Here is a 461,373-nt window from a genome sequence, read left to right on the forward strand (position 1 = left end):
CAATTAGCAGAAATCCTCGTTACTGAAAGAGACTTCCTCTTCACATATATAGCTTTAAAAACGCTTTTAGATCGTTATGTAGCGAAGGATTTTGATAAGACTATTGTAGAATTGCCACAAGAACGCTGGATGATTATTGCAATGACGCTAATGAAGGACGAAAAAGAAAACCGCATAGAAAAAATTAAAGAAGCCTATTGGGCGATGAGCAATTTATATATGACGGTTGCTACTCCGACTCTTTCTAATGCAGGAAAGCCACACGGGCAGCTTTCTAGCTGTTTTATCGACACGGTTGATGACAGTCTACAAGGAATTTATGATAGCAACACAGACATAGCCACACTTTCTAAATTTGGAGGAGGAATAGGCGTTTATATGGGCAAGGTCCGTAGCCGTGGCTCTTCTATAAGAGGTTTTGTGGGAGCGTCTAGTGGGGTTCTTCCATGGATAAAGCAACTAAACAATACAGCTGTCAGCGTAGATCAGCTAGGCCAACGTCAAGGTGCAGTAGCTGTTTACTTGGATGTGTGGCATAAAGATATATTTACATTTTTAGATTTAAGACTAAATAATGGCGATGAACGACTTCGAGCACATGATATTTTTACTGGTGTATGCTTGCCAGATTTGTTCATGGAAAAGGTTGATGCAAGAGGAGAATGGCATTTGTTTGACCCTCACGAGGTTCGTCAGCTCAAAGGTTACTCATTAGAAGACTTTTATGATGAAAAACGTGGAGATGGTTCTTTCAGAGAAAAGTATGAAGAATGTGTAATGGATCATCGCCTTTCACGAGAAACAGTTCCAGCAATAGATTTGATGAAGCGAATTATGCGATCCCAGTTAGAAACGGGTGTCCCATTTATGTTTTATAGAGATGAAGTGAATCGCCGTAATCCAAACAAGCATGTTGGAATGATTTATAGTAGTAATCTTTGTACGGAAATTTTTCAAAACCAAAGTGCCACTGAATTTGAATCCATCCAGCTAGAGGACGATGTGATTGTAACTCGTAGAAAACCTGGTGATTTCGTAGTTTGTAACCTTTCTTCTATTAATTTAGGTAAAGCAGTACCAGAGGATGTACTAGAACGATTGATAAACATCCAGGTAAGAATGTTAGACAATGTTATAGATATGAACATGATTCCAGTGCCACAGGCAGAGCGCACAAACGCAAGGTATCGTGGAATTGGACTTGGAACGTTTGGTTGGCATCATTTACTTGCCCTTAAGCAAATTCGTTGGGAATCAGAGGAAGCAGTAGGGCTTGCTGATAATTTATATGAAAGAATTGCCTATTTGACGATTCAAGCTTCCTTAAATCTTGCGAAGGAAAAAGGGGCCTACCCTTTATTCGAAGGTTCTGATTGGCAAACAGGGGCTTATTTTGAAAACCGTCAATATGACGGAGAGGAATGGGTAAGTCTGCGTGAGCAAGTAGCTGAAAATGGTATCCGAAATGGATATTTGATGGCGGTTGCACCAAACTCATCTACCTCCATTTTAGCGGGAAGTACGGCAAGTATTGATCCGATTTTCCAAAAGACCTATTCAGAGGAAAAGAAAGATTATAAAATTCCAGTGACAGTCCCAGATTTAAATTCAGAGACGACATGGTATTACAAATCAGCTTACTTTATCGACCAGCATTGGACGTTAAAACAAAATGCTGCCCGTCAAAGACATATCGACCAAGGTGTTTCGCTAAATCTATATGTTCAAAATACTATTAAGGCTAAGGAATTGTTAGCGCTACACTTAGATGCCTGGAATAGTGGTCTAAAAACAACTTATTATGTACGTTCCACTTCAATAGAACTGGTAGAATGTGAGTCTTGTTCGAGCTAATGAAAACCATCATTTGTTATTTGAGCTATAGCGGGAATACTGAAGAGATAGCTGAACTATTAAAAGTGAATTTAGAGGAACAAGGTTATATGGTGGACATGTATGAAATAGGTGATGGGATAGTGCCACAGCTATCTGCATATGACTTCCTATTTCTAGGAACCTTCACTTGGGACGAGGGTGGTATTCCGGATGAAGTGAAGGAATTTGTTCGAGCAGTGGGCTATAAACCGAAAAATGTCTATATTTTTGGTTCAGGAGACACACAATTCGGTGGCGACGACTTATTTTGCAATGCTGTAAACAAACTAACCGAGTTTTATGCTTGTGAATATGAAGGTTTAAAAATAGAACAATCACCAAGAGGAAGTCAAGAAAAAATAGTTATAAATTGGCTAGAGGGAGTTTTGGAAAATGTTAAAGGCAAAAACATTAGAACCTAGAAACCCAAACAAATCCACAGGGATATTTAATGGGAAATCGAGTGGAATTTTAAACTGGAATGATATAGCTTATCCGTATTGGCATAAAATCTATAAACGCTTACTAGGGAACTATTGGCAAGCAGATGAGATTAATATGTCGAATGATATTAAGCAATTTGATAGCTTAACAAAATCGGAGCAGGAGGCCTATTTGAAAATAATTGGTCTACTTGCTACATTAGATGCGCCCCAGACTCGTACAGCTCTGTTGCTGTCACTTTACGCTACAGATTCATCCGTACAATCTATTATGGCAGTAATCGCGCAGCAGGAAGCTGTACATAATGAAAGTTATTCTTATGTGCTGTCCTCCGTTGTTTCGCTTAATGAACAAAACAAATCCTTCGAATTTGGAAGAACGGATGAGATTTTATTAAAGCGCAACCAAAATATTATGAAATACTATAATGAGTTTGTGGAGAAGCCAACGACAGAAAATATATTAAAAACATTAACTTATACAACGTTACTAGAGGGTTTATTTTTCTACTCAGGATTTGCCTATTTTTATAACCTTGCGCGCTACAACAAAATGGTAGGTACCTCTACAATGATTAGCTATATTAATAGAGACGAACTAGAGCATGGACGATTTATCTCAGAGTTATTCCGTGCTGTACTGGCGGAAAATCCTGAGCTAAATAATGAGGACATGATGAACTGGGTGTACGATCAATACAAAGAATCAGTGGAGCTCGAAATAGAATGGTCAAACTATGTGCTCAAGGACATTGAGGGAATTGATTTAGAAGATATGCATGGATATATTAAGTACCGCGCTAATAAAATGCTGCGTCTTATCGGTCTTCATGAAATCTACCCGGAGTATGTAGAGAATCCTATGAAATGGATCCGTGCCTATGCGGATAATATAGATGGCACGAAAACAGACTTCTTCGAGCAAAAGTCACGCCAGTATGTAAAAGTTAATGCCATCGATAATGGCTTTGACGACTTGTAAGAAAAGCGCAAATGTCTATATTTAGAGAGGATGTTCGTGACCTACGTCATGAACATCCTCCTTTTTAGTTACCATCACAACCGCGCGCGTGGAGGGCGGTGATGGCTTATCTCTAATCCCACGGAAAGCGTCCGCCTTAAGTGGAAATCAATTACATTTTACTCTTCGAAAGCATTTAGATATCATTATTCTCTTCTCGATGTTCGTGAAATATCCCTCTATAAATTATAGAGGGATACAAATTTTCCGCAATCATTAACGATTAATCAATCTTTTTCTTTAACAGACCCTTATTAAAAGAAGTTGGTATCGACTGTGATTGGAGCGGCAGGCGGCGACTCCAGCGGGAGGAGGGAGATAGATAAGCCATCACAACCGACGCGTTAGTGACGGTTGTGATCGCTTACTCCCCCGTGGAACGGGTCCGCCTAAAGCGAAAATCAACCATCTATTGTTAAACGCAACATATAATACTTTCTCCTTAAAAAAACGTACAACCCAAAGGGATGCACGTTTTCTTGTTAAATGGAGTACTTCTCTCTTATTAAATAGGCAACCCACTTACATTGCGGGTTGTTTTTAATATTTTCCAATAAACCCTTAATAATGGCGAGGCTATTGTTTTCACTTTGTAAGCAATTTTTTAAGAGCTCCAATGATTCTTTTTCAATCGGCTCCTCAATTTCTATTATGAGCTGCTCGATTAATTCAATAATCTGTTTTGAATTATTATCAGTACCTTCAATATGATCCTGTAAGATCTGTGCACTTTCCTTGGTGATAAAAGGAATAGTAGAATACTTAGCTAAGATGTTTGTCTTCTCTACTAGCGATTTAGTGAGGATATCTAGATCTAGTAGAGGTAATTCGTAGATTAAGAAAAGATCCACGTAGACCTTCATAAATCCTTTTATACAAATTAGCAAATCAAACTTAGTCTTTTCATTTTCTAATACCAAATGATCAATTATGTATAAAATAATGTCATTTACCTTACTATCATAATAAGACAATCTATTCAAAAGGTTTTCATTTACTGTATGGGTTTGCTCCTTAAAGAAAATCTTTGCAAAAGTAGAGTTATCTTGAAACGCTTTATTGGTAGTGTAAAAAAATGTAGATAGCATATCATCAGAATGTGAACAATCTTTGACTGATGAGTCAATATCAGCAATTATTTGTTTCATAAAGCAATCTACAAAAGAGATGATTAGTTCATCCTTAGATTTATAAGAAAGGTAGAAGGCACCTTTAGAAATTCCGCAATGGTCAGTAATCTGTTGGACTGATGTAGCTTCAAAACCTTGTTTAGCAAACAGTTCTAACGCTTTATCCATAATTAGTTGTTTCTTTACCATATATAATCGCTCCTAATGCATATTGTTGACAAATGACCAATTAGTCATTATTATAAATAAATGAGTTCGATAAGTCAATTGAGGGTAGGTGTAAGGGTGAAAGGGTTAGTAAATTTTGTCCTGAAAAATAAACTAGCAGTTTGGTTATTAACGATTATTATAACTGTTTCTGGTATTTATTCAGGTACAAGAATGAAAATGGAGACCATTCCAGATATCTCGATTCCGTTCTTAATGGTGATGGATGTTTATCCTGGTGCGACTCCTGAAAAAGTAATGGAAGACGTTTCGATGCCTTTTGAAAAAGCATTAGAAGGATTAGAAGATGTTAAGTCTGTATATTCTAATTCATATTCGAGTATGTCTAGCATTCAAGTGGAATACGAATACGGCACTGACATGGATGAAGCAAAACGCGCCATGGAATCTGCCTTGGATAAAATATCTTTACCGGAAGGTGCACAGGAGCCAACTATAACAGCAATCAGTATGAATATGATGCCAGTAGTTGCACTTAGTGTAAGTAGTACAGAAGAGGATATTGTAGAACTAACATCGACAGTAGAAGATATTTTACTTCCAAAAATTGATAAAATCGATGGCGTTGCATCGGCGACTATAACAGGTCAACATATTGAAGAAGTGGAGCTTACATATGACGAAGCGAAGATGGCTGAATTGGATGTAACAGAAGACACTGTCAAGCAAATGATTCAAGCAAGTGATATGGCTGTATCATTAGGATTGTTTGAATTTGAAGAAGGTGAGCAGGCAGTAGCAGTCGATGGTAAGTTTATGACTGCTGATGAATTAAAAGAAATGCTAATTCCTGTGACTCCATCTGCTACCAACCCATCTCCATTTGTTAAATTAGGGGATATTGCACAGGTTGAGGTTGTTGGTAAAGTAGAGTCTGTTTCACGTACTAATGGCAAGGATGCCATCGCAATTCAAATAGTAAAAAATCAAGATGCTAACACAGTAACGGTAGTAAATGCAGTGAAGGATTTAATCGCAGAAGAAGAAAAGAACATTGATGGTATTGTTATTGATGTATCTCTAGACCAAGGTGCTCCTATCGAAGAATCTGTATTCACGATGGTAGAAAAAGCAGTCTTTGGTGGTTTGATCGCAGTATTAATCATTTTGCTATTCTTGCGCGATTTCAAATCTACTATTATTTCAATTGTATCTATACCAGTATCTATATTCATGGCTTTACTGCTATTAAATTGGTTAGATATAACGTTGAACATTATGACACTTGGAGCAATTACGGTTGCGATTGGACGGGTAATTGATGACTCCATTGTAGTAGTAGAAAATATTTATCGTCGTTTACATTTAAAAGGTGAGCCATTATCAGGTCGTGCTTTAGTTCGTGAAGCGACTATTGAAATGTTCAAGCCAATCCTTTCATCTACATTAGTAACAGTGGCAGTATTTGCACCGTTAATCTTCGTCGGTGGAATGGTTGGAGAATTATTCATGCCATTCGCATTAACAATGACTTTTGCTCTTGGTGCATCTTTATTGGTAGCAATTACGATTGTACCAGCAATGTCTCATTTCTTATTTAAGAAAAAACTTTATGCTGAAAAAACAGAAAGTAATCACAAAGAGCAAGGCAAATTAGCTGAAGGTTATAAGAAAATTCTAAAATGGACATTGAACCATAAAATTATTACTTCTATTGTTTCTATTGCATTATTAGTAGGTAGTCTAATGCTTACTCCTTTAATTGGCTTTAGTTTCTTAGGAAGTGAAGAAGAAAAAGTAATGTATTTAACATACACACCAAAAGCTGGTGAACTAAAAGAAGATACCTTAGCTAACGTTACAAAAGTTGAAGAAGAGATGCTAAAACGCAAAGATATCGATATCGCTCAAGTATCTATTAACGGTGACGGTGCAAATGACATGACTGCTATGATGGGCGGGGGTACAGGCGGAGCGTTAATGTACTTGATCTTTGATGAAGACATGGAAGATTTCCCTGGTGCTCGTGAAGAAATTGAGGAGTATGTCTTTAACATTGGTCAAACCGGCGAATGGAAGAGCCAAAACTTCTCGAGTATGTCTATGTCAACAAATGAAATCAGCTACACATTCTATAGCGAAAATTTAGATAAACTAAATGAAGCTGTATCTATGGTTGAAGGGGTAATGGGAGAAACAGAAGGATTAAAAGATGTTTCTTCAAGTGCCGAAGATAGCTATGTAGAGTATACGTTCCAAGTAGCACAGGATGAATTATTACAATATGGGTTAACAACAGGTCAAATCGTTATGATGTTAAGTCCTACTACTACTCAGGAAGTATTAACTACAGTTGAAAAAGACGGTAATACTTTAGAGGTTATCGTACAACAAGAACAAACAGAAACACCTAAATCAATTGATGATATTTTAGCAAAAGAAGTTCCGACAGCAATGGGAACAACAATCCCATTGTCTGAAATTGTAACAGTAGAAGAAGGGTACGCTTTAAATACGCTTGCGCGTAGTAAAGGAGAGTACTATGCTACTGTATCAGCTACAATCCTAGATGATGATATTTCAAAAGCTTCAGCAGATGTAGATGAAGCGATTGAAGAATTAGACTTACCTAAGGGTGTAACAGTTGGAGTTGCAGGGGTAACTGCAGATATGAATGAAACATTTACTCAGCTTGGAGTGGCGATGCTTGCAGCGATTGCGATTGTTTACTTCATCTTGGTAGTAACATTTGGTGAAGGTGTAGCGCCATTTGCTATCCTATTCTCGTTACCATTTGCAGTAATCGGTTCATTTGCAGGTCTATGGCTTGCAGATGAAACAATTTCCGTATCTGTTATGATGGGTCTCCTCATGCTGATAGGTATAGTTGTGACGAACGCTATCGTGCTTGTGGACCGTATTATTCATATGGAACGTGATGGTATGACAATGCGTGAAGCAATCTTAGAAGCTGGGGCAACACGTTTACGTCCAATTCTTATGACTGCCATTGCAACAATTGGAGCACTTGTTCCACTTGCGGTTGGTTCAGGTGGTGGCGGTGGTTTAATCTCTAAAGGATTAGGTATTACCGTAATCGGTGGTCTAGCAAGTTCAACATTGTTAACGCTGATTATAGTTCCAATCGTTTATGAGGTTCTTTCTAAGCTATTTAAGAAAAAACGTAACGAAGTACAAGATAATTAATTAAAATAAAAACGCCTGTGGGAGTCATTTTCCCATAGGCGTTTTTTCAAATATAAGTGTTCCTGCAAGATGCGTGAGCGGCGGTGATGGCTTATTGGCTACCCCTGAAAGCGTAAACCAAAGCAGAGTGGAAATCGAAGAACATTTTTGTCACGACTGCGCTTTTTTTAAGTCACATCCACTCTAAAATCTCGATTCGATTACCAAATGGATCATGAATGTAGATGCGATTAGCTCCTGGTAGCTCTGCATCGACTACAAAGCTTACTCCTTGTTCGGATAAATGCTCTTTTAGAGCTTCTAAGTTTTCCACCTCGAATGCTGGATGTGCCTTCTTGGCAGGAGAAAACTTTTCTTCAACTCCAATGTGAATTTGATAGCTACCTAATGTAAACCATACACCGCCCTTCTGTTTTAGAAGAGGTGGTTTTTCTATTTCTGGCAATCTTAAAATTCCAGTGAAGAATCGGCGAGCTTCTTCTTCACAGCCCTTTGGAGCAGCTAATTGAATATGATCGATTTTTTTAAAAGTAAACGACATGCTTCATACCCCCTTATGAATAACTTTACTTTACCGTAAGTTTTCTGATAATAAAAATTTATTTAATTCATAAAAAGGTATAAGAAATTCTTATGTCAAACATACTACATTCTTTCTAATATTTTTATCACTGTATTTTTGTTTCTAGCTGTGCAAACCGTTTGGAGCTTCTTTTCAAAGAAGGCATTCGTATACTTTGTCTGGTGATAGTTCTTGGAATGATTAATGATCAAATTACGTCTATGAAGAACTACAAACTCGTCCTCTACTATTTCCTTAAGTATAGTAATCTGTTCGTTGGTAATTTTCCTTTGTAGAAACATGACAAAGGTTTGGTCATTTAAGAAAAGTGGATGGTTATGTACTTCTTCCAATTCAGATTTCGTTCTTAAAGTAACTGGAATAGAGAACCCATAGGTGATTCTTAGTGCTTCCTCTAATTTTCCCTCGCTACAATCACCGTTATCAAATATAACGTTTCCTGTTTGAATATATGTACGTACATTATGAAAGCCCAATTCTTCAAAGAGTTGCTTTAGAGATTTCATATCTACTTTATTAATCTTTCCTAAATTAATTCCTCTTAGCAGAGCCACTGATGACATTTAATAGCCTCCTATATAATTTTCTGATAATACCTATTTTTAACAGTATTGGAATATTCACAATAATTATATAACAAAAATAAATAATCATAAAGAACCAATTTTCAATAATTCGCCAAACATATATTACAAAAATATTATAAACTAAAATGTTTAATCAAAATTATACAATTACATTATGGTTTTTATGTTATATGTCTGGTTGATATGGTATAGTTTAACAGATAAGTTGTTCGTCGAAAGGAATGACAAAGTTGTTTTTTAGTGCTATATCACCCATATATTCTATAGAGTTACAACCGGAGTATTCAATGGTCGGTGTGATAATTTCAATTATAGTTGCCTGTATTGCTTCATTTACTGCGCTATCGCTAAATGAAAGAGTCCAAAAAAATAGTTTTTTTCACTATTTATTTTGGTTAATATTAGCATCTATTTCACTTGGTTTGGGAATTTGGGCTATGCATTTTGTAGGTATGACCGCTATTACGTTGCCAATCAGTATGCATTACAATTGGATATTGACTTTTGTGTCATTAATTCCAGGTGTTTTAGCATCTTTTATTTTTTTCTATTGGGTAAATAAACCAATTCAATCTTGGTGGAAATATATAATTGCAAGTATTTTAATGGGGTTAGGGATAGCAGGAGTTCACTATATTGGAATCCGTTCCATGGAGATGGATGTGCAATACGTTTACGATAGACCTACTATATTTATCGCTTTGTGTATCTCTATCATGTTTACGCAGACTGCTTTATTTTCCATTAAATATTCATCTAAAAAGACAAAAAACTTTATTACTAAAACTTTTTCATCCATTTTAATGGGCTGTGCAATTGCTACAACTCATTATGTAGGAATATTAGCAATAAGTGTTTACGCCCCGAGAGATTATTTAGTCGCAACTGCAGAAAATCACTCGATGCATAATACTTTTCTAGGTGTAACTGTAACCTTTTTCCTTGGAATGCTAATAGGGGTATTACTTTTATCTAGTATGATGGATAGGTACGTAAAATATAGAGCCAATTATTTTGATAATCTCACAATGCTACCTAATCGTAGAAGCTTTGAATCATACATTGAAAAGTCTGTTATTGGTCAAACACTAGCAGTCTGGCATTTACATGACTTTGGAAAAATAAATCAAGAGTTTAGCTTCATGTTTGGTGACGAGGTCATTCAACATTTAACTAAAATCTTCACGGATTACAAGCCGCCATCAGCTCGTTTATTTAAATTTGAAAGCAATCGTTTCGCTTATATTATGAGAACTACTGATGACACAAATATCCATGATATGCTAATAGCAATGGAAAAAATAGCGGAGATTTTAAAGAGACCCATTACAATTAAAAACAAAAAAATAGTACTTCCAGGGGTTTGTGCTATTTCCGCGGTAAAGGATTATCGAGACCTTCATTCAATCTATTCGAATGCCCTAGCTGTGTTTAATGACTCTTCCATTGAACATAAACATGAAGTAATTATGTTTGATCCGGTCATACATACGCATACGTTTGAAAAAGAATTAGTCGATGGAATTGAAAAAGCAATGATTAACAAAGAGTTATATCTCGTGTATCAACCAAAAATAAATCTACGAAATGTGGAAGTAGCAGGAGTAGAGGTTCTTCTAAGATGGAATAATTCAAAATATGGTTTTTTGTCTCCGGCTGTCTTTGTCCCTATACTAGAGGAAAATTCGAAGATGGAAATGGTAACGGACTGGATTGTAGAACAGGCTTGTAAACAAATGTACCAATGGAAGAAAGAAAATATTTCACTAGGAAAAGTAGCGATTAATATACCTGGACATTATGTTACCTCTTCAGCTCTACTAAAACGTTTGATAAGTATTACAAGTAGTTATGAAATCTGTCCAAATGAAATAGAGTTAGAAATTACGGAAACTAGCTTTGTAAGTAATATTGAAGAAGCAATGCGGGCGGTAGGAGTATTTAGGGAGAAAGGTTTCTCTGTTGCCCTGGATGACTTTGGAACAGGGGTATCCTCACTTTCTTATTTAAAGCAAATACCAATCTCTACCTTAAAGATTGACAAAACATTTATTGAGGAAGTTCCAAATTCTCATAAAGATTCTTTAATAGTACAGGCTATTATTGCACTAGGAACGTCACTCGGACTAGAAATAGTCTTTGAAGGAGTGGAAACAAAAGAACAGGTAGGATTTTTAAGGGCATCCTGCGAAAATCCTATTTTACAAGGTTATTATTTTGCTAAACCTATGCGAGCAGAAGAACTATTTCATTGGCAAGAGAATATAAAACAAAAGTTTGCTGATAAAATATGATTGTATTTAAAGGAAGAGAGTGTCACCCAAGTCTGGTGTCACTCTCTTTGTTTTTACGCTAACCAAAAATTACTGAAACAACTGATTAATAATAAACTAATAAACAAGAATGCTAACATGAAATCATTCTTTTCAATAGTAACCTTATGATAAAAAACCCTTCTTGGTTCTCCTGTGAAACCCCTTGCTTCCATAGCAAATGCAACTTTCTCCGCTTTACGAACAGCTCCAGCGAGCATGGGGATTAGTACGCGCCGTAAACCTATTATTCTCTTGAAAATATTTGATTGGTCATCCAATCCCCTAAGTTTCTGTACCTGTTGAACTAGTATAAATTCATCCTTTAAGAGGGGTAGAAATTGATAACCAACCATAATTCCGTAAGCAATTTTTGGAGATAGTTTTAACTGCTGCATTAGGCTACGTATAAATATAATTGGATCGGTAGTTAAAGCAAATAACAAGCTTAGGCTAGAAAAAGCTAAAACGCGAAAGCTTAGGGACAAGGCGTGATTCAGTTGACTCATAGTTATTTCAACAGAACCGATAGACCAAAGAACAGGACCAGTCCTACTGTCTACAAATAAAAGAGTAGTCCAAAGATAGCCAAATGCTGCTATAAAAAATGGTAGCATCAGTAAGCCCCATTTTCTCCAGGATATATGGCTTAAAAAGATTTGCACCACAATAATACTTAACCAAAAAATAAGTGGAGTCCATGGATTGAAAAAAAACGCAAGTGTCAGCATGCAAATCATTACTATCACAAACTTAACAGACGGATTCATCCTATGTAGGCTAGTGTGCATAGAGAGCACCTCGTCTAGGTGAGAGTAATTGATGTTCTAGCAGTAAATCTTCTTTACCCCAAAAGCTGTCAGAGTGATATTTTCCTGTAATTGCTCCGTCTTTCATTAGTAAAATGGTGTCTGCAACCTTATAAGCAAACTCCATATCATGTGTAACAATTAGGAAGGTAGTACCTGCCTTAGAACGATTATCAATTACTTTAAACAGTTCGGCTAAAGTAGCGGAGTCCTGGCCAGAAGTAGGCTCATCCATCAGTATCACTTCACGATTCTGACAAAGCATAATGGCTATAGCTAGGCGCCTTTTTTGCCCATGACTGATTGAAAAAGGATGTGCATCTGAAACAGTAGATAAATTCAGTCGCTCCAACATTTCCTCCGTATTTTGAACACCACCGAAAGAAACCTCTTCCTTCACTTGCCCTGTAATAAACAAAAATTCTGGTGATTGAGGTACATAGCCTAACATGCTAGGCTTTACTTTGCCATTAGAGGGTAAAATACCTGAAAGAGCCTTCAATAATGTAGATTTCCCACTGCCATTTGGTCCAGCTAGCACTGCGATTTCTCCTTTATTTAAAGAGAATGAAGTTGGCTGTAAAAAATGCTTTGTACTAATATTTTCCACATGCAGAGACTTTTCTGCTTGAACCATGCTCTTCCTTTTGGTATAGCTTTCATACGGAATTCTATCTTCCTTTAACTTAATTGTTCGATGAAAGAAGTTGTCCCATAGGTCGAGTCTATGCTCAATCGCTAAGATGGTTATACTCGATTTTTGCTGAAGTAAGTCCAACCATTCAATATATTGTTTTGCGGTATACGGGTCCAGATGGGTGATAGGCTCATCTAACAATAATATTTCTGGCTCCATAATCATTGCACAAGCAGTGGCAACCCTTTGCTTCATACCTCCAGAAAGCGATTGAATGATGGAATGTCGATAATCCGTTAACCTAGTTAACTCCAATACTTCAGAAATCTTCGTCTCCATTTCTTCCCGTGCGACGAGTAAATTCTCTAAAGTAAAAGCAAGCTCTTCCTCTACAGTTGGCATACAAAATTGTGCATCGGGATCTTGAAATACTGTTGCGATACGATGATTGACCTCGCCAGGTCGATAGGAATCATTTTCTTTACCAAAAAGTTCTATTCTACCGGACACTATGCCATCGCAATTTTCTGGATAGAGACGATTGCACAAATAAAGTAAAGTGCTCTTTCCACAGCCGCTTGGTCCGGTTATGACGACACGCTCTCCTTTTTCGATAGACATAGAAAAGTTTGATAGAACAGCAGTATCCTTGTCTGGATAAGAAAAGGTGACATCTTCAAAATGGATAACTTTAGGCACGAATATCACCTTTTTTTGAACGCGAAATAGCATATCCTCTTAACGAACCAGTGGCAAGCAAGCCGTCAGCTACAGCTTTTCCACCTAAACCAGCAATGAGAGTTCCACTAAAAATACGAACAACTAGCATGAAAACTACATATCCAGTGGTATAAACGGCAAATCCTCCTAAGAAATAGCCATACACAAAGCTAAAAACTGCGGATCCTGCTCCCGCAAGCATTAAAACCCAAAGGTCAAACCGTTTGTAACGTGTAGCGGCGAATACAGCCTCGGCACCTAGACCTTGTATGACACCAGAAAGGATAAGACGTGGCCCGACGGCATTACCTAAAAGTACCTCTATTGCTGCTGCGATAGTTTCCGAGATAACCGCCGCCCCAGGTTTCCGAATGATGTACATACAGATAATTGAAACGATAAACCAAACACCAAAAATCCACTCATATGCGATTGGTCCGACGAAGCCAGACCAAATGTTTCCTACATGAAGGAAGAGTAAATAAACAATCCCAAACACTACTGCAAAGACCGACATTAAAACAATTTCTTTTAGCTTCCATGATTTAAGCATGGAGGTCATCTCCGTGAGAAGGGCTATTAATGCTCATCGATAAAGTCATCACTAAATGCTTGTGCTCTTCTGATCTAGCTCTGCTGAAGGCTGCCTCATAATAAGCAAACACGTCATGGATATCCCCATGAATCCCGCTAGCATAATGCATAGATTCATTGAATACACCCTTCACTTTAGCGTGCTCAATCTCTCTGTAGATCACATCCATATAGTTAGGATTGTTCATAGGGTATAAAGCAAATTGAGAAGAAACATATTGGTTTGTTTCATCCTTATTTGTCACTTTATCTCCCTTGTCTAAATAAACGTCAGCAGTGGTGTCGCCGGGACAACCCGCTGAAAATGTTCCAGAAAGAGCTACATGTACCCCTGTTTTGGCAGCATTCAGAGTAATAGATTTTGCCACATTAAATACATGAACTTGTTTTCCTCTGATAACGGTTGAGACATCATCCGTATGCATCCACACATTGGATACATCTGTATTCTGTAGTGCACCTTTAATAATACTTACAAATTCATTGCTCATCGGATGTAGGGAAAAACGAAACCCTACAATTGGACTTAAACCACATTCCATCCTAAAAACCTCCCTCAATTTTTTCATAAAAAAAAGCTACATCCGTGAAGATGCAGCCACTAACCCTTATGAAAAAAGGAAAGTCACCGCACTTCCTCACGCAGGTATTATCCTGATCGAGTAATAAGGGATCGGAGCTAAAAAGCTCTCATCACAGCCAAAGTGGGCACCCCTAGTGCAGAAACGGTATGTAGTTTTACAGTTGTGTATAAATTTACACAATTTGTTTTCTTTATGTGCCCACAGTATAGCGTATAAAAATATAATTGTAAATATGGTTGAATTCTTTTCTCTAATCGTCCATGCTTAAATTATCAGAAAACATAAGGAGGAAACTAAATGGACAAAATTTTTATTACTCGAAAATTACCGGAGGAAATTGTACAGCCATTAAGAGAAAAATTTGAGGTGAATATGTGGCACAGCGAGGAAACTCCAATGGATTATGAAGATATAAAAAAGGAAGCAAAGGACGTCCATGCCCTGTGGACTGTTCTCTCTGATAAAGTGGACCGGGAACTTATAGAAAGTCTACCGAATTTAAAAATTATCAGTAATCTAGCGGTTGGCTTCAATAATATTGATGTGGAAGCAGCGAAAGAAAAAGGGGTGATGGTAACAAATACTCCTGGTGTATTAACTGAGACAACTGCAGACCTAACCTTTGCGTTGTTATTGGCTACTGCTCGTCGTATTACCGAAGCAGAACAGGATATTCGTGCAGGTAAATGGAAATCATGGACACCGATGCAGCTGACGGGAATGGACGTTTTTGGAGCTACGTTAGGAATCATAGGCATGGGAAGAATCGGTGAAGCGGTAGCAAGACGTGCGAAGGGTTTTAATATGAAAGTCTTATATCATAATAGAACAAGAAAATTAGAGGCAGAGCAACAAAATAACTTTACATATGTGGAGCTAGAAACATTATTGCAAGAATCTGATTTTGTTGTAATATTGACGCCTCTAACTCCAGAAACTAAAAGGATGATTGGAAAAAAAGAGTTAGGATTGATGAAGGAAACCTCTGCTCTTATTAATGTTGCACGTGGCGGAATCGTAGATGAGCAATCCCTTTATGATGCCCTCCTAAATAAAAGAATATGGGCCGCTGGACTAGATGTTTTTGAGACGGAGCCTGTTCCTTTAGATCATCCACTCTTAACCTTGCCTAATGTTACAGTCCTCCCCCATATAGGCAGTGCAAGTATTCATACGAGACTTGCTATGATGCAAATAAATGCTAAAGCAATTGAAAATGTTTTAGAGGGACAAGAACCTGACAATCGAGTTGTTTAAAGGAAAAAAATTATAATCTAGGCTGCCATGAATCCAGTATTCATGGCATTTTTTATGAGGTAAGAAAGGTGTAAGTATGCGACGGGGATGGCTTATCGCTCACCCAACAGAAAGTGTCCACCTGAAATCAAGCTTACTATCCTATGTCCTAATCTAGTAGAAAGCAAGTGAGCATGCACTTTTCAATTAAAACTATACAAAAGCACTATCTATCAAATACTTGATAAAAATTACTGTTTTTAAACGAGAATATTGTACAATATTTACCTATTTATCTAATCGTATTGGTCTACTAAATTAATGCTAAATATTCAGATTAAAATAAAAAATTAACAACTATCTCTTTAAGTAATTTGCAATATACAAATTTGTTTAGTAGTATTAGTAGTTATAAATTAGGCGTCCTTTAAATTCAGTATTAGGAAGTTTAATTGTTTTGAAATTTTAGCAGTTATTTTATAGGTATTGAAGGAGGAACGATCGAACGTCTAATTTAAAAATTGAATGAAAAGAGGTAGTCAGACTAATGAAAAAAATTATGTTATTTTTTTCACTTTGCATGCTTTTAGTACTTACAGCTTGTGGTAACGAGACAAGCAAAGACAGTATTGAGGTGATTAAGTTTGCTGATGCAGGATGGGATAGTATACGCCTACACAACAGCATTGCTCAAACTATCATCGAAGAAGGTTATGGTTATGAAACCGAGGTAACAAGTGGAACAACAGCAGCTACGATGCAATCACTTGAAAAGGGCGACATAAATGTCTATATGGAAGTATGGACCGATAACATTAAAGATGTCTACGAAAAAGCAATTGAAAGTGGAAATATCATGAAGGTAGCTACTAATTTCGCTGATAACGCGCAAGGATTATATGTTCCAACTTACGTGATAGAGGGAGATGCAGAACGAGGAATTGAACCAATCGCTCCAGATTTAAAGACAGTTCAAGACTTAGAGAAGTATCCAGAAATTTTCCAAGATCCCGAAGATAGCAGTAAAGGCCGAGTGGTCGGAGCTCCATCTAGTTGGGTAGTAAGTGAGTATTTGGGGACGAAACTTGAAACATATGGCCTTGACGAACAATATAACTATCTAGCACCCGGCTCTGATTCTGCAATTGTTGCAGATTTAGCAGGAGCATATAAAAAAGGGGAGCCTTGGGTAGGATATTATTGGTCACCAACGTGGGTAACAGCTAGCTACGATTTAACTCTATTAGAAGACGCACCTTACGACGAAGCAAAATGGAATGAATCAAAAGGAACTGAGTTTCCACCAAATGATGTAGTTATTGCAGTTCATAAGGATTTACCAACACAAGCTAAGGACGTAGTAGACTTTTTAAGTAAATATGAAACTAGTAACGATTTAACGGAAAGTGCATTAGACTATATGCAGGAAAATGATGTTGAAGCAGATGAAGCCGCTATTTGGTGGATGAAAGAGTATGAAGATATTTGGACAGCTTGGGTGTCCGAAGAAGTGGCTGAAAAGGTAAAAGCTTCTTTGAAATAATTCATTACTTAATCTAACTAAAGAAAGGTGGTTGTGGCTGTACTTTTACAGTCCCATTCTATGACAGAATTTCCAAACGTACGATTTCCAATAGGGGATGTAGTAGAGAAATTCGTGGATTTTCTTGCCATGAATTTTGATGCATTCTTTGATTTTATCTTTATCATCTCGTCTTCCATGATTAAAGGTCTTGAGGCGGGTCTACTAGCAATTCCTTGGTGGTTATTTATTGTTATCATCTTTTTAATTGGATGGTTTTTTAATAATCTATATGGAGGACTGCTATATGCAGCATTTATCTTCTTAATTGGATCCTTTGATTTGTGGCCAGAAACAATGACCACCATTTCCATTGTTTTAATCTCCGTAATTTTGTCTCTTGTTATAGGCATACCACTAGGAGTTGGAATGGCTTTTAGTAAATCAATGTCCAGAATCATGCGTCCGATATTAGACGCGATGCAGACAATGCCAAGCTTCGTCTACTTAATACCAGTAATTTTCTTCTTTCCGCTCGGAAATGTACCAGCAGTTATTGCAACAATCATTTATGCATTACCACCAGTAATCCGTTTAACAGAATTAGGTATCCGAAGTGTAGATAAAGAGATTGTAGAATCTGCACAATCATTCGGCTCCTCTTCCTCTCAAATGCTCATGAAAGTACAACTACCACAAGCCTTACCTACAATTATGGCAGGTATAAATCAAACAACAATGATGGCGCTAGCAATGGCGGTTGTTGGTTCTATGGTTGGTGCGCAGGGACTTGGAGAACGAGTACTCTTTGCAATTAACCGAATAGACATCTCACTAGGTTTTGAAGCTGGGATCAGTATTGTTTTCCTAGCGATTATCATCGACCGCGTTACCGGAGGAATTGCGAATCGCCTTCAGAAACATAGGAGGGATGCCGCATGACAGTAAAATTAAAATTAGAAAACGTATCGAAGATTTTTGGGTCTCGACCTAAAAAAATTATTCCGATGGTAGAGAAGGGTGTACCAAAGGAAGAGATATTAGCTAAAACAGGGCATACGGTCGGAGTGTACAATGCATCAATGGAAATCATGGAGGGAGAGACCTTCGTGATTATGGGGTTATCAGGAAGTGGTAAGTCTACCCTAATTCGTTGTTTAAATTTATTGAATAGACCTACTTCTGGCGCTATATACGTCGATGGAGAAAATGTCGTGGATTACAATAAGACACAGTTAAAATACTATCGTCAAAAGAAAATAGCTATGGTATTCCAGCATTTTGGGCTGTTTAGCCATCGTACGGTATTAGAAAATATTGAGTATGGTTTAGAGATAAGAGGAATGTCTAAGAACGAGCGCCAGGAAATTGCTCAGAAACATTTAGAAACAGTTGGTCTTAAAGGTTATGAAAACCAATATCCAGATGAACTTTCTGGAGGTATGCGCCAGCGAGTAGGCATCGCTAGAGCACTTGCTAACGATCCAGATATACTACTAATGGATGAGCCCTTCAGTGCACTTGACCCATTAATCCGTAGAGAAATGCAGCTAGAGCTTCTTGATATCCAAAATCGCCTTCAAAAGACAATAATCTTCATCACACATGATGTCAACGAGGCTTTTAAAATTGGGGACCGTGTTGCGGTTATGAAAAACGGAAAAGTTGAGCAAATTGGCACTCCAGAAGAGATTCTGGAAAATCCGGCAAGTAGCTATATATCAGAGTTTATACGAGATATTGATCGCACTAAAATTCTTCAAGCAGAGCATATTATGTCTAAGCCCAACGGATTAGTATCATTAAAGGATGGACTAAATGTTGCAATCCAGGTGATGAGAGAGAATGGGAACTCGAGTGCTTTTGTGGTAGACAGAAAGCGTCAGTTGCAAGGTATCATTACCATTGACCAGGCTATCGAGGGCATGAAGCAGAAGAAATCCTTACAAGAAACAATGTCAAAGGATGTGAATACAGTCCATCCTGAAGAATATGTACAAGACTTGATTCAGCAAGTCCTCGATTCTAAGTATCCTCTTGTTGTAACAGACGAGGAAGGAACGATGAAAGGAATGATTTTACGCGTTCACGTTTTGGCAAGCTTAATAAGTGATCCTGTAGAGGAGCCTGAACAAAAAGCGTAAGTTGGAGAGCCCAAAAACGATTAATTCGTCTTTGGGCTTTTCTATGAATTGAATTAAAAACGTTTAATTTTTTCAAAAATGTTCACAGGTTATCTATTGTAAAATTGGATTTTTTTAACTAAACTAAAGCTAGTAAGAGATGATTTGTGAACTACTAAAAAAATAATGTAAGCGCATTCAATCAAACCGAGGAGGTAGTTGGAATGAGACTTCAAGACAAAGTAGCGGTAGTAACAGGTGCGGGTTCAGGTATGGGAAAGGCGATTGCAGTTCTCTATGCTAAAGAGGGGGCTAAGGTCGCTGTTTCGGATTTAAACGAAGAGACGGCGAAGGCTACGGTCGACGAGATTAAAGCAAATGGTGGAGAGGCAATAGCCATAACTGCGAATGTTGCAAAGGAAGATGATATTCAAAATCTGATTGATACGACGGTAAATACGTATGGCACTGTTGATATTTTAGTGAACAACGCAGGTATAATGGACAACTTTGAGCCTGCTGGGGATATCGAAGATAGCAACTGGGAAAGAATATTTTCAGTTAATACTACGAGTGTCATGCGTTCCACACGTAAGGTATTACCAATATTCTTAGATAAGCAAAAGGGAGTTATTATCAATGTAGCCTCTGTTGGTGGACTGCAAGGATCTAGAGCTGGCGGTGCTTATACTGCTTCTAAGCATGCAGTGGTGGGGTTCACTAAAAATACTGGATATATGTATGCGGACCAAGGTATTCGCTGTAATGCAATCGCACCGGGTGGGGTAGAAACTAACATAAATAATTCTATGACGAGTGTGAGTGAAAAAGGAATGGGGCGTATTCGATTAGGAATGGGCAACAATCCAAGAATGGGTAAATCAGAAGAGATAGCAACTGTAGCATTATTTCTTGCTTCTGACGATTCAAGCTTTGTTAATGGAACTGTCATAACAGCAGATGCAGGCTGGCTTTCCTATTAATTAACTTCAGAAAACCCTTCTCCATTATGGAGGAACTGCCTCAGTCGTAGCATATGAGGGACATAAGCATTTGATGGACTATACCGCTACTAAAGCTGCTAATGTAGGGTTTACTCGGGCACTTGCAAATAACCTAGTAAGCCAAGGGATTAGAGTCAATGCAATTGCTCCGGGAAAAATTTGGACACCACTGATCCCAGCTAGCTTTTCTGCAGATGAGGTCACACAAGTTGGCAATCCTATGGAGCGGCAGGGTCAACCATTTGAGCTAGCACCTACTTTTGTTTATTTAGCTTCAGATGATTCTCGGTTTGTAACTGGCCAAACACTTCACGTAAACGGCGGGCAAGTAACTTCTTCCTAAAAGCAATAATTTAACTCTTCTAAGGCCAACTCACTCGTGATTTGGTCTTATTTATGAGTGGTTCTTCAAAGAAGGTTCTTAAAATGAATGAATATCTAAAATTCATGTTTCCAATCAATTAAATACTAAATTTTCCTGTATTGAGTTTATCAGCCATGTTTTTAGGCTATATAGATAAAATGAATGTCGAATTTTGTTATTAAACACAAAGTGTTACGCACATTCATCTTTTAAAGGAGGTCTAGTATGTTAAAAAAAGTATTATTTTTAGCTGCACTTAGTTTACTACTTGCAGCCTGCTCAGATGAAGAGACAACAGTGAAGAAAGATAACGATGTTGAGGGAAGTGAGAAAGACGTTGTTGAAGATGAGGAGTTCTCACTTGAGGTAACAGATGAAGAATGGCTAGCATTATCTAACCAAAGCAAATGGTGGGAGGAAAATGAACTAACTGAGCCAGAATTTGGACAAGCAGTAATTGTTCAATTTGACGAGGATACTATTCCAGAAGTCGTTATTCCTTATACGCAAGCTAAAGAGGAACCCCAAGGCCTACTAATAGGGAAGTATAATGAGACTGAGGAAAAGTGGGCAATCTCACAAAACATACCTATCGAAACCAATATGAAAATAGAAATATTAAACGATAAAATAACATTTAATAATGGATCTGAGCTACTCATCACACAAGAAAGTGACGATAAAAATAAAACACTAGCAACTTATAAATACTCTAAAACAGATGAACAAGTAATTGCTGAGCACAGAATTGCCGTAGATGTGGACCAAGCTATCGAAATCGATACAGAGGGTAACACAATTAGCTATTTTGTTAAAGGAGAAGAGAAACAAGAGACATTAGAGGAGTAACCTTACAGGCGTAGACAAAGATTATGTTTGAGTTGCTTCCATTTATAAGCAAAGAAAATGCTCTGAGGTCTTAAAGGACTTTAGAGCAATTTTTGACACAACACTAACCATTGGTTATAATATAACCAATGGTTAGTTGAGGTGATTAGATGACAAATAGACAAAGTGCACGTTCAGACGAAACGAAGAAAGAAATTATCAATGCAGCAGAGCAATTATTTTCTCAAAAGGGTTTTGATGCTGTTACCATACGAGAAATTGCAAAGTTGGCCGGATGTTCTCATACCACTATTTACCTTTACTATAAGGATAAAGAGGCTCTTCTTTACAAGTTGTCCATGCCACATCTGAATGATTTATACATTCAAATGGAACAAACGCTTCAACAAACGAATGTATCAGCAGAAGAAAAATTAAAAACAATTAGCAAAAAATATATTTACTTCTGTCTACAAAACAAGAGCATGTATAGCATATTTTTTAACGAAATGTCTTCTAGGGTAGATGAAGAGCCGGTGACGGAAATAAATAAATTACGTCTTTCTATATTTAATTTGTTAAAAACAGCTGTTACAAATTGTCTGCAAATTAAATCAGAACAGCAAATTCTAGCCTATTCTCGTATATTTTATTTTAATTTAAATGGCATACTTAGCACCTATTCCTACCAGCACGAGCCGCTTGAAGTGCTAATGGAAAGATTGATTCCGACATTCGATTTGGCAGTAGAGATTATGTTAGAGGGTATGAAGGGGAAATGTATAGGGGGAGAAAAAATTGAAGATTAAACAGGTTTCAGAAAATATTTGGAGCATAAGATCTTGGATGATATGGCTAGTTATACCTGTTCAAGTATGGGTAGTAGTGGAGGAGGACGGTGTTACGTTAGTGGACGCTGGCTTACCAAAAATGGCTAAGGGAATATTGGGGTTTATTGAACAGCTAAACGCTGGACCCTTGAAAAGAATAGTATTGACGCATGGGCATGCAGATCATGTGGGTGCAGTTGAGCACATTGTAAAGGGGAAGGAAGTTCCGGTATTTGCACACGCAAAAGAAATTCCGTATGCGGAGGGCAAAATACTCTACCCAAGACGACAGAAGCTCGAGCAGAATCTTCCTAACGGACTGACACAGTCTTTGTATGAAGTAGCAGGAGAGCTTCAAAATTTAGGAGCACTTAAGCCGGTATATACTCCGGGTCATTCCCCAGGGCATGTGGTTTACTACCATGAGCTAGATGATGTTCTTTTGGCCGGAGATTTATTTACGACGCGCAATGGAAAACTGCATCAACCTATGCCAATGTTTACTGGAGATATGAAGCAGGCTACAGAAAGCGGAATTTCTGCCATAAATGATATAAGGCCGAAACAGCTAGAGGTTTGTCATGGAAAAACAATAGATAATCCGTTTGATGGCATTACTACTTACATTAATCAAATGGGAAAAACTTTAAAAGCAAAGCTCTGATTAAGAAATAATATCATAAAATCCACTTTGCCGATAAAACACGGATAATTGAAGAATGACTACTTTAATGAAATATTATAGCTTGAATACAAAAAAACAGTCCCCGAGGGAATTCGGGGACTGTTTTTTTATAATATTTCATTGTAAAGAATGCCTTCATCATTAAGCTGAATGACTTTTAAATAATTCTCGTCTTTAACAAAAACACTTTTATATGTTTTATTGCCATCAGAATCTTCAAAGAAAATTATTCGTGACCCTTTGTTATCCGTCTCAATATCTGCCACATATACTTGTAAATCAATAATGTCATCTAGAATTGGGAATTCAGGAAAGTCCTTTAGTACTTGGTTTTGCTTTGGTAGTTCTGCTTTAGAGCTGTTTTCGGTGAGTGTTCCATCTGTAGCTTTTTCTTGTCCATCGGAGCAACCAGCAAGTAGTGACAAACCTACCATAGCAACTAATAACTTTTTCATTTTGCATGACTCCTTTATTATTTATTTAATTGTATTTAGAGAATATATCACTATTTATAATTATGAAAAAATTATTCCTTGAATAGTTATCCTAGAATACTGAATTTAGTAAGTCAAATGATACCCCTTATTCTTTGTCACCAATTTAGAAAAAAAATAATAATATAAGCAGATAAATTAAATAATTTGAAGTTACATTTAGGAGTGTGTTTATGCCTGCAATTAATGGAAAACAGTATATAGAACGCATAAATAGGTTGAATTCTGAAGTATGGATTGATGGAAAGCAAGTAACAGGCAACATATCAGAGCATCCGGCATTCAAAGGCATTATGAAGACCCAGGCGGCGTTGTTTGATATGCAGCATGACCCTCAATACAAAGAAATATTAACCTATGCTTCGCCAACCACGGGAAATTTAGTCGGCTTGTCCTTTTTAGAGCCTAAGTCAAAAGAAGATTTGGCAAAAAAACGAATGATGGTGCAGGAATGGGCTCGAGTAACTCATGGATTGATGGGTAGAAGTCCTGATTATATGAATACGACCTTAATGGCATTTGCCTCTTCTGTTAAATTATTAGAAGGCAAAAAAAACTGTTTCCCTCAGTATTTCCGATCTTACTATGAATATGTACGAGAAAATGATTTAACTTTGACTCATAGCTTTATCGAGCCCCAAGTGAATCGAGCGTATTACTATTTAGAAACTGCAGAGGAGCCGATTGCGGCAAAGGTTATTGGTGAAAATGATCAAGGAATCATTATAAAAGGTGCGCGCCTTCTTGCTACACAGGGTGGAATTACCGATGAAATATTAGTACTATCTACAGGTTCTTCATTAGAGGAAGGAAAGGGCTATTGCTTTTCTATCCCAAGTAATACGAAGGGAGTAAAATTTATATGTCGTGAGTCACTAGTTGGTGGCGAGTCAACCTTCAATTATCCACTTAGCTCCAAGTATGAAGAGATGGATACCATTGTAGTCTTTGATAATGTGTTAATCCCTTGGGAGCGTGTATTTTTTTATGATGATACGACCGTTGCAAATGACTTTATGATTAGTAGCTCCTTCCACTCGTTCTCCCTTCATCAGGTGATAGCTAGACAGATTATTAAAACTGAATTTGTCCTAGGAATTGTACAATCAATTATTAAAACTATTAATATAGCAGAGTACCAGCACGTGCAGGAAAAGGCGACAGAGGTAATCGTAGCATTGGAATCATTAAAAGCTCTGTTAATGAAATCGGAGATGGAAGCGAAGGTCAATAGTTTCGGACTCATGGAGCCAGATCGATTAACATTGCACGCAGCTATTACTATTTTTCCGCGTATCTACCCAAGGCTGACAGAAATCATTCAGCTATTAGGAGCAAGCGGGCTTATGTCTATTCCAACAGAAAATGATTTTAACTCACCCATTAGAAAGGATCTCGATCATTATATGCAGGCTAAGGCTGCCTCTGCTGTAGAGCGGGTAAAATTGTTTCGACTAGCCTGGGATCTCACGATGAGTCCATTCGGTACGAGGCAAACTATATATGAGCGATTTTTCTTTGGAGACCCAATACGCGTAGCAAGCCTGCTATACTCTGCCTATGATAAAGAGCCTTATGTTCAACGTATTAACGATATTTTATAGAGCTGCTTTAAATTTGGAGGAAATCTGGCTGAATAGGACGTTTACTATTGATTAAAGCTGATAATCCGCCAACTTCTCACAGAATTCTAACTTATAACCATATAATTTAGAAAGGCAAGAATGCATGATTTCAGCATTCTTGCCTTTAGCTATTCTGACTAAACTTATTTCTTTCTTCTAATAAGAGAGGAGTTGACCTCTTTCATCGAGGCAAACCCAGATAAAGCTAAAGTTACATCAATATCATTAATCATATTACGTAAAACATGCTCTACTCCTTGTTCTCCTGCAACAGCTAGGCCATAAATAAAAGGTCTGCCAAGTAGAACTACATCTGCTCCAAGTGCCTTTGCTTTTACGACGTCAGAGCCCCGTCTGATCCCGCTGTCCAATAATACCGGAATCTTCCCCTGGACGACTTCCGCAATGGATGGTAGGGCCTCTAGTGATGAAATACACCCATCTAGCTGTCTGCCTCCATGATTTGAGACTATAATTCCATCGACTCCGTGGTGTAAAGCTTTTCTTGCATCTTCCTCATGAAGAATACCCTTAAGCAAAATAGGGAGCTTTGTATGCTCCTTAATAGTTTTGAGATTCTCCCATGTTAATGAAGGATTAAAGATAATATCTACAATATTCTTGATGACCTCTGGATCGTCTGCAGAAGGAGGACTAGCAAACCTACCTTGAAAGACAGGGTCGTGTAAGTAGTTTGCAGCTCCTTTTCCCAATTTTAAAGGAGAATAACGATTATTCAAGTCACGCTCTCTATTTCCAAGAAGAGAGGTATCAATCGTTATTACAATAGCCGTGTAACCTGCTTCTTCTGCTCGGCGTACCATACTTATTGCCATTTCTTCATCGTTTGACCAATACAACTGATACCAACGAGGGGTGTTTCCTAGGTTGGCGGCAATATCTTCTAAAGAATAAGAGGATAATGTACTAGCTATAAATGGTACTCCACAAGCTGCAGCAGCCCGTGCTGAAGCCAGCTCACCCTCTGGATGAAAAATACTTTGAACGCCGATTGGTGCAAGTGCAAAGGAGGACGGAAAGGTAGTACCAAGTAAAGTAGCTGAAGTATCCCTAAAGCTCACATCATTCAAATATTGGGGCACGATATACCAATCCTCAAAGGCCGCCTCATTGGCACGAAGCGTACTTTCATTGCCGGCTCCGCTATGGACATAGGTAAACGGCCCTTTTTCAATATACTTAGAAGCCATTTGCTCTAACAGAGAAATAGAATGTGGTAATTCCACATGAGAAATAGAACTGGTCATACATATCATCCTTTCAAAATTTAACTAGTTTTTTTCCCTAAATATGCCTCGACAACTCTTGGGTCCTCAAGTAGGTTACTCGCTTCACCGTTAATGATTATCTTTCCTGTCTCCATGACATAACCATAGTCTGCTACTTTAAGAGCCTGCTTCGCATTTTGCTCAACCAACAAAACGGTTGTACCGCTATCTTTAATTTCACGAATCATTTTAAAAATATCCGCTACGATTAAAGGTGCAAGACCCATAGAAGGCTCATCCAATAGCAAAAGTTTCGGCTTAGATAGTAGAGCTCTAGCTATAGCAAGCATTTGCTGCTGACCACCAGAAAGGGTGCCTCCTAATTGGTCCTCACGTTCTTTTAAAATAGGAAATTGTTGCATAACATTTTCGATATCCTTTTTTATGTCCTTATCATTTCTGTGGAAAGCTCCCATTTCTAGGTTCTCGAGAACGGTCATCGTAGAAAGGATAGCTCGCCCTTCTGGAACAAGGGCGATACCTTTTCGAACAAGCTGATCTGGTCTCATACCTGTAATGTTTTCTCCTAAAAATTCAACTGTTCCCTTTTGCGGTTTTAACAGACCGGCAATTGTTTTCATCGTAGTCGTTTTCCCAGCGCCATTTGCACCAAGTAGGGTTACAATCTGCCCCTGCTCTACTACTAGGTTCACATTTTTAAGAGCCTGTATTTTCCCATAAAATGTTTCAATACCAGATACCTTAAGCAATTTCTTCATCCTCCTCTGAGCCGAGGTAAGCTTCAATTACATCTTGATTGTTTTGTATTTCCGTTGGAGTACCTTCAGCAAGCTTCTTCCCAAAATTTAAAACGGTAATTCTGTCGCAAAGCTTCATAACAAAAGGCATGTCATGCTCTATCAATAAAACAGTAACTCCACGCTGTTGAACCTTTTTGATCAAATCAAATAAATTCTCTGTTTCTGTTTCATTCATGCCAGCTGCTGGCTCGTCTAATAATAAAAGCTTTGGATTACTTGCCAAGGCTCTGGCAATTTCCAATCTTCGTTGTTGACCGTAAGCTAAATTTTCTGCAATGGTATCTTCATATCTAGATAGACCTACTAACTCTAGTAATTCTAAAGCGACTTCATGGTTACTCTTTTCTTCATGCTTTTGAGATTTGGTTCTAAGTACGCTTGTTAAAACACCAGATTTATTTCGACAGTGGGCACCTACTAAAACATTTTCCAAAACAGACATTTGAGAAAATAACCTTATATTTTGAAACGTACGACAGATGCCTTTATCAGTGATTTTATGTGGCTTAATACCAGAAATATTTTCTCCGAGAAATAGAATTTCCCCAGAGGTAGGGGCGAACATATTCGTAATTACATTAAACATAGTTGTTTTACCAGCACCGTTAGGGCCGATTAAGCCGAATATCTCTCCTTCGTTGATTTGGAAAGAAACATCAGTTAAAGCAGAGATACCACCAAAGTTTTTAGTTATATTTTTTAGCTCTAATACCATTGGAGTCCCTCCTTTTAAATGTAAATGTTCTCTTTAGCCAATTTAATACGGGGACATCTATAATTCCTTGAGGGCGGAAAGCCATCAACAAAATAAGAATTATTCCGTAAATCATGTATCTATATTCACTGATGAATCGTAATGCTTCTGGAAGAAGTGTCATAAAGGTTGCGCCGAATATTGCTCCCCAAATAACCTCACTTCCGCCAAAAATGGAGAATATTAAAATATCTATTGCACGGTGATAAGCGAAATCTGCTGGACTAATATAAGCTAATACATGGGCATATAAAGCGCCTGCGAAGCCTGCTAAAATAGCTCCCTGGGTGAAGGACAGTACTTTGTAGTAAGTGATATTAATACCCATCGCTTCCGCGGCTTTTTCATCCATTTTAATAGCAGCGTATGCTCTGCCTACACGTGACTTGTTCTGTCTGATAAAGAACCAAATGATGGAAATAGTAATTATTAGTAAAACAAGTACAACTATTAAATAGATAGCTTGATTGTTTTTAAGACCAAGCATATCTGGGTCAAAGCCTAAGTCTCTTAAAAATTGAAAAAGTTCTCTACCAAGATGGGGTATACCTGACAATCCAACCGAGCCCTTCGTGACAGAGTCCCAGTTTACAAAGATTACTCTAATTACTTCCCCAAAGCCTAATGTTGCTATAGCTAGGTAAACCCCGCTTAACCTTAGAGCAGGTATACCGATTAGAACCCCAAAAGCACCTGCAACTAAAGCGCCTAAAATAATACTTATATACAGAGGAACCTCAAAGTTGATAGTCAGTAGTGCAGACGTATAGGCTCCGATACCCATGAAGCCTGCATTTCCTAAAGATAATTGTCCAGAGGAAAGCGTTATGTAAATGCTTATCCCTAATATAATATTGATAAGAATGAAAGAGATAATTTGTAGATGGTATGGGTTTAAGATTTCTCCTAGCATGTCATCATCACCTTCCTGCCTCAGCGGTTTTATTGCCGAAAATACCCTGTGGCCTTATGAGAAGGATAAAAATAATGGCGATAAATGCAACAGCATCTCTGTATCCGGAGTCTCCATAGGCAACAATCATTGTTTCTGAAAGACCAAGGAGTAATCCTCCAACCATCGCACCCTTTACATTTCCCATTCCTCCTAGAATGATGATGGCTAAACCCTTTAAACCCATGGATAAGCCCATCTGAGGGTTAACAGAGTTAAAGGCCATGCCTACTAGAATTCCAGCAATTCCACCTAGAGCGGATGCCAGTATGACGGTAGTTGTAATGGTTCGCTTCGTATTCACACCTAGTAAACTGGCAGTCTCTAAGTTTTCAGCAGTCGCACGTAATGCCTTTCCAGCTTTCGTTTTAGCGAGCCAGTAGGAAAGTACAACCATCAAGGTAATAGAAATAGCAAAAATTAAAATTTGTACTAAATAAATTGTAATTGAACCAACTTGAATTTGAATTTGTGCAAAAGAATGGCGGAACGGATGATTACCTGCGCCAAATAAATGATGGGAGAGATTCTCCAATAATATGGAAACCCCAATCGTACTGATCAAAGGGGCTAGATGCGAAACTCCCTGTTTACCGCGTAGGGGGCGAAGTGCAATTCTTTCTAACAAGTACCCTAAGATAGCAGTCACAATTACTGCTGAAAGAAAGGCTACCCACAGTGGTAAGCCTAATACGCTTGTTACTAACACTCCTATAAAAGCACCAATCATGAAAATCTCACCATGGGCCATGTTAAGGATACCTAGTACTCCAAAGACAAGCGTAAATCCAAGGGCAACGATCGCATAAATGCTTCCGAGTGTTATTCCGTTAATGATTTGTTCTAAAAGCAAGAAAGCTCACCCTTTCAAAATAAGGTAAGGGCTATGCACCCTTACCTGTATTAGTTAAATTTTGAACTACTCAAACAACTGGAATTCTCCATCCTGGATGATAAGAACTGTAGGATCCATTATTACGTCTCCGTCCTTGTCAAAAGAAATCTTCCCTAGGATGCCTTCTAAATCCTTAATTTCAGCCAGAGCATCACGAAGCGCATCTCTGTCTGCTTCTCCAGCATTTTTTAATGCCTCTGCAATAATATAAAGAGCATCATAGGCCTGTGCAGCGAACTGGTCAGGCTTGTGACCATACGCTTCTTCATATTTTTCTACAAAAGCTTGAACTTTTTCATCTGGTTTATCCGCAAACCAAGGAGTTGCAACAATTAATCCGTTAGATGCTTCTCCGGCAATTTCAATTACTTGAGGGGAATTGAATCCATTACCTCCAACAAAAGGAACATCAATCCCCATTTTTCTTGCTTGGTCCATGATTACTGCACCCTCATTATATAGAGCGGAAGCCAAGATTAGATCTGGCTGAAGATTTTTAATCTTAGTAAGTTGCGCATTATAATCGGACTGTCCTTTTTGAAAGGTCTCGATTGTTAAAATTTCAAGCCCCATATTTTCAGCTTCTGCCTTCATCGTATCGAATCCGGACTGAGTGAATAGATCATCATTTCCATATAGAATAGCAACTTTTTTAGCTCCATATTTGTCTACCGCTTTTTCCAATGCAGCAGGGATTGCTAGGGATTCTGGTATAGAATTACGGAATACATAATCTCCAATCTGAGGAATACCTGCCGCGGTAGTGGAAGTCCCCATAATTGGGATACCATTGAGATCAGCTTCAGGTCCAACAACGTTCATCTCTGTACTTAATGTTGGTCCTATGATTGCAACAATATCGTCCTGACTCATCAATTTTTGACCCACAGATAATGCCTGCTCTTGTTTTCCGACTGAATCTTCAATTGCAAGCTCAATTTTTACATCGCCTTTTTCATTAATTTCTTCTAAAGCTAATTTCAATCCATTTGTGATTGCTTCTCCATAAGCAGCACCAGGACCTGTCATGTATGAGATAACCCCAATTTTTGCTGAAATCGTTCCATTCTCGCCTTTGCTATTTTCTCCACTTGAAGTTGAAGATTCTCCCGTTCCACAAGCTGCCAATAAAACTAACATCATAATGGAAAGCAAAATAGATAGTTTTTTAAAAGTCTTTCCCATTCCCAAACCCCCTAAAGATAATTGTGAAACATATATCTATATTAAAGCCTTTATAAGGATGATGTAAAGTTAATATTTAGAATTGTTATAATAGTAAGAATTTGATTGGTTGGGTTAGAATTCTATAAAACATAGAGAAATTCAAAATTAATAGAGTATGTTAGGGCATAATGAGGATTTAAAAGGTTACTAATAAATAATAATATTTTTAAGTTTTTATCTTGTTTTAGGAATTTTATTAGGGTAAGTAAAAAAATATATACTTTTATTACTATTTAATTTATTATATTTTAATATAACATTCGATTAATATTGAAATATCTGAAATTATGAATAGGGGCGTAATTGATGAGAGAAAAAAAGAAAAGGTCCTGGTTTAAGGTACCGCACACATATACATTAATATTTACTATTATTATAATTGCCGGACTAGCTTCTTATGTAGTACCCGCAGGAGAGTTTGAACGAGTAGAAGATGAAGAATCAGGGAGAACGCTTGTAGTAGATGGAAGTTACAAAGAAATAGAGAGCGATCCAGTGAGCTTTTTTGAGCTGTTTACAGCTATTCCGATGGGTTTAGAAAAAGGCGCACAAATTATTTTCTATATCTTTTTAGTAAGTGGTGTATTTGGAATCATCCATAAAACTGGTGCTATTGAAGCTGGAGTGTATAAAGGAGTACGTGCTTTAGAAGGTAAAGAAAAGCTTCTGATTCCAATGAGTATGATTCTCTTTTCTATAGGAGGATTTACTATGGGGATGGCAGAGGAAGCCATCATTTTTGTCCCAATTGGAATAGCAATAGCTCGAGGAATGGGTTTTGATGCAGTGACAGGTACAGCAATGATTACACTTGGAGCTGCTAGTGGATTTTTTGGAGGTATGTTAAATCCATTTACGGTAGGTGTAGCACAGTCGTTAGCCGATGTACCTTTATTTTCGGGTATTGGCTTTCGTTTCGCTGTATACATATTAGTTTTGGGCTTTGCGATTTGGTATGTGATGCGCTATGCCTTCAAGGTGAAGCGAAACCCTGAACTTAGCGTTATATATGATATTGAACAAAAAGAAGTTAATGCAGATATGAAAAACTTTGCTAAACTGACAGGTAAACACAAGCTAGTTTTTTTGACAATGGCTATTGGAATAGGATTTAATATTTATGGAGTTTTTAACTGGGAATGGTTTATCACTGAGCTGGCAGCCTCGTTTTTAATAATGGGAATTATAGCAGGATTACTAGGTGGTCTAAACACTACACGTATTTTTGACTCTTTTATTGACGGAGCAAAAGCGGTAACATTTGGTGCATTAATTGTTGGATTTGCACGTGCAATTACCGTCGTATTAGAGGAAGGGAAGATTATAGACACTATCGTGTATTATGCTGCAGAAGGTATTGGTAATCTTCCTCAATCAATTAGTGTGATCGGCATGTTATTTATTCAAGCAGTGCTTAACTTATTTATATCCTCTGGTAGTGGTCAGGCAGCAGCTACAATGCCAATAATGATTCCTATAACAGATCTGCTAGGCCTTGAAAGACAAGTGGCGGTATTAGCATTCCAATATGGAGACTCTATTACCAATTCAATTATTCCTACTTCTTCAGCTTTGATGGGTTATTTGGCTGTTGCTGGTATTCCTTATGAACGATGGGTAAAATTTATATGGAAAATGATTCTTGGCTGGGCTATTATTGCATGCTTTGCATTACTAGTGGCTGTTGCCATTGGTATTTCCTAAATGTTCGCTTTGTAAGGTGAATAATCTATTTTAAACTAAGTATATATGAGAGGATTGTCCCTAGGTAGGGGCAATCTTTTTTGCATTTTAAATGTAAGGCATGAAAGGTATTTATAATCAAGCCTAAATTTCAAAAGTGATAAAATAGAGATAAGCGTGTAGCACAAATGAAAAGGACACCTGGGAAGGGATTTAGATGATGAATCAATGGATCTCTAAAATAGAATCCATATTTATGTCTGGTCTAACAGATGTAAATTTCGAAGCGAATAGATAATATAGATGAGTTAGTAGGAACAGAAATCGATTCTGAGATACGGAGTATTATGGAAAATGGTAGGGTTAAATCGGTTGAGGGTGAGCCAGATGAAACTACATTGTTTGTCAGGTATCATATTTATGACAACGGACTTATTGTAAAAGAATTTCAAACTAACGAATCAGCCCCAATTCAATATGAAATAGTATCCAAGGTAGAGGAAGCACAGGCGAATAAACCTAAAGACAAAAACTTTTTTGAAGCTACCGCTGACTTTCTATTTATGGATGATTTCCGAACATTAACCGATCCAAATGCGTCTTTTTTGGATAAAGGAATAGCTGCTGCCTCCCTTATCCCTCTTCCTGTAGGAAAAGCAGTAAAAGGTGGCGCAACAGCTGTAAAAGCTATAGACAATGCCGTTGATGCCTCAAAAGCTGCAGATAAGGTGGGAGATGCTTCTAAAATTGTAGATAAGTTACCTCCTATTGAAAATGGACCATATATTAAAAATGGAAAACCACGAGGTAGACCACAATTATCAGGGGACAAAAAAATAGAATTTGAACGGAATGTATATGAAAACAATGTTGGACCTGATGGCATTTTACGTGATCCTAATACGATGGAGGTCCTTGATTGGAAGCCAGGTCTACCAAGAAAAGGTGCAGTAGACTTTGGACATCGACAGGGATATGAGTATCATCCTATGTTTGAAAAATATAGGAATCGTGAAATAACCTTAGAAGAATTGAAAGAGTTCCAGTTTAATCCTGAAAACTTTAGGATAGAGAGTCCTGGAGCAAATAGAAGTCGTAAATTCGAAGGGAAATGATAAGGATATGAAAATTACAAATGTGTTTGATGCAGTACTTAAGGGAACCTTTGAGGATTTTAAAAATTTTTATAACGGAGAGGCAAATCAGATTAATCCGCATAGTAAGTTTAACTTGTTGTCTACCGCAATGCTTAATGATAAGAATCCCGAGGATAAGCTTGCCATTACTAAATATCTATTAAAAGACGGCATAGACGTCTCCTTTACAGACTCTTTGTATAATAGAAATGCTCTCCATATTTTTTTCTTTAACATTATGAAAGGTCCAAAAGATTATATGGAAACGGTTGTTAGACTACTAGTAGAAAATGGTGTGGACGTAAATGCCGTGGACAAATTTAACTCTATACCATTAAAATATGCGATAACAGTCAATAAAAACACTACAGAGGATATGAAGGATATTTATTATTATTTAGTGGAAAAGGGATCCGATGTAAATATAAAGGATACTTTTAATAAATCGATTCTAGACTACGCGAAAGAGTTTCCTTGGAGAAATGACTTCTTGGAAATAGTAAAGGAGTATGAGCATGGATAATAGAAATGATGCATATGGCGGTTTCATGATATCCAAAAACGTATTGAATGGTGTACCCATCCGATATAGCTTTAGAGAACCGAGTACAATTCCTCAATTAAACGGATGGAATATTTTTTCGGAGTTAGACGATGATGAATATGTGAACAATCCTGATAATTTTGTCATTGTGAATGCCGAAACTATCTATTCACTGGCACCTCAGATGCTAGAAATTTTTGAAGCACCATATGGGACAGATTTATTTTGGGTATATGAAGAAAACGTACACATCGGTTTTTATGATTTAGTGGCTGATAAGACAACATCAATTGAGCAAATTCTAGCATAGAGGTAATAAGCTGGCAGTAGAAAACTTACAAGAAATTTTAGAAGCTAAATAAGAGGAGGAAAAGGGTGTCCAACAATGGGCGTCCTTTTCTTTTCGTTTAGAAATGGTAAAGGTATGTACAGGACGCACAAACATTCCTATCATGCTAAAATAGAGCTAACAGAAACATAGAAAGGGTTTTAGATGATGAAAAGTACAATAAACGAAAAGAAAATTAAAGAATTATGTGGCATTACTGCTTATAAAAAGGGTAAGGCTTATTTTCTTGCGGATAAGGTACATCTTCATCCTAGCCCGAACAATCAAAAAGTGATGGAAGCTACTGTGAAGGCTGGAGAAGATTTCATTGTTACTATAAAAGCTGACTCTGCTGGAGAGGTTGTAGCTACTTGTACATGTCCCCCAGTAGGATTCATTTCCACCTATTGTCAGCATATTGCCGCTACCCTCATATCAATCGATGAAAAGCAGCGAATGGATGGATATTTGGCAGAAAGAATGCTGAATCTATTCGAAAAAAAGACATCACCTCCTACAGGTAAGCAATTACATTTTGATGAAAGAAAGATTTTGGAGATGGAGTTTACTTGCTGTTCAGTACCCTTGGATGATGAAGCATATGGATTCGGTATTCAGTTAGCTATTGGTCTCGGATCCTTTCATGAAATCAAGCAAGTAGCGAAGTTTTTAAACGAGATGGAAAGAAGAAGGCCTTTCGAATATTCTACAGGCAGCTTCTACTCACCGGAAATTTATAGCTTTTCAAAGGAAACGGATGATGTACTTCAATTACTGATGAAAAGTCAGCGCTTAAATAGTAAGGCTAATATACAAGAGGATATCTTACTTATCTCGGTATCGGATTGGGAACGACTCCTACCTTTACTTGTAAAAGCACCAAGGGTCAAGTTTCTGCATAATGATCTATATTATGAAGGAATTCAGCTTGGACAAGAGCTGCCTATTCGTTTTGAATTTGATGAAGCGAAGAAGCCTGATTATCAGTTAAACGTAAAAGGTCTAGATTTAGTGACTGTTTTCCGATCTTACGGCTATGCCTTCTCCAAGGGGGTGCTGTATAAACTCCAGCCAGAGGAAGCAAGCAGACTCGCTGAACTCAAAAGTATGCTAGATCAGTCCGGGAAGCACGAGCTAGTCATTCTTGAGAAGAATATAGACCATTTCATGAAAACAGTCCTGCCGGGCTTGATGAAGCTTGGTCAGGTATATATAGCGGAGCCTATTTCCAAAAGGATGGGTGAGACACCACTCAAGGCCAAGTTATTTTTAGATAGGGTAAAAAATCGACTGCTAGCAGGCTTAGAATTCCATTACGGCCATCTGCTAGTCAATCCCTGTGAAGAAACAGAGGAATCCTTTACTCATTTTCCTGGAGTGCGGCGTCAAAGAGAAAAGGAGCTTGAAATCATGAAGCTCCTATTGGACTGTGGGTTTACCCAAACACCAGGGGGATTTTACTTGATGGATGAGGAAGACGAATATAACTTCCTATACTATGTACTGCCTAACGTGGAAAACTGGGTGCAGGTATATGCTTCTACTGCTGTAAAGATACGAGTTATAAAGGAATATACGGGTCCGAAGATAAGAATTGAGATGAAGGAAAGAACAGAATGGCTAGAGTTTCGGTTCGAGCTGGATGGTATAAAAGAAAAAGAAATTCAGCACCTTATGACAGCCATTGAAGAGAAAAGAAAATTTTATCGAATACCAAATGGCAATTTAGTATCGCTTGAAACACCCGAATTTTTGGATCTCGCAAGATTCATGGAGGATATGGAGGTAAGCAGTGAACATTTCCGAGAAGGAATGAAAGTTCCACTCCTAAAAGGAATGCAAATTGCACAGTCTTTGAGTCATGGAGATTTACTAGAGCCTGGTTTACAATTTGCGAAGCTTCTAAAAAACTTAAACGACCCTGCAAATCTGGAAGAGGATGTGCCAAGAGGGTTAGAAAATGTGCTACGAGATTATCAAAAAGCAGGATACAGATGGTTTAAGCTTATGGCATCCTATGGATTTGGAGGAATACTCGCAGACGATATGGGCCTGGGGAAAACGCTGCAAAGCATTGCTTTTATAGAATCAGTGCTACCTGAGGTTCGGGCACGGAAACAACCAATATTAGTAGTTTCCCCAGCCTCACTTCTTTATAACTGGACAAACGAGTTAGAGAAGTTCGCACCCCATATAGATGCACGAATTATTGACGGTAGTAAGGCGGACAGAAATACAGCATGGCTCACTGCAACAGATGCGGATGTCATTGTTACCTCCTATCCTACATTGAGAATGGATACTGACCGTTATCGGGATATGTTCTTTCATACGGTGTTTTTTGATGAGGCACAAGCATTTAAAAATCCTATGACGAAGACGGCTAGGGCGGTAAAAATGCTGCAGGCCAAGCATCGATTTGCACTTACTGGAACACCGATAGAAAATTCCTTAGACGAGCTATGGTCTATTTTCTACGTAGTATTTCCTGGTCTATTGCCAAACAGAAGAGAATTCAGTGAAATGAGAAGAGAGCATATAGCGAAGCAGGTTCGCCCATTTATATTGCGTCGTATGAAAAAAGATGTTTTAGAAGAGCTGCCTAAGAAAACCGAGATGGTTATCTACTCCGAGCTTCAGGTGGAGCAGAAAAAGCTTTATGCAGCTCATTTGGCAGAGCTAAAGCATGATGCTCTGAAGCATTTGAAGAAAAAAACCTTTCGAAAAAATCGTATCAAGTTTCTAGCGGGACTCACAAGACTTAGACAGTTATGCTGCCACCCAGCCCTATTTGTTGAAGGCTATGAGGGTAGCTCGGCAAAGTATGAACAACTGATGGAGATTCTAGAGGATTGTCGTATGACCGGTAGACGAGTGCTTGTCTTCTCACAGTTTACTCAAATGCTAGCAATCATTCGGAGACAGCTTGTCAAACAGGGTGCACCTTACTTTTATATAGACGGACAAACCCCTCCAGTTGAACGTGTCAGTCTATGCGAACGTTTCAATAACGGTGAGGGTGACTTATTTCTCGTGTCATTAAAGGCAGGGGGTACTGGTCTCAACCTTACTGGAGCAGATACGGTTATCCTGTACGATTTATGGTGGAACCCAGCTGTTGAACAGCAGGCTGCTGACCGCGCCCACCGTATGGGACAAACAAATGAGGTTCAAGTCATTCGACTAGTTGCGAAGGGTACCATTGAAGAGAAAATAACCCAGCTTCAACACAGAAAACAAAGTCTAATCGAGGAAGTTATTCATTCCGAAAAGGATATGCTCATTAGTATGAGCGAAGAAGACATTTTAGAAGTTTTGATAGGAGAGTAACTTTAATAAAACAAGATAAAACACATCATAAATATACAATGTGAGAAGTCTTTAGTAATGATTATTTCATCTGACTTTCCGACATAAGAATTATTTTATATATATATCTATCTCTCATTTCCATTTATCCTAATAAATGGAATACAATATTATCAATAAAATGGATATGGGAGGGAGCTTATGAAGGTATTAGATGTCGATCAATTACAAATAGGGTTAAAAGATAATATTTCTATGCTTGATAGACTTCAAACGGAAACAGAGACTATTCATCAAAATATTAAAGGGTTAGTTGGTATGAACGAAGTACTAAAAGGGCACGGAGGGAATTCCATCCGGGCTTTTTATGAGGAGTGTCACTTACCCTTCCTTGAATTTTTTCAACTTTTTACTACGGAATATAAACGAGTGCTGCAGTCCACCGAGAACGCATTACTTTCACTTGAACCAAGTACCGCAGGACATATGGTTGAAAGATATATGGATGGTGAAATAGAAGAAGGACTCAAGATGATCTCAGATCTTACAAAAAATTTAGTAGAAGCGACAAATAGCATTATAGATCAGGTCTCTGATATTGTTTCGCTACCTCATCTGGATGATAGTGATGTGCAGGATGGAGTTGTAAGATCTAGAACTAAAAAAGATGACACATTAGATAAACTATATGAGTTTGATAATACACAGTATACTGCCTTGTTATCTATTGAAAATGGTATAAGCTTAATGGAAAACTGGGTTACTGATATAGAGGCATTAATGCAAAGTGGACTAACAGATAAAGACTTTCAAAATAATAAATGGAATTTACTATCGGTCAATAGCGAGCTAACAGTTGCATTAGAAACTCAAACGTATCCTATTTTAAGTTGTTCAATTAAAAATGAACATGAAAAGCTGATTGGCACTGAGCTATCGGCAGATACCTTTAATTTAATGAAGGGTAAGCTAGAAAGAACGGTAGAGCGAGAATTATTTGGTGATTTCACTTTAATAAATTATCACGAATATGAAAATGGACTTGTAATTAAAGAATATAGTTTAAAAGGAGACGGCACCATTTATTACGAGATTGTCTCGGAAGTAAAAGAGGAAATATTGTCTCCAAAAGAAGCTTATAAATTAGGGGAAGATGAATATATTGAATATATTTCATCCTTGTCTGACGGGGAAAAGGAATTATTCCTAAGAAAGTTAATGGATGCACAGGTAGAGGAAGAAATGAAATTGACAAAAGGGATATTAGACTTTCTCATTTTAGATGACGTTAAAGCTCTTTTTGGTCAAGATTCTTCTTTATGGGAAAGAGGGCTAGCGGCTGCTGGATTTATACCAGTAGGTAAGTTAACAAAGTTGGGGAAATTAGCTAAACTAGGTGACAATGTTGATGATATCCCTACAAATAAAATAGATGATGTACTTGAGGCTAGAGGAATAAAGATTGTCGATGGTAGAGTAGGTAATAAAATACCAGTAGAGGAATTTCAACATATAAGAGGTGCCTCTATTCATAATCCAGATGCAAGCTCTATGACGCTTGGAAAATATACGCCCTCTGTCAAGAATGGAAAAGAAGACTGGACTAAGCCGGGACCAGATTCTTATATTGCTAGAGCTGGAAATAATTCCACTTACTTTGATTTGGGAGGCGACTGGGGTACAATTCAAAGAAAATATAACTTGTCCGACCAAGAGATGTTTGATTACCTAAATGTACCAGCATTAGATGATGCTGTTGCTAGTGGCAAAGCAATAAGGTTTTCTCACAATCCCAATGACTACAAAGGAAGCTATCTTAACCAGGAGTGGGAATATTTAAAAAAGGAGCATGGCTTTACTGAACTAATTGAAGAAGGAGGAATGTGGTATGCAGAAAGATAATACTGTCACTGCAAAGGACACTGCAAAGATATTTACTAAAGCAATGAGAGAGTATTTCGGAGACCGAGTAGATAATTACTCAATCTATAACTTAACAGATACACCTCATCAAACGTTTTCCATAGATTTTCAAGCATATAAATACTTCATCATTACGTTAACCTATGATAGAGGCAGCTTTGGTTGTGCTATAAACTATGGTAAGTCTAGCATAGGATTAGATAATAGTCAGCAATGGTTCGATAAAGCAGATATGAATGTCTTTTTAAGAGAACTGGAACAACAGCTTGAATTAAGAATACCAGATAAATTCTTAGAATTTAACGGTTGGAAATAATAGAAATAAGGTGTACAAATGAAAAGGATTTAAATACAGTTTTTAAGTATCGGATTGGAAAGAATATTGTTATATTTGGAAAATTAGAAAATAAAGTAGATGCTGTTTCTTCAGCCGCTCTCAGACTGTAGACAAACACCATGAATTTTGGTGTTTTGCCTACAATCTTTTTTCTTTTAAGAGATAAAGCTAGAAATGTTGATCTCCGCTGCGAGCGGACGCTTTCCGCGGGCACGGCTTCAGCCGCTTCCCTCGCTACGCTCAGTCCAGGGTCTTCAGCTCGCGCTATTCCCGCTGGAGTCGCCGCTCTCCGCTCCAATCAACAGTGCTTCCTATTAAAGGAATGAGGGGATGGATAGGATGGCCAAGAATCAAACTCAATGAACGCGAACAGTTGGAGATACTGACCATAGAGCAGTTGTTTCCTAAAGACCATCTGGTGCGCAAACTGGATGCGGCAATTGATTTCTCCTTTATCTATCGATTAGTTGAAGATCTTTGCTCAACCATTGGGAGACCCAGCATAGATCCTGTAGTACTGATCCAGGTGACATTCATCTATTACACCTTTGGTATCCGTTCCATACGCCAGACAAACAAGGAAATTGAAACGAATGTGGCATACCGTTGGTTTCTAGGATTCGGCTTTCATACAGAGGTTCCTCACTTCTCCATGTTAGGTAAAACTATGTCCGACGTTTCGCAGATACTGATCTGTTCGAGCAGATCTTACATACCGATCAACCACAAAGGAAGGATAGTGCACGCATAGTAAGAATCACCAAAAAATGATTCAACGCCACATTTGGCATGACTACCTGGATGTAGCTGAAGACTTGCGACACAACCATTAAAGAAGTATATGGAAAGAGTAAAGAAAAGCATGGTATACGATGGACAACCAACCCTAAAGGAATTAAAAAAATTGTCCATGCAGGCGATGCTGATTTTTGCTGCCTTAAATTCTAAGAAACTAGCCGGTTTGACATGGAAAACCCAACCTGGCGTAAAGAACCAAAATGATAAGCTGCAACGGACTTTTTCACCGATTTAACCTAGATTAATTGGAAAAGGGTTGGAAATCGAAATGGTTTCCAACCCTTTTGTCTACCCTCTGGCAGATACTCTTTCTTCATTATCTGTTTTTTATTTCTTGGCTTGTTTATGGAATAATTTTCATCTAAAGTATAACTATCGTCTACTGGGAAAGGGGTGAAACAAGATGATAGTCATATTAATAGCAATATGTTTTGTGACTCTTTTAGTTAGTTTAAATAATCCATCTGTAAAGGGATCTATTGGAGAGTGGCAAGTAAAACGTCGTTTAAAGGGGTTAAATGAAGAGGAATATATTGTACTTCATGACCTGTTGCTTCCTTACGAGGAAGGAACCACCCAAATTGATCATGTTGTGTTATCAACGGTAGGTATATTCGTTATTGAGACAAAAAATTATAAGGGATGGATTTATGGTAAAGAGAAGCAAAAATATTGGAAGCAAGCAATTTATAAGAACAAATATAATTTTCTCAATCCAATTATGCAGAACTTTGCTCATCTAACTGCAATACAAACGTTACTAAAAGAAATATACGATGGACCTTATTATTCAATAATAGCATTTAGTAGTGAAGCTACCTTTAAAAATCTAGAAATAAGTTCTGACCATGTACGAGTCTTATACATATCAGGTCTTTTTAAAACGATAAAATCCTATGAACAGAAAGTAATCCTTCCTTATCGAGTGAAACAGATTGCAAAAATATTAATAAACGCGAATATACAAGGAAAAGAATCAAGAAAAGTCCATGTTCGAGAAATAAAAACCAAACTAAATATGGATATTTGTCCCCGTTGTAAAAGCCAACTTATCACTAGAACGGGTAAATATGGTGATTTTAAAGGTTGTTCTAATTTTCCAAAATGTCGGTATGTGCTAAAGTGATTGGAAATCTAGAGCAAATTATAAATATTAGAGTAAAAAGGGGTAACATATAATAAACTTGATTTAGATTAAGTTTTCTATGGAGGTGTTTCTTTGAAAGAAGGCATTTACGACCTACCTATAAATAAAAACATTTATTCAGAGTTAAAGAAGCTTTCTCCTGAAATGTACGCAATTGACTTAGATAAAATGGATTTCGAAGAGGCAAAAACCTACTTTGCTTCATATATTTCAGAGGTTACTAAAAAAGCTCTCTCATATATCCGGGAAGATGCAAAAGAAGATGAAGAAGCGCTTTTGTTGCAAATTCAAACTTGTAATCAAATTATTCAATTGTTAAATTCAAAATTACACGATGAGGATTTTGTAAATCTACAACTAGATGAAAGAGGAGAAATACTTACTTCCGTATATAAAAAGCTAAACAGTGTACGTACAGTTCGTAAAGAGAAGCCAACTCGACCAATCACTTCAATTTCTCAAAGCTCTCTTTTCACGGGATCTCAATATGAACCTAACATGTTAGAAGAATTAAAAAAAGAGATTGCTTCCTCTGATGAAATTGAATGGATAGTTTCTTTTATTAAATGGTCTGGACTCAGGATCATATTAAATGAACTTAGGGATTTTACTATAGAACGTGGTGGAAGGCTAAGAATTATTACGACTTCGTACATGGAAGCAACAGACTATAAAGCACTTGTGGAGCTTAGTAAATTACCTAATACAGAAGTAAGGGTATCCTTAGATAAGCAACGAACTAGACTTCATGCAAAGGCATATTTATTTAAACGCGATTCTGGCTTTAGTACGGCTTACATCGGTTCTTCCAACTTATCTAATCCAGCATTAACTTCGGGGTTAGAATGGAATTTAAAGATAACCGAAAGGGATTCTTTTGATGTCCTTCGAAAGTTTGGGGCAACCTTTGAAAGTTATTGGAACGATGAGGAATTTAAATCTCTCTTACCTGATGAACACGAAAATTGGGAAATGGTGCAGTACTCATTGTCAAAAGAGACTGTAGCCGAAGAAACCGAACAGTATTATTTTGATATCCAGCCTTATCATTATCAAAAAGAAATATTAGATGAGTTGGAAGTAGAAAGAGTTATTCACGGTCAGATGAAAAATCTCGTAGTGGCTGCGACGGGAGTTGGAAAAACAGTAATATCTGCTTTTGATTTTAAACGATTTCTAAAACAAAAACCTAACGCAAAGTTATTATTTATAGCACATAGAGAAGAAATACTACGACAAAGTTTGGTGACTTTCCGAACGATTTTGAAGGATGCTAACTTTGGTGAAATGTTTGTTGGGAAGCACGAGCCTAAGTCTTTTGATCAATTATTTATGAGTATTCAAAGCTGGAATAGCAAAAAGATGAGTGAAAATACAACTTTTGATTTTTATGATTATATTATTGTTGATGAATTTCATCATGCCACAGCACCCTCGTACAGAGCATTATTAGATTTTTATCAACCAACTATTTTACTTGGTTTAACAGCTACACCTGAACGAATGGATAATGATAGTATTTTAAGCTATTTTAATGATCGAATTGCTGCTGAAATGAGGTTAACAGAAGCAATAAATAGAAAATTATTAAGTCCATTCCATTACTTTTGTGTAACTGATAACGTTGATTTAACTAGTATTAAATGGTCAAGAAAAGGATATGACATAGGAGAGCTAACAAATATTTATACTGCAAATCATCGCAGGAGTGATCTAGTTATACAAAGTATAAAAAGGTATGTTACCTCTCTAAATGAAGTAAAAGCGTTAGGGTTTTGCGTGTCAGTAGATCACGCAAAATATATGTCAACATATTTTAATCAAAAAAATATACCTTCCATTTCATTGCATGGTAAATCATCACCTGAGGAACGAGTTGTAGCTCAAAGAAAATTAGTAAGCGGTGAGATAAATTTTATCTTTGTTGTGGATTTATATAATGAAGGAATAGATATTCCAGAAATAAACACGGTATTATTTTTACGTCCAACAGAAAGTCTAACTGTCTTTTTACAGCAACTTGGTAGAGGATTAAGACTAGCGGATGATAAAGAATGTTTAACTGTACTTGATTTTGTTGGACAAGCCCATAAGAATTATCCTTTTGAAGAGAAATTCCGATCGTTAGTAGGGAAAACAAAACATTCTATTCATCATTATATTGAAAATGGTTTTTTCCATTTACCTAAGGGCTCTGTTATCCAAATGGAGAAACAGGCAAAAGAATATATATTAAGAAATATTAAGGCAGCACGAATTAATAAACAAAATCTTATTGCAAAAATTAAACACTTCGAAGCTGATTCTGGAAGACGCCTAACTTTAAAAAACTTTTTACAATATTATCATCTATCATTAGCAGATGTTTATGGGTCACAAAAAAACCGTAGCTTTGAAAGGATGAAGGTAGAGGCGGGGGTTACAAAAGAATATAAAGCGGAATATGAGGATCTTTTGATGAAAAAAATCCATAAAATATTTCATTTGGATTCCTTAGATTTGATAAGTTTTTACAAAAAATATATAGAAAAGACTGATGTTAATACAGAGGAAGAGCAAAGAATGGAAGCAATGTTGTACTATTCATTTTTCTCTAAGCCTCCTAGGGATTTAGGTTTTTCTTCCATAAAGGAAGGACTTCGAGAAATATTAACGAGTCAAGCATTAAAGGACGAAATTCTGCAAGTAATCGAGGTTTGTTTTGAAAATTTAAGATTACTTGAGAAAAAATCTCCGTTCGATTTTGTGTCTCCTCTAAGAGTACATGCACATTATACTATAGACCAAATATTAGCCGCGTTTGGTTACTATAATGAAAAACAAAAGCCTGCTTTTAGAGAAGGAGTTAAGTATTTTGAAGAGGAAAAAACGGATGTTTTTTTCGTTACTTTAAATAAATCCGATAAAGATTTCTCTCCTTCGACTTTATATGAAGACTATGCAATTAATGAACAATTATTTCATTGGCAATCTCAAAGTAGAACCTCAGATACCAGCCCAACAGCAATTAGGCTCTTTAATCATCGGAAAACGAATAATCAGATTTCTATCTTTATAAGGGAATATAGGAATGAAGGACCGTATACCTCTCCCTTTATTTTTCTTGGAACAGCTGATTATGTTAAGCATGAGGGTAGTAAACCTGTGAGTATTATTTGGAAATTGCACGAACCAATGCCAGCATACCTTGTATCAAGTGCTAATAAAAATGTTTTATAATGTAATTTTCTTTTTGAACTCATTCAGACTGTCAACAAACCTTTATGTAGGGCCTAATTAGCTCCAAAGTGAAGTGAATTAAGCAGAAAAGTGCCAACCTAAGAGGATATCTAATCCGTAGGTTGGCACTTTTTTCTTTTTAAATTATCTTGAACACTATCTATATCCACGAGTTACTAGTTGTTGACGAACTAAATGAAATTAGCTGATCTTCCCTACTAGAATTTTTCTATGTTCATAAAGATAGCTATTTATGTAATAGATCTGGAAATCACTATAATCACTGTCATTATAGTGAAAAATGGCAAGAAAGCGTGACAAACAGATTCATAATATTACTTCTTGTTTTGTTTCGTTTAAAAAATGGATAAATGCTTTTACTTGGGCTAGCTCTAAAGTAACATCTCTATAAAATAACCAAGTATTGCGGGTCAGAAAACGATTGTCTTCTATTTTAATAGGTGACACACACAACAGGTCATTTTCTTGGATACAAATTTCTGGTAAAATGGCATACCCGAGCCCGTTTAGGACTAGCTCCTTGCAAGTATCAATTCTATCAACCTCCATGGAAATCATTGGTGGTTTCGTATAAGTTTCCTGCCACCAATTATCAATGGTATTTTTTAAGGATGGATCTGTTTTGTAATTTACTCTTGGAAGAGAAGGAAGATCTTTAAAATCTATATTCCTACTAGATGCTATGCAAATTTTTTCTTCTCGTAATAATATTTTATGTTCCTTCCAGCTATAATCTCCTCTTACAATTCCAAGATGTGCCTCTTCTTTTTGCAGCATCTGCTGTATCTCGGTACTCCAGCCTGTTTTCAAATTGACATCAACTTGCGGGTACTCCTTTAAAAAATCTTTTAATAATGAAGGAAGCTCAAATCGGGCAAACAATCCAGAAACGCCCAATCTAAGCGTACCTTTCACTGCTTCATCCATATTGGTAATATGTTCTTTTGTATGGCGAAGCTGATAAATCATTTGACTTGCATATTGAACAAGGTATTCCCCCTTTACGGTAAACTCCACCCCTTTTTTTCTTCGAGAAACAATCTTTGTGCAGAATTCTTTTTCTAATTGTTGGATTCGATACGTTAATGCAGGCTGAGAAATATAGAGACGCTGGGCAGTTCTTGTTATATTTCTTTCATCGTGAAGTGTAGTTAATATATGCCAATCTTTTTCGTCCAAATATAACTAACTCCTCTCTCTTTTAAAAAGAATTTTCAATTTATTCTAACATTAAATGCTATGTAAATCACATATATGGCGCTCTTATAAGATTTTTCTATGAAGAAAAATAGAAAAGTAATATTATTATTTTCTGAATTTTATATTTATTATATTTTTTAAGATTCATTATAACTTATTAGGAGGAATTAGCATGTCTCATACACATAATTATGATGTTGTAGTAGTAGGAGCTGGAAATGCAGCTTTATGTGCAGCAATTGCAGCGAAGGAGGGTGGCGCCAGTGTCCTGGTTTTAGAAAAAGGACCAATAGAAAAACGCGGAGGTAACTCTTATTTTACTGATGGAGCGATTCGAGTTGCCTACAATAATTTAGACGCTATCAGAAAAATAATACCCAAATTGACAGACGATGAGGCAGCAAATATTGTGATGCCAGAGTACACGGAACAAGATTATTATGATGACTTAATGCGAGTAACGAGTGGGAAAAGCGATCCTCAACTAGGTCAACAGCTTGTTTCCAAGTCCTATGACACAATTGCATGGATGCAAAATCAAGGTATTAACTTTGAATTGAACTATGATAATCAATCTTTTCTACAAGACGGCAAACGACATTTTTGGGGAGGTTTGCCGATTAAAACAGAAAACAAAGGCGTTGGATTAATAAAGAAGCTTTTTGAAAGAGCTCAAGAGCTTAGTATTGAGATTTGGTATGATTCCCGTGCTATAAAATTAAATAAAGAAGATGAGCAAATTACAGGTGTTGTTGTGCAAAAAGAAAATGAATCGATTACTGTAAATACATTTGGTGTGATTTTAGCGTGTGGTAGCTTTGAGGCCAATAAGAATTGGAGAAGTGAGCATATTGGGGAAGAATGGGAAGCTGCCATTGTCCGTGGAACTGAATTCAATACAGGTGATGGTATTACGATGGCTTTAGAAGTAGGAGCACAAAAATATGGGGAGTGGGAAGGCTGCCATTCAATTGGTACAGATTATAATGCTCCCAAAGTAGGTGACTTTGCAAAACCCGGCGATATTTTTAAAAAGCACTCTTATCCATATAGCATCATGCTAAATAAAGATGGAAAGCGTTTTGTTGATGAGGGAGCAGATTTACGAAATTATACGTATGCCAAATATGGTCGTGAAATACTGAAGCAACCTGGCCATGTCGCATATCAACTCTATGATGCGCAGGTTAGACCTATGTTAAGGAAAGAATACGATCTGGAAGAAGCTACTTTTTTTCAAGCGGATACTTTAGAAGAACTAGTAAATTTGTTACCAGTGGATAAAAAGCAATTTTTAGATACGGTGAGCGAATACAATCGAGCAGTAGAGGAAGGCGAATACAAGCCAGCGGAGAAGGACGGGAAGGGAACGAAGGGAATTACCCCTCTTAAATCCAATTGGGCACTTCGAATAGAACAAGGTCCGTTCTATGCTTTTCCAGTTACGTGTGGCATCACTTTTTCGTTTGGCGGACTACACGTAGATACGACAGGTCATGTATTAGATGCAAGAGAAGAGCCGATAAATGGACTTTTTGCAGCAGGTGAAATGATTGGTGGAATCTTTTACGAAAACTATCCTGGCGGGTCAGGTTTAATGTCGGGTGCTGTATTTGGGAAGTTGGCAGGAGCATCAGCAGCTAATTATATTAATAGGGAAAGAACAGAATTAGCCAAATAGCATATATTCTCCTCGTGTCTGGAAGCCGAGGAGAATTCATTTAAATAAAAATGTAGGCGCTTTCATACTATTCGAAGAGGTGAAGAAGTTATGAAGAAAACTGCAAAATGGAAAGGTGTTTTGGTAGGGATTGCATTAGTTTTGACTTTAGCGGGTTGTAGTGGGAATGGAAATAATACTGCGAGTGGAGCTGGAAAAAGTAATGGAACTTATCCAGAGAAACCAATTGTTGTTGTAGCACCGTCAGGTCCAGGTGGAGGCTGGGATCGGACAGCAAGGACCTTTTCAAAGGTGATGGCGGAATCTAAATTATTGGATAAGACGATGACAGTTGAAAACAAACCCGGTGGCGGAGGAACAGTATTTATTGCTAGTTATGCCACACAAGATGTTAAAAACGATTATAAACTATTTACTGGCTCCCCTCCTGTATTAATAAATAATTTAAAAAAGGAAGGTAATAGTCCTTTTGGACATAAAGATACAACACCTCTAGCTCAATTGACGAAAGACTATGGATCCATTGTTGTTAGGTCAGATTCTAAGTATAACGACCTCCCAGCTTTATTGGAGGATTTAGAAGAGGATCCAACTTCCGTAACATTCGCTGGAGGATCGGGACCAGGATCCATGTATCATTTAGTCTCTATTTTACCAGCGTATAAGTCTGGAATTGATCATAAATCTATAAAATATGTTTCGTATGATGGCACCGGTGAAGCAATGACGGCTTTACTAGGTGGTAATGCTGGAGCTATTGCAACAGATGCATCATCTGTCACAGAGTATGTAAAGGCAGGAAAAGTAAAAGTACTAGCAGTTGCGGCACCAGAGCGAATAGAAGGAGAGCTTAGTGATGTGCCGACTATGAAAGAGTTAGGTATAGATGCAGAATTTATGATTTGGCGAGGGATATTCGGACCAAAAGAGATGAGTGAGGAAGCGCTTAGCTTTTGGGACGATAAAATTCAGCAAATGGTAGAAACAGAAGAGTGGAAGAAATCAATGGAAAGCGCTGGGTGGGAAAGTGATTATAAAAACTCAAACGATTTCAAATTATTTTTAGATGAGCAAAGTAATCAAATAGCTGAACTGCTTCATGCGCTTGATATGGCTAAATAATCATGCAGAGGGAACGAGAGTATCTCTTTCCCCTAATTTTTTTCGGAGGTGATGGCAAAGTGAATCTAAGTTTTGATCGTATGATAAGTATTTTATTTTTACTTATAGGGGTTGCATTTATAGCTGGAAGCTTAAAAATTCCAGAAACAGCTTATGGGAGTAATGTAGGACCAGACGTATTCCCAACAGCCTTAGGGGTAATATTAATTCTCCTTAGCTTTCGCCTCTTTTTTGAAACTTGTAATCATTCTTCTGAGAAAATTCAAAAAGTAAAAATAGAATATAAAAGGTTTTTAATTATTTTTGTCTCTGCTATTTTATATGTCTTGTTGCTTGAAAAGTTAGGATATGTAATTACTACATTTTTATTTTTAGTCATTGGATTTCAGGTAATGGAAAAGGGTGGTTGGCTTAAAACTATCCTAATAGCTGGAGGGTTTTCTCTTGGAATATATTTTGTGTTTGTGAAAATACTAGAAGGTTCTTTACCAGAGTTTCCAACAATTTTTTATTGAGAGGTGATAATAGTGGAAGCACTACATTTTCTTGCTGATGGATTTTCGGTTGCGTTTCAATGGCATAATCTACTATTTGCCTTTTTTGGAGTATTGATAGGGACAGCAGTTGGAGTACTGCCTGGAATTGGACCTATGAGCGGGGTCGCCTTATTAATCCCGGTCACGGCCACTATTACAAGCGGGCTAGACCCACAATCTGCCGCTACTAGTTCTATAATTATGTTAGCAGGAGTTTATTATGGAGCCATGTATGGTGGTTCTACGACATCTATTCTTTTGAATACACCAGGTGAGTCGTCTTCTGTTGTAACGGTATTGGATGGATACCAGATGGCGAAGAACGGCCGGGCCGGGGCTGCTTTATCCATTGCAGCTATCGGATCTTTTATTGCTGGGATTGTTTCATTAATCGGTCTTGTGCTCCTTGCAGAACCATTATCCGACATTGCATTAAAGTTTGGACCAGCTGAATATTTTTCTTTAATGTTATTAGGCTTGTGTGCGGTTAGTGGACTTGCTGGCAATTCAATGACAAAATCTCTTACGATGACAGTATTGGGATTATTGTTAGCTACGATAGGGATAGATGCAGTGTCTGGAGTTGGCCGTTTTACATTTAATAATCCTAATTTATATTCGGGTCTTGAATTTTTAACAATTGCGGTAGGAATGTTCGCACTTGGAGAAGTATTTAAAACAATATTAGAAAAAGATAACGAGGGTACTGAATTGATAAAAATAGGTAGAATCCTACCCACGCGAAAGGATTTAAAAGATAGCTCAGGTGCAATTGCTCGTGGATCGTTATTAGGCTTCTTTATAGGAGTTCTGCCTGGTGCAGGAGCAACATTGGCATCTTTTTTCTCTTATATCATGGAGAAAAAAGTAAGCAAAAATCCACAGAAGTTCGGAAAAGGTGCAATTGAGGGAGTGGCAGCACCAGAATCTGCTAATAACGCTGCATCTGGTGGAGCTTTAATACCTTTATTAACTCTTGGAATACCGGGATCCGGTACTACTGCTATTTTGATGGGAGCATTAATCATGTATGATGTTCAGCCAGGTCCACTTCTATTCGACGATCATCCACAAGTAGCATGGGGGCTAATCGCTAGCATGTTTTTAGGAAATATTATGCTTCTAGTACTTAACATGCCTTTAGTAAAGGTATTTTCAAAAATTATTGAAACACCTAAGAAATATCTTCTGCCAAGTATTATTGCAATTTCAATCTTTGGTGTCTATGCGGTCCAATACACGGTGTTTGATTTAATGTTACTTCTCTTTTTCGGAGTGGTAGGTTACTTTTTTGCAAAGAACGATTATCCACTTGCTCCTCTAGTATTAGGTTTAGTACTCGGACCAATGATTGAAAACAATATGAGACGTGCGTTAACAGGCTCAAATGGTGACTTCATAGTCTTCTTACAGAGTCCTATTTCTCTAGTATTTCTAATTTTTGCTGTTCTTTGGGTAGTAATACCAATGATTCTGAAAATGAGAGGGAGAAACTTAGTTACCAATGAAGAAGGATGAGAAGTAGTCAGTCGAAATTAAATTTCGGCTGTTTTTTTTATTAAGCTTTGTTAAAGTTATTGGTTGATTTTGACTTGTAAACATTACAAAGGGAAAATTCAAATGACTATTATGAACATAAATAGATTAAGAAAATGGGATGGAGTTAGTTTTCCTGCTTTTTTTATGTGAGTTAATTTCATAAATAGAGCTTTATGTATGAAATAAATGCGTTCTCCATTTATTGAATGGAGTGATTACGGCGACTCCAACGGGATGAGGGAGACAGATAAGACATCACAACCACGCGCGTAAGCGATGGATGATGGCTTATCGTTCACCCCGCGGAAAGCGTCCGGCTGTCGCGGAAATCAATTCTACTCTCTGATTTAGAGATTTATTTGCATCATAAATCAACCCTAGCATTTAACATAGCCTTTAATTAAGCTTTACATTAGTAGTTAAATTTCTATTCCAAATGTTATTATCTGTTATCTTTATGAAAAAAAGGGTATTAGTTAATATAATAAAACTTTGTAATTAAAAAGAGATAGTATTTTAGTGGTAATTAATGGATGTTAAAGATGGTGAATCATATATCTGTAATAGTTGGTTATACTTCTGTACACAGAGATTTTACAAAGCTGTAAGTTTATAGCTAATCGAGAGGTGATTAAAATGCGAAAATCATGGATGGTTCTAGTGATATGCTGTATTTTACCGATTATTACAGGCTGTACGGAATATGACCAAATGACTGTACAAAGCGAAGTGATACAAGTCCATGCAGATAGCCCAGCGATGTTGATTGCAAATGGCAATAGATTTACTGAGGTTAGAGAATCTGCTGGGAGTGAATTTACCATTGGAGAAAAGGTTGGAGAAGTACAAGAAAAAGTTGCTTCAGACGTTGTACCAAGCAGCGACTATTCTTCAAATGCCTTAGAGGTTGGTACTGAGATTTATTCTATTCTTGAGGATCCTGATATCTTTCTTGCAAAGGTTTCTGGAAGTAGCTATATGATTTATATTAGTGAATAAGGTTGAAAATAGTTTTTTGAGTTAGTGGAAATAATGTTTTAAACTGAATTGTTCAAAGACAAGGTAAAAGGATAATAATTTAGAGAAGAATACTCTCTAATGGTTAACTTTTACCTTTTACTATTCGTTAAAATAGAACGTATGTGTGGTATAATAAAGAGATAATAGTGCGGTAGCTCAAGGGTGGTTGGCTCACTCCCGATAGGAAGGGGGTGGTGCCTTGTCGGTATTCGAAGCATTAATGTTCGCAGTAGCATTCGCAACATTGGTCGTTGTAATACTGTCATTTAACCATAAAAAATAACCCATCCTTGAGTTGAGAGCTCTGATGGGTTAATCCTTTTACCAGCCAATCCCTTTGGGAACCAACTATTATATTTGGCTGATTGATGCACTAATATCAATCAGTCTTTTTTAATGTACTCAGTAGTTACTTTAAGTATACGTTTGGACAGAATTCTTTTCAAGTAGTTAGGTTCCATTAAAGTAATGTCCTCTTTTCTTAAAAATCACGATAAACTATGATTTCAATAGACTTAACCAAACAAATGAATCCTCAGTTTTTCTTGTACAGATCTATAAATAATTATCAACAATAATCATTTAGTTATTATTTCATGGTTTTTTTCTATTATTTATTCATGTATTATATAAATAATTGAAATTTATATATATTTATATAATTCAATTTATTATACGAATTTATCATTCTCTTTTTTAGTATGATTATTGTAGATTAATAGGATGGAGGAGAAGAAATAATGAATGCGGTTACTATAGTAATTGGATCTATCTGTATTTTATTAATTGCTTATCGTTTGTATGGCACATTTATGGCTGCAAAAGTATTAAAATTAGATGATTCCAAACCAACCCCGGCACATGAACTGGAGGATGGGAAAGATTACGTACCCACGAACAAATGGGTCACGTTTGGTCACCATTTTGCTGCGATTGCTGCGGCGGGACCATTAGTTGGACCGATATTAGCGGCACAGTTTGGTTATTTGCCTGGCTTGCTTTGGCTTCTAATAGGTGCGGTGATAGGGGGAGCAGTTCATGACATGGTTGTGCTATTTGCATCCATGCGTCAGGATGGGAAATCATTATCTGAAATTGCGAAAAAAGAGCTCGGTCCAGTGGCAGGCTTTTGTGCAGGATTAGCAATGCTATTTATTATTACGATAACGATGGCGGGTCTTTCTTTAGTCGTGTTGAGCGCATTAGAGAGAAATCCGTGGGGAACCTTTGCAGTAGGAATTACAATTCCCATTGCAATGGCAGTTGGGTTGTATCATAAGAAAACAGGAAACTTGAAAGTAGCTACGATCGTAGGCTTTGGACTTATTATGGCGGCTATTATTTGGGGACCTAATATTCAAGGAACTGCATTTGGTGATTTCTTAACATTAGAAAAGAGTACAATCGCTTTAGCTTTACCAATCTATGCATTTTTTGCAGCAGCTCTACCAGTTTGGTTATTGCTAGCACCTCGCGATTATTTAAGTACTTTTATGAAAATTGGTGTTTTTGCAGCATTAATCATTGGTGTGTTCTATGTAAACCCAGCAGTTCAATTTCCTGCATTAACAGAGTTTATCAATGGTGGTGGTCCAATTATTGCGGGTCCGGTTTGGCCATTCGTTTCCATTACCATTGCTTGTGGAGCGATATCAGGGTTCCACGCATTCGTTGGTTCAGGGACAACTCCAAAAATGATTAATCGCTGGAGCGACATTAAAGGGGTAGCCTTTGGCGCAATGCTTGTAGAGTGTTTAGTTGCAATTATGGCTTTGATTGCTGCTGTATCATTAATGCCAGGAGATTATTTTGCTATAAACTCCACACCAGAGAAATACGCTACATTAGGAATGGAAACAGTTCATCTAGATAAGCTTAGTGAGGAAATTGGAATGGACTTGGAAGGAAGAACAGGCGGGGCTGTTACGCTTGCTGTAGGTATGACGTATATCTTTACAGAAATTCCTATCTTTGAAAAAATGGCCTCTTATTTTTATCAATTTGTTATCCTCTTTGAGGCAGTCTTCATCCTAACGGCGATCGACTCGGGAACACGAGTTGCTCGTTATCTGATCCAAGACTTCGGGGGGACATTCTTTAAACCTTTAAAAAGGACGGATTCGTTATGGGCAAATATTTTTGCCAGCGCCTTAGCTTGCTTTTTATGGGGCTATTTACTTTATTCCGGTGATATTAGTTCGGTTTGGGCACTATTCGGAGTATCTAACCAGCTGATGGCTTCTATTGGTTTAATAATAGGAGCAACTATTGTACTAAAGATTGCAGATAAACGATGGTATATACTTACATGCCTGATACCTCTTTCTTATCTGTATGTCACTGTAAATGTGGCGGGGTATTGGATGGTAAAAAATGTGTACTGGAATTCAGACAATCCTGGATTTAGCTTTTTAAATGGGACACTGTCTGTAATTATGCTAGTCCTTGGTTTTATTATACTCGTAACCTCTATCCGGAAATGGGTTGAACTTTGGAAAATACCACAGAAAAAGTTAGTTGAACTTGCCGAGAAGGGTGCCGTCTAATTAATATAGAGAGGCCTTAAATGAATAAGTAACATTTTAAATTACTAACCCATCCGAGTGTTTATCGGATGGGTTAGTGCGTGTTGGTCATTTAATGTTGCTGCATTTGATAGTTACACTGTAAATTTAGAAATTTTTATCTGTAAATCTTCTGCAAGATTTGCTAAGGAAACAGCTGCTGCAGTTACTTCCTCCATAGAAGCTAATTGCTCCTCGGATGCAGAGGCTACAGATGCAGAATTGTCTGATGTCACTTTTGTTGCTTCGGACATTTCTTGTGCTCTTGTAGTAACTTGAGTAACCTGAGTTTGAATTTTGTTGGAGATCAGTGAGATATTACTTACTTGGTCTTTAACTTGCTCAACAGCTGTTAGGATATCATGAAATGTCACCTTCGTTGAATGAGCAATCCTTATACCAGATTTAACTCTTTCCTTTGCATCATTAATGGATTGAATGGTTTTTTTGGTGTCACCCTCAATCTCAACAGCAATACCTGTAATATCTGATACAGATTTTCTTGTTTGTTCGGAAAGCTTTCTCACTTCACCAGCCACTACGGCAAATCCTTTTCCTGCTTCACCAGCTCTGGCTGCTTCTATCGCTGCGTTTAATGCAAGTAGGTTCGTTTGCTCTGCGATATCTGTTATTAATTTTAATACATGTACAATTTCGGCTGTTCGATTATTAAGGATGACAAGTGCGCTATCCGTATCTTCTACAGCCTCGCTTATACGATTCATTTACTTCTATATTTAAGACAGATAAAAACCCATCGGAGACAAGTTCTCGATGGGCTGCTACTTATTTCTTATATAGATGAACAAAATTAAACCCCAAACCTCTGTCTATATCCACATTTTCTGCACATTTCTTCAACGGCTTCTCTTCTTGTGAATCCATCATAAAGTGCATTTGCTCGTTCACTTTCAATGATTTCGGAGAAGGGGGTTTTATTGACATTGCCTAGGTTAATGACACCTTCACCGTCTAAACAACACGGGACAACTGTTCCGTCTACTAAGATGGCGGCTTGGCTACGAAGGGCGTGGCAGAATCCTTTGCCGTCGTCCTCAGGGGCTTGAAGGCTTGGCCATTGAAATTCATGGTCTTGGTTCAGGAAAACGTTTGGTGCAATTTTAATCCCTTTGCCTGGCTGTACCTTTTCTTCGATCTTGAAGTCTAGGTTATATTCGTTTTCTAGAATTTCTAAGGTTTCACGATTTCTTCGTTGTACCAGATCAGACACCTGATCTTGTTGGAGATTCCATAAACGATAGGAAATGATAGTATTATGCTCTCTCGAATCACGAACAAATTCAAGAATATCTCCTAGGTACTTTTCTCGATTCTCAGATCCCTCATGGCCATCAAAGCTGTGAAGAGAGAAGTTTATTTGGCGTAGCGCAGGTTTTCCTAATAATTTCTCTCGGTTCTTCTTAATAAGTGTCCCGTTTGTAGTAATATTCACTTTAAACCCTTTGGCATGAGCTGCGTCTAGAAGCTGGTCAATTCTAGCATGGAGCAATGGCTCTCCTTTAACATGCAGGTAAATATATCTCGTATGGTCCTTTATCTGATCAAGGATGTTATTAAAGGCATCCAATTTAATGATGTTGGCCGTGCGAGCAGTTGGTGGACAAAAGCTACAAGCAAGATTACAAACACTTGTAATTTCAATATACATCTTCTTAAAAGTTTTCAAGTTTTCTTCACCGTTCCAGTTCTATTTGATAAACAACTATACTCATTTTAACAGAAAATGAATTTAGGAGAGGGCTTTCTAAAAGTATATTTTTGTGTAGGAGGAAAATACTCAGACTTTGCCGAACAAAGCATTAAGAAATACTCTATGAAAATACAAGGAGGCGAGTACAGTGGCGAACAAAATTCGTTGGGGAGTTTTAAGTACAGCAAGAATTGCGCAAGAGCAGCTTATTCCGGCTATCAAAAGGGCGAGCAATGCTGAATTGGTTGCTATTGCGGGTAGAGGAAGTAATGTTCACGATGTGGCGAGAGCTTTAAATATTCCTATTGCTTATGAAAGCTATGAGGAGCTTCTCGCTAATCCAATAATTGATGCGGTCTATATTCCGCTACCTAATCATTTGCATAAGGAGTGGGTATTTAAATCAGCTAAGGCAGGAAAGCATATACTTTGTGAAAAGCCCATTTCTCTTACAGCAAAAGAGGCGTCAGAGATGGTAGAAATCTGTATGGAACAAAATGTGAAATTCATGGAGGCTTTCATGTATCAGCTCCATCCACAGCATAATCGTGTGAAAGAGCTGGTTTCATCTGGTGCGATAGGAGAAATTAAACTAATCACATCAAGTCACTCATTTTATATGGGTAATCGTAAAAGTCAATTTAGAATGAATAAAGAAATGGGGGGAGGCAGTCTATTTGATGTAGGCTGTTATTGTATTCATGCAATCCGATACATGTCGGGTGCAGAACCAGTGAAGGTCCATTGCTTGGCAGATCTAGATAGTGAAACCGAAGTCGACATAAGTGCTTTTGGAATTTTACAATTAGATAATGGTATTCATGCTACCTTCAATTGTAGCTTTGACATGGCAGGAAGAAATGAATATGAAATAGTTGGGTCTTTAGGGACGATTAAAGTACCATTCGCATTTCGGCCAGACCAGAATGGTGGTTTAGGAAGAATTTTAATCCAACAACATGACATGACACGAGAAGAAAATATACATGGTGACCTCTACCGTATAGAAGTGGAACATTTCTCGGATGCCATCTTAAACAACACAAACCCCGAAGTGACTGGGGGATTTAGTGTGGAGAACATGCGAGTGATAGAAGCTTGTCTGGAATCTATTAAAACGGGTGAAGTGATAGAAATAATAAGTTAAATTATATTTTATTTATGGAGTGCTATATGAGGGGTATTAAAGGACTGCTAGTACAATTCATCACCTAAAAAAGCACCGCAATTGCGGTGCTAAAATTTTTATATTTTAGTGACTACTAAATACACTTGGAAATAGACAATTTATTCGTTATCAAAGCCTTCTTTCATTTAGAAGGCTTTTTCAATGTTATTCTGTTTCTTTATAGATAAAATAATCAAAATCGGCAGGCAGACTTTGCCCCGAAGTATCCTGACACTGCATACCGACAAATGCACCGGTAAAGAAGCCGCCACCTTGAATATAGTCATCGGATAATTTATGTGAAGCAAATGGAATAGGGATTAGTGTCCAGCTTTCGCCATCATATGAATACGAATATTCGTAAATAGACGTCTTAACATCTACTCGTAGATATATATATTCCAACTCTTCAGGAATAATAATTTCTCTTCCTTGGAGCGGTTGGTCAAACACAAAGTTATCGCATGTACTTAACTCAAGAATTCTTCCCTTTTCCTCATGCCACGAAATCTGAAGTGCTGTCCAGTTTTCCGTATTATAGTAATTAACAAGACCAGCCGATTGCTGGAAGCTATTCGGGTTAAAGGCTACTTTTGTTTCTGCAGTGAAGTTAAAGTGTTGCCAACGTCTTGCTATAAACGCTTGTGTAAATTTTGATGTTAATGATTCCTTCCCGTAAAGCCTTAAATGGCCGGGGTTATCTTTTAATGAAACAATATGTTCTCCAAGTGGTATACGCAGTGATTGGAAATGATTATTTAAGCGTTCGCCATTAAAATTGTCCTTCTCCTCAAAATCTTTTTCCCATGCTACTTCTTCAATAGCTGGCCCTTCAATTTCAAGTGATGGTCCGTTACCATTAACGACATAAGGCCAATCATTCTTCCACTCTAATCTTTGAATGGCCGTCTCTCTTCCCAGTGGACAATATCCTCGTGGATCGAGTAATGGCTGGTTATCTTTTGGTAGTGGTCTGCCAGTTAAGTGAACTAAAAACCATTCATCCGTATGGGTGTGAACGATAGAAGCATGACCAGACTTTTGTAAAGGATTTCGTGGATAGGGAAATGAAGTTATTAACGGATTATCCGGATGTACCTCGTAAGGCCCCTCTAATTTTTTCGAACGTGCAATAGTTGCAGCATGGTCGTATTTTGTGCCACCCTCTGCAGTCAATAAATAATAATAGTCATTGATCTTGTAAAGGTGAGGGGCCTCTACCAACTTAATATCTGTTCCTTTAAAAATAATAGTAGATTCCCCAACTAGTTTTTGCTGCTTTACATCATATTCCTGAAGTTCAATACCATAAAAATTGTGATGGTGAAGACGGTGATCCCATTTCATATTTACTAAGTACTTTTTTCCAGATTCATCATGGTATAAGGATGGATCAAAACCAGAACTGTTCAGATAGATAGGCTCTGACCATTCTCCGTCAATTTTGTCGCATGTAACAAGATAGTTATGGCAATCCTTCCATTGTCCCTCTGTGACTTTTACATCCGTGAAAATTAGCCAAAACTGGCCATCACTGTAGGATAATGCAGGAGCCCAAACACCACCGGAGTTAGGATTCCCCATCATATTCAATTGACTAATACGATTAAGAGGACGGGAAGCTAAACGCCAATTTTTTAAATCCTTTGAATGATAAATACCAACACCGGGGAACCATTCAAATGTAGAAACGGCAATATAATAGTCTTCCCCAACTCTGCAAATACTTGGATCTGGATTAAACCCGGGTAAAATGGGATTTCGTATAGTTGTCAATTGTCATCATCCTTTGCATCCGATTATTTTTTGTCTACTTCAAGCTTATGTAGTTTCTATACAATACATTTGAAGATAGACTTCGCAGTATTGATGTCTCTTCTAATAATCTCGAAATAAATTTTCCAATATACCAATACATTTAACACTAGAAAAAATAAAACGGCAAGTCATAATTTTTAGATAATTCTAAGGCTAGTAAAGTTTTTATTCTAATGCATTATCTTGTAGGATACTGACACTCAAAAAATTTTCAATGGAAAAAGCAGCAACCCCTAGAGCAGTAGATCGTGTCGAGAGCTCTGAAAAATCGATTTGCAAATCATTTTGTTGGAACCATAAAGCTTGATTCGAGACTCTCTTGTTTAACGAGTACTTTAACCATTTTTCAGAGTAAGCTAAACGGTTACCGATGATTACTTGTTGTGGGTTAAAGATATTAATAATGTTATTAATACCGATACCTAAATAGTCTCCCGTCTGTTCAAACAGTTTAATGACCTCGTCATTTCCACTCTCTGCTAGGTTTACTAAACCTTCTAAGTCTTGCGTATCAGAAGGAATATCCAATTTCTCAGCATGTCTAATGAGAGCTTGTTCTGAAGCATATAACTCCCAGCAACCCTCGTTTCCACAGCGACATTTAGCATCCCCTGCTTGGATGGTCATGTGACCTAATTCACCAGAGAATCCATTAAATCCTTTATAAAGGGAGCCATTGAGTATTAACCCAACACCGATACCTATACCAGCACTCACGTATATGACGTTTTCAAAATCTTTACCTGCACCGAAATGTTTTTCCCCGTATGCTCCGGCATTGGCTTCGTTTTCTATGATGATTGGAAGATTATATTTTTCTTCTAGTACCTCTTTCAGGTTTACATTTCTCCAGTTTAAATTCGGTGCTAGTAGAATGTTACCATCCTTATCCACAATCCCAGGTACGCCAACACCGATTCCTATAACGCCATGAGGACATTCAGGAGTGGCAGTGAGGAGGAACTCTATTGTTTCAAATAACTTTATCTCAATCTGTTCATAGGATAAATTCTTAAATGTTATTTGCTTCTCTTTGTGAATATTTCCGTTAAGGTCTGTTAGCACGCCAAGTAAATAGTTAACACCTATGTCTATTCCGATGGAGTAACCTGCTTTTTCATTGAAAAGCAACATAACTGGTCTTCTTCCACCACTGGATTCTCCAGGCCCAGATTCATAGATGAGATGTTCGTCTAGTAAATCATTTACTAAAGATGACACAGTTCCTTTGTTTAATCCGACCTGACTTGCAACAGAGGCCCTGGAGATAGGGGAATTGTATTTTATTTTATCTAGAACTAGCGATTTGTTCCCTTTTTTCACCACATGATGATTCCATGTTTGGTTAGCACTCAGTTTCATCCTATTCAGCTCTTTCTATATCATTTTCATCATTCTAACATATAAATGACAAAGAAAAAAACTTTGTTTATCCACTAGACTAACATAGTGTTATTTGCTACAATGAAAACGCATACAATAGTCAGAATATTGTTGTAAAAATAATTTGGGGTGGGGGAAATAAGAATGAAAATCAACAAAATGATTAAAATTCTATTATTTGCTTCTGTATTTTATTTATTGGCAGGATGTTCAGATTCAAACGAAACATCTTCAAACGCAAATGGGGACAAAGAGATTAAGTTTATGCATTTATGGCCCGAAGGAAGTTCCAAGCAGCATTACGATGTAGTAAATGAAATTATTGCGGATTATGAAAAAGAACATGAAGGAGTCAAGGTGGATCTGGAAGTTTTAAGTAATGAACAGTATAAAGACAAGTTAAGAGTTTTATCGACATCTAAAGAGCTTCCTGATGTAGGGATGACCTGGGCAGCAGGGTTCTTAGAGCCATATGTTGGTGGTAACATGTTCGCTCCTTTAGATGATGTCATTAAAGATCAATTAAGCGATAGCTTCGTTCCAGGAACTGCGGAAGCCTATGCCCTAGACGGTAAAACATACGGTTTACCATTAGAGTTAAACATTGTAACTCTTTATTATAATAAAGCCATGTTTGAGGAACATAATTTAGAAGCACCAAAGACTTTTGAAGAATTAGAAAATGTTATAAAAGTCTTTAAAGAAGATGGTATTGATCCAATTGCTTTAGGAAACAAAGATGCTTGGACAGGATCACTTTGGTATATGTATTTAGCGGATCGTCTTGGAGGAGCAGAAGTTCTAAACAAGGCAATTGATCGTTCAGGTTCTTTTGAAGATCCAGCATTAGTAGAGGCAGCGAAAAAGGTACAAGATCTTGTGAATATGAGTGCATTCGTCAATGGGTTTAATGGTTTAGCAGATGAAGAAGCAAAAAGTATGTTCATGAGTGAGCAGGTTCCAATGTATTTGATAGCTACTTGGGATCTACCGAACTATACAACAAATGAATCTGTTCCGCAGGAATTTAGAGATTCTGTTGAATATCTGAAATTCCCGACGGTTGACGGTAATGGAGATATGGATAGCTTTGTTGGAGGACCAGGGGTAGGGCTATTCGTAGCTGAGAACTCAGATGTAAAAGAAGAAGCAAAGGATTTTGCAGCATACTTTGTTAAGCAATGGGGAGAAAAAGCTGTTACACAGGCTGGCGTAATCCCTGCTACTAAAGTAGATGCAGATTCATTGGATCTTCCAGAGATGTATATCAATATTTTGAATGAACTAAATGAGGCAAGTAATATTACTCTATTTGCAGATGTTCAAATGAGTCCAAATGTGGCACAAGTTCATTTAGATTCTATTCAAGCTCTTTTTGGAAAGGAAATGACTCCAGAAGAATTTTCAAAAGCACATGAGGATGCCCTTTCAAAATAGAAGATAGCTTTAAGAAGATTTGTCAGTGTATGTGAGGGTTATCCTATTAGTTGGATAGCCCTTGTCTACCTGATAAGGAGGGAGTTACTTGTTATGAACAAGGTAATGTCTAACAAACTGCTAATAGCGTTATATATTTCTCCGGCGCTATTACTAGTTTTGGTGTTGGTATTCATTCCGCTAATTTTATCGGGATACTATGGCTTAATGGAATGGGATGGGATAGGTGAAAAAACGTTCGTCGGATTAGAGAATTATATAAAAGGTCTCCAGGATATGAAATTTTGGAATAGTGCCTATCATTCATTCTTGTTAGCGATATTCTCCACGCTGAGCTTGGCCATTTATTTAACAATATCTTTTGTTTTGGCATCCAAGATAAAAGGATCTGATCTTTTAAGAAAAATATATTTAATACCGATGTTACTGTCCTCTGTGGCGATAGCACAGCTCTGGATTAAAGTGTATAACCCATCTAACGGTATTTTAAATGTTTTTCTAAAGCAAATAGGAGTGGAAAATCCTCCTGCTTGGTTAGCGGATCCGTCTCTCGTTTTGTTTGCTATATTTATCCCGATTTTGTGGCAATATGCAGGATTTTATATTTTGATTTACTATGCTGCATTGAAGAATATCCCAGAGTCATTAATTGAAGCAGCAAGAATGGATGGTGCTACAGCATTCCAAATTGCCACAAGGATTAAGTTGCCATTAATCAAAGAAGTCGTAAGTGTGACAGTCGTATTAGCGATAATTGGGTCGTTAAAATACTTTGATTTAATTTATGTGATGACTTCTGGTGGTCCGAATGGTGCAAGTGAAGTAATGGCTTCCTATATGTATAAACTAGCATTTTCAAGCTATAACTTTGGATATGGAAGTGCGATTGGATTCCTTCTATTAATTATTACTTTAATTGTAACTTTTGTTATTCGTAAATTAACTACACCAAAAGAGAGAATAGAATATTAAAGGAGGTTTGTATATGAAACGCGTTGGCTACTTCTTTCTATATTTCAGTCTAATAGTAGTAGCATTGTTTCAAATCATCCCGCTAATATGGTTATTTATTTTCTCATTAAAAGATAATCGGGAAATATTTGCGGGATCACCATTTGCCTTACCTTCTGAGTTTAGGTGGGAAAATTATCTAAAAGTTTGGGATGGAGGTATAGGAGTTTACTTTTTTAATAGTGTTTGGATTACAGCTCTTGCGATAGTGTTAACTGTTCTTTTTGCAAGTATGGCTACTTTTGCTATTACTCGAATGAGGTGGAAGCTAAGCGGAGCTGTACTAAGTCTGTTTATCATCGGGTTAATGATTCCTATCCATTCAGCGCTTATCCCACTCTACAGTATGTTTTTGAGTGTAAATTTAATAGATAACCCGTTCGGTGTTGTTATTACATATACAGCCTATAATCTGCCAATTACCATGATGATCTTACTCGGGTTCTATTACACGCTACCAAAGGAAATTGAGGAAGCTGCTGTTATAGACGGTTGCTCAGTTAATCGGATGTTTTTTAAGGTTATTCTTCCAATGACCACACCAGTAATGGCTACAACAGTAGTCATTAATATGATCTATAACTGGAATGAGTTTGTGTTCGTCAATACATTTATAAGCTCTGAGAAATACAAAACGTTAACGGTTGGTATCCAAAATTTCATTGGACAGTATATGACGGATTGGGGAGCGATAGGAGCTACGCTGATCATAAGCGTATTGCCAATCATTATCGCCTTTATTTTCTTTAGCAATAAAGTAGTGGAAGGTATCTCGGCAAGTGCTGTGAAAGGGTAAAGCTAATAGCTTCACGTATATAGAAGCTATTACCCATTGCTTGATTTTAATGCCTCTTGTTTTTCACTTACTTTTTGAAATGCAAGGAGGCCAAATCTCATAGATATAAGAGCATAGACGCTTCCGCCAAATATAAATCCGATAGCTGGAAGAATGCTTATTAAATAGAAGAAGGGCAATAAGCAGAGAAAGATGAATAGCGTAGTAATTGGATTGATTAGCATAATAAAAAAGGAATTTTTTATCACCTGTCCTAGCTTTAAATTGAAATGTACAAAGGATGGAAAAAGGTAAAACAAAAACATAATGAATAGTAGCATAAAAGCAAATAGAGGAAGGTATGTCCAACTTAAAAGCTTGCTATTGGTAGATTGAATATAAAAAATATCTAACACAATAACTACTCCGATGATGGTAACAAAGATTCCTAACAAATTGCTTTTAACAAATTCATTTCTATAATGCTTCCAGAAAGTACTGAACAAGGGTAAATCGGTTTCACCTTTTAGCCACTCTCTTACAACTGCGAACATCGAAATAGTGGAGGGGAAAAAACCGAAAATTACGCCACCTAGCAGAGTAAAAAGTATCCATAGCACATTTAAATAAGCAAATTTAGTAATCCATTCGGTTGCGTTATAAATAAAGCTACTAGTTGCATTCATAGAAATCCGCCTTTGTTTTCTATTTTTTTTAATAAGTTAAATAATTATTAATAGCATACACTCTACTTTTGAAGAATGTCACCACTTTTATTTGAAAGTTATAACTTTGTTCAGATAATTTACAAACTAAATTAAAATACGCTCAGTGATATAACATCCTAAATCTGGTTGCTGAGAATATAATCCGGAGGTATAAATGATGGTCTATTTTCAAAATGTAAAAAAAGTTAGATTCGAAGGTGCTACTTCGAAAAATCCTTATGCATTTAAGTTTTATAATCCGCAGGAGAAAATTGGCGATAAAACAATGGAAGAGGCCTTAAGGTATGCCGTGTCCTATTGGCATACGTTTACAATGGACGGTTCAGATCCATTTGGAGCGGGAAGTATGAATCGCCCTTGGGACAATTTTAGGGGGTTGGATTTAGCAAAAGCAAGGGTAGAGGCATCCTTTGAGTTCTACGAAAAGATGGATGTCCCGTTTTTCTGCTTCCATGATGTTGATATTGCTCCAGAGGGAATTAATTTAAAGGAAAGCAATCATAATTTAGACGTGATTGTAAGCATGATAAAGGATTATATGAAAACTAGTAAAGCAAAATTGCTTTGGAATACGGCAAATAACTTTACCCATCCTCGCTTTGTTCATGGAGCTGCAACTTCGAGTAATGCCGATGTATTTGCGTACTCCGCTGCTAAAGTGAAAAAAGGGTTAGAAATTGGTAAGGAGCTTGGTGCACAAAATTATGTGTTCTGGGGTGGGCGAGAAGGTTACGACACTTTATTGAATACAAATATGAAACTAGAATTGGATAACCTGGCTCGTTTTTATCATATGGCTGTAGATTACGCTAAAGAAATTGGCTTTGATGCTCAATTCTTAATAGAACCAAAACCAAAAGAGCCATCTACTCACCAATATGATTATGATGTAGCCACTGCACATGCATTTTTACAAAGCTATGGTCTGGAAAAATCATTCAAGTTTAATATTGAAGCAAATCATGCAACGCTTGCTGGTCATACATTTGAGCATGAGCTTCATTATGCGCGCATTAATAATATGTTAGGCTCAGTTGATGCTAACCAAGGTAACCCACTTCTTGGATGGGATACTGACGAATTCCCAACAGATTTATGGACTACAACTCTTGCGATGTATGAAATCTTGCAAAATGGTGGACTAGGCAGAGGTGGTTTAAACTTTGATGCAAAAGTTAGAAGAGCATCATTTGAACCAGAGGACTTGTTCCATGCACATATCGCTGGAATGGACGCTTTTGCAGTAGGTTTACGAGTGGCTCAAAATCTAATAGATGATAAAGTGCTTGAAAATGTTGTAGAAGATCGTTACAAAACGTACAAAGAAGGCATTGGATTAGAGATAGTTGAAGGTAAAACAGATTTCCATAAACTAGAAGCATATGCTTTAGAGCTACAAGATATTAAACAGACTTCCGGTCGTCTAGAGCAGATTAAGGCGACAATCAATCAGTATTTATTACAGGCGTTTAAGAAATAATACGCTTTCATATGGTAGGGGGGCTGAAGTATGAAATATGTCATTGGAGTAGATTTAGGAACGAGTGCTGTAAAAATATTACTCATAAATAAAAACGGAAAAGTCGTTCAAAGTGTTTCGAGATCATACCCCTTAATACAGGAAAAAACAGGTTACAGCGAACAAAATCCTCAGCACTGGGTTGACCAAACACTTTTGGGGTTAGAGGAGCTTTTGAAGGATTACTCGGACGATGTTGTGAATATAGAAGGGTTAAGTTTTTCTGGTCAGATGCACGGTCTGGTTCTGTTAGATGAGCAAAATGAAGTATTACGGCCTGCGATTCTTTGGAATGACACTCGTACTTCCGCTCAGTGTCAGCAAATCTATGATGTGATTGGCGAGGAAAGACTGCTACAAATAACAAAAAATCCTGCTTTAGAGGGTTTTACTCTACCGAAAATATTATGGGTGAAGGAACATGAGCCAAATATATTTGAGAAGGCAAAGACATTTATACTCCCTAAGGATTATCTAAGATTTAAACTTACAGGACAACTACATATGGAGTATTCGGATGCTGCTGGAACTCTTCTACTAGATGTTAGTAGAAAAGAATGGAGCACGGCTATATGTACATTATTAGATATCAATCCTAGTCTATGCCCTCCATTGGTAGAATCCCACGACGAAGTTGGTTCACTTTCTTTGGAGGCTGCCCAAGCCACTGGTCTTTCAGCTACTACTCGTGTATTTGCTGGTGGTGCGGATAATGCATGTGGAGCGATAGGTTCTGGAATTTTAGAAGATGGAAAAACTCTATGCAGCATAGGTACATCCGGAGTTGTATTATCCTATGAAGCAACATCGAATAAAAATTTTGATGGAAAGGTTCATTATTTTAATCACGGAGCGCCGGATGCTTTTTATACAATGGGTGTAACGCTTTCAGCAGGATACAGCTTAACTTGGTTTAAAGAGGTATTTGCAAAGGAAGAATCGTTCCAACAACTATTGTCTGAGGTAGGTTCTGTTCCAGTAGGTTCAAATGGGTTAGTATTTACCCCTTATCTAGTTGGAGAAAGAACTCCTTATGCAGACGCGGCAGTTCGTGCAAGTTTTATTGGGATGGACAGTTCTCACCAACGTAAGAATTTTACTCGTGCAATTTTAGAAGGAATTACATTCTCTCTGCTAGAATCTATTGAAATCTTTCGACAAAACGGTAAGTTAATAGATACTATTGTGTCCATTGGCGGTGGCGCTCAAAATGAAGATTGGCTTCAAATGCAGGCAGATATTTTTAATGCCAAAATTGTTCGCTTAACGAGTGAACAGGGCCCAGGAATGGGTGCTGCGATGTTAGCAGCCTATGGTTGTGGATGGTTCGATTCGTTAAAGGATTGTGCAGACGAGTTTTTGAAGGTGGAGAAGCAGTTTACTCCTATTAAAGCCAATGTAATAAAATATAAGAAATTATTTCCTATTTATCAAAAGGTTTATTTTCACACGAAAGACCTGAATAAAAATCTTTTAGAATTCCGTGAGTAAGGATGAATAAATTGAGTCTCAACTTATATAGTTGGGACTCTTATTTATAAGGCGATTGGAAGTGAAATTACATAGGAGAGGAATGAAGCAAAGTGTTAGTGCAGAAGAAGCTAATTGGATTAATAGACGACGACCAGCCTGTTACATTGTTTACAGTAAAAAATAAAAATGGTTTTGAAATATCTTGCATGAATTATGGATGTGTAATTACTAAAATTTTAGCATCTGACCGTAGAGGGCAATATGAAAATGTAGTATTGGGGTTCGATACAATTGAGGAGTACGGTCAAAACGCCAAGTATTTAGGAGCTGTCGTAGGTCGAGTCGCTGGTCGTATTAAACGAGGAACTTTCCGCTTAGGAGAGAATGTCTACAATATTCCAAAGAACGAGAAAAACAACCATATACATGGAGGGGCCAAAGGATTCAGTCACGTATTATGGGATGCTACCGTGTTAGAAGGAAAAGAGGAAACAACGATTGAATTTACATACTTAAGTGAAGATGGGGAAGAGGGATACCCTGGAAATTTAGAGATGAAAGTAACTTATACGATTCTAAATGAAAGAGACACTCTATCTATTACGTACAAAGGTATTTGTGATAGGGATACTGTGGTAAACGTAACAAATCACTCTTATTTCAATCTTAGTGGAAACCTACAGAGGGATGTATTGGACCATGAACTAATGATAGAAAGTTCTACATACTTGGAGTTGGATGAGGAATTTCTCCCAACTGGAAATTTAGTTCCAGTAGATGACACTGTATTTGACTTTCGGAAGTTTCGTAAAATTGCTGATGGAGTAGACTCGGTTCATCCTCAAACTATGCTAGTAGGTCACGGTTATGATCATCCATTTCTATTGGAAGATAATTCTGGCACAATCGTATTAACAGAAAAGGAAAGTGGTCGCAAACTAATAGTAGAAACGACAGAATCTGCAGTAGTCCTCTATTCTGGAAATAACTTGGCTGGCTCTGAAACAATGAGAGGAGAACAGGTAAGAAACTATTTAGGTGTATGCTTAGAAACACAAGGTCCACCTGACTCCATTCATCATCCTCATTTTCCTTCCTCAATTCTACTAGCAGGGAATGAGTACAAATCAACGACAATCTATTCCTTTGAAGTGATAATTGATTGACAATGTATGTAAAAGAGGATCTTCTTGGCATAGGTGCAAATATATTTGAGGATAAAGTAAGACAGTGGTTGATTATTTAACACATAATAAAACATCTTCAATTGGCACTTGTCCAATTGAAGATGTAAAATAATTAAAGATCAATAATTTCATCATATCCGATTAATTTATCCATATGGCTTGCGATCATAGCTATAATTGTACTTGCCTCATCTTTTTTAAAAGTAAAGGTACTTTCATCGACGAACTCCTCATCATCTACCCAGCTACGATTTCTTCTACGGAGAACACCATCGCCATTGGCACTGTCTATACCGAACTGATATGTTACCTCAATATTATCATCTATTAAAAATGCAGTAACCTCAGGTGTTTCCCAATCCACATCAATTTCTTCTAACATGATTTCATCGTCATCATCATCGTCATCGTTGTCACCATCATCATCCAAATAAATTAATTCACTTTCACTGTCATCTTCAAGAAATTCGTGAAAGCTTTCATGAACAGCTTCTATAATATCAGTAATGTCATCTAACATTATTCTGGTAGGTTGGAGAAGTTCAACATCGAAACTTTCAACATAGAACTCTTCATTATAAGGATCAAATAGAATAGTGCAAAAATAGTCTCGCTCATCCTCTAACGTACTAACAAAAAATTCAATTCGCGGATGTTTAGAGGCGCGATTAATGTTCATGTGGCCGACTTGATCGTACTGCTCGCAAATCGAATTCAAATGATCCTGTAGCTCCTCTGTTACTCTGTCAAACCATTCTGTAGTCATAGTCATTACCGCCTCTCATCATTTTCTCCTACTATCTTGTCCTAACAAGGAGTTATTATTCCAACGAATGAAAGAAATTGAAAAAGAAACGACAAAAAAAAAGGCCCATTGATCTTTGCATCAATAGGTCTTCTTTTTATTGGAAGCGGGTGAAGAGAATCGAACTCTCATCATCAGCTTGGAAGGCTGAGGTTTTACCACTAAACTACACCCGCATATTAAAACATAAATGGTGGCTCAGGACGGAATCGAACCGCCGACACAAGGATTTTCAGTCCTTTGCTCTACCGACTGAGCTACTGAGCCTAAATTTGTATCAAGTAAACGAAGCTTAGTATCTCATAGTCAGTTAAGTATAATACAAAATATGTATGTTATATCACTTAGTTGCATAGGAACTGCTTGCTTACAAAAAAATGGCGGTCCCGACCGGGATCGAACCGGCGATCTCCTGCGTGACAGGCAGGCATGTTAACCGCTACACCACGGGACCATTTGGTTGCGGGGACAGGATTTGAACCTGTGACCTTCGGGTTATGAGCCCGACGAGCTACCGAACTGCTCCACCCCGCGACAATAAGAAAGAGTTGAAATTTAAATCAACTACGCATTATAAACTAGTATACTATATTTTACACTTACAAACAACGTAAATAAAAATGGAGGAGGAAGAGGGATTCGAACCCCCGCGCGGTATGACCCGCCTGTCGGTTTTCAAGACCGATCCCTTCAGCCGAACTTGGGTATTCCTCCATATGATGTTACTGTACTAGCAACAAGACAAGAACTAGTATACCATTTTTAAAAAATAAAAGCAACCTCCTTTTTCTTCTAAAACAAATTTTAAGGTTATATCCGTAATAATAAAAGTTGTTTCTTCTCTTAAATGAAACATTTTTCCATTATGTTACGTATGGAATTATAAGTAAGTTTAAAAGCAAGGAGGAATTTCATGAATCGACTATTTACTTTATTAACTATGTTGCTCATATTGTTCCTATCAGCTTGCTCGAATGAATCTCAAGCAGGTGAAGAAAATAAAAAAATAAGTGACAATCAAAAAATAGTAACAGAAGAGGAGAACACTGAAAAAGAAAAACTCCTCGCAATTGAAAAAATTATTATTCCGACAGATTTAGAGGAATGGAAGAATTCTGAGCCAGGTTTGTTCGCACTAGACTATTCTTTTGAACACGAAACATCCAGTTGGCCAAAGGATGCAAGAGAGCTAACACTAGATGAACAAGAAGAGCTTAAAAATACTACGGACATGATAAAAGATGAGGAAACATTATTTAAAATGCTTCTCTATTATTTCGGTAGCACTGTGTATAGTGATCTGTTAGATAAACAGATGAATTATGTAGCCGTTTTAAATGAACCATATTTACCTGAGCCTACTAAAGAAACAATCTCAGGTGGAAGTAATGAGGAAGTTACACCAAAGTCGATACTATTACTCGATGCAAGTTCAAGTATGCTATTGTCCGTAGATGGCAAACAAAAGATGGGGATAGCAAAAACTGCTATGAAGCGTTTTGCAAAGACGATTGGAGCTTCTAGTGAAGTTTCTCTTTATGTCTATGGCCATGAAGGTTCACAGGAGGATAAAGATAAGGAACTTTCTTGTACAAAGATAGATGAGATTTATCCAATGCAGTCTTATAGTACGGATAAATTTGATCCTGTAGTGGATGATGTCGCGGCAAAAGGATGGACTCCATTAGCTGCCGCAATAAAAACAGCAAATGAAGCAAGTAAGAATTCTGAAGGTGCATTAACTGTTTATATTGTTAGTGACGGAGCAGAGACATGCGACGGGGATCCTATTAAAGAGGCCGAAGAGTTTGCTAAAGGAAATGAAAACCGTCAAGTAAATATTGTTGGCTTTAATGTAGACCAAAAAGGTCAAGATCAATTAAAGGCTGTAGCTGAAGCGGGAAAAGGAGAATATATTTCTGCTGAAAATAGCGACGAATTGAATAAAAGTATCGAAGAAAAGTGGGTTATTCCAAGTGTCTTAGATGTGGCTTATATTCAATTAAATGCACCCAATGGTTTTGCTATTTCTAATGCGCAGTATGATATTAGTAAAATTTCGCTTTCCCTTTCTTTTGCCATTTCCAATGAACGGAATCGATTGAGTCAAATGGTGACATGGATGGAAACGGAAGAAATAATATCAGCACATCAAGCAGAAGCACTACAAACTAAGGTGCAGGAACGAAAAGACACATTATCCAAGTGGAATGATGATTTAAGTGAATCAAAAAAACAGACGGTGGAAAACGAATATAATCGCATCCATCAAAAAATTAAAGCTTGGACAGATGAAGTGAATAAGCTGAGGTCTGAACAGTCTTAATAGGAGGGCTATTAATGAGTACATTTTTCATTATCGCAATCGTGGTAATTGCCTTCATTTTTTATTATTTACTTACTAGAGAAAGAAAGAAATTAAAGAAGTTTAGAGAAGAATGGGCTTCTGGTATATTTTCCTCACCAGAAGCAGATTTGAACTCCATATCCTCCTATTGGTTTAATGAGAAAAAACAATTGAAAGTTTATGATGGTGTGGATGAGCTGACGTGGGCTGATTTAGGAATGAATGAGGTTTTCAAAAAGCTAAATTACACTCAATTATCTGTAGGGGAGGAATACTTATTTAATGAGCTTCGAGCAATCGACCCAAACAAGAAAGAAAGCAATGAAGCATTGTATTCGCTACTTACAGAAAACGTAAACTTGAGAGAAAAAATACTTCTAATACTTTCTGATCTTGGCAAAGAAAACTATACAAATTCATCTTCCTATTTCTTTGACTTCAAAGAGTTTGAAATAAAAAATACTTATATGTACGTAATCCTTGCACTTCTGCCCATAGCTTCTCTACTTTTCCTATTTATAAGTATTAAATATGGAATATTAAGTTTTATAGGCTCACTGATCTTAAATGGAATCATTTATTATCGAAACAAGACAAAGATAGAAAATAACCTTCATTCGGTGGGGTATGCTGCTGCTATTATAATTGCTGGTAAGCGAATAGCTTCTATTAAAGATTTGATGCTAATGCCATATATAGATGGACTAAAAAAAAGTGTTCAGCCTTTAAAAAAGGTAGTTACCTTTAACAGAATTGCAACCTTAGGAAGTGGAGGAAGTGGTGAGTTTGATTTATTGTTAGAATACGTGCGTATCCTCTTTTTGTTAGATTTTATTTCCTATAATAAGATTTTCAAAACAATTTCTGCTCACCAAAAGGAATATGAAGAAGTTTGGACTTTAGTAGGAAAGCTTGATGCGGCAATAGCAGTCAGTTATTACCGTAATACATTAGATACATACTGTACACCTACTTTTACAGACCAAGAGGTACTTACATTTGAAAAAATGGCGCATCCTCTTCTAGTAAAGCCAGTTTTAAATTCTTCTCATTTAAAGAAATCTACGCTTATCACAGGCTCTAATGCTTCTGGGAAGTCTACATATATTAAAGCTGTGGCTATTAATGCCATCCTAGCACAAACAATCAATACAGCAATTGCAAAAAGCTGGACTATGAAGCCTAGTTATATCGTAACTTCTATGGCGGTTCAGGATAATGTGTTGAATGGTGACAGCTATTTTATTGCTGAGATAAAATCGTTACAGCGAATTATTCGCCTCATAACGGGAGGAAAGCCTTGTATTTCGTTTATAGATGAAATTCTAAAAGGGACAAATACCATTGAACGAATAGCAGCGTCGGCCTCCATTATGGAGTGGCTATCTCTAAATAAAGGTATAAATTTGTTGGCAACCCATGACATCGAGCTGACCGAAATAGCGGAAAGTATATATGATAATTATCACTTTAGGGAAAAGGTTGAAGGTGGAGAAGTACAATTTGATTATAAAATTCATGATGGGCCTTCTATTTCAAGAAATGCTATAAAATTGCTAGAAATACTTGGATATCCAGATGAGATAACCAAAAGATCTAACGTTTTAGCTCAAAACTTTACAGTACATAGAACATGGGAAGCTTTAAAGGGAAGAGAAAACACGATAGATAGTTTATTTTAAGAATGAATTTTCCATTTTGAGAGTCTTTATATTTTATATTCTCGAAAATAAATCATACACACCTCACATTTGGGCAATCTAAGAAAAATGATTTGCTGTGAGGTGTTTTTTATGTTGATTGAAAGATCGTCTTCCTGGAAGGAAGGCTTAACAAAACGATTGGAAAATGAAGAGTCATGGGATAATTGGAATCTCTATAATATGAGCTATGACATAGTAAAAAATAATTTAATAACTGAGTTTACGGGACTTCAGTCTCCAAAGTATTTGCCAAATCTTCAGGCTTTAAACCATCAATTAGAGGTGGCGCAGACAGTTATTGAACGTATGAATGGGAAAGCAATTTTAGCGGACGAGGTAGGTCTGGGTAAAACGATTGAGGCAGGCTTAATATTGAAAGAATATATGGTACGGGGACTTGTTAAAAAGGCTCTAATACTAGCACCAGCATCTTTGATTAATCAATGGGTGGAAGAGATGAATTTCAAATTTCATATACCTGCCATCCCATACAAAAAGAGTTATTCCCTTGACCACAATGACATTGTCATTATGAGCATGGATACAGCCAAAAAAAGTCCGCATAAAGAACTCATATATGCTCAAAATTATGACATGATCATCATTGACGAGGCGCACAAGCTGAAAAATCATAAAACGAAAATATATGAATTCGTTCAAGGGTTAAAAAAGAAATTCTGCTTGCTGTTAACAGCGACGCCTGTTCAAAACGATGTATTTGAATTATTTTATCTTATTTCTCTATTGAAGCCAGGTCATTTGGGAAATTATGAGACATTCCAGGAGTCTTTTTCTGCAAGCAAACACAGCCTAGAGCATGATGAGTATTTAAGGGAACTGGTGAATCAGGTAATGGTAAGAAACAGAAGGCAGGATACTGGAATTGAATGGACAACTCGTAAGGTGAATATAATTCCAATTGAATTTACAAAAGAGGAAAAGGAAGCATATGAGATGATTTCCGATTTAAAGAATATTTCCTCTGTGTTTTCTGGTGCTTTTTCTATGATTACACTTCAAAAGGAAATGTGTAGCAGCAAGGAAGCAACCTGTTTAACGCTTAATAACATGGTGGAGAAATGTACCAACCGCGAAGAGGTTGCTTATGTGCAAAGTGTGATGCAGAAGCTCATGTCTCTTGAAGTTAACTCTAAAGCAGAAAAAGCTTATGAGATTATTGCAGAAGCAAATGACAAGGTGATTATTTTTACGGAATACCGTGCAAGTCAAATTTATCTGCAATGGTATTTAAGCACGAAGGGAATTACAAGTGTTTTATTTAACGGGAAGTTCAACAAAAACAAGCGTGATTGGATGAAGCATTTGTTCAAGGAGCAGGCACAGGTGCTAATAGCAACCGAATCGGGTGGAGAAGGTATCAATCTCCAGTTTTGTCATCATGTTATCAACTATGATCTTCCTTGGAACCCGATGAAGCTAGAGCAACGAATTGGGCGAGTGCATAGATTAGGGCAAGAGCATGATGTCCACATCTATAATTTGGCTATTCAGGATACGATTGAGCAGCATATTCTAGATTTGCTTTACACCAAAATCGATGTATTTGAAAAGGTAGTCGGCGAACTAGATGATATTCTAACGACTTATAAAAAAACAATATAGTGCAGGTAGGGTATGGAAGGAGGGTATGCATGTACCCAAAACAAGTTCACGATTTTTTACTTCAATTTTTTAAAGAAAATAATTGCCCGATATTAAGTGAGAGCGACCATTACGTGGTCGTTCAATTGACGGAAGAGATGGATAAAAAGCTTATGAATCGACCGTATTATTGGCAATATGTAGAAGCAACTGGTGCCGAGTCGAGTCCTATGCAGCTGACATTCATTACAGACAAAACGAAGCTGCAAGAGGATATAAAAGGAGAGGTAATCCATTTTGGTTCGAACAGGCTTAACCAAATGTTCCAAGCGGCACAGGAGCTCGGGTCATTTGTCCATATGTATGAAAAGGTAGTAAGTGATACCCAAGTCATATTTACACCTTGGTTAGGGGTCAATTATAAGGTTACCTACTATAGTGATCAGACAAAGGAAACTCTCTTCTCCTTGGGGTTAAATTTAATGACTGGAATTGTTAGGGAGGATTTCCACGATTCGATGAAAGAAATTAGTTTTGATGTGGCTATGCCAGACAATGTATTTAATCTGCCATATATCATTAAGCCATTACGTGGTTTAGAGCGGTTAGATGCAGTAATTGACGGTATTATTGCTAACGACGATCATACATGGGCGGAAGAAGCAAAAGAAAGATGGCGAAGGAGCCTAGAGGTACTTGAATACTTTTATGAAGGTGTAGAAGAGAAGCCAGAGTGCTACGAAATGGAGAAAAAGGCTCTCGAGGAGCAGTATGCGGCTCGAGTTGGTATTGAGATTATTAGCGGTGGTTTGTTTTATATGCGATGATAAATGACGGCTCCGGAAAATTAATCTCCGGAGCCGTTTTTAAATGTTAGTCTGCAACCTTAAACCAACCTTTAACCTGCATAATTTTATCCCATAATGGATCTGGAATGTCCAGTTCCTCTTTTTTGCTTACATACACAGCTGGGAAGATGGTGTCGTCTTCTCCTTTTTCCAGTTTTGAAAACCATTCAGGGTCAGTTACTAGTGCACGTCCAATCGCAACAAGGGGAGTCACCTCTAATGCTTTTTCAACGTCCTCTCTAGTTTCCAAAGTACCAACGCCCATTACAGGAACTTTGTCTCCAATTGCTTCCTGGATAAGTTTAATGCGTGGAGTAGTATCGTTTTCATCACGATTAGAGGAACCAAAGAAATGCCCAAGGGAAACGTGAATATAATCTAGATTTTTCTCAGATAAAACATGTACAAGCTCCAAAGAATCTTCCATTGTAAATCCAGGATCCTGATACTCCTCTGGTGAAAAACGATATCCTATTATGAATGGCTCTGTTGAGTACTGCTTAGCTGCCGTCTGAACAGCCTCAACAATTGCTAACGGGAATGTCATGCGCTTTTCTAAGCTTCCGCCCCATTTGTCTGTTCTACGATTGGAGTGTGGAGAGAAGAACTGGTGGATTAAGTAAGTGTTCGCCCCATGGATTTCTACTCCATCAAATCCTGCCTCAATAGCTCTTCGCGTTGCTTCTTTAAAAGAAGCAATTGTTTTTTCAATTTCTTCTGCTGTCATTTCGCGTGGCACTTCTGCATTGTCGCGTGGAGCAGCAACAGCACTGGCAGATACAGGCTGTTCGCCATTTAACACCTTCGAATTAGATTGTCGCCCGGCATGGAAGATTTGTAGTATAGCCTTTGCTCCATTGTCTTTAATGGCATTTGCTAGCTTTTTCAGACTAGGAATTCTATCGTCAGATTCAGCACCTATTGAGTATTCGAATCCAGCACCAAGTGGCTCTGCATAAGCACACGCTGTAATAACTGCCCCGATTCCACTTTTAGCACGTCGAGCATAATAGATTAGTTCGTCATCTGATATATCGCCATTTTTCTCGGATGAATAAGTTGTCATTGGAGCCATTAAAATTCGATTTTTTAATGTAACGCCAGATGGTAATTTGTATGAATCAAACATAGAAGTATTTCCCATTAAGTAACATCTCCTTTTCATTAAATCAACTATATATACACCCTAAAGGAATGCATTGTAAATTCAAAATAATTGGCCTCAAATCTCCCAGTAGGAAGGTTTTTGCTTATAATCTGTAGAAGGTTACCTGTAACTCACAAAATTTAGGGGTGACCTTTTTGATTCAAGCGGTGTTTTTTGATTTGTTTGAGACACTTATTACGGAATGGAAAGAGGGAGGTAAGAAAGCAAGCTACTCTGTAGAATCTCTTGGATTGGAGGAATCGCTCTATAAAAGAGAATGGCATGCGAGAGTTAATGAAAGAATGGACGGAACTTATCTCGATCATCCTAGTGTTTTAAGAGAAATATTAAAAGAAAACGGCCTACCAATTGATGAACAGGCCATCAAAATAATACATGAGCAAAGGGTATTTGTTAAGTCGGTCGCCTTTGAGAATATAGATGAATCTATTATAAAAATGATAGAAAATTTTAAAGCCTTGGATATTAAAATTGGACTTATTAGTAATTGTACTTCAGAAGAGGTAGAAGCCTGGAATAAGTGTTTGTTGCCGTCTTATTTTGATGACGTAGTATTCTCTTACCTAGTGAGAGAGCGTAAACCAAATCCAGCAATCTACCTAATTGCCTGCAACAATCTAAATGTGCATCCTGAGCATTGTTTATTTATAGGAGATGGGGGTTCCGATGAGCTAAGGGGAGCAATTGAGGTGGGGATGAGACCTTACCAGGCTATATGGTTTTTACCGTCTAGCGTAAGCAATCAACTCTACGGATTTCCTAAGTTAAAACAGCCAATGGAGATAATAGACATTGTAAAAGAAAAGGAGTAAAGCTATGGAGGACAAAAAAGATAAATGGGATGCTATTCACCGGTCCTGGCCACTCCCTAAACTACCTTGGACGATGACCCAGACATGGAATGACCTGTTGTTTGTACATTATCCTATTGATCTTAATGTTTTACGAAAAATCGTACCTGACGTACTGCCTTTAGATTCGTTTAATGGCAAAGGTTGGATTGGTGTCGTTCCTTTCCATATGACAAACATTAGGCTGCGTGGAACACCAAGAGTTCCTGGGACCGATTGTTTTGCTGAGTTGAATGTTCGAACTTATGTCACGATAAATGGAAAGCCAGGCGTGTTTTTCTTTAGTTTGGATGCGGAAAATTTACTTGCCGTGAAGGTGGCCCGAACGGTATACCATTTACCTTATATGCATGCAGATATGAAGGTAGTTAGAAGCCAATCGACCATCGAATATTCAAGCAAGCGGCGACATGGTGTAAATGCAAAGCTAGAATGCAGTTACCGTCCTATCTCCCAACCATTCTATGCAGAAGAAGGCAGTTTTGAGGAGTGGCTGACAGAGCGCTATTGCTTATATACGTTAAGTAAAAAAGGGGAGCCACTCCGTTGTGACATACTTCATAGGAAGTGGCCATTACAGCAGGCGGAGGCGGAAATTCGAGTAAATACCATGCTTTCCGAGCAGGGAATCCAGGTGGAAGGCGATGAGCCAGTCCTACATTATTCCAAAAGTATGGAGGTTAGAATGTGGCCATTAGTTTCCGCGATGGACAATTAAGAGTGAAAAAGGAGGAAGTAAGATGAAAAACAGATATCCATTAAAGCTGAATGACAGAATATATTTAATCGATGGTTATGATATGGGATTAACAGAAAGAACAGGTACATATGTCATTCAGGAAGAGAAATTAACAATAGTGGAAACAGGACCAAGTCCCTCGGTCAAGCATTTGAAGGAAGGTTTACAGGAACTGGGATTCTCCTTAGATGAGGTTAAATATATTATTGTGACACATATTCATCTAGATCATGCTGGGGGAGCAGGCCTGTTATTGCAGGAATGTCCTAATGCGAAAGTAGTTGTGCATCCAAAGGGTGCCAGACATTTGGCTGAGCCTGAGCGACTTATTGCAGGCGCAAGAGCAGTATATGGTTCAAAATTTGATGACTTGTTTGATCCTATTGTTGCGATTCCAGAGGAAAGACTGTTAACCAGGGCAGAAGGAGAAACGTTACAGATTGGAGAAAGTTGTACACTGACCTTCTTTGATACTCCGGGTCATGCCAATCATCATTTTGGCATTTATGATCCGGTCAGTAATGGCATGTTTTCAGGAGACACGGTTGGAGTTCGTTACGAGCAGCTAGCTAAAGATGGTGTTGATCTAGTGCTACCTTCCACTTCACCAAATCAATTCAATCCAGAGGCGATGCAAAAAGCTATCGAGCGATTCCAAAATATGAAATTAAGCTATATTTACTATGGTCACTTTGGAATGACTGCTGATGCAGAAGCAGGACTAGCGCAGGTTTCTGAATGGCTTCCGTTATTCTTGGAAACGGCAAAGGACGTTAAAAGAGAACAAAAAGACCATGAGGAGCTGGCAAAAAGACTTCAGGCATTAGTAAAGGATCATTTAAGAGGGCAAGAGATTCCTGATGACCATGAAGTATATCAAATCATCCAAATTGACACCGAGGTTGGTGCTATGGGGTTATTGGATTATTTGGAGAAGCAACATTAAAAAATTACACAGGGTGTAGAAAAAGTAAAAGTAAGAGATTAACAGAGATATAGTTTTAGTAGGAACAAAATGTTTAAAATATTTTCTACAAAATGCTCCATTTGTCATAGAAAAGCAGGCCCTTACCGTTTGTTTTAAAGTCCAGAGGGAAAGAAGCTGAAACTTTGTTATGGCTGCTCAGAATATGCAACGAGACGAGCTTATAAAAAATTGTCATAAAAGAAAAATATAAGATGTGTAACTAGAGTGGAGGTTCTTGTTGAAGAAAAAAATTTACATCCTTTTAGGAGCTCTCATATCGTTTGTGCTCTTTGTATTGGGAGCTCTCTATTTAAATGAACGGTTATTTCAGGGGGAATATTATCATTACGAAGATGGCGTGACAATTGAGGTGACTAATTCAAGTGATGAAGAACTAACCAATTTAAGTTTTATTATTAACCCACTCTTCCAGGATTTATGTAGTATCGGAAGTTTGGAGCCTAAGGAGAGTATAAGTCTTTATACTCCCGCTATAAATAAGGTTGGTAATGATCGGAGCTTATATTTAAAGTATCTCAACAACCAAATGAGAGAAGAACAGGTAAGTCTCGCTTATCTAGCCTCGTACAATCCTAGAAAAATTGTGGTTATTTTAGATATAACTGGCAAGGATCATATGGGAAGATTCTTATATCGTGTTAAAGGATTTGATAATGTTAGCCATTTTGAGTATGAAATAACTACTCACGAAGATAATTGAAAAGGATGGTCGTGATTTAAGTCACAATCATCCTTTTTAAATAGAATGTATTTGTAATCTTCCATTTTCTAAAAAGCCTGCAGCGATATAACTTCCTTCTGGAAATATAAATGTCCAAGGCATACTAGCTTTAGGAGGGATTATAAGCATCGTTAGTGTGAATAGGTGTCTTGCCTTTATCTCGTTGCCAATGGCATAGACTAACCGAGTCTGGTCAAAGATGAGCTTCTGATCGGTAAAATTATGTACCAGGACAGTTACAAGAAACTCTTTTTTATAATTGATTGCTTCCCGAATAGGAGTGAAAAGAATATCCTCGATCATCAGGTCTTTCGTTTTCAGAAAAATGAGTTCAATTTGTTCTCGATCCTGGGTAGCTACTGCTTTGTCCCAGGACTTTTCCCATTGTAGCTTCTGCATATTAAATCCCTCCTCATGAAACTAGTTTAGCATTTCTTACGGAAACGGGATAACCATCCAGCCTAAAAAGAAAATAACTGTTTGAAATAGCATGAGAAATACTCCCAAACCAATACCCCATACACCTAGTGATCGGCTAGTTCTTGAAAATAGAGCCAAAACGCTTAAAATAATCGTAAGTCCAACTGCAATTGAGTAAAGGCTATTTATATCAATAGCAAAGTTTGTTAAAATCCCGATGTTTAGAAAAAATAGAGCAGCCAATCCACTTAAAATTCCAATCCAGCCTGCAATGTTTAATATACGATCGAAACGTTTTAATGTGACCAATTCCATAATTTCACCTCACCAATTTTTAATGTCCGTATAACGCTTAGATCCTTTAATCCAAGCAGGTCTTGTTTTGGACCTGTCACTACTACTGCGTATGTCTTCACACCATTTTTTTCTATATATTCAATGCGTTCAGATAGAGCTAAATTCTTAGCGCTAGACACTTCTGTCGCTAATTCTTCATGCTTAACGATAAACTGGAGAATATCGATAAAAGCCTCTTCATTGGAAGCCACATCTCTAAAAGGTGACCAATAAGTTTGATCAAGCTGTATAGGATAACCAATTGGAGAAACGACATCTCCATCCTTACTTAAATTTTTGTCTTCTACACCAGTATCAATAGCTGCCCACACGATATCTACATTAGGCATTAGTTTTTCTATTTCTTCTACATCTACTACATCGTTTAACGAAATGTAGGCCTCTGCTACTGTTTCATCAGGTAAGCCTTCGAGAACCTTCCATTCACGAGAATTATCAATTTCATTGCGATTATCTGGGTGGGTCAACCAAGGATTTGTTTCTGTAGGATGTTTAGCACCCACTCGCTCAAGAGATGTATCCACTTCTTTTTTAGAAAGACTCCCTAGCGTAAATTGTAAGGTGTAAGTGTTCGCTATATAATCCTCTTCTCCGATACGTTTATACTGGTCGAATCCTAGCTTCATAGAAAAGGGGGTAAATTCCATGTCAAATTCCATTTCCTCTAGTGAAGTGTTGGGTTCCGTCACGTATAATGTGTTGCTCGCAACATCCATTAGTGTTGTAGAGCTTGTACCAAATGCATAGTAGATAAAGGTTAAAAGATAACTGATTGGCACAATGAGTAATCCAGTCGTAAGGGTTGCAAGAATCAATTTCCACCTAGATGAAGAAATACTTCTTCTCATAGATTTTTGTAATTTATTTGTATCAGTTGCATTCTCCCAATCTCTTTTGGAGTTCGCAAGTAATTTCTCATATTCATCCATTTTTCGTTTCCTCCTTTGTCAGTAACAACCTCATTTTCTTTCTCCCACGAAGTAAATGGCTCTTCACTGTATTTAATTTCAAGTCTAATATATTAGCTGCCTGCTCATAAGTGCATTCATGTACGTCACAAAGCATTATTGCCTGCTTTTCATATGGAGATAACTGATCCAATAACTTTAAGAGCGCTCGGTATGATTCTTCCTCCAATACAACTGTCTCGGGGGTATCTATAGTTTGGGTTTCAATATTGTTAGAAGGCTGCGTGTGGTTTTCCTTCCGTATGTAATCTATAAATGTATAGTAGGCCACTTTAAATAACCACGGCTTGATATCTCTAATTTCATTGGAAAGTAAAGCGACGTGGGCTTTATAAAACGTGTCCTGCATTAAGTCCTCTGCGATAGCTTTATTTTTGCACAGAGAATAGATGTAACGATAAATATCGTTCACATACTGTAAATAAAGCATTTCAATGTCCATTTCTTCCCACCTTTCACATTATCCTCGTATGGAGTATTTAAAAAGTTGCAATAAAATAAAAAAATATGTCATACTTTTCAACTTGTTCTGTTTTGTCTATCATTTAACTTAATAGAAAATGACCGTGAGGGAAAGGGGATAGAGAGGATGCCATTAGAAATCGTTCGAAACGATATTACGAAAATGCATGTAGATGCTATTGTTAATGCGGCAAATCGAGACCTCCAAATGGGAGGCGGTGTATGCGGAGCAATCTTTCAGGCGGCTGGATCGACGAGGCTACAAGAGGCTTGTAATAATCTAGGGAGTTGTCCTACAGGCGAAGCTGTAATGACCGAAGCCTTTCAATTAAAAGCTAAATATATTATTCATACAGTAGGGCCAGTATGGGAAGGTGGTTCAAATAAAGAAGAGGAGCTACTAAAGGCATGCTACAAAAATTCATTGGATTTAGCTTCATCATATGGATGTGAATCTATTGCTTTCCCTTTAATTTCTTCCGGTATATACGGTTATCCAAAGGAGCAGGCACTACAAGTTGCAATTTCTACGATAAGTTCCTTCTTAATGAAACATGAAATGCTTGTTTATATCGTTGTGTTTGATAAAAAAGCGTTTAAATTAAGTGAGAAACTGTTTAGGTCTATCGAAGAATTTATCGATGAGCATTATGTAGACGAGATGGATTTAAGCTTCGGGAGGAATAGAAGGGAAAGGTATCTACAAGAAGATTTAATGGAGGTGCAATCCAATCAGACTCTAGAGGAAATGGTAGAGCATATGGATAAGTCCTTCTCCGAGACGCTTCTTTGCTACATAGACGCGAAGGGTATGAGTGATGTGGCAGTATACAAAAGAGCGAATATTGATCGTCGTCTGTTTTCTAAAATCAGAAATAACAAAGATTATACCCCATTAAAGAAAACTGTAGTTGCCTTTGCTATTGCTCTACAATTAGATCTAAAAGAAACAAATGAACTACTAGGAAAAGCAGGCTATACGCTATCTAGAAGTCATAAATTTGATGTTATTATTGAGTATTTTATCCAACAAGAAAACTATAATATATACGAGATTAATGAGGCCCTGTTTAGTTTTGACCAAGTAATATTAGGAGCATAAAAGAAAAAGAGGGATCCTGACTAGTGTCTGGATCCCCTAATATATTATTTCTTTTTAACTGTAATTGTCCAAGCTGCATCACTTAGCTGTTCGTAGTTAGTGATGTTGTGTCCTTCTTCTGCTGCCCAACGAGGGATGCTTTCAGTAGCCTGTGTACAATCGAACTCAATTACAAGCTCGTCACCTGAGTTTAATTCAGCGATAGCTTCTTTTGCTTCTACTAAAGGGAAAGGACAAACCATTCCCATAACTTCTAATACTTGTTTCATATAAAATCTCTCCTTTTTTATGATAAGTAATTTTTAAAATTGGTGGTTGAGGAGCAGTCTCTCGCACTTATTAAGCTGTTTTTACACTTGCTTTCATTGCTTTGTTTTTTTGGCGTCCACGGACAAATACGAAGTATACCGCAGTCCATGTTCCGAGAATCATAAATACTAAAGCAATCCAACCTTGCCAAGTCATCATGGCAGTCATAACTAAACCATTACCTATAGAGCATCCACCAGCTAAGCTAGCGCCGAAGCCCATTAAATTACCACCCACAAAACTATTAATACCCGTTTTAACATCGGGCATTCTGAAGCGGAACTCGCGGCTGGCTTTTGCTGCGATAAATGAGCCGATGAAAATACCAAGCACTAAAAATACGCCCCAATTGATAAACGCAGTGTCACCGGTAGTTAAATACTGGAGGATGTTAGCGGAAGGAGTAGTAATCCCTAGCCCTCCTATACGTCCTGTTGCCACACTTAATGGCCATGCTAAAACTGCAATAGCGCCAACTAAAACTGCTGTTACAAATGGATGCCAGCGTTTTTCAAATAAAATATGTGCTAACCCAGTTCTTTTAGCTTTCAATGATGGAATGAAGACTTTTGGTTTCGTCACTTCTTTATAAACAATCCATCCTACAATAGCAACTAATATTCCTATTAAAATCCATACATTGATTCCAAGTGTTTCGGGAATTGAGTTAGTTGATAGCTGAGGAGAGCTTATTTTATCGTTTAAAGGTACCAATACCCCAGTTTTCATGATTGTAGCCATTAGCATATATCCTGCTAAAGCAATCCAGCTTCCGATTAAGCCTTCTCCAGCACGATACCAAGTACCTGTCGCACATCCTCCTGCTAACACAATACCGATACCAAAAATAAATGAACCTACTATAATTGCTAATAATGGTAGAGTCCCAGCATTAAATTCAAAAATGCCTAACTCTATTAATGTATAGACACCTACACTTTGAACGGCAATTGCTATTAATAACGCATAAAACATGCGATTGTCTTTTGTTAAGTACATGTCACGGAAACCGCCAGTCAAGCAAAATCTACCACGTTGCATGACGAATCCCAATAGGGCTCCACAAAATAAGCCTGTAATGAGCATTTGTATCACGTTTATCCCGCCTTCTTTTTAATTCATACTAAACTGATAGGATTATATTACATTGGAACAGTAATTATGACAATGTTTTTGCTCGAAAAAAATGATTGCCAATTTGTGGGGAGAAATATGAATGTCCCTTCGAAAGCGACCTTTTATATAGTAGTAATTGATATTCTACATTTGTAAACAAAAAACAAATGGAGGAAATATAATGAAAAATAATTTAACAGAACTAGTTTTTATATTAGACAAAAGTGGTTCAATGGCAGGGCTGGAGACAGATACTATTGGAGGGTTCAATGCCATGCTTGCGAACCAAAAGAAGGAAGAAGGAGATGCAATCGTTACAACCGTATTGTTTAACGATAACTATGACCTATTGCATGATCGGATAAATGTTAAGGGCGTTTCGTCAATCACGGAGCAAGATTATCAGGTAGGGGGGATGACAGCTTTACTCGATGCAATAGGATCATCCATACAGAAAATCGGGAATATACAAAAAAGAACTAGCCACGAGGAACGTGCAGATAGGGTATTATTTGTTATTACGACTGATGGGATGGAAAACTCTAGCTGTGAGTACACATATGAAAAAATTAGAGCAATGATTTCACATCAGAAAGAAAAGTATGGGTGGGAATTCATATTTCTCGGCGCCAATATTGATGCAATTGCTACTGCGGCTAATTTTGGGATTGCAGAGGAGTTTGCAGTAAAATACCATGCAGACAAAGAAGGAACTCGCTTGAACTACGAATCTGTTAGTAACGTAGTATCCTCCTATCGAAAAGATACCAACATAGATCGTTCATGGAAGCAGGGAATAGAGAGAGATTTTAATAGCCGCAAGCAACAAAGAAAATAAACATATATATATTAAGGTCAGTCAAACGACTGGCCTTTTGAAATAAAGTAGATGCTTTTGTCTAGATTTCATCATATTGGAGTTCAAATGATAAAAGCTATGATGCTCTTTTATTTTTCTTATAATGTCTACTAGACTAGAAGGGAGTAAAAAGAACAATGATTGGAATTATTTTTTATGCGTATGGAGCTCCAAAATCAAAAGATGATTTACCTGATTTTTTTGCCCACCTTATTCAAGGGAAAGAGGTAACCATAAAGATGATAGGGGACTTTGTTAAAAGATATCGAGAGTTCGGATCCAATGATCCATTGGGTGCACATTCCGAACGCATTGCTCAAGGGTTGGAGAAATTATTGTCTAACTATCCTAAAGACATAAAAGTATATAATGCCTACAAGCATACGTTTCCTTATTTAAATGAGACGCTTAAGAGAATGATAGAAGATGGGGTAGATACCGTTGTTACTTTCTCAGTAAACCCTATATTTTCTCTAAGTGGAGCTGGTGTGTATCAAAAAGAAGTAGAGGATTTCCTAAATCGATCAGGAGAAAATAAAAAGCTTATTCATATCGAAAAATGGAATACTCACCCAGCTATTATTTCTGTTTACGCCGATCGAGTGAGGTGCGCCTACAAGTGGCTTCCGGCACATGTACAGGATGATGCATTTGTATTATTTACCGTCCATAGCCAACCTCTCTACCCAGAAGGAAACGATGATTATATTGAACAATTTCAAGCAATGGCTCAGGCTGTTGCAAGAGAAGCTGGGGTATCTAACTGGATGATGTCTTATCGCAGTGCTAGCAGTAAGGTAGGATGGCTTGGTCCAGATGTCAAGGATACTATCAGGTCGTTAGCAGCAGCGGGCTCTCGAGGATTTGTAACATGCGAGCTTTTATCCATAGTAACTGACATGGAATCCTATTTTGAAATAGGAAGAGATACACAACTTGTTAGCGAAGAGTTAAAGGTAGAGTTTGTCCGTTCTGAATTTCCCGGAGATTCATTTGATACGGTTATTGCATTGGCGGAAATAGTGAAGGAACAAATAACGAAGTGTTAAACAAAAAAAGAACCTCATTTGTCTGAAGTTCTTTTTATAGCTATTACTATTCATACAACGTACTATCTAAGTCCCCATCTTCCTGATAAATAGCGAGAATTCCATTATGATCATTGACGTAAGGCTTTGCCTTTTCAAGCAAGGCTTCCTTGGTATCCTCTGAGAAAATAGCGCGTTCTCCACCATCCTTTAGTAGTACCCAGTCATCCTCTCGGGCTTTTACTTCATATCTTGGTCGGCCGCTATCATCTCCGTTCACTGCCTTCCTAGCCTGAGCAGTTGCAATAGCAATTGCTCTTCCTTCATCCGTGTCATCTCTTAATAATGCATTGGCTATTTCAATAGCCTTCTCTCGAATGTCTGGCTCAAGATTTTTCATTGAATCTGGATAATCATTTTTACTCCACGGCATCCCTATCGCCTCCTTGCTTAAAATTTCCCGAAAACTATTTAATATAAACATACGAGTTGGAAATATTGAAGGAAAAAATAGGAGCACACTTTAAATTAACTAAATATTTTTAATTTATATATATTTAACTTTTCTATTTATGTATAATTTTATATATACCATATTTTGTAAGGGTTATTCGGATGTATCCATCTTTAACTAAACATGAGCAATTGATTGGAGAGGGGCTACTAAATGATTTTACATACACATATTCAGGGAAGTGGAGAGCCGCTTATCTTTTTACATACTGGACTACAGACAGGGGATACTGATTTTGAATATCAAAGGGAGTTTTTCTGCAAAAGCTATCGGGTGTTCTCTCCAGATTTAAGAGGGCACGGTCAGTCGGCTTCAGATGAAATAGAAGACTTCTTTATAGATTCTGCACATGATTTATTAGAAACCATCGAGCATTATGGATTAGCTAAGGTTCATTTGGTTGGATGTTCACTTGGAGCTATTGTGGCTGTACAATTTGCAAGGCTATTTCCAGCTAGCGTTCATACACTTACTGTTTCGGGCATTATGCCTGTTAAACCAAATAACTGGCTTGATTTACATATGCAGGACGTAAGGACTCAGGAAAAGGTTTTGCTAAACGATGAGTTCGTCCATTATTTCAATCAACTACATTTATCTGATTGGAGGCGGTTCATCTACTTAGGGAAAAAAGAGGATTGGTATCCTTTTGAGGATATGTTATCAATGTATCGATTCCATTCCCTGTACTTTACATAGTAGGGGAAAACAATGCTCATGAAACCGTGGGAGCAACAATTTATCCGAAAGAAAACAAGCACATACATGTGGCCATAATTCCTTTTGCAGGACATTTAGTGCATGAGGATCAACCGGTTATTTATACAAAAGTAGTGGAGGCATTTCTAAAGAAACAATGATACTGCAAGAAAGAAATGTAACAAGAGTCCAATATTCTCCGCTTGTGAAATTATTATTTTAAACAAGTTTTTTGGATGAGGAGCATATGCTATTTGTATATGCAATATGGAAGGGGATCTTATGTATACAAATGCTTTACAGCCTTGTCCTCTAATTAGAACTATTTCCGTTAATGGGGAGGGAACGGTAAAGGTTCCGCCGAATCATGCTTTCCTGCAGGTAGAAGTTAGTACGGAAGGCAACGAAGTAGAGGAAGCTCAACAAAGAAATGCAGCAATTATGAATCAGGTTATTCAATCTATACTGGAGTTAGAAATTCCGAGAGAGAATATTCAAACCGCTGTATATAATATTTTCCCTCGTTACGATTTTGTAGATGGGAAACAGGTTTTCAGAGGATATGAGGTGACTAATGCCATCTCAGTGAAAATACCTGACGTAGGCCTAGTTGGAAAAGTAATTGATACAGCAGTCAGTAATGGAGCTAATCGAATTTCTTCTATAGAATTTCGATTAGATAACGAAGAAACATACTATCAAATGGCACTTAGCAAGGCATTACTTAATGCACAGTCAAAGGCTAAGACGATAGCAGATACGATGAGGCTTTCTGTTGCTCCTCAAGTAATAGAAATAGTGGAAAACAACGAAGGAAGCCCTATAGTGCCGTATAGAATGATGTCACTGGATTCTGCTGTCGGAGCAACTCCTATTGAACAGGGCGTTATCACGATTAAAGCAAATGTTACAGTTAAGTTTCAGTTTTAATAATTATAATTTTTTTTGTATAAAAATACGGAAAGTCCATTTGCATAATACCTTTTTACGACTTATCATGTATTTATGGAGATAAGGGGGGTTCAGGATGGATGCAATCGATGTTCTAACTAACTTAGATAATGTAAAGGTTTATTTTCAACCTATCTTTAGCGCAGACGAGCATGTCGTTGTTGCATACGAGGTTTCTGGCAAACTAAAATACGATGACAAGCTCCTCGACCTAAATAGTTTCGCTTACGATGAGGAGGTTCCCGAAGAATATAGAAATGATGTGGAGCATAAAATCCTCCATATTGCTTTGGGAGAGCTTGTTAATCAGCCAAAGAACTTTGATATTTATCTGCCATGTAATGCTAATTTGCTTGTGCTAGATTACGGAGAAAGCTTCTTTGAAATTATCAAGCACTATATTCCTGAGGAAGAACTTTCTCGAGTGGTTTTAGTGATATCTGAACATGATTTTAAAGGTGATTTTCATCAATTAAATAATGTAGTGCGCTATTTCAAAACTTATGGAATAAAAATAGCCATTAACCAGCTAGGCTCTGAGAGTCATTTAGACTATATTCAAATGCTTGCACCTAATATACTTAAAGTAAATATTGAACAGCTAAGCTATGAATCATGGGGAGTACAAAATGACCTCTTTACATCACTTAGTTCATTGGCGCGTAAAATTGGAGCAAATATGTTGTTCGAAGGTATCGATACTGTCCATCAACTTCAATTTGCTTGGAAGAATAGTGGCAGATACTATCAGGGGAAATATTTGGCTGAAGCAAGTACAGTACTAATTCCTCGTAATCAACTAAAGAAAAGCTTTAAGGATAGATGTCGTCAATTTATTGCTACTGAAAAACGGATATTGGAAGAGAATTTTAATGCATTGAAGGAATTACAAAACAAACTAGAGAAAAAGGTCCAAGCGATTAAATCATCTAGTGAGGATGTAAATCAATTATTGCAGTTGGCGGAAGAATTGGGTGAATACTCATTCCGTCTTTATATTTGTGATGAGGAGGGCTTCCAGACATCACCGAATATTGTTCGAATTGATTCCAAATGGCGAATTCAAGAAGAAGCAATTAACAAAAATTGGAGCTGGCGACCATACTTTTTGAAAACCATCATTAAAATGAGAAATGATCAGAGTGGCGTGTTCTCGGATGTTTATAGTGATATTGAAACAGGAGAAATGACGAGAACTTTCTCAGTTCCAATCAATAACAGCGAGTATATTTTTATTGATATTTCCTATGACTATTTATTTAAAAAAAATATATTCAGATAAAAAAAGCCTGCTTTCTTAAAAGAAAGCAGGCTTTTTTGAAAAGTTTTACATCGTCAGTATTTCTAAACTTTAAGACAATTGAATAATAACTCCGTCGAAATCCTATTTCTAAGATTTCGATTTTTTTATGTGTGTCAATATAAATTATTATAAAATGATTAACCGGTTTTTTCGAAGAAAATAGGGAATAGCTAGAATATGTCTAAATTGAGTAAAGCTATTAACACACTAAAAAAGAAGGTGTTTTGCATATGAATATACTTTGGGGAATGGCTGGTATTCTTGTTGTTTTAGCGATAGCATTTCTTCTCTCCAATGCCAAAAGGTCAATAAATTTAAGGACTATATTAATTGGCTTAGCCATACAGCTTGTATTTGCATTTATCGTATTAAAGTGGGATTTAGGGCGGAAAGCATTGCTTATGCTTTCAGAAGGGGTACAAAATTTAACTGGGTATGCTAGCGAGGGTATCTCTTTCTTATTTGGTTCACTATCTGATGTTGATCAGTTTGGTAGCATCTTTGTTATACAGGTTTTGACCATTATTATTTTCTTCTCAGCTTTGATTTCTGTTTTATATTATTTGGGCATCATGCAATTTTTCATAAAAATTATTGGAGGAGGACTTTCAAAGCTTTTAGGAACTAGTAGAGCTGAATCAGTATCGGCTGCTGCTAATATCTTTGTTGGACAAACAGAGGCTCCTTTAGTTGTTCGTCCCTTTATTGCAAATATGACAAAATCAGAGCTTTTTGCCGTTATGACTGGAGGACTTGCATCAGTATCGGGATCTGTTTTAGTAGGATATTCATTATTAGGCGTACCTCTCGAATACTTACTTGCTGCGAGCTTCATGGCTGCACCAGCGGGACTGATAATGGCAAAATTAATCTTTCCTGAAACTGAAACAATTGATGATACAAATTTTAAGCTGGAAAAGGATGATTCAAAAGTAAATGTTATTGATGCTGCTGCAAGTGGAGCAGCAGATGGGATGAAACTGGCAGTGAATGTGGGGGCAATGTTATTAGCATTTATTGCTTTGATTGCTCTTTTAAACGGCCTTATTGGCGGAATTACTGGGCTATTCGGCTATAAGGGAGTTACTATAGAAGGTATTTTAGGCTTTATCTTTTCTCCACTAGCTTTTGCAATAGGCGTCCCGTGGTCGGAGGCAGTGGAAGCCGGGTCCTTTATAGGTCAAAAGCTAGTTTTGAATGAGTTTGTTGCCTATAAGTCATTTACTGATGAGATGGCGGGACTTTCCCAAAAAACAAATCTTGTTGTAAGCTTTGCTCTTTGCGGCTTTGCAAATTTGAGCTCTATGGCAATATTGTTAGGTGGATTAGGTTCATTGGCTCCAAACCGACGAGAGGATATTGCACGCCTAGGATTTAAGGCGGTTATCGCTGGAGCGTTAGCGTCATTATTGAGTGCAGCAATAGCGGGAATGTTTTTATAAAATAGAAAAATTATTTGTCGAATAATGATTTTACAAAACCTCCTATGGGACTAGACATAGGGGGTTTTTATTTTGATGAATAAAAGATATTTACCACCACTCATTTTAATTCAACAGTTTCAAACATATAACGACAAAATATTAGGAAATAAGTCGCATTAATTTCATTGACAAAGCTATTGAATGTACAGTAATATTCAAAAAAAGCTTAACTGTAAACCCTTACATAAAAGGAGGAGTCCTAGTGGATCCTATATTAGAGATAAAAAATGTTTCTTTACAATTTGGTGGAGTGAAGGCGCTAGAGGATGTCAGCTACCATATAAACAGAGGGGAGATTTTTTCATTAATAGGGCCAAATGGAGCTGGGAAAACTAGTATGTTGAATTGTATCAGTGGTCTCTATCATCCGACTAGTGGCTCCATTTTATATAATGGACAGGAAATTATAAATATGAAGCCTTATAATCGTACTGCACTAGGGATTGCTAGAGCATTTCAAAATATAGCGTTATTTGCCCATATGTCCGTTCTTGATAATCTAAAGCTTGGAAGACATTCATTGATGAACTCAGGTCCTCTAAGTGGCGGGTTATACGTTGGGAAAGCAGCAAGGGAAGAGATAGAGCATAGAAAGAAGGTAGAAGAGGTAATTGAATTTTTAGAGTTACAGGATATTCGTCATATTCCAGTCGGCACGCTGCCTTATGGATTACAAAAAAGAGTGGAGGTAGGAAGAGCGCTGGCATTAAGTCCAGACTTGATATTATTGGATGAACCAATGGCCGGGATGAATAATGCTGAAAAAGATATTATGTCTCACTTTATCTTGGAAATGCATGAGGTTATGGATATAACGGTAGTATTAATTGAGCATGATTTGGGTGTTGTAATGAATTTATCTGACCATATAGCTGTGTTAGATTTTGGTAGGCGTATTGGTTTTGGAACTCCAGCAGAAATTCAAGAAAATCCAAACGTTATAAAGGCCTATATTGGAGAAGAAACCGTTATTTAGAAAGGGGAAACTAGGAATGGATAGAAAAACATTACCCACTCTTTTAGCGGAAAGGTCTGCTAACCATCAGCAAGAGATTGCTCTAAGACAAAAGCATCTAGGAATATGGAATGAGGTAACTTGGGGAGAATATGTTAAAAAGGTAAATCAACTGTCTATTGTTTTATATGAATATTTTGATTTTTATAAAGGAGAAAGTCTTGCGATTATTGGGGATAATAGGCCTGAGTGGGTTTATACTCAGCTTGCAGTTCAAAGTTTAGGTGGCGTAGCAGTAGGGATTTATCCAGAATCTTTACCCGAACAGCTTGTATTCTACTTAAATGACTGTCAAGCGCGTATTGTAGTTGTTGAAAATCATGAGCAAGTAGATAAATTATTAGAAATTGAAGAGCAAATACCTTTAATTGAGCAAATAATCTTTTATAACAAACAGGGGATGAGGAATTATAAGCATCCGAAGTTGGTAGATTTTGAGGATTTATTAACGGATGGGATAGCATTGTTGAGAGAAAGAGCAAAATTCTCTTTAGAACCACTTCCAGAGGTTTTCGCAGATGATCCAGCAATCATTGCGTATAGTGCAGCTACATCCGGAACGCCTAAGGGAGTTATTTTAACTCATGCAAATCTTATACAGGCAGCAGTGGGTCTGTTAGCAATAGATAAAGTGAAAACGAAGGATGATTATTTTTCCTTCCTACCTTTTGCATGGGTTCATGAACAGATATTAGGAATAGTAACTCCATTAATAGAAGGAACAGTAGTTAACTTCCCTGAAAGACCCCAAACAGTTTTAGGAGACTTAAGAGAGATAGGGCCACACACATTATTAGCGACGCCAAGAGTCTATCAATCTATTATGTCTAGCTTTACTAACAGAATGGAAGCATCTAGCAAATTTAAAAAGACTATTTTTAGATACTTTAAGAAATTCGGTGACAAGGTAGCTTATGCAGAATTAAACCAAGAATCTCTTCGATTCATTGATAAAGCCATGTATATATTAGGAGATATGGTCATTTTTAGTGCTATCCGAGACCATTTAGGATTGGCAAGAGTTAAAAGAGCCTATGTTGCAGGAGCGGCATTACATTCAGAAGCGTTTTACTTTTATCACAGCATCGGAGTAAACCTTAAGCAAACCTATGGGGGAACTGAGGTTGCTGGAATAGCCTTTGTCCAAAGAGATAAAGAAGTAAGAGCCGGGAGTTCAGGGAAGGCTCTACCAAATACGATGGCTAAAATTGGCGAGGATGGAGCAGTTTATATTAAAAATACTGCTGTTACAAACGGCAGCGTAAATGGGGAAAATGAACAGGGATTAGACGGATGGATATCCTTAGGGGATTGCGGTCACCTTGAGGATGATGGCCATCTATATATATTAGATCGAATAGAGGATATTATTGTTAACCAAAATGGTGAGGTTATATATCCAAGATTGATAGAAAGTAAGTTGAAGTCAAATTCCTACATTCTAGAGGCAGTTTGCTTTGGTCAAAATAAGCCATATGTTACTGCCATTATAAATATGGATTGGATAAGCGTGGGGAGATGGGCAGATAAGAAAAAAATAACTTATACAGAATATGCGGAGTTGGCCAGACACAGTCAAGTAATAGAGTTTCTTGAACGACAGGTGTCATTACTAATGAATGAATTGCCTGCCTTTGCAAGGGTAAAAAAATTTACTCTTCTACACAAGCCGTTTTCTGTGGATGATGGAGAGCTCACCCGAACCTATAAAATTAGAAGGAAGTTTATAGAAAATCGTTATGAGATGCTAATAGATGGTATGTATACAGAAAAAGAAAACATCTCTATGGGGATGAGTGAGAATGAGGTTTTGCGAGTGGTTCAACTAAATAGAGAGCAGGAGGTGACTTTATGACATTTTTTCTTCAAATGCTTGTCACTGGTGTGGTCGTAGGAAGTATTTATGGACTTGTAGCATTAGGATTCGTGTTGATTTATAGGGCAAGTGGTGCACTAAATTTGGCAAATGGAGAGTTTGTTATTATAGGTCCCTATATTTGCTTAGTTTTGATAACTGCTTACCGTATTCCATTTTTCATTGCATTGCTGATAACACTTATATTCAGCGCACTCCTAGGGCTAATCGTGGAGCGATTAGTTATTAGACCAATACAAAATGCGCCTGTCGTGTCCGTTATTATGGCGACTATTGGACTGTCTAGTTTGTTGGGAGGAGCAGTTCATATGATTTGGGGTCATCAAACAAGAATGTTCCCTAAAATATTCCCGACGACGCCTATAAATGTTTCTGGGATTATTATTAGTCCCGTTTATCTTTGGTCCTTCGCAATTGTGATAATTCTACTCACGATATTCCTATTGCTGTTCAAATTCTCTAAAATGGGAATCGCCATGCGAGCGGTAGCGGATGACCGACAGGCTGCTATGTCTATGGGCATAAGTGTGAAATATGTGTATGCAGCGACCTGGACTATAGCTGCTGTAGTTGCGGCGGTAGGTGGAATATTACTAGGAAATATCAATGGACTAAGCCCCACTATGTCAGCTATTGGTTTGACCGTCCTTCCAGTTGTAATACTAGGTGGATTGGACAGTGTTCTTGGAGCAATTGTAGGTGGTTTTGTAATTGGTATTCTTCAAAATCTGGCGGGAGGATACATAGATCCACTCGTTGGAGGAGGTTTAAAGGAGGTTGCTCCATTTATAGTGGTTTTACTCATCTTAATGTTAAAACCATACGGATTATTTGGTAGTAGAACAATTGAGAGGGTGTGAACCTGTGAGAAACCTGTTTGTTAGAGAAAGTGGAAATTATAAAACCTCCTATTTAGATGACGCCAAAATGTTTGGGACGACCTCTGGCAAGGTCAAGGGTCTATTAATAGTAGCGATAGTCCTCCTGCTCCCATTAGTTACCACCAATTATTGGATAGGCTTGCTTACTTTATGTGCTATCTCGGCAGTTGGGGCAATCGGACTTAATATATTGACCGGTTTTACAGGCCAAATCTCTATAGGAGTAGGAGCATTTTTAGGAGTGGGGGGATACACCTCAGCTATTCTTACTTCCACATATGGATTGAGTTTTTGGATTTCTCTACCACTAGCTGGCATTATTACAGCTTTAATAGGGGGACTGTTTGGAATACCGTCCCTGCGCTTGAAAGGATTGTACTTGGCGATTGCTACTTTGGCTGCACAAGTTATTATTTTATTCGTCATTAGTAGATGGGATAGTTTGACGGGCGGCACTGCTGGGATGGTCTTGAATCGGCCGAAGGTGGGAAATGTGTCTTTGACAAGTAATACACAGTATTACTATCTTTGTGTCATCATTTTATTACTCACAATCATGTATGCCACTAATTTATTGAGAACGAGGACTGGCCGAGCTTTTCTAGCTGTCAGAGACAGAGATATTGCCGCACAAATAATGGGGATTAATTTATTTAAATATAAAGTGATGGCTTTTGCCATAAGTTCATTTTTTGTAGGAATCTCTGGTGCATTGCTTGCACACTATACGATGATTGTAAGTCCCGAGCTCTATAATTTCCATGTATCTATTGAGTACCTTGCCATGATTTTAATAGGTGGTTTGGGAAGTGTGTTCGGTTCTATTTTAGGGGCGGCATTTATCACGCTGCTGCCTGTAATGCTAGGCTCATTCATAGATATTTTGGCAGCATTTATGCCTGATTTCTATCAGCTGTTTTCAGCCTTTAAAGACTTTGTATTTGGAGCGGTGATAATTTTGTTCTTAATCTTTGAGCCAGGGGGACTCGCACATATATGGATCAATATAAAGAAGTACTTTAGGCTTTGGCCATTTTCATATTAGCTAGTTAGTTTTTCATTAGAAGCAAGGGGGATTGAGGATGAAGTTGAGAAGTAATAAATTTATATTCACAATAATGGGTATTCTGTTCGTGTTGCTATTAGGCGCTTGTTCAGAGGAGGGTGCATCCGAAGGCAGTGATGGTGCTAGAAAGGTAGTTGTTGGTGGCCTGTACGATATTACTGGCGGAACTGGGGACGTGGGAACACCATACGCTGAAGGAGAGAAAGCATATTTTAAATATGCAAAGGATAAAGGAGAAATAGAGGGTGTTGATTTGGTGTTAAACGGGAAGGATTATGCTTATTCTATTCCAGAAGCCCAAAAGATTTATCAAGAGCTACGTGATAAGGAGAAAGTCTCTGCAGTTCTTGGATGGGGAACTGGAGATACAGAAGCATTACGTCAGCAAGTGGCAAGTGATAAGCTTCCATTCTTCTCTGCATCTTATTCAGAGAGCTTGAAAAATCTAGAGGAAAGTCCTTATAACTTCTTAGTTGCAGCATCATATTCAGACCAAGGAAGATCTGTGCTTAAGTGGATTAAGGATAATCATAAAGGATCAGATCCAACGGTAGCACTATTATATAATGATACAGCATTTGGACGTTCACCAATTGAAGATATTAAAGCTTATGCAGCGGAAATTGGTATTAAGATAGTAGATGAACAAATAGTGGATGTTCAAGCTACAGAGGCGCAATCTCAATTACTGAATATGGAGAAGAAAAATCCAGACTATGCAATTATCCAAGAAACATGGGGTGCAACGGCAACAATTCTACGGGATGCTAAAACCCTAAATATAGACACTCAATTCATCGGCTTGAATTGGGCCTCTGGTGAAGGAGTTATTACAATGGTAGGAGAAGAAGTGGCAGAGGGCTATATTGGTATTCTTTCTCACGCCCTACCATACGAGGATCATCCAGGAATGACAGAGGTGGAGGAATATTTAAAATCTGAGGGAAAAACAATAGAGGATATCAATCAAAAGTTTATCCAAGGCTGGTCGGCCGCCAAAATCATGGTTGCTGGTATAGAAGAAGCTGCTAAAAAGCATCCAGATGGTGATATAACAGGAGAAGAGATCCGATCTGGTATTGAATCTTTAAAAGAATTTGATCTTGGTGGACTTGGAGCACCTGTAAGCTTTAGCGCTGACAATCATACAGGTACGGAGCAAACTCGTCTAGGAATTGTGAAGGGTGGTAAATGGGAACCTTTGACGGATTACTTTAGCTATAAGGACTAAAATAGAAAAGAGGAACTGGCATGCTAAAAGTTAATAATGTAGAAGCAGTATACTCAAAAATTATTTTAGCTTTAAAGGGAACAACCCTTCAGGTTCCAACCGGAGATATCGTGGCTCTTTTAGGTAGTAACGGTGCAGGGAAATCGACAACACTTAAAGCTATTTCGGGGCTGCTTTATGCCGAGGATGGGCAATTAACAGACGGAACTATCGAATTTGAAGGTAGGTCATTAAAGGGACATACTCCTGATGTAATTGTAAGACAGGGTATATTCTTGTGCATGGAGGGTAGACGCGTTTTTAAAGATTTAACGGTAGAGGAAAATCTTATGGCGGGTGCATTCACTCGAAAAGACCGTTCAAATATAAAAAAGGATATAGAAAAAATATATGGATATTTCCCAAAGCTTCAACCTCTATCTTCCCGAAAGGCAGGCTTCCTTTCAGGTGGTGAGCAGCAAATGCTTGCTATAGGCAGAGGGATTATGGCTAAGCCTAAGCTGCTGCTATTGGATGAACCGTCCTTAGGGATAGCACCTTTATTGGTGAAGGAAATATTCCAAAATATAAAGCAAATAAATAAGGAGGAAGGTACCTCTATCCTAGTTGTAGAGCAGAATGCCAATGTGGCATTATCTATCGCGGATTATGGATATATAATGGAAAATGGCAGAGTAGTTTTGCAAGGTGACGCTCCAAGTCTTCTGTCGAATACCGAGGTAAAGGAACATTATTTAGGAATTGGCAAAGACGGAGAGAGGAATTACAGAGACAATAATGAGGTAAGGCGTAAACAGCGAATGGTTTGGTGATAAACCTAAAAGAGTGTGGCGAACCTTGCGGAGACGCCGCTGAACTTTGCAGAGATGAGTTCAAATCTTGCGCAAAAGGATCCCAATGTTGCAGAGAAGTCACAGAACCTTGCACAAAGAGCATCTTCAAGGAAATATTAAGAGGAGTAAATTCTCATTGCGTCTATTTCAATATAGTCAATGGGTATCTACTCGCTACAATGAAAAACCTATTATACTATTTTAAGGATGAACTCTAAGTTCATCCTTTTTTTAGTTTATAATACACCTATACACCTATATAATTACTCGCTAATAAATCACTTATAAATATAGAACAGGAGATTTAGGTACTAAGCTCTATATTTTTGGTTTTAATATTTTGTTAATAGGGAAAAGTATTAATATTTACAATATATTTTTTGATGAGAAAGTTTTAGTTCTTCCTAATTCTCGATAAATAATAATATTACTAGATTTATTGACAAAAAAAGGTGTTATTATAGATATTAATTTAACTAAAATGAAAGACTTATAGATTATTCAAAAATGGAGGTCCCTTATGAAAAAGCAAACGAGATATTCTCGTCTAGCACATATAACTAAGTTGATTAATACTACATTAGACCTAAGAGAAGTATTGGAGCAAGTCGTCAAGGCTATATCCGAGGAGATTGTTCGATGCGATTCTGTAGGAATTTATTTGCCGCAGCAGGATGGACAATTTAGAGGCTTCGTTGGAAAACCGGATTATATCAATGGTTTTACGTTAGATATGCATATGATCGAAACGGAATATGACTTACTTGCAAAAGAAGTGATAGAAACGCAAAAAACTATCTACATACCCGACACTTCGAAGGATTCAAGGCCAGATCCAAGAGCCGTAAAATCCTTTCAGATAAAGTCTTTATTAGCTTTACCTATCTCATTTGAAAGTGAGCTTTTTGGACTTGTTTTCTTATTCGATTACGGTTCGCCTATGAATTTGACGGAAGATGAAATCCAAACAGTAGAGGCTTATGTCAATATGGCTGGAGTAGCTATTCAAAATGCTACAAATCTTACGCGCAAGGAAAACCTTATAGCAGAAAAACAATTACTTTTGGACCATACCAGAGAGTTATCCATGTGTTCAACCATGCAGGAAGTCATAGACCGCTGTTTCTTTTATGTCGGTAAGGTGTTAGGCAACTATAACATCGGGGTTCATTTATTGGATCCTATGGCTGAAAAAAATATTAAGCCAGCCAGCCTGAGTCAGAATAGTGACTGGACAGAAGAAGACTGGATGAAAACGCATAAAACTTTGAAGGTAGACGAAAATGACCCTGTATTTCAGGAGGTTATTTTAACTAAAAAAGCCATAATGATTCCAGACGTATTTGCTGACGAACGTCCTAATCATGAGGCCTGTAAAACATTTGGTATAAAAGGGATGTTCCTATTTCCATTAGTAACAATGGGAGAGGTGCTGGGGTTAATCGCAGTTGTGAATCTAGATGAAGAAGAATTGGAGTATTCGGAGTCCGACATTCTTCTGACCCAATCTATCGTAGATGCGACTGCGGCAAGCCTATCTAATCTGCTTTTCATGGACAAGCAGGAAACCATCATAGAAGAGAGAACATCGGAAATTCGCGTTAAAAACACAGAATTGGAAAGAGTAGTTCATGAGCTGCAACATTTAAGTAAAGAAAATGAGTTAATATTAAACTCTGCCGGTGAGGGAATTTTTGGAATAGATTTGGATGGAAGAATAACATTTTGTAATCCCGCTAGTGAAAAAATGCTTGGATACGAAAAGGGAGAACTAATTGGAACACCATCGTCTACAGTTATTTGTCATGAGCCAGACCATTCGCCATACGGAGAGACAGTACAAATGTTTTGTAAGAAAGATAAAACAATTTTAGCTGTAGAATATGTACTTTCTTCTATAGAAGAGGATGAAAACGTGATAGGGCAAGTTGTAACATTTAAGGACATCACTGAAAGAAAGAAAATGGAAGAAGAGATTAGATATCTTGCATATTATGATAGTTTAACTGATCTCCCAAACAGAGTTTTGTTAAACGATAAGTTAAAAAAAATACTAGAAAACAAAGAACAACAGGTGGCAGTTTTGTACTTGGATCTAGACCGTTTTAAGTTAGTTAATGATAGTTTAGGACACAGCTATGGCGACTTGTTGCTTCGCGAGGTGGCAAACCGTCTGAAAATTATAATTCCAAAAGAAGCAATTGCTTCCCGACAGGGGGGCGATGAGTTCACTGTTGTTCTGCCTGACATTAATGGTATAGAAGATGTGTTACTTGTAGTAGACCATATCTCAGACATATTCTCTCAGCCTTTTTCCTTAATGGGAAATGAAGTATACATTAAAACGAGCATAGGAATCAGTATGTTTCCTAAAGACGGTGAAGATGGAGAAGTTTTAATAAAAAATGCAGACGCTGCCATGTATAAATCTAAGGAAAAATCCGGAACTGGATATCACTTCTTTGAGAGTGAGATGAATAACCGATCATTAGAGAGCATTAAGCTGGAAAATGCCCTATATAAAGCGCTAGACCGAAATGAATTAGATATATATTATCAGCCACAAATTGATAGTAGGACAAACTCTATTATAGGAGTTGAAGCCCTTTTGAGATGGATTCACCCAACAGAAGGGATGATTTCTCCAGCTGATTTTATTCCCATTGCAGAGGATACTGGTTTAATAGTGCCAATCGGAGAATGGGTATTAGAAAATGCTTGTAAGCAATTGAAGAAATGGCACGAAGAGGGGAATCATTCATTGAGCGTTTCCGTTAACTTATCAAGTAGACAATTTGAAGAAAATGATTTAGTAGAAGTAGTTCAGAGGATTTTAATCGATGTAAATTTGGCGCCCGAATTTTTACATTTAGAGCTGACGGAAAATCAAATCATCAAAAACAAAGACTTGACGGTTGAAATGATGGAGCAGCTAAAAGAGATTGGCGTGAAGATAGCGATAGATGACTTTGGCACAGGCTATTCGTCATTAGGATATCTTAAGAACTTTCCGATTGATGCGTTAAAAATCGACAAATCATTCATTCAGGATATTAGAGAAGGTGATGATAGTAATTCAGCCATTACCAATACGATCATCACACTAGCACAGAATTTGAAGCTTAACGTAATTGCGGAAGGTGTCGAAACAAAGAAACAGTTAGATTTTCTGTTGTCAAAGGATTGCTATTTAATGCAAGGATATTATTTTAGTGTTCCTTTAAAAGCAGAGGCATTAAAAGAAAAATATTTGATTTAATAGGGGGATATGAAATGAAGGCTGTTCGTTCTGTGTTGGAATATTTAAAGGGGATTGGTGTACAACACGTATTTGGAATACCAGCAGGCTCTGTGAATGCTTTTTTCAATGAATTATATGATATGCCGGAGATAACGCCAATTGTTACTAAGCATGAGGGGGCAGCCTCTTATATGGCGGCAGCCTATGCAAAGTACTCCAATCAGCTAAGTGTGTGTATTGGAAGCAGTGGACCTGGCGGCACTAACTTAGTGACAGGTGCAGCAAATGCGATGAGAGAGCACTTGCCGATTTTGTTTTTAACGGGAGCTGTACCTGTGAGCACGGAAGGCTTAAATGCTTCTCAAGAGCTTGATGCGGATCCTATTTATAAATCTGTAACGAAGTATAGTGTGACAGTAAGAGACTCAAAGGATTTGTTAAAGGAGATTGTAAAGGCTACAAAAATTGCTGTTTCTGGAGTACCTGGACCAGTTCATATTGCTATGCCAATTGATGTTCAACAAGGGCCTAGTGGCATTGAAGAGATTCCTGCCATACTAGTACGAGAAGAAGTAATACCAAACCTTGAAACGATTAAGCTGGTAGCTAAAGAGCTAGTGGAAAGAAAAAGTGGTTATATATTTGTAGGGCAAGGAGTTAGAAATTCTGTAGACCTATTATTTGAGTTAGCCGAAATGCTGGAATGGCCAATAATGACAACGCCTGTCGCAAAAGGCTATGTTCGCCAAGATCACCCATTATCTGCTGGAGTATTTGGATTTGCAGCTACAGAACAAGCCACTAATCTTATAAATGATGGAGACGGTAAGTCACTTTTAATTATTGGTTCAAGCCTTGGAGAAACAGCGACTAATAACTATAATAGCAGTCTTACTGATGGGCGCTTTACGGTTCAAATGGACTTCGATGAAACCGTCTTTAATCGCAAGTATTCAATTGATATCCCTGTCCTAGGTGATATTCAACTAAGCCTTTCTGCGTTAATAGAGGAGCTTAAGTCTATAGGGCTTAAGAGAAAAGAAATGGCGTTTAATAGAAAAGAAAATAATGACCAAATTCTAGATGAGTATAGCACTAAGAATGTATTGCTACAGTTGCAGTCTTATCTTCCTTCTTCTACTCGATACACAATAGATATTGGGGAATTTATGGCTTATGTTATTCATCATATGGATGTTCTTGAATATAGCACATTCGATATAAATGTTCATTTCGGTGCTATGGGAAGTGGTATAGGGTCTGCCATAGGTGCAAAACTTGCGGAGCCAGATCGTCCTACAGTTTCAATTACAGGAGACGGATGTTTCTTCATGCATGGGATGGAAATTTTGACTGCTAAAGAATACAATATTCCTGTTCTATTTGTTGTTATGAACAATGCCCGATTAGGCATGGTATACCATGGACATAATCTGCAATACAAACGTGTTCATCCAACATTTGCACAAGAGCCAATTAACATTGCTGCAATGGCTGCAGCAATGAACATACCTAGTATTCGTATAGAAGAAATGGAAGACCTGAATGAGGAAGTAGTTAATAGCCTCCTTCAGATGAATGGCCCGGCTATATTAGAAATATCTTTGGTGGATAACAACATTCCTCCGATGGGAGATCGGGTTAAATTCCTGTCATCATTTGGAAAATAAAATATAAAAGCTCTTATCTGTTTTTCTCAGGTAAGAGCTTTCCTTATATATTTACATGGCATGGCTGTACTTAGTATTTATCACTTCTATTAAACTATCAAGGACCTGTTTTTTAAATGCGTCAGGTACTGGCTGGTTATCAGAAGTACAATAGTAATAACACATTTTTTCATGGTCATAGGTAAAACCAAGACTATTTAAGTTTTCATGTAAACTTTCTGGTAAGCCGTCTAATCCAGTTTTAAGTTTAAAAAAATCAGTTGCTATTATGTATACATCTATGTCATTTGCTCCAGTAGATACAATAAACAAATCACTGTCCTGTCGAAGAATCCACTGTTTTTTAGAATATAAGGAGATTCCTTTATTTTCTAAGAATGCAAGACCATTTGTGTTAATGCCAAAAAGCTTTTTTAATAGAGCACGAATTTGCTCGCCGGTCCATTCTTGTTGATGATTGGATAAATACCAAGTAATAGCTGCCTTTGGAGAAGGATCTTCTAGCTTTGCTGAAGTTTCCTTGTCTAACAGATAAGCTTTGTCTAAATCAATATAAAAAGCATGGTGGACAAAATGGGCAATTGATTCGGTATTTACTTGTATCTCTTCGGAATCAAAATATCGATCCATTGCTTCAATTTTAGACATATTCTTAAGCCTTGAATCTAATGATATTTCATCTAACCCTTCTTTTTTTAAGGTATGAATAATTATTTGATCAATAGATGGGTGGTATTTTAAAGAAAATGAGTATGCCATAATATTCCTCCTTATTTTTCTATATCATACATTAAAACTTTGATGAAACAATTATTTTTAATGAATATTTTATAATTTTGAGTAATATGAGCTAATTTCATATATAGCACTTTACTATTAAAATCCCAACATTTTTACACTGTTTCTTTTAGCTGCAAACGGCGACTCCAGTGAGCTTATCGTCCCCAACGGAGAGGGTCTTCTAAATAGGAAATCAATCATACCTTGTATTACCTTCCAGTGGCTCGTCTTTTTAATCATGAAATGGATTCATACAAATATGGATTAGAAGATCTTATTTAAATAAAGCTCTGAAGATATATTAATCTTTCGTTATATATTGTATGATTATTTAGAAATATATAATTTTTTAGTGGTCAAAATATTCAATGGAAAGGTGTTTCTAATGAGTAACTATCTTATTCAAAACGTTCAGATTTGCGCAGAAGATGGCCGATTGATTGATGGAGATATTTTAATAATGAACGAAAAGATCGCTTGTATATCTGAGGGTAAAATAGAAGGATATGAGGGAGCAATACTGGACGGGAAGGGTTACGTGGCAATGCCTGGCTTTATTGATATTCATATCCATGGAGCAGTGGGGGCGGACTTTATGGACGGAGAGATAGATGCAACAGAACGAATATCCGCGTACTTACCCCAAGAAGGCACGACATCTTTTTTAGCAACAACTATTACTCATTCTCAGGAACGTATACAGCAATCGGTAGATGTGAACACAAGCTTCTTAAAAAAGTCTAATAAGGAACAGGGTGCAGAAATGCTTGGCTTCCATTTGGAAGGGCCATTTATTCACCCGGAGCAGGCAGGAGCTCAGCCTATTCAGCATATACAAAAACCATCTGTTTCATTGTTGAAAACCTGGTTTGGAGAACAGGTTGCTCAATTAAAAGTTGTCACACTAGCCCCGGAACTTGACGAAGAATTTAAGATGCTTCAATTTTTACAAGAACAGGGGGTGATTTCTTCCGCAGGACATTCAAAGGCTTCTTATTTGGAGGTTAATGACGCGGTGCAAAATGGTTTATCCCATTTAACCCATTTTACTAATGCGATGACAGGTCTTCATCACCGAGAAATAGGCATGGTGGGAGCAGGCTTCATGAATGACTCGCTTTTCTGTGAGATAATCGCTGATGGCATCCACCTCTCCGATGATATGCTCCAATTAGTAATGAAGGTAATTGGCACTGATAGAATCATCCTCATAACAGATTCCATGAGAGCGAAGGGACTTCCCGATGGAATCTATACACTTGGTGATCAAAAAGTTAAGGTAGTTGATCGTACTGCCACCTTGGAAAATGGAACTCTAGCTGGAAGTGTGCTTAAAATGAATGAAGGTATGAGAAGGATTCAAAGTTTAACTAATCTACCTTTACATGAGCTAGTGAAAATAACGTCGACAAACGCAGCAAAGAGATTAGGGATAGATAATCGAAAAGGAAGTCTTGCAGTTGGAAAAGATGCGGACATTGTATTGCTAAACGATTCCTTTGAGGTTCAATACACTTTTTGTAGAGGAAGGCTGAGTTATTCTAATGGTTAAAGCAAATAATATAAAATGGATAAAAGTAAATACATATGATGAAATGAGCAAAATGGCAGCCGCTATTTTTGAGAAGCAGTTAATTGAAAAGCCGCAAAGTGTGTTAGGGATGGCTACAGGAGGAACCCCAGAAGGATTTTACAAAGAACTAGTCCAATGCTACATGAAGGGCGATATTTCCTTTGCGGAGGTAAATACCTTTAACTTGGATGAATATGTGGGAATTGCAGAGGAGGAGGCTACTAGCTACCATAATTATATGTATGAGCACCTATTTAAGCATATTAATATTCCGCGACAAAATGTTCATCTTCCGAATGGCTTAGCAGAGGATTTGGAGAAGGAATGTGCCTATTATGATAAGTTAATTGAGCAGAATGGTGGTATTGATCTTCAGTTGTTAGGGATTGGGGTAAATGGTCATATCGGGTTTAACGAGCCTGGTACTTCTTTTCAAACAAGAACCCATATTGTGGAGCTTGCTGAGAAAACAAGGCAGGATAATGCCAAATATTTTCCTGAAGAAAAAGAAGTTCCCAAGCTTGCAATTACCATGGGGATTGAAACTATTATGGAAGCTAAGCGAATTATTCTCTTGGCTTTTGGCGAAAATAAAACTGAAACTCTTAAGCGTATCCAGCAAGAAGGTATTTCAGAGGAATTTCCAGCTAGCTGTCTAAAGGATCATCGTGATGTGACGATTATTTACGGTAGTTAAAAAAGCATATACTAAATCCTCCCTCTTACAAGTTGGAGGATTTTTTAGTTTCCAATTATTTAGGGAGTCAGGTATCTACTAAGTACTTAATAGCTTTTTTTCATTTTACTTACGATAATAAAAGTCTTATTCTAAAGTTTAGTATAAAGAAAACTAATGCTTTTTATTTAAAAGCTTAGTAGCGAGGGATAGATATGAAAAAAATTGCTCGAATTTTACCAGGGTTGTTCTTATGTATGATCATTGCGGTTATAGCAAGGTTTATCGGGGAGTTATTTCCTGCTTTGGGAAGTGGACTGTTTGCTATTTTAATCGGTATTTTAATTGGGAATTTGAAAATTAGTTCGTCTCCAAGATGGTCTGCTGGAGTGAAATTTTCTGAAAGTAATCTCTTGTATTACTCCATCGTTTTATTGGGTGCGACTTTAACTTTCCAAACAATCATGGAAATGGGAGTGTCAGGGCTTTCTTTTATCGTTATTCAAATGTCTTTAACCATCATTTTTGTTGTCTGGCTTGGTAAAAAGCTAAGATTTGGAGAAGACTTCTCCTTACTAATGGCTAGTGGTAATGCTGTATGTGGGTCCTCGGCCATTGCTGCGACAGGGCCAGCAATCCAGGCCAAATCCTCTGATATTGCTTTATCTGTGACATTGGTTAACCTTCTTGGGTCTGTTCTAATGATTTTTTTGCCGGTAATCACAAATCTTGTATTTTCTAATGCTGTGATACCATCTGCTGCTCTCATAGGAGGTACGCTACAATCGGTAGGACAAGTAGTTGCGAGTGGGAGTATTGTTGGAGAAGAGGTAAAGGACCAAGCAGCGGTATTTAAGATAAGTCGAATTATTTTTTTAGTCGCAGTAGTTTTTGTGTTAAAGCAGATTAAATTCAGAAAACAGGAAAGTAAGGTAGCGACGAAAGATAAGTTTAGCTTTGGTAAAATTATTCCTTGGTATGTGGCAGGATTCCTTCTACTATGCTGTATTAATAGTTTATTGCAGCCATCTGCTACCATTACTAATCCTATAAAAGAGCTAGGAGGATATTTAGAAATTATCGCACTAGCAGGGATAGGGATGGCGGTAAAAATAAAGGAACTTATAAAGTCGGGATGGAATTTAACTATATATGCTGGAGGAGTAGGGGTATTCCAAATTTCTGTGGCTTTAATTTTTAATATTGCTTTTATTGTAGATGTTATATAAAAATGCTCTAAGTTGATTATTAGCAAATCAGCTTAGAGCATTTTTCATAGAAATTTTCTTATAGTTCTTTTATAAAAGTAACGATATCACGCTGATTTTCAGGAATAACACCATGACCATCTTCGTATGTTTTAAACGTCACATTAGCTCCTTGTTCCTCAAAGTACTCTTTGCTCTCTGCTCCCCATTGAGATGGAATGACATAATCATAATCCCCATGAGATATGAAAACGTTCAAATGTTCAATAGGATGCTTTCTGTATTCCTCTTTAACGAAATCGGGTAAATAACCACTTAAAGCAACTACTCCATTAATAACATTACCCATAGTAAAAGCTAAAGTTTGAGCCAATACAGCTCCTTGGCTGAAACCTAATAAATTTATTTTGTTTTGATCCAGATTATATTCTTCTATGGCCTCTGCGATGAATTGGTGCAGATAAGTCACGACCTTATCAAAAACCTCTCTATGTGGTTTTCCCGCTTCTTCAATAGTAAAAAATGCATATCCAGGACTAAACACGATGGGTCCACGCAAACTAAATATATGATGGCTTCCTTCGAATTCTTTTACAAGCTGGAGCAGATCCTCTTCGTTACTACCCATACCATGCAGTAAAAATAGAGATGGTTGGTTGGGAGTGATAGTTTTAGGTGGTAAGTATTTGTATGTAAAAGGTGATTTCATAATGGTTTCTTCCCTTCTGGAGACTGTACATTTATTTTAGCATACCAACCTTATATCTTTTAAAACATTAGTGTTAGCCCCTTGCTAGTTTTAACCAGATTAAAAAGGGAAAAGTAAACCAACAATAGTTGCTAATAAGGAGATGGTTGAAATGACGAATTCAAGTCAAATGCCAAAAGAAGAGGGCTTGGATCATAGCCTCACATTATTACGGGAAGGATATATGTACTTGGCTAATAGGCGGAAGAGTTTCGCCTCTAATATTTTTGAAACTCGTCTCCTAGGACAAAAGGCAATATGTTTGGGTGGAGAGGAAGCATCAAAACTTTTTTATGACAATGACAAATTTATGAGGAATGGAGCTGCACCAAAGAGACTTCAAAAAACGTTATTTGGTGAGGAGGGAGTTCAAACTTTAGACGAGGAAGAGCATAGAAACCGAAAAGGTATGTTCATGTCTATAATGACATCTTCACATTTGGAGCACTTAAAAAGTCTGACTCATAAGAATTGGGATTTAAAGGGTAGCGAATGGGAGCAAAAAGAACAGATTAATTTATACGATGAATCCAGAGAGTTATTATGCCAACTAGCATGTGAATGGGCAGGCGTTCCTTTAAATGAGGGTGAACTTAAAAAGCGGACGGAGCAACTGACTAAATTATTTGAATCTGCGTCTGCGTTAGGTCCCGAACATTGGATGGGAAGGCATGCAAGGAAGGAATTAGAGGATTGGGTTGGAGAAATGGTGGAGCAAGTTAGAAATAAGGAGTTATCACCACGGGAAGGCTCTGCCTTGTATAACTTTTCAATTCATAGGGATATAGATGGTAAACTTTTGGACAAAGAAATCGTTGCTGTGGAAGTACTGAATATTATCAGGCCAATTGTAGCAATTTCCGTCTATATTACCTTCACTGGATTAGCTGTTCATCAATATCCAGAAAATAAATCAAGACTTTTAAAGAATGAAGAACAATTTCAACAAATGTTTGTCCAAGAGGTACGTCGCTTTTATCCATTCTTTCCAATGGCTGTTGCAAGAGTGAAGAAGGATTTTATATGGAACAATTTTCAATTTGAAAAGGGTACGTTAACGCTATTGGACTTATATGGTACCAACCATGACCCAAACCTATGGGATAATCCTGAAGTTTTTAATCCTGAACGTTTCGAGGGGTGGGATGAGAGTCCATTTAGCTTTATTCCACAAGGCGGAGGTGACTTCAATATGGGACATCGCTGTGCTGGAGAATGGGTAACCATTGAAGTAATGAAGGTGAGTCTTCAATATCTTTCAAATAAACTTGATTATGAAATTCCAAATCAAGATTTAAGTTATAGTATGGTGAGTATACCTAGTCTCCCACATAGCAAATTTATCATGGCTAATGTAAGAAGCAAGCCGCAATAGGAGAACAAATATGAAAGAATTTAAAGTAACCTACTTTTTTGATGAAAACCACTACATTAGGAGGTTTATACACTTAGATTCTCAAGAAGAAGCTGAGGACCTTATCCAAAGTGAGAGAGACCAATATATTTCCTTTCGAGATAGTAGAGGAATTTACCATGAGTTAAATACAGAGGATGTCCGAGTAATCCAAATATCTGAATACCATCGTGTAGATAAAACTAAAAAAAAGGTACCTAAGTGAATTTTCAGTCACTAGGTACCTTTTTAAAAGACAAGAAGCAAAGATTTGTCTAGTGCCTTGCCCCTCGAGAAAAAGTAGCGGTAGCTGAAGAACTACCTACTCACTTGCCAATCATGTATGAGACTTGACCAACTTTTTTTGTTGTAGGGATAGCCGTTGTTTTTTTCCATAAAGGTTGACGAACAACAAGCTGCTAATAGCAATTACTCCTCCAACAATAGAAAGAGGAGATGGAAGCTCGTGAAGCCAAATCCAAGTGATGACTATAGCTACAACCGGCTCAGCGTATAATGTATTTGAAACAGAGCTTGCATTACTTTGAGATAAAGCTATTGCCCATGTGAGGTAGGCAAGTGCGGTAGGAAATATTCCGATATAAATAGCCGATAAATTAGCTTCAGTTGTTGCACTTTGGAGTGTATCAAACAGTCCTGGAGCAAAAAATAGAAAAGGCAAAGTACCTGTCCATGTAAAATAAGCAGTAAGTTCAATAGCGCTATACTTTTTAAATAAAGGCTTTTGGTAAACGAAAAAAATAGAAGTTGCAATAGCTGCTATTAAAACTAGGAATACTCCTGGAGAGATATCAAAGGAAGAATCCCCAGTTCCAAAAGCAATAAGAATAATTCCGATAAAGCCGAAAGCTAAACCAACCCATCCTACCTTACCTAAACGTTCCTTTAAAATAATTACAGCCATCACAGTGGTAACGATTGGTGCAGAACCAATTAACATGCCTGCAGTCCCTGCAGAAATAGTCATCTGTCCAAAAGTGACGCATATATGATACAAACTAATACCAATCCAGCCTAAGATTATTATTTTCCACCCATCCTGCTTTTCGGGTAGTTTAAATTTACTTCCTGGCCAGAGTGCAATGAGTAAAAATATAAGCGAGGCAATCAAAAAACGGAATAATGCCAAATGACCGGGAGAATAACCTCCGTTTAAGCTGGCGCTAATTGCTGCAAAAGAAGATCCCCAAATTGCTACAGTCAAAATCGCCAGTAAAAAAGCTTTCGTATTCATCTATAGTTCACCTTACCTTTAGATTAAGTGTGTTAAAGTAAGTAAAAATATTTTAATATAACTAGTGAATCTTACAACATATATGTAAATTAAACAATCCATCTTTTTTTGATTAAAAATAAATAATTAATTTATCAACTAGTGTTTAGTACACATACCTTTTTGCAGATATATAAGGGAAATTATCACTAAGGGACAAAATTACTTTTTTATTGGTGTTGACAAAATACCTAGAGGGGTATAATATAACGGTTATAACATTCATCAAATTTTCAGAAGGAGGTGTGCTTGTTGGCATACGATGCAAAAACTATTAATCGTATTAAACGAATGGAAGGCCAGCTTCGTGGAATTTTACGGATGATGGAGGAGGGCAAGGACTGCAAGGAAGTCGTTACCCAGCTTTCAGCAGTTCGCTCTGCAGCAGATCGTACAATTGGTGTAATTGTTAGTAACAATCTTTTAGAATGTGTGCAAGAAGCAGAAGGAAATAAAGATAAAATGAATTCTGTTATTCAAGAGGCAATGAATTTGGTTGTAAAGAGCCGATAGTCCGGCTTTTTTATTTAAATAAAATAATACCCCGTCAGGTATGAAGGAGATTGAGATGGAAAAGAAAAGAACTACGATAGTTTTATTCAGTGGTGATTATGATAAGGCGATGGCAGCATACATTATTGCAAACGGTGCAGCAGCTTACGATCATGAGGTTACAATATTTCACACATTTTGGGGAATAAATGCGCTACGTAAACAACAGCATATTGAGGTTAAAAAAGGATTTTTAGAAAAAATGTTTGGCAAAATGATGCCGAGGGGAGCAGAGCAGCTTGGACTATCTAAAATGCAGATGGCTGGTATGGGACCTAAAATGATTAAGCATGTCATGAAAAAGCATAATGCACTTTCTTTAACTCAGTTAATAGAGATGGCACAGGAGCAAGATATAAAATTAGTTTCTTGTACTATGACGATGGATTTGCTGGGATTACAACAAGAAGAATTACTCGATGGTGTTCAGTATGCGGGAGTAGCAGCGTACTTGGCTGACGCTGAAGATGGCACTGTAAATCTATTTATATAGGAGAGAGACAAATGGAATGGATATTTGTTGCATTGGTAGTAGTATTTTTTGCATGGAAGATGTTGCCTGCAAAAGGTATTAAAAATATTACTACTACAGAGCTGAAAAATATATTAAATGACAAAGATAAATTCTTCATAGATGTAAGGACTCCGGCTGAATATAAAGGGAGAAACATTCGACAGTTTAAAAATATCCCATTGGGATCTAAATTGGATGAGCTACCGAAGGATAAAGAGATTGTAGTGATTTGTCAAAGTGGTATGCGTAGTAGTAATGCGTGTAAACAATTAAAAAAAATAGGCTATGATCGTGTCACAAATGTCCGTGGTGGCATGAGTGCATGGAGATAAGAGGAGGAAGTTTAAATGAAAGAGATAACAGCAAAAGAATTAGAACAAAAACTAGTAAAGGGTGAGAAAGTAAATTTAATTGACGTGCGAGAAGTAGATGAAGTGGAGCAAGGAGCAATACCAGGGATTATTCACATCCCACTAGGTCTGTTAGAATTTCGTATGAATGAGCTCTCGAAAAAAGATTCCTACGTTATTGTATGCCGATCTGGAGGTAGAAGTGGACGTGCCACACAGTTTTTAGATAGCCAAGGCTATGATGTTACAAATATGACTGGTGGAATGTTAGCTTGGGAAGGTGAAATAAACTAAAAAAATTTTTTCTAAAATATAATACCCTATTAGGTATGGAGGAGAGTATAAATGAGTTTAAAAGCAGATGTTCAATTAGATGCAAAAGGTTTGGCTTGTCCAATGCCTATAGTAAAGACAAAAAAGGTCATGGCTGGTTTAGAAGATGGTCAAATTTTAGAAGTTTCAGCTACGGACAAGGGCTCTAAGGCAGATCTTGCCGCGTGGTCTAAAACAGTGGGGCATCAATACATTGGAACAATTGAAGATGGGGATGTACTAAAGCATTACATTCGTAAATGTTCAAATGAGGCTATGGAAGAAAATCAGCATCAAGAAATCATTGCCTTGGATGAACTAATAGCAAAAGTGGCAGATGGAGGAACAATTTTAGATGTTCGCGAGACTGCTGAGTTTGCTTTTGGACACATAGATGGAGCTAAGTCTATTCCAATGGGCGAGTTAGAAGAAAGAATGGATGAACTTGATAAAGACTTGCCGGTTTATGTGATATGTAGAACAGGCAAGCGAAGCGATCTTGCAGCACAAACACTAGTGCAAAATGGATTTGCAAAAGTTTGGAATGTCATACCAGGTATGACAGAGTGGAGCGGAAGCGTTAAAAAAACAATTTAGGAGGAAAAATGATGACAAACAAAGTAGCAATCATAGCAAGTAATGGTGGACTTTTTGATGCATATAAAGTGTTCAATATAGCAACAGCTGCAGCAGCAACAGAAAAAGAGGTAGCAATATTTTTTACGTTCGAAGGGTTGAATTTAATCCATAAACAAGGAATGCAGGGATTACCAATGCCTGAAGGCAGAGAGAGCCTAGCGGAAGGGTTTAAAAACGCGAATATACCTAATATTCCTCAACTGGTGGAAATGTCGCAGGAATTAGGGGTTAAATTTATTGCTTGTCAAATGACTATGGATGTAATGGGATTAACAAAGGAGGATTTTGTTAATGGTATCGAAGTGGGAGGAGCAGTGACGTTTCTAGAATTTGCAAAAGACGCGTCTCCGACATTGACTTTCTAACCGTACAAAATGCTTAAAAATTTTTAACGAAAATAATACCTATGGGGGTAATTTGGACATGACAGTAACTAAATGGACAGCAGATATAATTGCAAAAAAAGTAATTAATAATGAAAATCTATTCATTTTAGATGTACGTAACACGGATGCATTTGCTGATTGGAAAATAGAAGGACATAAATTTAAATACTTAAATATACCTTATTTTGAATTACTGGATGGTGTAGAAGAAATTCTACCTCAGATACCTGATGACAAAGAGATTTTAGTCGTTTGTGCGAAGGAAGGGTCGTCCATTATGGTAGCAGAAATGCTTTCAGATGCAGGACGTGACGCTGCTTATCTACAAGGTGGGATGAAGGCATGGAGTGAATACCTCGAGCCAATTAAAGTGAGTGACCTACAGGATGGAGGCGAACTTTACCAATTTGTTCGTTTAGGAAAAGGCTGCTTATCTTATATGGTTATCTCTAATGGGGAAGCGGCAATTATAGATGCTACTCGCATGGCTGATGTATTTATCAATTTCGCAGCAAGTAAAAAAGCAAAGATTACACATATTTTTGATACGCATTTACATGCAGACCATATTTCTGGTGGCCGTCAAATTGCTGCGCAGACAGGTGCTACTTATTACTTGCCACCAAAGGACGCAGTAGAAGTCGTATTTGACTACACACCGTTAGTAGATGGTGAAAAAGTGGAAATTGGTCATACAACTATTGCTATCCAAGCAATTTATTCACCAGGGCATACAATAGGATCTACTTCTTTTATTGTAGATAACAAGTTTTTATTAACAGGTGATATCTTATTTATTGATTCCATAGGACGCCCAGATTTAGCTGGTCTGGCAGAAGACTGGGTTGGAGATTTAAGAGAAACATTGTATACACGCTATCGCGAGCTTTCTGATGATTTAATCGTTCTACCTGCTCACTTCATGATAATTGATGAATTAAATGTAGATGGAACTGTTGCGAAAAGATTAGGAGATTTGTTTTTAGAAAACCATGGTTTAAATATTGAGGATGAAAATAAATTCCGTAGCATTGTTACTGATAATCTTCCTCCACAACCTAATGCCTATCAAGAAATCCGTCAAGTCAATATGGGGAAAATAACGCCGACCTCAGAAGAACAAACAGAAATGGAAATAGGTCCAAACCGTTGTGCTGTACGCTAATTAGTCTAAAAAAAAACTATTTACTAAAAGGAGAAATGAAAAATGAATTCAACAAAAGTATTAGATGCAAAAGGTTTAGCTTGTCCAATGCCGATCGTTCGTACTAAAAAGGCAATGGATACAATTGAGTCCGGTGAAATATTAGAAGTACATGTAACCGATAAAGGAGCTTTGGCAGATATTCCTGCCTGGGCTTCATCTGGAGGTCACACTATTTTAGAGCAATTAGAGGAAGCTGGAGTTCTAAAGTTTTGGATTCAAAAAGCATAAGTGGATAGGGGGACCCTAGAGTGGTCCCCTTTTTTCATAAATAAGGAAACAAAAGCTGTTTTCAAAGTTTGTCTGTCTTTTCTTAAAAGGAGGAATAAATATGGATATACCTTGGATCATTACAATTTTTCTTATAGGATTTGTCGGTTCATATGTGTCTGGTATGCTAGGCATTGGGGGATCAATCATTAAATACCCGATGCTATTATATATACCAGTCATGTTCGGATTTACAGCATTTACATCACATGAGGTATCAGGGATTAGCGCAGTACAGGTGCTCTTTGCCTCTATAGCGGGTGTATGGGCTTACCGTAAAGGTGGATATTTAAATAAGTCACTTATTATTTATATGGGTGGATCTATTTTAATAGGTAGTTTTGTAGGTAGCTTCGGTTCAAAGGGATTAACCGAGGAGACAGTTAACATTGTGTATGGCATTTTAGCGTTAATAGCGGCAGTCATGATGTTTGTACCAAAAAAACAGGTGGATGATAAGCCTTTAAATGAAGTCACCTTTAACAAGTTTTTAGCAGCTATTTTAGCTTTTATAGTAGGAATTGGATCGGGAATTGTAGGGGCAGCAGGTGGATTTCTGTTAGTGCCAATTATGCTAGTAGTATTAAAAATACCAACACGAATGACAATTGCTACAAGCTTAGCAATTACTTTTATATCTTCTATTGGTGCGACAATAGGTAAAGTATCAACGGGACAGGTTGAATATTATCCTGCAGTTATTATGATTGTAGCTAGTTTAATAGCAGCACCACTTGGAGCCAAAGCAGGCAAGAGTATGAATACGAAAGTTTTACAGTTCATACTTGCATTACTCATTTTAGGAACTGCCATTAAAATTTGGTTGGATATTTTATAGGATTATAAAGAAGTATCATTATTAATGATGTTGCAAACTATAGACAAATTCAAAGAAATTTGAAACTGTCTATAGTCTTTTTTCGTTTCAGGCGCTACGCTTTCTACGTGGATGGTTACACTTCTCCCTCCATGCAGAGACAGATGATAAACGATTTGTTTAAGAGCGATTGTTAGACTCGGAAAAGGCCATTGATACCCTCGATGTGAAACTCTTGGGTTATTTTTCCACGCTCTTAATTCATTCACAATAATGTCGTTTTATTTAATATGGGGAATTACAGACCATTTCTAGACATTGTTTCTTTCTAGTCAATCATATACTATTAGGTCACTATTTGATTTAGAATCTGTAATTTTTGTTAATATATACCTTGGTGTAATTTGTATTATTGCTTACTATCCTTGAGAACAGTCGGATGAAAATGAAAGGAGGAATTTGAGAAGGTTGGTTTTTATGAAAATAAAGAAATGTAATCTGAATACAAATAGTTAGGAGGGAAAGTGAAATGAAAAAGTTATTTTCTTTGTTTCTATTCTGTAGTTTATTACTAGTTGCTTGTAATGATGAGTCTGAAACGTCTGGTTCTAATGACAAAGGGGAAATAACCGTTTGGGCTCATCCATACACTGACAATCAAGAAAAAGAAGGAGAAATGTGGAAAGAGTTAATTGCTTCATATGAGGAGACTTCCGGTGTGAAAGTTAATTTTGAACAAATCCCTTGGGCTAATCGCGATCAAAAAATTTTGACTGCTCTTGCTGCCAATAATGGACCCGATGTGTTTTACGCCATTCCCGATCAGATGCCTCAATATGCTGAAGCAGGGATGCTCGTAGATCTAAGCCCTTATTTGGAAGACAATGATATGGACGATTTTGTAGAAAGCTCTTTAATCCCTACTAAATGGAAGGGGAAAATGTACGGTGTACCAATTCTTCAATCTGTCGAGACCTTTATGTACAATGTGGATGTAGTGAAAGCGATTGGAGAAGACCCTTCAAAGCTTCCTACTACTTGGGAAGAGTTTGAAAAATGGGCTGCTAAAGCTAAAGAAAAAGGTTATTATGCCTCTAGCTTTCAAGGCGGAGGTTCAATGAATGGGACACTTTACCCTTATCTATGGCAAGCAGGCGGTGAAATTCTAACAGAAGATAACAAAGTGTTGATTAATAACGAAAACGGAGTAGAGGCATTTGAATTTATCAATAAAATATATAACAACGGCTACATTCCAAAGGACTCTATTACTGCTTTAGATCATGATGCATTATGGGATAGCGGTAAGCTGCTGTCTATTCAAGGGGCAGGGAAATCAGTTAGTAGAATGCTAGAAAAAGAGACGTTTGACTTTGTGATAGCACCGCCATTAAAAAATAAAAAACAGGCTACTTATGGTACTACTGGGATGTTTGTTGTGCCAGTTAATTCAGATAATAAAGATGCTGCTGCAGAGTTTATAAAGGTAATCACCAATGCAGAAAATCAAAGGAAGTTTAATAGAGAAACCCAATTCATTCCTACTAGAGAATCGGCAAAGGATATTTACGATGATCAAAAATATTTAGCACAATTGGCCACTTACACTCAATTTACACAGTCAGGGGTCATTCATCCGGAAGGGCGAAACATTATGCCTTTAATACAAGCGGAACTACAAACAATGTTAGAAGGCAAGAAAACTCCTAAAGAAGCTGCAGATGCAGCAGCCAAGGCAATTGAAGAAAAATTAAAATAAAGAAAAAGAGAGCTTAATCTTATTAATAGATTGAGCTCTCTTTAGTTAGAGAAGGGACTTCCTCAAACTTAGTACTATCATTCAAAGAGATAGAATCTGCGTTTCTGTTCTTTTCTTGTCTTTTCTCGATTCTTCTGAAGGCTCTAAAGCTCAACAAGGTTATGACGTAGGCAAGTAGGCTTCCAGAGAAAAGCGGGATTGCCCCAGGCAAAAATGTAAGAAAAAAATACATAGCAACTGTGCTTGCTAAAATGCCTAAAAGCTCTAATGGAGAGGTAATAGCTATGAGTAAGGATTGCTTTATGTACTCAAAGTACTTTAAGTCAAAATGAACATAAACAGGAAAGAAAAACGATAAAATAAGAATACTAGAGAGAAGAATAAAAAATAGAATTGGTATTAAAAAAGTAAATTGGCCATCATTTAACAGAATAAATTGAAAGTCAAAAACTAGAAAATAACCCACGAGAACAAAAATTAAGGCGTAGCCATTTGCCTTCCAAAAATCCTTTTTAAAAAATCTCCAATACGTAGGGAAAATTTTAATCGATTCATAGTTCTCTTTGTTTAGCAGTTTTCTAATAGTACTAAACAAAGCGATAGTAGAAGGAAATAAACCAAAAGCCCCTAACCCTACAATGCTAAAAAAAATCCATAAAAAATTTAAATAGATCAGTGAAAGCATCCTATAGGCGATGTTATTAAAGCTATCCCAATTCAGAATATATCACGCCTTTCAATTCTCAAATTTAAAAGTTTAATATTAAATTGAGTTAATTTCGTAAATAGTTCTTTACCAATTAAACACGAAGATTCCTAATATATTGATTGTAGCGACAGGTGCGGCGACTCCTGCGGGAATGAGTGAAACAGATAAGCCATCGCAAAAGGCTTATATCATAGTTCGATTGTTCGTGTTTTTTAAAAAAATAGGAATTATGAAATTGATTTAATTTTACTAAATAAAACATTTTATCAATTAAAGACTATTTATAGACATTGTCTCTTTATTACTAATCATATAAGATTAATTAAAAGTTAATTGATAATTTAGTAATTTCAGTATATTCAAAGGTAAGTAAAAAGTAAATATTTAAAAAAATTAATAATTTTGCTATGACAGCGCTTACTATTTTACGGAATAAGAAGTAGAACTTTTTATTGAGTATTTTTCTAGTTAAGTGATTAGCTCCATTTGCTAGAGACATAGGCACTGGCTACTTTTCTTATTAAAAGGATTAGCTTATTTGAAGGGAGGTAGTCTTTTAAAAATAGCTAGTTGTCCGCTCTAAGAGAAAATCGTTATAAATGGGAAGGGGTAAATGAAATGAAAAAGCTGTGGTTCTTTTTATTGTTATTAATATTTAGTGCTCTAATGGTAGCTTGTAGTGAGGAAGATGCTTCGGATGCGGGTGAAAAGATAGAAACTTCCGGAGAAGCAGGAAATAAAGAAGATGGTTTCTCAGGGGAAATAACAGTTTGGGCACACCCTTTTACAGGTGACCAGGAAGTAGAAGGTAAGATGTGGAAGGAAATAATTAGTTCTTATGAAGAAACTACTGGAGTGAAAGTGAACTTTGAACAAATACCTTGGGCGAATCGTGACCAAAAAGTGCTGACTGCTTTAGCAGCTAATAATGGGCCAGATGTATTCTATGCTATTCCTGACCAAATGCCGCAATATGCCGAAGCGGGGATGTTATTGGATCTTAATCCATATTTAAAAGATAATGACATGGAAGATTTTGTGGAGAGTGCATTAGTTTCAACTACTTGGAAGGATAAGGTATATGGATTACCAATTCTTCAGGAAGCATATACATTCCTATATAACGTGGACATCATTAAAGAAATTGGAGAAGACCCATCAAAGCTTCCAGCAACTTGGGCAGAATTTGAAAAATGGGCTGAAAAAGCAAAAGAAAAAGGATATTATGCATCTAGCTTCCAAGGCGGTGGTTCGATGAATGGAACGTTGTATCCATATCTATGGCAAGCAGGTGGAGAAGTGCTTACAGCTGACAATGAAGTAAAGATTAACAGCGATGCTGGAGTAGAAGCCTTCGAATTTATCAACAAAATGTATAAAAATGAGTGGATTCCAAAGGATTCTATTACTGCATTAGAGCACGACGCTTTATGGGATAGCAGTAAAATGCTTTCTGTTCAAGGATCTGGGGCATCAATTAGCCGTATGTTAAGTAAAGATACATTTGAATTTGTTATTGCACCTCCATTAAAGAACAAAAAACAAGTTACTTATGGAACTACTGGTATGTTCGTAGTACCTATTAACTCAGAAAATCCAGATGCAGCAGCTGAATTTGTAAAAGTTATGACGAGTGCAGAAAACCAACGTAAATTTAATCAGGTTACTCAGTACATTCCAACACGTGAATCTGCAAAGGATATCTTTGGAGAGCAGAAGTATCTAGCTCAGCTAGCAACTTATACTGAGTTTGCAATGCCGGGGGTTATACATCCAGAAGGACGTAACATCATGCCGTTAATCCAAGCGGAGCTTCAAACAATGATGGAAGGCAAGAAAACTCCAAAAGAGGCAGCGGATGCAGCAGCTGAAGCGATTAAAGGAAAAGTAAAATAAATCTAATAGAGAGTTTGATCTAAAACAGATCAAGCTCTCTATTGATTAATTTACATAAGAAAGGGTGTTTACACTGGTAAATACATTAGGTAAGCCTTTAGTGTCCAAGAAAAGCGGGATGACTCTTCGGGCAAGATTAAAAAGACAGTGGGATCGTAATGCGATCGTCTATATTTTTCTTATCCCCATATTAATACATTTTGCTATTTTCCAAGTGTATCCATTCCTTTTGAGCTTCTATTTGACTTTTATGGATTGGAAGGTAATTGGAGATCCAGAATTTGTAGGTCTTAAACATTGGGAATATTTTTTAAGCGATAAGCTCGCATGGAAAGCCATATGGAACACAGTAAAATTCTCCGTATATTATATAGTACCAACAATGGCTGTAGGACTGATACTTGCTTTAATTATTAATTCAGGAGTAAAGATGGCTGGATTCTTTAAAGGGATATTTTTCTTGCCGGTTGTTACCTCTTTTGTAATTATTGCCGGTATATGGGGTTGGTTATTTAGAGGAACAGAAGAAGGGATGATTAACTATCTAATAGGCTTAATAGGCATTGAGCCTCAATTATTTTTATCTGATTCTAGCCAGGCTTTACCAGTGTTAGCGGCACTAAGCATTTTTAAAGTAGCAGGCAGCACAATGATTTATTATTTTGCAGGACTTCAATCAATAGATAAGGGTTTATATGAAGCTGCCAAAATGGATGGGGCATCCACTACTAAAATCTTTTGGAAGGTAACTTTTCCTTTATTGAAGCCTATACACTTTTATGTTGCCATTACCACAACCATTGGCTCTTTCCAAATCTTTGACTCTGCCTACCTATTAACAGGTGGCGGTCCAAATTATGCAACGACGACGATTGTTTATTACTTATACAATCAAGGATTTACTAGCTTAAATTTAAGCTATGCAGCAGTACTTTCCTATGTGTTATTCTTCATCATCCTAATGATCTCTCTTTTACAAAGAAGGTTCTTAGGGAAAGAATCTAATCTCTATTAGAAGGGGGATGAAAAACTATGAAAAAGGTTATTTCCTACATTGCTTTGTTATTGTTAGGGTTTTGTTTTCTCATGCCCTTTATCATTATGATTTTAGGCTCCTTTAAAAATGTAGAGTATGCCCAGCTAGATCCACTTTTTTGGATACCGGATGAACCAACTCTAAAAAACTATTTATATATTATGAGGGACGGTCTATTTGTCAGATGGATTTTCAACTCCATAGTTATCACAGTTATCCCGGTAGCTAGTCAGATGATTTTCTGTGCAATTTTAGGATATATTTTTGCGAAGAAAAAATTCTTCGGGAGAGAATTTATATTTTGGGTATTTATGGGGGTTATTATGATTCCTCAGCAATTGCTAATCATTCCAAAATATATTATGTTCTCCGATTTTGGATGGATCAACACCTATTGGGCACTCATTGTTCCTGAGCTTTGGGGAATCATGGGAGTATTCCTAGTAAGACAGTTTTTACAGGGAATACCAAATGATTTAGAAGAGGCTGCCTATATAGACGGAGCAAATGATTTACAAATATTCTTTAAAGTTATTTTGCCACTTTCTATTCCAGTAGTGGCTACTGTAGGAACATTTGCCTTTATATCAAACTGGAACGATTTATTTCAACCACTAATTTATTTAACGCAGGAAAAAATGTTCCCAGTAACACTAGGATTGGCGTCCATGCTAGGGAAGGAAGGTAACTTTGGAATAGAAATGGCTGGTTCAGCAGTTTCCTTTATACCAACCTTTCTTATTTTCCTGTTTTTTCAACGATATTTCACAGAAGGAATACAAATGTCAGGTTTGAAATAATGAAGCCTAACTGAATAGGTTTTGAAGTAAGGAGTGAGTGAAGTGAAGTCAGTTATTGCTAAAGATCAAAAGGTTTTTATAGAGGACAGACCCAAAATGGATATTATGCCTTCCTTTCTTTTGATTAAAACGTTGTACAGTGCGATTTCTCCAGGAACGGAGCTAAGCTTAATAACAGCAAGCAATGAAAGAGAGATTTCCTTAGGCTATAGCGCAGTTGGTATTGTGGAGGAATGCGGTGATGGTATAACCGGCTTTCAAAAAGGAGATATAGTCGCTTGCTATGGAGCACCTTACGTAGGACATTCCGAGTATCTATGTGTGCCAATGACCTTATGTGCGAAAGTGCCACAGGGGATGGATCCAAAAGAAGCATCTCTAGCTGGAATTGGAGCAATCGCTATTCATGCACTTCGAGTAGCTAAATTAGCCTTTGGAGAAATAGTAGTGATTGTTGGTCTTGGATTGTTAGGGCAAATGATTGCAAAGATTGCTCATGCTGCAGCTTACGATGTTATTGCTTTCGATACACAAGCAGAGCGAGGAGCTATGTTAACAGAAGAGTCAGGAATTACTTCCTTTTCTAAGCTAGACGAGATGGAAGAAGAGATTAAAAAGCACACTGCCAACAGAGGAGCAGATGCTGTACTGCTTTGTACAGGCGGCAAGAGAACTACACTTACAGGACAAAGCTTAGAGTGGATACGTGGTCAAGGAAAAATAGTTATTGTAGGTGATGTCGAGCCGAATTTCCCTAGGGAATTAATGTTTGGAAAAGAGGCTCAAATTCTTATTTCCAGGGCAGGGGGGCCAGGGAGATATGATCCTGTCTATGAGAAGCAGGCGGTGGACTATCCTTATGGATATGTAAGGTGGACAGAGGGAAGAAATGTAGCGGAATATTTAAGACTAGTAAAAGAAAAGCGTATTAAGATTGATTCATTTATAACAGAAGAAGTGAACATAGATCAGGCGCCAGCTGCATATAAAGATTTGATTAATAAGAAATCGAAAACGTTGACGAAGCTTATTAGTTTTCGATAAGTAGATTTTTATAAACTGAGAGGAGAGTTTTAATGTTAAAGGTTGGTGTAATTGGTGGAGGGTCAATTTCGCAATTTCATATTACCCCTTATATCCTACATAAACAGGTAGAACTAATAGCATTATGTGATCAAAATGAACAAAGGCTTACGGAGTGTGGACACCAATATGGGGTCACTCATTTGTATTCTAACTATAAAGAGTTATTAGCCAACAAAGATGTGGATGCTGTAAGTATTTGTACATGGAATAATACTCATGCTGAAATAGCTATTGCAGCAATGGAAGCTGGAAAACATGTGTTAGTTGAGAAACCATTATGTATGACGGTAGAAGAGGCTTTAGCAGTGGAAGCAGCAGCAGAAAAATCTGGAAAGGTTTTACTAGTCGGGTTTGTTAGAAGACATGGTGATAACACGAATCTCTTAAAAGAATTTATAGATCAAGATTATTTAGGAGAAATTTATTATGCAAAGGCTTCTTGTTTAAGAAGGTTAGGCAATCCAGGTGGCTGGTTTAGTGATAAGTCTAAATCTGGGGGAGGAGCTCTCATGGATTTGGGTGTTCATATGATTGATATATGCTGGTATATGATGGGGAAACCACGTCCGATTTCAGTTAGCGGCAATACCTACTCGAAATTAGGTAACCGCAGTAATATTAAGAATCTTTCCTTTTACAAGGCTGCTGATTATGATTCCTCTTTAAATAATGTAGAAGATTTAGCAAATGCATTGATTCGTTTTGAAAACGGTGCTTCCTTAGCTGTAGATGTGAGTTTTACGCTTCAGGCAAAGGAGGATCAACTGAGCGTGAAATTGTATGGAAACAAAGGTGGAGCTGAAATAGAACCAGAGCTGGTTATTGTAACAGAGCAGAACGATACGATTTTGAATATACTTCCTCAGGTTGACAATAAAAGCTTTGACTTCGCTGGATCCTTTACAAATGAAATTAATCATTTTGTAGAATGTTGCTTGGAAGGCAAATCTCCTGTTGCTCCTGTTGAAGACGGGGTAGAAGTAATGAAAATGTTAAATGCTATCTATGAGTCGGCTCAAACTGGTAAAGAAGTTTATTTGTGAGCATTTGGTTCAATTAGAGAAAGGGCTTGATAAATATGGGTAGACAAATCGCAGATTTCCCATTAAACCAACTTAAAGTATATCAACCAAAGCTTATTCACAAGCCGTCAGATTTTGGTGAATTTTGGGTCGAACAACAGCAACAAATAAATAGCTTACAGCCGAAGGTCTCAATCGATTGGAAGGAGTATGTGATTCCTACAATGGAGGTCGCGGATTTGTTGTTTGTAAGCTGGGATGGTACACCGTTAAAAGGGTGGGCCATAAAACCAAAGGGAGTAGATCAGTGTCCTGTAATGCTGAGTATTCATGGTTACACAGGTAGCCGTGGATTACCTTTGGATTACGTAAAGTGGGTTTCTATGGGCATTGCAGTTTATGCATTTGATGTCCGCGCACAAGGTAGTTCCCCGGACTATGCTAAATATAACAATGGGGGTAGGACACTGGGCTGGATGTTGAATGGTATTCATGAGCCTGAAAATTATTATTATACGAACGTGTATAAGGATCTTTTATTTCAGCTCAATTGGATAAGGTCGTCTGAAACTCCAATTGAGCCAACGAGGATTGGACTTCTTGGAAGTTCCCAAGGAGGAGGATTAGCTCTAGGTCTTGCAGGATTGGATCAAGGGGTAGAGCTAGTTGTTGCAGATTATCCATTCCTAGCAAACTTTGAGCGAGCAATAGAGATTTCTCAAGCAGGTCCTTATCTGGAGTTTGTGAATTATTTTAAGTATACAGATCCGCAATATGAAACCTATGAATCAGTAATGCAAACACTAGGCTATATAGATTGTGTCCACTTTTGTGATTCTATTATTTGCCCGACCTTAATATCTATTGGACTGGAGGATCCTGTTACCCCTCCCTCTACTGTCTTTGCAGCCTATAATCATTTACGAACATCAAATAAGGAAATTGAAATCTATCCTCAATACGCACATGAGGTAAATCCCTTTCATGAAGAAAAGAAACTAGAGTTTGTAAGAAAGAATTGGTTGGAGTGATAGATAGGGGGTCAGATGATGAAAATCAGTATAAGTATGTATAGTTTAGCTTCTACTCTTCGGCGAGAGAGTTGGAGAGTAACAGAATTTATTGAGTATGCAAAAACGATTTCCTTGGACGGGGTAGAGCTGTTAGATATTTACTGGCAAAACCCAGCAAATAAAGATGAAGAAATTAAAGGAATTGTCGAGAATTTACAACGAAACAATCTAGAAGTTTCAGCTTATGATATTACAAATAATTTCGTTCATCAAAAAAAGATTGAGCGAAAAGCTGAGGTCGAGAAGGTAATTGAGGGCATTCGTGTGGCTAAAGAATTGAATGCTAATACTGTTCGTGTTTTCTGTGGGGATATTAGAGAGGGTCTTATCTATGAAGAATGTTTTGATTGGATAATTGAAGGTTTAAAAGAAAGTGCAAAGATAGCAGAACAAGAAAAGATAGTCTTAGCTGTTGAGAACCATGGATTACTAGCAGGAAAAAGTCTACAGATTCATGAAATTCTTAGAGCAGTCAACAGTCCGTATGTGAAGTCAACCTTTGATACAGGTAACTTCTTATTAGTCCATGAAGAGCCTACGAAAGCATTTGATCGACTTAAGCAAGAAATTGCTCATGTTCATTTTAAGGATTTTAGAGAGAAGCACACTCATGAAAGCGTAAAAGGATTCCGTTCTACAGAAGGAAAAGAGTTAATTGGAGTTATCCCAGGAGATGGGAAAGTCGATCTTGCCTATATAGTAGAGGGGTTAAAAAAATATGGTTACCAGGATTGGCTCTCCATCGAGTATGAAGGTTTTGAGGATGCAAAAATGGCTAACGAGGAAGCTGTACGCCGTCTGAGAAAGCTGTTGAAATGAAGGAGTGAAACATTATGAGTGTTATTTTGAGTAGCTTTAACAATATAGAATTAGCGCAAGCAGATAAACTTCATTCTGTTGAACAACTAGTGATGATTAATAGTACAAAAAGTTCTTTTGTGATGGATGCGACAGAGTCAAATTTAACAGCCCTAGAAAAAAGAGGACATGAGTTTTATATTCCGTCAGACTTACTTAAGCATGTGAATGAGGATAGTAATGCTAAAGTATATTTTGACTTAGAGTGTCATCCATTTTATCAAAAGATAAAAGAAGTTATAGAAAAAGGTATTACATCAAACGGTGTGTTTCGTTTTCGAAGAATATCCAAAGGGAATAATCCCCAGCTTATAGCAGATGACCTTTACGTCCTGTCCTTATTATTTGGTGAACCTAAAGAGAAATACATAAAAAAGAGTAAGCTTGAGACTGTAATAAGTCATATTATTCTGATGATACGTTTTGAAAGTGGAGTCATGGCCCATGTGGAATTTACGTTTGCTAATGTTAATCGTATTGAATTGGAATGGAGTGGCATCAAACAGATAGTTGAATTCGATAGTGATGAGTTAAGGGGGCAATTACTCCCGCTACAATACTCTGCTAACGATTTAGTCTCCTCTGCTAAAAAGATAGATGCTGTGCTTATTGACAAAGTACGATATTATAAGAATTTCGTAGCTGGGGGTGCACTTATATGAAGGTAGGTATGATGAGTTTTGCTCATATGCATGCAAATAGTTATGCTGATGCACTAACAAAAATTAAAGATGTGCAGATTGTTGCTGTTTTTGATGATTTGGTGGAGAGAGGGCAAAAGGCAGCTGCTTTGTTTAATACAGAATATTATATGGATCAGGAATTATTTCTTTCCATAGAGATGGATGCAGTTATCATTTGTAGTGAAAATTTTCGCCATAAAGAGATGGTGATAAGTGCCGCAAAAGCAAAAAAGCATATTTTATGTGAAAAGCCTATCGCCATTAACATAGAAGATGCAAAGGAAATGATACAAGTTTGCCAAGAACAAGCCGTCATTCTGCAAATAGCGTACCCAGTTAGATTTAGTTCTCCGATTCAGCATTTAAAAGGGATGATTGAAAAGGGAGAGTTGGGAGATATTATTTCTTTTCGTACGACTAACAGAGGACAAAACCCTGGTGGCTGGTTTATAGAGGAAGAAAAGGCTGGAGGGGGAGCAGTGCTTGATCATACTGTACATATGGTGGATATTATGCGTTGGTATTTGAAAGAGGAAATTACGGAAGTGTCTTCTATAGTTGACTCTTATTTTCATCATATTGAAATAGATGATGCTGGTTTACTGACGTTAGAGTTTGCAAACGGAGTAATAGCCTCTCATGATCCAAGTTGGTCAAGATTCTCGGAGTATCCTGCTTGGGGTGATGCAACAATAGAAGTTATTGGTACCAAACAAATTGTTAAGGTAGATGCCTTTAAAGAGCATTTCCGTATGTTTATTAGTGGAGAAAAGTCTCTTGAGCATGTTTTTTATGGAAATGACATGGACTTTGGATTAATACAGGACTTCGTTCAATGTGTTAAAGAAAAAAGAGAACCGTCAATTACTGGGTTTGATGGTTTAAAATCACTAGAGGTTGCCTTGGCCGCATATGAATCCAGCAAATTAAAACAACCAATAAAATTATAGAGTTTCAAAGGCGCATGTTTTCATCAACTAAGAGAAAATCATGTGCCTTTTACTGTAACTAAGAAGAAATATATTAACTATAAAGGGTGGTGAAGAGATGTGTTTGATTACTTATTTTGACGAACAAGAAACAATTCTATTTGCAGTAGGAGAGATAAGGAGATTGTTAAGGAAGGCAGGTATAGAAAGTACCCTTCAATATAATGAAAAATTGAAAGAGAGCGCCCAAGATGAAAAACGAATTCTGTTAGTCACTAGAAAACAATATGAAGCTTTACTAAATGTGGACAAAGTAGCTATAAATTTAAAACTAGATGGCTTTGCCATAGTAAAACAAGGCTCAAATACATGGATTATTGGGGAGGAACCACGCTCTGTCTTGTATGGAATTTACAAGTACTGTGAAATATACATGGGATACAGATGGATTCATTTGAATCAAGAAGAATTAGTCCATGCATCGTTGAAAGAGGAAGTGGTACTTTCTATATTTGAACCGTCCTTTCAAAGAAGGGGAAATATTATTGAAACGATTGATGATCCAATGTTTATTAACTCATTAATTGATTGGGGAGTAAAAAATGGTCATAATGAATATTTTTTTACTTTCTTTTTATGGGAAAAAGTAAAAGCTTATGTCGCACCTACGTTACAAAAAAGAGGTGTGAAGGTGACGTTAGGTGGTCATTCCCTGCAATTTTTATTAAACGAGATAGAAATTAAGAGTGATAAACAAGAAAATCTTCAATTTATTACAAAAGACAAGGCAATACAGGAGCAGGTCATTCAAAAAATAGCAGACATTTGTAAAGAGAATGAAGTCATCTCAAGAATATCCTTGTGGCCAGAGGATGTTGGTATTGGTGAGAAAAACGGTAGAGACTTCATGTCCAGTTATATTTTGTTTACTGAAAATTTAAATAAATTATTAAAGAGTAGTGGCCAGTCAGTAGAGGTAGAGCATATAGTCTATAATGCTGGACTTTCGTGGAATATGCTAGAACGTGGAAATGACACTAATGTCTCGTCTGATGTTGATATTCTATTTGCGTACTGGGGTAGAAACTACGCCGATAGTATAAAATCCCAAGAGATTAATCAGCAAAGAGCTACCCATGCATTAAAGGATTGGAACGCACAAGTCATACAGAACGGTAGAAATCTAACCGTTTTAGAATATTATAGTGACCATTTCATGCTAAGCGAGTTATTCCCACCCCTAGCAAGAAGAATTGATGAAGACCTAAAGGATTATCAGCAGCAAAACATAACAGGAATGTTAAATCTGATTGTACCACCACATTTGAAAGAACATTCCTCGGAAATGGACAAAAGATATCCATGGAAGTGGGTCCAACATTTCAATAATTATATATATACGAAGCTTGCTTGGGGCGAGGAATTAGAACGAGCGTTAGACTTATATTTCCAAAGCTATCAGGATCCGAAGAAGTTCAAGCGGACGTTTCTATTGTTAGAAGAAATCATTGCACCTTACACTCAATGGAACATTCCGTTATTCCCGGCTAGAGTAGTAGACCCCGAGAAGGTTACAAATATCGTAGAGGTTCAGGAGATTTTAAACTATTTACAAAAGATAGGTCAGTTTTTTGACGAGTGGGATTTTACTGAGGTAGAGACGCTACTACCTATTTATTCAAAGGATAATAACCAATCATATAATTCTGAGGAAATGTCCAAATTCTATTTCTATTATGTAAAAACTATTGCAGAGAAAACTCTACAGGAATGGCTCGATAAATAAAAGATGGAGGTAAGATAATGGATTTTAAATCACTATACTATTACAAGCCAACATTGCCGAAATTAGACTTTAAAATAATAGAAAAGGATTTAATTGTATACGGTGGAACTCCAGCAGGTTTAACTGCCGCTGTCCAGGCACGACGAAATGGATTGACTGTTGCAGTGGTAGAATTCAGTCGAAATATCGGTGGGATGACTGCTAGTGGGTTAGGTGCTACAGATCTTGGCGCAGAGAGTGCAATAGGTGGGATCGCTAAAGAGTTTTATGATGAGATAGCTAGATACTATAACAAAGAAAAGCAATGGAGATTCGAACCTAAGGCTGCTCAATCTATATTTGCCTCATGGATGGATAAGTACGATATTCCCGTGTTTCTTAATGAGCATTTACAAAAAGTCATTAAAGAGGATGAAAAAATAATTGACATAGTAATGGAGAGTAATAATCGTTTTAAAGGAAAAATCTTTATGGATTGTAGCTATGAAGGCGATTTACTAGCTCAATCTGGTGTGTCCTTTTTTGTAGGGAGAGAATCTAATGCCACCTATAAAGAAATCTACAATGGCGTACAGTTTGGAGCACCACACCATAAATTTGAGAAGTGGATTGATCCATATGTGATAGAGGGTCAGAAGGAAAGTGGAATATTACCAGGTATAAGCGAAGACAGTAAAGAGTCTCTAGGATACCAGGGACAGGGGGATCATCGGATTCAAGCTTACAACTTTCGAATTTGTTTAACGAATAACCCTAAAAATCGCATTCCTTTTCCAAAACCCCCTAAATATGAGCCTCAACGTTATGAGCTATTATTACGTTATATTAAGTCTGGCGTATGGGACGCTATGAAACTTCATACTCCACTTCCAAATGATAAGTCAGATTTGAATAACCATGGGGCAATCTCGACTGACAATATAGGAAACAATTATGAATGGCCGGAGGGTAGCTACGAAAAACGGGAGGAAATTTTTCAGGATCACGTAAATTATGATCTTGGAATGCTCTATTTTCTATCTAATGATGAAAGAGTCCCACATTCAATTCGTGAGGAGGTAGCATCTTGGGGGCTGCCAAAGGATGAATTTACGGAAACGGGACATTGGCCACATCAGCTATATATAAGAGAAGCAAGGAGAATGATCTCAGATTATGTTATGACAGACCATAACTGTCTTGGACAATCCCTTGTTAAAGACCCTGTTGGATTAGCATCCTTCCATATGGATTCACATAACTGTAGACGTGTAGTGATTGATGGTAGGTGTGTCAATGAGGGGGATGTGCAGGTCCCAATTTCTCCTTTTGAGATTTCCTATCGATCAATACGCCCTAAGTCAGAAGAGTGTGTTAATCTGCTCGTTCCAGTTTGTCTATCAAGCTCACATATCGCATATGGATCAATCCGCATGGAGCCCGTTTTCATGATCCTTGGACAATCCGCAAGTGTTGCAGCAAATTTAGCTATCAAACATAATACATCCGTCCAAGATATAGATTATCAGGAACTAAAACAAGAGTTGAAGAAAGTAAACCAGGTTGTTGAGTGGAGTAGCAACATGGAAGATGACCCTATTAAACGTATGCAAGAGACATTCGGACAGTAGGAGAAAGGGTGACGTGAAATGAAAGTAATACCTTGGAAAGCTAGTAGGCTAGAGGAAATGGTAGAGCTCTGGAACAAAGAGTTGGGAGAAGAATATCCAATGCGTCAGAAGCTTTTTAACCAAAATAGTTTGGAAGACAAGAATGTTCTAGAAGATGGTTGCGCCATGGGGGTAGATGAACAAAACAACTTAATAGGATTTATTATAGCCAAAAAGTGGCAAGAGCAAGTAGATATAAAAATGGATTCAAAAAGGGGATGGATTCAGGTCCTCTTGGTTGATAAAAATTATCGAAATAAAGGAGTAGGAACAAAGCTACTTGGTAAGGCGGAAGAAACACTAAGAGATAATGGCATAGAAGAAATTCAACTGGGCGGAGATCCTTTTCATTATTTCTCTGGAGTCCCTCTTCAATATGAAGAGACGCAACAATGGGCGGAAAAGAAGGGCTATTTGAAAAGAATCGACACATATGACCTGATTAATCACCTTAGTAAGAATTATTCCATGCCAGAAGACAATACAGTTTCCTATTCAATTCTACAAGCGGAGGAAAAGGAAGAGTTTCTAACATTTTTAAACAAGTCTTTTCCTGGTAGATGGGAATATGAGGCGATAAAATATTTTGAATCTAAGGGAAGTGGCAGAGAATTTGTAGTTCTCAAAAAGAATGGACGTATCATTGGTTTTTGTCGAATCAATGACGATGCATCTCCAACTATTGCTCAGAATGTTTACTGGAGCCCTTCCTTTACAACTAAGGTTGGAGGAATTGGACCACTTGGAGTAGATTCGAGTGAACAAAAGCAAGGATATGGATTAGGAATTGTACAGGCAGCGATGGCGATATTACAGGAAAGAAAAATTGAAACTATTATTATTGATTGGACGATACTAGTAGATTTCTACAAAAAACTAGACTTTGATATTTGGAAGACCTACGGAATTTATTTGAAGGATTTAACTAGCGAGAAATGAAATATGCTCGAAGTTTCATTTGCTATCCATTCCATGTTCCAGAATCTAACTACTGATCATAAGCAGGATTAATTTATTTTTACTTACACATTGCGTGATAGTATGCGCAAGAATCCTAGAATACTAGTGTTAAAAACTATAAATATGGGAGGAAGAAGAAATGAAAAAGCTCTTGAAAATTATGATAACTACAGTGATTTGCACCAGTGTAGCACTAGGGAACTTTGCACCTCTATCCATATCTCATGCGGAGGAAGTGCCAATTGAGGTACGAAACCCCGGATTTGAAGAGGCAAATAATGACCCGTCTACTATACCGGGCTGGTCAATGGAAAATAACAGTAGTACTCCAGCAACTATTATCAACACCATTTCTCACACAGGGCTTCACAGCCTACATTTTAAAGACGAATCAGACAAAGCAGGTAGTAGGATATTTAGTGACAGAGTATCAGTCATTCCAGGTAAATCCTATACTGCAAAGGTCATGACAAATGTGGTAAAGCAAACTCATAATATTGTGTATGAGGTGCACTATTACGACAAAGATAATAGAAAGCTCACAAACAATGTCAAAACAGAGTTATTCGGAAACTTACCTAAAAACAAGTGGGCAGAACTAAAAGTCTTCACGGAGGTTCCTATGAATGCAGCATATGCAAGATTAGCTTTCTACTCAGGAGGAATTAGCTTAACAGAAGCTTACTTTGACGACGTATCTTGGGAGCAAGCAGCGGAAGATATTCCTTTAGAAAGAGAATATGCTTCTCCAGTCGATTTAGGTGAAATGGTTAACGTGCAGCTAGGACAAGCAGCAGTCATTCAAAAAAACAGTCTCGGAGAAAATGAGGTATATTATCATTCTAACGGCCTTCCGGGCACCTTTTCTGTTTTAAATGCGGAGACAGGAGAGCTTAAATTTTCTAAAGTAATAGAAGGAACAGAAGCCTTATGGGCAATCACTGTCGGTTCCGATCAAAATGTGTATTTTGCAGGGACCGGGGATGGTAAGCTTTATCGATATTTACCCGAAGAGAAGAAAGTAGAAGAATTAGGGGTCAATCCATCTGATGACTGGGTATGGGATTTAGAAGGGACAACGGACGGGAAGATTTATGGATCTACTTATCCCCATGCAGGTGTATTTGAATACGACATAGAAAGCGGTGTTTTCCGTAACTTTGGTAGTGCGAAGGAAGGACAGCAATATGCCAGAGGTATTGGAGTAGATGACGAATCCATTTATGTTGGAGTAGGTACTAAAAAGCATTTGATAAAAATTGATAGATCAACAGGGGAAAAAGAAGAAATTATAATTGATGGTCACTCAGGTCTGGATGGAATGATAGAAAACATTTTTATCGTAAATGATAAGCTTTTTGTTTCTGCTGGATCGGTAACTATGCTAGTTCTAGATATAGAGAAGCACGAAGTGATTAATCAGTTTAGTTACAGCAATATGATTTCAGAACCTTCTCCACACGATAATAATTTAATTTACTTTAAGTTTGAAAAGAAATTGTATCAGTACGATTCTAGTAAAAATGAAACAAAAGAAATTGAAGGTATTCCTTTATTGCCTGACACAGTCCGAGTAAAAGATATGGCATGGATAACTTTAAGCAATGGAGAGACGGTTCTTGCAATGATTACGCAGTATGGCGAATATATATTATATGAGCCGGTCAATAATGAGATAACGTTTATTGACATGAATATTGCCTCTCAATCCGTAGAGATTCAGGCGCTAGAAGCTGGACAAGACGGCAAATTATATATGGGTGGCTACCAACGTGGACTAAGTATATACAACCCATTTACCAATGAAAGAGAAGTGAATATACCTTCCTTTGCCCAACCAGAAGGTATCGGCTTTCTAAACAACAAAGTATATTATGGAACTTATGTTGGGGCTATGATGTATAGCTATGATCCAAGCAAGGATATAGATTTAAATAGTAATCCTAAACTTGAATATGATATAACGGACCATCAAGATAGACCATTTACGATGACATCCGGAGATAATAAGCTATTTGTCGGTACGGTACCAGATTACGGTGTATTAGGTGGAGTTTTAGCCATATTTGATGAAAATACTGGTAAATGGTCACAATATAGAAATGTAGTAGAAGATCAAAGTATTATTGGATTAGCCTATAAGGACGGGAAACTATATGGTAGCACGTCCATTTGGGGTGGGCTAGGCTTGGACCCAAAAGCAAAAGAGGCTAAGATATTTGTTTGGGATGTAGCTACTTCACAAAAAATAGCAGAATTTACACCTACTATTCCTGGAATAGACGAAACTCCGAGAATGATTGGAGAAATCTCTATTGGGCCAGATGGTAACCTATGGGGCATAGTAGATGGGACGATATTTGCGATAGATCCAGAAACGCTGGAAGTTGTTAAGAGCAAAACCATTCATCCAAGCTTATATAATAGCAGTAAATGGCTACCTTACCGACTAGAATGGGCACCAGATGGAATGCTCTATACTACACTTTCCCGAAAGTTAGTTGCTATTGATCCAGAAACTCTGTCACATAAAGTTATCGTAGATCGCTTTATAAATAATATGGCGGTAGGGATGAACGGAAGCATTTATTACGCACTAGGCAACAAGCTGCAAATGATTGCAGTACCCGAAACAGATGCAACGCTAAAATCTATTCTAATTGGTGGAAGAGCTATTTCTGATTTCTCACCAGGAAAGAGCCGATATAGCTTACCGGAACTAGAAAGATCAAGCTTACAAGCTATAGCAAATCAAACAGAAGCTAAGGTAAATATTATTGATGAGGGAAAAGTTTCTACTATTACAGTCATTGCTACAGATGGTAAGTCAAAGAAAGTATATAGTATCCATTGGGAGCAGCAAGCAGAGAATCCGGAATATGCAATGGACGTGAGTGTAAAATTCCAGGATGAGAAAGGAAAGGAAATACACAAGCTAACAAAGGAAAAAAAGATTACTGCTGCCGTAGAGGTTGTTAACACTAGAAATAAAAATCAAGATATATTAGTGCTAATGGAATTAATAGATGAAAACGGAAAAGTAGTTGATCAAGACCAAAGCTCAAGAACAATCCCAAAAGGTAAAATGATGAAAATGTCCACAAAGCTTAAGTTGCCTAAAAACATTAAAGGCTATCAAGTAAAAGTAACTGCGTGGGAAGGGAAGAAGATAAAGGAGAATATGGTGCCGTTATCGGAAGAGTTTATCATTAAGGAATAAAGCCTCAAGGACATACACTAGGGGTAGAAAATAAAAAGTATAAGAAAATGCTGGGGCATGTGTTTGAAAGAGGAGGCGGCGACTCTTGGGGGAGCAGCGCGAGCATAAAAGCCTAAGCAGGAGCAAAGCGACGAGGAGATAGATGCCGTGCTCCCGGAAAGCGTCCGATGTAACAGAAAACAACTATAGGTAATTTGAATAGAAGCCCCGAAAACTTTTCCAGGTCGTAAAGTTTTCGAGGCTCTTTATTTTGAGTAGAGTTTTTTATAGATAATTGTTGTATAAGGTTAAGGGTCTACCTATTATAAAAGCCCACACCCCTTTAATGGGCTGTGGGCAAAGATTTTATCGAATACGACTTTCCGTTTCCTTGTCAAAGAAGTGTGCCTTTGACATATCAAATGTAAGTTGGATGTGTTGCCCAGTTTCTAAAAGTGAATCTGCATTGATACGAGCAACGTACTGCTGTTCTCCTAGAGTAGAATAAACCATGAACTCTGCTCCAGTTAACTCGCATACATCTACATGTGCATTTACAACAGATTCTGGTGTGCGAGTAAGATCCTCTGGATCAGCAGAAATATGTTCAGGGCGGATACCGAATATAACGTCCTTCCCATTGTAGCCTTGCCCATTTAACAGGGAAGCCTTTTCTGGAGATAACTTAATCTTATGCTCACCAGCAATAAAATAACCATCTTTTACGTGCCCTTGGAAGAAGTTCATAGCAGGTGACCCGATGAAGCCTCCAACAAATACATTTTCAGGATTTTCATAAACGTCTTTTGGCGTTCCCACCTGTTGAATGAGACCGTCCTTCATAACTACTAAACGAGAAGCCATCGTCATTGCTTCCGTTTGGTCATGCGTAACGTAGACAGTAGTTGTTTTAAGACGGTGATGAAGCTTAATAATTTCAGCACGCATTTGGACACGTAATTTAGCATCTAGATTAGATAAAGGCTCATCCATTAGGAAGAGCTTTGCGTCACGAACAATTGCACGACCAAGTGCAACACGCTGGCGCTGTCCGCCTGATAATGCTTTTGGTTTTCTGTTTAAAAGAGGCTCAAGTCCCAAAATATCTGCTGCATTTTTCACTCGCTTGTCGATATCTGCTTTTGGAAATTTTCTTAGCTTTAATCCGAAGGCCATATTATCATAAACAGACATATGTGGATAAAGAGCGTAGTTTTGGAAAACCATTGCGATGTCACGGTCTTTAGGTGCAACATTATTCATTAGCTTACCCTCAATACGAAGCTCACCTTTAGAGATTTCTTCAAGTCCAGCAATCATACGAAGAGTTGTAGATTTACCACAGCCTGATGGACCAACAAGAACGATAAATTCCTTGTCCTGAACATGTAAATTAAAGTCTGAAACTGCAGTTGAAGTGTCATCGTAAATTTTAAAGATATTTTCAAGAACCATTTTTTCCATTAGTAATCCCCCTAAAATTGTTTTTACCTTTCTTTAAGATTACCAATAGGAAATAATGGTTGATATGGATGATATGCACAAGATTTAATAAAATGTATTGTGCATGTTGTTATTCATAGTTTACGAGCAAGCTTGCGCAATATACAATAAGTGCCCCGTCAAAGTCACGGACTGATATACCTGTGATTTCTTGAAATTTAGATAGTCTATAATGAAGGGTGTTTCGGTGAATATGTAATTTTTTTGAAGTAATAGAGGCGTTAAAGCCATTTTCAAAAAAAGCCTGTACGGTTTGCAGTAACTCCGTATCGAATTCAATAGGGATGAGCACCTCTTGGTGAATGATTTGTCTTAAGCTCTCGGACATTTCTTTTATTAAGATAGTCGGGAATATATTTTCAAGCGTATAAATTCTTCCGGGATAGTAATTTACGATACCGTTAGAGAACCATTCTCTTTCCAAAGTGTAACGTGAAGGGGTTTGTTCGTTTACAGTATTAAACTTTCCTACAAAGAGGTCTGCTTTTATGAAGAAATCACTTTCTAGAGCAAAGATAAAGGATGCAAGATCCTCTGTAGATTGAACATAAGTAGACTTTTGCTCAATAAGCAAGGCATTATCGTTGGAGATGAAAACCAGCTGCACAGCATCTTCAAAAAACAATTGGACTGCCTTAGTTAAATCTTCATTTAGAAAGTCTCTATTCTTTATGACAAGTTGGATAATACGAAGTTCAGTACCAGCTTCAATAGGGAGTTCACCAGAACCATGAAGGAAACGAATCCATTTTTCGGAAAGTGAATAATTAGTAGGAAACGTTAAATCGACTACTGTGTAGAAAGAAGAGAGTAGTGCATAATCCCGAGAAGATACTTCATCCTTATTGATTTGTATCCACTGATTATTAGGGGCATCATGAAAAGTAAGGAAATTGTTATCTTTATTATTAGGGTATTCCGAAAATAATTGATAGGAAGGGAAAATTACTGATAAATCTTTACGCATGTTTTAAACTCCTTTCTTTTGAATACCTCTATTGTCCACAACATAGAAGAGGAATAAAGTATTAACTGGTTTAAACTAAAGTCTTCAATTTTAGAATTTTCATCTTAATCTCATTTTATCAAACTAAGGAATAATAAGAAAATTACAAATACCTATATATATCCCTACAAATAAGAAAAGAAAATCACATAATATTATTCGATCCATATTAGGTAATCCAAAAATAAAAAGGGCTTTAAACAAAAATCTCCCAAGTTTCAAATGAACTCGAGAGATTTCTTATATTATTCAGATGACTGGAGCGCTTATTTTGTGTTGATTCTAGACCAATCTTTCATGGTGCGATGCTATTTATTACATAGGTTAGTTGAGACCAAACTCTGTAATTAAAGAGGCTAATCCGCCGTGAAAACCGCTCCCAATTGCATTAAACTTCCATTCATTACCGTGTCTGTATATCTCCCCAACCACGAGAGCAGTTTCAATTGAAAAGTCTTCTCCCAAATCATATCGAACTATTTCTTCGTGTGTCTCGTCGTTTACAATTCGAATAAAGGCATTTGAAACCTGGCCAAAGTTCTGACTTCTCGTGTCTGCGTCATGGATGGTAACAGTGAAGACTACCCTATGCACAGCGCTTGGCACTTGTCGTAGGTTAACTAACAATTGTTCGTCGTCGCCATCACCATCACCTGTTCGATTATCCCCAGTATGAACAACGGAGCCGTCCTCGCTTTGAAGATTATTATAGAAGATGAAACTTTTGTCGCTAAGTGCTTTCCCATTTTGATCAACTAAGAAAGCAGAGGCATCTAAGTCAAAATCATGACCACCACTATAGCGATTAGTATCCCAACCCAATCCAACCATGATTTTTGTTAATCCAGGATTCGTTTTTGTAAGATCAATCTTTTGTCCTTTAGATAGGTTAATAACTGACATTCAAATTCCTCCTTAAAATTAGATAGTATTAGACAATTAGTTATTTCCTCTGACCATCTTCATATTTCTTTTGTAGTTCCTCTAGTCGAAGACGACCTTGTTCCCTCATTTTGCGATTTTCTTCCTCAATTGCTTTTGTTTCGTTCATCCCTCGCATAATCGTATCCCACGTTTGCTCAATAGTTTCAATTTTAATGCTAGATTGACCAGACAGCTTAGCAATTTCTACACTCTGCTTAGAAATATCATTCGCATTTCTTAGCAGCATTTCGTTTGTGCGACGATCTAATTCACTCATGGATTGGGCGACCAGATTTTGTCTCTTTGCGGAAATAGCATTTATCAACCCGGTTTTAAATATAGGAATCGTTGTGACAAAGGCAGAGTTAATCTTTCCTATCAGCTTAGTGTTGCCACGTTGTAGCATTCTAATTTGAGGGGCAGACTGATATGCAACCTGTTTGGCCATTTCTAAGTCATAAATTCTTTGATCCAGCAATTCAATAGCATTTTGCAGGGAGTTCAATTCCATTAAAACAAGCTGATCTCCTTTTTCCGCCTTTTCCTGCAGGGTAGGGAGTTGCTGACGTAATTGGTTAACCTTTAATTCCCCTGCAACAATATATTTCTCTAGCTCCATAAAATAGTTGAAGTTTTTATCATAGAGGTCTTCTAACGTTTGGGTAGACGTTTTCATCTCTTTTTCATATTTCGTAATTTCAATGTAGACTTTGTCTATTTCTTTTCCCATTGTTTGATATTTGTTGAAGAGCTTTTCGATTAGCTTTTCACCCTTTTTGAATACTTTGGTTAAGAGTGATGGCTTTTCTACAAAGTCTTTTTTATCGAACTTATCCATAATTTTACCTAGCTGTTTTAAAAGCTCGCTGGATTCTTCCATACTACTAGATTTTATTGTGTTTAAAATCCGGCCCGTAAAAGCAGATATTTCATTGGCAGGTTCGCGACCAAACTCTAATAACTCCACCTGATTTTTAGGGTCAATTTTCGCCACCAATTGTAAAACCTGAGGGTCTCTCTTCAATTGTGTTTTAAGTTCATTGCTTTCCTCTAAAAGTTGTTCTTTCTGTTCCAATTCTAATTTTTGTAGTTCCAAATTACTTCAGCCCCTATATCATCTAAATTTTTTGAAAATTTTACTTACAACATTTTGTTCCTTATAAGGTTCATTGAAGGATCTATCATCCATCCAGTGCAAATCAAACATTCCTTCCTGGACCCACTTTTCGATATCCAAATGTCCTTGAGGATTTACTAAGATAATATCTAAACCAAGATAATGCATCATACATAAAGCGTTTGCATCTGCTCTACTCAACTCCGGTCCTTTTTCTTCGTTATATAAGAAGATAGTAGGGACAAATTGAGGATAATCGAATGTCTGAAACAAACGAATTACAAAATTAGGTAAATACATGGATTGAGAAAATGCATATAGCTGCAGTTCCTCAAATGATTCATTACCTTGGGGGATAAGAATTGGATCACGAACATGCTTAGCTATGGCTTCACCGATGGCTGTTTGTGTACCAGTTGGCAATTTACCATAAGACCACCAGTTAGAAGTTTTCATAATCTCTGGATTTAATGTTCCATCTGAACTTAAAGCATTGCGGTAATGGAACAAGGGATTTGTTTTCTGTTCCTTAGTGAATGGAAATTGACGAATTACATGGGTATCTTCTCGAGAGGTTAAGGAATGAACGTTGTTCCAAAAACGCTTTCGATTGCGGTCAATTCCCATGTATTTTGCAAAGACGACAGGAATAGTTACTAGCTGATTACTTACCTGAAAGTGAGGTCTAATCATGGCGCGCTCTTTGGCTATTAAAAATGCCTCATCCTCGGTAGTTTTTAACCTCACGGAATTTATTGAATGTGATTTAAACTGAAAGGGCTTATATAGGCCGGAGTCATCGTGATGTAAGAGTTCATTTATCTCTTGAGTAGCCTTAAAGGCAACTGTACCAGCAATTTTAGGCATTTCACTTGGAAATTCACTTGGCTTACTTGCGATTTTTGGGAATTTAAAGGAATGCTCCTCATCTATTCCAAACATTTGCTTAGGCCAGGATTCATCACAGGGATTGAATATTACTATATGAAATCCATAAGCTGCTAAATATTTCAGAAACCATCTCTCGCTAGGGGTGGCATCACCGTACCAAAGGAAACCGGGTAGACCGGTTTTAAAATCTAGTTTTTCTAGAACAGGTTCGACATGATTGAATATCCATTTAATCATGTCAATCGTTATCCGTCGGTATTCATGATGCTGAGTCCCTTCGACGTAGTTGGATTGGAGCTGTTTTAATAAATCTATTAAGACAATTCTTATACGTCTGTTTAAATCATTATCATTGAGCCTTGGTAGCAAGAAATGACCTTCCAAAAATGCAACCATTCGATTAGGGGAAAGTCCTTTTTCTTGTCGATGGATTTCAAAAAGCTGATTAATAGCACGTAGTTTATCAGATGAAATTTCTTTATTAAGAGAATTAGTAAGATTAATCAGCTTACCATCAGAATCATTGATCTGTGTATGCAGAATAGTAAAATATTCATCTTCATCTAAAGAGACACCAATAAATTGGCATAATAACTGGGGATACATCAGGCTATCTTGATCGATTGTAACTATACTTGGATCCTCTAAAGAGTTCTTTAGCCATTTCCCAATGTTAGATGAATCCCACGACTGCATCCTTATTGGATTTAACTTCACCATGGGTTTTACCTCCTATTCATACATATTATAACAAATTTCAGACACTTTTTTAATTATTTCTTCACCTGCCAACACACCAGTGTGATCGGTTATTTGAACGTGAGAGGGAAGGGTCCTATTATTTAAAATAACCTCCCCATGCTGTGGGATAAAGCCATAATCAGCACCCAAAACCATATCTAAATCTAACAAGGAATCGCCTGCTGCAATTACAATTTCTGCCTCTAAACGATCTGTCACAAACTCCAGTGCAAGCGATTTATTAATACAATTAGGCATTACGTATAATTTTCTCCCTTGTTTAGACAAGGTGAATCCTTGTTTGAAAAATAGTTGGGAAAGGTCTTCAAAATCCTCAACAGTAAACCTGTCTTCATCGATAATCATATATACAAACCAGTTCTCTGCCTGTAAGGAGTTCAAGATGGAACCTCTTTGGATATAAGGTTCTATTTGTGAAAGAACGTGAGGAATTGATGTACAGTCTGCCTCAAGCTCCTCCTTTACTTTATCCGACCACTCAGGGATCGGCCTTCCGTTCTCTAATATTACGGCTCCATTGGAGACAATAGAATATGTCGGTTTTTCCTGTGGATTATATAATCCAAATAAACGTTCATATTGTTTATTGGTTCGAGTAGTAACCGGTAAAAATTCAATCGAGGAGGAAAGTTCCTTGAAAATTTCCAGCCCCTCCTTGGTCATAAATGCAGCGGGATTATTCTCGCGCCATTCGACTATAGCTAAATCATGTTCACTTACTTCGTGTCCTCTAGATTTTTTACTATATATAAGTGTACGGTCTAAATCGCTTGCAAATAGAATAGTCATATTAGTTCCTCCGATTCTATAAGACCGATAGCACGATAATAAAGGTCAGGAATTATTTCGATAGGTATATTTTTTTCTTGGCATAAGCTTAAAATATGCTTAACAGCTTCATCACTTTCATCTCTTAATAGAATTTTGTATGGCTTTCTCCTTAATAACGTTCTGGTAGTTTCTCCAACGCTAGGCTTCACTTTGGTTAGGTCAGAGTTTTTGTAATATTTATGTGCTATTTCCTGAGCTACCTGCATGCCTAACCATGTTCTTTCATTCTTAATAGGGAATTCTTTTGACCGCGCTAAGATAGCTTTCTCTTGAGCCAAAAAGTGTGCAGAGATTTGATTTACGAAAGCATTTGATACATCTTCCTCCTCAAGATCAGCATAATACTTGGCCCCATGGTAATCTTCTGGCGACTGAAAAGAGTTATTTAAAATAGTTCTACTGATTAAACCAGATACTGTGGAATTTAAAAAAGCATTCGGTATAAGAATATCCTCTCTTGTACTATATAGAGTTGCACATCCCCCTGGATCGGAAAGGACTGCAAGGTCATCATTTAGATGTAGACCCTGCTGATTCAATTTTTGAATAGACTTGGTCAATTCTTTTTGAATAGCACCTTTTCCAGTCCAACCATCTACAAATTGTAAGTGATAATTAGGATATAACTCACGAATTGTTTTAATAGCATTTTCGTCAATCCCTTTTCCTCTTAAAATGGACACACTAAAATGTGGCCAGTCTAAGTCTAAAAATGACCGGGCATATCTTCTCATTAAAATCCCTACTGGGCTTCCGGCACGCGCCAAAGAAACAATGACGACGTGATCCGTTTTGGCATATTTATGGACGCGTCTGGTGACAATGCCTACTAATTGAGCTACATAGCTGGAAAGTTGAAGCATAGCCTGATTGTATAAACGAAGATACTCTTCGGATGGGCGATATTCTATAGGTAAAGACTCAGAATAATGATGTCCTAAAGAAAATGCCTTTTCTCGAGTGTCTACATTGGATTCAATCTGAATTTTGGACATATCCTTTAAGAGGAAGGTTATATCTTCAGGCGAGTAGCTTGTTTTTACTAAATCGGCAGTTTTAAGCATCATTTATTCCACCTCTTTTAGTTGGAGCTGTAAGGGATAACCATGTAACGGGACCCTTGCTTTGTAAGTAGTTCAGTAACGGAGACCAGGTATCCTTGTTTTTAACAGACTCGGCCACCACTAAGATTTGTTCAAATTCATGCTCTGTAAGGTTATATAAGTATTGTTCAATATTGTTAGAGTCAGGCAATATAAATTTACACTTGTTTTTAATAGGATAGTTTTCTTTATCTTTGGCAAAAATCGGGCTACGAGTCGTTGTTTGTATCTTAGTGTGTTTACCTAATGCGAGAGCAATACGACATGGAATATAAATATTTTCTCCTAAACCTATAACAAGCGTTGGCTTATTCCTATCAAGTTTCAGCGTATCAAGCAATTTATGTATCCAATCATTTATCGCTGCATGGTTTTCACTCGTAAGACCAAATCTACCAGTAAAATTGCTATAAATAGCATGCTCGCTAAAATAAGGAGCGGTATACTGAGAGGAAAAGTCATCTTCTAAAGGTAGATTGAAGTCTTCTCTACCTTTTAGGTAAGGTATGATATCCTCATGGATTATCTCTGTATTATGCAATGTGAATTGACCGGAGAGAATTGAAATTATTTCCGCATGAATCCCGTGCTTATTCATTAGGCTGTGAAAATTGTTTTTATTCTCAAGACTTCTCCAATCCAGAATAGATAAAATTTTAAATTGTTTTTTTGGGAACTTTTTATTTAAGGATATTATTAAGTTGGAAAGTGTGAGGCCAGAGGTTATCTCGTCATCAATCAGCACAATCGTCTCTGCTCCTTTTAACGAATTCTCAGAAGCGTATACTCGGTGAGAGGTAGCATGTGAGTGCTCTTCTTCAAAAACAAAAGAAGGGGTGAGATTGACGATATCTTCTCGCGTAGTATGAATATACTGCGCCTCCTCAAAATGATTAAAAACAGCATGACCTAATCCGGTGGCAGTTTCTGCGAAGCCTATAAAGACCGTATTTGTCGGTAATCTTACTTTATATTTTAAAGAGCTTAGGCTAAGTTCACGGTCAGGCTTCCCTGAATCAATCATATGAATAATATCCATTAACTGAGGATGAGAAGATAAACCTTCGTTCTCCATTAACATAGAAGCAAGAACTGTTCCCGTACCTAGTGAAAGGGAAGGGTCTACTGCCAAGTGCTTCCCGAGAAGGCGACTAATAAATAGAAATTGCCTCTTTTTATTTATTCTTACTCCCATTTCAAAAAGTTGCTCTGGTGAAAGGTTATACGGATTATTTTGAATCTCAATGGTTAGCTTTAAATTTCCATGTAAATTATAAGTTCTTGATGTAGCCGATAAAGTCGTGTGTGGTAACATTTTCATTTAGCACCCCATATATCTCTGCTTGCGCTAGTATTTTTATAGCCCAACTATAATGAGGCTTTACCTCATTCATTTTATTTTTAGTAGGGCTTCTTAAAACTCCATTAGTTACATATCGATTTCCTGCAATCATGCTAGCATCGTCAAAAGTTTCTTTAGAAACAGGATACACAGCGTTAACGATGTCTATTTGGTTTGGATGAATGCATGTTTTACCATAGAAACCATTCAAAAGGTCCAATTGCACCTCTTCAAATAAAATCTTCTCGCTTTTAGTATCAAAGTATTCAAATACTGGACCAGAAATTATAAAGTTATTATCATATCTGTTGAAAGTATTTAGAATTTCTGTCAAACAATCTACGATCAACTGTAGTTGGTAAACAGTTCGATTGTAAGGGCGTCTAAGGCTAAAGAGGCTAGAAAAATCTGTTGCTCCAACTCTAATCGTTAAGATTAGACGTTCATAATGCAGGAATATTGCATATAGCTTTTGGAGCTCCTCTTGTCGAGATTCTTTATAAATAATTTCTTTTGTTTCGATAATAGGTAGACCGTATAGCGAAAAGGATTTTTCTTTATTTAAAGATTCCAGGCATGAAAAGAAATCTGAAGCATTATTAGAATTACATTTAGGAAAGACAATACCAGTAATGAGTCCAAGACTGTTTCCCAACTCTCGAGAAAGCCTAAGTAACTGTTCTGTATTCCGAATTCTTAAAAATAGTAGGGGTAGGTTATTCTGTAAGCTTGAATGTTCCTCGATTGCTTCTGCCAACGTGCGTAACTGTTCCACTACATTATTTTCTGCTTCTATTAAATCGTTGTCTGAAATAGAATCCTCTAAACAAATAATTCCGCTAGTGAGATTTTCAAAAGAGTTCTCAACGAACTTTAAGGAGAAATTACTCATAAGGCCAGGGATATATAAAGTAGCTCCTAGTGCAATCCCCAATTTTAGCTTATCCGTCGTTTTCGAAAATTCGTTAGGGGGTATATGAAAAAAATTATTAATCTCATTTTCACTCAAACCCTTAAAATGTCTCATGGTAATCACTCCTTAAATGAAGAAGGGGCTATAGGTCACCCAAATTCTATGAAATTTACTTTTTGTAAAAAAAAAGCAAGGAAAAAGACCCTTGCTTTAGAAAAGATTTAACTAGTTTAAGCCAAAGTCAGAAACTAAAGCTCCTAACCCTCCTTGATAGCCGCTTCCAATTGCATTAAATTTCCATTCGTTATTGTGGCGATATAATTCACCTACAACGACAGCTGTTTCAATAGAGAAATCTTCTCCCAGGTCGTAACGGATAAGTTCTTCCTGAGTGTCCGCATTGACAATTCGTACATATGAATTATTTACTTGACCAAAATTTTGTCCTCTAGAGTCTGCATCATGAATAGTAATGCTAAATGCAATTTTTTCAATTGAGCTTGAGACCTTTGTCAGTTCAATGTTAACTTGCTCGTCATCGCCGTCGCCTTCACCAGTTCGATTATCTCCAGTATGAACTACTGCCCCATTACTACCTGAAGTATTATTATAAAAAATAAAATCAGCTTCAGAGTTGCATTTTCCACTACCGTTTAATAGGAAGACGGATGAGTCTAAGTCGAAATCGTTGCGACCGTCATATTTGTTAGTATCCCATCCTAGTCCAACAATAATATTTGTTAAGCCTGGATTAGTTTTGGTTAAGTCTACCTTTTGTCCTTTTGATAAATTAATAGCCATATTTATTTAACACTCCTTAAAAATATTTGTTTGCAATAGATGTAATATCAGAGTCGGTTGTTCCTTCTCCAATTGCAGAGAATTTCCACTCTTCTCCAGCGCGATACAGTTCACCTAGGAAAAGTGAAGTTTTTCCAGAATAATTGTCTGATAGATTATAGTGCACCAGTTCTTGTTTTGTATCATTGTCTACTAAACGAATAAATGCATTTTTAATCAAGCCAAAGTCTTGTTTACGTTGTTTTGCTTGATAAATATTAACGACAAACAATAGCTTATGAACGGAACTTGGAACCGTTTTAAGGTTTACGTTGATAATTTCATCGTCTCCATCCCCAGCTCCGGTACGGTTGTCACCGGTATGTACGACGCTTCCATTATTAGAACTTTTGTTTCCGAAATATATTAATTGTTGTTTAGACGAGAGCTTATTATTTTCATTTAAAAGCAGAACAGAAGCATCGCAGTCTATTGCAGCACCACTAGAACCTCCACCAAAAAGACCTCCTAAAAACCCACCACTCTTTTGACTGACAGGATCCCAGCCGAGTCCTACCATTACACTCTTTAAGGAAGATCTTCCTTTAGTAAGGTCGATCTTTTGTCCCTTTACTAGATTAATAGCCATTAATAAACAAACCTCCCTAATTTCTGAATTTAATTAATTTTACGTAATTAACGTTGGAAAAGTTTCATTAAATGGTAATTTTTTTAACATTACCCATTCTTTTATATTTTAACGTGTTGTATCGAAAATTGGAAATTTTAAAACTATTGAGCTGATCTGCTAAAAATTTATTTAAAAAAACTTTGCTTTAGGCAAAGTTTTTTACTTACATTTATTGTTCCTGGTAGCTAATAGCTGCTAGCCCCAAAGTTTTAGCTGCTGTTAGCATCGCCTTCTCGTTAAAGTCAAACTTTGGACTATGATGAGGATATACATCTCCATTGGGCATCGCTCCAGTAAAGAAAAATGTTCCTGGGATCTGTTCAAGGTAGTATCCATAATCTTCGCCAATCATTAAAAGATCAGATTCTACTACTTCTTTAACATCAGGAATCTGTCTAGCTATTAAGGAAAGATATTCTGTTTCTTCTTTATGGTTAATAACTGGAGGGTAACCTCTTTCGTATGTGAGCGTATAAGTGCAGTCAGCTGTCATACAAGTGCCTTCCAACACACGTCGTAACTCATTTTCCATTAAGTCTCTTACAATAGGTGTAAATGTTCTTATGGTCCCACTCAATTTTACGGAATCGGCTATAATGTTAAATGCATTGTCGGCCACAAATGAGCCGACAGAAAGGACAGCAGACTCCGTGGGATTAACTCTTCTAGAGACTATTTGCTGTAAATTTACTACTAGCTGAGAAGCAACTAGGATGGCGTCTTTCGTATCATGCGGATTAGCACCGTGACCACCGCGACCTTGAATTTTAATGATAAAACGATCAGCTGCAGCCATGATAGGACCAGAACGGTAGGCGACCGTACCAAGAGGTGTTTGAGACCACAAATGTGTACCAAAAATCACATCTACATTTTTTAAACAACCAGCCTCAATCATTGGCTTCGCTCCACCTGGAGCATATTCCTCCGCATGTTGATGTATAAATACATATTCTCCGCTAAGTTCTTCCTTTATCTCATTGAGTGTACGGGCAAGTATAAGTAAAGCAGCAGTGTGTCCATCATGACCACAGGCATGCATTACACCTGGAACGGTAGATTTGTATGGAACATCCTTTTCATCTTGAATAGGTAGAGCGTCAAAGTCGGCCCGTAGAGCAATAGTCTTTCCAGTCTTTGAGCCTTTAACTCTTGCCACGACACCATTTCCACCGATATTGGCATCGAAAGGTATACCAAGCTGTAAATAAAATTCTTGAATATATTTAGCAGTTTGTACTTCTTGAAAGGATACCTCAGGATGCATATGTAAATACCTTCTAATCGTTACCATGTCGTCGTAGCTAGCTTCTAAGCTTTCCAATAGAACAGTATTCATAACAACACCTCTTTTATATTTTTTTTTGCATAGTAAATAGATAAGTAATAACGCTGCTAAAAGAAAATTTTTAACTATATTATCAGTTTAGAAAAGGTTAGAATTCTTCATCTCTAAAAATTATAACAGATTATAACTTGTATATTTTAAATTATTTAAATAATCTATTTTTTTGTTTGGGTGTATATTGTGTAGATTAATTCACATCATACAACTGTAATAATTTATTGAAAAGGAGAAAATAAAATGATTAAAAAAATGAAAATATTAATTGCTATTCTTATAATCGGTTTTCTAACAGCCTGTGGAAATGATGATAAGAAGGATGACACAACAACCGATACAACGACAACAGATACAAACAAAGATGAGAATATGGATCCAAATGCAACTGTTGACACTGGTAATGACGGAGATATTGGAGATGAAAAAGGAAAAGATGTTTCCACTAATGGTGACCAAAAAGTTGATGTAGCAGATGATGTGGCAGCAAAAGTTGCGGAACTGGATGAAGTGGATGCGGCTCACGTATTAGTGACGGACACAAATGCGTATGTTGCAGTAAGGCTAAAGGACGGAGTGAAAGAGAGCGAGGATATAAAAACTCGTATTTCTGATAAAGCCAAAGAAGGTAAAGGTAATTTAACCTTTGAAAACGTATACGTTTCTTTAGATCCTGATTTTGTTGGTAAAATGGAAGAGTACGGAACAAAGATCAGAGAAGGTGAACCAGTAGAAGGGTTCTTTGATGAATTCCGTGATACAGTTGATCGTATATTTCCTGACGCACGTTAAGACAATAAAGAAAGGCGAAGAGTTTTATCTCTTCGCCTTTTCATTATTTTAAACCAATATTTGCTTTGACATCCACCTCAGCATATTTTTTCTGATCTGCCCTGGCACCAATCAAGGCACCTACAAATCCACCTAAAAAGCCGGCTGGTACTGAAATAATTGCGGGGTTAGTCAATGAGAAAAGAGCAGTGCCATTGAAAAGATGTGTGCCGTCTGTTCCCCATAGGTTTGGACTCAATGAAACTAATACTAAAGCAGTTACCAGACCTGTAATAATCGCAGTCATAGCACCAGTAGTGTTAAATTTTTTCCAATAGATGGTGTAGATGATAACAGGTAAATTAGCACTCGCCGCAATACAGAAAGCAAGAGAAACTAGAAATGCTACGTTCATCGTCTGCGCACCTAAAGCTAGTATGATAGAAAGTACAGAAACTCCAACAGATGCAAGACGAGCGGCTTTCATTTGCTCTTTTTCTGTTGCTTTACCTTTTTTGATAATTTGTCCATAAATATCATGAGCAAATGCAGATGCCCCTGATAAAACAAGGCCTGCTACAACAGCAAGAATGGTTGCGAAGGCTACTGCAGACACGAAGGACATGAGAAAGTCTCCGCCAAGTGCTTTTGCTAGTAATGGCGCTGCCATGTTTCCTGCCGAGTTTGCTGCCATAATGTCACTAGCACCTACAAAATACGCAGCCCCGAAGCCTAAGAAAATAGTAAGCACATAGAAGATACCTACAATCCAAGTGGCATATACAACAGAAGAGCGAGCTGTCTTTGCATCTTTTACAGTGAAGAAGCGCATAAGGATATGCGGCAAGCCAGCAGTACCTAAAACTAAAGCAATCATCATAGAAATGGTATCCAAGCCATTCGTATATTTGACACCAGGATTTAAGTAATTTTCACCTTGTGCTGTAACCGTTTTCATTTCGGTGAACATTCCAAATATATTAAAGTTGAACTCCAATAATACTAAAAATGAAATGACAACCGTCCCAATCATTAACAGAACTGCTTTGATAATTTGTACCCAACTCGTAGCTGCCATTCCACCCCAAAGAACATAGATTGTCATCATAGTACCTACGATTAATACAGCAACCCAATAGTCAATGCCTAGTAATAATTGTATAAGTGCCCCTGCACCAACAAGCTGTGCAATCATATAAAACAAAACAATCGTAATTGTACTTATCGCTGCGGCCCCTCGAACTTTCTTTTGGTTGAAGCGTGCTGTAATCATATCTGCAAGCGTGTAGCGTCCAAGGTTTCGAAGTGGCTCGGCAACAATATAAAGAACTACTAAGTATGCTACTAAGTAACCTATACTGTAGAAGAAACCGTCAAATCCAAAGAGAGCAATAGCACCAGCAATCCCAAGAAACGATGCAGCGGAGAGGTAATCTCCAGCAATGGCTATACCGTTTTGCCAGCCAGTTAATCCTCCACCTGCTGTGTAAAATTCACTTGCAGAGTTTGTTCTTTTGGAGGCAATATATGTTACAAATAAGGTTAAAGCTACAATTCCTACAAAAAATATTAGACCAACTCCACTCATATTCATACATAGTCACCAGCCTTTTCTTTCTCAATTATTGCTTCAGCATCTTTATCAAATCCATTAGCTTTGCTCACGTAAATCATACATAAAGCCCAAGTCATTATGAACTGAGCGAAGGCAAACACCCAAACCCATGTAATATCTCCAATGGCAGGCTTATTCAATATCGTTGTATAAGAAGTCAGAATCGGTAAAGAAATATAAAATAGCAGAAAGAAAGCGGCGATTGGAATAATAAAGTTTCTTTTTTTCTTCTTTAAAGCTTTAAAATCCGGGCTTTGTGCGATAGCTTCATAGTTGTAAAGTGGTGGCTCAGTTCCACTTTTCTTCATTTTTTTAGAGTTTTTTTGAGGACTAGCAGGGTCTAATACACTTCCAGCTTTTTTTGGCATTTTCCTTCCTCCTATAACTTTATTAGTTTTCTGAATATTAAGTTAGAAAACTGTATATTTAATGATAGGGAAAATTAATCCAAATATCAATAAAAAATTCACAAAATTTACATTTTTCTAAAAATATATTTATATAATATTTAAAGCTTTAAATTTAATTGTTGCACTAAAATTAGTTTATTAATTCCACCTTTCCTAGGAAAGGATTGAACCTCAGGTTATTGGGCATAGCGGTATTTTTGAGAAGGCTTTATTTAAAATAATTTTTTACTAAAATGTTTATTTCTAAATATCACCAAATCAAATTGTTAAATGATAATTTAAGATTTCCTTAAAAAATGCTAACATATATAAGTTGGACTAAAAAAATTAACCAAGGAGGTCTGTTCATGAGTAATGCTTCAACCCTAGAAAAAACAATGCGCTGCAACCTGATGATAACGAATAATGCTCGCAAAGGAATCCAGGAATGGTCAACTGATGAACATGACTTTTTTAATATACAAAGAGAGTTTCGTGTTTATATTGAGAAACGTCCAGTTAACAATCAAGGAAATATATCTATTGCATTATATTTTGACAACATAGAGAATGTCGCACTGACAGAAAAACTTGGTGGCAAAGTAGCTGTAATGGACTGTGTGCTACAGAATAATGGGTTTTTGGCAACTGGATTCCATTTAAGAGGTGCTCGAGTTCCTATCCAAACGAATAGAAGACTACCGGTAAGCCTTACATTTGTCACCGAAAAAAATAATGGTGCAGGACTTCCTATACAACTACATACAAGAATAAGGGAGCTGCCTGTAGCAGAAGAACGCTCCGAATATGTTAAAAAGCGGATCTCGAGCTGGGAAGGCTATTTAAAAATACAGGAACTAAACGCCGATATTGCCGATATTACTGCTAGTTTTTCTAGAATTCAGTTTAATGAAGACTTTAGTAGAGTTTCTTTAATGGGCAGTGAAGTGAATGGGGACGAATGGAACAAAATAAAAGGTCTAAGTATTAGCTTTAAAGGTTATCAAAATGATATAGGTGATGTTCTAAAGGCAGACCGTGGCAAGAATATAATTGAGATAGAGCTAAGGCCGAAATATAGAGAAATGGCAAGAAAAAATAGTTTACACCCTAAGTTCAAGGAAGTGGTCTTTAGTAACTTTGCGACTTTAAGTCAAATACGTAGACTGCGAAAGGGTTTTGAAGACCTGCAAAATGGTTTGGCAGCAAATGCTAATCTTGAAAAAATTCTGTTTGAGGACCGCCCTACTATTAGGATTACAAATAAACAAAAGGAACTTGAATTTCATAATCGCCTAAATGAGTTTCAACAGGAAGCAGTTGTTGGGGCAATGTCAGCAGAGGATCTTTACGTGATACAAGGTCCTCCAGGGACGGGTAAAACAACAGTTATCTCCGAAATATGTCAGCAAAATGCTAAAGCAGGGCTTCGCACACTTGTAGCATCACAGTCCAACTTAGCAGTAGACAATGCTCTGAGTAGACTGCTTTCCAATAAAGAGATACGTATCTTGCGTTTTGGCCGAACGGAAAGTATAGAAGAGGAAGGGAAAAGATTTATAGAAGAAAATGTTGGCCAGTATTGGAAAGAGCAAACGCTAGCCACACTGAAGGCTGAACTAGAGAAACAAGCTTCTAAAGAGGGAACTCTAAAGCAACAGCTAGCCGACATTTATTCAGAAGAGAAAAGTATTAAAGAAGAGCAGCTACGCTTAGAGGAGGCTATCGAAAGAAAAGTCATAGCACAGGCTGAGCACGATGAACGTAATAATGAAATAAGAAAGCTAAAAAAAGCATTGGTATTGTTAAAAAAGGAACGAGAGGAAATAGAGGCTTCCTTGCTACCTCTTCGTACTCGCTCGGAACAGCTGGCTGAAGAAATAGAAAAAATGGATAAATTCGTAGAAGAAAATCCAACTGCCCAAGAGGTAACTGAGCAAATAGGTCAGCTGACAAAAGAAATAGAAAATACACATGAAAAAATACTGTTTAAAGAGACAATGGATTCCTTACAAAGAACAAAAAAAGAAATAGAAGAAACGAGAGAACAATATCACCTGCTCCATAAGAAATTGGGTGCTTTAGAAACTTTTAGGAAAGAAATTGAGACAATTCGTAAGGTTGATGAATTGAAAGAGAGGATGGAGCGTTGTGAAATTACACCTTCATCTCTTGTAAAACGACAGATGGAAGAACTAGATGTGTTGATTGAGAATATTAAATCTTCTGCGGATTGGCAAGATTTATATGCTCGTTTGCAATCAGCAATCGAGTTTATCGAAAAACTGTTAAGAAAGTATAAGTTCCCTGTTGAAAATGTAAAAAATAATATGGGAAGAAGTGGAATCGTATTTGATTCAACCTATACAGTGAAAGAGATTCATCAATTTATGAACCGACTGAAGCATATTATGACATCAGATGAGGATGAGCTTACTACTGAAAAATTAGCTATTTTACTTGAGGGCTTGTACGTTCGAGAAAAATACGTATTGAAGCAGCAAGCAAATGTACAATTTTCGAAAAACAATTCTATTTCTAAGTATCAAGCTATTAAAACACAAGTAGGTAGCGAATTGGACAATGCATTAATCACTCTACAAAAACAGACAAATACATTAATCGATATGGGATCAACTCAAAAGAATCGTCTTGCAATGTTAGAACAAAAAATTCAACAAACTTATGAAGATATAGAGATGTATGAAAATATTCCAATGTTAGCCATATTGAGTTCTAGCTTATCAGACATGGAGAAGAAGCGAGAAACACTTACCAGTACATTCGAAAAGATTTCATCCTATATGGAACAACTTGTTCATAAAAAGAGTGACTGGGAGAACATAAACACTCAAGTTATAGAGAAGGAAACAATTCTCCAAGAAAAAGAATTAGAAAGCAAGAAAGTGAATGCACAGGGCTTGGAGCAAGAAAGACATTTAAAGGCTTTGGATGAAATTATTCTACAAAATCCAGAAACGGCTTTAAAAAAATCTAAAGAAAAGATAGTAGAACTAGTCCAAGAGGCAGGAAAGCTTAAACAGCAATTGGATAGTCTGCCGGTTACACAAGCTCTTCAAGATGAATGGTACTCCTTGCTACAGGATGCGAATGACCATGATTTAGAGGAAATCCGTAAATTATATGTCCGTCATGCAAATGTAATTGGTACAACTTGTGTAGCTTCGGCTCGTAAGGAATTCATGGAAAACTACCCAACCTTCGATGTAGTGATTATTGACGAGGTTTCGAAAGCGACCCCACCGGAATTGCTACTGCCTATGCTCAAGGGCAAGAAGATTATTCTAGTTGGCGACCATCATCAGTTACCTCCACTTGTTGGGGAGGATACATTGGATGAGACCCTTCAGGCTATTTTGGAAGAGAGCGACAGCTTGGAAGAAAAAGAGGAATTGAAAAAGCTGTTGAAGGAGTCTCTATTCGAACGATTGTTCAAAAACCTGCCTAAAAGCAATAAAACCATGCTTGCCATTCAATATCGAATGCATGAGAGTATTATGGAAACCATTACTCCATTCTATGAAGAAGAAAATTACCGATTACAATGCGGTCTATCTGATTCAGATGCAATGCGCGATCATTTGCTGGATTCAAATATAGTTAAAAGAAAAGACCATCTTCTTTGGGTGGACATGCCTAATGAGAAGCGATACTTTGAAGAACGTATGAAAAACGGTAAGAGTCGCTTCAATCAGGCGGAGCTCGATTCCATTAGAAAAATTCTTATTGATTTGAATAAAGCAACAGAAACCGCTAAGGCAGAGGGAAAAATGGAGCAACATGAAAAGAAAAGCATAGGAGTCATTAGTTTTTATGGGGAACAGGTAAAAAGAATTGATCGTCTCATCCAACAGGAATTGAACTTAAAGCATTTAAATTTTAGAACAGGAACAGTCGATAAATTTCAAGGAATGGAAATGGACGTCATCATATTGAGTATGGTACGAAACAACCAAGATAAGAGTGGAGATATCGGGTTTGCCAACGATTACCGACGACTAAATGTAGCTTTATCAAGGGCTAGAGAGCTGTTAATCCTAGTCGGTAGTGTAGAAATGTTCACGAAACGGGCTAAACAAAAAAGCTCTAGAGAAATGTACGGCCGTCTGAAAAGAATTGTAAAAGAGAAGGAAGGCTTCCGTAATCCTGAAATGATCGATCAAGGGAGCCAAATAGGAGTTAAATGATGCAATCATTACAAAATCGTTTGAAGCAGGAAATTCAACAGAATTCAAAACTAAAAATAATGGAATCTTTTCTATGGTGTGTTCCAATTCATACAATTGAGGTTGAGTACAAACGTATTAAGCGTACGAAGATGGATGTCCTGATGAAAATAATGCTGATTTCCTTTCAAAAGACAGACATCACATCTTCTATGCAGCTTAGTGAGCTATTACTTGTAGAGAATTTATTCATCGATGATTTAATAGATGTCATGAAGAAATCAGGTTTGATAGAGAAGGAAGAGGATTCTATTTCTTTAACGAGCAAGGGAATCCAGCAGCTGGAAGAGGGGATCTTTGAAGAAGAGCAGGAACCTGGCACACAAAATATCCTGTATAGTCCTAGCCACGAAGCCTTTTTAAAAGGAGAGATTAAGCCTGCTTCTGAGGGCGAGGAGTTGCTTGAAGTATATAGATATGCGAAAGAAGAAAAAAAGAAACTACTATTAGAAGATAGGTTGTTATTAGAAGCGGTTGAAGAATCTAAAGTTGAAGTGACAGAAGGAGACGCTCCGCTGATTATCATTTCCGAGATTATTACATCTTCTGAATTGTATATTGATGACATCCCATGCTTAGAATACATCGTTTATAACGAAAGTGATGACCTATTCTTTGCAAGAGTATGGAACACGCTTACGGATCGGTGGGATGAAGTTCTAGAAGAACAGTTAAATGAAAAAGAACGATTGAACTGGAGAAAAAAATATTTGAACTAAAGAGTGAAGCTCACCTTATGTGGTGGGCTTCTCTTTTTGAATCAATTTCATAATTTCTATTTATGTAAAAACGAACAATAGAAAAATAATTAATGGTATCTATATATTTACAATGAATAAAGTATAATCGATTTCCACTTTAGGTGGACACCTTCCTCCGCGTGGGGAGCGATAAGCCATCATCGTCACATTCGCGTCGTTTGCCTATGGTTAGGGATGGGATTTGCGAGATTAACTCACATAAAAATATTTTTTTACTTTATTTAGTTACCTTGTAATACTCATCTATAGGTATAAAAAGTCCGACTTTTCCATGCTCCTCGTGATTTAATGTAGCAAAAACTACACCAATTACTAGGCCATTTTCATTGAATACAGGACTTCCGCTATTACCTCTATAAACTGGTGCCTTCATCATCATGACCGGCACTTCCCAGTCAACTAATTGATAAGGTTCAATAAGCATTCCTTCATTTGCAATACTTGTAAATCGAAGAGGGTTTCCAATGAATGTAATATGATCGTCTTTCTTAGCCGACATACTATCTGCCAAGTCTAAATATGGAAGACCAACTTCGTCAGGGATTTGTAAAACTGCTAAATCGATTTCAGGGAAAGTTTGGATAACTTCTGCTTTAAAACGGCCTGCCTCAGGGAAGCCAACTGTCACATTTTTATTTCCTTCTACTACATGATTATTTGTAATAATTTTTCCCTCACTTGAAACAGAAAAACCAGTACCTTTACTGTCATCTGTTAAAACAACTACAACAGCCTTTTTATCTGCCGAAACTTCATCTTGAGCTGAAAGGCGCGCAGATGTTTTTAAAAATTCAATTGCAGGAATGGAGTATATTTGAAAAATAAGACCAAAAGTATTCACGAATAATACAGCAGCCATTACGTAAAAGATCCATTTTGGAAAAGGACGCTTTCGAGTTGGATTATTTTTTTCTCTCGCAGCCTTTTGAAGAGCTTCGGCTTGAGCCTCTAAAACCAAGCGCTGCAATTCTTCATCATCTATGTCCTCTTCCCATTCTTCTCTTTTGCGATCATAAGGCATCTTTATTCACTTCCTCGCAACCAAGTATGTATTACCATTATACATAAATGTTAACTAAGCACATTTACTTAATTGGCAAGACTAGAAATTATTTCACTTGAAATTAAGGGAAAATGGGTTTATTATATGACTATAAGCTGCATTGTTCGTATGAATATTAAGTTTTAACCTTTATGCTGTAACAGGGAGTTTTATATAGAGCCGGAATGACAAGCTTCGTTCTCTTTTTAGACAATGAAGACATGCATAGAAGGTTTCTGCGAACACCCACTTTGAGGAGTGGTGGTTTAAAACTTTCATATAAGATACGGCAAAGGCGGCTTTTACCATTAAAGTATAGTTTCAATAAAACTTTCTAGCCAAGCATCTTCCCTTTTAAGGGAAGGTGCTTTTTTGTATAGAAAAGTTTTTTAGGATTTTCTCATAAATCATATGGCATAACCCCATTTGCTTGTCGGGGCAGAGATAGGCGCTTGCGCTTTTCTTATTGTCTAGCTTCAGCGCCTTGCCCCTCGAGGTCAAATGGGAAAAAGCTGCGGTGGCTGAGGAACTGCCTCCTCGCTGTTCCCCATTTGCTTGTCGGGGCAGACATAGGCGCTTGCGCTTTTCTTATTGTCTAGCTTCAGCGCCTTGCCCCTCGAGGTCAAATGGGAAAAAGCTGCGGTGGCTGAGGAACTGCCTCCTCGCTGTTCCCCATTTGCTTGTCGGGGCAGACATCAGGCGCTTGCGCATTTCTTCATAAAATCATTTTTAGAAATTTTTAGAAAGATTTCATGTAAGAAACCATTTGTAATACTCCTTTGGGTTCTGTCATGTATTTATTATCTCTTTAACACTATTCTGAAATAGCTTTGACATCTTTAAGTGTTATGCTAGGAGTCGTTAGTGAAAAGGAGGAAATTCATTTTATGAAAAAACACATTGTAGCACTAACAGCTATAGCAGCACTATCAGTAGGGACAGCAGGACAAGCTTTTGCATCAAGTGTCCATACGGTAGAAAAAGGCGATACACTTTGGTCCATTTCACAAGATAATAATGTTAGTGTGGAAAATTTACAAGCATGGAACGATCTCGATACAACACTTATATACCCAGCTCAACAATTAAAATTAGGGGAATCCACTGATACTTATACAGTTGTTTCAGGGGACACTATTTCTGGAATTGCCAGCAAGCATGGTATGAGTGTGACTGAACTAATGACTAGTAACCAGCTAATAGACGATTTAATATATCCTGGAGACAAATTAGTTGTTAGTGCAGGCAAAGTACAATCACAGGTAAGTGCAGCTCAAAGTCCTGCAAGCAGCAACTCAAACACTACTAATTCAAGTAAACCAGCGGCTTCAACGTCTACTAGTTCAAGTAAACCAGTGGCGTCAACCTCTGAAAAAGAGATTACTGTAACTTCTACTGCATATACTGCTTCCTGTAAAGGGTGTTCCGGAATTACTTCCACTGGAATCGATTTAAATGCCAATCCAAATCAAAAGGTTATTTCAGTTGATCCTTCTGTTATTCCTTTAGGTTCAAAAGTTTGGGTCGAAGGTTATGGAGAGGCTATTGCTGGGGACACTGGTGGAGCTATTAAAGGAAATACAATTGATATATATATGTCTTCCTATGAAGATGCTATTAATTGGGGACGCAAGACAGTTACAGTAAAAATATTAAAATAAAACTTTTCTGATTAATAAAAAGGCCTATAGTCGTTATGGATAAAAAAATGGATGTTATAGGCAGTCACTAATAAAAAAATCGTTATATCATTCATAATTTTTACATTGAAAATCTCAATATTTTTTTATCTTTAATATTTTGGTTTCTATGTAAATAACTAGCGGTTTAAAAATTCACCTAGAGGTGTATAATACCGATATGAGAAACAGTTAATCACTGAAGAAGATCTCCCTTCGTTTTTCTCATCTGGTTTCCATAAGTGAAATCGGGCCCCACTGTTGAAGAAGTGGGGCTATTTTTTTGCGTAAATTTATTTTAAAAAAATAGCATTTTATTCTTAATAATACATAGAAAAATGGAAATTTGTATAACCATTTATATAATGGGTATATATTAATTAAAAAGAAAAGAGGATAGAAGACATGGGAAATTTCTTGAGCGATAAATCAGCTCAATGGGATGAAAGTCATCGTCTTTGGCCTATGCCCGATATACCTTGGATAATAACACAAACTTGGAATAATCTTTTGTTTGCTCATTATCCAGTAGATTTAAAAGTCCTCCAAAGCTTAATACCTGATGAATTAACATTAGATACTTATAATGGAACAGGTTGGGTGGGTATTGTAGCTTTTCGTATTACCGGGAGTAGAGTGAGAGGTGTCCCACCTTTACCAGGAATGGCGAACTTTCCTGAAATTAATGTGAGAACTTATGTAACTATTGATGAAAAACCTGGTGTTTACTTCTTAAGTATGGATGCTAGCAATATTCTTGTGGTAGGAGGGGCAAGGACGTTATACCATCTACCTTATGTAACTTCAGAGATGAAAGTGGATTACAATCATCCTTTTATTAAGTATAAAAGTAACAGATTAGACAAAAGTGGAGCGGCATTAAATTGTAGCTACAGACCAATTTCAGATCCTTATAATGCTCCAGCGAGTTCATTTGAAAAATGGATGGCTGAACGCTATTGCTTATATACAGTCAATAAGAGGGGAGAATTACGTCGCTGTGATATTCTGCATCAGCCCTGGTTACTTCAGAAAGCAGAAGCAAATATTAGCTTAAACACAATGCTTTCATCTCAAGGTATTCCAGTCGAGTCCGATAAACCTATTTTACATTTCTCTAAAAAGAAGAAGGTACGTATGTGGCCGTTAGTAAATCCGTTTGAAAGGTAGAATAATATTAGAAGTGCGTTAGATTCAAGGGAGATTCCTTGTATTTAACGCTTTTTGATTTTTCTAAGAGAAATATTATTTGTCAGATTTTCTGAAAGATAGAACCTCTTCTTAAAATTATGGAATGGAGAATCCTGTTGAAATGGTAGCTATAATAAAACATTTTAAGAATTACAGGTATTTAGAACTTCTTAATAAATAGTGCTTAATAATCGTTGTACTTTTTTATGAAACTGTAAAGCTATATTCTAAAAGGGTTTCCTTTGAACAGTTAAGTAGTTCTTTTTTCCTTTAAGTGAAATTACCGCTTAAAATATTTTAAATATTTAGAATAATATAGTATTATTTAATTATTTTTTAGTTAATAGAGATTTTATGTAAATTTTCAATAAAAGGGTAATTCTTACATATCAAAGGATTAGTACAGCCTGCATTGAAAATTCAAAGAAATAAAAAAGTTCTTTATACCTAATTAAATTAAGTTGAAAGTAGTCTTAATCAATCAAATTAGAAAAAATGTACTAATTCGTGTCAAATTTCGACAATATATTTATATTTACTGCTTTATAGTTTTAATTACATCAAGAGCTTTCGTAGACACCATGGAATTCTGCCTAAATTAATTAGGAAGGGGGGAAAGGGTGTTTTTGTGTTTTTAGAAAAGTATAGACACTTATTCGGGCAGGGAAAGACATGAAGTAAAAATCAGAGGAGGAATGGAAGTTGAGTAGTAGAAAAAATAGTCGAACTAAACGTACTAAAGCCGTTAGTATCGCAGCATCTATACTTATGACATTTTCACTGATCGCTCCAAACGTGGCTAGTGCAGAGGCTAATAGCAAACTGCACCAATCTATGAGAGAGTCGAGTCCTAGTAATATATCTGTTCAGGACAAACTGAGTAGTAGATTGCTAGAAAGCTTTAAACAGGATGAAAAAGTAACCTTTTTGATTAAATTTAAAGAAAAGGCTGATACGGCAGGAGTGGCAGCGGAGGCTAGGGAAAATGCCGAAGGTAAAAACCTTTCCGCTCATAATACGAAGCTTGTTCAGCGCTCAGCGGTTGTTTCAGAGTTAAAGTCTACTTCTATGGAATCTCAAGAAACTGTGATGGATTTTCTTGAGAAGGAAGTTGAAAAAGGAAACGCTAGTGACTTAGAATCCTATTACATCGTTAATGGTATGTCGGTAACAACAACGAAAGAAATTGCCGAAAAAATAGCTACTTTTCCTGAGGTAGAGAAAATACTTCCTAATGAAACCCGACAGTTATTTACCACTAAAACAGAAAATGCGGTAATGCCTAAGGCAGAAATTGCAAATGTAGAGTGGAGTATTGAACGGGTCAAGGCTCCAGAGGTTTGGGAAATGGGTATTGATGGAGCAGGTACTGTTGTTGCGAGTATTGATACTGGAGTTCAATGGGATCATCCAGCTCTAAAAGAAAAGTACCGTGGCTATAACAAAGCTACTGGACAAGTGTCCCATGACTTTAACTGGTTTGATGCAACCTCAGCAGCTCGTGCTACACCGTATGATGACTTGGAACATGGTACGCATGTAACTGGAACAATGGTAGGTAGCGAACCAAATGGCTCAAACCAAATTGGGGTTGCCCCAGGTGCTAAGTACATTGCTGTTAAAGCGTTTACCTCATCTGGTGGGTCTGACGCGGACCTTTTAGAAGCAGCACAATGGATTTTAGCCCCAACTGATGCTAATGGAAATACACGTGTAGATTTAGCTCCGGATGTGGTAAATAACTCTTGGGGTGGCGGACCAGGACTTGACGAGTGGTACCGAGACGTTGTAAATAACTGGCGTGCTGCAGAAATTTTCCCTGAGTTTTCTGCGGGTAATACTACTCTTACAAATCCAGGAGGAGCAGGCTCTGTAGCAGCACCTGCTAACTATCCTGAGTCTTTTGCTACTGGAGCAATCGACATTAATAATAAAGTTGCAAATTTCTCTCTTCGTGGTCCATCTCCATACGCAGAGATTAAACCTGATATCTCTGCACCTGGTGTGAACATTCGTTCATCCATTCCAGGTGGTGGCTATGAAGGTGGTTGGAATGGAACATCTATGTCAGGACCAGCGGTATCTGGTGTAGCTGCATTGCTTAAACAAGTTAATGCAAACCTGACTGTAGATGAAATGGAAGAAATTTTATTAAATACAGCTATTCCATTAACTGATACCCAATATACGGCAGTTCCAAACCATGGCTATGGCTATGGATTAGTTGATGCTGAAGCAGCTGTTTCCTCGATCCTTACAGGTCTTGGAACTTTAAAAGGACAAGTAACTCAAGAAGGCGATGACAACGAAGCGCCAGTACTTGAACATTCTGCTCCTACTGAAACTTATGAAGGAATGAGTTTAACATTAACTGCTAATGTTACAGATAATATTAGTGTTTCTTCTGTAGTTTTAAATTACCAAGATGCTAATGGTGCATGGCAAGAAATTGAAGCTGGTCGCACATCTGGAGACTATAAGTCTGGAGTATACTCAGTAGTGATTCCTGGAGATTTAATCACAGGTACTGCCTTCAAATATACTTGGACTGTAACTGATTTTGGAAATAACGAAGTAACTAGTGATGAATATACTGTACAAGTAAAACCAGGGATTACTGTTGGTTACTCAGAAAATTTTGAATCACAACCAACTGGATGGTATTCTTTTGGAAACCAAGATAGCTGGGAATGGGGAGTACCAACATCTGGCCCTGGAAATGCTGCATCTGGTGAAAAAGTATATGCTACTAATCTAGATGGTCTTTATGCAAACAGTATGAATGCCACGCTTGTAGCACCGCCAATCGATTTACCTGAAGGAAACTCTTATCTTCAGTTCAAGCATTGGCATAACTTTGAACAAGCATCTTCTGGAAGAGCTTGGGATTATGGCCATGTATTTGTTTCTACTGATCAAGTAAACTGGGAACAATTATTAATGGTTACGGGAATTTCCACTGCTTGGGAAGATGCGGAAGTTGATTTATCTGCATATGCTGGTCAACGTATCTATATCGGATTTAATGCATTTTCAGATGGAAGTGTACAAAGAGACGGTTGGTACATTGATGATGTCGCTTTAACTGATGTATCTCAAACAGGTAAAGTATCAAAAGGCAATGCTGGAAACAAAGGTAATGCAGGAAATGCTGGAAATGCAGGAAATAAAGGAGAAAACCAAAAAGATATTGATGCTAAAAAAGAAACGGTAGATCCTACAAAGATCAAACCAGTACTACCTGAAGTAAAAGCTGCTCCACCAGTAGGCGAAGATGCAGCTGTGCCGACATTGCTACCTCTTGGTGCTCAAGTAAGTGTTCTTGAATCGGGTCGCTCTGTTTATACGGATCCAGCAAATGGTTCTTACTCAATGACTCATGGAGCTGGAACATTTACAGCGAAAGCTGAAGCTTACGGTTTCACATCTGAGCAAAAATCAGTTGTGATTGAAGCAGATGGAACTGCAACAGCTAACTTCACTTTAGACGAAGTAGAGCAAAATACTGTTAGTGGTACTATTACAGATTCTGCTACAGGCGAAGGAATCGCTGGAGCAACTATATTGCTTGTAGAGGATGCTAATATTACTCCTGTAGTAACGGATGAGAATGGTAACTACTCTATCACTGCTTATGTAGGAGACTACACTCTTAAAGTTATTGCTCGTGGATATCATGGTCAAGAACTTCCAGTAAGTATTGACGGTGAACCAATTACAAAAGATATCGCATTAGAGCCTTTCTACACTTACCCAGGTGGGGAAATTGGTTATGATGACGGAACAGCAGAAAATGCTAGAGCATTTAATGCAGCTGGAAATGCATGGGCTGTAAAAATGTCACTTCCTGAAGGAAAAGAAAGTGGAATTGTAACAGATGGTGTGTTTAAATTCTGGACTACTGAATGGCCTGTACCGGGTGGAACTGCATTTGCAGTGGAAGTTTGGGATGCAAGTGGAGCTGATGGTACACCAGGTAAAATGCTAGCTGGTCCTGTAGACGCGACAGCACTTCGAAATGGTGAATGGACTGTTGTTGACCTAACAGAACACAACATCGTAGTAACTGGAGATTTCTATATGGTTTATCGTCAAACGACTGCAAACCCAAATTCTCCAGGCTTAGGAACGGATGAAAATGGTACAAATGCTGGCAGAAGCTATCAAGGAGTTTCAGGTGCATGGTCGCCTTCACCTACCGCAGAGGGTAACTACATGATCCGAGCTCGTGTAAGCTACGAGGTAGTTGGCCCAGTTATCACTTCTCCTCAAGAAGGTTTAGTGACTAATGAAGAAGAGATTACAATAGAGGGATCTGCATCACCAACTACAACAATCGAGTTGAAGCAAAATGGTGAAGTAGTAGAATCTACAGAAGTTGGAACTGATGGTAAGTTTGCTATTGATGCAGTATTAACAGAAGGTGAAAATGAATTTACAGTTGTCTCTAATTTGGATGATCGTGAAACTGGGGAGTCTGCTCCTGTAACTGTTATTTTAGATACTCAAAAGCCTGAACTAACTATTACTAAACCAGTTGATGGCGAGAAAACAAATCGTGAGAGTGTTACTGTTGAAGGTACAATTGCAGATGCTAACTTAGAGTATGTTCATGTAAATGGACAGGCTGCAACAGTAACTAATGGTAAGTTCTCTAAACGTGTCCTTTTAGAGGAAGGATTAAATGAAATCACTGTAGAAGCGAAGGACAGAGCAGGAAACATAGAAACAAAAACAATTAAAGTTACTGCTGACTCCATAGCTCCAGAAATTTCTAATCTGAAACCAGCGACTGATTTAAACCTTAAAACTGGACGTAGTGTTAAAATTGAATTTGACAGTGAACCAGGATTAAAATCTACATTTGTTATTCATATGCCACTTACAAATGTGGGTAATGTACAAAATGCTACAGAACTTCCAATGATGGAAACTGGAAATGGACATTATGTAGGTTATTGGACAGTACCAGCTGATACTGTAGCTAATGGAGCGGTAATTGAGGTTATTACAGTTGATGGCTTTGCGAATGAAACACGTCAAAAAGCAGCAGGTAAACTGTATGTTAACGTAGATGCACCGACTTCACAGCCGTCAGTGGAAAAACCTGCTGATGTAGAGGAGCCAGCAAAAGGAAACGAAGATAAGAAAGAAGAAATTGATAACTTATTAACAAACTAATTCGGCAAAATTTAAAAGAGTGTCAGTAAGGAATTTCCTTGCTGACACTTTTTCTATTATTGGTGATACACCAAAAAATGAATGAAATTTATAAAAAGGCGTCGACTTCCTTAGGGTATGGAAGTGATAAATTCTGTTCAATTTTTATTTGAAAGAAAAAGTGATTCATTTTGCCGGTCCTACTAATTACTCGAAGTCATTTTCCTATCTAGACCATTCTTAATAATGCATCTTTTCCTACCATTCCAGTAGTGATTCCCATTTCTATTGCTTCTAATGTAACTGATTCTAATGGAGCGTTTAAAAGCTGGTCAATTGTTTTAACTCCAACTGCGCGACCTGCAATAATTTGACGATCCTTCAATTTTTCATTGAGCAATCCTATGTCTAGTGCCCCACACATAATATAACCTTTATCATTGGACACGGTAAGTAAGTTAGTTTTAGGAAGTTCAACTGAAACAGCTATAAAAGTATTGCCCTCTATTTCTATTGGTTGTACTTTAATCATGTTAATACCCACTCCTTTTAACGTTTCCCTACAAGTTATGAAATAGGGTGACAAAGCGTGCATTATTACTAAATAAGTTTGCTAAATATGCTTTTACACCTCATATACTTCTTATAGTAGGGGAAAGTTAAAAACGTAATGCTTTGTTATTTTAGCTACAAAAACCTTTAAAAACTATTGTTTTCTTTAACTTCTACCTGATAGTGGGGATTTATGGGCGGAGCAGGAAATTCATGATGTAAGAATATAAAGTGTACTAAGAGTGAATTAAAAATAGTTTAGAAACAGATAAGTAGCTTGCGAATTAGTGCGTTTAAATAAAAATCATTCTTAAATCAGATTGAATAATTTAATTACTTTAATAGCACTTTACCAGTTAAATACGTACATTTCATACTTGTTGATAGTAGCGCCAGGCGGCGACTCCGGAGGGATGAGTGAGGCAGAAAAACCATCACAACAGGAGTGTATGCGACGGTGATGGCTTATCGATCACCCCACGGAAAGCCTCCGTCTAGAGTGGAAATCAATTATTATATTCTTAAAAAAGCATCTGTATATCATTGTTCCTATCTTGATAGTTCGTACTTTTTCATAAAAACAGGAATTATTAAATTGATTGACTTCTATAAAAAGCTTAACCAAAGATAAATAAATAATGCTTGATTAAAGCTGTTCTTTAAAAAAGAAAAAATTTCTGTTTCGGTGGTTTATAAAATAACAATAATTTCCTCTTATTTTCGTTGGTATAAATAAAGTCAAATGGCACAATCTAATCTCACAAGGAGGTGAGAAAAATGTCAAACAACAACAATAAACTACTTGTACCAGGTGTTAAACAAGCTCTTGATCAAATGAAATATGAAATCGCTCAAGAATTCGGTGTGCAACTTGGAGGAGAATCTACAGCGCGTGCTAACGGTTCCGTTGGCGGAGAAATTACTAAGCGTTTAGTAGCTCAAGCTCAAGGACAAATGAACGGATCACAAAAATAATTAAACTTTACGGCCGATGGCTATTTTAGCCATCGGTTTTTAATGTGCAATGAAAAACATAAGTGCTAGGAAAAATAAGCCAAGAAAAAAACCGAAGAAAGATTCTTCGGTTTTTTCTTAGCTTACTATAGCGATAATTCCCTCTTCTTCATCAAAAACAAGCTCGATTCCTGTAGTAATAGGATCTAGATTTAAAAATTCTCTCATTGTTTGGCGAAGAGATTCGATAATGTCTAATGTGCTTAAGTTATGTTGCTGATTATTTATATAAGCTTCTGCGGAAAAACCAACCTCATCATCAAAGATTAGTTCTACTTCAACCTCTTCAGGAGTAGTATTAAATTTACGACCAAAATGGACGCAAATAGCATTAATAATATTTTGTTCTGGTATAACTAGTTTCTCCATGTGTGTGGATCCTCTTTTTTCTTCTTGTCTTTAAACATGTTGAAGATTTTAAGTGCAAGCACAATAATAACAATGATTGCCACTGCATTTATTAAGAAGCCTAATACAGATCCTAGGATACCCATATTAGCAAATAGACTACCAAAAAGTAATCCAGCTAAACCACCAACAAAAAGACCCTTCATTAGTCCCCCTGCAGAAAATCCTCCTTTAGGAGTAGTGTTGTTAGTAGTTTTGTTTGTTGCTGTTGTATCATCTTTTTTATCCTTTTGAATATTTGAATTAGTGTTATTAGAGTTGTTATTTGAGTTAAATCCTTTTTTTCCGGATTTATACTTTTTTGCTTCAGCAGTAATATCATCTTGGAAGACGAAGCTACCGACAGATGAAAAGACAAGTGTGATGGTAAGTAAAGCGACGAGCAATTTTTTCAATGTATTAACCTCCGTTGAATAGTAATAGCTGATATAGTATGGGTCTACTGTATTACCTTATACTATATACGAAGGAATGGAAAGAAAGTTTCACTTTTAGATAAAAACTATAAATCAACCTTGAGTGAGCGACGTTGAATTTCGCTTTCTAATAGAGCTAAAAAGTCGGGGCAAAGTTCTAGTTCCTTAGCAGTAAAATATGATTCTAATAATAAATCATCTGACATTTTACTCATGTTTTTTCCTCCTGTTAGTTAAATAGTAATATATGAGAAAAGTTCTTCTTATTAAATAATTATTATAATAGATACTTTACCAAATAATCTCAGATAGAACAATCGTTCTTTTTATCCACAGTAATGTATGGATAAGTTGTGTATAAACTGTTTATAAGAATTTCAAATGCTTACTCTTCTAGTGTGAGTTCTGTGTGTAATTTTATCCACAGTAAGAAAAAAAGGCGGATTTTGTCGAAACATTTTAATGTAAAAACATTTTTTTTACTTCTAATTGAAAAAAATGAAACATATTATATGTTTTAAATATTTTTCAAGTATATTCAATAACTTTTTGTTCTTTTTATTCATTTAATCCTGTGGATAAACAAAATATTTCCTTTTATTAAATACCCATAAAGAATAAACTTAAACCAATTAATTGAATTTTTTAAAAAATATTCTTTATCCATATCCATTATCTCTTCGTCTGTTATCTCTACCTTTTATTTATCCACTTCTTGTTCCATATTTTGTTCCTCTACGTTGATATCTTCAGGACCTTCATCGTTTTTATTGGTTGAATCATTGTCACATGCACCAAGCAGGCCTAATGAAATCAATGAAAAAGCGCCGATTTTTGCGCGTTTATTTTTAGCAAACATATATATTACCTCCGAAATTTTTTCTTAATTAACAAACGTCATCCCTAAAATGAGTTTTCTTATTTACTTACCTCTCTTTTCAAGAGGTAAACTTAAAAAGGAGTAATAGGTACAAAATACATACAGTGATGTGATCTATGGTTTATCAAAAAAATTTAGGAAGCATTACAACTGAAAAAGTTAATTTAACAAAGATATGTAGACAATCATAGAGGAACAAATAAGAAGGAACAGTAGGAACAAGAAGTCATATGCTAATATGAATCGCTAAAACGAATTGGAATAGGGTAAAAGGGTTGAAAGTCAAAAGTAGGGAAGAAACTTACAAAATATATTTAGAAATTGGACGAAGTGGAAAGTGTAGGATCATTTGTACAGGGGAACTTAATTAGCATAGTGAATTGGAAGATATAATTTTATTAATATACGGCTTACACTTCGTCTGTAATTAGTAACATATAGCGAGTTACTTGGAAATTTTCATTTATGAATGTATACATTTGTTTGAATAGGGACCATAGAAGAAAGTTCTATAACATCATCGTTGTACATCCTTATACAACCTAACGAAACCTCTTTACCAATGGAGCTAGGGTCGTTAGTTCCATGAATGCCATAATGGGGCTTTGAGAGACCCATCCACAACGCTCCATAAGGACCTCCAGGGTCAATTTCTTTATTAATAATTATATAGTTGCCTGTAGGGGTAGGAGTTAAAATTTTTCCAACTGCAATGGGGTATGTTTTAAGTAATTTGCTTGCATCATAAAGCTTTAGCTGACGCTTGCTAACAGACACATCAATCCAAAGTGTCAAAGAACCACTCTCCTAAAATGTTATTCATCTTATTATATGTGAATGGCTAGGAAACGTTTAAAGAAGAGAAGGATGAATGCATGGTCCCTGTCTAAGGGGGGCGAGTTATTCCATAAATCGAATATGGTTCAAGAGGATTGAATAAAGTGAAAAGGCTTTTCTACTAGCGACTAGAAGGAACACTGTAGAGGATGCCTTTTCACAATTCTATACAAGAGATTATTTTAACTATGATTAAGCACTTTGCTTTTTATAGTTTCTTCTTTTAAATATGCTTGCATAAGTTTTATGTCATTACTAAAGACGCGATCTTCTTTTATAGATGGGATGAATGAACGGAGTTCTTGCCACTTCTTCAGTAGTCTTGGAGACATAAGATCCTTCCCGCGATATTCAGTACCTTGAATAGCACAAATAGCCTCGATAGCAATAACATGACGAGTATTTTGGATAATTTGAAAAGCGTGTCTTGCACCTATTGTTCCCATGCTTACATGATCCTCTTGGTTTGCTGAAGATGGAATGGAATCGACAGAAGCAGGGTGGGCAAGTGTTTTGTTTTCTGAAACAAGACTTGCGGCTGCATATTGTATAATCATGACTCCAGATTGTAGGCCAGGCTCAGGACTTAAAAAGGGAGGAAGCCCATTGTTTAACTGTGGATTTACTAATCGTTCAATACGACGCTCCGAAACATTTGCGAGCTCTGCCATACCCACTTTTAAAAAGTCCATAGCAAACGCGATGGGTTGCCCATGAAAATTTCCTCCCGAAATAACAGAACGTCCGTCTTCAACAATTAACGGATTATCTGTAGCCGCATTCATTTCAATCTCTAACTTTTCCTTCACATAGGAAAGAACCTGCCATGTAGCTCCGTGGATTTGGGGGATACATCTTAACGAATAAGCATCCTGCACTCGTTCCTCCCCTTGCTTAGTGACGAGTTTGCTTCCCTCCAACCATTGGAGCATTCGCTTAGCCACTTCTACTTGTTCTATATAACCTCTTGCTTCATGGATTGCGGGATGAAAGGCATCTGTTATTCCATGCAAAGCCTCCATAGTAATAGCAGCAATCCACTCACTTTGGTAAGCGAGAGTTTCAGACTCTAGCCAGTTAATCACGCCTTGCGCAGTCATCGCTTGGGTTCCATTTATGAGAGCTAGACCTTCCTTTGCCTCTAGAACTATTGGATCTAAGCCATGTCTTTTCCATATCTCTGCTGAAGGGATATGTTTGTTATTCTCCCAAACTAGTCCTTCACCGACTAGAACAAGAGCTAGATGAGATAATGGAGCTAGATCTCCTGATGCTCCAAGTGAGCCTTGAGATGGAATTACTGGATGAATGCTATGATTAGCCATATATGCTAGTCTTTCCAAAACCTCTAAACGAATGCCTGAAAACCCCTTCAATAACGCATTCAAGCGAAGTACAACCATTGCTCTAGAAACCAACTCATCAAAAGGAGCACCGATTCCACAGGCATGTGATCGGATAAGGTGTAGCTGGAGTGCATGAACATCTTCTTCATTTATACTCACATCACTAAATTTTCCAAATCCTGTATTAATTCCATAGACAGTTTGCTTACTACTAACAATATCTTCTACAACTTTTCTACTATTAAGTACGCGGTTAACAGCTTCCGTGTTTAAAGCTATTTTTTCATTTTTATATAAAATAGCTCTCATTTGTTCTAATGTTAGGCCATATCCTTTTAAATGAATCATTTTTCACAGTCCTCACGTCATTGTGTAATTTATATTAAATAATTCTTTTGCTAAGAGTAGGGTAATTTCAGCGCTGATGTTTTCAACTGCTTTATCTCAACAAAAAAATTCTCTTCTTTATTCTATCGAAATATTTAAATAAATTAAGTGTTTTTACTATAAAAGTAAAAATTTCTCATCTGCTAATAAAATATCCTGTTAGTGTACTAAAACAAATGACTGTAACTAAACGAAACTATATCCGTCTATTTATACAAAGAAAGGGGATATTTGGAAATGGTAAAGTGGATTAAACTTGTTAGCTTCCTATTCGTCTTTTTATTGGTAGGTTGTAGTGCAAACGAAGAATCTGCTAAAAGTGATATGCTTGAAACAGATTCAGCCGATTATTCCAATGAAGTAGCGAATATAAGTGAAGAAGCAAAAGAAGAGAGCTTAACAGATCAAAGCAAAGAGACAGAGAGTTCCAAGGAAACAAAAACACAAAGAATGATTATTCATAATGCAGACATAAGTGCAAATGTTAAAGAGCTTTCGGTTGCCCAAGAAAAAATCACGCAAAAAGTAAAAAAGTATAATGGATACATTGTAGAATCAACCGTATATCAAGAGAGTGAGTCTAACAGTTATGGTAAAATGGTTGTCCGAGTTCCAGAGGAGCATTTTGAAACTTTTTTAGTAGAAGCAGAATCCGAAGTAACCAAGGTACTAGAGCATAATGTTACTGGAGAGGATGTAACTGAGCAATATGTTGATTTAGAATCAAGACTAAAATCAAAAAGAGCAGTGGAAGCTCGTTTACTCGTGTTTATGGAAAAGGCAGAAAAAACCGAGGATTTACTTAAAATTTCAGATGATTTAGCGAAGGTACAGGAAGAAATAGAAATAATAGTAGGGAAAATGAAGTTTCTAGAAAACCAAACTTCGTTATCAACGATTGAAATGACCTTGTATGAAAATAAAATAGTTGTTCCAAGCATTGAAAATGATGACTTAAATACATGGGAGAAGATAAAGAAGCAATTTGTTACAAGTATTAATTTTCTTTTATCCATAGGTTCCAGTATTCTTGTTTTACTACTTGGTAATTTGCCGGTGTTAATTATTTTAGGTGTGCTTGCATTTATCTCGTACTCGTTATTTAAAAGAAGAAAGAAATGACTTAGCAATATCATTCTAAAAATCTATTCTTTATAGTTTTTGTTTTTATGTAAATTGAAACTAAAATTTAGTGGATATTAATAACTAAAAGCCAACTTTTATTTGATCTTGTCTCTTGAGTTGATCAGATAAAGTTGGATTTTAGTTATAATCTAATTTTGTAGTAGGTATTTTGATTTGCTTATGATAAGAAATTGCCTTCTATAAGCATTTGTTTTATTTCTTCCTTAGTCATGATTATGTTATTAGTATCTAGTAGCACGTCAGGTATAGCTTGTTCATTATTAGAACCTGTATTAGATATAAGGATTAAGTTATTGTTAAAGATGCTCGCTAATGGTCTCTCATTTTCAGCTATTAGAGCTTCGTGAATTTTCTCTCCTCTTCTAGCACCTATTTCTATTAGACTTACATCTTTCTTTTGGTAATACTCAATAAGCACCTCTGCTAGGTCGAGGATTTTACATGCATCCATTTTCATGACAAATATCTCTCCTCCATTACCTAACTCAGCTGCTTGCAGTAGAGTTTTAATGGCATATTGAGGTGTAACGAAGTACCTTGTCATAGCTTTGTCTGTGATAAGAATCTGGTTATCTTCTTGTAATTGCTTTATAAATAAAGGAACTACGCTCCCGCTGCTTCCTAATACATTTCCACCTCTAAGGCACATGAATCTAGTAGTTGATGAAGTGTTATTAGCATGAATAATTAATTTTTCACCAAGTGCTTTAGTCATTCCGTAAGTATTAGCTGGATCAGCTGCTTTATCGGTCGATACATAAATCACTTTTTTCACCTTGTTGGCAATAGACGCCTCGATAACATTGTAAGTACCTAATACATTTGTTTTAAAAGCTTCTAAAGGGTTTTCCTCACATACTGTAACATGCTTTAAGGCAGCTAAGTGAAAAACATAGTCAACTTGCTGGCAAGCGTGATTTAATGCCTCTCTGTCCCTTATATCACCAAGGAAAAAATGTATTCTTGAATCATCAAGGCTTCTACGTAAGGTAACTTGCTTATCCTCATTTCTTGAGAGAATAATAATCTTCTTCGGGTTAAAAGGTAGTAGCTGATCAGTTAACTCAATACCCCATGAGCCTGTCCCCCCGGTTATCAGTATCGTTGAATTTGTAAACACTGCATTTCCTCCTGAATTAATTTTATTTTGTTTTGATATGTCATTTACTTTTTGTTAAATAAATATCACTTAATACCTCTTTCCACAGTTCTCCATTCCCTTCCCAAATATCTTCATTTGGAAATTCCATCATGCAGACTTTTTCTAAAGGACAGTGTTTTTCGACCATCCATTTGACTGGAGTATGATTAATTAGTAATACATTAAAATCGTGTTTGACCATTTCAGATAAAGTATTTTGAAGTGATGCTGCATCCTCTAAAGTTCCTTCTGTTCTAACGAAAAGTATACGTTTAGCTGTCTGCATTTGATGAAGAAACCTTTGGATTCTTCTTTCGTATTTCTCCATCACTTCTAGATATGATCCTAAAAATTCTAGGGTATTTTTTTCTCTACTAAAATCATGGTTAGAAACTAGGTTGTAGGCATCATCTGACACACAAATATTAGAGTCAGCATAGCCTATAACACGTAAGTTATCGTAATCCATGAATCCAATGAATCGATTTTCTAAAAGTTCATTTACTGTTGATAAAGTAGGACTCGCCATCCAATCAAGGACACCAGAGAAGGGTCTCAGATTATGTTTTTTTAACTGAATAGATGCTAAGCATAAATCTCCTAAACTGAAAACTGCATCGTAGCCCCCTTTTAGCTTCGATAGTTCCATAATTTCACCTCCTTATATTTTTAAAGGTTTAAGAATGAGAAGAAAGCATAATAACCATACTTTTCATTCCTATTTGTATTAGATGCAGCAAATGAAAAGAGAACAGGGGCTGATTCCTACCTTTTTTAAATATTTAATAGAGAAAAGAGTGTCCAAAAAGTTTTACTTATTTCTTTACTGGAGCGAGTCCATGTTTAATAGCGCTTCATTTAAATAGACAAAATAAAAGAAGGCTCGTGAATAATTCACGAGCCTTCTTTTATTTATATCATTCTGGTGTATTAATTTCAGGAGCGAAGTTAATGATTTCCATAATAATTGGCGTTCCTTTAGGAATTTCAGCATCCTCTGGTAGAGAAATTAATAAAGAGCCTACTCCATCTTCTCCAGCAGTATAGGCAAAATTGTCATCCATCTGAAGTACACCATTTATATATACATTAAAGTAGCTATTATTTAAATTGAGTAAAGGTAAATTTTGAGCAACCTCTCCACGATCATCTAAAAACATAGATGTATCAATCTTATGGGTACTGACATCCGTTATGATCTCAGGAACTTCATGAAAAAGCCGCGTTACCATCGGTGAAGCTGAAACACTTTGTTTTGGGCCAATAGCAAGTTTAATTATTTTTAATGACAAGTATTTTCCTCCTTTGAACTTCTTTAACAACATATGTGTCCAAAGGAATTCATGTTAAACAGGGACATGTACTTTTTTGAAAATAGGAATAAAGACCTTATGTGTACACATAATGATTTACTTATGGATACAATATGGCATATAAATTTATCTGTATGATGGGGGATATAATGAATAACCAGCCATATATACCACGAAAATCCATTGAGAGACACTCGCGTCCGTTATTATTTCCTGTGTCTGTCAACAAAGCAGAAAGAGAGGTTTTTAGCCCTAAGGAAGTTAATACTTATGAATTTTTTGTCTTGTCAGATGGAAGTAAAAGGATTTACTCAGAGAATGATGCAATGTTGGAATATGGAGTTCAAAAAATACCTGATCCTTCTACAGTTTCCTACATGAATTTATTTATAAATGGAATTTTACAGCCTAAAGCAAATTATGAAATTACACAGGGAAAAATAACGTTATTGACTGAAGATGTTCCATTAACAGGTTGTCCTATCATATTGCAGATGATAAAAATATAAATGCTAAAAAAAGTTAAATGCGCCCAATCTCTTACATGGTGGAAAAATAAATTAGAATAAGTGGTTAAAATAGGGGGATGTATACATTGAAAATACTGTTAGCGACGTACTGGCCTGTTCCACATTTAGGCGGAGTGTGGAATTACATGGTGCAGTTGAAAAATAAGCTAGAGTCAAATGGCCATGAGGTGGACATAATCGGCTACGACGAAAATAATATAAATATTTGTCTTTATAATCAAAATAAGATTGTTTCGAGAGACAAGTTGCTACCTTTGCTACAGGCTAAGATTAATCAGCAAAATTTTCCGGAATTATACGAAAACAAGCTTATTGAATATACAGAGTTCCAAAGGTATGTGTTTGAATTGGGAGTGGCGTATTTTGGGTTAGAGAAATATGACATAATTCACACGCAGGATGTTATTTCTAGTGCTTGTATAAATCGGATTCGTCCAGATCATGTTCCGCTGGTTGCGACTCTACACGGCTCAGTAGCACATGAAATTCACCATCAGTTGACTACCATTCATAAGACTCCAAATGCCTACATGGCTAGAACTTATTATGATGCTTTAGAAGAAGAGGGAGCAACTTCTCCGGAAGTAACAATTGTTGCAAATAACTGGTTAAAGCATATTTTGGTAAACGAATTTAATGTACCAGATGAACAAGTAAAAGTACTTCATTATGGTTTTGATACTGAAAATTTCATTAAGCAAATGAAGGTGAAGTCTAGTGTTCCTGCTGCTAAAAATAAAAAAGTTATTATTTATACAGGTAGATTAACAGATTTAAAAGGAGTACAGCATCTCATCACGGCATTAGGGAAACTTAAAAAGAAACGTCAGGATTGGGTATGTTGGATAGCGGGGGTTGGAGATGATGAATCTAAGTTAAGAGTTAAAAGCAAGGTATTTGGATTAGAGGACTATGTTGTTTTTTTAGGAAAACGAGATGATATCCCGTATCTTTTAGGGAAATCAGATATATTTGTTTTGCCAACCTTATTAGAAAACCAACCTTTATCTCTTATAGAAGCCCAAATTGCTGGGAGAGCATCCATTGTAAGTGATGTTGGTGGAATAAATGAAATGATAGAACATAAAGTTACTGGTTTATTAATTCCTCCAGCAAATCCTGATCTATTGGCTGAGAATCTTGACTTGCTTTTATCGGATGAGCAGCTCAGAAAAAACTTAGGATCTAATGCAAAAAAATGGGGAATGACACATTGGTCCATTGAACAGGGGATCAAAGATCTATTAAATGTTTATAATGAAGCAATATCCATGAGGAAGAACGGTGTTGAGGATGTCACAGATGTTTCAACAAATTAAACTTTGGATATTGTCGTGGTTAGTAAAAGGTAGGGATTTTTGTCAAAGAGTTTGGAAATCAATTTTTCCTTCAAAGATCGAACATCTTAAAGAAGACAAGGTAGAAATAGAAGAAAATGTTTTTGCCACTAGTCGAAAATACGATCGTCTTTTCCCATTACAGCAGTCGAAAGAGCATATTTTGGTATCTGAAACGGTTTGGAATAAAATTCAAGATTCAATGCCGAGTGGTTATATAATTCCCAATGAACAATCTCTTCACTTGCTATCAACTATGAGTTCCGACTACTACAATAATTTCTTCCATGATCCTCCTTCTACGCCTTACCTATTTGTAGAAGGGGAAGTTTGGAAAAAGATTATGGAGAATATAAGAGAAGATTATATTATTCCTACCTCTTTGTTTGAGAAAGTTATGACACCCATGAGTAGTGATTATTACGATAAACTTTTCCCTCAATCATATAAAACCTCTAAAGTTTTTGTAGATAATCAGATTTGGGAACAAATAATTAAAAATATACCAGAATCGTATAGTATACCTAGTAAAAATACAGATAGTCTAATTTCTAAACTCTCTCATAGTAACCATAACTCTATTCTAATGAAGCCCCAATTTTAACTAATTTATCTAATTCAAAATCCTCTTTTGTCGATGAATGGAATACCCAAGCTACCCTTTTCCTTCATTCATCGATTTCTTTGGGAATATGTCCATGAACGATACTATTTTGCGGCATATGATAAGGAAAATCTTAAGGAGGACAAATTTTGAAAGTAATTGTAACAGGTGGTGCAGGCTTTATTGGATCCCATCTTGTTGATGAGCTTATTTCTCGAGGGATAGAAGTTCATGTTTTAGACAATTTAGTATCAGGTCAGCTACATCAAGTTAACCCAGAAGCCCATATGTATGTAGTAGATATTCGAAGTGAAGAAGCAAGGCGAATTATTCTACAAGTGAAACCAGAGGCAATATTTCATTTAGCAGCGCAGGCGGATATTGGAAGATCTGTACAGCATCCCAATTATGATGCTGATGTCAATATTATTGGTACCATTAATTTATTGGAAGCAGCAAGAAATGCCAAGGTAAGAAAGTTTATATTTGCTAGTACTTCGGCTGTTTATGGTAATTCACACAATGCGCTTATTTCTGAAGCCGATGTAACGATTCCTTCTTCTTATTATGGTTTGTCCAAGCTCACTGCGGAGTCTTACATAAGACTTTATTATGAGCTTTATAGACAATCATACACTATTTTAAGATACGCGAATGTATATGGTCCTAGGCAAATACCGAAGGGAGAAGGAGGGGTTGTATCTGTATTTCTTGACCGTATAAAAAAAGGAGAAAGTTTAAATGTTCACGGGGATGGTCAACAGACGAGAGACTTTATCTATGTAAAGGATGTTGTAGCAGCTAATCTTGCGGCAATGAATAGCGGTGACCAACAAACTCTCCAAGTTAGTACCTCACAGAAGACTTCTATTAATGAAATACTAAAGCTTTTATCCAACAAATTTGATGTAAGTGTCAAAAAAGTATTCACTCCCCCAAGAGAAGGAGATATTAAGCACAGCTGTCTATGTAACAAAAAGGCTGCTGATATATTAAATTGGCAACCTCATTACACGATAGAGGATGGATTAGAAGAAATCCGTGCTTTTGTCTCTCAAACAGAAGACACTTTAAAGGAGATGGAAAAGTATGAGTAATCCATTTTTTGAAGTTGAGCGGAATGTTAAGTGACTATGAAACAGAAAATAATGATAACAGGTGCCACTGGTTTTACGGGAAGTCATGCTTGCCAACATTTTAAAAGAAATGGTTATGATGTGATAGCTGTTTCAAGAAGCATAAAGACTTACGTAAACGAAGAAAACATTTTGGTTGAGCAATGTGATTTAACAAACAAATATGAAGTTAATAAATTGATTCAAAGAGTGCAACCAAACTATTTACTGCATCTAGCTGGGCAAAATCATGTGCAAGAATCTTGGTTAGACCCAATTGCTTCTCTTGAAGCAAATGCTCTATCTACTGCTTTTTTTATGGAAGCACTCCGACAATATAGTCCCCCTTGCAAAGCAATTGTAGTAGGATCAGCTCTTCAATTTGATTTAAGTAATATATCCTCTCTTTCTCACCCTTATAGCCTAAGCAAATCGCTTCAAGTACTAATAGCCCAATCATGGGAAGCACTTTTTGATATGAACATTATTATTGCCAAGCCCTCCAATTTAATAGGACCAGGAGTATCTAATGGAGTGTGCTCCATACTGGCAAAGCAGGTGGCTGAACTGGAGATACTTAAAGGAGCGGGAAGCATTACAGTAAATAATTTATACGCTCAGAGAGACTTCATTGATGTAAGAGATGCAGTTCTTGCGTATGAGAAAATATTACAATATGGCCAGTCAGGAGAGGTTTATGATATTTCCTCTGGAAGGCCAAGGTTTGTAAAGGATATTACTGATTGCTTAATGGCCCTTTCTAACGTGCCATTGGACGTCAATGCTGTAGAGAATATTCCAGAAAAAATACAAGCGGTTGAACCTAAGGCGCTTTTAGACATAGGATGGAATCCTAGTATTCCATTTGAAAATTCGATGGAGGACATCCTTAACTATCATCGAGAATTATTAAAGTAGCTTGGTTGGGTTGGCTATTAATTTTCCAAGCAAAAGGAACCCTTATAAACGTGTATCATTTATATAATCTTTTCATACAATGTATAAACTAAGCCCTGAATGGAGGGAAACATGGACATTTTAAACAAAGTGAGAAATTACCGGGAAGCAGAAAATGATCTGAAATGGGAAGGTACATTCAGTGAATTTTTAGACATTGTAAAAGAACGACCAGAGGTAGCTCAAACAGCACATGCACGAGTATATAGTATGATTAAAAGTGCTGGGAGTTCGAATAAGAACGGAAAGAAAAGATATCACTTTTTTGAAAATGAAATGTTTGGTCTTGATGAAGCATTAGAGCGTCTCATAGAAGAGTATTTCCATCCAGCAGCGAAGCGATTAGATGTTAGAAAGAGAATTTTGCTGTTGATGGGTCCAGTAAGTGGTGGCAAGTCGACGATTGTAACTTTGTTGAAGAGAGGTTTTGAGCAGTATTCTAGAACGGATGCAGGAGCAGTTTATGCTATTAAAGGCTGTCCAATGCATGAGGATCCGCTTCATTTAATTCCTTCACATCTACGGGAGGACTTTTTCGAAGAGTTTGGTATTCGTATAGAAGGAAGCTTATCGCCCCTTAACTCTATGCGCTTGGAGCAGGAGTATGGCGGAAGAGTAGAAGATGTTTTAGTAGAAAGAATTTTCTTTTCAGAAGATAAGAGAGTAGGTATTGGCACTTTCACTCCTTCTGATCCTAAGTCACAGGACATTGCAGATTTAACAGGCAGTATAGATTTTTCAACGATAGCAGAATTTGGTTCAGAGTCAGATCCACGTGCTTATCGATTTGATGGAGAACTAAACAAAGCCAATCGAGGAATGATGGAATTTCAAGAAATGCTAAAGTTGGATGAGAAGTTCTTGTGGCATTTACTTTCTTTAACGCAAGAAGGTAATTTTAAGGCTGGTCGATTCGCGTTGATTAGCGCTGACGAACTTATCGTTGCCCATACGAATGAAACGGAGTATCGATCTTTTATATCCAATAAAAAAAATGAAGCCCTGCATTCTCGTATTATAGTAATGCCTATTCCGTACAATCTGAAGGTTAGCCAAGAAGAACGTATATACGAAAAAATGATTCATGAAAGCGATATGGCTCATGTGCATATTGCACCTCATGCATTAAGAGCGGCTGCAATTTTCTCTATTCTAACTAGACTAGAGGATCCTAAAAAACAGGGTGTAGATATCGTAAAGAAAATGAAATTATATGATGGAGAAAATATAGAAGGCTTCAATGAAATAGATGTGGAAGAAATGAAGAAGGAATCCTCGAGTGAAGGTATGCATGGAATTGACCCAAGATACGTGATTAATAGAATATCCTCTGCCATTATTCGTAAAGAGGTACCGTCTATTAATGCATTAGATGTATTACGAGCACTTAAAGAGGGCCTTGATCAGCACGCCTCTATTTCAGATGAGGACAGAGAAAAGTATTTAAATTATATTGCAATTGCTCGGAAGGAATATGACGAAATCGCTAAAAATGAGGTCCAAAAAGCATTTGTTTATTCATATGAAGAGTCTGCTATTACGATGATGAATAACTATTTAGACAACGTAGAAGCATTTTGCAATAAAAATAAGATGAGAGATCCTCTAACTGGAGAAGAAATGAATCCAGATGAAAAATTAATGCGTTCTATTGAGGAACAAATTGGTATTTCTGAAAACGCTAAAAAAGGCTTCCGAGAAGAAATCTTAATCAGGCTTTCCGCATATGCGAGGAAAGGCAAACGTTTTGAGTATAACTCTCATGAACGGTTGAGAGAAGCTATTCAAAAGAAGCTGTTTGCAGATTTAAAAGACGTAGTGAAAATTACTACCTCTACTAAAACACCTGATGAAGCTCATTTGAAAAAGATAAATGAAGTAGTTGCTAGGTTAATTGATGAGCATGGCTATAACTCCATATCAGCAAATGAATTATTACGCTATGTAGGAAGTCTTCTTAATCGATAACATCATAAACACAAGACTAATATGTTTCATTGGTCTTGTTTTTTTTATACTTTGGCAATAACTCTGTCGCACCGGCATATGATAAAAAAATATAGGTAGGTGTTAAGGATGGATGAAAAAGAAAAAAATCAATTTGTTATTTCACAGGAAAACTGGTCGCTACATCGTAAAGGACATCAAGATCAGCAACGTCATGCAGAAAAAGTGAAGGAAGCAATAAAAAATAATCTCCCAGATTTAATAAGTGACGAGAGTATTATCATGTCAAATGGACGAGACGTTATTAAAATTCCGATTAGATCGTTGGATGAATATAAGATTAGATATAACTATGATACTTCTAAGCATGTGGGTCAAGGTAAGGGTGACAGTAAAGTCGGTGATGTTGTAGCGAAAGGTCCAGGAGAAGGTAATGCTTCCGGCAATGGTAAGAAGGCGGGGGACAAAGCAGGTCAGGATTACTATGAGACAGTTAGTATGGAAGAAATAGAAAATGCCCTTTTTAGTGATATGGAGCTGCCTAGCCTGGAAGATAAAGAAAAAGCTGAAATTCTCACAGACCATATCGAGTTTAATGATATACGCAAAAAAGGATTAATGGGTAATATTGATAAAAAAAGAACACTTATAACAGCCATCAAAAGGAATGCATTAAAAGGAGAAGCTTCCATTGCTCCTATACATCAAGATGATCTACGATTTAAAACATGGGATGAAGTAGTTAAGCATGAATCTAAAGCAGTGGTTCTTGCTATGATGGATACAAGTGGTTCTATGGGAGCATTCGAAAAGTATTGTGCACGTAGCTTCTTCTTTTGGATGACGAGATTTTTACGTTCTAAATACGAAGCAGTAGAAATTGAATTTATCGCTCATCATACGGAGGCAAAGGTCGTTTCTGAGGAAGCATTTTTTACAAAAGGAGAAAGTGGGGGCACTATTTGTTCCTCTGCTTACAAAAAAGCACTTGAGCTTATCAAGGAAAAGTACCCTCCTTCACGATTTAATATATATCCTGTTCATTTCTCGGATGGTGAGAATATGACAAGTGATAATGAAAAATGTCTAAAGCTAGTTAACGAATTGATGAGTGTTTCACAAATTTTTGGCTATGGGGAAGTAAATGAGCATAGCAGATACTCATCATTGATGAATACCTATAAAACAATAGATAATTCCAAGTTCCGTCACTACGTGATTAAAGACAATAAAGATGTCTACGAAGCATTGAAAAGTATTTTTAAAAAGGGAGTTAAGTGATGGACACAAAACTTCAATATGCAATTGCTGAAATTACTGAAATTGCAACTGGTTTTGGTTTGGATACATTTCCGATGAGATACGAAATATGTCCCGCAGATATCATTTATACATTCGGAGCATACGGGATGCCAACTCGATTTGCTCATTGGAGCTTTGGTAAACAATTTCATAAAATGAAAATGCAATATGATTTTGGGTTAAGCCAAATCTATGAATTAGTAATTAATTCTAATCCCTGCTATGCATTTTTGTTGGATACAAATAGTTTAATACAGAATAAGCTAATCATTGCTCATGTGCTTGCCCATTGTGACTTTTTCAAACATAACGTCCGCTTTTCCAATACAAGACGGGACATGGTCGAAAGCATGACTGCTACTGCTGAGAGAATTGCCCACTATGAAATGATTCATGGAAAAGAGGAGGTAGAAAGCTTTTTAGATGCTGTCCTTGCGATTCAGGAACATATTGATCCATCTATTGTGCGTCCTAAGCTACCAAGCTACGATTTAGAACAAGAAGAAACAGAGGAAGTTAAAAAGAGTGAATATGATGATTTGTGGAATATAGATAAGAAGGATAATCCTAAGCTTATTCTTCCTTATCGAAAAAAGTTTCCTCCGCGCCCTGAAAAGGATTTACTACTTTTTATAGAGCAATATAGTAGAGAATTAGAAGATTGGCAAAGGGATATTTTAACCATGATGAGAGAAGAAATGCTTTATTTTTGGCCACAGCTAGAAACTAAAATTATGAATGAGGGATGGGCAACTTTTTGGCATCAGCGGATTATAAGAGAAATGGATTTAACCTCAGATGAAACAATTGAATTCGCTAAGTTAAATGCAAATGTGGTTCAACCTTCTAAAACATCTATTAATCCTTATTATTTAGGACTTAAAATCTTTGAAGATATAGAGAGAAGATATGATTCCCCAACAGAAGAAATGAGAAAGCATGGTATCCTTGCGGGACAGGGAAGAGAAAAAATATTTGAGGTAAGGGAAATTGAATCTGATATTTCTTTTATACGAAATTACCTTACGAAGGAATTGGTTAAGCAGGAGGATCTTTATCTTTTTGAAAAGAAAAATGGGAACTATGAAATCACAGATAAGGATTATGAGAATGTTAGAGATGAAATTATAGCTATTCGGGAAAATGGAAGTTATCCATATATAGTAGTGGAAAATGGTGACTACTCAAGAAATGGAGAACTACATCTAAAACATAATTATGAAGGAACGGAACTTGATGCACATTATTTGGAGCATGTGCTTCCGTACATTTATCAGCTTTGGGGGCGATCTATTCATATGGAAACGTACATGGATAAAAAGCCTGTCTTTTATACTTATGATGGTAAAAAGGTTTCAAGGAGTCTAATGTAATAAAATTAAAAAGGTTTCATAAAAGGAAGTAAAGCTTTTTAAACAAGGGGGGACGCCCCTAAAAGGTAGAAAAGCGACCCTAAATAGCTGGAAACCGCCCCAAAAAAGGTGAAAATGGCTTATAAAAGGGACTGTGAATACTCACAGTCCCTTCCTCTTTACTAATTGGAGTTTTATGAACCTACAAAATCTCCACCATCTACGTGAATTGTCTGCCCTGTAATATAGCTTGAATCATTGGAAGCTAAGAATACATAAGCAGGTGCATTTTCTGCTGGTTGTCCTCGTCTGCCAGTAGGGTTGCTATCACCATGCTTCTCTACTGTTTCAGCATCAAAAGTTGCCGGAATTAGTGGAGTCCAAATTGGACCAGGTGCAACTGCATTTACGCGAATTCCTTTTTCTACTAAGTTTAGTGCTAAAGAACGTGTAAATGAAGTAATAGCTCCCTTGGTTGCTGAATAATCGATTAGCTCAGGCGCACCTCTGTAAGCTGTGACGGAAGATGTATTTACAATTGTGTCTCCCTTAGACATATGAGGAAGAGCGGCCTGTGTTAAATAGAACATAGAGTATATGTTGGTAGAGAATGTCTCCTGTAGCTGATCAGGAGTAATCTCTAAGAAATTTTTTGTAGGGAACTGTTTCCCTGCATTATTTACTAAAATATTTAATTGGCCAAATTCTCCAATAACCTGTTCTACTAATTTCTCGCAGTTTTCATCATCGCTGATATCTGTAGCAATACTTAGCGCCTTCACGCCATAGTTTTCAATTAGCTTCACAGTCTCTTTTGCATCCTCATGCTCATCTAAATATGCAATAGCTACGTTTGCTCCTTCTTTTGCAAATGCAATAGCAACCGCTTTACCAATACCGCTATCTCCACCAGTAATTAAAGCAGTTTTTCCTTTTAGCTTTTCAGATCCCTTATAATTTTCATCATCAAAGATAGGTTTAGGATTCATCTCATTTTCAAAACCTGGTTGACGATCCTGAGTTTGTCCAGAAATTTCATTTTCAATTTTTTCGTATTTATTACTCATTGTAAGTCCTCCTTTAACGCTGTCTAGTAAATATATTCCCCAAAGAATTTAAAAACAAACGTGAAAATAAAAAGGGATGAGTAGTTTGTATACTCTAAGATTAGGGTATTAATATAAGGCGTCAAATTATAAAGAGCGGAGAGTTTAATATGAAACCAATAATAGGGATTACAGCTGAAGTTAAAGATGATAAAAGTTATTACTTATCTTCAGTTTATTCAGATACAGTTTTACAAGCAGGAGGAGTTCCTTTACTAATACCATTAATACCTGACAAGGATATGAATCAGCTATGTCAACAAATAGATGGGCTAATTATTACAGGCGGAGAAGATATTGACCCGGCATATTATGGTGAATTACCACATCCCACATTACAACGAATAACTCCACAATTAGATGAGATGGAATTTGCACTTGTACAAAAAATTCTAGAATTGGACAAGCCATATATAGGAACATGTAGGGGTCTGCATATGCTAAACGTTGTGATGGGTGGTTCTTTACATCAATCAATACATGATCAAAGGGAGGAATATTCATTCCTGCACAGACAAAATGCTATAAGAACTCATAGATCCCATCCTGTAAAGTTAGATAAGAAAAGTAAAGTATTTCAAATGTTTCAGGAGGAAGAATTTAAGGTTAACTCTTTTCACCATCAAGGGGTAAACAGAGTAGGGGACGGCTTAAAGGTCGTTGCTACTGCACCCGACGGCATAGTGGAGGCAGTAGAGAGTGAGAACCACACATTTATCTATGGTTTTCAATGGCATCCAGAAGAGTTTGCTCTTATTGGAGATGAACCATCCAAAAAATTATTTGCTAAGTTTATCGAAGCGGCTATTGAAAGAAAAAATAAAGAACGAGCATAGTCACTAATTAGGAGGTGTGCCTTATATGGGAAAAGATAAGAAAGAAAATGATATTCAATATAATTCAAATTTAAATCCAGATGACTTTAAAGAAACCGATAAAGACAATGCGGATAAGAAAGATATTACTAAGCCAGGGGAAAAGAAAGACACTGAAAAGAAATAGTAAAGGAAGAGTCAGTTTGAACGGTAAAATACATACTGTTTCAAGCTGACTTTTTTATATTTGTGCAAAAGTGGAGGATCCAAAATTTACTGAAATAAATAAGAAATAGTGGCAGGAGCTTCCTTATTGCTTGTCAAAGCAGAAAGAGATGTTTGTGCTTTTTTAGCATAAATAATACAAAATAGTACAAGTTATTCTTCAGGAGGTGAAGTCTCATGACGGATAAAAAGAAAAAGAAGGAAAACACTTTAGATCGTGAAGAATACGGTTATGGTTATGATATTAGTCCGAAAGATTTAGGTGTGGTCGGCCAAAATGAAGCTGCGAAAAGAAAAAATAATGGCAAACAACAAGAATACGCTAGTCCAAAATTAAAATAATAATTTTTAGAGCCAGTAGAGGATATCTGCTGGCTCTTTGAAGAATAAAAAAGTATACAAAAATGAACATTTATTTTTGTTGATTGTTGCAGCAGGCTGGCGGGAACAGTGAGACAGATAAGACATCCCAATGCACACGTAGAGGTCATTGTAAGGTCATCACAGTTTTGTTCAAAGCCATACCAAGAAAAGTGTTATTTTAAACTTAAGCACAAGTGAAAAATCCATACATAGACAATATATTTGTCGATTATTGTTCTAATCATCCTTCCTCTCTCTTAGAGTGATATAACAACATTTTAGAAAAGAAAGGGTTGTGTATGTATATAGATGGAGTATTCTCAGGCGGGGGTATGAAAGGAATTGGATTAGTAGGTGCTTACCAGGTGTTGGAGGAGAAGGGGTATCGATTTAAAAGAGTCGCTGGAACAAGTGCTGGTGCTATTTTAGCCTGCTTGGTAGCCGCCGGATATAATGGCAGAGAGATGGAAAAGCTTATGATGGAACAAAATTTTCAAAAGCTCTTAGACCAACGTAGGAGAGTGATACCTCTTCCTTTTATGAAATGGCTCAATTTGTATTGGGGTTTGGGTCTATACCAGGGAAAGGCATTGGAGGATTGGTTTCTAGAAAAATTGGCTGTTAAAGGTATTTATACGTTTGGAGATTTACCTAAAGGTTCCTTAAAATTAGTTGCCTCCGATTTAACAAATGGAAAGATGATTATTCTTCCTGATGATTTAAAAAATTATGGCATAGAGCCTGATACCTTTTTAGTAAGTAGAGCCTTGCGTATGAGCTGTGGAATTCCCTTTTTCTTTGAGCCAATAAAATTACAAACAGGCCTTGGTGACGTCGTAGTTGTGGATGGGGGCGTGTTAAGTAATTTTCCAATGTGGATATTTGATAATGGGTTAAGAGAGAGACCGGTATTAGGCATCCGACTTAGTGCAAACATTGAGGAACCACAACCAAAGCAAATAAAAAATGGGCTAGACCTATTTGAAGGCTTATTTACAACGATGAAAGATGCGCATGATACAAGGTATATATCGAGGAAAATTGAAAAGAATATTATTTTTATACCAGCCGATGAATATAGTGCTACCCAATTCGACTTAGATTATGATTCCAAATTAAGCTTATTACAAAAGGGTAGAGCGTCCTCAACACAATTTTTAAAAACATGGTAATGTGATAAATGTTTAATATTATCATGTGAAGGAATAATACTAATAAACATAAAAGTGAGGGGATTTAAAAATGACAAATGCTAAAGAACAAGCACTGAGAATTCTAAACGATAATATGATAGGAACAATGGCCACTGTGCAACAAAATAAACCACATTCTCGTTATATGACCTTTTTTAATGATGATTTCATCCTCTACACAGCCACTAGTAAAAAAACTCATAAAGTAGAAGATATTGAACAAAACCCATATACACATATCCTTTTAGGATATGATGGAAATGGACTTGGTGATTCATTTTTAGAAATTGAAGGTAAAGTAGAAGTATCGGATGACGAGTCTATGAAAGAAAAAGTTTGGAATGATGCATTAAAAGGCTGGTTTGAAGGCCCAGAGGATCCAGACTTAGTCATCATAAAGATTGTACCAACGCAAGTACGCGTCATGAATTCAAAAGGCAAAGAGCCAGAGGTAGTTAAATTTTAAACACTAGAAACGCTCAAGACCAAAAAGGTCTTGAGTGTTTTTTTGCATTTTGGAAGAAATTCTACAACAATTACCAACTAAATGAAGTCGCTTGCACTTTTCTTATCGACAAGGTTTGTTTGAATACATAATAAATAAATGGACAAACTAATCAAATCTATAGGAAAGGCAAGTGATTCTTATGAAAAAAATGATATTAGTCCAGAAGAGTCTGCTTGCTTATTTTACGAATCGCGGAGCATCAAAGGGAGATCTAGTAGAAAAAAATATTCAATATTATAAAAAAGTTACACGAGAAAATAATGATATTATTTATAAAAAAGTACCGACAAGTGAAGGAGTTGTAACACTAATCTATCCAAACTCCTTAACAGAAAAAATGACCTTAGAAATGATGGTCATGATTCCTATAGCAAATTACATCCATCAAATACACCAAGTTGCAGAAAGCGTAAATCCTTTTAATATAGCTGACATTACAAATAGGCTTTCAATCGGAGAAACTCTATTGTACTTCCATGAAACAAATCGATTATTGAATATGGACACTTACAGTGTGAACACTCGAGATGTTTCTATTTCTGAGATGGAAAGTACATTCATTGGTCCACAGGATGTTTTTACAGAATCATTGGAAACAAATCTTTCACTTGTAAAAAGAAGAATACAAATTCCATGCTCAAAGATGAAGAACTAATAATAGGCAACGTCACCAATACTAAAATTGCTCTCTTATATATTGATGATTTGGTGGAAAAAAAGAAACTAAAAAATTTAAAAAATCGTTTGGACAAGATTTGATTGAAGACAATCCATATTCCCCATTTCCCCAATATTATATGACGATAAAACCAGACACTATTTCGCATTATTTAGCGGATGGAAGAATAGTTATTTTAATGGATAACAGTCAATCTGCTCTAGTATGTCCGACCACTTTTTTAGAACTATTTATCACTATGGAGGATTACTATAATCGCTGGCCATCTGCGAGTTTAATGAGACTACTACGGTTTTTTTTTTTCTTAACGATAATGATTACTCCATCATATGTTTCCTCCTTAACTTTCCATCAGGAGGTGATTCTGATTGATTTTATTAAATTTTCAAAATAGTTAATTAAAAACTTGAATACCTCTTGGTTTAAAGATAATATAAATTTATAATCCTACCGGTGAGATGAGGTTTAATAGTGGAATTAAAAGAGGGAGGACCTGTACAGAATTTATGTTCTGTCGTCCTCCTCTACCTATTGAAAATTATTTTTTCTTTTTAGAGGAACGGCTTAGTTCTGCAAATTCACGGGCAACTTACCCTATATCAAGTAAAATAGTTTCGTCTTCGCTAGTTAGTATATTAAATTCTCGATAATTCTTTGAAGGAACAATACTTAAAATAATACATTAGTTCTATTAGAAGGAATTATTAGAGTTATATAGAAATAGTAACTATCAAGATTTGGTGGAGGGGAAAAGTTGAAGGTTATAGTAGAGTTGGAGAAGTTTGATTTTGCAATGGTGGAAATTAATGATGAACAAAAAAAGTTTGTATCTGCTTTAAAATTAATTACAGATGGAAAAGAAAGTTTAGGTGCAGAAAGGTTAAAGAATCTATATTGTGAGTGTCAGGATCCTTCATTACGAAGTAGCTGTGCCAAGATTTTATTTGAGCTGTATTTTACTAAATCAGAATGGAAACAACTAGAGACGCTTGGACTTCTGGATGATCACAGCATTGATCAAAGCAATCGTTTAATTGCAAAAGCGTGTAGCCAGTATGAAACTACTTCTTTCTCCTTCTTAAAAGAACAAATATGTGTTCCAATGAAGCTAAGCAGCTCCGGCTCTCCGACCATTGATATTATGATTAATGGGAATAAGAAATGCTTTTGGCTAGATACTGGAGCAGGGATGACGGTCATCTCAAGTTCTTTAGTGAAAGACTGCGATATTAACATTCAGAAAATTGAAGAATTAGAGGTTGGAAATTCAACAAACCAAAATTTCAGTACCGATTTGGCAATAATCGATTCAATTGTCATACAGAGCCTGACGATTCTTAATCAGCCTACATTGGTTTTAGCGAATGAATTGTTAATGATTCAAAATCCTAAAACGAAAGAAATAATGAAGATTGACGGTATCATTGGATGGGATATTATACAACATATTTTTCTGGAAATAGACTATGCACGAAAACAGGTTATTATTCAGAAACCGGTACGAAAAGAAGGGGTGGAGAATAACCTTTTCTTCTGTGGGTATCCCATTATAAAAGTCAAAGGAAAGAATCAAGTACCCTTGTATTTCGGTTTAGACACTGGTGCAAATAAAACCCATTTTGGACAACCTCTTCTATCGAAAGTCGATGATCTTAAAATAGAGAAAAGAATGATACTTTCTGGTGGCGTCGGTAGTGTAAAAGAAAGAGAATTAGACAGCATAGCAAGTTTAATAGTTTATCTGAATAGGAATCAATCCATCAGCTTACAAAACGTGAGAGAGATGTTGACAGATCTTGCTACTTTTTTTAAGTTAGATGGTGTTTTTGGTAGTGATATTGCTAAGGATGGGCGTTTGGTGATTGATTATACAAATAGAAAATTTGAGCTTGTATTTAACAATTAATACTTCTATATTTAAGCAATGATTGCAACATCTTTATTGATTTAATTTTTTTTAAAATTTTATAATTAGAAGGATGAATGCTAATTTGGCAAGGGGGGAGTAATTATAGTGGTTATTAAAAACCTTAAAACCAATGAATATTTCGAATTAGAAGGAGAAGCCTACTTAGAATTATTTGATCAAAATATTACTGTATATATAGAACAAGAGTCAGATATTGAATACGCGGAACTATGTATAACTTACTTGAACACTTTAAGTGATGGACTAATAGATGAGATTTGTAACGCATCTATTAGATACTGTAATGAATTTCTTGATGATATTGGTGAAGATGTTATAGAATTCACTAAACCGACAGATGTTTTACCTTATATTACACCAAACACTATATGTATTCCGAAGCCTAAGAATACAACAGAACCTGTCATTGATTTAGAATTAAATTGCGAATGGGAAGAAGAACATGGTATGGAATGGATCATACGCAATGAGGTAGTTATGTATGTTGGACCGTATAATGGAATAAATCCATATGGGGATTGCGATATCGGAAAAGAATGGAATTATGCTTAATGCAATACATTAATACACGTTTGTATTGTGTTTAAAGAGCTATTTTTATTTATAGGTGAATCGAGTGTTAAGAAAAACAAAGAAAGTGAAGTACAATGAGCTTGGAGAGACATTCCCAAGCTCATTTTTATATTCCTGTCACTAGAATTCAACCTTACATATCGAGCTATATCTTTAACGTAACCTAAATTAATACAAAAAAAACCAGATCTATTTTCTAGATCTGGTTTTTATTAAACATTTTCTTTACCAAAAAAAGAAATTAGCTGTTTATTGGTAGGGGCTTGAATTTTAAAAGTCAGCTCTCTATCACCGCTATTTTCTATACGTGGAATGATTGATTCAATCACATGAAACTTCCAAAAGGATGGTTTACTTTTCGTACTCTTTTCGGTTTCTGTAGTCATCATTTTTCTTTGGAAGGGATGTAATTTGCACATTAAAAATTTTTCTTTAAGACGAATGAGCAAATAACCTTCATCCGTTTCAGGATTGAATTTTTTCATAAGTGATTCACCTAGTTCAAACGTATTTGATTTATTTTGAACGGAAGGAGAAATGACAAAATAATTCCCTTTACGAAATAGGGAAGTATTGGAAACCTGTTGAAGACCTAATTCATTAATTAAAAAATCGAGATTTACTTGTGATGCTTCACTAGCGACTGACATAAAGTGCCTCCTTTACAAATCCACAAACTCATTACTATTAAGTATACCCCATTTTGTCAGTAATATCTTGGATATACCTAATAAAATTAGTAATATACTGATTTTTCTTGAAAAAAACTAATAAAAATGTAAAAGTAAATCAATTCATAATTCCTATTTAATAAAAATAGCGTTAACAATAGTAAAGTAGAACAAATAATTACATACTTTAACCCCAAATTATAGGTGAAATTAATTCAAGTACTTACCTTTAAGTATATCTTTAGGAGAAACACTTAATTCCACTATTATTAAAAAACTTTTTATATCGCCCATTACTTTGTACTTACGCCAATCTTCTTAAAATAATGAAGTAAATATAATTGTTTAAAATTGTCAAAACTTTTCTTGCTTTAAATAGTCTAATTAATAGGGAAATTTGAAATGAGGTGATGTTTTGAGCGAGCATCAATTAGAAAGGAAAGCGATAAAGGGAAACGAGGATGCTTTTTTAGATCTGATGCATACTCATCAGGAGGCATTATATAGAACTGCCATGTCCTACTTAAAAAATGAAGAGGATGCTTTAGAGGCTGTTCAGGAAGTAACCTATAGGGCCTTTAAACATATCAAAACACTTAAAGAGCCAGCATATTTTAAAACCTGGGTAACAAGGATCATGATGAACTATTGTCAGGATACGATTAAAAAAAGTAAGAGAGAGATTTGTGAGGAAAGCTTACTACTAGTATTCGGGAAAAAAGAAGATTATACGTTTTTGGAAATAGAGGAGGCACTTGCCCATCTATCTGACTACGAAAGAGAGTTACTCCATCTCAAGTACTTTGAGGACGTCAAAATTAAAGACATAGCAGCCATGTGGAAGACACCGGAGGGAACGATTAAAACTAGATTACATAAGGCACTTCGTTCATTTCGACATCATTTTGAGGAGAAAGGGGAGATGAAACGTGTTTGAAGAGGAAAAACAAAAATTGGAGAAACGAAAAAACGTGATCAATCAGGTAGATGTTCCTTTGGACAAGGTAGAGATGTCCGTAAGAAACGGCTTTGAAAAAGCAAAACAAGAGAAAAAAAGGAAGAGAATAATTACTCATCGGAGTCTGTGGTCTGTCGCAATGGTAGCTCTATTATTTATAGCATTTGTAACCTCTATAAACGTTTCTCCAGCCTTTGCAAACAAGGTATCAGCAATTCCTGGCATGGAGCGGGTAGTAGCTCTTGTTCAAAATGACAAGGGTCTAGTTGCAGCTGTAGAAAATAACATTTATCAACAAATAAATGCTTCTCAAACCGAGCATGGAATTACGGTCACGTTGGATGGGGTAATTGCTGATGAAAAGGGAATGGTTGTTTTTTATACGGTGGAATCTAAGGAAAAGGATTTGAGTGAGCTAGGTTATAAATATTTGCGAATAAAATCAAACAATAGATCACCATATCAGTATAGTATGGAAATCCATAATCGCTTTTATCCTTTAGCTAAAGAGAAGGGATTGAAGGTATTTAGCTCTAGCCATCGTATAGAAACTAGCTATAGGTCTCTTCTACCCACAGAAGAACATAATTTTGAATTGGGACTTATAAATGGAGATACAATTGAAAACTTTAAAATACCTTTTTCCTTTAAAAGAATAGATAATTTGGATAGCAAAACTATTACTGTAAACAAGGAAATGAAGATTGAGGGGCAAATAATAAAAGTGAAATTTATCTCCGTAGATCCCACTGGTATGAAAGTGTATTTAGAGACAAATTCAAGTAATACTAAAAAGTTTTTATATGGTGCATTTAATAAAATACAATTAGTAGATGAAGATGGCAGAGAATGGTCGGCTTACTCAGATAGCTATTATTGGGAGGAAAATAAATTTACCGTCTCAATGCCGGAGAGCTTTTATTTCTATAACCCTAAAAAGCTGACATTAAAGTTTGGGAAAATAGCAGCAATGGATAAAGATGAGGCTTACTTACTCATTGATACAAATTCTTCTGAATTTATAAAGCAACCAAAGGATTCTATCTTCTCTGATTTAAAAATAGAAAATAATAAAGGAAGCTTTATTATCGATGCAGATAGAAATAAAGAGTTTGTCTATTTTCCAAAATTAATAGATGCAAATGGAGAGGAATATATAATAAAGTATAATGACCAGCCCTATTATCCAAGCTCTCAATATGTGAACAGCTCTTTTACAGATCTCCCAGAGGGAAAAACAAAATTTGAATTTCAGATTCCTTCAAATAGCAATCAGATTAGATTAGACTTAGATTTTTATCCTTCTTGGATTGAGGATGAGGACGTAAAAATTGAAATAGAAATCCCGTAAACAGCTTTTAATTTTAGAATTTCTTATCTTAAGAGAGACAGTAAATCACTTACGATTTACTGTCTCTTCGCTAATTTCTCTTAATACATACTAATAAGCCCGGCCTGATGAATTTTAAAGTCCATATATCCATTGGGCTCCACGATAAAATACATTCTATTTTCACCAGAGACTAAGGGGCCATTATAGTCTTTTTCGAGTTCAACGAAAATTGTGGCAACAAACTCTACGTGGTAAGATCCCCTATCTACCTCTTTAAGCTTTGATAACTCTATTTTTTTTATACCCGTCTTAAATTCATTTACATCAAAATAAGAAGTTGGCAATAGCTGTTTCTGAGAAATTTGTGGGTTGTTTAAAAGGTTGGTGAAAAGAATATTAATGGGATTTGCTTTATCTGGGATGTCAAGATCAACAGCTGGCTGCTTGCTAATACGCCAGCCAACCTTTTCAACAAATTGATACTCTACAACGTAGGTTGTTTTATCAGCGTCTTCCCCAAAGGGAACAGTTAGTCGATATTTAGCTTTATCGGAATCTTTCTTAATAATTTCTGCTGTAGCTTTTTCCCATTTCTCTTGGGACCCCATGTCGGCTTCTTTTTGAGCAAGTTTTCCTTTATACTCCAGGATTTCTAAATCCTTTATAAACTGTTCCGCTGCTTTTGAGGTCATAGTTTGAGTTAAGTACTTCAAGAGCTTAGTCTTTGTATCAATCTTACTGGATAGGTACCGATAAGCGAAGTCATTGTAAAGAAAAGTATTATATTCTCTATCTTTATACCCCCCGCCACTACTAACGAATAGATATGCCTCATGATATTTAGCTGCTAAATCAATTGCTATTTTCTCTGTTAGTATTTTGGTGTTTTGCGTAACTGTTTGGGTAACCTTAGTATTTTCTTTGGTTGTAGCCTCGGTAACACCAGTAAATGTAGTGCTTAAAAGACTAACTGCTGTAAATGCAATTAATAGTTTTGCTGTTTTCATAATAGATCCTCCTATTTGTGATTTGTTGTTGGTATAAGCAAAAATGTTAGAAAGGGTATTTGTAAAGTTTCTAGAATAGGTAATTAATAAATATTATGTAGAGGGAGCAAAGATTATGTCTGATGACTTAAAAGTAGCTTATGGAAATTACTTAATTCCGAAAGAAATCTTGCAGCTGATTCAGTTAGAGAGGAATCTCACTAAGGAAAATTTATCTTTAGATATGATTGGGTTCAGACCAGTTACCGAGCCTTCTCCTTACTCAATCACACCACCTGATTTAATACCGTTTGCTGAAAGTGGAGGGGGAGGGATTCATTTTGGTTTTCTGACCGACTTTCATAAAACTACCGATTTAATGAAAGCTTCTATTGTATGCATTTCACCTACTAACGACCCACCAATACGTTATTTAGCAGACAATTTCCAGAGATTTATTAGTCTAGTATTTTCAGTACCCCATGCTGAAATGCTTGAGCAATTAAGTACTATTTCAAATAAAGAACAAGAAAAGGCAATACTAGATGAATATATAGCCGATCTTCCATTTTCATGGAAAATAAAACAAGAAAAAGTTTTCTCTGCATTAAAAAACATCTATCCTTTAGGAGAAAAGGTAGATGTTATTACTACTATTACTTCAGCGAAGCGGAAACGGGAGGATAAAGTAGTTATCACTACCTTTGATGGATTGGGTGTTATAGGGAAAAATAGTGGAGAAAGATATGAATTTTTGGAGAGTCGAAATAGTGATGCAAAAGAGTTATTAAGGATGCGTCAATTTCTTCAAGAGGCAACACTAGAAGAAAAACAAGCTTTTATAAGAGATATACAGTATTGGTATATAGTAGATCCTGATTATAACTATGAGATTTGGTCATTAGTTCAAGAGGTAATCCATACGTTTAATGAGTAGATTTAATATAAAAACTACCACTATACATTTTATCTCATAGTGGTAGATCAACTTTAGTTAGGTATAGGGTATTTTAACGCATTCTTCTGGATTTTCTTTTTTGCAGCTTCCTTTAAATCTATATCTAATAAGTTCGCCAGCTGTAAAAGGTATATTAAAACATCTGCTGCCTCTTCTTCAATACCTTGTTTATTATTTGCTATAGCTTCTTCAGAGGAAAGCCATTGAAAGTGCTCTAAGAGCTCACTTGCCTCTAATGAAACAGATATAGCCAGACTACGAGCACGACCATCTGTATTGCTACCCCAGCCTCTTTCTTCATTGAATTTCATAATTTCCTTTGTCAATTCATCCATATTATTATTCCTTTCTTTCAGTAATTTTAAGTGATAGATATGTATTGTGTTACCATATTTATTTTATCAAACGGTAAGCAGTGAATCCATAGTTGAACCCAATACCTAGGAGTACATTCAAGCAGAGTTCTAAATGATTTTTTGTTTCAGAGTATTGTATTGGTATAATATTGAATAATTACTTTCTATGGATGGAGGGGGATAAATGAATCTTAAAGGAGTCTTATTGTTAATATTCTTGTTTCATACTGTAGTAAACGCAACTAGACCGGTCATTACTCTTTCCGCAGATGAGTATGGAGCATCTATTTGGATCATTGGTATTTTAACTTCCACATTTGCTTTTTTGCCATTATTATTTTCGATCCATGCCGGAAAAATTATAGACAAGATAGGGGATAGGCTTCCCATTATTATAGGCTTTGTCAGCTTGATTGCCGGTATGATTGTTCCTGCCGTTTATTCTACTATTTGGTCTTTGTTTGCAAGTCAGCTGCTTTTAGGAATAGGAAATATTAGTATTCCTATTGCTTTGCAAAATCAATTGGGACATCAAACAACCAAAAAAAATAGGGATTATTATTTCAGCATGTTTAGTCTCTGTGTTGCATTTGGAGCGGTAGTAGGACCTCTAATGGGGGGGTACTTGTCGGAACATATTTCCTTTCGAATTGTATACATTTCGTGTGTAGGGATTGGACTAGCAGGGATTGTCTTTTCCCTAAGAATCCCCAAGGTAGAGCGTCAAATACATAGTACCCCTACTAAAATGATGGATTCGATAAAGCTTCTAGAAAGCCCGCTTATACGAAAGGCTTTGTTTTCAAGTGCCTTGGTTTTATATTCAAAGGACATATTTGTTGCATATTTTCCGTTACTAGGGAAACAAATGAATTTGTCTACCTCAACTATAGGATGGATAATTGCTCTACAAGGGTTGGCAACTATGTTTGTTCGTTTTGTGTTGCCTAAGCTATTAGAAATATACAAGAGAGAATTTATATTATTTGTATCTATATTTGTTGCAGGGGTTGCCTTTTTATTGTTGCCTTTAACTAGTTCCTCCATCATTATTGCTTTTCTCGCTATTATGATGGGATTAGGTCTTGGATGTGGACAGCCTATATCTATGACAACAACTTATAATGCATCCCCGCCCGAACGTACGGGAGAAGTTTTAGGCCTACGAATAACTATTAATCGTCTATTTCAATTAATCGCACCAGCTTTTTTTGGCGTAATTGGTGGCTCTGTCGGGATGATTGGAGTATTTCTCTTTAGTGGGGTCCTTTTGGTAGGAGGCTCTTTGTTTTTTAAGGGAGGTAAGGAAGTAGAAGATTGAGTTCGTTAGTAAACACTAAACTTTAAAAGAAGATTAGTGTTTATTATTTCCAAAAATATAATCTCATTGTATAGTTTGAAATAAGTAATATTTTTAAGAAGGTAGTGAGTAAGGTGAAACAAGGAATTACTGCAAAGGACGTGGCAAAGCTTGCTGGCGTTTCTCAATCTTCTGTCTCACGTGTGTATTTTGAAGGAGCGACTGTATCTCAAAAGACTCGTGAGAAGGTGTTAGCTGCTGCAAAAGAATTGGGTTATAGACCGAATGAATTTGCTCGTAGCCTAATAACAAATAGAACGAAGATAATTGGTCTAGTTATGAAGGGAGTTCAAAACCCTTTTTATCCCCAGGTTTTAAAACAATTTACAACCGCATTTAAAAAGTTAGGCTACAGTATTTTGTTTGTGTATACGAATAACGATGAGATTCAAAAAGATGATATCGATACATTACTTAATTATAATGTTGCGGGTGTTATTATTACTGACGCAACGTTGTCCTTACAGGCTAACGAAGATCTATTTAACAACAGAATTCCTTTAGTGTTATTTAATAGAAAAATTGTTGGTAATAAATTTTTTTCTGTTTGCTGTAACAATTTAGAGGCAAGTAAACAGATTGCACAGTACTTATTGAAGACGGGTTGCTCTAATATGATTTATATTTCGGGTAATGAAAATACATCAACTAGTAAAGAGCGTGAGAAAGGTTTTGTAACGGTATTAGAAGAAAATAAAGTGAAATATAAAAAATATATTTCCGATTATACATATGAAGGCGGGTACGAAACAATTGAGGAAATAGTTTCTCAAGGTAAAATACCGGAGGCAATATTTGTAGCGAATGATATTATGGCTCTGGGTGTGATTGATGCTTTAAAAAAACATCAAATATCTGTTCCAGATGAAGTGAAGGTTGTTGGCTTCGATAATATTGAGATGTCTGCTTGGCCATCGTATAGCTTAACAACATGGGAGCAGCCAATAAATGAAATGGTCAAAAGAACAGTTGATTATTTAACCGCAGAAATCAACGAATACTCTGGTTTCACCAAAAATATAGAGATTGATGGAAGGTTAATTGTACGAAATTCGACATATAATAGTTGACTAATTGATTTTTTTAGAATAATCTTATTTGTATATATTTTTGCATACGTATGCAAAAATAAAATGGATTATTTTGAATGCGTTTTCAAACAAAGGGGAGGAAGAACAAATGGTTAAAGTAATAAAGGCCGGAAAGTCACAAGAAGAGGTAAGTGCGAATGATTTAAAGGTATCACAAATAGTTTCAGAAGCCTTACAGGATGTAGAAACAAGAGGAGATCAAGCAGTTCGTGAATTATCAGATAAGTTTGATAAGTGGTCACCAAAATCATTTCGTTTATCCACAAAACAAATTGAAGAAATCGTAGCTAAAGTACCTTCAGAGGTATTAGAGGATATAAAATTTGCCCAAAAAAATATACGTGAATTTGCTGAGGCACAACTAGCATCCATGCATGATGTGGAAGTAGAAAATATACCAGGAGTTACTTTAGGACATAAAAATATACCAGTCAATAGTGTGGGTTGCTATATTCCTGGAGGACGTTACCCAATGGTGGCTTCGGCTCATATGAGTGTTTTAACTGCAAAAGTTGCAGGTGTAAAACGAGTAATCGCATGTACCCCGCCGATTAACGGGGAAATTCCACATGCCACTATTGCTGCTATGTCTTTAGCTGGTGCAGATGAAATTTACTTGCTAGGTGGTATTCAAGCTATGGCAGCCATGGCCATTGGAACAGAATCTATCAAAGCAGTAGATATGATCGTAGGGCCGGGTAATGCATTTGTTGCAGAGGCAAAACGTCAGCTTTATGGACGTGTGGGAATTGACTTATTTGCTGGTCCGACTGAAACGTTAGTGGTGGCAGACCATACAGCGGACGCTGAGATGGTTGCTACAGATATTCTTGGTCAAGGAGAACATGGTCCGACCTCTCCGGGTGCTTTAATAACAACATCGGAGAAACTTGCAGAAGAAACTTTGAAAGAAATTGAACGCCAGCTACAAGTTTTGCCTACAGCAGATGTTGCTAGAGTATCGTGGGAGGATTACGGACAAATCTTACTTGTAGATTCTATTGAGGAAGCACGAGTGGAGGCAGACCGTCTGGCATTTGAACATGTAGAAATCTTAACAGAGGACCCAAACTACTTCTTAGAAAATATGACGAACTATGGCTGTCTTTTCTTAGGACCAGAAACAAATGTGGCCTATGGGGATAAAGTAATTGGTACGAATCATACGTTACCGACTAAGGGTGCGGCAAGATATACGGGCGGTTTATGGGTAGGTAAGTTTATTAAAACAGTAACCTATCAAAAAGTAACACCAGAGGCAAGTGCATATATAGGGGAGTATGCTGCACGCTTATGTCAGTTAGAGAACTTTGCTGGACATGCTGAGCAGGCGTTACTAAGAGTAAGAAGATACGGAAATAAATAATTCTTAGGGGTTTAGGGGGAGAAAGTATGTTAGGTCTCATAGGGTTATTCGGTGGGCTAGCTTTATTGATTTATTTAACTATGAAGGGGATGAACCTTCTCATTGCCGCACCACTAACAGCTCTGCTAGTTGGGGTATTTAATGGGCTTCCGTTGTTTCCACAGCTTGTAGAGGAAGGTGCTGCCAATTTCTTAACTAATTACATGGGAGGGTTTACTAGCTTCATAGCATCTTGGTGGCTAATGTTCTTAGCTGGTGCCATTTTTGGTAAAGTCATGGAGGATAGCGGGGCAGCAGATAGTGTGTCCCAATGGATCGTCAGTAAAATAGGTATTAAACGTGCAGCGTTAGCTGTAGTGATTGCCTGTGCTGTTTTAACTTATGGGGGAGTTAGTTTGTTTGTCGTGGCATTCTCCGTTTATCCAATGGCTTTAAGTTTATTTAAACAAGCGGATTTGCCAAGAAGGTTTATACCGGCAGCACTTGGTTTTGGTTCTACAACCTTTACTATGACTTCAGCGGGATCACCAGAAATTCAAAACTGGATTCCTATTCAATTTTTAAAGACATCGCCTTATGCAGGATGGGAAGTAAGTTTTATTGTAGCTGTTTTCATGATGGCATTTGGTTATTGGTGGCTGAAAAAAATGATTAAAAAAGCAATGTCTAATGGAGAAAAGTTTGTTAGCAGGGAATCAGATGTAACGACGGTTGCTCGTAAAGAGTTGCCAAATCCTTTACTAAGTATGGTTCCTTTAGGCGTAGTGTTAATCATCTCGTTTTTCTTACATAAAGAGCTTGAAACGTCAGCATTAATCATTGCATTGTCTGGTGGTATTCTTGCTACCTACCTGTTAAATAAAAAGTATTTTCATAATTTCGGTGGAGCTGTTGCAGAAGGGGCAATGGGAGCTGTAATCGCCATTGCAAATACTGCTGCTGTTGTAGGTTTTGGGGGTGTAGTAAAGGCAACCCCAGCATTTGAATCGGCGGTTGATGTAATGACATCTATTCCAGGTAGTCCACTGATTGGTGGAGCAGTTGCTGTGGCGGTTATTGCAGGTTTAACGGGATCATCTTCGGGTGGACAAGCTATAGCCTTACCTCTTTTGGCCCCACATTATTTAGACCTAGGCGTAAATGCAGAAGCCCTTCACAGATCCGTTGCCATTTCTTCTGGGTCTCTAGATTCGTTGCCACAAGGAGGCTATGTTGTTACTACTATTCGATCTATCTGTGGAGAAACGCATAAGGATGCTTACCCGGCCTTTGGTGCTTTAACAGTTGTTGTACCGATTCTCGGTGTAATATTAGCCGTAATTCTATTCTCCTTTGGAGTAGGGATTTAATAATACATTATAATACCCGACAAACATAGGTATGATGTTTGTTGGGTATTGATTGTTATAGAAACAATTAAGGGGTGTGAACAAATGGAAATCGTATCAATTTTAGGTTGTGGAACGATGGGGCACTCTATCGCTCTATCCGCAGCTTGGGCAGGCATGCAGGTAAAGGTATATGGAGTTAGTGAACAGGACTTAGAGATTGCTAAAAAAGGTCTCCACAATAAATTAAAAGTGATGAAGGATAATGAATTGTTTGATGAAAAAGAAGCGTCACGCATTATGGACCTCATTGTGTTATCTCCTTCTCTAGAAGAGGTTGTAAAAGAAGCAACCTTTATTATTGAAGTCATACCTGAAGTACTAGATCTTAAAAAGGGCATGTACAAAAAATTAGAGGAACTAGTTGATAAAGACGTAATTATTGCAAGCAATACCTCTGGCTTCATGCCAAGTTTGCTAGCAGAGGGAATGGATTACCCTAATCGTTTTGTTGTAACTCACTTTTGGAATCCCGGTCATCTAATCCCGCTAGTTGAAGTCGTAAAAGGTGAAAAGACGGATAATGGTACAGTTCAGCGAGCTATGCAGGTACTACAACATATGAATAAGAAACCAGTATTATTGAATAGAGAGATACCAGGGTTTATAGGAAATCGTTTACAGTATGCGTTATTTCGAGAAGCCCAATCACTACTTGATACAGGTGTAGCGTCTAAAGAGGACATAGATGCTGCAGTAACTTATAGCATAGGGCGTCGTCTTCCGGTAACTGGTCCATTAATGACAGCAGATATGGGAGGGCTTGATGTTTTTTCAGCTATTTCAAATTATCTATTTGAGGACTTGAGTACCGATCAAAAATCTGGTCGCGTGCTCACACAGTTAGTGGAAGAGAATAAGTTTGGAGATAAGAGTGGTGAAGGGTTCTATTCATGGGACGAGCAATTCTCTATGTTAAAAAATGTGGAACGTGAACAAATGCTTATTCATTTTCTTAAGGGTGACTTGAAGTTAGGAGGTAGCAATGAATAACTTCTTTTCAGAATTAGAGCATAAAACAGTAATCGTAACTGGCGGTAGTAAAGGGATAGGGAAAGATATAGCCCTGACATTTGCTAAGTTAAAAGCAAATGTTGTAATTTCTGGTCGAGATAATCAGGTGTTAGAGGAAACGCTGAAAGAACTAAAAAAATATAATAATCGATGTATGGCAGTGCAAGGAGATTTAAGTATAATCGAGAACATTAAAAATCTAATTGAAACGACTGCAAAAGAATTTGGAACAATAGATATACTTATAAATAATGCAGGAGTAAATATTGCAAAGCCTGCCTTAGAAGTAACAGAGGCTGACTGGGATACTGTCTTAGACTTAAACTTAAAATCTGTGTTCTTTACAAGTCAGGCAGCGGCTAAATACATGAGTAAACAAAAAAATGGTAAAATTATAAATATAGCATCTCAGATGGCATTTGTAGGCTATTACAATAGAGCAGCATATTGTTCTAGTAAGGGTGGTCTAGTCCAATTAACGAAAGCACTTGCAGTTGAGTGGGCAAAGCTTGGCATAAACGTTAATGCAGTAGCACCAACATTTATAGAAACAGAATTGACTGCCAAGATGTTTGAAGATGAAGCCTTTAAAAAGGATGTGGAAAATCGCATTCTCTTAAAAGGACTTTCTCAGCCGAAGGATATCTCTGGTGCAGTACTGTACTTAGCATCTGATATGGCGAACTTCGTTACAGGAGAAACCTTAAAAGTTGATGGCGGCTGGACTGCAATTTAAGGATTGGGGGATTTCAAGTGAAGGATAAAGTTGTATTTATAACTGGGGCTGCCAGAGGAATTGGTTTTGATGTGGCTAAGGCATTTTTAGAGGCCGGAGCGAGCGTGATTATTTCTGATGTGGATCGCGAGTCATTAGACGAAGCTGTCTTCACTCTAAATGGGCCAGTAAAGGGAATCGTCTGTGATGTAACGAAAGAAGAGGACATTAAAAATGCAATAGAATATACAGTAAAATCATTTGGGAGAATAGATATATTGATAAACAATGCGGGGATGCAACATGTATCGTTTATAGAAGATTTCCCAACAGAGAAGTTTGAATTGCTAATAAAAATAATGCTAACAGCTCCTTTTGTAGCGATGAAGCATGCATTACCATATATGAAAAAACAACAGTTTGGTCGAATTCTTAACATGGCTTCTATAAATGGATTAATAGGATTTGCTGGAAAGGCCGCATATAATTCGGCTAAGCATGGAGTTATCGGCTTAACGAAGGTAGCAGCATTAGAGACTGCAGCCGATGGAATAACAGTGAATGCAATATGTCCAGGTTATGTAGATACCAATCTTGTACGCAATCAGTTTAAAGATTTAGCAAAGACAAGGAATATTGAAGTAGAGCAGGTGCTTGAAGAAGTGCTATATCCGCTTGTTCCTCAAAGAAGGTTGTTGGATGTTCAAGAAATTACAGACTTGGCTTTGTACTTGGCAAGTGATTCAGCCAAAGGAATGACGGGTCAAGCAATTGTTTTAGATGGTGGTTATACAGCGCAATAATAAAAAGGTCCTTCAAGTAAGACTTACTTAAGGACCTTTTGTATATACAAAACCACTGATTGTTTAAACAGAGATAGCTTCTTTTTGCCTTATGCTTTATTTGTTTTTTCAGTAAAGAAGGTGATAACTAAAAACATAAAAAATGCAAAAAGTAAGATTGTTCCTCCAACGATAAAGAAGACCATGACCAATGTTTCGTTAAGGTTGAATGGATTTATATTATACATCCACATCCCCAATGTTAAACCTAATGCACCAATCATGGCACTTATACTTTGTAAAGTAACCATCCATTTATGCTTTACTGTAAACACTTGATAGAAGATGCCCCATGCAAATACAGATAACCACCCTACTAAAAGTACGTGAGCGTGAATCGGTCTTAATGAGTAATCCATCTGACCAGCCATATGCGAGCCAAGATAAGTTCCAATAAGGCCGAATAGTGCTGCAAATCGAATTAGTCGTATACTCCATGTTTTTTCCATTTCAATCTCTCCTCTCAAGCAATCAGTCTAATGACTTCATAAGTATTAAACAAGTAATTATTAAACTTTGACTTGAATAATTCATATTTGAATAGAAACAATAAAAAGTAGAAGAAAAGTTCATAGAGAGTTCATATAACAGATGTACACTAACCCTTTGAAGGAAATTTGAAGGAGAAAATACTCTACGAAAAATTTTGCACTTATTACTGATTGCGTTTCTACTAAGGGTGTAATCTCTTCAGCGAGTATTATTCTTGCAGCATTGACGACTATGCCGATAGCAGATTTATTCGTCTTTGGCTTTATCATCCCAATAGGAATAATTATCAATACATTCCTAGTACGAGGAATGCTACTTCCATCCTTAATACTTATGTACGAAAAAGATAAAAAATAACAAGAAAAGCGTAAGCGCCTGTCTCTGCCCCGACAGGCAAATGGGGAAAAGCGAGGAGGCCGCCCCCCAGCCACCGGAGCTTTTTACGATTTGACCCCGAAGGGTGAGGCACATAAGCTAGCTAGACCAAGGAAGCGAAAAAGAGGGTGTTTGTAAGGTGAACTTACAAAACAACCCTCTTTTTAAAATAGAAAGTATAATTTAATTAGTAATATGGATAGTACAGAGGGAAGGAGGAATTTCAATGAATATTTTAATAGTGGATGATGATTTAAATATACAAACACTAGTGATGATTCACTTAAAGAGGGCTGGCTATGAAGTGATTGCAGCAAAAAATGGAGAGGAAGCTCTTTCATTATTAAAAGATAGTTGGGCTGATTTAGCGGTGGTTGATGTGATGATGCCGGGGATGGATGGCTTTACTTTAACGAGAATTTTAAGTAATCAATATGATATTCCGGTTATATTGCTTACTGCTAAGGGAGCTTTAGAGGATAAGGAACAAGGGTTTTTAGCAGGATCAGATGACTATTTGTTAAAGCCTTTTGAACCAAAGGAATTGCTCTATAGAATTGCTGTTATCTTACGTAGACTCGACAAGTCTTTTAAACCAATTATGGTAAGTGGAAACGTTACGATAAATCGCTCTACCCATGAGGTTACAGTAGGTAAACAAACCCTCTTACTACCGTTAAAGGAGTTTGAGCTTTTAAGTGTATTATCTTCCAAGCCAGAACAGGTTTTCACCCGAACTAATTTAATGGAAAAAGTATGGGGCTATGATTATGAAGGAGATGACCAAACGTTAAATACCCATATTAAGCGTTTAAGGCAAAGATTAGAGCGAGCGGGGGCTTTGATAGAGATTCAAACGATTCGTGGGCTCGGATATAAGTTGGATGTGAGTGGACAATGAAATCTCTATATAGACAATATACATTAGCGACTTTATTTATTATTACGATTAGTATTTTAGCTGGATTACTAATTGTGAGTCTGGTTTATAACATTCAAATTAAAGAAAAAAATGATGAGAAGAACGTTGAAGTAGCAATAGAAATCACTACTGTATTAGAGAAAATGCACGGAAGAGGTTTTGATAAATATTTAGAATCTATTACTAAGCTGGGCTATCAAGCTTATGTCATTAATGAAAAGGGGGAAGAATATTCATTTGGAGAACCATTTTCGGACAAGGAGCTAAGCGATGAAACCCGTTTCCAAGTATTAAATGGAAATATTTATCACGGTATGCGTGATTATCAAGGCAAACTTTTTATCTTTAATCATTATGCGAATAGTGTTAGTAATACAGTTGGTATTCCCTACGAGCATGAAGGGATGGTTTACGGTTTATTTATTCGACCAAATAATCAGTTATTGTTCTCTGACATGCACCTGTTACTACTCGGCTTCTTACTTGCACTTGCAGTAATAATTCTTGTTTCGATGCTAGTACTGGCACAGCAACTCGTTAAACCGATTAAGCAATTGAATGATGCAACCAAACACGTAATGGAAGAGAACTATCGAGTAGATTTAGACATTACACGTAAAGATGAGCTTGGGCAACTAGCTAGAAATTTCTCTAATATGGTTAAGCAGCTAGAGCTTAACGATGAGTCCAGAAAGGCTTTTATAAGTAATGTGTCACATGATTTTCAATCACCTCTTTTAAATATTCAAGGATATGCGGATTTGTTAAAATCAACTGATCTTAATATGGAAGAAAGAGAAAGCTATCTACAAGTTATTGAACAGGAAACGAAAAGATTATCTAATCTGACTAAGCAATTGTTATTATTAACATCACTTGACCAATCTGCGAGACCTGTCAGAAAATCGAACTTCAGATTAGATGAACAGCTCAAGGAAGTCATTTATAAATATAGATGGCGACTAGAGGAACAGAATATTGATCTTTCTTATGAAATGGAACCAGTTATGTTTTATGGCGACGCAGATCTGTTGGAAAATGTTTGGGATAATGTACTAACAAATGCTATTAAATATAATATAGCTAATGGAGAAATTTCTATAAGAGTTACAGAAGATAATGAATATGTAAATATATCCTTTCAGGATAGTGGAATTGGTATGGAAGTAGAGGAAATAAACCAGATTTTTGAGCGATTCTATCGTATAGATAGTTCTCGAACAAAAGATGGTTCTGGTTTGGGTTTAGCGATTGTAAAGGAAATTGTTGATTTGCATAGTGGCAAAGTAGAAGTAACGAGCAATGGAAAAGAGGGTACTTTATTCGTTATTTCTTTACCAAGGAATTGAACGGAGTGCGGAATTGATTTTTATAGACTTACGTTTTTTAGTCATTCCCATTTAACTATTTCAAAGGAGATTTTAATTTAAGGGGTATTTCGTGTTAAAATAAGCACTTAGTAAACAAGAAGGAAGTGTTTTAAATGGTAGGACGAAATGATCCTTGTCCATGTGGTAGTGGAAAAAAATATAAAAAGTGCTGTGAGTCTAAAGAGACTATTTCTATAGAAGAAGTAAAAACCGAAGAATTAGAACGTGTGCTACAAACCTTCTATGATGAATATCCAGAAAGAAAGGATTATGCTGCTTTCGGTGATTTTGCAACTGATTGGACCAAATCCTTGAAGAGTTTTATGGAGCAAGAAATGATTGAAGCTATAGCAATGGATGAGTTCTTCTTTCACCAGCGTATAGATATTTGGACAGGATATCTAGAAAAACAAAGAAAGAAAATAGCTAGACCTTCCACGTTAAAGGTACTGGATAGCTGGAATGAACCACGTGCATTTGTAGGAGAAGTAACTGTTGTAGAAGAGCAGTACTTGACCGTTAAACATGTATTGTCTAATGAAACAATTTTATTAAGAAGAGAAAATGATAAGCCTGTTCCAGTTGGAATGCATATATATTGTTTTATACTGCCAGATGGACAAGGAGACGGTCATTACTTGGCTGTCTCTAGTCTTGTATTTTTCCCTACTGACCACAAGGTAGTATTTGAAGACTTTACGAAAAAATTTAAAGCACTCGATGATAAGACTGAGCAAGTTTTCCTAAAAGAGAATGGTATGAAGCTTTGGATCGCTCTTGGAGAAAACGGCTATGAGGGCGGGGAGTACACATTCTTTGAAGCAGGGGTACTCCAACAGGCTATGGATTTTCTTGAAAAAAACAGTCGAGAATATAAGAAGTTAATAGAAGTGGTCGAAGATTATTTGTTTGAGCAACAGCCAAATGCAAGAAAAGAAGTGGCTATAGCTGCTGGAGCAATCCGATTTGGGCAAGAAAATGGTTTCTTTGAGCCATTAAACTTTACAGTTAAAGAAATTGCAGAAGCTTTTGACGTTTCAACTTCCTCATTGAACAAATATTATCAGGAATTAAATGCATATTACGCAGAGATGAAAATTTAATTAGAAGGCTATGTAGACAATTTCTACATAGCCTTTTTCTAAGAATTTTTCAAATTATTTGTCTAAATCCAGTGACTTGGCTCAAAGAATAAACAGAGAATGATTGCTCTAATGAAAAAGCCAATCATGACTAATCATGATTGGCTTAAAAAAATAGAATGTTATAATTTTAAAACTTAATTGCTTTTTCCTTTGCCATTACCGTTACCATTGCCATTGTCATTTCCATTACCGTTGCCGCTACCATTGCTGTTCCCATTTCCGTTACTATTCCCACTACCATTCACTTTCTTTTCAACTGTAATGGTTTGTGTAGATTCATGACCTACTAAATCTACTACTTTTAATACAAATTCATTGCTTCCTTCCTCTAAAGGAAGCTCCACATCTACAGTTTTACTATAGCCATTCATAGCGTATGGTGAAGAAACTGGGTTATAGAAGACTTCGCTATCATTTAGATACAGACGCACTTCGTCGAAGTTATCTCCAACCTTCACTTGAATAACAGGATTTTCTGCATCAGCATTAAGTTTCCCTTTTGGAAGAGATTTCTTCACAGCTTCTACAGTTGGTTTTTGAGTGTCTACAATGATTTTGCGAGTAATCGCCATTTTATTGTCGAATTCATCAATAGCTTCTACGTTTACACTTTGTACTCCATCTTTTAAGGACAAGGTATGAGAGAATGCTTTTCCATCAAATGAACTAGCAGGTACTCCATTGATTTTTAATGACTTAATCTTAGAGTCATCTTCTACTGTTCCTTCTACTAAAACATCACCAGTCTGATAGTAGCCGAAAAATTCAGGTGTTTGTATAAAGATAACTGGCTCCTTTGTTTCTTCCTCCGGAGCTGGTTCAGTCTCAGGTGCATCTTCTACAATAATTTCTTCTACTGTAGAGTTTCCAGCGATATCCCATACTTTAACTGTTATCTTATCTCCAGTTTTAGCTTGCTCTACTACATAGCTCTCAAGTGTTGCAGCTTCTGTAATTTCTTCATCATTTAAGTAAACTTCGATACGATCGATTCCGACACCTTGGTCGCTTGCATTAGCAAGGGTCAGTGTTTTTGTTTTTGCATCAAATGTAATTTCAGCAGTAGGAGCCTTTGTATCTAAGATAATAGGGTACTCAATAGTTTGCCATTCGGCACCTGCATGATCAATGACACCTCTAAGCTGAATCTTATATTGACCGTCTGCAGCAGGTTTTCCATTGATCATTCCATCCCAGGCATTAACGCTAGAGAACGTGTATGCATTAGTAGAGATGTAGTGTTTTCTTAAATATTTTTCAGTACGAATGGTACGGAGTTTCTTACCATTTGCATCTAATATATTGATTTGGAAGTCCTTCACATTACGCATTAGAGAATAAACAGGAATTACTTTGTCTAATGTGCCATCTCCGTTAGGGGAGAATGCAAATTTAGTAGGATCGAATTCTTCGCTTAAAGAAGATCCATTGATAAAGTCACCTTTGTCATCAGCTAATGCTTGGAATCCCCAATAAGTTAAATCCTCCCAAAGGAACTCATCAAAGATTGGTGCATCATCCCAAGAACCATTGAAGCCAAAGAATGGGACAGTTAATGGTACATTTCCAGAAGTCTCTTCCGATGGGTCAGTCAAACGTACGAAACCATCAATGAAGTAGCCATTAGGGAAATATTGGTATAACCAATCAGAGTTAGAAGCATCAACGGAAACCTGAATGGTAGTTTCCCCATTTGCAGGAACCGTGACAGTAGCAGGAACTGAAATGCTAGCATCTGATTCCTCTAAAACATAGGAGCCATAAGCTTCATTATTAGGAATAGTTACGTAGTTTGCTCCTGCATTTACTGGACGATCTACTTGTAATTGAACATCGACGTTATAAGTTTTAGCCTCATCGCTATAATTTTTAGCTTTTAAAGAGAAGTTGAATTGACTTCCGCTAATTTCTTTTAGTGCAACTTTTGCTTCGCCAGTGGATGAATTAGTTACTAATACATCTGTTTCTAAAGCATTTGCAAGTTGCATAATCCCAGCCCCTTGACGACGTGGAGACACATATTCTCCAGCTTTTAACTCAATCGGCTTAGCTGTGTTCATCATAAGGTTTTTAGCAAACTGAACACGTTCTGCACCAGTTAATCCAAATTCTTCATTTACACGTTCCAATACTAATGCAGTACCACCAGCAACATGAGGAGCAGCCATAGATGTACCACTCATTAATCCATAGTTATTATCATTTAAAGTTGAAAAAATGTTACCACCAGGAGCTGTAATTTCAGGCTTGAAATCTAAGTTAGGTGTTGGTCCCCAAGAAGTAAATGAACTCATTTTACCTTTAGAAGGGTTTGGAGTATCAATATACTCTCCATCAAATGATACTGTGACAGTTTTTCCAGCATCAATGCCAGCTTTGATAGCTAATCCATCAGCTTGTAAAGCAGACATAAATGGAATGCGAATAGCAGGGTCGGAAGCCATATTAATAGTTCCCTCTGCATTGTTATAGATAATAACTCCTACAGCACCTGCTTCTTGAGCATTTAAACCTTTCTCTACAAATGAAATACTACCTCGGGATACTAAAGCAAACTTTCCGGATACATCTTTACCAGCGAAGTCCTCAGGTGTACCGAGTCCAGCTTCCACTACTTCGTAAGAATCGGCAGGAAGAGCAGCAGGGTCCTTGTCATTTGCTAATAAGAACATTGCTTTTCCACTTTCGGCTCCATCAAAAGCATATTGGAAGCTAGAAGCAGTGATAGAATCATTTTCGTAAGAAGCAACACCAAATGAATCTTCCGAAACAGAAGGAGAACCTGTTAATCCGTAGTCTTGGTTAGAGGCATATGGATACCAAGTACCTGAACCAAACATGTCAGAGTTACCTGCAGATATTGCTACAAGTAAACCATTATCCTGTGCACGAGTAACTGCTTGCTGCTCAGGGCTGTTACTATCAACAAATCCCGCAGTAGATCCAAGAGACATATTTAAAGCATCCGCGCCTAGCTTAATAGCATCGTCCATTGCTTTAACATATACATCTCCGTATGTGGAAGGGAACAATGGGTCGTTACCAAATACTTTAAGTGCAAGAAGCTGTACCTCTGGAGCAACCCCCTTGATACCGCCGTTTTCTTCATCCCCATTAGCACCTACAGTACCGGATACATGCATCCCATGCATTGAAGCGTCGGGACCAATGTCACGAATTTCTGTATTTTCATCCATATAGTTATAACCGAATGGAACCTTAGGAGTGAAATACAAGCCAGGTTCAATAGAGCCATCACTTAATAATGTGCTTACTTCTGCAGAAGTTATTTCCCCCGTATTTTCATCAGAAAGAATCATATCGCGGTGGTTAGGGTCAATTCCCGTGTCAATTACACCTACAACCATGCCTTCTCCTTTAAAGGAGTATTTCTCCCATGCTAGCTGCGCTTGTACAAGTTCCTTCGAATGAACCATCTGTGGTGTTATTTTCGGACGGTCATATTCAGTAGATTCATACACTCGCTTAACGCCATCAATCAATCCAATACCAGCAACATCTCTAGCATCTACCTCTGCCGAGAAGCCATTAAATATAGCATTAAATTCTTCTTTGTATTGTATATTCTTTGAAACTCTCTTTACTTTATCCTTTACATTTCGTTGGTCTGTTTCAATAGCAGATTCGACAGACTTTCTTTCTGACTTAGATAAATTTTTGTAGAGAACTCCTTTTTTTGTCGCAGTCTCAATTGCCGGAGCCTTCTCGAGTTCGACAATGATTCGAACTTTTTCGCTAGGATTCTCAGGAACTAGTAACCTCTCTGGTATTTGTGGTAATCTTTGAACCTGAGTATTGGTGAGTTGTTTTTCAATCTGTTTAGCAGATGCTGGACTTGCCAAACCAACGGATGTCGTACTGAACATAAGTGAAGTGACCACAGCTAGAATAGTAGTATTTTTCTTAATTCCCAATTCCCTTTCCTCCTCATATTTTCATAATGTCTATTTGAACTTATCATATATTCAGAACATTTAAAATAGAGTGTGTAAGCAAGCATTTTACTTAAATAAATCAATTTGGAAAGAAAAGTAATCATTAAGATACCTATCCATTTATTTACTGTAATCTTATGTACTCAATTTCAGAGTAAATAAATATAGTATTATACTATTATTTTTTTAGAAATTAGTCCTAATTTATAAAAATAAGTATAAATTACAGCAAAAAATTCCTGAGATAAAGGAAAAAATAAAAAAAAGAGAGTAATTTACAAAAATAGTTCAATATATATAGTGATAGAACTATAGTCTTATAGAATATCGATATTTTCTAAAAATGTTTATTAAATTTAAGAAAGGTTATATAAATAGAAACCACGAAGGAGTGAGTAAAGATGGATAAAAATCATTCAATTAACAAGGATAAAGATTCTGAAAGACAAGATATTCCTGGACGTATTTTGGATAATCCAGATTTACTGGATACAGAGAAAGAAAGTATTTTTGATAGAGACGAAGAAATGAAAAATGTCGATCCGATACCTATGGAAGAACTAAACCAAAAAGTGAAGGATGAAAAAAACCATAGTAAGACAAAAAATACTTCCGCTACCGATAAACGTTATCCTGGCTGAATTAATATGTTTAAGAATACGTTTTCCGGAGAATGCTAATAATATAATTAGAAATTAGCTGAGGAGTGATTATCATGGTTATGTTAAAAAGAAAAATATTAGGAAGCGCTTTTCTTTCAACAGCTCTAATCTTAGGAGCATGTGGGGATAAAGAAGAGGTAAGCGATCCCCCAACTGCTGATGCGGTTGAAAGTGAATTTGGGTTTACCTCTTTTGACCTAGATATCGATACTGCAGAACAACGTGATGCTGTTGAAGCTTCTTTTGAAGTAGATGCCACTGGAGTAGAAGCAGAATATGTAAACTCTTTAGACTCTAAGAAACTACATGGAGATGAAGCATATGAGTTTCTGAAGCCTATTTTTACTGATCTTGCCTTAACGAAGGACATGGAGAAGGAAGAAGTAATGGAAAAAGTTTTAACAGCTTTTGGAATAAGTGAATATACAGAGTTTGATCTAGAGGTACAATATGAAGATGGTCAAGAAATAGAGTATAAGGATCTAAAGAAATAAAAGACGGTTTGTGAAATAAAACAAAAAAATTACAGCCAAAAGGTATCGTTAGGAAAGTCCTAGCGATACCTTTTCTTATTTTTGAAAACCTAGTTGATTTAAATATTATTAAGAAGAGTTTATGTCAATTATTACAAATCGATTAAAAGGATGATAAATAGGTTAGTGATGTGAAAGAGGGGGTATTCATCTAATAACACAAACCACCACATAAATTAAAAGGGAGGCTTTACAAATGAATTTAAATTCTAATAGAAGAATTGAAATTGCTCGAACAGAAGAAGAGATGTATGAAAAACTAGAGGCGCTACAAAAACAAGGTTTTGAAGAAAGTGATATTCACGTTATATCTTCAGAAAGCAGTGATTTGAATGCATTAAGTCGCCATTCAGAAGTGTCGACACATGAAGCAGGAACTTTCATGGATAAGTTTAAATCTTGGTTTACAGGAGAATCTGCTATCGTAGAAGGCTTAAAAAAGTTAGATTTAAACGATGAAGAAGCAGAACAATATGCAAGAGAGGTGTCTTCAGGAAGTATAGTATTATATACTGACTCTGACACTCTTGACGAAGGTTATTTAAATAACGCTGCTGACTCTGAAGTTGCAGCAACAACAGAGTATACTGATACTGTTGGAACTGATGTTGTGCAAAACCGTTTCACGGAGGGAGAGGCACCTATATCCGACTATGCAAAGGAAAGTGGATTTACTCCTTCTACTAATGAAGTAGTTAACAAAACTGATGGACGGTTGGATGAACAACAGGATAAGTTTGCGAGGGGAGAAACTTTTGCGACTGATCCTCTACTAGCAAGAGATGAAAATCATTTTGGGCATACTATGCAAGAAGACGAATTGGTCCAAAATAAGCGTCCTACCATTGATGAAAGTGTAACAATGGAAGAAAAAACATATGGGGCACATTCTCCAGGTGCCGATCCGAACTTGGGGCCAGCGGCATTTAGTGATGATGAGGTTGAAATTGATGAGGAAGAAAGAAGAATCAATAAACAACAACGCGAAGAAGAGCTGGAACGTCAGCAAAAATTAGATGAAACTTCTCCTATAAATCGATTATATTAATAAGTATTTTCGAAGTACCCCTCTATTATTAGAGGGGTTTTTGAGTTTAGTAAGGATTACTTACATAATTTCAGAAATATAATTTAATCATAATGTATGAATTATAGATGGCAGATTGCCGCTTTCGGCGGTCGCTTTCCGTGGGGTGAGCGATAAGCCATCACCGTCGCTAGCGCGTCGTATGTAATGTCTTATCTTTCTCACTGATCCCACAGGAGTCGCCGCCTGTCGCTTCAATCAAATATGGTGTAGTAATGAGAAAGTAGCGCGGAGAAATTATCACAAGAATAAATTGTATCGTTATTAGAGCTATCCTATTAATAAATTTATAGGAAAAGCTTGAACAATAAATAACTGATTTCCGCTTTCGGCGGTCGCTTTCTGTGGGGTGAGCGATAAGCCATCACCGTCGCTAGCGCGTCGTTTGTGTTGTCTTACCTTTCTCACTGATCCCACCGGAGTCGCCGCCTGTCGCTTCAATCTCATGTATTGTGATGTATGGAGAAATAAAATGATTTAAATTTACTCGAAAATCTTGTCAGGGTAACCTAAGTGTTTGCGCTTCTCTTAATTATTATTAGTATGAGATAATAGAAGTATTCAAGATATTTGAGGTGGTATAAATGGATTTTGTTACGATAGATTTTGAAACTGCAAATAGTCTACGATCTAGTGTTTGCTCAGTAGGGGTTGTGGTTGTAAAGAATGGCAAAATACATGAAGAAGTACAAACGCTTATCAATCCACTTAGTGAGTTTCACTATTTTAATACAAGAGTACATGGAATAACAGAAAATATGGTGCAAGATGCTCCAACATTTGAAGAGTTTTGGCCGCAGCTTAAGCCTTATATAGACAAACAAATGATCATAGCCCATAATGCAAGCTTTGATATAGGAGTATTAAAGGACTCCGTGAGCAGATGCTATGAAACTCAACCAGAATACCAATATTCTTGTTCCTATAGAATTGCAAAGAAAGTATGGCCTGATTTGTATAATCATAAATTATCCACAGTGGCAAACTACTTAAGTATAAGTTTAAAGCATCATGATGCTTTAGAGGATGCCAGAGCTGCAGCTTTGATTGTATTAGAAGCTATGAAAAAAACAAGAACCAGTTCTATTAATGAGCTGTCTCATTTGCATAAGATTAAAATTGGAGATTCCGTGACACTTAAAAAACCAAATTCTCGTGCAAAGAAAAGTATAGAGGACAAGCCCTTAACCTATATTGAGACTCAAATAAATGAACCGAATCCCCGACATCCATTTTACGGAGCGCATATTGTCTTCACAGGAAAAATGGACTCTATGACAAGGTCTAGCGCAGCCCAATATGCAGTTGACCGTGGTGCTATTTGCAAAGGTGCTGTTGATGTAGATACTAACTTTTTAATAGTAGGTGATCAAGCACTGACTAAATACGTAGAAGGAGTGAAGAGTTCAAAAATGCTAAAAGCAGAGGCGCTAATCCAAAAAGGAATTCCTTTAGAAATCGTAGGAGAGCAAGATTTTTTAAAATTGGTTAGACATTAAAATAAAAAAGAGCGATGGATAATTAGTTGATTATCTATCGCTCTTTTTGGCATTCGTCTGCAGATTCCTTATGCCAAAAAATAAATTCTAATAGGTATTTTATAACAAAAGAAGAAGAGAATGTTTAGAATGCACTAAATCAGTGTAAACGATAATAAAGTATAAATTTTAGGAGGGAAGAGAAACTAAAAAATATGGAGAGGAGCTTGAACATAATGGACAATTCGATATCTTATGGGGACGATTATAAATACATTCCAACTACATCGGTTGGCAGTGGGGTAGGACTAGAAATTTTGTCAGATGTCTATTGCTACACAGTTCAAATAGTAAATATTTGTTTGGTAGGCAAGCCAGGTTCGGATGATTTTGTATTAGTAGATGCTGGAATGCCTCATTCGGCTGAGAAGATAATCGGGGTAGTGGAGGAGAGATTTGGGGAGCGTAAAAAACCTAAGGCTATCATTTTAACCCATGGTCACTTCGATCATGTAGGAGCGATAAAAGAATTGATAGAAAAATGGAATATACCTGTCTACGCACATCAATTGGAATTACCATTTTTAACGGGGAAAGAGGATTATCCAGAACCGGATCCAACGGTTGAAGGCGGGATGGTGGCAAAAATGTCATCTATGTTTCCTAACGAAGCAATAGATTTGGGGAGTCATGTAATAGCATTGCCAGAGGATGGCTCTGTTCCTTTTTTGCCTAGTTTTAAATGGTATCATACACCAGGACATTCACCAGGACATATTTCTCTATTTCGTAAGGAAGATGGGCTTCTTATAGCGGGGGATGCTTTTGTTACAGTTAAACAGGAGTATTTATACAAAGTGTTGACTCAAGAGCAAGAAATAAGTGGTCCTCCTCGTTATTTTACAACGAATTGGGAGGATGCGGAGTACTCAGTGAAGGTATTAAAATCATTAAATCCCAATACTGCTATTACAGGACATGGACTTCCAATGAGTGGAGAATTGCTTAAAAGTAATCTTCATTTACTAGTTAGCGAATTTCAACGAATTGCGAAACCTAGTTATGGAAAGTTTGTAGATAATGAATAATCGCAGAAATCCTATCAGCCCTTTGGAGAGGATAGGATTTCTTTTCATTTTCTTATAGAAAGATTAGAATATATACAATTATGTAGGAATGGGGGATGTGTATGACGTTTTCGATAATTGGTTTTGACCCAGAAACGAAAGAGTTAGGTATAGCGGTGGCTTCCAAATTTTTAAGTGTCGGTGCAGTAGTTCCTTTTGCTAAAGCAGGGGTGGGAGCAATTGCGACTCAGTCTTGGGCTAACCTGGAATATGGTAAAAGAGGATTAAGCCTTTTAAAACAAGGGCTCGAGCCAGAAGAAGTGTTAAAAGAACTTATTAAGGACGATGATAAGTCTTCTGTGCGACAAGTTGGTATTGTGAATGCGAATGGTCGAAGTATCACATTCACAGGAGAAGAATGCTTTGAATGGGCCGGTGGTGTAGCGGGTACTAACTATGCGATTCAGGGAAATATTCTAGTAGATTCAGAGACTGTAAATGAAATGGAAAAAACTTTTATAGAAACAGATGGTAGTCTAGCCGACCGGTTATTGGCGGCCCTGTGTGCAGGGGAATTAGCGGGTGGCGACAGTAGGGGCAAACAATCTGCAGCTCTCTATATTGTAAAAGAAAAAGGAAGCTACGGAGGATATACAGATAGATTCATAGACTTACGAGTAGATGACCATAGTGATCCGGTAAAGGAACTAATAAGATTGTTGAAGCTTCATCGCCTATACTTTGAGCATTCGGCAATAGAGGATATTGTAGCAATAGAAGGAGAATTAGAAGAAGAAATACAAAATTTACTGTTTGAAAATGGACACTTGGACCGAGATCTAATAGAACGTGATGACTTGTTAGACGCTGTGCAATCATATCATCTTATTGAAAATTTTGATGAGCGATTACAAGAGAGAGGATACATCGACTTAAAGGTAGTAGAATATATGAAAATTAAAAAGTAAAGAGGCAGATGGTAGTTCTATTTTGATTCTGATCATTAGTAAGAAACCTGACCAACATATATTGGTCAGGTTTCATGGTCAAGAGTAACTATTTAGTTTTGCCATTTTTAGCTTTTACTGTAACCTTAATAGAAACCGATTTATTGCTATAAGTAGCTTTAATTGTAGTGCTTCCAGCTGCTTTAGCAGTGATAACCCCTTTTTGGTCAACAGAGATTATATTTTTATCATAGCCTGTATAGGTTGCATCTGCGGTTACATCAATAGTCGAGTTTTTCTTCCCTTTATTTTTCACCATAGCAGATAGTTTAATAGTTGCTGTTTTACCAGAGTCTAATTTAATATGCTTTTTATCAACTTTTAGGTTTAAGATTTTAGGAACCCCTGGTTCTTGCTCTTGCTTCTCCAAGTCTATTTGGATTAGAACTGGATCATGGTCAGAAGCACGTCCATGGATATCCATATAGTTTGCATTGATGTGGATCATATCTACCGCTGTTTTTTCTGCTAAATTATTCGTTACTAAAATATGATCTAATACTTGATTGTTACCTTGATAATAATAAGAGAAACGTTCGCTTACTGGAACTTTCTCTACCATATTTGTTAAAATTCCACCTTTTAAAGCGGCAAGAGCAGGAGTGAATTCAAAGTCATTCATATCTCCCGCAACAATTACATTTAAGTCTGGATCTTTAGCTTGTCCTGCCTTGATGAAGTTGTTTATCATTGTTGCAAGCTCAATTCGCTCAGCCTCTGAACCCAATACAGGAGGTTGGTTTTTGCCGAATAAAGGCTGGTCTCCTCCCTTAGAATTTAAGTGAGCACCAATTACAACTACTTTTTCCCCTTGGAAATCAAATTGGGCAGCTAGTGGTTTACGAGTGTCTTCCTGAGGTAAGTCAAGGATACGTCCAGGGTTTAAGGTTAAATTTCCTTCTTCACTCCAAGCAACTGGGTCAGTTGAACCACCCTTTGTGCCTTCAGAAAGTGTCACTCTATCCGGATTGTATAGGTAGCCAACTCGTATGTTACCTCCAGGTTGTCCACCATCGCGGTTGTATTCAGGTGCTATATCAGTCCATTCATACGCTGGTCCGCCTTCTGCTATGATAGCTGCGATCAATCGTTCATAGCTCGCAGATGCATCTGAGTTATCAGAGGCTGTAGGACCATCATTGTCTTGAACCTCAACTAAAGTAATGATATCCGGTGCTTTCATATTTTCAACAAATGATCGAGCTATTTTTACTACTTTTTCATCAGGAGTGTTTTCTGCATTAGCAGAGAAATTCTCTACGTTATATGAAGCAACCGTTAGTTTTTCTTCGGTAGGAACAATATCCGTCACCGTCACTGGTTTTTCAATGCGTGTAATTGGAGGGAGTGATTCCTCTTCTGCCCATAACTTAAAGTTTCCAAAACCAAACCCCAAGACTCCAATGATGTCTTCCGTAAAATAATCACCTGATTTAGCATCGTAGTTATCATTATCAATAAGAACTGTAATTCGTTCTGGATTATAATCATTAGCAGAAATATTAATTCCGCCTAAAACATTAAATGTAGTATTAGCCGAGTTACCTGCCACTACCACAATTTCGCCATAATCCTGCGGCCCTACAACTTTAGCATTTGGTACGGCTAATCGCATTAATTCAACAGATTCCCAAAAATCAATTCCATCCTCTAATGCATCGAAGGAAGTCAGGCCATCATTATCAATGATTTCAGTAGGTGGGTTAATATCATCACCAATTACTAGTGGTGCTGGCAATTCTGCAGTTCCTATTTTACTCGTTTCTGAAGCTCTAATTCTTGTGATGGGTAGGTCGTTTGTTTTCATATCGGAATAGCCATCGTAATACCATTCCTCTACTGTACCCGCAACTGTTACTAAATCTCCAACCTTTAATCCATTATTTGCTTTATTTACGATAATAGCTTCAGATGTATGATTATTATCATCTGGATTTATGTCTTGAATAACAAAGTTTGCTGAATTGTATAGATGAGTGACTACGCCTGTAATATTTTGTACTATCGTACCTTCATAATCAGAGAAGTGTCCTTGTCCTTGAATATCACGGATAGAAAGGTTCTCTGTTTTTAAGATATTGTACGTAAATATAAAGACTTCTGATGTAATATCGCCTATTGCAACAGCTTTAATTGTTGTGTCTTTTGTTAATGTGATAGGCTCAACATATTTTTTACTTGAAGCAGTTGGGGGAGAGCCATCTAATGTGTAATAGATACTAGCTGCTTCCCAGGGGGTTGTTAATGTAATTTTTGTTCCTTCTGAAACAGTTCCAGGGAAAATGTTTGGATATACAGCAGGCTTGTTCACTTGTTCAAAGTTTTCTAAGCCAAGTGTTTTAACTTGGAAAGTGGTATTAAAAATAGATCCAATACCGGACACATTTATTAAATCACCATTGTTGTATTGTTTAGTAAATGTCTCATAGTCTAGACCATTACGATTATCATTTCGAATAATGACTGATTCGCCATTTTCGTGTGTTGCTGTGAACTCAAACGTTCCATAATCATTAGTAGCTACTAGATTAGAAATAGTTACATTGTTTAGTAAAACTCTTTCACCCTGAGTATTTTCATTCACTCCGGCTGGCGTGATTTCTTGAACAGAGGGTAGTGGATTATCTGAAGAAAGCTTACTAATAGTTGTTGGTTGAATTTGAAGCTCTCCACTATAAGGACTTACCTTTCCTTCCAACTCAACAAGATCTCCAGGTTGTACATCTGCTGAGGAAGTGTATACATAAAGCCCACCTGTTTCGTCTTGAATATAGAAAGCTTTTCCGCCCCATAATCCTTGACCAGTTGTAACTGTCCCAGTCACACGGACAACTTTATTTTGATCTGTGATAGCTCGTGCTGCAGAAATATTTTCTAATACCTCAACCTCAGTAGGAGGGGTTTCTCCTTCAGAAATGATTGTATAAGCACTGGCACTTCTCATTCCAGGAACAGAGAAATAGGCAGACAATGTTCCTGTCACAGTAACCTTTCCTTGAAATAAGCTTGAGTTGTCTACTAAATTTAAACCTGCACGGACTGCTCCGGTAGGTAATTGCACTGGTAGAATGTTAGCAGGATTGGTTTCCTCAGGAGAGTCAGCTAAGCCTATATTTGTTGCAACTGTAAAGGGAGCTTCCTGATCATAGGAAGTCCCGGAGGAGGCAGTTCCTACTATATAGCCTTGTACTGTTGCAATCCCAGAATTGTTGCTAATCGCCTCTGCCACAGTAATGGGTTCAGCAGCCTGGGTTTCGGTCACGAAGATAAACGGGAAAACCAAAGAAGTAACTAGCAGTAAAGATAGTGTTATTTTACTAAAAGTACCTGTCCAAAAATCTTTTCTTACCATTCATTTCACTCCTTGTAATGTATTATGTTCAAAAGGAGTATAGCAGAGGAATATTAATAAATTATTTAATTTCTACAAATTTTTAGTTTTCTGGGTAAAAACAGGATAGAAGTAGGGGGGCTGTAAATATATTGAGGAAAATAGAATTACTTTAAAATGGTAAAAAAGATTCTGCAAAGAAATACTTAACTGAATAAAAAGTATTGCAATATAGTTTAAATATTTTGTATTTTAAGTGTTGTAATTGTCAGAATTTGTTGTATACTTTAAATTAAGTTAAATAACTAGGCAGAGACTATGAGATGAAAGCCTAAATGTAAGCCTTTTTGTAAAGGCTTACATTTGGTGTTCATCTTTATTTTTTTGCCGTTAACTAAAACAAAGGGGGATATACAGTGAAGAAAATGACAGGTCTAGTAGCAAGCGTATTGCTTGCGGGAAGTATTTTAGCTGGCTGTGCAGGCGATGACACTAGTGAAGGGGGAAGTGGAGGAGAACGAATAACGCTTTATTCTCCTGAAACACCTGATTTTACTAAAGAGTTGGCAGCTAAATATGAAGAAGTGCACGGTGGAAAAGTAGATGTACAATACGCTGGAACAAATGTACTTGTTAATCAAATGTTAGCAGAAAAAGATAATCCAAAAGCTGATGTATGGTATGGCGGAGGAGGAATACTACCTTTTGAAGCAGCAGTCGAGCGTGGAATTTTAGCAGAGTATATTCCAGATTTTGCAGCAGATTGGGACGTAGTCGAAGACGGCATCAAGATGAAACATGAAGACGGTAAGTATGTTGGAATTGAAATTTTCGTATTGGGATTCTCTTATAATACGGAGCTAGTGACTGAGGAAGAGGCTCCAAAAACGTGGGAAGATCTCTTAGACCCTAAATGGGAAGGGAAAATCCAGTTTCCAAATCCTGCAGCCTCTGGAACAGCAACTTTAATGGTTATGGATCAAATGATGAGAAAAGGTGAAGATGAGGCTTGGAAGTACTTTGAACAATTAGTCAAGCAGTCTAACTCCATGCCAGACTCTGGTTCAGCTCCAACAAAAGGAGTAGCAATGGGAGAAGCCCACATTGGAATTGGCTTTGACTTTATGGCGTATGAACAAAAAAGTAAGGGAGAAAGCGTAGACTTTATCGTACCTGATCAGACACCAGTTCTTGTAAATCCTGCATCACTAATTGAGGGTGGCCCAAATGCTAAAGGTGGTAAAGAATTTATAGATTTCCTTCTATCTGAGGATGCTCAACAAATCATGGCGGATTGGTATCATATACCGATTAATCCTAACGTAGAATCTAAAACACCTTTGACTTTGGAGAAGGTAAAAGAGGTAGCAGTTGATCTCGATATAGATTGGGTTAACGAAAACTATGACCGAGTAAGAAACGAGTGGAAAGATAAATTTCAATAAATAAGGGTGAATATAAATGGGATCAGTAAAAATAAGTAACATCACAAAAAAGTTTGGGGACGTTACTGCGCTTCATGATATTAACCTTGATATCAAGGAGGGCGAGTTTTTCGCTCTTCTTGGTCCTTCGGGATGTGGGAAAACGACAACAATGAGATGTATTGCCGGTTTTGAAAGTCCTACTTCAGGAAAAATTTACATAGGAGATAACGAAGTAGAGAACATTCCCGCAAACAAGCGTAATTGTGGCATGGTTTTTCAAAGCTATGCATTATTTCCTCATATGAACGTATTTGACAATGTCGCCTACAGTTTAAACATTAAAGAGTTAAACTCTAGTAATCCAGTTAAACAACTAGGTATTTATGCGCGTTTACTAAATAAAAGATTAGGAAAAACGCCAAAAGCAATTCAAGAGAAAGTTATGAAGATTCTTCAATATGTTGAGCTAGACAAATATGCAAATCGTTTAACTAGCGAGCTTTCGGGAGGTCAGCAGCAGAGGGTTGCTCTAGCTAGGGCATTAGTGATGGAACCTGCCGTTCTATTAATGGATGAGCCACTTTCTAATCTCGATCAAAAGCTTCGCCACTCTATGAGGAATACTATCAGATCTATTCAACAGGATTTAGGTATTACAACTATTTTTGTTACACATGACCAAGAAGAAGCGATGAGTATGGCTGACCGTATTGCGGTTATGGACAAAGGGGAAATCGTGCAAATTGGTACTCCGACAGATCTATATAGTAATCCATCAACACCTTTTATAGCAGACTTCGTTGGTACTTCCAATATATTGAAGGGTGAAGTTGTAGGGGATGAAAATGGCTTGCTAATTGTTAGTGGGGATGGTTTTAAATTGAAATCCTCTAATAGCACTGCTAAGAAAGACGTGGATATCATTATACGTCCAGAGCACGTGATGGTTGAGCCTGTCGATAGTATAGTAGATTCTTCTACAACGAATGTTATAGAAGGGACAGTCCTTATGTCTACATATCTAGGTTCGATTGTTCGCTATGATATTCAAGTTGGGGAATATCAATTGATCGTTGATACAACTTACTCCACCGGAGCTAATATATTTGAAGAAGGAAAAAAAGTGAAGCTAACAGTAGAGTTTGAAAGGGTGCTATTGATATGAAGAAATCATTAAAAAACTTCAGTGGATTATCAGTAGTAAAAATATTTATATACGTATTTTTTGGCCTTTTCATGATACTACCACTATTTTCGGTATTTCTTGTGAGCTTCACAGGACAGCCAATAAATATTTTGGGTTCAATAACGGATCCCACAATTTTTAGTTCAACCATTGAAAAGTTGAAAGGCTCGTCATTAGACAATTATAAAAATATATTTACAAACTCAGGCTATTTAGATGCCTTAAAAAACAGTCTATATTTGGGTTTTTTAGTAACTGTTATTGTCATTACCCTTTGCATTCCTATGGCCTATGGGATAGCACGAACTAAAATGCCCTTTAAAAAAACAATTTCCGCCTTGTGTACAATTCCACTTATCGTTCCAACTTTTATATCAGCCTACGCTTTTATCATAATGTTCGGGAGAGCAGGCTGGGTAACGGAAATTTACAACCTATTAGGCGGAGAGGGGATGCTTCTCAACCCCTACTCCATGGCAGGTGTAGTAATGGTGCAAGTGTTTTTCTTCTTCCCTTACGCGTTATGGCCATTAGTTGCGGCATTTAAAATAAGTGATATTAGTTTAGAAGAGGCTTCACAAAATTTAGGTGCAAAGAGTTGGTTCACATTTACTTTTGTGACTTTTCCATTGGCACTTCCAGGCATTATCTCGAGTGCATTATTAATTTTTACGGTGAGTTTTTCCGATTTTGGTACCCCTATTGTGCTAGCTCCGAAAGAGTTAAACCTTTTAGTAGTAGAGGCTTATCGTGAAATAGCTGGTTTCTTTAACTGGGGTGGTGCTGCGATTCTAACGGTAGTTATGGTAATTGTTGCTGCATTCTTTTTCTGGCTTCAACACTTATTTACTAAAAGTAGAAACTACGGTTCTGTTTCTGGTAAACCAAAAAAACAGAAATTAATAGAAAACAAATTATTAACAAGAGTTTTATCAGGTTACTCTTTTTTAGTAGTATTAATCCCACTTTTAGCAATGTTATCAGTAGCACTACAATCTGTGGCTACAACTTGGGGGAAAGATCTGCTGCCTAACGGTTATACACTAAATCACTATAAAACAATTTTTTCCACCTCTATGGGGAATATTCAAAACAGTATTATGCTAGCGACAGGAGCACTTGTATTAAGTGTTATCATAGCAACTTTTGTTTCTTATTTTGTAGTAAGACAAAATTCATCTAAGTTAGATTTCATGGCTTCTATACCTTTAGTTGTCCCTGGAATTGCATTCGGTATAGCTTTGATTCAAACATTTAACACAGCTCCTTTGCAATTAACTGGTACAGCTGTTTTATTAATTATTGCATATACAATTCGAAGACTACCATATATGGTCAGGTCTACTATGGGAGCGATGAGAGCGATTAAGCAAGACATTGAAGAGGCGGCTATTAATCTTGGAGCGACTCCTTTAACTGCTGCTATAACCATTGTTGGGCCGCTTATGCTACCTGGGATAGCGGCTGGATCAGTATTGGTATTTATAACCGTCATTAAAGAGGCGAGCGTATCCATATTACTTGCACCACCTGAATGGGCGCCAATGAGCTTAGCTATATTCCAAAATATACTACGTGCAGAGTATTACTCTGCTGCTGCGATGTCCATCGTTCTTATAGTACTCGTGCTCCTTTTACAAGGGGTAGCTAATTTCTTGTCAAGAAAACAACAGTTATAGTTTATTGGAGTGAAGACGTTGAATGGATATATATTTGATTTAGACGGTACAATCTACATTGATAATGAGATAATCGCAGGAGTTCCTGAAGCTATTAAAAGCTTGAAGGCAAGAGGAGATAAGGTAATCTTTCTCACAAACAAATCTATAGCGAGTAGAAAAGATTATGTAGAAAAGTTAAAGAAGTTAGATATAGAAGTAAAATTAGAGGAAGTTATTAATTCAAACTATATTACTGCTCATTATTTAAAAAAGGTTATGAAGCCAGAGGACTCCGTATATGTGATTGGAGAAGCCCCCTTATTCGAGGAGCTTAGAGGAGAAAATATAAAACTAGCGGAGTGTTCAGCTAGAGCTTCCCATGTTGTATTAGGCTGGGATAGAGATTTTACTTATGATAAGCTAAACCAAGCCTATCAAGCTTGGAAAAATGGTGCAGAAATTATAGCTACCAATCCCGATCGAACCTGTCCTGTTAGAGAGGGGGACATACCAGACTGTGGGGCAATGATAGGTGCTCTAGAAGGAACTACGGGTGAACCTATCAAGCTCATTACTGGAAAGCCCTCCTCTCTGATGGCTAATTATGTATTGAATGATGTATTACAAATGGAAGCTTCTAATTGCTATATGATAGGAGACAGATTAGAAACAGATATAAAAATGGGTAATGATGCAGGAATGCATTCAGTTTTAGTGATGACAGGGATTACAACTCTAAATATGTTAGAAAATCCTGTCCATAAACCTAAATACATTTTAGAAAGTGTACGGGATATCCTTACTTTATAGATTAAAATTCCACATTTCAGGGATTCCAGCAGAGACAGCTAAGGCACCATTTTCTAGGGCCTGATGAACCTCAGAAATGTTATCAATAAGACCTCCAGCTATTATAGGAAAAACAAGGCTCGTAGAGAGCTGGTCAATTACTTTAGGCATAATACCAGGCATTACCTCTACAGCATCTGGTCTGCAGGAGTTTACCATTTCAATTCCTTTAGTTATCGCACTTCTATCGAGCAAAAATATTCGTTGGATTGTCATTAGTCCGGCTTCTTTAGCCAACTTAACCACATGGCTCTTTGTGGTAATGATACCTGTAGGTTTCCATTGGTCTGCTACAAAGGTTAAAGCTGTTTTTGAACTAGAAATGCCATCTATGAAGTCAAGGTGGACAAAGACATATTTATTCGCTTGTTTTAGTTGACTAATGTAACCGCCTGCTGTCAGCAGGTTTCCTGTTAGCAGAAAGACAATATTTGCCTTGCTATTAATTGCTTGTTTTAAATCTTGTTCATTAGTAACGGAAGCTATTATCTGTGACTCTACCATGTCTACTAAAATCATCGTTGCTCACCTTTTCTATCTATTAGTTTTTAAACCATTGTAACATATTTACAATATTCAGAAGAAAATAATTTTGGTTAGAGAATGTAGAGAAGACCATTACAAGGCTTGCCTAGGTGCAAGTTTATTGTAATGGTCTTTTTTAATGCAAAGGAGAAAATAATGAAAAATTTTTCATATATCGAAAGAAAGAAACGACTGTCGACACTAGAGGAGAACCACTATGATGTGATAGTCATTGGTGGAGGTATTACTGGTACGGGAATTGCTTTAGACTGTGCTACGAGAGGTTTAAAAGTGTTAGTAGTAGAAATGCAGGATTTTGCTGCTGGAACTTCTAGCAGGTCAACTAAACTTGTCCATGGTGGTCTTCGCTACTTAAAACAGCTAGAGGTTAAAATGGTCGCAGATGTCGGAAAAGAAAGGGAGATTGTTTATCTTAATGCGCCCCATGTAACTCATCCAGAGTGGATGCTCTTACCTATTTATAAAAAGGGGACCTTTGGAAAATACTCAACTTCTGTTGGTCTCATGGTATATGACTTTTTAGCAGGAGTGAAAAGACATGAAAGAAGAAAAATGCTTACTCGAAATGAGACCATTGAAAAAGAGCCTTTGTTAAAGCAGGAGGATTTGGTTGGCGGAGGGTACTATGTCGAATATAGAACAGATGATGCAAGACTCACAATAGAGGTTGCCAAAAAAGCTTACGAAAAGGGAGCTGATCTCCTTAATTATGTGAAAGCCGAAAAGCTAATTTATTCGGAAAATGGGAAGATTTGTGGGATTACAGTGAATGATCTTATATCTGAATGTCAATTCGATGTTTTTGCGAAGAAAATAGTTAATGCTTCGGGGCCATGGGTAGAAAGTATAATTGGTTTAGACAAAAAAATAGCAGGAAAAAGTTTGCTGCATACAAAGGGTATTCATATAGTAATAGATCAGAAAAGATTTCCTTTAAGGCAGGCTGTCTACTTCGATACACCAGATGGAAGAATGGTATTTGCCATTCCTAGAGAAGGCAAAGCTTATGTGGGAACTACAGATACTGTCTTTGAAGAAGATTTAGTCAATCCAAGCATAGATAAGGACGATCAAAACTATTTAATTCAATGTATAGATTTTATGTTTCCTCAAACGAAACTTACAATCAATGATATTGAATCTAGCTGGGCTGGGGTTAGACCATTGATTCGAGAGGAAGGGAAGGGGCCTTCTGAAATATCGAGAAAAGACGAGATTTGGACATCTGAAACAGGTCTTATAACAATTGCAGGAGGAAAATTAACTGGTTACCGAAAGATGGCTGAAACGATTACTGATTTATTGTGTAAGGATTTACAAAAAAGCGGCATTTCGGTTGGAAATTCAATTACTAAAACCTTGAAATTATCTGGAGGTGAATTTAAAAGCCCGACAGACTATGCGAGCTACATATCAAGGAAAACAAAAGACTTAATGACTTTAGGTTTAACCAACGAAGAAGCAACCTCGCTGGCTGCAATGTATGGTACTAATACGGATAAAATTCTTAAGCTAGCGGATAATGTATTAGAGGAAACAAACTTACCGATGATTATGAAATTAACTCTCCATTATGCAATTGACCATGAGATGGCAATAACTGCAGTAGACTATTTATTAAGAAGGACAGGGAGTATATTGTTTAATATTACTATTGCTCAAAAATGGAAAATAGAGGTAATAGACTACATGGCTATAGCAATGAAATGGGATGAAAAAACAAAAGAGTTTATGTGGGCTGATTTGGAGTTAAAGCTTCATCAAGCTACAAATAACAAATAAAAGTAGGGCCTGGAAAAATACAGGTCCTAACTGTTTTTTGTAATTAATTATTGGAATACTACAATAGGATAGATTTTTACTATAGACGAGGCAGGGTCTAATGCTTCACGCTCATATTCCTCTACAACCCAGTTGATAGAAAGAAGTTGTCTTAAGGTACTTAGCTGCTGGGGAGTGAGTTCTAATAATTCTATAGTATGATTATTAATCTTATAATCTTGGTCTTCTATTTTTTCAAATTTCATCTTTAGTAAGTTTTTCAATCCATTAATGGTAATAAATTTTACGGAGTACCCATTTTCTAATAACTCTTTAAATTGAGGTTTGTTTTGTACATACACGTTTAATAATGTTTGATATTCATTAGAGTAGAGATCCTCCCATGAATGGCTTTCTAAATTATCTATTAGTTCCTTGTTTGATACACCATTGCTTCGTAAAACTTCCAATAGGACGGCTTCCTTCATGGTTAACTTAAAATTTTCCATTCTCTCACTCCTATGTTTGTCTTTTTATTCTATTAAGTATATCAAATCAACAAGACATAAAAACACCAGATTATTTTAGACATCTGGTGTTTTGGTTTTATTTATTTAGTTTCCACACAGAGTAATTTAAGCCTAAAGCAAACGTCACCCAACCGATGTATGGAATCATCAGAGCACCTGCAGTAGTATCTTTCTTCTGAAATTCGTATGCTGTCATAGCGATTGCACCTAACAGAATGGTCATTTCTATAAGAGCTGTTCCTCTGAGACCCCAACGGAAAAATAAGAAAGACCATAGGAAATTTAAACATAACTGTAAGTCATAGAAGGGAATGGCGGAAGAATCGGAATCCTCCTGCTCAACTTTTTGGTCGGCACGATATTTAGCTAATCCCATAATTGCGTATAAAGAAGTCCACACAATAGGGAAGACAGGAGCGGGGGGAGCAAAGGAAGGCTGCTTTAATTTTTTATACTTCTTTTGTGCATTTCTATTTGCTAACCAGCCAGTAACCGAACCTCCGATGATGGGTACTAGAATACTAATTGCTAGTTTTTTCTTGTCTAACTCTCCGTTTACTTTAAATATTTCCATTTGGTTACCTCCTTAATAATATTAGTAATATTATTCCCTGTTTTTAGGGGAATACGCTTATATTTTTTAAAATTATTAAGTTAATAGAATTGTTAGAATATGGTATGATTAGAAAATAATTAGGGGGCTGGAGTTCATGACAAGATTAAAAATATTACATACGAATGATTTACATAGTCACTTCGACAATTATAAAAAAATAGTTTCTTTAATTCGAGAGCATCGAGACGCTGATACCATTGTGTTAGACGGGGGAGATTTTGCGGACTTTAAAAGTATTGAATTGCAGGGAACAAAAGGGATTGCTGCAATTGAATTGCTAGAAGCTGCAGGCTACGATGCGATTACAATTGGTAACAACGAAATGTTCAATGGGGTAGATACATTAGAGCATATGGCTAGCAAAAGTACGATTCCTTTTATTAGTAATAATTTAATGAAAAAAGACAAAACAGCTATTCAAGGTGTTTGTAAGAGTACTCTTCTAGAGAAAAATGGATTACGTCTTCTAATTACAGGTTCTTCTCCAGATATGGGCGTGTTTAATGAGGGGCTAGGCCTTCACATGACCGATTATACGGTTGCCATTAAGGAAGAAATTCATAGAAACAAAGGTAAATATGATGTATGTATCTTGCTTAGTCATGTTGGCACTTTTGCTGACGAACCATTAGCAAATGAAATAGAGGAAATTGATATTATCATTTCGGCTCATGACCATAAACTATTCAACGAGGCAAAGCTTATTAATGAAACAATTATGAACAGTGCCGGAAATTATGGGGAATATTTAGGAATAGTCGAAATAGAAGTGTCGGATGGAAAGGTTCAGCTTATTAACTCTCAGACAATACCAACTAAGGAAATACAAGAGGATCCACAAATTGTTTCGATCTTAAAGGTAAATAAAGATAAAGCAATTAACACATTAAGTCAGCCACTATATTCTTTAGCCCTTCCTCTATGGCATGATGTAGTGGAGGAAAATCCTATTAGTAATTTAATAGCTGATGGCCTGAAGGATATGCTTAAGGCGGATATTGGCCTTATCAACAGCGGTATTTGTAACGCTGGTATTTTCCGTGAGATGTCTAGAAAAAAACTAATTGAAGTATGCCCGTCTCCGTTGAACCCTACTCTTTTTGAGATTCAAGGGAAGAATTTAAAGGAAGCCCTTGAATCATCCTTAGATGCTCAGATTTGTTTGGCTGAAGGACGTGGACCGGGATTTAGAGGGAGATTTGTAGGGGGATTACATGTCTCTGGACTAGAAATCGAGCACGATGGAAAACATATTAAAACTATCTATTTAAATGAGATTCCACTTGAAGATGAAAAATGGTATTTAGTCGCAAGCTCGGATTATTTACAAAGAGGCTCTGGTTACCCTAGTCTTGCCAATAATCGGAACGAACAATATTGGGCAGAAGAAATTAAGGATATTATTGAAATATATGGAGAGAAATCTGATTTTGTTGAATCTGCACATCAAAATAGATGGAAGGAACCAGATAATATAAGGGGATAGATGGTATGAAGCCGATGAAAATACGACAACGTGGTGTCACAATAGGAAATCTTCCTGTGGGGCAGAAGAATTGCATTACAGATGTGGCTGGAGTCAAAGTGGGCCATATAACGCTCGAGCACGAACTTGGAGAGGAAAAGTATGCATGTACCGGTGTTACAGCTATACTACCTCATGACGATAATTTGTTTCATCATAAGGTAGTCGCTGCTAGCTACATATTAAATGGATTTGGCAAAACTACCGGCTTGGTACAAGTAGATGAGTTAGGTGTAATCGAAGCACCTATAATGCTAACTAATACTTTTGGTGTACCAGCGGTTACTCAAGGTGCATTAACGTATATGTTAAAAGCAAATCCTGATATTGGAGTATCTACCGGAACTATTAATATTGTCGTTGGAGAATGTAACGACGGAAGATTAAACTCTATTCGTGAGCTTCCAGTGGAACCAAAGCATGCAGTAGAGGCAATCCAAAATGCTAAGATGGAAGCTGCTGAAGAAGGCGCTGTCGGGGCTGGTAAGGGAATGATTTGTTTTGGATATAAGGGCGGAATAGGATCATCATCTAGGGTAGTTTATGATACATCCAGTGATACTGCCTATACGATTGGATGCATGGTCTTAAGTAATTTCGGGCAGAAAGAAGAATTTCAAGCGGAGCGTTACAAGGCAACAGAAGAGAATTCTGTACCAGCCTATCCAACACCTGCAGATGGTTCAATAATAATCGTGTTAGCAACTGATGCACCGCTTGGCAGCAATCAGCTTAAGCGAGTTGCAAAGCGGTGTGGTATTGGTTTAGGAAGAACAGGCAGTCATTTTAGCAACGGAAGTGGTGACATTGTCATTGCTTTTTCTACCGCCCATAAAATTCCTCATGTCTCTGAAATCAGTGTTGAAACAAGGTATGTGCTGAGAGATGACCATGCTGTTATGAATGATCTCTTTCAAGCAGCAGCAGAAGCGACGGAGGAAGCCATTATAAACTCTTTATCTCAGGCTGTTACAACTAGAGGCCGTCAGGGTGAAACAGTCTATGCATATCCTTTCGATTAAAAGATTATTAAATTAAAAGGCTGCCAATTTAATTACAAATTGGCAACCTCTGTTTTTTTACACGAGAAAGTATCGGCAATAACTGCTAGAATTGGGTATTACTGATGGTAGTATATTGGGGATTTTTTTAAGTATATCCTACCATTTCACTTTAAAAGAAAATCACTTAAATTCTAACTTTACTTTGCCTTCTTCTAGAGCAAGCTTTGCATCAAATTTTTGTCCATTTTCTGCCTCAAAACCTTTAATAATATTTGTCATACCCTTTGTGCAAAGAAGCTTTATCTGACTTGGGGTTATCTTTTTCTTTAAGAAGAAGCCATTGAATGTCTGTGTGCATCCATTTTTATAATTAGTGCAACCATAAAAATTCTTACGGGCTACAATAGAACCTTGTCCACATTTAGGACATGGAGCGATAGGTTCCAGTTTAAACCTCGCATACTTTGAGCTTGGCTCCCTAGGAGGAAGCTTTATAGTAATATTTTTATTTTTTAACTGACTTGGTGTTTCATTAATTAGGCTATAAATAAACTTTGCAATGCTTCCAAGAAAACGGTCCTGAGAACCTTCTCCATTCCCTATTTTACGAAGATAGTTTTCCCATTTTGCAGTCATAGAAGGACTAGAGAGTAGATTGCCTTCGATCGCTTGACATAGGACGCGACCTTTATCTGTTATTGAAACAATATTTTTAGTTACCTGTATATAGCTATGTTTTTTTAGGGTTTCTATAATTCCGCTACGAGTAGCCTCGGTACCTAATCCTTCTACTTCCTTTAGAATTTCGGTTTCACCCTTGTCCTCTACAAGTTTTCCACAGGTTTTCATCATCGCTATTAACTGACCTTCCGTGTATGGTTTGGGAGGTGTGGTCTTTCCTTCTTTAATTTCAATTTTGCTTGAAACCTGCTCCTTCTCAGTTAAAGGAGGAAGAGTGGGTTCTTCTTTTTCTTTTTCATTAGAAGAACGAACAAAAAGAGCTTTCCAGCCTTTGTCGACCTCAGTTTTTCCAGTTGTAAAGAAAAGTAGTCCATTTACGTCGGTTGTTACCTTAGTTTCCGTATAAAGATAGTCAGTATGAAACATACCTAGAGTTGTTCGAACAATCTCTTCATAAAGATTTCGCTCCATCGGTGAAAGCTTGGCAAGAACCGATGGAGAAGGAATCTTTTTGGTTGGAATAATCGCATAATGCTCCTGTACCTTAGAGCTATCTACATAGCGTTTTTTCGGAGAACGGGAGGCTATAGGAAACGGTTGATTGATGAGTCTTTGATAATCTTCTACTTGCCCAACTATATAAGCAAACTCATTGGGCGTGATATGGCGAGAATCAGTTCTAGGATACGTCACTAGTTTTTTTTCATAGAGTCCTTGCATTGCCTTTAATACATTAGCAGGGCTAATTTTCCATAATCTATTAGCTGTAGCCTGCAAAGTCGATAACGAATGAAGCTGTGGAGGCGGAATTCGCTTATCTTGCGTCACTACAGAAGTAACTATGCCTGGCGAATTAGGTTGAATGCCGTGCTTTGCTAAAAGAGCTTGAATAATTTCTCTTTTTGGCTCCTTTGCTTTTGTCTTTCCCTTATAGCTTCCATGCTCAGCTGTAAAAACGGCTTCTATCTCATAAAAAGGCTCTGATACAAAGTTTTCAATTTCCATATGACGCTGATAGATCAAATATAGTGTAGGAGATTGAACTCGGCCGATTGGAAATACATCTTGAATCCCTTGTTCTTTCAATAAGAGAGAATATAGGCGAGATGCATTCATACCGACAAGCCAATCACTGATTTGTCGAGCTCTTGCTTCCTCATACATTAGTAAATCCTTTTGGTTGTTCTGTAGATTGGCGAATCCTTTTCGCACTTCATCTATTTCTAAAGAGTTAATCCATAAACGTTTAATATTTTTTCCTCTTGCACCTGTTTGGTTATAAATACTATAGAAGATATTAGATCCTTCGCGATCAACGTCACAGGCGTTAATAACCGTGTCGGTAGATTTAATCAATTTTTTTACGATTGTAAATTGCTTGGATTTTCCTTTAGCCACTTGAAATTCATAGCGCTCAGGCAATATAGGCAGGCTTGCAAGTGACCATCTATTCCATTTGGGATCGTATGCCTTAGGTTCCTTCAATTCTACTAAATGTCCGATTCCCCAAGTGATAAAAGCTCCTTCAGGAAAAATAGGTGAGGGTAAGATTTCAATATAGCCTTCATGACGCTTAACTGAAAAAGCATCTGCATAGGCTTTAGCTTGACTTGGTTTTTCAGCAAGTATTACTGGTTTCATGATTTCACCTCTTCAAGATTCATATGTTTATTGTGCAACAAACGGACTTAAAACACAAAGGACTCAAGGGAAAATATATAAGTTACCGTACTACACTCGTTATTTAAACTACTAGAGCTATTTCTAAAAACCCAATACTTTCCCTATTTTATTTACCAAAACTTATATTCTTTAGGAAAAATATTATTATTTTTGCTATAATTATGACAATTAAATACGGAGCTAGGTATGATCACACCACCTATAGGAGCAAATCTCTTGTAGTGAGTGGCAAGTGGCTTCCTGAAAGAATGGGATAATATTGAGTGACTCAAGAAATTTTAAAGGATATTCTATTAGAGATTTTCAATTTTGGAGAATAGTAATGAGCCTGGGGTTTGCATCCATGTTTATCTTTGGTGCTATGTATTCGGTCCAGCCAATACTTCCAATGTTTACGGAGGAGTTTAATGTTAAGGTCTCATACTCAAGTATGGCGATGTCTTTAACTACATGTGGTCTAATTATAGGGTTAGTTGTTTTAGGTTTTTTCTCAGATCGAATAGGAAGAACTATCTTTGTGAAAATATCCCTTGTTGGATCACTCCTACCTTTTATTCTCATGCCTCTAACAGAGAGCTTTGGTTGGATTATCTTTTTACGATTTGTTCAAGGTTTTTTATTGGCAGGTGTACCTTCTACGGCTCTTGCCTATATAAGTGAGGAAATAAATAAGAAATTTATAAGCGTAGCCACTGCCTTATATATTTCCTGCAATGCTTTAGGAGGAATGATAGGTAGAGTAGTTACAGGCTATGCAACTGAGCATTTCTCTTGGGAAAAAGCTTTCTATATTTTAGCGGCCAGTGGTGTGTTTGTGTTTATTTTAGTCTTGTTTGCTTTACCTAAATCTAGGAACTTTCAGCCTCAAGAAGCTAGCTTGAGAGAAGACTTAGAAGGTTTTACTTATCATTTAAAAAATCCATCTTTACTTTTGATGTTCGGTTTAGGAATTGTGCTTCAATTATCTTTTAATGGGATTTGGACATATATCCCATTCCATCTTACTGAAGAACCTTTTTTACTTTCCATTGATGCTGTTTCTAATTTGTTCTTCGCTTATGGCCTTGGAGTAATTGGTTCTCCCCTCGCAAGCTGGCTTGCGAGCAAAATTGGTCAAAGAAAGGTACTAATAACAGGAGTTTTAGTATTAAGTGTAGGTGTACTATTTACAATGAGTAGCTCCGTTTGAATAATTGTGGTTGGTTTATGTGTGGCGTGTTTAGGCTTTTTTACAGCCCATTCTTTAGCGGCCTCTTCAGTTAGCAGGGAGGCAAATCATCATAAAGGAAGCGCCTCTAGTCTATACCTCGTGTCCTACTATATAGGAGTAGGAGCCGGGAGTACTTTACTTGGACCGATATGGGAACAATTAGGATGGAGAGGACTTGTAATACTAACTACTTTAGCCCCCACACTGTACATATTACTTGTAACCTTGGTGCGGCTTCGTAAGACAAAAAAACAGCCCATTGTTTAACAATGGGCTGTTTTTGTTTATTCTTATTTAGGGTCGTGAGCGACAATAACTAGCTTACCTTCATCTAGTTCTCTCTCAGCAGCCTCTGCCTCTTGAGTAGTTAAGCCTGCTCCGCTCATTTTTGCTCTTAATTCATCTCCACGTGAAGTGAACATATTTTTCATGGATTGTAGGAATCCCATTTCCTTCATACCAACATCAGATGTATCTAATGCATCATTTACATCATCTGCACGTTCTTTTGAATGAGCGAAAATGTGGATATGGTCTTTATGGTATCCTTGAGTTTCTAATCGTTCGATTTCTTGCTTAGCCTGTACGGCATTTTCTACGGTTAATTTGACTGTCATATAAAATCCCTCCAGTTGTTTGTTCTACATAGATACTTTACCCGTAGGAACAAAATTTAAACAAAAGATAAAACTTATTATGTGAAAGAATATAGGTCATTTGATATGATGAAAGAAAAAAGAATGGAAGTTGCCAGATGGAAAATGAATCTAAACAAATAGAAAATTTCAAAGCAGCTATGGGGAACTATCCAACAGGAGTCACGGTGGTCACTGCTTTAAATGAGCAAGGCAAGCCAATGGGGATGACGGTTAACTCATTTGCATCTGTTTCTCTGGATCCATTACTTATATTATGGTCCATTGATAAAAGAGTTTTTTCATATGAAGAATTTTTAAAGGTAGATAAATTTGCGGTAAATATATTAGCTGATGATCAAAGTGAATTATGTAATTTATTCGCTAGTCGAATAGAGGACCGTTTCTCAGGATGTGATTGGAGTGAATCTGAGTTAAATCTGCCCATTTTAACAAATAGTCAATCGGTTTTACAATGTACCTTATTTAAGCAGGTGGATGCAGGAGATCATACTATATTAATAGGTAAAGTTGTGGATATAAAAAATGAGGAAAAGAATCCATTACTTTATCATCGTCGTACAATAGGAGCAATACCTAAAGATTTTTATCAATAAGTTATAAATAGATAAAGCAGTCAGCAGACTATTCTTCAATAAGATAAAATATCCGGAGAGTTTCACCACTCTGGGTATTTTTTATTTTTAAAATTTTTTTATTAAACGACACTTCGAGGACATTTTGGATTGCTTGCATGAACAAGTTTAATTCCTCGTAGGGTTGTTCAATATTAGTCGATTGGATTGAAGGCTGAGGCCGTGGTGCTCGCGGAAAGCGTTGTACCTGAAACGGAAATCGACGATTTTTTACTAAGTGTAGGAACTATGTAAGGGATACATATAAAAGAAAATTTTAAATTGTCTATTCTTCAATAAAATGGGTATATAAATGGTAAAATTATATTATTTGTAAATAAAAATTAATTAATGGATAATATTTCTAAAAGAGGTGAAGGAATGAGCTTAACTAAAAATAGGAGTGAAGCTGGGTCTCAACAAAATTTTACTCAAATTAAAGAATTCTTTAATGTATTAAAAGCTAATGTCGTCCGCTCTCGCACAACTATTACTGCAGTTTTTTTATCGGCTTCTTTAAAGGAAGAAATATTTCAGCAAAATGATTTAACTTCATATTTAGGCAGCAAGATTAGAAAAACGGATTTTCTTTTTGAGTTAATTGAGCCAAACAACTGGTGTATTATACTATCTCAAAGTGGTGAAGGAGAAGCGCAAGCATTTCTTAACAGATTATTTAAAGATTCAAAAATAGTGTCGACCTCAACTCTCTATGCAAGTGTTGTAGAGATAGGAAACAATCGTGTAGATTTTGAAAAACTGTTAGAGGTTGGAGTAGGGGCTCTAAAGGAAGTAATTAATCGCGGTGGCTCCTTTGAAGTTAATTACATACAGGATTTTAAAGAAAAAGATATGGAAAAAATTAAGATAAGTATATTAGAGGAAAATGAGATATTCCGTAGAGTACTTAGCTCATCGTTGGAAAAGATGAATGTGGACTATTTCGAATTAGAGATTAAAGCATTTTCCGATGGCTATGAGTTTTTAAAATCTGATTGGTATTTTACTAGTCATACGCACATTATTATTATGAATGATATTTTACCGAGAAAAAATGGCTTGGAAGTTTTACATACGGTTAAACAGCTCCCTAATAGTCAGCGTTTTATAACCTTCATGATGACTAAGAAAAAAACCGAGGAGGACATGCTCTATGCCTATGAAATAGGGGTAGATGAGTATTTAATAAAACCTTTTAATCTTAGGTTATTTGAAGCACAAATTAAAAGAACCTTTGAAAGGCTATGGCTATGATTCAGATATCGATTAAGTTTGTCCTTCTGCTTATCTTTCTATTAACCCTGATATTAATATCAATTGGATTATATTTAATTTTTAAGAGAATAAGAGAAGTAAAAGTTAATGGGAAAATTGAGTCTTATGTTCACGACTATGAAGGGGATTGGCATCGCTTTTTAATAGACGGGATACCTTTTAACAAGTATCTCATTCCTCGCAGTAGAGAAGAGATAATGGGCATAGAAGAAATTTTTGCTACATATTTAAAAAATCTCTCTAACGAATCTATACAAGATAAAATCAGTGAATTTTCCAATAGATACCTAAAGGATTACTATAGCGTTCTTTTGCATAGTAAGAGTTGGAGCAAGCGAATGAACGCTATGTTTCGTATAGAGGATTTTAGGATTAGTTCTCTTCAAAAGGATTGTGAAAAGCTAGGTAGAAAAAGAATTTCAAGAGAAGAATACTTTCAGCTTTTAAAGATATATTCGCTTTTTAATAAGAAATTATTTTTACAACATATGTTAGTCAGTACTGTTCCTCTATCAGAATATGAGTATAAAAAGCTTCTTTTAAATCTCACACCAGAGCTAATAGACAACTTAACGGATAAAATAGGTGATTTACCTAAGACTTGTCGCTACTCCTTAATTGAAACGATGGGACTTAAAAGAGATATTGAGTATTTACCTCATTTAGAAGTGCAATTGAAGCAAGAGGATGTAGAAATTCGTATAAGGTCCCTAAGGGCAATTTATGAAATTGGAGTTATTATAAATCCGGAAACTTATTTGCCGTTTGTGAAATCTCCTATTTGGGAGGAGAGATTAATGATTGCTAAGCTTTTTCAGCTATTACCACTATCCTACACGTTACCCCATTTACAAATATTGTTAGAGGACGAGTCCTGGTGGGTTCGATCACAGGCTGCCAGAACTATGATGAATGATAAAAATGGGAGAGAGAGTTTGGAGGAGTATATAGAAAATTCTAGTGATCGATACGCAATTGATATGGCCTATGAGGCACTAGGGAAAGGACAAAAACCATAATGGGCTTAGCTAATATTCTTGAATATATTCTATTATTTTTTGCGGGAATAATATTATTTTATATGCTTATCGTTATTTTAACTTACAGTATTATGCTATTAATGGCCTTCCACCAGCTAAGAAAGCAATCTAAGCTGGACAAGGATGAACTAGACGATGATTATATTGATGTCATCTATTCAAAGCCTGTGTCTATTATTGTGCCCGCATACAATGAAGAAGCGGGTGTAATTGATAGTATACATTCTCTCTTGAGCCTACGTTATCCACAAACAGAGCTAATAGTAGTCAATGATGGCTCTACAGACACTACACAACAGAAAGTAATCGAACAATTTAAAATGAAAAAGATAAAAAAAATTATAAGAGATCAGCTTACTACGGAACCTATACTAGATATTTACCAATCCGATATTCACCCTAATTTACTGTTAGTAAACAAGAAGAATGGGGGAAAGGCAGATGCGTTAAATGCTGGCATCAATGTAGCGAGGTATCCTTATTTTTGCTCCATAGATGGTGATTCTATACTAGAAGAAACCTCTCTGTTGAGGGTGATGAAGCCAATTATTTTGTCTAACGGCGAAGTAATAGCGACTGGAGGGAATATCCGTATAGCTAATGGGTCAGATATTCAACTAGGATCTATTTTTAAAACCGGCCTATCCGATAATTTCTTGGTTGTCATGCAAGTAGTTGAATATTTGAGAGCTTTTCTTATGGGAAGAATTGCTCTTAGTAAATTTAATTTGGTACTAATTATATCCGGAGCCTTCAGTGTTTTCTCCAAGCAATGGGTCATAGAGGCTGGAGGATATTCCAAGCATAACATTGGAGAAGATATGGAATTGGTTGTTAAGCTACATCGCCTATTAAAGGAAAGAAATTCTAAGAAACGTATAGAATTTGTTCCAGATCCGGTTTGTTGGACAGAGGCTCCACAAGATTTAGCTACTTTAAGAAAGCAAAGAAGAAGATGGCATCAAGGTTTAATTACAAGCCTATGGAAGCATAGAAAGATGACCTTCAATCCAAAGTACGGTGGGATTGGTATGATTTCTTTTCCTTATTTCTGGATTGTTGAATGCTTGGGGCCAATTATTGAGCTAGGTGGATATGTATATATTATCTTTGCCTTCTTTTTAGGAGACATTTATTATGAAATTGCTATTTTACTCTCCCTATTATTTGTGGTTTATGGGGCAATTTTTTCAGCATTATCGATATTATTGGAGGCATGGAGCACAAATACATTCCCAAAAGTGAGAGATGTCTTTCGGTTAATTGTTATCTCCCTCACAGAAATTTTTTGGTACAAGCCACTAACTCTATTTTGGAGATGTGAAGGAATTGTCCATTTCATGCTAGGGAAAAATGTGTGGGGAACTATGCAGCGTAAAGGTCTTTCTCAGAAAGGATAGTGGAGATGAAACGATTTTATTTAGTTTGTGTTATTATTCTCTTCATCTTACTTCTACCAATTATTCTTTGGTTTATAGAGCCAGCTAATAAGATGAGTATAGCTATCATAGATAAAACGGTACCAGATGAGTCTTATCGAGAGCATTTAGGGCTTACTTGGCTATTGAATCATTTGAAATATTCAAATGGCAACGATGAATATGATGCTACATCAGACTACTATGGGTATATACCGAACAAAAAAGAGGGGCAAACACGACAATTACCCAAAGATTACTCAAATTATGACGTGATTTATTTGGCAGATACTTACGGTGTCTATGAGGGTAGCAATAAGGTGTATGGAGGACTTGAGCAAGAGGAATGGAATCATATTCTTGAAAGACTAAATGATCAAGAAAAAAGCTTGTTAATTGCCGAGTTCAATACTTTTGCATATCCTACCGAGCCTAAAGTTAGAGAGAGTATAGAAAATTATCTAGGACTCAATTGGACTGGGTGGACAGGGCGATACTTCGCAGATTTGGACCCAAAAAGCAATGAAGAGATTCCTAAGTGGATGATTGACGCCGTAGAAAGTTGGAACTATAAAGGCGGAGGTTTTGTTTTAGTAAATGACAAAAATGAAGTTTTAGTTTTAGAAAGTGATAAACATTTTGGGGAGAAAGGAATTCAAGTAGCCTTTACGGAGACTGGGGAATCAAAGTTTGACCTAGAGCAAAGTACAGATTACCAATATTGGTTTGACATTGTCCTTCCCAAAGAGGGTGCAAAGGTTTTAGCTAACTATCAATGGGATCTAACAGAGGCTGGTAAGAGTTTACTAGAGGAGTACTCTATACCTACAGAGTTTGCAGCAGTTTTGGAGAAAACACATTCGCATTCTTCCAGTTATTATTTTGCAGGAGATTTTAATGATGTTGCAAAGGTACCGTCTTTTTATCAGCTGAAGGGTCTTTCTCATATCTATAACTTAGCAGAGAGATTTGCGGAAAATGCTTTTTATTGGTCCACATATTTTCCTATGATGAAGGTTATATTAGAAGACTTCGATACAAGTGAGGAAACCGTAATGGAAACTGACTTACGCTATACCGCAAGAATTCAGGGTGAGACATTTGAAGTGTTTGAGAATGACAAGTGGACTCCTTTAACAGTCAAGGGAGTAAACATTGGTATGGGAAAACCAGGCTACTTTCCAGGTGAAGCTGCCATCACTGAAGAAGAATACTATCGCTGGTTTGAACAAATAGGTGAAATGAACGCGAACATGGTACGTGTTTATACACTGCATCCACCAGGCTTTTACAATGCCCTAAAACGCTATAATGAAGAACATGACAATAAAATCTATGTGCTACACGGGGTCTGGATCAATGAAGAAAAGCTCGAGGAATCATTAGATGCCTTCGATGAAGAAAATTTAAAAGATTTTCAAACAGAGATGAAGACCATTGTGGATGTTATTCATGGAAACAAAACAGTGAAGGAAAGGGCTGGTCATGCTTCAGGTGTATATACTGCAGACGTTTCTGAGTATATCGCCGGATGGGTGCTTGGAATTGAGTGGTATCCCTATATGGTGTTAAATACGAACGAGAAGTATAGCTCCTTAGGAGAATATAGCGGTACATATTTTGAAACTCAGGGAGCAAAGCCATTTGAATATTGGCTAGCGGAGCAAATGGATACTATCGTTAAGTACGAAAAGGAACGTTATAACTGGATTAGACCTATGAGCTTTACAAATTGGGTGACAACAGATATTTTAGATCATCCTGCAGAACCTGCTGAGCAGGAAGACTTAGTAGGAGTGGACCCAAACGTAATTTATACTAAAAATGAAATGAAGCTAACTAACCAATTTGCTTCATATCACGTATATCCTTATTATCCGGACTTCTTTAATTATGAAGAATCTTATCAAACTTTTGTTGACCATCGTGGAGAATTTAATAGCTATGCTGCATATTTAAAAGAATTGCATGAGGCACATCGTCTCCCTGTTTTAATAGCCGAATTTGGGGTGCCTGGTTCGAGGGGGCTAACACATAAAAACCCATTTGGGTGGAATCAAGGATTCCTTTCTGAAGACGAGCAGGGAAAAATAATTAGCCGTCTATTTGAAGATATCATGGCAGAGAAGCTACTAGGTGGTTTGGTTTTCACCTGGCAGGATGAATGGTTTAAGCGAACTTGGAATACAGTTGACTATGATAATCCAGATAGACGCCCTTATTGGTCTAATGCTCAAACAAATGAGCAACAATTTGGTTTGTTAAGTTTTGATCGACATAAAGTAAAAGTGGATGGAGAAACGGATGAGTGGGAAGTAGAGCCTCTATATAAAAAAGAAGATGGAAGTATCAACTCTTTATATGTGGACCATGACGAAAGGTACCTTTATCTAAGGCTTGACTATGAGACCAAAAATGATGGATATCCTATCTTCCTTTTGGATATTGTTCCTGATCAAGGGAATACAAAGATTAACGGTATATCCGATCTTTCTTTTAATAACGGCATAGATTTCATACTAAATCTTAAGGAAAGTGAATCTAGACTGTTGGTCGATAAATATTATGATTTTTTCTCGTATCAATATGGTCATGTTTTAAATTTACTTAAGCCAAAGCCAAGTACCACTTCACTAGATAGCGGTGAATTTGTAGTAGAGCAGTATGCCTTAAACAAGGAATTATACTTGCCTCAACAAAATACTACACTTCCCTTTGAAGCCTATGAAGCTGGTAAGCTGAAAAAAGGTAATGGAGACCCAGAAGCCGATGATTATGATTCTTTGGCCGACTATTATATAGCGGACGGTAAGATTGAGCTTAGAATCCCCTGGCTATTAATACGTGCAAAGGATCCAAGTCAAAAAGAGTTTACTGGTGATTTATATAGGGACGGAATAGAGGCAAGCAAGTTTGTGGATGAAATATATATAGGAGCCTTATTCATGGACAAGCAGGACAGTATTCAAGATACGTTGCCATCCATGGAAGCTGGCAAGTTGCAGACTTTGAAAAGCTATAAATGGGATAACTGGGATTTACCAGAATACGAGGAACGTTTAAAAAAATCCTATTATACAGTCCAAGACTTGTTTGATAGTTATAAATAAATAAAGAGAGATAGCATAATCGCTATCTCTCTTTTTATTTTTTAGTCATAAACGTTAGTAGATGTCTGATTCAAATAGGATAGCTCTTTATGATTGAAAAATAGTATGATGCTGATAGGAGTTTAATTCTAATTAAGTCACACAAAAAATCCTCGTATGTACACTTATTCAAAATCTAGCTTGTAATCCTGTGATTTAATCATTTTCAGCTTACGAGAAAACAAATATATCAACCCAATATTTAATGCAATGGGAAGAATCAGAAAAGTACTCAGCATAATTGCAGTATTCTCTAGGTTCCATCCGCCCTCAGCTAGATTTATGTAATTTAAAGGACCAATAAGACCAGATAATCCAAAGCCGGCACTCATCGGTGTACCTTGTATATTTAAAGCTCCTGCTAATCCACCTAGGATGGCAGCTGTTATAATCATTGGAAAAACAATTTTAGGCTTCATAAAAAAGTTGCGCATTTGTATTTTAGGAGAACCAAGCACGTGTGCTAGTGCAGTACCTAGGTTATTTGCTTTGTAGCTAGCAATTGCTAGGCCGACACCTGTGGCTACAATCCCTAAATTAGCTGCCCCAGAGCCAATTCCAGATAGCATAATGACAGTTGCAACACCAACAGTTGATATAGGAGATAAAATGATAAGACAAAATGCAACTGCAATTACTGCTCCCATAACAACTGGTTGTAAGGTTGTAAGATAAGCGATGCCATCACCTAATAAGCCTGTTGATTTTTTCATGAACGGCAATAGATTGTAACCAATCAAACCTGGAAACAAAATAGTTAAGGTAGGGATTAAAAGAATCGCATAAGCTTTCAGCTTATCTCCGATAAATTTCACAAATAATACCGCTAATGCAGCTGTTATACCTGTGTTCAATACCACTCCTATACCACTTAAGGCAAACAAACCATCTGCTGTTTTTGTAATGGCCCCGCTTCCAACCATAGCAGCTAAGCCAACGCTAGCTGTTTGAATAGGAGTCAGCTTAAAGGTCATTCCAACCATCACCCCAATTAAAATAGAAAGCATACTCATTAGATATACAGTTATATCGAATATTGGCTGTAAAACAGGAAAGTGTGGAATTAACAATTTTAGCATTTCGCCAAGCAATGCATTTGGTATTAGGGCTACCACAATTCCAATACTCATACCAGTAAGTAATTTACTTATAAAATCTTTCATTATCGCTGTCTCCCATCCTTACAGATTGTTGTTAATTATAAGAACTATTCAGAATAGGGTCAATACACTTTACTGATTTAAAGTGAAAAAGCATTAATGAGTATCATTAAAATACTATTAATTAACATTTAATTGATATAATCAAAGATGAATTAAAATAAAATGAGGCTCGGACAAAATCCACCTTAGAAATTCAAGAGTCCCGGAAAATTTACTATAAGTAAATTTCCGGGACTCTTTTCTACTACTAAGTCGTTGTTATCCGTTACAGCGGACGCTTTCCTGGGGGTACGAGTCGAGCCTGTAGTCTCTCCCACGCGCGTGTCCCCTAAGAGTCGCCGCCTTTGCTCCGAACAACTAAAATTCTTTGATATCAAGTGAAAACTGTATATAATCTCAGATATAAAAGAGAACATCTTTAGTTAAATTAATATTTACCAAAACGGAATTCATTCAGAACAAGGTATCCTTATAGTTATGGATTATTACAAGAATTAACTCACTGCCTCTTTACTTAGCTTCAAGGGATTAGTGTTTAAAATATAATTTGTAACATGAGCGCTTATTCTCCTACATAAAATAATTTAAAAAGTATTTCTCTTTGGGGAACATCTAGCAACTTAAATTTTTCCAGAAATTCTCTTTTGTCATAATTTACATGGTGAATAGTAACAGTTGTTTTGCCAGTTGAAACGTCAATAATTGCATAAGGAGCAGTGCTTCCTTTTGATACTCCGAGAGCTCCTGGATTTAAATAGATCTGCTTGTCATTTGAGAAAAAATGTTCAGGATGATGATGTCCAAAACAGATTATGTCTGCTGGATATGATTTAAACATTTTCTCCATGTTTTCTAATGTGGCATCTAAAATGGTGTAAAAGGGCTCATCCTTTATATTGGCGAATCTCTTTTTTTCTTCTATATGATAATGAATGCCGAGAATATGCACTCCATTTATATTTTTTTCAAGAATACGTGGAAGATTCTTAAGTCTGTCTGCATTTCTATCGCTTAATTGGTCAGCTATCCAATGATGATGTTCGCGAGTATGCTTATAGCTATCTGGATGACCTTCTCCTATTTTGAGAGATAGTACAGCCTCATCATGATTACCTGTAATCATTCGGATATCAGGTCGAGAAAATAAAAGATCTAGCACTTCGTTTGTATCTGGTCCCATTGCAATCATATCGCCCAAGCACCAGATTTCTTCTATATCTGATCTTGCATCAATATCCTTTAAGGTGGCTTTCAGTGCAAGTCCATTTCCATGGATATCTGTGAATATGGCAATTTTCATAGCTACTATCTCCTATATTTACATAAATTTTTCCTTCTTTTTTATTATATCAAATAGAGATTAGGGGGCATTTAGCATTCATAAAAGAATTAAATAAATTGACCGAAAGGGATATAGAAAATATGTTAAAATAAGTATAAACGAATTTACAGAATTTTTAAATATAGATCGCTGATTAGCAACTAAGGTGGGGGGATAAGATGATATGAAATCTAAATTGATAATTTTAGGAGTAAGCCATGCATATCAGCTAGTTTCAAGAGAATGTCAACCTGCCGTTTATCGTGCATTCTTTGATCGAGTAAAGCCAGATTTAATAGGAATAGAAAGAAGTCCTGAAAAATTTGCCCGATTAGACTTTCAGGATTTTACTTATGAGCAGCAGGAAATTATTTTACCGTATGCGCGACAAAGGGGAATACCTGTTTTTCCCTTTGATTGGAATGCCTCCCCAAATGATCAACAATTAGCACTCGGTATAAATGATATTGATCAACCAGCATTTGTCAGAGGAGAAAACTCTTTTAAGAAATTTGTATCTTTTCCTAACTTAAAAGAAGACTTCTTTTATTCCGAAAGAAAAGAAGTCATTAAACAGATGAATGAGTGGATTCAAACGAAATCATCAGGGGAAAAGGATTTTTCAAGAAGACTCTTTCAGTATAGAACTTATATGCAGGCAATGAGTATTAAAGCCATAGCCAAAGAAAATGCAGGTAAAACATTATTAATCATTGTTAACCACCTACACAAGAACGATATAGAAAATATATTATTTAACAATCCATCCGTTGAGATTATCCAACCTTCCAAATTTGGCTACCCATCAGTAGAGGAAATCAAAGAGCATATAGAGGTAAAGGATGCGTTTGCTATTTGTTCCTTTAATATTTTAGGCTTGCAGTCAGACTATGGAGTAGATGTAAAGTGGGTAGAAGAAAACTTAAACATATTAAGAGAACATGATTATACAAGTGAAGTAAAGCTAATAGAGACTAAATTAGAGCTATTAAAGGAAACAATTACGGAATCCGAGGCGATAAAAAGATACATTGAGCTTGAGAAGGAGTTAAACTACTACCAACGCTTTACCTACACAGGGGTGAAGGATAAATCGAGAATAGATTCTTATTTCGATCCCTTTGGTAATTTATCTGTAAAGAACCGATTAAGAGTAGAACTTGGTAAAAACTTTTATAATATAAAGCAAAAAGATAAAGTTCAGGTTTTAAAAGAAGAAATATTAAATATGAGTAGCTTAACCATTTTTCAAGAAAGACAGCTAGAGGCCTATTGGAGTATGTATATTTCAACCATTTAAAAAGATAACCCTTTCGTTTATATAACGAAAGGATGATAGGATGTTGTTACTTTGAATAATTTAATGTTTAATTCCTTTCAACAAAAAGAAGACATTGAAAGGAACTTGAAGCAAATCAATTTAGAGTATGAAAAAATTAAAGACTATGTAGACTTTGAGGTATTCTTTTTTGAACAATTAGGTAAGTATCAAGTGGGCTATAGTTTCGATTTAGAAGGAAATTCTCTTATAACCGGTGAAGAGGGTTCCTGGGATGATAACTGGATTGTTATTGCTTATGAAACGCTGTGTGGTGATCCAATTATTATAGATTTAAATGAAGAAGGTTACCCAGTGTCATTATTGTTGCACGGATTAGGGAGTTGGGGAACTGGTAGTTTCATAGCGAATTCAATGGATTCATTCATAAATATTCTAAAAGAAATAAAATGTTTTCTTGAAGAAAGAGAATTAATATTAGGAAAGCAATCTTTAAAGGTAAATGATGTAAAATCACTATTAGCAAAAATAATAGCAAAAAATAATTTCTCTGATTATGAGATATGGGAGTCATTATTAAACCCTTTGTTCATTATTGCCGAAGAATATGAAGAAGCAATGATGTACAAAGTGAGAGAAATGAAAACAGCTGGAATGAAAATCACTGAAATCTCTTCTTTACTTAATATCCCGACTAAAAATGTATATGAGTACATGAAGAAAAATTAAACACTACATTCAAATAGTCAAAAAGGGACTGCAAAAAAACTTAATTGATTAGTTAAGGATAGATAAAACCAATAAATGAAAAAGGCTATGTTAAAGTTAGTTTTAAAAATGTGCATAAAAAATGAGCTGGGATATGTATCTCCAAGCTCATTTTATTTTACTAAGGCAACCGTTAGTATAAGTGCGTTCTTTCACAATCCAGTTTAACTATTTGGAAATTTAGCTATGAATAGTATTAAGACTATAATTCTTCATCATAAATCAACTTTCACCATTCCATTTTAATAAATCCACTAAAAAAATTCGAACAATATCCAGTTCGCCGTTTCCCATAAGAAATTATTCTTTAATGATATTTTCAATTGTAAAGGTTAACCAACCTTCTCTATAATTAGCATCAATTGTTCCACCATGAAGCTCTATAATCCTTTTAGATATGGCAAGTCCAATACCAGACCCTCCATCTTCCTTCCTTGCCATATCTCCTCGATAAAAGCGTTCAAATAATTTATTAACGTCTTGTACTGGTAAGTTCTCTACTTGATTGGATATAGTAAAAATAGCTTTTATGCCAACTATATGAAGATCTACTTTTAATATAGAGGGTTTCTTGCTGTATTTTATAACATTCATTAGAAGATTATCATAGACACGCACTATTTTTTCAATATCCATCGATACGTGTATATCTTCTTCAGTTATCGATTTTTGAATGTCCAGACCTTCCTTTTCTAAAATTGGCATGTATTCTCCTAATATTTGTTCTAATAATCCGCCTAACTCAACTTCAGTAAAGTTTAATTTTAGATCAGGACTTGTAAGTTTGGTGTATTCAAATAGTTCATTAATAAGTTTGCTGAAATTTTGTGATTTAGAATAAATGGTTTCCAAATAATCATATAATTGTTCGTCATCTCTATATTCTTTTTTTCTCAACAAATCTACATATCCAATGATAGAAGTTAAAGGTGTACGCAAATCGTGAGAAATATTTGTAATAAGTTCATTTTTTGCACTCACTATTTGCCTCTCATGTTCGAACTTACTTTTCAACTCTTTTGACATATAGTTGATATTTTTAGCAAGTTGACTTAACTCATCATTTCCCTTAATTTCAATAGTAGTACCCAGTTTTCCATTTGCAATGGTTTGAACACTATCTGTAATATGTTGAAGGTATTTTATTTTTCTACGAATCATTACTAAAAGACTTATAATAAAAGTTAAGATAACAGTAGTTATCCAAATAAAATAATATATATGAACCATTACAGTGTTATCAGATTTAAAGTAATTCTCTTTCCAAACAGCTTCATATATTTTCTCGACGCTTAGGACAATGCCCTTATTACGTGCGAGAAGTTCAAGGATATCAAATTCTTTTGGTGTAAGCCTTACTTCGCTACTCTTAATCCACACTTGGCGAGTATCTGTATTTATCGTTAAATCAACAATTTTAATAACACTCTTATTACTTTCTGTTTCAATATTATATTTTTTATACCTTCTGAGTTGAGATTTGACCCTGGCTATTAATTCTAATGGGTTAAACGGTTTGCTTAGATAATCATCTGCACCAGAAACCAGCCCTTTAATTTTATCGATATCCTCGGATTTAGCTGATAGCATGATGATAGGCATATTACGTGCTTCCCTAATTTTCAAACATGCCTCGATTCCATCCATTTTAGGCATCATAATATCCAAAATAATCAAATCATAATTATGGGCTTCCAATAATTCCAATGCTTCTAGGGCGTCGCTCGCCTTGGTTATTTCTAGCCCTTCATTTTCTAAATAGATGGAAATTAGATTTCTAATTTCTAGATCATCATCAACAATTAAGACCTTTCCATTCAAATCAATTCACACCTTCTATAAGATTCTCCATATATTAATTACTACAACCGAATACATATGCTGGGGGAATATTTCTATACTCACGTGTTATATTAATATGCTTAAAATAGTGACCAATAAGTCCTTTCTTAAATAATGTATATTGGAAAGTAATAAAAATCCCATTTTTCCTTAACAGATTTTTCGTATTAATTAATATATCTCTTGAGACACTTTTTGGCAAACTTGCAAAAGGAAGACCAGAAACTACATAATCTAGATATGGGATATTAAAGTCCTTTGTATACTTGTTGATATCCTCAGCAGAACCATGAATAATAATCAGATTCCTTTCGTACTTATACCTTTCTTCTAATAACATACAAAACTCTTTATTGCTCTCAATCAACATAACAACCGTATGTTCAATTCTGCTTTTAATAATCTTATTTGTAAAAACTCCTGTACCCGGACCCAATTCTACGATGTATTTTGCATTATAAAAATCAATACTATCTACCATTTTTTCCGCAAGATAATTTGAACTTGGCAAGACTGCACCAATCTCCCTAGGGTTTAATAAATATTGAAAAATAAAACTGAAAGCTCTCATGTACACTATCACTCCATAGGTTTGAATTTTCTACCGCTTTAGAATACATTTCAAACCTAAAGAAACAGTAGGAAAAATACTTAAGAATCCTTAAGATTTTTAAAGTACATAGTGATTAGTTTTATTAGATGTAGAGAATTTGTCATATTACCATTTTACGAAAAACAACTTCTACCTTTACCTTTAGCAGAGCCATTAAAAAAAGAGGGTGGCCGGAAATTAGTCACAGCCATCCTCTTTTTAAGTTTTTTGAAGATGCGTAATAAGGAGACCCAATGTTGCAAGAGAAATTGCGCTTTTCATATGCGCGTATGATTACTCACTATTTTCAGACTCAGCAAGTGGCTTTCGTTTATGCTTTATGTGCTTAAATACGTAATATAAGGCAATAGATACAAATATAATGCCTAAAATCAAATATTCATCTAAATCTGCAGACAAAATTCCAGCGGGGATTAGAGCAAGCACAAAGAAGTATATGAAATTACCAACTGTTGTTGCGATGGTAAAAGGAAAAATTCGTAAAGTACTTAGCCCACCTAATATATTCACCAGGCTTGTTGGAACGAAAGGAAACAGTCTAGCTTGAAAAACGTAAGCAAATCCATTTACGTCTATTTTTTCAATTACTTTTGTATTAAACTTATGAATAATCATACTTTGGAAAATGTATCGAACTCCATAAAAAACAATGATGGAAGCAATAACACTAGTAAACCAGCTCCATAAAAATCCGTTTATAAAACCAAATAAAGTAATATTAATCGTTATAACTAAGATTAGAGGAAATACAGTAAATGAATTTTGAATAAGCATGACCAGTCCCATGAAAAATAAGGCATAGCCAATGTTTTTGTCTAAAAATTCTTTTGCTTTATCTACATCTCCTTTTAAGAGAATATTGATCAGGTCTTGGTTAAATAGGAAAAAGAATAACAGGAATAGAAATCCGCCTAATAGTATCCATTGTTTTTGTGAGAGATTTACTTTTTTCTTTTTCATAACTCACCTGTTCTTTCTAAATTGAAATAAACCTTATTTTATTCCCTCATCGTACCATTTTCTGCTCGTTATCTAAACTTTGATGTACCGCTATTTTACTATAATTATTGGGAGGTTATTGTATGTCACATAAAGGGTCAGATGTTTATAATCAGCCAGATTTTTTTACGAATTATTTAAATAGAAGAGGTCGACCGGATAGTCCAAATAATGCAATTGAAGGACCAGTTATGTTTGAGCTAGTAGGTAATTTTAAGAATAAGTCCATATTAGATTTAGGCTGTGGTGATGGTTTATTTGGTAAGGAATTATTACGAGATGGGGCAGCTAAGTATACAGGTGTTGAGGGATCCAGAAAAATGGCAGATGTTGCGACAACAAATTTAAAAGACACAAACGGAGAAGTGATTTTGAATACAATGGAATCCTATTCTTACCCGGAGAACTCGTTTGACTTAGTTACTTCGAGATTTGCTATACATTATGTGTCTAATATAAATGAGTTATTCCGCTCTATACATAAGAGTCTAAAGAATAATGGAAAATTAGTGTTTAGTGTCCAACATCCTCTCACGACATCTTCCTTTTTAAGCAAGCAAACAGGAGAGAGACGTGAGAATTGGATTGTGGACAATTATTTTATAGATGGTGAAAGAGAAGAACCTTGGATTGATCATGTTGTGGTGAAATTTCACCGCACAATTGAACAATACTTTACAGCGTTACGTGAAGAAGGCTTTACTATCTTGGAATTACGCGAAGGTACACCTAAGCGTGAGCACTTCTCGAGTGAGGAAGAATTTAAGAGAAGGCAAAGGATACCTGTTGTATTAGCCTTTTCCTGCGTAAAAAATGGTTAAATGTTATCTATTATCTTTTGGTTAGAGAACTTCCATACAACAGTTAATAGATAGCATGACACGATGAGCATGAGCAAGGAGCCGCCAATAACAACAGCTTTGACAGATATCCAGCCTGCGAATATACCAAAAAGCAATACTGCAATCATTTGAACGAAGCTGGAAGCCATTTCATATAAGCTTGAGATTCTTCCCATCATATTAGAGTCGATATGAGATTGTATAAACGTCATATAACCGGTATTGGCTATTGAAAGAAAAAATGACAAGATTAGAAATCCGAGACTTGCAACAAAATAGGTAGTAGAAATACTATAAATTAAATATCCAGTTGCTACTAAAAGTGTCCCAACGCTCATTAAAGCTTTAGGTGAAAGAAATCTTACTAATAGATTCGTACATATGGCGCCTAATAGAAAGCCTACTCCTCCTATGCTTACAAGTGAGCCATAAGCAGCGTCCGTGAGGGAGAGAACCTCTTTAGCAAATGCAACTTCAGTAGAGTCTAATGCAGCAGTCAACAGCATTGTTCCTTGGAAAGTCATATAAATTAAGAAAAAGGGTAATGATTTTTTACTGAACTTCCAAACTAATAACCAATCTTCTCGCACCTCTTTTAAATCGAGGTGTTTTTTTGCTTCTATTGTAGCATTGAGTTTATTGGGCAAGAACGAAGTCCATATGCCGCAACAAATAAAAATAATAATATTTACTAATAGAGAAAACTCAAGTGGGGCAAGCATAAATAGAATCCCAGCTAGGAAGGGACCCGTCACAAAGGCACCTGAATGAACAAAGCTTAGCAAGGCATTAAATTTGTTTCGCTCCTCTTCTGGTAGCAATAAAGTCATATAAGTAAATGAGCTTGTTTCAAACATAGCACCAGCCATTTGAATAAATAAAACCATCACATAGATTGCCCATAGCGAATCGACCAAGAGCAATGACCCTACAAGAAGGGCTCGTAGTAAATCTAAAAATATCATTAAATGCTTTGTAGATACTCGGTCGATTACACTTCCAGCCCAAGGCCCTATTAACATACTAGCAAATGGTTTAATTATATATAATCCAGTAACGGCTAATACAGACCCGGTTTTCTCCAAAATAATTAAATTGAGGGCAAGTAAATAAATCCAGCCTCCAATGTTTGCAAGCCCCACTACACCTAAATAGAGTGTTCTTGTTTTTCGATTACTCATTTATATTCCTCCCGACATGATAATTATTTACAAATAAAAAAATCCCACCCCCAAGACGTTTGTCTTGGGGACGAGATTATCATGTCGTGGTGCCACCCCAGTTTGTTCCATTGTCACCAATGGAACCTTTTCAAGTACGGCATAGAATATGCTTATACTTTAGCTCTATAACAGGAGCACCCGTCACATCATACCCCGTATAGAACAGGTCCTATGTGAAGCTCAGAGGCTTGTTTCAGTAATTTCTTCTTCATCCCTTTTCAGCTACGGGGACTCTCTTTGGAAGACTTTAAATTACTTACTCTTCTCTTCGTCGCATTTAATTTACAATATCATACCATAAATTCGTTTAATTTCTACTTAGAATTTAAAATGGAATAAAATAATTTTAGATTACTCAAACTTTATGGGAGAGGAGTGCTTTTATTGAAGAATTTAAAGGAGTCTATTCAAAGGTATGCTTTACCACTATCTATGAATGAGGACTTTAACCCTCTTTTAGAGGCAATTGGGGAAGCTAAAATTGTTTTACTTGGAGAGGCGAGTCACGGAACCTCGGAATTTTATAAAGTAAGAGCAGAGATTTCCAAAAGGTTAATAAAAGAAAAAGGTTTTACGTTGATAGCAGTTGAGGGGGACTGGCCCTCCACCCAGCAGGTTAACCGATTTGTAAAAGGTTACAGTAAATATTCCAATGTTAAAGAAATGCTCCAGTCTGCATTTGAACGATGGCCAGCTTGGATGTGGGCAAATGAAGAAATTACAGAATTTACGTCATGGTTAAGGACTTATAATGACAAAAAGGTTAAGGAAGACAAAGTGGGATTCTATGGAATAGATGTCTATAGTCTATGGGAATCCTTAGATGAAGTCATTCGTTATTTGAAGGAAACCGATCCAAATGGAGTGGAGCTACAATTTGCTCAAAGAGCCTTTTCTTGTTTTGAACCGTTTAACCGTCATCCGGAAACGTACGCGCTATCGACGTTAGATATTTCGGAAGCGTGCATAGAAGAAGTGTCAAAGCTTATCAAGTCCATTAGGGCACATGAAGACAATTTTAAAGACGAGGAAGAAAATGACTTAAATTTAAAGATGAACGCTATGGTTACACAAAATGCAGAGGAGTATTACCGAGCGATGGTTCGAAGTGATAACCTGTCTTGGAATGTGCGGGATGAACATATGGTAGAAGCGATCAATGAAATAATGGATTATGATGGAAAGAATGCAAAAATAATTATTTGGGAGCATAATACGCATATTGGTGATGCTTCAGCTACAGATATGAAAGATGCAGGTATGCTAAACGTTGGTCAAATTCTTCGACTTCAAAATAGAAAAGATAACGTATTTGCTGTGGGATTTGGTACTTACTCTGGAACAGTTGTTGCAGCAGATGAATGGGGTATTCCGTACAAAAAGGAAAAGGTTCCCCCAGCACGAAAGGATTCTTGGGAGGATGTACTCCATGAAGCAGGAGCAGAAGATAAGATGCTGATCTTTAATGAAGAGAATCGTTATCTGTTCAACCAATGGATCGGTCACCGAGCAATTGGAGTAGTGTATAACCCTGCATTTGAAGCATATGGAAATTATGTGCCCTCCAAAATAAGTGAACGGTATAATGCGTTTATTTATTTGGAACATACTCAAGCTTTAAGGCCTTTAGATTAGGGTGAGAAGAGTAGGAGACTTTACACCGCTTCTTTTAATATCTAGAACTTGAAAAGTTAGACTATAGGAAATTAGACTGTATTTTTGTAATATATTATATTTTAACTTATTATCTTACAATTACGTGTTAAACTAACAGAAAATAGAAAAGATGGAGGTAGAAAAGTGCTGGTTTGGAAAAAACTATTTTTCACAATAGTATCTATCATGTTACTAGTAAGCGCTGTGTTAGTGCCAACTACAGCTTCTTCATCAGTAGAGGCTGCTACATCCTATGCTAGTTTAACGAATAAATTAAATACGATAATGGCAGATACCCGCATGAAGAATGCAACAACTAGTATTACGATTAGAAAAGCATCGACTGGAGAGGTTATCTATGAGCGAAATGGGGATAAAGGCATTACTCCTGCCTCATCCTTAAAATTATTAACTGGCGCAGCCGCTTTGGATACTTTAGGTGAAAATTTTCAATTCTCTACTGCTGTATTAATGGATGGAAAGATAAATAAGGGTACCTTGCAAGGTAATCTTTACTTGAAGGGTCAAGGAGATCCAACGTTATTGAAGAGCCATTTTGACAATTTTGCCGCTGGTTTATCTAAAAAAGGTATTAAACACATTTCAGGAAATCTAGTAGGTGATGACACTTGGTATGAGAGTGTTCGGTTGTCTGCTGGTATTTTAGCAGAGGACGTGCCTTATTATTATGCAGCTCCTATTTCTGCGCTGACCTTATCTCCAAATGGAGACTTTGATGCGGGCTCTGTGATTGTAGAAGCGAAACCGACTAGCAATGGAAAAGCTACAAGAGTAACCTTAACTCCAAATACAGGCGTATTACAGGTCGTCAACAGATCCAAGACAGTACCAAAAGGAAATAAAAATACGTTAAAAATTACTCGTGAAGTGGGAACAAACAAAGTTATTGTAACAGGGAATTCTCCTATTGGGACATCCGGATCTAAGGAATGGATTGCTGTAAAAGACCCAACGATGTATGCTTTAGATATTTTCAAGCGATCTTTAGCTGAAAAGGGGATAAGCCTAAGCAAGAGTACTAAATTAGTGAAGGGGAAAGCTCCAGCGAGCGCAAAAACTTTACTATCTAAAAAATCTCAGCCTTTAAAAGATTTAATCGTTCCATTTATGAAGTTAAGCAATAATGTGCATGCAGAGATTTTAGCTAAGGAAATGGGTAGAAAGGTTTATGGTGAAGGAAGCTGGGACGCGGGCTTACAGGTAATGCGTGACTATGCATTTTCAGTGGGGATAGACGTTTCTAAATGGAAATTCGAGGATGCCTCTGGGCTATCATATTCTAACAAAATTACATCTAGCGAGCTTTCTCATTTGTTATACGTGATTAGAAAAGAGCCTTGGTATAACACGTATTACAAGAGCCTACCTATTGCTGGATCTAAGGATCGATATGTTGGGGGAACATTACGCTACAGACTAAATACAGCCCCTGCTGCAGGAAATATCATGGCGAAAACAGGAAGTCTTAAAAACATTAAAGCACTTGCTGGCTATGCCAAAACAAAAGACGGAGAACTACTCATATTTACCGTACTTACAGAAAACAACAAAACAAGCACAATCCCTTCCATTGACCAAATTGCAACAGCCATAGCAAACCATAAATAACTAGATTACAGCAATGTTGCAGGTGCCTGGCACCTGCAACATTGCTGTAATCTTTTTGTGTATATGTTTATGCTAATAGAATTTTGTAATATACTGAAGAGAATAGTGAGGTGTTGGATGTGGCTCGTGAGCGAAAATTTACAGATGAGCATCTTTTTCAGGAAACAAAGGAACTAATTATCCATGATGGTTATGAGGCTTTTACTTTTAGTAAGCTGGCTTCTAGGTTGAAGGTTTCAAGAGGAAGTATTTATAAGTATTATGAAAATAAGGATGAACTTATCTCAGAGTTTTTAATGTATGAAATGGCTAGATTTTTAAGTGACTTTGATAAATTAAATAAAACGGCAGATTTTCCAACTCAATTTAATGAGTTAATTGATTTTATTTTTACGCAAAGTAATATTTACGGTGTGTTGGAAATCATCGGTCAAATCCCGGCACCTACAACAAAGCGAGCATTGAATAATAAATCTAAAATAAGCGAATACTATATTAGTATGTATCAGCAGTTTGAAGGGTTTATTGAGCTGGGAAGAAAAGAAGGAGTTATTAAAGAGCATTTGCCTACGGCTATTTTGTTGGGGATGATCTTTCAAATTATTGCGATTCCTAATCATTTTAATATTCCAGAGAAAGAATGGATTGGTTCTATCAAGGAAATTTTAAGTGGTGGGATGTTCAAGCACGATTAATTGACAGGAAAAGGATAGAAAAGGATAATGTAAATGAAAATGTTTTTTTATTCAAAGTGACACTAGTGTCACTTAAATAAGCTAGTAGGGAGTGGAATTGTTGAAAAAGTTACTAGGAAGTGTAACAGATTTTGTGACCACTAAAAAAGGGATGTGGACCACAATTGGCGTATGGCTAGCCATCACAGTCTTACTGACTGTATTTGCACCTAGCGCAGGAGAATATAAAGTATCAAGCGTAGCGTCTTTACCGGAGGATGCTCAATCAGTAATTGCGCAGAATCATATTGATGAGCATTTTAAGGATGCGGAAAGTCTTCCGGCTATTCTGGTGTTACAATCTAAGGACTCAGAAATCGATGTTGCTGCACTTGGGGAAGCGTTGGATAAAGTAAGTGCTGCAAATATTAATGGTGTTAAGGAAGTTGTTCCTTTTAGTAGCCTGCCACCTCAAGCTTTAGCTGGATTCTTTTCAGAGGATAAAAGGACAGCAGTTGTGCCATTAAACTTTGTAACGTCTTTAGAAACGGCTGAATTAGAAAAATCCTTAGAAGATATTAGAGACATTGTTTCTGAAGAATCTGGGACAGAGGTATATATTACTGGACCAGCAGGTATTGCTGTAGACACAACTAATTTGTTTGAAAGAGCAGATTTAGTTTTAATTTTAGCAACTGTTGGTATCATATTAATTCTTTTAATCGTTATTTATCGTTCTCCATTGTTAGCAATTATTCCATTATTGGCTGCTGGTATTGTGTATCAGGTAGTTAACCAATTGCTTGGTATTTTGGGAGCTGGTGGTTTAGACTTAGCAGTCCAATCCGTATCGATCATGTCTATTCTGCTATTTGCAGCAACCATAGACTATTCTTTATTTGTTTTCTCTCGTTACCGAGAAGAACTAAAGAATTACGATAGTAAGTTTGATTCGATGAAGTGGGCTATGAGAGAAACAGGTATTCCTGTATTCTTCGCGGGTGGAACTGTGCTTGCTGCAATGCTAGTATTGTTCTTTGCGAACTTCGGAGATTATAAAAACTTTGCTCCGATCTTTGGTACAACAATGTTTGTTATTATGTTTGCTTCTGTAACATTAATCCCTGCATTGTTCACATTATTTGGTCGTAAATCATTCTGGCCACGCATTCCTAAATACGGGGAAGGGGAAGAGAAGGTCAATAGACTATGGAGTAAAATTGGTTCATTCGTTGCGAGAAAACCAATTGTAGCTGCTCTTATTATATTAGTTATTTTAGTTGTTTCGGCTTTAAATATGTTCAATCTGAAATACGAATTTGACACGATGAAGTCATTCCCAGAAGATATGCCATCACGTATGGGTTATGAAATCATGGAAGAAGAGTTTGCTAAAGGTGATTTAGCACCAACTACTGTACTTTTTGAATCAAAGGAAGAAGTTACAGAGGAAGTTCAAGCCAGCATTCTGGAGCAACTTCAAAAACAAGATCTAGTTAGCTCTGTACGTCCAACAGGTGTATCAGAGGATGGCTTAGCAGTTCAATATCAACTAACCTTTGAGGAAAGTCCTTATTCTACTGAATCAATGGATGCTCTGGAAAAGATGGTAGAAGAAAAAGAGGATATTGTTTCATCTATAGATGCTAACGGCGAGTTATACTTTGCAGGAGAGACAGCTTCTCAAGTGGATGACCGCGCTGTAAATGATCGTGATTTAATAGTTATTGTAGTACTAGAAACTATCCTAATCTTCATCCTATTAATCGTATTAACTAAGTCTATTAAGATGCCTATTTATATGATGGGAACGATACTTTTATCATTCTTGGCTGCATTAGGTTTAGGGATGTTCTTATCTAATTTATTCTTTGACATTGATACGATTAGTAACCGTGTTCCGTTGTATTCCTTTGTATTCTTGGTCGCGCTTGGTATAGATTATAATATTATTTTAATCTCTCGTTTCTTAGAGGAAAGACAGAAGCATTCTGTGAAGGAAGCTGTTCAAATAGCTGTGTCGCACACAGGTGGAGTAATTTCCTCGGCTGGTATTTTATTGGCAGCTACATTTGCTGTGTTAATGACTCAGCCAATACAATTATTATTCGTCTTTGGATTCATAGTAGCGGTAGGTATTATACTCGATACTTTCTTGATTCGTGGTATTTTACTACCAGCATTAATTGTTTTGTTTGAAAAGGATAAAAATAAATAAACTAAGAAAAAAGCTTGAATCATTAGTTATTTAATGATTCAAGCCTTTTATTTCTGGAGTAGAAAAGATAATTGTACTCATACTAGGTATTATTAGGGGCTAGCAGGCATAGTGTAAATTTCAATAAGTTCAGAAACTGTGACAAATTTATAACCCTGTTGTTGAAGCTCTGGTAGTATTTCCTCCAACGCTTGGATGGTTTGTGAGCGGTCTCCTCCTGAATCATGAAACAAAACGATATTCCCTGGCTGAACTCCAGACAATACTTTTTTCACTATCTTTTTGACACCTGGGGTTTTCCAATCCTCCGTATCTTGATGCCAGGACCACATGATCACCTTATAACCTTCATTTATCGCTGTATTAATAATTTTATCGTTATACTGTCCACCTACCGGTCGATAAAAGATTGGGTAAGTACCAGTAATGTCGTGAATAATATCATTCGTTTTTTTTAATTCTTCCTTTAACTTTGCAGGGGAAATGCTTAATGGGTGGGTATACGTATGGTTGGCAATCTCATGGTTTTCTTCCCCAATTCTAGATACAACTTCCGGATATTTTTCAGCTCTTTCTCCAATTACAAAAAAGGTAGCTTTGGCATCGTATTTTTTCAGTAAATCTAAAACCTGCGGAGTGTATGTAGGATGTGGCCCATCATCAAAGGTCAAAGCAATGACTTTTTCATCTGTTTTAATCTCCCAAAGGACATAACCCTTTTCTTCGTAATATGGTCGTCCCTTATCCTTGGCAGAAGTAGCGAAACCAATACCAATACCAAAGAACACAAGGAATACTACTCCAACTTTAATGACTAATGATTTCATCTCGCTATATTCCTCCTTGCCATTTTAATTGGGCGGAAGTAATACATTATCCTTCAAGTTATTGTTGCCTAAGCCAAACTGAATATACAAACCAAGCTCTCCCAAAAAAATACAGAAGTACGATCAGATGCAGGAATGTTACAGGTGCCAGGCACCTGTAACATTCCTAAAACTATAATTAGCAAAAATAAAAGGCTTAGAAACTAGAAAACTAGTCGCCAAGCACTTTAAATTAAAATATCTTTTTCCGGTCTCGCTCTTCTTTAAGTATCTCCACAGATTCTCTAAATCGTAAGGAATGAATGTTTTCTCTTTCTCTTAAGAATCGAAGAGCATCATTAATACCAGGGTCATCTGAGATATCAATCAGCCATTGATAAGTTGCACGGGCTTTTTCCTCCGCTGCTATATCCTCATATAAGTCAGCAATTGGGTCTCCCTTAGATTGAATATACGTAGCAGTAAAGGGAACACCACCAGCATTTTCATAGAATAAAGAATGTCCATGATTCACAAAATGAGCTCCTAAGCCTGCTTTTTCTAATTGTTCAGGAGTAGCATCCTTTGTCAGCTTGTAAATCATCGTTGCAAGCATTTCTAGATGAGAAAACTCTTCCGTAGAAATATCTGTTAGAACACCTATTACCTTATCAGGAACAGTATATCGTTGATTCATATATCTTAATGCAGCAGCCAGCTCTCCATCAGCACCGCCATATTGCTCCATAAGATACCTAGCAAGCATCGGATTGCATGTGGTTACCTCAACAGGATAAAGCAGCTTTTTCTCATAAACCCACATTATTTATCCCCTTTCTTAAATTTGCCATGGCCATGGAGTAGAGTTCCATCGCCAGCCAACCTCTAATGCCTGCTTGGAGGGAATAGTATTTAATGAAATTGGTCCATATTGTGCTTCATATTTCTTTCTGACAGCAGCTGCATTTTTTATAGCTTCTCTCCATTGTTCTAGAGCATCCATATCATCCGGATGTGTATCTGTGTAAAGTGTTAGTTCCACAACAACAAAGTCCATTTGTTGAACCTGTTTCAATAAATTCCATTGGTGATCGCTGGACGTCAAGAAATTCCCTCCTCCCTATAAAATCCATCAACAAATTGTGGCCATAAAGAACCTTGCTTTAAAGCTTCTGCTGGTGTATTTTGCGGCAGTCCTGGTGGTTGAAAATTAGTAAATAGCTGTGGAGGAAGTACAAATTTCTTAACTAAAATAGGAGGGCAAGGGTCCCGTGGAGAAACGTATGGCTTATAACTACCTCGAAATTGCCAATTTTCCATCTGTTATCACTCCTTCAAATTAACCTATGAAAAACAAATCCTATTCATACTTGAAGGACTAGCAATAATTTATAGAGTTCTATTATTACAGGTGCCTGGTATTACAGGTGCCTGGCACCTGTAATAATAGAAGGAATCATATTCCTAGGAAAAATAGTGTTAATGGGATAGTGATAATGCTTAGAATGGTAGTGATAAAGGTCATAAACGAAACGAGATCCGGTTCGGTGCCAAACTGTAGGGCGAGGAGAGTTGTGTTGGCAGCAGTTGGCATAGCTGATTGGATAATAAATACGGTTTTATATAAATCATCTAAAGGCATAAATGAAACAATTACTGCTGCAACTAAAGGTGATACTGCCATACGTATAATGGTCGCTGTTGATACAAAATGATACGCTACCTTCTTTTTAGAAATAACGGCAAGCTGCATACCTAATACAAGCATAACTGTAGGGATAGAAGCGTCCGCGGCAAGGCCAACTCCCTCCATTACTGCTTGAGGAACTGTTATATCTACTAACTGGAGTAAGATACCGAGTGCTGAAGCATAAGCCAAAGGCATTCTTAACACTTTATAAATAGCCTGTTTCCATGTAGCTTTTTCCTCTCCACCTAACGATGCAAAGAATATTCCGATCGTATTAATGATTAACCCGTGGAAAACCATAATTACGACAGCATAATCAAACCCAACTGCTCCTAAAGCGAATAGAACTACAGGAGCCCCATAATTACCGCTATTCGGAAAAACGCTTCCTAAAATCAATGCGGACAACTCTGAACGCGTAGTTTGCATAAAAAGAGAAGACAACCAAGCGATTAATAACAGAGAAAATGTTAGTCCAAGACAAGCGATAAGAATATATACATAATCTATGGATAGCTCGTGTGTATAAAATGTTCGGAAGGCTAAAAAAGGAGACATCAAATAAAGAGCGGCAGAGGAAATAGATTTAATATCAAATCCTATCAACCGTTGTCCTATAAAACCAATAAAAAATATAATAAAGACCGGCAAAATTATTAAAAGCAAATCCATTCTATTATCACCCCAAATATTATTACTATTGTTACAGGTGCCTGGCACCTGTAACAATAGTAATAAAAAAATATAAATAAGTTCGATATCCGTAATATATAAAACTATATCATTTGTTGAATCTTTTTTCTGAAATAATTAAATGATGGGGAGCCAGGTTTTCTTTAGCTAAGCTTTTAGAAATCGAATAGTTTATGATTTTATAAGTGTTTCTAAGCTCAGTCTCTTGCAATCGAGTTGAAATAGAAAAGCTATAGTCATGAGAGCTGCTTCCTGAAATTTCCCGTTCGCTTGTCAGGTAAGATATAGGAACTTGTTCCTTTGTTATTCTTATGTTATATTTATATCGTATTATACGATATAAAAGGGGGTAAAAAAATGAGCATACAAGTCAATCAATTGAATCAGTATTGGACAGACATTTATTTTTATTTACATTATCCACATGTGGATAAAATAACTCATCAAGCAGTACGTATACTTCAGCTTATAGATAAACAACCGAATACCGGGATAAATGAAGTGGCAATGGTTTTACAAATATCGCATAATACTGCCTCGGAACATGTGAAAAGACTAATAGACAAAAAATACATAATAAAAGAGAAGAGTGGAGAGGACCATAGAAGGGTCATATTACGCTTAACCGAGCTAGGGTCAAATGTTTTATATCGAAATACAAGCCTGGATGATGAAAAATTAATGAAAATAGTAGAACAGCTTTCTAAGGAAGAACAAATAATAATTGAGAAAGCATTCAAGACCTTAAGTGAGGTAGCTAAAAAATGTACGTTATAATGAAAGTCGTTATTTCTGCCATTATAATAGCTATTGTAACGGAGATTTCGAGGAGATTTCCTACATATGGAGGAATTATTGCAGCTTTGCCTTTAGTAAGCTTACTAAGTATTATCTGGTTGTATGTTCAAGGAGAACAATCCCCCGCCTTGAGTAAGTTTGCTTTGGGTGTATTATGGGGTTTCCCAGCTACCGCAGTAATGTTACTTATTGTATATTTGGCCTTACAAAATTCTCTTCATCTATTTATATCCATTTTGTTAGGGATAGCAGGGTGGTTGTTCTTTTTATACATACAAGACATTGTGGTTACTTACATAAAACATATAGTCTAAAGGGGGGGACGTTAGACTATCCCCTCATTCATATTTAACACCATTAGAAAGCTCTTCTAAAAATCCCCAATCCAACACAATTTATATTTTCTTCTCTTTTTTAATTATTTTCTTCTTTAAAAATGAAAGGATAATTCGATTTAAGTGTCGATGAGTTGTTCCGATGAGAGAAGCAATTTCCTCTGTTTGGTTTGTCGTTATTTCTTTGCCAAAGTAGTTGTGGATATCTCGAGTAGTTAATAAGTAGCTTGCAAATCTGGCTTCCACTGTGGCCAACAAGTTTACGCGAGATGCTGTAGTGCAGGTTTGCAATTTATAGGATAAATGCTTAGATAGCTCCCCTAAAAATAAAGAATCCTTCATTAAATATAATTCTACTGATAACTTGTCTAAAAATAATAAAGAGGTTTCTTCTACTGCCTCTACCTGTGACTGTATTTCTATCTTTTGCAAGAGCTCTATGTCACCAAAAATTGCATGAGGATGACAAAAGCGTAATAACAGCGATTTTCCTGTTTCTATACTAGAGGTTACCTTTGTCCTCCCGGTTACCTGAAAATATAATCCATCCAATTCATTTCCTTCTTTAAGTATAGCTTCACCTGGATTATAGTGACGTAGCTGAAAAGAGAGATTTTGGGGAGAGGTAATTTTCTCCTGAATATTAAATTGAGATAGATACTGGTTAATGATTGTTGGGGTTTGAATAATCTTCATCTTTTCTCCTTTTTGGACATATGTCCTTTTTTTATTATATAGCAAATTGTTATGATTATTTTATAAGAGGAGGGATATAGGATGAAGTTTGTTTTTGATTTGGATGGAACAATTTGTTTTCAAGGGAAGCCCTTAACTCATGCGATGGTGAAAGCCTTGGAAGATTTAGGGGCAATGGGGCATGAAGTAATTCTAGCCTCTGCAAGACCGATTCGTGATCTATTGCCTATTCTCCCTAAACATTTTCATCAGCTACCGATGATTGGAGGTAACGGTGCATTTGTAGCGAATGAGGGACGAATTATATCAAGCACTCATTTTGATAAGCAAACCTCTGAAAAAATTATACAGCTTCTAGGAAAATATAAAGCAGAGTTCCTAGTAGATAGCGAATGGGACTACGCTTACACAGGTGACGAAAACCATCCTATAAAAAGGAATTTGGATCCAAAACAACAAGCTAAAAAATTGGAATTACATAAGTTAAACGAAATAGTAAAAGTAGTCATAATACATAGCAATGATCAAGAAAGCCTACTAAAGGAACTCCAAGAACTCCCAGTTGTGATTTATAACCATGGACTCGAAAAGATTTTAGATATAAGTCCATTGGGTGTTGATAAATGGAATGGTTTACAAAAGCTTGGAGTACAGAGCAAGCAGTTTATAGCATTTGGAAACGACGCAAACGATGTATCTATGTTTCTTCAAGCACAAAGCTCAGTCTGTATAGGAGACTATGCAGAGCTTATTTCAATTGCTAGTTCTCATGTGGCAAACGAGGAAGAGCTAGTTATAAATAAGCTTAAAGATATTGCAGAGATTTATAAGTGTCTTTAAGAATAAAGGAGGTGCATGCTTTTAGTGCGACCTCCTTTTAAAATTAAATATTATAAATTATCATAGTCATTATGACAATTATAGTTGTCAAAATGACTATGATTATGTATATTAAAAAGGAGGAGGCGATTATTGTGAAAAGTCGCTTAAAAGAATTGCGAGCGAGAGAGGGGCTCAATCAAACCGAGCTAGCCAAATTAGCTAAAATTTCTAGACAAACGATTAGCTTGATTGAACGTGAAGAATATATGCCATCCATTTTGATTGCTGTTAGAATAGCAAGAATTTTTAATGAGTCTGTAGAAAACGTCTTTTTGATAGGGGAGGATGAATGATGAAAAAGGTATTTACAACTATTATTAGCTTACTGCTTGGAGGATTAGCTGGCTTTACTATCACACTTGCTATAATGATGGATAAAAATAAAATAGATGAAGCATGGGCACAGCCAGTAAATATATTATTATATATTGTTTTAGCCATTCTCTTGATTTTGTTAGTGACTAGTCTGCTATTAATCAAAAAGTTGAAAAAGGTTAATGCTCAAAAGTTTGTTGGAGAGCAAGAGGATTTGATGGAAGAATTTAAGTACAAAAAATTTGCTGATTTGAATATAACAGCTAATACATCTTTGATTCTATCAATCTTAGCTGTAGCGATATCTATTCTTATGTCGAATAATTCAATCCTTCAAATTGGGTTTATTCTCTTGTTTATTGCTAGCAGTGTCATTTCCATTTTTGGTATAAATCTCGTAAGAAATATTTACCCAGAAAGAAACCTTCCGAGTGTTACTTCAAAGGATTATGAAAAAAAGTTTATGGAATCTATGGATGATGGAGAGAAATATGTCACATTACAAGGTCTCTACAGGGCTCATCAGCTATTTAACCTTTTCATGCTCATAAGTATTATTTTGGCTGTAGCATTTTCTTTCTTTAGTGAGCAATCTCAAATGTTTTCTATTGCATTGATGTGCTTAGTAATGTTGGTTGTTAATACAAGCTATCTAGTTGTTGTACGAAACAAATAAATGGAGAGTAAGGTGAATTAAATGACTACAGGGCAATTGCTACTTTGGATATTGGGTGTTTCTATCCTGCTATATTTTGTTATCAAGTGGGGTGTAAAAAATGGCATCAATGAGTCTTTGTTAATTTCTGAAGAAGCTAGAAGGAAGAACCAGCAGGAGAGGGAAGTGCAAGCCCAAAGCTACTGGAATGATTTGAAATAATAAAAAGCTGATACATGTCTGTTAAAAAGACTAGTATCAGCTCATTGGTTATCCAGCGTGTGACCAAGTTGTAGGAACACCGGATTTAGGGCAGTTTGGGAAAATTGCTCCAGCCTCCAGAAATGCTTCATCTCCATCTTCGTCTACATATCGACCAGATTCTAAAACTTCCTGACCAGAAGCGTGAGAATGACTATTAGAGCGCTTCCAATAAGTAACTACTTCTGTATCAGGACATGATGGAAACTTCGAACCTTCTTCTAATGTTCTAGTTACACCAGATTCACAAATATAATCTCCAGTTTCCTCTACAATATCATCTGTTGTATATTCATAAGCTTGTTTACTCATCATACATTCCTCCTTAAAGAAGTTAACGTCTTACTCTATAATTACCCCAACAAATAAAGTAAAAACCTTCTTTAAGGAAGGTTCATTTTAGTTAAAAGAGGTTAGCCGGACTTTAGTCCAACCAACCTCGCTTAATTTTTTGGTTATCCACATGTGGATACTTATTTCCAAACATCCTGTGCTATTTTCACCACATGGCGAATTTTCGCCCATTGTTCATCTTCTGTTAATAAGTTGCCTTCCTCGGTAGAGGAGAACCCACATTGAGGGCTCAAGCAAAGCTGTTCAATTGGTACGTATTTGGATGCCTCTTCTATTCTAGCTTTAATTAAATCCTCTTCCTCGAGTTCGCCGTGCTTAGAGGTGATCAGCCCTAACACGATGTAAAGGTCTTTTCTGTTAACATGACGCAATGGCTCAAAGCCACCTGAACGATCATCATCAAATTCTAAAAATAATCCATCCACATCTAATCCACCGAATATAGTTTCTGATACTAATTCATAGCTGCCGCTCGTAATATACGTGGAGCGGAAATTTCCTCGACAAATATGCATTGTCACTAGCATATCGGCAGGTCTTTTTGAAATAGACTCATTAATAGCTCGTGCAGAAAAGGACAAGGCTTGCTCTAATGACAATCCTTTGTCTTTCAAAGAAGCAATTCCTTCCTCGGAAAAGGAGGTTGCCCAGGAAGTATCATCGATTTGTAGATAACGACAGCCTTCATCGTATAATGCTTGGATAAAACCTTGATAAGCTGTGATCAAGTCGGCGAATATTTCCTCATCGTTGTTATACACACCTTCCTCAAATGCTGCTCTATAATAAAGCATATTCGGGCTTGGGATAGTGAATTTTACTACAGCATCACCTGCAACTTCTTTTAAGAACTTGAAATGCTCTATCATATAGTGAGTGCTAAAGCCAATTTTTCCTGTTACTTTAATGCCATGAGCTTTTGTTTGGACTCCCTTAAAAGACAAGCCTTTATCGGGTTCATAAAACTCTACACCATCTAGTCCTCCTAAGAAATCGAAATGCCACCATTTACGACGGAATTCGCCGTCTGTAATGGAAAGTAACCCAGCTTCTTTCTGTTTTTCAACCAGTTTAATAATTTCTTCATTTTCAATCTGAGTTAGCAGCTCTAAAGTTATCTCTTTCTCTTCAAATTGAGCTCGCGCTTTTTTTAAGCGTTCTGGTCTTAAGAAACTTCCTACATGATCTGCTTTGAAGGGTGCTTTTACTAGTAATTGATTGGTCATATTAAACTCCTACTTTCTTTATAATGTGTAGTAACTATTTCCAATGATTGTTCAAAGTCTGCTAACAGGTCATCCACATGTTCAAGCCCAACCGAAAAGCGAAGCAGTCCATCAGTAATTCCACGCTTTTCTCGTTCCTCCTTAGGCATTGCTGCATGGGACATAGTAGCGGGGTGGGAGAGAATAGATTCTACTCCACCCAAACTTACTGCAAAAACAGGTATTCTTAGATTTTCAACAAATATTTTTGTAGCTGTCTTGCCTGGCAAACGAAAGGAAAATATAGCACCAGAGCTGGCCGCCTGTTTTTTATGAATTTCATGTCCTGGATGAGATGATAATCCAGGATAGAAAACTTCCTCCACTAATGGGTGATTTGCTAGATAATTGACCAAACTAATAGCCGTCTCCGTAGATTTTTCGAAGCGCACACTTGTTGTTTTAATACCCTGTATGAGTGTATAGGAATCTTGAACACCCAGTATGGCTCCAAAGGAATTTTGAAGAAAACCTGACTTGCTACCAAGCAACTCATCCTTTGTAACTGCAAGGCCGGCAATGATATCACTATGTCCAGACAAGAACTTAGTTGCACTATGCAAAACAACGTCTACACCTAATTCGAGCGGCCTTTGGTAGAGTGGTGTCATGAAGGTATTGTCTAAAAAGGTTAGAGAATTATTGGCTTTAGCTATGTCTACAATACCGGCAATATCAGTTATACCTACTCTCGGATTTGAGGGAGTTTCTATATATATTAGTTTGGTATTGGACTGAATTGCCTGCTCAACAGCATCTAAATTAGAAAGGTTAACAAAAGAATGCTCTATACCAAAGCGAGGTAAAACCTCTGTCACAAAGCGAAAGGTGCCACCATAAACGTCCTCCGTCATGATTATATGGTCTCCGGCAGATAACAGCATTAAAGAGGTTGATATCGCTGCCAGACCAGAAGCGAAAGCAAATCCTCGCGTACCACCCTCTAGCTCTGCTATGGTTTTTTCTAATGCTTCTCTGGTTGGATTACCAGACCGACTATAATCAAAGGGGCCGAAGCTATCAAAACTTTCCTGATGGAAGGTAGAAGATAAATAGATTGGAACATTCACAGCACCGGTTCTTCTTTCATAATTACCTCGAGTTGAAGCAGTAATTAAACTAGTTTCAAGTTGTTGATGAATAGACTCCATTAAACAATAACCTCCTTCTCTAAAGCTACAAATACTTGCTTTAGGTCATTGATTAAATCTTCCGCTTCCTCAATACCAACAGAAAACCTTAATAAACTATTATCTACTCCCCGAGCAATCCGTTCAGATTCTGGTATATCTGCGTGTGTTTGAGTGGCAGGGTAAGTAATGAAGCTTTCCACACCACCAAGACTTTCAGCAAATATGATTAACTTTAGCTTTTCTAAAAAAGGACCTACCAGTTCGCTTCTTTGAAGACGGAAGGAGAGCATGCCACCCTTGCCTGCATAGAGAACATCTTTTATTAAATGCTGTTGCTCTAAAAATTTTACTAACTTCTTTGCGTTTGCTTCATGCTGTTTCATTCTTAGATGGAGAGTTTTTAACCCACGTATCAACAGCCATGAATCAAATGGTGAAAGGACTGCACCTGCTGCGTTATGGTTAGCCTGTAATTTCTCGCCCAATTTAATGCCTTTTGATACAACCAACCCAGCCAGTACATCATTGTGACCTCCGATATATTTAGTAGCACTATGTATGACAATGTCTGCGCCAAGTTCTATTGGCCTTTGTAAAAAAGGAGTTAGGAAGGTATTATCCACAATTAAAAGTAACTCATGCTTCTTAGCTAACTCCGCGTATAGCTGAATATCAATCTCTTGCATTAACGGATTAGTAGGTGTTTCAAGAAAGATTGCCTTCGTATTTTTGGTAATAAGAGATTCCACCTCTACGTAAGAGGTAAATTTACTATAAATAGTCCTAATATTATAGGAGTCAGAATATTGATTGAAAAGGCGATAAGTACCTCCATATAAGTCCTCTGGGGCAATCAATTCATTACCTGAACGGAAAAGGGAAAGGACCAATTGAATGGCTGCCATTCCCGAACTACAGGAAAATCCTGTATCGCCTTGCTCTAGCTTGGCTATTCCCTCCTCTAAAATAGCTCGTGTAGGGTTTTTAGTTCGAGTATAGTCATAGCCGGTAGATTGGCCAAGACCATGATGTTTATAGGCTGTGGATAAATAGATAGGAGGATTAACTGCTCCAGTTTTTGGATCACAATGATTACCTAATTGAACTAATTGTGTATTAATGTGAGTTTTGGACATTGTTATTCACCTCTTATTATTAATAGGTTCAACATTTCGAAAATAAATCACAAAGTAGACTCTAAGATAAAAAAATTCAGGATAAATATAGAATAGAAGCATTTTGCCAAATAAAAAGAGGGCTCTCTTCATAAGAAGAGAACCCCCAATATAGATTGAAGTCATTCTTCTTATCTTCAAGACAAAAATGTCTATTGGATTTAGCACCACACCTATAATGGCTGGTTGCTGAGACATCATAGGGCCAATCCCTCCGTCTCTCTTGATAAGAAATAAAAATATATAATTTTCAAAATTTAGCGATAAGTAAGTTTATCATGGGATGAATATAAATTCAAGAGTTATTTCACATTTGGAATTGCTACCCAGTGACCGGAGGAAACTTCCACAAGCTTAGATTGCTTCAATTGATATCTATCCTCTACATTTGATTCCTCCAAAAGCTTCCTTTTTTTCTTAGCTTCTACCTTAGGATCAGGAATAGGGATTGCTGCTAATAGGGATTTTGTATAAGGATGTTGTGGGTTAGAATAAAGCTCTTCACTTTCCGCAAGCTCCACAATTTTACCAGCATACATCACCGCTACCCGATCACTAATATGCTTAACCATAGATAGATCATGTGCGATGAAAAGGTAAGTTAGACCTAGTCTATGCTGTAAATCCTCTAGTAGTTCTACAATTTGTGCCTGTATAGAAACGTCTAAAGCTGATAGTGGTTCATCACAGACGATAAAGTCAGGCTCTACTGCCAGTGCTCGGGCAATGCCGATTCGTTGTCGTTGCCCACCTGAAAACTCATGTGGATAACGCATGGCATGGGAGGAATCCAACCCTACCATTTTTAGTAACTCTTCTACACGTTGTTTTCTTTCCTCTGCATTTTTGCTCAAACGATGAATATCTAATGCCTGGCCGATAATATCTAACACCTTTAAACGAGGATTTAAGGAAGAATACGGATCCTGAAAGATAATCTGCATATGTCGTCGCATCGTTTTTAATTCACTTTTACTCAAACGGTTGATGGCGATTCCCTGATAAAGCACATCTCCATCCGTAGGCTCATGTAACCGAAGAATGGACCGACCGGTAGTTGATTTTCCTGAGCCAGATTCTCCTACAAGTCCAAGGGTTTCTCCAGGTTTGATGAAGAAGCTGATATCATCCACGGCCTTCAGCACATTCCCTTTGCCTAATTGGAAATGCTGCTTTAAAGATTTGACCTCTAATAACGGCTTGCCATTTTCTAAACCAATGGAACGAAGCGGTGGTCTCTTGGGTTTCTTCCTTTCATCTAAACGAGGAAGTGCATTTAATAATTTTTTTGTATAGTCATGCTGAGGATTTTCAAATATCTTTTCAGTTGTCCCGGTTTCTACAATTTCGCCATTTTTCATAACTGCCACTCGATCGCACATACCTGCAACTACACCCAAATCATGAGTGATTAAAATAATGGAGGTGCCAAATCTTTGCTGCATATCCTTCATTAAATTCAAAATCTGAGCCTGAATGGTAACGTCTAGTGCAGTTGTCGGTTCATCTGCTATTAATAGCGTTGGCTTGCAGGCAAGTGCAATAGCGATCATAACTCTTTGGCGCATACCACCTGAAAATTCGTGAGGATACTGGTTGTAGCGCTCTTCGCTATTCTTAATGCCTACTAGCTTCAAGATTTCAACTGCTTGGTTCTTTGCCTTTTTTTTAGAAAGCTGCTGGTGCTTGATAAGACTTTCTGCAATCTGTGGGCCAATTCGAATGGTAGGGTTTAAAGATGTCATGGGATCCTGGAAAATCATACTGATGTCTCTTCCTCTAATACTCTCCATTTCCTTTTCAGTTTTTGTCTCAAGAGATTCTCCTAAAAATTCAATGGAGCCATTTTTCATGAAGGAGGGGGGAGAAGGCAGCAGGCGCATGATGGAGCGGGCAGTGACACTTTTTCCACTACCTGATTCTCCTACAATGCCAAGTGTTTCTCCTTTTCTTACTTCAAAGCTTACGCCTCGAACAGCCTCAAATTCATTGTCGTTTGTTAAAAAAGAAATCTGTAAATCTTTTACTTTTAAAATAGTTTCCATGAAAACCACCTATCTGATTAAAATCTTCAATTTATTATTTATGATTCATGCTCTTTCAGTAGAGAGCGTATATTTTAAGTAATATGAGCGGTTTCTACAAAAAAGAAGACTAAACACGCACAATTATGGCGCATTTAACCCTACGCTTAATAGAACCAAATTATTTGCGTTGACTTAATAGTAGTTCGAATCTATACTATACTATACCACTCGGATTTATACAATATAGGGAGGGGGTATTTGGTATGGGAAGAAAATCTTCTTCCAACGCACTAAGTTTGACCTATGGAAGACTACAACATCATTCTTTCTTTAGAATCTTATTATTTTTACTTGGCTTGCCAGTTCATATAATAACCTTTCTACTTTTTTACCTAAAAAAGCAGAAGGATCCTAGTTCTTCCTTAAATAGCGATCTAAAGTCTTCACTTGTGGCAAGGGGGATAAAAGAGGAACTATACGAGGAGTTTAAGGAGCAGTATGAACGAAAGCATGCCTTTTTTAATGAAAAAATTAATGAAGAAAAAATGACAGTAGAAATAAATAAACTCGTGGAAGATAGAGTAGAAAAGCTTGTATCCAATGAAATGAATGAAATACATGAGTTAAATGGTACAAAGCCACTCACTTATACAACATATTTTTTAGGTTTATTAGAGAATACTGCATTTCTAATTGTTTCGTTTATTCCTGGCTTACTGATGTATATTTTATTGGGTCTTTATAGTAATGCGTTTAGTAAATTTATTTTTGAAAGATTGATCATGAGTATCTTTGTTATAACAGGCGTTTCGGTTTTGGTGTTCACCATTTTATATTTATCGCCTTTTGATCCAGCTGCTAACCTTTTAGGAGAAAGTGCCACTAAGGAACAGATGGCTGCGTTCAATCAAATGCATGGGTTAGACCTGCCTTATCTCAATCAGCTATGGAATACAATAAAAGGAATTGCAACCTTTGATCTAGGAGCATCCTTTACAGGTAATGAGGATGTTGCAACAAGTATTGCCAATAAGTTCCCAGTTACATTAATGATTGCAATCTTCTCTTTATTAATGGCAGTAGTAATAGCAATTCCTGTAGGAATTATATCTGCAACTAGACAAAACTCCTTCTTAGATTATGCCTTTATGTTCATTGCTTTAATTGGATTGTCCATACCAAACTTTTGGCAAGGACTTATATTCATCTTGAACTTCTCTATTAAGCTACAATGGCTTCCTGCAACTTATAGTCCGCAAAACTGGTTATCAATTATTATGCCAGTGATTGTGCTTGGTACAGGACTTACTGCTTCAGTAGCTAGGATGACTCGTTCCTCCGTATTAGAAATTATAAATGAGGATTATATTATCACTGCAAAAGCAAAAGGCTTAAACCAACGCCAAGTGCTTTGGAAACACGCCATTGGAAATGCAATGATTCCGATTGTCACTGTTATCGGCTTACTGTTTGGTGGAATGCTTGGAGGAGCGGCTGTAACAGAGAAGGTATTCAATATTAGCGGGATTGGTAGCTATATTGTCGATAAACAATTTATCCCCGATATACCGGCTATTATGGGTGGAGTAATCTATATTGCAATAACCATTTCCTTGGTTAATGTGCTCATCGATATTTTATATGCGTTTTTTGATCCGCGTATAAAATCTAAGATGAAGCAATTGTAAGAAGTAGGTGTAAAAGTGGTAACTAAAAAACAACATGCATTAAAGCTGTCACGAGAATATACACAGGCGAACTTTGCAGGAGTACTTTCTCTTCTAGTAACTATATTTTTATTATTTAATAGTTTTGATTTTGAGATGGGCACGATTAAGCCGATTGCTTGTAGTATTTTTGCTGTGTATGCCTTTTTTACAGCACTTCAATTTTTTATTATCTGGAGAATGAAGCGAGAGCTTTTGAATCTAGGACATTTAAAATCATCTACAAGAAGGCTTGGCTATGTCCAAATAATTGCGATATTAACTGCTAATATCTTTGTATCCTCGTTTGGTTTTAACTTGATAAAAGAAAAGAAAACACCGGAATATACATTTAGCATTTGGATGATTTTCACCCAGCTGTTTATCCTAGTTATTTCTGCATTTAATCTTTTTAAACCATATGTGTCAGACACTTTTTTAACCTCAATAGGTATTTTAATCGTTATTTTAGTTCTTCAAGTATTTACTTTGATAGCTGTTGCCAAGTATGTCAGAGATGAAGGGGCACCAGGGTGGATGCAAGGCCTAGCCATTGTATTAATCATTACGTCTCTAACGGGTAATGTTTTTAACTTTGTGCTTGGTATTAGTTTAATCATTAAAACCCGAAGTAACAGTCTTTCACGCATAGTGAAGTGGAACACGATGTGGGATAAAATCACTCGTAATTCTACTGCTATATTAGGAATGTTTTTTATCATTCTTATGTTCGCTTTGTCTGTAACTAGCAGGTTTACGTTTGACTATGATTTTGCAGTAGAGAACAACTATGAGGCATTGCTCCAGCCGCCAAGCTTTGAGTATCCATTTGGTACAGATAATTACGGAAGAGATTTATTTTCTCGAATTATTTTCGGGGCAAGAATATCCCTAATAGTGGGCTTTGCTTCGACCCTAATTCCATTCGTGGTTGGAGGAGCATTAGGAGCGTTGGCAGGCTATTATAGCAAGCGTACAGATAACATCATTATGCGTTTGCTAGATATCTTGTACGCAATACCAGGAATATTACTAGCCATCGCTATTATTGCAGCATTTGGAGCAAATACTACGAATCTTATACTAGCTTTAAGTGTTGGTTCGATTCCGACTTATGCCCGAACAATGCGAGCTAATGTAATGATGGTATCGAACTACGAATATGTAGACTCGGCTCGAGCTTTAGGAGCTTCCAATCTATCAATCATCTTTAAGCAAATTGTTCCCAATTCACTTGCACCTATGATCGTCAAAGCTACACTGACGATAGGCACAGCAGTAATTGCAACAAGCAGCTTGAGCTTTTTAGGTCTTGGAGTAGAACCCCATATACCAGAATGGGGCAATATTTTAAAGATAGGCAGTACTTATTTAGAGTCCAATTCCTATTTGGCGATTATACCGGGTTTAGCAATTATAGGACTCGTATTATCTTTCAACTTTTTAGGTGACGGACTTAGAGATGCATTCGATCCGAGAATGGATTAAAGCAAGCTCAACAAGGAGGAAAAAATATGAAGAACACAAAAGGATTATTAGCTTTATTGTTTACTCTAGTTTTAGTATTGGCGGGCTGTGTTAATACTAAATCAGATGTTGATAAAGCAACTGACAAATCCGATTCCAAAACAGAGCAAGGTGACGTTGTAATTGAATTATTAGGCATGAGTTCTAGTGAAGCGGATATGAACATTGTACGCGACCAATTAATTAAAAACGGCTTTGAAGTAAAACTAAACATACAACCTGATTACGGTAGTTTTACAGCTCAAAAAGATGCTGGAAACTATGATTTGGCATTATCAAGCTGGACGACAGTTACGGGTAACCCAGATTATGCAGTACGTGCATTATTTAAATCAGATGGCGATAACAGTATTATGTCTGATAAGAAAATTGATGAATTAATTGAAAGAGCAAGTACAGAAACACCGGAAGAATACACAAAAACGTATAAAGAATTTGAAGAACTTCTAGTTTTAGAAAAAGCTTATATTGCACCTTTATATAACTCTTTCAAAGCGCAAGGAGTAAACAAAGAAGTGTTGAATGAAGATACAGTAAGACTAGCTAAATCTCGTGCAATAGCATGGGAGACAATTGACTTTACAGACACTTCTAAAAGAAACTCTGAACCATTGGTTATGCAACAAGGTATTGCATCCTTAACTTCTTTAGATCCTATCAAAGGCAATGACGGTTCTATCAATACATTGAATACAAATATGTATGTCCGTTTAGTTAACTTAACAGATGATGATAAAGTAGTTTCTGATGGATCTCTATCATTGAATCATGCGATAGCAGATGGCAACAAAGATTATTATTTCTTACTAAGAGATGATATTAACTTCGCTGCAGTAACAGATAAAAAAGCAGTAGACACTGGTGAACGCGTGGGTGCAGAGGATGTTGTATTCTCATTAAACCGTGCAAAAGACAGCAAATCAGTTCCAGATCACCGCACATACAGCTTACATGAAAGCATGGAAAATATAGAAATCGTTACAGATCTTTCAGAACTTGATGTGAAGCAATCCGGAAGCGAGACTTCTGTAAAAGAAGCTTTAGAAAAAGGTGTGGATTCTGGCATTAACGAATTAGTGTCAAATAAAACAGAAGCTGATGCAGCTGCTGGAAAATACCAAGTAGTAAAAATTACTACTACGAATCCATTCCCGCAAGTTTTAAACTACCTGGCTCACCAATCAGCAGGTATTGTTTCTCAGAAACAAGTAGAAAGCATTAACACGTATGAAGTAGATTCATTTGATGTAAAAACAGATATTCCTTATGGGGATCAGAATACTGTAACGGAAGGCTCTTCTTATAACAATACTTTATATGCAAGTGGTCCTTATATTCTGACTTACAAAAATGATTACGAAGCAGTATTCATGAAAAACCCAGTCTATATGCCAGGTACAGAAAATGAGGCGAAAATTACAAATGTGACCGTACGCTTTATCGCGGATGCTGACAGTGCATTATCAGCTCTTCGCAATGGCGAAATTCATATATTTAATGGAGTACCAGAAACTAAATACGATTTAGTTGAGAACGACAGCAAGCTATCCCTTCAAAAAAATGATAGTAATGCAGTAAGTTACTTGTTATTTAATACGAAGGATCGTGAAGTTGCGAAAAGTGAATCCTTACGTAAAGCAGTTTTATATTCCATTAACCAAGATGAAATATTGAATTACTACCAAGGCAACAAGAAAAAAGCCGTGTCCACTGTAAGTCCTCTAGTGGAAACAGGAAACGAATTAAAAGCTGATACAGATAAAGTCAAAGAGTACTTAAATGAATTTAAACAAGGTAAGTAAAAGTTAAAAATACGTTAAAAGCTCAGCAAAGAGAGGAACCCCTCCTTGCTGAGCTTTTTTATGTCGAATTTTATGAGAGACATTAAATATAAAAGTGGGCGTATGTCTATTACAAGACATTCAGCTTATACATATGAATATTAAGATAAATAAAAAGGAGGCTAGAAGAATTGGATATTAAAATGTTACACTCCCTTGTTGATAACATCATAAAAATAGACAGAGGTGGTCCAGAATCCAGGGAAGGAAGGCTAATTGCGGTAGGAGTAGACTACATCGCGTTGTTAACTGAAAACGAAGGTGTTGTATATTATAGAACTCATCACATAAAAAGTTTAACTTCAAATACAAAAAACGATTCGCAATTTGATTTTCAAGTTCCTGAAGATTTTAGATTTATTCAAGCAGAGGATTTTAAGGGAGTTTTAGAAAGCTTAAAATACCATTGGGTACAAATTAATCGTGGAGGACCAGAAAAGCTAGAAGGCATTGTCGATCAAGTAAACGATAATTTTGTAACCATTATAGCGAAAGAAGAAGTTATCAGAATTTCTATGTTCCATATTAGAAACGTTAGTTACGAAGTAAAAGATCGTAAAAACAAGGGCTCTAATGAAAAAAAAACTGAGGATAATACAAAGTCCTAAGTAAATATATAAAAATTTATTCGTCGTTTCTGATTTCTAGAATCGGCGAATTTTAAAAATTAAACTAATTAGCTTGGCCTATCAAGGATAGTTAGGCTTATGTCTGTTACTTAATAATCCTAAGATACATATAGATACTAGGATAATAAAAAGGGGGGAATTTTATGGAGAAAGAAATGCTGCTTTCTTTAGTAAATAGGATTATTAAGGTGGATAGAGGTGGGCCAGAATCGCGCGTAGGTAGGCTGCTTGCAGTAGGAAAGGATTATCTTACATTGCACACTAAAGAGGATGGAATCATTTACTATAATAGACATCACGTGAAGAGTTTGACACATAACGCTAAAAAATCTGTGGATTTAGAAGTGGAAACAGAGGAATTAGATTTTATACAAGCGAGAGATTTTCAAGATATTTTAGAGTGTCTGAGATATAAATGGGTCAAAGTTAATCGCGGTGGACCAGAATCATTAGAAGGTGTATTGGAAGGCGTTAATAATGAATTTGTAACTATAATTTCAAACGAAGAAGTAATTCGGGTTTCCTTGTTCCATATGCGTAACATTAGCCAAATTTCTACATGTGGAAAATCCAAAGAAGATAAAAAAGAAAAGTCCAAAGAAAAAGATAAAGATGAACATTGTAAAGATAAAAAAAATAGTAGCGACAAAGGAAATAAAGAAAGTAAAGAAAAGAAAGAAAATAATGAAGACAAAGCCAATACCGTAAATGAACAGAGTCACAATGATAAAGCAAAAAAAGAAGATAAATCAAATAAAGAAGACAAAGAAAAACACGAAGATAAAGCAAACAAAGAAGACAAAGAAAAACACGAAGGTAAAGCAAACAAAGAAGACAAAGAAAAACGCGAAGGTAAAGCAAATAAAGAAGACAAAGAAAAACACGAAGGTAAAGCAAGCAAAGAAGACAAAGAAAAACACGAAGGTAAAGCAAACAAAGAAGACAAAGAAAAAAACGAAGGTAAAGCAAACAAAGAAGACAAAGAAAAACACGAAGGTAAAGCAAACAAAGAAGACAAAGAAAAACGCGAAGAAAAAGCAAACAAGGAAGAGAAAGCAAAACACGAAGATAAGCACCAAAAAGGTGAAAAGCCTAAGCACGAAGTGGAAATAAATGAAGCAAATATCAATCATGAAGTAAAAAATGAAAATGAATAGATGACCATGCGTTCGTCGTTTCTGTAATTCAGAGTCGACGAATGTTTTAAAAGGAGGCGCTACCAATGCAGTCTAAAAAAATTGAAGAAGCTTTAAGCGCCCTAAAACGTAACAAAGTTGGTTTGTTTCTTAAGGGCGATCAATTTATTGAGGGAATCTTGTTGAATGTCAAAAACGATTACCTGATCTGTGAAATAACTAATAACGTCTACTATATCTCCCTACATCATATTCTTGCTTTTTCAAAAAATGCTAAGGATAATTTTATTTCCTCTGAAGCGGTACCCTATCTTAACAGTAACTATTTCACGAATACATTAATAGGAATGAAATACAACTGGGTTAAGATTAATAGTTTCAGTAATCAGCAACTAATAGGAGTCTTAAGCAAAATCTATAAAGATTATATCGTATTAGTAAATGATGAAAATCTAATTTATGTGCCACACTCGAGCATATCAAGTGTCTTTAGCAAGATTACTGAAAAACAGATTAGTTTATTTAATAGTAAGGAACATCTTTATGTTGAGCAATCATATATACCTCTTGTTAATAATAGTAGGGCACAGGAAGTGATTAAGATTGATAAACATAATAATAAGCGGGATACAGAAAAACAAAATCTGCAAGAGGGAACATCTGTGAGGCCTATTTTAGGGATAGGCAATTTGGAAGAGAACTTAGAAGAAGCTGTGAACAATACGTTGATGGAACAACTAACAAAAATTGAAATTCTAAATAGTACCGACCAAGAGGAAGGTCCGACTGATTTTGTTCTGGAAGAGAACTTAGAAGAAGTTGTGGACAATACGTTGACGGAACAACTAACAGAAATTGAGATTCTAAATAGTACCGACCAAGAGGAAGGTCCGACTGATTTTGTTCTGGAAGAGAACTTAGAAGAAGCTGTGAACAATACGTTGATGGAACAGCTAACAGAAATTGAGATTCTAAATAGTATCCACCAAGAGGAAGGTCCGACTGATTTTGTTTCGGGAGAGAACTTAGAAGAAACTGTGACGCTAACGGAACAACTAACAAAAATTGAAATTTTGGAGAGAGCCGACCAAGAGGAAGATCCAAATGACTTTAATATAGAAGAAAAACAAGAAGAAGCAACTGATATTGCAAATATAGATCATAAAATTGTAAATGAAAATACAGTTAGAGCTAATGAAGAGGAAGATTCATTTGTTTATAAAAGAGTTAGGATGCCAAAGTTCAATGACTCGTTACAGCCTAATAGACAAGATGTACAGCCTATAAGAGAACGATTTTTACGCACAGCAAATCCCGATAATATTATAAACGAAAGTAAAACTCTTAATAGCGTAGAGCCTATAATGGAAACTAATTTAGAAGAAAATATAACCTCCAAAAAATCCCTGCCTTTTAGATTTATAAAAGCTGAGTCCCAAATTATACATTCCCCAGAAACTGCTGAAGAAAATGATGTATTAATACCAGGAGTAAAAGAAAACGATAGAGAACAGGACCTGAACGACTTTAATAACTTATTTTATTTAAGGCGTAAAAGGAAAAAAAAAATAAAATTAAAAATGAAAAAAACTAATTTCTCCAATGAAAATCTTGAGCACGAAATAATAACTGTACCTGAAACCTCAATTATAAAGTTAAACCCAAAAGAAGAAAGAGCAATATTAGAAAAACAGTATTATTCTTTAATGAATCATGCAACCAATATGTATGAGCGTCTTCAAAATATAGAATCTGATGCTTTTGAAAAGTATGGGCAAGAAGAAAGCAACCAAAAAGTAATCTACGGAAAACAAACGGAAGACTTCATGTTGGAAAGACAGTATTATGCTTTAATGGAATTTTCGAAAAAGAGATACCAGCAAATAATCGAAGAAAGACTAGGAAATAGAGCCTGACAGGCAACGACAGGAATAAGTAGCGTTTAATAAACGAGGCTCTCCAAATGACTAATGGTGATGAAATATATGATTTTATGTAACTTACCCTTAAATTTCTCTAAGCTTAAACGTATGATTTTGCTATTTAGATAATAACTAGAAAGGAGGGTTAACCTTGAATAATATTATTCAAAATCTTATAACAGAAGTTGTCGAAATAGAGGTTTCAGGGAAAAAAATGATGAATGGTACGCTCGTAGATTCAGGAAGTGATCTGGTTGTCCTTTTTAATGGGATAGATTTTGTATACATTTCTTTAGAACATATACAGCGTTTTGAAGTAAATATTAATGAAGATGATATTATGGCTCCTACACACGCTCCAACTATCTCTACAGTTGAAGAGGAAAAAGATCTTTCTTTTAGAGAGATTCTTACTCAAGCTAAAGGAAATTACGTTGAGCTGTATGTAACAGATGGACCGCCTATTCATGGATATATTTTAAGTTTGATGGACGATTATATTGAATTCTATTCCCCTGTTTATAAAATAGTATATGTTTCCCTCCGTCACTTAAAGGTGCTTATACCCTACGCTGAAAACGAAAGTCCCTACGGTAAAAACTTTCATAATAGCCTAGTGCAATCGAGTAGGCAGATATTAGCAAGCACATTTAAACAACAAATTGAAAAGTTCAAAGATAAAATTGTCGTGCTTAATGCTGGGGGGAATAAAAGTCATATAGGAAAATTAAACGAAATAGAGGAAAATTTAGTTGAAATTCATGGAGCAAAATTGCATTCGTATTATTTAAATCTAGATCATATTAAAACTTTACACCAAGTTTAAACATAATTAATGTACTTCTACTTAGAATTAAAATTTCACTTGCGAGCCTGCATAACTTCACAAATAGTTATAAATTGTAAGAATAAAACCGTCCTTTATGGCTGACGAGAAAGTATCGACAGCCTATTTTCTATTCTTGTGTATGGGGTAAAAGATAACAGACACTTTTGTGCTTTCTTTTAAATGCTGTATATGTCTTAAACAGCCCACGAGTTGCAACCTGCTCCTGCATGAACAAATTGACAAAAGTTAGTTTTTGAATAGTAAGTTGTCATTTATAAAAATGCTCAAATGTCTATTTTTTTAATAGGCGTTTTTTGTTAAAAAATATATAATTCCAAGCTATAGACAGACATCTTGCTCTTTCTAGAGAAAAGCGAATATACATATATGGAAACGGACAAACATTTATTTTTATTTCGAGAGGAAATGGTATATGCATGAGCTTTCAGATTGGAATCGCCAGTTTGGTGTTCCTAGCAACTATGATTGTCATATTTTGGAGACCAAAAGAGTTAAATGAGGCATGGCCAGCTTCAGTAGGTGCAGCAATTATTATACTTACAGGAATAGTGTCTCAGGCTGACGTTATAGATATTATTACTAAAATTGGAAGTGCCTCTTTAACCATTATCGCAACAATTGTCATGGCTATAATATTAGAAAGCTTTGGATTTTTTAATTGGGTAGCGGCTAGGCTGACAAGCTTGGCAAGGGGGTCTGGACTTCGGTTATATTGGTATATTCAATTATTATGTTTTTTGATGACATTATTATTTAATAATGATGGAAGTATATTAATTACAACTCCAATATTAATCCTGCTCTTAAAAAATCTTCGTTTAAAACCTCGTCAGCAGCTTCCTTATTTGTTAAGTGGAGCTTTAATAGCAACTGCTTCCAGTGCGCCGATTGGAGTAAGTAATATTGTAAACTTAATTGCATTAAAGATAGTTGATATGTCACTTTGGGCACATACGGCAATGATGTTCGTTCCTTCAACATTGGGTTTGTTATTCATGTCTTTCTTAATGTATATTGTCTTAAGAAAAAAACTACCGAAAACTTTACCAAATTCCTCAATGGACATAGAAGAATTCTTTTTCACTAAAAATTTTCATCCGTTCAAAGCAAAGACTTCATTTGAAACAAAACAAAAACGTTCCAAATTTATGTTGAAAATATTAGTATTTGTATTTATTATTCGATGTCTACTTTTTATTGCATCATATTTAACCATACCTATTGAGATTGTCGCAGTACTTGGATCTGCTGTACTATTGTTGTGGAGATGGTATCATTTAAGGACTAGTCCAGTTGATATACTTAAGAAGACCCCTTGGCATATACTTGTTTTTGCATTTTCAATGTATGTCATAATATACGGGTTGAATAATGTAGGATTGACATCACTATTAGTTCAATTATGTGAACCAATTGTAAATCAGGGATTGTTTCAAGCAAGTATTATCATGGGAGGATTAGTATCCGTTCTTTCTAATATATTCAATAATCATCCGGCGCTAATGATTGGAACCATTACTTTAACAGAGATGGGATTAGATCCAATTACTTTAAAGACTATTTATCTTGCGAATATTATTGGTAGCGATATGGGGGCATTATTATTACCTATCGGTACACTTGCCTCACTAATTTGGATGCATATTCTAAAAAGTAACAAGATAAAGGTCTCTTGGAAAGATTATTTAAGCGTAACATTGATAGTCGTTCCAATAACTACAATTGTAACTTTGATATTGTTATTTTTTTGGGTGCAAATAGTTTTTTCTTCTTGAGGTTGAGAAGAGTGTACGCTAAATAATAATGGGTAAGATGAGAATATACTTCTCTAACTTTACTTGAAGGGGTATGTGTCAAAGTGAAAGAATATAGCTTTTTATTCACTTTTAGTTTTCAAAATTATTATATCAATCATGCATTAAGTAAATTTATACTAAGGTAGCGGGAAAATACACAGCTAGTTTCCTGCTATACTATACATAAAAATGGAAGAGAACAATCCGAGTAAGCTGGGTTGATTACATAAATGAATAGAATCCATATTTAAAAATGTCTTGTAATCCCATCCAGTAGAATATGGAAATTAGGATAGCTAAAGATGTCATTAATATGGATTCCTTTATATGTTTGATAAGTCGGATGTTTTTTTTAAAATTCAACTTATATTGTCAACATTTCTGCATTCATTTCTATAAGAATAAATAAATAGGATTTCGCTTAATGTCCAATTGATAGGGGAAGTTATTGTATGTATATGTTACTTTTGGGGTAAATGATACTGCATAACTACTATTAAATATGAACTCTAATGGAAGCAGAATATCAATTTTACTTAAAATAAAAGGCATATATGGGATTCCACACATGCCTATAAACTATTTTCTCCTAAACTGGTATTAACCAGTAACCTCTATTTAGTACTTCGGTCATTGATTCTCAAATCATATAAATTGAAGTAATAATATAATAACTCCTAATATAATTGACAGCCAGCCCAAGATTATTTGCTTATAATGATATAGTGCTACGAAACCTAATACAACGGCAGCAATTCCAAGCCAAATCGGATAGAAAAAGTAGCCGACTACCGCTAAGATAATACCTAAAAGACCAAGCCAAAATCCAAAATTATATTCCATTTATAATTCCTCCCTTCATTTCTATAAGAAATATGGTGCTTCTATTCTTATTAATTAGTATATGAAGGGAGTAGTTCAAGATTATAAGCAATATGCTGGGTTAAAATAATTATATGTTTAAAAAAGACGTTCAGAATTCAAAAAGACAAGCATGCTGTAAAAACAACATTCTTGCCTTTGGGTACATATTCAAGCTTTCTTGTAATTTATGGACATCTTATTTTCGTTATTTACCGCCTAAAAGATCAAACAAGCCTCCAGTAATACTACCTTCTCCCTTAGAACCACCACCAGGAGTTTGTGGAGCAGCAGCAAATACTCGGCTAGCTAGACGGCTAAACGGAAGGGATTGAATCCAAACTGTTCCAGGGCCACGTAAAGTTGCGAAGAATAATCCTTCTCCTCCAAATAGAGCAGTTTTAACGCCTTTTACCATTTCTATGTTGTAATCGACTTCTGAAGTCATAGCAACTAGACATCCAGTGTCTACTCGTAATACCTCACCCGGTTGTAAAACTTTCTGGTGAATTGTACCACCTGCATGGACAAATGCTAGACCATCTCCTTCAAGCTTTTGCATGATGAATCCCTCTCCACCAAAGAAACCGGTACCTAATTTACGTTGAAACTCTACTCCTACAGATACTCCCTTAGCAGCAGCCAAAAAAGCATCCTTTTGACAAATGATTTTTCCACGATGCTCGCTTAAATCCATTGGAATAATCTTCCCTGGATATGGAGAGGCGAAGGAAACATGTTTTTTCCCATTACCTACATTTGTAAAGGTAGTCATGAATAAACTTTCGCCGGTTAACATACGTTTACCTGCACCCATTAATTTCCCCATCAGGCCACTTCCGCTGTTGCCAGAGCCGTCGCCAAAGATGGTTTCCATAGAGATTCCGTCCTCCATCATCATTAAGCTTCCTGCTTCTGCAACGACTGTTTCCTGTGGATCTAGTTCAATTTCAACAAACTGCATATCGTCACCATGCAATTTGTAATCTATTTCATGATTATTCATTATATATTTCCCTCCTCATAGTAATTAAATATGTATACGAACAATAAAATAAAAGGTTTCAGCTTTTCAATTTTTCAAATTTTTTAGTTTTTTTAAAGGGTTTTAATAGAAGTTAGAGAATGTAATATTTATGAAACCGTTTTCAATTTATAAGGAAAGAGGTAGGAAAATGAAATTATCAAACTTTATTAATGGGGAATGGCAAGAGGGAGAAGCAACATATACAGCTGTATTGAACCCTGCAAATGGTGAGCAGCTAGCGGAGGTAAGGATGTCTACAAAAGAAGATGTGGACACAGCAGTCAAGGCAGCCGTCAATGCGCAAAAAAAGTGGGCACTAGTTCCGGCTCCAAAGCGAGCAGACTATCTATATGAAATTGGCAGACTAATGAAAGAAAGAAAGGAACATCTTGCCCAAGTGTTGACAAAAGAAATGGGGAAAGTCATTGAGGAAGGTCGGGGAGAAGTTCAGGAAGGCATAGACATGGCCTTTTATATGGCGGGTGAGGGAAGAAGGTTATTCGGTGAAACAACACCTTCTGAGCTAGCAGATAAATTTGCAATGAGTGTTCGAGCACCGATTGGAGTAGTGGGGCTAATAACTCCATGGAATTTTCCGGTTGCGATTGCTACGTGGAAGTCATTTCCGGCAATAGTGGCAGGAAATGCATTTATTTGGAAACCAGCTACTGAAACCCCAATGATGGCCTATGAAATGGCTAAGATATTCCAAGAAGTTGGTTTGCCGCCTGGAGTGGCAAACGTCGTTTTTGGGTCTGGATCAGAAGTAGGGACAGCAATGATTGAACATGAGGATGTCAAGGTTATTTCCTTTACTGGATCTACAGACACTGGAAGTAAGGTGGCAGAACTCGGAGGGAAACACTTGAAAAAAGTGTCCTTAGAAATGGGCGGCAAAAACGCAGTAATTGTTATGGAGGACGCAGATTTAAATCTTGCAGTAGAAGGCATTTTGTGGAGCGCGTTCGGGACAGCAGGACAACGTTGTACAGCATGCAGTAGGGTGATTGTACACAAAGATGTGAAGAAGGAATTGGAGACAATGCTTCTTGAAAGAATGGAGAAGTTGACCATAGGAGACGGCATGGATGAATCCGTTAAAGTAGGCCCAGTTATTAACAAAAATGCCCTAGAGAAAATACACTCTTATGTCCAGATAGGAAAAGAGGAGGGTGCTAATTTAGTAGTAGGTGGAGAAATTTTAGACAATGGTGATTTAGCAAAAGGGAACTATTATGCACCAACTCTATTCTCTAATGTTAAGCCCGATATGAGAATTGCTCAGGAAGAAATTTTTGGTCCGGTTGTTTCTTTAATCGAGGTTGATTCCTTAGAGGAAGCAATCGAAGTAAACAATGGTGTGAAATTTGGTTTATCTAGTTCTATTTTTTCTCGAGATGTTAATAAAATATTTAGAGCGCAGCGTGACCTTGATACGGGTATTGTCTATGTCAATGCAGGAACAACAGGGGCAGAAATTCATCTGCCGTTTGGAGGGACAAAAGGAACTGGAAATGGACACCGAGATTCCGGAGTAGCAGCGTTAGATGTTTATACAGAGTGGAAAAGTATCTATATAGATTACAGCGGAAAGTTACAGAGAGCGCAAATAGACACAGAATAAGGAGGATAATGATATGAAGGTTGCTGTATTAGGTGCAGGTTTAATGGGTAAAGAGGCTGCAAGGGATTTAATTTTGAGTCCAAATGTAGATAAAATTTATTTATGTGATTTAGATGTGGGACAGGCAAATATGTTTAAAGAGAAGATGCAAAATTCTAAGATAGAAGTATTAAGGCTAGATGCAAACGACGATGTCAATTTGATGGAGGTCATGAAAAAGGCAGATGTCGTGATTAACGCATTATTTTATTCGTTCAATGAAAAAGTGGCACGAATCGCAGTAGAGGTTGGCGTTCACTCCATCGACCTCGGTGGTCATATTGGTGGAGCGACAGATGCGGTGCTTTCGTTGGATGAAAAGGCTCGTGAAAAAGGAATAACTTTAATACCGGATCTTGGAGTTGCTCCTGGAATGATTAATATACTTACTGGCTACGGTGCAAGTAAATTAGATGAGGTGACGGATATTCACCTATACGTGGGTGGAATTCCAGTTGAGCCTGAAGGGATATTTAAATACAATATTGTTTTCTCCCTAGAAGGAGTATTCGATCATTACACAGACCCATCGCATGTAATTAGAAATGGCCAACTAGAGGAAATTGCCTCTTTAACAGAAGTTGAGCCAATTCAGTTTGAAGGTTATGAGGAGCTAGAAGCATTCCATACAGCAGGGGGTACATCCACTCTGACTAAATCATTTCCAAATGTCCAAACACTGGAGTATAAGACAATCCGATACAAGGGACACGCTGAAAAGTTTAAGTTATTAGTAGATTTAGGTCTTACTGATAAGAACAAGACGGTAAACGCTGGTGGCAATATTATCAACGTTCGAGAAGTGCTAAAAGAAGTACTTACACCTTCTCTTCTCCTTGGAGACAAAGAGGATGCAGTACTACTAAGAGTTGTTGTAAAAGGGGAAAAAGACGGTGATGAGACAATCTATACGTATGAGATGGCAACCAAAAAGGACCCTCTATCCGGTGAAACTGCTATGGCTCGCGCAACAGCAAACACTATTTCGGTCGTAGCACAAATGATTGGGAATGGTGTTATTAAAAAACCAGGAGTCTCTACACCAGAGCTGATTGTACCAGGGGAGTTATATATTAGAGAAATGGCGGCAAGAGGAGTAGAAATAAAAGAATATGTGGCAAGAGGTGAGAAGATTGAACTTTGAATTCTCAGATGAGCAGGAGCTTCTTCGTAAGACCGTTCGACAATTTGTAGATAACGAAATCATCCCTCATATCGCAAAGTGGGAGGAGCAGGGTGCGTTTGATCCTAAAATATGGAGCCGTCTTTCTGAATTGGGATTGATGGGAGTTTGTATCCCTGAGAAATACGGCGGAAGTGGTATGGACTATAATTCTCTTGCTATTGTGTGTGAAGAATTAGAAAGAGGAGACACTGCTTTTAGAACAGCTGTATCCGTTCATACGGGCTTAAACTCGATGACCTTACTGCAATGGGGAACAGAGGAACAAAAGCAGAAGTATTTGGAGCCACAAGCTAAGGGAGAAAAAATAGGTGCTTTCGGTCTTACAGAGCCTGGAGCTGGCTCCGATGTAGCTGCAATGTCTACCGTAGCTGTTCGAGATGGTGATAATTATATTTTAAATGGGCAAAAAACTTGGATCTCCTTATGTGATGCGGCAGACCATTTTATCGTGTTTGCTTATACCGATAAATCTAAAAAGCATCATGGGATTAGTGCGTTCATCGTGGAACGTACAATGGAGGGCTTTTCTTCCAAGGCCATCAAAGGAAAATATGGCATTAAGTCAGGGAATACCGGGGAAATCTTCTTCGAAAACATGAAAGTGCCTAAAGAGAATCTTCTAGGAGAAGAAGGAGAAGGTTTTAAAATTGCAATGGCTTCTTTAGACAATGGTAGATTTACAGTTGCCGCTGGGGCTGCAGGTCTATCGCTCGCGTGTCTAGAAGCCTGTGTTAAATATGCTAAGGAACGAGAAACCTTTGGGAAAGAGATTGGCAAGCATCAGCTTGTGCAACAAATGATTGCCAAAATGGAAGCCGGTCTTCAAATGAGCCGTCTGCTTGTTTATCGGGTTGGAGAACTTAAGAACAAAGGGGTACGCAATACTAGAGAGACCTCCTTGGCAAAATGGCAGGCATGTGACTTTGCTAATAAGGCTGCTGACGATGCAGTTCAAATTCATGGAGCTTATGGATATTCCGATGAGTATCCGGTCGCTCGATACCTAAGAAACTCGAAGGCGCCTGTCATTTATGAAGGAACAAGAGAAATCCATACAATCATGCAGGCAGAATATGTGCTTGGCTATCGTGAAGATAAAAAGTTAAACAGAATGCTACCGAAATGGCCGTTTGAAGAATAAGAAAAGAGGATCCCATGAAAAGGGATCCTCTTTAGCAAATAAGGGGAATGTATAAATAATATTTTTAGAAAAAGAACAGACCTATGCTAATAATGACACCGCTTAATAATAATACAAATACACAATAACCCATGATATCTTTTGCCTTTAACCCGGCAATTGCCAAAGCTGGTAGAGCCCAGAATGGCTGAATCATGTTCGTCCAGGCATCTCCCCAGGCAATAGCCATGGCAGTTTTTGCGTAGTCTAGGTCAAGTGCTGATGCAGCCTCCAACATAATTGGTGCTTGAACAGTCCATTGTCCTCCACCAGAAGGAATGAAGAAGTTAACTATTCCAGCAGCATAAAAAGTGAAGAGGTAAAATGTATGCTCGTTAGAAATGCTTATAAATGCTTCCGAAACAACTCCAGCTAGACCAGAAGCAACCATCATGCCCATGATGCCAGCGTAAAAAGGAAATTGAATAACGATATCTCCAACTGTACTTGCAGCATTTTTAACGGCTAATAAAAAGTTTTTTGGTGTGCCGTGACAGATGATGCCAAGCACAACGAAAATAAGATTAACAATATTTAAGTTTAAGTCAAAGCCTTTAGTAATAAAATGGTTTATCAAATAGACTAGTCCCAGTAGACCGATTAATCCGGTCAACAAATAGCTTCGTTCTAGTCTTGCGGCAGGAGTAGGTTTTTCAGTAGATTTTTCTATTACTACCTCTTCCTCTAGCAAAGAAGGGTCAATAGACAATGTATCTTCCTTGCTTGGCATCATCCATCTGTTTAAAAGAGGTACAGAAATAAATAATGCAATTACAATGATTAAATTATACCGTGTAAATAATGTCTCTGTAGTTGGTATTACGCCCATGATATCGGCAAATGGATGACCCTCGGTTGCAATAGAAAGTGGTATAGAACCAGCTAGACCACCATGCCAAATGATAAATCCTGAATATGCACTTGCAATTAATAGGCGGTAGTCTACATTTTTAACCTGCTTGGCAATTTCCTTGGCAAAAAGTGCCCCAATTACTAAACCAAACCCCCAGTTAATCCAACAGCCAATTAAAGAAACTACTGAAACTAACAAAATTGCTGAGCCTGGTGACTTAGCAATTCTAGCTAAAGAGCTCAATATTTTCTTGAAAAGCGGACTACTTGCCAGTACATGACCAGCTAACAAAACAACAACCATTTGCATAGTGAAAGATAGTAATCCCCAAAAACCATCTCCCCAATATGTTGCCATTTCCAGTGGCGTAGAATCGGTTAAGATTATCCCTAACAAAAATACTAATAGAGTTAGCATTGCAACAAATATGTATGGATCAGGTAGATATCTGACCATTAAAGTGTTTGAAAATCGAGTAAGTGCCTTCAAAATTTTTCCCCCTTTGTTTTTTTACATCCCCCTCTTAATCTATGTTATATGAAAGTAAGAAAATTCTCTATAATTCTAATAACAATATTCGACAAAAAAACAATAAATTTGTATTGTAACTATTTATAAAAAATTCAGTCTAATAGTTAAAATAAATGTAAAAGAAAGGAAGCGCGAAATGAAAAAGTGGCTAATATCCTTCATAGCAATAGGGCTTTGTTTAACGGTTAGTACTGTCTGGATTTACTTTTCCAATCAAAAGGTATCAGCACAAAGTTATGTAATATCCAACCAAATTTTTAAGGCGGACTTTTCGAAGGCTGTCAGTAAAGACGCCTTGGAAAAAGAGGCGGTGTATTTAACGGATAAGTCAGGAAATAAGGTTAAAGCAGCTTATAAGCTGACGAATAAAGGGAAGTCCATTGAAATAACTGGACTCCAAAAAGGTAAGTACACTCTTTATGTGGATGAAAAGTATAGGCTAGGAAAAAGTGAATATACATTTGAGGTCCACGAAGCATTTCCTACAGTAAAGTCTCGAGAAGAGTTAGAGGCATATTTTAAGCTAGTGATGGGATCAAGAGAAAACGTAAAACAAGAAACAGCCGAAGACATGGCGATGGAAGCAGAAACGAAATCTACTGGAAGCGGGGGTTACTCCACGACGAACAATCAAGTTGAAGGAGTAGAAGAAGCAGATATAGTCCAGACGAATGGTTCTCATGTATTTGCTATAAGTGAAAATAATGTTGTTGTTAATAGTATTCATGATGGAAAGAATATGAAAATGGAAAATAAGATACGATTTACAGATTCATTCTATCCTAGTCAACTTTTATTAAAGGGGAAAACACTTCTAGTGATTGGGCAAAAGAATGTGTATCATACTTTGGACGCTAGAGATTCTCAATCACGAATAGATCCTGCTTGGGAAAGTATGACTAGTGTTTTTCTATACGATATCTCCAACCCTAAATCTCCAAAGCTAATGAGAGAAATAGCTTCGGAAGGTTATATGAATGGGGTACGTTTAAATGGAGATATTCTTTACCTTGTTTCAACAGTAATGCCAAGATATTGGATGATGAAGGAAAACAAAGACACGGAGTTAAGGCCATTCACGTATGACTCAAAGAATAGTCAAGAAGCTGAACCTTTAGATTATCAACAAATCTCAATCTTACCTGATTCTTTGGATGGGAATTATACCGTTATTACAGCATTAGATATTTCGAATCCTTTAGTGAATGAGGCTAAGACGAAGAGTTTTCTAGGAGGAAGTCAGCAATTATATATGTCCAAAGAAAATCTTTATTTAACCTCAGTCATTTATAAGAATAGAGAGGCCGGAACAAGTAAAAAAATGATATGGAATCCTGGTGAAATGGATACCGAGGTATATAAATTCTCTCTACAGGACACCTCAGTTGAATTTGTTGATTCAGCTAAGCTCACAGGAACAATCCTTAACCAATTTTCCATGGATGAGCATAACGGATATTTTAGAACAGTCACCACAACAGGTAATCCTTGGGACCAAAATAATACTTCAGAAAATAATTTATTTATATTAGATAAATCCATGGAAATTGCAGGTTCTATTACAGGCTTAGCAAAAGAGGAAAGAATTTATTCGGCAAGATTTATGGGAGACAAAGCATATATGGTAACATTCAGAGAAACAGATCCGTTGTTTGTGATTGATGTCGCTGATCCTAAGAAGCCCAAAGTGCTAGGCGAATTAAAAATTCCTGGTTTCAGTAATTACCTACATCCATTAGGGGAAAACCATCTAATCGGCTTTGGCTACGAAACAACTTCTTTTGTACCAAATGGTAGCAAGGAGCCTATAATACAGACGGAAGGAATGAAGATATCCCTTTTTGATGTTAGCGACTTTGCAAATCCAAAGGAAGTGGACACGGAGATAATTGGTGGCCAAGGGACATATTCACCTATTCAATATGATCATCATGCATTGTTCCAGCATGTTGAGAAAAATCTCTATGGTTTCCCCGTGGCTATTTATGACAAACTAGAGGGGCAGGAATATAGTAGCTATAAGCAAGATGGTGCAATGATTTACGAAATAACACCGGAAGCAGGAATCATTTTAAAGGCAGAGCTGCTTACCAAAGTAAATCCAGCACAGTTATATGAAGATTGGGAATCCATGATTCAAAGAATTATTTATGCAAATGATTTCTTATATACGATTGCTTTGAAGGAAATGAAAAGCTATAACCTGGACACCTTTAAAGAAATTGGTTTACTTTCCTATTAAGCAGCAATCATAGTTAAAAGGCTGTGATACAACATCCACCATAGAAATTCAAAAGTCCCAAAAATGTAATAAATTTTTGGGGCTTTATTTTTTTCTATTACATTGAACGTCATAAACCAAGTATGTAAGGAACTACTTCCTCACTTCTTTCTATTATCTTGTAGGAACAAATATAGGCGCTAAGCTTTATAGATAAAAGCTCTTTTTCGAAATCTTCTCATTCACCTTTTTTTTGTTAGTAAATGTTATATTAGATTAAACGTTTCTAAAAAGGGAAATTGTAATGTTAGTAGAAGGAGGGTGAGGAGTGTTGAAAACCGATTATGAACTAGCGGTAGAGTGCTGTTTACTTGCTGGAAAATTGATGATGGAAAGTGGGGCAGAGACGTATCGAGCAGAGGATACAATGGATCGAATGGCATTGTCCCAACAATTGACTCAGTCCCAAAGCTTTGTGACCCCGACCGGAATTCTCTTCAGTGGCAAAAATAATCTTCCAACACGATTAGTAAGAGTAAATAATAGAACAACGGACTTAGAAAAAATTGCTCTTGTGAATGCAGTATCCCGCAAGCTAGCCTCCAATGAAATGAGTTTGGAAGAAGCATATATTGAATTAAAAAGAATTGACGAAGACCATAAGATGTATGCTTTTTGGATTCGGATCGCAGCAGCTGCAGTTGCTTCAGGTGCCTTTCTGTGGTTATTTGGCGCTCCTTTAATAGATGTACCTCATGCTATGTTTGCTGGTGGAATTGGCTATGCAGTAGCTAACTTACTGGAAGAAAAAACGAGAGTGAAATTCTTCGCCGAATTTTTTGCAGCACTTATTATCAGTATGATTGCTATGCTTTCTATTCGTTATGGGTATGGTGTAGAAATAGACAAAATTATTATTGGCTCGGTAATGCCTCTTGTTCCAGGTTTGCTAATTACTAATGCTGTTCGTGACTTAATGGCAGGGCACTTTATGTCTGGTCTTTCAAAGGGAGCGGAAGCTTTTCTAACTGCCTTTGCAATTGGAGCGGGCGTAGCATTTATATTATCTTTATAAGGAGGAATGGATATGTCTTTTGCAGCACAGGGTATCATAAGCTTTATAGCTGCTGCGGCATTTGGAGTTATCTTTAATGCTCCAAGGAAGTCCCTCGTCTACTGTGGATTAGTAGGAATGGTTGGTTGGCTAGTATTTTCTCTTGTGAGGTATCTCAATGATGATCCAATTATTGCTTCTTTTGCTGGAGCGTTCTCTATCGCATTCGTAGCTCACATAATGGCTAAGAAGTTTAAAATGCCTATGATTATATTTAGTGTAGCTGGTATTATCCCGCTTGTTCCAGGAGGGTCTGCTTATAATGCTATGAGAAATGTAGTGGAGGAAGATTACGGAGTAGCAGTAGAATATGCTGCACTTGCACTAATGATTTCCGGAGCGGTAGCAATGGGGTTAGTGTTCGCAGAAATTATAACGCAGATATGGTTAAAAAGCCTAAAAAGCATGAAAGTGAAAATCTAGTAAGCCGTGAGTATGGTATTCCTTACTCACGGTTTTTTCGATAGCAATATTAAATAATCTTTAAAAATTATATTTCGATAACTAGTGACCTTTTATTTGAGTTATAAAAAAGCCATTTTTCCAATGTTTATTCTCTAAAGAACATTTAACTTGTAACTGATTGGAGCGGCAGGCGACTCCAGTGGGATGATTGAGACAGATAAGCAATAACAAACGACGCGTTAGCGACGGTGTGTTTTTCGTTCACCCCACGGAAAGCGGAAATTTGAATTTTTATTTGCTATTCGTGGCAGTTATAGGCGCATGCGCTTTTCTATTGGATTAGAAGGTGTTTTAGGAATGTGAATTGAATAGAGAAGGTAAGGTTATTAATTGAAGGAGGAAGTTTATGAAGTGTAGAGTTATAGGAATGTGGGGCGGTTTTCCTAAAGAGAACGGACCTTGTTCGGGTTATTTAATTGAACAGGATGAATTTAAAGTACTATTAGACTGTGGAAGTGGGGTATTAACTAATGTTCAAAAATATGTGGATTTAAACAATATAAATCACGTGCTTTTATCCCATTATCATTACGATCATTTTAGTGATATTGGTGCTTATTTGTTTTCGAGACTAGTTAATACAAAAATTGGTAATACAGATGAGGCATTACATGTATATGGACCAGATGATGAGGAAATGAAACGTAGGGTAGAGGAGATAGAGTACTGCGAGTTCTCCACTATCGATAAAAATAGCGAGTTGCATATTGGTCCCTTTAGGTTCACTTTTATGAGAAATAACCACCCAATTAAAACGTACAGTATTAAAATTGAAAGTGGACATAAAAAGATTGTATATACTTCGGACACTAGCTACACTAGCAAACTAATAGAATTTGCAGCTGATGCTGACCTCTTAATCGCAGAAAGTAGCTTATACGATGGCATGGACGGGAGTGCTTCAGGACATATGACTTCGAGCGAAGCGGGTATGTTGGCTTATCAGTCGAAGGCTAAAAAGGTGATTTTAACCCATCTTCCACATTATGGAGAGTTAGAGGAGCTATTAGCTAGCGCTTTGAATGAAGGAAACCATGCGATTGAATTAGCACGCCCAGGAGTGCTTATTGAGCTATAGTGAAAAAAGGTACTTATGGTTAGGGAACTAAAAATATTTTAGGAAAAGAAAGAGGCCGTGATCAAGTCACGACCTCTTCTGTAAATTTAATAGCAGTATTAAACCTCGTTTAACATAATTAGCCTTTCAACTTCCTCTGCAGTAATAGGCTCGCTAATAAAATAGCCTTGCACCGCATCACAGCCCATTTCACTAAGCAGGTTAAACTGATCCTTGGTTTCAACACCTTCAGCGACAACTATAACATCTAGAGATTGTCCGAAGTGTATTAATCCTTGAATAAGCTGTTGTAGCTTTTTTTGTTGCATAATTGAGCTCACGAAGGATTTATCAATTTTTAGTTTACCAATTGGCAGTAACTGCAAGTATCTTAAAGATGCGTAACCAGTTCCAAAATCATCTAATGCAAAAGTAATTCCTTCTTGATGGAGTGTTTGCATCTGTTGGATAATTTTTTTCTCTGCCTCTGCTTCCAATGCAAACTTCTCAGTAAACTCTATTTGAATCAAGTCGGATGGACAATTATATTTTTTCAATACAGAGCGAACGGTTTTCACCATATTTTTATCTCTGAATTCTCTTATAGAGGAGTTGTAGCTAACTTTTATCCCTAAACCCTTTTGTTTCCATATTGCGGCCTGTTGGCATGCTTTTTCGAGCATAAAAGTGCCAATGTCATTAATAAGGCCCGTTTCTTCAGCGATTGGAATTAGCTCATCTGGATGAATAACTCCTAGAACCTCGTCCTTCCAACGAACTAAAGCTTCTACAGAAGTGACTTTTCCGGTAGCAACATTACGTTGAGGTAGGTACATAACATGAAAATCATTATGATTCAGTGCTTCTATTAATCTCTTTTCAATTTGGAGCGTTCTTGTAAGCTTATGATGGTCTGATTGAGAAAGAGAAGATATAATGCCTCCGCCTTCTAGTTTTACCTTTTGAAGAGTTGTATTAGTAGCCTTCAAGAGATGTAAATAGGTTTGTTGATCTTCAGGATATTTAGTGATAGCTCCACTTACTGTAATTGGGATCGCCTTGTTTTCTAAATAAATAGGATTTTGTTTTAAGAAATGTATAAATCCTTCAATATACCAATCGCTTAGAGGAGTGATAATAGCAAAATCATCTCTTCCCGCTCTGGCAATAATTGAATCTTCAAAGTAAATTTTAAGCCTTTTCGTTAGTTCAACCATTAACAATGACTCTGTTTCTACATCCAAAATCTCTTTTAGTGTATAGAAATGGTTGATGCTAATAAAAACAAAGGAAAAGTTTTTCCGTTCCTCAATATGCTCGTTTACAACTTCTTCTAAACGATGTCTGCTCATTAGCCCTGTTTCAGCATCTACGTAAGCAATTTCCTCAAGTCGTGATTGTAATAATTTTTTTTCCGTAACTTCTTCTTCCAAAAGTAGATAGTACAGCGTATTATTTTCAATATCAGTTATAGGAATTGCTAGTAATTCAACCCAATAGTTAGTTCCGTCTTTTGTCATTTTTTCTACGGTGCCTTGGTAGGTATTTCCTCTTTGAATGCAATTCATTACTTCATCTGCCACTGCTATATGCTCGGGTGTATTAGGGAAAAGCTGCCAAAAGGATTTTCCTATGATTCTTTTTGGGGTCCAATTACTTTTCTTCAGGAACAGGTCATTGGCATGCATGATCAGTCCTTCTTTATCCAAATATAGGACCATAAAACTTTGAGAAAGTGCTTTTTTCAGTAAGTCTAATTCAAATGATGCTGTTTGATCAGTATCGTTTATTCGATTGGAATCCAATTGGAATAAAGCATACGTAGCATTGTTAATAGAAAGGGATTTTACTATAAGCGTTGTTTTTAATAACTGCTGGTCTTTTGTGTACAGGGTTACTGGATTAATACGAATTGCTTCTTCCTTCGTCATAATCTTTTCCCACTTAGCTGATAGATGACCGAGAGTATAATCGTTAAAAAAAGGTAATCTTGCACCCTTTACTTCTTCGGAAGTATAACCAAAGTGCTTTTCAGCTTCATAGCCCCACCAAACGATTAGACCATCCTGGTCTGTTAAAAAGGTCGGATATGGTATATGATTCAACACAGCTTCACTTAAATCTAGTTCTTTTGCTTGCAGATACATCGTCAGGCCCCCATAAAAATTATCTATAAGTAATTATACAGAATTTAGAGAATATAGTCATTAGCCTAGAACAATATATTCATAAAAAAAAATAATATAGGTTATATTACCTGTGAAAATATTAAAACATTAATGGAGGGTGATTAAAATGGAACGAGGAAAAGGAATTTTTCTAATTATTTTAGGTTCTATTCTCTGGGGTGCAACAGGACCAATGATGGAATGGGTTCTACATAATAGTGAAGTAACCGTGTCATTCTTCCTAACAGTCCGACTGATTGTGGCTGGAATGAGTATACTAATCTTTTTAATGCTACAAAGAAAAAAAGTGTTTGCAATATGGAAGGAGCCCGTTTGGTTAAAGCAATTATTTATTTTTGCGATACTAGGGATGCTAGGAATTCAATACACTTTTATTGCAGCAATTGAGGCTAGTAATGCATCTATAGCCACGCTTCTACAATTCCTTGGTCCTATTTATATTATTATGTACGTTTCCTGTAAGGGGAAGGTCTTTCCTCCTAAGTATCAGGTGATAGGAATAATAGGAACGCTGGTTGGATTGTTTTTATTGCTAACTAATGCACAAATAGGTGGACTATTAATCAGCAACAAGGCGCTGTTTTGGGGGTTATTGCTTGGTATTGCTTTTTCAATATATACCGTCTATCCAGCTAGGCTGATGAAAGAATGGGGTGTACTCGTTGTTGTTGGTTGGGGAATGCTAATTGGTGGGATTGTCCTATCAACTGTCTCTCAAATTTGGAGCACTAGTCAATGGAATGAATTGTTGGAATATCCAATTATTATATTCGTGGTACTGATTATTTTTATGGGGACTATTGCATTTGTTATGTTCCTCTCAAGCATGAAATACATAACAGCGGTGGAGACAAGTATTTTATCTAGTATAGAGCCTTTAACAGCGATGATTATATCAGTATTTTGGTTTAATCAAATCCTAGGCGGTTGGCAATACACAGGTGTAGTAGTCATGCTTTTATTTGTGACGTGGCTTTCGGTAGCGGGTGATGTCAATTTGGATTTATTAAAAAAACTTAAAAAAAGAAGAGGATAGAATGCTTTTATATCTCCTTATCGACAAATAAACAGATTATTATTTTTTTTCTATTTATTAGCTATGGGATATGGCATAATAGATTTTACAGTAAATTAATTCGAGTGACGAAGAATTTAGGAGTGTTTTAGATGAAGACCATTTTTTCTTATTTAAAGCCATATAAGTGGCTTGTCATTGCTGCGCTATTTTTTATGCTAGTTGAGCTTTCGGTAGAGCTCATTCAGCCGCTATTAATTGCAGTTATTATAGATGATGGTATCGTCGCGGGGGACCAATCATCTATCATATTTTGGGGAAGTATTATGTTGGTCCTCTCTATCGTGGCATTTTTTGCTGGTATTATTAATACTTTCATAGCTTCTCATGCAGTGCAGAGCTATGGCTACGATATACGTCAGGCCTTGTTTCGACAAGTCCAGTCCTTTACGATGACAACTTTTCTAAAATTTCCAACGTCTAGTTTAATCACTAGACTCACAAGTGACGTTACGATTACTCAAAATCTTATATTTATGGGTCTCCGAATTATGCTTAGAGCTCCATTACTAGTAGTAGGAAGTATTATAATGTCCTTTTTCGTCCATCCAAAGCTAGCACTATATTTAGTTATTGGTGCACCATTTCTATTGGTCTTTCTCTATTTAATGAGTCGAAAAGGATTAACATTGTTTTCCAAAGTACAAAAAAGCGTGGACAGTGTTACACGTAAGATTCAAGAAAACCTGCAGGCAGTTCGTTTGATAAAGGCTTATTTAAGAGGTGATTTCGAATCTAGTAGATTTGGAAAAGTCGCAGACATTCTAAAAGTAGACAATGTAAAAGCATTTCGAATTATGGAGTTAATACTTCCAGTTCTTTTGTTTGTTATGAATGTAAGCTTAATGGCAGTACTATGGTTTGGAGCAAAGGAAATTCAAACTGGTGGCGCGCAAATTGGTGAGCTGGTTGCAATCGTCAATTATGCAATGCGAATGACGGGTGCTTTTTCTATGTTTTCTTTCATTATCATATTCTTTTCACGTGCAAAAGCTTCATCTGAACGAATGGAAGAAGTGCTGTTAGTTGAAGATGGCATTGAAAATATTGATAGCCAAATAGTAGAAAAGCCTTCTAGTATTGGTAAATTAGAATTTCAAAATGTTTCCTTTACATACCCAGAAACGTTGAACCCTGTGTTACAAGATGTTTCCTTTATAGTAAAGCCTGGTTCTAAGCTTGCCATCATGGGTGCAACAGGTTCAGGTAAATCTACCTTGCTCAATTTAATCCCACGATTTTTTGATGCGACAGAAGGCAGGATATTGGTTAACGAAAAAGAAGTGCAGCAATGGTCTTTAAAAGAGCTTAGACAAGTGATTGGACTAGTACCTCAGCAATCGATCCTCTTTACAGGTAGTATTGAAGAAAATCTAGGCTGGGGAGACTCGATGGCTACAGAGGAGTTATTGAAAGAAGCGGCGAAGCAGGCGCAAATACATAATTCCATTGAGCAGTTTCCTGATCAATACGATACTAGGGTAGGCCAAAAAGGAGTTAATTTGTCTGGAGGACAAAAGCAAAGGCTTTCTATTGCTAGAGCATTAGTGCGTAAGCCAGAGATTTTACTATTTGATGATAGTACAAGTGCGTTAGATGTAGCTACAGAGAATGCCTTATGGGAAGCCTTAGAAGGAGAAAATGCTACAATGCTGGTAATAACACAAAAAATTAGAACTGCTAAGGGTGCAGATCAAATACTTCTTCTAGAGGAAGGGCAAGTATCGGCATATGGCACGCACGATGAGCTAATGAAAAATTCTCCTCTGTATAGAGAGATTGCAGAATCGCAACAGGAGGTGGACGAACAAGATGAACTTCATTCGTAAACCTTTTGGCTATGAGCCGGTTATAACAAAGGAAGATTTGAAAAAGAAGAACAAAAAGAAAATTGATAAGGCATCGGATTGGAAGGGTGTGCTTAGTCGCATTTGGAAGCTAGTGGATGAACAGCGCTTTTTACTCATTGTTGTATTGATGTTAGTAGTAGTTAGTTCAGCCCTATCCTTATTAGGACCATATTTAATAGGGGTAATTATTGATGAATATATTTCGGTAAATGTGTTTGAAGGTCTAGCAAGCTTAATTGGCATTTTAATAATTGTCTATGTATTTCTTTCTATCTCAATGTATTTACAAAGCTATTGGATGATTGGAATTTCCCAGCAAACAATCTATAGACTTCGTACAGTTTTGTTTAATAAGCTTCAAAAACTCCCGGTGTCTTTTTTCGATAAGCGTCAGCATGGGGAGCTTATGAGTAGAATGACTAACGATATTGAAAACGTTAGTCAGACGTTAAACTCCTCCTTTATACAAGTCTTCTCTAGCGTTTTAACTTTAGTTGGAACTACGGTCGTTATGCTAATGTTAAGTCCGCTACTAACGCTAGTGGCATTAGTCATTGTTCCAGTAATGTTCTTTGCGATGAAATGGATTACCAAAAGAACATCGAAACTTTTCAAGGAACAGCAGCAGGCAGTGGGGGAATTGAATGGGATGATTGAGGAAACCATTTCCGGACAGCGAATTGTCAAAGCATTCTCTCAGGAGCAGCGTATGCTAGAGGAATTTGCGGTTAAAAGTGAACGTCTAAAACGAACTGGATTTTGGGCGCTTACATATTCTGGATTTATACCTAAGGTTATGAACCTTTTGAACAATACAAGCTTTACATTGGTTGCAGCTGCGGGAGGAGTACTAGCTTACCATGGTTATGTGTCTATCGGAGAAATTGTTATTTTTACGGAATATGCACGTCAATTTACTAGACCTTTAAACGATTTAGCTAACCAGTTTAATACTGTGCTCTCAGCTATTGCAGGAGCTGAACGTGTTTTTGCTATCATTGATGAGCCAGAAGAAAAGGATACAGCGGTAGATAATAATGACTATAAGCTCAAAGGTAATGTGGTTTTTGAAAACGTAACCTTTAAATACAATAAAGATGATGAAAAACCAACTATTGATAATGTGTCCTTCAAGGTAGAGGCAGGTCAGACTGCTGCTTTAGTAGGTGCTACGGGTGCTGGTAAAACAACTATTATGCAGTTATTAGCTCGGTTTTATGAAGCAAATGATGGTAAGGTTTTAATTGATAATATTGCTATTGATGAAATGCCTAGAAATACTTTAAGAAGCCAAACTGCTTTTGTTTTGCAGGATCCTTTCCTTTTTGAAATGAGTGTAAAAGAAAATATACAATATGGAAAGCTAAATGCGACAGATGAAGAAATTGTTCAGGCAGCTAAGGAAGCGAATGCACATGAATTTATCACGAAGCTACCTAATGGATATGATACTATTTTATCGGCAGATGGCAGTGAGATAAGTCAGGGGCAAAAGCAACTGCTTTCTATTGCAAGAGCTTTAGTTGCAGATCCAGCAATCTTGTTGTTAGATGAAGCTACCTCGAGCATTGATACTGTAACAGAGCTTAAAATACAAGAAGCACTGGAAAGATTGATGGAAGGTAGAACGAGTTTTGTAATAGCCCATCGCTTAAATACGGTAAGAAAAGCAGATTTAATATTTGTCATGGAAAATGGAAAGCTGATAGAATCAGGATCACAAGAGGAACTTATAAATACGCAAGGTCGTTTTTATAGTATGCTGATGAATTCAAAGATTTAGAAGGGAAGTATGTACATGGACATATCAGTTATGACTGTGTCAATTCCAGTTGACGGTGAAACGTTAGAGGAAATAAAAATATTAGTGGATGAAGCTACTCATGTAGATTTAATCAATTATAGTCGTTTGTTAAACGTTACAGAGTTAACGGACTATTTTTTGAAAGGTTTTTGCATATTAGTTTATAATGATGATTCAGACCAATTAGTCGGTATTTTAACTGCCATAGATCGTTTAGGAACAATAGATTATGAATGGAGTGCCTTGGTACTCCCGAGTGCAAGAAAAGCAGGCATAGCAAGCAAAATGTTCCAGGAGCTCAATAGAAACTTAGAGCTAAGGGGAGCTACAGCCGATATCGCTCTAGTTCCTAGTACTGCGACGATTGGTCAACATATGCTGACAAGTAATGGATACTCTCATGAGATTTCAGAAATTACCATGGTCGCGAATACTGCTCCTGAACAAACGAAAAGTGAATTTGAAATAGCTCCTTTTGTAAATGAAGGAGATGAGCTTATAAATGTTCTGAAGAGTGCATTTGGTGACACTCAAGAAGAAGCAAAAGAAATGATATCCTTTAATTTGCAAACCCCAAATAGAAAGCTGATGCTTGCAAAGCAAGCTAATAAAGTATTAGGTACTGCTACGACGGTAGATAACCAAGAACAGCTATGGATTACAGGTTTAGCCGTGCATAATGATGCAAGAGGTAAGGGAGTAGCAAAGGCTCTGTTAAATTGGTGTAAGCATGAGGCATACATTTTAGGGAAACAACAAGTTTATTTGGATGTAGAAACCGATAATGATATAGCGCTATCAGTTTATCAAAAACAAGGCTTTCAAACAGCAGCGCATACTCTTTTTTATAGAAGAAAAAATTAAAGGAAAGGGTGGTCCAAGAAACTGGATCACCCTTTTTTGTACAGTGAATTAATAACACTAATTGAGCTGAACACGGAAGATTAAGATAACATTTACAAAGTCTAAACATAACCACTATATTCTTTTCATACTATCACTATAAGATGAATGTATAAACATTCAATCGTAAAGGAGAGATCTTATTGGGGTTAAACGAACATCATGTAACAATGAAAAATTCAGACAAAAGGTTACATTCAATGCGGATTACCCACGTAAAACAAAAAATTCAAATCACTCTACAATGGATGATATTAAAAAAAACTCGTCCACCTAAGCGTAAATACATAAAGATTCCACCGAGAATATAGAACCTGCCTCTTTATATAAGAGGTTTTTTTGAAGAGAAATTACATTTATCTCGCTTTAGCAAGTCGCATTTTCAGACAAAGGTTAGGTTAGTCAGGACATGATAATAAAATCCATTTACATATTGTTCCATCAAAAGATATACTAACTATAACAAATATGAGGGAGGTATATTATGAAAATTTATGCACATAGAGGCTCATCTGGAACGCATCCTGAAAACACTATTTCGGCCTTTAAAGCAGCAGCAGCTTTACCTGTACATGGAGTAGAATTTGATGTTCATATGACAAAAGATGGAGAACTTGTAGTTATCCACGATGAGAAAATTAATCGAACTTCCAATGGACAAGGTTATGTGAAGGATATGACGCTAGCGCAATTAGAATCCTACGATTTTGGTGCATGGTTCTCATCAAAATTTAAAGGTGAAAAGATCCCCACTCTAAGAGAAGTTTTATATGTGTTTAAGGATACTCATCATCATATTAATATTGAATTGAAGTCTGACGTTTTTCCATACGAAGGAATGGAAGAGAAAGCAATCAATATGTTAAGAGATTATAGATTAGTAAATCGTGTCGTTATTTCCTCCTTTAATCATGAAATGATACAAAGTTTTAAAGAGAAGGCTCCAGAGGTGGAGACAGCTATCTTATTCATGGAAGTGATGGTGGCCCCACATTTATATGCGGAGGCTGTAGGAGCGGATGCCTTGCACACTTTCTTTCCGACGGTATTTAGAAGAATGGGACAAGAAGCAGTAGCAAGTGGAAAAAAAGTACGCGTCTTCACTGTAAATGAAGAGGCTTATGTGGATATGTTAATGTCAGTAGGAATAGATGCCATTTTTACTGACTATCCAAAGAAAATGCTAGACTACTTAAATAATCGAAAATAATAAAAAAGATAGTGTGAAATCACACTATCTTTTTTATATAGACATTCTAAATAGATCAAGACCTAATGCTCATGACGTTTTTATTGAGCGGAGAAATTTATAAATAATATATTACCATTACGGACAAATCTGGTGTTGAAAGTAACAAAACAACCTTTGAGGTTACATTTACAATTTGATAGCCATAACCAAAGCGCAATTACTATTCTTAAAGCTCGAAGATATTCTAGTTTAGTGAACTAGAACAAAAATGAAATAATTATGTAGTAGCTTGTTTTGTTGCAAGCAATTTATTTTTTGTTGATTGGAGCGACAGGCGGCGACTCCAGCGGGATGAGTGAGACAGATAAGACATCCCAAACGACGCGTAAGCGACGGGGATGGCTTATCGCTCACCCCGCGGAAAGCGTCCGACTAAAGCGGAAATCACTCACTTTGATTTAATATACATATGCTTTTTCTAAAAAAAATCATTTATTTCCTTAATAACAAATACATAAAGTAAGGTGCGCCTATTAACGCGACTACAATTCCGGTAGGGATGCCACTCGGCTCGATAACATTTCTTCCGATAGTATCTGCTAACAGAAGCAACCAGCCACCTAAAAGAATACAAATAGGCAAAAACAGCTGATGACGTGGGCCTACAAGAGACTTTGCTATATGTGGAGCCATGAGTCCTATAAAAGCAATTCCTCCAGTTACACTAACTGCTGACGCAGCTAGAGCTACTGCTACTAAAAGAAAAATAATACGTTCTTTTTCAATAGAGACGCCTACTCCAATTGCAGCGGGCTCACTTAAACCTAAGAGATTTAGGCGATTAGCACGATACATAGTAAAAGGAACTAAAACAATGAGCCATGGAAGAAGAGCTAAAATGAATGGCCAATCAGCTCCCCATATATTACCTGCTAGCCATTTAGCTATAAAGTCGACCTTTTGCGTCTCCGCAGAGGAAATAATAACAATCATTAATCCCGAAAGAGCCATTGAAAAACCAACACCAATGAGAACTAAACGAACAGGCTGCAATCCAATTTCTCGATTATAGGAAAAAATATAAATGACAAATGCTGTTATTAAAGCTCCTAAAAATGCTACAAGAGGAAGCATATATATGAAGGAGCCAGGCTGTATAGGAAAGTAGAGAAAGAAAACAGCAATTGCAACACCAGCCCCAGAATTTATCCCAATTATTCCGGGATCAGCCAAATCGTTCCTAGTAACTCCCTGCAAAATTGCACCGGATAGAGCTAAAGCCATTCCGGCTAATAAGGTAATAATAATTCTAGGTAAGCGAACAGAAAAAAATACAAATTCCTCTTTAAAAGACCCATTCCCTAGAATAGTTGGCAACAACCGGTTAAAGGATAGGGAAGAGTAGCCGATTCCAGCGCTTAGAAAAGCCGTTAATAAGATTAAAGCAAGAAGACTAAAAAATAGTATTCGTTGTTTTTTTATTGTTTTTGGATGAATCATTGAAATACTTTACCCCCTTTTCGTACGATGATTAGAAAGAAGGGTAAGCCCATTATAGCAATGATTGCAGCAACAGGAGTCTCATAAGGCATATTTATGGTGCGCCCAATCGTATCGGCAAGAACCATAAGAATGGCTCCTACTATTGCTGACATAGGGATGATGAATCGATAATCCGCTCCAACAATAGCTCGAACTATATGTGGAACCATCAGCCCAACAAAAGCCATGTTCCCTACAAGTGCCACCGAAGATCCAGCAAGTAAAATAACCACTATGAAGAGTACCATTTTCACTAAAAGTATTCTTTGCCCAAGACCAACTGCTACCTCTTCATTTAAACTTAAAATTGTTAGCTGTCTGGAAAGAAGCAGTGAAACCAATATCCCTAAAATAATAAAAGGGGAGATTATTTGTAGCTGACTCCAAGATGTACCTATTAAGCCTCCTGAAGTCCACATAGACACATCCTTAGAGATTTTAAAATAGATACCTACTCCATCTGCAATTGCATACAGGAAAGCAGAAACTGCAGCCCCCGCAAGAACAATACGTAAAGGAGAAAAACCTCCTTTTCTTGCTGCCCCTATACTAAAAACCATGATGGCCCCCACAGCAGAGCCTATAAAGCAGGCGATTGTAATACCCAAGTAATTGGTTGCAGGAAGAAGGGCAATAGTTACCGCTAACGCAGCATTTGCTCCTGAGGTCAGACCTAACAAACCAGGATCTGCTAAAGGATTTCGTGTTATACCTTGCATAATAGCTCCTGAAATTGCCAGAGCAGCCCCTACTAAAACTGCTCCAACTTCTCTAGGAAGACGTATTTCTCGCAGTATATTAATAGAATCACTTTTGATAGTAGAGAAAACAGCATTCCATACATCCTGCACAGTTGTTTGAGCAGCTCCGAGCACCAAAGCTAAACAAAACACAACAATAAGCAACAGGCCCCCGATTAAAAATTTTAAACTGAAATGCGCAGAAGATTTCATATTATTATTCCTTTCCTAACATGAAGAAGGAGGAATTCCTAATATGAATCCCTCCAACATATTTATTTACTGTTCAAAAATTGTTCTTTAAAAAATTCTAGCTGATTATCTAATGAAATTGGATCGTTGAAATAAAATTCTTCTGCATTTGCCTCAAAGACACGTCCGTTTTTTACTGCAGGAATATTTTTATATACATCTGTTTCTTGGAAAGAGTTATCTTGAGTGGAAACCTTGCTGAAAATGATATAGTCTCCTGCATATTCAGGAAGAACTTCTAATGATAAGGCATAATATCCATCCTTTAAAGCCATTTCCTGTACTTTCTTAGGCATTGCTAGATTCATTTCCTGATAGAGAATTTCTGTCCCTCGTCCCCAGTTATCGCCGAAAACATAAATTTGTTTGTCAAAATTTTCAATGACAGAAACAGTTGCATCTTCCCCAATTTTTGCTTTTATTTCTTCGCCAGCTTTTTGTGCACGCTCTTTAAAATCATCAATCCATTCCTGAGCCTCTTTTTCCTTGTTTAATAACTTTCCTATTTCTAATTGCTGTTCCAAGTAGTCTACTTTTCCATATGTGAAAGTTACTGTAGGAGCAATCTCTTTTAATTTATCAAGATTTTGAGCAGTGGAAAGTCCAATGATTAAATCAGGATCTAATTCAATGATTTTTTCCAGATTTTCTTCTGAAATCTCTTCTACATCCGCAAAGTATTCATTAAATTGAGGATTTGATTTAGCCCAAGCGTCCACACCAACAATGTTTACTCCAAGTGAAGCTACATTTCCCGCATAGGTAGAGACTACTACCACACGTTTCGGATTTGCAGGAACTTCGATAGGGCCTTCCTCGGATTCATATGTAATAGTATCAGTTTCATTTTTATCATTATTGCTATTTGCGTCTGTATTACTAGACTCATCACTATTACAAGCAGCTAATGTTAATATAAGTAAAATTAAAAACGGCATTAATAGCTTTTTCATATTTTATATTCTCCCTTAAGTAAGTTATAAGTGATGCACATAGGTTTATTTGTTCGGGGATCTTTACCTATTTCTGCATCAATTTGGAACACATTTCTTAACACATCTTTTGAAATAACTTCATTGCAATCTCCGGCTTTAACAATTTGTCCACCTTTTAGTGCAATTATATAATCAGCAAAACGAGCCGCCTGGTTTAAATCATGTAAAACCATTACAATTGTTCTCTTTTCTTGTTGATTTAATTTTTGTAAAAGCTCTAATACCTCTAATTGGTGTGCCATATCCAGATAAGTGGTTGGCTCATCTAAAAAGATGATTTCGGTTTCCTGTGCAAGAGCCATAGCAATCCATACTCTTTGGCGTTGTCCGCCTGAAAGTGAATCTACTGGTAGATATTTAAAATTGATCGTCCCAGTTACTTCCAAAGCCCAATCAATTACTTCATAATCTTTTTGGCTTAGGCGTCCAAACCCATTTTGATAGGGGAATCGACCATATGACACAAGCTCTCCAACTGTGAGTCCACTTGCACTCTCAGGAGTTTGCGGAAGGATCGCCATCTTTTTAGCTAGTACTTTAGTGTTTTCCCTTGAGACTGTTTTGCCATCTAGAACAATGGAGCCAGAGTGATGGGGAATAATCCGAGTGATAGCTTTTAGTAGGGTGGATTTTCCACAGCCATTAGGTCCGATAATCGTCGTAATTTTTTGATCGGGAATCTGTACAGAAAGATCCTTCACTATGAGTTTTTCGCCGTAACCTATAGACAAATCCTCTGTAAAAAGGCGAACCATTTCAAAACCTCCAAACTAACAGTTGATAAAATTAGTGATAACGATTATCATTATCATAAAGAAACTATATGGAATTTTTGGACAGAAGTCAACAATAACTTTTAGAGGAGACTAAAGCATATGCAGGATGTATTTGATGTAACAATCATTGGTGGTGGTCCAGCAGGATTATATTCAGCTTTTTATAGTGGATTACGAGAAATGAGGACAAAAATTATTGAATTTCAGCCTCAGTTGGGCGGAAAAATACATGTATACCCTGAAAAAATGATATGGGATGTAGGGGGACAGCCTCCTATATCAGGTGAACGTTTGATAGGTCAGCTGGTGGAGCAGGGGCTAACGTTTAATCCAGAGGTTGTATTAAATGAAAAGGTAGAATCCATCACCAAAAGCAATGAAAAGATTTTTTGCTTAACAACTGCATCCGGTCAAGTCCATTACTCTAAGACGATTATCCTCGCTATCGGAGGTGGGATTCTTAATCCACTTAAGTTAGATATAGAAGGGGCAGAACGTTTTGAAGTAAGTAATTTAAATTACACTATTAAATCTAAACGTCGCTTCAAGGATAAAACGGTTATTATCTCTGGCGGTGGAAACTCTGCGATTGATTGGGCAAACGAGCTGGAGCCAATTGCAAAAAAGGTTTATGTTACTTACAGAAAAGATGCATTAAACGGACATGAGGCGCAAATTACTCAATTGATGAACAGTACGGTCACCTGCTTATTTAATACGTCTATCTCTAAATTAATTGCGTCGAATAACCATGAAATTATCGAGCAAGTGGCGTTGACGAATAATGAAACAGGAGAAGTGAACTTCTTAGACATTGATGAGGTAATTATCAATCATGGCTATGAAAGAGACGCGGAACTTATTGAAAATAGTACAGTCAACATTGCGGTAAAGGATGAATATTACGTAGACGGTACAAGTACAAGCGAGACATCCGTAGCAGGCATTTATGCCGCTGGGGACATATTAGCTCATCCCGGGAAGCTCCATTTAATAGCGGGTACATTTCAGGACGCAGCTAACGCTGTAAACCGTGCAAAACGTTTTATTCAGCCAGATGCCCATAGTGCAGCAATGGTTTCCTCTCATAATGAGATTTTTAAAGAAAAAAATAAACAAATGCTTGAGCTACTTATTTAAAAAGTGAAGTTCAATTATTACTAGAGTGAACAGCAAAGATAGCTTATCAACTAACAAAAGGATCGTAGCCTGCATTTCTTTAGAATCCTTTAATAATATTGTTCATTTCATGTAAAATTGTTGGCATGCTGAAATTGATTTAAATATATATGTTTTAGACAAGAGGGTGCAAAAGAATTAATTCTTTTGCACCCTCTTGTTTATATCTTACCATTTGGCCTTATGCTCTTCTATACATCCAAGCATCTGTAGAATCTGTAAAGTTGGGCCATCCTCCAATTGGATTTTTCCATTGTAGTAACCCATCATCTGGTTTACTTCTGATGAAACCAGTTTTGCATCTGTCTTAGCTACTCTATGGAAGAAGGGGGTAAAGGTTAAATCTACATCATTAGAAAACTTCGTTTTAATCGTCCATGGTACCATGAAGTCATTTGTTTGATAGTGAAAAATCAAATCCTCATGAATCTTCGTTAAGATTCCATCTACAATCACAGCATTTTCAGTCATACCAGTTCCGTCAGTCCATTTACCTCCAAGGTTTAAGCCAATTCGTTTTAAGCCTACACGTTGTGAAGCAAACCCCCAGTTCCATGTTGCTTGACGCGGCCAGACCCCTCTTCCATAGTCCAAGACTGCAAAGTTGTCATGCTCCTGAAGGTGATAGCGGGAATCTCCCATTTTTACAAAACCCTTGGTAGGTAAGAGGTGGTGCTTTGCGGTAAATTGAAATTGAGTCCTATTCCAAGGAATCACCACATTCAGGGAATCATCGTCTGGTGGATGGGTGATATGTATGTCAGCGTGTAACATTTCTCCATCAAAATTAGGAACAGTAACTGTCATATGGGTCTCATTTTGAATATACAAAAGTTGGATGGACATTTCCTCCGAATGAAGGTGAACGCTTTCTAATACCTGATCAGGCATCTTAACTTTATTGCCTAAGGGAATGGTTACGGTCTTTTCAACAAAGCGTTGTGTTTCGTAATTCAGGAAATAGACAAAGCAGACGGCTGCGTAGTCTAAGTGGCTAATAGTTGCTGAGAATAGAATTTCATCTCCAAACACACACCAGTAATTCCACTTTTTCTTCCGCATATAATGACCCTTTAAGTTACTTTCAATTATTGGCTTTCTAGCAAAACCTATTGCCTTGGGATTTAGATTCCCTTTATCATCGCATAGCAAAGTCGGCGAGGTGATTTCCTTTTCTGCATGTTGTCGCATAAGCCAACTTCCTTTCCTAAAATATAAATTGAATTCACAAAAAATTTCCAGTTACCTTCATACTAGCATATATTTTCGATGAATACATATAAACAGAATAGAAGGAGGTGGAAATTTTGGTAAAATATAATCGGCAAGCAGCAGTTCAGTACGCGGAAACATGGTGGAATAGCTATAACCCTAATTTTCCTATTTTTGATGTGGACTGTACGAATTATATTTCTCAATGCTTGCTCGCTGGAGGCGCTCCTATGAGAGGGCAGCCTAATAGGCAGAAAGGTTGGTGGTTAGGAAACAATACATGGAGTCTAAGTTGGTCAACACCCCATTCTTTACGCTGGTACCTAGCTGGCTCTACTATTGGGCTACAAGCCAAACAAGTGAATTCAGCGCAAGAACTGATTCTTGGAGATCTAATATTTTATGATTTTGAGGGAGACGGCCGATGGGATCATTCAACAATCGTAACACGTATTCAAGATGGAGTACCCTACGTAAATGCGCACACTAATAATAGTAGAAACAGGTACTGGGACTATCATGACTCATATGCTTATACATCAAATACGAAATATATATTCTTCCATGTTAAGGACGATTTCTAAGGGGTTTTATAAGGAGGAGAAAAGGGAGGGCGAATAAAACGCCCTTTCTTTTTATTTGTTTATATGACTGATTAGCAACTAGTCGTGATTATTATGATTATTGAAATTGACGATTTCTTTCAACAAGTTCTACTTATGTGTAAAAAGTGTTCAAAACAGCGACTAAAGCAAAAGTACCTCAATGCTAAAGAATCAGTATTAGAGACAAGTAATCTTACAAATGTATTTTCAGACTTCAAAATTTTGAACAAATACCTTATTCCAACAATATAAAAGTTGATTTTGTAATTGATACTGATACAGATAGGATTTACTCACCCTCTTATTAAACTAACTGGACCTTTACTTCTAGAACTCCTTTTTCAAAAGCCGGTTGAATATTATGTTAATATTAGTTTAAACAGATATAGAGGAGGGAATTTACATTTATGATAAAAATCGTCGGGCAAAAAGTTGAATTGAAAGAGGCTAACCAACAAGATATTGATGACTTATATTATTGGAAGTATGAAGATAAGAAACAAGAAGCGAAGAAATGGAATGGCCCTTACATACCTGAGACTAAAATAACAAAAGAAGAGTTTAAAATAAATTGGGATAAAGACTATCAAATTGCACCCAACACTCCTAATTCATTAATCATTTTTGTAGGAAATAAATTAATTGGAACGGTAGGCTCTTATTGGGTAGATAAAAACACTAATTGGTTAGAAACTGGAATAGTCATTTATGATAACAATTACTGGAATGGTGGCTATGGAACCGAGGCTTATAAACTCTGGATAGATTTCTTATTCAGTTCTACTGATTTACATAGGTTAGGAATGTCAACGTGGTCAGGTAATGTAAGGATGATGAAGGTAGCAGAAAGAATTGGGATGAAAGAAGAAGCACGAATAAGAAACGCTAGAATGGTTGACGGGGAATATTTTGATGCAATTAAGATGGGAATGTTACGAGAAGAATGGGAAGAAAAACAGGGAATTGATAAATCTAAAGCATCCTTTTTAATGCACTAACGGGTGCTTAAGTAAAAAATGGACATCAAAATGGAATGAGCTTGGAGATGTATTCTCCAGCTCATTTTTTATGGCTTTTTAAAATCAAACTTTAGCTTTTATATGGCATGAAGATTTAAGGGGCGTACCATAATACTGCAATTGTATCCTCCCCTGCGTGTACTGCTAGTGAGGTACTTATTTCTCCTATAACTATGTCTAATTGTGGACAGTGAAGCAAAAGGGCTTCTTTTAAATCATTTGCTTGTTGTAGGGCATTGGCATGCATAATATAAATCGTCTTACTTCCTTCATTATTTGCTGAATCAACCACTTTATTGATTAAATACTGAATTGCCTTTTTATGTGATCTAACTTTATCGAGCTCTTGTAATTCGCCTTTATTGTTTATCTGTATTACAGGTTTTATTTTTAACAGAGTGCCTAAGTAAAACTGAGCGCTACTTAACCTTCCACCTTTATAAAGCTGCGTAAGATTTCCTATTAAAATATAATTATTAAATTTAGTAGCCTCTGTCTTTAAATTGGCTACTATTTCTTTGTAAGGAATTCCATCTTCATCAAGCTTCATTCCCTTTTCTACCAGACCGGTAATCCCTGCTGATAGAGAAAGAGAATCGATACAATCAACTTCTACTTGGGCAATTTGCGCTCCAGCTACAGACGAGGAAAGGGTACCACTTAAGCTTTGTGAAACATGAATGGCGATAATAGAGCTATATTCGGTACTTAGTTTTGTATACAATTGAGCAAATTCTCCAGCTGAAGGCTGTGAGGTTTTTATGGAATCAGCCCCGTTTCTGATTCGCTCATACAACTGCTCGGACGTCAAATCGACACCATCGACAAATTGTTCCGTTCCAAAGTGAATGTTGATAGGTACAACATATACGTCTGGATGATTTCTTAATAAATTACTTATATAAGCACTGCTATCTACTACCCATGCGATTTTTTGTGAGGTCATTACTTACATCCTATCTATTTTAATTTTAATCATAATTAGGAAATCATACTCCTGTTAAATTCTTTAATATCAATTAATTTAAATTGGATTTGTTCCACCAACGTTCATGCCAGGAATCTACTACATCATGTCGGTGTTTTATTATAATGATTATAATTATTAAGGAAAGAGGTGCCAAATCTTGATATTCCGGTATAACTAAACATAGAATACCGTATGCACTAAAGGCTAAAATCATGCTTAATGTTGCACTGCGGATAACGGAAAGTAAGAGTAGAAAAACGACTGCCAGCATTCCGAACAAAAAAGGGTTAAGAGCAAGTGACACCCCTATAAAGGTAGCAATTCCTTTTCCTCCTTTTCCTTTTAACCAAAGGGGGTAAAGGTGACCAATTATAACGAAGAAAGCCCCGGTAGCAATAGTAAGGATAGAGAAATCTAAAACATAGCCTACATAAAGAACTAGAATGCCTTTTAATGCATCACCAACGAAGGTTAAACCAAAGGCTGCCTTCCCTAAAACTGCGCCAGCATTCCTAGCGCCGAGGTTGCCACTGCGTTCCGTCCTTAAATCTGTATTTTTCCACTTACCGACCCACCAGGCTGTAAGGAAATTACCAACAAAATAGCTGAAAATCCAGTAGAGTAGGAGCAATGTATCACCTCAAAAATGTTAGTAATGTATTAATACACAAAAGAAAAAATTCCCATTTGTTTTATTTTACACTAAGATTTAAAGTAACGTTACATAAAACTAGGTAACAACTGAAAGACTTTTAAACTCTGATATAAATTGGTATGATTGAATGGATGAAAAAGACTGACAATTAAGAGGGTGTAATAATGAATGAACAATCATTGACGGTAAAAGATGCAATTATTCAAAGAAGATCTATAAAATTATTTAATGGACAGCCTGTAGACAGAGAAGAGCTACTATCTATTATGGAGGACGCTCTATGGGCACCTAATCATCAGCTAAGACAGCCATGGCGCTTTATCGTCGCATGTGGGTCAGAATTAAATGAATTACATGAGCTGTTAAAAGAATATGGGATACCGAAATGGCATGAGCTTTCAGAGGATGCCTTAGAAAAACAAATGCAAAAGTATAAAAATCCAGGTGGTTATGTATTTGTTATTGTTCCGGAAGATGCACGCCAAAAGGAACGTTTAGAGGATTATGCTGCAGCTAGCATGCTTGTTCAAAATATCCAACTGTTAGCATGGGATCGAGGCATCGGATCATGCTGGAAAACGCCAGGATTCCTAGATAATCCAAAATTTCGTGAATCTTTAGGAGTAAAGCCAGGAGAACGTATCATTAGCATGTTACAGGTCGGTTATTATGACGAGGCTCCTAAACCAAAACCACGAAAGAGTATAGAAGAAGTTATCACATTCTTTGGAAACGAGAACTAACTAATATTGAGGCGAGTAAGAGTGGGGGGGCCCATTCTTACTCGCCTTATTTTTTATAGTAAGGGGGGGATTTACCGCCTTCGCTATGAAGAGATACTGAATTCCTATTGACTATATATGAAACAGAATAGGTCCCATTTACATACCCTTTTTCCCAGGTTTCTGTAAATGTAACGAGATACTGATCATCACCTATTTTTCTAGCAGATGTTTTTCTAGATACGTTAAAACCTTCAATGTTACCGCTCCATTTATCCTTCTCTTTTGGAAAGTTACTAGAAATAGTGTCTTCTCCAGATGTTGCAAGCGCAATTGCCTCTTCACTAGTAAAAGGTGGCCGAGATTCTGAAATTAGGGAGAAAAATAACCAGAGAACCACAGCAAGAGCAATCGGAGAAAGAAATCCAAAGGTAATATGGCGGCCGTCCAAATTTTTAGTATATAACCATCTATCAACTATGCTGTATATGAGGGCAGGAACAATACCTAAAAACATAAGGTCTAATTTCTGGTAAAAGAATAGACCACCAAAAAGAGCATGAAACAAAATATATAACCAATTATACTTGGGCATTTTTTTTCTTAAGATAAATTCTAGGAGGAGGGAGACAGGTGTGCCATATATAAGTATGATGAATCCGCTATAGAAAAATAAAATCAAAGCCCAAGCTATGAACTCTTCACCACGACTATACGGCGGAATAGAATCATTGCCAATCAAGTTATAAGAAGAAAAAATTAAACCAAAAATCATTGCAGTAATAACAGGTGTAATAACCTTCCTAGCAATTAGCTTTATGCCTTGTACTTGCATTTGAGTACTCTCCTTCTATATGGGATGTTAATCCATTTAATGAATAATTATACATTAGGAGGATAATAAAAACACATGAATTCAAAAAGAAGCCATGTGCTAAATTATATTATTATTATTATTTTTTTAATTCTTCTTTTGATAGGCTAGACAGTTCATTATAGTAATCACCAATAACACGTAATCCCTTATCAAAATTATCTAAATGGAAATGCTCATTAGGAGCATGGAAGTTTTCGGTAGATAATCCGAAGCCCATCAATACTACTGGTAGTTCAAGAATTTCATCGAAAGCTGCTACGATTGGAATTGATCCACCACCGCGAGTATAAGCAGTTGGTACAGCATATATTTTTTCGTAGCTGCGACCTGCTGCTTGAATAGCAGGATGGTCAAAAGGTGTGATGAAAGGTTTTCCTTTATCAAATTCAGTTACTTTCACTGTTACACCGGCTGGTTTATGCTTTTCAATATGTGCTTTCAGTTTTGTAACAATTTCTTCAGGGTCCTGATCTGGTACTAAGCGACAAGTAATTTTTGCTCCTGCCTCGCTCGGTAATACAGTTTTAATACCTTCCCCAGAGAAACCACCAAATATCCCATTAATTTCGAGAGTTGGACGTGCCCAAACACGTTCTAGATGAGTATATCCTTTTTCACCAAATAACTCAGTGACGCCAACTTCTTGTTTCAACTCATCCTCGTTGAAACCAAGAGCAGCGTATGCTTCACGTTCTTCTTCCATTAAAGGACGAACATTATCATAGAAGCCCTCTACTTCGATGGTACCTTCTTCGTCACGGAAAGACTCTAAAATGGAGACTAACGCATGGATGGAGTTTTGTACACCGCCACCGTAAAGTCCAGAATGTAGGTCGCCTTTTGCACCTTTTACATCAATTTGAACACCACATAAACCACGTAAACCATAACAAACTGCTGGTTGTCCAGGTCCTTGCATACCTGTATCGGAAATAACGATTACATCTGCTGCAAGCTTATCCTTATTGCTTTCGATGTACTCTTCTAAATTAGGGCTGCCAACCTCTTCTTCGCCTTCTATTAGGAACTTCACATTGACAGGTAAGGATCCCTCAAGTTCAAGAAGTGCTTCGACAGCTTTAACATGCATAAATACTTGACCTTTATCGTCACTAGCACCACGTGCATATAGCTTGTTATCGCGTACCTCTGGATTAAATGGTTCAGATTCCCAAAGGTTCAAAGGGTCTACAGGCTGAACATCGTAATGTCCATAAATAAGCACAGTTGGCTTGTCCTCCGCATGTAACCAATCAGCATACACTACTGGATGCCCCTTTGTTTCATCAATCACAATATTTTCTAGACCAGCTTGCTTAAATGAATCTGATAGCCATTCTGCACCCTTTTGCATATCGGCTTTGTGCTCTGATAAGGATGAAATGCTTGGTATACTAAGAAATTTTTTCAATTCTTCTAAGTGTTTTTCTCTTTTTTCTGCAAAGTAATTGTCTAAGATTGTTAGTTGGCTCATGGATCCATCCTTCTTTCTAAAGATATAGTAAAAACAGTATAGCATAAGTTTTGTGACAACTAAATAACTCGGAGAATCTAGTGGCGCTAAGGTTTTAGAAGAGATATATGATTATCATTAGAAGTACCAAATAGAGAAATATAAACATTTAGAAAAGAAAGACTATATTTAAAAGGTATTTTGTTTCCGTTTAAAGAATAGTAATAAAATTACAATATCAGGGAGGAATACAATTGTTTGAAAATCAAACTATTTTTAATGGCAATGTAGTTGTTTGGTGTTTTGTGAAGGATTTATCGGCTTCAGTGGATTGGTATACAAACATATTAGGTATCAAACCTACTAACAACATTGATGTTGCATACTTTTTCCCTATAAATGAAAATACAAAACTAGCAATTAGTAATCGTTTCAAAGCCAGTGATTTAAATGTGTTGCCCAAAAGTGTTGCTTTGGATTTGCAAAGTGATCACGTTTTCGAGACGCACAGCCTATTGAAGGAAAAGGGAGTTCAAGTCCAAGCGATAGAAAATCCTGTATTAAATTATCACGAGTTTTATTTTAAAGATTTAGATGACAATTTAATTAGGGTACACGGTTTTGCTTAAAGAGGGAGTATTCTTCTAGGTGCTATCTACAAGAAGATAATATTCACTCTATAGAATTTACAAATAAATATATAGGGAGCATGCCAGAATGAAGAAACATGTTGAAATTGGTTACCCGATTTATGAAGGAATGCCCGTTTATCCAGGTTTACCGGAAGTGAAATTAGAGCCGAGAGAGCGTTTGGAAAAAGGAGATGACTGGAATGGTAGCGTATTGAGCATGTATCTTCACGCTGGGACGCATGTGGATGCCCCCTGGCATCATTTAAATAATGGCAAGGGAATAGACGCTATTCCAATTGAAGACTTCATTTAATAAAATCCGTTGTTAATCGATTGTCCAGTAGGTCCAAACGGCTTTATCACTATTGAAAAGCTAGAGGAATATGAAGAATTGAAGGAAGCTGATATTCTAATTTTTAATACTAGCCACTGGAAATATCGTGAAAATGATTTCGAAAAATATGCTAATAACTTCCCATCTGTTTCACCGGATGCAGCCGAATATATACGGACGAAATTGCCGAACTGTAAAGCTGTAGCCATTGATACTTTAAGTATTGAAAACTTAACAGAAGCGAAAGAAAATTGCTATTTTGTCCACCATGCTTTTTTAGATCATGAAAGATACGAGGAACCGACAATGCTTATCTATGAAGACATCAATCCTGAGCCCTTAATAGGCAAAAAGATCATTTCTGCTTTTACAGCACCTTTACGTATCAAAAATCATGATGCATCTGTTGTTAATGTAGTGGTCCAAATTGAAGAATAAAAAAATGATGTGTACTACTTTATAAAAGTATAGAAGGGTATATGCAATTTCAACTCTTATAGTACAAAAACTCTTCAATATACTAGATTCGAATATCATAAAAAAGAACAGTGAAAGTAACCATCTAAAATTGAACGCCACAAACCTAATCTATATCTAACAAGGGACAAGATGATTTAAAGTTTTACACACGAAAATTTATCGTGTTAATTTTAGCGACAGAAGTATTACATGGGGGTGGCTTATCCTTCACACGTTTTGTTATGTTTTTTCAGAAAGAATTTATGTGGAAGTCATTCTATGTATTACATGTTCACACTTTTCCTAATTAACTGGATTCGTTTATAAAGTTTCAAAAATGGAAATTCAAGGGTACTACACGTAAAACTATCTTTAAATACGAACAAATGCTATAATGAAAAAACTAACTATAGAGGTTACCCATTGTCGTTTAGGCAATGGGTAGCCTCTTTCGTGTTTTTAGGGAAGTTGCGGAGGGGAAACATTTTGGAGCTATACACAAACTTGCGCGCAGGTGAAAAAGGCGCATACTTATCTATAGTCACATATATTGTGTTAAGTGTATTTAAATTAACAGTTGGATATTTCGGAAATTCAGAGGCATTACGTGCGGATGGTCTTAATAATACTACAGATATTATTGCATCCGTGGCAGTACTGATCGGGCTACGTATTTCACAGCGGCCACCAGATGATGACCACCGTTATGGCCATTTTCGTGCAGAAACAGTATCCTCTTTAATAGCTTCGTTCATTATGATATATGTAGGGATCGAGGTACTGATCTCAGCTGTAGAAAATATGCTACATCCGACAAATGAAGATCCGGAAATAATAACAATCTTTGTGTCACTAATAAGTGCCGCAATTATGTTTGCTGTATATAAATACAACTACAAGCTAGCTGAAAAAGTAAAAAGTACTGCTGTAAAGGCTGCTGCTTACGACAATCGTTCGGATGCTTTTGTAAGTATTGGAACAGCAATTGGTATTGTAGCGGCAATTATTGGATTCCCTATAATTGATACAATTACAGCTTTTATCATTGGAGTTATTATAATCAAAACAGCAATAGATATTTTTAAAGAAGCTGTATATCTATTAACTGATGGATTTGATAGTAAATTCTTAGCCCAAGTCCGTGCAGAAGTGGAAAATATGGCGCAAGTTCGTGAAATTAATGAAATTCGCGGTCGTCAGCATGGAGGTATGATGTTAATTGATATTACTATTAGTGTCAATCCACATTTAAACGTTAGGCGCTCACATGATATCTCCGATAGAATTGAAAAACGGATAGAATCATTAAATAGTCAGGCGGTAACCTTTGTACATATTGAACCGTATGATCCAAAGGAAATCGTCATTTCTGAAGATGACTATCATTTTTAAATCAGGCTTTCTAAAAGGTGTATTTTTTCAGAAGAGTATTTACTTCGTTTACGCTGCTAGCCTATAGTCCGCTAAAGGAGTAGAAAATTTGTTTATTAATGAACTAAAACATCTTGAAGTCTAGTGGGGAAGAGTTTACAAATAGGAAATTTTTCATCCCTTTTTCTCATTTATTTTGTGGAAACATAGGCTTGGACTTTTTTATTCCATAGCTTTTGAATCGCGTTTGTTTTGTGACAACTAAAATGACAGTATGCTATAGTTATAAGAAGAGATTTGAACGTGAATAAATAGGAGGATATAAAATTGTACATAGAATTTGTACTTTTAGCTGTGTCTATCGTGGTTTCCTTTTTTCTTTCAGGAAGCGAAACAGCATTAATGACAGTAAATAGGACCAAGGTCCAGCTGAAAGCTGAGCAGGGGGAGGTAGCTGCAGTAAAATTACTTGCCCAGCTGATGAAGCCGGACCGGATGATTATTACTATCCTCATTGGTAATACAATAGCAAATACATCCATGACGTTACTAGCCATATTGATAGCGGATTATTATGATTTGCATATTGGTTGGTCTGTAGTAGTTGTAGCAGCATTTATTATATTATTTTGTGAGGTATTGCCTAAGACAATCGCTGCAACTTTTTCAGAAACGGTTGTCTACATGGTAGCTCCTTTTATAAGATTCTTAGTGGCAATACTTCGACCAGTGACCTTCTTGATTGCTGAGTTTACGAATATGCTAATCAGAATAGGGTCAAATGGTGCAGTAAAAGAGACAATGATTACAAAGGAAGAGCTGCTATCAATGGTGGATTTAGCATCAAATGATGGCACCTTTGAGGTAGAGGAGTCAGAGAGAATAAGAGGGATTCTAGATTTCCCAAATAAGGATGTCTCAGATGTTCTCTGTACTCATAGAACAGACGTAGTAGGTATCCCAATAGAGGCAACCTATGAGGAAGTAAGGGATACAATTTTAGAGCATTCGTACACACGCTATCCTATATATGAAGATAGCTTAGATACAATTGTTGGGATGTTTTATTCTAAAAAACTAATAGAGTGGTCGATTGAGCCATCTCTTATTCTAGAAGATATTATTGATAAAGAGCCATTGTTTGTAGTACAAACGCTAAGTGTGGAAAAAGTGTTTAAGCTTATGCTCAACCATAAAAAGCATATGGCTATTGTATTAGATGAATATGGCGGTACTCTTGGTATTGTGACTCATGAAGATTTAATAGAAGAAATGATTGGTCAAGAGATTGAGGATGAAACGGATGATGATGAAGAGATTCTTTTATTTGAATCATCCGAAAGCCAAATTGTATGCTCTGGACGCTTTGAAATTGAAGAGCTAAATGAAATGCTTAAGCTTGCTATTGAAACAGAGAATGATACAATAGGCGGGCTCGTTTTAGAGCAGCTTGGTCATGTGCCAGAAGAAAATGAAAAATTCCGTTTTGAAAACCTTTATATAGAAATAAATGAAATGGAGCGCAATAGAATCGTCCGGGTAACAATTACTAAGGACACAGAAGATGCTTCAAATGAAACACAAGAGGATTAATTTCTCTTGTGTTTTTTTGTACCCTAAGATTTTGCACGCCGCGGAACGCACCCGCCTAAAGCGAAAATCAATCATCTATAGTTCGTACTTATCTTGAAACTTTCTGGTACGTTTTTATGGTTTCTTACACGTTTGTAATTTTTCTGAAAGAGAATCCGATGGAGGGTAAGGTTATGGTTTGGCATTATATAGTTATAAAGAAAAGCCAACCGGAGGATATTAAAATGCAAATTACAATTGAAAATATATACGAAGAATATAACCGTTACATATATTATTTATGTTTGAAACTAACAAAAAATCCTGTAGAAGCAGAAGACTTAATGCAAGAGGTATGGATGAAAGTTGTAAGGTACGAGTCTTATATGAAGGAAGTAGATCATATTAAAGCATGGCTGACTACTATTTGTATGAATACATTCCGCGATCGCTATCGTAAGCAAGTGAGACGTAGTAAATACGTAGCCAACCAACCAGAGCAATTAGATATTTCCTTGCTTGACCTCATCGCATCAGACGTTTTATCTGTAGAGGAGCAGCTGGAAAAAGAAGATGTTTGCGAAATTGTTCGTACAAAAATTTCTGAGCTAGATGCCATTTACCAAAAAACTGTAATGTACTTCTACGTTCATCAATTTTCACTGAATGAAATTGCTGAGGTCATGAAGGTTTCTATTGGAACAGTAAAATCACGATTATTCAGAGCAAAACAGCGCTTAAAGGAAATGATTATGAATGATGAAATGGCAAAAGAATCGTTAGCTTTTGCTTAATCTAAGGAAGCACCTACAAATAAGAGACGTGAAATCGTGTCATAGGTTTCACGTTTTATATTTTTTTAGTTAGGCTTTTTGAATTTCATCGATTATTATCTTAAGCAAACGAGCTTGGGGAAACAATTCCAAGCTCGTTTTTCCTGTTAATTTCTTTTTCATATCGCAGTTAGAAAATCTTAACAGAGGAAATGGCAAATACATAAGATGAATTTAAAGAAAAAGTACCAAAGAACTCAAAAAAGCTGATCGTGATACCTGAACTGCCCCGTAAATGTTAGACACCAAACTAACATTTACGGGGTGTTTTTATGTCCAAATTTACTGCTGAAGAGAGAGTACAAACAGTTTTACGTTATCTTAAGGGAAATGAAAGTTATAATGATATACAAAAAGACTTAAATATTGCGATATCTATTATTTCTGCTTGGGTTCAGTTATATGAAGAACAAGGAGTGGAAGCTTTCTTTAAACCCTATACAAATTATCCTGTTCATTTTAAACTAGAGGTACTTAATTACATGAACGATATGGGTACTTCCTCTGTTGAAACAGCAGCGATTTTTAATATTTCCTCACCAGGAATGATTAGGAATTGGCGAAAAGCGTTTGAAAACGGTGGTATTGATGCCCTACAACCAAAGAAAAAGGGGCGTCCATCCATGAAAAAAGAAACCAGATCGAATGCAAAAAAAACATCCCCAAGTGAAGGGTCTATGGAAGCTCTACGAGCTGAGAATGAGCGTTTACGTATGGAGAATGCCTACCTAAAAAAGTTGAATGCTTTAGTTCACGAGCAGGAAAAATTACTAACAAGATCAAAGCGCAAGTAATTTTTGAACTAAAGTCTGAGTTTGATGTAGTGGAACTGGTTAAAGTCGCTGACATTCCACGAAGCACGTACTATTACTGGGAGAAACGATTACAACGTGAAGATAAATACGCGACGACAAAAACAGCAATTGAAGCAATTTATCATGAACATAAAGGGCGCTATGGCTATCGTCGCATCGCTAAAGAGTTAGTAAAAAAGAACATTTGCCATGATCCGAAGACGATCAATAGATTGATGAATGAGATGGGCTTAAAATGTATGGTCCGGATGAAAAAGTATCGTTCCTATCGAGGAAAAGTAGGTAGAATCGCATCTAATTTACTGAATCGTGATTTCCAGGCAGACAAAATGAATGAAAAATGGGTGACGGATGTAACGGAATTTCATCTTTTCGGGGAGAAACGTTACCTATCACCAGTTTTAGACTTGTGCAATGGTGAAATCATTGCTTATAAGGTAATGAGCCGTCCAGTTTATCAACTTGTGGGTGATATGTTAGAGGATGCCATTCGACGATTAAATCCAAGAGATGAAGTGGTTCTGCATTCAGATCAAGGATGGCACTATCAAATGAAGAAGTATCATAAGACGTTAGAACGCCACCATATAAAACAAAGTATGTCTCGCAAGGGTAATTGTTTAGATAACGCAGTCATAGAGAACTTCTTTGGCTTGTTAAAGTCGGAGCTTCTTTATCTACAGGAGTTCGAGAGTATGGACCATTTTGAACGAGAACTACATGAATATATCGAGTATTATAATCACAAAAGAATGAAGACAAAATTAAAAGACCTAAGTCCGGTAGAATACCGAACTCAGATCTTAGAAGCTGCCTAACCTTTTTGTCTAACTTTATTGGGTCAGATCATACCTCTCACGATCAGCTTTTTATATCTATCAGGTCAAAATCTTACTCTTCAATAATTTCTTTTCCTGTAGAGAACCACTCTTCTACATTCCAAACTTTTGTAACTAAGCCTTCATAAAATTCAGGCTCATGGCTGACAAGGACAATCGTGCCCTTAAATTCTTTCATCGCACGTTTTAATTCTTCTTTTGCATGGATATCTAAATGGTTGGTCGGTTCGTCAAAAATTAGCCAGTTACTTTCTTCCATCGTCAGCTTACATAAACGGACCTTCGCTTGCTCACCACCACTTAAACTGGAAAGGGGACGAGTAATGTGCTCACTTTTCAGGCCAGTGCGTGCTAAGGCTGCTCGAACTTGGCTTTGCTCCATGCTTGGATACGTTTCCCACACAGACTCAATTGGTGTAATGTTACCAGCTTTTACTTCCTGTTCAAAGTAAGAAGGGAATAAGAAATCGCCGCGGATTACTTTACCACCAATAGGAGGGATTTTCCCAAGTATCGTTTTTAGCAAGGTAGATTTACCAATTCCGTTCATCCCGACAAGGGCAATTTTTTCTCCACGCTCAATCGTAAACGTTAAAGGTGGAAGAAGTGGCTTGTCGTAACCAATCTCTAAATGCTCCGCTTCAATTACATAACGCCCAGAGCTACGAGACTCCTTAAAGCCAAACTCTGGCTTTGCTGCTGTCTCCGGACGGTCAATGCGCTCAATACGATCCAATTGTTTTTGGCGAGATTTAGCTCGTCCTGTTGTTGAGTATCGTGCTTTGTTTTTTGCTATGAATTCCTCTTGTTTTTTTATGAAATCCTGTTGTTTTTCATAAGCATCAAGATGCTGTCTTTTATTTAGCTCCGCAAGCTCTAAAAATTTCTCATAGGAAGCAGTGTAGCGTGTAAGCTTCGAAAATTCTAAATGGAAAATGACATCTACAATTCCATTCATGAATTCTGTATCATGGGAGATCAATAGAAATGCATGTGGATAGTTTTTTAGATAGTTGGATAACCAGTTGACATGCTCTTCATCTAAATAGTTGGTAGGCTCATCTAGTAAAAGAACCTTTGGCTTTTCCAATAAAAGCTTTGCAAGTAAAACCTTTGTACGCTGACCCCCGGATAGTGCCTCAACTGGGCGATCTAATCCAATTGCATCTAAACCAAGTCCTCTAGCTACCTCTTCTATCTTCATATCTAATGAATAGAAGTCACCAGCATCTAATGCGTCTTGAATTTCTGCCATTTGTTCAAGCAATACTTCTAATTCCTCAGGCGTGGCATCGCCCATTTTTCCAATAATCTCATTCAGCTCTTCCTCTTTTTTATAAAGAGGTAAGAACGCATCACGAAGTGTATCGAACATAGAACGACCTGGCTGTAAACGTGTATGCTGATCCAAGTATCCATAATGAGTACCAGGCAGCCATTCTACTCTACCTTCGTCATATATAATTTCTCCAGTTAAAATGCTCATCAACGTTGATTTTCCAACACCGTTTGCCCCTACAAGTCCTACATGCTCACCTTCAACTAAGCGAAAAGAAACCTCTTTAAATAATGTGCGATCTCCGAATGTATGTCCTAAATTTACTACGTTTAACATATGATTTTTTCCTCCAAAAAGAAAGCTCGCAAACGAATAAAACAATAATCTTTTCTGTATCTCTGCTCAAAAATGCATCGCAAAGATATTTTTTTCTGTATATGCTCTACAGAAGTTACAGACAGGAATAGTTATGAAATCAACCCATCGAGGGACGGATTTTACATATTCTATTTCTCCCGTCTGCAAACAGAAAAAATACGTTTTACAGTTCAGCGAGCTGTTTGTTTAGTTCTGCAAGGTCTTCTTCCATTTTGGCTAGTCTACGTTCAGCATTTTCTACTTGAGCAGGATGTCCGTTAGATTCAAGCTTTTCCATGTCGCCTTGTAATCGAATATAGTCCATTTTCAACTCAGCAATTTGTGCTTGTAGCTGTTGTTTTGTCATGAATGTTCACCTTCAGCTTTTTGCTTCATTGTAGCATAAATATTAACTTAATGCGCAATTTCTTCTTCCTCTTTTTTTGAGACTATAACTTGCTCTATAAGTCCAACAACTTCTTCTAAATGGTTGCTAAAATCAAGCTGCTTTTGTTTGTACTTATAAGCATTTTTACGATTTTCATGAAGAATGATCTCCATCACAGCATTTTGCAGATAGGATTGTTTAATTTTTCTTCCTAGACCGAGGTTAGCGAAGCCATGTTTTTCTGTGGGGAACCCATAGTTAACCTCTTCTTCATGTGCGCATAGGATTATACAAGGAACATTAAATTGTGAAACCAAATAAGGGACATAGGATCCAGAGCTTATAACGATGTCGCTTAGGGGAATATAAATTTCTGGTTCATTGGTTTTTATAATGCCAATGGATTTTCGCGTAAGCGCGAAACGCTTTAGCTCAGTCACATCGTGCTTGTATTGGTCATTCACAAGAACGCTAATGCGTAATGGAATATGAAGCTGAACAAGATGTCTTAGTGTACGGTACGTTAAATTTTCAGGGTCTTCATATGGAAAAGCTACCACTATATGCGGGGGAAGGTCCGGCATGTTATTATTTTTATAAACAATCTTGTGTACTGGTATATAGCCGATAGGACCATAAACGTAGTTTTCCTTTGAAATCTCTTTAGGAGTTTCATAGAGTGCTTGAAAGACGATGTCTGCAAGCATACCACCATCTCCATGATCATCAAAATGGATAAGGGAACGGTTATCCCTTTTTAATCTTTTAATAAGATCCTTCTCGGAATTGCCGCTATCATGAATAATGCAATCCGGTTGGAAGGAATCCATTTCTGCCACTAATTGAGCATTCGTTTTATACAAACAGGGCTTAATCTGCTGTTTTTCTAAGTAGTTAATCAGGCTTGTATTAGAAGCAGGCACAAAAACTTTATTTTCCTTCGCCTTCATTGCAGAAATCAGACTGTTTGCACGATCGGCAGGATATAATCCTCGATGAGGCAATGTGTTTAATAGGTAAGCTAGTTTCAAGTTTCATCATCTTCCTTTCCGACATATTCTTTCTATTGTATGGAAAAGGACAGGGGTATATGACAATACATTCAGGAAAGGTGCAGTCTTGCATTAAGAAGGGGGTATAAAAATGGCAAAGCGAACGGCTATAGTTGTGGGAGCGACCGGGTTTACGGGTCAGTTTTTAGTAAAGCAATTATGTGAGAGTGAAGAATATGCAGCAGTGTCTATTATTACAAGGAGAAAGCCGGAATACGATCATCTAAAGCTAGACGTAAAAATAAAGGATTTTAATCGACTAGAGGAAGAGGATTTAGAAATCGCGGATGATTTATTTTGCTGCTTAGGAACAACGATAAAAAAAGCAAAAACAAAAGAAAATTTTCAAAAAGTAGATTTAGAGTATCCTCTTCAAATTGCTTCCTTAGCGAAAAAAAGAGGGATACCTAATTTTTATGTCATCTCTGCAGTTGGTTCAAACAAAAAATCTCCTTTTTTCTACAGTCAGGTGAAGGGACGATTAGAGGAAGAGCTAATAGAGCTCAATATGCCGAGTCTCTCTATTTTTAAACCATCCTTGATAATTGGCGGGAGAGAGGAATTTAGACTGGGAGAACGTGTTTCCGAAGGGTTATTTAAAGCACTAAATCCAGTGTTTGTTGGTCCCTTAAAAAAAATGAGAGCGATTCATGGGAGACAGCTAGCTTATGCGATGTATCACTATGCGCTTTATGGAAAGAAAAGCAAAGTAAATATATATCAAAATATAGATATTATAAATGCTAGACCAATAGAGACTACAGAAGATCAGCCTATATCTAGGGAAGAGCTATTTAACTGGGAGAAAAGAGAGGGTCTCTTTGTAGAAAAGGAAAAACAGGAGTAGGGGATATAGAGGTAAATATGTAATTGTCGTTCATGCTAAAAGTGCATATACTGCATTAATCTATGTTTATCCCGCTTTTAGACGGGTTAAAACTGGGAATTGCCCAGAAGAAAAAAGGAAACAAGCTTTCTCAGTCAAAAGGATGAACTTCATCAAACAGGAACTTTTCTACTAAAATGGGGCTATTTTTTTGATATAATAAAGAGCGAAAAAAGGAGGTTCTGTTAAGGTGAAAATTCTATTGGTAGACGGAACAATTATCGGGACGAAAACAGGTGTGTTATTAGAACAAGTGAAAGACTATATAGAAGAATTAAATAAAGACTACACTTTGGAAATCATTAAGCTTTCTAACTATGAGCATCAATTTGTAGACGGTCGACCATTTCAGCAATATAACGATGATATGAAGCTATTGGTCAGCAAATTCGATCAGGCAGACGGGTTTATTTTTGCTACGCCTATCTTTCAAGGGTCTATTCCAGGCGTATTAAAAAATACTTTCGACTTCTTGCATCCAAAATCGATGCGTTACAAGCCGGTTTCCATTGTTGCTAATGGTGGGACCTTTCAACATCATCTAGTAGTAGAAAACCAACTAAAGCCAATACTTGACTACTTTAAATGCTTAGTTACTCCAAACTACGTTTACACTCAAACAAGCCACTTTGATGAAAATAATAAAATTATTGATAAAGATGTCCATGTTCGTTTGAAAGAGCTTGCTCGCGTGTTTGTTTTATATGCTGACATGAGTCAAAACCTGACAAAAGAGGCAACGATTCGTATTAATTAATATGGCTCTCCGTATCATCCATGTGAGCTTTATGACTGGATAGCTCAAATTGATGACCTTGGGTTAAACAAATGAATAAAAAATTATTGTAGCTTAATCAAAGCCCCCAGCTGGGCTAACTATTGAAAAAAATTCATTTTATGACCGGATAGCAGTGATTTATAACCGGATAAAAATATTTATGACCGGATAGCTCGAATTTACGACCGGATAGAAAAATTTATGACCGCTGGGTGAAATAAGCTCATAATTTCTTCTTAGGCGAAAGCGCGAACTCAGACTATAAACAAACTCAAAGAAATTTGAAGTTTGTTTATAGTCTTTTTGTGTACTTGCAGTATCGAGTTTCTATTTGTAAAAATTTTATTTTCAATGAACTTTTTCTTTGTTCGGGTGTCTAATGTATATCAGTAAGCCAAAAGGGGTGTCCATGTGGAAGAGTTAGAAATTGCAAAGAAAGCAATACAAAGAGATGAGCAGGCTTTTTTGCAATTAATGCAGGTACATAAAGCTGCTCTCTATCGAACGGCTTATGCTTTTCTGAAAAATGAGCACGAGGCGATAGAAGCAATGCAGGAAGTAACATTTAGAGCCTATCAAAAAATTCATACAGTAAATGAACCAAAATATATAAAAACATGGCTAGTCAGAATCATGATCAATTACTGTCAAACTCAGTTAAAGAAAAATAGGCGCTTTATATCAGGGGAGGTACTTCAAGAGCTGAGATATGACGAAAACAGCTCTTATTTAGAAATAGATGAAGCAATTTCATCCCTGTCAGAGAAGGAACAGCAACTCATTCATATGAAATACTATCAAGACTCTAAAATTAAGGAAATAGCAAAAATAGAGAATATTCCTGAAGGAACGGTAAAGTCTCGGCTCAATAAAGCTCTAAAGTCATTGAGAAATTTTTTGTCGGAGAAAGGAGGGGCTGATCATGTTTGAGAGAGAGGAAGAAATGATAAACGAATCAAAGAAACGTTTAGAAGAAGTCTCGATTCCTGATGAATTGGTAAACAGTGCGATTCAAGAAGGCCTACAAAAAGCAAAGGCAAAAAGGCGTAAACGCAGAAAAACAATTTGGACTCTTGGAGTGGCAGCTGTGCTCATGCTGGCTTTTACGACTTCCATACGTGTTTCTCCTGCTTTTGCAAGTGCAGTTGCATCCATACCGGGTTTGGAACGATTTGTGCATATACTTCAGCCGGAGTTCGATAAAGGCATGGAAGCAATTATCGAAAATGAATACTATGAGCCAATTGCAATCAGTCAAACAAGGAATAATATTACCTTTACATTAGATGGAGTAATTATAGATGAGACTGGAGCAGAAATTTTCTATACACTCGAAGCACCAAGGTCTATAAAAAATATAGACTATGAAGATATAAAATTTTTGAATGGAGATAGAGAATTGGTGGGCTCCATAGCGTATAATTCTCCCAATCAGGAAGATGATAATCGAAAAACAGACAAGTTTAGTTTTACCTTTGTTGATATAGAAAAATTTAAAACGAAGGATTTTATTATTAAGTTTGAAGTCAAAGAGGGTAGAGAAGATTTAACGTCCTTCGAAATTCCATTTACGATTAAAAATGACCTAATGAACGGTAAAGTATTCGAGGTAAACGAAGAAGTAGTAATAGATGGTCAAAAAGTTTTCGTAGAAGAAGTGAAAATTTATCCACTTCGTGTAGCACTTACCATGCGCTTTGATGAGGGAAATGATATGGTGCTACTCCAATTTGAAGATATCCGACTAGAGGATGAAAACGGAGAGATTTGGAGCTCTATTCGAAATGGTTCTTCTGGCTTTGGAGATATAGGAGATTTAGAGAAAACTTTCTTTCTACAAAGTAACTATTTTAAAGAGCCAAAGGAGCTATACTTAAAGTTTGATAAAGTGCAGGCACTACCGAAGAAGGAAAGCTACCTTTTAGTCGATTTTAGTAAAAAGGAAATTTTAGAACAACCCTCCTTTGAAAAAATAAAAGTTACGAAAATTCTTTCAGGAGGTTTGGAGCTGGAATATAAACCTATTAAGGAAAACCATACTTATTCCTTATTTTCTCGAGGAGAGAATGCTATTGGAGAGAGCATAAACATATCATATGAGTCAAACGGGCAATACGAAAAATACCAATATGCCAATATCCAACTTGAAGGAAACATTATAAACCCAGTGAAGCTACCTTTTTATGCTTATCCAAACTATTTAAAGGGGTCAGCATCCATTCAGATAAAGTAGACAAAAGGCGAGAGTGCTGTTAAATCAGTATTCTCGTTTTTAGCATGGATACATACTTTAACAAAACTCCACAGCTTCTATTTACTAAATTCAAACAACCCTTTATAGTAGTATTATTTGAGTATTGGTAGTAGTGGAGGGCTTTTTGTGGTTTCAACTGTATTGGCAATTATTATTTTTATCATCACGCTCGCGCTTGTTATTTTACAGCCTAGAAATTTGTCGATTGGCTGGTCTGCCTGTGGAGGAGCATTAGCAGCCCTTTTAGTAGGAGTGGTCGATTTTCAGGACGTACTTGATGTAACAAGCATTGTCTGGAATGCAACTCTGGCCTTCATAGGGATTATTATTATTTCCTTAATCTTAGATGAGGTTGGTTTTTTTGAATGGTCTGCACTCCATGTAGCAAGAGCTGCAAAGGGAAATGGAGTACGCATGTTTATCTTTGTAACTGTATTAGGTGCTGTGGTCTCTGCATTATTTGCAAATGACGGAGCAGCCCTGATTTTAACACCAATCGTGTTGGCTATGGTACGTAACTTAAACTTCAATGAAAAAATGGTATTCCCATTTATCATGGCAAGTGGATTTATCGCAGATACTACCTCGCTTCCATTTATCATAAGCAATCTAGTAAACATTGTTTCTGCTGATTTTTTCGGTATTGGGTTTGTAGAATATGCTTCCCGAATGATCGTGCCCAACCTGTTTTCATTGGTAGCTAGTGTAGTCGTGCTTTATTTATTCTTCCGAAAAAGTATTCCAAGGAATTATGATACCTCTGACTTAAAGGAGCCAATGGATGCAGTTAGAGATTTGAGAATGTTCAAGCTCTCTTGGTATGTCTTAGCTATTTTGTTGATAGGTTATCTCTCTAGTGAGTTTATTGGGGTACCAGTTTCCTTTGTAGTAGGAATTATAGCGATATTCTTTTTGCTGATGGCTAGAAGAAGTCCTTCTATTGAAACAGGTAGAATTGTGAGGGGAGCACCATGGAACATCGTATTCTTTTCGATTGGAATGTATGTAGTTGTCTATGGACTACAGAATGTTGGCATGACTTCTATCTTGGCAGATGTAATCCAATCCGCTTCAGACAATGGTTTGTTTGTCGGAACTATTTCCATGGGCTTTATCGCAGCTATTCTTTCCTCGGTGATGAATAATCTTCCAACGGTCATGATTGATGCATTAGCCATTGCGGAAACGTCCACAACTGGGATTATGCGTGAGGCACTCATTTATGCGAACGTTATAGGATCGGATTTAGGACCGAAAATCACTCCAATCGGTTCACTTGCAACATTGATTTGGCTGCATGTCCTGTCTCGTAAAGGAGTAAAGGTTTCCTGGAGTACATACTTTAAAGTAGGAATAGTCCTTACTGTACCAACACTTTTTATAACATTAGTGGGCCTATATATTTGGCTACTGGTCATTTTATAAAAAAACGTCTGAGTTCGTTGCTCAGACGTTTTTATGTATGTACTTATGTTTAAAATGTTAAGAAATATTCCAAGATTAGTCGTTGCAGCATAATTAGCACCCGAAATTGACTAAAAAAGTTTACTCTATTGAACAAACTTCACTTTATGACCGGATAGCGGAGGTTTATGACCGTATAAAAAAATTTATGACCGGATAGAGCAGATTTATGACCGGATAGAAAATTTTATGACCGGATAGAACAGATTTCTGACCGCTAAGCAAAAAAGTACATTTAGTTGGAGATAATTTAATTAAAATAATTATAGTGCTCACAGGAATCAAATAAGAATCTTTTTATATTGAATAGAAGAAAAAAAGCCGGATAAAATATAGAAATATTTATTATTCCACATCGCCTTGTTGATCAGGAAACCATTTGAGTAAGTTGGAGAAGTTATAGAGATACTCATTTAGCTCATCTGGAGATGTAGAAAATTGATTGCTATGCCACTCCACTAAAATACCCATAATTGCGTTAGTTTGATAGCTAACAAAATACTCCATTTGTTCTTCAGGAAGATAGTCGATGGAATTCATGGTAAGATCCTTCATCATCTTGCGTATAGCGTGAAAAAGTTTGTAATAGTATCTTATAGGATTGGTCTCATCAAAAATGATGTGATAAAACCCTTCGTATCTTTTCACGTGATGAAAAATAATAATCATGTCTGATTTCAAATTTTGGATATTAAAATTGGTTTGATGATAGGGTTCTTCATAAGATTTCCTCAAATCATCGATAATTTCCTCGAAGTAGCTTTCAAAAACTCCATGAACATTTTGATAGTGAAGGTAGAAGGTGCCTCTGTTTATTTTGGCGAGACGACAAAGCTCCGTAATATTAATGGACTCTAACGGTTTGTTTTTCAAAAGTTCTAGTAATGCGTTTCGCAGGCTTTCCTGTGTTTTTAAAATACGTAAATCAGTTTTCATTATTTTCCTCCAAATGTTAATAAACAATTTCTTTAAATTTGTTCTATAATATACAGTTTTGGATTTTGTGTTGTTTGTATGAAGCTATTATATAAAGTATAATTTTAAATGAACAGGTGTTCAATAGAGTATCCTAAAAAGGAGGCAATTATAATGAAATTACAAGACAAAGTAGCTATAGTTACTGGAGCAGCATCAGGTATGGGTAAAGCAATCGCTGAAGGCTATGCAGCAGAGGGCGCAAAAGTTGTCGTATCAGATATGAATTTAGATGGCGCGAAAGCGGTTGCAGAAGCAATCACTGCAAATGGTGGAACTGCATTTGCAATTGACACAAATGTAACAAAAGATGACGATCTTACTCGCTTATTTGATGAAACAGTTAAAACTTACGGTAAGTTAGATATTTTAGTAAATAACGCTGGAATCATGGACGGTATGGAGCCGGTAAATGAAATTTCAGACGCACGCTGGGATATGGTATTTGCAGTAAATACTACTGCAACTATGAAAACAATGCGTTTAGCAACTGACCTTTTCTTAAAACAAGGCAGCGGTGTAATCGTAAACAATATTTCTGCTGGTGGTCTGTATGGAGGGCGTGCAGGAGCTGCATATACAGCTTCTAAGCATGCAGTTGTAGGTTTAACAAAAAACACAGCGTTCATGTTTGCTGATAAAGGAATTCGTTGTAACGGAATCGCACCAGGTGCAGTAGTTACGAACATTTCATCTACTATGACGAACATAAGTCAATATGGAGTTGGAAAACAACAACTAGGTATGGGGTTAAATCCTCGTGCTGGACAGCCAGAGGAAATTGCAAAACTTGCTATTTTCTTAGGATCAGAAGACGCAAGCTTTATCAATGGTGTAGTCGTAGCAGCTGATGGCGGTTGGACTACTTATTAATAGCTACTAAAAATGTAAACCACTGAAGTTACTTTAACTTTGGTGGTTTTTTGGTGCCTTACAACTTGCGGTTACTTTTTTCTAGAAAAGGGAATGGAAAAAATAGAGTGAAACTTTTGATGGCATCTTCTCGTATAAAAGATGTAACTCAAAGTAGCGTTAAAAACTCTTTATGTATGCTAAGTGACTATTCATTTTGATATTTACAGCCTGCATACAATAAACGGAATTTCCTTGCATAGGCAAGAGTTATATCCAACAGTTAAAATATAAAACTAGAATAAGGGAGAGTGTGTAATGGAAATTTTAAGAAGATTCCGCGATATTATGTCAAGCAATATTAATGCGTTATTAGATAAGGCAGAGGATCCAGAAAAAATGATCGACCAATACTTGCGCGACCTAAATAGAGATCTTGGGAAGGTAAAGTCCGAAACGGCTACAATTATGGCTGCTGAAAAACGGGCGACACGTGAGCTAGAGGAGTGCCAAACGGACATTGTAAGCATGCAAAAGTATGCAGTTAAAGCATTAGAGGCTGGTAATGAAGAGGATGCAAGAAAATTTCTGAACAAAAAGGCTGAATATACAGCGAAGGAAACAGACTTAAAAACGGCAAAAGAGTTAGCTTCCGCTAATACAGTACAAATGAGACAAATGCACGACAAGCTTGTCGCTGATATCGGAGAACTGGAATCTAGAAGATCTATCCTTAAGGGAAAAGCGTCTGTTGCTAAGACACAGAAGAAGGTCAATGAATTTACCTCTTCTATGGGAGGAGCGAGTCGCTCAATGTCTGCCTTCGATAAGATGGAGGCTAAAATTAACCAGGAGCTGGATGAAGCAAATGCAATGGCCGAGCTAAATAAAGGTATAGGAGAAGATATAGAAAATCTTGCCTCTAAGTATGATACAGACAAGGATGTAGAAAATGAACTTTCTGCATTGAAAGCTCAATTAAACGTTGACGACGAGCTGGCAGCTTTAAAGGAACAGCTACAAACAAAAAAAGAATAGAAAAAATATACAAGGCTGTAGCAATTGCTACAGCCTGATTTAAAAATACAAAAAAGTAGAGGAAGGGAATAATGGTTATCCAATATAAATGTCCTAACTGTGGATCAGATATGGAGTTTGATAGTACCTCGGGTATGCTATCCTGTAACAGCTGTGGGAGAAAGGACAATATAGAGAGTTTCTCAGATGAGTTCATCACAACCACTTTTGAAGAGGATGAGGCTAAGCAATACAATTGTAATAACTGTGGTGCAGTCATAATTACTGATGCGGATACGACAGCGACTAACTGCAGCTTTTGTGGTGCAGCTGTGGTTTTGGGGGATAGATTGTCCGGTGACTTAGCTCCTGCTAAAGTTATTCCTTTCACCATAAACAAAGAGCAAGCGATGGAAGCCTTTCGGAAGTGGTGCAAAAACGGCCGTTTGACTCCCTCGGGGTTTATGACTGCCGATAGGGTAAAAGGAATTACTGGTATTTACGTACCCTTCTGGCTGTATGACTTGGATAGCAAGGCAAAGGTTGACGCTGTTGGCACACAGGTTAGAACCTATACAAGAGGGGATTATATCTATACGGAAACAAAGTTCTATGATGTCTACCGAGATATTGATTTAAGCTATGTAAAGGTGCCAGTTGATGCCTCAGAAAAGCTAGATGATGAGTTAATGGATAAACTTGAGCCATATGATTATAACAGCCTGAAGGATTTCAAAACACCTTATCTAGCTGGTTATATTGCCGAGAAATACAATTTTACAGATCAGGAATTGCTCACACGAGTAAAAACGAAGGTGCAGCCATACATAGACAGTTATATTAGCTCGACAATTGCTGGTTACTCCTCCGTTCAATACAAAAATAAACAAATTGATACAAACAAGAAGAAGGCGCATTACGTACTTTTACCAGTTTGGATGGTTTATTATGACTTTGGCAATAAGGAGCACATCTTTGCAATGAATGGACAGACAGGGAAAGTTGTAGGAAAGCCACCACTTAGCATGGGTAAGGTTGCTGGATGGTTTAGTGGTATTGCTGCAGCATCCTTTATCATTTTGAAGGGTATTTCCTTCGCAATTGGTGGTGTCCTATGGTGAAAAAACATTCGATTTTACTCCTTACGCTATTCCTATTATTATTTCCCTTAGGACTAACACAAGCAGCCGATACAAAGCAACGGGTTTTTGATGATGCAGGTATTTTATCTGCAAGTGAAGTAGAAGCATTAGAGATACTGTCTTCAGAATATAGCGAGAAAAACGAAACAGACTTTGTTATCCTTACAACAAATGGGGCAGAGGATAAAGGTTTAGAAACTTATATGGGTGATTTTGCAGATAGTACAGGAATTGGTTATGGAAAGCATAATGGAAGTGCAGCCTTAGTCGGTATAGATATGATTAATAGAGACGTTACGTTAAGGGGCTTCGATAAGGCAGAGGAATATCTTGATAACGAAAGAATGGACCTACTTAGAGATAAAATAACTCCTGCTTTATCTGCTGGAAACTACTATGAAGCATTTCGTGAATTTATTATTACCTCGGATAAATATATGGAATATAGACCTGGTGTAAATCCTGAAAGTATCCTTTTCAAATGGTGGTTCCAGGTTGGTGCATCTCTAGCACTTGGAGGTATAATTGTTGGTATTATGGCATTTAACTCTGGTGGTAGGGTAACAGTGAATAGTCAGACCTATTTCGAAGCGAACAATTCAAGAGTAACTAGTAAACGTGATGTCTTCGTCAATCAAACGGTTTCCAAAATAAAGAAGCCAACTAACAACAATAGTGGTGGAGGAAGCAGTGGTGGCGGAGTAACAAGCGGTGGTAGATCATTTAGCGGAAGTAGCGGAAAATTCTAAGGCTTTCAATTTACTTAATCATGAAGGGAATGAGATAATGTCTTTTTTTAGAAATCAATTTTCAGATGTAGTGGAATGGCGAGAATTTAGAGAAGATATGATTTTCTGGAAATGGAACAATGAAGAAATTAAGAAAGGAAGCAAGCTAATCATCCGACCTGGCCAGGATGCTGTGTTTTTTAATGGTGGACGCATCGAAGGGATTTTTGAGGATGATGGCGAGTATGATATTGAGTCTCAAATCGTACCTTTTCTTTCAACGCTAAAAGGATTTAGATTCGGTTTTAACAGCGGGATGCGTGTTGAGGTGCTTTTCGTTAATACGAAGGAATTTACCGTAAAGTGGGGAACTCAGAACCCTATTAATATCCCAACACCTCAGCTACCTGGAGGAATGCCAATTCGTGCGAATGGTACATTTAATTTTAAAGTTAATGACTATGTGGGACTAATCGATAAGGTTGCAGGCGTGCGCACAAGCTATCTTGTAGATGACGTAAAGATTCGTATTACTTCTGTTTTGGATCAGCTATTGATGAAATGGATAAGCCACGAAGGTAAGGATATGTTCAACCTACAGGCAAATGCCTCAGATATAGCTGGGGGTATTAAGGATGATCTAGATATGCAAATCATGGATATGGGTATGAAAATCACTGGGTTCAATATTATGAGCTTCAATTATCCAAAGGAAATCCAAGATATGATCACAAAGAATGCATCCCATGGGATGATCGGAGATCTCTCCAAATACCAACAGGTTTCTGTTACGGATGCGATGGCTTCAGGAAAGCTTTCTGGATCAGGAGCAGCCTCGGATATGGCGGGAATGATGATGGGCATGAATATGGCAAATGAAATGATGAAAAACATGAACCAGAGTAATCCAAATCAAAGTCAAAGCCAGGCTTCTTCCCAAACTAACCAACCAAGCAGTAGTAATGCCGGCGGTGGTCAAATGCCGAACTTCTGTCCGAACTGTGGACAAAAAACAACTGGTGCAAACTTCTGCCCAAATTGTGGACAGAAGCTAGTATAAGTAAAAATTTAAACAAAGGATAATCAACCTGTATAGGCTGATTATCCTTTCATTTTGATGGAGTAAGGAAAGGGGAGAAAAGTGTGGAAAATGTAAAGGTTGTTTATATACTTCTTTTTGATGAAAGTGGTAAGCAGGTTTTAATGGTTAAAAACAAAGGGGATCATGGCTCTTACTATACACTTCCAGGAGGAAGAGTAGAAAAAGGAGAAACTCTACAGGAAGCAGCGATTCGAGAAACTAAAGAAGAGACAGGCATAGATATCGAGATAGAGGGAATTATCTTTGTAAATGAAGCCTTTATTGAAAATGTAAAACAGCATTCTATTTTTATCACCTTTAAAGGGAAACGTATAGGTGGAGATTTGGTTCTTTCGCGTCCAGATGAAATAGAGGAGATTGTGTGGATGGATGTAGCTTCAGCTGAAAAGTTTATACATATCCCTGCGAAACTAGAAGGATTATTTAGCCAACAGATTTTGGTTCCATATTTTAATAGAGGCGAAGTAGCTCATAAATACTAGTGTATCTGCAAAAGAAAGGAATAGTAGGGAATAATTTAGGTTTCTTAATATAGAGTTAACTTCAAAATAAGACTATAAGATAGGAAGATATATTACTTGGCTAATTGGATAGAGGTGGCGTCTCCAGCGTGATGAGTGAGAGAGATAAGACATCACAAATGACGCTCAAGCGACGGGGTTGATTAATCGTTCTCACCGCACGGAAAGTGACCGCGGAGAGTGGAAACAATTATACATTTTTTTAATAATTATTTGTCTAGCTTCAGCATGAGCTTCTCTTATTAAGAACAGTTAGGCAACATCTTGGCGTGCTAACTGAATCTAACGGAAACCTATGATATATTAATCATAGGGATTTACGAAAGGATGTTATGAATGGCAAAACGCTTAGTATTAGCAGAAAAACCATCTGTTGCAAGAGATATTGCACGGGTACTTAAATGTGATAAAAAAGGAAATGGATATATAGAGGGCAAAGATTATGTAGTTACTTGGGCACTAGGACACCTAGTAACATTAGCAGATCCAGAAAGCTATGATGTTAAATATAAAACGTGGAATTTAGAAGATTTACCGATGTTACCAGAAAACCTTAAACTGACTGTGATAAAACAATCAGGTAAACAATATAATGCTGTTAAATCGCAGCTAACACGTGGCGATATCAATGAAATTATTATAGCTACTGACGCAGGTCGAGAAGGCGAATTAGTTGCTCGCTGGATTATTGCAAAAGCGAAAGTAAATAAGCCGATTAAACGCCTATGGATTTCTTCTGTAACTGATAAAGCGATTAAAGATGGCTTTGCAAACTTAAAGCCTGGCAAAGCGTATGAAAACCTCTATTCATCTGCTGTAGCTCGTTCTGAGGCAGATTGGTATATTGGTCTTAATGCCAGCCGTGCGCTATCTACAAAATTCAATGCACAGCTAAATTGTGGACGAGTTCAGACTCCAGTAGTGGCTATTATTGCAAAGCGTGAAGATGAAATAAAACATTTCAAGGCTCAGTCTTACTATGGAATTGAAGCGCAAACAGTAGACAATTTAAAGCTTACTTGGCAAGATTCTAGAGGAAATGGTCGTAGCTTTGAAAAAGAAAAAATTGATGATATCGTGAAAAAGATTGGTAAAGGAAACGCTATAGTAACGGAAGTTGAGAAAAAGCATAAGAAATCGTTTGCTCCTGGTCTATATGATTTAACCGAGTTACAACGTGATGCAAATAAAATTTTTGGTTACTCTGCAAAAGAAACATTGAATATCATGCAAAAGCTGTATGAGCAACACAAAGTATTAACTTATCCTCGTACAGATTCACGCTTCATCTCATCTGATATTGTTAGCACCCTTCCGGAACGTTTAAAAGCTTGCGCCGTAGGAGAATATAGACCGTTAGCCAACAAAATCTTGAACAAGTCGATAAAAGCTTCTAAATCATTTGTAGATGACAGCAAGGTTTCAGATCACCATGCTATTATACCAACGGAAGGTTATGTAAATTTCTCTGCCTTTAATGATAAAGAACGCAAAATTTATGATTTAGTTGTTAAACGTTTCCTATCTGTTCTATTCCCAGCATTTGAGTACGAACAATTAACGTTGCGTGCGAAAATCGGTGATGAGAACTTTGTTGCTAGAGGAAAAACAATTCTAACAAGTGGTTGGAAAGAGGTCTATCAAAATCACTTTGAAGATGAGTCAACGGATGATTTAAAAGAACAGATTTTACCAAGAATCGAAAAGGGTGATTCGTTAAACGTCAAGTTGATCGCTCAAACCTCTGGCCAAACAAAGCCACCTGCACGCTTTAATGAAGCAACTTTATTAACAGCAATGGAAAACCCTACGAAGTATATGGAAATGCAGAATAAACAGCTCGCAGACACGTTAAAGTCCACAGGCGGATTAGGTACGGTTGCAACACGTGCCGACATCATCGATAAGCTATTTAATTCATTTTTAATTGAGAAGCGTGGTAAAGATATTCACATTACTTCCAAAGGTCGACAATTACTTGATTTAGTGCCTGAAGAATTAAAATCCCCTACACTAACAGGGGAATGGGAACAAAAGCTAGAGGCTATAGCTAACGGCAAACTAAAAAAAGAAATATTCATTGCTGAAATGAAGAAATATACGAAAGAAATCGTTTCTGATATAAAAAGCAGTAATAAGAAATATAAACACGATAACATATCCACTAAATCTTGCCCAGACTGTGGAAAACCGATGCTTGAAGTTAACGGCAAAAAAGGTAAAATGCTTGTCTGCCAAGATCGTGAATGTGGTCACCGTAAGAATGTGGCACGTGTGACGAACGCTCGCTGCCCGCAATGTAAGAAAAAGTTAGAGCTTCGTGGTGAAGGGGAAGGACAAATTTTCGTATGTAAATGTGGCTATCGTGAGAAATTATCTGCATTTGAGGCCCGCCGTAAAAAAGAAGGTGGCGGTAAAGTTGATAAAAAATCGGTACAGCAGTATTTGAAAAAGCAAAATAAAGAAGAAGAACCGATTAATAATGCTTTTGCGGATTTATTAAAAGGTATAAAATTTGATAAATAATTATAGAAGATGGGTTGTGTCATATTTTGACCAACCCATCTTTTATAATTATTAAATAAAGTTCTACAATTTCTATGGAATATATAGTATGAAATTACTTTAAATTCAAAATTTAATACAAATAAAATGCCATATAGTGTACATTGTATTTAACAAGGAGGAAGGGGGGGACTATTTGAAACATATATTAGAATCTATTTTGCGCTTTTTTTGCGTTGTCTTCGGTTTGATTCTTCTAAGTGCATTTGTAGGATTGTTTACAAAGGGTATTCAGTTAAACATTGGTATGTATTTGGATAACATCATTCAAATCATTCAAGGATTGACTAGTCCCCAAAATATAGTGTTTATTGGACCAACCGGTTTTGAGTACTCCATTTTTATTGATTTTTGGGATAACTATTTCTATTCTATGATTTTATTTCTTACGGCATTATTAATATCTATAGTCATTGGGATTTTTATAACTTATTTGACTATACTATTACCCCAAAAAAGTAATCAATTTATCGTTAAAATAGTTTCACTATTAGAATCATTGCCGGACTTACTCATTATTATAATTATTCAGTTAGCAGTGCTGTTTTATTATAAACGGACAGGTACTTTACTTTTTTCAACTGCTGGAACTTCTCAAAATAAAACGTACTTTTTACCAATGATTTCTTTGTCATTAATCCCTGCTGTTATGGTTTTTAAAGTCATTCTTTATTTAGCAAATGAAGAGTTGGAGAAAACTTATATACTTTTAGCTAAAAGTAAAGGATTTAACAGTTCCGAATTATTCTTTTCGCATGTTCTAAGAAATATTGCTCCTAACATTATTATTCATAGCAAATCCATTATTTTAATACTGTTATCTTCTATGGTAGTTTTTGAAAAATTATTTAATATAAATGGGATATTTTCATTTATTATTGCATATCCCAACCCTGACATAATTGCCTTTACGCTAATTATGATTTATATACCAATTTTCATTTTATATACACTTGTCACGAAAATTATCTATAAGCAAACTGGTCAAAGATTGGAATGGTGATATAAGTGAATATAATGAAAAGAGTTTTTAAAAATAAGCAGTTCCTTTTGGGTTTTAGTATAATTAGTGGATTATTATCAATAAGTATATTGTATTTTCTTATTTATCAAGATCGAATACCTACGGTAGGATTGTTGCTTGATAGTAGCGGGAAACCTATACGAGCACCTTATAGTGGTAAAGCATATCCACCTTTAGGGACTGATAATTTCGGAAGAAACATTGTAGTTGTAATGATCGTTGGGGCCAAATACACTATATTCGCAGGAATAGTTATTTCAATTATTAGAGTCGTTCCCTCCATATTCTTTGGGTTTATCATTCATTTTTATCTTCAAAAGATTAAGACTCCAATTAAATATCTTGCAGATACTATTAATTATTTTCCAATTACTTTGTTCGCATTTTTGATTTTAAATTGGGTTAGTTTTCAAGGGATATTGATGATGGAGGCAACCAACTCTTATTGGGATCTAGTAATGCTCTATATTTTAGTTGTATCCATTGTTTTTATTCCAACCAATTCCATACTAATAGCTAATGAAGTGCAATTAATAAACAAAATGGAATTTATTGAATGCTCTCGAACGTTAGGAGCAAGATCTTGGCGCATTATTACAAATCACATTAAACCGTTTTTAATGCCACACTTATATATAATCTTTATCAGGGAGTTTATACAATCGCTCATTCTCATGGCTCACTTAGGTGTTTTAAGTATATTTATTGGAGGAATAGCCTTCAAAGATGATTTGTTTGGATATTCTAAGCCAATTTCTCCAACTAGTGAATGGGCAGGTACGTTAGGGATGTGGTGGAGTTTTCTTTGGACATCTTACCCGTGGATTTCTTTAGTACCTATTGTTTTGTTAACAATATTAATCTTAGCGGCTAAATCTATATTAAATGGTTTGCAGACTGTTCTTTCATCAGAAGAACAGATTGTTAGTGTGGCTGATTACAAATCGGTTAAACAATTTGATAGCCTAGAACCATTTCAGTTGGTCAAGGAAAAGTCTACTTGATTGTTTTCAAGTGGGTAAAAAAGCTTTGAAACGTTGTACTTCAACGTTTCAAAGCTTTTTAATAACCAAATTCTAAAAGTGTGTTCCCTCTTCACTCATTCCTGTATTTCGCTAAACTGATGGCCTTTAGTTAAAATTCTCTATTTATATAAAAAAACTTGAAGGGTATCCTTCTGGTCGATTGTGGCTAATAAGACATTGCTTATGTCCACGTTATATGCTGTCTCGACTTTATTTATTAGCCACTCCTTACTATGATTTGTTTTGTTTAATTCATCGTAATTAATTTTCCCTTCTTTAATAAGGACAGAAGGAAGAGGGACGGCTTCAGGAACTATATTCATATCTGCTCGAGTAGGAGTTTGGTGTTGAGGGTATAAAAAACTAGAAATAGAACCGTCTGGCTCCCATAAAGCACAAGAGACTTTTTGTACATCTTCTATCTTTTCTTTTCTTAATTCTGATAGAAGAAACTCAAGAGAGATTCTTGCCTTACGTAAATTTGCGTCAACAATCTTTCCGTTTTTTATTAGTGGAATGGGAGGGTGGTCTATAAAATGTCGAAACAGAGTCCACTTTAGGCTTAATGAGACACCGAGTGTATATAAAATAACTAAAGCAGACATGGTAATCATGGACCCCTTCATTCCTAAACCTTCATCAGACAAGGGGTGAGCGATAATATTACCGATAGATATTGCCATAGCAAAGTCGAGCAATCTTAACTGTGAAATAGAACGTTGGCCCATAACTTTTGTCGCAAAGAGTAAAAAGAAGAAAGCAACAACCGCTCTTAGAATCCATTGAATTGCTGTAAGTGATTCTTGGGAATGAAAGAAGTCCACATTTGATACATCCTTTATCGCTTTATGTTTGTTCTTATTGTCTCCTTTATAATTATGATTATGTGTTTGTTCTAAACAAGAAGAAAAAGTAGCCAAGTGGTAAAATATTCGATAGAGGAAAAGGAATAGCTTACTTCATATAATGCTTTATTAAATATGGAAAGATAGTAAAGTTTCGATTGAGAGTATGTCCTATTTATTTGATAGTTAGAAGCTTAGTTGTACAATCGCTATATCATATTGGATAAAAATTATAATATTGGAAATAAAAAAAATCTATGTTACTATCAAAATATTGGTACAAAAAATTGTTTTACAAGATTGAATCATTAACGGAAGTAGGAAAATTAAATGGTCAGTAATGAAAAATTTTATAATTTTCTTAAAAGTAAAACATGGGATCTAACAGAAAAATGGTACGAGAATCTTAACAAAGATCTAAATGGAATTTATAGTACTAATAATCAAGAGGAAATACAATTGCTTAAAGAGCAGAACCATCTATTCCATGAGAAATTTGTAGATTTGTTTAACAATTCTAGTGAAGAAGGTCTAAAAAGTTTTGATGACTTTATCGAAGTAATAGTCAATGACAATGGTCATCAACGTACCCCCCTTACGGAAATAATAGGGGAATTTTTTCATCAACAATATCTTTATTTAGAATTATTAGAGGAATTTGTATCAAAATATGAGAACGAACTAAGTGACAAACAGATAATTGAATTTAGTACCGCTATTTTGTCTACAATCAATGATATTATTCTTAAGTTTACTAAAGAGTTTATAGAGCAATCTCAAATAAGATTGAAATCCCAACAAGAGATGATTATTGAATTAAGTGCACCAGTTATTAAATTAACGGCTGACTCCGCATTGCTACCACTAATTGGGGAAGTAGATACAAATAGGGCTAAAGTAATTTTAGAACAATCACTTCAACAATGTGCGGATATGAAAATCAAACACTTATATATTGATTTGTTAGGCGTTCCGGTTGTGGATACTATGGTTGCACAACAATTATTTCAAATGATCAGTGCACTAAAGTTAATTGGAGTGAGTACCTCACTTTCAGGGGTTCGCCCTAGTATTGCACAAACAACCATACAATTAGGAATTGATTTTAAAGGTGTAGAGACACATTCTAGCATTGAACAGGCTATGAGGAAACATAGATAATTTAAGTCAAAGAACGTTCCTATTAGGAGCGTTTTTTATTTTATATAAAATGGAAGAGGAAATAATATTAGAAGGAGGAACTAATTTATAGAGTCAATTGTAACTGATAAAAAGGGAGTTTAAATAGAAGACATGAGCATTCCTAAAGTTCGAAGCGAATGTAAAAGTGGAGTGGATTAAGGAATTATCAACAACTTTACCACAGTTGTGGATAATTAAGTGAAAATTAAAATAAATGATATGATTTTAGTGCACTAGAAATATATAGCTCATAGAAAATTTAAAAGTATCTTATATGAATGATTGTTGTTTGGTATATATGGTATGGGTGTATAAAATGTTCAATATTTCAGTTTGATATATTACTTTTTCCTATATGCCCTTAACGATACTTTTAAAGCTGAATAATTCCCTATAGCTGCATAACCATAAAACCAACCCATAAAAAGGCCCGCAACAATATGATGACGATGGCTGATAAAGACAGAAATAATAAGGCCTTAGATCAAGGCTATGAAAGGGACATTTTTGGCTTGTACGCGAAAAAGAATTTTGATTATTTGAGTGATAATTATGATTACAGGTATAGCTATTACAGCATCCCCAAAATTTGTATGTATTAAAGGAAAATTCATATCACACCTCAATTTATTTCAGTTAGGTATAGATTTACCTAAAAAAAAGTGATTCATACTCTTTATAGTATAAAAAAGGTAAAAATATAAATGCCATACAATTGGATAAAGGCTAAACGGAGGCTTATGTATAAAACAGAAAGTAAAAAGTAAGAGACAATTTTTTATCTCTTACTACGCTCAATTTTATCTAACTTTCTTGTTAATTCATTAATTTGTTTTTGCATTTGTTCTATTTGAGCCGATTGATTTGACTGCTCACAGGATTTTTGATTATTTGTATTTTCTAATCCTTTAAGTGCAATACCTGCTGCTAAAGCTGCTATTCCATCTCCTATTGTAGTAAGTGTAGCTCCGAAAAGTGCTAATTTAGCTACTAGAAGATCCGTTGATTCTGAACTTGAATCATTTTGTAAATCATTCTTATTATTCATTAACATGCTTCCTTGTCTATATTATTAGCAATTATGCTTTATCACATGTTATTCAAGCCATTCAAACAAGCAAGGGCGTTTTTATTTAGACCCTAAGAAAAAAGGTCCTAAATAGCATATTAAATATGTTCCCGCTAGTGGTCTACAACAGCATTTAAATTGCCTCTCTATATTCAATGTAGAGAAGGTGTGCCTCTGTAAAGAAAGTAATATCGTTGTTGTTCTCCACAAAATAACCAACACTCTTATGTTGGCATATTCTAGACAAAAGACAGCCAAAGGATGTTAGACAAGATATGCATTCCAAAAACAACGAAAAATTCATTGAGCAGCCTAACTTAGGCCCAACATTGGAGTTCTTAGGTTCTGCTTTCGAAACACTAGGTCTACTTATTGGGACGATTGGAGAAGGAATATCCCTACAAGAAATGTTAGAGGAAGAACACTCCGAAAAGAAAATTATGAGTGATCAAAAAAGTCAACTATCCCAAATAGAAAAAAAACTAGACTGCATCATTAAGGAGCTTAAATCATTATAGTTGTGGCTTTTAAGAAAAATAAAAAGGACCATTCAATCTTAGGTCCTCATGACGGAGATGAGAGCGAGGAAATTTCTCATTTGTTAGTATTTGGAATTTTTAAGAACAAATTATTGTAAAAATACATTTACTCTTAACACTAGAGGCTAAGACATAATCAAATAAACAATTCGTATAAACCTTATCTGTTTGTCCACCCAAAATGCCCCCGATTTCCTTTGGGGGTTATTGTGATTATGAGGAAGTTCATAAAATTGTTATTATTACAATGTCCCTGAGTATAAAAAACTTCACTTTAACTAATAGATACACTACAATGAGTAATGTGAGGTGAGCTTACGTGAAAATTGGAAAGTTTAAAATGAACGAAAGTGGATTGAATCGCTTTTTCGGACCACTTGAATCTAAAATAATGGATATTCTTTGGACTGGTACGGAGATGACCATTAAGGATGTACAAAAGGTATTGGACTGTGAAAAAGCAACAAATTTTAACACGGTTATGACCGTCATGAACAGATTAGTGGATAAAGGAATACTACAAAAAAGAGCAGAGGGTAGATCTTCTATGTATATGCCAGTTCTTTCGAGAGAAGAGTTTATCAATACTCAATCTAAGGAAATGACGAACGAGCTTATGGACGAGTTTGGCAATGTGGTTGTCAGTCATATGCTAGATGCTATAGAAGATGTTGATGATGATCTAGTTGCTAAGCTTGAGCAAAAAATAAAAGAGTGGAAAAAGGAAATGTAGCTTATGAACAAACGTCAATCGACCCATATGTTTATAGCGTCTTTACTTATTTCTGGAATCATTTTTTTTCAGATGGCCATTTATGTTATTTCCATGCTTGCGGGATGGGATGTGAAGTTTAACCTTGTAGAAGTATGTCATAGCACATTAAAAATGATTGGTTTATCCTCACTGGAATATGCACTTGACGGTTTAGTCATTTTTACATTGGTTTATCTATTCTGGAAGATATGTATACAATTTGTTCAAGCGAAAAGGATGAAATTAAAGTTTCAACAATATAAAGAGAAGAAGCTAACAAAGAATTTAAATGAATCGTATAGCAACAAGAAGGAAGAATTTATCGTAATCTCTTATCCAACTCCTCTAGCCATTACAATGGGATTCTTTACACCTAAGATTGTTATATCAACTGGGCTTGTAAATCTACTTAACGAGGAAGAGCTAAATGCAGTATTAGCACATGAGATGTACCATCAGAATAACCGTGATCCTTTAAAAATGTTCATGTTATCATTATTTTCTACTACTATAAGATATATTCCGATATTAAAGTGGTTCCAACAAAAATATAGAATTGTCCAAGAAGTGTTGGCAGATGAATATGCTATAGAGAGACAAGCAACATCTGCAAGCTTAAGCAGTGCACTTTTAAAGATGTTAAAGGTAGGAAAGTTAGACCAAATGCCTTTTACATATGCATCATTTGCAGATACCTCTGTCAATTACCGAATAGAATATTTATTAAACCCTTTAACAGAAGTAAAGTTGCAAATTCCATGGAGAGACACTGTTTTATCCATTGCTATATTTGCGTTAATATGTAGCTTTTTTATTTACGCATTAGCGTAAATTTTTTACCCAATTACACTACGTTATGTAGTTTTAGGAGATGTTGAATTTGTCTAAGAAGATTTTTTGGTTTATAGGTGTTATTGCAATATGTATTGTTGGAATCATTGTATTAACAGATACGAAGGCAGAATCTGTTGTTATTGAATACGATGGACAGCCTTACATAGGTGAAGCATCTGCTCCGGTGGAAATTGTAGAATTTGGTGATTATAAATGCTCACATTGTAAAGACTTTAATGACAGTCTCTTCCCACTAATTAATGAGGAATTCGTAGAAACGGGGAAGGCGAAGTTTTACTACATGAACTATTCTTTCATTGCTGCTGATTCTAATACAGCCGCGCAGTTTGGAGAGACGGTATATAAGGAACTCGGAAATGAAAAATTTTGGTCCTTCCATCATTTGTTATTTGCAAATCAAACAAATGCAAGCGGTCAAGAAAACCTAATGTCAGATGAATTTTTAGTGGCGGTACTAGCTGAGATAGCGAGCGAAGAAGAAGTGGAAAAGGTTAAACAGGCATTTAGTGAAGAGGGAGGAAAGGAAGCGTGGAATCTAGATATGAGTACAGCAAAAAATCTTGGTATAGTTGCCACTCCATCCATTTATATTGGCGGTAAGGAGTTTACAGGGAAAACGATGACGGACTTTGCTAAAATGGTGGAAGAGGCTGCAAATGCTAAATAAATCTATTTTAGCTGCGTGGCTTGTAGCGCTTACCTCAACGATAGGTAGTTTATTTTTTAGTGAACGGATGGGATTTATTCCATGTACACTTTGCTGGTATCAGAGGATTTTAATGTATCCGCTGGTGTTTCTATTGGGTGTAGCTTTCTATAGAAACGACAAAAAGATTTATGTATATGCGCTACCACTATCTATAATTGGCATATGTGTTTCCAGCTACCATTATGCCCTGCAGAAAATTCCTTCCTTGCAGGAATTTAGCGCATGTACAAGCGGAGTTCCCTGTTCAGGACAATATATCAATTGGTTTGGTTTTGTAACTATTCCATTTCTAGCATTGTTAGCATTCGTTATGATTACCGTTTTCATGCTTGGTCTTTGGAAGAAAAAATAACAATTTATTATAAGAAGAGAGGAGGAAGTTTAGATGAACAAGAAAAAGAGATTTTATATTCGAGCTCTCATTTTGTCTTTAATGGTTGTTGCCATTGTATTTACGATTTACTCGAATGTAACAAAGGAGAAAAATGCAATCTTGAAGGAGGGGGACGCCGCACCTTATTTTGCATTAGTAGATATGAACGGTGAGAAGCATCAATTATCCGATTACAAAGGACAGGGAGTCTTTCTAAACTTTTGGGGGACATGGTGTAAGCCTTGTGAAAGAGAATTTCCTATCATAGATGAACAATATCAAAACTATAAAGATCAAGGGCTTGAAATCCTCGCGGTAAATGTAGGCGAGTCGGATTTAAAGGTTCAAAGATACATTGATAGAAAGGGATTAACATTCCCAGTTCTAATTGATAACAATAAAAGTGTTATCAACGCCTTCAATATTAACCCGTTGCCTACGACCCTACTCATCAACTCTGAAGGTAAAATAGAAAAGATCATAACCGGTGAAATGAGCGAGGAAAGCATCAAGAAATATATGGAGCAAATACTACCAATTTAATATCTAATTTAAGACGCTTCCTTAGTTAAACTAGGAACCGTCTTTTTATATAGCGTTTTTCTATGTCTCTTCCAACTGATAATCATAAAATCGATTCATTAGGTGAAAACTATTAAAAGTTCGTAGTTAAAATAGCTTCAAAAATTTAAAAATCAAATAGGTTGCATACCCCTTTAGGGTATCATATACTGGTATTAGGAATAGGAGGTTGGTTACTTGGACAATGTAATAGAGGAAAATACAGAATTACCATCAGACTTGTCTTGTAGGAGAAGTCACCATCCTGAGCATGTAAAAAAAGATTTAACCAATAGACTGAATCGTATTGAAGGACAAATTCGTGGCATTAAAGGGATGGTTGAAAAGGATATTTACTGTGACGATATAATTACCCAACTATCTGCAACCCAGTCGGCTTTAAATAGTGTTGCTAAGGTTCTTTTGCAAGGACATTTAAAGGGGTGCGTGGCTAATAGGTTAGCTGAAGGCGATGAAGAAGTGTTAGATGAACTGCTCGTTACGATTCAAAAACTAATGAGAAAATAGGAGGAATTCAAATGTTAAATCAAGTTACATTAGAAGTTAAAGGCATGTCATGTGGACATTGCGTTAAATCGGTAGAAACAAGTGTAGGTAATCTAGATGGCGTTGAACAAGTAAAAGTATATCTTGAATCCGGAAAAGTAGATGTATCCTTTGAAGAAGACAAAGTTACTTTAGCCAAAATAAAAGAAACAATCGATGAACAAGGCTACGATGTCCAATAATAGATGGAGTGCTCATACAGGCACTCTCTTTATTTAGGTAATATATACCCCCTAGATGTATATGAGAAAGGTGAGGGTTATGGAAAATAATATAAAGCAGACTAGCTATAAAATAACTGGGATGACCTGTGCGGCATGTTCTGCGCGAATAGAAAAAGTTATTAACAAAATGGACGGTGTGGAAGAAGCTAATGTAAATTTAGCGCTTGAAAAATCAGTTATCAAATATGACCCTGATAAAGTAACAGAAGAAGACTTTGAGAAGAAAATTGAGGCACTTGGATACGGAGTGGTGAAAGAGAAGAAAGAGTTTGCTATTACTGGTATGACTTGTGCTGCTTGTTCTACCCGCATTGAAAAAGGTCTAAACAAATTAGAGGGAGTAAGTTCTGCCAATGTGAATCTGGCTCTCGAACGTGCAACCGTAGAGTTTAATCCCTCCGACGTAACTATAAACGATATTATTCAAAAGGTAGAAAAGCTTGGTTATGGTGCAATAATTAAATCAGAGGATAAAGAGTCGGTCGATTATCGAGAGGAAGCAATACAAAAGCAAAAGGTGAAATTTATTGTTTCAGCTATTTTATCTTTGCCACTTCTCTGGACGATGGTTGGACATTTTTCTTTTACTTCTTTTATTTACATGCCAGAATTTTTGATGAATCCGTGGGTGCAAATGGTATTGGCAACACCTGTCCAATTCATCATCGGAAGACAGTTTTATGTTAGTGCATACAAAGCATTGAGAAATGGCAGTGCCAACATGGATGTACTCGTTGTGTTAGGAACCTCAGCAGCTTATTTTTATAGCGTTTATCAAGCAATCATTACTGCCGGTGAACATCATACAGCTAACCTTTACTTTGAAACAAGCGCGGTCCTTATCACACTGATTTTATTGGGTAAGCTGTTCGAAGCAAAGGCAAAGGGGCGCTCATCGGAGGCTATAAAAAAACTAATAGGGCTACAGGCGAAAACGGCATTGGTTATTAGAGATGGTGCTGAATTGGTAATTCCCATTGAGGAAGTATTAGTAGGAGATACCATTCTAGTGAAGCCCGGAGAAAAAATTCCTGTTGATGGAGAAGTGATTGCTGGAAATAGTGCAGTCGATGAATCTATGTTAACTGGAGAGAGTATACCAGTTGATAAAGTAACTGGAGATTCGTTGTACGGATCCACCATCAATAAAAATGGTTCCATTAAAATGAAAGCAACGAAAATTGGAAGAGACACTGCACTTGCTCAAATTATTAAGGTAGTAGAAGATGCCCAAGGCTCAAAAGCGCCTATTCAACGTTTGGCAGATAAGATTTCTGGGATATTCGTACCAATCGTTGTAGGAATAGCAATAGTTACATTCTTAGTCTGGTTCTTAGTCGTTGAACCTGGTGAAGTCACCCCAGCGCTTGAGGCGTTGATAGCTGTGCTTGTCATTGCTTGTCCATGTGCTTTAGGTCTTGCAACACCAACATCTATCATGGCGGGCTCCGGTCGTGCTGCAGAGTTCGGAATCCTGTTTAAGGGTGGAGAACATTTAGAAACGACACACCATATTGATACGGTGGTGGTTGATAAAACTGGAACAGTCACTTACGGAAAGCCGAAGCTAACAGATGTGCTTATGGAAGAGGGAATGAAGGAATCCGACTTTCTCGCTTATATCGGGGCAGCTGAAAGGCAGTCGGAACACCCACTTGCAGAAGCAATTGTAGATGGGATCAAGGAGCGTGGGATAACACTACTAGAGGTAACTTCCTTTGAGGCCATACCAGGATACGGTGTAAAAGCAGTGGTAAATGAGCAAGAAGTGTTAGTTGGTACTAAAAAATTAATGAATCAAAATAATATTAATATAGCAGCTATTCTTAAACGAATGGAAGAGCTCGAGGGACAAGGGAAAACTGCTATGCTTGCAAGTATAAATGGAAAATTTGTTGGTATGATTGCAGTCGCTGATACGATTAAGGAATCCTCTTTACAGGCTATTAAACGATTGAAGGAAATGAATATTGATGTCATGATGATTACTGGTGATAACCAGTTAACAGCCACTGCCATTGGAAAACAGGCAGGAATTGACCAGGTAATTGCTGAGGTGCTTCCAGAAGGTAAGGCAGCGGAAATTAAAAAGCTACAATCCTCCGGCAAAAAAGTAGCAATGGTCGGTGACGGTATCAATGATGCACCAGCTTTAGCAGTTGCTGATATTGGAATGGCTATCGGCACAGGAACAGATGTTGCGATGGAGGCAGCTGATATTACATTAATTCGTGGGGACTTAAACAGCATTGCCGATGCAATTATAATGAGTCGCAAAACAATGAGAAATATAAAGCAAAATCTATTCTGGGCATTTGCCTATAATACATTAGGTATTCCAATTGCAGCAGTTGGTTTACTCGCACCATGGGTAGCCGGTGCAGCTATGGCATTCAGTTCAGTTTCGGTGGTTTTGAATGCTTTACGTTTACAACGTGTGAAATTGGATAAATAGAGTGGTAAGGAGAACGGCTGCTGAAGTAGCGGTCGTTTTCTTTAATTTAATTAAGGTTCAAGGCCAAAAAGGCTTTCAAATATTTATTGGAGATTAACATTAAAAGGAGAGTTATATATGAAAAAAATAGCTGTAACGGGATTATGCACTTTATTTTTATTGGCAGGCTGTGGTGAAGAAGGTGAAGAAACTGCAAAGGACAATAATATGGAGCAGGAGCATGCTCATATGAATCATATAGATGACGGTGGAGAGATTCCCGAGGGCTTAGAAGAAGCACAGAACCCTAAGTTTGAAGTAGGAAGTAAGGCAGTGATAGAAGCTGATCACATGGGTGGTATGAAAGGTGCAGAGGCTACAATTGTAGGTGCTTTTGATACAACGGTTTATGCTGTTTCGTATACTTCTACGACAGATGGCAAAAAGGTAGAGAACCATAAATGGGTTATCCATGAAGAGTTAGAGGCAACTGATGGAAAAGGGATAGTTGGCTCTAACGTTAAGCTGAATGCTAAACACATGGAAGGTATGGAAGGAGCCGAAGCTATCATTGAATCTTCTGAGGATACAACTGTTTACATGATAGATTATGTTTCAACCACTGATGGAACAGAGGTTAAAAATCATAAATGGGTGACCGAGGACGAATTGTCCGAAGTTAAATAGCAGTGATTTTGATCAATATATAGTCTACGCTTTTCTTGTTTAAATCTCCCCTTTAAGGGAAAAATAATAGCGGATACTTAAACAAGAGGAGGAGAAATAATGAATACGAAGTATGAAGATTGTTTAAAGGCTTGCATAGAATGCTTAGAGGCTTGTAATAATTGCTTTGACGCCTGCCTAAAGGAAGAACATATTAAAATGATGGCGGGTTGTATCAGGTTAGACCGTGAGTGTGCAGATGTTTGTTCATATGCGGCTCAAGCTATAACAAGAAATAGCCCATTTGTTCAGGAAATTTGTAAGCTCTGTGCACAAATTTGTGATGCATGCGGAGAAGAGTGTGGGAAGCACGATCATGAGCACTGTCAAAAATGTGCAGAGGCTTGTCGTAAATGCGCCGAGGCTTGTCGCCAAATGGTCGCATAAAAAATGCAAAAAATGGAGACTGTTAGACTATTTTCTGACAGTCTCCTTTTTAGAATTGAAATTAGGTAATTTTAACTAATTGGAGGAAAAATACATAAATATTGAATTGATTATTATGCCTTATATTAAATTATGCCTAAAGTTTATTTCATTATTTTGACAAATTAGGTAGACTGTAAAGAAGGAAATTTGTATGGAAGGGATGGTGAACATGATGAGTTTAGTGAAAGCTACAGGAAATGGGATGTCTAACTTAGTATCTAGTATGCGAGCAGTCCAAAGAAAGGACGCAGGACAGGCATATAGAAAGCATCATGAGTATTTCCAACCGAAAACTCCCTCTTTAAATGAATTGGAAGAACTTTTGCTTGGGAATAAAGAAAAAGAAAAAGACACCCCAGAACTTTCTGCTGCAATTCGTGAATTTCAAGAAATGGAAAAACAAACTATATTGGATATTAAGGGACCTGGCACTCCAATACAAAGCATAGGAGGACCGACACCTGAAAAAACAATTGAGCTATTAGAAAAAGTTCGTAGTCAGGCTTTAGCAGAAATGCCTGCGACACCTCAGCATTTACTAGTGGCTGCAAATGCAACTTCGAAAATTAGACAAGAGGAAGCCCAACTAACGTTAAATGAAATGGCGAATAGACAAATTGAGTTAGAAACTCAGAGGCAAAAAGAAATGGAGGCTGAAGTTTTTAATCGTTCTATGCAGGTGGACTTTCAAACACCAAAAGTGTTGGAGGAAGACTTACAGAGCCTTCAAACTAAACGTTTAAAAGAACAGGCTATTGCTAAATATTCGTATCAAGTTCATTTAAGAAAGTATGGCTTTTCGGATCAGCAACCGAGCTTCTTCCAAATAGCATAGGAGTAATAAACATGACTAAAAAACAGAAGACCAATGCTGTTCGTATGTTAGAACAGCAGAAAATAGCTTTTGATTTAATCGAATACGAGCTGACTGGTGATCAAGTCGATGGGGTAACTGTAGCAAACAAAATAGGCTACCCCGTTTTTGTCGTGTATAAAACATTACTAGTTACCGCTGGTTCAAATAAATACTATGTCTGCATTATCCCTGTGGATCAAGAGCTAAATCTCAAAAGTGTGGCAAAGGAAGTTGGAGAGAAAAAGGTGGAGCTGTTGCATCTAAAGGACCTTTTGCCAACGACTGGTTATATCCGGGGAGGCTGCTCACCAATAGGGATGAAAAAGCTGTTTCCGACAATTGTAGATAGTAGCGCCGAAAACAACGACTATATTATCGTTAGCGGAGGAAGGATAGGGCTTCAAGTGAAGCTTTCGCTAACTGACCTACTCCGTATGACTAAAGGGAAAACGGCAGTAATTAGCAATTCCAAAAATGACTAGCAATCTTTTCTTAAGCGACTATAATAGATATAGTATTAAATGATTCCATTCCAACTTTTTAGTTGAGAATGGTTTTTTCGTTAAAGGAAAGTAGGATAGAAACATGAAGGAACTTGTTTGGCGTTGGATCTTTTTTATAGTGGGTATAACGATTATGTCCTTAGGGATTTCGATGACTATAAAAGGATATTTATTTGGTATTGGGCCTTGGGATGTTTTGCACGTTGGTCTTTTCAATCATTTAGGATTATCAATCGGCACATGGGCTATTTTAACGGGTATCATTATTGTGTTGATTACGATCATCAGTACAAAAAAAATTCCTGCATTAGGGACATGGCTTAATATTTTGTTTGTAGGATCATTTATCGATATGTTTAATTGGTTACTGCCCAATCCAACAGACTTGTTGGGACAGTCAATCATTTTTATATTAGGAGTTATGGTGATGAGCATAGGGATCGGGATTTACGTTTCACCGAATCTAGGAGCGGGACCACGTGATTCTTTAATGCTTCTCATAATAGAAAAAACAGGTTGGAGCTTAAAGAAAGTGCGGACAGGCATTGAAGTGATAGTCGCGATTGTCGGTTGGATACTAGGAGGCCCAGTTGGCATTGGTACAATACTTATCGCAATAGGGCTTGGACAATTAGTACACTATACATTACCTGCTTCGCAAAAATATTTGAATAAAATAAGTGGTTATACACTACCATTCGTGAAGAAGAGCGCTGAGAAACATATATGATTCTCAGTGCTTTTCATATTTTTGGTTGCTGCAGCATACATTATCTATTGAATGAACGATAGAAAGGATGACTATTTGAACGGAACAATTACACACTTTATGGGGAAATCTTATACGGGACAAGGTGTTAAAAACTTCTATAAAGAACTCATTCAAGAAGCGAAAAAGGTATATTTTTTTAAAGGCCCAGCAAGCTCTAGACTCTCCGAAACCTTAAAAGAAATTGGATATGCAGCTATACGAAGAGGGAATGATATGGAATGGTTTTTAGATCCGCTCGACGAGGACGCTGTAGAGGCTGTTTATATTGTTGACACAAAAACACTTTATCTTCAAACGAATACGATTGATCCTTTCTTCTATGGGGCAGGGCATGAGTGGGTAACTTATTATGATGCCTATAAACTCGACAGGTTACGGGATGTGGGACTAGTTGTCCGCGACAAGCATCTAGAGGGAGAGGCTTGGCTTGCAAAGGGTTTGCAGACCCTATCGAAAGCTAAGCTAATACATGATGACTGGGAGCAATTAATTCAACCTGGAATGGACTGGAAGGGTATTGATTCATTATTAGATGATCTTAAAAAAAAATATATAGGGAATGTGAAACTACAAAAAAATCCGAAGCTAACTCACCGTTTAATGGGTTCTTTAACGCCGTTAGGGGCAAAGGATACGTTTAGTTCAATTTCCAAAAGTTTAAAGACGCGTTTGTATATAAAAGGGCTGCCTGGCAGCGGGAAATCCTCCTTTATGAAAAAATTTGGAGAAGAAGCAAAGTCTCATGGTCTAGACGTTCGCTACATTTGGTGTGGGTTAGATGCCAATAGTATTGATGGGGTAGTGATACCGGAGCTTCAATTGAGTATTGTGGATGCGACTAGTCCACATATTTATGACCCTGAAAGAGAAGGGGATGAAATTGTAGATTTCTTCCCATATATCGACCAAAACCAATGGGCTGAAGAGGAATTGACGAAAGTCAGAGAGGCATACTCAAGCGAGATGGAATTGGCTCAAGATTACATCAGTACTTATTTTGCAGAGGCAAAGCTTATTAAATCACTCTATGACTCTGCCATAGATGAGGATAAATGGAGAGAACTTCACGATAAAATGCTAGAAACAATTGAGTGAGTAGGTTTCCTACTCGCTTTTTTTTATGGTTTTTGACTAGCGTTTGCCAGGTGAAGAAGGCATAGACATTTATTTATCAAAAGAGACATATCTTAGTCTTTCTTCTATAACAATGGTAAAATAAAATGGACTATTTGTTTGAAAGGAAGATGAACTTGTCTAATGTATTAAATAACTTTTTAACAGAAAACCTAGAGCAATTAAAGAGTCAAGGTCTATATAACGAAATCGATCCTGTTGAGGGAGCTAATGGCCCAATTATAACAGTTGGCGGAAATGAGCTAATCAACCTATCCTCCAACAATTATTTGGGACTAGCTACAAATGACGAATTAAAGCGTATTGCAAAAGAAACGATAGATAAATATGGTGTAGGAGCGGGAGCAGTACGTACGATTAACGGAACGCTAGACCTACACGTAAAGCTAGAGGAAAAGCTTGCTGAGTTCAAAGGAACAGAAGCAGCAATATCTTATCAATCGGGCTTTAACTGTAATATGGCTGCAATTTCTGCGGTAATGGACAAAAATGATGCGATTCTTTCTGACCAATTAAACCATGCATCCATCATCGATGGTTGCCGACTTTCTAAAGCTAAAATCATTCCATTTAACCACTCTGATATGGATGATCTTCGCAATAAAGCGAAAGAAGCAACGAAATCTGGCCAGTACAACAAAGTAATGGTAATTACAGATGGCGTATTCTCGATGGATGGTGACATTGCAAAGCTTCCAGAAATCGTTGAAATTGCAAAAGAATTTGACCTAATCACGTATGTGGATGATGCACATGGTTCTGGTGTTACTGGTAAAGGTAAAGGAACAGTGAAGCACTTTGGTTTAGAAAAAGAAATCGATTTCCAAATTGGAACACTTTCTAAAGCAATCGGGGTAGTCGGTGGATACGTTGCAGGGAAGAAGGACTTAATCGACTGGTTAAAGGTTCGTTCACGTCCATTCCTATTCTCTACTGCTTTACCACCTGGCGATGTAGCAGCAATAACAGCTGCAGTCCAAATGATCATCGATTCCACAGAGCTTCATGACAAGCTTTGGGAAAATGGTGACTACTTGAAGGCGGGCTTATCTAAGCTTGGATTTGATATTGGTGCATCTGAAACACCAATCACTCCATGTATTATTGGAGACGAAAAACTAACTCAGCAATTCTCTAAACGCCTATTTGAAGAGGGAGTATATGCAAAATCTATTGTCTTCCCTACGGTACCTAAAGGAACTGGACGCGTTCGCAACATGCCAACAGCTGCCCATACAAAAGAAATGCTAGATAATGCCATAGCTACTTACGAAAAAGTTGGAAAAGATCTAGGTGTTATTAAATAGAATAAGATTCCGGCTACCAATTGTTTGGTAGCCTTTTTTTGTGGGGGATACAATCGCAAAGTTTCTCTAAATGGCAGTTAAATATAGGGGAAGATAAACGGATGCGAAGCGTCTCCTAAATGCTAGAAATCGTCTCCTAAGTGGTGGTTGCGCCCCTAAATATGGAGAAATGTCTCCTAAAACGGTGGGAATCGCTCATAAATGGGTGAGAAGTGTCTCCTAAACGCTGGAAATCGTCTCCTAAGTGGTGGTTGCGCCCCTAAATATGGAGAAATGTCTCGTAAAACAGTTAGAAGCGCTCGTAAACGATGGGAAGTGCCTCCTAAATGCTAGAAATTGTCTCCTAAGTGGTGACGGCGCCCCTAAATATGGAGAAATGTCTCCTAAAATGGTGGAAAGCGCTCGTAAACGATGGGAAGTGTCTCCTAAATGCTAGAAATTGTCTCCTAAGTGGTGGGTACGCTCCTAATTATGGAGAAATGTCTCGTAAAACAGTGAGAAGCGCTCGTAAACGATGGGAAGTGTCTCCTATATGCTAGAAATTGTCTCCTAAGTGGTGGGTACGCTCCTAAATATGGAGAAATGTCTCCTAAAACGGTGGGAATCGCTCATAAATGGATGAGAAGTGTCTCCTAAACGCTGGAAATCGTCTCCTAAGTGGTGGTTGCGCCCCTAAAAATGGGGAAATGTCTCCTAAAACAGTGGAAAAGGCTCGTAAATGGATGGAAAGAGTCCCCTAATGCCACGAATTATCGTTAAAAATATAAATGATATTAGTTTATAGTAAAAAGCCCACCGTAGTGGGCTTTTATATTGAAATCGAATGATCTTACTGCCGAGTTCCAAGAATAATTGGTCCACTCATTTCAAATTATTTATCTCTTGCTGAAAAGAATAATAAAGGCTATATTTTTGGACGCCTGTTGCAAGCTCAATGCTTTTGTTCGCTTCTTGTTCATAGAGGTCGTTGTTGCCTTGCTCTTTTGCGATGACAGCTTCGATTGCATGCTGCATCCAACCTTTTGGGAGTTGAACCTTTAGTGTATGAGCCTCATCAAAGTCTCCTTTAAGAGCTTCTACATATGCTAAATAATAGGTTCTTAATGGTTCTTTGCTTATTTGTTTAGCTAGGTGCTCGAATTTAGAGACGTTGTTTTCAAAAAGTGCCAATATGGTTTTATATACTTCCTGCATATAGGGCTGTTTGTGCCTTTTCAAAATTTCCTCTAAGGAGCGTATGATCTGTTCTCGATCGCCAGTTTTCAAAGCTAGCGGGTAAGCAAATATTGGCTTTCGCTTATTCTTTTCTAGATATTGCTCTATCTTTTTCAAATTTTTTGATTTATAAACCGTATACATTTGAGGTACAACTATTAAAAGTAAATATACGGCTACTACTATCAAATAAATTAACCAAAAAGGTAAATTGAAAAAAGTCATAACCATAGTCAATATTACCCCTAGCAAAAAAATGAGTGCATATTTTAATATTTTCATAAATACCTCCTAATTAAACTATTATATCAAAAAATGAAATCGGATATGGTTGTATTTCACGAATGAACACGATATAATTATTACTTGATAAACCTAGTGATATCAAGGTGTTTTATTGATATAATGTACTTTCCAAAAATACAATTGTTTTTGAAAGGGAGAAATAAAGATGAAGAAAATTATGGTTACCGGAGCTTTAGGACAAATTGGTTCGGAACTAGTTGCGAAACTACGAAAAGAATATGGTTCAGACAATATTTTGGCCACAGACATTAGACATATATCATCGTCAGTAACAGAAAATGGTCCATTTGACCTTTTAGATGTGACTGATGGAGAGAAAATGCATCAGCTTGCGAAGAATTTTCAAGCGGACACTATGATTCATATGGCTGCATTACTTTCTGCAACAGCAGAAGCGAAGCCGCTATTGGCGTGGAATTTAAATATGGGTGGATTAGTAAATGCATTGGAGGCTTCACGTGAATTAGGGATGCAATTCTTTACTCCAAGCTCTATTGGCGCTTTCGGACCTTCTACTCCTAAGAAAAACACACCTCAGGATACATTGCAGCGTCCAACTACTATGTATGGAGTAAACAAAGTATCAGGAGAATTGCTATGTGATTACTACTTTCAAAAATTCGGCGTGGATACAAGAGGAGTTCGTTTTCCTGGATTGATCTCCAATGAGACATTACCAGGGGGTGGAACAACCGACTATGCAGTTGACATTTACTATAAAGCATTAGAGGATGGCGCTTACACGTCCTATATAGCAAAAGGAACATATATGGATATGATGTATATGCCGGATGCGCTTCAAGCGATTGTTGATTTAATGGAGGCAGATCCGACTAAGCTAATTCATCGTAATGCATTTAATGTAACGGCAATGAGCTTTGAACCGGAACAAATTGCTGCATCTATCCGCAAGGAAATACCTTCCTTTAAGATGAATTATGAAGTAGACCCAGTTCGCCAAGCAATTGCTGATAGCTGGCCAGACAACATTGATGCGACTGCAGCAAAAGAAGAGTGGGGCTTTACGTATAAATACGATTTAGACGCAATGACGAAGGATATGTTACTAACGCTAAAGAATAAAAAAACGGCAGGCTCCTTATAAAGGACCTGCTTTTTTTTATAACAATTAATATAAATTTGCGTACTACTTAATTCTTAAAGTGAATGTAAACGGAGAATTTTGAGAATAATGACTTTGAGTAAAAGGGTTGTATTTTATCTCAAAAACGAATAATATATTTAATGTTATTAAAAATGTTCGTGTTTAAGGAAGAAGGTAATAAAATGTTTCGTTTGAAGGAGCATAGTACGAATGTAAAGACTGAACTTATTGCGGGGATGACCACATTTCTCACAATGGTATATATCGTTGTTGTAAATCCGATTATTTTATCGGATGCAGGTGTACCACTTGATCAAGTGTTTATGGCAACTATTATTTCTGCTGTTATCGGTACATTATGGATGTCGCTTTGCGCCAATTATCCAATCGCAATTGCTCCTGGTATGGGATTGAATGCATATTTCACTTACGCTGTCGTGTTAGCGTCAGACGGAAAAATTGATTATTTAACAGCTTTTGCTGCTGTTTTCGTAGCAGGTATAATTTTTATTCTTTTATCTTTAACACCTTTGAGAGAAAAGTTAATAACGGCAATTCCGAAAAATTTAAAACATGCAATTACTGCAGGTATTGGGTTATTTATTGCCTTTCTAGGCTTACGAATGGCTAAAGTAGTTGTGGCAAGTGATAGTAACTTAGTGATGCTAGGTGATTTAACTTCCCCTGGTGTTCTCTTAACTTTATTTGGTTTATTAATCACTGTGATTTTAATGGTACGTAATATAAAAGGTGCATTATTTATTGGTATGGTTATTACTGGTATCGTAGCTGTGTTAACAAATCAACTACATATTGATAAAGTGGTAGCTCTGCCTCATTTACCAGAAGGTATTTTAATTTGGAATCCAATTGAAGCAATTAGCCAAGTTATTTCTTATGGTTTATACGGAGTAGTATTCTCATTCATTTTAGTTACACTCTTTGATACGACAGGTACTATGGTTGGTGTTGCTAAGCAAGCTGGTTTGATGAAAGACGAAAAATTACCTCGTGCTCGCCAAGCATTACTGGCTGACTCAGTTGCGACGACTGTTGGGTCTATGTTTGGAACTAGTCCAACAACAGCATTTGTTGAGTCTTCATCTGGTGTTGCTGTTGGTGGCCGTACAGGTTTAACTAGTTTAACCGTTGCTGTTTTATTCATTGTTGCTTCTTTCTTTGGACCTTTAGTAGGTGCCATATCTGGTGTTGCGGCGATTACCTCTCCAACCCTAATTATTGTTGGTACATTGATGATTGGTTCTGTAAAAGAAATTGAATGGAGTAAATTTGACGAAGCATTCCCTGCTTTCTTAATCATCTTGATCATGCCTCTTACTTCAAGCATTTCAACTGGAATTGCTTTTGGGTTTATCATTTACCCTATTTTGAAAATAGTTAAAGGTGAAGCAAAAAAAGTACATCCGATGCTATATATATTTGCTATCCTATTTGCATTTCAATTATTGTTTTTACCACACTAATAAAAATAAAATGCTCCCTGCATATTTAAGATGCGGAGAGCATTTTTTTAGTTCAGAAGGCTAAAGAAATAAAAAGTAGTTATTTCAAGAAGGTTTTATCTTCTTTAAGTTGAATCTAATTAAAGGATAATAAGACATTGGATCAAAATAGATATCGGAACATAGTAAGTTCTTATTTCACTCTGTGGCACTTCCATCACTTCATTTAGTAAAAAAACCACCAAATAGGTGAGCTTGGGATAAATTTCACTTAGTAGTTTTATTCAATAGCGAACGTAGCAAACCAACCATTTAAAGATCTTACAGCTTGGATTAAACTCATATCACCGAATTCTTCATAATAATGGGTCTCTTGTATATCGGAGAAGTTGGAATAAAATACTTCAATGGTGTTGTCCTCTGAAACAGCTATAATTTGCCCATCTTTGTAACCTATATCGTTCCTTGTTAAATATGAGTAGTCTAAAGTGTCTGAAGCAGATATAACTTGGCCATCTACGTAACTTTTATCGTTCTCGTCTGCAAAAGAATTTGTAGAAAATGAAAAGAACACAAACACTAATCCTATTAAAAACAATGATATGCTTAATAGTTTTTTCATTTACATCACCTTTCTCCATATTAATTTCCTTAATTATACCTTAAAATACAGAATATTCAATAAAGGGAATTAAATACATTTTTTTGAGGTGGATAAGTTTCAATAGATTAGGTTTTTTTTGATGTTTTTTAACATTGGGTCTTAGTTACAGGTCGCTTAGGAAACTTTAATTTTTTTTAACTTATAGCAACGGGTTGGTTCAATAAGAGAAAGCTAATTTGAAATTAATGCTTGATTATATTCGTGCTTAATTTAAGGGGGAATGTTTTTGAAACACGCAAAGTTAAAAATGTACTTTTCGGATAACCGTGTGGATAATGCGAAGGATTACAAGAAATCAATAGATTATCAATTTACGTTATATTTATAATTTTACTTTTCTTTGTGGCGGTATTTGGTAGTTTTCTGATTTGGGCATGGTTGCTAACGTGTGCTAATTTTAAACAAAAAGTAGATTTGGCTATGCAGTATGAAGTGTTATGTGAAAACTGTAAATTAATAATTTTCTGTATATAATTAATGAGAGGAGGTTGACAACATGAAAGCAATTCAAGTTACAAATTTTGGTGGACCTGAGAAGTTAGCATACACAGACGTTGAGGATGTAGTAGTAGGAAAAAAAGACGTATGTATTCGTTTATACGCTGCGGGAGTTAATTCGAGTGATACCTATACATTAACAGGTACATATGCGTTTTGTGTACCGCAATTGCCTTATACTCCTGGCTTAGACGGTGCAGGGGTTGTAGAGGCTATTGGAGAAGAAGTCACAAATATTCGAGTTGGTGACCGTGTATTTATTGCTTCTTTACTGAGAAGTAATAGTACCGGGACATTTGCACAAAAGATGGTGTGTGATGAAACGTTGGTTCATTTGTTACCAGACCATGTATCTTTTGAACAAGGTGCAGCATTAGGGGTACCTGCGTTAACTGCATATCGTGCATTATTTCAACGTGCCTGTCTGAGACCAGGTCAAACTGTTTTTATTCATGGAGCCAGTGGTGGGCTAGGATTACAGGCTGTCCAAATGGCAAAATCTCACGGTGCTAAAGTGATTGGGACAGCAAGTAAGCCTAAAGGTAAAAAAATGGTTAAGCAAGCTGGTGCAGATATCGTCATTGATCATGTGACTGAAGCAACGATTGAAGATGTGCTAGCCTTAACGGATGGCAATGGACCAGATGTAATTATTGAGTTTTTAGCAAATATTAATTTAGAAACAGATTTAAAGCTGATTGCACCATTTGGTAAGATTGTAATCATCGGAAATCGTGGTTCAATAGAAATAAATCCACGTCTTGCAATGCAAAAGGAATGTGATATTTTAGCAACAGCTCTTTGGAATGCACCTAAAGATGAATATGAACAAAGCATTCATGGTGTAATTGGAATGCTAAATAGTGGAGCATTACGTCCGATTATTGGTACTACTTTGCCACTTCAGCAAGCATCGCAGGCCTTTGATCAGCTATCTAAAGGTATAGGAAATGGTAAACTTGTTTTAATAATTGACTAATTATTTTACATAATAAAAGTTAACAAATTTTAGGAAATATTGTACTTAAACTAACGCAACAGGAACTTTAAGAGTCGCGTATTTAATTAAACAACTTTATTGTTAGCGGTTAGAATATTACACCTTTAGGAACAGATTAAGCTAGTGTAAATCTAAAATTAAAACAATTGAAAAAGCAACGGTAAAAGTGCATTGTACACTTTTATCGTTGCTTTATTTCAATAGATGGTTCGCTTTAATATTTGCGCAACAAAGAGTTATTCAATGAAAGTATACAGAAGAGGAGTTATAGTCAAAAAGTTATTCGAATTGCTTTTTTATTTAATATGTGAAAATATAGAGTTCGAAAAAACTATTAAAATAACAAAACAAATGAACTTTAAAGATTGAAGGGATTTACCGTAATGGATCATAACATAACCATATTAATCTGTGACGATAATGTCGCTGTTCATGAAAGTATCAATGCTTATTTACAAGCTGAAGGTATGAATAGCGTGTCTGCTTACGATGGAGAGATGTCACTCAAACTCCTAAAAGAAAACAATTTTGATCTAGTGGTACTTGATATCATGATGCCCGGTCTTTTTGGGACCGAAGTATGTAAGGAGATACGCAAAACTAGCGATATTCCTATCCTTATGCTTAGCGCTAGAAGCGAAGAAGTGGATCGGATTGTCGGACTTGAAATTGGTGCCGATGACTATATAACAAAGCCCTTTTCTCCACGAGAGATAGTAGTAAGGATCAAAACCATACTAAAAAGGGTGCAACCAAAAAAAGAAGATATCCACTATTTAAAAGCAGGAAATCTGTCCATTGATATTGATGGTTATGAAGTTCTGATCAATAATCAGGAAATTGAATTTACTGCAAAAGAGGTGGAGTTTTTGACCTTTCTAGTCAAAAACACAGGGAAAGTGGTCAACCGTGAGGAATTACTGTACAAAGTTTGGGGATATGATTATATCGGAGACACGCGTGCAGTCGATACCCTAATCAAACGAATCCGTCAAAAAATTGCTAAAGCTTCTCCCGAGTTTTCCATAAAGTCCGTCTACGGTGTCGGTTATAAATTTGAGTTATTTGTATGAAGCGGTTATTTTCAAGTAAGCTGTGGATTGCATTTGTCATTCTATTGATATTTATTTCTGGTCAGCTCTTGGGGGCTTTTGCAATCAAACATTACTTTACCCAATCAAAAATTGAAGAACTCCAGCCGCCCCTCACGTTGATCGGAGAAGAGGTTGCGGATGGTGAAAATATAAGAAAAACCGATGATTATTTAATTAAGGCTTATGATGTCCATGGAATGGAAATCAATGTTTACAACGATGAACCAATCTCAAGATTTTCTTCTGATGCGAAAGTAAACAAGGAATTAACCTCGTACTTGCCAAAAATTATCAGTGGCAAAACCGTAGTTGAAATCCAGGAAGTACCGGGGTATTCTGCGCAAGCAATTATAATCGGGCAACCATTGGTCCAGGACAACAAAGTGACAGGTGGTATCTATTTATTAAAAGAGGCACGCGCTTATCAAGCAGCGCTTAATGGTTTTTACCTTGTATTCTTCGTAACTCTGGCTATTGGAACAATCATCATTCTGGTTTTTCTTGCGTTGTTTATCAAAGAGAAAAATCACCTTGAACAAATGCGCAAAGACTATGTCGCCAATATTAGCCATGAACTGAAAACACCGCTTGCATCTATCAAAGCTTTGACAGAGACACTGTCGGACCATGTTGTCAAAGATCAGGAAAAAATCGACCAATACTACAGCATCATCTTGAGAGAAAGTGTTCGCTTAGAAAAACTCATCTCGGATTTGCTTGAATTATCGAGGCTGCAATACAAAAAAACGGCATATACTAAATCAATCGTGAATACAAAAGAAATCATAGCGAAAGTTTCAGAGCCATTTGCTATTTTAGCAGACGACATGGATCTTCAATTTCAAATTACAGAACGTGCGAAAAGTTTGCCCGCAACCTATTCAAATGAAGATCGTATCACACAAGTGCTTACCATTTTGCTCGATAACGCGTTTAAGTTCACTCCGGAAAATGGCAAAGTGACTATCGACGCCAAAACGACAGCTCGTAAAGCGGAAATCATGATAATGGACAATGGCCCAGGTATTTCTAAGGAAGTTCTTCCGCACATATTCGAGCGGTTTAACAAGGAAGACTTATCGCATACAAGTACAGGCAGTGGCCTCGGGCTGTCCATTGCGCTCGAAATCATGGAACAGCTTGGGGAGAAAATCAGTGTGAAAAGTCAGGCTAATGCAGGAACCACATTTACTATCACCTTAAAAAAAGCATAAAATTTTTGGCAGAAAAACGTTCATTTTACCTCGTTTTTCTGCCATTTTTGTGCCACAATGTTTTGTTATGATCAATTTATAGAAAGAACATACAAAACAATTAGGAGTGAAGCACAAATGAAAAAATCTATATCAACAATTTTATCAATGTCCCTAGCAATGGTATTATTAGCTGGGTGTTCATCAAGCAGTTCCAAAGAAACGGCTCCAAAAAATAGTGAAGAAACGGAAACAACTCAGCAAGCAGAAATGAAACAACAGGTTGCTGAGGCAATTGATACCTCTTTCATTAAGAACAAACAATTAGATGTAAAATACGGCAGCCAATCGGAAACGCAAAAGCTGGACATTTATTTTCCCAATGAAGGCGAAGGACCGTTTCCAGTAATCATCGCAATCCACGGGGGTGGATTCATGCAGGGAGATAAAACAGGGACGGACCTGACTGCCATGATAGAAGGTGTCAATCACGGGTATGCAGTTGTAGCGGTCAACTATAGACTTTCAGGTGAAGCGATATTTCCTGCAGCGATTAGTGATATAAAAGCTGCAATTCGTTATGTTAAAGCTAATGCGGAAGAATACAACTTGGACTCTGAAAAGGTTGTGGCATGGGGAGGCAGTGCGGGCGGAAATTTAGCGGCACTAGTCGGTACGAGTGGAGATGACGACTCTTTAAATGGTCAAAATACTGAAAATATGGAATATTCTTCTGAAGTACAAGCTGTCGTTGATTGGTATGGACAAATTGACTTTATGAAACTGGATGAGCAGTTTACGGAATCCGGAATCACTCCAAAAATAGGAGAACGAAGCTCAGATGATTCTCCGGAAAGCAAGTACATCGGAGGAAATATTACCGAAAATATAGAGGAAGTAGAGAAAGCGAACCCGGAAACTTACATTACAAAAAATGATCCAGCCTTTTTTATCCAACACGGAACGGCTGATCCGAACGTGCCAACGCAACAGTCCATTGATTTCTCTGAAAAACTAACAGATGTTTTAGGTGATGAGAAGGTAGAGCTTACACTTTTGGAAGGCGCAGTTCACGGAGGGGAACCTTTTAATTCAGAGGAAAACCTAAAAGAAGTATTTAGTTTTCTCAATCGTGTATTAAAATAAATTCTTGCGGGTGGCAATTTTGCCACCCTATTTTTATTTTATTCTCTTTTTAAAATAGTGAATTATTTCTTTATAGCCTATGGTTATATCACTTAGAATGACGAAGGTTTTGTTTAAAGCTTTCGAAAAACAGTCTTTTATGAGATTGAATTTATAATATATTTTCCCTATTAGGATTGTTTCTTTTTAAAAAGCAAATATGGATTTAAGATATTGAAGTGCTTATTAAGTTAAAAGGATCGTTACCGGCCCCTATGCCACATATTCGCTCTTAATCATAATTGTTATATTAAGGTTATTATCCGTCTACTTTAAATGGAATCTATCACGTAATATTGATAATAATAGAAGTACGGATAATTAAAAAAAACAGGATATTGCTAGCCTTCCCAATGTTTATTATAGGGAGCATCATTATTTTTTATGGTGAACAAATATCAATATATTCGATTGTCTTGTTAAATTAAAGGTTACTTTAATGAAAGATATTGTTGAGCTGCTTAGGGGGCTCTTTTTACTTATTATACTTTTGAAGCAATGTAGTTTAACGAGCAGGTATTATTAGCGCGATGTCGAAGGTATTAATTGAATGAATTATTCTATAAGAAAAGAGCTATTGAATGTGGGAAACTAAAGAAAAAATGAATTATTGGACTGGGTGAAAGTAATATCACTTATGAAAACGATGAACTTTTTATTACCGGTTAAAGTTACGAAGAGCCTTACTTAGCACAAAATTTAGGTGTAATTGCTCTGCCAAATGGATACCTTTTTGTACTAGGAGAACGTCTTAACAGTTCAGATCGTAGAGACCTGTTTTTTTTCTTTAGTAAAATGATGGCTTGTGATATAAATGTTAAATTTTTTTAATAAAAAGTTAGGGGAGTAACATGAGAGTCTTGTTGGAGTTAATACGAGTAATATTTATATTTGCTATTGTAGGTGCAATGTTAGGTTACTTTTTAAAAGAAATGTATATAGGAATTGGCACTTATACTGAAAAATATAACTGGCTAGGTTCTTTAGCTATTCTTATTCTGATTTTTGTACTCTATAGAAATAAATTGCAATTTAGCGGATGGTATAAAGGAAAAGGTAGAAAAAAATTACCGAAAATAGTTTCTAGAATACTTATTTTCAGTTCAATTAGCCTCTTATTATTACCACCAGTACTGAGTTTCTTATTAAACTAACGAAACAGATTGTTGAATAAGAGAAGGGAATCTTTTATGTCCCATATTAACTAAAAAAAGGCATATCACTTAAGTGATACACCTCTAAGATAAATTAATCCCAAACACGTACTCTTGGAACCTCTGCCATTCTTAAGTAATCCAGCAATTGGCCGGTATGGACAGATTCATGATAGGCGACTCTTAGCAACATGTCACCCAAACTTCTTATGTAACCAGAATCAGAACGATCAATTTTAATACTTGATAAATCTTCTTCTGAAAATGACTTAATAGTTTCTAAAAAGTGATTTCTAAATGGTTCTGCAAATTTCAATTCCGCATTTACGCTAGAAAAGGGTTGCTTATCAAAAGGAGATTCAAATACGGCCAAGCTGCCTTGATTTTGGATAGCTAAATGGTAATAATGTTCACTTTCTAGAACATGCCTAATCATCTCTAAACAAGTCATTGCTTCGTCATCAGGTTTCCAGTTTAGTTTTTCTTGGGGAATAGATGTCCAAACTTTTACACTTCTTCTTCGTACTTCGTTGAAATTTAAAAGAATTAAATCAATTGAGTTCATAATTTATTCTCCTTTATTTGGTATGTATTAAATATACACGAATGAACGTTCGATTAAAAGAGAGTGATTGTTGATAACTAACAGGCGCTTTAGTTTAAAAACATTGAAATTCCTGTGCCAATAAGTGAACCGATGGTAATGCAAATAAACATAAAGAAAAACCCCATTGATTCCCAGCCATCCAATGTGAAAAAGCTTACGACAGCGATTACAAATGATACTCCTATTAAAAAAGCAGTAGGTATCCCATACTTTCGATAATTCTTCCTTCGAAGAATTGTAGATGAAATGGTAACTATGATAATAGTAGCTAAAGCTATATAAATAAAGATTTGCACAAAGCTTCTCTCCCTTTAGTGGAAAAATAATCAAATATATATTATTTTATCTGAAAATTAAATCTTTTTGTTACAGTAATTATCAAGAAATATAATGTATCTGTCGTGTTGGAAGAGCGCCCTTTTCTTTTTCCTAATCTAACGGAGCATTAGAGCTTGTTTGATAGATTTATTTTGAATAATTGGAGGTAGTATTCAGATGTTTGAAAAGTTTAATTTTGACTTAATTTATCGTGAACGAGATGACCTCACTCCTCTAGTAGTAATGATGTGTGGTGTGGCTGGTTCTGGAAAAACTACATTCTCCCAACGATTAGAAAAAGAAGGCTTTTTTCGTCTTTCTATTGATGAAGAAATATGGGCTACTAATGGTCGGTTCGGGATTGATTTTCCAATGGAAATGATTGAGGAGTACAAGAAAGAGGCAGAAAGAAAATTGCGAAATCAGTTAATAAAATTAATTCAGGACAAACAACAGGTAGTAATTGACTTCAGTTTTTGGAATCGTGTGAGAAGAGAACAATATAAAAAGCTTATTGAAAAGTACGGCGGTAAGTGGAAACTTATTTATTTAAAAGTTCATCCTGATGATTTGCGTGAACGACTTAAAATACGAAACAAACGTTTTGATGCCAATGCGTTCCCGATTACAGAAGAAGTTTTAATTTCCTACCTTAATGGTTTCGAAACACCAAAAGGAGAGGGAGAAATTGTAATTGAAAAGAACTATCATGTAATATTGCCCATCCATTATAAAGGAGAGAGAAGTATGGAAATATTCCAAGCTACCATTGAAGATTTAGAAGGTATGTCAAATTTATTTAATCTTTATCGCATATTTTATCAGCAGGAGTCAGATATAGAAGGTGCAAAAACCTACATAAAAAAACGTTTAGTAAATGAAGATTCGGTCATATTTGTAGTAAGAGATCGAGAAGTCTACGTTGGTTTTACACAACTATATCCTACATTTTCATCAGTATCTATGAAAAGAACTTGGATTTTAAATGACTTATATGTAGACAAAACAGCCAGAAAAAAAGGAGTAGGAGAAATGCTCTTACAAAAAGCAAAAGATTATGCTATTGAAACAGGAGCAAAAAGCATTAGTCTATCTACAGCAATAGACAATTATGCTGCACAGAGACTATATGAAAAAAGTGGATACACTAAGGATTCTCAATTTTATCAGTATGAGTTAAATCTGATATAACATAGGAAATACCGCTTAAAGTGTCCAGCAGATAATAAAAAAACGCTTGGAGTTTTCCAAGCGTTTTCCTTTTAAAACAATAGATGTGCGACTACCGCAATGATAGGGAATGAAATCAGTGTACGCAATAAGAAAATTACAATTAAGTCTTTAAAGTTAACCGGAATTTTAGAGCCAAGTAATAATCCACCAACTTCGGACATGTAAATCAACTGAGTAACTGACATAGTTGCTATAAAGAATCTCGTTAGCTCAGATTCAATTGAAGCACCTAGAATAGTAGGAAGGAACATATCCGCAAAGCCAACTACCATTGTTTGTGCAGCTGCTGCAGCCTCTGGTATTCCAAATAACAGGAGCAGTGGCTCAAATGGTTTACCTAATATCGTAAAGAATGGTGTGTACTCAGCTAGCATCAATGCAATTGTTCCAAATGCTAGTACGACTGGAGCAACACCTATATACATATCAATGACATTCTTTATACCATCTGAAAAAAATCTTTTAACAGAACGGTTTTTATTAGCTGTATTTAACGCATTTTCTAAACCATGTGTTAGAGCATTATAATTTTCTGGATATTTCTCTGCTTCTAGGTCTAATGGGCGACCGTCTATATGAACTTCTTCTTTGCCTGCTAATGGATAAATTCGTGGCATTATAAATGCAAGTACCACACCACAAAGCAGGACAGTTAAGTAATAGGGTGCGAAATACTTTTCTAACCCGACTTGTTCAAGTACGACAATACAGAAGGTGATGGAAACAACTGAAAAAGTGGAGCCAATAATAGCCGCTTCTTTTTTTGTGTAATAGCCTTCCTCATATTGTCTGCTTGTTAACAAGACACCAATGGTTCCATCTCCAACCCAAGAAGTAAGTGCATCTACAGCGGAGCGTCCTGGAAGCTTAAATAATGGACGCATAATTTTAACCATCATCGTCCCAAAAAACTCTAATAAACCAAAATTCAATAGAAGAGGCAGTAATAGACCTGCAAATAGGAAAATTGTAAACAGGAAGGAAACCAGCCCATCAGGTGCTAGTAAAAGTCCTCCCGTATTTTCGCTCCAAATAACCTCGGGACCAATTTGGAAAATGATTAATACAGAAAAAACTGCACCGACTACTCGGGTGATTGTCCAAAATATAGAAACCTTAAATAGGTTATTAATAAACGAATTGTTCTTTGGAATAAACAAAAAAACTAGAGAACCAATAGCCGCAATAAACAAAGTGATAAGGGCGACCCAATGCACGATCGGTTCAAGTACTCCTGATAATAGGCTCGCAAACCATGCGATAGGAATTTTAACTTCTCCACCAATCGGTAGCGGGATCATGAAAAGGATGACACCAGCTATAGAAGGGAGAAGAAATAAAAGCCAAGTAAATAAGCTAAATTTTTTCAAGTGAAGGCCAACTTTCTTTTTGAATAATTATGCAAGAAATAGGTGTTTTACACATGATAATTCATTCCAGAAGGTAAGTCTATAGCTGGTAAAAATGTTCCATTATTCGAAATCTTTATTGAAATCGTATGTGTAGAACCGCTCAAAGTGTAGCCAATTTTCAGCTTCTGGCTCTCCATCAGCTAAACGTTTTTCCATTTCCTCTAGCATCCAAGCTGTTTGGGAAATGTGTGCTCGCATAGAGCCCATTTTTTCCTCACTTGATCCAGAAATATCATGGATTATATCTGGCTCGCCTAACACTTCTTTTGAATCGTTTGAAAATGCTAGTGCGTATACCTTTGGACGTTGTTCTTCTGGCATTCTACGAACTGCGCGAATCATTGCTCTTCCGGTTGCATCGTGATCTGGATGCACGGCATAGTTAGGATAGAATGTAATGACCAAAGAAGGATTCGTATCAGCGATTAAATCCTCCATCATTTTGACCATCTTTTCATCATCTTCGAATTCTACTGTCTTGTCTCGAAGACCCATCATTCGTAGGTCTGTAACTCCCATAGACTTTGCTGAGGCAAGCAACTCCTGCTTACGAATTTGTGGCAATGTCTCGCGAGTTGCAAAAGGAGGGTTCCCAAGGTTTCGACCCATTTCCCCTAAAGTTAGGCAAGCGTAAGTCACAGGGACTCCTTGTTTCACATAAGTAGCTATTGTTCCAGAAACTCCGAAAGCCTCGTCATCTGGGTGAGGGAATACGACCAAGACAGATCGTTCCATTGGTAAATTCATTTTTATTCCTCCTTAATATGTAAATGGTGTTTTGCTTATTTCAAGAGCTACAGCAAGCTTTCCACTTTGGTCGTGTCCAGCCATTAGCAGTCTACCGTGCTCATCTAATTCATAATGAGTGATCCCTTGTGCATAGACCCATCCGTGAGGAAGCTTTAGTCCAACACGATGAGGAGCTTCTCCAGCTACTTTTCCAAGCTCATAGCGAATCATTACATTCCGAATAAATGCACCTGCATTAAACACATTTTCGTTGAAATGAGTAGCATATGCACCATTTGTCGTTTCCAAATGTATATACACATCCTCATTTGCAAAGCTATTTAATAATTCTTGTAGTCGTTCCATATTCACTAGTTCCATACTTTCATTGCCTCCTAGCATACTGTCTTTTAATAGTATAATGAAAAACAGTTCATCAAGCGAATGATTGAACCGTTGTTTATATTACGTAATCTTATATGATGTAAAAACTCGCAAAGCCTCGTTAGACTTTGCGAGTGGAGGAGTATCAAACTGTAGTAGTTGTTACTTCTGGGGCACCGAATTTTCCTTTGGCACCATGAAGAACTGGTCCCACGTATTGGTTCAGCTTCCATCCATGTGCAATTGCGGCAGCCACAAATTCTTTAGCTTTCAACACCGCATCTGCTACAGAAAGGCCATTTGCTAAGTTTGCTGTAATAGCAGCTGCAAATGTACAACCAGCACCATGATTATAAGTAGTTTCTGTTTTCTCTGTTTCTAACAGTGTGTGAGTTTGTCCGTCATAGAAAAGATCAACCGCTTTATCGTGAGCCAGTTGTTTTCCACCCTTGATGACTACATTTTTAGCGCCAAGTGAATGAATTTTCTCAGCGGCTGCCTTCATATCTTCAATAGATTTAAGTGTTCCTAATCCTGACAGCTGACCAGCTTCAAATAAATTAGGGGTTACTACAAGTGCACGAGGTAACAAATGAGTAATCATTGCGTCTACTGTCCCAGGATTCAAAACCTCGTCTTCTCCCTTACAAACCATAACAGGATCTATAACGATACTAGTAACTCCAGATTTCTCGATAATATTGCCGGTTTCTTCGATAATTTCTTCCGTACTTAGCATCCCAGTTTTAATGGCATCGACGTTTGTAGATAACGCTGTTTTAGCTTGACGTTTAATCTCATCTACTGGAAGGGAAAATACTCCATGACTCCAATTATTATCTGGATCCATTGTAGCTATCACTGTAAGAACATTTATCCCGTAGGTTCCGTGTTCCTGGAATGTTTTTAAGTCAGCTTGTATCCCAGCACCACCTGAAGTATCAGAACCTGCAATTGTTAATGTTTTTTTTATTGTCATGTGAAGTTCTCCTTTTTACTTAAAAGTTGATTGTTTTTTTAGATAAGAAAATCAAAGTTGATCTAGCTCTGAGCGCTTAGTCCCTAGTGGAAAGAGGAACTGCCTCCTCACTTTTCCCCATTTGCTTGTCGGGGCAGAAATAGGCGCTTGCGCTTTTCTTCATTGTATCAGATAGGTATGAAAATTCAATTAAGGTAGCTTTGGGGCTGTCCATAGTTTAAACAATATGAAAGCAAATACCAGAGCGACCATAAAAGTGATAATCGAACCTATGAAAATTTCGTTATAATATAGAGAGATAGACAAAAATAATAAGAAACATATAAAAATTATTGTACCCAGTAAAAAACAACCTATCCCAATATTATTTGCCTTGGCAGGAACGTTATTGTTTACTGCAGCTTCTTCAAGTTTTTTCAATTTTTCTCGATTTTGAAAATCTGCCATATGCATTTCCCCTTTTTACCATCGTATCATTGGGCGGATTAGTTGTTAATAGAGAAACTTTTCTTTACTGTAAACGTATTAGATTAATAGGAAGAGAGGGATGGACTTGCACAAAGATGATAAGATTCGAGAAATGGAAAAGCTTCTTAAGGAATTGAAGGCCCAAAATGAGGAAAGTGCAGCTACAATTGTAGAAGAGAGACCGAAAAGAAGTTTTAAGCTTTGGAGTATTCCTCTATTTTTCTCTAGATTTAAATTTAAAACTGTTCTATTCCTCTCTGTTATTGCTTTCTTACTAATTGCTGGTTTACCATTCGCAGCATTTTGGGCAATTCAAGGGAGCACCTTTACAGAAACAAAGGGGTCATTTGTAGAAAGGGTGCAGGGGCTAAATGAATTATCCACTGCACAGGCATATACAAAGGTAATAATTGAACGACAAGATAATGCGGTTTTTGGAAAAGAAATTGGACTAGATTTACCAGGGACAAAGAGACAGCTTTTAGTTGTAGTTCCAGGGTCAGTTAAAGCTGGTGTTGATTTTTCGGAGGTGACCGAATCAGATATTAAGGTAGATGAAGAAAACAAGACTGCTGTTTTAACAATGCCTAAGCCGGAATTTTTAGGAGGTCCAGAAATACTCTTCGATCAAGTAGAGGTGTTTTCCTACGAGGGATTATTTCGAGAAAAGGCCGATATTGAAGAGGCGTATGAACTAGCCTCGACTGCCAAGGAAATGATGATTGAAGAATCTACTGGACAAGGAATTCTCGAGCTAGCAGAAGAAAATGCTATAAAAGCTGTACAGGAAATGTTCCAGCTCATCGAATATGATGTACAAGTACAATTTGAGGAGTGACGCTATGACTAGCTGGAAAGAGGTTTTAGGAGAAGAATGGGAAAAGTCTTACTTCCAAGAGCTACAATCCTTTCTGGATAAGGAATATGCCGAACATACGATTTTTCCTCCCAGAGAAGAAATAGGGAGCGCTTTCCTTTTAACTCCATATGAAGAAGTAAAGGTGGTCATTTTAGGGCAAGACCCATACCACGGTCCTGGACAGGCTCACGGTTTAAGCTTTTCTGTGAAGCCGGGAGTTAAAGTTCCACCAAGCTTGCGAAATATGTTAAAGGAGCTAGAAGAGGATTTAGGTTGTCCTATTCCATCGAATGGACATCTGGAAAAATGGGCAAAGCAAGGTGTTTTATTATTAAACACAGTTTTGACAGTAAGAGCGGGAGTTGCAAATTCTCACAAAGGAATGGGCTGGGAACGTTTCACAGATACAGTCATTCAGAAACTTTCCGATCGTGAAAAGCCTATCATTTTTGTACTATGGGGAAAGCCTGCTCAAGCTAAGATGAAAATGATAGACACACCGAGGCACCATATCATTCAATCGACTCACCCTAGTCCTTTGAGTGCTCACAGAGGCTTTTTAGGGAGCAGACCCTACTCACAAATTAATGCGAAGCTACAAGAGTGGAATGACAAGCCAATCGATTTTTGCCTCTGACTATGCTAATATAACTTAAGAAAGTAGGGAGTAAATTGGCTGTAAATTGCTTTAGATGTCGTCATTTTTTTACAACCTGGGATGCAAACCATCCACGTGGCTGTAAGGCGTACCAGTTTAAAACAAAGGAGCTCCCATCTGCATTAGTAAAAAAATCTTCAGGTGTGGAATGCTTAAAATTTGAACTAAAGCAAGTGGAGGGGCGTAAATAATGATTTCCAATAGACAGATTTTGCTGCAAATAGAAAAACAGCTTCAGGAGGCAAAGGCAGTCTCAGGAGACCAATCAATCCGAGAAAGTCTTGCTGCTATCAAAGCTTTATGTGACGTAGCACTTACTGTGCCACTCTCAGAGAGCCCAAATGTGCATGTGCCTTCTACTATGATGGTTACCAAAAGCAATGTGTTAACTGCACCTTCCACCACTCTAAAGGAAGAGGATGCAAACGGAGAATCACTATTTGACTTTTAACAATAGAAAGTAGGGAAAGACCTTGAAATTTTTCATCATCGCAGGTGCTATCAATGGATTCCTATCGGTAGCCCTAGGTGCCTTTGGCGCCCATTTATTAGAAGGTAGAGTCGCAGACAAGTATTTAGCAACATGGGAAACTGCCGTTCAATATCAAATGTTTCATGCTCTAGCGCTAGTAGCCATTGGTATCTTGATGAGCAGTAAAGTATGGGGGTCTGTGTCGCAGCTAAACACGGCGGGTTATCTTATACTTGCAGGAATTATTATTTTCTCGGGAAGTCTTTATATCCTTAGCTTAACGGGCATTAGTGTCCTAGGCGCAATCACACCAATTGGTGGCGTAGCATTCCTAGCAGGTTGGATAATGCTAATAGTTGCAGCGGCAAAATACGCAAATTAATAAATAAATTAAGGCAGGCTCTGGAGAAAGAAGAGTCTGCCTTTTTTATATGCACGTGCTTAAGAAGGGGAATAGGTGAACAGACAGTGTAAAAGCAAATGTTACCGTGGGGGATGCTTGCATTAGATATATATTTTGCTCATGAGAAAAGGCTTACTCTAAGAAAGAATAAGCCATACATTTTTAGTAGTAATTTATTTCTTCATCAAATGTCGCATAATCAAAGTAAATCATTAACATTAAGTAACGTTTGCCATTTTGATCGCTGAGAATAACGTGGTCGCGTCCAGCAGCCTCTACATACCCAGTCACTATTACATTGTTTCTTGTTGCATTGTTTTCAAAAGTAAAATAGAACGTGCCTAATTTTCCTCTGTTTGCTCTTAAGATGTTTTCAACATAGGATTCTTCTTGGCGTCCGCCAGCGGGTATTTGCACACCTGGAGTATACTGCTGTTGTTGACCAGGAATTTGCTGTGCTTGTTGTCCTTGTTGATATTGCTGATTTGGATAGCTACCAGGGTACCAATAATACTGAACCATTTATACATCCTCTCTGTTTTTAAATCTCTGGACATTCCTCTGCAGTAGGTGAAAAGAAGCAATGTGCTTTGAAACGCCCAGTATTCCATTGACCATACCATTGAGCAGGACATGGCGTATTCTCACCTGGATCAAAAAACCAGAGTGATCTAGTAGCCGGATGAAAACGCTCACCGTTGACCACTCGCTGTGCTAATCTTATGTCGGCATCTCTTGCGCGCTGGTAAAAATATGGCTTAGTAGTAGCTTCAAAACCACCCGGGCGTTGAAAAACCATTTCTTCGAGGTTTCGTATATTCTCAAAATCTAAACAAGCAGTACGAACTCGATTAACGCCAACATTACCGACCATCAACATTCCTAGCTCGCCTTCCCCCTCCGCTTCTGCCCGCATTAGCCTTGCTAGTAGGTCGATTTGTTTGGATGTAGCCTTAACTACTGCCAATGCATCACCTCCTACATTAAACTATGTAAATGCATGACCTAACATGACAAATTTTGCAGATAAAAAAAGACCACCAAACGGCGGCCTTTTCCATATATTCCAATTATAGATTGAAGAAAGTAGAACGTTTTTCCCCTTCTAAAATAGTACCAACGAAGAATGAACCGAATTCTCCATATCGGGCACTTACTTCATCAAAGCGCATTTCATAAACTAATTTCTTAAATTGAAGTACATCATCTGAGAATAATGTTACTCCCCATTCGAAATCGTCAAAGCCAACAGAACCAGAGATAATTTGTTTTACTTTTCCAGCATAGCTTCGACCGATCATTCCGTGGCTGCGCATTAATTCTTTGCGTTGTTCCATTGGAAGCATATACCAGTTATCATTACCTTCACGGCGTTTGTCCATTGGGTAGAAGCAAACGTATTGAGAACGCTGAAGTTGTGGATATAGTCGTGATCGCACATGTGGATTTTGATAAGGATCTTCATTTGATTCACCAGACAGGTAATTAGATAATTCTACTACTGATACGTAAGAATATGCAGGAAGCGTAAAGTCCGCGATTGTAAGTTTGTTGAATCGTGCCTCTAGCTCTTGTAATTCATCCATAGTTGGACGTAACGTCATTAACATAAAGTCTGCTTTTTGGCCAACAATAGTATAGAAAGCATGCGCTCCGGTTTTTGCATCATCTGCTTGTTGTAATTCATCTAAAAATGCAACAAATTCATCTGTTGCTTGTTTACGAAGTTCAGGATCTACTTGTTTCCATGATGCCCAATCCATTTGTCGGAAATCATGTAAAACGTACCAACCATCTAATGTAATAGCTGCTTCATTCATTATTATGACACTCCCTTTAATAAATATTTCGCATATTTAGTTTACCACACCCGAATTTAGAATTCCCTTATTTGCCCCATTTTAGAATGACATAATGTGACAAACTCGTGTATGCTTATTCTATAAATAATCCTTAAAGGAGGCGTAGTTATGGCAGATTTATTTGAAGAAATAAAAGATAGGCTAAGAGGCAAAAACATATCTATAATTTTACCTGAGGGAAATGATGAGAGAATCATCGAGGCAGCGTTGAAGTTACAGAAAGAGGGAGTAATTCACCCAATCGTAATAGGCAGTGGTGCAGAAATTACACCTGAACTAGAAGTATTAAATCCTAAAACTTATGAATATATGGACGAGCTTGTGAATGCATTTGTCGAAAGAAGAAAAGGTAAAGCGACACCTGAGCAAGCACAAGAGATATTAATGGATGTCAATTATTTCGGTACGATGCTTGTGTACACAAAAAAAGCTCATGGCTTAGTTAGTGGAGCTGCCCACACAACAGCTGAAACTGTTCGGCCTGCATTGCAAATTATCAAGACAAAGCCTGGTGTATCTAAGACGAGTGGAGCATTTTTAATGGTAAAGAATGACACTCGTTATATTTTTGCAGACTGCGCAATCACTATTGCTCCTACAAGTGAGGATTTAGCAGAAATAGCGATAGAGGGAGCAAAAACAGCTGCTGCCTTTGGTATAAAGCCGAAAGTAGCTATGCTATCCTTTTCAACAAAAGGTTCTGCGAAATCAGAGGAAACGGAAAAGGTCGTTCAAGCGACTATTCTGGCTAAAGAAAGAGCTCCTCATTTGTCGATAGAAGGAGAGCTGCAATTCGATGCAAGCGTTGTTCCTTCTATTGCAGATAAGAAGGCACCAGGTGCTGAGGTTAGAGGAGATGCGAGTGTCTTTGTTTTCCCATCTCTGGAAGCAGGAAATATAGGTTATAAAATCGCAGAACGTCTTGGAGAATTTGAAGCAATAGGGCCGATTCTACAAGGATTAAATGCCCCTGTGAATGATTTATCTCGAGGCTGTAATGCAGAAGATGTATACAAGCTTGCTTATATTACGGCAGCTCAAGCACTAGATTAAGGAGAATAGGAATGTCAGAAATAGATGTTTTATTGGAGCAAAATGCATGGCGCTTTTGGGACCAATCACTGAGTGGGAAAAGCCGTTCAGCGTTAGAATCCTTTGCAGCGGACGATTTACTTTGTCATGTGGTGGGACAAGGACAATCACCGGCAACTGTTCGCACATGGATACATGATCAAACAGTTGTGATGGGAATCCAGGATCATCGGCTACCGTTTGTTGAAGACGCCCAAGATTTCTTGCGTACACGTGGCTACAATCCGATTGTTCGAAATTCAGGAGGACTGGCGGTTGTGTTGGATGAAGGTGTTTTAAATATATCAATCGTGCTATCCGAAAAAAATCAATCCATAGATATATCGACCGGATACGAAGTTATGTTGGCGTTTGTCCAGCTACTTTTTCCAGAGGCAGAAGGTAAAATAGAAGCTTATGAAATTGTAGGATCCTATTGTCCAGGTTCCTATGATTTAAGTATCGAGGGCAAGAAATTTGCTGGAATTTCACAACGAAGGCTAAGACAGGGAATTGCCGTTCAAGTATATCTTTGTGTGGAAGGAAGCGGAAGCGAACGAGCCCGCCTAATCCAAGAGTTTTACAGTATTGGCATCCAGGGAGAGGAAACTAAGTTTACTTACCCACAGATTAAACCAGATGTAATGGCCTCTCTCAATGAGTTATTGGAAACAAACTTTAGCGTGCAAGATATCGTAATACGCATACAGAGGTTACTACAGCATCTGTCCAAACAAGTAATCTCGCAATCACTTACCCAAGAGGAAGCGGAATTATATCACTTCTATTTAGAAAGAGTGCTAAAGCGAAACCAAAAAATGCTAGAAGGATGAAGAACGGCATAGTTTCTTAGTCTTTGGCTAGCGTTCACAAAGTATTAGTTTCTATGATCGGCTACTTGCTTGTTATACTTGTATAGACCAATAAAAGATTTTAGATAAACATAGAAAAAACCACCAATCGATTAAACGGTTGGTGGTTCTTTTGTTACTAGATTGCCGTTTTTCTCCATTTGAAATACTGGAACAGCTGGCATCTCTTCATCATTTAAAGTTACTAGACGTCGAGCGCGGTTCATAATCTGAACAAATTGCTCGTAATCTTGTTTAATCGCTGCGTTTTCTTTTTCAAGTTTTGCAAGCTCGCTTTCTAACTTACGAATCTTTTCGTTCGAAATAGTTGCCATATGGCGGTATCTAGAAATATCTGAATCACTGTGCTGTAAACGTACTAGATAAGCAATAATTATATCTATGGATAATGCTGAAACAGGAATAGATTGAGTGCGTTCTCCTTCTTCCTGAGGCTTAGCTAAGTATATTCCATTTCCTCTACGACGATAATCCTTACCTAAAATACGTAGCTTTTCTTTACGTTCTTTCTTTGCATCCTTTAGCTCTGTTTCATATTGATGGCGAACTACTGCATTCCATCTAAACCCACAGGCTGCGGCAGTACGATTTAACTCGTCACCTGCTTCTTCAAATGCGTTTAGCTGAGTACTACCTTCTCGAACGTGTCTTAACACTAATTCTGCTAACAATTCATCGTTTTCTCTCATCCATGCGTCTTGTCTTATCTTTACCATGTTTGTCCTCCTACCATGTTCATAGTTTCGTTGTTCTATTAACATCATGGACAACATATCGCTCTTTTATTCACGTAATTTACACTTGATAGCAATATAAACTTTAAGATACAATGACGTGTAGACAATATCTATTTATAGAAAGGGTTGTGTACTATGGCAAACCATTTTCGAGTTTGCGATGAGTGTCAGGCCGTTAACCTAAAAACATTAATTCCAAAACTAAAAGCAATCGATCCAGAGGCAGAGGTTGAAATAAAAGAATGTCAGTCATACTGTGGCCCTGGCCGCAAGAAGACATTTGCTTTTATTAATAATCGTCCAGTAGCAGCTTTAACCGAAGACGAATTAATGGAGAAAGTACGCGCCAAGCTGGAGTCATAATAATAGACATTCTTTGCAAGAAGGTTATCCTATATGTATTGAACTATTGCCGCCTTTTCATAAGCGGCTTTTTTCTTTATACTTAATAGTTAATAGTAATTAGCTTTTTTTATATAGAGACTGGAGGGTGACAAATGAGCTATGCTACACAAAAGCTAGCAGAAGAAAAAGTATTTAAAGATCCAGTCCATCGTTATATTCATGTACGCGACCAAGTGATTTGGGATGTAATCGGCGCTAAGGAGTTCCAAAGGCTTCGACGTATTAAACAGCTGGGCACTACCTATCTAGTATTCCATGGTGCAGAGCATAGCAGATTTAATCATTCACTAGGTGTATATGAAATTGTACGACGAATCGTGGACGATAGTTTTGAAGGAAGACCTGCGTGGGACCCCTCTGAAAGACTGGTAGTTTTGTGTGCAGCACTTCTACATGATTTAGGTCATGGACCATTTTCTCATGCATTTGAAAATGTTTTTGGCTTGGACCATGAGGAATTTACGAAACAAATCTTACTTGGAGATACAGAGGTAAATGAAATTCTTTCAAGGGTGAGCGATGACTTTCCACAAAAAGTGGCGGATGTCATTGGTAAAACGTATCCGAATAAACAAGTTGTAAGCTTAATCTCCAGTCAAATAGATGCAGATCGTATGGATTACTTGCAAAGAGATGCTTATTTTACCGGGGTAAGCTATGGGCATTTCGATATGGAGCGGATTTTACGAGTTATGCGTCCGTTAGATGATCAAGTGGTTATCAAATCTACTGGGATGCACGCAGTGGAAGATTATATTATGAGTCGTTATCAAATGTATTGGCAAGTATATTTTCATCCAGTTTCCAGAAGTGCAGAAGTTATTTTAACGAAAATTTTACATCGTGCGAAAGCGTTAAGTGAAACTGGTTATGCCTTTGAACAGCAGCCTACTCACTTTTTGCGTTTTTTTGATAATAGCTTTACCCTACAGGATTACCTTGCGCTAGATGAGGGAGTTTTATTGACTTATTTCCAACTATGGATGAACGAGAAGGATTCTATCCTATCTGATTTGTGTAATCGCTTTGTGAATCGTAAGCTGTTCCAATATATAGAGTTTGATTTGGCTAAGGATTACGTAAAAATGAAGGAGTTAGAGCAGCTATTTAAACGGGCTGGAATCGATCCAGAGTATTACTTAGTATTTGATTCGTCCTCCGATTTACCTTACGATTTTTATCGTCCAGGGGAAGAGGGAGAACGTATTCCTATTCACCTTCAAATGCCAAATGGAGAAATTAGAGAGCTCTCTCGCCAGTCAGAGGTAGTAGAGGCTATTTCAGGGAAAAGACGCACAGACCATAAATTATATTTTCCCGAGGACTTCTTAACAGCAGATGGCAAGAAGAAGGCATTAAAGAAACAGATACTCGATTTACTAAAATAGAGGTGGGTTTGTATTGTTAGAGGAACATGCAAAAATTGTACAATTTATCGGAGCAGCAGACGGGATCACGGGAAGAAAGAAACTACAGAAAATGGTCTATATTGCTAAGAAGTTGCAGTTTCCATATAAAGAGAAATATGATTTTCATATTTATGGGCCATACTCAGAAGAGTTAACATTACGTGTAGAGGAGCTTTGTAATATGGGCTTCTTGCAGGAGGAACGACAAGACAAAGGCTCGTATGTCCAATACAAATATCAAATGACGGATGCAGGGGAACATTTTATGGAAATGGCTCAGGTACCTGAGGCAAGTCCAGCATTGAAGATATGCATTGAGCAAATGAAAGAAAAAAGCTCCCGTTTTCTAGAGCTAGTTTCTACGCTATTATACTTTGAGAACTTTCCAAAGGAAGAACAAATAGAAAAAGTTCACGTTGTAAAAGGGAAATTGAATTACACAGAGGAAGAAATTGAAGAGGCTTTCTCTTTTGTGATGAATTTGATGAATGAAAAAGCTATCCACTAGGGATAGCTTTCTAAGGTAATTATTTATCGCTTAAAAGAGTACCAGCTACAGCGTAATGGTTTTTAGGCATCTCTTCGATGAACACAACTACATTCTCAACGGGTGCATTAGTTGTTTCTGCAACTACCTCAGTCACTTTTTCTACTAATGCGCGTTTTTGGTCATCGGAACGACCTTCTAACATTTTTACAGTTACATATGGCATTTCGTTACCTCCTTTGTAGAAATTATCAGTATACTTAACATCATAACAGAGTGAAAGGAGTTTACGCATGACTAATGAAGAAAAACCAAAACAAAAAGTAGGATTTACAATTATAAAAAATGACCCAACAGACGGGCATAAGGGATTTGGAATTGGCTCTCTATCTCTAGAGAACGTATCTCCAGTCATTATAGATATAGAAGAAGGCACAGCAAAAGTAGAAATAGGTGCCATGCATGCTAGAAGCGATACAGAAAGAGGCATCAAGTTTACTACAAATCGTGAGGATTCCGAAGGCGGTAAGCCCTATTGGCTAGTCTGGGTAACAATTGACCATAAAGCGGACGGACCATATTACGCGGGAGTAGCAGCATGTGAGATGGTGGTTAATCGGGAGAAGCGACGTGGCTATAAGATTTTAGCAGACCATGTAAATCGAATGGATAAATCGATGAAACGACAAATTTTAGTCGATTTTATGGACAATCGCTCAAAAGAAATCTTAAAGAGTTTCCTACAATCCCATAACCTAGAAATCTGGGAAAGAAGCGATATCAAGCTTCACCAAGACCTTGAGATATGATATTAAAATAATTTATAGTTCAATTCGATTATAATTTAGTCCGTTTAGGTGGTTGAATAAATCGAAAAAAGAAAGTACAATTTACTTAAAGCTTACTTCACAGTAATGCTAGGACACTTAGTAATATGAGTAAGTAGCGGGCTGGGAAGCATTGTGAAACCCAATCCAAAACATTCCTACCTTAAGCAGAAAGTTATACTAAGAAAAAGCTTTTCACTCTCTTAGGAGGGTGGAAGGCTTTTTATTTTGTGCTAAATTAGCATATGCTTCTTCAAAGGTGCTTATCTAGCCTCAGTGTATATGCTGATTGCTTGAAAAATAAAGAATACATTTGTTTGATTTTCGCTCTTTGCGAACCCGTTCGGCGGGGGAGAGTGCTTGCTGCATGTTATTACAATGAGTAGAAGTTAGTCACTTCATCTAAAAAAGGGACTAAGTAATCTTTTATGGAGTAGTTACAATTTCATTTATTGTACTTATTAAAACTGAACTTTCGATTATGAGTAATCTTACAAATGTAAAAGAGCTGCAAAACGCTTGCAGCTCTCATACTGTAGACAAACACCATGAATTTTGGTGTTTTGCCTACAATCTTTTTTCTTTTAAGAGATAAAGCTAGAAATGTTGATCTCGGCTGCGAGAGGACGCTTTCCGCGGGCACGGCTTCAGCCGCTTCCCTCGCTACGCTCAGTCCAGGGTCTTCAGCTCGCGCTATTCCCGCTGGAGTCGCCGCTCTCCGCTCCAATCAACAGTGCTTCCTATTAAAGGAATGAGGGGATGGATAGGATGACCAAGAATCAAACTCAATGAACGCGAACAGTTGGAGATACTGACCATAGAGCAGTTGGTTCCTAAAGACCATCTGGTGCGCAAACTGGATGCGACAATTGATTTCTCCTTTATCTATCGATTAGTTGAAGATCTTTACTCAACCATTGGGAGACCCAGCATAGATCCTGTAGTACTGAGCCAGGTGACATTCATCTATTACACCTTTGGTATCCGTTCCATACGCCAGACAAACAAGGAAATTGAAACGAATGTGGCATACCGTTGGTTTCTAGGCTTCGGCTTTCATACAGAGTTTCCTCACTTCTCCTGTTCGGTAAAAACTATGTCATACGTTTCGCAGATACTGATCAGTTCGAGCAGATCTTACATACCGATCAACCACAAAGGAAGGATAGTGCACGCATAGTAAGAATCACCAAAAAATGATTCAATGCCACATTTGGCATGGCTACCTGGATGTAGCTGAAGACTTGCGACACAACCATTAAAGAAGTATATGGAAAGAGTAAAGAAAAGCATGGTATACGATGGACAACCCTAAAGGAATTAAAAAAATTGTCCATGCAGGCGATGCTGACTTTTGCTGCCTTAAATTCTAAGAAACTAGCCGGTTTGACATGGAAAACCAAACCTGGCGTAATAAGAACCAAAATGATAAGCTGCAAAATGCTTGCAGCTCATTTTTACTAATACGTTTTAATTTCCAAAGAAGGGGAAGGGGAAGATAGACCATGGCTCATCATTGTCTCCGTTTTCATCCGCTGTAAGATCTTCAAAGGTATGCTGTTTCAACCGTGGATCCGTACAAAGCTGTTTCGGAACATCCTTCTCCTTTAAGTAAATAAGTCTCTGCTTATCGCAATCAGCTGTTGCAATTCCGCCAGTTTCAATGTCAACTATGACTCCTCGAACTCCCGCTGGAGCAATAAACGGTTCTTCTGGCAATCCGCGATGAACCAGCTCCATAAACTCAATCCAAACCTGCTTGGTCACCTGCTTTGCTTCGGCATCGCTTACAGCTTTTCCTTGATCGTAGCCGTTCCAAACCCCAGTAGTAAGCTGAGGGGAGAAGCCGATTAAATATTGGTCAGTATTGGTTGTTCCTGATTTAGCCGCGTAAGGACGAGTTTGTTTTGCACGAATGCTAATACCAGTTGCCGGGGAGTAATCATTAAAGGTAGGATCAAAGGTTCCTGTCATTAAGTGAGACAAAACAAATGCATCCTCTTCTAATAGCACCTTCTTACCCTTACGTTTTTCCTCTGTGACGTCATACAATACTTTTCCATCATTGTCAGTAATCTTAGTAATATAGGTTGGTTGCATCTGAACCCCTTTATCCGATATTGTGTTATAAACCTTTGTCATGTCTAGTAAGGATACTTCTGGTGTTCCTAAGGCAACGGCAGGAGTATGGTCAATTTCCATATTGATATTAAAGCGCTCGACCAATTGTTCTAAAGGCTTATAGCCTATTTGCTCCAATGTTTTAACAGCATAGATATTATCAGAGATGGCAATAGCCTGAGCCATGGAAATAGGATGATTAGCAAACTCTCCATTTACATTTTTGGGCTCGTATTCTCTACGTCCGTTATCATAGGTAAATATTGTTCGTTCACTTTTTAAATAGGTCAATGGAGAAAATCCATTTTCTAGAGCAGCAGCAAATAATAAAGGTTTAATCGTTGAACCAGGCTGCCTTTTTGCCTGTGTAACCCGGTTAAAGGGACTTTCTGTAAAGCTTCGTCCCCCAACCATAGCAGTAATGTAACCTGTTTTTGGTTCCATGCTGACGAATCCAACTTGTAGCTCGCCCTCAGGCATCCATTTTTTTATAGTTTCTTCAGCTGCCTGTTGATGTTTTTGATTTAATGTGGTCGTAATCGTCCAACCGCCCTCTTCAATACGGCGCCCCTTGCTCTCTACAATATTTGTTGCTTCCTTCCATACCTCTTCTAAAAAATATGGTGCTGTCTTTTTAGTAACTACTGATTCCTCGGTTTTTAATACAAAATGCTCTTGATTTGCATGTTCTTTTTGCTCAGCAGTGATAAACTGCTGATTATTCATAAGTTGTAAGATTAGCTTTTGACGATTGACTGCTTTTTCCTCATTAACTAAAGGGGAGTAATGGGTAGGACCTTTTGGAATTCCCATAAGAAGAGCAGACTCTGCTAGAGTTAAAGACTTAGCGCTCTTCCCAAAATAAAACCTGCTTGCAGCCTCTACTCCGTACATCCCATGTCCAAAGTAAACAGTGTTCAAATAGCCCTCTAGAAGTTCATCCTTCTCGTAGAAAATTTCTAACCGATAGGCATATAATGCTTCATTCAATTTACGAGTCCATGATTTTTCGTGGGTTAAAAATACATTACGAGCATATTGCTGAGTAATTGTACTGGCTCCCTCTACTTTTTTGCCAGCCTTTACGTCTTTTAGAAGAGCCGAGGCAATCCGAGAATAATCAAATCCATTATGCTCATAAAATTCCTGGTCCTCAACAGAAATAGTAGCCTGAGGTATGAAAGGCGACATTTCATCAAGAGATACCCAGTATCTACGTTGATCCTCAAAGCGGTCTCCAATAACATTATCCTGACTGTCTAAAAAAACAGAGGAAATAGGAACTTGTATTATAGGGGCACCAACAATTTGAGCGTAAATGCGAAGAGTGACCAGAGCACTTAAAACTGCACAGCTTGCGGCAATTCCTAACAAAAATACTCTTTTTACTCTTTTACTTCGAGTTGCCTTCTTTTTATATTGCGAGCGCTTCAAAAAATCCACCCCGTTTTCATCCATGTTTCTATCAGTATGAGAACAATAGATTCAAATTAAACGGGAAAACAAAAAACTATTGCACTTTTGCCAAAAACCTCTATACTTTCTTTGTATTTACTTTTTTGATAAAGTAAAAGAATTATGTATTGGAAGGAGATAGATAAATGGCTGGATTTTGGTTTACAGAAAAGCAAACCGAGAATTTTGGCATCACAATGAAGGTGAAACGCACACTTCATACTGAGCAAACGGATTTCCAACTGTTAGAAATGGCAGAAACAGAAGAATGGGGTAACATGCTCTTTTTAGACGGAATGGTTATGACGTCTCAAAAGGATGAGTTTGTTTACCATGAAATGGTGGCACATGTTCCTTTATTTACACATCCAAACCCAGAAAACGTATTAGTTGTTGGTGGAGGAGACGGTGGAGTAATTCGTGAAATTATGAAGCATCCAAAAGTAAAAAAAGCGACACTTGTTGATATAGATGGAAAAGTAATAGAGTACTCAAAAAAATATTTACCAGAGATAGCTTGTGAATTAGAAAACCCTCGTGTAGATGTGCAGGTTGGAGACGGCTTCATGCATATTGCTGAGTCTGAAAACGAGTATGATGTTATTATGGTAGATTCAACAGAACCAGTGGGACCTGCAGTAAATCTATTTACAAAAGGATTCTATGCTGGTATTTCTAAAGCACTAAAAGAAGATGGTCTATTTGTTGCTCAATCGGACAACCCTTGGTTTAAGGCAGACTTAATCCGTCAGGTCCAAAAGGACGTAAAGGAAATATTCCCAATTACAAATATGTATTTAGCTAATATTCCTACGTATCCAAGTGGTCTTTGGTGCTTTACAATTGGCTCGAAGAAATATGATCCACTACAGGTTCCAGAGGAACAATTCTTCGATATTGATACAAAATATTATACAAAAGAGCTTCACAAAGCAGCATTCGTTTTACCGAAATTTGTGAAAGACCTTGCAGGAGAGTAAGCCCATGCGATTTGATGAAGCATACTCAGGCAATGTATTTATAAAAAGTAAGCAAAACTACGAAAAAGCTCAGGCAGTTATTTATGGTATGCCGATGGACTGGACAGTTAGCTACCGTCCAGGATCTCGTTTTGGGCCACAACGCATTAGAGAGGTTTCTATCGGGCTAGAGGAATATTCGCCATATCTTGATAGAGAGCTAGATGACGTAAACTATTTCGATGCAGGGGATATCCCTCTTCCATTTGGAAACGCAGCGAAAAGCCTCGAGCTAATCGGTGATTACATTCGTCAATTGTTACAAGATGGGAAAATTCCAGTTGGCATGGGCGGAGAGCATTTAGTCTCTTGGCCAGTAATGAAAGCTGTGGCAGACAAATATGATAATTTAGCAATTATCCACATGGATGCTCACACCGATTTACGTGTGGAATATGAAGGCGAGCCACTATCTCACTCAACTCCAATCCGTAAAATTGCAGAATATATTGGTCCAAAAAACGTCTACTCATTTGGAATTCGTTCTGGAATGAAGGAAGAGTTCGACTGGGCTAAAGAAAATGGCATGCAAATCGCCAAATTTGAAGTGCTAGAGCCATTGAAGGAAGTACTTCCGACACTAGAGGGTCGTCCGGTCTATGTAACAATTGATATCGATGTGCTTGACCCAGCACACGCACCAGGAACAGGAACTGTAGACTGTGGAGGAATAACAAGCCGCGAGCTGCTAGCCTCCATCCATGCTATCGCAAACTCAGGTGTTAACGTAGTAGGCTTCGACCTTGTAGAAGTAGCCCCAATCTACGACCAATCGGAGCAAACCGCAAACACTGCATCGAAGCTAATGAGAGAAATGCTACTAGGATGGGTTAAATAGAAAATAGTCTCCATTATTCTGCGTAGCTGAACAAAGTGAAGCGGAAGCAAACCGCCAACACTGCATCGAAGCTAATGAGAGAAATGCTACTAGGATGGATTAAATAGAAAATAGTCTCCCTTATTCTGCGTAGCTGAACGAAGTGAAGCGGAAGCAAACCGCCAACACTGCATCGAAGCTAATACGCGAAATGATTTTAGGATGGGTAAAGTAGAAAGTAAAATCTAAATGTATCTGCGACGAGCTGTGCGCAGGAGCAAACCGCAAACACTGCATCGAAGCTCCTACGCGAAATGATTTTAGGCTGGGTAAAGTAGAAAGTAATATTTAAATGTATCTGCGACGATCAGTACGCAGGAGTGCAATTTAATAAAGTATAAAAGTGATGTTCTTTAATGGACATCACTTTTTTTGTATTGAGTAAAATTAAAATGATATTTATAACTATTTATTCCATTACTCTAACAAACAGCTGCTAATAGTGTATAGTGTTTAAGGTTTAGTTGTAACTTAAGCGAAATTTAAGCTATAATATGAAGGTTATATTAACAAACTTCTTTTAAAAGTTATAATTAGTAATTAGGTTTGAATACTAACAATTGTTTAGTTGATTGTAGCGGCAGTCGGCGACTCCAGTGGGATGAGTGAGACAGATAAGACATCACAAACGCCGCGCAAGCGGCGGTGGTGGCTTATCGAACACCCCACGGAAAGCGCCCGACTAAAGCGGAAATCTGCCATCTATTCTATTCAGGCAAGCAATTTATATTTGATGGATATCGTATAATTTTTTTCACTCTAGCTAATCTAATAAATACTCATCTTATGATTGTAGCGGCAGTCGGCGACTCCAGTGGGATGAGTGAGGCAGATAAGACATCACAAATGACGTGCAAGCGACGGTGATGACTTATCGCCCACGAAAAGCGCCCGACTAAAGCGGAAATCTGCCATCTATTCTATTCATGCAAGCAATTTATATTTGATGGATATCGTATAATTTTTTTCACTCTAGCTAATCTCATATATACTCATCTTATGATTGTAGCGGCAGTCGGCGACTCCAGTGGGATGAGTGAGACAGATAAGACATCACAAACGACGCGCAAGCGGCGGTGGTGGCTTATCGCTCACCCCACGGAAAGCGTCCGACTAAAGCGGAAATCTACCATATATTCTATGGAAGCAAGCAATAGAAATTAAATAAATCATTAATATGCTCTAAAGGATGAAGTCCATGTCTGAACCATTAAAAAAATCAGTTGAAGTTCGCTTACGATCAACGATCCAACACCCCAAAGCAAAAAAAGAATCCTTTGACATTCGCACTACGGGCGTTCTAACCTTAAAGGGAGAGCAGCCTTATTTAGTTTATGAGGAAGTGCAGAATGAAAAAGCTGTTCGAACAACAGTCAAATTACATGAGGAGTCTGCTTTAATATTGCGAAGCGGTGGCGTTAAAATGCGTCTTCCATTTCAAAAGGGAGAGCAGCAAACCGGCAGCTATGACACAGGTTACGGCACCTTCATGATTTCAACAAATACAAAGCATTTGCAATTCAAGGATGGTCATTTTCTAGTACATTATGAACTAATAGTGGATGAAGAAGTGGTCGGTACATATAAATTAGAACTAACATATTCGGAGGCGGAATAAATGAACGCAGTAGAAAAAGTACAACAATCTATTAAGGAAGCATTACAACAAGCAATTCTTAAAGCAGAGCTTGTGACAGAAGAGCAGCTCCCATCTGTTCATCTGGAAACACCAAAAGACAAAGCAAATGGCGACTACGCAACAAATATTGCTATGCAATTAACAAAAATTGCGAAGAAAAACCCTCGTCAAATTGCAGAAGCAATCATTGGAAATCTTAATATGGATGGCACAATGATGGAGAAAGTTGACATTGCTGGTCCAGGGTTTATGAACATTACAGTACGTAAAGATTATTTACAAGATGTTGTGAAAGCTGTCCTTACTGAAGAAGAAAATTACGGACGTACGAAATCCGGGGCTGGAGAAAAAATTCAAGTGGAATTTGTTTCTGCCAATCCAACAGGTGACCTACACCTAGGGCATGCTCGTGGAGCTTCTGTGGGAGATTCCTTATGTAACGTATTGGACTTTGCCGGCTATGATGTTTCTCGTGAGTATTATATTAATGATGCAGGCAATCAAATCAATAACTTAGCCGTTTCTATTGAAGTGCGATATTTTGAAGCATTAGGTATGGAAAAGGAAATGCCAGAAGACGGATATCGAGGACAAGACATTATCGATATTGCTGCTGACATTGCAAAAGAGCATGGGGATAAATTTGTTCATATGTCAGATGAGGAACGTTTCCAAGCATTCCGTACACATGGTTTAAAAGTTGAATTGGCGAAGCTTCAAAAGGATCTATCAGACTTCCGTGTAAGCTTTGACAATTGGTTCTCGGAAACCTCCTTATATGAAGGCGGAAAAATTGATATTGCATTAAACAAATTACGTGAAAACGGTCATATCTTTGAAGAAGAGGGGGCAACCTGGTTACGCTCTACTACATTTGGAGATGATAAGGATCGTGTACTTATTAAAAGTGATGGCTCATTCACTTATTTACTTCCAGACATTGCATACCATGAGAATAAGCTGGCTCGTGGCTTCGATCAGCTCATTAATATTTGGGGAGCAGACCATCACGGATACATTCCGCGTATGAAGGCTGCTTTTGAGGCACTTGGATACGAACGTGAAAAGCTAGAAGTATCTGTTATCCAAATGGTTCAGCTATATAAAGACGGCGAAAAAATGAAAATGAGTAAACGTACAGGTAAAGCTGTAACGATGCGTGAGCTTGTGGAAGAAGTAGGATTAGACGCTGTGCGTTATTTCTTCGGTATGCGTTCCGGTGATTCTCATATGGACTTTGACCTTGATTTAGCCGTTTCTCAATCCAATGAAAACCCAGTGTACTATGCGCAATACGCACATGCTCGTATTTGTTCTATTTTACGTTCTGCAGAAACACAAGGAATGAAGGCGTCTACAAATTCCTTGGAGTTATTGCAAAGCGAAAAAGAACTTGATCTATTGAAAAAAATCGGTGACTTCCCACAAGTTGTAGCAGATGCTGCGAAACTTCGTGCACCTCACCGTGTAGCAACCTATATCCAGGAACTAGCAGCAACATTCCACAGTTTCTATAATGCAGACAAAGTACTAAACGCTGACAATGTGCCTCTTTCAGAAGCACGTCTTGCGCTAGTAACATCTGCACGCCAAACAATTGCAAATGCATTAAAACTAATCGGAGTATCTGCTCCAGAAAAAATGTAATTAAAACTCCTAGAGGCATTAAGAAACCAATTCTTAATGCCTCTTTTGTTTGTTTATTAGTTTAATCAAACAGATTAAAAAGGAAAATAACAAGTTTATAAAAAGCAAGAACTTGAGCCAAGATGTTCCGAATGATGTCTGCCCGTCACCACTTTTTCATTTATCAATAAAAATACTTTAAAAAACAATATTTATTTATTCTAAAACGATAAATTTTATAATATAATTATATTGAATTATATTTAAGTGAGGTGCTTTTATGAAAAAAGGAACAACATTATTTTTAAAGATGGCGGTTATTGTTATGGGAATTCCCGTTCTGGCTTTGTGTATATTTTTGGTGCCTGAAATAGCAAATTTTGCAGAAGAATTATATCCTGACATTCCATATCTCAAATATCTCGTTTTTATCGATTTGTATGCAACGGCTATACCTTTTTACTTTGCTTTGTACCAAGCTTTTAAACTTTTAAATTATATTGATATGGGCAATGCTTTCTCGGAATTATCTGTAAGAGCGTTAAAGAATATTAAATACTGTGCACTTGCAATTAGCTCTTTATATGTATTAGGCATGCCACTATTTTTTCTTGTGGCAGAGAAGGATGATGCTCCAGGAGTTATAGTAATCGGGCTTATCATGATTTTTGCCTCTATGGTAATTGTCGTTTTTTCAGCCGTTCTCCAAAAACTTTTACAAGAAGCTATTCATATAAAATCTGAAAACGATTTAACGGTCTGAGGTGAAAATATGGCGATTATTATTAATATCGATGTGATGTTGGCTAAAAGAAAAATGAGCGTAACAGAACTTTCAGAGAGGGTTGGAATAACAATGGCTAACCTTTCTATATTAAAAAATGGTAAAGCTAAAGCAATTAGGCTTTCTACATTAGAATCAATTTGTAAGGCTTTAGAATGCCAGCCTGGGGATCTTTTAGAATACAAAAGAGATGAAGAAGCTCACGAATGAGTAAAGTTCCCTCAATAAGCAGGAATTATTTTTGAAAACGCGAAGTAATAAATTAGGAACTAACTCATTGGAGGGCTTTAATCAATGGATTAATGCCCTCTTTTTTATATTCAAGTTAGAATAGGCTTATAACGATGCAAGGAGGAAGCAAAGTGCCATGGTATTTAGATAGTGCCTATAAAAGAAATAAGGATGCACCCTATACTTTTTATATTCCTAGCAAAGAAGTGATAGGTAATTTAAATATAGGAGATATGGTCAAACTAATCTTTGAAATCGAGACAAGAACAGACGGGTATGCGGGAGAAAAAATGTGGGTTGAAATTACTCACAGGGATATGGAGAACTTTAAGGGAATTCTTACGAATGATCCATTTAATCTAAGTGAGTTAAAAAGAGGACAAGAAGTATCATTTCGGACAGAACATATTTGTGACACGGAGTATAATGATCCATATTCATCCAAATGGGATTACTATTTTGACACAAAAATAATTGTGAGCAAAGATGTTTTGGAGAGAGATGAATTTAATTTTATGTTAAGAGACGAGCCAAGGGATGAGCAAGACTCTGGTTGGTCTGTATTAAGTGGTTATGAAGATGATGAATTTTTAAATAATCATGAAAATCTGCAATATATATCTATAGGGGTAATTTTAAATATTGATGACTCTATTTTAGCTTTTATTGAAGATTTACCCCTCTGTGCATATGAGAGAAATGACAATGGCGCATTCTACAAAATAAATGATTATGATTGGGAGTCCTACTTAAGTGAATAAGCTTGGACATAGATTTAGGAGGTAATTGCGTTGAATATTACTCAATTAAAACAATCACTATTTAAACGAGCTACGATTTTTGAAACAGGAGGATCTCGGCCGACGGAAGAATTGGGAGAGAGCTGGATAGGAAATGTTATGTGGGGTAGCGGAGAAAATAAATCTCCTCAGTTTGAACCAATATGTACTATATTTCTAAAGAATTTACCTTATGTACCGAAGGAGCTAAAAAACATTCAGTTAATCACTGTTTATATGGATTTTAATGTATATAATCATTTAATTGAAGATAATTTAGCTTCTTTTTTTAAGATAAATTGTTTTACTAATATTAATGAAATACAAAAGATAAATGAACAATCTTCAAGAATGAAGTCTTTTCCATTAAAACCAATATTAGTTGAGAACGATACCCCAGCATGGGATTCAGAAGATATAGAACCAGAAATTCAAGATGAAAAATATTTATCCCATGCACAAGGTTGGTGGATATCCATCCTATACACAGAGCGGAGTCTCATATGGTGAAGATTATCCGTTTGTCTTTCAGATAAGCTCTGATGCCAAGGCGCAATTCAATATAGTAGATAGTGGCAGTTTTTATTTTTTCTACAATCAAGATAAACAAGATTGGATTGTGTACTGCGATTTTTATTAATAGTCCAGTGATTACTCATAGATTACAAGGTTAAGAAATTAATGTTTCGCTAAACTCGGAAAATTGCTTGATATTAATTTATTTCTCGAATTTCTCATCTAGTCTCCATCTCGACAACATTTAATTATAAGGTATAATAAATGCAAAGCAGCAATGGAATATTTTTTGCGTAAAGGTGCTCTAGTTACGGATTGCTAGAGTTAAAAGGGAAGCTGGTTAAAGTCCAGCGCGGTCCCGCCACTGTTAGTGATGCATATGCATCATAAGCCAGAAAACCTGCCCTTACGTGCATACCCATTACCTACGCGGATAGGTCTGGTGTAGGTCAGCTATCGGTATTTTGTGGCAGATTTATACCTATCTATCTCTCATCCTAGGATGGGAGATTTTTTATTGATTTTAGGAGGAATGAAGGATGAAAAAGTTTTGGTTAATTATAGGAATGACCTTGCTTATGTTAGTTGGATGTAATGAGCAAGAGACACTTCCATCAGAAAAAGAAGATAGTTCAGAAATTGGAAATTCAGAAACTGCATTTCCGCTTACATTGACGGATGCTGTAGGCCAAGAAATCACATTAGAGGAAGTTCCGAAGACCATTATTTCCATGATTCCAAGTAATACGGAAATTCTATTTGCATTAGGGCTTGATGAGGAAATTGTCGGTGTTAATGATTACGAGAGTTATCCAGAGGAAGCCTTAGAAAAAGAAAAAATTGGTGGCATGGAGTATAACATTGAAAAAATTATCTCTTTGAATCCAGATATTGTCTTCGCTCATGAGTCCGTAGTAGGAATGGCTGACGCTGGGTTACAACAGCTACGAGATTCTGGTGTAAAGGTTTATGTAGTACAGGATGCAAAGGATTTTAACTTAACCTATACATCCATCGAGCAGATTGGTCGTGCAACAGGCAAGAATGAGGAAGCACAGGCCATTATAAAGGATATGAAGGCAAAGGTTGACGAAATTCAAGAAAAAGTTTCAAAAGTAGAAACAAAGAAAACAGTTTTTGTAGAAACCTCAGATGTGCCTGAGATCTATACTCCTGGTAATAATACATTTATGCAAGAAATTCTAACGATGGTCAACGCAGAAAATATCATGGCTGACCAAGAGGGCTGGTTCCAAGTCAGCCCAGAAGAAATTGTAAGTCGTAATCCTGATGTTATGTTAATCACGTATGATTACGTGGATGGCATTGTTGAAAAGGTCAAGCAACGTGATGGTTTCGATACAGTGACAGCTATTAAAAATAATGCAGTAGTACAAGTGGATGAGGATACCACAAGTCGCCAAGGTCCACGTTTAGTAGAAGGTTTAGAGGAAGTGGCGAAGGCTATCTATCCGGAGGCATTTAGTGAGTAAATCAATGATCGGTTACATCCTGTCACTGGCTACGTTGGCTGTAGCCATTTGGCTAGGTGTATCGGTCGGATCTGTAAAGGTGCCGATCAGTACTTTATGGGATACAGGAACAGATGCGATTGCAACTAATATAGTATGGAAGATTCGCATGCCGCGGGTTATACTCGCAGGATTAGTCGGAGCATCCCTGGCAATAGCGGGAGCGGCCTTTCAAAGCCTGCTTAAAAACCCACTAGCCGACCCTTATACACTGGGAGTGTCGTCCGGAGCATCTGTTGGTGCAGTGGCTACACTCTTTTTTGGAATTTCGGTACCTTTCTTAGGAATGTTCACCTTGCCTGTTTTCAGTATGGTAGGGGCATTAGTTACAATGCTCATCGTTATTTCCTTCGCAAAGCTAGTAGATCGCGCGATGAAAATGGAAACGATTATTTTAACAGGTATTATATTTAGCTCATTTCTTGGCTCAGTCATTTCCTTAATGATTGCTCTGACAGGTGAAGAGCTACGGCAAATTATTGGTTGGCTGTTAGGCAGTGTATCTATGAGGGGCTGGAGCTATGTTCAGATGGCATTGCCATTCATGGTAATCGGTTCCCTATTACTATGGTTAAATCGTAGGGAGCTAAATGCCATGCTCTTTGGAGAAGAACGAGCACAGCATCTAGGTGTGGATGTAAAGAAGCGTAAAATGATGATATTAATTGGTGGGTCAATGCTCACAGGCACAGCCGTATCAGTGTCTGGAACCATTGGTTTTGTTGGATTGGTAGTGCCACATATGACTAGACTTTTATTTGGCTCCGATAACCGGCACGTGCTTCCTTTGAGCTTTATAAATGGAGCTTCTTTATTGATCATTTGTGATCTTGTATCCCGTACGATTATTTCTCCAACAGAGCTTCCAATAGGGGTAATTACTGCGTTTATAGGGGCACCTGTTTTTGCTTTTATCTTCTTTAGACAACGTAAAAAAGGAGGCGCTTAACTTGCTAGAAGTAAAAAATATTTCTGGTGGCTACGATCAAAAGCTAGTAGTGGAGGACGTTTCCTTTCAAGTATCAAAAGGAGAAATGCTAGGAATATTAGGACCAAATGGGAGTGGAAAATCTACTCTCCTTAAACTAATGAGTGGCATACTCACACCATCATCTGGAGAGGTACTAATCGAAGGTAAGCTGTTAAAGTCCTTTGCCTCGAAGGAGCTAGCGAAAAAGTTGGCTGTGCTTCCACAGCTGCACAATCAGGCTTTCTCACATACCGTTCGAGAAACAGTTGCACTTGGTCGTTATCCTCATCAATCAGGGTGGTTTTCTACATGGTCTTCAGAAGATGAATTCGCTATAAAGGAAGCAATGAGACTGACTGCCGTCGATAAGTACGATAAGCATTTACTAGAACTTTTGTCTGGTGGAGAGCAACAGAGAGTATTTGTAGCCCAGGCATTAGCTCAGCAGGCTCCCATACTGTTGTTAGATGAACCGACGAATCACTTGGATATCGCTCATCAAAAGCAGCTGTTAGATACAATCAAAACACAAGCAATTGAGAATGACATTACAATTATTAGTATTTTTCATGATATTAATCTTGCATCGCTATACTGTGACAGACTTTTACTAATGGACCAGGGGCGCATTAAAGTAATCGGGGAGCCCCAAGAGGTAGTGAAAAAAAGTTTAGTGGAAACTGTTTATGAGGCTAGGGTTAGTACTAGTCCCCATCCAGAGCGACCTAAACCGCAAATAACTATTTTACCAGACGTAAATGAAAAACAAGACAATCAACTAATTACTTCATTCAACTTTAAAGTAACTGGAGAATATGTCCTCTTTCAGGCAGAAAATCAATTAAAAACTTGGTCTTCTGCAGTCATTAACGCGGGAAGTGGCTGGTATAGAAACTTCGTGAATAGAAGAGTAGATGCACAGTATCACTGTGATAATGTGCAGGAGGAAATGTTAAATTATCTTGCTGCTCGAAGTTTATCGGAGGCAGATACTGTAGGCATGATGACTGCAGTCAGGACTACAGACGCTGTGATCAAAGAGTATGTAACACCTTTAGGGAGTCTTGTGGTAATGGTTACCGCGGGTGTTGGAAATGCAGTCGATGTATCGCGAGCTCACGAAGTAGAAATGTTCCCCGCAATAGGTACCATCAATACGTGGGTTATTATTAATGGAGAGCTTGCGGAGGAGGCTTTTATCCAGTCTGTCATCACTGCTACAGAAGCTAAAACGAAGGCAATGGCACATGAACAAGTCATGGATCCTCGGACGGGTACTCTTGCCACAGGTACATCGACAGATAGTGTATTAATAGCTGCGACACAAAAAGGGACTTATATAGAGTATGCAGGTCCTATAACAGAGATTGGTAAAAAGATTGGGCAAGGAGTATTTGAATGTACCGTTGAAGCTATTCAGATATACAAAAAGGCAAAGGGATGGGTGTAAGATGGCATCTCATATGTTAGCGGTAACAATTGGTCTTCTGTTAGATCGATTAATAGGAGATCCACCAAATTGGCCACATCCAGTTCGGTGGATTGGAACGCTTATCTCAAAATTAACTAAGCTATTAAACAAAGGAAGTTATAGGAAAGTAAAGGGATTACTTTTAGTCCTAATAGTAGTAGGGTTATCATTCAGTATTACTCTAGTATTAGTGTTCACTGCATACTCAGTTCATATTGTCCTTGGTATTGCTGTGGAAAGTATTTTGATAGCCTCTGGGCTAGCTCAAAAAAGCTTGAAGGTTGCAGCGATGGAGGTCCATAAGCCTTTGATAGAGGGAGATTTATACACTGCTCGTTTAAAGCTTTCCTGGATTGTTGGAAGAGACACTGAAGGTCTAGGAGAGGAGGAAATAACAAGAGGGGTGGTAGAAACAGTATCCGAGAATATAAGTGATGGAGTAACCGCCCCATTGTTTTTTGCCTTTTTATTTGGGGCTCCTGGGTTATGGGCTTATAAAGCAATTAATACATTAGATTCTATGGTAGGCTATAAAAACGAAATATTTAAAGATTTTGGCTATGTTGCTGCCAAGCTAGACGACATTGCAAACTATATTCCAAGTCGTTTAACTGGGTTGGCAATTATGCTTGGCGGAAGGAAAGAAACTAGTCTTCCCTTTAAGCATCGAATGACTCGCTGGTTGATAGATGCAAAGAAACATCCAAGCCCCAATAGCGGCTATTTAGAAGCTGCCACTGCTTATCAGCTAGGTATACAGCTTGGCGGAAGAAATACATATAAAGGGATAGTTTCTAATCGTGCATTAATGGGAAGCAAAGAGGTCTCACTAAGTGCCCGACATATATTAGGAGCAATTTCACATTTACACACAGCTGTCCTTCTTTTTTGGTCTGGGATGACAGTGATAGGAGGTTTAATACTTGTTGTTACCTAGTCACGGAGCAAATGCTCAACAATTATATCAACGCTTGAACATGTCTATGCCTGAGACAGTGATAGATTATAGTGAAAATGTGAACCCTCTAGGTCCTCCAGATTTTGTTAAGGAGCAGTGGGTATCATATAGAGACCTAATAACTAAGTATCCTCATCCGCAGGGCGAGCCCTTCCTGACTGCAGCCGCAAATTATCACGGTGTCAGCTCTGAACAAATACTTATTGGAAATGGTGCAGCAGAAATTTTTGCAAGCATAGCTATCCGGTATCAGCACAAAAAAGCAGTGGTTATCCATCCAACATTCTCTGAATATGAGGCTACGCTAGCACCATATCAAACATCCGTAAAGGAGATTATAGCTATCGGTAAGCTTCCCATAGAGGAGGTTCTTAGTGAGCTTGAGAAGGCTGATGTTATTTATATATGCCGACCGAATAATCCTACTGGCTACCTGATTCCATTAGAAGAGATTATACAGATAGCGAATCATGCTAAAAGGTATAACTGTGATTTGGTTTTGGATGAGGCTTTTTTAGATTTTATAGACGAAAAGGAATCCTTTATCCCATATTTAAACAACCTTAATAATGTAATTGTCGTCCGTTCGATGACTAAAATGTATGCAATTCCTGGGCTGCGGTTAGGCTATGCAATTGCTAATAAGGAAATTATAAATAGTCTTCGCTCAATGCTGCCTCACTGGAATAGCAATGCATTAGCGACTACAATTGGAGCCCAGTGCTTCATGGAGACAAAGTATAGACAGAGAACAGTTGACTTCGCAATAAAGGCGCGAGAGGATTTTAAACAATTTTTAGGTGAGCTAGATTGTAGAGTTCTACCATCTAATACAAATTTTCTATGCTTCCAGCTACCTAATCCATTGCAGTCGAAGATATTCTTTGAACATTTACTAGCTCGAGGCTATGTGCTCCGCCATACCGAAAACTTTAAGGGTCTAGACGGTGATTGGTTTCGAGTGGGTATGAAGAAAGAAGAACAAATGGAGCAATTAAAGAAGGAGATGACCCCATGGTTCGAGGAAAACTCGTCTTCATAACAGGTGGAGTGCGGAGCGGAAAAAGCAACTTTGCGGAGCAATATCTGATGAATGAGCAGGCACTACGTAACGTCTACGTTGCTTCTGGTGTAGCAACAGACAAAGAAATGGAGCAAAGAATTGAGTATCACCAAAGAGACCGAGCTAGTTATCCTGTGGAATGGGTTACAATCGAGCAATCGAGACATTTTGAGCAACTAACGGCAGTTATAAAGCAGGATGACGGAATTCTTTGGGACTGTGTCACGACTTGGTTAGCGAACGAACTGTATGTGAGTAATATGGAACAGGTCGAGAAGCGGCTATTTGAAACAATTGACCGTTTGCTAGAAAAGGTTAAGGTGATGGTGATTGTTTCAAATGAAGTACTAGATGAGCATCTTTCTATCTATGAAAGCGTGGTTCGATATCAGCAATGGATTGGTCGGATTCACCAAAGGTTAGTTATAAACGCTGATGAAGCATATGAAATGGAATATGGGTTAGGTCATCAATGGAAATGAGGTGGAGTAATGAATAGCTTGCTACTAGCATTTCAATTTTTTACCGTAGTCCCAATTCAAAAAAGTCTTCCGATGGAAAAGAGACATATAACGGGAATGTATAGTTTCTTTCCTTGGATAGGAGCAGTCATTGGATCAATTGCTTGTTTGCCCATCTACTTTGATTGGAGCTCGTTAATGACCGCATTTGCTGTTGTAAGTCTAGGAATCCTGTTGTCAGGTGGACTCCATATGGATGGGTTCATCGATACTTCAGATGCTTACTTTTCCTACAGAGAACAAGCAAAGCGAATGGAAATATTAGACGACCCTCGGGTTGGGGCTTTCGGTGTAATGGCGACTGTTTTATTGATTGTAGGCAAAATAATCATTATATCTGAGGTATTGTCTGCTGAAAGCTTTCACTTCCTATTTATTATCATTATTCCTTTTTTATCAAGAGTGGTTCTTGTGATTCTATTTGGAATGACGGAAAATGCTAAAGAGAGCGGCCTTGCCCATTTTTTTAAACAAAAGCTACACGTTCAAACAATTATACCTCTGACAGCGAGTTTTTTGTTTATAGCCATTTGTCTGATTGGGCTAATGACATATTGGTTGATTGCGATGACTCTTTTGATTGTGTTAATTCTATTCATTTGCATATACCGTAGTTGGTCGTTAAAAAATTTCGGGGGAATCACAGGTGATTTACTCGGAGCCAGCTTAGAGCTTACGGAGGTCATATTATGGATAACGCTTTTACTGTTACTCTCGTAAGGCATTTTCCGACACTGGGAAATGTCCACAAAAAATATATTGGCTGGACAGACGAACCCATTATGTCTGGTCTTAAGGCAGTCAATAGGTTAGGGGAAGCTAAGCAAGTGTTTGGCAGCGATTTACTTCGATGCCGACAGACTGCTGAAATACTATTTAATGATGTTTCTTATATAGGAAGTGCAAAGCTTAGAGAGTGTTCCTTTGGTATTTGGGAGAAGAAGACGTACAAGGAATTAAAGGACAATGAAAAGTACCAGACCTGGCTAGAGGATTTTTATCGTATTGCTCCTCCTGAAGGGGAATCGCTACAGCAACTAGAATCTCGGGTGATCGAAGGATTTTATGATGGAATTTCTCAATCTAATCCTGTAATCATTATTACACATGGTGGGCCAATTCGAGCTTTGCTGAGTAAATTTGTTAATAGCACCAAAAGCTTTTGGGAATGGGAAGTGCCACACGGAAGCGCTTATCTATTGCATTGGAAGGATAAACAAGAAGTAATGGAGGGAAAACATTGCATATCATTTTCGGTGGAGCATTTAATGGAAAAAGAGCTTTTGTAGAGAAACAGCTAGCTGGTCAAAATGTTCAATGGATAAATGCAGAAGAGGAGATCCCAGCAATTTTGCCTAATATAGAAGTGTTGGCAGTTACAGGATTTGAAAATATTCAAGAAAATCAGTTAAATAAGTGGTTTTCCCAGTTGAAGCAATGGGACGAGGAAAAAGAGATTTATGTTGTTGCTACTGAAATAGGAAGAGGCATTGTTCCGATGGAAGCCAGTATGCGAAAGCTAAGGGATGATGTGGGGAGATTTTATCAGCAGCTTTTTGCAGTTGCAGAAAGTGTCACACGTATTTGGTATGGTATACCACAAACTATAAAAGGGAGATGATCATATTGAAAATTTATACAAAAACAGGTGACAAGGGGCAAACAGGTTTAATAGGAGGCAGAACCGATAAAGACGATATTCGTGTAGAGGCTTATGGAACGATAGACGAGTTAAACTCCTTCATCGGAAAAGCGGTGACAGAGCTAGATACAGTTAAATTCAAGGACATTTTAGAGGATTTGGAAACGATTCAGCATGAGTTATTTGACTGTGGAGGAGATTTAGCAAATGTATCCAATCGTCGTATTTATAAAATGACTGACGAGGCAATAGAAGCAATGGAAAAACGAATTGATGTACTTGTAGAGGAAGGACCAGTACTAGAGAGATTCATCCTTCCAGGAGGAACCCCTGCTGCAGCTACACTTCATATTGCTCGCACTATCACTCGTCGTGCGGAACGTTTAACGGTCACTTTGTCTAAGACAGAAGAGGATGTGCCTTCTGTTGTTCAACGCTACTTAAATCGTTTATCTGACTATTTATTTGCAGCAGCACGAGTAGCAAATGTTCGAGAAAATGTAAGTGATGTGGAATATGTAAGAAGTGCAAAAGTGTTTAAAAACGTTGGTAGTGAGAAAAAAGAAGGGGAATAATTTAGATGAAACTTCGATTATTAACACTTGCTGCAATGTTTGCAGCCCTATCAGCTATAGGGGCTTTAATAAAAATTCCTGTAGGAATCGGGAGTGCGGCACTAGACACAGTGCCTGCACTTATTTCATCTCTATTCTTACCTCCCGTATACGCGGGTGCTGCCTCTCTAGTAGGTCATCTGGCCTCTTCCTTGTCAGCCGGTTTCCCATTGGGGCCACTACATATCATCATAGCTCTAGAGATGTTTGTTATCCTATTTGTCTTTACAAAACTCCATCAAAAGGGATATCACTTTTGGAAATGGGTTTTCTTTATCGTTGCAAATAGTGTACTGGCCACTTTACCATTCTATTGGATTATTTCACCTGCATTCTTCATTGGCGCATTACCAGGCATCACATTGGCGACCATATTAAATGCTTCCATTGCCATGATCGTTTCACCTGTTGTTGAAAAAGTAATGGAACGAGTAAAGACACATGCGTAACGCAATTTTATTGCCTAACGGGCTGGTGCTTACAACTGATAACTCAGCAGCAATAGGAGAAAAGGAAAAAGATGTAGTGCATATATCGGATGAAGTAGTTGCTTACTTTGCAGCTAGAGTAACCATATTGGAGCAATGGGCAGCTAAAGCATTTCCACAAACGATTATCGTACATAACTTTTCTGGAAGCGAAAGCTGGAGTAAATATATAAAAGGGATTAAACGATTATTTGATGAGATTGCTGAGGAATGCCCCATAATAACAGGGAGCAGCGAAACGAATATGGATACTTTGCAATCTGCCATGGCCCTATCCATGATTGGTGAAAAACAACTAGAAGAATTTCATGATTTTCAGTGGTATGCCTACGGAAAACCATGTGTTGGAGAAGAAGTAATAAAAGAAATACAAGCTATCGCAGACTTAAAGAAAATCTGGGAAGCTATGAAGTCAGGATTGGTTCATGCAGTTTGGCCAGTTGGCTCTACAGGTATCGCAGGAGAATGTAACCGGTTAGGAATCGAGGGCTATCTAGATGGATGGAATTTAAATATTTCAGCTGGTCCAGCAACGACTGTTCTTTTAGGTATTAGTCCGACGAGAGAACAGGAAGCTAAATTACATTTTGGAAAACACTTTCAAGCCATTAAATAGAAGACTTGCAATCTATTGAAAAACAAATTCCGTTTTCATGAATAAAATTTCTTTTGCAGTCTATTTCATAATTGAAATGGACTGCTTCTTTTTATTTGATGTCTCAGTTACTAAAGACATCAAATAAAAAAGCTTAAATTCTCGTTTTGAAAAGAGAAATTAAGCTATAAATATTATAGTATCACTCCTAAAAAATTGCCTCTAAGCACTAGAATGTCATTTTGATTGTAGCATATAAAGGATGCAACAATGGACGTTCTATTTTCCTGCTTTTCGAATTTTTCAATAATTACCTCACAAATTATTGTGTCGCCAGTATATACAGGTTTTAAAAACTCAAAATTCATGTTCCGAGCTAGCACATTGTTATCACCACCTACTTTTGTTGGTAATGTAGCAGTCATTAACCCTTGAACCACTACTCTTCCTTGTTCATCTGGTTTCATATGATGAATCCCCTCATCACCTAAAACCTTTGTAAATAATTCCACATCTTCTAATGTAAAAGTTCTTTCAAATCTAATTATTTCTCCAACTCTTAATGACATATTATCCTCCTTTAAAAAGAATTTTTCCTTATTAATTAATTCCAATATAAACCAATTTAAATTCTACCGTTATAGCTATTAAAAATATAATTCTTAACTATTATTTTACTTCACCGACTATCTAAACTACGAAATTCAAACAATGATGTAATTGAGACCCGTCCGATACGACTTCTTCGCTAGTAATCGGATTTTTCTCTTTTTCCTCATGTGTAATAAAAATGCTAAATTTAATTGTTTAAAAAGGGGGAAAAAACATTCTAATGCTAAACACCGCGAAAAAAATATAGGGGAGCGTTGAAAAAAGTTAATCTATAAGACTCTCTGCCGATAAAAGGAGGGTGATTAGGTACACTTTTTGTTCATATTCAAGAAAGTAAATTCTAGCTCCAGCGCCTTGCCCCTCGAGGTCAAATGAGTTAAAGCTCCGGTGGCTGAAGAACTGCCTCCTCGCTTTTTCTCATTTGCTTGTCGGGGCAGATATAGGCGCTTGCGCTTTTCTATTAAGAAGTATAAAGGAGATAAACTAATGTTTCGTAATTATGTGGAAGGTGATATGGTCGTCATTCAAGGTGACTATGCAGCTTCTATTGTTTTATTATCCGTTTTAATAGCTGTTATTGCTTCTTATTCGGCTTTGGCGATGAATGGAAGAGCTCAAAGGAATGGTTTCTTTCATCGATATATTTGGTTGTTATTTGCATCAATTGCTATGGGATTTGGAATTTGGTCTATGCATTTTGTCGGAATGAGTGCATTTTCCTTACCAGTCCATATGAAATACAATGTACCGCTAACGGTTTTATCTATAGTACCAGCTATGATAGCTTCCTTTTTAGCTTTTTATCTTTCGAGCCTTTCTAAAAGAGGATTTTGGATGTACGTCTTAGCTGGAATCTCAATGGGTACAGGGATTTCCACCATGCATTATATGGGAATGTATGCAATGGAAATGGATATCTTTTATACTTATGATCGTTTACTGTTTGCAGTTTCTATAGGGATCGCAGTAGCAGTCTCAATGATAGCAGTCTATATATTTTCGAGTCTGCAGCTCTATATGAAAAATCGTTGGATTCACTTGTGTACTGCAGTGATTATGGGATTGGCTGTTTCTAGCATGCACTATACAGGGATGTCAGCTATCACTTTTTATATGCCAAAGGATTTCCCAATACATACACTTGCACACGAGATGGAGAATATTGGAGGCTTAGTTATTATAGTCACTGTTGGGATGGCATTTTTGCTCGGTATGCTTTTTTTATCGGGGCAAATTGACCGTTATGTGGAATACCGCACGAATTTTTTTGATTCCTATACGAAGCTGCCAAACCGACGTTCATTTGAACAGGATCTTCAGAAACATCTGTTTCCAGAGTATTTGAGCATCTGGCATTTGAATGGCTTGGAGGAGCTAAATAAAGAATATAGCTATCAATTTGTAGATGAAGTTATCAAGCGATTAGCAGAAAAGTTTAAATCACTGGCTCCAGCTTCATCTGAACTATATAGAATGGAGGAGAACCGCTTTGCTTTTTTGATGAAGGACGTTAAAGACAATTCGCAAGTAAAAGAAGCAATGCAGAGAATTGCCGATTATTTGCAAAAGCCTCTTTTGATTGATGGTGAAAAGATTTATCTTTCTTCAGTTTGTGCCGTTGCAGAGGCCAACAATAAAACGGAGGCAGTTGCTTTATACGCTAACGTTCTAGCAGTTATCGACCATTCCTCTACAAATTTCGTAAACGAGGTAATTTTCTATGATCCATCCATTCACACCCGCACTTTTGAACGGGAGTTAGTAGATGATATTAGTCGTGCCATTAAAGATGGTGAATTATTTTTGGTCTATCAGCCGAAGGTTTCTCTCAGGGGGAATCAGGTAGAAGGTCTTGAAACGTTGCTCAGATGGAACCACCCAACACATGGGCTTCTATCTCCTGCAGTATTTATCCCTATACTTGAAACGCATAATCGAATGGTGGGAGTTACGGACTGGATTATTGAGCAAGTCTGTAGGCAGATTGCAAACTGGAGGGAGAATGGCATTTCTTTTGAGCAAATCTCTATTAATATTCCTGGAGAATATGTAACATCACCGAAGCTTCTCCATGTGTTGAAAGACAATATGCAGCATTATAAGGTGTCAGCCTCCCAGTTAGAGTTAGAAATAACCGAAACAAGCTTTGTCAGAAATATAGACAAAGCAATACAAGCGGTCATAGCTTTTCGAAAGGAAGGGCTATCAGTAGCCTTAGATGATTTTGGTACAGGAGTTTCATCCTTGTCCTATTTAAAAAAGATGCCTATTTCTACATTAAAGATAGACAAATCCTTTATAGATGAAATTCCAGCATCTGAAAAGGACTCTTCCATCATGGAAGCAATGATTGGGCTTGGTCAATCCCTAAAATTGACCATTGTATTTGAAGGAGTAGAAACGAAGGAACAAATAGAGTTCTTAAAAAATGCCTGCATCATGCCCGTCGTGCAGGGATATTATTTTTCTAAGCCACATACAAGCGAGGAAATAGTTTTGTGGAATCAAGTTCATTTAGCGACAACTAAAGCATTAGCCTAGAAAGCATCGAGTCCTACTCGATGCTTTTTCCAAATGAAAAAAATAGTGACTAAGCAATGTCTCAAATCCTATAACTAGAATGCCTTCTAATTGATCAGAATTGAATTAATTTAAATTATACAAAGGATAATTTTCATTCATACATGAATATTGGAACAAAAGTTGATTGCAGCGGCAGTCGGCGACTCCATTGGGAGGAGGGAGAAAGATAAGCCATCACAAACGATACGCAAGCGACGGTGATGGCTAATCGCTCCGCCACGGAAAGCGTCCGACTAAAGCGCAAATCAACCATACTTAGTCCAAGGTTTCACTTTTTAGGAAGTGTATTTGTTGAATTATCTCTTAACTGGAATTAGTTAAACAAAAATAGTTTTTATTCAAACACAACCATTTATCCAAAAGTTGATTGCAGCGGCAGTCGGCGACTCCAGTGGGAGGAGGGAGAAAGATAAGCCATCACAAACGACGCGCAAGCGACGGTGATGGCTAATCGCTCCCCCCACGGAAAGCGTCCGACTAAAGCGAAAATCCATCATACTTTTCCCCAAGCCTTTCTAGAATTTATACATGGGTAAATACCTCAGAGAGGATCTACCTAACCTTTTCTTATTCCAGCCTAACCTTTAACTAATAAACCAATTAATCTAATCCTTATATTAAAATATTTTTCATTTTAGCAATTATTCTTTAATTTGCTATTGACTGAATGCTCATTCAGTTTTAATATTGTATTAATTCATATAATTCTATTATAATGTTATTCTATTATTAATTAGGCACATCTTAGAGGGGGAAAAGGGATGAATCCGTTGTTAATCGCAAACTGGGTGTTATTCATCGGAGTAGTACTGTATGCGGCCTATCTATTTGTATATCTACTACGAACAAGGTATGCATACATTAAATTGGGGAAAAAAGTTGAGTTTGAAGACAATGTGAAGGAAAGACTTAGAAAAATTTGGGTGTATGTTTTTGGGCAAAAGAAGCTACTGAAAGACAAGAAAAGTGGAGCAATCCATGTCATGTTCTTCTATGGCTTCATCCTTGTACAATTTGGAGCAATCGATTTTATATGGAAGGGACTAGCACCAGATTCGCATTTACCGCTAGGACCACTATATCCAGCATTTACATTCTTCCAGGAGATTGTAACACTAACAATCTTAGTTGCAGTAATTTGGGCGTTCTATCGTCGTTATGTTGAAAAGCTAGTCCGTTTAAAACGTGGATGGAAAAATGGTTTAGTACTTATTTTCATCGGTGGACTAATGGTTTCAGTATTAATCGGTAATGGTATGGGAATGATTTGGCACGGTCATGAGGCAACATGGAGTGAGCCTGTAGCATCTGCTATTGCAACCGTTTTCCAAGCAATTCCGGAGGCTGCGGCAATCACTGTGTTCTTTGTAATGTGGTGGGTACATTTATTGTTCCTATTAACGTTCTTAGTTTATATTCCACAATCTAAGCATTTCCACTTAATCACTGGTCCTGCTAACGTTTACTTCCATCGTTTAGACAAAGTAGGCAGACTCCGTCCGATTAACTTTGAAGAGGAAGAGGACGAAGAAGCGGATGAGGAAGAAATGCCAGTCTTTGGTGTTGGACGTGTTCAAGACTTTACACAAGCGCAAATGATTGATTTCTATGCATGTGTAGAATGTGGTCGTTGTACGAATATGTGTCCGGCAACAGGAACAGGTAAAATGCTATCTCCAATGGATTTAATTGTTAAGCTACGTGATCATTTAACATTTACTGGAGCTGTAGAAACAAAACAAAAGCCATGGGTTCCAGCTCTTGCGTTCAAAGGTACAAAAGGAAACCAGTTGGCAATGGCAGCTGGCGCAGAAGGTGCTGTAATTGAAGATATTTATAGCCCATCATTAATCGGGGATGTAATTACTGAGGAAGAAATTTGGGCTTGTACGACTTGCCGTAACTGTGAAGATCAATGCCCAGTTATGAACGAGCATGTAGATAAAATAATAGACCTTCGTCGTTATTTAGTAATGACAGAAGGTAAAGTAAACCCGGATGCACAACGTGCGATGACAAACATTGAACGTCAGGGTAATCCATGGGGTCTTAACCGTAAAGAAAAAGAAAATTGGAGAGATGCTCGTCCAGATCTTCACATTCCAACAGTAAAAGAAGTATCCAAAGCTGGGGAAGAGTTTGAATATCTATTCTGGGTTGGATCTATGGGATCATTTGACAACCGCTCTCAAAAAATTGCTTTATCATTCGCTCACTTGATGAACGAGGCAGGAGTGAAGTTCGCGATTCTTGGTAATAAAGAAAAGAACTCGGGAGACACACCGCGCCGACTAGGGAACGAATTTATGTTCCAAGAGCTTGCGGCAGCGAATATTAAAGAATTTGAAAAGGCAGAGGTAACGAAAATAGTCACAATCGATCCTCATGCATATAATATTTTCAAAAATGAATACGGTGATTTTGGCTGGAGTGGAGAAGTTCTACACCATACTGAATTGCTTTACGATTTAGTAATGTCTGGTCGCTTAAAACCAAAATATGAAGTAAATGAAACAATCACCTTCCATGACTCTTGTTATTTGGGACGTTATAACGATGTGTACGATGCACCTCGTGAAATTCTGAAATCTATCCCTGGTGTGAAGCTAGTGGAAATGGCACGTAACCGTGAAAGCGGAATGTGCTGTGGAGCTGGTGGAGGTTTAATGTGGATGGAGGAGCATGTGGGTAACCGCGTAAACGTTGCTCGTACAGAACAAGCGTTAGATGTAAACCCAACAGTTATCTCTTCGGGATGTCCTTATTGCTTGACGATGCTATCAGATGGTACAAAGGCTAAGGAAGTAGAAGACACAGTTGGAACATATGATATTGCAGAGCTTCTAGAAAAATCAATCTTTGGTGAGTCAATGACCGAAATAGAAGAAGTAAACGAAGAACAAAATGTTCAATAATAATTGCCAACCTCAATTACTTTAAGTAAACTAAAAGTAATTAAGGCAGGGAGTGGAAACACTCCCTTTTCTTAACAATATAAGTCGAGCGAGCGTTCAGTCAGTAATTTTTATTTTTTATAGATGTTGAAAGCGCATACAAATCAAAGGGGTGGCTGTATTGACGAAAACAGTAATTTTGGATGGAGCACGAACAGCTTTTGGAAAGTTTGGAGGAGCGCTAAGCACTTTAAATGCTTCTGATTTAGGTGGAGTCGTTATAAAAGAAGCACTTGCAAAAGCAGGCGTGAGCCCAGAGCAAGTGGATGAAGTAATCATGGGAACAGTTTTACAGGCTGGTCAAGGACAAATTCCTTCCCGACAGGCAGCCAACAAGGCAGGAATCCCATGGGCAGTTCAAACAGAAACGATTAACAAGGTTTGTGCCTCTGGAATGCGTAGTGTAACACTGGCAGATCAAATCATTCGTTTAGGGGACGAAGAAGTGATCGTTGCTGGGGGAATGGAATCTATGTCTAACGCTCCTTACTATTTACCAAAGGGCAGATTCGGATTAAGAATGGGTGATGGGCAAATGGTAGATGGGATGATTTATGACGGTCTATCCTGTTCATTTCATCCAAAGCGCGTCCATATGGGGACTTACGGAAATTCTACTGCAGAAGCATTTGAATTATCTCGTGAAAAGCAAGATGAGTGGTCTTTTAGAAGCCATAGCTTAGCCTTGAAAGCAATTGAAGAAGGTTTATTTGCGGAAGAAATCGTACCTGTTGAAATTCCACAGAGAAAAGGTGAACCAATAGTCGTAGACCAAGACGAGGCACCTCGGGCAGATACCTCTGTTGAATCACTTGCCAAACTAAAACCAGCGTTTGGTAAGGATGGGTCTATCACGGCAGGTAACGCACCTGGGGTAAATGATGGAGCTTGTGCACTTGTTTTAACAAATGAGGATAAAGCAAAAGAGCTTGGAAAAGAGCCGTTAGCATATGTAGTTGGACACACTGCAATTGCAATTGAACCGGAAAACTTTCCACAAACGCCTGGTATTGTTATTAATAGTCTACTAGAGAAGACTGGAAAAACAATTGAAGAGATTGATTTATTTGAGATAAATGAAGCTTTTGCTGCAGTCGCTTTAGTAAGTAGTCAAATTGCCGGACTTGATGAGAGCAAGGTTAATGTCAATGGTGGAGCAGTAGCCTTAGGACACCCGATTGGAGCGTCAGGAGCTCGTATCATTTTGACGTTAGCATACGAGTTGAAACGCAGAGGCGGAGGAATTGGAATTGCAGCCATTTGTTCTGGCGGCGGCCAAGGAGATGCCATCATGATTGAAGTTCCAAAAACAGGAGGGAATCTAGCATGAACATTCAAAAGGTAATGGTAATCGGAGCAGGACAAATGGGGTCTGGAATAGCGCAGGTCTGTGCACAGGCAGGATATGAAGTGAAGCTTAATGATCGTGAAGAGAAATTCTTTGATCGTGGACTTCAAACAATTACAAAGAACCTCTCTCGAAATGTGGAAAAGGGAAGAATGACAGAGGACGAAAAACAAGTCATTTTAAATAAAATCACGAAATCACTTTCCCTAGAGGATGCAAATGACGTAGACATAGTTATTGAAGCAGCAGTCGAAAATATGGAAATCAAGCAATCTATTTTTAAACAGCTAGATGAGATAACACCAGCACATACAATTTTAGCGACAAACACTTCCTCTCTGCCAATTACAGAAATTGCAGCAGCAACAAATCGTCCCGAGCAAGTAATTGGAATGCATTTTATGAATCCAGTTCCAGTAATGAAGCTAGTAGAAATTATTCGAGGCCTTGCAACTAATGATGATATTTATATGGCCATTGAAGAAATGACGAAAAAGCTAAATAAGGTTCCTGTAGAGGTAAATGACTTCCCAGGTTTTGTTGCTAATCGTGTATTGATGCCAATGATTAACGAGGCAATTTATACGTTATATGAAGGCGTAGCAACGAAGGAGGCAATTGATGACGTGATGAAGATGGGGATGAATCATCCGATGGGTCCTCTTCAGCTAGCTGACTTTATTGGTCTAGACACTTGCCTGTACATTATGGAAGTTCTTCACGACGGCTTTGGAGACAGCAAGTATCGACCATGCCCGTTATTACGTAAATATGTGAAGGCTGGATGGTTAGGTAAGAAAACTGGTAGAGGCTTCTACATATACGAATAACAAACAAAGGGGATTAATCGATGGATTTACATTTCACAGAAGAACAACTAATGATGCGCAACATGGTCCGTGATTTTGCAAAAACCGAAATTGAGCCATTTATAGAACGTATGGAGCAAGGGGAGTTCCCGCGCGAGATTATTAAAAAAATGGGAGAGCTTGGATTGATGGGAATCACAATCCCAGAAAAATATGGTGGCTCGGAGATGGATTTTACTAGTTACGTCATCGCCATCAATGAATTATCAAAGGTGAGTGCAGTTGTAGGGGTTATCCTTTCTGTCCACACGTCAGTAGGCACAAATCCAATTCTTTATTTTGGAAATGAGGAGCAAAAACAAAAATATATTCCAAAGCTTGCTGCCGGAGAATATTTAGGTGCATTTTGTTTAACAGAACCATCTGCTGGCTCAGATGCAGGAGCTCTTAAAACGAAGGCAGTCAAAAAAGGTGATGAATATGTGATTAATGGCTCAAAGGTATTCATCACGAATGGCGGAGAGGCAGACGTTTATATCGTATTCGCTTCCACAGATGCTACACAAGGTTCCCGAGGAATCTCTGCATTTATCGTGGAGAAAGATACACCTGGTTTTATCATCGGAAAAGATGAGCAAAAAATGGGCTTACATGGCTCTAGAACGGTTCAAATCACCTTTGAAGATATGAAAATCCCAGTTGAAAACCTACTAGGGGAAGAGGGAGAAGGCTTCAAAATAGCTATGGCCAACTTAAACACTGGCCGTATTGGTATTGCTACCCAAGCACTAGGTATTGCAGAAGCTGCCTTTGAAGCAGCAGTAGGCTACGCTAAGGAGCGTATTCAATTCGGCAAGCCAATTGCAGCCAACCAAGGAGTAGGCTTCAAACTAGCTGACATGGGGACAGCAGTAGAAGCGTCTAGATTACTAGTTTACCGTGCTGCAAGTATGCGAGATAAGGGACTCCCTTGTGGAAAAGAGGCATCTATGGCCAAACTATTCGCATCCAAAACAGCAGTAGATGTAGCAATCGAAGCGGTTCAAGTATTCGGAGGCTACGGCTACACGGAGGATTATCCAGTAGAGCGTTACTTCCGTGATGCAAAGATTACCGAAATATATGAGGGCACAAGTGAAATTCAGCGAATCGTAATTAGCAAGCACTTGATGAATTAATAATAGATGGTTGCTATAAATTAGGGTTTGAACATCACAAAAAACAAATTGTCACCAAACCCAAACTGAAAGTCTCAAATAGTAAATGGAATATCACAAAACCTAAACTAACCTATGAATCACAAAAACTAAATCAAATCAAAAGGCGGAATGTTTAAATGAATTTTCAACTAACAGAAGAGCATGAAATGATTCGTAAAATGGTACGCGATTTTGCAGTGAAAGAAGTGGCTCCAACAGCTGCAGAACGTGATGAAGAAGAGCGCTTTGACCGTGAAATTTTTGACAAAATGGCTGAGCTTGGCTTAACAGGGATTCCGTGGCCAGAGGAGTACGGTGGAATCGGTTCAGATTATCTGGCGTACTGTATCGCAGTGGAGGAATTATCTCGAGTATGTGCATCGACAGGTGTAACTCTTTCAGCTCACACATCTTTAGCTGGATGGCCAATTTTCAAGTACGGTAACGAAGAGCAAAAGCAAAAATACCTTCGTCCGATGGCAGAAGGAACGAAAATCGGTGGCTATGGTTTAACAGAAGCAGGTTCAGGGTCTGATGCTGGTGGTATGAGAACAACCGCTAAATTAGATGGCGATCATTATGTGTTAAATGGATCTAAAATCTTCATTACAAACGGTGGAATTGCCGATATCTATGTTGTATTTGCAGTGACTGATCCAGAATCTAAGCATAAGGGAACTAGTGCATTTATTGTGGAAGCTGACTTTGAAGGGTTCTCAGTAGGGAAGAAAGAGAAGAAGCTAGGGATTCGTTCATCACCTACAACAGAAATAATCTTTGATAACTGCCGAGTGCCTAAAGAAAACTTACTAGGCCAAGAAGGAGAAGGTTTTATCATTGCGATGAAAACGTTAGACGGTGGTCGCAACGGGATTGCTGCTCAAGCAGTTGGTATTGCACAGGGTGCTTTAGATGCTTCTGTTAGCTACGCAAAGGAACGTGTACAGTTTGGTAAACCGATTGCTGCTAACCAAGGAGTATCATTCAAATTAGCAGACATGGCAACTTCCATTGAAGCCTCTCGTTTACTGACCTATCAAGCAGCATGGTTAGAATCTAATGGTCTTTCCTATGGGAAGGAGTCTGCTATGGCGAAGCTGATGGCAGGAGACACAGCGATGAAGGTAACAACTGAAGCTGTTCAAGTGTATGGTGGATACGGATATACAAAGGATTACCCAGTAGAGCGTTTTATGCGTGATGCAAAAATAACTCAAATTTATGAGGGTACTCAAGAAATTCAGCGTCTTGTCATCTCTCGTATGTTGACTAAGTAGCATGGATAAAAAACACGAAGTACTGACCTCTGTAAAGGACGGTAATCTTATTGAAAAAAGACGCCAGCAAATGATTCGAGCTGCGGTGACTTTATTCAAACAGAAAGGTTTTCATCGTACTACTACTAGAGAAATTGCGAAGGAAGCCGGTTTCAGTATTGGGACGCTGTATGAATATATCCGTACTAAGGAGGATGTCCTCTATTTAGTATGCGATAGCATTTATCATGAGGTACACGAGAGGCTATCCAAATTCCAACCTGAGAACGGTACAATCGAGGACTTACGAAATGCGATTCATCACTATTATGGGGTGATAGATGATATGTCGGATGAGTTCGTTGTCATGTACCAGGAATCTAAATCCTTACCAAAGCAAGCGCTCGAATATGTATTACTCAAGGAACTGGAAATGGTGGAAATCTTCCACAAGATTATTGTTGGCTGTATTCAAGGTGGGGAGCTTAAGTTGACCGGAGAACAGGCTAAGCTTTACGCTCATACATTGGTCGTTCAAGGGCAAATGTGGGCTTTTAGAAGATGGGCTCTCCGCAAGGAATTTTCAATTGAACAATTTACAGATTTACAAGTGCAATTATTACTCAGTGGGATGGGTAATGCGAAGGACATCATTTAAGTGTCAGTCCTAAGTTCATAAGAAATGTTCATACAAACAAGGAGGAACAACATGTCTAAGGTAGAAGTATATCGTCCAAAAAATCATGTTCGTTTTGTAACGGCGTCGAGCCTTTTTGACGGGCATGATGCATCCATCAATATTATGCGTCGCATTTTACAGGCGAGCGGAGCAGAGGTTATCCACTTAGGGCATAATCGCTCGGTTGAAGAGGTAGTTAATGCCGCTATTCAAGAGGATGTTCAAGGGATTGCCATCTCTTCCTATCAGGGAGGACATGTCGAGTATTTTAAATATATGAAGGATTTACTTGCGGAAAGGGGCGCACCACATATTCGTATATTTGGTGGTGGCGGCGGAGTAATCATTCCAAAGGAAATAAAAGAGTTACAGGATTACGGGATTTCCGGCATATTCTCACCTGAGGATGGCCGTAAGCTAGGGTTACAGGGAATGATCAATCAAATGCTGATGGAATGTGACGTACCTACGAAAGCTTCAGGCGCAAAGGAAGCAATAGAAAACGTGACAACGGAAAATCCAGAAGTACTTGCACACCTAATTACGCTAGCAGAAGAAGCCTATCAAACTGGAGACCAAGACACTACTAGTATGCTAGAACAGGCAAAAGGTTTGTCAAAAGGAACACCGGTTTTGGGGATTACCGGCACTGGTGGTGCAGGGAAAAGTTCTTTGACAGATGAGCTGATCCGTCGTTTTCTACAAGAATTACCAGACAAGAAAATAGCGGTTCTATCTATTGATCCAACAAAGCAAAAAACCGGTGGGGCACTTCTGGGAGACCGTATCCGCATGAATGCCATCTTCAATAAGAGAGTATTCATGAGAAGCTTGGCGACTCGTGGATCGCGAACGGAGCTGTCTGGTGCAATTGCAGATGTACTCGATGTAGTGAAGGTCGCAGGCTATGATTTAATAATTGTTGAAACAAGTGGAATAGGGCAAGGTGACGCAGAAATTACAAACGTTTCGGATTTTTCCATGTACGTCATGACAAGTGAGTTCGGGGCACCTTCTCAATTAGAAAAAATCGATATGATAGATTATGCCGATTTAATCGTTATCAATAAATTCGAACGCAAGGGCTCAGAGGATGCATTAAGACAGGTCCAAAAGCAGTATCAACGCAGCCACGAGCTTTGGGATGAAGAACTGGATAAAATGCCTGTTTACGGTACAATTGCAAGCCAGTTCAATGATAAGGGGACTAACTCATTATTTGCAGCATTGATTGAAACCGTAAATAAAAAAATGGGAACTGATTGGGAAACCTCGTATGAGCAATTTATAAAAACACAAAAGCAAAATGTCATCATTCCTAACGATCGTCGCTATTATTTGCGTGAAATCACAGATACGGTGAGAGGCTATCATAAGAAATCAGAAGAGCAGGTTGAGTTTGCGAGAAGGCTATTCCAATTAGAAGGCGCTATTGATGAGGTAAAGAAAAAAAGAACGGAGGATGCATTGATTCAATCTTTAGAGTCTTTAGCAGCGGGCATTAAAGATGAATTATCAGCAGAATCTAAACGTATTCTAGAAAATTGGCATGCTTTGAAGGATGCATATGCAGGAGACGAATTCGTTACGAAGATTCGAGATAAAGAGATTCGTACGATTCTTCGTACGGAAAGCCTATCAGGCTTGAAAATTCCTAAAGTAGCTCTACCGAAATTTGTCGATTACGGGGAGATTTTAAAATGGGTATATAAAGAGAATGTGCCTGGCTCATTTCCATATACCGCTGGAGTTTTTCCTTTCCGAAGAGAAGGAGAGGATCCAAAGCGTCAATTTGCAGGAGAAGGAACACCAGAGCGTACAAACCGTCGCTTCCATTACTTATCAAAGGATGACGATGCGAAGCGACTATCTACAGCCTTTGATTCTGTAACATTATACGGGGAAGACCCAGACTACAGACCTGACATATACGGAAAAGTTGGAGAGTCAGGGGTCAGCATCTGTACGTTAGAGGATATGAAGAAGCTATATGCTGGCTTCGATTTATGTGCGCCATCTACATCCGTATCGATGACCATCAATGGTCCGGCTCCAATCATTTTGGCAATGTTTATGAACACTGCAATCGATCAGCAAGTTCGCCTAAAGGAAGAGGAGCTAGGTAGAACCTTGACTGTAGAGGAATTTACTCAGGTTAAAGAAGCGACACTGCAAGTAGTTCGTGGGACTGTACAGGCGGACATTCTAAAAGAAGACCAAGGTCAAAATACTTGTATATTCTCTACGGAATTTGCACTTCGCATGATGGGTGATATTCAACAATATTTTATTGACCAAAAGGTTCGTAATTATTACTCTGTTTCAATCTCTGGGTATCATATTGCTGAAGCCGGAGCAAATCCTATTTCACAGCTAGCCTTCACGCTCGCGAATGGATTTACGTATGTGGAATATTATTTGAGCCGTGGTATGAATATTGACGACTTTGCACCGAATCTATCATTCTTCTTCTCAAATGGGCTTGATCCAGAATATACAGTAATTGGTCGAGTGGCACGTCGTATTTGGGCAGTCGTCATGCGTGAGAAGTATGGTGCCAACGAACGCAGCCAAAAGTTAAAGTACCATGTCCAAACATCGGGCAGAAGTCTTCATGCGCAGGAAATAGATTTCAACGATATCCGCACGACTCTTCAAGCTTTGATGGCATTGCAAGATAACTGTAACTCTTTACACACCAATGCGTACGATGAAGCAATTACGACTCCAACAGAGGAATCTGTACGTCGTGCGATGGCTATACAGATGATTATTACGAAAGAGCATGGTTTGTCGAAAAACGAAAACTCTTTACAAGGATCATTTGTTGTAGATGAGCTGACGGATATAGTAGAAGAGGCAGTACTTGCTGAGTTCGATCGCATTAATGATCGTGGAGGAGTACTTGGTGCCATGGAGACTCAGTATCAACGTGGTAAAATTCAAGAAGAGTCTATGTACTATGAAATGAAGAAGCACACAGGTGAACTGCCAATTATCGGAGTGAATACTTATTTAAACCCAAATCCGGCATCTGAGGATGACATTAACAATATGGAGCTAGCCCGTGCTTCAAAAGAGGAAAAAGAAACACAGATTAAGAATCTTCAAGATTTCCAACTCAAGCATGAAGCAGACGTTCAAAACTCGTTGAACCGTTTGAAGCAGGTAGCGATGAGCGGTGGAAATATTTTTGAAGAGCTAATGAGCACTGTTCAAAAGGCGAGTCTAGGTCAAATTACTAATGCTCTTTACGAGGTTGGAGGGCAATACCGTCGAAATATGTAAAAAAAAGTGTCTCTAAGTATATTAGAGACACTTTTTTATTATATTCTTTAGTATAATGTATTTATTAAGTCGTAGAGGAGAAGTGTTATGAAAAAACCGGTACAAATGATGGTTATAATTGTTCTCCTCTTAACAACAATTTGGCTGTATAATAAAAGACTCGCCTCTATACCTTTACTCTTGCTTTCTTTTTATTTGTTTTCTATAGTTGGTAGGAAAATATCTCTTTTCAAAAAGAATAAATGAATGTAGCATATAACATAATTGTTTGTATATAATGGAAAGTATGCAAGCGGAAACAGAAAGGACGTGCACGATTTGAATTTTCGTGAAATGACAACAGCACAACTACAAGAAGAATCATTAATAGATATTGGTTTTGCCATACTAGAAGATAAGAAAAACTCGATGACATTAACGGAGCTTTTCGATGAAATTCAAAATTTGAACGGCTTTACAGATGAGGAAATGGCAGCTCGTAAGCCACAATTTTACACAGATATGAATATTGACGGACGCTTCCTTGCGATTGCTGAAAATCAATGGGGCCTAAGAGAATGGTACCCAGTGGAACAAATTGAGGAAGAAACTGCTCCTACAGTAAAAGTACGTAAGAAGAAAGCAAAAGCAGTGGATGATTTAGACGATCTTGATGACTTGGATGAAGATGAAATCATCTTTGAAGAGGAATTCGATGAATTTACTGAAGACGACGACGATGATGATGACGATGAAGAGGATGACGTTGCAATCGATTTTGTAGAAGAGGAAATCGATGAAGTAGACGTTATCGAGGAAGACCTGATTGATGAGGATGATGATGAATTCGAAATCATAGATGATGAGGAACTAGACGAAGAGGATGAAGACGAAGAATAATCCTTGACTTCTTAATCTAAACGCTATAAGATTTTATTGGGCTCTTTTTGAAGAGACGTACTCATGTGCATACGCGCTCCCCTGCTAAAACCAGCAGGAGGAGCGCTTTTATTATTTGGTACACCATATATAGGAGGAACGACAATGACTAAATTTATTTTTGTTACTGGTGGGGTTGTATCTTCACTTGGTAAAGGTATTACAGCCGCGTCTCTTGGGCGTTTGTTAAAAAATAGAGGATTGAAAATTACTATTCAAAAATTTGATCCTTATATCAATCTAGATCCTGGAACAATGAGTCCTTATCAGCATGGAGAAGTATTCGTAACTGATGATGGAGCGGAAACTGACTTAGACTTAGGTCACTACGAACGTTTTATCGACATTAATCTCAATAAATATTCTAATATTACAACAGGAAAAGTGTATTCCTCTGTTCTTAGAAAAGAGCGTCGTGGCGATTACAATGGTGGAACTGTACAAGTTATTCCACATATTACAAACGAAATTAAAGAACGTTTATTCCTTGCTGCTAGAGAAACTCAAGCTGACATCGTTATCACAGAGATCGGTGGAACAGTAGGAGATATTGAATCACTTCCTTTCCTTGAGACAATCCGCCAAATGAAACGTGACGTAGGAAGCAATAATGTTATGTACATTCACTGTACGCTAGTTCCATTTATCAAGGCTGCTGGTGAAATGAAAACTAAACCAACTCAGCACAGTGTAAAAGAACTTCGTAGCTTAGGTATTCAACCAAATGTCATTGTTGTTCGTTCAGAAATGCCTGTACCACAAGACATGAAGGATAAAATTGCATTGTTCTGTGATATTAAACCAGAAGAAGTAATCGAATGTATCGATGCTGACTCTCTATATGAAATTCCGTTAAACTTACAAGCACAGCATTTAGATCAAATTGTTGTGGATCACTTCCAACTAAAAACACCAGAAGCTGATATGACAGATTGGCTTGGTTTGGTCGATCAAGTTAAGTCTTTATCCAAAAAAGTACGCATCGGTCTAGTAGGTAAATACGTAGAGCTTCAAGATGCTTATATTTCTGTTGTAGAAGCAATGAAGCATGCTGGATATGCTTTTGATGCTGATGTAGAAATCAACTGGGTAAATGCAGAGCATGTGAATGATGAAAATGTCGCTGAAATTCTTTCAGATGTTGATGGTATTCTTGTTCCTGGTGGATTTGGTGATCGAGGAGTAGAAGGGAAAATCTCTGCGATTAAATTTGCTCGTGAGAACAAAGTACCTTTCTTAGGAATTTGTTTAGGTATGCAATTAGCTACAGTTGAATACGCTCGTAACGTGTTAAACCTAGAGGGGGCACACTCAACAGAGCTAGATCCAAGTACACCGCATTCTATAATTGACCTATTACCAGAACAAAAAGATGTAGAGGACCTAGGTGGTACGCTTCGTCTTGGATTGTATCCATGTAAGCTGACGCCGGGCTCTAAGGCACAACAAGCATATGGAGAAGAACTTGTATATGAACGTCATCGTCATCGTTATGAGTTCAATAACGAGTTCCGTGAGCAATTCGAAGCTGCTGGATTTATATTCTCAGGGACAAGTCCAAATGGTCGCTTAATCGAAATTATCGAGCTTTCTGAACATCCTTTCTTCGTAGCATCACAGTTCCATCCGGAATTTGTGTCACGCCCTCAGCGTCCACAACCACTATTCCGTGAATTTATTAAAGCTTCTGTCGGAGAATAATAATTTGAAAAATGCAGTTCGACTAGTAATCGAACTGCATTTTTTTATTTTTAATTCATTTTAATAGGATAAAAAGTCCGGTATAGAGGTCCTATTGAGAATTGCTAAGTAATAGGATAATATTGGTTTATATGTAATGTTATATAAAAATAGTGATAATTTATAATTCGAAATTTCAATAATTAAATGTAAAAATTATGTATTTTAAGTTATGATATAAATATGAAAAAAACTAAATAAAGTGAGGAATTAAGAAAGAAACAAGGCATATAAAGTAGATGATGAACACTTATACATACTAAGATTCTCGCTTAATTTTGTGTAATTATTATCCAAAATTAGTTGTGAGACTTCGGTGAAAAGAACATAAAATTGGAAATAGACTTTGAGATAACTTAATAAATGGCATTAAAAGAAGGCTAGCTTTCTCAACTAGCCTCCATGAAATAATACTTTATTCTTCTCCCTTAATCATTTCATCCAGCTGTAACTTAACAGCCTCGTAAATGAATAATCCAGCTAAAGCATGGGGTTGAACGAGTCGAGAACCATCATCTGCGGGTAGTAATCCTTTTGTAATTTTCAAGGAAATATATGTATAAGATAGGTCAAAGAGCATATTTCCTTCTTCCGCCGGTTCACTAGCTAGAACGCTAAAAGGGATAAAATTTTCATTTAACTTCTTAGCAAGAGCTAGCGCTTTCTCATTTGTAGAGGAACGAGTGAGAATCCATACTCTATCTGCACTTGTCAAAGTGATATCAGGCTTCCATTGCTCCATACGTGGAAATGGTTCGGCTGCATACTTTGCATTGATAGAAATACTTTCCATCTCTTCAAATGAAGCGAAATAGATTTTTCCTTCACCAGCTGCAGCTTGTGCAAGTAGACGAGCTGTGTCGTCTATATTTTCTTCCTCGGAACTTGCAATTCTTTGAAATAGTCCAGAAAGCTGTGTCGTGAGCATTTTCATTTAATTTCACCTCTCAACTATTATATAAGAATTTTTGGTTTCATTATAGCTACTTGTCCAATATAAGCGCAAGCGCCTATATCTGCCCCGACAAGCAAATGAGGGAAGCGAGGAGGCAGCTCTTCAGCCACCGGAGCTTTAACTCATTTGACCTCGAGGGGCAAGGCTGCTTGCGCTAGACAAACAAGAAAAACGCAAACGCTTACATTTGCATCGACAAGTAAATGGGATTGTGTTGTTACGTGAGGAGTAAACTGGTGGCAAATGCTTACTCAGCTTAACTTAATTGATAAAAATTCCATGCTATATTCGTTCATTACGTAAATTTTTATCTTTTCTTGTCTTTAATAAGGTACTCTTTAAACGGGATTTTTATCCTTTTTACAATAAATTTGTAAGAAAGAAAGAGGAAAGTCGACGTTTAATAGCGAATATTATAATACGCGAAAATACGGTAAAAAAAGGGGTCTTCCTTCATGAAACACTTATTGATTGTAGATGATCAACTTGGGATACGAATGCTTTTAAAAGAGGTGTTTGCCCAAGAAGGATATGAAATTAGCTTAGCGTCCAATGGTTATGAGGCATTAAAGCTTGTAGAAGAAAAACCAATTAATGGTGTATTACTAGATATGAAAATACCAGGAATGGACGGAATTCAAATTCTAAAAAAGATGAAAAAAGACTTTCCAGATCTACCGATTATGATGATGACGGCATATGGAGAGTTAAACCTCATTCAAGAAGCGATGGATTTAGGTGCCTCACTTTATTTTACCAAGCCTTTTGATATCTTTGAAGTTAGGGACGCTGTGAATAATTTACTAAAATAACAAGCACTTGAGCAGGCAGTGGAAAACATCGCCTGTTTTTGTTATGATAATGTTGGAAATAAGCAGGTTACCTCTAAACGGTTTTTTCGGATAACAAATAGGGCATAATAGATTATGAACTATCGTTTAGTAGGGCGTCCTACTTAGCATTTTGATAATATTTACGATGCACAATTAAAATATAGGAGGTCCTTTTCAATGGCTTTAGTTTCAATGAAAGAGATGCTTGAAAAAGGTAAAAAAGAAGGCTACGCAGTTGGACAATTCAACATTAATAACTTGGAATTCACGCAAGCTATTTTACAAGCAGCTGAAGAAGAAAAATCACCTGTTATTTTAGGTGTTTCCGAAGGTGCAGCTAAGTACATGGGTGGATTTACTACAGTTGTACATATGGTTAAAGGATTAATGGTGGACTATAATATTACGGTTCCAGTTGCAATCCACTTAGACCATGGTTCAAGCTTTGAAAAATGTAAAGCTGCAATCGATGCGGGATTCACTTCTGTCATGATTGACGCATCACACCATCCTTTCGAGGAAAACGTTGAGATTACTTCAAAAGTAGTAGAATACGCTCATGCTCACAATGTGTCAGTTGAAGCGGAGCTAGGGACTGTTGGTGGGCAAGAAGACGATGTAATTGCTGACGGAGTTATTTATGCTGACCCTACTGAATGTGCGGATTTAGTTAAACGTACTGCTATTGACTGCCTGGCTCCTGCTCTTGGTTCTGTACACGGTCCATATAAAGGAGAGCCGAATTTAGGGTTTAAAGAAATGGAGGAAATATCTAAGTTAGCTGATTTACCATTAGTGCTACATGGTGGTACAGGGATCCCAACAAAAGATATTACTCGTGCTATTTCTTTAGGTACTGCTAAAATCAATGTTAATACTGAAAACCAAATTTCAGCTACAAAAGCAATTCGTGAGTATTTGGCTGCAAATGAACACCAATACGATCCACGAAAATATTTAATTCCAGCGCGTGAGGCGATTAAAGCAACCGTTATTGGAAAAATGCGTGAGTTCGGAAGCTCTAACAAAGCATAAGCAATATAAATAGATATAAAGGAGAAGTGCTCGACTTATAGGCTCTATCTTAGGCTTTGAATCTGAGAAACAGAGTTAAAAAAGAGAGCCTTCTCCTGTTTTTCCATCATGAGGAGGATATTATTAATATGAAATTTTTTATCGATACAGCAAACTTTGACGAAATTAAAGAAGCACATTCATGGGGCGTTATTTCTGGAGTTACAACAAACCCATCATTAGTTGCAAAAGAAAACATTTCTTTTCATGATCGTTTACGTGAAATCACTGCTTTAGTAGATGGCTCTGTAAGTGCAGAGGTTATTGCACTAGATGCAGAAGGTATGATTAAGGAAGGTAGAGAATTAGCTGCCATTGCACCAAATATTACGGTAAAGCTTCCAATGACACCAGAAGGATTAAAGGCCTGCTCTGTATTTCGTTCAGAAGGCATCAAAACGAATGTAACGCTTATCTTTAGTGCAAACCAAGCTTTAATGGCGGCACGCGCAGGCGCAACATATGTATCCCCATTCTTGGGTCGTTTAGACGACATTGGCCATGACGGTATGGAATTAATAGCAAAAATCTCAACTATTTTCTCCATTCATAACATCGATACAGAAATTATTGCTGCATCGATTAGACATCCACAACATATTACTGATGCAGCATTAAATGGTGCACATATTTCCACTACTCCATTTAAAGTTTTAAAACAGCTTTTCAATCACCCTTTAACTGACAAGGGGATAGAAGGTTTCTTAGCAGATTGGAATAACCGTAAAAGCGAGTAACAACACGAAGGAGAACATTATGGAAGTTTATAAAATAAAAGGAGGAAAGAGCCTCCGAGGCACGATTAAAGTAAGTGGTGCAAAAAACAGTGCAGTAGCCCTTATACCAGCTTCGTTAATGGCGAATTCTCCTGTTACGATAGAAGGCTTACCTGAAATATTAGATGTTTTCACATTAAAGGAAATTCTAGAAGAGGTTGGAGCCAAAGTGACCTTCTCTAATGGGACAATGGTAATAGACCCTACTAATGTGGTAGATATGCCAATGCCTAACGGAAATATAAAGAAATTACGCGCTTCCTATTACTTAATGGGTGTGATGTTAGGTAAATTTAAGAAAGCGGCAATTGGCCTTCCTGGAGGGTGTCATTTAGGCCCAAGACCTATAGATCAGCATATTAAAGGCTTTGAGGCATTAGGTGCAGAAGTTAGCAACGAGCATGGCGCAATCTATTTAAGAGCAGACGAGCTAGTAGGATCTAAGATATATCTAGATGTTGTCAGCGTTGGTGCTACTATTAATATTATGCTTGCTGCAGTTCTTGCAAAAGGCAGAACTATTATTGAAAATGCCGCAAAAGAGCCTGAGATTATTGATGTTGCTACTTTATTATCAAATATGGGTGCTAACATAAAGGGAGCAGGGACGAACGTCATCCGCATTGACGGGGTAGAAGAACTACATGGTACAAAACACACCATCATCCCTGATCGAATTGAGGCAGGGACATTCATGATTATGGCGGCCATTGCAGGAGATGGTGTAACCATTGATAATGTTATTCCTTTCCATGTTGAGGCATTAACTGCCAAACTGCGAGAAATAGGTATTACGGTAGAAGAGCAGGAAGAGAAAATTTTTATACCAAAAGCAGAAAACTTACAATCGGTAGATGTTAAGACGCTCGTGTATCCAGGCTTTCCTACAGACTTGCAACAACCATTCTCAGTATTGTTAACTCAGGCTGCGGGTACTTCTGTTATTACAGATTCCATATACTCAGCACGTTTTAAACAAATCGATGAGCTTCGTCGAATGAATGCAAATGGTCGAGTGGATGGTAGAACTGCAGTCTTAACAGGTCCTGTTAAGCTTGAAGCCGCAACTGTCCGAGCTAGTGACCTTCGAGCAGGTGCTGCTCTCGTATTAGCAGGGCTGATAGCTGAAGGTGAAACTGAAATCCAAGATATCTATCATATTGATAGAGGATATAGTTCACTTATTGAGAAATTGCAAGGTCTTGGAGCAGATATAAGACGAGTGGAAGTTCAAGAAATTGAAGTAAATAAAGGATAAATTTGAAGGATGGAGGTACCCTTACCTCCTCTTTTCTTATTTGACAAATATGCTACAATGATATCGGAAGAAACAAAGTTGTATATTTATACACAAACCGTAAAACGGGAGGCACAAACTAAATGGAACGTAGTTTATCAATGGAATTAGTCCGAGTAACAGAAGCAGCCGCAATTGCATCTGCCCGATGGATGGGACGCGGATTAAAGAATGAAGCAGATGATGCAGCAACTACTGCAATGCGAACAGTATTTGACACAATTCCAATGGAGGGTGTCGTAGTAATTGGGGAAGGTGAGATGGACGAAGCACCAATGTTATACATTGGAGAAAAGCTTGGACATGGCACAGGAGGTCCTCAAGTCGATGTAGCAGTAGATCCTTTAGAGGGTACTAATATCGTAGCTTCTGGAGGCTGGAATGCTTTAGCAGTTCTAGCAATTGCAGATCGCGGAAATTTACTTCATGCACCAGATATGTATATGGAAAAATTGGCAGTAGGACCTGAATCGGTTGGCCAAGTAGACATAAACGCATCTGTACTTGATAATTTACGTGCTGTAGCACGTGCAAAAAACAAAGATATTGAAGATGTTGTAGCTACAATCTTAGGCCGCAACCGTCATCAAAAAATAATTGATGAAATTAGAGCTGCAGGGGCTCGTATCAAGTTAATCACTGATGGAGATGTCGCTGGAGCTATTAACACTGCTTTTGACGATACAGGCGTAGATATCTTATTCGGCATGGGTGGAGCTCCAGAAGGAGTTATCTCAGCTGTTGGATTAAAATGCTTAGGCGGAGAAATTCAAGGTAAGCTTGTCCCACAAGATGAAGCAGAGCTTGAAAGATGTAAGAAAATGGGGCTAGATGTCAATAAGGTTTTACGTATGAATGACCTTGTTAAAGGCGATGATGCAATCTTCGCTGCAACTGGAGTTACTGATGGAGAGCTTCTTCGAGGAGTACAATTTAAGGGTGCCTTTGGTTCAACCCATTCCATTGTAATGCGTGCGAAATCCGGAACTATTCGTTTCGTAGAAGGCCGTCACAGTTTAAACAAAAAACCGAATTTAGTACTATAAAACTAAACTTCTTTGTATACCCGATAGTCCGCTATCGGGTATCCTCTAAATAAACTTCTTTCCTTTTAATCCAGTAAAGTAAACAATAAAATATAGTAAAGAGTGGTGCGTGCTAATGACACAAACAACAATTAATGAATTAGAGAATATGACGCTAAAAGAGCTCTATACTCTCGCGCGCAAGTACAAAATAGCTGCTTATAGCAAATTATCAAAAAAAGAACTTATTTTTGCAATCTTAAAGTCTCGCGCAGAGCAAGAAGGCTTTTTCTTCATGGAAGGTGTCTTAGAAATTATTCAGCAGGAGGGCTTTGGTTTCCTACGACCTATTAACTATTCTCCTAGCTCTGAAGATATTTATATTTCAGCTTCACAAATCAGAAGATTTGATTTGCGTAATGGCGACAAAGTAACTGGAAAAGTACGTCCTCCAAAAGAAAGTGAACGATATTATGGACTTCTTCATGTAGAGCTTGTAAATGGAGAAGACCCAGAAATCGCAAAAGAGCGAGTACATTTTCCGGGGCTTACACCTTTGTATCCCGATCGTCATATCAAATTGGAAACGACACCAGAGAAACTATCTACCAGAATTATGGATTTAGTAGCACCAGTTGGATATGGTCAACGTGGACTGATCGTGGCACCACCAAAAGCCGGGAAAACATTGTTGATTAAAGAGATTGCTAATGCAATTACTACGAACCATCCAAATGCTGAGCTAATTGTACTGTTGATAGACGAGCGTCCAGAGGAAGTAACGGACATTGAGCGTTCTGTTAAAGCTGATGTAGTAAGCTCAACCTTTGATGAAGTACCGGAAAACCATGTCAAGGTTGCTGAGCTTGTATTAGAAAGAGCTATGCGTCTCGTAGAACACAAACGCGATGTTATCATTCTAATGGATTCTATTACTCGTTTAGCGCGTGCCTATAACCTTGTCATTCCGCCAAGCGGACGTACTTTATCAGGTGGTATTGACCCAGCGGCATTCCACCGTCCAAAACGCTTCTTCGGTGCTGCCCGTAATATTGAAGAGGGTGGAAGCTTAACAATTCTAGCCACTGCTTTAGTAGACACTGGATCGCGTATGGATGAAGTTATTTATGAGGAATTTAAAGGTACAGGTAATCTAGAGCTTCACTTAGACCGTAGTCTTGCCGAGCGCCGAATCTTCCCTGCGATTGACATCCGTCGCTCCGGAACGAGAAAAGAAGAATTACTTATACCTAAAGACCAGTTGGATAAACTATGGGCTATTCGTAAAACATTTTCAGATTCTTCCGATTTTGCAGAGCGTTTCTTAAAAAAGCTTCGTCAATCTAAAACGAACGAAGGCTTCTTCGAGCAATTAACCGAAGAAATGAAAGCACATCGTAGCGGGAAAGTAACACTTTAAAGTTAAAATACAGTAAAATATCTGTAAGAATAAAAGAGGGTTCTGACATTAGTCAGGACCCTCTTTTAAATGTTTTTATTTGATTGGCTTCAAAGATTCCAACAAATCTTTTGTCTCTTGATAAGTAACTGATCCGCTCACTTGGCTCACTACCTCATAAATATATTCATCTTTGCTTCCAATGAAATGAGTACCTGTAAGATTACTTAGCTCATATGATCTCCATTCTATTCCGTTTACAGTAAAAGTTTCTTTCATTTCTCCCTTATCTTTTTCAAAATCACTGGTAGTACGAATAAGAGAATTTTTATGATATGTTCGTAGGTAAAATACACCTAGGTCATTCTTATACGTATACGTAAGATACCCATGGTTAAAGTTTTGATATTTCTCATACATTGCTGAGAAGATTTCAAGATCAGGATGATTGAATTCATATAAAAAAGGTAAATCCTTACGAAGTAATTCCAGAACTTCGTCCCTATCTTCTTTAATAGTATCAGCTTGGGCTACCATTTCTATTTCTTCTTCTTTTGGATCAGGGTGTAAAAATTCCTTTTTGACGAAAGGTTTAAAGCCATCTAGTTTTGGTACAAATTCTTGTAGATTAATCTCACTATTCACGACTAAATATTCAGGATGAAGATAACTAGCTAGTTCACCATTTATATCATACGTTTCGTATTTAATTAAGATTCCAGTATCTTTATCTACCCAAAAACGGAATGTGTCAATAGTTCCTATCATGTTAAATCGACTTTTCACTTGGTCATCGATTTTTCCTTTAAGAACAATAGTGTTATGATCTAACAATGCTTCATTTTGTTTTTCAATTTCCCATAAACTCATATTTCTTAAATAAATAGAGGCTTCTTCATAGGGGAATAAGGATATGCCTGATCCTCCGATTGGTGGCCGTTCCCTAAAATCGTTATCAGATTTATATATATCTTTTAAGCTAATACTAAGCGCTTCCTCAAGAGTTAACGCATCTTGAGTTGGTGCCTGTTGATAGTCATTGACAAAATAAGTCTTGGTATCATGATATTTTATCCAAATTTTTTCGTTATTATAATTGATTTCTTGAATCAATTTTTCGTCAAATAAATTTGTACTTTTTTCGTAGCCGCCGATTTCATTTTTTATACTTACTTTAAACTCAGTGATATCCTTACTATCTGAATCATCAGCATAAATGTCATAATTTACAAATTTACCGGTTGCTGTATCAAAATTATCTACTGAATTTAACATCTTTAAAAAAACATCCTCTTTTGTCATATCTTCAAAAGATTCTTCCTTGGCAGGTGGTTTAATAAAAGACATTTCGTTTTCTAGGACATTTAAAACATTCTCACTGGTGTTATTTAAAAAAACAGTTTGGTTTTCTGTAGATAAAATCCCTAATTCACTCAAAATAAAATAACTTATTCCTAAAAAAAACAGACAGGTTGCACCTAGAGGTAATAGAAAGTGAATAGTTGGCTTTAGATTAAACCGTTTCTTTTTTCTATTTTCTATTGCTTGTCTTACTTTTTCTTTATTTTTTTCATTAAAATCAATGTCCTTTAAAACAGTTTGGTTCATATTATCTGTAATATTTTTAAATATCTTATCCATTTATTTTGCTCCCTTCTAGTGAATTTTTTAACAAAAGGCGAGCCCTATGTAGTCTGGACTTAATTGTTTGTAAGCTGAGATTTAATAAGTCAGAGATTTGGTTATAAGACATCTCTTCGTAATAATATAAAATAACAATTTCTCGATACTTCACTGGTAAGCAAAGAATTTTTTCAGAAATCAATTGTTTATCTTCTAAACTGATGATTTCCATTTCAGGCGATTTATTTGTACTCTTTGTTTTTGAAAAAAATTCTGTCAGGACGATATTTCTAAAAGACCAACTTCTTAACTTATCCTTACACAAGTTCACCGTGATTCTGTATAACCATGTCTTATAAGAAGACTCATAACGAAAGTTGTCTAGGTTTTCGTAACATTTTATAAATACTTCTTGTGCAATATCTTCAGCGAGTTGCTTCTGCTTCATATAAGTGAATGCTAAACGAGCTACATTTTCACCAAATTCATTCATTAACCATTCAAGTTTTTCCTCACTACTTATGTCCCTTCTGTCTTCCACTTTTATATCTTCTTTTTGAACCATCCTCTACACCCTTTCAATTGTTAGACGAAGCAAGTTCTATTTGGTTGTAAGAAATTTACCACAGAGTTTTGTTTTTTTAGCTGGTTATTATTTAATATTAAATGATTATTTTTATTCAACTAAAGTAATGAAGGATTATCTAGTGTTTTATTGAACTTAATAACAGAGGCGGAGGCAAGTCTAAAAACTGTTGCCAGAAAGGAAACTAATAATGAAAAAGGTTGAAATTGATAATATCATTGGTAAATTTAAAAATGAAAATATAAAGATGGAAGGTATTACAGAACTAGGTGAGGGAGCTTGGCATAAGGTCTACAGGTTAGAGAGGAAAAACGAGGATGACCTTGTACTAAGGGTTAGGAAAAAGATAGCTTATGGGGAAATTCAAGCTTTTAAGGATATTGACTTGATTACTGAATATGAATCTGCAAAGGCTTATTACTTACAAGCAAATCAGTGTATGGATTCAATAAGTCCTTCTTTCTATGAATATTACATGGATGATTCCTTAGTTTTTAACATTGAAAGTTATATGGGTGGTGAAAAAACTTTTAAGAGCCTTGAACTTTCTGAAGCATTTGAAGTAGGAGAGAAAATCGGAAACTTTCTTAAAATAATGCACGGAAAAAATCCTGATTTAAATGGGTACGGCAATCTTGAATGGAATGGTGAGCGTCTTGAAGGAGAGTTACAACAAGAAGTAAGTCAAATTTGGCAAATGGATAATGACTTTTATATAAGAATATTAAACAAGTTGAAAGATACCAATTTATCATATAATCGCGATAAAGTTGGAAATATGATATTAAAATTAATAGAAGATAGAAGGAAATGCCCACAAAAGATATCTCTGGTCAACCAAGATGTAACACCAGAGAATATTATATTTAATATAGATAACCTTTCTATTATTGATCCATATCCAAGATTAGATTTTGATATGAAATATGCTGGTTTTTTCGTTTTTTGTTATAACTTCCTTCTTCCAGCCTATTCAAATACGGATAGATATAAAAAACACTCTTATAATCAGTATTCAAATATATTGACACGTATTGCAGAAGGTTTTATTGAAGGCTATATAGAGGGCAATGATTATTTTTATAAGAATTTATTGGATGAATACATCTTGTGGATATTATTAGAGGCTTATGAGCACTATGAGATATTAAATGAAGATGTCTTAAATTCTAAGGTGAGGCAACAAATGGGCGATGAAGAGATGATTAAGAATAGATTAGCACTATGCTTAAAGGAGTTAGACAATGTAGCATCTGATAATGCTTTTCCTTATTTAAATTACAAGATGGAATAGTTATGTTATCGCTAACAAATGAAGAATAAGAATAAATACTGCAAACTTTTTCGCCTGCACACTCGTCTAATGTGCGAAAAGGGGGGGGAGACGGTGGAAGAATTATTTGTAGCAGATGCTAAATCAACGAATTATGAGCAGCTTATCGATGAATTGATGAACACATATGGTCAAGATATATTGCAGCTAGTATATGCTTATGTACATAATGAAGCTCTGGCAGAGGATTTAACGCAAGAAATTTTTGTGAAGTGCTTCAAGGGGCTACCAACCTATACTGGGCGGTCATCCATTAAAACATGGCTGTGGCGTATTGCCATCAATCATGCCAAGGACTATTTAAAAAGCTGGTACAACCAGAACGTAAAGGTAACAGAAGATGCTATTTTAAGTAGAGCAACTATATCTTCAAGTGTTGAACAACTCATTGTACAACAGGACGAGGATACAGAACTTGCAGCAGCTGTTATGAACTTACCTATAAAATATCGTGAAGTGATCTTTTTATTTTATTTTGAAGAATTATCAATTAAGGAAATTGCAGCCGTCTTACAATGTAACGAAAATACAATTAAAACAAGGCTACGAAAAGGTAAATTTTTATTAAAGGGTATATTGGAGGGGTCTGAATGGAAGAGAGATTAAAAGGATTAAAAAAAGCCATGAAAAATACTACGTTTGAGAGCCTACAATTTTCGGAGGAACTTCAGCAAAAAGTGAACGATCAAATCAGACAAATCTCTCCAGTTGCTTTAACAGAAGTAATGTTACCTTTTTTAATAGAGTCAAAGACTGGTAGAGAGCTAGCAGAAATTCTACATATAACGGGGGAAAAATCTATCCTTTCAAATGAGGGCTGCATATATACCCATCTTCATCAGGCAGAACAAAACGGAATAATAGATTCCTTTTGGGCAGAAGACGGTGAAAAATATTATAGATTATCGAAAAAAGGTAAGAAACTATTGCAAAAAGAGTGTCCTTCACCATCTAATCGTTTCTCTCTTAAGCAGTTATTTCTAGAGGTGACCACCGATGAACATTAATCAATATTTACAGTCGGTTGTAGCCCATATTCGCTCCAAAGAGGCAAAGGTCTATGTGGAAGCTGAGCTAGCTAAACATATGAAACACTCGAAAATGGCTTGGATGACAAAAGGATATACAGAAACAGACGCAGAAGATAAAGCAGCATCAGAAATGGGCAGTCCTATCGAGCTTGGTAAATCATTGAACAAGGTCCACAAGCCTAAAATAGATTGGCTACTCCTGTCTTTATTCATCGGAATACTATTTCTTAGCTTTTTGCCGATTTTAGCTTTAAATCAACCACAGTATGATTACAGATTTGGTCATATGATTCCTTTATTTTTGTCTAATCATATACTTCATATAATTCTTGGATTTGTCGTAGCTATTGGATTGATGTATTTTGATTATCGAAAGTTTGCGCAATGGGGTTATATTTTTTACGGTATAGCTTCTTTATTTATTATATTCTTATATGTTTTTCACAACACTCAAATAAACGGTGAAGTAATGTTTGAGATAGGTTCATTAAAATTGCAGGTTTGGATGGCTATTCCGCTATACTTCATTGCCTGGTCAGCATTGTTTACTAAAGAAACCTTTGCACTATGGCAAGGGATTGTGTTAGTGTCGCTATCATTCCTTTTGTTTAGCTATATAGCAAATTTGTCGGCATTATTTATTTACAGTGTACTTGTTGGCGTGTTATTTATGTATAGTAAATTTTCTAGAAAGCAAAAAGTTATAGTAGTCGGAGCTGTGGCGACTTTAATCATTAGCTACATAATATTTATGTGGCTCAGCTATCAAAATGGCATTATAGAGAACTATCAGATTGCTCGTTTATTAGGTTATTTAAATCCACTTGCTTATGCTGAAAATGCGGGTTATATGTATGTACTGCTCTCTGATCTTCTACAAGGAGCAAAATGGTTTGGATCTGGAGCTTCCCTTACCATTCCTGAGGCTCATACAGATTTGGTGTTTGGACATTTAATACAATCCTATGGTTTAGCGTTAGCTCTTGGGATAGTGATAATTTTAAGCTTATTCGTTATTCGCTTTATACGAATCTCTTTAATGACCAAGCATTCCTTTGGTAGACTACTGATTATAGGATGTATAGCAATTTTCTCTACACAATTCATATATACTGTTGCGATGACGCTCGGAGTGGTTCCTATAGTATCTTTGTCACTGCCGTTTCTAAGCTACGGATTTATGCCGACCGTTCTCAATTCCTTCTTGTTAGGGTTGGTTCTCAGTGTCTACAGACGCAAAAACTTTATACAGGATGTATCTTTTTCAAAATTAAATGCAAACTAATGACTTGTATAGAACAAGATGACGTGTTATTATATGAGACGTAAGATTATACATTTCTGCTACATATGCGATTGACATCAATCGGATCGTGTAAGGTATCAGTTTCATAACCAACTCTGTTCCAGATGGTTCAGGGCGAGAGGAGAGATAGAGATGAAAGCAGGAATTCATCCCGATTACAAAGAAGCAACAGTATCATGTTCATGTGGTAACACATTCACAACTGGTTCTGTAAAATCAGACATTAAAGTCGAGTTCTGTAACGAATGTCACCCATTCTATACTGGACGTCAAAAATTCGCAGCTGCGGATGGCCGTGTTGATCGCTTCAACAAAAAATACGGAATTAAAGAAGAAACACAAAACTAATAACAAAATACCTGCAGAGCACCTAGTGCTTTGCAGGTATTTTTGTTTGTGACAATTCGTCTAAAAGAGTTTCAGGTATTCCACTCGTATGATATAAATAGATAGAAGTAAAATACATAGTCGATAAGTAAGGAGATATATCATGGCTCAACTATTTTTTAAGCATGGCGCAATGAACAGTGGAAAATCAATTGAAATTTTAAAGGTGGCACATAACTACGAAGAACAAAATAAACCAGTCGTTATTTTTACACCTGGTATTGACACTCGAGATGAAGTAGGACATGTCTCAAGTCGAATCGGATTGAAACGTAAAGCTAATGCTATTTTTGATGACACAGACCTATTTGAATTAGTAAAAGAAATTGATCCAAAACCGTATTGTGTGCTAATCGATGAAGTGCAATTCTTAAAAAAAGAGCATGTTCTTCAGCTTACGCAAATAGTAGATGAGCTTGATATTCCGGTCATGGGCTTTGGTTTAAAAAATGACTTCCAAAACGAAATGTTTGAAGGAAGCAAATATATGCTGATTTATGCCGATAAAATTGAAGAAATGAAAACAATATGCTGGTTCTGCCATCGTAAAGCAATTATGAATCTGAGAGTAGACGAGAATGGTCACCCAGTATACACAGGTGAACAAATTCAAATCGGAGGCAATGACTCCTATTATCCGGTTTGCCGTAAATGCCATGCTAATCCTCCGCTAACTCATTGAAGTGCGTGATTAAGTAAGTAGGTATTTCATTTGAAAGCCGGGGAACCTTGCGGAGTTCAGCCAGATCCTTGCAGAGACGGAGACAAACCTTGCGGAAATGGTCCAGAACCTTGCAGAGAAGGTTTATTTAAACCTAAGATTGGTAAATGAGTGGGAAGCGAGCGAAATTGCATCTTCGCGAGCCTTTTAATGAAAAGAGCAGTCATCTATTCACTCGTTAGCTTAAAAGCCCTTAATACGCAGTTGAAGCAAAACAGAAAAAGTAGCAAGGACTGTACTTTTTCTTTATAATAGTACTATTAGACACATAAATGAACGAGGTGAGCTCGATGTTTGATCGATTACAATCGGTAGAAGACCGTTATAATAATTTAAATGAATTGCTTAGTGATCCAGATGTTGTCAATGACACAAATAAGCTAAGAGACTATTCAAGAGAGCAATCGAATTTGCAGCCAACAGTGGATGCTTATCGAGAATATAAGGAAGTAAAAAGCCAATACCAAGATGCAAAGCAAATGCTTGATGAAAAGCTTGATGCTGACATGCGAGAGATGGTAAAGGAAGAGGTAAGTGAGCTGGAAGGCCAAATTGCTGAGCTAGAAGAGCGCTTGCGCATTTTATTGATACCAAAAGATCCGAATGATGACAAAAACGTTATTATGGAAATTCGTGGAGCAGCTGGTGGTGACGAAGCTGCACTATTTGCAGGTAACTTGTTCCGAATGTACAGCCGTTTTGCGGAGACGCAAGGCTGGAAGATCGATATTATGGAATCCTCACCTACAGGTCTAGGTGGATTTAAAGAGATTATCTTCATGATTAATGGTAACAATGCCTTTTCTAAGATGAAATATGAAAATGGTGCACATCGTGTGCAACGTGTTCCGGAAACGGAGTCAGGTGGACGTATTCATACTTCAACTGCAACTGTTGCAGTACTTCCGGAAGCTGAGGAAGTAGACGTGGATATTCATGAAAAGGATGTGCGAGTGGATACTTTTGCATCTTCAGGTGCCGGTGGACAATCGGTTAACACAACGATGTCAGCTGTTCGTATGACTCATTTACCTACAGGTATTACTGTATCAATGCAGGATGAAAAATCTCAAATTAAAAACAGAGAAAAAGCAATGAAAATCCTTCGTGCTCGTGTTGCGGACAAGTTTCGTCAAGAGGCACAAGCGGAGTATGATGCAGTTCGTAAGTCTGCAGTAGGTACCGGAGACCGCTCAGAGCGAATTCGTACTTACAATTATCCACAAAATCGAGTGACTGATCATCGTATCGGTTTGACTATTCAAAAGCTGGACCAAATTTTAGAGGGCAAGCTGAACGAAGTCATTGATGCGCTAATTTTAGAAGATCAAGCAGAAAAACTAGAAAGAATGAATGATACGAATGTCTAAGACAATCTATGAGGCCCTAAATCGGGCTTCTTCTTTTTTAGGGGAAAATAATCGTGAAAAAGAAGTAGCCCGCTATCTATTACAATTTGTCCTTGGAAAAAATTATTCGCAGCTTATGATGGCTATGTATGAGGAGATATCCACAGAAGATTTTAATACTTTCTGGAGCTATGTAGAGGAGCATACGACGGGAAGACCCTTTCAATATATTATTGGTCAGGAAACTTTTTACGACCGAGAGTTTTTAGTAAATGAGTCTGTTTTGATTCCTCGCCCAGAAACGGAAGAATTAATAGAAGAAGTAAAAAAACGCGCATCCGTAATATTTAGAGATGGGGCTCCCCTGCATATAGCAGATATAGGAACAGGGAGCGGAGCAATAGCTGTAACTATTCAAAAAGAAATACCTCATTCTCTAGTAACAGCAACCGATATTTCTGAAAAGGCGCTAGAGGTTGCAAGTCATAACGCTAGGCGACTTGAGGCAACTATTAATTTCAAGCACGGAGATTTATTGCAGCCGATTATGGATGAAAAGTGGGACATAGTGTTATCTAATCCTCCTTATATTGGGCATGATGAAGCTCCATCCTTATCAGATACAGTCATCGATTTCGAGCCACATTTAGCTTTGTTTGCTGAGGAGGATGGATTACAGCTTTATCGAAAAATGGCTGTAAATCTCCCAAGTTTGATGAAAATACCAAGTTTAATAGGTTTTGAGATTGGCTATGAACAAGGAGAGGCAGTAGCAAATATGCTTCAAAAGGCTTTTCCTAATGGGAAGGTAGAGATTGTTAAGGATATCAATGGAAAAAATCGTTTTGTTTTTTGTACAAATGCTGAATAAGATATGAATCTATTGGTAACAATGTTCCTAAGGGAGGAATGTTATATGTTACCAGATTACGAGATAAAAAGAGCAACCTCAGTAGGACAAAAAATTGACGCAACAATTCTATTTGTATGGATGCTATTAGTCATTCAAACATTTTTGTTTTTGTTTATCCACGATACAGAACAAACTGAAGCGATGCGCTTTCGCTTAGTTGCAAATAGTAATACTGTCTACGATCAACAGGTAAAGAAAGAAGTACAGGAAATAATAGCTCCAATGCTTATCAATTACGAGATGAACCCAGAACAAACATATACAGAACTTGAGAAAGTTGTGGAAAGCTTATCATCAAGCTTCCAAGAAAAGATGACAATTACTAAGGGGCAAACTATGTTCCCTCCTAAGGAATGGGAGAGTGGAATTGCTGCTCAAACCAATGTCGAGGCGATTGTCATTTCAATTGGAAGTGGTAGAGGAGACAATTGGTGGTGTGGCCTGTTTCCAAAGGCTTGTTATAAAGAAGAAGTAAAAGAGGAAAAGCCTAAGTTTTTTGTATGGGAATGGTTAAAGAAGAAATTTTCCACATAGTTTTCCACAATAATCTGAAAGTTATCAACATTTTGTGGATAAGAATGGAAGAAGGGAGAGATTATGTATGAATACAAAAATTTTAGCTGTGGGTAACTTGTCCACAGAAGAAGCAACTTATGCACAAGCTGTTCATTTATTAGAGTCTGGCGAAGTTGTTGCTTTCCCAACTGAAACGGTTTACGGCTTAGGAGCAGTTGCTACTAATGAACAAGCAGTAGCAAAAATATTTGAAGCAAAGGGAAGACCACAGGATAATCCCCTTATTGTTCATATTGGCTCTAATGAAGAAATTCATGAGTTTATTTCGGATATACCGAAAATAGCGCAGGAGTGCATGGATGCATTTTGGCCAGGACCATTGACGCTGATATTACCATTAAAGCCAGGCATATTAGCGAACAATGTTAGTGCAGGATTGAATACGGTTGGAGTAAGAATGCCTAATCATCCAGTAGCTTTAAAACTATTAAGACAACTAAAGCAACCGGTTGCCGCTCCAAGTGCCAATAGAAGTGGAAAACCAAGTCCGACGAAAGCAAATCATGTATTCCACGATTTAAACGGAAGAATTCCTTCCATAATTGATGGTGGAGTAACAGGAATGGGATTAGAATCAACAGTGTTAGATTGTACTAGTGAAATACCAACTATCCTACGCCCAGGTGGGATTACGAAGGAAATGCTTGAGCAAGTCATTGGCCCTGTTAATGAAGCTAAGCTGACAGATCGAGCGGAAGCACCAAGAGCGCCAGGGATGAAGTATGCTCACTATGCACCAAATGCTCCTGTTTTTTTAATAGATGCGTCGTTAAATTCTATTCGTAAAGCTATTGAAAGCATACATAGAGAACAAAAAAAAGCGGCTCTAATTGCAACAGAGCAGTTCCAGTTGCCAGAGGCTGACTATTATTTCACATTAGGAAACGACGGCCAAATAGATGAAGCTGCTCATTTGTTGTATCAGGCGCTTAGAAGTTGTGACGATACGGATGCGGATATAGTACTCGTTCCAGTATTTCCGAAAACAGGAGTTGGAGCGGCGATTATGAATCGTTTAGAAAAAGCCGCAAATGGCAAATGGTATTTGGGAAATGACTAAGAAAAGCAAAAAAGACTTTTAAGTGCCATTTCTTATTACAGATACTAGAGAAAATTTAAGAGGACGATCTTGGCGTAAGTCAGGATCAGGCTTCTTCCTTAATTTTTGGTATCCTAAATTATTACCTTATAGATATTCTGGGTTAATCGTATATTACATTTTTTCCTTGTTCACTTAACTTTTTTAATGATGTAAGCATATGATTTACTTCTTCGTCGGAATGTCTTTCCCATGAACTTAATTCAGCGATTATTTTCAAAGGAGATTTAGAACGATAAGAACGTGTTGGGTTTCCAGGAAATCTTTTGTCAGTTAAGTTCGGATCATTTTCAAAAAAACCTAATGGTTCTACAATATAAATTCTTTCTTTTGATTTAGATCTTGCTAATTCGGCACCCCATTTAGCAGCATCTAAGGTTGCAGTAAAATAAATATAGTTAGATTTTTTATCTTGGTAATTTGATAAGTGTTGGGCTTCTAATAAATCTCCAATTTTTAGTTCTGCTTTAGTACCATGAAAAAAAGGACCGTTATCTAGGATATCTGTTTTGTCATTCATATATTTATACACTCCTTATATTTTTAGATTTGGAATACTAGTATAGTATGGGGATTATAAAAAGAGTAGTCTATATTTAACCTGTAAGTAATGTTATAATGTAAGTAGAAAGAATGATATTGAACGACAATTACCTTTTTACCTTTTAATTAGCAATCATTTTTTTTGTGAAAAATAATACTTAAGCTTACAGTGCTGTAGCTATACAAGACCATCAACTTGATGGTCTATTTTTACGTCCAAAAACATCAATTAGATATCGGTGGTCCATTGTGTGAAATGTTACACTTAAATTAACGAAGCAGCTTAGAAGGAACTATTCGATGGAACAGAGAACATTACTTAAGATAAAAAGTCTTGCGGAGGAGACAATGAAAAAAACTCTGATTTTTATACTCTTATGTGTATCAATGGTACTTACATCTTGTGTTGGACCATATACATCGACAACGTCTTATTTGAAAATCATGGAAAAAGGTCACTCGGACAATTAGTGGATAAAAGCTTATGACCCGAATAATGACACAGAAGAAAATGCTTTTAATATCGTTGTAAATGAAGAGATGGCTTGGAATCTAATGGAGGAAATAAAGAATATTTTACAACTTATTCGAAAGAGGGAAATCATCCTTGGATTTTAGACCAAATAGAAGACATGAAAATTGAACCCCAAAAATGAGAAGAGAATGGTAGTTTTTATTTCGCATTAGACTCATTATGTGTACTAGAAAGAAAGGCGCAAAAAAATTACGCCTGTAACTCAAATAGTAAAAAAGATTTTTTACTGTTCTGGGTGAAGAATATTGCAGGCACTTAACCAATTTCCAGAAGGATCTTTAAATCCAAAACCTCCAAATTCGCCTTGTAAATTTAAAGGACCAACTTCAACTTGTTTTCCTTCAAGCCACTCATATAATTCTTTTAAGGAAGGAGTATAAAAGTCAATTACGCTATGAACGATATTAGTATTTGTATTTCTGAATGATAATCCATTAATTTCTTCCGTTTCAACCAAAAAAATCGTTGGAACTCCTTTTGATTTCATAGTAAGCATAGCATTTTTTTCTCCTTGAAAGTGGACTTCGGCACCAAGGATATCGATATAAAACGCTATAGATTCTTCTAAATTAGTAACAGGTATTTCCATTGTTGCAATATGTGATATTAAATTAGTCATAGTAGCCTCCTGTGTTTTGTTTACACATATATTTTTCTACACTCAATTAAGAAATCCCTCTTAAGTTTCAAGCCTTTTATGGAACAAACGTTGCAGGATAATTGAATAAAGAAGATTGAAAGGAAAGTAATTCACACAAAAAAAATGGAGGTATAAAAGGTGGACATATTACTCTGGATATCTATTGGTTTCATAATAATCGGATTTGTTGTTCTCATTTCTATGAAAAAAGGTATGGAAAGTAAGCTCGATTTTATAACAGCAAATAGGGAAGAAGAGGAAAGTTTAACAAAATCTAAATCCATCATTTGGTGGATAGTGAGCACCACAGCTTGGGGAATAGTGAGTATGATCCTTATTGTTTGGTGGTTTCATAATCACTTTGGATAACTGTTGGTTCAATTGTACTTGCAAACGGGTAGCTTTACTTCAAGAAGGAGTAAAGCCTTTTTGCTGCCTTTTGAGGTGACTTTTTCATATTGAACTAACGACGTAGGTTAGTTGAAGAAGAGAGCTCTATACTATAATTGAAAAATGAATGAAAAGCCAAAGGGGGATGACAACTTGAATATGCAATTTTTAAGTTTTTCTGAAAGACCATTTAAAGGCACTGAACTTATGATGCTCTATAAAAATGCAGGTTGGTGGGAAGAAAGAAATGAGCAAGATATCGAAGAAATGCTAAAACAAGATATATCAATTGGTGCGTGGATTGACGATAATCTTATAGGGTTCGCAAGAGCGATTTCAGATAATAAATTTAGGGCATACATTGAAGATGTAGTTATACATAATGAATTTCAACATACAGGTATAGGAACGAAACTTGTATCAAAATTGTTGGACGAACTAACTCATATTGATGTTATTAGCCTATTTTGTGGAGAAGATTTAATTTCGTTTTACGAGAAAAATAACTTTAAGTTCAGTAAGTCTCAATATGTATTGCATAGAAAATGAAAAATTTCTTCTTGAACAAACAGGTGCATTAGTGAAAGATCGTTGGGCTGCTTAGGCGGCTCTTTTTTTATTAAACTAAAGGTGCAGCAGGTTAGTTGAAGAAATAAAGAGCCTTTTAATTTGAAACAATTATAGATTTGGAACGTACTACCATTAAGGGGGTGTCGTGATGGAAAAAAGTAATAATAAAGCAAAATTCATTACTTTATTTAGCTTATTGTTGTTCATGTCAGGGTTTATGTTAGCTGCTTGTTCTCAGGAAGAGACAGAAGACGCAAATAAAGAAGTAATTATAAAGGTTCTTGAGCATCAATTTACTGGTCCTGATGAGAAGTTTGTAGAGCTTGTATGGAATCCTAAATATAGGACTGTTGTGAATAATAAGGAAGAGAACAAAGAGTTAGATAAGTATGTAGAAGAGGTATACGGTCCTTACTTTATAGATTCTTATATTAGCTCTTTCCTAGCTACATCCGGGACCACATATCCAATTATTGCTCATCTCACAGAACATAAGTTAAGCCTTAAGGATGTCAAGATTGAGCAAAGTGAGCAAATGCCCACTAGATACACCTTTATAGCAACGGTTGGTTATCAGAAAAATGGTGAGGAAGAAAAAACAGCAAATATCTCAGGTGAAGTTATATTCTCTACAAAAGAAGAAGGGAAAATTGGTCGATTCCAATATAGAGATGAAGATGGTCTAGGATATATAATGAATGACATGAACAATTGAATTATGCTCTTGTTATTCAAGTAACGAGTTACTTTACTAAAAGAGGGAGCCAAGCCTTTTTACTTATTGAACTAAAGGTGGCAGGTTAGTTGAATAAGGAAATGGTAAAAAACAGCAACTATATATTACAAAAAGGTTAAATCGAATGGAAAATAGTTAGGGGATAAAAATGCGTAATAAGAAGTTAAGAGGTTTAAAGCGAAAAACAGGAAATATGATAAAGCGAATAGAGGAGGAAACTTCTGATTTTCCTTTGGATTTTTATAATGGGTATTGGCATCTTCATTTACCAGTTGCCCAAGGTTTTATTGATTCCGATAGAACTCCTTTTGGAATTAAGAGACTTTGTGTTCAAACTTTATTAGAACAGGCTAAACATTTAATTGAAATCAAACCAAATACTCCTGATAAATATCGAGTGGTTGTTTACATTAGTTTCCAAGCATTGTTTGATTCTCAAATTATAGTGTTTGCTGGTGATTCTCACTTCGAGGGGTTCTTTAATAGAAATGATGAATTTCAAAAATGGATTCCCCTGTCCGAAAAAAGAAATTTAGAGAGTGATTGGAGAATAAATATCCCTAAAGATATGAATGCCTTAGGATTTAAAGAAGAAATAACCGATGAAGATGTGGAAATTTATAAAAGAGATATTTGGTTTATAGGTGAATTAGAGTAGGCTAAAGACAATATCTTATTAAGTTATTGTCTTTAGCAGAACATGGCCATCTTTTGATGGTCTATTTTTATACCTAAAACATTAAGTTGATCCCAGATATGCATTGCGAAATGTTCCACTTGAACTACCGGTGCAGATTAGTTGAATAAGAAGGTTTTTTGGCGATTGTATTGAATAAGTTAATATATGTAAATTATTGGGCAAAAGGAGTGCTTTACTTCAAGTCTGGGGTAGCACTTTTTCTTGAACCAACGTCCAGGTTTATCAAAGAAAGATTTTAATGGGGGATTATATGATTAGCAAAACAAAAGACTCTAAATATCCAAATTTCAACAACTATTTTAAGAAATTATTTCCCTTTATTTTTATCCCAACTTTACTAGTATCTCTGTTCAGTGATTCTTACATTACAAATAATCCGTTTGAAGAATTAGAGGATTATGGTTCCTTTTTATTTGTAATATTATTTTCCTTATTAATGGCAACCATAATTAGCTCAGTAATAATTAGTCTTATCTGGACATTTACTAAAAAGGTCGATTAAGTTGTATAGTTGTCATTCCCAGTGCCTGCCGTTCATCAACTAAGAAGTGCTTAACTTGAAGAGCATTGAGATGCTTAGACAGCTCTTATTCTTATTGAACTAAAGACGCAGTTTAGTTGAACAAAGAAATCTATTGGGGGATAGTAGATTGAATACTAAAGACAACAATATACGCTCCATAAAAATTAGAAATTTAAGCATAGATGACTATGAAGTTGTTTTAAATTGGAGTAAGAATGACATTTTTTGTTCAGCGAATGGCTGGGAGAAAAATAGAAGTGAAGAAGAATTGTATAGATGGTGGCTTCATTGTATAAGTAATAAATCTGAAGATTTTGTTCGAATGGGAATAGAATTGAAAGAAAGGTTAGTTGGGTATGCAGATTTAGCTTGTATTAAAGATAATACAGCTGAATTAGGTATTGCAATTGGTGAGAGTACATTATGGGGAAAAGGAATTGGGACTAATTCTATTCTATGTATGATGGATTACGCTTCTAAAAAGTTAGGAATTACAATTTTTAATGCAGAAACCCACGAAGAGAATATTCGCTCCAGAAAAATGCTTGAGAAAATAGGGTTTATAGAGATAAGCAGGATGGGGAATGAAGAATACTTAGGAAGGGAAAACCAACTAATACAATATAGATATAAATAAATATGCTTCTATTTCTTATTGAACTAAAGGGTGTTTTGCAAAATATGGCCATCTTTTTGATGGTCTATTTTTATGTCCAAAACATTAAGTTAATCCCAGATATGCATTGTGAAATGTTACACTTAAACTAACGCCGCAGGTTAGTTGAATAAGAATATTCTAGTTAATCAGGAAGGGGCAAGAACAATGAATAGATTTGTAATGCCACACATGTATTTGTTTTTTGGAATCATATTATTTATTTTGGCAGAGTTCACCGTTCCAGCAGGAGGCTTTTATTGGCTTACATTTTTCATTTCAATAACATGCATTGTTATTGGATTGATATGGAATGTCATTTTGTTATTATTTAAAAAGAGAAGTTAATCGAATAGCATAACTTATACCAATGAATTAAACTAACGAGGTGCTTTACCCCAAGAAGGGTAAAGCATTTTTTCTTATAGAGAATTATTCCCTTATTTATGAAGAAATGTAAAAAGTATTAGACATTTGATCAGTCAGTGATACAATAAAAATGTCAAATTATTTTTACATTTATTACGAGGAGGAAATAAAATATGGACTGGATTATTTGGGCTGTTTTATTTAGTATCTTAGGGATTAGTGCTATTTTAATTATCGTTACTCTTATATCTTTACCACAATTGGGTGATGAAAGAAAAAATTTTATTAAAATGAAAGCCCAGTCCTTCACTTTTGCAATAGTAATCGGATACGCGTTAATTGAACTTTTTAAAAAAATATATATAAATATTTGGAAAAACGGTTCGTATGAGGGTATAAATCCAATTATCTTTCTCATAACGACTTCCATTATATATTTAATTTCATTACTATTTTTTAGGAAGAAATATGGTGGTTAAATGAAAAATCACATTAAAGTATTAAGGAAATCAGCAAAATTATCCCAAGAAGAACTGGCTAAACTTTGTAAGGTATCTAGACAAACGATAAATGCAATTGAAAATGATAAATATGATCCTACTTTACAATTAGCTTTTAGTATAGCTTCTGTATTGGACACTACAATAGATGAGCTGTTTGTCAATAAATGAAAAATCAACAATCGGACGAGATTGTTGAACTAGCTTCACTTTCCTTCTTCAACTCCCATGAAAATTAAAAAATGCTCAAAATATACAAAAATGCATAACAAAAGAGACTCAGAAATTGCTTTTTTTAAAAAAAGGCTGAGCCTTAGAATGTTTATATTAAGTTAAAAGGTAAATCAAGAATCAACTCCATATTCTTGTAAGAATAAAGGCAGGCTGGTGCAATAACCAGAGTAGGATTAATCTCCCCTGAGTGCTACTCATATAGAGTGCGACAGTCTGTGATGCACCGTGGTCGTTGGAGTCAGACTAACGGATGGGCTCAATGGGGCATCATAGTTCATCGACCTTCTTCGCCAGCCACAGTATCGTATACCCGTTTTTCACATTTTCATTCTCTGTGGTGTAGCGCTGGTTTTGCGCTACATGGATGGCTAACGGGGCGGTTTAGTAAAAAAGGATAATTGCATATTAATAACTAATTGTTAATGAACAGAGTAAAGAAGGATAATTAAGTGATAAAAATGAGTTCAAACCGTGTAGAGACATTCAATGGCGAAAAATTTATTTGTAGGGTGATAAGTAGATGATAGGAATAAGTATTGCAACGAAGTGGGAATATGAAGCAACACTGGAATACTTTAGCGTAAAAAATAACGAACGTTTTGGTTATCCATATGGCGAGTATTTCATAAGAACAATTAATGATACTGAGCTTGTTTTTTATAGTACAGGTGTAAGAAAAGTAAATGGTGTTGGTGGTAATCAATATATGATTTCTAAATTTAATTTAACTAAAGTAATCGTTGCTGGAACATGTGCAGGAATAGATGAGAAGTTCAGTAATTTGGATATTTTTGTACCCGATAAAGCCGTTCAATATGATTGTACAGTAAAAGAAACTGAGCCTCTTATTAAACAATCCTTCATAGTCGATATTGATTTATCGAAATATGGAAATGATTTTTATACAGGAACAATTGGCACCGCTGATAAAGCAGTAGTTATGTGGAAGGACTATTTAGAACTTAAAGAAAACGAAATAACAATAGCCGATACAGAAGCGGGTGCAATAGCTTATGTCTGTAAGAGGAATGATGTTGAATGTATTATTATTAAAGGAATATCTGATTTTCCAACAGATGAAAGAAACTCTGATAAATTCGAATCGAACATTGAACAGATTAATGTTTATTTAGAAAACACACCCAAAGTTATGAACAAAATATTTAGCAAATATTTAAAAAGATTTATTTAAATAAATTTAAAGTTAAATAGAAAGATTATGATTGTTGATGAAACTTGTCTTTTATTGAACTGTTGTTTTCCGATAGTTCCAAATCCTTTATTTTTTGTGCTTCCGGTAAATATATTGTAGTAGGTGTTAACTGGAATGCGAAGTTGATTGGGGTGGAAGTAGAGCCTTCGGAATTACTTGAAGAATTGGAAGAAATATGTGGAAAATAAGCTTATTGAACGAACGGGTGCTTTACATAAGGAGAAGAGCCTTATTCTTCTTAAACTAACGCAGCAGTAAGAATAACAGAGAGGTTATTTAATGAAAGATGTAATAAGCCTAATAGATACAAGTAAAATAAGCGTTGATGAATCAGATATAAAGGCAACAGAAGATAAGTTAGATGCAGTCTTCCAAGAGCAATAGAAGGAACTTTTCAAGTTAATCAATAATGCCGAAATAGGTGAATGGACACTTTATCCTATCAAAGACCATAGAAATTCAAAATAGACTTGGGATACTTTAAAACCGAGAAAAGGACTGTAAAAAAAATATGGTTACTGGGGACCAAACATGACGGTTGAGTATATTAATTTTAGTAAAAGAAAGTAGGTAAATATGAAGTATTTAAAAATAGTCTTCATAATATATACAGTAATTTGTATTATCGATGCTTTGTTATTATATAAAAAATATAGTAGAGTCCAAAAATCTCAAGAGGACATGGAACAGTTGAAAAAAACCATAAAAAGAAATTTTATATTTTTAGTAATTTTTATATTAATGGGGTTTATACTAATAACCCTTCGCTAATAGTGGTGGTATTTCTTATTTGTTAAAAAATTAATTTGATTCATAATAAAGCTTATAGTACGACAACTCTCTTTTTTACAAAAAAATAATCACTAAATTCAATTGGAATACAAATAAGTCATTATATTTAACAAACAAGAAAGTACTTGGAAAAAAGCTGCTCAAATGATGATTCGCATAGCGGAAGTTGCAGCAGTAGAGATTGCTGTCTTTGCTTATTGGACCGGAGTATTTGCACATAAATATAAACCAAAGAAATGAGGCGAGCTTTTTGATATATACTAGTATAGGAATATTAATAGTAGGGATCATAATTGCAATAGTAATGAGAAGCATATATCCATTCTTTGAATCACTTATCTTTGCGTGTGTTGCATTACTATTTGATTTATTTCAATTAATTTTCAGCTTTTTAGGAGATCGTTGGATGTATCATACAGTTATTCCATTAATATTATTGGCGATAGTTCTCTTTTTTACAAAAAAGTTAATCAATAAATTCAATTGGGAATATTAATAAATCATTTTATTTAACACTCGTTTTCAGGGTGATAGCCTACAACAATCTTTTTGGCATTCGGTAATTTAGCCATTTCTGAAATCATTAATTTGGTTGCAGCTTTACCTATACCCTTGCCTTGGTATTCCTCATCCACCATTATTCTATAAATCAATTAGGCGCACATAATTTATACTCGAGTTTGGGATTTATTGAGAATGGTGATAGGTTCGGTAAGGAAATGGCAGTTATAAAAAATGTAACCGAGTGATAGGTCGATAGAATATTTCCATAAGAAAGGACCATTCTTTGGTCCTTTCTTATTGTGCTAACGGGTGCGTTAGTAAAATAGAGCAACGTCATAGAATACTTTGGATTTGGTAGATTTTATATTTACTTTCAGAGATCGGAAGGAGATGGTTGCAATGAAAAGAATATTATTTTTTACGTTAATTGTTATTATTCTAACCGGTTGTAATGGAACACCAGTTAGAGGAACTTTTGTACAACCAGAGGGCAAGGTTATTTTAGATAATAATGAATTTATAATGAATATCGGTGAATTCAAATGGAAAGAGCATGATTTTGAAGCAAGTAAAATTAGGACTTCTGATAATAACGAACTAGCTGATGAATTCAGTACGTTAGAAGGGGATAAAGGGGAGAAACTAATTTTTGAGATTGATTATAATCCTACTTCAATAGTCGCAAATCAATGGAACACAGATTACACAAGTGATGCGATTGAAGTTAAAGACAACGAAATAACCCTGCCATCAGAAGAGGGATATTATACCTATGAAGTTATCGTAAAGTGGCCTCAAGGAAAGGCAACTTATATTTTTGATATTGATGTAAAATAAAAATATAGAGACGTCGAAGTTTCAAGAGTATTAATTAAACGAGCGGAAGATATTATATCTGTGGTGAATAGTGCATTTTTATACTATATGAGATATTCTTGTTAAACTAACGCAGTAGGATAGTTCAACAAGAGCGTACCGAAATGGATAATTTAACTTTCTAAAAATCGTCATTTAGGCGATTTTTTATTTTTATTATAAATAGTTTAAGCTAAATTGAACTTTGCATTGTCTAATAGGTGTAAGTCAAAAAATGAGGGGGGGGATTGCAATAATACACTTGGTGAAAAAAGCTCAGAAAGGGAATGATAAAGCATTTATAAAGATTTTCCAAGAATACGAGGAAGACATTTATCGAATGGCTTTTGTATATGTGAAAAATCAAGAAGATGCTTTAGATATCGTTCAAGAAGTAGCTTATCAGTCATTTAAAAAGATACAAACGTTGAAACAACCAGAATATTTCAAAACGTGGTTAATGAGAATCACGATTAACTGTGCAGTTAATCTTGTGAAAAAGAATAAGAAAGTGCTTCAATTTAAACCGAATTTCGAAGAAAATATTGGTTCAGATGATGAAGGTGTTTTGCTTTCAATTACATTACAAGAATTGGTAGATACCTTACAATACGATGAAAAAAGCGTTATCCTATTAAAGTTTTATAAAAATTACACTTTTATAGAGATATCAGAAGTATTGGAAATCCCACTTGGTACTGCAAAATCAGTGTTATATCGTGCATTATATAAACTTCGTAAAGAGTTAAAGGAGGCTGGCTGGTAGCTGTGAGTAATAAAATAAATGACGAGTTAAATAAAATAAAGATTCCAAAAGAATTACATGAAAGATCAAAACGTGGTGTAAGGAAAGCGAAATTAGAGAATCAAAAAAGGAGAATTAAAAATCCGGTAATCGCAGTAGCAATGGTTGGTGTTTTGATGTTTGGCGCAAGCTCCATTTCTCCCGCATTTGCTAGTACTTTACAATCAATACCAATTATAGGTTCAATATTTGGGACGGTTGGAGATATTGGATTGAAAGAAGCAGATAAATCTGGTTTATCTCAAATTACAAATGAAACATTTTCAGTTGGAGAATCATCTTTTATGATTAGAGAAGCTATTTATGATGGTAGCAGACTTTCATTAGGATTTATCATTACGAATTATTCGAATGAGTTACCTTTTAAAAAAGCAGCGTATAAAATTGATGAAATGAATTTTTATGGAGGGGCAAGCAGTCAAGGAGAGTTTATTAATGATAAGGATTATGCTGGGATAATCAGTTTTATTGTTCCTAATGAATTGAAAAGGGATTCTTTTAATTTTTCTATTTCTTTTGATGAGTTTAATGGTAAGAAAGGAAACTGGAATTTGAATATTCCAGTTACTAAAATTGAGGGAGAATCGTTTCTTGTTATGGACGAGGCTACTTCTAAAGATTATAAAATTAAAATGAAAAAGGTAACTTTTACATCAGCAACAACAGAAATAAACTTTGATTTAACCGAGCCAATCAATGCTGAAGAACTAAACCAAATTATACGCTTTCGTTTATATGATGATCAAGGAAATGTTGTAAAGGAATTAAGTGCTGGCGGCGGTGGTTGTAGTGATTGTGAAAATATAGATGGAAAAATAACATTGGATACGAGTGTTCAGTATGAACCATTAAAGCATATACCAGATTATTTAATTATTGAGCCGTACATTAGTAGTACAAGTGAAAATATTGCCGAATTAAGAATGGAGATTCCACTCAAAGAAAGTGAATAAATTCAAGAGGAATTATTATTCTTTCTTAAACTAACGGGGGGTGCTTTACTTCAAGAAGAAGTAAAGTATAGTATTTTTCTTATTGAAATAAAGCAGCAGTTTAGTTCAATAAGGAGGTATTATTGGAAGGGTGTCGAAGTAATTGTTTTATGCGGAATTCAACATAATATCAAATAGACTAATAAAAACTAATGAATGAAAGTTTCTTCTAAATTACAGAGAATATTATAGAAAACACCAAGTGTAGGGGGATGAAATGAAAAAAATAATAAAAATTGTTTTTAATATAAGTTTCGTGGTGTATTTATTTGTATTAGTAGTTCTATTATTCTTAGGCACAAGAGGCTTTTTAAGGTCTGATTTAACAATGATAGAGTATATAAAGAATTCATCTAATTTTGTACCGTTTAAAACTATAAATACATACATAAGGGCATTGTTTGACAGAAGTATGAATATAGATATACCTATCAAAAATATCTTTGGTAACTTATTTATGTTTTTGCCAGCGGGGATTTACCTACCTTACTACACAAGAAAGATAAACAAGGTAAGTGATTTTCTAATTTTTATGAGTATATTGTTAGTTTTAATTGAAGTAGTTCAAGTGGTTACAAGAAGAGGTAGTTTTGATATTGATGATTTTATTCTTAATATGCTTGGTGCTTTGATAGGATTTGAAATTTGGAAAGCGAAGGTTGTACAGAAATTGCTTAGATAGAACTGTAATTTTTTCAACTAACGAGGTGCTTAGTTAAAGATTCGCTATCCGAAATAATTAAAATTATTACTGTGTATTTTAAAAGTTAAAACCAAATTATTGGGTTACCAACTATAATATAAATTAAAATATTTCTAAAAATCCGTATATTGATATTTGAAAAGAATTTTAAAATCATCTTTCTTAATGAGAGGTGATTTTTAATTGGGTGATTATCGTAAAATGTCTATATATTGTGAATGATTTCACTTAAACTAAAGCAGTAGGTTAGTTGAATAAGAAGGGTTTGCAGAGAGGGAGTGGAAGCTGGTGGATATGAAAAAGAACCACTACTTTTATATTATCATTGGATATATAGGTACTTTATTAATTTTGATTGCCGGTATAAGGCACATTTTAATCACAGATGATGTCATAGGAAATGGACTCATATTCTTTGGACTTATTTTTATCCTAAATAGTTTTAATTTTATCGAATCCAAATTTCTTACAGTAAAAGAAAGACGAATTGTTAATTGGTCATTCTTTAGTTTGATGGCAATAATTCTAATGATTGGTTTTACTTTCATATAAATATCATCTTAATTTTCAACTAAGGGTGCTTTAGTTAACAAGGGGCTACCTGTAAGGGGAGCTTTTTCTTATTGAACTAAAGATTCAGGGAAAATAATAGGTTGGTGGTGAAATCAAATATTAGTTTCTTTTTATATCTTAATGGTAACGTGGATTATTATATTTACTATGTCTTTATATAGTCAGAAAGGAAAAGGTAAATTAAAAAAGATTACTTTTAAAATTTGTAATAGTATGCCTAATTTCTATTGGGTCAATGATTTTAACAATTGGTTTTTTGAGTCTAATGGGATAAAAGGAATGTAAAAACGTTTTTCTCTAACGGGTGCTTTACTTCAAGAAGGGGTAAAGCATTTTTTGCTTATTGAACTACCGACGCAGGTTAGTTCAACAAGGCTAGAACAAATAAGTACCAATTTTTTTAAGGAGGATGGATAAGTTGATAACCAAAGCAGAAATAATAAATCAACCATATTCGGGACAATACAAGGAGAGGATTTATGATGTTACAAATCCATGGAATTCCCAAAGTTGGACATGGATAAAATTTGAGAATGAGGATTTTAATGAATGGTGTGGTGAATTCAGAGGGTTACCATGGGCTGTTGCATTATCCAAAAAATATAACAATGTTCTAGTTCTAACTTCAGATTATTTATTTCAAATTGATTGTCTTAGTGGAGAAATTATCGAATATGAGTCCCAACATTTATATCAAAGTTTAACTGTAACTCCATCAGGAGAATTCATAATAGCTGATTATTATAGTATTGAAAAAGTAGAATCAAATTTGAAAAATAAGGTGCTTTTGGAAAGTCCATTAGAAATGATGGACATGATTAAATTTAATGGTTGGTCTAATAATAAGTTATCAATCACATGTAATGAGTTAATAAATTGGGACAATAAATTTGAGTTAGAACTTGATGGAGAAACACTAGAAATAACTATAAAAGGCTTTACATAACACCATATATCTGTGTTTCAGTCATTTTCTTATTCAACTATCGAGGTGCTTTAGCAAAATATGGCCATCGTTCGATGGTCTATCTTTATGTCCAAAATATTAAGTTGATCTCAGATATACATTGTGAAATGTTACACTTAAACTAAAGCAGCAGGTTAGTTGAAGAAGAAATTCTGTTTTAAGGAGGGTTTTCATCGCTTATGAGTATCACTATTGAGCAAGTAGATTATGAGAGAAAATTTGTTTTAAGACATTTGATTGAATTGTACAATTATGATTTTAGTGAATTTACGAATGATGATGTAAATGAGATTGGTTTATATGACTATAAGTATTTAGATAATTATTGGAATGAGCCAAACAGATATCCATTCTTTATTAAAGTTAATAGTAAATATGCTGGATTTGCTTTAATAAGAAAGATTACGAATGATAGTAGCAATGATGTTTATAATTCGATGGCTGAATTTTTTGTTATGAAAAAGTATAGAAAAATGGGTGTAGGGAGAATAGCTGCTATAAATTTATTTGGGAAATATAAAGAAAAGTGGGAAGTGTCTGTTATAAAAGAAAATAAAGATGCTCAAATATTTTGGAAAAAAGTAATATGTAAATATTCAAATAATAATTATATAGAAAACAAAAATGAAGATGGAGACACTATATTTTCATTCAAAACTACTGATTAGTATCTTCACCTAAAGGGTGCTTTACTTTAAGAAGGAGTAAAGCCTTTTTGCTT

Annotated in this window: 429 protein-coding genes, 5 tRNA genes, 1 other RNA gene, 11 pseudogenes, 3 riboswitches and 1 other annotated feature (1 of these 450 running past the window's edge); of the genes and pseudogenes, 311 read left to right on the forward strand and 135 right to left on the reverse strand. The window is 36.8% G+C overall.

Annotation, left to right across the window (positions count from 1 at the left end; translation table 11 throughout):
- The 3 genes in view from MKY94_RS01220 to MKY94_RS01230 are tightly spaced (each overlapping or abutting the next) and all read left to right on the forward strand, a layout consistent with a single transcriptional unit that may run on beyond the window.
- A protein-coding gene (locus MKY94_RS01220) for a ribonucleoside-diphosphate reductase subunit alpha (RefSeq protein WP_342577840.1) crosses the window boundary here: on the forward strand, window positions 1-1,854 show its 3' portion. The gene continues 372 nt to the left of window position 1, outside the view; 1,854 of the gene's 2,226 nt are visible here — the last part of the coding sequence; its start codon lies off the left edge, out of view; it ends in the stop codon at window positions 1,852-1,854.
- Window positions 1,854-2,297 carry a flavodoxin gene (locus MKY94_RS01225; RefSeq protein WP_342577841.1) on the forward strand — a complete coding sequence of 148 codons (444 nt, stop codon included), beginning with the start codon at window positions 1,854-1,856 and terminating at the stop codon, window positions 2,295-2,297. Before MKY94_RS01220 ends, MKY94_RS01225 begins: the two co-directional genes overlap by 1 nt.
- On the forward strand, window positions 2,269-3,300 hold the full coding sequence (locus MKY94_RS01230; RefSeq protein ID WP_342577842.1) for a ribonucleotide-diphosphate reductase subunit beta: 1,032 nt from the start codon (window positions 2,269-2,271) through the stop codon (window positions 3,298-3,300). The genes MKY94_RS01225 and MKY94_RS01230 overlap by 29 nt, the downstream gene beginning before the upstream one ends.
- A gap of 521 nt (window positions 3,301-3,821) precedes the next feature.
- Here MKY94_RS01230 and MKY94_RS01235 read toward each other — a convergent pair.
- Window positions 3,822-4,658 carry a TetR/AcrR family transcriptional regulator gene (locus MKY94_RS01235; protein ID WP_342577843.1) on the reverse strand — a complete coding sequence of 279 codons (837 nt, stop codon included), beginning with the start codon at window positions 4,656-4,658 and terminating at the stop codon, window positions 3,822-3,824.
- Window positions 4,659-4,754: 96 nt separating this feature from the next.
- Here MKY94_RS01235 and MKY94_RS01240 point away from each other — a divergent pair, with 96 nt between their 5' ends.
- Window positions 4,755-7,844, forward strand: a complete 3,090-nt coding sequence (locus tag MKY94_RS01240) for an efflux RND transporter permease subunit (protein WP_191697223.1) — start codon at window positions 4,755-4,757, stop codon at window positions 7,842-7,844.
- 172 nt (window positions 7,845-8,016) lie between these two features.
- Here MKY94_RS01240 and MKY94_RS01245 read toward each other — a convergent pair whose 3' ends face one another.
- Window positions 8,017-8,385 (reverse strand): VOC family protein, encoded by a 369-nt coding sequence (locus MKY94_RS01245; protein ID WP_151111679.1) that lies wholly within the window; start codon window positions 8,383-8,385, stop codon window positions 8,017-8,019.
- 104 nt (window positions 8,386-8,489) lie between these two features.
- Complete coding sequence (locus MKY94_RS01250; protein ID WP_342577844.1) at window positions 8,490-8,990, reverse strand: DUF1697 domain-containing protein; 501 nt, start codon at window positions 8,988-8,990, stop codon at window positions 8,490-8,492.
- A gap of 311 nt (window positions 8,991-9,301) precedes the next feature.
- Here MKY94_RS01250 and MKY94_RS01255 point away from each other — a divergent pair, with 311 nt between their 5' ends.
- On the forward strand, window positions 9,302-11,308 hold the full coding sequence (locus MKY94_RS01255) for an EAL domain-containing protein (RefSeq protein WP_342577845.1): 2,007 nt from the start codon (window positions 9,302-9,304) through the stop codon (window positions 11,306-11,308).
- A gap of 53 nt (window positions 11,309-11,361) precedes the next feature.
- On the opposite strand, the gene MKY94_RS01260 is transcribed toward MKY94_RS01255, so the two are convergent.
- From MKY94_RS01260 to MKY94_RS01275, 4 genes are read right to left on the reverse strand one after another with little or no spacing between them, the layout of a single operon-like run.
- The gene (locus MKY94_RS01260) at window positions 11,362-12,117 is read right to left on the reverse strand and encodes an energy-coupling factor transporter transmembrane component T (RefSeq protein WP_342577847.1); all 756 of its coding nucleotides are present in this window, start codon (window positions 12,115-12,117) and stop codon (window positions 11,362-11,364) included.
- Entirely contained in the window at window positions 12,107-13,471 is a 1,365-nt protein-coding gene (locus MKY94_RS01265) for an ABC transporter ATP-binding protein (RefSeq protein ID WP_342577848.1), read from the reverse strand. The genes MKY94_RS01260 and MKY94_RS01265 overlap by 11 nt, the downstream gene beginning before the upstream one ends.
- Window positions 13,464-14,045, reverse strand: coding sequence for an ECF transporter S component (locus MKY94_RS01270; protein WP_144538389.1), 582 nt, complete (start codon window positions 14,043-14,045; stop codon window positions 13,464-13,466). Before MKY94_RS01270 ends, MKY94_RS01265 begins: the two co-directional genes overlap by 8 nt.
- Window positions 14,038-14,628 (reverse strand): YkoF family thiamine/hydroxymethylpyrimidine-binding protein, encoded by a 591-nt coding sequence (locus MKY94_RS01275; RefSeq protein WP_342577849.1) that lies wholly within the window; start codon window positions 14,626-14,628, stop codon window positions 14,038-14,040. Before MKY94_RS01275 ends, MKY94_RS01270 begins: the two co-directional genes overlap by 8 nt.
- A 76-nt stretch (window positions 14,629-14,704) precedes the next feature.
- A riboswitch (TPP riboswitch) is annotated at window positions 14,705-14,812 on the reverse strand.
- Window positions 14,813-14,967: 155 nt separating this feature from the next.
- Between MKY94_RS01275 and MKY94_RS01280 the strand changes: the two genes are divergently transcribed.
- From MKY94_RS01280 to MKY94_RS01320, 9 genes and pseudogenes are all read left to right on the forward strand, one after another.
- On the forward strand, window positions 14,968-15,927 hold the full coding sequence (locus tag MKY94_RS01280) for a D-glycerate dehydrogenase (RefSeq protein WP_154311876.1): 960 nt from the start codon (window positions 14,968-14,970) through the stop codon (window positions 15,925-15,927).
- A 526-nt stretch (window positions 15,928-16,453) separates the two neighbouring features.
- A complete protein-coding gene (locus tag MKY94_RS01285; protein ID WP_144538391.1) occupies window positions 16,454-17,449 on the forward strand; it encodes an ABC transporter substrate-binding protein in 996 nt (331 codons plus the stop codon).
- Between the two features lie 60 nt (window positions 17,450-17,509).
- Complete coding sequence (locus tag MKY94_RS01290) at window positions 17,510-18,370, forward strand: ABC transporter permease subunit (RefSeq protein WP_144538392.1); 861 nt, start codon at window positions 17,510-17,512, stop codon at window positions 18,368-18,370.
- Entirely contained in the window at window positions 18,367-19,572 is a 1,206-nt protein-coding gene (locus MKY94_RS01295) for a glycine betaine/L-proline ABC transporter ATP-binding protein (RefSeq protein WP_144538393.1), read from the forward strand. The genes MKY94_RS01290 and MKY94_RS01295 overlap by 4 nt, the downstream gene beginning before the upstream one ends.
- Window positions 19,573-19,775: 203 nt before the next feature.
- Complete coding sequence (locus MKY94_RS01300) at window positions 19,776-20,534, forward strand: SDR family oxidoreductase (RefSeq protein WP_151111674.1); 759 nt, start codon at window positions 19,776-19,778, stop codon at window positions 20,532-20,534.
- A gap of 34 nt (window positions 20,535-20,568) precedes the next feature.
- A pseudogene (locus MKY94_RS01305) lies at window positions 20,569-20,898 on the forward strand (SDR family oxidoreductase); the annotation flags it as partial.
- A 246-nt stretch (window positions 20,899-21,144) separates the two neighbouring features.
- Window positions 21,145-21,768 (forward strand): hypothetical protein, encoded by a 624-nt coding sequence (locus MKY94_RS01310; protein WP_154311874.1) that lies wholly within the window; start codon window positions 21,145-21,147, stop codon window positions 21,766-21,768.
- A 149-nt stretch (window positions 21,769-21,917) separates the two neighbouring features.
- Window positions 21,918-22,556, forward strand: coding sequence for a TetR/AcrR family transcriptional regulator (locus MKY94_RS01315; RefSeq protein WP_154311873.1), 639 nt, complete (start codon window positions 21,918-21,920; stop codon window positions 22,554-22,556).
- Complete coding sequence (locus MKY94_RS01320) at window positions 22,546-23,241, forward strand: MBL fold metallo-hydrolase (RefSeq protein WP_342577850.1); 696 nt, start codon at window positions 22,546-22,548, stop codon at window positions 23,239-23,241. Before MKY94_RS01315 ends, MKY94_RS01320 begins: the two co-directional genes overlap by 11 nt.
- A gap of 128 nt (window positions 23,242-23,369) precedes the next feature.
- On the opposite strand, the gene MKY94_RS01325 is transcribed toward MKY94_RS01320, so the two are convergent.
- Window positions 23,370-23,717, reverse strand: coding sequence for a hypothetical protein (locus tag MKY94_RS01325; protein ID WP_144538399.1), 348 nt, complete (start codon window positions 23,715-23,717; stop codon window positions 23,370-23,372).
- Window positions 23,718-23,929: 212 nt separating this feature from the next.
- Here MKY94_RS01325 and hpaB point away from each other — a divergent pair, with 212 nt between their 5' ends.
- The gene (gene hpaB / locus MKY94_RS01330; RefSeq protein ID WP_342577851.1) at window positions 23,930-25,360 is read left to right on the forward strand and encodes a 4-hydroxyphenylacetate 3-monooxygenase, oxygenase component; all 1,431 of its coding nucleotides are present in this window, start codon (window positions 23,930-23,932) and stop codon (window positions 25,358-25,360) included.
- Between the two features lie 164 nt (window positions 25,361-25,524).
- Here hpaB and MKY94_RS01335 read toward each other — a convergent pair whose 3' ends face one another.
- From MKY94_RS01335 to MKY94_RS01360, 6 genes are all read right to left on the reverse strand, one after another.
- Window positions 25,525-26,649: an alpha-hydroxy-acid oxidizing protein gene (locus tag MKY94_RS01335; RefSeq protein ID WP_342577852.1), complete on the reverse strand. Its 1,125-nt coding sequence runs from the start codon at window positions 26,647-26,649 to the stop codon at window positions 25,525-25,527.
- 20 nt (window positions 26,650-26,669) lie between these two features.
- On the reverse strand, window positions 26,670-27,380 hold the full coding sequence (locus MKY94_RS01340) for an ABC transporter ATP-binding protein (RefSeq protein ID WP_144538402.1): 711 nt from the start codon (window positions 27,378-27,380) through the stop codon (window positions 26,670-26,672).
- Entirely contained in the window at window positions 27,373-28,146 is a 774-nt protein-coding gene (locus tag MKY94_RS01345; protein ID WP_144538403.1) for an ABC transporter ATP-binding protein, read from the reverse strand. Before MKY94_RS01345 ends, MKY94_RS01340 begins: the two co-directional genes overlap by 8 nt.
- Window positions 28,118-29,098 (reverse strand): branched-chain amino acid ABC transporter permease, encoded by a 981-nt coding sequence (locus MKY94_RS01350; RefSeq protein WP_144538404.1) that lies wholly within the window; start codon window positions 29,096-29,098, stop codon window positions 28,118-28,120. The genes MKY94_RS01345 and MKY94_RS01350 overlap by 29 nt, the downstream gene beginning before the upstream one ends.
- A gap of 7 nt (window positions 29,099-29,105) precedes the next feature.
- Entirely contained in the window at window positions 29,106-29,990 is an 885-nt protein-coding gene (locus MKY94_RS01355; RefSeq protein ID WP_144538405.1) for a branched-chain amino acid ABC transporter permease, read from the reverse strand.
- 66 nt (window positions 29,991-30,056) lie between these two features.
- A complete protein-coding gene (locus tag MKY94_RS01360; RefSeq protein WP_342577853.1) occupies window positions 30,057-31,217 on the reverse strand; it encodes an ABC transporter substrate-binding protein in 1,161 nt (386 codons plus the stop codon).
- 348 nt (window positions 31,218-31,565) lie between these two features.
- Here MKY94_RS01360 and MKY94_RS01365 point away from each other — a divergent pair, with 348 nt between their 5' ends.
- The 11 genes and pseudogenes from MKY94_RS01365 (at window position 31,566) to MKY94_RS01415 (ending at window position 45,683) form a co-directional block, all read left to right on the forward strand.
- Window positions 31,566-32,963 carry an AbgT family transporter gene (locus MKY94_RS01365; protein ID WP_144538407.1) on the forward strand — a complete coding sequence of 466 codons (1,398 nt, stop codon included), beginning with the start codon at window positions 31,566-31,568 and terminating at the stop codon, window positions 32,961-32,963.
- 326 nt (window positions 32,964-33,289) lie between these two features.
- Complete coding sequence (locus MKY94_RS01370; RefSeq protein WP_225216036.1) at window positions 33,290-34,057, forward strand: GH-E family nuclease; 768 nt, start codon at window positions 33,290-33,292, stop codon at window positions 34,055-34,057.
- Window positions 34,058-34,064: 7 nt separating this feature from the next.
- Window positions 34,065-34,601, forward strand: a complete 537-nt coding sequence (locus tag MKY94_RS01375; protein WP_342577854.1) for an ankyrin repeat domain-containing protein — start codon at window positions 34,065-34,067, stop codon at window positions 34,599-34,601.
- The gene (locus MKY94_RS01380) at window positions 34,594-34,932 is read left to right on the forward strand and encodes a DUF2185 domain-containing protein (protein WP_154311869.1); all 339 of its coding nucleotides are present in this window, start codon (window positions 34,594-34,596) and stop codon (window positions 34,930-34,932) included. Before MKY94_RS01375 ends, MKY94_RS01380 begins: the two co-directional genes overlap by 8 nt.
- Window positions 34,933-35,118: 186 nt before the next feature.
- The gene (locus MKY94_RS01385; RefSeq protein ID WP_144538410.1) at window positions 35,119-38,280 is read left to right on the forward strand and encodes a DEAD/DEAH box helicase; all 3,162 of its coding nucleotides are present in this window, start codon (window positions 35,119-35,121) and stop codon (window positions 38,278-38,280) included.
- 180 nt (window positions 38,281-38,460) lie between these two features.
- On the forward strand, window positions 38,461-40,161 hold the full coding sequence (locus MKY94_RS01390) for an LXG domain-containing protein (RefSeq protein ID WP_144538411.1): 1,701 nt from the start codon (window positions 38,461-38,463) through the stop codon (window positions 40,159-40,161).
- Window positions 40,148-40,498 carry a hypothetical protein gene (locus tag MKY94_RS01395; protein ID WP_225321605.1) on the forward strand — a complete coding sequence of 117 codons (351 nt, stop codon included), beginning with the start codon at window positions 40,148-40,150 and terminating at the stop codon, window positions 40,496-40,498. The genes MKY94_RS01390 and MKY94_RS01395 overlap by 14 nt, the downstream gene beginning before the upstream one ends.
- Before the next feature lie 343 nt (window positions 40,499-40,841).
- Window positions 40,842-41,227 (forward strand): annotated as a pseudogene (locus tag MKY94_RS01400) (transposase); the annotation flags it as partial.
- 133 nt (window positions 41,228-41,360) lie between these two features.
- A complete protein-coding gene (locus MKY94_RS01405) occupies window positions 41,361-41,552 on the forward strand; it encodes a hypothetical protein (RefSeq protein WP_342577855.1) in 192 nt (63 codons plus the stop codon).
- Window positions 41,553-41,720: 168 nt separating this feature from the next.
- On the forward strand, window positions 41,721-42,443 hold the full coding sequence (locus MKY94_RS01410) for an NERD domain-containing protein (protein WP_342577856.1): 723 nt from the start codon (window positions 41,721-41,723) through the stop codon (window positions 42,441-42,443).
- Window positions 42,444-42,536: 93 nt separating this feature from the next.
- Window positions 42,537-45,683: a DUF3427 domain-containing protein gene (locus MKY94_RS01415; protein ID WP_342577857.1), complete on the forward strand. Its 3,147-nt coding sequence runs from the start codon at window positions 42,537-42,539 to the stop codon at window positions 45,681-45,683.
- Window positions 45,684-46,010: 327 nt separating this feature from the next.
- On the opposite strand, the gene MKY94_RS01420 is transcribed toward MKY94_RS01415, so the two are convergent.
- Window positions 46,011-46,883: a LysR family transcriptional regulator gene (locus MKY94_RS01420; RefSeq protein ID WP_342577859.1), complete on the reverse strand. Its 873-nt coding sequence runs from the start codon at window positions 46,881-46,883 to the stop codon at window positions 46,011-46,013.
- Window positions 46,884-47,076: 193 nt separating this feature from the next.
- Here MKY94_RS01420 and tcuA point away from each other — a divergent pair, with 193 nt between their 5' ends.
- The 6 genes from tcuA (at window position 47,077) to MKY94_RS01450 (ending at window position 55,348) form a co-directional block, all read left to right on the forward strand.
- Window positions 47,077-48,585 carry an FAD-dependent tricarballylate dehydrogenase TcuA gene (tcuA, locus tag MKY94_RS01425; RefSeq protein ID WP_144538415.1) on the forward strand — a complete coding sequence of 503 codons (1,509 nt, stop codon included), beginning with the start codon at window positions 47,077-47,079 and terminating at the stop codon, window positions 48,583-48,585.
- Window positions 48,586-48,675: 90 nt separating this feature from the next.
- Entirely contained in the window at window positions 48,676-49,707 is a 1,032-nt protein-coding gene (locus tag MKY94_RS01430) for a tripartite tricarboxylate transporter substrate binding protein (protein ID WP_151111650.1), read from the forward strand.
- Between the two features lie 59 nt (window positions 49,708-49,766).
- Window positions 49,767-50,222, forward strand: a complete 456-nt coding sequence (locus MKY94_RS01435) for a tripartite tricarboxylate transporter TctB family protein (protein ID WP_144538417.1) — start codon at window positions 49,767-49,769, stop codon at window positions 50,220-50,222.
- A 12-nt stretch (window positions 50,223-50,234) separates the two neighbouring features.
- Window positions 50,235-51,761, forward strand: coding sequence for a tripartite tricarboxylate transporter permease (locus MKY94_RS01440; protein WP_191697028.1), 1,527 nt, complete (start codon window positions 50,235-50,237; stop codon window positions 51,759-51,761).
- A gap of 657 nt (window positions 51,762-52,418) precedes the next feature.
- Window positions 52,419-52,781: a hypothetical protein gene (locus MKY94_RS01445; protein WP_144538418.1), complete on the forward strand. Its 363-nt coding sequence runs from the start codon at window positions 52,419-52,421 to the stop codon at window positions 52,779-52,781.
- A gap of 761 nt (window positions 52,782-53,542) precedes the next feature.
- The gene (locus tag MKY94_RS01450) at window positions 53,543-55,348 is read left to right on the forward strand and encodes a carbon starvation protein A (RefSeq protein ID WP_154311853.1); all 1,806 of its coding nucleotides are present in this window, start codon (window positions 53,543-53,545) and stop codon (window positions 55,346-55,348) included.
- 113 nt (window positions 55,349-55,461) lie between these two features.
- Here MKY94_RS01450 and MKY94_RS01455 read toward each other — a convergent pair whose 3' ends face one another.
- Window positions 55,462-56,091 carry a methyl-accepting chemotaxis protein gene (locus MKY94_RS01455; RefSeq protein WP_342577860.1) on the reverse strand — a complete coding sequence of 210 codons (630 nt, stop codon included), beginning with the start codon at window positions 56,089-56,091 and terminating at the stop codon, window positions 55,462-55,464.
- 86 nt (window positions 56,092-56,177) lie between these two features.
- Window positions 56,178-57,053 (reverse strand): radical SAM/SPASM domain-containing protein, encoded by an 876-nt coding sequence (locus tag MKY94_RS01460; RefSeq protein WP_154311849.1) that lies wholly within the window; start codon window positions 57,051-57,053, stop codon window positions 56,178-56,180.
- 172 nt (window positions 57,054-57,225) lie between these two features.
- Between MKY94_RS01460 and MKY94_RS01465 the strand changes: the two genes are divergently transcribed.
- Complete coding sequence (locus MKY94_RS01465; RefSeq protein WP_342577861.1) at window positions 57,226-58,224, forward strand: Gfo/Idh/MocA family oxidoreductase; 999 nt, start codon at window positions 57,226-57,228, stop codon at window positions 58,222-58,224.
- A gap of 186 nt (window positions 58,225-58,410) precedes the next feature.
- Here the strand turns inward: MKY94_RS01465 and MKY94_RS01470 are convergent, their stop codons facing one another.
- Together MKY94_RS01470 and MKY94_RS01475 are read right to left on the reverse strand one after the other, a co-directional pair.
- Window positions 58,411-60,021 carry a glycoside hydrolase family 43 protein gene (locus MKY94_RS01470; protein ID WP_342577862.1) on the reverse strand — a complete coding sequence of 537 codons (1,611 nt, stop codon included), beginning with the start codon at window positions 60,019-60,021 and terminating at the stop codon, window positions 58,411-58,413.
- Window positions 60,022-60,228: 207 nt separating this feature from the next.
- Window positions 60,229-61,419: an ROK family protein gene (locus MKY94_RS01475; RefSeq protein WP_342578639.1), complete on the reverse strand. Its 1,191-nt coding sequence runs from the start codon at window positions 61,417-61,419 to the stop codon at window positions 60,229-60,231.
- 171 nt (window positions 61,420-61,590) lie between these two features.
- Between MKY94_RS01475 and MKY94_RS01480 the strand changes: the two genes are divergently transcribed.
- From MKY94_RS01480 to MKY94_RS01490, 3 genes are all read left to right on the forward strand, one after another.
- Window positions 61,591-62,883 carry an extracellular solute-binding protein gene (locus MKY94_RS01480; RefSeq protein WP_342577863.1) on the forward strand — a complete coding sequence of 431 codons (1,293 nt, stop codon included), beginning with the start codon at window positions 61,591-61,593 and terminating at the stop codon, window positions 62,881-62,883.
- Window positions 62,884-62,976: 93 nt separating this feature from the next.
- Entirely contained in the window at window positions 62,977-63,855 is an 879-nt protein-coding gene (locus MKY94_RS01485; protein ID WP_342577864.1) for a sugar ABC transporter permease, read from the forward strand.
- Window positions 63,856-63,868: 13 nt separating this feature from the next.
- Window positions 63,869-64,690 (forward strand): carbohydrate ABC transporter permease, encoded by an 822-nt coding sequence (locus MKY94_RS01490; RefSeq protein WP_340862392.1) that lies wholly within the window; start codon window positions 63,869-63,871, stop codon window positions 64,688-64,690.
- A gap of 29 nt (window positions 64,691-64,719) precedes the next feature.
- Here the strand turns inward: MKY94_RS01490 and MKY94_RS01495 are convergent, their stop codons facing one another.
- A complete protein-coding gene (locus MKY94_RS01495; RefSeq protein ID WP_154311837.1) occupies window positions 64,720-65,355 on the reverse strand; it encodes a YesL family protein in 636 nt (211 codons plus the stop codon).
- 199 nt (window positions 65,356-65,554) lie between these two features.
- Between MKY94_RS01495 and xylA the strand changes: the two genes are divergently transcribed.
- From xylA to MKY94_RS01510, 3 genes are all read left to right on the forward strand, one after another.
- On the forward strand, window positions 65,555-66,877 hold the full coding sequence (gene xylA, locus MKY94_RS01500; protein WP_154312369.1) for a xylose isomerase: 1,323 nt from the start codon (window positions 65,555-65,557) through the stop codon (window positions 66,875-66,877).
- A 30-nt stretch (window positions 66,878-66,907) separates the two neighbouring features.
- Complete coding sequence (gene xylB, locus MKY94_RS01505) at window positions 66,908-68,407, forward strand: xylulokinase (RefSeq protein ID WP_154311835.1); 1,500 nt, start codon at window positions 66,908-66,910, stop codon at window positions 68,405-68,407.
- 98 nt (window positions 68,408-68,505) lie between these two features.
- Entirely contained in the window at window positions 68,506-69,555 is a 1,050-nt protein-coding gene (locus MKY94_RS01510; protein ID WP_342577866.1) for an aldose epimerase family protein, read from the forward strand.
- A 133-nt stretch (window positions 69,556-69,688) separates the two neighbouring features.
- On the opposite strand, the gene MKY94_RS01515 is transcribed toward MKY94_RS01510, so the two are convergent.
- The 6 genes from MKY94_RS01515 to MKY94_RS01540 all read right to left on the reverse strand — a co-directional run bounded on the left by MKY94_RS01515 (window position 69,689) and on the right by MKY94_RS01540 (window position 71,095).
- Window positions 69,689-70,342, reverse strand: a complete 654-nt coding sequence (locus MKY94_RS01515; protein WP_342577867.1) for a hypothetical protein — start codon at window positions 70,340-70,342, stop codon at window positions 69,689-69,691.
- Between the two features lie 144 nt (window positions 70,343-70,486).
- Window positions 70,487-70,557 (reverse strand) — tRNA-Gly (locus tag MKY94_RS01520).
- 15 nt (window positions 70,558-70,572) lie between these two features.
- A tRNA-Phe gene (locus MKY94_RS01525) sits at window positions 70,573-70,648 on the reverse strand.
- Window positions 70,649-70,759: 111 nt separating this feature from the next.
- Window positions 70,760-70,835, reverse strand: a tRNA-Asp gene (locus tag MKY94_RS01530).
- A 3-nt stretch (window positions 70,836-70,838) separates the two neighbouring features.
- A tRNA-Met gene (locus MKY94_RS01535) sits at window positions 70,839-70,915 on the reverse strand.
- A gap of 87 nt (window positions 70,916-71,002) precedes the next feature.
- Window positions 71,003-71,095 (reverse strand) — tRNA-Ser (locus MKY94_RS01540).
- Window positions 71,096-71,294: 199 nt separating this feature from the next.
- Here MKY94_RS01540 and MKY94_RS01545 point away from each other — a divergent pair.
- The 4 genes from MKY94_RS01545 to MKY94_RS01560 all read left to right on the forward strand — a co-directional run bounded on the left by MKY94_RS01545 (window position 71,295) and on the right by MKY94_RS01560 (window position 76,860).
- Window positions 71,295-72,707, forward strand: a complete 1,413-nt coding sequence (locus MKY94_RS01545) for a VWA domain-containing protein (RefSeq protein WP_342577869.1) — start codon at window positions 71,295-71,297, stop codon at window positions 72,705-72,707.
- Between the two features lie 14 nt (window positions 72,708-72,721).
- Window positions 72,722-74,410, forward strand: a complete 1,689-nt coding sequence (locus MKY94_RS01550; RefSeq protein ID WP_342577870.1) for a hypothetical protein — start codon at window positions 72,722-72,724, stop codon at window positions 74,408-74,410.
- 111 nt (window positions 74,411-74,521) lie between these two features.
- Complete coding sequence (locus MKY94_RS01555) at window positions 74,522-76,054, forward strand: SNF2-related protein (RefSeq protein WP_144538427.1); 1,533 nt, start codon at window positions 74,522-74,524, stop codon at window positions 76,052-76,054.
- A gap of 29 nt (window positions 76,055-76,083) precedes the next feature.
- The gene (locus tag MKY94_RS01560; protein ID WP_144538428.1) at window positions 76,084-76,860 is read left to right on the forward strand and encodes a YqhG family protein; all 777 of its coding nucleotides are present in this window, start codon (window positions 76,084-76,086) and stop codon (window positions 76,858-76,860) included.
- 46 nt (window positions 76,861-76,906) lie between these two features.
- Here the strand turns inward: MKY94_RS01560 and MKY94_RS01565 are convergent, their stop codons facing one another.
- Complete coding sequence (locus MKY94_RS01565; protein ID WP_342577871.1) at window positions 76,907-78,025, reverse strand: NADH-dependent flavin oxidoreductase; 1,119 nt, start codon at window positions 78,023-78,025, stop codon at window positions 76,907-76,909.
- A gap of 158 nt (window positions 78,026-78,183) precedes the next feature.
- Here MKY94_RS01565 and MKY94_RS01570 point away from each other — a divergent pair, with 158 nt between their 5' ends.
- From MKY94_RS01570 to MKY94_RS01585, 4 genes are all read left to right on the forward strand, one after another.
- Complete coding sequence (locus MKY94_RS01570; protein WP_342577872.1) at window positions 78,184-78,861, forward strand: HAD-IA family hydrolase; 678 nt, start codon at window positions 78,184-78,186, stop codon at window positions 78,859-78,861.
- A gap of 4 nt (window positions 78,862-78,865) precedes the next feature.
- Window positions 78,866-79,618, forward strand: coding sequence for a DUF2071 domain-containing protein (locus MKY94_RS01575; RefSeq protein ID WP_342577874.1), 753 nt, complete (start codon window positions 78,866-78,868; stop codon window positions 79,616-79,618).
- Between the two features lie 22 nt (window positions 79,619-79,640).
- Window positions 79,641-80,585, forward strand: a complete 945-nt coding sequence (locus tag MKY94_RS01580) for an MBL fold metallo-hydrolase (RefSeq protein ID WP_342577876.1) — start codon at window positions 79,641-79,643, stop codon at window positions 80,583-80,585.
- Between the two features lie 259 nt (window positions 80,586-80,844).
- The gene (locus MKY94_RS01585; protein ID WP_342577878.1) at window positions 80,845-81,327 is read left to right on the forward strand and encodes a hypothetical protein; all 483 of its coding nucleotides are present in this window, start codon (window positions 80,845-80,847) and stop codon (window positions 81,325-81,327) included.
- Between the two features lie 36 nt (window positions 81,328-81,363).
- Here the strand turns inward: MKY94_RS01585 and MKY94_RS01590 are convergent, their stop codons facing one another.
- Genes MKY94_RS01590 through MKY94_RS01605 form a run of 4 tightly spaced genes read right to left on the reverse strand, consistent with a single transcriptional unit; the run spans window position 81,364 to window position 83,535 of the window.
- Window positions 81,364-81,747 carry an SLAP domain-containing protein gene (locus MKY94_RS01590; RefSeq protein ID WP_342577879.1) on the reverse strand — a complete coding sequence of 128 codons (384 nt, stop codon included), beginning with the start codon at window positions 81,745-81,747 and terminating at the stop codon, window positions 81,364-81,366.
- Window positions 81,748-81,783: 36 nt separating this feature from the next.
- A complete protein-coding gene (locus tag MKY94_RS01595; protein WP_144538435.1) occupies window positions 81,784-82,083 on the reverse strand; it encodes a hypothetical protein in 300 nt (99 codons plus the stop codon).
- On the reverse strand, window positions 82,065-83,054 hold the full coding sequence (locus MKY94_RS01600; RefSeq protein ID WP_342577880.1) for an anti sigma factor C-terminal domain-containing protein: 990 nt from the start codon (window positions 83,052-83,054) through the stop codon (window positions 82,065-82,067). Before MKY94_RS01600 ends, MKY94_RS01595 begins: the two co-directional genes overlap by 19 nt.
- Complete coding sequence (locus MKY94_RS01605; protein ID WP_342577881.1) at window positions 83,047-83,535, reverse strand: sigma-70 family RNA polymerase sigma factor; 489 nt, start codon at window positions 83,533-83,535, stop codon at window positions 83,047-83,049. Before MKY94_RS01605 ends, MKY94_RS01600 begins: the two co-directional genes overlap by 8 nt.
- Before the next feature lie 147 nt (window positions 83,536-83,682).
- On the opposite strand from MKY94_RS01605, the gene MKY94_RS01610 reads away from it, so the two are divergent.
- Entirely contained in the window at window positions 83,683-84,657 is a 975-nt protein-coding gene (locus tag MKY94_RS01610; protein ID WP_342577882.1) for a macro domain-containing protein, read from the forward strand.
- 44 nt (window positions 84,658-84,701) lie between these two features.
- Here MKY94_RS01610 and MKY94_RS01615 read toward each other — a convergent pair whose 3' ends face one another.
- The gene (locus tag MKY94_RS01615; protein ID WP_144538438.1) at window positions 84,702-84,926 is read right to left on the reverse strand and encodes a sulfurtransferase TusA family protein; all 225 of its coding nucleotides are present in this window, start codon (window positions 84,924-84,926) and stop codon (window positions 84,702-84,704) included.
- A gap of 70 nt (window positions 84,927-84,996) precedes the next feature.
- Window positions 84,997-86,052, reverse strand: a complete 1,056-nt coding sequence (locus MKY94_RS01620) for a YeeE/YedE family protein (RefSeq protein ID WP_342578641.1) — start codon at window positions 86,050-86,052, stop codon at window positions 84,997-84,999.
- Between the two features lie 211 nt (window positions 86,053-86,263).
- Here MKY94_RS01620 and MKY94_RS01625 point away from each other — a divergent pair, with 211 nt between their 5' ends.
- Both MKY94_RS01625 and hemH read left to right on the forward strand, forming a co-directional pair.
- Window positions 86,264-86,920 (forward strand): vWA domain-containing protein, encoded by a 657-nt coding sequence (locus tag MKY94_RS01625; RefSeq protein ID WP_342577883.1) that lies wholly within the window; start codon window positions 86,264-86,266, stop codon window positions 86,918-86,920.
- A 158-nt stretch (window positions 86,921-87,078) separates the two neighbouring features.
- Window positions 87,079-87,990, forward strand: coding sequence for a ferrochelatase (gene hemH, locus MKY94_RS01630; protein WP_342577884.1), 912 nt, complete (start codon window positions 87,079-87,081; stop codon window positions 87,988-87,990).
- A 46-nt stretch (window positions 87,991-88,036) separates the two neighbouring features.
- On the opposite strand, the gene MKY94_RS01635 is transcribed toward hemH, so the two are convergent.
- Window positions 88,037-88,402 (reverse strand): hypothetical protein, encoded by a 366-nt coding sequence (locus MKY94_RS01635; RefSeq protein WP_340862408.1) that lies wholly within the window; start codon window positions 88,400-88,402, stop codon window positions 88,037-88,039.
- A gap of 234 nt (window positions 88,403-88,636) precedes the next feature.
- On the opposite strand from MKY94_RS01635, the gene MKY94_RS01640 reads away from it, so the two are divergent.
- The 13 genes from MKY94_RS01640 to MKY94_RS01700 all read left to right on the forward strand — a co-directional run bounded on the left by MKY94_RS01640 (window position 88,637) and on the right by MKY94_RS01700 (window position 104,733).
- Complete coding sequence (locus MKY94_RS01640) at window positions 88,637-89,182, forward strand: alpha/beta hydrolase (protein WP_342577887.1); 546 nt, start codon at window positions 88,637-88,639, stop codon at window positions 89,180-89,182.
- A 26-nt stretch (window positions 89,183-89,208) separates the two neighbouring features.
- Window positions 89,209-89,343, forward strand: a complete 135-nt coding sequence (locus MKY94_RS01645) for a hypothetical protein (RefSeq protein ID WP_342577888.1) — start codon at window positions 89,209-89,211, stop codon at window positions 89,341-89,343.
- 106 nt (window positions 89,344-89,449) lie between these two features.
- Window positions 89,450-90,112 (forward strand): SIMPL domain-containing protein, encoded by a 663-nt coding sequence (locus tag MKY94_RS01650; RefSeq protein WP_342577889.1) that lies wholly within the window; start codon window positions 89,450-89,452, stop codon window positions 90,110-90,112.
- A gap of 97 nt (window positions 90,113-90,209) precedes the next feature.
- Window positions 90,210-91,415: an EAL-associated domain-containing protein gene (locus MKY94_RS01655; RefSeq protein ID WP_340862411.1), complete on the forward strand. Its 1,206-nt coding sequence runs from the start codon at window positions 90,210-90,212 to the stop codon at window positions 91,413-91,415.
- 251 nt (window positions 91,416-91,666) lie between these two features.
- Window positions 91,667-92,878 carry a NupC/NupG family nucleoside CNT transporter gene (locus MKY94_RS01660; protein ID WP_144538445.1) on the forward strand — a complete coding sequence of 404 codons (1,212 nt, stop codon included), beginning with the start codon at window positions 91,667-91,669 and terminating at the stop codon, window positions 92,876-92,878.
- 244 nt (window positions 92,879-93,122) lie between these two features.
- Window positions 93,123-93,896, forward strand: a complete 774-nt coding sequence (locus MKY94_RS01665; protein WP_144538446.1) for an ABC transporter ATP-binding protein — start codon at window positions 93,123-93,125, stop codon at window positions 93,894-93,896.
- Window positions 93,897-93,912: 16 nt separating this feature from the next.
- Window positions 93,913-95,790 carry an AMP-binding protein gene (locus MKY94_RS01670; RefSeq protein ID WP_342577891.1) on the forward strand — a complete coding sequence of 626 codons (1,878 nt, stop codon included), beginning with the start codon at window positions 93,913-93,915 and terminating at the stop codon, window positions 95,788-95,790.
- Window positions 95,787-96,671 (forward strand): branched-chain amino acid ABC transporter permease, encoded by an 885-nt coding sequence (locus MKY94_RS01675; RefSeq protein WP_342577892.1) that lies wholly within the window; start codon window positions 95,787-95,789, stop codon window positions 96,669-96,671. The genes MKY94_RS01670 and MKY94_RS01675 overlap by 4 nt, the downstream gene beginning before the upstream one ends.
- A gap of 4 nt (window positions 96,672-96,675) precedes the next feature.
- On the forward strand, window positions 96,676-97,737 hold the full coding sequence (locus MKY94_RS01680; protein ID WP_144538449.1) for a branched-chain amino acid ABC transporter permease: 1,062 nt from the start codon (window positions 96,676-96,678) through the stop codon (window positions 97,735-97,737).
- A 37-nt stretch (window positions 97,738-97,774) separates the two neighbouring features.
- A complete protein-coding gene (locus MKY94_RS01685) occupies window positions 97,775-98,989 on the forward strand; it encodes an ABC transporter substrate-binding protein (protein WP_342577893.1) in 1,215 nt (404 codons plus the stop codon).
- Between the two features lie 20 nt (window positions 98,990-99,009).
- Window positions 99,010-99,801: an ABC transporter ATP-binding protein gene (locus MKY94_RS01690; protein WP_342577894.1), complete on the forward strand. Its 792-nt coding sequence runs from the start codon at window positions 99,010-99,012 to the stop codon at window positions 99,799-99,801.
- 541 nt (window positions 99,802-100,342) lie between these two features.
- Window positions 100,343-103,081, forward strand: a complete 2,739-nt coding sequence (locus MKY94_RS01695; RefSeq protein ID WP_342577895.1) for an EAL domain-containing protein — start codon at window positions 100,343-100,345, stop codon at window positions 103,079-103,081.
- Between the two features lie 14 nt (window positions 103,082-103,095).
- Complete coding sequence (locus tag MKY94_RS01700) at window positions 103,096-104,733, forward strand: thiamine pyrophosphate-binding protein (protein WP_342577896.1); 1,638 nt, start codon at window positions 103,096-103,098, stop codon at window positions 104,731-104,733.
- Between the two features lie 51 nt (window positions 104,734-104,784).
- Here MKY94_RS01700 and MKY94_RS01705 read toward each other — a convergent pair whose 3' ends face one another.
- Entirely contained in the window at window positions 104,785-105,492 is a 708-nt protein-coding gene (locus tag MKY94_RS01705; RefSeq protein ID WP_342577897.1) for a hypothetical protein, read from the reverse strand.
- A gap of 406 nt (window positions 105,493-105,898) precedes the next feature.
- On the opposite strand from MKY94_RS01705, the gene nagA reads away from it, so the two are divergent.
- The 3 genes from nagA (at window position 105,899) to MKY94_RS01720 (ending at window position 108,991) form a co-directional block, all read left to right on the forward strand.
- Window positions 105,899-107,065 carry an N-acetylglucosamine-6-phosphate deacetylase gene (nagA, locus tag MKY94_RS01710; protein WP_342577898.1) on the forward strand — a complete coding sequence of 389 codons (1,167 nt, stop codon included), beginning with the start codon at window positions 105,899-105,901 and terminating at the stop codon, window positions 107,063-107,065.
- A gap of 10 nt (window positions 107,066-107,075) precedes the next feature.
- Window positions 107,076-107,783 carry a glucosamine-6-phosphate deaminase gene (gene nagB, locus MKY94_RS01715; protein WP_342578642.1) on the forward strand — a complete coding sequence of 236 codons (708 nt, stop codon included), beginning with the start codon at window positions 107,076-107,078 and terminating at the stop codon, window positions 107,781-107,783.
- Between the two features lie 194 nt (window positions 107,784-107,977).
- The gene (locus tag MKY94_RS01720; RefSeq protein ID WP_342577899.1) at window positions 107,978-108,991 is read left to right on the forward strand and encodes a putative sulfate exporter family transporter; all 1,014 of its coding nucleotides are present in this window, start codon (window positions 107,978-107,980) and stop codon (window positions 108,989-108,991) included.
- Between the two features lie 58 nt (window positions 108,992-109,049).
- On the opposite strand, the gene MKY94_RS01725 is transcribed toward MKY94_RS01720, so the two are convergent.
- Window positions 109,050-109,679 (reverse strand): dienelactone hydrolase family protein, encoded by a 630-nt coding sequence (locus tag MKY94_RS01725; protein ID WP_340844032.1) that lies wholly within the window; start codon window positions 109,677-109,679, stop codon window positions 109,050-109,052.
- Window positions 109,680-109,830: 151 nt separating this feature from the next.
- Between MKY94_RS01725 and MKY94_RS01730 the strand changes: the two genes are divergently transcribed.
- Together MKY94_RS01730 and MKY94_RS01735 are read left to right on the forward strand one after the other, a co-directional pair.
- A complete protein-coding gene (locus tag MKY94_RS01730; RefSeq protein WP_342577900.1) occupies window positions 109,831-111,093 on the forward strand; it encodes a cytochrome P450 in 1,263 nt (420 codons plus the stop codon).
- 10 nt (window positions 111,094-111,103) lie between these two features.
- Complete coding sequence (locus MKY94_RS01735) at window positions 111,104-111,337, forward strand: hypothetical protein (protein ID WP_340862416.1); 234 nt, start codon at window positions 111,104-111,106, stop codon at window positions 111,335-111,337.
- A 111-nt stretch (window positions 111,338-111,448) separates the two neighbouring features.
- On the opposite strand, the gene MKY94_RS01740 is transcribed toward MKY94_RS01735, so the two are convergent.
- Complete coding sequence (locus MKY94_RS01740) at window positions 111,449-112,366, reverse strand: DMT family transporter (protein ID WP_342577901.1); 918 nt, start codon at window positions 112,364-112,366, stop codon at window positions 111,449-111,451.
- 291 nt (window positions 112,367-112,657) lie between these two features.
- On the opposite strand from MKY94_RS01740, the gene MKY94_RS01745 reads away from it, so the two are divergent.
- The 10 genes from MKY94_RS01745 (at window position 112,658) to MKY94_RS01790 (ending at window position 119,208) form a co-directional block, all read left to right on the forward strand.
- Window positions 112,658-112,918, forward strand: a complete 261-nt coding sequence (locus tag MKY94_RS01745) for a metal-sensitive transcriptional regulator (RefSeq protein ID WP_144538462.1) — start codon at window positions 112,658-112,660, stop codon at window positions 112,916-112,918.
- Between the two features lie 49 nt (window positions 112,919-112,967).
- Window positions 112,968-113,450, forward strand: a complete 483-nt coding sequence (locus MKY94_RS01750) for a DsrE/DsrF/DrsH-like family protein (RefSeq protein WP_186318167.1) — start codon at window positions 112,968-112,970, stop codon at window positions 113,448-113,450.
- An 11-nt stretch (window positions 113,451-113,461) separates the two neighbouring features.
- Window positions 113,462-113,803, forward strand: a complete 342-nt coding sequence (locus tag MKY94_RS01755; RefSeq protein WP_144538464.1) for a rhodanese-like domain-containing protein — start codon at window positions 113,462-113,464, stop codon at window positions 113,801-113,803.
- A gap of 15 nt (window positions 113,804-113,818) precedes the next feature.
- Window positions 113,819-114,115, forward strand: coding sequence for a rhodanese-like domain-containing protein (locus tag MKY94_RS01760; RefSeq protein ID WP_144538465.1), 297 nt, complete (start codon window positions 113,819-113,821; stop codon window positions 114,113-114,115).
- 51 nt (window positions 114,116-114,166) lie between these two features.
- Complete coding sequence (locus tag MKY94_RS01765) at window positions 114,167-114,730, forward strand: sulfurtransferase TusA family protein (protein ID WP_144538466.1); 564 nt, start codon at window positions 114,167-114,169, stop codon at window positions 114,728-114,730.
- Window positions 114,731-114,741: 11 nt separating this feature from the next.
- Window positions 114,742-115,137, forward strand: coding sequence for a DsrE/DsrF/DrsH-like family protein (locus MKY94_RS01770; RefSeq protein ID WP_342577902.1), 396 nt, complete (start codon window positions 114,742-114,744; stop codon window positions 115,135-115,137).
- Between the two features lie 58 nt (window positions 115,138-115,195).
- Complete coding sequence (locus MKY94_RS01775) at window positions 115,196-116,323, forward strand: MBL fold metallo-hydrolase (RefSeq protein WP_144538468.1); 1,128 nt, start codon at window positions 115,196-115,198, stop codon at window positions 116,321-116,323.
- A 42-nt stretch (window positions 116,324-116,365) separates the two neighbouring features.
- A complete protein-coding gene (locus MKY94_RS01780; RefSeq protein ID WP_144538469.1) occupies window positions 116,366-116,593 on the forward strand; it encodes a sulfurtransferase TusA family protein in 228 nt (75 codons plus the stop codon).
- Window positions 116,594-116,693: 100 nt separating this feature from the next.
- On the forward strand, window positions 116,694-117,470 hold the full coding sequence (locus MKY94_RS01785; RefSeq protein ID WP_342577903.1) for a sulfite exporter TauE/SafE family protein: 777 nt from the start codon (window positions 116,694-116,696) through the stop codon (window positions 117,468-117,470).
- Between the two features lie 508 nt (window positions 117,471-117,978).
- Window positions 117,979-119,208, forward strand: coding sequence for a sugar ABC transporter substrate-binding protein (locus tag MKY94_RS01790; protein ID WP_342577904.1), 1,230 nt, complete (start codon window positions 117,979-117,981; stop codon window positions 119,206-119,208).
- 22 nt (window positions 119,209-119,230) lie between these two features.
- Here the strand turns inward: MKY94_RS01790 and MKY94_RS01795 are convergent, their stop codons facing one another.
- Complete coding sequence (locus tag MKY94_RS01795) at window positions 119,231-119,893, reverse strand: DUF624 domain-containing protein (protein ID WP_144538472.1); 663 nt, start codon at window positions 119,891-119,893, stop codon at window positions 119,231-119,233.
- A gap of 642 nt (window positions 119,894-120,535) precedes the next feature.
- Here MKY94_RS01795 and MKY94_RS01800 point away from each other — a divergent pair.
- The 13 genes from MKY94_RS01800 (at window position 120,536) to MKY94_RS01860 (ending at window position 136,915) form a co-directional block, all read left to right on the forward strand.
- Window positions 120,536-121,813 carry a sugar ABC transporter substrate-binding protein gene (locus MKY94_RS01800; protein WP_342577905.1) on the forward strand — a complete coding sequence of 426 codons (1,278 nt, stop codon included), beginning with the start codon at window positions 120,536-120,538 and terminating at the stop codon, window positions 121,811-121,813.
- Between the two features lie 118 nt (window positions 121,814-121,931).
- On the forward strand, window positions 121,932-122,828 hold the full coding sequence (locus MKY94_RS01805; RefSeq protein ID WP_342578643.1) for a sugar ABC transporter permease: 897 nt from the start codon (window positions 121,932-121,934) through the stop codon (window positions 122,826-122,828).
- A 17-nt stretch (window positions 122,829-122,845) separates the two neighbouring features.
- Window positions 122,846-123,649: a carbohydrate ABC transporter permease gene (locus MKY94_RS01810; protein WP_144538474.1), complete on the forward strand. Its 804-nt coding sequence runs from the start codon at window positions 122,846-122,848 to the stop codon at window positions 123,647-123,649.
- A gap of 42 nt (window positions 123,650-123,691) precedes the next feature.
- Entirely contained in the window at window positions 123,692-124,693 is a 1,002-nt protein-coding gene (locus tag MKY94_RS01815) for a zinc-binding alcohol dehydrogenase (protein WP_144538475.1), read from the forward strand.
- A 32-nt stretch (window positions 124,694-124,725) separates the two neighbouring features.
- Window positions 124,726-125,778 carry a Gfo/Idh/MocA family oxidoreductase gene (locus MKY94_RS01820; RefSeq protein ID WP_144538476.1) on the forward strand — a complete coding sequence of 351 codons (1,053 nt, stop codon included), beginning with the start codon at window positions 124,726-124,728 and terminating at the stop codon, window positions 125,776-125,778.
- Between the two features lie 35 nt (window positions 125,779-125,813).
- A complete protein-coding gene (locus MKY94_RS01825) occupies window positions 125,814-126,788 on the forward strand; it encodes an acetylxylan esterase (protein ID WP_144538477.1) in 975 nt (324 codons plus the stop codon).
- A 15-nt stretch (window positions 126,789-126,803) separates the two neighbouring features.
- A complete protein-coding gene (locus MKY94_RS01830) occupies window positions 126,804-127,649 on the forward strand; it encodes a sugar phosphate isomerase/epimerase family protein (RefSeq protein ID WP_342577906.1) in 846 nt (281 codons plus the stop codon).
- 14 nt (window positions 127,650-127,663) lie between these two features.
- Window positions 127,664-128,350, forward strand: coding sequence for a hypothetical protein (locus MKY94_RS01835; RefSeq protein ID WP_342577907.1), 687 nt, complete (start codon window positions 127,664-127,666; stop codon window positions 128,348-128,350).
- A complete protein-coding gene (locus MKY94_RS01840) occupies window positions 128,347-129,321 on the forward strand; it encodes a Gfo/Idh/MocA family oxidoreductase (RefSeq protein WP_144538480.1) in 975 nt (324 codons plus the stop codon). The genes MKY94_RS01835 and MKY94_RS01840 overlap by 4 nt, the downstream gene beginning before the upstream one ends.
- Before the next feature lie 97 nt (window positions 129,322-129,418).
- Window positions 129,419-131,086: an alpha-glucuronidase family glycosyl hydrolase gene (locus tag MKY94_RS01845; protein WP_144538481.1), complete on the forward strand. Its 1,668-nt coding sequence runs from the start codon at window positions 129,419-129,421 to the stop codon at window positions 131,084-131,086.
- A gap of 17 nt (window positions 131,087-131,103) precedes the next feature.
- Complete coding sequence (locus MKY94_RS01850) at window positions 131,104-132,696, forward strand: FAD-dependent oxidoreductase (protein ID WP_144538482.1); 1,593 nt, start codon at window positions 131,104-131,106, stop codon at window positions 132,694-132,696.
- Between the two features lie 18 nt (window positions 132,697-132,714).
- The gene (locus tag MKY94_RS01855) at window positions 132,715-133,674 is read left to right on the forward strand and encodes a GNAT family N-acetyltransferase (protein WP_144538483.1); all 960 of its coding nucleotides are present in this window, start codon (window positions 132,715-132,717) and stop codon (window positions 133,672-133,674) included.
- A gap of 160 nt (window positions 133,675-133,834) precedes the next feature.
- The gene (locus tag MKY94_RS01860; protein ID WP_342577910.1) at window positions 133,835-136,915 is read left to right on the forward strand and encodes a hypothetical protein; all 3,081 of its coding nucleotides are present in this window, start codon (window positions 133,835-133,837) and stop codon (window positions 136,913-136,915) included.
- Window positions 136,916-137,260: 345 nt separating this feature from the next.
- Here MKY94_RS01860 and ugpC read toward each other — a convergent pair whose 3' ends face one another.
- The 12 genes from ugpC to MKY94_RS01920 all read right to left on the reverse strand — a co-directional run bounded on the left by ugpC (window position 137,261) and on the right by MKY94_RS01920 (window position 150,096).
- Window positions 137,261-138,358 carry a sn-glycerol-3-phosphate ABC transporter ATP-binding protein UgpC gene (ugpC, locus tag MKY94_RS01865; protein ID WP_144538485.1) on the reverse strand — a complete coding sequence of 366 codons (1,098 nt, stop codon included), beginning with the start codon at window positions 138,356-138,358 and terminating at the stop codon, window positions 137,261-137,263.
- A gap of 109 nt (window positions 138,359-138,467) precedes the next feature.
- Complete coding sequence (locus tag MKY94_RS01870; RefSeq protein WP_144538486.1) at window positions 138,468-139,364, reverse strand: helix-turn-helix domain-containing protein; 897 nt, start codon at window positions 139,362-139,364, stop codon at window positions 138,468-138,470.
- 363 nt (window positions 139,365-139,727) lie between these two features.
- Window positions 139,728-140,306: a TerD family protein gene (locus tag MKY94_RS01875; protein WP_144538487.1), complete on the reverse strand. Its 579-nt coding sequence runs from the start codon at window positions 140,304-140,306 to the stop codon at window positions 139,728-139,730.
- A 40-nt stretch (window positions 140,307-140,346) separates the two neighbouring features.
- Window positions 140,347-141,423 carry a toxic anion resistance protein gene (locus MKY94_RS01880; RefSeq protein WP_186318158.1) on the reverse strand — a complete coding sequence of 359 codons (1,077 nt, stop codon included), beginning with the start codon at window positions 141,421-141,423 and terminating at the stop codon, window positions 140,347-140,349.
- 18 nt (window positions 141,424-141,441) lie between these two features.
- The gene (locus MKY94_RS01885; RefSeq protein WP_144538489.1) at window positions 141,442-143,055 is read right to left on the reverse strand and encodes a YceG family protein; all 1,614 of its coding nucleotides are present in this window, start codon (window positions 143,053-143,055) and stop codon (window positions 141,442-141,444) included.
- Between the two features lie 12 nt (window positions 143,056-143,067).
- Complete coding sequence (locus MKY94_RS01890) at window positions 143,068-143,886, reverse strand: HAD hydrolase family protein (protein ID WP_151111544.1); 819 nt, start codon at window positions 143,884-143,886, stop codon at window positions 143,068-143,070.
- Window positions 143,883-144,995 (reverse strand): cysteine protease StiP domain-containing protein, encoded by a 1,113-nt coding sequence (locus MKY94_RS01895; RefSeq protein WP_342577911.1) that lies wholly within the window; start codon window positions 144,993-144,995, stop codon window positions 143,883-143,885. Before MKY94_RS01895 ends, MKY94_RS01890 begins: the two co-directional genes overlap by 4 nt.
- Complete coding sequence (locus MKY94_RS01900; protein WP_342577912.1) at window positions 144,985-146,352, reverse strand: phosphoribosyltransferase family protein; 1,368 nt, start codon at window positions 146,350-146,352, stop codon at window positions 144,985-144,987. Before MKY94_RS01900 ends, MKY94_RS01895 begins: the two co-directional genes overlap by 11 nt.
- A complete protein-coding gene (locus MKY94_RS01905) occupies window positions 146,303-147,400 on the reverse strand; it encodes an HpcH/HpaI aldolase/citrate lyase family protein (protein WP_144538491.1) in 1,098 nt (365 codons plus the stop codon). The genes MKY94_RS01900 and MKY94_RS01905 overlap by 50 nt, the downstream gene beginning before the upstream one ends.
- 111 nt (window positions 147,401-147,511) lie before the next feature.
- Window positions 147,512-148,087, reverse strand: coding sequence for a TerD family protein (locus MKY94_RS01910; protein ID WP_151111541.1), 576 nt, complete (start codon window positions 148,085-148,087; stop codon window positions 147,512-147,514).
- A gap of 16 nt (window positions 148,088-148,103) precedes the next feature.
- A complete protein-coding gene (locus MKY94_RS01915; protein WP_144538493.1) occupies window positions 148,104-148,715 on the reverse strand; it encodes a TerD family protein in 612 nt (203 codons plus the stop codon).
- A gap of 211 nt (window positions 148,716-148,926) precedes the next feature.
- A complete protein-coding gene (locus MKY94_RS01920; protein ID WP_151111539.1) occupies window positions 148,927-150,096 on the reverse strand; it encodes a M20 family metallopeptidase in 1,170 nt (389 codons plus the stop codon).
- A 246-nt stretch (window positions 150,097-150,342) separates the two neighbouring features.
- Between MKY94_RS01920 and MKY94_RS01925 the strand changes: the two genes are divergently transcribed.
- On the forward strand, window positions 150,343-150,891 hold the full coding sequence (locus MKY94_RS01925) for a YhcN/YlaJ family sporulation lipoprotein (RefSeq protein ID WP_144538495.1): 549 nt from the start codon (window positions 150,343-150,345) through the stop codon (window positions 150,889-150,891).
- Window positions 150,892-150,934: 43 nt separating this feature from the next.
- Here MKY94_RS01925 and MKY94_RS01930 read toward each other — a convergent pair whose 3' ends face one another.
- On the reverse strand, window positions 150,935-152,458 hold the full coding sequence (locus tag MKY94_RS01930; protein WP_154312364.1) for a sodium/solute symporter: 1,524 nt from the start codon (window positions 152,456-152,458) through the stop codon (window positions 150,935-150,937).
- A gap of 2 nt (window positions 152,459-152,460) precedes the next feature.
- On the reverse strand, window positions 152,461-152,793 hold the full coding sequence (locus tag MKY94_RS01935; protein ID WP_154312363.1) for a DUF485 domain-containing protein: 333 nt from the start codon (window positions 152,791-152,793) through the stop codon (window positions 152,461-152,463).
- 449 nt (window positions 152,794-153,242) lie between these two features.
- Between MKY94_RS01935 and MKY94_RS01940 the strand changes: the two genes are divergently transcribed.
- Together MKY94_RS01940 and MKY94_RS01945 are read left to right on the forward strand one after the other, a co-directional pair.
- Entirely contained in the window at window positions 153,243-157,082 is a 3,840-nt protein-coding gene (locus MKY94_RS01940) for an AAA domain-containing protein (RefSeq protein ID WP_342577913.1), read from the forward strand.
- Window positions 157,079-157,840 carry a hypothetical protein gene (locus tag MKY94_RS01945; RefSeq protein WP_342577914.1) on the forward strand — a complete coding sequence of 254 codons (762 nt, stop codon included), beginning with the start codon at window positions 157,079-157,081 and terminating at the stop codon, window positions 157,838-157,840. Before MKY94_RS01940 ends, MKY94_RS01945 begins: the two co-directional genes overlap by 4 nt.
- A 259-nt stretch (window positions 157,841-158,099) precedes the next feature.
- Here MKY94_RS01945 and MKY94_RS01950 read toward each other — a convergent pair whose 3' ends face one another.
- Window positions 158,100-158,903, reverse strand: a complete 804-nt coding sequence (locus tag MKY94_RS01950) for a serine protease (RefSeq protein WP_154311750.1) — start codon at window positions 158,901-158,903, stop codon at window positions 158,100-158,102.
- Between the two features lie 131 nt (window positions 158,904-159,034).
- Here MKY94_RS01950 and ssrS point away from each other — a divergent pair.
- The 4 genes from ssrS (at window position 159,035) to MKY94_RS01970 (ending at window position 166,975) form a co-directional block, all read left to right on the forward strand.
- Window positions 159,035-159,230: non-coding RNA, 6S RNA (ssrS, locus tag MKY94_RS01955), on the forward strand.
- A gap of 581 nt (window positions 159,231-159,811) precedes the next feature.
- Window positions 159,812-160,585, forward strand: a complete 774-nt coding sequence (locus MKY94_RS01960) for a LysM peptidoglycan-binding domain-containing protein (RefSeq protein ID WP_342577915.1) — start codon at window positions 159,812-159,814, stop codon at window positions 160,583-160,585.
- Between the two features lie 423 nt (window positions 160,586-161,008).
- Complete coding sequence (locus tag MKY94_RS01965) at window positions 161,009-161,773, forward strand: DUF2071 domain-containing protein (protein ID WP_342577917.1); 765 nt, start codon at window positions 161,009-161,011, stop codon at window positions 161,771-161,773.
- A gap of 789 nt (window positions 161,774-162,562) precedes the next feature.
- A complete protein-coding gene (locus MKY94_RS01970; protein WP_342578644.1) occupies window positions 162,563-166,975 on the forward strand; it encodes a S8 family serine peptidase in 4,413 nt (1,470 codons plus the stop codon).
- A 208-nt stretch (window positions 166,976-167,183) separates the two neighbouring features.
- Here MKY94_RS01970 and MKY94_RS01975 read toward each other — a convergent pair whose 3' ends face one another.
- Window positions 167,184-167,486 carry a DUF1805 domain-containing protein gene (locus MKY94_RS01975; RefSeq protein WP_144538501.1) on the reverse strand — a complete coding sequence of 101 codons (303 nt, stop codon included), beginning with the start codon at window positions 167,484-167,486 and terminating at the stop codon, window positions 167,184-167,186.
- Window positions 167,487-168,283: 797 nt separating this feature from the next.
- Between MKY94_RS01975 and MKY94_RS01980 the strand changes: the two genes are divergently transcribed.
- Window positions 168,284-168,481, forward strand: a complete 198-nt coding sequence (locus MKY94_RS01980; RefSeq protein WP_144538502.1) for an alpha/beta-type small acid-soluble spore protein — start codon at window positions 168,284-168,286, stop codon at window positions 168,479-168,481.
- A 117-nt stretch (window positions 168,482-168,598) separates the two neighbouring features.
- Here the strand turns inward: MKY94_RS01980 and MKY94_RS01985 are convergent, their stop codons facing one another.
- From MKY94_RS01985 to hutH, 6 genes are all read right to left on the reverse strand, one after another.
- A complete protein-coding gene (locus MKY94_RS01985) occupies window positions 168,599-168,889 on the reverse strand; it encodes a DUF2653 family protein (protein WP_144538503.1) in 291 nt (96 codons plus the stop codon).
- On the reverse strand, window positions 168,877-169,323 hold the full coding sequence (locus MKY94_RS01990) for a hypothetical protein (RefSeq protein ID WP_144538504.1): 447 nt from the start codon (window positions 169,321-169,323) through the stop codon (window positions 168,877-168,879). Before MKY94_RS01990 ends, MKY94_RS01985 begins: the two co-directional genes overlap by 13 nt.
- 107 nt (window positions 169,324-169,430) lie before the next feature.
- Window positions 169,431-169,559, reverse strand: a complete 129-nt coding sequence (locus MKY94_RS01995; protein ID WP_144538505.1) for a sporulation histidine kinase inhibitor Sda — start codon at window positions 169,557-169,559, stop codon at window positions 169,431-169,433.
- 485 nt (window positions 169,560-170,044) lie between these two features.
- Entirely contained in the window at window positions 170,045-170,203 is a 159-nt protein-coding gene (locus MKY94_RS02000; RefSeq protein ID WP_154311746.1) for a hypothetical protein, read from the reverse strand.
- A 480-nt stretch (window positions 170,204-170,683) separates the two neighbouring features.
- Complete coding sequence (locus MKY94_RS02005) at window positions 170,684-171,019, reverse strand: L,D-transpeptidase (RefSeq protein ID WP_144538506.1); 336 nt, start codon at window positions 171,017-171,019, stop codon at window positions 170,684-170,686.
- Window positions 171,020-171,243: 224 nt separating this feature from the next.
- A complete protein-coding gene (gene hutH, locus MKY94_RS02010) occupies window positions 171,244-172,755 on the reverse strand; it encodes a histidine ammonia-lyase (RefSeq protein WP_144538507.1) in 1,512 nt (503 codons plus the stop codon).
- A 276-nt stretch (window positions 172,756-173,031) separates the two neighbouring features.
- Between hutH and MKY94_RS02015 the strand changes: the two genes are divergently transcribed.
- Entirely contained in the window at window positions 173,032-173,916 is an 885-nt protein-coding gene (locus MKY94_RS02015) for a DUF4349 domain-containing protein (RefSeq protein WP_144538508.1), read from the forward strand.
- 181 nt (window positions 173,917-174,097) lie between these two features.
- Here the strand turns inward: MKY94_RS02015 and MKY94_RS02020 are convergent, their stop codons facing one another.
- The 3 genes from MKY94_RS02020 to MKY94_RS02030 form a co-directional block, all read right to left on the reverse strand.
- Complete coding sequence (locus MKY94_RS02020; RefSeq protein WP_144538509.1) at window positions 174,098-175,060, reverse strand: polysaccharide biosynthesis protein; 963 nt, start codon at window positions 175,058-175,060, stop codon at window positions 174,098-174,100.
- A 40-nt stretch (window positions 175,061-175,100) separates the two neighbouring features.
- A complete protein-coding gene (locus MKY94_RS02025) occupies window positions 175,101-175,730 on the reverse strand; it encodes a DUF1796 family putative cysteine peptidase (RefSeq protein ID WP_144538510.1) in 630 nt (209 codons plus the stop codon).
- Window positions 175,731-175,998: 268 nt separating this feature from the next.
- Window positions 175,999-176,373, reverse strand: a complete 375-nt coding sequence (locus MKY94_RS02030) for a DUF4183 domain-containing protein (protein WP_225215984.1) — start codon at window positions 176,371-176,373, stop codon at window positions 175,999-176,001.
- A gap of 170 nt (window positions 176,374-176,543) precedes the next feature.
- On the opposite strand from MKY94_RS02030, the gene MKY94_RS02035 reads away from it, so the two are divergent.
- The 8 genes from MKY94_RS02035 to MKY94_RS02070 all read left to right on the forward strand — a co-directional run bounded on the left by MKY94_RS02035 (window position 176,544) and on the right by MKY94_RS02070 (window position 185,559).
- Window positions 176,544-176,903 carry a DUF4183 domain-containing protein gene (locus tag MKY94_RS02035; protein ID WP_144538512.1) on the forward strand — a complete coding sequence of 120 codons (360 nt, stop codon included), beginning with the start codon at window positions 176,544-176,546 and terminating at the stop codon, window positions 176,901-176,903.
- Window positions 176,904-176,989: 86 nt separating this feature from the next.
- The gene (locus MKY94_RS02040; RefSeq protein ID WP_342577918.1) at window positions 176,990-178,243 is read left to right on the forward strand and encodes a glycosyltransferase family 4 protein; all 1,254 of its coding nucleotides are present in this window, start codon (window positions 176,990-176,992) and stop codon (window positions 178,241-178,243) included.
- Entirely contained in the window at window positions 178,227-178,865 is a 639-nt protein-coding gene (locus MKY94_RS02045; RefSeq protein ID WP_144538514.1) for a hypothetical protein, read from the forward strand. Before MKY94_RS02040 ends, MKY94_RS02045 begins: the two co-directional genes overlap by 17 nt.
- A gap of 149 nt (window positions 178,866-179,014) precedes the next feature.
- On the forward strand, window positions 179,015-179,962 hold the full coding sequence (locus tag MKY94_RS02050; RefSeq protein WP_144538515.1) for an NAD-dependent epimerase/dehydratase family protein: 948 nt from the start codon (window positions 179,015-179,017) through the stop codon (window positions 179,960-179,962).
- 36 nt (window positions 179,963-179,998) lie between these two features.
- A complete protein-coding gene (locus MKY94_RS02055) occupies window positions 179,999-180,898 on the forward strand; it encodes an NAD-dependent epimerase/dehydratase family protein (protein WP_186318159.1) in 900 nt (299 codons plus the stop codon).
- 111 nt (window positions 180,899-181,009) lie between these two features.
- On the forward strand, window positions 181,010-182,905 hold the full coding sequence (locus MKY94_RS02060; protein WP_144538517.1) for a PrkA family serine protein kinase: 1,896 nt from the start codon (window positions 181,010-181,012) through the stop codon (window positions 182,903-182,905).
- A gap of 108 nt (window positions 182,906-183,013) precedes the next feature.
- Window positions 183,014-184,165 carry a sporulation protein YhbH gene (gene yhbH, locus MKY94_RS02065; protein ID WP_144538518.1) on the forward strand — a complete coding sequence of 384 codons (1,152 nt, stop codon included), beginning with the start codon at window positions 183,014-183,016 and terminating at the stop codon, window positions 184,163-184,165.
- Window positions 184,165-185,559 (forward strand): SpoVR family protein, encoded by a 1,395-nt coding sequence (locus MKY94_RS02070; RefSeq protein WP_144538519.1) that lies wholly within the window; start codon window positions 184,165-184,167, stop codon window positions 185,557-185,559. Before yhbH ends, MKY94_RS02070 begins: the two co-directional genes overlap by 1 nt.
- 173 nt (window positions 185,560-185,732) lie before the next feature.
- On the opposite strand, the gene MKY94_RS02075 is transcribed toward MKY94_RS02070, so the two are convergent.
- Complete coding sequence (locus tag MKY94_RS02075) at window positions 185,733-186,605, reverse strand: SDR family oxidoreductase (RefSeq protein ID WP_144538520.1); 873 nt, start codon at window positions 186,603-186,605, stop codon at window positions 185,733-185,735.
- A 149-nt stretch (window positions 186,606-186,754) separates the two neighbouring features.
- Here MKY94_RS02075 and MKY94_RS02080 point away from each other — a divergent pair, with 149 nt between their 5' ends.
- The 8 genes and pseudogenes from MKY94_RS02080 to MKY94_RS02115 all read left to right on the forward strand — a co-directional run bounded on the left by MKY94_RS02080 (window position 186,755) and on the right by MKY94_RS02115 (window position 192,909).
- Window positions 186,755-187,480 carry a gamma-glutamyl-gamma-aminobutyrate hydrolase family protein gene (locus tag MKY94_RS02080; protein WP_144538521.1) on the forward strand — a complete coding sequence of 242 codons (726 nt, stop codon included), beginning with the start codon at window positions 186,755-186,757 and terminating at the stop codon, window positions 187,478-187,480.
- Between the two features lie 25 nt (window positions 187,481-187,505).
- Window positions 187,506-187,646, forward strand: coding sequence for a hypothetical protein (locus MKY94_RS02085; protein ID WP_186318160.1), 141 nt, complete (start codon window positions 187,506-187,508; stop codon window positions 187,644-187,646).
- Window positions 187,647-187,861: 215 nt separating this feature from the next.
- Complete coding sequence (locus tag MKY94_RS02090; RefSeq protein ID WP_186318161.1) at window positions 187,862-188,026, forward strand: hypothetical protein; 165 nt, start codon at window positions 187,862-187,864, stop codon at window positions 188,024-188,026.
- Window positions 188,027-188,346: 320 nt separating this feature from the next.
- Window positions 188,347-189,219 (forward strand): patatin-like phospholipase family protein, encoded by an 873-nt coding sequence (locus MKY94_RS02095; protein WP_342577921.1) that lies wholly within the window; start codon window positions 188,347-188,349, stop codon window positions 189,217-189,219.
- 70 nt (window positions 189,220-189,289) lie between these two features.
- Entirely contained in the window at window positions 189,290-189,706 is a 417-nt protein-coding gene (locus MKY94_RS02100; RefSeq protein WP_342577923.1) for a pyridoxamine 5'-phosphate oxidase family protein, read from the forward strand.
- Window positions 189,707-189,896: 190 nt separating this feature from the next.
- Window positions 189,897-190,821: pseudogene (locus tag MKY94_RS02105) on the forward strand (spore germination protein).
- A gap of 360 nt (window positions 190,822-191,181) precedes the next feature.
- Complete coding sequence (locus MKY94_RS02110) at window positions 191,182-192,333, forward strand: retropepsin-like aspartic protease (protein ID WP_144538528.1); 1,152 nt, start codon at window positions 191,182-191,184, stop codon at window positions 192,331-192,333.
- Window positions 192,334-192,441: 108 nt separating this feature from the next.
- Window positions 192,442-192,909 (forward strand): hypothetical protein, encoded by a 468-nt coding sequence (locus MKY94_RS02115; RefSeq protein WP_144538529.1) that lies wholly within the window; start codon window positions 192,442-192,444, stop codon window positions 192,907-192,909.
- A 233-nt stretch (window positions 192,910-193,142) separates the two neighbouring features.
- On the opposite strand, the gene MKY94_RS02120 is transcribed toward MKY94_RS02115, so the two are convergent.
- Window positions 193,143-193,580, reverse strand: coding sequence for a hypothetical protein (locus tag MKY94_RS02120; protein WP_144538530.1), 438 nt, complete (start codon window positions 193,578-193,580; stop codon window positions 193,143-193,145).
- A 436-nt stretch (window positions 193,581-194,016) separates the two neighbouring features.
- On the opposite strand from MKY94_RS02120, the gene MKY94_RS02125 reads away from it, so the two are divergent.
- Together MKY94_RS02125 and MKY94_RS02130 are read left to right on the forward strand one after the other, a co-directional pair.
- Entirely contained in the window at window positions 194,017-194,538 is a 522-nt protein-coding gene (locus MKY94_RS02125) for a sigma-70 family RNA polymerase sigma factor (protein WP_144538531.1), read from the forward strand.
- A complete protein-coding gene (locus tag MKY94_RS02130) occupies window positions 194,531-195,910 on the forward strand; it encodes a DUF4179 domain-containing protein (RefSeq protein ID WP_144538532.1) in 1,380 nt (459 codons plus the stop codon). The genes MKY94_RS02125 and MKY94_RS02130 overlap by 8 nt, the downstream gene beginning before the upstream one ends.
- 80 nt (window positions 195,911-195,990) lie before the next feature.
- Here MKY94_RS02130 and MKY94_RS02135 read toward each other — a convergent pair whose 3' ends face one another.
- Complete coding sequence (locus tag MKY94_RS02135) at window positions 195,991-196,899, reverse strand: DL-endopeptidase inhibitor IseA family protein (RefSeq protein ID WP_144538533.1); 909 nt, start codon at window positions 196,897-196,899, stop codon at window positions 195,991-195,993.
- A 115-nt stretch (window positions 196,900-197,014) separates the two neighbouring features.
- On the opposite strand from MKY94_RS02135, the gene MKY94_RS02140 reads away from it, so the two are divergent.
- Window positions 197,015-197,815, forward strand: a complete 801-nt coding sequence (locus MKY94_RS02140; protein WP_144538534.1) for a hypothetical protein — start codon at window positions 197,015-197,017, stop codon at window positions 197,813-197,815.
- 53 nt (window positions 197,816-197,868) lie between these two features.
- On the opposite strand, the gene MKY94_RS02145 is transcribed toward MKY94_RS02140, so the two are convergent.
- A complete protein-coding gene (locus MKY94_RS02145) occupies window positions 197,869-198,171 on the reverse strand; it encodes a nucleotide pyrophosphohydrolase (protein WP_144538535.1) in 303 nt (100 codons plus the stop codon).
- Window positions 198,172-198,376: 205 nt separating this feature from the next.
- Between MKY94_RS02145 and MKY94_RS02150 the strand changes: the two genes are divergently transcribed.
- The 7 genes from MKY94_RS02150 (at window position 198,377) to MKY94_RS02180 (ending at window position 205,929) form a co-directional block, all read left to right on the forward strand.
- On the forward strand, window positions 198,377-199,513 hold the full coding sequence (locus MKY94_RS02150) for an MFS transporter (RefSeq protein ID WP_144538536.1): 1,137 nt from the start codon (window positions 198,377-198,379) through the stop codon (window positions 199,511-199,513).
- A gap of 113 nt (window positions 199,514-199,626) precedes the next feature.
- Window positions 199,627-200,622, forward strand: a complete 996-nt coding sequence (locus tag MKY94_RS02155) for a LacI family DNA-binding transcriptional regulator (protein WP_225321731.1) — start codon at window positions 199,627-199,629, stop codon at window positions 200,620-200,622.
- Between the two features lie 109 nt (window positions 200,623-200,731).
- Window positions 200,732-202,009: a histidinol dehydrogenase gene (gene hisD / locus MKY94_RS02160; protein WP_144538538.1), complete on the forward strand. Its 1,278-nt coding sequence runs from the start codon at window positions 200,732-200,734 to the stop codon at window positions 202,007-202,009.
- Window positions 202,010-202,035: 26 nt separating this feature from the next.
- Window positions 202,036-203,358, forward strand: coding sequence for an SLC13 family permease (locus MKY94_RS02165; RefSeq protein ID WP_144538539.1), 1,323 nt, complete (start codon window positions 202,036-202,038; stop codon window positions 203,356-203,358).
- 84 nt (window positions 203,359-203,442) lie between these two features.
- Complete coding sequence (locus MKY94_RS02170; RefSeq protein WP_144538540.1) at window positions 203,443-204,390, forward strand: 3-hydroxyacyl-CoA dehydrogenase NAD-binding domain-containing protein; 948 nt, start codon at window positions 203,443-203,445, stop codon at window positions 204,388-204,390.
- On the forward strand, window positions 204,383-205,147 hold the full coding sequence (locus MKY94_RS02175) for a 3-oxoacyl-ACP reductase family protein (protein ID WP_144538541.1): 765 nt from the start codon (window positions 204,383-204,385) through the stop codon (window positions 205,145-205,147). The genes MKY94_RS02170 and MKY94_RS02175 overlap by 8 nt, the downstream gene beginning before the upstream one ends.
- A gap of 17 nt (window positions 205,148-205,164) precedes the next feature.
- Window positions 205,165-205,929 (forward strand): 3-hydroxybutyrate dehydrogenase, encoded by a 765-nt coding sequence (locus MKY94_RS02180; RefSeq protein WP_144538542.1) that lies wholly within the window; start codon window positions 205,165-205,167, stop codon window positions 205,927-205,929.
- An 89-nt stretch (window positions 205,930-206,018) separates the two neighbouring features.
- Here the strand turns inward: MKY94_RS02180 and MKY94_RS02185 are convergent, their stop codons facing one another.
- Entirely contained in the window at window positions 206,019-206,417 is a 399-nt protein-coding gene (locus MKY94_RS02185; protein ID WP_144538543.1) for a hypothetical protein, read from the reverse strand.
- Between the two features lie 220 nt (window positions 206,418-206,637).
- On the opposite strand from MKY94_RS02185, the pseudogene MKY94_RS02190 reads away from it, so the two are divergent.
- From MKY94_RS02190 to MKY94_RS02205, 4 genes and pseudogenes are all read left to right on the forward strand, one after another.
- Window positions 206,638-206,817 (forward strand): annotated as a pseudogene (locus MKY94_RS02190) (hypothetical protein); the annotation flags it as partial.
- Between the two features lie 244 nt (window positions 206,818-207,061).
- Window positions 207,062-207,736, forward strand: a complete 675-nt coding sequence (locus MKY94_RS02195; RefSeq protein WP_144538544.1) for a response regulator transcription factor — start codon at window positions 207,062-207,064, stop codon at window positions 207,734-207,736.
- On the forward strand, window positions 207,733-209,106 hold the full coding sequence (locus MKY94_RS02200) for a HAMP domain-containing sensor histidine kinase (RefSeq protein ID WP_144538545.1): 1,374 nt from the start codon (window positions 207,733-207,735) through the stop codon (window positions 209,104-209,106). The genes MKY94_RS02195 and MKY94_RS02200 overlap by 4 nt, the downstream gene beginning before the upstream one ends.
- Before the next feature lie 134 nt (window positions 209,107-209,240).
- Window positions 209,241-210,230 (forward strand): SEC-C domain-containing protein, encoded by a 990-nt coding sequence (locus tag MKY94_RS02205; RefSeq protein ID WP_144538546.1) that lies wholly within the window; start codon window positions 209,241-209,243, stop codon window positions 210,228-210,230.
- A gap of 176 nt (window positions 210,231-210,406) precedes the next feature.
- Here MKY94_RS02205 and MKY94_RS02210 read toward each other — a convergent pair whose 3' ends face one another.
- Window positions 210,407-214,207 carry a S8 family serine peptidase gene (locus MKY94_RS02210; RefSeq protein WP_186318164.1) on the reverse strand — a complete coding sequence of 1,267 codons (3,801 nt, stop codon included), beginning with the start codon at window positions 214,205-214,207 and terminating at the stop codon, window positions 210,407-210,409.
- A 422-nt stretch (window positions 214,208-214,629) separates the two neighbouring features.
- Between MKY94_RS02210 and MKY94_RS02215 the strand changes: the two genes are divergently transcribed.
- From MKY94_RS02215 to MKY94_RS02240, 6 genes are all read left to right on the forward strand, one after another.
- Complete coding sequence (locus tag MKY94_RS02215; protein WP_144538547.1) at window positions 214,630-214,869, forward strand: hypothetical protein; 240 nt, start codon at window positions 214,630-214,632, stop codon at window positions 214,867-214,869.
- Between the two features lie 74 nt (window positions 214,870-214,943).
- The gene (locus tag MKY94_RS02220) at window positions 214,944-215,384 is read left to right on the forward strand and encodes a YusW family protein (RefSeq protein ID WP_144538548.1); all 441 of its coding nucleotides are present in this window, start codon (window positions 214,944-214,946) and stop codon (window positions 215,382-215,384) included.
- A 235-nt stretch (window positions 215,385-215,619) separates the two neighbouring features.
- The gene (locus tag MKY94_RS02225; protein WP_144538549.1) at window positions 215,620-216,471 is read left to right on the forward strand and encodes a general stress protein; all 852 of its coding nucleotides are present in this window, start codon (window positions 215,620-215,622) and stop codon (window positions 216,469-216,471) included.
- Window positions 216,472-217,094: 623 nt separating this feature from the next.
- Complete coding sequence (locus MKY94_RS02230; RefSeq protein WP_144538550.1) at window positions 217,095-218,009, forward strand: exonuclease domain-containing protein; 915 nt, start codon at window positions 217,095-217,097, stop codon at window positions 218,007-218,009.
- Window positions 218,010-218,224: 215 nt separating this feature from the next.
- Complete coding sequence (locus tag MKY94_RS02235; RefSeq protein WP_191696995.1) at window positions 218,225-219,076, forward strand: MBL fold metallo-hydrolase; 852 nt, start codon at window positions 218,225-218,227, stop codon at window positions 219,074-219,076.
- A gap of 101 nt (window positions 219,077-219,177) precedes the next feature.
- The gene (locus MKY94_RS02240; RefSeq protein WP_144538552.1) at window positions 219,178-220,023 is read left to right on the forward strand and encodes a DUF1028 domain-containing protein; all 846 of its coding nucleotides are present in this window, start codon (window positions 219,178-219,180) and stop codon (window positions 220,021-220,023) included.
- An 88-nt stretch (window positions 220,024-220,111) separates the two neighbouring features.
- On the opposite strand, the gene MKY94_RS02245 is transcribed toward MKY94_RS02240, so the two are convergent.
- Window positions 220,112-223,414, reverse strand: a complete 3,303-nt coding sequence (locus MKY94_RS02245) for a DUF6359 domain-containing protein (RefSeq protein WP_342577926.1) — start codon at window positions 223,412-223,414, stop codon at window positions 220,112-220,114.
- Window positions 223,415-223,818: 404 nt separating this feature from the next.
- Between MKY94_RS02245 and MKY94_RS02250 the strand changes: the two genes are divergently transcribed.
- From MKY94_RS02250 to MKY94_RS02265, 4 genes are read left to right on the forward strand one after another with little or no spacing between them, the layout of a single operon-like run.
- Window positions 223,819-224,838 (forward strand): extracellular solute-binding protein, encoded by a 1,020-nt coding sequence (locus tag MKY94_RS02250; RefSeq protein WP_144538592.1) that lies wholly within the window; start codon window positions 223,819-223,821, stop codon window positions 224,836-224,838.
- Between the two features lie 16 nt (window positions 224,839-224,854).
- Window positions 224,855-225,985: an ABC transporter ATP-binding protein gene (locus MKY94_RS02255; protein ID WP_151111489.1), complete on the forward strand. Its 1,131-nt coding sequence runs from the start codon at window positions 224,855-224,857 to the stop codon at window positions 225,983-225,985.
- Complete coding sequence (locus MKY94_RS02260) at window positions 225,982-227,685, forward strand: iron ABC transporter permease (protein WP_151111487.1); 1,704 nt, start codon at window positions 225,982-225,984, stop codon at window positions 227,683-227,685. Before MKY94_RS02255 ends, MKY94_RS02260 begins: the two co-directional genes overlap by 4 nt.
- A gap of 9 nt (window positions 227,686-227,694) precedes the next feature.
- Entirely contained in the window at window positions 227,695-228,477 is a 783-nt protein-coding gene (locus tag MKY94_RS02265; RefSeq protein WP_313955893.1) for an HAD-IIA family hydrolase, read from the forward strand.
- Here MKY94_RS02265 and MKY94_RS02270 read toward each other — a convergent pair.
- Entirely contained in the window at window positions 228,472-229,035 is a 564-nt protein-coding gene (locus MKY94_RS02270) for a glycerol-3-phosphate responsive antiterminator (RefSeq protein ID WP_144538557.1), read from the reverse strand. The genes MKY94_RS02265 and MKY94_RS02270 overlap by 6 nt on opposite strands.
- Window positions 229,036-229,197: 162 nt before the next feature.
- Here MKY94_RS02270 and MKY94_RS02275 point away from each other — a divergent pair, with 162 nt between their 5' ends.
- On the forward strand, window positions 229,198-230,844 hold the full coding sequence (locus MKY94_RS02275; RefSeq protein ID WP_191696993.1) for an FAD-dependent oxidoreductase: 1,647 nt from the start codon (window positions 229,198-229,200) through the stop codon (window positions 230,842-230,844).
- Window positions 230,845-230,891: 47 nt separating this feature from the next.
- Here the strand turns inward: MKY94_RS02275 and MKY94_RS02280 are convergent, their stop codons facing one another.
- Both MKY94_RS02280 and MKY94_RS02285 read right to left on the reverse strand, forming a co-directional pair.
- Window positions 230,892-231,332: a hypothetical protein gene (locus tag MKY94_RS02280; protein WP_154311669.1), complete on the reverse strand. Its 441-nt coding sequence runs from the start codon at window positions 231,330-231,332 to the stop codon at window positions 230,892-230,894.
- Window positions 231,333-231,429: 97 nt separating this feature from the next.
- Entirely contained in the window at window positions 231,430-231,927 is a 498-nt protein-coding gene (locus tag MKY94_RS02285) for a TspO/MBR family protein (protein WP_342577928.1), read from the reverse strand.
- Window positions 231,928-232,063: 136 nt separating this feature from the next.
- Here MKY94_RS02285 and MKY94_RS02290 point away from each other — a divergent pair, with 136 nt between their 5' ends.
- A complete protein-coding gene (locus tag MKY94_RS02290; RefSeq protein ID WP_342577929.1) occupies window positions 232,064-233,455 on the forward strand; it encodes a 5'-nucleotidase C-terminal domain-containing protein in 1,392 nt (463 codons plus the stop codon).
- 14 nt (window positions 233,456-233,469) lie between these two features.
- Window positions 233,470-234,516 (forward strand): P1 family peptidase, encoded by a 1,047-nt coding sequence (locus MKY94_RS02295; protein ID WP_342578645.1) that lies wholly within the window; start codon window positions 233,470-233,472, stop codon window positions 234,514-234,516.
- Window positions 234,517-234,678: 162 nt separating this feature from the next.
- On the opposite strand, the gene MKY94_RS02300 is transcribed toward MKY94_RS02295, so the two are convergent.
- Window positions 234,679-236,820, reverse strand: a complete 2,142-nt coding sequence (locus MKY94_RS02300) for a DNA topoisomerase 3 (RefSeq protein ID WP_342577930.1) — start codon at window positions 236,818-236,820, stop codon at window positions 234,679-234,681.
- A gap of 364 nt (window positions 236,821-237,184) precedes the next feature.
- Between MKY94_RS02300 and MKY94_RS02305 the strand changes: the two genes are divergently transcribed.
- Window positions 237,185-238,051: an MFS transporter gene (locus tag MKY94_RS02305; RefSeq protein WP_342577931.1), complete on the forward strand. Its 867-nt coding sequence runs from the start codon at window positions 237,185-237,187 to the stop codon at window positions 238,049-238,051.
- Window positions 238,052-238,362: 311 nt separating this feature from the next.
- On the opposite strand, the gene MKY94_RS02310 is transcribed toward MKY94_RS02305, so the two are convergent.
- The gene (locus tag MKY94_RS02310; protein ID WP_144538564.1) at window positions 238,363-238,689 is read right to left on the reverse strand and encodes a general stress protein; all 327 of its coding nucleotides are present in this window, start codon (window positions 238,687-238,689) and stop codon (window positions 238,363-238,365) included.
- Between the two features lie 137 nt (window positions 238,690-238,826).
- Here MKY94_RS02310 and MKY94_RS02315 point away from each other — a divergent pair, with 137 nt between their 5' ends.
- From MKY94_RS02315 to MKY94_RS02335, 5 genes are all read left to right on the forward strand, one after another.
- The gene (locus MKY94_RS02315) at window positions 238,827-239,324 is read left to right on the forward strand and encodes a flavin reductase family protein (RefSeq protein WP_340844045.1); all 498 of its coding nucleotides are present in this window, start codon (window positions 238,827-238,829) and stop codon (window positions 239,322-239,324) included.
- 399 nt (window positions 239,325-239,723) lie between these two features.
- Window positions 239,724-240,596 (forward strand): response regulator, encoded by an 873-nt coding sequence (locus MKY94_RS02320; RefSeq protein ID WP_342577932.1) that lies wholly within the window; start codon window positions 239,724-239,726, stop codon window positions 240,594-240,596.
- Window positions 240,587-241,636: a HEAT repeat domain-containing protein gene (locus tag MKY94_RS02325; RefSeq protein WP_151111471.1), complete on the forward strand. Its 1,050-nt coding sequence runs from the start codon at window positions 240,587-240,589 to the stop codon at window positions 241,634-241,636. Before MKY94_RS02320 ends, MKY94_RS02325 begins: the two co-directional genes overlap by 10 nt.
- The gene (locus MKY94_RS02330; protein WP_151111469.1) at window positions 241,636-243,057 is read left to right on the forward strand and encodes a glycosyltransferase; all 1,422 of its coding nucleotides are present in this window, start codon (window positions 241,636-241,638) and stop codon (window positions 243,055-243,057) included. The genes MKY94_RS02325 and MKY94_RS02330 overlap by 1 nt, the downstream gene beginning before the upstream one ends.
- A 5-nt stretch (window positions 243,058-243,062) precedes the next feature.
- A complete protein-coding gene (locus tag MKY94_RS02335) occupies window positions 243,063-246,185 on the forward strand; it encodes a hypothetical protein (protein ID WP_340844047.1) in 3,123 nt (1,040 codons plus the stop codon).
- A 164-nt stretch (window positions 246,186-246,349) separates the two neighbouring features.
- On the opposite strand, the gene MKY94_RS02340 is transcribed toward MKY94_RS02335, so the two are convergent.
- Both MKY94_RS02340 and MKY94_RS02345 read right to left on the reverse strand, forming a co-directional pair.
- Window positions 246,350-247,387 (reverse strand): PTS sugar transporter subunit IIC, encoded by a 1,038-nt coding sequence (locus MKY94_RS02340; protein ID WP_144540036.1) that lies wholly within the window; start codon window positions 247,385-247,387, stop codon window positions 246,350-246,352.
- 562 nt (window positions 247,388-247,949) lie between these two features.
- Complete coding sequence (locus MKY94_RS02345; RefSeq protein WP_342577933.1) at window positions 247,950-248,687, reverse strand: metallophosphoesterase family protein; 738 nt, start codon at window positions 248,685-248,687, stop codon at window positions 247,950-247,952.
- A 205-nt stretch (window positions 248,688-248,892) separates the two neighbouring features.
- Between MKY94_RS02345 and MKY94_RS02350 the strand changes: the two genes are divergently transcribed.
- Window positions 248,893-250,008: a hypothetical protein gene (locus MKY94_RS02350; protein ID WP_144540032.1), complete on the forward strand. Its 1,116-nt coding sequence runs from the start codon at window positions 248,893-248,895 to the stop codon at window positions 250,006-250,008.
- 51 nt (window positions 250,009-250,059) lie between these two features.
- Window positions 250,060-250,716, forward strand: a complete 657-nt coding sequence (locus tag MKY94_RS02355) for an SMI1/KNR4 family protein (RefSeq protein ID WP_144540030.1) — start codon at window positions 250,060-250,062, stop codon at window positions 250,714-250,716.
- 339 nt (window positions 250,717-251,055) lie between these two features.
- On the opposite strand, the gene MKY94_RS02360 is transcribed toward MKY94_RS02355, so the two are convergent.
- From MKY94_RS02360 to MKY94_RS02375, 4 genes and pseudogenes are all read right to left on the reverse strand, one after another.
- A complete protein-coding gene (locus MKY94_RS02360) occupies window positions 251,056-251,985 on the reverse strand; it encodes a HAMP domain-containing sensor histidine kinase (protein WP_342578646.1) in 930 nt (309 codons plus the stop codon).
- Window positions 251,974-252,576 (reverse strand): annotated as a pseudogene (locus MKY94_RS02365) (response regulator transcription factor); the annotation flags it as partial. The pseudogene MKY94_RS02365 and the gene MKY94_RS02360, both read right to left, overlap by 12 nt.
- 34 nt (window positions 252,577-252,610) lie before the next feature.
- The gene (locus MKY94_RS02370; RefSeq protein ID WP_342577934.1) at window positions 252,611-253,168 is read right to left on the reverse strand and encodes an rRNA adenine N-6-methyltransferase family protein; all 558 of its coding nucleotides are present in this window, start codon (window positions 253,166-253,168) and stop codon (window positions 252,611-252,613) included.
- Between the two features lie 315 nt (window positions 253,169-253,483).
- A complete protein-coding gene (locus MKY94_RS02375) occupies window positions 253,484-254,170 on the reverse strand; it encodes a VTT domain-containing protein (protein ID WP_340844052.1) in 687 nt (228 codons plus the stop codon).
- Between the two features lie 122 nt (window positions 254,171-254,292).
- On the opposite strand from MKY94_RS02375, the gene MKY94_RS02380 reads away from it, so the two are divergent.
- On the forward strand, window positions 254,293-255,030 hold the full coding sequence (locus tag MKY94_RS02380) for a class I SAM-dependent methyltransferase (RefSeq protein WP_340844053.1): 738 nt from the start codon (window positions 254,293-254,295) through the stop codon (window positions 255,028-255,030).
- On the opposite strand, the gene MKY94_RS02385 is transcribed toward MKY94_RS02380, so the two are convergent.
- Complete coding sequence (locus tag MKY94_RS02385; RefSeq protein ID WP_342577935.1) at window positions 255,027-256,232, reverse strand: MFS transporter; 1,206 nt, start codon at window positions 256,230-256,232, stop codon at window positions 255,027-255,029. The genes MKY94_RS02380 and MKY94_RS02385 overlap by 4 nt on opposite strands.
- A 63-nt stretch (window positions 256,233-256,295) precedes the next feature.
- Window positions 256,296-256,555: a binding site (T-box leader), on the reverse strand.
- A gap of 94 nt (window positions 256,556-256,649) precedes the next feature.
- Here MKY94_RS02385 and MKY94_RS02390 point away from each other — a divergent pair.
- The 4 genes from MKY94_RS02390 (at window position 256,650) to MKY94_RS02405 (ending at window position 262,451) form a co-directional block, all read left to right on the forward strand.
- The gene (locus MKY94_RS02390) at window positions 256,650-257,909 is read left to right on the forward strand and encodes an erythromycin esterase family protein (RefSeq protein WP_342577936.1); all 1,260 of its coding nucleotides are present in this window, start codon (window positions 256,650-256,652) and stop codon (window positions 257,907-257,909) included.
- Window positions 257,910-258,116: 207 nt separating this feature from the next.
- Window positions 258,117-259,559 (forward strand): D-alanyl-D-alanine carboxypeptidase/D-alanyl-D-alanine-endopeptidase, encoded by a 1,443-nt coding sequence (gene dacB / locus MKY94_RS02395; protein ID WP_342577937.1) that lies wholly within the window; start codon window positions 258,117-258,119, stop codon window positions 259,557-259,559.
- 119 nt (window positions 259,560-259,678) lie between these two features.
- Window positions 259,679-260,254: a TetR/AcrR family transcriptional regulator gene (locus tag MKY94_RS02400; protein ID WP_342577938.1), complete on the forward strand. Its 576-nt coding sequence runs from the start codon at window positions 259,679-259,681 to the stop codon at window positions 260,252-260,254.
- 100 nt (window positions 260,255-260,354) lie between these two features.
- Entirely contained in the window at window positions 260,355-262,451 is a 2,097-nt protein-coding gene (locus MKY94_RS02405) for an MMPL family transporter (protein WP_340844057.1), read from the forward strand.
- A gap of 92 nt (window positions 262,452-262,543) precedes the next feature.
- On the opposite strand, the gene MKY94_RS02410 is transcribed toward MKY94_RS02405, so the two are convergent.
- The 5 genes from MKY94_RS02410 to MKY94_RS02430 all read right to left on the reverse strand — a co-directional run bounded on the left by MKY94_RS02410 (window position 262,544) and on the right by MKY94_RS02430 (window position 265,619).
- Window positions 262,544-263,278, reverse strand: coding sequence for a polysaccharide deacetylase family protein (locus tag MKY94_RS02410; RefSeq protein ID WP_144540009.1), 735 nt, complete (start codon window positions 263,276-263,278; stop codon window positions 262,544-262,546).
- A 232-nt stretch (window positions 263,279-263,510) separates the two neighbouring features.
- The gene (locus MKY94_RS02415) at window positions 263,511-264,080 is read right to left on the reverse strand and encodes a manganese catalase family protein (protein WP_144540007.1); all 570 of its coding nucleotides are present in this window, start codon (window positions 264,078-264,080) and stop codon (window positions 263,511-263,513) included.
- 15 nt (window positions 264,081-264,095) lie between these two features.
- Window positions 264,096-264,362 carry a spore coat protein CotJB gene (locus MKY94_RS02420; protein WP_144540005.1) on the reverse strand — a complete coding sequence of 89 codons (267 nt, stop codon included), beginning with the start codon at window positions 264,360-264,362 and terminating at the stop codon, window positions 264,096-264,098.
- The gene (locus tag MKY94_RS02425; RefSeq protein WP_144540003.1) at window positions 264,359-264,577 is read right to left on the reverse strand and encodes a spore coat associated protein CotJA; all 219 of its coding nucleotides are present in this window, start codon (window positions 264,575-264,577) and stop codon (window positions 264,359-264,361) included. The genes MKY94_RS02420 and MKY94_RS02425 overlap by 4 nt, the downstream gene beginning before the upstream one ends.
- A gap of 136 nt (window positions 264,578-264,713) precedes the next feature.
- Window positions 264,714-265,619, reverse strand: a complete 906-nt coding sequence (locus MKY94_RS02430; RefSeq protein WP_340844058.1) for an AEC family transporter — start codon at window positions 265,617-265,619, stop codon at window positions 264,714-264,716.
- Window positions 265,620-265,997: 378 nt separating this feature from the next.
- Here MKY94_RS02430 and MKY94_RS02435 point away from each other — a divergent pair, with 378 nt between their 5' ends.
- Window positions 265,998-266,417, forward strand: a complete 420-nt coding sequence (locus MKY94_RS02435) for a MarR family winged helix-turn-helix transcriptional regulator (RefSeq protein ID WP_186318225.1) — start codon at window positions 265,998-266,000, stop codon at window positions 266,415-266,417.
- Window positions 266,405-266,752 carry a DUF3147 family protein gene (locus MKY94_RS02440; protein WP_144539999.1) on the forward strand — a complete coding sequence of 116 codons (348 nt, stop codon included), beginning with the start codon at window positions 266,405-266,407 and terminating at the stop codon, window positions 266,750-266,752. Before MKY94_RS02435 ends, MKY94_RS02440 begins: the two co-directional genes overlap by 13 nt.
- Window positions 266,753-266,833: 81 nt before the next feature.
- Here the strand turns inward: MKY94_RS02440 and MKY94_RS02445 are convergent, their stop codons facing one another.
- Window positions 266,834-267,469 carry a Crp/Fnr family transcriptional regulator gene (locus MKY94_RS02445; protein WP_342577939.1) on the reverse strand — a complete coding sequence of 212 codons (636 nt, stop codon included), beginning with the start codon at window positions 267,467-267,469 and terminating at the stop codon, window positions 266,834-266,836.
- 81 nt (window positions 267,470-267,550) lie between these two features.
- Here MKY94_RS02445 and MKY94_RS02450 point away from each other — a divergent pair, with 81 nt between their 5' ends.
- From MKY94_RS02450 to MKY94_RS02465, 4 genes are all read left to right on the forward strand, one after another.
- Window positions 267,551-268,309, forward strand: coding sequence for an HAD family hydrolase (locus MKY94_RS02450; RefSeq protein WP_342577940.1), 759 nt, complete (start codon window positions 267,551-267,553; stop codon window positions 268,307-268,309).
- 134 nt (window positions 268,310-268,443) lie between these two features.
- Window positions 268,444-268,644, forward strand: coding sequence for a helix-turn-helix transcriptional regulator (locus MKY94_RS02455; protein ID WP_144539995.1), 201 nt, complete (start codon window positions 268,444-268,446; stop codon window positions 268,642-268,644).
- Window positions 268,644-269,342, forward strand: a complete 699-nt coding sequence (locus MKY94_RS02460; protein WP_342577941.1) for a DUF3169 family protein — start codon at window positions 268,644-268,646, stop codon at window positions 269,340-269,342. The genes MKY94_RS02455 and MKY94_RS02460 overlap by 1 nt, the downstream gene beginning before the upstream one ends.
- Window positions 269,343-269,363: 21 nt before the next feature.
- Entirely contained in the window at window positions 269,364-269,543 is a 180-nt protein-coding gene (locus MKY94_RS02465) for a DUF6019 family protein (protein ID WP_144539991.1), read from the forward strand.
- 48 nt (window positions 269,544-269,591) lie between these two features.
- Here the strand turns inward: MKY94_RS02465 and MKY94_RS02470 are convergent, their stop codons facing one another.
- The 5 genes from MKY94_RS02470 to MKY94_RS02490 form a co-directional block, all read right to left on the reverse strand.
- Complete coding sequence (locus MKY94_RS02470; RefSeq protein WP_342577942.1) at window positions 269,592-269,897, reverse strand: hypothetical protein; 306 nt, start codon at window positions 269,895-269,897, stop codon at window positions 269,592-269,594.
- A 158-nt stretch (window positions 269,898-270,055) separates the two neighbouring features.
- A complete protein-coding gene (locus MKY94_RS02475; protein ID WP_342577943.1) occupies window positions 270,056-271,162 on the reverse strand; it encodes a 5-methyltetrahydropteroyltriglutamate--homocysteine S-methyltransferase in 1,107 nt (368 codons plus the stop codon).
- Entirely contained in the window at window positions 271,159-272,352 is a 1,194-nt protein-coding gene (locus MKY94_RS02480; protein ID WP_342577944.1) for an aminotransferase class I/II-fold pyridoxal phosphate-dependent enzyme, read from the reverse strand. Before MKY94_RS02480 ends, MKY94_RS02475 begins: the two co-directional genes overlap by 4 nt.
- Window positions 272,352-273,470 carry a methionine biosynthesis PLP-dependent protein gene (locus MKY94_RS02485; protein WP_342577945.1) on the reverse strand — a complete coding sequence of 373 codons (1,119 nt, stop codon included), beginning with the start codon at window positions 273,468-273,470 and terminating at the stop codon, window positions 272,352-272,354. The genes MKY94_RS02480 and MKY94_RS02485 overlap by 1 nt, the downstream gene beginning before the upstream one ends.
- A 167-nt stretch (window positions 273,471-273,637) precedes the next feature.
- Window positions 273,638-273,742, reverse strand: a riboswitch (SAM riboswitch).
- Window positions 273,743-273,811: 69 nt separating this feature from the next.
- Window positions 273,812-275,554, reverse strand: a complete 1,743-nt coding sequence (locus MKY94_RS02490) for an ABC transporter ATP-binding protein (protein WP_154311623.1) — start codon at window positions 275,552-275,554, stop codon at window positions 273,812-273,814.
- Window positions 275,555-275,799: 245 nt separating this feature from the next.
- On the opposite strand from MKY94_RS02490, the gene MKY94_RS02495 reads away from it, so the two are divergent.
- The 8 genes from MKY94_RS02495 (at window position 275,800) to MKY94_RS02530 (ending at window position 286,922) form a co-directional block, all read left to right on the forward strand.
- A complete protein-coding gene (locus tag MKY94_RS02495) occupies window positions 275,800-277,224 on the forward strand; it encodes an ABC transporter permease subunit (RefSeq protein WP_144539980.1) in 1,425 nt (474 codons plus the stop codon).
- Window positions 277,225-277,239: 15 nt separating this feature from the next.
- Entirely contained in the window at window positions 277,240-278,730 is a 1,491-nt protein-coding gene (locus MKY94_RS02500; protein WP_225321728.1) for an ABC transporter permease, read from the forward strand.
- 26 nt (window positions 278,731-278,756) lie between these two features.
- Window positions 278,757-280,571: an ABC transporter substrate-binding protein gene (locus MKY94_RS02505; protein WP_342577946.1), complete on the forward strand. Its 1,815-nt coding sequence runs from the start codon at window positions 278,757-278,759 to the stop codon at window positions 280,569-280,571.
- A 170-nt stretch (window positions 280,572-280,741) separates the two neighbouring features.
- Window positions 280,742-281,218 (forward strand): hypothetical protein, encoded by a 477-nt coding sequence (locus tag MKY94_RS02510; protein ID WP_342577947.1) that lies wholly within the window; start codon window positions 280,742-280,744, stop codon window positions 281,216-281,218.
- A 164-nt stretch (window positions 281,219-281,382) separates the two neighbouring features.
- A complete protein-coding gene (locus tag MKY94_RS02515; RefSeq protein WP_342577948.1) occupies window positions 281,383-282,396 on the forward strand; it encodes a hypothetical protein in 1,014 nt (337 codons plus the stop codon).
- Between the two features lie 65 nt (window positions 282,397-282,461).
- The gene (locus tag MKY94_RS02520; RefSeq protein ID WP_342577949.1) at window positions 282,462-284,291 is read left to right on the forward strand and encodes a hypothetical protein; all 1,830 of its coding nucleotides are present in this window, start codon (window positions 282,462-282,464) and stop codon (window positions 284,289-284,291) included.
- A gap of 157 nt (window positions 284,292-284,448) precedes the next feature.
- Window positions 284,449-285,123 carry a DUF2642 domain-containing protein gene (locus MKY94_RS02525; RefSeq protein WP_144539972.1) on the forward strand — a complete coding sequence of 225 codons (675 nt, stop codon included), beginning with the start codon at window positions 284,449-284,451 and terminating at the stop codon, window positions 285,121-285,123.
- Between the two features lie 440 nt (window positions 285,124-285,563).
- Window positions 285,564-286,922: an arsenic transporter gene (locus MKY94_RS02530; RefSeq protein ID WP_144539970.1), complete on the forward strand. Its 1,359-nt coding sequence runs from the start codon at window positions 285,564-285,566 to the stop codon at window positions 286,920-286,922.
- Between the two features lie 666 nt (window positions 286,923-287,588).
- Here the strand turns inward: MKY94_RS02530 and MKY94_RS02535 are convergent.
- Entirely contained in the window at window positions 287,589-287,786 is a 198-nt protein-coding gene (locus MKY94_RS02535) for a C4-dicarboxylate ABC transporter (protein WP_144539968.1), read from the reverse strand.
- A gap of 226 nt (window positions 287,787-288,012) precedes the next feature.
- Window positions 288,013-288,810, reverse strand: coding sequence for a TIGR00266 family protein (locus MKY94_RS02540; protein WP_191696961.1), 798 nt, complete (start codon window positions 288,808-288,810; stop codon window positions 288,013-288,015).
- Window positions 288,811-288,979: 169 nt separating this feature from the next.
- Between MKY94_RS02540 and MKY94_RS02545 the strand changes: the two genes are divergently transcribed.
- Genes MKY94_RS02545 through MKY94_RS02555 form a run of 3 tightly spaced genes read left to right on the forward strand, consistent with a single transcriptional unit; the run spans window position 288,980 to window position 292,821 of the window.
- Complete coding sequence (locus MKY94_RS02545) at window positions 288,980-290,455, forward strand: aldehyde dehydrogenase family protein (RefSeq protein ID WP_191696960.1); 1,476 nt, start codon at window positions 288,980-288,982, stop codon at window positions 290,453-290,455.
- A 13-nt stretch (window positions 290,456-290,468) separates the two neighbouring features.
- Window positions 290,469-291,638 carry a saccharopine dehydrogenase C-terminal domain-containing protein gene (locus MKY94_RS02550; RefSeq protein WP_144539962.1) on the forward strand — a complete coding sequence of 390 codons (1,170 nt, stop codon included), beginning with the start codon at window positions 290,469-290,471 and terminating at the stop codon, window positions 291,636-291,638.
- Entirely contained in the window at window positions 291,628-292,821 is a 1,194-nt protein-coding gene (locus MKY94_RS02555; protein ID WP_191696959.1) for an acyl-CoA dehydrogenase family protein, read from the forward strand. Before MKY94_RS02550 ends, MKY94_RS02555 begins: the two co-directional genes overlap by 11 nt.
- Before the next feature lie 64 nt (window positions 292,822-292,885).
- On the opposite strand, the gene MKY94_RS02560 is transcribed toward MKY94_RS02555, so the two are convergent.
- Window positions 292,886-294,202 (reverse strand): short-chain fatty acid transporter, encoded by a 1,317-nt coding sequence (locus MKY94_RS02560; protein ID WP_144539958.1) that lies wholly within the window; start codon window positions 294,200-294,202, stop codon window positions 292,886-292,888.
- Between the two features lie 178 nt (window positions 294,203-294,380).
- On the opposite strand from MKY94_RS02560, the gene MKY94_RS02565 reads away from it, so the two are divergent.
- From MKY94_RS02565 to MKY94_RS02580, 4 genes are all read left to right on the forward strand, one after another.
- A complete protein-coding gene (locus MKY94_RS02565; protein ID WP_340844068.1) occupies window positions 294,381-296,486 on the forward strand; it encodes a beta-propeller domain-containing protein in 2,106 nt (701 codons plus the stop codon).
- Between the two features lie 307 nt (window positions 296,487-296,793).
- Window positions 296,794-297,540 (forward strand): threonine/serine exporter family protein, encoded by a 747-nt coding sequence (locus tag MKY94_RS02570; RefSeq protein WP_144539954.1) that lies wholly within the window; start codon window positions 296,794-296,796, stop codon window positions 297,538-297,540.
- A gap of 12 nt (window positions 297,541-297,552) precedes the next feature.
- Complete coding sequence (locus tag MKY94_RS02575; protein ID WP_144539952.1) at window positions 297,553-298,002, forward strand: threonine/serine exporter family protein; 450 nt, start codon at window positions 297,553-297,555, stop codon at window positions 298,000-298,002.
- A gap of 388 nt (window positions 298,003-298,390) precedes the next feature.
- Window positions 298,391-299,122 (forward strand): MBL fold metallo-hydrolase, encoded by a 732-nt coding sequence (locus tag MKY94_RS02580; protein ID WP_154311608.1) that lies wholly within the window; start codon window positions 298,391-298,393, stop codon window positions 299,120-299,122.
- A 98-nt stretch (window positions 299,123-299,220) separates the two neighbouring features.
- On the opposite strand, the gene MKY94_RS02585 is transcribed toward MKY94_RS02580, so the two are convergent.
- Window positions 299,221-301,248 (reverse strand): bifunctional diguanylate cyclase/phosphodiesterase, encoded by a 2,028-nt coding sequence (locus tag MKY94_RS02585; RefSeq protein ID WP_154311606.1) that lies wholly within the window; start codon window positions 301,246-301,248, stop codon window positions 299,221-299,223.
- Window positions 301,249-301,396: 148 nt separating this feature from the next.
- On the opposite strand from MKY94_RS02585, the gene MKY94_RS02590 reads away from it, so the two are divergent.
- The 5 genes from MKY94_RS02590 (at window position 301,397) to MKY94_RS02610 (ending at window position 308,132) form a co-directional block, all read left to right on the forward strand.
- On the forward strand, window positions 301,397-302,326 hold the full coding sequence (locus MKY94_RS02590) for a DMT family transporter (RefSeq protein WP_154311604.1): 930 nt from the start codon (window positions 301,397-301,399) through the stop codon (window positions 302,324-302,326).
- A gap of 131 nt (window positions 302,327-302,457) precedes the next feature.
- Entirely contained in the window at window positions 302,458-304,194 is a 1,737-nt protein-coding gene (locus MKY94_RS02595) for an ABC transporter ATP-binding protein (RefSeq protein WP_154311602.1), read from the forward strand.
- Entirely contained in the window at window positions 304,178-305,998 is a 1,821-nt protein-coding gene (locus tag MKY94_RS02600) for an ABC transporter ATP-binding protein (RefSeq protein ID WP_154311600.1), read from the forward strand. The genes MKY94_RS02595 and MKY94_RS02600 overlap by 17 nt, the downstream gene beginning before the upstream one ends.
- 15 nt (window positions 305,999-306,013) lie before the next feature.
- The gene (locus MKY94_RS02605) at window positions 306,014-306,883 is read left to right on the forward strand and encodes a GNAT family N-acetyltransferase (RefSeq protein WP_195761953.1); all 870 of its coding nucleotides are present in this window, start codon (window positions 306,014-306,016) and stop codon (window positions 306,881-306,883) included.
- A 523-nt stretch (window positions 306,884-307,406) separates the two neighbouring features.
- Window positions 307,407-308,132 carry a glycerophosphodiester phosphodiesterase gene (locus tag MKY94_RS02610; protein WP_144539938.1) on the forward strand — a complete coding sequence of 242 codons (726 nt, stop codon included), beginning with the start codon at window positions 307,407-307,409 and terminating at the stop codon, window positions 308,130-308,132.
- 474 nt (window positions 308,133-308,606) lie between these two features.
- Here the strand turns inward: MKY94_RS02610 and MKY94_RS02615 are convergent, their stop codons facing one another.
- The 4 genes from MKY94_RS02615 to MKY94_RS02630 form a co-directional block, all read right to left on the reverse strand.
- Window positions 308,607-309,614: an iron ABC transporter permease gene (locus MKY94_RS02615; protein ID WP_144539936.1), complete on the reverse strand. Its 1,008-nt coding sequence runs from the start codon at window positions 309,612-309,614 to the stop codon at window positions 308,607-308,609.
- Complete coding sequence (locus MKY94_RS02620; RefSeq protein WP_342577950.1) at window positions 309,611-310,609, reverse strand: iron ABC transporter permease; 999 nt, start codon at window positions 310,607-310,609, stop codon at window positions 309,611-309,613. The genes MKY94_RS02615 and MKY94_RS02620 overlap by 4 nt, the downstream gene beginning before the upstream one ends.
- Before the next feature lie 62 nt (window positions 310,610-310,671).
- Window positions 310,672-311,601, reverse strand: a complete 930-nt coding sequence (locus tag MKY94_RS02625; protein WP_154311595.1) for an iron-hydroxamate ABC transporter substrate-binding protein — start codon at window positions 311,599-311,601, stop codon at window positions 310,672-310,674.
- Window positions 311,598-312,398, reverse strand: coding sequence for an ABC transporter ATP-binding protein (locus MKY94_RS02630; RefSeq protein WP_144539930.1), 801 nt, complete (start codon window positions 312,396-312,398; stop codon window positions 311,598-311,600). The genes MKY94_RS02625 and MKY94_RS02630 overlap by 4 nt, the downstream gene beginning before the upstream one ends.
- Before the next feature lie 120 nt (window positions 312,399-312,518).
- Here MKY94_RS02630 and MKY94_RS02635 point away from each other — a divergent pair, with 120 nt between their 5' ends.
- On the forward strand, window positions 312,519-313,559 hold the full coding sequence (locus MKY94_RS02635) for an NAD(P)/FAD-dependent oxidoreductase (RefSeq protein ID WP_144539928.1): 1,041 nt from the start codon (window positions 312,519-312,521) through the stop codon (window positions 313,557-313,559).
- A 207-nt stretch (window positions 313,560-313,766) separates the two neighbouring features.
- Here MKY94_RS02635 and MKY94_RS02640 read toward each other — a convergent pair whose 3' ends face one another.
- Window positions 313,767-314,789: a DUF2804 domain-containing protein gene (locus MKY94_RS02640; protein ID WP_144539927.1), complete on the reverse strand. Its 1,023-nt coding sequence runs from the start codon at window positions 314,787-314,789 to the stop codon at window positions 313,767-313,769.
- 113 nt (window positions 314,790-314,902) lie between these two features.
- Between MKY94_RS02640 and MKY94_RS02645 the strand changes: the two genes are divergently transcribed.
- Window positions 314,903-315,394 (forward strand): amidase domain-containing protein, encoded by a 492-nt coding sequence (locus MKY94_RS02645; RefSeq protein WP_144540060.1) that lies wholly within the window; start codon window positions 314,903-314,905, stop codon window positions 315,392-315,394.
- 428 nt (window positions 315,395-315,822) lie between these two features.
- Window positions 315,823-316,413, forward strand: coding sequence for a GNAT family protein (locus MKY94_RS02650; protein ID WP_144539925.1), 591 nt, complete (start codon window positions 315,823-315,825; stop codon window positions 316,411-316,413).
- A 115-nt stretch (window positions 316,414-316,528) separates the two neighbouring features.
- On the opposite strand, the gene MKY94_RS02655 is transcribed toward MKY94_RS02650, so the two are convergent.
- A complete protein-coding gene (locus MKY94_RS02655; protein ID WP_154311593.1) occupies window positions 316,529-317,380 on the reverse strand; it encodes a DegV family protein in 852 nt (283 codons plus the stop codon).
- Window positions 317,381-317,453: 73 nt separating this feature from the next.
- Window positions 317,454-318,035, reverse strand: a complete 582-nt coding sequence (locus MKY94_RS02660) for a glycerol-3-phosphate acyltransferase (protein ID WP_154311592.1) — start codon at window positions 318,033-318,035, stop codon at window positions 317,454-317,456.
- A gap of 188 nt (window positions 318,036-318,223) precedes the next feature.
- Between MKY94_RS02660 and MKY94_RS02665 the strand changes: the two genes are divergently transcribed.
- Window positions 318,224-318,802 carry a nitroreductase gene (locus tag MKY94_RS02665; protein WP_154311590.1) on the forward strand — a complete coding sequence of 193 codons (579 nt, stop codon included), beginning with the start codon at window positions 318,224-318,226 and terminating at the stop codon, window positions 318,800-318,802.
- A 46-nt stretch (window positions 318,803-318,848) separates the two neighbouring features.
- On the opposite strand, the gene MKY94_RS02670 is transcribed toward MKY94_RS02665, so the two are convergent.
- Both MKY94_RS02670 and MKY94_RS02675 read right to left on the reverse strand, forming a co-directional pair.
- Entirely contained in the window at window positions 318,849-319,616 is a 768-nt protein-coding gene (locus MKY94_RS02670) for a hypothetical protein (protein WP_340844079.1), read from the reverse strand.
- A 118-nt stretch (window positions 319,617-319,734) separates the two neighbouring features.
- Window positions 319,735-321,132, reverse strand: coding sequence for a dipeptidase (locus MKY94_RS02675; protein ID WP_342577951.1), 1,398 nt, complete (start codon window positions 321,130-321,132; stop codon window positions 319,735-319,737).
- A 233-nt stretch (window positions 321,133-321,365) separates the two neighbouring features.
- Between MKY94_RS02675 and MKY94_RS02680 the strand changes: the two genes are divergently transcribed.
- The 6 genes and pseudogenes from MKY94_RS02680 (at window position 321,366) to MKY94_RS02705 (ending at window position 327,945) form a co-directional block, all read left to right on the forward strand.
- Window positions 321,366-321,740 carry a VOC family protein gene (locus tag MKY94_RS02680; RefSeq protein ID WP_340862490.1) on the forward strand — a complete coding sequence of 125 codons (375 nt, stop codon included), beginning with the start codon at window positions 321,366-321,368 and terminating at the stop codon, window positions 321,738-321,740.
- Between the two features lie 88 nt (window positions 321,741-321,828).
- Window positions 321,829-322,515 (forward strand): annotated as a pseudogene (locus tag MKY94_RS02685) (cyclase family protein).
- Between the two features lie 507 nt (window positions 322,516-323,022).
- Window positions 323,023-323,928: a cation diffusion facilitator family transporter gene (locus tag MKY94_RS02690; RefSeq protein WP_144539908.1), complete on the forward strand. Its 906-nt coding sequence runs from the start codon at window positions 323,023-323,025 to the stop codon at window positions 323,926-323,928.
- A gap of 306 nt (window positions 323,929-324,234) precedes the next feature.
- The gene (locus MKY94_RS02695) at window positions 324,235-325,500 is read left to right on the forward strand and encodes a CNNM domain-containing protein (RefSeq protein ID WP_225215978.1); all 1,266 of its coding nucleotides are present in this window, start codon (window positions 324,235-324,237) and stop codon (window positions 325,498-325,500) included.
- Between the two features lie 224 nt (window positions 325,501-325,724).
- The gene (locus tag MKY94_RS02700) at window positions 325,725-326,273 is read left to right on the forward strand and encodes an RNA polymerase sigma factor (protein WP_144540056.1); all 549 of its coding nucleotides are present in this window, start codon (window positions 325,725-325,727) and stop codon (window positions 326,271-326,273) included.
- A gap of 311 nt (window positions 326,274-326,584) precedes the next feature.
- Window positions 326,585-327,945, forward strand: a protein-coding gene (locus tag MKY94_RS02705; protein WP_342577376.1) for an IS3 family transposase whose coding sequence is annotated in 2 segments (ribosomal slippage) — window positions 326,585-327,041 and window positions 327,041-327,945 — 1,362 coding nt in all. Because the reading frame shifts where the segments join, the coding sequence is not laid out codon by codon here.
- Between the two features lie 73 nt (window positions 327,946-328,018).
- On the opposite strand, the gene MKY94_RS02710 is transcribed toward MKY94_RS02705, so the two are convergent.
- The 3 genes from MKY94_RS02710 to MKY94_RS02720 all read right to left on the reverse strand — a co-directional run bounded on the left by MKY94_RS02710 (window position 328,019) and on the right by MKY94_RS02720 (window position 331,021).
- Window positions 328,019-329,581, reverse strand: a complete 1,563-nt coding sequence (locus MKY94_RS02710; protein WP_342577952.1) for an ABC-F family ATP-binding cassette domain-containing protein — start codon at window positions 329,579-329,581, stop codon at window positions 328,019-328,021.
- Between the two features lie 205 nt (window positions 329,582-329,786).
- The gene (locus tag MKY94_RS02715) at window positions 329,787-329,969 is read right to left on the reverse strand and encodes an SE1832 family protein (protein WP_340862491.1); all 183 of its coding nucleotides are present in this window, start codon (window positions 329,967-329,969) and stop codon (window positions 329,787-329,789) included.
- Between the two features lie 47 nt (window positions 329,970-330,016).
- Window positions 330,017-331,021 carry a hypothetical protein gene (locus MKY94_RS02720; protein WP_340862492.1) on the reverse strand — a complete coding sequence of 335 codons (1,005 nt, stop codon included), beginning with the start codon at window positions 331,019-331,021 and terminating at the stop codon, window positions 330,017-330,019.
- Between the two features lie 112 nt (window positions 331,022-331,133).
- On the opposite strand from MKY94_RS02720, the gene MKY94_RS02725 reads away from it, so the two are divergent.
- From MKY94_RS02725 to MKY94_RS02745, 5 genes are all read left to right on the forward strand, one after another.
- A complete protein-coding gene (locus MKY94_RS02725) occupies window positions 331,134-331,889 on the forward strand; it encodes an NAD-dependent epimerase/dehydratase family protein (RefSeq protein WP_151111447.1) in 756 nt (251 codons plus the stop codon).
- A 229-nt stretch (window positions 331,890-332,118) separates the two neighbouring features.
- Window positions 332,119-332,685, forward strand: a complete 567-nt coding sequence (locus MKY94_RS02730) for an NADPH-dependent FMN reductase (protein ID WP_144539898.1) — start codon at window positions 332,119-332,121, stop codon at window positions 332,683-332,685.
- Window positions 332,686-333,117: 432 nt separating this feature from the next.
- A complete protein-coding gene (locus MKY94_RS02735; RefSeq protein ID WP_144539896.1) occupies window positions 333,118-333,636 on the forward strand; it encodes a sigma-70 family RNA polymerase sigma factor in 519 nt (172 codons plus the stop codon).
- Window positions 333,629-334,939: a DUF4179 domain-containing protein gene (locus MKY94_RS02740; RefSeq protein WP_342577953.1), complete on the forward strand. Its 1,311-nt coding sequence runs from the start codon at window positions 333,629-333,631 to the stop codon at window positions 334,937-334,939. Before MKY94_RS02735 ends, MKY94_RS02740 begins: the two co-directional genes overlap by 8 nt.
- Window positions 334,940-335,086: 147 nt before the next feature.
- The gene (locus tag MKY94_RS02745; protein ID WP_342577954.1) at window positions 335,087-336,385 is read left to right on the forward strand and encodes an arsenic transporter; all 1,299 of its coding nucleotides are present in this window, start codon (window positions 335,087-335,089) and stop codon (window positions 336,383-336,385) included.
- A gap of 384 nt (window positions 336,386-336,769) precedes the next feature.
- Here MKY94_RS02745 and MKY94_RS02750 read toward each other — a convergent pair whose 3' ends face one another.
- Entirely contained in the window at window positions 336,770-337,360 is a 591-nt protein-coding gene (locus tag MKY94_RS02750; RefSeq protein ID WP_144539890.1) for a TetR/AcrR family transcriptional regulator, read from the reverse strand.
- Window positions 337,361-337,513: 153 nt separating this feature from the next.
- Between MKY94_RS02750 and MKY94_RS02755 the strand changes: the two genes are divergently transcribed.
- The 9 genes from MKY94_RS02755 to MKY94_RS02795 all read left to right on the forward strand — a co-directional run bounded on the left by MKY94_RS02755 (window position 337,514) and on the right by MKY94_RS02795 (window position 347,354).
- Complete coding sequence (locus MKY94_RS02755; protein ID WP_144539888.1) at window positions 337,514-338,272, forward strand: SDR family oxidoreductase; 759 nt, start codon at window positions 337,514-337,516, stop codon at window positions 338,270-338,272.
- A gap of 297 nt (window positions 338,273-338,569) precedes the next feature.
- Window positions 338,570-339,289: a PspA/IM30 family protein gene (locus tag MKY94_RS02760; RefSeq protein WP_144539886.1), complete on the forward strand. Its 720-nt coding sequence runs from the start codon at window positions 338,570-338,572 to the stop codon at window positions 339,287-339,289.
- A gap of 71 nt (window positions 339,290-339,360) precedes the next feature.
- Window positions 339,361-340,389: a TFIIB-type zinc ribbon-containing protein gene (locus tag MKY94_RS02765; RefSeq protein WP_151111435.1), complete on the forward strand. Its 1,029-nt coding sequence runs from the start codon at window positions 339,361-339,363 to the stop codon at window positions 340,387-340,389.
- Complete coding sequence (locus MKY94_RS02770; protein ID WP_144539882.1) at window positions 340,383-341,159, forward strand: TPM domain-containing protein; 777 nt, start codon at window positions 340,383-340,385, stop codon at window positions 341,157-341,159. The genes MKY94_RS02765 and MKY94_RS02770 overlap by 7 nt, the downstream gene beginning before the upstream one ends.
- Before the next feature lie 37 nt (window positions 341,160-341,196).
- Window positions 341,197-342,198, forward strand: coding sequence for an SPFH domain-containing protein (locus tag MKY94_RS02775; protein ID WP_144540054.1), 1,002 nt, complete (start codon window positions 341,197-341,199; stop codon window positions 342,196-342,198).
- 83 nt (window positions 342,199-342,281) lie between these two features.
- On the forward strand, window positions 342,282-342,722 hold the full coding sequence (locus tag MKY94_RS02780; protein ID WP_144539880.1) for an NUDIX hydrolase: 441 nt from the start codon (window positions 342,282-342,284) through the stop codon (window positions 342,720-342,722).
- A gap of 375 nt (window positions 342,723-343,097) precedes the next feature.
- Complete coding sequence (locus MKY94_RS02785) at window positions 343,098-345,287, forward strand: DNA topoisomerase III (RefSeq protein ID WP_342577955.1); 2,190 nt, start codon at window positions 343,098-343,100, stop codon at window positions 345,285-345,287.
- A gap of 175 nt (window positions 345,288-345,462) precedes the next feature.
- Window positions 345,463-346,329: an ABC transporter permease subunit gene (locus tag MKY94_RS02790; protein ID WP_225321726.1), complete on the forward strand. Its 867-nt coding sequence runs from the start codon at window positions 345,463-345,465 to the stop codon at window positions 346,327-346,329.
- A 14-nt stretch (window positions 346,330-346,343) separates the two neighbouring features.
- Window positions 346,344-347,354 (forward strand): peptide ABC transporter permease, encoded by a 1,011-nt coding sequence (locus MKY94_RS02795; protein WP_342577956.1) that lies wholly within the window; start codon window positions 346,344-346,346, stop codon window positions 347,352-347,354.
- A gap of 140 nt (window positions 347,355-347,494) precedes the next feature.
- On the opposite strand, the gene MKY94_RS02800 is transcribed toward MKY94_RS02795, so the two are convergent.
- The gene (locus MKY94_RS02800) at window positions 347,495-348,199 is read right to left on the reverse strand and encodes a DUF421 domain-containing protein (protein ID WP_144539874.1); all 705 of its coding nucleotides are present in this window, start codon (window positions 348,197-348,199) and stop codon (window positions 347,495-347,497) included.
- A gap of 351 nt (window positions 348,200-348,550) precedes the next feature.
- On the opposite strand from MKY94_RS02800, the gene MKY94_RS02805 reads away from it, so the two are divergent.
- Window positions 348,551-349,381, forward strand: a complete 831-nt coding sequence (locus MKY94_RS02805; RefSeq protein WP_144539872.1) for an STAS domain-containing protein — start codon at window positions 348,551-348,553, stop codon at window positions 349,379-349,381.
- Between the two features lie 362 nt (window positions 349,382-349,743).
- On the opposite strand, the pseudogene MKY94_RS02810 reads toward MKY94_RS02805, so the two are convergent.
- Window positions 349,744-350,016: pseudogene (locus MKY94_RS02810) on the reverse strand (hypothetical protein).
- Between the two features lie 164 nt (window positions 350,017-350,180).
- The gene (locus MKY94_RS02815) at window positions 350,181-350,450 is read right to left on the reverse strand and encodes a translation initiation factor 2 (protein WP_144539870.1); all 270 of its coding nucleotides are present in this window, start codon (window positions 350,448-350,450) and stop codon (window positions 350,181-350,183) included.
- 296 nt (window positions 350,451-350,746) lie between these two features.
- Here MKY94_RS02815 and MKY94_RS02820 point away from each other — a divergent pair, with 296 nt between their 5' ends.
- The 16 genes from MKY94_RS02820 (at window position 350,747) to MKY94_RS02895 (ending at window position 363,214) form a co-directional block, all read left to right on the forward strand.
- Window positions 350,747-350,989, forward strand: a complete 243-nt coding sequence (locus MKY94_RS02820) for a hypothetical protein (RefSeq protein WP_144539868.1) — start codon at window positions 350,747-350,749, stop codon at window positions 350,987-350,989.
- A gap of 340 nt (window positions 350,990-351,329) precedes the next feature.
- On the forward strand, window positions 351,330-351,743 hold the full coding sequence (locus tag MKY94_RS02825; protein ID WP_151111429.1) for a BlaI/MecI/CopY family transcriptional regulator: 414 nt from the start codon (window positions 351,330-351,332) through the stop codon (window positions 351,741-351,743).
- Between the two features lie 3 nt (window positions 351,744-351,746).
- On the forward strand, window positions 351,747-352,595 hold the full coding sequence (locus MKY94_RS02830) for a M56 family metallopeptidase (protein WP_144539864.1): 849 nt from the start codon (window positions 351,747-351,749) through the stop codon (window positions 352,593-352,595).
- 40 nt (window positions 352,596-352,635) lie between these two features.
- Window positions 352,636-353,286 carry a thioredoxin domain-containing protein gene (locus MKY94_RS02835; protein WP_340862579.1) on the forward strand — a complete coding sequence of 217 codons (651 nt, stop codon included), beginning with the start codon at window positions 352,636-352,638 and terminating at the stop codon, window positions 353,284-353,286.
- Window positions 353,276-353,680 carry a disulfide oxidoreductase gene (locus MKY94_RS02840; RefSeq protein ID WP_340844104.1) on the forward strand — a complete coding sequence of 135 codons (405 nt, stop codon included), beginning with the start codon at window positions 353,276-353,278 and terminating at the stop codon, window positions 353,678-353,680. The genes MKY94_RS02835 and MKY94_RS02840 overlap by 11 nt, the downstream gene beginning before the upstream one ends.
- A gap of 33 nt (window positions 353,681-353,713) precedes the next feature.
- Entirely contained in the window at window positions 353,714-354,244 is a 531-nt protein-coding gene (gene resA / locus MKY94_RS02845) for a thiol-disulfide oxidoreductase ResA (protein WP_342577957.1), read from the forward strand.
- 216 nt (window positions 354,245-354,460) lie between these two features.
- On the forward strand, window positions 354,461-354,790 hold the full coding sequence (locus tag MKY94_RS02850; RefSeq protein WP_186318219.1) for a metal-sensitive transcriptional regulator: 330 nt from the start codon (window positions 354,461-354,463) through the stop codon (window positions 354,788-354,790).
- 11 nt (window positions 354,791-354,801) lie between these two features.
- Window positions 354,802-355,011: a copper chaperone CopZ gene (gene copZ / locus MKY94_RS02855; protein ID WP_144539856.1), complete on the forward strand. Its 210-nt coding sequence runs from the start codon at window positions 354,802-354,804 to the stop codon at window positions 355,009-355,011.
- 79 nt (window positions 355,012-355,090) lie between these two features.
- Entirely contained in the window at window positions 355,091-357,508 is a 2,418-nt protein-coding gene (locus MKY94_RS02860; protein WP_342577958.1) for a heavy metal translocating P-type ATPase, read from the forward strand.
- A 117-nt stretch (window positions 357,509-357,625) separates the two neighbouring features.
- Window positions 357,626-358,174, forward strand: a complete 549-nt coding sequence (locus MKY94_RS02865; protein ID WP_151111425.1) for a DUF1541 domain-containing protein — start codon at window positions 357,626-357,628, stop codon at window positions 358,172-358,174.
- Window positions 358,175-358,273: 99 nt separating this feature from the next.
- Window positions 358,274-358,600 (forward strand): four-helix bundle copper-binding protein, encoded by a 327-nt coding sequence (locus MKY94_RS02870; RefSeq protein WP_144539850.1) that lies wholly within the window; start codon window positions 358,274-358,276, stop codon window positions 358,598-358,600.
- Window positions 358,601-358,793: 193 nt separating this feature from the next.
- Window positions 358,794-359,477, forward strand: coding sequence for a hypothetical protein (locus MKY94_RS02875; protein ID WP_144539848.1), 684 nt, complete (start codon window positions 358,794-358,796; stop codon window positions 359,475-359,477).
- A gap of 11 nt (window positions 359,478-359,488) precedes the next feature.
- Complete coding sequence (gene ybaK, locus MKY94_RS02880) at window positions 359,489-359,980, forward strand: Cys-tRNA(Pro) deacylase (RefSeq protein ID WP_144539846.1); 492 nt, start codon at window positions 359,489-359,491, stop codon at window positions 359,978-359,980.
- 103 nt (window positions 359,981-360,083) lie between these two features.
- Complete coding sequence (locus tag MKY94_RS02885; RefSeq protein ID WP_144539844.1) at window positions 360,084-360,731, forward strand: YitT family protein; 648 nt, start codon at window positions 360,084-360,086, stop codon at window positions 360,729-360,731.
- A 51-nt stretch (window positions 360,732-360,782) separates the two neighbouring features.
- Window positions 360,783-361,868: a hypothetical protein gene (locus MKY94_RS02890; RefSeq protein WP_342577959.1), complete on the forward strand. Its 1,086-nt coding sequence runs from the start codon at window positions 360,783-360,785 to the stop codon at window positions 361,866-361,868.
- A 155-nt stretch (window positions 361,869-362,023) separates the two neighbouring features.
- Complete coding sequence (locus tag MKY94_RS02895; RefSeq protein WP_342577960.1) at window positions 362,024-363,214, forward strand: glycine C-acetyltransferase; 1,191 nt, start codon at window positions 362,024-362,026, stop codon at window positions 363,212-363,214.
- Between the two features lie 861 nt (window positions 363,215-364,075).
- Here MKY94_RS02895 and MKY94_RS02900 read toward each other — a convergent pair.
- Complete coding sequence (locus MKY94_RS02900) at window positions 364,076-364,711, reverse strand: YrzE family protein (RefSeq protein WP_144539838.1); 636 nt, start codon at window positions 364,709-364,711, stop codon at window positions 364,076-364,078.
- Between the two features lie 169 nt (window positions 364,712-364,880).
- Here MKY94_RS02900 and MKY94_RS02905 point away from each other — a divergent pair, with 169 nt between their 5' ends.
- Both MKY94_RS02905 and MKY94_RS02910 read left to right on the forward strand, forming a co-directional pair.
- Window positions 364,881-365,840, forward strand: coding sequence for an L-threonine 3-dehydrogenase (locus MKY94_RS02905; protein WP_144539836.1), 960 nt, complete (start codon window positions 364,881-364,883; stop codon window positions 365,838-365,840).
- Between the two features lie 182 nt (window positions 365,841-366,022).
- Window positions 366,023-367,324 carry an NCS2 family permease gene (locus tag MKY94_RS02910; protein WP_144539834.1) on the forward strand — a complete coding sequence of 434 codons (1,302 nt, stop codon included), beginning with the start codon at window positions 366,023-366,025 and terminating at the stop codon, window positions 367,322-367,324.
- Window positions 367,325-367,583: 259 nt separating this feature from the next.
- On the opposite strand, the gene MKY94_RS02915 is transcribed toward MKY94_RS02910, so the two are convergent.
- The gene (locus MKY94_RS02915) at window positions 367,584-367,925 is read right to left on the reverse strand and encodes a hypothetical protein (RefSeq protein ID WP_144539832.1); all 342 of its coding nucleotides are present in this window, start codon (window positions 367,923-367,925) and stop codon (window positions 367,584-367,586) included.
- A gap of 538 nt (window positions 367,926-368,463) precedes the next feature.
- On the opposite strand from MKY94_RS02915, the gene MKY94_RS02920 reads away from it, so the two are divergent.
- The 5 genes from MKY94_RS02920 (at window position 368,464) to MKY94_RS02940 (ending at window position 374,091) form a co-directional block, all read left to right on the forward strand.
- Complete coding sequence (locus MKY94_RS02920; RefSeq protein WP_144539830.1) at window positions 368,464-369,444, forward strand: NADPH:quinone reductase; 981 nt, start codon at window positions 368,464-368,466, stop codon at window positions 369,442-369,444.
- A gap of 404 nt (window positions 369,445-369,848) precedes the next feature.
- Entirely contained in the window at window positions 369,849-370,538 is a 690-nt protein-coding gene (locus MKY94_RS02925; protein ID WP_144539828.1) for a response regulator transcription factor, read from the forward strand.
- Window positions 370,535-371,773, forward strand: coding sequence for a HAMP domain-containing sensor histidine kinase (locus MKY94_RS02930; protein ID WP_144539826.1), 1,239 nt, complete (start codon window positions 370,535-370,537; stop codon window positions 371,771-371,773). Before MKY94_RS02925 ends, MKY94_RS02930 begins: the two co-directional genes overlap by 4 nt.
- A 117-nt stretch (window positions 371,774-371,890) precedes the next feature.
- The gene (locus MKY94_RS02935; protein ID WP_225215977.1) at window positions 371,891-372,898 is read left to right on the forward strand and encodes an alpha/beta hydrolase fold domain-containing protein; all 1,008 of its coding nucleotides are present in this window, start codon (window positions 371,891-371,893) and stop codon (window positions 372,896-372,898) included.
- Between the two features lie 890 nt (window positions 372,899-373,788).
- Window positions 373,789-374,091, forward strand: coding sequence for a hypothetical protein (locus MKY94_RS02940; protein ID WP_144539824.1), 303 nt, complete (start codon window positions 373,789-373,791; stop codon window positions 374,089-374,091).
- A 94-nt stretch (window positions 374,092-374,185) separates the two neighbouring features.
- Here the strand turns inward: MKY94_RS02940 and MKY94_RS02945 are convergent, their stop codons facing one another.
- Together MKY94_RS02945 and MKY94_RS02950 are read right to left on the reverse strand one after the other, a co-directional pair.
- Window positions 374,186-374,656 (reverse strand): DinB family protein, encoded by a 471-nt coding sequence (locus MKY94_RS02945; protein WP_342577961.1) that lies wholly within the window; start codon window positions 374,654-374,656, stop codon window positions 374,186-374,188.
- A gap of 89 nt (window positions 374,657-374,745) precedes the next feature.
- Window positions 374,746-374,994, reverse strand: a complete 249-nt coding sequence (locus MKY94_RS02950) for a YesK family protein (RefSeq protein WP_342577962.1) — start codon at window positions 374,992-374,994, stop codon at window positions 374,746-374,748.
- A gap of 268 nt (window positions 374,995-375,262) precedes the next feature.
- Between MKY94_RS02950 and MKY94_RS02955 the strand changes: the two are divergent.
- Window positions 375,263-375,676, forward strand: a pseudogene (locus tag MKY94_RS02955) (ATP-binding protein); the annotation flags it as partial.
- 87 nt (window positions 375,677-375,763) lie between these two features.
- A complete protein-coding gene (locus MKY94_RS02960) occupies window positions 375,764-376,207 on the forward strand; it encodes a GNAT family N-acetyltransferase (RefSeq protein ID WP_144539817.1) in 444 nt (147 codons plus the stop codon).
- A gap of 71 nt (window positions 376,208-376,278) precedes the next feature.
- Here MKY94_RS02960 and MKY94_RS02965 read toward each other — a convergent pair whose 3' ends face one another.
- The 5 genes from MKY94_RS02965 to MKY94_RS02985 form a co-directional block, all read right to left on the reverse strand.
- Window positions 376,279-377,619, reverse strand: coding sequence for a YjiH family protein (locus MKY94_RS02965; RefSeq protein WP_144539815.1), 1,341 nt, complete (start codon window positions 377,617-377,619; stop codon window positions 376,279-376,281).
- A 102-nt stretch (window positions 377,620-377,721) separates the two neighbouring features.
- Window positions 377,722-378,408: a bacillithiol biosynthesis deacetylase BshB2 gene (gene bshB2, locus MKY94_RS02970; protein WP_340862592.1), complete on the reverse strand. Its 687-nt coding sequence runs from the start codon at window positions 378,406-378,408 to the stop codon at window positions 377,722-377,724.
- A 12-nt stretch (window positions 378,409-378,420) separates the two neighbouring features.
- Window positions 378,421-378,771: a YojF family protein gene (locus MKY94_RS02975; RefSeq protein ID WP_144539811.1), complete on the reverse strand. Its 351-nt coding sequence runs from the start codon at window positions 378,769-378,771 to the stop codon at window positions 378,421-378,423.
- A 148-nt stretch (window positions 378,772-378,919) separates the two neighbouring features.
- The gene (gene thiD / locus MKY94_RS02980; RefSeq protein ID WP_144539809.1) at window positions 378,920-379,753 is read right to left on the reverse strand and encodes a bifunctional hydroxymethylpyrimidine kinase/phosphomethylpyrimidine kinase; all 834 of its coding nucleotides are present in this window, start codon (window positions 379,751-379,753) and stop codon (window positions 378,920-378,922) included.
- A 189-nt stretch (window positions 379,754-379,942) separates the two neighbouring features.
- Entirely contained in the window at window positions 379,943-380,200 is a 258-nt protein-coding gene (locus MKY94_RS02985; protein WP_154311537.1) for a hypothetical protein, read from the reverse strand.
- 100 nt (window positions 380,201-380,300) lie between these two features.
- On the opposite strand from MKY94_RS02985, the gene MKY94_RS02990 reads away from it, so the two are divergent.
- Genes MKY94_RS02990 through MKY94_RS03010 form a run of 5 tightly spaced genes read left to right on the forward strand, consistent with a single transcriptional unit; the run spans window position 380,301 to window position 382,592 of the window.
- Window positions 380,301-381,059 (forward strand): DUF4230 domain-containing protein, encoded by a 759-nt coding sequence (locus MKY94_RS02990; protein ID WP_342577963.1) that lies wholly within the window; start codon window positions 380,301-380,303, stop codon window positions 381,057-381,059.
- Between the two features lie 4 nt (window positions 381,060-381,063).
- Complete coding sequence (locus MKY94_RS02995; RefSeq protein WP_144539804.1) at window positions 381,064-381,717, forward strand: uracil-DNA glycosylase; 654 nt, start codon at window positions 381,064-381,066, stop codon at window positions 381,715-381,717.
- A gap of 35 nt (window positions 381,718-381,752) precedes the next feature.
- On the forward strand, window positions 381,753-381,929 hold the full coding sequence (locus MKY94_RS03000; RefSeq protein WP_154311535.1) for a uracil-DNA glycosylase: 177 nt from the start codon (window positions 381,753-381,755) through the stop codon (window positions 381,927-381,929).
- On the forward strand, window positions 381,929-382,189 hold the full coding sequence (locus MKY94_RS03005; protein WP_144539801.1) for a YwdI family protein: 261 nt from the start codon (window positions 381,929-381,931) through the stop codon (window positions 382,187-382,189). The genes MKY94_RS03000 and MKY94_RS03005 overlap by 1 nt, the downstream gene beginning before the upstream one ends.
- A 22-nt stretch (window positions 382,190-382,211) precedes the next feature.
- The gene (locus MKY94_RS03010; RefSeq protein WP_144539799.1) at window positions 382,212-382,592 is read left to right on the forward strand and encodes a DUF423 domain-containing protein; all 381 of its coding nucleotides are present in this window, start codon (window positions 382,212-382,214) and stop codon (window positions 382,590-382,592) included.
- Window positions 382,593-382,775: 183 nt separating this feature from the next.
- On the opposite strand, the gene gerQ is transcribed toward MKY94_RS03010, so the two are convergent.
- From gerQ to hemQ, 3 genes are all read right to left on the reverse strand, one after another.
- Window positions 382,776-383,135 carry a spore coat protein GerQ gene (gene gerQ, locus MKY94_RS03015; protein ID WP_144539797.1) on the reverse strand — a complete coding sequence of 120 codons (360 nt, stop codon included), beginning with the start codon at window positions 383,133-383,135 and terminating at the stop codon, window positions 382,776-382,778.
- A 19-nt stretch (window positions 383,136-383,154) separates the two neighbouring features.
- A complete protein-coding gene (locus MKY94_RS03020; protein WP_222123076.1) occupies window positions 383,155-383,580 on the reverse strand; it encodes a cell wall hydrolase in 426 nt (141 codons plus the stop codon).
- Between the two features lie 103 nt (window positions 383,581-383,683).
- The gene (hemQ, locus tag MKY94_RS03025; protein ID WP_144539795.1) at window positions 383,684-384,433 is read right to left on the reverse strand and encodes a hydrogen peroxide-dependent heme synthase; all 750 of its coding nucleotides are present in this window, start codon (window positions 384,431-384,433) and stop codon (window positions 383,684-383,686) included.
- A 150-nt stretch (window positions 384,434-384,583) separates the two neighbouring features.
- Here hemQ and pta point away from each other — a divergent pair, with 150 nt between their 5' ends.
- The gene (gene pta / locus MKY94_RS03030) at window positions 384,584-385,528 is read left to right on the forward strand and encodes a phosphate acetyltransferase (RefSeq protein WP_144539793.1); all 945 of its coding nucleotides are present in this window, start codon (window positions 384,584-384,586) and stop codon (window positions 385,526-385,528) included.
- A gap of 20 nt (window positions 385,529-385,548) precedes the next feature.
- Window positions 385,549-386,379 carry a biotin/lipoate A/B protein ligase family protein gene (locus tag MKY94_RS03035; RefSeq protein ID WP_340863953.1) on the forward strand — a complete coding sequence of 277 codons (831 nt, stop codon included), beginning with the start codon at window positions 385,549-385,551 and terminating at the stop codon, window positions 386,377-386,379.
- Window positions 386,380-386,510: 131 nt separating this feature from the next.
- Here MKY94_RS03035 and MKY94_RS03040 read toward each other — a convergent pair whose 3' ends face one another.
- The gene (locus MKY94_RS03040; protein ID WP_144539791.1) at window positions 386,511-387,134 is read right to left on the reverse strand and encodes an RsfA family transcriptional regulator; all 624 of its coding nucleotides are present in this window, start codon (window positions 387,132-387,134) and stop codon (window positions 386,511-386,513) included.
- A gap of 156 nt (window positions 387,135-387,290) precedes the next feature.
- Between MKY94_RS03040 and MKY94_RS03045 the strand changes: the two genes are divergently transcribed.
- The 3 genes from MKY94_RS03045 to MKY94_RS03055 all read left to right on the forward strand — a co-directional run bounded on the left by MKY94_RS03045 (window position 387,291) and on the right by MKY94_RS03055 (window position 389,477).
- Entirely contained in the window at window positions 387,291-387,518 is a 228-nt protein-coding gene (locus tag MKY94_RS03045) for a DUF1450 domain-containing protein (RefSeq protein ID WP_144539789.1), read from the forward strand.
- Window positions 387,519-387,652: 134 nt separating this feature from the next.
- The gene (locus MKY94_RS03050) at window positions 387,653-388,948 is read left to right on the forward strand and encodes an HD domain-containing protein (protein ID WP_144539787.1); all 1,296 of its coding nucleotides are present in this window, start codon (window positions 387,653-387,655) and stop codon (window positions 388,946-388,948) included.
- 13 nt (window positions 388,949-388,961) lie between these two features.
- The gene (locus MKY94_RS03055) at window positions 388,962-389,477 is read left to right on the forward strand and encodes a YwgA family protein (RefSeq protein ID WP_144539785.1); all 516 of its coding nucleotides are present in this window, start codon (window positions 388,962-388,964) and stop codon (window positions 389,475-389,477) included.
- A gap of 19 nt (window positions 389,478-389,496) precedes the next feature.
- On the opposite strand, the gene MKY94_RS03060 is transcribed toward MKY94_RS03055, so the two are convergent.
- On the reverse strand, window positions 389,497-389,682 hold the full coding sequence (locus tag MKY94_RS03060) for a 2-hydroxymuconate tautomerase (RefSeq protein WP_144539783.1): 186 nt from the start codon (window positions 389,680-389,682) through the stop codon (window positions 389,497-389,499).
- A 67-nt stretch (window positions 389,683-389,749) separates the two neighbouring features.
- Here MKY94_RS03060 and MKY94_RS03065 point away from each other — a divergent pair, with 67 nt between their 5' ends.
- Both MKY94_RS03065 and MKY94_RS03070 read left to right on the forward strand, forming a co-directional pair.
- Entirely contained in the window at window positions 389,750-390,265 is a 516-nt protein-coding gene (locus MKY94_RS03065) for a YwhD family protein (protein WP_144539781.1), read from the forward strand.
- Window positions 390,266-391,061: 796 nt separating this feature from the next.
- Window positions 391,062-391,426: pseudogene (locus MKY94_RS03070) on the forward strand (transposase); the annotation flags it as partial.
- A gap of 327 nt (window positions 391,427-391,753) precedes the next feature.
- Here the strand turns inward: MKY94_RS03070 and MKY94_RS03075 are convergent.
- On the reverse strand, window positions 391,754-393,862 hold the full coding sequence (locus MKY94_RS03075; RefSeq protein ID WP_342577964.1) for a PBP1A family penicillin-binding protein: 2,109 nt from the start codon (window positions 393,860-393,862) through the stop codon (window positions 391,754-391,756).
- A gap of 143 nt (window positions 393,863-394,005) precedes the next feature.
- Here MKY94_RS03075 and speE point away from each other — a divergent pair, with 143 nt between their 5' ends.
- The 21 genes from speE (at window position 394,006) to MKY94_RS03180 (ending at window position 411,205) form a co-directional block, all read left to right on the forward strand.
- Complete coding sequence (speE, locus tag MKY94_RS03080) at window positions 394,006-394,839, forward strand: spermidine synthase (protein WP_144539777.1); 834 nt, start codon at window positions 394,006-394,008, stop codon at window positions 394,837-394,839.
- A gap of 4 nt (window positions 394,840-394,843) precedes the next feature.
- Entirely contained in the window at window positions 394,844-395,716 is an 873-nt protein-coding gene (gene speB, locus MKY94_RS03085) for an agmatinase (protein ID WP_144539775.1), read from the forward strand.
- A gap of 1,237 nt (window positions 395,717-396,953) precedes the next feature.
- Window positions 396,954-397,373: a DUF1934 domain-containing protein gene (locus MKY94_RS03090; RefSeq protein WP_144539773.1), complete on the forward strand. Its 420-nt coding sequence runs from the start codon at window positions 396,954-396,956 to the stop codon at window positions 397,371-397,373.
- Window positions 397,374-399,041, forward strand: coding sequence for an arginine--tRNA ligase (gene argS / locus MKY94_RS03095; protein WP_342577965.1), 1,668 nt, complete (start codon window positions 397,374-397,376; stop codon window positions 399,039-399,041).
- Between the two features lie 259 nt (window positions 399,042-399,300).
- On the forward strand, window positions 399,301-399,783 hold the full coding sequence (locus MKY94_RS03100) for a DUF2975 domain-containing protein (protein WP_144539769.1): 483 nt from the start codon (window positions 399,301-399,303) through the stop codon (window positions 399,781-399,783).
- 9 nt (window positions 399,784-399,792) lie between these two features.
- Complete coding sequence (locus tag MKY94_RS03105) at window positions 399,793-400,014, forward strand: helix-turn-helix transcriptional regulator (RefSeq protein ID WP_144539767.1); 222 nt, start codon at window positions 399,793-399,795, stop codon at window positions 400,012-400,014.
- 152 nt (window positions 400,015-400,166) lie between these two features.
- Window positions 400,167-400,796: a DUF2185 domain-containing protein gene (locus MKY94_RS03110; protein ID WP_342577966.1), complete on the forward strand. Its 630-nt coding sequence runs from the start codon at window positions 400,167-400,169 to the stop codon at window positions 400,794-400,796.
- Between the two features lie 30 nt (window positions 400,797-400,826).
- Window positions 400,827-401,324 carry a hypothetical protein gene (locus MKY94_RS03115; protein ID WP_342577967.1) on the forward strand — a complete coding sequence of 166 codons (498 nt, stop codon included), beginning with the start codon at window positions 400,827-400,829 and terminating at the stop codon, window positions 401,322-401,324.
- Window positions 401,269-401,454, forward strand: coding sequence for a DUF1963 domain-containing protein (locus tag MKY94_RS03120; protein ID WP_342577968.1), 186 nt, complete (start codon window positions 401,269-401,271; stop codon window positions 401,452-401,454). Before MKY94_RS03115 ends, MKY94_RS03120 begins: the two co-directional genes overlap by 56 nt.
- 156 nt (window positions 401,455-401,610) lie before the next feature.
- Window positions 401,611-401,753: riboswitch (cobalamin riboswitch) on the forward strand.
- 116 nt (window positions 401,754-401,869) lie between these two features.
- The gene (locus tag MKY94_RS03125) at window positions 401,870-402,823 is read left to right on the forward strand and encodes an ABC transporter substrate-binding protein (RefSeq protein WP_342577969.1); all 954 of its coding nucleotides are present in this window, start codon (window positions 401,870-401,872) and stop codon (window positions 402,821-402,823) included.
- Window positions 402,816-403,811 carry an iron ABC transporter permease gene (locus MKY94_RS03130; RefSeq protein ID WP_342577970.1) on the forward strand — a complete coding sequence of 332 codons (996 nt, stop codon included), beginning with the start codon at window positions 402,816-402,818 and terminating at the stop codon, window positions 403,809-403,811. The genes MKY94_RS03125 and MKY94_RS03130 overlap by 8 nt, the downstream gene beginning before the upstream one ends.
- 1 nt (window position 403,812) lies before the next feature.
- A complete protein-coding gene (locus MKY94_RS03135; protein WP_154311527.1) occupies window positions 403,813-405,282 on the forward strand; it encodes an adenosylcobinamide amidohydrolase in 1,470 nt (489 codons plus the stop codon).
- A 1-nt stretch (window position 405,283) separates the two neighbouring features.
- A complete protein-coding gene (gene cbiB / locus MKY94_RS03140) occupies window positions 405,284-406,240 on the forward strand; it encodes an adenosylcobinamide-phosphate synthase CbiB (RefSeq protein WP_342577971.1) in 957 nt (318 codons plus the stop codon).
- A complete protein-coding gene (locus tag MKY94_RS03145) occupies window positions 406,227-407,303 on the forward strand; it encodes an aminotransferase class I/II-fold pyridoxal phosphate-dependent enzyme (protein WP_342577972.1) in 1,077 nt (358 codons plus the stop codon). The genes cbiB and MKY94_RS03145 overlap by 14 nt, the downstream gene beginning before the upstream one ends.
- Complete coding sequence (locus tag MKY94_RS03150; RefSeq protein WP_154311521.1) at window positions 407,276-407,806, forward strand: bifunctional adenosylcobinamide kinase/adenosylcobinamide-phosphate guanylyltransferase; 531 nt, start codon at window positions 407,276-407,278, stop codon at window positions 407,804-407,806. The genes MKY94_RS03145 and MKY94_RS03150 overlap by 28 nt, the downstream gene beginning before the upstream one ends.
- A gap of 9 nt (window positions 407,807-407,815) precedes the next feature.
- Window positions 407,816-408,565: an adenosylcobinamide-GDP ribazoletransferase gene (gene cobS / locus MKY94_RS03155; protein WP_154311519.1), complete on the forward strand. Its 750-nt coding sequence runs from the start codon at window positions 407,816-407,818 to the stop codon at window positions 408,563-408,565.
- Window positions 408,535-409,134 (forward strand): histidine phosphatase family protein, encoded by a 600-nt coding sequence (locus MKY94_RS03160; RefSeq protein ID WP_154311518.1) that lies wholly within the window; start codon window positions 408,535-408,537, stop codon window positions 409,132-409,134. The genes cobS and MKY94_RS03160 overlap by 31 nt, the downstream gene beginning before the upstream one ends.
- Entirely contained in the window at window positions 409,086-409,466 is a 381-nt protein-coding gene (locus MKY94_RS03165; RefSeq protein WP_154311516.1) for a bifunctional adenosylcobinamide kinase/adenosylcobinamide-phosphate guanylyltransferase, read from the forward strand. The genes MKY94_RS03160 and MKY94_RS03165 overlap by 49 nt, the downstream gene beginning before the upstream one ends.
- A gap of 5 nt (window positions 409,467-409,471) precedes the next feature.
- Window positions 409,472-410,062 carry a cob(I)yrinic acid a,c-diamide adenosyltransferase gene (locus tag MKY94_RS03170; protein WP_154311515.1) on the forward strand — a complete coding sequence of 197 codons (591 nt, stop codon included), beginning with the start codon at window positions 409,472-409,474 and terminating at the stop codon, window positions 410,060-410,062.
- Window positions 410,063-410,067: 5 nt separating this feature from the next.
- Window positions 410,068-410,550: an ECF transporter S component gene (locus MKY94_RS03175; RefSeq protein WP_191696673.1), complete on the forward strand. Its 483-nt coding sequence runs from the start codon at window positions 410,068-410,070 to the stop codon at window positions 410,548-410,550.
- Window positions 410,543-411,205 carry a hypothetical protein gene (locus tag MKY94_RS03180; RefSeq protein ID WP_154311513.1) on the forward strand — a complete coding sequence of 221 codons (663 nt, stop codon included), beginning with the start codon at window positions 410,543-410,545 and terminating at the stop codon, window positions 411,203-411,205. Before MKY94_RS03175 ends, MKY94_RS03180 begins: the two co-directional genes overlap by 8 nt.
- A 173-nt stretch (window positions 411,206-411,378) precedes the next feature.
- Here the strand turns inward: MKY94_RS03180 and MKY94_RS03185 are convergent, their stop codons facing one another.
- Window positions 411,379-411,753, reverse strand: coding sequence for an enoyl-CoA hydratase (locus tag MKY94_RS03185; protein WP_342577973.1), 375 nt, complete (start codon window positions 411,751-411,753; stop codon window positions 411,379-411,381).
- A gap of 529 nt (window positions 411,754-412,282) precedes the next feature.
- Between MKY94_RS03185 and MKY94_RS03190 the strand changes: the two genes are divergently transcribed.
- The 10 genes from MKY94_RS03190 to MKY94_RS03235 all read left to right on the forward strand — a co-directional run bounded on the left by MKY94_RS03190 (window position 412,283) and on the right by MKY94_RS03235 (window position 428,531).
- Entirely contained in the window at window positions 412,283-414,337 is a 2,055-nt protein-coding gene (locus MKY94_RS03190; protein WP_342577974.1) for an EAL domain-containing protein, read from the forward strand.
- An 803-nt stretch (window positions 414,338-415,140) separates the two neighbouring features.
- A complete protein-coding gene (locus MKY94_RS03195; protein ID WP_151111386.1) occupies window positions 415,141-417,294 on the forward strand; it encodes a (Fe-S)-binding protein in 2,154 nt (717 codons plus the stop codon).
- A 160-nt stretch (window positions 417,295-417,454) separates the two neighbouring features.
- A complete protein-coding gene (locus MKY94_RS03200) occupies window positions 417,455-418,663 on the forward strand; it encodes an acetyl-CoA C-acetyltransferase (protein ID WP_342577975.1) in 1,209 nt (402 codons plus the stop codon).
- Window positions 418,660-419,511: a 3-hydroxybutyryl-CoA dehydrogenase gene (locus MKY94_RS03205; protein WP_144539732.1), complete on the forward strand. Its 852-nt coding sequence runs from the start codon at window positions 418,660-418,662 to the stop codon at window positions 419,509-419,511. Before MKY94_RS03200 ends, MKY94_RS03205 begins: the two co-directional genes overlap by 4 nt.
- A gap of 20 nt (window positions 419,512-419,531) precedes the next feature.
- Window positions 419,532-420,668: an acyl-CoA dehydrogenase gene (locus MKY94_RS03210; RefSeq protein ID WP_144539730.1), complete on the forward strand. Its 1,137-nt coding sequence runs from the start codon at window positions 419,532-419,534 to the stop codon at window positions 420,666-420,668.
- Window positions 420,669-420,826: 158 nt separating this feature from the next.
- A complete protein-coding gene (locus MKY94_RS03215) occupies window positions 420,827-421,966 on the forward strand; it encodes an acyl-CoA dehydrogenase (protein ID WP_151111380.1) in 1,140 nt (379 codons plus the stop codon).
- Between the two features lies 1 nt (window position 421,967).
- A complete protein-coding gene (locus MKY94_RS03220) occupies window positions 421,968-422,603 on the forward strand; it encodes a TetR/AcrR family transcriptional regulator (protein WP_191696667.1) in 636 nt (211 codons plus the stop codon).
- Window positions 422,604-422,654: 51 nt separating this feature from the next.
- The gene (gene icmF, locus MKY94_RS03225) at window positions 422,655-425,912 is read left to right on the forward strand and encodes a fused isobutyryl-CoA mutase/GTPase IcmF (RefSeq protein WP_342577976.1); all 3,258 of its coding nucleotides are present in this window, start codon (window positions 422,655-422,657) and stop codon (window positions 425,910-425,912) included.
- Window positions 425,913-426,245: 333 nt separating this feature from the next.
- Window positions 426,246-426,791 carry a DNA-directed RNA polymerase subunit delta gene (rpoE, locus tag MKY94_RS03230; RefSeq protein WP_342577977.1) on the forward strand — a complete coding sequence of 182 codons (546 nt, stop codon included), beginning with the start codon at window positions 426,246-426,248 and terminating at the stop codon, window positions 426,789-426,791.
- 144 nt (window positions 426,792-426,935) lie between these two features.
- Entirely contained in the window at window positions 426,936-428,531 is a 1,596-nt protein-coding gene (locus tag MKY94_RS03235) for a CTP synthase (RefSeq protein ID WP_144539722.1), read from the forward strand.
- 454 nt (window positions 428,532-428,985) lie between these two features.
- On the opposite strand, the gene MKY94_RS03240 is transcribed toward MKY94_RS03235, so the two are convergent.
- On the reverse strand, window positions 428,986-429,504 hold the full coding sequence (locus MKY94_RS03240) for a DUF2529 family protein (RefSeq protein WP_342577978.1): 519 nt from the start codon (window positions 429,502-429,504) through the stop codon (window positions 428,986-428,988).
- Window positions 429,505-429,980: 476 nt separating this feature from the next.
- On the opposite strand from MKY94_RS03240, the gene MKY94_RS03245 reads away from it, so the two are divergent.
- From MKY94_RS03245 to rho, 6 genes are all read left to right on the forward strand, one after another.
- Window positions 429,981-430,337, forward strand: coding sequence for a response regulator (locus tag MKY94_RS03245; RefSeq protein WP_151111370.1), 357 nt, complete (start codon window positions 429,981-429,983; stop codon window positions 430,335-430,337).
- A gap of 198 nt (window positions 430,338-430,535) precedes the next feature.
- A complete protein-coding gene (locus MKY94_RS03250; protein ID WP_340844128.1) occupies window positions 430,536-431,393 on the forward strand; it encodes a class II fructose-bisphosphate aldolase in 858 nt (285 codons plus the stop codon).
- A gap of 128 nt (window positions 431,394-431,521) precedes the next feature.
- Complete coding sequence (gene fsa, locus MKY94_RS03255; protein WP_144539714.1) at window positions 431,522-432,169, forward strand: fructose-6-phosphate aldolase; 648 nt, start codon at window positions 431,522-431,524, stop codon at window positions 432,167-432,169.
- 19 nt (window positions 432,170-432,188) lie between these two features.
- Complete coding sequence (locus MKY94_RS03260) at window positions 432,189-433,466, forward strand: UDP-N-acetylglucosamine 1-carboxyvinyltransferase (protein WP_144539712.1); 1,278 nt, start codon at window positions 432,189-432,191, stop codon at window positions 433,464-433,466.
- A 122-nt stretch (window positions 433,467-433,588) separates the two neighbouring features.
- On the forward strand, window positions 433,589-434,551 hold the full coding sequence (gene glpX / locus MKY94_RS03265; RefSeq protein WP_144539710.1) for a class II fructose-bisphosphatase: 963 nt from the start codon (window positions 433,589-433,591) through the stop codon (window positions 434,549-434,551).
- Window positions 434,552-434,666: 115 nt separating this feature from the next.
- The gene (gene rho, locus MKY94_RS03270) at window positions 434,667-435,950 is read left to right on the forward strand and encodes a transcription termination factor Rho (protein WP_144539708.1); all 1,284 of its coding nucleotides are present in this window, start codon (window positions 434,667-434,669) and stop codon (window positions 435,948-435,950) included.
- Between the two features lie 75 nt (window positions 435,951-436,025).
- Here rho and MKY94_RS03275 read toward each other — a convergent pair whose 3' ends face one another.
- Complete coding sequence (locus tag MKY94_RS03275) at window positions 436,026-437,570, reverse strand: hypothetical protein (RefSeq protein ID WP_342577979.1); 1,545 nt, start codon at window positions 437,568-437,570, stop codon at window positions 436,026-436,028.
- Window positions 437,563-438,117, reverse strand: a complete 555-nt coding sequence (locus MKY94_RS03280) for a sigma-70 family RNA polymerase sigma factor (RefSeq protein ID WP_144539704.1) — start codon at window positions 438,115-438,117, stop codon at window positions 437,563-437,565. Before MKY94_RS03280 ends, MKY94_RS03275 begins: the two co-directional genes overlap by 8 nt.
- 211 nt (window positions 438,118-438,328) lie before the next feature.
- Here MKY94_RS03280 and MKY94_RS03285 point away from each other — a divergent pair, with 211 nt between their 5' ends.
- The 10 genes from MKY94_RS03285 (at window position 438,329) to MKY94_RS03330 (ending at window position 446,814) form a co-directional block, all read left to right on the forward strand.
- Window positions 438,329-439,432, forward strand: a complete 1,104-nt coding sequence (locus MKY94_RS03285; protein ID WP_342577980.1) for a hypothetical protein — start codon at window positions 438,329-438,331, stop codon at window positions 439,430-439,432.
- Between the two features lie 93 nt (window positions 439,433-439,525).
- A complete protein-coding gene (locus tag MKY94_RS03290; protein WP_342577981.1) occupies window positions 439,526-440,077 on the forward strand; it encodes a sigma-70 family RNA polymerase sigma factor in 552 nt (183 codons plus the stop codon).
- The gene (locus MKY94_RS03295; protein ID WP_342577982.1) at window positions 440,062-440,478 is read left to right on the forward strand and encodes a helix-turn-helix transcriptional regulator; all 417 of its coding nucleotides are present in this window, start codon (window positions 440,062-440,064) and stop codon (window positions 440,476-440,478) included. Before MKY94_RS03290 ends, MKY94_RS03295 begins: the two co-directional genes overlap by 16 nt.
- Window positions 440,468-441,787: an FtsW/RodA/SpoVE family cell cycle protein gene (locus MKY94_RS03300; RefSeq protein WP_342577983.1), complete on the forward strand. Its 1,320-nt coding sequence runs from the start codon at window positions 440,468-440,470 to the stop codon at window positions 441,785-441,787. The genes MKY94_RS03295 and MKY94_RS03300 overlap by 11 nt, the downstream gene beginning before the upstream one ends.
- 153 nt (window positions 441,788-441,940) lie before the next feature.
- Entirely contained in the window at window positions 441,941-442,156 is a 216-nt protein-coding gene (gene rpmE / locus MKY94_RS03305) for a 50S ribosomal protein L31 (protein WP_144539694.1), read from the forward strand.
- Window positions 442,157-442,298: 142 nt separating this feature from the next.
- Window positions 442,299-442,877 (forward strand): thymidine kinase, encoded by a 579-nt coding sequence (locus MKY94_RS03310; protein WP_191696663.1) that lies wholly within the window; start codon window positions 442,299-442,301, stop codon window positions 442,875-442,877.
- Window positions 442,878-443,206: 329 nt separating this feature from the next.
- On the forward strand, window positions 443,207-444,286 hold the full coding sequence (prfA, locus tag MKY94_RS03315; protein WP_144539690.1) for a peptide chain release factor 1: 1,080 nt from the start codon (window positions 443,207-443,209) through the stop codon (window positions 444,284-444,286).
- The gene (prmC, locus tag MKY94_RS03320; RefSeq protein WP_342577984.1) at window positions 444,279-445,136 is read left to right on the forward strand and encodes a peptide chain release factor N(5)-glutamine methyltransferase; all 858 of its coding nucleotides are present in this window, start codon (window positions 444,279-444,281) and stop codon (window positions 445,134-445,136) included. The genes prfA and prmC overlap by 8 nt, the downstream gene beginning before the upstream one ends.
- Before the next feature lie 45 nt (window positions 445,137-445,181).
- Window positions 445,182-445,712: a stage II sporulation protein R gene (locus MKY94_RS03325; protein ID WP_340862620.1), complete on the forward strand. Its 531-nt coding sequence runs from the start codon at window positions 445,182-445,184 to the stop codon at window positions 445,710-445,712.
- Window positions 445,713-445,779: 67 nt separating this feature from the next.
- Window positions 445,780-446,814 (forward strand): L-threonylcarbamoyladenylate synthase, encoded by a 1,035-nt coding sequence (locus MKY94_RS03330; protein ID WP_340862621.1) that lies wholly within the window; start codon window positions 445,780-445,782, stop codon window positions 446,812-446,814.
- Window positions 446,815-446,956: 142 nt separating this feature from the next.
- Here the strand turns inward: MKY94_RS03330 and arr are convergent, their stop codons facing one another.
- Window positions 446,957-447,373, reverse strand: coding sequence for an NAD(+)--rifampin ADP-ribosyltransferase (gene arr / locus MKY94_RS03335; protein WP_191696660.1), 417 nt, complete (start codon window positions 447,371-447,373; stop codon window positions 446,957-446,959).
- Between the two features lie 781 nt (window positions 447,374-448,154).
- Window positions 448,155-448,550: a VOC family protein gene (locus MKY94_RS03340; RefSeq protein ID WP_154311481.1), complete on the reverse strand. Its 396-nt coding sequence runs from the start codon at window positions 448,548-448,550 to the stop codon at window positions 448,155-448,157.
- Between the two features lie 159 nt (window positions 448,551-448,709).
- On the opposite strand from MKY94_RS03340, the gene MKY94_RS03345 reads away from it, so the two are divergent.
- The 12 genes from MKY94_RS03345 to MKY94_RS03400 all read left to right on the forward strand — a co-directional run bounded on the left by MKY94_RS03345 (window position 448,710) and on the right by MKY94_RS03400 (window position 455,749).
- Window positions 448,710-448,940 carry a hypothetical protein gene (locus tag MKY94_RS03345; protein WP_340862623.1) on the forward strand — a complete coding sequence of 77 codons (231 nt, stop codon included), beginning with the start codon at window positions 448,710-448,712 and terminating at the stop codon, window positions 448,938-448,940.
- 180 nt (window positions 448,941-449,120) lie between these two features.
- A complete protein-coding gene (locus MKY94_RS03350; protein WP_342578647.1) occupies window positions 449,121-449,510 on the forward strand; it encodes a GNAT family N-acetyltransferase in 390 nt (129 codons plus the stop codon).
- A gap of 169 nt (window positions 449,511-449,679) precedes the next feature.
- A complete protein-coding gene (locus MKY94_RS03355; RefSeq protein ID WP_342577985.1) occupies window positions 449,680-450,246 on the forward strand; it encodes a hypothetical protein in 567 nt (188 codons plus the stop codon).
- A 169-nt stretch (window positions 450,247-450,415) separates the two neighbouring features.
- Entirely contained in the window at window positions 450,416-450,925 is a 510-nt protein-coding gene (locus tag MKY94_RS03360) for a DUF3916 domain-containing protein (protein WP_342577986.1), read from the forward strand.
- 292 nt (window positions 450,926-451,217) lie between these two features.
- Window positions 451,218-451,469 carry a hypothetical protein gene (locus MKY94_RS03365; protein ID WP_342577987.1) on the forward strand — a complete coding sequence of 84 codons (252 nt, stop codon included), beginning with the start codon at window positions 451,218-451,220 and terminating at the stop codon, window positions 451,467-451,469.
- Between the two features lie 148 nt (window positions 451,470-451,617).
- Complete coding sequence (locus MKY94_RS03370) at window positions 451,618-452,127, forward strand: GNAT family N-acetyltransferase (protein WP_342577988.1); 510 nt, start codon at window positions 451,618-451,620, stop codon at window positions 452,125-452,127.
- Between the two features lie 186 nt (window positions 452,128-452,313).
- Window positions 452,314-452,493 (forward strand): hypothetical protein, encoded by a 180-nt coding sequence (locus tag MKY94_RS03375; protein ID WP_154311471.1) that lies wholly within the window; start codon window positions 452,314-452,316, stop codon window positions 452,491-452,493.
- Window positions 452,494-452,687: 194 nt separating this feature from the next.
- Window positions 452,688-452,993 (forward strand): hypothetical protein, encoded by a 306-nt coding sequence (locus MKY94_RS03380; protein ID WP_154311469.1) that lies wholly within the window; start codon window positions 452,688-452,690, stop codon window positions 452,991-452,993.
- Window positions 452,994-453,185 (forward strand): helix-turn-helix transcriptional regulator, encoded by a 192-nt coding sequence (locus tag MKY94_RS03385; RefSeq protein WP_154311468.1) that lies wholly within the window; start codon window positions 452,994-452,996, stop codon window positions 453,183-453,185. It abuts the gene before it with no gap.
- Between the two features lie 583 nt (window positions 453,186-453,768).
- A complete protein-coding gene (locus tag MKY94_RS03390) occupies window positions 453,769-454,440 on the forward strand; it encodes a permease (protein ID WP_342577989.1) in 672 nt (223 codons plus the stop codon).
- Between the two features lie 44 nt (window positions 454,441-454,484).
- On the forward strand, window positions 454,485-454,649 hold the full coding sequence (locus MKY94_RS03395) for a hypothetical protein (RefSeq protein WP_342577990.1): 165 nt from the start codon (window positions 454,485-454,487) through the stop codon (window positions 454,647-454,649).
- Between the two features lie 854 nt (window positions 454,650-455,503).
- Complete coding sequence (locus MKY94_RS03400) at window positions 455,504-455,749, forward strand: hypothetical protein (RefSeq protein WP_342577991.1); 246 nt, start codon at window positions 455,504-455,506, stop codon at window positions 455,747-455,749.
- Between the two features lie 22 nt (window positions 455,750-455,771).
- On the opposite strand, the pseudogene MKY94_RS03405 reads toward MKY94_RS03400, so the two are convergent.
- Window positions 455,772-455,903 (reverse strand): annotated as a pseudogene (locus tag MKY94_RS03405) (GNAT family N-acetyltransferase); the annotation flags it as partial.
- 3 nt (window positions 455,904-455,906) lie between these two features.
- Between MKY94_RS03405 and MKY94_RS03410 the strand changes: the two are divergent.
- The 8 genes and pseudogenes from MKY94_RS03410 to MKY94_RS03445 all read left to right on the forward strand — a co-directional run.
- A pseudogene (locus MKY94_RS03410) lies at window positions 455,907-456,002 on the forward strand (GNAT family N-acetyltransferase); the annotation flags it as partial.
- A 154-nt stretch (window positions 456,003-456,156) separates the two neighbouring features.
- Window positions 456,157-456,594, forward strand: a complete 438-nt coding sequence (locus MKY94_RS03415; RefSeq protein WP_342577992.1) for a membrane lipoprotein lipid attachment site-containing protein — start codon at window positions 456,157-456,159, stop codon at window positions 456,592-456,594.
- Between the two features lie 253 nt (window positions 456,595-456,847).
- Window positions 456,848-457,378, forward strand: coding sequence for a sigma-70 family RNA polymerase sigma factor (locus tag MKY94_RS03420; protein WP_342577993.1), 531 nt, complete (start codon window positions 456,848-456,850; stop codon window positions 457,376-457,378).
- Window positions 457,379-457,380: 2 nt separating this feature from the next.
- Window positions 457,381-458,370 (forward strand): DUF4179 domain-containing protein, encoded by a 990-nt coding sequence (locus MKY94_RS03425; protein WP_342577994.1) that lies wholly within the window; start codon window positions 457,381-457,383, stop codon window positions 458,368-458,370.
- A 256-nt stretch (window positions 458,371-458,626) separates the two neighbouring features.
- On the forward strand, window positions 458,627-459,091 hold the full coding sequence (locus MKY94_RS03430; RefSeq protein ID WP_342577995.1) for a VanZ family protein: 465 nt from the start codon (window positions 458,627-458,629) through the stop codon (window positions 459,089-459,091).
- Between the two features lie 315 nt (window positions 459,092-459,406).
- Window positions 459,407-459,664: a hypothetical protein gene (locus MKY94_RS03435; protein WP_342577996.1), complete on the forward strand. Its 258-nt coding sequence runs from the start codon at window positions 459,407-459,409 to the stop codon at window positions 459,662-459,664.
- Window positions 459,665-460,094: 430 nt separating this feature from the next.
- Window positions 460,095-460,631, forward strand: a complete 537-nt coding sequence (locus MKY94_RS03440; protein WP_342577997.1) for a hypothetical protein — start codon at window positions 460,095-460,097, stop codon at window positions 460,629-460,631.
- 200 nt (window positions 460,632-460,831) lie between these two features.
- Window positions 460,832-461,320: a GNAT family N-acetyltransferase gene (locus tag MKY94_RS03445; protein WP_342577998.1), complete on the forward strand. Its 489-nt coding sequence runs from the start codon at window positions 460,832-460,834 to the stop codon at window positions 461,318-461,320.
- Window positions 461,321-461,373 lie beyond the last annotated feature (53 nt).

Origin of the sequence: Psychrobacillus sp. FSL K6-2843, assembly GCF_038626375.1 — a bacterium.
GTDB classification, from domain to species: domain Bacteria; phylum Bacillota; class Bacilli; order Bacillales_A; family Planococcaceae; genus Psychrobacillus; species Psychrobacillus faecigallinarum.

Coding starts and splice junctions, on each gene's coding strand:
- MKY94_RS01225 (WP_342577841.1), top strand. CDS start 1,854: ATGAAAACCATCATTTGTTATTTGAGCTATAGCGGGAATACTGAAGAG.
- MKY94_RS01230 (WP_342577842.1), top strand. CDS start 2,269: ATGTTAAAGGCAAAAACATTAGAACCTAGAAACCCAAACAAATCCACA.
- MKY94_RS01235 (WP_342577843.1), bottom strand. CDS start 4,658: ATGGTAAAGAAACAACTAATTATGGATAAAGCGTTAGAACTGTTTGCT.
- MKY94_RS01245 (WP_151111679.1), bottom strand. CDS start 8,385: ATGTCGTTTACTTTTAAAAAAATCGATCATATTCAATTAGCTGCTCCA.
- MKY94_RS01250 (WP_342577844.1), bottom strand. CDS start 8,990: ATGTCATCAGTGGCTCTGCTAAGAGGAATTAATTTAGGAAAGATTAAT.
- MKY94_RS01255 (WP_342577845.1), top strand. CDS start 9,302: ATGGTCGGTGTGATAATTTCAATTATAGTTGCCTGTATTGCTTCATTT.
- MKY94_RS01260 (WP_342577847.1), bottom strand. CDS start 12,117: ATGCACACTAGCCTACATAGGATGAATCCGTCTGTTAAGTTTGTGATA.
- MKY94_RS01270 (WP_144538389.1), bottom strand. CDS start 14,045: ATGCTTAAATCATGGAAGCTAAAAGAAATTGTTTTAATGTCGGTCTTT.
- MKY94_RS01275 (WP_342577849.1), bottom strand. CDS start 14,628: ATGGAATGTGGTTTAAGTCCAATTGTAGGGTTTCGTTTTTCCCTACAT.
- MKY94_RS01280 (WP_154311876.1), top strand. CDS start 14,968: ATGGACAAAATTTTTATTACTCGAAAATTACCGGAGGAAATTGTACAG.
- MKY94_RS01285 (WP_144538391.1), top strand. CDS start 16,454: ATGAAAAAAATTATGTTATTTTTTTCACTTTGCATGCTTTTAGTACTT.
- MKY94_RS01290 (WP_144538392.1), top strand. CDS start 17,510: ATGACAGAATTTCCAAACGTACGATTTCCAATAGGGGATGTAGTAGAG.
- MKY94_RS01295 (WP_144538393.1), top strand. CDS start 18,367: ATGACAGTAAAATTAAAATTAGAAAACGTATCGAAGATTTTTGGGTCT.
- MKY94_RS01300 (WP_151111674.1), top strand. CDS start 19,776: ATGAGACTTCAAGACAAAGTAGCGGTAGTAACAGGTGCGGGTTCAGGT.
- MKY94_RS01310 (WP_154311874.1), top strand. CDS start 21,145: ATGTTAAAAAAAGTATTATTTTTAGCTGCACTTAGTTTACTACTTGCA.
- MKY94_RS01315 (WP_154311873.1), top strand. CDS start 21,918: ATGACAAATAGACAAAGTGCACGTTCAGACGAAACGAAGAAAGAAATT.
- MKY94_RS01325 (WP_144538399.1), bottom strand. CDS start 23,717: ATGAAAAAGTTATTAGTTGCTATGGTAGGTTTGTCACTACTTGCTGGT.
- hpaB (WP_342577851.1), top strand. CDS start 23,930: ATGCCTGCAATTAATGGAAAACAGTATATAGAACGCATAAATAGGTTG.
- MKY94_RS01335 (WP_342577852.1), bottom strand. CDS start 26,649: ATGACCAGTTCTATTTCTCATGTGGAATTACCACATTCTATTTCTCTG.
- MKY94_RS01345 (WP_144538403.1), bottom strand. CDS start 28,146: ATGGTATTAGAGCTAAAAAATATAACTAAAAACTTTGGTGGTATCTCT.
- MKY94_RS01350 (WP_144538404.1), bottom strand. CDS start 29,098: ATGCTAGGAGAAATCTTAAACCCATACCATCTACAAATTATCTCTTTC.
- MKY94_RS01360 (WP_342577853.1), bottom strand. CDS start 31,217: ATGGGAAAGACTTTTAAAAAACTATCTATTTTGCTTTCCATTATGATG.
- MKY94_RS01365 (WP_144538407.1), top strand. CDS start 31,566: ATGAGAGAAAAAAAGAAAAGGTCCTGGTTTAAGGTACCGCACACATAT.
- MKY94_RS01370 (WP_225216036.1), top strand. CDS start 33,290: ATGGAAAATGGTAGGGTTAAATCGGTTGAGGGTGAGCCAGATGAAACT.
- MKY94_RS01375 (WP_342577854.1), top strand. CDS start 34,065: ATGAAAATTACAAATGTGTTTGATGCAGTACTTAAGGGAACCTTTGAG.
- MKY94_RS01380 (WP_154311869.1), top strand. CDS start 34,594: ATGGATAATAGAAATGATGCATATGGCGGTTTCATGATATCCAAAAAC.
- MKY94_RS01385 (WP_144538410.1), top strand. CDS start 35,119: ATGAAAAGTACAATAAACGAAAAGAAAATTAAAGAATTATGTGGCATT.
- MKY94_RS01390 (WP_144538411.1), top strand. CDS start 38,461: ATGAAGGTATTAGATGTCGATCAATTACAAATAGGGTTAAAAGATAAT.
- MKY94_RS01395 (WP_225321605.1), top strand. CDS start 40,148: ATGCAGAAAGATAATACTGTCACTGCAAAGGACACTGCAAAGATATTT.
- MKY94_RS01405 (WP_342577855.1), top strand. CDS start 41,361: ATGGAAAGAGTAAAGAAAAGCATGGTATACGATGGACAACCAACCCTA.
- MKY94_RS01410 (WP_342577856.1), top strand. CDS start 41,721: ATGATAGTCATATTAATAGCAATATGTTTTGTGACTCTTTTAGTTAGT.
- tcuA (WP_144538415.1), top strand. CDS start 47,077: ATGTCTCATACACATAATTATGATGTTGTAGTAGTAGGAGCTGGAAAT.
- MKY94_RS01430 (WP_151111650.1), top strand. CDS start 48,676: ATGAAGAAAACTGCAAAATGGAAAGGTGTTTTGGTAGGGATTGCATTA.
- MKY94_RS01445 (WP_144538418.1), top strand. CDS start 52,419: ATGCGAAAATCATGGATGGTTCTAGTGATATGCTGTATTTTACCGATT.
- MKY94_RS01450 (WP_154311853.1), top strand. CDS start 53,543: ATGAATGCGGTTACTATAGTAATTGGATCTATCTGTATTTTATTAATT.
- MKY94_RS01455 (WP_342577860.1), bottom strand. CDS start 56,091: ATGAATCGTATAAGCGAGGCTGTAGAAGATACGGATAGCGCACTTGTC.
- MKY94_RS01480 (WP_342577863.1), top strand. CDS start 61,591: ATGAAAATCAACAAAATGATTAAAATTCTATTATTTGCTTCTGTATTT.
- MKY94_RS01485 (WP_342577864.1), top strand. CDS start 62,977: ATGAACAAGGTAATGTCTAACAAACTGCTAATAGCGTTATATATTTCT.
- MKY94_RS01490 (WP_340862392.1), top strand. CDS start 63,869: ATGAAACGCGTTGGCTACTTCTTTCTATATTTCAGTCTAATAGTAGTA.
- MKY94_RS01495 (WP_154311837.1), bottom strand. CDS start 65,355: ATGAATGCAACTAGTAGCTTTATTTATAACGCAACCGAATGGATTACT.
- xylA (WP_154312369.1), top strand. CDS start 65,555: ATGGTCTATTTTCAAAATGTAAAAAAAGTTAGATTCGAAGGTGCTACT.
- xylB (WP_154311835.1), top strand. CDS start 66,908: ATGAAATATGTCATTGGAGTAGATTTAGGAACGAGTGCTGTAAAAATA.
- MKY94_RS01515 (WP_342577867.1), bottom strand. CDS start 70,342: ATGACTACAGAATGGTTTGACAGAGTAACAGAGGAGCTACAGGATCAT.
- MKY94_RS01545 (WP_342577869.1), top strand. CDS start 71,295: ATGAATCGACTATTTACTTTATTAACTATGTTGCTCATATTGTTCCTA.
- MKY94_RS01550 (WP_342577870.1), top strand. CDS start 72,722: ATGAGTACATTTTTCATTATCGCAATCGTGGTAATTGCCTTCATTTTT.
- MKY94_RS01555 (WP_144538427.1), top strand. CDS start 74,522: ATGTTGATTGAAAGATCGTCTTCCTGGAAGGAAGGCTTAACAAAACGA.
- MKY94_RS01560 (WP_144538428.1), top strand. CDS start 76,084: ATGTACCCAAAACAAGTTCACGATTTTTTACTTCAATTTTTTAAAGAA.
- MKY94_RS01565 (WP_342577871.1), bottom strand. CDS start 78,025: ATGGGAAATACTTCTATGTTTGATTCATACAAATTACCATCTGGCGTT.
- MKY94_RS01575 (WP_342577874.1), top strand. CDS start 78,866: ATGGAGGACAAAAAAGATAAATGGGATGCTATTCACCGGTCCTGGCCA.
- MKY94_RS01580 (WP_342577876.1), top strand. CDS start 79,641: ATGAAAAACAGATATCCATTAAAGCTGAATGACAGAATATATTTAATC.
- MKY94_RS01590 (WP_342577879.1), bottom strand. CDS start 81,747: ATGCAGAAGCTACAATGGGAAAAGTCCTGGGACAAAGCAGTAGCTACC.
- MKY94_RS01595 (WP_144538435.1), bottom strand. CDS start 82,083: ATGGAATTGGTCACATTAAAACGTTTCGATCGTATATTAAACATTGCA.
- MKY94_RS01600 (WP_342577880.1), bottom strand. CDS start 83,054: ATGGATGAATATGAGAAATTACTTGCGAACTCCAAAAGAGATTGGGAG.
- MKY94_RS01605 (WP_342577881.1), bottom strand. CDS start 83,535: ATGGACATTGAAATGCTTTATTTACAGTATGTGAACGATATTTATCGT.
- MKY94_RS01610 (WP_342577882.1), top strand. CDS start 83,683: ATGCCATTAGAAATCGTTCGAAACGATATTACGAAAATGCATGTAGAT.
- MKY94_RS01615 (WP_144538438.1), bottom strand. CDS start 84,926: ATGAAACAAGTATTAGAAGTTATGGGAATGGTTTGTCCTTTCCCTTTA.
- MKY94_RS01620 (WP_342578641.1), bottom strand. CDS start 86,052: ATGCTCATTACAGGCTTATTTTGTGGAGCCCTATTGGGATTCGTCATG.
- MKY94_RS01625 (WP_342577883.1), top strand. CDS start 86,264: ATGAAAAATAATTTAACAGAACTAGTTTTTATATTAGACAAAAGTGGT.
- hemH (WP_342577884.1), top strand. CDS start 87,079: ATGATTGGAATTATTTTTTATGCGTATGGAGCTCCAAAATCAAAAGAT.
- MKY94_RS01635 (WP_340862408.1), bottom strand. CDS start 88,402: ATGCCGTGGAGTAAAAATGATTATCCAGATTCAATGAAAAATCTTGAG.
- MKY94_RS01640 (WP_342577887.1), top strand. CDS start 88,637: ATGATTTTACATACACATATTCAGGGAAGTGGAGAGCCGCTTATCTTT.
- MKY94_RS01650 (WP_342577889.1), top strand. CDS start 89,450: ATGGAAGGGGATCTTATGTATACAAATGCTTTACAGCCTTGTCCTCTA.
- MKY94_RS01655 (WP_340862411.1), top strand. CDS start 90,210: ATGGATGCAATCGATGTTCTAACTAACTTAGATAATGTAAAGGTTTAT.
- MKY94_RS01660 (WP_144538445.1), top strand. CDS start 91,667: ATGAATATACTTTGGGGAATGGCTGGTATTCTTGTTGTTTTAGCGATA.
- MKY94_RS01670 (WP_342577891.1), top strand. CDS start 93,913: ATGGATAGAAAAACATTACCCACTCTTTTAGCGGAAAGGTCTGCTAAC.
- MKY94_RS01675 (WP_342577892.1), top strand. CDS start 95,787: ATGACATTTTTTCTTCAAATGCTTGTCACTGGTGTGGTCGTAGGAAGT.
- MKY94_RS01685 (WP_342577893.1), top strand. CDS start 97,775: ATGAAGTTGAGAAGTAATAAATTTATATTCACAATAATGGGTATTCTG.
- MKY94_RS01690 (WP_342577894.1), top strand. CDS start 99,010: ATGCTAAAAGTTAATAATGTAGAAGCAGTATACTCAAAAATTATTTTA.
- MKY94_RS01695 (WP_342577895.1), top strand. CDS start 100,343: ATGAAAAAGCAAACGAGATATTCTCGTCTAGCACATATAACTAAGTTG.
- MKY94_RS01700 (WP_342577896.1), top strand. CDS start 103,096: ATGAAGGCTGTTCGTTCTGTGTTGGAATATTTAAAGGGGATTGGTGTA.
- MKY94_RS01705 (WP_342577897.1), bottom strand. CDS start 105,492: ATGGCATACTCATTTTCTTTAAAATACCACCCATCTATTGATCAAATA.
- nagA (WP_342577898.1), top strand. CDS start 105,899: ATGAGTAACTATCTTATTCAAAACGTTCAGATTTGCGCAGAAGATGGC.
- MKY94_RS01720 (WP_342577899.1), top strand. CDS start 107,978: ATGAAAAAAATTGCTCGAATTTTACCAGGGTTGTTCTTATGTATGATC.
- MKY94_RS01725 (WP_340844032.1), bottom strand. CDS start 109,679: ATGAAATCACCTTTTACATACAAATACTTACCACCTAAAACTATCACT.
- MKY94_RS01730 (WP_342577900.1), top strand. CDS start 109,831: ATGACGAATTCAAGTCAAATGCCAAAAGAAGAGGGCTTGGATCATAGC.
- MKY94_RS01735 (WP_340862416.1), top strand. CDS start 111,104: ATGAAAGAATTTAAAGTAACCTACTTTTTTGATGAAAACCACTACATT.
- MKY94_RS01740 (WP_342577901.1), bottom strand. CDS start 112,366: ATGAATACGAAAGCTTTTTTACTGGCGATTTTGACTGTAGCAATTTGG.
- MKY94_RS01755 (WP_144538464.1), top strand. CDS start 113,462: ATGGAATGGATATTTGTTGCATTGGTAGTAGTATTTTTTGCATGGAAG.
- MKY94_RS01760 (WP_144538465.1), top strand. CDS start 113,819: ATGAAAGAGATAACAGCAAAAGAATTAGAACAAAAACTAGTAAAGGGT.
- MKY94_RS01765 (WP_144538466.1), top strand. CDS start 114,167: ATGAGTTTAAAAGCAGATGTTCAATTAGATGCAAAAGGTTTGGCTTGT.
- MKY94_RS01770 (WP_342577902.1), top strand. CDS start 114,742: ATGACAAACAAAGTAGCAATCATAGCAAGTAATGGTGGACTTTTTGAT.
- MKY94_RS01775 (WP_144538468.1), top strand. CDS start 115,196: ATGACAGTAACTAAATGGACAGCAGATATAATTGCAAAAAAAGTAATT.
- MKY94_RS01780 (WP_144538469.1), top strand. CDS start 116,366: ATGAATTCAACAAAAGTATTAGATGCAAAAGGTTTAGCTTGTCCAATG.
- MKY94_RS01785 (WP_342577903.1), top strand. CDS start 116,694: ATGGATATACCTTGGATCATTACAATTTTTCTTATAGGATTTGTCGGT.
- MKY94_RS01790 (WP_342577904.1), top strand. CDS start 117,979: ATGAAAAAGTTATTTTCTTTGTTTCTATTCTGTAGTTTATTACTAGTT.
- MKY94_RS01795 (WP_144538472.1), bottom strand. CDS start 119,893: ATGCTTTCACTGATCTATTTAAATTTTTTATGGATTTTTTTTAGCATT.
- MKY94_RS01800 (WP_342577905.1), top strand. CDS start 120,536: ATGAAAAAGCTGTGGTTCTTTTTATTGTTATTAATATTTAGTGCTCTA.
- MKY94_RS01805 (WP_342578643.1), top strand. CDS start 121,932: ATGACTCTTCGGGCAAGATTAAAAAGACAGTGGGATCGTAATGCGATC.
- MKY94_RS01810 (WP_144538474.1), top strand. CDS start 122,846: ATGAAAAAGGTTATTTCCTACATTGCTTTGTTATTGTTAGGGTTTTGT.
- MKY94_RS01820 (WP_144538476.1), top strand. CDS start 124,726: ATGTTAAAGGTTGGTGTAATTGGTGGAGGGTCAATTTCGCAATTTCAT.
- MKY94_RS01825 (WP_144538477.1), top strand. CDS start 125,814: ATGGGTAGACAAATCGCAGATTTCCCATTAAACCAACTTAAAGTATAT.
- MKY94_RS01830 (WP_342577906.1), top strand. CDS start 126,804: ATGATGAAAATCAGTATAAGTATGTATAGTTTAGCTTCTACTCTTCGG.
- MKY94_RS01835 (WP_342577907.1), top strand. CDS start 127,664: ATGAGTGTTATTTTGAGTAGCTTTAACAATATAGAATTAGCGCAAGCA.
- MKY94_RS01840 (WP_144538480.1), top strand. CDS start 128,347: ATGAAGGTAGGTATGATGAGTTTTGCTCATATGCATGCAAATAGTTAT.
- MKY94_RS01845 (WP_144538481.1), top strand. CDS start 129,419: ATGTGTTTGATTACTTATTTTGACGAACAAGAAACAATTCTATTTGCA.
- MKY94_RS01850 (WP_144538482.1), top strand. CDS start 131,104: ATGGATTTTAAATCACTATACTATTACAAGCCAACATTGCCGAAATTA.
- MKY94_RS01855 (WP_144538483.1), top strand. CDS start 132,715: ATGAAAGTAATACCTTGGAAAGCTAGTAGGCTAGAGGAAATGGTAGAG.
- MKY94_RS01860 (WP_342577910.1), top strand. CDS start 133,835: ATGAAAAAGCTCTTGAAAATTATGATAACTACAGTGATTTGCACCAGT.
- ugpC (WP_144538485.1), bottom strand. CDS start 138,358: ATGGAAAAAATGGTTCTTGAAAATATCTTTAAAATTTACGATGACACT.
- MKY94_RS01870 (WP_144538486.1), bottom strand. CDS start 139,364: ATGCGTAAAGATTTATCAGTAATTTTCCCTTCCTATCAATTATTTTCG.
- MKY94_RS01875 (WP_144538487.1), bottom strand. CDS start 140,306: ATGTCAGTTATTAACCTATCTAAAGGACAAAAGATTGATCTTACAAAA.
- MKY94_RS01885 (WP_144538489.1), bottom strand. CDS start 143,055: ATGGTGAAGTTAAATCCAATAAGGATGCAGTCGTGGGATTCATCTAAC.
- MKY94_RS01890 (WP_151111544.1), bottom strand. CDS start 143,886: ATGACTATTCTATTTGCAAGCGATTTAGACCGTACACTTATATATAGT.
- MKY94_RS01895 (WP_342577911.1), bottom strand. CDS start 144,995: ATGATGCTTAAAACTGCCGATTTAGTAAAAACAAGCTACTCGCCTGAA.
- MKY94_RS01900 (WP_342577912.1), bottom strand. CDS start 146,352: ATGAAAATGTTACCACACACGACTTTATCGGCTACATCAAGAACTTAT.
- MKY94_RS01905 (WP_144538491.1), bottom strand. CDS start 147,400: ATGAGACATTTTAAGGGTTTGAGTGAAAATGAGATTAATAATTTTTTT.
- MKY94_RS01910 (WP_151111541.1), bottom strand. CDS start 148,087: ATGGCTATTAATTTATCAAAAGGACAAAAGGTAGACTTAACCAAAACT.
- MKY94_RS01915 (WP_144538493.1), bottom strand. CDS start 148,715: ATGGCTATTAATCTAGTAAAGGGACAAAAGATCGACCTTACTAAAGGA.
- MKY94_RS01920 (WP_151111539.1), bottom strand. CDS start 150,096: ATGAATACTGTTCTATTGGAAAGCTTAGAAGCTAGCTACGACGACATG.
- MKY94_RS01925 (WP_144538495.1), top strand. CDS start 150,343: ATGATTAAAAAAATGAAAATATTAATTGCTATTCTTATAATCGGTTTT.
- MKY94_RS01930 (WP_154312364.1), bottom strand. CDS start 152,458: ATGAGTGGAGTTGGTCTAATATTTTTTGTAGGAATTGTAGCTTTAACC.
- MKY94_RS01935 (WP_154312363.1), bottom strand. CDS start 152,793: ATGAAGAAAAGTGGAACTGAGCCACCACTTTACAACTATGAAGCTATC.
- MKY94_RS01940 (WP_342577913.1), top strand. CDS start 153,243: ATGAGTAATGCTTCAACCCTAGAAAAAACAATGCGCTGCAACCTGATG.
- MKY94_RS01945 (WP_342577914.1), top strand. CDS start 157,079: ATGATGCAATCATTACAAAATCGTTTGAAGCAGGAAATTCAACAGAAT.
- MKY94_RS01950 (WP_154311750.1), bottom strand. CDS start 158,903: ATGCCTTATGATCGCAAAAGAGAAGAATGGGAAGAGGACATAGATGAT.
- MKY94_RS01960 (WP_342577915.1), top strand. CDS start 159,812: ATGAAAAAACACATTGTAGCACTAACAGCTATAGCAGCACTATCAGTA.
- MKY94_RS01965 (WP_342577917.1), top strand. CDS start 161,009: ATGGGAAATTTCTTGAGCGATAAATCAGCTCAATGGGATGAAAGTCAT.
- MKY94_RS01970 (WP_342578644.1), top strand. CDS start 162,563: ATGACATTTTCACTGATCGCTCCAAACGTGGCTAGTGCAGAGGCTAAT.
- MKY94_RS01975 (WP_144538501.1), bottom strand. CDS start 167,486: ATGATTAAAGTACAACCAATAGAAATAGAGGGCAATACTTTTATAGCT.
- MKY94_RS01980 (WP_144538502.1), top strand. CDS start 168,284: ATGTCAAACAACAACAATAAACTACTTGTACCAGGTGTTAAACAAGCT.
- MKY94_RS01985 (WP_144538503.1), bottom strand. CDS start 168,889: ATGGAGAAACTAGTTATACCAGAACAAAATATTATTAATGCTATTTGC.
- MKY94_RS01995 (WP_144538505.1), bottom strand. CDS start 169,559: ATGAGTAAAATGTCAGATGATTTATTATTAGAATCATATTTTACTGCT.
- MKY94_RS02000 (WP_154311746.1), bottom strand. CDS start 170,203: ATGTTTGCTAAAAATAAACGCGCAAAAATCGGCGCTTTTTCATTGATT.
- hutH (WP_144538507.1), bottom strand. CDS start 172,755: ATGATTCATTTAAAAGGATATGGCCTAACATTAGAACAAATGAGAGCT.
- MKY94_RS02015 (WP_144538508.1), top strand. CDS start 173,032: ATGGTAAAGTGGATTAAACTTGTTAGCTTCCTATTCGTCTTTTTATTG.
- MKY94_RS02025 (WP_144538510.1), bottom strand. CDS start 175,730: ATGGAACTATCGAAGCTAAAAGGGGGCTACGATGCAGTTTTCAGTTTA.
- MKY94_RS02035 (WP_144538512.1), top strand. CDS start 176,544: ATGAATAACCAGCCATATATACCACGAAAATCCATTGAGAGACACTCG.
- MKY94_RS02045 (WP_144538514.1), top strand. CDS start 178,227: ATGTTTCAACAAATTAAACTTTGGATATTGTCGTGGTTAGTAAAAGGT.
- MKY94_RS02055 (WP_186318159.1), top strand. CDS start 179,999: ATGAAACAGAAAATAATGATAACAGGTGCCACTGGTTTTACGGGAAGT.
- MKY94_RS02060 (WP_144538517.1), top strand. CDS start 181,010: ATGGACATTTTAAACAAAGTGAGAAATTACCGGGAAGCAGAAAATGAT.
- yhbH (WP_144538518.1), top strand. CDS start 183,014: ATGGATGAAAAAGAAAAAAATCAATTTGTTATTTCACAGGAAAACTGG.
- MKY94_RS02070 (WP_144538519.1), top strand. CDS start 184,165: ATGGACACAAAACTTCAATATGCAATTGCTGAAATTACTGAAATTGCA.
- MKY94_RS02075 (WP_144538520.1), bottom strand. CDS start 186,605: ATGAGTAATAAATACGAAAAAATTGAAAATGAAATTTCTGGACAAACT.
- MKY94_RS02080 (WP_144538521.1), top strand. CDS start 186,755: ATGAAACCAATAATAGGGATTACAGCTGAAGTTAAAGATGATAAAAGT.
- MKY94_RS02085 (WP_186318160.1), top strand. CDS start 187,506: ATGGGAAAAGATAAGAAAGAAAATGATATTCAATATAATTCAAATTTA.
- MKY94_RS02090 (WP_186318161.1), top strand. CDS start 187,862: ATGACGGATAAAAAGAAAAAGAAGGAAAACACTTTAGATCGTGAAGAA.
- MKY94_RS02095 (WP_342577921.1), top strand. CDS start 188,347: ATGTATATAGATGGAGTATTCTCAGGCGGGGGTATGAAAGGAATTGGA.
- MKY94_RS02100 (WP_342577923.1), top strand. CDS start 189,290: ATGACAAATGCTAAAGAACAAGCACTGAGAATTCTAAACGATAATATG.
- MKY94_RS02120 (WP_144538530.1), bottom strand. CDS start 193,580: ATGTCAGTCGCTAGTGAAGCATCACAAGTAAATCTCGATTTTTTAATT.
- MKY94_RS02135 (WP_144538533.1), bottom strand. CDS start 196,899: ATGAAAACAGCAAAACTATTAATTGCATTTACAGCAGTTAGTCTTTTA.
- MKY94_RS02140 (WP_144538534.1), top strand. CDS start 197,015: ATGTCTGATGACTTAAAAGTAGCTTATGGAAATTACTTAATTCCGAAA.
- MKY94_RS02145 (WP_144538535.1), bottom strand. CDS start 198,171: ATGGATGAATTGACAAAGGAAATTATGAAATTCAATGAAGAAAGAGGC.
- MKY94_RS02150 (WP_144538536.1), top strand. CDS start 198,377: ATGAATCTTAAAGGAGTCTTATTGTTAATATTCTTGTTTCATACTGTA.
- hisD (WP_144538538.1), top strand. CDS start 200,732: ATGGTTAAAGTAATAAAGGCCGGAAAGTCACAAGAAGAGGTAAGTGCG.
- MKY94_RS02165 (WP_144538539.1), top strand. CDS start 202,036: ATGTTAGGTCTCATAGGGTTATTCGGTGGGCTAGCTTTATTGATTTAT.
- MKY94_RS02170 (WP_144538540.1), top strand. CDS start 203,443: ATGGAAATCGTATCAATTTTAGGTTGTGGAACGATGGGGCACTCTATC.
- MKY94_RS02175 (WP_144538541.1), top strand. CDS start 204,383: ATGAATAACTTCTTTTCAGAATTAGAGCATAAAACAGTAATCGTAACT.
- MKY94_RS02185 (WP_144538543.1), bottom strand. CDS start 206,417: ATGGAAAAAACATGGAGTATACGACTAATTCGATTTGCAGCACTATTC.
- MKY94_RS02195 (WP_144538544.1), top strand. CDS start 207,062: ATGAATATTTTAATAGTGGATGATGATTTAAATATACAAACACTAGTG.
- MKY94_RS02200 (WP_144538545.1), top strand. CDS start 207,733: ATGAAATCTCTATATAGACAATATACATTAGCGACTTTATTTATTATT.
- MKY94_RS02205 (WP_144538546.1), top strand. CDS start 209,241: ATGGTAGGACGAAATGATCCTTGTCCATGTGGTAGTGGAAAAAAATAT.
- MKY94_RS02215 (WP_144538547.1), top strand. CDS start 214,630: ATGGATAAAAATCATTCAATTAACAAGGATAAAGATTCTGAAAGACAA.
- MKY94_RS02220 (WP_144538548.1), top strand. CDS start 214,944: ATGGTTATGTTAAAAAGAAAAATATTAGGAAGCGCTTTTCTTTCAACA.
- MKY94_RS02225 (WP_144538549.1), top strand. CDS start 215,620: ATGAATTTAAATTCTAATAGAAGAATTGAAATTGCTCGAACAGAAGAA.
- MKY94_RS02230 (WP_144538550.1), top strand. CDS start 217,095: ATGGATTTTGTTACGATAGATTTTGAAACTGCAAATAGTCTACGATCT.
- MKY94_RS02235 (WP_191696995.1), top strand. CDS start 218,225: ATGGACAATTCGATATCTTATGGGGACGATTATAAATACATTCCAACT.
- MKY94_RS02240 (WP_144538552.1), top strand. CDS start 219,178: ATGACGTTTTCGATAATTGGTTTTGACCCAGAAACGAAAGAGTTAGGT.
- MKY94_RS02245 (WP_342577926.1), bottom strand. CDS start 223,414: ATGGTAAGAAAAGATTTTTGGACAGGTACTTTTAGTAAAATAACACTA.
- MKY94_RS02250 (WP_144538592.1), top strand. CDS start 223,819: ATGACAGGTCTAGTAGCAAGCGTATTGCTTGCGGGAAGTATTTTAGCT.
- MKY94_RS02255 (WP_151111489.1), top strand. CDS start 224,855: ATGGGATCAGTAAAAATAAGTAACATCACAAAAAAGTTTGGGGACGTT.
- MKY94_RS02260 (WP_151111487.1), top strand. CDS start 225,982: ATGAAGAAATCATTAAAAAACTTCAGTGGATTATCAGTAGTAAAAATA.
- MKY94_RS02270 (WP_144538557.1), bottom strand. CDS start 229,035: ATGATTTTAGTAGACATGGTAGAGTCACAGATAATAGCTTCCGTTACT.
- MKY94_RS02275 (WP_191696993.1), top strand. CDS start 229,198: ATGAAAAATTTTTCATATATCGAAAGAAAGAAACGACTGTCGACACTA.
- MKY94_RS02280 (WP_154311669.1), bottom strand. CDS start 231,332: ATGGAAAATTTTAAGTTAACCATGAAGGAAGCCGTCCTATTGGAAGTT.
- MKY94_RS02285 (WP_342577928.1), bottom strand. CDS start 231,927: ATGGAAATATTTAAAGTAAACGGAGAGTTAGACAAGAAAAAACTAGCA.
- MKY94_RS02290 (WP_342577929.1), top strand. CDS start 232,064: ATGACAAGATTAAAAATATTACATACGAATGATTTACATAGTCACTTC.
- MKY94_RS02295 (WP_342578645.1), top strand. CDS start 233,470: ATGAAAATACGACAACGTGGTGTCACAATAGGAAATCTTCCTGTGGGG.
- MKY94_RS02300 (WP_342577930.1), bottom strand. CDS start 236,820: ATGAAACCAGTAATACTTGCTGAAAAACCAAGTCAAGCTAAAGCCTAT.
- MKY94_RS02305 (WP_342577931.1), top strand. CDS start 237,185: ATGAGCCTGGGGTTTGCATCCATGTTTATCTTTGGTGCTATGTATTCG.
- MKY94_RS02310 (WP_144538564.1), bottom strand. CDS start 238,689: ATGACAGTCAAATTAACCGTAGAAAATGCCGTACAGGCTAAGCAAGAA.
- MKY94_RS02315 (WP_340844045.1), top strand. CDS start 238,827: ATGGAAAATGAATCTAAACAAATAGAAAATTTCAAAGCAGCTATGGGG.
- MKY94_RS02320 (WP_342577932.1), top strand. CDS start 239,724: ATGAGCTTAACTAAAAATAGGAGTGAAGCTGGGTCTCAACAAAATTTT.
- MKY94_RS02325 (WP_151111471.1), top strand. CDS start 240,587: ATGGCTATGATTCAGATATCGATTAAGTTTGTCCTTCTGCTTATCTTT.
- MKY94_RS02330 (WP_151111469.1), top strand. CDS start 241,636: ATGGGCTTAGCTAATATTCTTGAATATATTCTATTATTTTTTGCGGGA.
- MKY94_RS02335 (WP_340844047.1), top strand. CDS start 243,063: ATGAAACGATTTTATTTAGTTTGTGTTATTATTCTCTTCATCTTACTT.
- MKY94_RS02340 (WP_144540036.1), bottom strand. CDS start 247,387: ATGAAAGATTTTATAAGTAAATTACTTACTGGTATGAGTATTGGAATT.
- MKY94_RS02345 (WP_342577933.1), bottom strand. CDS start 248,687: ATGAAAATTGCCATATTCACAGATATCCATGGAAATGGACTTGCACTG.
- MKY94_RS02350 (WP_144540032.1), top strand. CDS start 248,893: ATGAAATCTAAATTGATAATTTTAGGAGTAAGCCATGCATATCAGCTA.
- MKY94_RS02360 (WP_342578646.1), bottom strand. CDS start 251,985: ATGGTTCATATATATTATTTTATTTGGATAACTACTGTTATCTTAACT.
- MKY94_RS02370 (WP_342577934.1), bottom strand. CDS start 253,168: ATGAGAGCTTTCAGTTTTATTTTTCAATATTTATTAAACCCTAGGGAG.
- MKY94_RS02375 (WP_340844052.1), bottom strand. CDS start 254,170: ATGAAAAAGAAAAAAGTAAATCTCTCACAAAAACAATGGATACTATTA.
- MKY94_RS02380 (WP_340844053.1), top strand. CDS start 254,293: ATGTCACATAAAGGGTCAGATGTTTATAATCAGCCAGATTTTTTTACG.
- MKY94_RS02385 (WP_342577935.1), bottom strand. CDS start 256,232: ATGAGTAATCGAAAAACAAGAACACTCTATTTAGGTGTAGTGGGGCTT.
- dacB (WP_342577937.1), top strand. CDS start 258,117: ATGTTACTAGTAAGCGCTGTGTTAGTGCCAACTACAGCTTCTTCATCA.
- MKY94_RS02410 (WP_144540009.1), bottom strand. CDS start 263,278: ATGAAATCATTAGTCATTAAAGTTGGAGTAGTATTCCTTGTGTTCTTT.
- MKY94_RS02415 (WP_144540007.1), bottom strand. CDS start 264,080: ATGTGGGTTTATGAGAAAAAGCTGCTTTATCCTGTTGAGGTAACCACA.
- MKY94_RS02425 (WP_144540003.1), bottom strand. CDS start 264,577: ATGGAAAATTGGCAATTTCGAGGTAGTTATAAGCCATACGTTTCTCCA.
- MKY94_RS02430 (WP_340844058.1), bottom strand. CDS start 265,619: ATGGATTTGCTTTTAATAATTTTGCCGGTCTTTATTATATTTTTTATT.
- MKY94_RS02435 (WP_186318225.1), top strand. CDS start 265,998: ATGAGCATACAAGTCAATCAATTGAATCAGTATTGGACAGACATTTAT.
- MKY94_RS02440 (WP_144539999.1), top strand. CDS start 266,405: ATGTACGTTATAATGAAAGTCGTTATTTCTGCCATTATAATAGCTATT.
- MKY94_RS02445 (WP_342577939.1), bottom strand. CDS start 267,469: ATGAAGATTATTCAAACCCCAACAATCATTAACCAGTATCTATCTCAA.
- MKY94_RS02450 (WP_342577940.1), top strand. CDS start 267,551: ATGAAGTTTGTTTTTGATTTGGATGGAACAATTTGTTTTCAAGGGAAG.
- MKY94_RS02460 (WP_342577941.1), top strand. CDS start 268,644: ATGAAAAAGGTATTTACAACTATTATTAGCTTACTGCTTGGAGGATTA.
- MKY94_RS02465 (WP_144539991.1), top strand. CDS start 269,364: ATGACTACAGGGCAATTGCTACTTTGGATATTGGGTGTTTCTATCCTG.
- MKY94_RS02470 (WP_342577942.1), bottom strand. CDS start 269,897: ATGATGAGTAAACAAGCTTATGAATATACAACAGATGATATTGTAGAG.
- MKY94_RS02475 (WP_342577943.1), bottom strand. CDS start 271,162: ATGACCAATCAATTACTAGTAAAAGCACCCTTCAAAGCAGATCATGTA.
- MKY94_RS02480 (WP_342577944.1), bottom strand. CDS start 272,352: ATGGAGTCTATTCATCAACAACTTGAAACTAGTTTAATTACTGCTTCA.
- MKY94_RS02485 (WP_342577945.1), bottom strand. CDS start 273,470: ATGTCCAAAACTCACATTAATACACAATTAGTTCAATTAGGTAATCAT.
- MKY94_RS02490 (WP_154311623.1), bottom strand. CDS start 275,554: ATGGAAACTATTTTAAAAGTAAAAGATTTACAGATTTCTTTTTTAACA.
- MKY94_RS02495 (WP_144539980.1), top strand. CDS start 275,800: ATGGGAAGAAAATCTTCTTCCAACGCACTAAGTTTGACCTATGGAAGA.
- MKY94_RS02505 (WP_342577946.1), top strand. CDS start 278,757: ATGAAGAACACAAAAGGATTATTAGCTTTATTGTTTACTCTAGTTTTA.
- MKY94_RS02515 (WP_342577948.1), top strand. CDS start 281,383: ATGGAGAAAGAAATGCTGCTTTCTTTAGTAAATAGGATTATTAAGGTG.
- MKY94_RS02520 (WP_342577949.1), top strand. CDS start 282,462: ATGCAGTCTAAAAAAATTGAAGAAGCTTTAAGCGCCCTAAAACGTAAC.
- MKY94_RS02530 (WP_144539970.1), top strand. CDS start 285,564: ATGAGCTTTCAGATTGGAATCGCCAGTTTGGTGTTCCTAGCAACTATG.
- MKY94_RS02535 (WP_144539968.1), bottom strand. CDS start 287,786: ATGGAATATAATTTTGGATTTTGGCTTGGTCTTTTAGGTATTATCTTA.
- MKY94_RS02540 (WP_191696961.1), bottom strand. CDS start 288,810: ATGAATAATCATGAAATAGATTACAAATTGCATGGTGACGATATGCAG.
- MKY94_RS02545 (WP_191696960.1), top strand. CDS start 288,980: ATGAAATTATCAAACTTTATTAATGGGGAATGGCAAGAGGGAGAAGCA.
- MKY94_RS02550 (WP_144539962.1), top strand. CDS start 290,469: ATGAAGGTTGCTGTATTAGGTGCAGGTTTAATGGGTAAAGAGGCTGCA.
- MKY94_RS02565 (WP_340844068.1), top strand. CDS start 294,381: ATGAAAAAGTGGCTAATATCCTTCATAGCAATAGGGCTTTGTTTAACG.
- MKY94_RS02575 (WP_144539952.1), top strand. CDS start 297,553: ATGTCTTTTGCAGCACAGGGTATCATAAGCTTTATAGCTGCTGCGGCA.
- MKY94_RS02580 (WP_154311608.1), top strand. CDS start 298,391: ATGAAGTGTAGAGTTATAGGAATGTGGGGCGGTTTTCCTAAAGAGAAC.
- MKY94_RS02585 (WP_154311606.1), bottom strand. CDS start 301,248: ATGTATCTGCAAGCAAAAGAACTAGATTTAAGTGAAGCTGTGTTGAAT.
- MKY94_RS02590 (WP_154311604.1), top strand. CDS start 301,397: ATGGAACGAGGAAAAGGAATTTTTCTAATTATTTTAGGTTCTATTCTC.
- MKY94_RS02595 (WP_154311602.1), top strand. CDS start 302,458: ATGAAGACCATTTTTTCTTATTTAAAGCCATATAAGTGGCTTGTCATT.
- MKY94_RS02600 (WP_154311600.1), top strand. CDS start 304,178: ATGAACTTCATTCGTAAACCTTTTGGCTATGAGCCGGTTATAACAAAG.
- MKY94_RS02605 (WP_195761953.1), top strand. CDS start 306,014: ATGGACATATCAGTTATGACTGTGTCAATTCCAGTTGACGGTGAAACG.
- MKY94_RS02610 (WP_144539938.1), top strand. CDS start 307,407: ATGAAAATTTATGCACATAGAGGCTCATCTGGAACGCATCCTGAAAAC.
- MKY94_RS02615 (WP_144539936.1), bottom strand. CDS start 309,614: ATGATTCATCCAAAAACAATAAAAAAACAACGAATACTATTTTTTAGT.
- MKY94_RS02620 (WP_342577950.1), bottom strand. CDS start 310,609: ATGAAATCTTCTGCGCATTTCAGTTTAAAATTTTTAATCGGGGGCCTG.
- MKY94_RS02625 (WP_154311595.1), bottom strand. CDS start 311,601: ATGAAAAAGCTATTAATGCCGTTTTTAATTTTACTTATATTAACATTA.
- MKY94_RS02630 (WP_144539930.1), bottom strand. CDS start 312,398: ATGGTTCGCCTTTTTACAGAGGATTTGTCTATAGGTTACGGCGAAAAA.
- MKY94_RS02635 (WP_144539928.1), top strand. CDS start 312,519: ATGCAGGATGTATTTGATGTAACAATCATTGGTGGTGGTCCAGCAGGA.
- MKY94_RS02640 (WP_144539927.1), bottom strand. CDS start 314,789: ATGCGACAACATGCAGAAAAGGAAATCACCTCGCCGACTTTGCTATGC.
- MKY94_RS02650 (WP_144539925.1), top strand. CDS start 315,823: ATGATAAAAATCGTCGGGCAAAAAGTTGAATTGAAAGAGGCTAACCAA.
- MKY94_RS02655 (WP_154311593.1), bottom strand. CDS start 317,380: ATGACCTCACAAAAAATCGCATGGGTAGTAGATAGCAGTGCTTATATA.
- MKY94_RS02665 (WP_154311590.1), top strand. CDS start 318,224: ATGAATGAACAATCATTGACGGTAAAAGATGCAATTATTCAAAGAAGA.
- MKY94_RS02670 (WP_340844079.1), bottom strand. CDS start 319,616: ATGCAAGTACAAGGCATAAAGCTAATTGCTAGGAAGGTTATTACACCT.
- MKY94_RS02675 (WP_342577951.1), bottom strand. CDS start 321,132: ATGAGCCAACTAACAATCTTAGACAATTACTTTGCAGAAAAAAGAGAA.
- MKY94_RS02700 (WP_144540056.1), top strand. CDS start 325,725: ATGCAAATTACAATTGAAAATATATACGAAGAATATAACCGTTACATA.
- MKY94_RS02710 (WP_342577952.1), bottom strand. CDS start 329,581: ATGTTAAACGTAGTAAATTTAGGACATACATTCGGAGATCGCACATTA.
- MKY94_RS02715 (WP_340862491.1), bottom strand. CDS start 329,969: ATGACAAAACAACAGCTACAAGCACAAATTGCTGAGTTGAAAATGGAC.
- MKY94_RS02725 (WP_151111447.1), top strand. CDS start 331,134: ATGGCAAAGCGAACGGCTATAGTTGTGGGAGCGACCGGGTTTACGGGT.
- MKY94_RS02740 (WP_342577953.1), top strand. CDS start 333,629: ATGTTTGAGAGAGAGGAAGAAATGATAAACGAATCAAAGAAACGTTTA.
- MKY94_RS02750 (WP_144539890.1), bottom strand. CDS start 337,360: ATGAAAACTGATTTACGTATTTTAAAAACACAGGAAAGCCTGCGAAAC.
- MKY94_RS02755 (WP_144539888.1), top strand. CDS start 337,514: ATGAAATTACAAGACAAAGTAGCTATAGTTACTGGAGCAGCATCAGGT.
- MKY94_RS02760 (WP_144539886.1), top strand. CDS start 338,570: ATGGAAATTTTAAGAAGATTCCGCGATATTATGTCAAGCAATATTAAT.
- MKY94_RS02765 (WP_151111435.1), top strand. CDS start 339,361: ATGGTTATCCAATATAAATGTCCTAACTGTGGATCAGATATGGAGTTT.
- MKY94_RS02770 (WP_144539882.1), top strand. CDS start 340,383: ATGGTGAAAAAACATTCGATTTTACTCCTTACGCTATTCCTATTATTA.
- MKY94_RS02775 (WP_144540054.1), top strand. CDS start 341,197: ATGTCTTTTTTTAGAAATCAATTTTCAGATGTAGTGGAATGGCGAGAA.
- MKY94_RS02785 (WP_342577955.1), top strand. CDS start 343,098: ATGGCAAAACGCTTAGTATTAGCAGAAAAACCATCTGTTGCAAGAGAT.
- MKY94_RS02795 (WP_342577956.1), top strand. CDS start 346,344: ATGAAAAGAGTTTTTAAAAATAAGCAGTTCCTTTTGGGTTTTAGTATA.
- MKY94_RS02805 (WP_144539872.1), top strand. CDS start 348,551: ATGGTCAGTAATGAAAAATTTTATAATTTTCTTAAAAGTAAAACATGG.
- MKY94_RS02815 (WP_144539870.1), bottom strand. CDS start 350,450: ATGAATAATAAGAATGATTTACAAAATGATTCAAGTTCAGAATCAACG.
- MKY94_RS02820 (WP_144539868.1), top strand. CDS start 350,747: ATGCATTCCAAAAACAACGAAAAATTCATTGAGCAGCCTAACTTAGGC.
- MKY94_RS02830 (WP_144539864.1), top strand. CDS start 351,747: ATGAACAAACGTCAATCGACCCATATGTTTATAGCGTCTTTACTTATT.
- MKY94_RS02835 (WP_340862579.1), top strand. CDS start 352,636: ATGTTGAATTTGTCTAAGAAGATTTTTTGGTTTATAGGTGTTATTGCA.
- MKY94_RS02840 (WP_340844104.1), top strand. CDS start 353,276: ATGCTAAATAAATCTATTTTAGCTGCGTGGCTTGTAGCGCTTACCTCA.
- resA (WP_342577957.1), top strand. CDS start 353,714: ATGAACAAGAAAAAGAGATTTTATATTCGAGCTCTCATTTTGTCTTTA.
- copZ (WP_144539856.1), top strand. CDS start 354,802: ATGTTAAATCAAGTTACATTAGAAGTTAAAGGCATGTCATGTGGACAT.
- MKY94_RS02860 (WP_342577958.1), top strand. CDS start 355,091: ATGGAAAATAATATAAAGCAGACTAGCTATAAAATAACTGGGATGACC.
- MKY94_RS02865 (WP_151111425.1), top strand. CDS start 357,626: ATGAAAAAAATAGCTGTAACGGGATTATGCACTTTATTTTTATTGGCA.
- MKY94_RS02870 (WP_144539850.1), top strand. CDS start 358,274: ATGAATACGAAGTATGAAGATTGTTTAAAGGCTTGCATAGAATGCTTA.
- MKY94_RS02875 (WP_144539848.1), top strand. CDS start 358,794: ATGGAAGGGATGGTGAACATGATGAGTTTAGTGAAAGCTACAGGAAAT.
- ybaK (WP_144539846.1), top strand. CDS start 359,489: ATGACTAAAAAACAGAAGACCAATGCTGTTCGTATGTTAGAACAGCAG.
- MKY94_RS02885 (WP_144539844.1), top strand. CDS start 360,084: ATGAAGGAACTTGTTTGGCGTTGGATCTTTTTTATAGTGGGTATAACG.
- MKY94_RS02890 (WP_342577959.1), top strand. CDS start 360,783: ATGAACGATAGAAAGGATGACTATTTGAACGGAACAATTACACACTTT.
- MKY94_RS02900 (WP_144539838.1), bottom strand. CDS start 364,711: ATGAAAATATTAAAATATGCACTCATTTTTTTGCTAGGGGTAATATTG.
- MKY94_RS02905 (WP_144539836.1), top strand. CDS start 364,881: ATGAAGAAAATTATGGTTACCGGAGCTTTAGGACAAATTGGTTCGGAA.
- MKY94_RS02910 (WP_144539834.1), top strand. CDS start 366,023: ATGTTTCGTTTGAAGGAGCATAGTACGAATGTAAAGACTGAACTTATT.
- MKY94_RS02915 (WP_144539832.1), bottom strand. CDS start 367,925: ATGAAAAAACTATTAAGCATATCATTGTTTTTAATAGGATTAGTGTTT.
- MKY94_RS02920 (WP_144539830.1), top strand. CDS start 368,464: ATGAAAGCAATTCAAGTTACAAATTTTGGTGGACCTGAGAAGTTAGCA.
- MKY94_RS02925 (WP_144539828.1), top strand. CDS start 369,849: ATGGATCATAACATAACCATATTAATCTGTGACGATAATGTCGCTGTT.
- MKY94_RS02930 (WP_144539826.1), top strand. CDS start 370,535: ATGAAGCGGTTATTTTCAAGTAAGCTGTGGATTGCATTTGTCATTCTA.
- MKY94_RS02935 (WP_225215977.1), top strand. CDS start 371,891: ATGAAAAAATCTATATCAACAATTTTATCAATGTCCCTAGCAATGGTA.
- MKY94_RS02940 (WP_144539824.1), top strand. CDS start 373,789: ATGAGAGTCTTGTTGGAGTTAATACGAGTAATATTTATATTTGCTATT.
- MKY94_RS02945 (WP_342577961.1), bottom strand. CDS start 374,656: ATGAACTCAATTGATTTAATTCTTTTAAATTTCAACGAAGTACGAAGA.
- MKY94_RS02960 (WP_144539817.1), top strand. CDS start 375,764: ATGGAAATATTCCAAGCTACCATTGAAGATTTAGAAGGTATGTCAAAT.
- bshB2 (WP_340862592.1), bottom strand. CDS start 378,408: ATGAATTTACCAATGGAACGATCTGTCTTGGTCGTATTCCCTCACCCA.
- MKY94_RS02975 (WP_144539811.1), bottom strand. CDS start 378,771: ATGGAACTAGTGAATATGGAACGACTACAAGAATTATTAAATAGCTTT.
- thiD (WP_144539809.1), bottom strand. CDS start 379,753: ATGACAATAAAAAAAACATTAACAATTGCAGGTTCTGATACTTCAGGT.
- MKY94_RS02985 (WP_154311537.1), bottom strand. CDS start 380,200: ATGGCAGATTTTCAAAATCGAGAAAAATTGAAAAAACTTGAAGAAGCT.
- MKY94_RS02990 (WP_342577963.1), top strand. CDS start 380,301: ATGGACTTGCACAAAGATGATAAGATTCGAGAAATGGAAAAGCTTCTT.
- MKY94_RS02995 (WP_144539804.1), top strand. CDS start 381,064: ATGACTAGCTGGAAAGAGGTTTTAGGAGAAGAATGGGAAAAGTCTTAC.
- MKY94_RS03005 (WP_144539801.1), top strand. CDS start 381,929: ATGATTTCCAATAGACAGATTTTGCTGCAAATAGAAAAACAGCTTCAG.
- gerQ (WP_144539797.1), bottom strand. CDS start 383,135: ATGGTTCAGTATTATTGGTACCCTGGTAGCTATCCAAATCAGCAATAT.
- hemQ (WP_144539795.1), bottom strand. CDS start 384,433: ATGAATGAAGCAGCTATTACATTAGATGGTTGGTACGTTTTACATGAT.
- pta (WP_144539793.1), top strand. CDS start 384,584: ATGGCAGATTTATTTGAAGAAATAAAAGATAGGCTAAGAGGCAAAAAC.
- MKY94_RS03040 (WP_144539791.1), bottom strand. CDS start 387,134: ATGGTAAAGATAAGACAAGACGCATGGATGAGAGAAAACGATGAATTG.
- MKY94_RS03045 (WP_144539789.1), top strand. CDS start 387,291: ATGGCAAACCATTTTCGAGTTTGCGATGAGTGTCAGGCCGTTAACCTA.
- MKY94_RS03050 (WP_144539787.1), top strand. CDS start 387,653: ATGAGCTATGCTACACAAAAGCTAGCAGAAGAAAAAGTATTTAAAGAT.
- MKY94_RS03060 (WP_144539783.1), bottom strand. CDS start 389,682: ATGCCATATGTAACTGTAAAAATGTTAGAAGGTCGTTCCGATGACCAA.
- MKY94_RS03065 (WP_144539781.1), top strand. CDS start 389,750: ATGACTAATGAAGAAAAACCAAAACAAAAAGTAGGATTTACAATTATA.
- MKY94_RS03075 (WP_342577964.1), bottom strand. CDS start 393,862: ATGGATGAAAACGGGGTGGATTTTTTGAAGCGCTCGCAATATAAAAAG.
- speE (WP_144539777.1), top strand. CDS start 394,006: ATGGCTGGATTTTGGTTTACAGAAAAGCAAACCGAGAATTTTGGCATC.
- speB (WP_144539775.1), top strand. CDS start 394,844: ATGCGATTTGATGAAGCATACTCAGGCAATGTATTTATAAAAAGTAAG.
- MKY94_RS03090 (WP_144539773.1), top strand. CDS start 396,954: ATGTCTGAACCATTAAAAAAATCAGTTGAAGTTCGCTTACGATCAACG.
- argS (WP_342577965.1), top strand. CDS start 397,374: ATGAACGCAGTAGAAAAAGTACAACAATCTATTAAGGAAGCATTACAA.
- MKY94_RS03100 (WP_144539769.1), top strand. CDS start 399,301: ATGAAAAAAGGAACAACATTATTTTTAAAGATGGCGGTTATTGTTATG.
- MKY94_RS03105 (WP_144539767.1), top strand. CDS start 399,793: ATGGCGATTATTATTAATATCGATGTGATGTTGGCTAAAAGAAAAATG.
- MKY94_RS03120 (WP_342577968.1), top strand. CDS start 401,269: ATGCACAAGGTTGGTGGATATCCATCCTATACACAGAGCGGAGTCTCA.
- MKY94_RS03125 (WP_342577969.1), top strand. CDS start 401,870: ATGAAAAAGTTTTGGTTAATTATAGGAATGACCTTGCTTATGTTAGTT.
- cbiB (WP_342577971.1), top strand. CDS start 405,284: ATGGCATCTCATATGTTAGCGGTAACAATTGGTCTTCTGTTAGATCGA.
- MKY94_RS03150 (WP_154311521.1), top strand. CDS start 407,276: ATGGTTCGAGGAAAACTCGTCTTCATAACAGGTGGAGTGCGGAGCGGA.
- cobS (WP_154311519.1), top strand. CDS start 407,816: ATGAATAGCTTGCTACTAGCATTTCAATTTTTTACCGTAGTCCCAATT.
- MKY94_RS03160 (WP_154311518.1), top strand. CDS start 408,535: ATGGATAACGCTTTTACTGTTACTCTCGTAAGGCATTTTCCGACACTG.
- MKY94_RS03175 (WP_191696673.1), top strand. CDS start 410,068: ATGAAACTTCGATTATTAACACTTGCTGCAATGTTTGCAGCCCTATCA.
- MKY94_RS03180 (WP_154311513.1), top strand. CDS start 410,543: ATGCGTAACGCAATTTTATTGCCTAACGGGCTGGTGCTTACAACTGAT.
- MKY94_RS03185 (WP_342577973.1), bottom strand. CDS start 411,753: ATGTCATTAAGAGTTGGAGAAATAATTAGATTTGAAAGAACTTTTACA.
- MKY94_RS03190 (WP_342577974.1), top strand. CDS start 412,283: ATGTTTCGTAATTATGTGGAAGGTGATATGGTCGTCATTCAAGGTGAC.
- MKY94_RS03195 (WP_151111386.1), top strand. CDS start 415,141: ATGAATCCGTTGTTAATCGCAAACTGGGTGTTATTCATCGGAGTAGTA.
- MKY94_RS03205 (WP_144539732.1), top strand. CDS start 418,660: ATGAACATTCAAAAGGTAATGGTAATCGGAGCAGGACAAATGGGGTCT.
- MKY94_RS03210 (WP_144539730.1), top strand. CDS start 419,532: ATGGATTTACATTTCACAGAAGAACAACTAATGATGCGCAACATGGTC.
- MKY94_RS03215 (WP_151111380.1), top strand. CDS start 420,827: ATGAATTTTCAACTAACAGAAGAGCATGAAATGATTCGTAAAATGGTA.
- MKY94_RS03220 (WP_191696667.1), top strand. CDS start 421,968: ATGGATAAAAAACACGAAGTACTGACCTCTGTAAAGGACGGTAATCTT.
- icmF (WP_342577976.1), top strand. CDS start 422,655: ATGTCTAAGGTAGAAGTATATCGTCCAAAAAATCATGTTCGTTTTGTA.
- rpoE (WP_342577977.1), top strand. CDS start 426,246: ATGACAACAGCACAACTACAAGAAGAATCATTAATAGATATTGGTTTT.
- MKY94_RS03235 (WP_144539722.1), top strand. CDS start 426,936: ATGACTAAATTTATTTTTGTTACTGGTGGGGTTGTATCTTCACTTGGT.
- MKY94_RS03240 (WP_342577978.1), bottom strand. CDS start 429,504: ATGAAAATGCTCACGACACAGCTTTCTGGACTATTTCAAAGAATTGCA.
- MKY94_RS03245 (WP_151111370.1), top strand. CDS start 429,981: ATGAAACACTTATTGATTGTAGATGATCAACTTGGGATACGAATGCTT.
- MKY94_RS03250 (WP_340844128.1), top strand. CDS start 430,536: ATGGCTTTAGTTTCAATGAAAGAGATGCTTGAAAAAGGTAAAAAAGAA.
- fsa (WP_144539714.1), top strand. CDS start 431,522: ATGAAATTTTTTATCGATACAGCAAACTTTGACGAAATTAAAGAAGCA.
- MKY94_RS03260 (WP_144539712.1), top strand. CDS start 432,189: ATGGAAGTTTATAAAATAAAAGGAGGAAAGAGCCTCCGAGGCACGATT.
- glpX (WP_144539710.1), top strand. CDS start 433,589: ATGGAACGTAGTTTATCAATGGAATTAGTCCGAGTAACAGAAGCAGCC.
- rho (WP_144539708.1), top strand. CDS start 434,667: ATGACACAAACAACAATTAATGAATTAGAGAATATGACGCTAAAAGAG.
- MKY94_RS03275 (WP_342577979.1), bottom strand. CDS start 437,570: ATGGATAAGATATTTAAAAATATTACAGATAATATGAACCAAACTGTT.
- MKY94_RS03280 (WP_144539704.1), bottom strand. CDS start 438,117: ATGGTTCAAAAAGAAGATATAAAAGTGGAAGACAGAAGGGACATAAGT.
- MKY94_RS03285 (WP_342577980.1), top strand. CDS start 438,329: ATGAAAAAGGTTGAAATTGATAATATCATTGGTAAATTTAAAAATGAA.
- MKY94_RS03295 (WP_342577982.1), top strand. CDS start 440,062: ATGGAAGAGAGATTAAAAGGATTAAAAAAAGCCATGAAAAATACTACG.
- MKY94_RS03300 (WP_342577983.1), top strand. CDS start 440,468: ATGAACATTAATCAATATTTACAGTCGGTTGTAGCCCATATTCGCTCC.
- rpmE (WP_144539694.1), top strand. CDS start 441,941: ATGAAAGCAGGAATTCATCCCGATTACAAAGAAGCAACAGTATCATGT.
- MKY94_RS03310 (WP_191696663.1), top strand. CDS start 442,299: ATGGCTCAACTATTTTTTAAGCATGGCGCAATGAACAGTGGAAAATCA.
- prfA (WP_144539690.1), top strand. CDS start 443,207: ATGTTTGATCGATTACAATCGGTAGAAGACCGTTATAATAATTTAAAT.
- prmC (WP_342577984.1), top strand. CDS start 444,279: ATGTCTAAGACAATCTATGAGGCCCTAAATCGGGCTTCTTCTTTTTTA.
- MKY94_RS03325 (WP_340862620.1), top strand. CDS start 445,182: ATGTTACCAGATTACGAGATAAAAAGAGCAACCTCAGTAGGACAAAAA.
- MKY94_RS03330 (WP_340862621.1), top strand. CDS start 445,780: ATGAATACAAAAATTTTAGCTGTGGGTAACTTGTCCACAGAAGAAGCA.
- arr (WP_191696660.1), bottom strand. CDS start 447,373: ATGAATGACAAAACAGATATCCTAGATAACGGTCCTTTTTTTCATGGT.
- MKY94_RS03340 (WP_154311481.1), bottom strand. CDS start 448,550: ATGACTAATTTAATATCACATATTGCAACAATGGAAATACCTGTTACT.
- MKY94_RS03350 (WP_342578647.1), top strand. CDS start 449,121: ATGCAATTTTTAAGTTTTTCTGAAAGACCATTTAAAGGCACTGAACTT.
- MKY94_RS03355 (WP_342577985.1), top strand. CDS start 449,680: ATGGAAAAAAGTAATAATAAAGCAAAATTCATTACTTTATTTAGCTTA.
- MKY94_RS03360 (WP_342577986.1), top strand. CDS start 450,416: ATGCGTAATAAGAAGTTAAGAGGTTTAAAGCGAAAAACAGGAAATATG.
- MKY94_RS03365 (WP_342577987.1), top strand. CDS start 451,218: ATGATTAGCAAAACAAAAGACTCTAAATATCCAAATTTCAACAACTAT.
- MKY94_RS03375 (WP_154311471.1), top strand. CDS start 452,314: ATGAATAGATTTGTAATGCCACACATGTATTTGTTTTTTGGAATCATA.
- MKY94_RS03380 (WP_154311469.1), top strand. CDS start 452,688: ATGGACTGGATTATTTGGGCTGTTTTATTTAGTATCTTAGGGATTAGT.
- MKY94_RS03385 (WP_154311468.1), top strand. CDS start 452,994: ATGAAAAATCACATTAAAGTATTAAGGAAATCAGCAAAATTATCCCAA.
- MKY94_RS03390 (WP_342577989.1), top strand. CDS start 453,769: ATGATAGGAATAAGTATTGCAACGAAGTGGGAATATGAAGCAACACTG.
- MKY94_RS03415 (WP_342577992.1), top strand. CDS start 456,157: ATGAAAAGAATATTATTTTTTACGTTAATTGTTATTATTCTAACCGGT.
- MKY94_RS03420 (WP_342577993.1), top strand. CDS start 456,848: ATGAGGGGGGGGATTGCAATAATACACTTGGTGAAAAAAGCTCAGAAA.
- MKY94_RS03430 (WP_342577995.1), top strand. CDS start 458,627: ATGAAAAAAATAATAAAAATTGTTTTTAATATAAGTTTCGTGGTGTAT.
- MKY94_RS03435 (WP_342577996.1), top strand. CDS start 459,407: ATGAAAAAGAACCACTACTTTTATATTATCATTGGATATATAGGTACT.
- MKY94_RS03440 (WP_342577997.1), top strand. CDS start 460,095: ATGGATAAGTTGATAACCAAAGCAGAAATAATAAATCAACCATATTCG.
- MKY94_RS03445 (WP_342577998.1), top strand. CDS start 460,832: ATGAGTATCACTATTGAGCAAGTAGATTATGAGAGAAAATTTGTTTTA.